The organism is Stutzerimonas sp. FeSN7 (genome assembly GCF_030263795.1).
GTDB classification, from domain to species: domain Bacteria; phylum Pseudomonadota; class Gammaproteobacteria; order Pseudomonadales; family Pseudomonadaceae; genus Stutzerimonas; species Stutzerimonas stutzeri.
This window is the reverse complement of sequence record NZ_JARPMN010000001.1, coordinates 687,305-1,148,677: the sequence shown is the minus strand read 5'-3', so window position 1 is coordinate 1,148,677 and position 461,373 is coordinate 687,305. Positions and strand designations below refer to the sequence as shown.

Annotated in this window: 399 protein-coding genes, 13 tRNA genes, 3 rRNA genes, 1 other RNA gene and 11 pseudogenes (2 of these 427 only partly in view); 221 read left to right on the top strand and 206 right to left on the bottom strand. The window is 64.0% G+C overall.

Going from position 1 to position 461,373, the window contains the following annotated elements:
- Both P5703_RS05240 and P5703_RS05235 read right to left on the bottom strand, forming a co-directional pair.
- Positions 1-909 carry the 5' portion of an ABC transporter substrate-binding protein gene (locus tag P5703_RS05240; protein ID WP_279641229.1) on the bottom strand. It extends 99 nt beyond the left edge of the window, so only the first 909 of its 1,008 coding nucleotides appear in the window; it begins with the start codon at positions 907-909; the stop codon falls past the left edge of the window.
- Positions 910-1,017: 108 nt separating this feature from the next.
- Positions 1,018-1,461 (bottom strand): HIT family protein, encoded by a 444-nt coding sequence (locus P5703_RS05235; RefSeq protein WP_013983560.1) that lies wholly within the window; start codon positions 1,459-1,461, stop codon positions 1,018-1,020.
- A 124-nt stretch (positions 1,462-1,585) separates the two neighbouring features.
- On the opposite strand from P5703_RS05235, the gene P5703_RS05230 reads away from it, so the two are divergent.
- From P5703_RS05230 to P5703_RS05200, 7 genes are all read left to right on the top strand, one after another.
- Positions 1,586-2,830 carry a M20/M25/M40 family metallo-hydrolase gene (locus P5703_RS05230; protein WP_019405257.1) on the top strand — a complete coding sequence of 415 codons (1,245 nt, stop codon included), beginning with the start codon at positions 1,586-1,588 and terminating at the stop codon, positions 2,828-2,830.
- 118 nt (positions 2,831-2,948) lie between these two features.
- Entirely contained in the window at positions 2,949-3,656 is a 708-nt protein-coding gene (locus tag P5703_RS05225; protein ID WP_170799140.1) for an MOSC domain-containing protein, read from the top strand.
- 77 nt (positions 3,657-3,733) lie between these two features.
- Positions 3,734-4,288, top strand: coding sequence for a COG3904 family protein (locus P5703_RS05220; protein ID WP_014597338.1), 555 nt, complete (start codon positions 3,734-3,736; stop codon positions 4,286-4,288).
- Position 4,289: 1 nt separating this feature from the next.
- Positions 4,290-5,039, top strand: coding sequence for a CPBP family intramembrane glutamic endopeptidase (locus P5703_RS05215; protein WP_218421740.1), 750 nt, complete (start codon positions 4,290-4,292; stop codon positions 5,037-5,039).
- 120 nt (positions 5,040-5,159) lie between these two features.
- Positions 5,160-5,579, top strand: coding sequence for a YciI family protein (locus tag P5703_RS05210; RefSeq protein WP_243364310.1), 420 nt, complete (start codon positions 5,160-5,162; stop codon positions 5,577-5,579).
- A 17-nt stretch (positions 5,580-5,596) separates the two neighbouring features.
- The gene (locus P5703_RS05205; protein ID WP_011914041.1) at positions 5,597-6,013 is read left to right on the top strand and encodes a VOC family protein; all 417 of its coding nucleotides are present in this window, start codon (positions 5,597-5,599) and stop codon (positions 6,011-6,013) included.
- A 195-nt stretch (positions 6,014-6,208) separates the two neighbouring features.
- Positions 6,209-7,372: an acetyltransferase domain-containing protein gene (locus tag P5703_RS05200; protein WP_279641228.1), complete on the top strand. Its 1,164-nt coding sequence runs from the start codon at positions 6,209-6,211 to the stop codon at positions 7,370-7,372.
- Positions 7,373-7,454: 82 nt separating this feature from the next.
- Here P5703_RS05200 and P5703_RS05195 read toward each other — a convergent pair whose 3' ends face one another.
- The gene (locus tag P5703_RS05195; RefSeq protein WP_279641227.1) at positions 7,455-8,768 is read right to left on the bottom strand and encodes a CitMHS family transporter; all 1,314 of its coding nucleotides are present in this window, start codon (positions 8,766-8,768) and stop codon (positions 7,455-7,457) included.
- A 306-nt stretch (positions 8,769-9,074) separates the two neighbouring features.
- On the opposite strand from P5703_RS05195, the gene P5703_RS05190 reads away from it, so the two are divergent.
- The 4 genes from P5703_RS05190 (at position 9,075) to P5703_RS05175 (ending at position 13,653) form a co-directional block, all read left to right on the top strand.
- Positions 9,075-10,610, top strand: a complete 1,536-nt coding sequence (locus P5703_RS05190) for a type IV pilus assembly protein FimV (RefSeq protein WP_279641226.1) — start codon at positions 9,075-9,077, stop codon at positions 10,608-10,610.
- Between the two features lie 69 nt (positions 10,611-10,679).
- Entirely contained in the window at positions 10,680-11,687 is a 1,008-nt protein-coding gene (locus tag P5703_RS05185) for a ribonuclease Z (RefSeq protein ID WP_170934334.1), read from the top strand.
- 109 nt (positions 11,688-11,796) lie between these two features.
- Positions 11,797-12,684, top strand: a complete 888-nt coding sequence (gene yghX / locus P5703_RS05180) for a YghX family hydrolase (RefSeq protein ID WP_279641225.1) — start codon at positions 11,797-11,799, stop codon at positions 12,682-12,684.
- Between the two features lie 153 nt (positions 12,685-12,837).
- Positions 12,838-13,653 carry an alpha/beta fold hydrolase gene (locus P5703_RS05175; RefSeq protein ID WP_045633819.1) on the top strand — a complete coding sequence of 272 codons (816 nt, stop codon included), beginning with the start codon at positions 12,838-12,840 and terminating at the stop codon, positions 13,651-13,653.
- An 82-nt stretch (positions 13,654-13,735) separates the two neighbouring features.
- On the opposite strand, the gene P5703_RS05170 is transcribed toward P5703_RS05175, so the two are convergent.
- The gene (locus P5703_RS05170) at positions 13,736-14,575 is read right to left on the bottom strand and encodes a bifunctional allantoicase/(S)-ureidoglycine aminohydrolase (protein WP_013983570.1); all 840 of its coding nucleotides are present in this window, start codon (positions 14,573-14,575) and stop codon (positions 13,736-13,738) included.
- Between the two features lie 431 nt (positions 14,576-15,006).
- A complete protein-coding gene (rlmE, locus tag P5703_RS05165; RefSeq protein ID WP_013983571.1) occupies positions 15,007-15,627 on the bottom strand; it encodes a 23S rRNA (uridine(2552)-2'-O)-methyltransferase RlmE in 621 nt (206 codons plus the stop codon).
- Positions 15,628-15,872: 245 nt separating this feature from the next.
- Here rlmE and P5703_RS05160 point away from each other — a divergent pair, with 245 nt between their 5' ends.
- From P5703_RS05160 to P5703_RS05140, 5 genes are all read left to right on the top strand, one after another.
- Positions 15,873-17,510, top strand: coding sequence for an NAD(P)/FAD-dependent oxidoreductase (locus P5703_RS05160; RefSeq protein ID WP_234493045.1), 1,638 nt, complete (start codon positions 15,873-15,875; stop codon positions 17,508-17,510).
- A gap of 11 nt (positions 17,511-17,521) precedes the next feature.
- Positions 17,522-18,247 (top strand): TrmH family RNA methyltransferase, encoded by a 726-nt coding sequence (locus P5703_RS05155; protein ID WP_234493046.1) that lies wholly within the window; start codon positions 17,522-17,524, stop codon positions 18,245-18,247.
- Between the two features lie 205 nt (positions 18,248-18,452).
- Entirely contained in the window at positions 18,453-19,229 is a 777-nt protein-coding gene (locus P5703_RS05150) for a PP2C family protein-serine/threonine phosphatase (RefSeq protein WP_045158605.1), read from the top strand.
- 18 nt (positions 19,230-19,247) lie between these two features.
- Positions 19,248-20,804 carry a serine/threonine-protein kinase gene (locus tag P5703_RS05145; protein WP_279641224.1) on the top strand — a complete coding sequence of 519 codons (1,557 nt, stop codon included), beginning with the start codon at positions 19,248-19,250 and terminating at the stop codon, positions 20,802-20,804.
- A 57-nt stretch (positions 20,805-20,861) separates the two neighbouring features.
- Positions 20,862-21,701, top strand: coding sequence for an FHA domain-containing protein (locus P5703_RS05140; protein ID WP_011914054.1), 840 nt, complete (start codon positions 20,862-20,864; stop codon positions 21,699-21,701).
- Positions 21,702-21,806: 105 nt separating this feature from the next.
- Here P5703_RS05140 and rarD read toward each other — a convergent pair whose 3' ends face one another.
- The 6 genes from rarD to fadD2 form a co-directional block, all read right to left on the bottom strand.
- Positions 21,807-22,700 carry an EamA family transporter RarD gene (rarD, locus tag P5703_RS05135; RefSeq protein ID WP_041755630.1) on the bottom strand — a complete coding sequence of 298 codons (894 nt, stop codon included), beginning with the start codon at positions 22,698-22,700 and terminating at the stop codon, positions 21,807-21,809.
- A 31-nt stretch (positions 22,701-22,731) separates the two neighbouring features.
- Positions 22,732-26,808: an ATP-dependent RNA helicase HrpA gene (gene hrpA / locus P5703_RS05130; RefSeq protein ID WP_279641223.1), complete on the bottom strand. Its 4,077-nt coding sequence runs from the start codon at positions 26,806-26,808 to the stop codon at positions 22,732-22,734.
- A gap of 106 nt (positions 26,809-26,914) precedes the next feature.
- A complete protein-coding gene (locus P5703_RS05125) occupies positions 26,915-28,519 on the bottom strand; it encodes a M28 family metallopeptidase (RefSeq protein ID WP_014597352.1) in 1,605 nt (534 codons plus the stop codon).
- Between the two features lie 244 nt (positions 28,520-28,763).
- The gene (ctpM, locus tag P5703_RS05120) at positions 28,764-30,449 is read right to left on the bottom strand and encodes a methyl-accepting chemotaxis protein CtpM (protein WP_279641222.1); all 1,686 of its coding nucleotides are present in this window, start codon (positions 30,447-30,449) and stop codon (positions 28,764-28,766) included.
- 176 nt (positions 30,450-30,625) lie between these two features.
- Positions 30,626-32,317: a long-chain-fatty-acid--CoA ligase FadD1 gene (fadD1, locus tag P5703_RS05115; protein ID WP_013983580.1), complete on the bottom strand. Its 1,692-nt coding sequence runs from the start codon at positions 32,315-32,317 to the stop codon at positions 30,626-30,628.
- 223 nt (positions 32,318-32,540) lie between these two features.
- The gene (fadD2, locus tag P5703_RS05110) at positions 32,541-34,229 is read right to left on the bottom strand and encodes a long-chain-fatty-acid--CoA ligase FadD2 (protein WP_125875404.1); all 1,689 of its coding nucleotides are present in this window, start codon (positions 34,227-34,229) and stop codon (positions 32,541-32,543) included.
- A 273-nt stretch (positions 34,230-34,502) separates the two neighbouring features.
- Here fadD2 and P5703_RS05105 point away from each other — a divergent pair, with 273 nt between their 5' ends.
- Positions 34,503-34,973, top strand: a complete 471-nt coding sequence (locus tag P5703_RS05105) for a MaoC family dehydratase (protein WP_011914063.1) — start codon at positions 34,503-34,505, stop codon at positions 34,971-34,973.
- Positions 34,974-35,209: 236 nt separating this feature from the next.
- Entirely contained in the window at positions 35,210-38,329 is a 3,120-nt protein-coding gene (pulA, locus tag P5703_RS05100; protein ID WP_285585727.1) for a pullulanase-type alpha-1,6-glucosidase, read from the top strand.
- A gap of 21 nt (positions 38,330-38,350) precedes the next feature.
- Here the strand turns inward: pulA and P5703_RS05095 are convergent, their stop codons facing one another.
- The 6 genes from P5703_RS05095 to P5703_RS05070 form a co-directional block, all read right to left on the bottom strand.
- A complete protein-coding gene (locus P5703_RS05095; protein ID WP_161612779.1) occupies positions 38,351-39,553 on the bottom strand; it encodes an ISL3 family transposase in 1,203 nt (400 codons plus the stop codon).
- Between the two features lie 110 nt (positions 39,554-39,663).
- Positions 39,664-40,866, bottom strand: coding sequence for an ISL3 family transposase (locus P5703_RS05090; RefSeq protein WP_285585726.1), 1,203 nt, complete (start codon positions 40,864-40,866; stop codon positions 39,664-39,666).
- Positions 40,867-41,025: 159 nt separating this feature from the next.
- Positions 41,026-41,136 carry a cytochrome c oxidase subunit CcoM gene (ccoM, locus tag P5703_RS05085; RefSeq protein ID WP_011914065.1) on the bottom strand — a complete coding sequence of 37 codons (111 nt, stop codon included), beginning with the start codon at positions 41,134-41,136 and terminating at the stop codon, positions 41,026-41,028.
- A 258-nt stretch (positions 41,137-41,394) separates the two neighbouring features.
- Positions 41,395-41,559, bottom strand: coding sequence for a hypothetical protein (locus P5703_RS05080; RefSeq protein ID WP_017246300.1), 165 nt, complete (start codon positions 41,557-41,559; stop codon positions 41,395-41,397).
- Positions 41,549-42,172, bottom strand: coding sequence for an alpha-ketoglutarate-dependent dioxygenase AlkB family protein (locus P5703_RS05075; protein ID WP_061374225.1), 624 nt, complete (start codon positions 42,170-42,172; stop codon positions 41,549-41,551). The genes P5703_RS05080 and P5703_RS05075 overlap by 11 nt, the downstream gene beginning before the upstream one ends.
- 1 nt (position 42,173) lies before the next feature.
- Positions 42,174-42,470 (bottom strand): hypothetical protein, encoded by a 297-nt coding sequence (locus P5703_RS05070; RefSeq protein WP_011914069.1) that lies wholly within the window; start codon positions 42,468-42,470, stop codon positions 42,174-42,176.
- 149 nt (positions 42,471-42,619) lie between these two features.
- Between P5703_RS05070 and rapA the strand changes: the two genes are divergently transcribed.
- Positions 42,620-45,469 (top strand): RNA polymerase-associated protein RapA, encoded by a 2,850-nt coding sequence (gene rapA / locus P5703_RS05065; RefSeq protein WP_048329663.1) that lies wholly within the window; start codon positions 42,620-42,622, stop codon positions 45,467-45,469.
- Positions 45,470-45,528: 59 nt separating this feature from the next.
- Here the strand turns inward: rapA and P5703_RS05060 are convergent, their stop codons facing one another.
- The 5 genes from P5703_RS05060 to P5703_RS05040 form a co-directional block, all read right to left on the bottom strand.
- Positions 45,529-46,452 (bottom strand): CHAD domain-containing protein, encoded by a 924-nt coding sequence (locus P5703_RS05060; RefSeq protein WP_011914071.1) that lies wholly within the window; start codon positions 46,450-46,452, stop codon positions 45,529-45,531.
- A gap of 104 nt (positions 46,453-46,556) precedes the next feature.
- Complete coding sequence (locus tag P5703_RS05055; RefSeq protein WP_285585721.1) at positions 46,557-47,822, bottom strand: Hsp70 family protein; 1,266 nt, start codon at positions 47,820-47,822, stop codon at positions 46,557-46,559.
- Between the two features lie 162 nt (positions 47,823-47,984).
- Positions 47,985-49,331 carry a spinster family MFS transporter gene (locus tag P5703_RS05050; protein WP_013983588.1) on the bottom strand — a complete coding sequence of 449 codons (1,347 nt, stop codon included), beginning with the start codon at positions 49,329-49,331 and terminating at the stop codon, positions 47,985-47,987.
- A 120-nt stretch (positions 49,332-49,451) separates the two neighbouring features.
- Positions 49,452-50,234: a hydroxypyruvate isomerase family protein gene (locus P5703_RS05045; protein WP_151320794.1), complete on the bottom strand. Its 783-nt coding sequence runs from the start codon at positions 50,232-50,234 to the stop codon at positions 49,452-49,454.
- A complete protein-coding gene (locus P5703_RS05040) occupies positions 50,231-51,118 on the bottom strand; it encodes an NAD(P)-dependent oxidoreductase (protein WP_084903455.1) in 888 nt (295 codons plus the stop codon). Before P5703_RS05040 ends, P5703_RS05045 begins: the two co-directional genes overlap by 4 nt.
- 260 nt (positions 51,119-51,378) lie before the next feature.
- On the opposite strand from P5703_RS05040, the gene P5703_RS05035 reads away from it, so the two are divergent.
- A complete protein-coding gene (locus tag P5703_RS05035; protein WP_011914076.1) occupies positions 51,379-52,191 on the top strand; it encodes an undecaprenyl-diphosphate phosphatase in 813 nt (270 codons plus the stop codon).
- A 65-nt stretch (positions 52,192-52,256) separates the two neighbouring features.
- Here P5703_RS05035 and P5703_RS05030 read toward each other — a convergent pair whose 3' ends face one another.
- On the bottom strand, positions 52,257-52,451 hold the full coding sequence (locus P5703_RS05030; protein WP_019405280.1) for a hypothetical protein: 195 nt from the start codon (positions 52,449-52,451) through the stop codon (positions 52,257-52,259).
- A gap of 230 nt (positions 52,452-52,681) precedes the next feature.
- Between P5703_RS05030 and P5703_RS05025 the strand changes: the two genes are divergently transcribed.
- The 4 genes from P5703_RS05025 to phnE are packed head-to-tail and all read left to right on the top strand — an operon-like array spanning position 52,682 to position 55,998.
- Positions 52,682-53,533 (top strand): putative selenate ABC transporter substrate-binding protein, encoded by an 852-nt coding sequence (locus tag P5703_RS05025; RefSeq protein ID WP_013983593.1) that lies wholly within the window; start codon positions 52,682-52,684, stop codon positions 53,531-53,533.
- 19 nt (positions 53,534-53,552) lie between these two features.
- Positions 53,553-54,407 carry a phosphonate ABC transporter ATP-binding protein gene (locus P5703_RS05020; RefSeq protein WP_285585717.1) on the top strand — a complete coding sequence of 285 codons (855 nt, stop codon included), beginning with the start codon at positions 53,553-53,555 and terminating at the stop codon, positions 54,405-54,407.
- The gene (locus tag P5703_RS05015) at positions 54,401-55,234 is read left to right on the top strand and encodes a PhnE/PtxC family ABC transporter permease (RefSeq protein ID WP_013983595.1); all 834 of its coding nucleotides are present in this window, start codon (positions 54,401-54,403) and stop codon (positions 55,232-55,234) included. Before P5703_RS05020 ends, P5703_RS05015 begins: the two co-directional genes overlap by 7 nt.
- Entirely contained in the window at positions 55,231-55,998 is a 768-nt protein-coding gene (phnE, locus tag P5703_RS05010) for a phosphonate ABC transporter, permease protein PhnE (RefSeq protein ID WP_014597365.1), read from the top strand. Before P5703_RS05015 ends, phnE begins: the two co-directional genes overlap by 4 nt.
- 30 nt (positions 55,999-56,028) lie before the next feature.
- Here the strand turns inward: phnE and P5703_RS05005 are convergent, their stop codons facing one another.
- Positions 56,029-56,346: a DUF2288 domain-containing protein gene (locus P5703_RS05005; RefSeq protein WP_013983597.1), complete on the bottom strand. Its 318-nt coding sequence runs from the start codon at positions 56,344-56,346 to the stop codon at positions 56,029-56,031.
- Between the two features lie 199 nt (positions 56,347-56,545).
- On the opposite strand from P5703_RS05005, the gene P5703_RS05000 reads away from it, so the two are divergent.
- From P5703_RS05000 to P5703_RS04965, 8 genes are all read left to right on the top strand, one after another.
- Complete coding sequence (locus P5703_RS05000) at positions 56,546-57,664, top strand: branched-chain amino acid ABC transporter substrate-binding protein (RefSeq protein WP_011914083.1); 1,119 nt, start codon at positions 56,546-56,548, stop codon at positions 57,662-57,664.
- A 255-nt stretch (positions 57,665-57,919) separates the two neighbouring features.
- Positions 57,920-58,843 (top strand): high-affinity branched-chain amino acid ABC transporter permease LivH, encoded by a 924-nt coding sequence (livH, locus tag P5703_RS04995; RefSeq protein ID WP_011914084.1) that lies wholly within the window; start codon positions 57,920-57,922, stop codon positions 58,841-58,843.
- Entirely contained in the window at positions 58,840-60,096 is a 1,257-nt protein-coding gene (locus P5703_RS04990; protein ID WP_011914085.1) for a high-affinity branched-chain amino acid ABC transporter permease LivM, read from the top strand. Before livH ends, P5703_RS04990 begins: the two co-directional genes overlap by 4 nt.
- Positions 60,093-60,860, top strand: coding sequence for a high-affinity branched-chain amino acid ABC transporter ATP-binding protein LivG (gene livG / locus P5703_RS04985; RefSeq protein ID WP_011914086.1), 768 nt, complete (start codon positions 60,093-60,095; stop codon positions 60,858-60,860). The genes P5703_RS04990 and livG overlap by 4 nt, the downstream gene beginning before the upstream one ends.
- Before the next feature lie 2 nt (positions 60,861-60,862).
- A complete protein-coding gene (locus tag P5703_RS04980; protein WP_013983598.1) occupies positions 60,863-61,564 on the top strand; it encodes an ABC transporter ATP-binding protein in 702 nt (233 codons plus the stop codon).
- Between the two features lie 164 nt (positions 61,565-61,728).
- A complete protein-coding gene (locus P5703_RS04975; RefSeq protein WP_013983599.1) occupies positions 61,729-62,535 on the top strand; it encodes a dienelactone hydrolase family protein in 807 nt (268 codons plus the stop codon).
- A 96-nt stretch (positions 62,536-62,631) separates the two neighbouring features.
- Positions 62,632-63,072 carry a hypothetical protein gene (locus P5703_RS04970; RefSeq protein WP_017246314.1) on the top strand — a complete coding sequence of 147 codons (441 nt, stop codon included), beginning with the start codon at positions 62,632-62,634 and terminating at the stop codon, positions 63,070-63,072.
- Entirely contained in the window at positions 63,069-63,470 is a 402-nt protein-coding gene (locus P5703_RS04965; protein WP_020306986.1) for an META domain-containing protein, read from the top strand. The genes P5703_RS04970 and P5703_RS04965 overlap by 4 nt, the downstream gene beginning before the upstream one ends.
- Positions 63,471-63,796: 326 nt before the next feature.
- On the opposite strand, the gene dinB is transcribed toward P5703_RS04965, so the two are convergent.
- Entirely contained in the window at positions 63,797-64,861 is a 1,065-nt protein-coding gene (dinB, locus tag P5703_RS04960; protein ID WP_256043816.1) for a DNA polymerase IV, read from the bottom strand.
- Positions 64,862-64,958: 97 nt separating this feature from the next.
- On the opposite strand from dinB, the gene P5703_RS04955 reads away from it, so the two are divergent.
- Positions 64,959-65,210, top strand: a complete 252-nt coding sequence (locus P5703_RS04955) for a hypothetical protein (protein WP_013983603.1) — start codon at positions 64,959-64,961, stop codon at positions 65,208-65,210.
- Positions 65,211-65,220: 10 nt separating this feature from the next.
- Here the strand turns inward: P5703_RS04955 and P5703_RS04950 are convergent, their stop codons facing one another.
- The 7 genes from P5703_RS04950 to uvrB form a co-directional block, all read right to left on the bottom strand.
- Complete coding sequence (locus tag P5703_RS04950) at positions 65,221-65,670, bottom strand: acyl-CoA thioesterase (protein WP_285585711.1); 450 nt, start codon at positions 65,668-65,670, stop codon at positions 65,221-65,223.
- Positions 65,671-65,862: 192 nt separating this feature from the next.
- A tRNA-Glu gene (locus P5703_RS04945) sits at positions 65,863-65,938 on the bottom strand.
- 42 nt (positions 65,939-65,980) lie between these two features.
- Positions 65,981-66,056, bottom strand: a tRNA-Ala gene (locus tag P5703_RS04940).
- A 43-nt stretch (positions 66,057-66,099) separates the two neighbouring features.
- Positions 66,100-66,175 (bottom strand) — tRNA-Glu (locus tag P5703_RS04935).
- Positions 66,176-66,240: 65 nt separating this feature from the next.
- Positions 66,241-66,316: transfer RNA gene (locus P5703_RS04930), tRNA-Ala, on the bottom strand.
- A gap of 167 nt (positions 66,317-66,483) precedes the next feature.
- A complete protein-coding gene (gltX, locus tag P5703_RS04925; protein WP_014597371.1) occupies positions 66,484-67,965 on the bottom strand; it encodes a glutamate--tRNA ligase in 1,482 nt (493 codons plus the stop codon).
- A 160-nt stretch (positions 67,966-68,125) separates the two neighbouring features.
- Positions 68,126-70,141 carry an excinuclease ABC subunit UvrB gene (gene uvrB / locus P5703_RS04920; RefSeq protein ID WP_045158941.1) on the bottom strand — a complete coding sequence of 672 codons (2,016 nt, stop codon included), beginning with the start codon at positions 70,139-70,141 and terminating at the stop codon, positions 68,126-68,128.
- A gap of 297 nt (positions 70,142-70,438) precedes the next feature.
- Here uvrB and P5703_RS04915 point away from each other — a divergent pair, with 297 nt between their 5' ends.
- Both P5703_RS04915 and P5703_RS04910 read left to right on the top strand, forming a co-directional pair.
- A complete protein-coding gene (locus P5703_RS04915; protein WP_285585710.1) occupies positions 70,439-71,635 on the top strand; it encodes an amino acid aminotransferase in 1,197 nt (398 codons plus the stop codon).
- A 99-nt stretch (positions 71,636-71,734) separates the two neighbouring features.
- Positions 71,735-71,810 (top strand) — tRNA-Asn (locus P5703_RS04910).
- Positions 71,811-72,218: 408 nt separating this feature from the next.
- On the opposite strand, the gene P5703_RS04905 is transcribed toward P5703_RS04910, so the two are convergent.
- The 3 genes from P5703_RS04905 to grxD form a co-directional block, all read right to left on the bottom strand.
- Positions 72,219-72,581, bottom strand: coding sequence for a VanZ family protein (locus P5703_RS04905; RefSeq protein WP_014597374.1), 363 nt, complete (start codon positions 72,579-72,581; stop codon positions 72,219-72,221).
- 141 nt (positions 72,582-72,722) lie between these two features.
- Positions 72,723-73,925, bottom strand: a complete 1,203-nt coding sequence (locus P5703_RS04900) for an ISL3 family transposase (protein ID WP_014595397.1) — start codon at positions 73,923-73,925, stop codon at positions 72,723-72,725.
- Between the two features lie 161 nt (positions 73,926-74,086).
- Complete coding sequence (grxD, locus tag P5703_RS04895) at positions 74,087-74,413, bottom strand: Grx4 family monothiol glutaredoxin (protein WP_011914097.1); 327 nt, start codon at positions 74,411-74,413, stop codon at positions 74,087-74,089.
- Positions 74,414-74,687: 274 nt separating this feature from the next.
- Here grxD and argF point away from each other — a divergent pair, with 274 nt between their 5' ends.
- Entirely contained in the window at positions 74,688-75,608 is a 921-nt protein-coding gene (argF, locus tag P5703_RS04890) for an ornithine carbamoyltransferase (protein WP_049339507.1), read from the top strand.
- Positions 75,605-76,702 carry an ABC transporter ATP-binding protein gene (locus P5703_RS04885; RefSeq protein ID WP_017246430.1) on the top strand — a complete coding sequence of 366 codons (1,098 nt, stop codon included), beginning with the start codon at positions 75,605-75,607 and terminating at the stop codon, positions 76,700-76,702. Before argF ends, P5703_RS04885 begins: the two co-directional genes overlap by 4 nt.
- Here the strand turns inward: P5703_RS04885 and tadA are convergent.
- The 5 genes from tadA to P5703_RS04860 form a co-directional block, all read right to left on the bottom strand.
- A complete protein-coding gene (gene tadA / locus P5703_RS04880) occupies positions 76,699-77,181 on the bottom strand; it encodes a tRNA adenosine(34) deaminase TadA (protein WP_017246431.1) in 483 nt (160 codons plus the stop codon). The two genes, P5703_RS04885 and tadA, sit on opposite strands and share 4 nt — an antisense overlap.
- Before the next feature lie 19 nt (positions 77,182-77,200).
- Complete coding sequence (locus tag P5703_RS04875) at positions 77,201-78,571, bottom strand: multicopper oxidase family protein (RefSeq protein ID WP_285585703.1); 1,371 nt, start codon at positions 78,569-78,571, stop codon at positions 77,201-77,203.
- Positions 78,572-78,680: 109 nt separating this feature from the next.
- Positions 78,681-80,261, bottom strand: a complete 1,581-nt coding sequence (guaA, locus tag P5703_RS04870; RefSeq protein WP_125850889.1) for a glutamine-hydrolyzing GMP synthase — start codon at positions 80,259-80,261, stop codon at positions 78,681-78,683.
- Between the two features lie 116 nt (positions 80,262-80,377).
- Positions 80,378-81,847 carry an IMP dehydrogenase gene (gene guaB, locus P5703_RS04865; RefSeq protein WP_011914103.1) on the bottom strand — a complete coding sequence of 490 codons (1,470 nt, stop codon included), beginning with the start codon at positions 81,845-81,847 and terminating at the stop codon, positions 80,378-80,380.
- A gap of 126 nt (positions 81,848-81,973) precedes the next feature.
- The gene (locus tag P5703_RS04860; RefSeq protein WP_045158939.1) at positions 81,974-82,525 is read right to left on the bottom strand and encodes a hypothetical protein; all 552 of its coding nucleotides are present in this window, start codon (positions 82,523-82,525) and stop codon (positions 81,974-81,976) included.
- Positions 82,526-82,655: 130 nt separating this feature from the next.
- Between P5703_RS04860 and xseA the strand changes: the two genes are divergently transcribed.
- From xseA to P5703_RS04840, 4 genes are all read left to right on the top strand, one after another.
- Positions 82,656-84,032 carry an exodeoxyribonuclease VII large subunit gene (xseA, locus tag P5703_RS04855; protein ID WP_014597380.1) on the top strand — a complete coding sequence of 459 codons (1,377 nt, stop codon included), beginning with the start codon at positions 82,656-82,658 and terminating at the stop codon, positions 84,030-84,032.
- 93 nt (positions 84,033-84,125) lie between these two features.
- Positions 84,126-84,950: a M23 family metallopeptidase gene (locus tag P5703_RS04850; protein WP_020307005.1), complete on the top strand. Its 825-nt coding sequence runs from the start codon at positions 84,126-84,128 to the stop codon at positions 84,948-84,950.
- A 19-nt stretch (positions 84,951-84,969) separates the two neighbouring features.
- A complete protein-coding gene (locus P5703_RS04845; protein ID WP_014597381.1) occupies positions 84,970-85,512 on the top strand; it encodes a hydrolase in 543 nt (180 codons plus the stop codon).
- Between the two features lie 79 nt (positions 85,513-85,591).
- Positions 85,592-86,893 carry a mechanosensitive ion channel family protein gene (locus P5703_RS04840; RefSeq protein ID WP_017246435.1) on the top strand — a complete coding sequence of 434 codons (1,302 nt, stop codon included), beginning with the start codon at positions 85,592-85,594 and terminating at the stop codon, positions 86,891-86,893.
- A gap of 194 nt (positions 86,894-87,087) precedes the next feature.
- Here P5703_RS04840 and P5703_RS04835 read toward each other — a convergent pair whose 3' ends face one another.
- Together P5703_RS04835 and P5703_RS04830 are read right to left on the bottom strand one after the other, a co-directional pair.
- A complete protein-coding gene (locus P5703_RS04835; protein ID WP_285585698.1) occupies positions 87,088-89,271 on the bottom strand; it encodes a TonB-dependent copper receptor in 2,184 nt (727 codons plus the stop codon).
- 50 nt (positions 89,272-89,321) lie between these two features.
- Positions 89,322-89,702 (bottom strand): DUF2946 domain-containing protein, encoded by a 381-nt coding sequence (locus P5703_RS04830; protein ID WP_014597383.1) that lies wholly within the window; start codon positions 89,700-89,702, stop codon positions 89,322-89,324.
- Between the two features lie 315 nt (positions 89,703-90,017).
- Between P5703_RS04830 and leuA the strand changes: the two genes are divergently transcribed.
- Complete coding sequence (gene leuA, locus P5703_RS04825) at positions 90,018-91,688, top strand: 2-isopropylmalate synthase (RefSeq protein WP_197861158.1); 1,671 nt, start codon at positions 90,018-90,020, stop codon at positions 91,686-91,688.
- 121 nt (positions 91,689-91,809) lie between these two features.
- Here the strand turns inward: leuA and P5703_RS04820 are convergent, their stop codons facing one another.
- Complete coding sequence (locus P5703_RS04820; RefSeq protein ID WP_019406730.1) at positions 91,810-91,938, bottom strand: hypothetical protein; 129 nt, start codon at positions 91,936-91,938, stop codon at positions 91,810-91,812.
- On the opposite strand from P5703_RS04820, the gene P5703_RS04815 reads away from it, so the two are divergent.
- From P5703_RS04815 to P5703_RS04785, 7 genes are all read left to right on the top strand, one after another.
- Positions 91,937-92,992: an NAD(P)-dependent alcohol dehydrogenase gene (locus tag P5703_RS04815; RefSeq protein WP_285585695.1), complete on the top strand. Its 1,056-nt coding sequence runs from the start codon at positions 91,937-91,939 to the stop codon at positions 92,990-92,992. The two genes, P5703_RS04820 and P5703_RS04815, sit on opposite strands and share 2 nt — an antisense overlap.
- An 89-nt stretch (positions 92,993-93,081) precedes the next feature.
- Positions 93,082-93,939: a carboxylate/amino acid/amine transporter gene (locus tag P5703_RS04810; protein ID WP_049325158.1), complete on the top strand. Its 858-nt coding sequence runs from the start codon at positions 93,082-93,084 to the stop codon at positions 93,937-93,939.
- Between the two features lie 100 nt (positions 93,940-94,039).
- The gene (locus tag P5703_RS04805; RefSeq protein ID WP_234492815.1) at positions 94,040-94,771 is read left to right on the top strand and encodes an endonuclease; all 732 of its coding nucleotides are present in this window, start codon (positions 94,040-94,042) and stop codon (positions 94,769-94,771) included.
- A gap of 34 nt (positions 94,772-94,805) precedes the next feature.
- A complete protein-coding gene (locus tag P5703_RS04800; protein ID WP_234492816.1) occupies positions 94,806-95,468 on the top strand; it encodes a DUF2238 domain-containing protein in 663 nt (220 codons plus the stop codon).
- Between the two features lie 4 nt (positions 95,469-95,472).
- Positions 95,473-95,838, top strand: a complete 366-nt coding sequence (locus P5703_RS04795; protein ID WP_013983633.1) for a DUF2784 domain-containing protein — start codon at positions 95,473-95,475, stop codon at positions 95,836-95,838.
- Between the two features lie 211 nt (positions 95,839-96,049).
- Positions 96,050-96,850 carry a 50S ribosomal protein L11 methyltransferase gene (locus P5703_RS04790; RefSeq protein ID WP_017246441.1) on the top strand — a complete coding sequence of 267 codons (801 nt, stop codon included), beginning with the start codon at positions 96,050-96,052 and terminating at the stop codon, positions 96,848-96,850.
- A 14-nt stretch (positions 96,851-96,864) separates the two neighbouring features.
- Complete coding sequence (locus P5703_RS04785) at positions 96,865-98,202, top strand: APC family permease (RefSeq protein ID WP_279643031.1); 1,338 nt, start codon at positions 96,865-96,867, stop codon at positions 98,200-98,202.
- Here P5703_RS04785 and P5703_RS04780 read toward each other — a convergent pair.
- On the bottom strand, positions 98,199-98,993 hold the full coding sequence (locus P5703_RS04780) for an amidohydrolase (RefSeq protein ID WP_017246442.1): 795 nt from the start codon (positions 98,991-98,993) through the stop codon (positions 98,199-98,201). The two genes, P5703_RS04785 and P5703_RS04780, sit on opposite strands and share 4 nt — an antisense overlap.
- Complete coding sequence (locus P5703_RS04775; protein ID WP_017246443.1) at positions 98,981-100,129, bottom strand: pyridoxal phosphate-dependent aminotransferase; 1,149 nt, start codon at positions 100,127-100,129, stop codon at positions 98,981-98,983. The genes P5703_RS04780 and P5703_RS04775 overlap by 13 nt, the downstream gene beginning before the upstream one ends.
- Before the next feature lie 159 nt (positions 100,130-100,288).
- Between P5703_RS04775 and cysE (P5703_RS04770) the strand changes: the two genes are divergently transcribed.
- Positions 100,289-101,083, top strand: a complete 795-nt coding sequence (gene cysE, locus P5703_RS04770) for a serine O-acetyltransferase (protein WP_285585692.1) — start codon at positions 100,289-100,291, stop codon at positions 101,081-101,083.
- Positions 101,084-101,167: 84 nt separating this feature from the next.
- On the opposite strand, the gene der is transcribed toward cysE (P5703_RS04770), so the two are convergent.
- From der to trmJ, 19 genes are all read right to left on the bottom strand, one after another.
- Positions 101,168-102,667, bottom strand: coding sequence for a ribosome biogenesis GTPase Der (gene der / locus P5703_RS04765; RefSeq protein ID WP_285585690.1), 1,500 nt, complete (start codon positions 102,665-102,667; stop codon positions 101,168-101,170).
- 102 nt (positions 102,668-102,769) lie between these two features.
- Positions 102,770-103,918: an outer membrane protein assembly factor BamB gene (bamB, locus tag P5703_RS04760; RefSeq protein ID WP_013983639.1), complete on the bottom strand. Its 1,149-nt coding sequence runs from the start codon at positions 103,916-103,918 to the stop codon at positions 102,770-102,772.
- 3 nt (positions 103,919-103,921) lie between these two features.
- On the bottom strand, positions 103,922-104,563 hold the full coding sequence (locus P5703_RS04755; protein WP_011914124.1) for a YfgM family protein: 642 nt from the start codon (positions 104,561-104,563) through the stop codon (positions 103,922-103,924).
- A gap of 27 nt (positions 104,564-104,590) precedes the next feature.
- Positions 104,591-105,880: a histidine--tRNA ligase gene (hisS, locus tag P5703_RS04750; RefSeq protein WP_019406736.1), complete on the bottom strand. Its 1,290-nt coding sequence runs from the start codon at positions 105,878-105,880 to the stop codon at positions 104,591-104,593.
- 16 nt (positions 105,881-105,896) lie between these two features.
- Positions 105,897-107,009, bottom strand: coding sequence for a flavodoxin-dependent (E)-4-hydroxy-3-methylbut-2-enyl-diphosphate synthase (gene ispG, locus P5703_RS04745; RefSeq protein ID WP_013983641.1), 1,113 nt, complete (start codon positions 107,007-107,009; stop codon positions 105,897-105,899).
- Positions 107,010-107,016: 7 nt separating this feature from the next.
- A complete protein-coding gene (locus P5703_RS04740; RefSeq protein WP_014597395.1) occupies positions 107,017-108,021 on the bottom strand; it encodes a RodZ domain-containing protein in 1,005 nt (334 codons plus the stop codon).
- Positions 108,018-108,776 (bottom strand): type IV pilus biogenesis/stability protein PilW, encoded by a 759-nt coding sequence (gene pilW / locus P5703_RS04735; protein WP_026012534.1) that lies wholly within the window; start codon positions 108,774-108,776, stop codon positions 108,018-108,020. The genes P5703_RS04740 and pilW overlap by 4 nt, the downstream gene beginning before the upstream one ends.
- An 11-nt stretch (positions 108,777-108,787) precedes the next feature.
- Entirely contained in the window at positions 108,788-109,936 is a 1,149-nt protein-coding gene (gene rlmN / locus P5703_RS04730; protein WP_014597397.1) for a dual-specificity RNA methyltransferase RlmN, read from the bottom strand.
- A 19-nt stretch (positions 109,937-109,955) separates the two neighbouring features.
- Positions 109,956-110,387, bottom strand: coding sequence for a nucleoside-diphosphate kinase (ndk, locus tag P5703_RS04725; protein WP_011914130.1), 432 nt, complete (start codon positions 110,385-110,387; stop codon positions 109,956-109,958).
- Positions 110,388-110,544: 157 nt separating this feature from the next.
- Complete coding sequence (gene iscX / locus P5703_RS04720) at positions 110,545-110,745, bottom strand: Fe-S cluster assembly protein IscX (RefSeq protein ID WP_014597398.1); 201 nt, start codon at positions 110,743-110,745, stop codon at positions 110,545-110,547.
- 10 nt (positions 110,746-110,755) lie between these two features.
- Complete coding sequence (gene fdx / locus P5703_RS04715) at positions 110,756-111,094, bottom strand: ISC system 2Fe-2S type ferredoxin (protein ID WP_013983645.1); 339 nt, start codon at positions 111,092-111,094, stop codon at positions 110,756-110,758.
- A 5-nt stretch (positions 111,095-111,099) separates the two neighbouring features.
- The gene (hscA, locus tag P5703_RS04710) at positions 111,100-112,962 is read right to left on the bottom strand and encodes a Fe-S protein assembly chaperone HscA (protein ID WP_285534125.1); all 1,863 of its coding nucleotides are present in this window, start codon (positions 112,960-112,962) and stop codon (positions 111,100-111,102) included.
- A gap of 39 nt (positions 112,963-113,001) precedes the next feature.
- On the bottom strand, positions 113,002-113,523 hold the full coding sequence (gene hscB, locus P5703_RS04705) for a co-chaperone HscB (RefSeq protein ID WP_011914134.1): 522 nt from the start codon (positions 113,521-113,523) through the stop codon (positions 113,002-113,004).
- A gap of 7 nt (positions 113,524-113,530) precedes the next feature.
- Positions 113,531-113,854: an iron-sulfur cluster assembly protein IscA gene (iscA, locus tag P5703_RS04700; RefSeq protein ID WP_013983648.1), complete on the bottom strand. Its 324-nt coding sequence runs from the start codon at positions 113,852-113,854 to the stop codon at positions 113,531-113,533.
- Positions 113,855-113,866: 12 nt separating this feature from the next.
- Positions 113,867-114,253, bottom strand: a complete 387-nt coding sequence (iscU, locus tag P5703_RS04695) for a Fe-S cluster assembly scaffold IscU (RefSeq protein WP_011914136.1) — start codon at positions 114,251-114,253, stop codon at positions 113,867-113,869.
- Positions 114,254-114,296: 43 nt separating this feature from the next.
- A complete protein-coding gene (locus P5703_RS04690; RefSeq protein ID WP_013983649.1) occupies positions 114,297-115,511 on the bottom strand; it encodes an IscS subfamily cysteine desulfurase in 1,215 nt (404 codons plus the stop codon).
- 31 nt (positions 115,512-115,542) lie between these two features.
- Entirely contained in the window at positions 115,543-116,034 is a 492-nt protein-coding gene (gene iscR / locus P5703_RS04685; RefSeq protein ID WP_013983650.1) for a Fe-S cluster assembly transcriptional regulator IscR, read from the bottom strand.
- 164 nt (positions 116,035-116,198) lie between these two features.
- A complete protein-coding gene (gene cysE, locus P5703_RS04680; RefSeq protein ID WP_011914139.1) occupies positions 116,199-116,975 on the bottom strand; it encodes a serine O-acetyltransferase in 777 nt (258 codons plus the stop codon).
- A complete protein-coding gene (trmJ, locus tag P5703_RS04675) occupies positions 116,975-117,811 on the bottom strand; it encodes a tRNA (cytosine(32)/uridine(32)-2'-O)-methyltransferase TrmJ (protein ID WP_011914140.1) in 837 nt (278 codons plus the stop codon). The genes cysE (P5703_RS04680) and trmJ overlap by 1 nt, the downstream gene beginning before the upstream one ends.
- A 94-nt stretch (positions 117,812-117,905) precedes the next feature.
- Here trmJ and suhB point away from each other — a divergent pair, with 94 nt between their 5' ends.
- Entirely contained in the window at positions 117,906-118,721 is an 816-nt protein-coding gene (gene suhB, locus P5703_RS04670; protein WP_011914141.1) for a type III secretion system regulator SuhB, read from the top strand.
- A 56-nt stretch (positions 118,722-118,777) separates the two neighbouring features.
- On the opposite strand, the gene P5703_RS04665 is transcribed toward suhB, so the two are convergent.
- The 6 genes from P5703_RS04665 to queA form a co-directional block, all read right to left on the bottom strand.
- Entirely contained in the window at positions 118,778-119,311 is a 534-nt protein-coding gene (locus P5703_RS04665; RefSeq protein WP_013983652.1) for a glycine zipper 2TM domain-containing protein, read from the bottom strand.
- A 77-nt stretch (positions 119,312-119,388) separates the two neighbouring features.
- Positions 119,389-120,300: a protein translocase subunit SecF gene (gene secF, locus P5703_RS04660; RefSeq protein ID WP_011914143.1), complete on the bottom strand. Its 912-nt coding sequence runs from the start codon at positions 120,298-120,300 to the stop codon at positions 119,389-119,391.
- Between the two features lie 12 nt (positions 120,301-120,312).
- On the bottom strand, positions 120,313-122,181 hold the full coding sequence (gene secD / locus P5703_RS04655; protein WP_013983653.1) for a protein translocase subunit SecD: 1,869 nt from the start codon (positions 122,179-122,181) through the stop codon (positions 120,313-120,315).
- Between the two features lie 64 nt (positions 122,182-122,245).
- Positions 122,246-122,575, bottom strand: a complete 330-nt coding sequence (gene yajC / locus P5703_RS04650; protein ID WP_014597404.1) for a preprotein translocase subunit YajC — start codon at positions 122,573-122,575, stop codon at positions 122,246-122,248.
- 42 nt (positions 122,576-122,617) lie between these two features.
- Positions 122,618-123,733 (bottom strand): tRNA guanosine(34) transglycosylase Tgt, encoded by a 1,116-nt coding sequence (gene tgt / locus P5703_RS04645; RefSeq protein WP_020307028.1) that lies wholly within the window; start codon positions 123,731-123,733, stop codon positions 122,618-122,620.
- Between the two features lie 14 nt (positions 123,734-123,747).
- Positions 123,748-124,797: a tRNA preQ1(34) S-adenosylmethionine ribosyltransferase-isomerase QueA gene (queA, locus tag P5703_RS04640; protein WP_084901834.1), complete on the bottom strand. Its 1,050-nt coding sequence runs from the start codon at positions 124,795-124,797 to the stop codon at positions 123,748-123,750.
- 111 nt (positions 124,798-124,908) lie between these two features.
- Here queA and P5703_RS04635 point away from each other — a divergent pair.
- The 3 genes from P5703_RS04635 to P5703_RS04625 all read left to right on the top strand — a co-directional run bounded on the left by P5703_RS04635 (position 124,909) and on the right by P5703_RS04625 (position 126,199).
- Positions 124,909-124,995: transfer RNA gene (locus tag P5703_RS04635), tRNA-Leu, on the top strand.
- 396 nt (positions 124,996-125,391) lie between these two features.
- Entirely contained in the window at positions 125,392-125,604 is a 213-nt protein-coding gene (locus P5703_RS04630) for a cold-shock protein (protein WP_003246255.1), read from the top strand.
- 97 nt (positions 125,605-125,701) lie between these two features.
- Complete coding sequence (locus P5703_RS04625; RefSeq protein ID WP_013983657.1) at positions 125,702-126,199, top strand: RDD family protein; 498 nt, start codon at positions 125,702-125,704, stop codon at positions 126,197-126,199.
- A gap of 79 nt (positions 126,200-126,278) precedes the next feature.
- Here the strand turns inward: P5703_RS04625 and lptG are convergent, their stop codons facing one another.
- Entirely contained in the window at positions 126,279-127,340 is a 1,062-nt protein-coding gene (gene lptG / locus P5703_RS04620) for an LPS export ABC transporter permease LptG (protein ID WP_285585685.1), read from the bottom strand.
- Positions 127,333-128,454: an LPS export ABC transporter permease LptF gene (lptF, locus tag P5703_RS04615; RefSeq protein ID WP_013983659.1), complete on the bottom strand. Its 1,122-nt coding sequence runs from the start codon at positions 128,452-128,454 to the stop codon at positions 127,333-127,335. The genes lptG and lptF overlap by 8 nt, the downstream gene beginning before the upstream one ends.
- A 254-nt stretch (positions 128,455-128,708) precedes the next feature.
- Between lptF and P5703_RS04610 the strand changes: the two genes are divergently transcribed.
- The 9 genes from P5703_RS04610 (at position 128,709) to rlmF (ending at position 140,313) form a co-directional block, all read left to right on the top strand.
- Complete coding sequence (locus P5703_RS04610) at positions 128,709-130,199, top strand: leucyl aminopeptidase (RefSeq protein WP_014597407.1); 1,491 nt, start codon at positions 128,709-128,711, stop codon at positions 130,197-130,199.
- 67 nt (positions 130,200-130,266) lie between these two features.
- Entirely contained in the window at positions 130,267-130,686 is a 420-nt protein-coding gene (locus P5703_RS04605) for a DNA polymerase III subunit chi (protein WP_011914152.1), read from the top strand.
- A gap of 73 nt (positions 130,687-130,759) precedes the next feature.
- A complete protein-coding gene (locus tag P5703_RS04600; RefSeq protein ID WP_019406745.1) occupies positions 130,760-131,146 on the top strand; it encodes a hypothetical protein in 387 nt (128 codons plus the stop codon).
- Positions 131,147-131,247: 101 nt separating this feature from the next.
- Complete coding sequence (locus tag P5703_RS04595) at positions 131,248-134,082, top strand: valine--tRNA ligase (protein WP_125842804.1); 2,835 nt, start codon at positions 131,248-131,250, stop codon at positions 134,080-134,082.
- A 354-nt stretch (positions 134,083-134,436) separates the two neighbouring features.
- Positions 134,437-135,819, top strand: coding sequence for a sodium:proton antiporter NhaD (gene nhaD, locus P5703_RS04590; RefSeq protein ID WP_011914155.1), 1,383 nt, complete (start codon positions 134,437-134,439; stop codon positions 135,817-135,819).
- 57 nt (positions 135,820-135,876) lie between these two features.
- Positions 135,877-136,173: a winged helix-turn-helix domain-containing protein gene (locus P5703_RS04585; RefSeq protein ID WP_095461000.1), complete on the top strand. Its 297-nt coding sequence runs from the start codon at positions 135,877-135,879 to the stop codon at positions 136,171-136,173.
- Positions 136,174-136,178: 5 nt separating this feature from the next.
- Entirely contained in the window at positions 136,179-138,005 is a 1,827-nt protein-coding gene (locus tag P5703_RS04580; RefSeq protein ID WP_095461001.1) for an SLC13 family permease, read from the top strand.
- A 97-nt stretch (positions 138,006-138,102) separates the two neighbouring features.
- The gene (locus P5703_RS04575; RefSeq protein ID WP_264885106.1) at positions 138,103-139,272 is read left to right on the top strand and encodes a YbfB/YjiJ family MFS transporter; all 1,170 of its coding nucleotides are present in this window, start codon (positions 138,103-138,105) and stop codon (positions 139,270-139,272) included.
- 57 nt (positions 139,273-139,329) lie between these two features.
- Positions 139,330-140,313: a 23S rRNA (adenine(1618)-N(6))-methyltransferase RlmF gene (gene rlmF / locus P5703_RS04570; protein WP_239329673.1), complete on the top strand. Its 984-nt coding sequence runs from the start codon at positions 139,330-139,332 to the stop codon at positions 140,311-140,313.
- A 29-nt stretch (positions 140,314-140,342) separates the two neighbouring features.
- Here the strand turns inward: rlmF and P5703_RS04565 are convergent, their stop codons facing one another.
- The 4 genes from P5703_RS04565 to P5703_RS04550 all read right to left on the bottom strand — a co-directional run bounded on the left by P5703_RS04565 (position 140,343) and on the right by P5703_RS04550 (position 143,176).
- Positions 140,343-140,534, bottom strand: a complete 192-nt coding sequence (locus P5703_RS04565; RefSeq protein WP_011914160.1) for a hypothetical protein — start codon at positions 140,532-140,534, stop codon at positions 140,343-140,345.
- A 313-nt stretch (positions 140,535-140,847) separates the two neighbouring features.
- Positions 140,848-140,970, bottom strand: a complete 123-nt coding sequence (locus tag P5703_RS04560; RefSeq protein WP_013983667.1) for a hypothetical protein — start codon at positions 140,968-140,970, stop codon at positions 140,848-140,850.
- On the bottom strand, positions 140,970-142,181 hold the full coding sequence (locus tag P5703_RS04555) for an MFS transporter (protein ID WP_014597413.1): 1,212 nt from the start codon (positions 142,179-142,181) through the stop codon (positions 140,970-140,972). Before P5703_RS04555 ends, P5703_RS04560 begins: the two co-directional genes overlap by 1 nt.
- 101 nt (positions 142,182-142,282) lie before the next feature.
- Complete coding sequence (locus P5703_RS04550) at positions 142,283-143,176, bottom strand: prenyltransferase (protein WP_014597414.1); 894 nt, start codon at positions 143,174-143,176, stop codon at positions 142,283-142,285.
- A gap of 159 nt (positions 143,177-143,335) precedes the next feature.
- On the opposite strand from P5703_RS04550, the gene yejK reads away from it, so the two are divergent.
- Genes yejK through P5703_RS04535 form a run of 3 tightly spaced genes read left to right on the top strand, consistent with a single transcriptional unit; the run spans position 143,336 to position 146,005 of the window.
- Positions 143,336-144,343, top strand: a complete 1,008-nt coding sequence (gene yejK / locus P5703_RS04545) for a nucleoid-associated protein YejK (RefSeq protein WP_043942348.1) — start codon at positions 143,336-143,338, stop codon at positions 144,341-144,343.
- 7 nt (positions 144,344-144,350) lie between these two features.
- A complete protein-coding gene (locus P5703_RS04540; RefSeq protein WP_014597416.1) occupies positions 144,351-145,169 on the top strand; it encodes a polyphosphate kinase 2 family protein in 819 nt (272 codons plus the stop codon).
- Positions 145,166-146,005: a DUF4344 domain-containing metallopeptidase gene (locus P5703_RS04535; protein WP_014597417.1), complete on the top strand. Its 840-nt coding sequence runs from the start codon at positions 145,166-145,168 to the stop codon at positions 146,003-146,005. The genes P5703_RS04540 and P5703_RS04535 overlap by 4 nt, the downstream gene beginning before the upstream one ends.
- A 3-nt stretch (positions 146,006-146,008) precedes the next feature.
- Here P5703_RS04535 and P5703_RS04530 read toward each other — a convergent pair whose 3' ends face one another.
- Entirely contained in the window at positions 146,009-146,947 is a 939-nt protein-coding gene (locus P5703_RS04530) for a glutathione S-transferase family protein (RefSeq protein WP_014597418.1), read from the bottom strand.
- A gap of 117 nt (positions 146,948-147,064) precedes the next feature.
- Positions 147,065-147,340, bottom strand: coding sequence for a GIY-YIG nuclease family protein (locus tag P5703_RS04525; RefSeq protein ID WP_014597419.1), 276 nt, complete (start codon positions 147,338-147,340; stop codon positions 147,065-147,067).
- Between the two features lie 146 nt (positions 147,341-147,486).
- On the opposite strand from P5703_RS04525, the gene mltF reads away from it, so the two are divergent.
- Positions 147,487-148,947 (top strand): membrane-bound lytic murein transglycosylase MltF, encoded by a 1,461-nt coding sequence (gene mltF, locus P5703_RS04520; protein WP_014597420.1) that lies wholly within the window; start codon positions 147,487-147,489, stop codon positions 148,945-148,947.
- 21 nt (positions 148,948-148,968) lie between these two features.
- On the opposite strand, the gene P5703_RS04515 is transcribed toward mltF, so the two are convergent.
- Positions 148,969-151,686, bottom strand: coding sequence for a cation-transporting P-type ATPase (locus P5703_RS04515; RefSeq protein WP_285585675.1), 2,718 nt, complete (start codon positions 151,684-151,686; stop codon positions 148,969-148,971).
- 200 nt (positions 151,687-151,886) lie between these two features.
- Here P5703_RS04515 and P5703_RS04510 point away from each other — a divergent pair, with 200 nt between their 5' ends.
- The 8 genes from P5703_RS04510 (at position 151,887) to guaD (ending at position 162,896) form a co-directional block, all read left to right on the top strand.
- Entirely contained in the window at positions 151,887-152,567 is a 681-nt protein-coding gene (locus P5703_RS04510) for an SDR family oxidoreductase (protein ID WP_048329699.1), read from the top strand.
- Between the two features lie 209 nt (positions 152,568-152,776).
- Complete coding sequence (locus tag P5703_RS04505; RefSeq protein ID WP_279640460.1) at positions 152,777-154,132, top strand: 8-oxoguanine deaminase; 1,356 nt, start codon at positions 152,777-152,779, stop codon at positions 154,130-154,132.
- Positions 154,133-154,335: 203 nt separating this feature from the next.
- Positions 154,336-155,427, top strand: coding sequence for a BMP family ABC transporter substrate-binding protein (locus P5703_RS04500; protein ID WP_017246466.1), 1,092 nt, complete (start codon positions 154,336-154,338; stop codon positions 155,425-155,427).
- 139 nt (positions 155,428-155,566) lie between these two features.
- Complete coding sequence (locus P5703_RS04495; protein ID WP_285585673.1) at positions 155,567-156,541, top strand: 2-oxoglutarate and iron-dependent oxygenase domain-containing protein; 975 nt, start codon at positions 155,567-155,569, stop codon at positions 156,539-156,541.
- 161 nt (positions 156,542-156,702) lie between these two features.
- Positions 156,703-158,151: a xanthine dehydrogenase small subunit gene (gene xdhA, locus P5703_RS04490; RefSeq protein ID WP_125850923.1), complete on the top strand. Its 1,449-nt coding sequence runs from the start codon at positions 156,703-156,705 to the stop codon at positions 158,149-158,151.
- The gene (xdhB, locus tag P5703_RS04485) at positions 158,144-160,540 is read left to right on the top strand and encodes a xanthine dehydrogenase molybdopterin binding subunit (RefSeq protein ID WP_285585670.1); all 2,397 of its coding nucleotides are present in this window, start codon (positions 158,144-158,146) and stop codon (positions 160,538-160,540) included. The genes xdhA and xdhB overlap by 8 nt, the downstream gene beginning before the upstream one ends.
- A 100-nt stretch (positions 160,541-160,640) precedes the next feature.
- Complete coding sequence (gene xdhC / locus P5703_RS04480) at positions 160,641-161,501, top strand: xanthine dehydrogenase accessory protein XdhC (protein WP_285585668.1); 861 nt, start codon at positions 160,641-160,643, stop codon at positions 161,499-161,501.
- Positions 161,502-161,588: 87 nt separating this feature from the next.
- Complete coding sequence (gene guaD / locus P5703_RS04475) at positions 161,589-162,896, top strand: guanine deaminase (RefSeq protein ID WP_285585666.1); 1,308 nt, start codon at positions 161,589-161,591, stop codon at positions 162,894-162,896.
- Here the strand turns inward: guaD and P5703_RS04470 are convergent.
- From P5703_RS04470 to P5703_RS04455, 4 genes are all read right to left on the bottom strand, one after another.
- A complete protein-coding gene (locus tag P5703_RS04470; RefSeq protein ID WP_125872914.1) occupies positions 162,893-163,765 on the bottom strand; it encodes a metal ABC transporter substrate-binding protein in 873 nt (290 codons plus the stop codon). The genes guaD and P5703_RS04470 overlap by 4 nt on opposite strands.
- Positions 163,766-163,776: 11 nt before the next feature.
- Positions 163,777-164,595, bottom strand: coding sequence for a metal ABC transporter permease (locus P5703_RS04465; RefSeq protein ID WP_185749842.1), 819 nt, complete (start codon positions 164,593-164,595; stop codon positions 163,777-163,779).
- 41 nt (positions 164,596-164,636) lie between these two features.
- A complete protein-coding gene (locus tag P5703_RS04460; protein ID WP_108242192.1) occupies positions 164,637-165,311 on the bottom strand; it encodes a metal ABC transporter ATP-binding protein in 675 nt (224 codons plus the stop codon).
- 240 nt (positions 165,312-165,551) lie between these two features.
- Positions 165,552-166,307 carry a GntR family transcriptional regulator gene (locus P5703_RS04455; RefSeq protein WP_011914179.1) on the bottom strand — a complete coding sequence of 252 codons (756 nt, stop codon included), beginning with the start codon at positions 166,305-166,307 and terminating at the stop codon, positions 165,552-165,554.
- Positions 166,308-166,658: 351 nt separating this feature from the next.
- On the opposite strand from P5703_RS04455, the gene P5703_RS04450 reads away from it, so the two are divergent.
- Positions 166,659-168,005: an NCS2 family permease gene (locus P5703_RS04450; RefSeq protein ID WP_106443540.1), complete on the top strand. Its 1,347-nt coding sequence runs from the start codon at positions 166,659-166,661 to the stop codon at positions 168,003-168,005.
- Positions 168,006-168,068: 63 nt separating this feature from the next.
- Positions 168,069-168,695 carry a LysE family translocator gene (locus P5703_RS04445; protein WP_279648262.1) on the top strand — a complete coding sequence of 209 codons (627 nt, stop codon included), beginning with the start codon at positions 168,069-168,071 and terminating at the stop codon, positions 168,693-168,695.
- Between the two features lie 245 nt (positions 168,696-168,940).
- Here P5703_RS04445 and uraH (P5703_RS04440) read toward each other — a convergent pair whose 3' ends face one another.
- Positions 168,941-169,294: a hydroxyisourate hydrolase gene (gene uraH, locus P5703_RS04440; protein ID WP_019406764.1), complete on the bottom strand. Its 354-nt coding sequence runs from the start codon at positions 169,292-169,294 to the stop codon at positions 168,941-168,943.
- Positions 169,295-169,575: 281 nt separating this feature from the next.
- Here uraH (P5703_RS04440) and puuE point away from each other — a divergent pair, with 281 nt between their 5' ends.
- The 7 genes from puuE to P5703_RS04405 all read left to right on the top strand — a co-directional run bounded on the left by puuE (position 169,576) and on the right by P5703_RS04405 (position 178,524).
- Positions 169,576-170,505 (top strand): allantoinase PuuE, encoded by a 930-nt coding sequence (puuE, locus tag P5703_RS04435; RefSeq protein WP_048329709.1) that lies wholly within the window; start codon positions 169,576-169,578, stop codon positions 170,503-170,505.
- Complete coding sequence (gene uraD, locus P5703_RS04430) at positions 170,505-171,020, top strand: 2-oxo-4-hydroxy-4-carboxy-5-ureidoimidazoline decarboxylase (protein ID WP_014597436.1); 516 nt, start codon at positions 170,505-170,507, stop codon at positions 171,018-171,020. The genes puuE and uraD overlap by 1 nt, the downstream gene beginning before the upstream one ends.
- Positions 171,021-171,095: 75 nt before the next feature.
- The gene (alc, locus tag P5703_RS04425; protein ID WP_014597437.1) at positions 171,096-172,091 is read left to right on the top strand and encodes an allantoicase; all 996 of its coding nucleotides are present in this window, start codon (positions 171,096-171,098) and stop codon (positions 172,089-172,091) included.
- A 98-nt stretch (positions 172,092-172,189) separates the two neighbouring features.
- Complete coding sequence (locus P5703_RS04420) at positions 172,190-172,702, top strand: ureidoglycolate lyase (RefSeq protein ID WP_014597438.1); 513 nt, start codon at positions 172,190-172,192, stop codon at positions 172,700-172,702.
- A gap of 83 nt (positions 172,703-172,785) precedes the next feature.
- On the top strand, positions 172,786-174,015 hold the full coding sequence (locus P5703_RS04415) for a urate hydroxylase PuuD (protein WP_279641210.1): 1,230 nt from the start codon (positions 172,786-172,788) through the stop codon (positions 174,013-174,015).
- 463 nt (positions 174,016-174,478) lie between these two features.
- Positions 174,479-177,223 carry a cation-transporting P-type ATPase gene (locus P5703_RS04410; RefSeq protein WP_234492941.1) on the top strand — a complete coding sequence of 915 codons (2,745 nt, stop codon included), beginning with the start codon at positions 174,479-174,481 and terminating at the stop codon, positions 177,221-177,223.
- 491 nt (positions 177,224-177,714) lie between these two features.
- Positions 177,715-178,524 carry an outer membrane protein OmpK gene (locus P5703_RS04405; RefSeq protein ID WP_011914190.1) on the top strand — a complete coding sequence of 270 codons (810 nt, stop codon included), beginning with the start codon at positions 177,715-177,717 and terminating at the stop codon, positions 178,522-178,524.
- A gap of 90 nt (positions 178,525-178,614) precedes the next feature.
- On the opposite strand, the pseudogene P5703_RS04400 reads toward P5703_RS04405, so the two are convergent.
- A pseudogene (locus P5703_RS04400) lies at positions 178,615-180,548 on the bottom strand (methyl-accepting chemotaxis protein).
- 223 nt (positions 180,549-180,771) lie between these two features.
- Here P5703_RS04400 and P5703_RS04395 point away from each other — a divergent pair.
- From P5703_RS04395 to P5703_RS04380, 4 genes are all read left to right on the top strand, one after another.
- A complete protein-coding gene (locus tag P5703_RS04395; RefSeq protein ID WP_011914192.1) occupies positions 180,772-181,392 on the top strand; it encodes a TetR/AcrR family transcriptional regulator in 621 nt (206 codons plus the stop codon).
- Positions 181,393-181,569: 177 nt separating this feature from the next.
- Complete coding sequence (locus P5703_RS04390; protein WP_041755661.1) at positions 181,570-183,144, top strand: MFS transporter; 1,575 nt, start codon at positions 181,570-181,572, stop codon at positions 183,142-183,144.
- Positions 183,141-184,256 (top strand): HlyD family secretion protein, encoded by a 1,116-nt coding sequence (locus tag P5703_RS04385; RefSeq protein WP_285585652.1) that lies wholly within the window; start codon positions 183,141-183,143, stop codon positions 184,254-184,256. Before P5703_RS04390 ends, P5703_RS04385 begins: the two co-directional genes overlap by 4 nt.
- Positions 184,253-185,650 carry an efflux transporter outer membrane subunit gene (locus tag P5703_RS04380; RefSeq protein ID WP_279641209.1) on the top strand — a complete coding sequence of 466 codons (1,398 nt, stop codon included), beginning with the start codon at positions 184,253-184,255 and terminating at the stop codon, positions 185,648-185,650. The genes P5703_RS04385 and P5703_RS04380 overlap by 4 nt, the downstream gene beginning before the upstream one ends.
- Before the next feature lie 60 nt (positions 185,651-185,710).
- Here the strand turns inward: P5703_RS04380 and P5703_RS04375 are convergent, their stop codons facing one another.
- From P5703_RS04375 to P5703_RS04355, 5 genes are all read right to left on the bottom strand, one after another.
- Entirely contained in the window at positions 185,711-186,163 is a 453-nt protein-coding gene (locus P5703_RS04375) for a PA2169 family four-helix-bundle protein (RefSeq protein WP_011914196.1), read from the bottom strand.
- A gap of 136 nt (positions 186,164-186,299) precedes the next feature.
- Positions 186,300-187,553 (bottom strand): sensor domain-containing phosphodiesterase, encoded by a 1,254-nt coding sequence (locus P5703_RS04370; protein WP_106442212.1) that lies wholly within the window; start codon positions 187,551-187,553, stop codon positions 186,300-186,302.
- A gap of 136 nt (positions 187,554-187,689) precedes the next feature.
- On the bottom strand, positions 187,690-188,481 hold the full coding sequence (gene xth, locus P5703_RS04365; protein WP_013983700.1) for an exodeoxyribonuclease III: 792 nt from the start codon (positions 188,479-188,481) through the stop codon (positions 187,690-187,692).
- Positions 188,482-188,556: 75 nt separating this feature from the next.
- A complete protein-coding gene (locus P5703_RS04360) occupies positions 188,557-189,915 on the bottom strand; it encodes a heavy metal sensor histidine kinase (protein ID WP_279641207.1) in 1,359 nt (452 codons plus the stop codon).
- Complete coding sequence (locus P5703_RS04355) at positions 189,912-190,586, bottom strand: heavy metal response regulator transcription factor (RefSeq protein WP_279641206.1); 675 nt, start codon at positions 190,584-190,586, stop codon at positions 189,912-189,914. Before P5703_RS04355 ends, P5703_RS04360 begins: the two co-directional genes overlap by 4 nt.
- A gap of 285 nt (positions 190,587-190,871) precedes the next feature.
- Between P5703_RS04355 and P5703_RS04350 the strand changes: the two genes are divergently transcribed.
- The gene (locus P5703_RS04350; protein ID WP_279641205.1) at positions 190,872-191,375 is read left to right on the top strand and encodes a GlcG/HbpS family heme-binding protein; all 504 of its coding nucleotides are present in this window, start codon (positions 190,872-190,874) and stop codon (positions 191,373-191,375) included.
- A gap of 16 nt (positions 191,376-191,391) precedes the next feature.
- Positions 191,392-191,802: a hydroxyisourate hydrolase gene (gene uraH / locus P5703_RS04345; RefSeq protein WP_279641204.1), complete on the top strand. Its 411-nt coding sequence runs from the start codon at positions 191,392-191,394 to the stop codon at positions 191,800-191,802.
- A 5-nt stretch (positions 191,803-191,807) separates the two neighbouring features.
- Here the strand turns inward: uraH (P5703_RS04345) and P5703_RS04340 are convergent, their stop codons facing one another.
- Positions 191,808-192,716, bottom strand: a complete 909-nt coding sequence (locus tag P5703_RS04340) for a LysR family transcriptional regulator (RefSeq protein ID WP_013983705.1) — start codon at positions 192,714-192,716, stop codon at positions 191,808-191,810.
- 109 nt (positions 192,717-192,825) lie between these two features.
- On the opposite strand from P5703_RS04340, the gene gcl reads away from it, so the two are divergent.
- The 6 genes from gcl to P5703_RS04310 all read left to right on the top strand — a co-directional run bounded on the left by gcl (position 192,826) and on the right by P5703_RS04310 (position 200,540).
- Positions 192,826-194,607: a glyoxylate carboligase gene (gene gcl / locus P5703_RS04335; RefSeq protein WP_125871250.1), complete on the top strand. Its 1,782-nt coding sequence runs from the start codon at positions 192,826-192,828 to the stop codon at positions 194,605-194,607.
- Between the two features lie 173 nt (positions 194,608-194,780).
- Entirely contained in the window at positions 194,781-195,563 is a 783-nt protein-coding gene (gene hyi / locus P5703_RS04330; RefSeq protein ID WP_020308776.1) for a hydroxypyruvate isomerase, read from the top strand.
- A 72-nt stretch (positions 195,564-195,635) separates the two neighbouring features.
- Positions 195,636-196,526 carry a 2-hydroxy-3-oxopropionate reductase gene (locus tag P5703_RS04325; protein WP_063540043.1) on the top strand — a complete coding sequence of 297 codons (891 nt, stop codon included), beginning with the start codon at positions 195,636-195,638 and terminating at the stop codon, positions 196,524-196,526.
- Positions 196,527-196,854: 328 nt separating this feature from the next.
- Positions 196,855-198,126, top strand: coding sequence for a glycerate kinase type-2 family protein (locus tag P5703_RS04320; protein WP_285585644.1), 1,272 nt, complete (start codon positions 196,855-196,857; stop codon positions 198,124-198,126).
- A gap of 56 nt (positions 198,127-198,182) precedes the next feature.
- Complete coding sequence (gene pyk, locus P5703_RS04315; protein ID WP_020308775.1) at positions 198,183-199,598, top strand: pyruvate kinase; 1,416 nt, start codon at positions 198,183-198,185, stop codon at positions 199,596-199,598.
- 93 nt (positions 199,599-199,691) lie between these two features.
- Positions 199,692-200,540: an urea transporter gene (locus tag P5703_RS04310; protein ID WP_279641202.1), complete on the top strand. Its 849-nt coding sequence runs from the start codon at positions 199,692-199,694 to the stop codon at positions 200,538-200,540.
- 13 nt (positions 200,541-200,553) lie between these two features.
- On the opposite strand, the gene P5703_RS04305 is transcribed toward P5703_RS04310, so the two are convergent.
- Positions 200,554-200,778 carry a DUF2188 domain-containing protein gene (locus P5703_RS04305; protein ID WP_264885124.1) on the bottom strand — a complete coding sequence of 75 codons (225 nt, stop codon included), beginning with the start codon at positions 200,776-200,778 and terminating at the stop codon, positions 200,554-200,556.
- Positions 200,779-201,032: 254 nt separating this feature from the next.
- On the opposite strand from P5703_RS04305, the gene hmpA reads away from it, so the two are divergent.
- The 4 genes from hmpA (at position 201,033) to pncB (ending at position 204,507) form a co-directional block, all read left to right on the top strand.
- On the top strand, positions 201,033-202,211 hold the full coding sequence (hmpA, locus tag P5703_RS04300; RefSeq protein WP_196111445.1) for an NO-inducible flavohemoprotein: 1,179 nt from the start codon (positions 201,033-201,035) through the stop codon (positions 202,209-202,211).
- A 49-nt stretch (positions 202,212-202,260) separates the two neighbouring features.
- Positions 202,261-202,518 (top strand): hypothetical protein, encoded by a 258-nt coding sequence (locus P5703_RS04295; protein ID WP_011914212.1) that lies wholly within the window; start codon positions 202,261-202,263, stop codon positions 202,516-202,518.
- A 213-nt stretch (positions 202,519-202,731) separates the two neighbouring features.
- Entirely contained in the window at positions 202,732-202,902 is a 171-nt protein-coding gene (locus P5703_RS04290) for a con-10 family general stress protein (RefSeq protein ID WP_003290130.1), read from the top strand.
- Positions 202,903-203,307: 405 nt separating this feature from the next.
- Positions 203,308-204,507, top strand: a complete 1,200-nt coding sequence (gene pncB / locus P5703_RS04285) for a nicotinate phosphoribosyltransferase (protein ID WP_045158893.1) — start codon at positions 203,308-203,310, stop codon at positions 204,505-204,507.
- Between the two features lie 28 nt (positions 204,508-204,535).
- Here the strand turns inward: pncB and P5703_RS04280 are convergent, their stop codons facing one another.
- Entirely contained in the window at positions 204,536-205,732 is a 1,197-nt protein-coding gene (locus P5703_RS04280) for a GGDEF domain-containing protein (RefSeq protein WP_264885126.1), read from the bottom strand.
- A 356-nt stretch (positions 205,733-206,088) separates the two neighbouring features.
- Between P5703_RS04280 and P5703_RS04275 the strand changes: the two genes are divergently transcribed.
- Entirely contained in the window at positions 206,089-207,999 is a 1,911-nt protein-coding gene (locus P5703_RS04275; protein WP_264885127.1) for an autotransporter domain-containing protein, read from the top strand.
- Between the two features lie 57 nt (positions 208,000-208,056).
- Here P5703_RS04275 and P5703_RS04270 read toward each other — a convergent pair whose 3' ends face one another.
- A complete protein-coding gene (locus P5703_RS04270) occupies positions 208,057-208,956 on the bottom strand; it encodes a hypothetical protein (protein ID WP_017246197.1) in 900 nt (299 codons plus the stop codon).
- 360 nt (positions 208,957-209,316) lie between these two features.
- Between P5703_RS04270 and P5703_RS04265 the strand changes: the two genes are divergently transcribed.
- Positions 209,317-209,589, top strand: coding sequence for a hypothetical protein (locus P5703_RS04265; RefSeq protein WP_011914218.1), 273 nt, complete (start codon positions 209,317-209,319; stop codon positions 209,587-209,589).
- 10 nt (positions 209,590-209,599) lie between these two features.
- Here P5703_RS04265 and P5703_RS04260 read toward each other — a convergent pair whose 3' ends face one another.
- Positions 209,600-210,490 (bottom strand): LysR family transcriptional regulator ArgP, encoded by an 891-nt coding sequence (locus tag P5703_RS04260; protein ID WP_017246198.1) that lies wholly within the window; start codon positions 210,488-210,490, stop codon positions 209,600-209,602.
- Positions 210,491-210,582: 92 nt separating this feature from the next.
- Between P5703_RS04260 and P5703_RS04255 the strand changes: the two genes are divergently transcribed.
- The 4 genes from P5703_RS04255 (at position 210,583) to P5703_RS04240 (ending at position 215,311) form a co-directional block, all read left to right on the top strand.
- On the top strand, positions 210,583-211,191 hold the full coding sequence (locus P5703_RS04255; protein ID WP_285585635.1) for a LysE/ArgO family amino acid transporter: 609 nt from the start codon (positions 210,583-210,585) through the stop codon (positions 211,189-211,191).
- Between the two features lie 397 nt (positions 211,192-211,588).
- Positions 211,589-212,170: a superoxide dismutase gene (locus P5703_RS04250; protein ID WP_003299885.1), complete on the top strand. Its 582-nt coding sequence runs from the start codon at positions 211,589-211,591 to the stop codon at positions 212,168-212,170.
- 290 nt (positions 212,171-212,460) lie between these two features.
- Entirely contained in the window at positions 212,461-214,521 is a 2,061-nt protein-coding gene (locus P5703_RS04245) for a putative bifunctional diguanylate cyclase/phosphodiesterase (protein ID WP_285585633.1), read from the top strand.
- Positions 214,522-214,627: 106 nt separating this feature from the next.
- Positions 214,628-215,311, top strand: a complete 684-nt coding sequence (locus P5703_RS04240; protein ID WP_011914222.1) for a spermidine synthase — start codon at positions 214,628-214,630, stop codon at positions 215,309-215,311.
- Positions 215,312-215,317: 6 nt separating this feature from the next.
- Here P5703_RS04240 and P5703_RS04235 read toward each other — a convergent pair whose 3' ends face one another.
- Complete coding sequence (locus tag P5703_RS04235; RefSeq protein WP_017246200.1) at positions 215,318-216,211, bottom strand: GIDE domain-containing protein; 894 nt, start codon at positions 216,209-216,211, stop codon at positions 215,318-215,320.
- 1 nt (position 216,212) lies between these two features.
- Positions 216,213-216,785 carry a LemA family protein gene (locus P5703_RS04230; RefSeq protein ID WP_011914224.1) on the bottom strand — a complete coding sequence of 191 codons (573 nt, stop codon included), beginning with the start codon at positions 216,783-216,785 and terminating at the stop codon, positions 216,213-216,215.
- A 167-nt stretch (positions 216,786-216,952) separates the two neighbouring features.
- Here P5703_RS04230 and P5703_RS04225 point away from each other — a divergent pair, with 167 nt between their 5' ends.
- From P5703_RS04225 to P5703_RS04195, 7 genes are all read left to right on the top strand, one after another.
- Positions 216,953-218,287: an imelysin family protein gene (locus P5703_RS04225; RefSeq protein WP_011914225.1), complete on the top strand. Its 1,335-nt coding sequence runs from the start codon at positions 216,953-216,955 to the stop codon at positions 218,285-218,287.
- 168 nt (positions 218,288-218,455) lie between these two features.
- Positions 218,456-219,874 carry a di-heme oxidoreductase family protein gene (locus tag P5703_RS04220; protein ID WP_014597469.1) on the top strand — a complete coding sequence of 473 codons (1,419 nt, stop codon included), beginning with the start codon at positions 218,456-218,458 and terminating at the stop codon, positions 219,872-219,874.
- A gap of 68 nt (positions 219,875-219,942) precedes the next feature.
- Positions 219,943-221,019: an imelysin family protein gene (locus P5703_RS04215; RefSeq protein ID WP_285585626.1), complete on the top strand. Its 1,077-nt coding sequence runs from the start codon at positions 219,943-219,945 to the stop codon at positions 221,017-221,019.
- Between the two features lies 1 nt (position 221,020).
- Positions 221,021-222,115: a DUF1513 domain-containing protein gene (locus tag P5703_RS04210; protein WP_285585624.1), complete on the top strand. Its 1,095-nt coding sequence runs from the start codon at positions 221,021-221,023 to the stop codon at positions 222,113-222,115.
- An 84-nt stretch (positions 222,116-222,199) separates the two neighbouring features.
- A complete protein-coding gene (locus P5703_RS04205; protein WP_045633302.1) occupies positions 222,200-223,822 on the top strand; it encodes a methyl-accepting chemotaxis protein in 1,623 nt (540 codons plus the stop codon).
- Positions 223,823-224,044: 222 nt separating this feature from the next.
- Positions 224,045-225,178, top strand: coding sequence for an efflux RND transporter periplasmic adaptor subunit (locus tag P5703_RS04200; protein WP_045633303.1), 1,134 nt, complete (start codon positions 224,045-224,047; stop codon positions 225,176-225,178).
- Positions 225,179-225,232: 54 nt separating this feature from the next.
- The gene (locus P5703_RS04195; RefSeq protein WP_041755671.1) at positions 225,233-228,289 is read left to right on the top strand and encodes a multidrug efflux RND transporter permease subunit; all 3,057 of its coding nucleotides are present in this window, start codon (positions 225,233-225,235) and stop codon (positions 228,287-228,289) included.
- Positions 228,290-228,300: 11 nt separating this feature from the next.
- Here P5703_RS04195 and P5703_RS04190 read toward each other — a convergent pair whose 3' ends face one another.
- The 5 genes from P5703_RS04190 to P5703_RS04170 form a co-directional block, all read right to left on the bottom strand.
- Positions 228,301-228,522 (bottom strand): hypothetical protein, encoded by a 222-nt coding sequence (locus P5703_RS04190; protein ID WP_011914232.1) that lies wholly within the window; start codon positions 228,520-228,522, stop codon positions 228,301-228,303.
- Between the two features lie 157 nt (positions 228,523-228,679).
- The gene (gene groL, locus P5703_RS04185) at positions 228,680-230,320 is read right to left on the bottom strand and encodes a chaperonin GroEL (protein WP_011914233.1); all 1,641 of its coding nucleotides are present in this window, start codon (positions 230,318-230,320) and stop codon (positions 228,680-228,682) included.
- Positions 230,321-230,367: 47 nt separating this feature from the next.
- Positions 230,368-230,661 (bottom strand): co-chaperone GroES, encoded by a 294-nt coding sequence (locus P5703_RS04180; protein WP_011914234.1) that lies wholly within the window; start codon positions 230,659-230,661, stop codon positions 230,368-230,370.
- Between the two features lie 248 nt (positions 230,662-230,909).
- Entirely contained in the window at positions 230,910-231,368 is a 459-nt protein-coding gene (locus P5703_RS04175) for an FxsA family protein (RefSeq protein ID WP_045633304.1), read from the bottom strand.
- A 131-nt stretch (positions 231,369-231,499) separates the two neighbouring features.
- Complete coding sequence (locus P5703_RS04170) at positions 231,500-232,207, bottom strand: HugZ family pyridoxamine 5'-phosphate oxidase (RefSeq protein WP_045633305.1); 708 nt, start codon at positions 232,205-232,207, stop codon at positions 231,500-231,502.
- Positions 232,208-232,307: 100 nt separating this feature from the next.
- Here P5703_RS04170 and P5703_RS04165 point away from each other — a divergent pair, with 100 nt between their 5' ends.
- Positions 232,308-233,066 (top strand): SDR family oxidoreductase, encoded by a 759-nt coding sequence (locus tag P5703_RS04165; protein ID WP_045633306.1) that lies wholly within the window; start codon positions 232,308-232,310, stop codon positions 233,064-233,066.
- Between the two features lie 76 nt (positions 233,067-233,142).
- Here the strand turns inward: P5703_RS04165 and P5703_RS04160 are convergent, their stop codons facing one another.
- Positions 233,143-234,147 (bottom strand): DUF481 domain-containing protein, encoded by a 1,005-nt coding sequence (locus P5703_RS04160; RefSeq protein WP_045633307.1) that lies wholly within the window; start codon positions 234,145-234,147, stop codon positions 233,143-233,145.
- Between the two features lie 135 nt (positions 234,148-234,282).
- Between P5703_RS04160 and P5703_RS04155 the strand changes: the two genes are divergently transcribed.
- Both P5703_RS04155 and P5703_RS04150 read left to right on the top strand, forming a co-directional pair.
- Positions 234,283-234,642 carry an MGMT family protein gene (locus P5703_RS04155; RefSeq protein WP_041771978.1) on the top strand — a complete coding sequence of 120 codons (360 nt, stop codon included), beginning with the start codon at positions 234,283-234,285 and terminating at the stop codon, positions 234,640-234,642.
- Between the two features lie 38 nt (positions 234,643-234,680).
- Positions 234,681-236,381 (top strand): AmpG family muropeptide MFS transporter, encoded by a 1,701-nt coding sequence (locus P5703_RS04150; RefSeq protein ID WP_011914239.1) that lies wholly within the window; start codon positions 234,681-234,683, stop codon positions 236,379-236,381.
- A 49-nt stretch (positions 236,382-236,430) separates the two neighbouring features.
- On the opposite strand, the gene P5703_RS04145 is transcribed toward P5703_RS04150, so the two are convergent.
- Positions 236,431-237,255, bottom strand: a complete 825-nt coding sequence (locus P5703_RS04145) for a mechanosensitive ion channel family protein (RefSeq protein WP_264885133.1) — start codon at positions 237,253-237,255, stop codon at positions 236,431-236,433.
- Positions 237,256-237,344: 89 nt separating this feature from the next.
- Complete coding sequence (locus tag P5703_RS04140) at positions 237,345-237,824, bottom strand: YajQ family cyclic di-GMP-binding protein (protein WP_011914241.1); 480 nt, start codon at positions 237,822-237,824, stop codon at positions 237,345-237,347.
- 150 nt (positions 237,825-237,974) lie between these two features.
- Between P5703_RS04140 and P5703_RS04135 the strand changes: the two genes are divergently transcribed.
- Genes P5703_RS04135 through P5703_RS04115 form a run of 5 tightly spaced genes read left to right on the top strand, consistent with a single transcriptional unit; the run spans position 237,975 to position 243,543 of the window.
- Positions 237,975-238,940 (top strand): response regulator, encoded by a 966-nt coding sequence (locus tag P5703_RS04135; protein ID WP_279645098.1) that lies wholly within the window; start codon positions 237,975-237,977, stop codon positions 238,938-238,940.
- A gap of 4 nt (positions 238,941-238,944) precedes the next feature.
- Positions 238,945-239,856, top strand: coding sequence for a putative 2-dehydropantoate 2-reductase (locus P5703_RS04130; RefSeq protein WP_279645097.1), 912 nt, complete (start codon positions 238,945-238,947; stop codon positions 239,854-239,856).
- Positions 239,857-239,902: 46 nt separating this feature from the next.
- Entirely contained in the window at positions 239,903-241,918 is a 2,016-nt protein-coding gene (locus P5703_RS04125) for a sensor histidine kinase (protein ID WP_013983740.1), read from the top strand.
- A gap of 13 nt (positions 241,919-241,931) precedes the next feature.
- Positions 241,932-242,522 carry a cob(I)yrinic acid a,c-diamide adenosyltransferase gene (locus tag P5703_RS04120; protein ID WP_125852667.1) on the top strand — a complete coding sequence of 197 codons (591 nt, stop codon included), beginning with the start codon at positions 241,932-241,934 and terminating at the stop codon, positions 242,520-242,522.
- The gene (locus tag P5703_RS04115; RefSeq protein WP_285585612.1) at positions 242,515-243,543 is read left to right on the top strand and encodes an ion transporter; all 1,029 of its coding nucleotides are present in this window, start codon (positions 242,515-242,517) and stop codon (positions 243,541-243,543) included. The genes P5703_RS04120 and P5703_RS04115 overlap by 8 nt, the downstream gene beginning before the upstream one ends.
- Positions 243,544-243,548: 5 nt before the next feature.
- On the opposite strand, the gene P5703_RS04110 is transcribed toward P5703_RS04115, so the two are convergent.
- From P5703_RS04110 to secA, 8 genes and pseudogenes are all read right to left on the bottom strand, one after another.
- On the bottom strand, positions 243,549-244,361 hold the full coding sequence (locus P5703_RS04110; protein ID WP_014597484.1) for an alpha/beta hydrolase family protein: 813 nt from the start codon (positions 244,359-244,361) through the stop codon (positions 243,549-243,551).
- Positions 244,348-245,476, bottom strand: a pseudogene (locus tag P5703_RS04105) (DUF3182 family protein). The gene P5703_RS04110 and the pseudogene P5703_RS04105 overlap by 14 nt, the downstream one beginning before the upstream one ends.
- 226 nt (positions 245,477-245,702) lie before the next feature.
- Positions 245,703-247,265, bottom strand: coding sequence for an alkyl hydroperoxide reductase subunit F (ahpF, locus tag P5703_RS04100; RefSeq protein ID WP_283269936.1), 1,563 nt, complete (start codon positions 247,263-247,265; stop codon positions 245,703-245,705).
- 120 nt (positions 247,266-247,385) lie between these two features.
- Complete coding sequence (gene ahpC, locus P5703_RS04095) at positions 247,386-247,949, bottom strand: alkyl hydroperoxide reductase subunit C (protein WP_003284760.1); 564 nt, start codon at positions 247,947-247,949, stop codon at positions 247,386-247,388.
- Between the two features lie 183 nt (positions 247,950-248,132).
- Positions 248,133-249,078 (bottom strand): annotated as a pseudogene (locus tag P5703_RS04090) (Nudix family hydrolase).
- Entirely contained in the window at positions 249,075-249,707 is a 633-nt protein-coding gene (locus tag P5703_RS04085; protein WP_218651012.1) for a glutathione S-transferase family protein, read from the bottom strand. Before P5703_RS04085 ends, P5703_RS04090 begins: the two are co-directional and overlap by 4 nt.
- A gap of 119 nt (positions 249,708-249,826) precedes the next feature.
- The gene (argJ, locus tag P5703_RS04080) at positions 249,827-251,044 is read right to left on the bottom strand and encodes a bifunctional glutamate N-acetyltransferase/amino-acid acetyltransferase ArgJ (protein WP_279641192.1); all 1,218 of its coding nucleotides are present in this window, start codon (positions 251,042-251,044) and stop codon (positions 249,827-249,829) included.
- A 108-nt stretch (positions 251,045-251,152) separates the two neighbouring features.
- Positions 251,153-253,891 carry a preprotein translocase subunit SecA gene (secA, locus tag P5703_RS04075; protein WP_279641191.1) on the bottom strand — a complete coding sequence of 913 codons (2,739 nt, stop codon included), beginning with the start codon at positions 253,889-253,891 and terminating at the stop codon, positions 251,153-251,155.
- Between the two features lie 270 nt (positions 253,892-254,161).
- Between secA and P5703_RS04070 the strand changes: the two genes are divergently transcribed.
- From P5703_RS04070 to P5703_RS04055, 4 genes are all read left to right on the top strand, one after another.
- Positions 254,162-254,617, top strand: coding sequence for a DciA family protein (locus P5703_RS04070; RefSeq protein ID WP_125851402.1), 456 nt, complete (start codon positions 254,162-254,164; stop codon positions 254,615-254,617).
- 119 nt (positions 254,618-254,736) lie between these two features.
- Complete coding sequence (locus tag P5703_RS04065; RefSeq protein WP_017246103.1) at positions 254,737-255,201, top strand: hypothetical protein; 465 nt, start codon at positions 254,737-254,739, stop codon at positions 255,199-255,201.
- Between the two features lie 85 nt (positions 255,202-255,286).
- Positions 255,287-255,541, top strand: a complete 255-nt coding sequence (locus tag P5703_RS04060) for a YebG family protein (RefSeq protein ID WP_014597493.1) — start codon at positions 255,287-255,289, stop codon at positions 255,539-255,541.
- A gap of 111 nt (positions 255,542-255,652) precedes the next feature.
- On the top strand, positions 255,653-255,922 hold the full coding sequence (locus tag P5703_RS04055; protein WP_013983755.1) for a DUF3509 domain-containing protein: 270 nt from the start codon (positions 255,653-255,655) through the stop codon (positions 255,920-255,922).
- Positions 255,923-256,072: 150 nt separating this feature from the next.
- Here P5703_RS04055 and P5703_RS04050 read toward each other — a convergent pair whose 3' ends face one another.
- From P5703_RS04050 to P5703_RS04035, 4 genes are all read right to left on the bottom strand, one after another.
- Positions 256,073-258,688 (bottom strand): LuxR C-terminal-related transcriptional regulator, encoded by a 2,616-nt coding sequence (locus tag P5703_RS04050; RefSeq protein ID WP_279641190.1) that lies wholly within the window; start codon positions 258,686-258,688, stop codon positions 256,073-256,075.
- Between the two features lie 258 nt (positions 258,689-258,946).
- Positions 258,947-260,308: a DUF1329 domain-containing protein gene (locus P5703_RS04045; protein ID WP_279641189.1), complete on the bottom strand. Its 1,362-nt coding sequence runs from the start codon at positions 260,306-260,308 to the stop codon at positions 258,947-258,949.
- 101 nt (positions 260,309-260,409) lie between these two features.
- Positions 260,410-262,215, bottom strand: coding sequence for a DUF1302 domain-containing protein (locus P5703_RS04040; protein WP_020308396.1), 1,806 nt, complete (start codon positions 262,213-262,215; stop codon positions 260,410-260,412).
- A gap of 531 nt (positions 262,216-262,746) precedes the next feature.
- Positions 262,747-263,304, bottom strand: a complete 558-nt coding sequence (locus P5703_RS04035) for a hypoxanthine-guanine phosphoribosyltransferase (protein WP_135265968.1) — start codon at positions 263,302-263,304, stop codon at positions 262,747-262,749.
- A gap of 257 nt (positions 263,305-263,561) precedes the next feature.
- Here P5703_RS04035 and upp point away from each other — a divergent pair, with 257 nt between their 5' ends.
- The 3 genes from upp to P5703_RS04020 all read left to right on the top strand — a co-directional run bounded on the left by upp (position 263,562) and on the right by P5703_RS04020 (position 265,847).
- Positions 263,562-264,200 carry a uracil phosphoribosyltransferase gene (upp, locus tag P5703_RS04030; RefSeq protein ID WP_090522262.1) on the top strand — a complete coding sequence of 213 codons (639 nt, stop codon included), beginning with the start codon at positions 263,562-263,564 and terminating at the stop codon, positions 264,198-264,200.
- A 2-nt stretch (positions 264,201-264,202) separates the two neighbouring features.
- Positions 264,203-265,462, top strand: a complete 1,260-nt coding sequence (locus P5703_RS04025; protein WP_279639883.1) for a uracil-xanthine permease family protein — start codon at positions 264,203-264,205, stop codon at positions 265,460-265,462.
- A 73-nt stretch (positions 265,463-265,535) separates the two neighbouring features.
- Positions 265,536-265,847 (top strand): YkgJ family cysteine cluster protein, encoded by a 312-nt coding sequence (locus tag P5703_RS04020; protein WP_285585597.1) that lies wholly within the window; start codon positions 265,536-265,538, stop codon positions 265,845-265,847.
- A 56-nt stretch (positions 265,848-265,903) separates the two neighbouring features.
- On the opposite strand, the gene P5703_RS04015 is transcribed toward P5703_RS04020, so the two are convergent.
- From P5703_RS04015 to hemA, 6 genes are all read right to left on the bottom strand, one after another.
- Complete coding sequence (locus tag P5703_RS04015; RefSeq protein WP_014597501.1) at positions 265,904-266,422, bottom strand: acyloxyacyl hydrolase; 519 nt, start codon at positions 266,420-266,422, stop codon at positions 265,904-265,906.
- Positions 266,423-266,508: 86 nt separating this feature from the next.
- Entirely contained in the window at positions 266,509-267,303 is a 795-nt protein-coding gene (gene murI / locus P5703_RS04010) for a glutamate racemase (RefSeq protein ID WP_279641187.1), read from the bottom strand.
- Positions 267,296-268,051 carry a molybdopterin-synthase adenylyltransferase MoeB gene (locus tag P5703_RS04005; protein WP_125886639.1) on the bottom strand — a complete coding sequence of 252 codons (756 nt, stop codon included), beginning with the start codon at positions 268,049-268,051 and terminating at the stop codon, positions 267,296-267,298. Before P5703_RS04005 ends, murI begins: the two co-directional genes overlap by 8 nt.
- 24 nt (positions 268,052-268,075) lie before the next feature.
- Positions 268,076-268,903 carry a peptide chain release factor N(5)-glutamine methyltransferase gene (gene prmC / locus P5703_RS04000; RefSeq protein ID WP_265662073.1) on the bottom strand — a complete coding sequence of 276 codons (828 nt, stop codon included), beginning with the start codon at positions 268,901-268,903 and terminating at the stop codon, positions 268,076-268,078.
- A gap of 35 nt (positions 268,904-268,938) precedes the next feature.
- Complete coding sequence (prfA, locus tag P5703_RS03995; RefSeq protein ID WP_014597505.1) at positions 268,939-270,021, bottom strand: peptide chain release factor 1; 1,083 nt, start codon at positions 270,019-270,021, stop codon at positions 268,939-268,941.
- Positions 270,018-271,286: a glutamyl-tRNA reductase gene (hemA, locus tag P5703_RS03990; RefSeq protein ID WP_013983768.1), complete on the bottom strand. Its 1,269-nt coding sequence runs from the start codon at positions 271,284-271,286 to the stop codon at positions 270,018-270,020. Before hemA ends, prfA begins: the two co-directional genes overlap by 4 nt.
- 200 nt (positions 271,287-271,486) lie before the next feature.
- Between hemA and P5703_RS03985 the strand changes: the two genes are divergently transcribed.
- The 9 genes from P5703_RS03985 (at position 271,487) to ychF (ending at position 278,415) form a co-directional block, all read left to right on the top strand.
- Positions 271,487-273,214, top strand: coding sequence for a tetratricopeptide repeat protein (locus tag P5703_RS03985; protein ID WP_014597507.1), 1,728 nt, complete (start codon positions 271,487-271,489; stop codon positions 273,212-273,214).
- 3 nt (positions 273,215-273,217) lie between these two features.
- Positions 273,218-273,838 carry a lipoprotein insertase outer membrane protein LolB gene (gene lolB, locus P5703_RS03980; RefSeq protein ID WP_020308412.1) on the top strand — a complete coding sequence of 207 codons (621 nt, stop codon included), beginning with the start codon at positions 273,218-273,220 and terminating at the stop codon, positions 273,836-273,838.
- Entirely contained in the window at positions 273,839-274,699 is an 861-nt protein-coding gene (gene ispE, locus P5703_RS03975) for a 4-(cytidine 5'-diphospho)-2-C-methyl-D-erythritol kinase (protein ID WP_125877063.1), read from the top strand. It begins immediately after the preceding gene.
- Between the two features lie 19 nt (positions 274,700-274,718).
- Positions 274,719-274,793: transfer RNA gene (locus tag P5703_RS03970), tRNA-Gln, on the top strand.
- Between the two features lie 47 nt (positions 274,794-274,840).
- Positions 274,841-274,915, top strand: a tRNA-Gln gene (locus P5703_RS03965).
- Positions 274,916-274,993: 78 nt separating this feature from the next.
- Positions 274,994-275,935 (top strand): ribose-phosphate pyrophosphokinase, encoded by a 942-nt coding sequence (locus P5703_RS03960; protein ID WP_003294564.1) that lies wholly within the window; start codon positions 274,994-274,996, stop codon positions 275,933-275,935.
- A gap of 119 nt (positions 275,936-276,054) precedes the next feature.
- Positions 276,055-276,672: a 50S ribosomal protein L25/general stress protein Ctc gene (locus tag P5703_RS03955; RefSeq protein ID WP_234492841.1), complete on the top strand. Its 618-nt coding sequence runs from the start codon at positions 276,055-276,057 to the stop codon at positions 276,670-276,672.
- A 33-nt stretch (positions 276,673-276,705) separates the two neighbouring features.
- Positions 276,706-277,290, top strand: a complete 585-nt coding sequence (pth, locus tag P5703_RS03950; RefSeq protein WP_014597511.1) for an aminoacyl-tRNA hydrolase — start codon at positions 276,706-276,708, stop codon at positions 277,288-277,290.
- Between the two features lie 24 nt (positions 277,291-277,314).
- On the top strand, positions 277,315-278,415 hold the full coding sequence (ychF, locus tag P5703_RS03945) for a redox-regulated ATPase YchF (protein ID WP_019406794.1): 1,101 nt from the start codon (positions 277,315-277,317) through the stop codon (positions 278,413-278,415).
- Positions 278,416-278,479: 64 nt separating this feature from the next.
- Here ychF and P5703_RS03940 read toward each other — a convergent pair whose 3' ends face one another.
- The 10 genes and pseudogenes from P5703_RS03940 to P5703_RS03895 form a co-directional block, all read right to left on the bottom strand.
- Positions 278,480-278,677 carry a hypothetical protein gene (locus P5703_RS03940; RefSeq protein ID WP_048330541.1) on the bottom strand — a complete coding sequence of 66 codons (198 nt, stop codon included), beginning with the start codon at positions 278,675-278,677 and terminating at the stop codon, positions 278,480-278,482.
- A gap of 105 nt (positions 278,678-278,782) precedes the next feature.
- Complete coding sequence (locus P5703_RS03935; protein WP_014597514.1) at positions 278,783-279,790, bottom strand: branched-chain amino acid ABC transporter permease; 1,008 nt, start codon at positions 279,788-279,790, stop codon at positions 278,783-278,785.
- Positions 279,791-279,792: 2 nt separating this feature from the next.
- A complete protein-coding gene (locus P5703_RS03930; protein ID WP_014597515.1) occupies positions 279,793-280,680 on the bottom strand; it encodes a branched-chain amino acid ABC transporter permease in 888 nt (295 codons plus the stop codon).
- Between the two features lie 69 nt (positions 280,681-280,749).
- Positions 280,750-281,967 carry an ABC transporter substrate-binding protein gene (locus P5703_RS03925; protein ID WP_043942244.1) on the bottom strand — a complete coding sequence of 406 codons (1,218 nt, stop codon included), beginning with the start codon at positions 281,965-281,967 and terminating at the stop codon, positions 280,750-280,752.
- Between the two features lie 76 nt (positions 281,968-282,043).
- The gene (locus P5703_RS03920; RefSeq protein WP_014597517.1) at positions 282,044-282,760 is read right to left on the bottom strand and encodes an ABC transporter ATP-binding protein; all 717 of its coding nucleotides are present in this window, start codon (positions 282,758-282,760) and stop codon (positions 282,044-282,046) included.
- Positions 282,757-283,518: an ABC transporter ATP-binding protein gene (locus P5703_RS03915; RefSeq protein ID WP_014597518.1), complete on the bottom strand. Its 762-nt coding sequence runs from the start codon at positions 283,516-283,518 to the stop codon at positions 282,757-282,759. The genes P5703_RS03920 and P5703_RS03915 overlap by 4 nt, the downstream gene beginning before the upstream one ends.
- A 313-nt stretch (positions 283,519-283,831) precedes the next feature.
- Positions 283,832-285,096, bottom strand: a pseudogene (locus P5703_RS03910) (OprD family porin).
- Between the two features lie 102 nt (positions 285,097-285,198).
- Entirely contained in the window at positions 285,199-285,804 is a 606-nt protein-coding gene (locus P5703_RS03905) for a peroxidase-related enzyme (RefSeq protein ID WP_003280108.1), read from the bottom strand.
- A 57-nt stretch (positions 285,805-285,861) separates the two neighbouring features.
- A complete protein-coding gene (locus tag P5703_RS03900) occupies positions 285,862-287,544 on the bottom strand; it encodes an AMP-binding protein (RefSeq protein WP_279641184.1) in 1,683 nt (560 codons plus the stop codon).
- Positions 287,545-287,823: 279 nt separating this feature from the next.
- Entirely contained in the window at positions 287,824-288,846 is a 1,023-nt protein-coding gene (locus P5703_RS03895; protein ID WP_279641183.1) for an apurinic/apyrimidinic endonuclease family protein, read from the bottom strand.
- A gap of 319 nt (positions 288,847-289,165) precedes the next feature.
- On the opposite strand from P5703_RS03895, the gene P5703_RS03890 reads away from it, so the two are divergent.
- The 16 genes and pseudogenes from P5703_RS03890 to P5703_RS03815 all read left to right on the top strand — a co-directional run bounded on the left by P5703_RS03890 (position 289,166) and on the right by P5703_RS03815 (position 308,380).
- Positions 289,166-290,329 (top strand): isovaleryl-CoA dehydrogenase, encoded by a 1,164-nt coding sequence (locus P5703_RS03890; RefSeq protein ID WP_279639890.1) that lies wholly within the window; start codon positions 289,166-289,168, stop codon positions 290,327-290,329.
- 93 nt (positions 290,330-290,422) lie between these two features.
- Positions 290,423-292,027, top strand: coding sequence for a carboxyl transferase domain-containing protein (locus tag P5703_RS03885; RefSeq protein WP_017245598.1), 1,605 nt, complete (start codon positions 290,423-290,425; stop codon positions 292,025-292,027).
- Positions 292,028-292,108: 81 nt separating this feature from the next.
- Positions 292,109-292,906 carry a gamma-carboxygeranoyl-CoA hydratase gene (locus tag P5703_RS03880; RefSeq protein WP_061373127.1) on the top strand — a complete coding sequence of 266 codons (798 nt, stop codon included), beginning with the start codon at positions 292,109-292,111 and terminating at the stop codon, positions 292,904-292,906.
- Entirely contained in the window at positions 292,906-294,816 is a 1,911-nt protein-coding gene (locus P5703_RS03875) for an acetyl-CoA carboxylase biotin carboxylase subunit (protein ID WP_279641182.1), read from the top strand. Before P5703_RS03880 ends, P5703_RS03875 begins: the two co-directional genes overlap by 1 nt.
- 196 nt (positions 294,817-295,012) lie before the next feature.
- Positions 295,013-295,912, top strand: coding sequence for a hydroxymethylglutaryl-CoA lyase (locus P5703_RS03870; protein WP_200632298.1), 900 nt, complete (start codon positions 295,013-295,015; stop codon positions 295,910-295,912).
- Between the two features lie 85 nt (positions 295,913-295,997).
- A complete protein-coding gene (locus P5703_RS03865; protein ID WP_011914291.1) occupies positions 295,998-296,693 on the top strand; it encodes a CoA transferase subunit A in 696 nt (231 codons plus the stop codon).
- A gap of 4 nt (positions 296,694-296,697) precedes the next feature.
- Positions 296,698-297,327 (top strand): CoA transferase subunit B, encoded by a 630-nt coding sequence (locus P5703_RS03860; protein ID WP_014597528.1) that lies wholly within the window; start codon positions 296,698-296,700, stop codon positions 297,325-297,327.
- Positions 297,328-297,584: 257 nt separating this feature from the next.
- Complete coding sequence (locus P5703_RS03855; protein WP_061373111.1) at positions 297,585-298,766, top strand: acetyl-CoA C-acetyltransferase; 1,182 nt, start codon at positions 297,585-297,587, stop codon at positions 298,764-298,766.
- Positions 298,767-298,839: 73 nt separating this feature from the next.
- Positions 298,840-299,238, top strand: a complete 399-nt coding sequence (locus P5703_RS03850) for a MerR family transcriptional regulator (RefSeq protein WP_011914294.1) — start codon at positions 298,840-298,842, stop codon at positions 299,236-299,238.
- Between the two features lie 404 nt (positions 299,239-299,642).
- On the top strand, positions 299,643-300,728 hold the full coding sequence (locus tag P5703_RS03845; RefSeq protein WP_011914295.1) for a TRAP transporter substrate-binding protein: 1,086 nt from the start codon (positions 299,643-299,645) through the stop codon (positions 300,726-300,728).
- 75 nt (positions 300,729-300,803) lie between these two features.
- A complete protein-coding gene (locus tag P5703_RS03840) occupies positions 300,804-301,406 on the top strand; it encodes a TRAP transporter small permease subunit (RefSeq protein WP_279641181.1) in 603 nt (200 codons plus the stop codon).
- Between the two features lie 16 nt (positions 301,407-301,422).
- Complete coding sequence (locus P5703_RS03835) at positions 301,423-302,793, top strand: TRAP transporter large permease (RefSeq protein WP_045157737.1); 1,371 nt, start codon at positions 301,423-301,425, stop codon at positions 302,791-302,793.
- Between the two features lie 76 nt (positions 302,794-302,869).
- Positions 302,870-304,369 carry a sigma-54 interaction domain-containing protein gene (locus tag P5703_RS03830; RefSeq protein WP_049339916.1) on the top strand — a complete coding sequence of 500 codons (1,500 nt, stop codon included), beginning with the start codon at positions 302,870-302,872 and terminating at the stop codon, positions 304,367-304,369.
- Positions 304,370-304,480: 111 nt separating this feature from the next.
- Positions 304,481-304,879 carry a DoxX family protein gene (locus P5703_RS03825; protein ID WP_049339915.1) on the top strand — a complete coding sequence of 133 codons (399 nt, stop codon included), beginning with the start codon at positions 304,481-304,483 and terminating at the stop codon, positions 304,877-304,879.
- 251 nt (positions 304,880-305,130) lie between these two features.
- Complete coding sequence (locus P5703_RS03820) at positions 305,131-306,846, top strand: tannase/feruloyl esterase family alpha/beta hydrolase (protein WP_049339914.1); 1,716 nt, start codon at positions 305,131-305,133, stop codon at positions 306,844-306,846.
- A gap of 272 nt (positions 306,847-307,118) precedes the next feature.
- Positions 307,119-308,380: pseudogene (locus P5703_RS03815) on the top strand (OprD family porin).
- 121 nt (positions 308,381-308,501) lie between these two features.
- On the opposite strand, the gene P5703_RS03810 reads toward P5703_RS03815, so the two are convergent.
- Entirely contained in the window at positions 308,502-308,663 is a 162-nt protein-coding gene (locus P5703_RS03810) for a hypothetical protein (RefSeq protein WP_014597539.1), read from the bottom strand.
- 150 nt (positions 308,664-308,813) lie between these two features.
- Positions 308,814-309,023 carry a hypothetical protein gene (locus tag P5703_RS03805; RefSeq protein ID WP_013983798.1) on the bottom strand — a complete coding sequence of 70 codons (210 nt, stop codon included), beginning with the start codon at positions 309,021-309,023 and terminating at the stop codon, positions 308,814-308,816.
- Positions 309,024-309,474: 451 nt separating this feature from the next.
- Here P5703_RS03805 and P5703_RS03800 point away from each other — a divergent pair, with 451 nt between their 5' ends.
- The 4 genes from P5703_RS03800 to P5703_RS03785 are packed head-to-tail and all read left to right on the top strand — an operon-like array spanning position 309,475 to position 313,466.
- Complete coding sequence (locus tag P5703_RS03800) at positions 309,475-311,139, top strand: DEAD/DEAH box helicase (protein ID WP_285585574.1); 1,665 nt, start codon at positions 309,475-309,477, stop codon at positions 311,137-311,139.
- Between the two features lie 37 nt (positions 311,140-311,176).
- Entirely contained in the window at positions 311,177-312,205 is a 1,029-nt protein-coding gene (locus P5703_RS03795) for an IS30-like element ISPsp7 family transposase (protein WP_031638226.1), read from the top strand.
- Between the two features lie 2 nt (positions 312,206-312,207).
- Positions 312,208-312,786 (top strand): ATP-binding domain-containing protein, encoded by a 579-nt coding sequence (locus tag P5703_RS03790; RefSeq protein WP_285585570.1) that lies wholly within the window; start codon positions 312,208-312,210, stop codon positions 312,784-312,786.
- Complete coding sequence (locus tag P5703_RS03785; protein ID WP_279641179.1) at positions 312,786-313,466, top strand: DUF2290 domain-containing protein; 681 nt, start codon at positions 312,786-312,788, stop codon at positions 313,464-313,466. The genes P5703_RS03790 and P5703_RS03785 overlap by 1 nt, the downstream gene beginning before the upstream one ends.
- Here P5703_RS03785 and P5703_RS03780 read toward each other — a convergent pair.
- The 6 genes from P5703_RS03780 to otsB form a co-directional block, all read right to left on the bottom strand.
- Positions 313,453-313,737 (bottom strand): hypothetical protein, encoded by a 285-nt coding sequence (locus P5703_RS03780; protein ID WP_279641178.1) that lies wholly within the window; start codon positions 313,735-313,737, stop codon positions 313,453-313,455. The two genes, P5703_RS03785 and P5703_RS03780, sit on opposite strands and share 14 nt — an antisense overlap.
- Positions 313,738-314,206: 469 nt before the next feature.
- Positions 314,207-314,283, bottom strand: a tRNA-Met gene (locus P5703_RS03770).
- Positions 314,284-314,444: 161 nt separating this feature from the next.
- Positions 314,445-315,344, bottom strand: a complete 900-nt coding sequence (locus P5703_RS03765) for a DMT family transporter (protein ID WP_279641177.1) — start codon at positions 315,342-315,344, stop codon at positions 314,445-314,447.
- Positions 315,344-315,988 carry a carbonate dehydratase gene (can, locus tag P5703_RS03760; protein WP_279641176.1) on the bottom strand — a complete coding sequence of 215 codons (645 nt, stop codon included), beginning with the start codon at positions 315,986-315,988 and terminating at the stop codon, positions 315,344-315,346. Before can ends, P5703_RS03765 begins: the two co-directional genes overlap by 1 nt.
- Before the next feature lie 80 nt (positions 315,989-316,068).
- Positions 316,069-317,484, bottom strand: a complete 1,416-nt coding sequence (gene otsA / locus P5703_RS03755) for an alpha,alpha-trehalose-phosphate synthase (UDP-forming) (RefSeq protein ID WP_279641175.1) — start codon at positions 317,482-317,484, stop codon at positions 316,069-316,071.
- A gap of 15 nt (positions 317,485-317,499) precedes the next feature.
- Entirely contained in the window at positions 317,500-318,276 is a 777-nt protein-coding gene (gene otsB, locus P5703_RS03750; RefSeq protein WP_279641174.1) for a trehalose-phosphatase, read from the bottom strand.
- 190 nt (positions 318,277-318,466) lie between these two features.
- On the opposite strand from otsB, the gene P5703_RS03745 reads away from it, so the two are divergent.
- The gene (locus P5703_RS03745) at positions 318,467-319,009 is read left to right on the top strand and encodes a hypothetical protein (RefSeq protein ID WP_013983812.1); all 543 of its coding nucleotides are present in this window, start codon (positions 318,467-318,469) and stop codon (positions 319,007-319,009) included.
- Between the two features lie 377 nt (positions 319,010-319,386).
- Here P5703_RS03745 and rimI read toward each other — a convergent pair whose 3' ends face one another.
- From rimI to P5703_RS03725, 4 genes are all read right to left on the bottom strand, one after another.
- Positions 319,387-319,839: a ribosomal protein S18-alanine N-acetyltransferase gene (gene rimI / locus P5703_RS03740; protein ID WP_014597543.1), complete on the bottom strand. Its 453-nt coding sequence runs from the start codon at positions 319,837-319,839 to the stop codon at positions 319,387-319,389.
- A 9-nt stretch (positions 319,840-319,848) separates the two neighbouring features.
- Positions 319,849-320,655 (bottom strand): hypothetical protein, encoded by an 807-nt coding sequence (locus tag P5703_RS03735; protein ID WP_019406306.1) that lies wholly within the window; start codon positions 320,653-320,655, stop codon positions 319,849-319,851.
- Complete coding sequence (locus P5703_RS03730) at positions 320,652-322,196, bottom strand: 2-isopropylmalate synthase (RefSeq protein ID WP_014597545.1); 1,545 nt, start codon at positions 322,194-322,196, stop codon at positions 320,652-320,654. The genes P5703_RS03735 and P5703_RS03730 overlap by 4 nt, the downstream gene beginning before the upstream one ends.
- 294 nt (positions 322,197-322,490) lie before the next feature.
- The gene (locus P5703_RS03725; protein WP_108242242.1) at positions 322,491-323,417 is read right to left on the bottom strand and encodes a LysR family transcriptional regulator; all 927 of its coding nucleotides are present in this window, start codon (positions 323,415-323,417) and stop codon (positions 322,491-322,493) included.
- Between the two features lie 110 nt (positions 323,418-323,527).
- Here P5703_RS03725 and P5703_RS03720 point away from each other — a divergent pair, with 110 nt between their 5' ends.
- From P5703_RS03720 to P5703_RS03710, 3 genes are read left to right on the top strand one after another with little or no spacing between them, the layout of a single operon-like run.
- Entirely contained in the window at positions 323,528-324,877 is a 1,350-nt protein-coding gene (locus tag P5703_RS03720) for an acyclic terpene utilization AtuA family protein (protein WP_048329764.1), read from the top strand.
- A complete protein-coding gene (locus P5703_RS03715) occupies positions 324,877-325,197 on the top strand; it encodes an AtuA-related protein (protein ID WP_019406303.1) in 321 nt (106 codons plus the stop codon). Before P5703_RS03720 ends, P5703_RS03715 begins: the two co-directional genes overlap by 1 nt.
- Positions 325,198-325,242: 45 nt before the next feature.
- Positions 325,243-326,550 carry a CitMHS family transporter gene (locus tag P5703_RS03710; protein ID WP_049341786.1) on the top strand — a complete coding sequence of 436 codons (1,308 nt, stop codon included), beginning with the start codon at positions 325,243-325,245 and terminating at the stop codon, positions 326,548-326,550.
- A gap of 63 nt (positions 326,551-326,613) precedes the next feature.
- Here P5703_RS03710 and P5703_RS03705 read toward each other — a convergent pair whose 3' ends face one another.
- Both P5703_RS03705 and P5703_RS03700 read right to left on the bottom strand, forming a co-directional pair.
- The gene (locus tag P5703_RS03705) at positions 326,614-327,858 is read right to left on the bottom strand and encodes a saccharopine dehydrogenase family protein (RefSeq protein WP_285585563.1); all 1,245 of its coding nucleotides are present in this window, start codon (positions 327,856-327,858) and stop codon (positions 326,614-326,616) included.
- Between the two features lie 26 nt (positions 327,859-327,884).
- Positions 327,885-328,982: a carboxynorspermidine decarboxylase gene (locus P5703_RS03700; protein ID WP_125871301.1), complete on the bottom strand. Its 1,098-nt coding sequence runs from the start codon at positions 328,980-328,982 to the stop codon at positions 327,885-327,887.
- A gap of 297 nt (positions 328,983-329,279) precedes the next feature.
- Here P5703_RS03700 and mksB point away from each other — a divergent pair, with 297 nt between their 5' ends.
- From mksB to mksF, 3 genes are all read left to right on the top strand, one after another.
- Positions 329,280-330,521 carry an Mks condensin complex protein MksB gene (mksB, locus tag P5703_RS03695; RefSeq protein ID WP_496204223.1) on the top strand — a complete coding sequence of 414 codons (1,242 nt, stop codon included), beginning with the start codon at positions 329,280-329,282 and terminating at the stop codon, positions 330,519-330,521.
- Positions 330,522-330,587: 66 nt separating this feature from the next.
- A complete protein-coding gene (mksE, locus tag P5703_RS03690) occupies positions 330,588-331,277 on the top strand; it encodes an Mks condensin complex protein MksE (protein WP_013983820.1) in 690 nt (229 codons plus the stop codon).
- On the top strand, positions 331,274-334,108 hold the full coding sequence (gene mksF, locus P5703_RS03685; protein ID WP_049341788.1) for an Mks condensin complex protein MksF: 2,835 nt from the start codon (positions 331,274-331,276) through the stop codon (positions 334,106-334,108). The genes mksE and mksF overlap by 4 nt, the downstream gene beginning before the upstream one ends.
- Before the next feature lie 101 nt (positions 334,109-334,209).
- On the opposite strand, the gene P5703_RS03680 is transcribed toward mksF, so the two are convergent.
- From P5703_RS03680 to P5703_RS03615, 14 genes are all read right to left on the bottom strand, one after another.
- Positions 334,210-336,519 carry a PqiB family protein gene (locus P5703_RS03680; protein ID WP_279641172.1) on the bottom strand — a complete coding sequence of 770 codons (2,310 nt, stop codon included), beginning with the start codon at positions 336,517-336,519 and terminating at the stop codon, positions 334,210-334,212.
- The gene (locus P5703_RS03675) at positions 336,512-337,135 is read right to left on the bottom strand and encodes a paraquat-inducible protein A (RefSeq protein ID WP_014597555.1); all 624 of its coding nucleotides are present in this window, start codon (positions 337,133-337,135) and stop codon (positions 336,512-336,514) included. Before P5703_RS03675 ends, P5703_RS03680 begins: the two co-directional genes overlap by 8 nt.
- The gene (locus tag P5703_RS03670; protein ID WP_037005208.1) at positions 337,122-337,778 is read right to left on the bottom strand and encodes a paraquat-inducible protein A; all 657 of its coding nucleotides are present in this window, start codon (positions 337,776-337,778) and stop codon (positions 337,122-337,124) included. Before P5703_RS03670 ends, P5703_RS03675 begins: the two co-directional genes overlap by 14 nt.
- A gap of 269 nt (positions 337,779-338,047) precedes the next feature.
- Positions 338,048-338,163, bottom strand: a 5S ribosomal RNA gene (gene rrf / locus P5703_RS03665).
- Positions 338,164-338,297: 134 nt separating this feature from the next.
- A 23S ribosomal RNA gene (locus tag P5703_RS03660) occupies positions 338,298-341,186 on the bottom strand.
- A gap of 254 nt (positions 341,187-341,440) precedes the next feature.
- A tRNA-Ala gene (locus P5703_RS03655) sits at positions 341,441-341,516 on the bottom strand.
- Between the two features lie 6 nt (positions 341,517-341,522).
- Positions 341,523-341,599: transfer RNA gene (locus P5703_RS03650), tRNA-Ile, on the bottom strand.
- Between the two features lie 91 nt (positions 341,600-341,690).
- Positions 341,691-343,226: ribosomal RNA gene (locus P5703_RS03645) — 16S ribosomal RNA — on the bottom strand.
- Together the 16S, 23S and 5S rRNA genes with 2 tRNA genes alongside form the textbook arrangement of a ribosomal RNA operon.
- Positions 343,227-343,774: 548 nt before the next feature.
- Complete coding sequence (gene msrQ, locus P5703_RS03640; RefSeq protein ID WP_017245532.1) at positions 343,775-344,407, bottom strand: protein-methionine-sulfoxide reductase heme-binding subunit MsrQ; 633 nt, start codon at positions 344,405-344,407, stop codon at positions 343,775-343,777.
- Positions 344,407-345,414 (bottom strand): protein-methionine-sulfoxide reductase catalytic subunit MsrP, encoded by a 1,008-nt coding sequence (msrP, locus tag P5703_RS03635; RefSeq protein WP_043942249.1) that lies wholly within the window; start codon positions 345,412-345,414, stop codon positions 344,407-344,409. The genes msrQ and msrP overlap by 1 nt, the downstream gene beginning before the upstream one ends.
- A gap of 54 nt (positions 345,415-345,468) precedes the next feature.
- The gene (gene pssA / locus P5703_RS03630; RefSeq protein ID WP_013983827.1) at positions 345,469-346,308 is read right to left on the bottom strand and encodes a CDP-diacylglycerol--serine O-phosphatidyltransferase; all 840 of its coding nucleotides are present in this window, start codon (positions 346,306-346,308) and stop codon (positions 345,469-345,471) included.
- A gap of 153 nt (positions 346,309-346,461) precedes the next feature.
- Positions 346,462-347,478: a ketol-acid reductoisomerase gene (gene ilvC, locus P5703_RS03625; protein WP_013983829.1), complete on the bottom strand. Its 1,017-nt coding sequence runs from the start codon at positions 347,476-347,478 to the stop codon at positions 346,462-346,464.
- Positions 347,479-347,555: 77 nt separating this feature from the next.
- Positions 347,556-348,047 (bottom strand): acetolactate synthase small subunit, encoded by a 492-nt coding sequence (gene ilvN, locus P5703_RS03620; RefSeq protein ID WP_013983830.1) that lies wholly within the window; start codon positions 348,045-348,047, stop codon positions 347,556-347,558.
- A 2-nt stretch (positions 348,048-348,049) separates the two neighbouring features.
- Positions 348,050-349,774: an acetolactate synthase 3 large subunit gene (locus P5703_RS03615; RefSeq protein ID WP_014597557.1), complete on the bottom strand. Its 1,725-nt coding sequence runs from the start codon at positions 349,772-349,774 to the stop codon at positions 348,050-348,052.
- Positions 349,775-350,179: 405 nt separating this feature from the next.
- On the opposite strand from P5703_RS03615, the gene P5703_RS03610 reads away from it, so the two are divergent.
- Positions 350,180-350,614, top strand: a complete 435-nt coding sequence (locus P5703_RS03610; protein WP_013983832.1) for a DUF4124 domain-containing protein — start codon at positions 350,180-350,182, stop codon at positions 350,612-350,614.
- A gap of 36 nt (positions 350,615-350,650) precedes the next feature.
- Here the strand turns inward: P5703_RS03610 and P5703_RS03605 are convergent, their stop codons facing one another.
- Genes P5703_RS03605 through mrcB form a run of 3 tightly spaced genes read right to left on the bottom strand, consistent with a single transcriptional unit; the run spans position 350,651 to position 354,066 of the window.
- Positions 350,651-350,977: a YqcC family protein gene (locus P5703_RS03605; RefSeq protein WP_013983833.1), complete on the bottom strand. Its 327-nt coding sequence runs from the start codon at positions 350,975-350,977 to the stop codon at positions 350,651-350,653.
- Complete coding sequence (locus P5703_RS03600; RefSeq protein ID WP_279641967.1) at positions 350,977-351,705, bottom strand: tetratricopeptide repeat protein; 729 nt, start codon at positions 351,703-351,705, stop codon at positions 350,977-350,979. The genes P5703_RS03605 and P5703_RS03600 overlap by 1 nt, the downstream gene beginning before the upstream one ends.
- Before the next feature lie 48 nt (positions 351,706-351,753).
- Entirely contained in the window at positions 351,754-354,066 is a 2,313-nt protein-coding gene (mrcB, locus tag P5703_RS03595) for a penicillin-binding protein 1B (RefSeq protein WP_011914326.1), read from the bottom strand.
- Between the two features lie 159 nt (positions 354,067-354,225).
- Here mrcB and P5703_RS03590 point away from each other — a divergent pair, with 159 nt between their 5' ends.
- From P5703_RS03590 to P5703_RS03575, 4 genes are all read left to right on the top strand, one after another.
- A complete protein-coding gene (locus P5703_RS03590) occupies positions 354,226-355,788 on the top strand; it encodes a bifunctional aminoglycoside phosphotransferase/ATP-binding protein (RefSeq protein WP_279641968.1) in 1,563 nt (520 codons plus the stop codon).
- 72 nt (positions 355,789-355,860) lie between these two features.
- Complete coding sequence (locus P5703_RS03585; RefSeq protein ID WP_061373080.1) at positions 355,861-356,643, top strand: class I SAM-dependent methyltransferase; 783 nt, start codon at positions 355,861-355,863, stop codon at positions 356,641-356,643.
- Positions 356,644-356,661: 18 nt separating this feature from the next.
- Entirely contained in the window at positions 356,662-356,925 is a 264-nt protein-coding gene (locus P5703_RS03580; protein ID WP_011914329.1) for a TfoX/Sxy family protein, read from the top strand.
- 112 nt (positions 356,926-357,037) lie between these two features.
- Entirely contained in the window at positions 357,038-357,835 is a 798-nt protein-coding gene (locus tag P5703_RS03575; protein ID WP_014597563.1) for a Crp/Fnr family transcriptional regulator, read from the top strand.
- 220 nt (positions 357,836-358,055) lie between these two features.
- On the opposite strand, the gene P5703_RS03570 is transcribed toward P5703_RS03575, so the two are convergent.
- The 3 genes from P5703_RS03570 to P5703_RS03560 are packed head-to-tail and all read right to left on the bottom strand — an operon-like array spanning position 358,056 to position 360,756.
- Positions 358,056-358,940 (bottom strand): ChaN family lipoprotein, encoded by an 885-nt coding sequence (locus tag P5703_RS03570; RefSeq protein ID WP_043942251.1) that lies wholly within the window; start codon positions 358,938-358,940, stop codon positions 358,056-358,058.
- Between the two features lie 11 nt (positions 358,941-358,951).
- Positions 358,952-359,719 carry a heme ABC transporter ATP-binding protein gene (locus P5703_RS03565; RefSeq protein WP_014597565.1) on the bottom strand — a complete coding sequence of 256 codons (768 nt, stop codon included), beginning with the start codon at positions 359,717-359,719 and terminating at the stop codon, positions 358,952-358,954.
- The gene (locus P5703_RS03560; protein WP_279641969.1) at positions 359,719-360,756 is read right to left on the bottom strand and encodes a FecCD family ABC transporter permease; all 1,038 of its coding nucleotides are present in this window, start codon (positions 360,754-360,756) and stop codon (positions 359,719-359,721) included. Before P5703_RS03560 ends, P5703_RS03565 begins: the two co-directional genes overlap by 1 nt.
- Positions 360,757-360,888: 132 nt before the next feature.
- On the opposite strand from P5703_RS03560, the gene P5703_RS03555 reads away from it, so the two are divergent.
- From P5703_RS03555 to P5703_RS03500, 12 genes are all read left to right on the top strand, one after another.
- Positions 360,889-361,224, top strand: coding sequence for a Rieske (2Fe-2S) protein (locus tag P5703_RS03555; RefSeq protein WP_013983842.1), 336 nt, complete (start codon positions 360,889-360,891; stop codon positions 361,222-361,224).
- 31 nt (positions 361,225-361,255) lie between these two features.
- Positions 361,256-363,052: a protein-disulfide reductase DsbD gene (locus P5703_RS03550; protein ID WP_256069021.1), complete on the top strand. Its 1,797-nt coding sequence runs from the start codon at positions 361,256-361,258 to the stop codon at positions 363,050-363,052.
- A 210-nt stretch (positions 363,053-363,262) separates the two neighbouring features.
- Positions 363,263-363,706, top strand: a complete 444-nt coding sequence (gene aroQ, locus P5703_RS03545) for a type II 3-dehydroquinate dehydratase (RefSeq protein WP_011914336.1) — start codon at positions 363,263-363,265, stop codon at positions 363,704-363,706.
- A 76-nt stretch (positions 363,707-363,782) separates the two neighbouring features.
- Positions 363,783-364,241, top strand: coding sequence for an acetyl-CoA carboxylase biotin carboxyl carrier protein (gene accB, locus P5703_RS03540; RefSeq protein WP_011914337.1), 459 nt, complete (start codon positions 363,783-363,785; stop codon positions 364,239-364,241).
- Positions 364,242-364,258: 17 nt separating this feature from the next.
- Positions 364,259-365,608 (top strand): acetyl-CoA carboxylase biotin carboxylase subunit, encoded by a 1,350-nt coding sequence (accC, locus tag P5703_RS03535; protein WP_279641970.1) that lies wholly within the window; start codon positions 364,259-364,261, stop codon positions 365,606-365,608.
- Positions 365,609-365,757: 149 nt separating this feature from the next.
- Positions 365,758-366,639, top strand: coding sequence for a 50S ribosomal protein L11 methyltransferase (gene prmA, locus P5703_RS03530; RefSeq protein WP_126526090.1), 882 nt, complete (start codon positions 365,758-365,760; stop codon positions 366,637-366,639).
- A 112-nt stretch (positions 366,640-366,751) separates the two neighbouring features.
- Positions 366,752-367,987: a DUF3426 domain-containing protein gene (locus P5703_RS03525; protein WP_279641971.1), complete on the top strand. Its 1,236-nt coding sequence runs from the start codon at positions 366,752-366,754 to the stop codon at positions 367,985-367,987.
- 198 nt (positions 367,988-368,185) lie between these two features.
- The gene (dusB, locus tag P5703_RS03520) at positions 368,186-369,199 is read left to right on the top strand and encodes a tRNA dihydrouridine synthase DusB (protein ID WP_013983847.1); all 1,014 of its coding nucleotides are present in this window, start codon (positions 368,186-368,188) and stop codon (positions 369,197-369,199) included.
- Entirely contained in the window at positions 369,196-369,516 is a 321-nt protein-coding gene (gene fis / locus P5703_RS03515; protein WP_003279911.1) for a DNA-binding transcriptional regulator Fis, read from the top strand. The genes dusB and fis overlap by 4 nt, the downstream gene beginning before the upstream one ends.
- Before the next feature lie 76 nt (positions 369,517-369,592).
- Positions 369,593-371,197, top strand: a complete 1,605-nt coding sequence (purH, locus tag P5703_RS03510; protein WP_011914342.1) for a bifunctional phosphoribosylaminoimidazolecarboxamide formyltransferase/IMP cyclohydrolase — start codon at positions 369,593-369,595, stop codon at positions 371,195-371,197.
- A 199-nt stretch (positions 371,198-371,396) separates the two neighbouring features.
- Positions 371,397-372,689 carry a phosphoribosylamine--glycine ligase gene (gene purD, locus P5703_RS03505; RefSeq protein WP_013983849.1) on the top strand — a complete coding sequence of 431 codons (1,293 nt, stop codon included), beginning with the start codon at positions 371,397-371,399 and terminating at the stop codon, positions 372,687-372,689.
- Between the two features lie 116 nt (positions 372,690-372,805).
- Positions 372,806-375,607 carry a hybrid sensor histidine kinase/response regulator gene (locus P5703_RS03500; protein WP_049341053.1) on the top strand — a complete coding sequence of 934 codons (2,802 nt, stop codon included), beginning with the start codon at positions 372,806-372,808 and terminating at the stop codon, positions 375,605-375,607.
- Positions 375,608-375,628: 21 nt separating this feature from the next.
- Here P5703_RS03500 and P5703_RS03495 read toward each other — a convergent pair whose 3' ends face one another.
- Positions 375,629-376,879 (bottom strand): cytochrome P450, encoded by a 1,251-nt coding sequence (locus tag P5703_RS03495; RefSeq protein ID WP_013983851.1) that lies wholly within the window; start codon positions 376,877-376,879, stop codon positions 375,629-375,631.
- A 203-nt stretch (positions 376,880-377,082) separates the two neighbouring features.
- On the opposite strand from P5703_RS03495, the gene P5703_RS03490 reads away from it, so the two are divergent.
- Positions 377,083-378,030, top strand: a complete 948-nt coding sequence (locus P5703_RS03490; protein ID WP_013983852.1) for a lysylphosphatidylglycerol synthase transmembrane domain-containing protein — start codon at positions 377,083-377,085, stop codon at positions 378,028-378,030.
- Positions 378,031-378,139: 109 nt separating this feature from the next.
- The gene (locus tag P5703_RS03485; RefSeq protein ID WP_285590059.1) at positions 378,140-378,871 is read left to right on the top strand and encodes a VC0807 family protein; all 732 of its coding nucleotides are present in this window, start codon (positions 378,140-378,142) and stop codon (positions 378,869-378,871) included.
- A 56-nt stretch (positions 378,872-378,927) separates the two neighbouring features.
- Here the strand turns inward: P5703_RS03485 and P5703_RS24000 are convergent, their stop codons facing one another.
- The 5 genes from P5703_RS24000 to P5703_RS03465 all read right to left on the bottom strand — a co-directional run bounded on the left by P5703_RS24000 (position 378,928) and on the right by P5703_RS03465 (position 383,175).
- The gene (locus tag P5703_RS24000) at positions 378,928-379,014 is read right to left on the bottom strand and encodes a small membrane protein YohP (RefSeq protein ID WP_443977743.1); all 87 of its coding nucleotides are present in this window, start codon (positions 379,012-379,014) and stop codon (positions 378,928-378,930) included.
- A gap of 97 nt (positions 379,015-379,111) precedes the next feature.
- Positions 379,112-380,011 carry an AEC family transporter gene (locus P5703_RS03480; protein ID WP_011914348.1) on the bottom strand — a complete coding sequence of 300 codons (900 nt, stop codon included), beginning with the start codon at positions 380,009-380,011 and terminating at the stop codon, positions 379,112-379,114.
- A 104-nt stretch (positions 380,012-380,115) separates the two neighbouring features.
- Positions 380,116-381,036, bottom strand: coding sequence for a dTDP-4-dehydrorhamnose reductase (gene rfbD, locus P5703_RS03475; protein WP_013983855.1), 921 nt, complete (start codon positions 381,034-381,036; stop codon positions 380,116-380,118).
- 259 nt (positions 381,037-381,295) lie between these two features.
- The gene (gene sfsA / locus P5703_RS03470; protein ID WP_013983856.1) at positions 381,296-382,003 is read right to left on the bottom strand and encodes a DNA/RNA nuclease SfsA; all 708 of its coding nucleotides are present in this window, start codon (positions 382,001-382,003) and stop codon (positions 381,296-381,298) included.
- Complete coding sequence (locus P5703_RS03465; protein ID WP_013983857.1) at positions 382,003-383,175, bottom strand: pyridoxal phosphate-dependent aminotransferase; 1,173 nt, start codon at positions 383,173-383,175, stop codon at positions 382,003-382,005. The genes sfsA and P5703_RS03465 overlap by 1 nt, the downstream gene beginning before the upstream one ends.
- A gap of 191 nt (positions 383,176-383,366) precedes the next feature.
- Between P5703_RS03465 and dksA the strand changes: the two genes are divergently transcribed.
- From dksA to P5703_RS03385, 16 genes are all read left to right on the top strand, one after another.
- On the top strand, positions 383,367-383,813 hold the full coding sequence (gene dksA / locus P5703_RS03460) for an RNA polymerase-binding protein DksA (RefSeq protein ID WP_013983858.1): 447 nt from the start codon (positions 383,367-383,369) through the stop codon (positions 383,811-383,813).
- Positions 383,814-383,902: 89 nt separating this feature from the next.
- Positions 383,903-384,808 (top strand): tRNA glutamyl-Q(34) synthetase GluQRS, encoded by a 906-nt coding sequence (gene gluQRS, locus P5703_RS03455; protein ID WP_014597577.1) that lies wholly within the window; start codon positions 383,903-383,905, stop codon positions 384,806-384,808.
- A 105-nt stretch (positions 384,809-384,913) separates the two neighbouring features.
- Positions 384,914-385,090, top strand: coding sequence for a hypothetical protein (locus P5703_RS03450; RefSeq protein ID WP_003095129.1), 177 nt, complete (start codon positions 384,914-384,916; stop codon positions 385,088-385,090).
- Complete coding sequence (locus tag P5703_RS03445; RefSeq protein ID WP_125921211.1) at positions 385,074-388,028, top strand: sensor histidine kinase; 2,955 nt, start codon at positions 385,074-385,076, stop codon at positions 388,026-388,028. Before P5703_RS03450 ends, P5703_RS03445 begins: the two co-directional genes overlap by 17 nt.
- A gap of 61 nt (positions 388,029-388,089) precedes the next feature.
- On the top strand, positions 388,090-389,505 hold the full coding sequence (locus P5703_RS03440) for a sigma-54-dependent transcriptional regulator (protein WP_011914355.1): 1,416 nt from the start codon (positions 388,090-388,092) through the stop codon (positions 389,503-389,505).
- A gap of 730 nt (positions 389,506-390,235) precedes the next feature.
- On the top strand, positions 390,236-391,627 hold the full coding sequence (locus tag P5703_RS03435) for a polynucleotide adenylyltransferase PcnB (protein WP_014597579.1): 1,392 nt from the start codon (positions 390,236-390,238) through the stop codon (positions 391,625-391,627).
- A gap of 1 nt (position 391,628) precedes the next feature.
- Positions 391,629-392,156: a 2-amino-4-hydroxy-6-hydroxymethyldihydropteridine diphosphokinase gene (gene folK / locus P5703_RS03430; protein ID WP_014597580.1), complete on the top strand. Its 528-nt coding sequence runs from the start codon at positions 391,629-391,631 to the stop codon at positions 392,154-392,156.
- A 126-nt stretch (positions 392,157-392,282) separates the two neighbouring features.
- Positions 392,283-393,083, top strand: a complete 801-nt coding sequence (gene panB, locus P5703_RS03425) for a 3-methyl-2-oxobutanoate hydroxymethyltransferase (RefSeq protein WP_013983864.1) — start codon at positions 392,283-392,285, stop codon at positions 393,081-393,083.
- Entirely contained in the window at positions 393,080-393,940 is an 861-nt protein-coding gene (gene panC / locus P5703_RS03420; protein ID WP_125876451.1) for a pantoate--beta-alanine ligase, read from the top strand. Before panB ends, panC begins: the two co-directional genes overlap by 4 nt.
- 83 nt (positions 393,941-394,023) lie before the next feature.
- On the top strand, positions 394,024-394,404 hold the full coding sequence (gene panD, locus P5703_RS03415; protein WP_014597581.1) for an aspartate 1-decarboxylase: 381 nt from the start codon (positions 394,024-394,026) through the stop codon (positions 394,402-394,404).
- 352 nt (positions 394,405-394,756) lie between these two features.
- A complete protein-coding gene (pgi, locus tag P5703_RS03410) occupies positions 394,757-396,421 on the top strand; it encodes a glucose-6-phosphate isomerase (protein ID WP_013983866.1) in 1,665 nt (554 codons plus the stop codon).
- Positions 396,422-396,549: 128 nt separating this feature from the next.
- Positions 396,550-397,425 (top strand): oxygenase MpaB family protein, encoded by an 876-nt coding sequence (locus tag P5703_RS03405; protein ID WP_279641882.1) that lies wholly within the window; start codon positions 396,550-396,552, stop codon positions 397,423-397,425.
- 61 nt (positions 397,426-397,486) lie between these two features.
- Entirely contained in the window at positions 397,487-398,503 is a 1,017-nt protein-coding gene (locus tag P5703_RS03400) for a class I SAM-dependent rRNA methyltransferase (RefSeq protein WP_049341062.1), read from the top strand.
- Between the two features lie 85 nt (positions 398,504-398,588).
- Positions 398,589-401,477, top strand: coding sequence for a DUF748 domain-containing protein (locus tag P5703_RS03395; protein ID WP_279641883.1), 2,889 nt, complete (start codon positions 398,589-398,591; stop codon positions 401,475-401,477).
- Positions 401,477-401,773 (top strand): DUF2845 domain-containing protein, encoded by a 297-nt coding sequence (locus tag P5703_RS03390; protein ID WP_017245560.1) that lies wholly within the window; start codon positions 401,477-401,479, stop codon positions 401,771-401,773. The genes P5703_RS03395 and P5703_RS03390 overlap by 1 nt, the downstream gene beginning before the upstream one ends.
- A gap of 17 nt (positions 401,774-401,790) precedes the next feature.
- Positions 401,791-402,099 carry a DUF2845 domain-containing protein gene (locus tag P5703_RS03385; RefSeq protein ID WP_011914366.1) on the top strand — a complete coding sequence of 103 codons (309 nt, stop codon included), beginning with the start codon at positions 401,791-401,793 and terminating at the stop codon, positions 402,097-402,099.
- 66 nt (positions 402,100-402,165) lie between these two features.
- On the opposite strand, the gene P5703_RS03380 is transcribed toward P5703_RS03385, so the two are convergent.
- From P5703_RS03380 to ftsH, 15 genes are all read right to left on the bottom strand, one after another.
- Entirely contained in the window at positions 402,166-402,531 is a 366-nt protein-coding gene (locus tag P5703_RS03380; protein WP_011914367.1) for a BON domain-containing protein, read from the bottom strand.
- A 271-nt stretch (positions 402,532-402,802) separates the two neighbouring features.
- Complete coding sequence (gene pnp, locus P5703_RS03375; RefSeq protein WP_061373065.1) at positions 402,803-404,908, bottom strand: polyribonucleotide nucleotidyltransferase; 2,106 nt, start codon at positions 404,906-404,908, stop codon at positions 402,803-402,805.
- A gap of 167 nt (positions 404,909-405,075) precedes the next feature.
- The gene (rpsO, locus tag P5703_RS03370) at positions 405,076-405,345 is read right to left on the bottom strand and encodes a 30S ribosomal protein S15 (RefSeq protein ID WP_011914369.1); all 270 of its coding nucleotides are present in this window, start codon (positions 405,343-405,345) and stop codon (positions 405,076-405,078) included.
- Between the two features lie 115 nt (positions 405,346-405,460).
- Positions 405,461-406,378, bottom strand: coding sequence for a tRNA pseudouridine(55) synthase TruB (gene truB, locus P5703_RS03365; protein ID WP_279641884.1), 918 nt, complete (start codon positions 406,376-406,378; stop codon positions 405,461-405,463).
- A 2-nt stretch (positions 406,379-406,380) separates the two neighbouring features.
- On the bottom strand, positions 406,381-406,770 hold the full coding sequence (gene rbfA, locus P5703_RS03360) for a 30S ribosome-binding factor RbfA (RefSeq protein ID WP_011914371.1): 390 nt from the start codon (positions 406,768-406,770) through the stop codon (positions 406,381-406,383).
- Positions 406,771-406,872: 102 nt separating this feature from the next.
- Entirely contained in the window at positions 406,873-409,386 is a 2,514-nt protein-coding gene (gene infB / locus P5703_RS03355) for a translation initiation factor IF-2 (RefSeq protein ID WP_011914372.1), read from the bottom strand.
- Between the two features lie 28 nt (positions 409,387-409,414).
- Positions 409,415-410,896: a transcription termination factor NusA gene (gene nusA / locus P5703_RS03350; protein ID WP_011914373.1), complete on the bottom strand. Its 1,482-nt coding sequence runs from the start codon at positions 410,894-410,896 to the stop codon at positions 409,415-409,417.
- 47 nt (positions 410,897-410,943) lie between these two features.
- Positions 410,944-411,402 carry a ribosome maturation factor RimP gene (gene rimP / locus P5703_RS03345; RefSeq protein WP_013983874.1) on the bottom strand — a complete coding sequence of 153 codons (459 nt, stop codon included), beginning with the start codon at positions 411,400-411,402 and terminating at the stop codon, positions 410,944-410,946.
- Positions 411,403-411,530: 128 nt separating this feature from the next.
- Positions 411,531-411,607: transfer RNA gene (locus tag P5703_RS03340), tRNA-Met, on the bottom strand.
- Positions 411,608-411,701: 94 nt separating this feature from the next.
- Positions 411,702-411,787: transfer RNA gene (locus P5703_RS03335), tRNA-Leu, on the bottom strand.
- A gap of 7 nt (positions 411,788-411,794) precedes the next feature.
- On the bottom strand, positions 411,795-412,178 hold the full coding sequence (gene secG / locus P5703_RS03330) for a preprotein translocase subunit SecG (RefSeq protein ID WP_017244236.1): 384 nt from the start codon (positions 412,176-412,178) through the stop codon (positions 411,795-411,797).
- 4 nt (positions 412,179-412,182) lie between these two features.
- Positions 412,183-412,938: a triose-phosphate isomerase gene (gene tpiA / locus P5703_RS03325; protein ID WP_279641885.1), complete on the bottom strand. Its 756-nt coding sequence runs from the start codon at positions 412,936-412,938 to the stop codon at positions 412,183-412,185.
- Positions 412,939-413,003: 65 nt separating this feature from the next.
- Positions 413,004-414,341 (bottom strand): phosphoglucosamine mutase, encoded by a 1,338-nt coding sequence (gene glmM / locus P5703_RS03320; protein WP_013983877.1) that lies wholly within the window; start codon positions 414,339-414,341, stop codon positions 413,004-413,006.
- Positions 414,342-414,351: 10 nt separating this feature from the next.
- Positions 414,352-415,203, bottom strand: a complete 852-nt coding sequence (gene folP / locus P5703_RS03315) for a dihydropteroate synthase (protein ID WP_011914378.1) — start codon at positions 415,201-415,203, stop codon at positions 414,352-414,354.
- 168 nt (positions 415,204-415,371) lie between these two features.
- Positions 415,372-417,294 (bottom strand): ATP-dependent zinc metalloprotease FtsH, encoded by a 1,923-nt coding sequence (gene ftsH / locus P5703_RS03310; RefSeq protein WP_017244233.1) that lies wholly within the window; start codon positions 417,292-417,294, stop codon positions 415,372-415,374.
- 606 nt (positions 417,295-417,900) lie between these two features.
- Between ftsH and P5703_RS03305 the strand changes: the two genes are divergently transcribed.
- The gene (locus tag P5703_RS03305) at positions 417,901-418,212 is read left to right on the top strand and encodes a YhbY family RNA-binding protein (protein ID WP_011914380.1); all 312 of its coding nucleotides are present in this window, start codon (positions 417,901-417,903) and stop codon (positions 418,210-418,212) included.
- Between the two features lie 31 nt (positions 418,213-418,243).
- Here P5703_RS03305 and P5703_RS03300 read toward each other — a convergent pair whose 3' ends face one another.
- The 8 genes from P5703_RS03300 to grpE all read right to left on the bottom strand — a co-directional run bounded on the left by P5703_RS03300 (position 418,244) and on the right by grpE (position 428,609).
- Positions 418,244-418,675, bottom strand: a complete 432-nt coding sequence (locus P5703_RS03300) for a hypothetical protein (protein WP_019406375.1) — start codon at positions 418,673-418,675, stop codon at positions 418,244-418,246.
- Positions 418,653-419,129 (bottom strand): transcription elongation factor GreA, encoded by a 477-nt coding sequence (greA, locus tag P5703_RS03295; RefSeq protein ID WP_011914382.1) that lies wholly within the window; start codon positions 419,127-419,129, stop codon positions 418,653-418,655. The genes P5703_RS03300 and greA overlap by 23 nt, the downstream gene beginning before the upstream one ends.
- Positions 419,126-422,347 (bottom strand): carbamoyl-phosphate synthase large subunit, encoded by a 3,222-nt coding sequence (gene carB, locus P5703_RS03290; protein ID WP_279641886.1) that lies wholly within the window; start codon positions 422,345-422,347, stop codon positions 419,126-419,128. The genes greA and carB overlap by 4 nt, the downstream gene beginning before the upstream one ends.
- Before the next feature lie 173 nt (positions 422,348-422,520).
- The gene (gene carA, locus P5703_RS03285; RefSeq protein ID WP_279641887.1) at positions 422,521-423,669 is read right to left on the bottom strand and encodes a glutamine-hydrolyzing carbamoyl-phosphate synthase small subunit; all 1,149 of its coding nucleotides are present in this window, start codon (positions 423,667-423,669) and stop codon (positions 422,521-422,523) included.
- A gap of 216 nt (positions 423,670-423,885) precedes the next feature.
- Entirely contained in the window at positions 423,886-424,692 is an 807-nt protein-coding gene (gene dapB, locus P5703_RS03280; RefSeq protein ID WP_279641888.1) for a 4-hydroxy-tetrahydrodipicolinate reductase, read from the bottom strand.
- 81 nt (positions 424,693-424,773) lie between these two features.
- Positions 424,774-425,904 (bottom strand): molecular chaperone DnaJ, encoded by a 1,131-nt coding sequence (dnaJ, locus tag P5703_RS03275; RefSeq protein ID WP_013983884.1) that lies wholly within the window; start codon positions 425,902-425,904, stop codon positions 424,774-424,776.
- A 123-nt stretch (positions 425,905-426,027) separates the two neighbouring features.
- Complete coding sequence (gene dnaK / locus P5703_RS03270; RefSeq protein ID WP_218650991.1) at positions 426,028-427,941, bottom strand: molecular chaperone DnaK; 1,914 nt, start codon at positions 427,939-427,941, stop codon at positions 426,028-426,030.
- A gap of 98 nt (positions 427,942-428,039) precedes the next feature.
- Positions 428,040-428,609, bottom strand: coding sequence for a nucleotide exchange factor GrpE (gene grpE, locus P5703_RS03265; protein WP_011914388.1), 570 nt, complete (start codon positions 428,607-428,609; stop codon positions 428,040-428,042).
- Between the two features lie 201 nt (positions 428,610-428,810).
- Between grpE and recN the strand changes: the two genes are divergently transcribed.
- Positions 428,811-430,484 carry a DNA repair protein RecN gene (recN, locus tag P5703_RS03260; RefSeq protein WP_095461233.1) on the top strand — a complete coding sequence of 558 codons (1,674 nt, stop codon included), beginning with the start codon at positions 428,811-428,813 and terminating at the stop codon, positions 430,482-430,484.
- Between the two features lie 63 nt (positions 430,485-430,547).
- Here the strand turns inward: recN and fur are convergent, their stop codons facing one another.
- Positions 430,548-430,952 carry a ferric iron uptake transcriptional regulator gene (gene fur, locus P5703_RS03255; RefSeq protein WP_011914390.1) on the bottom strand — a complete coding sequence of 135 codons (405 nt, stop codon included), beginning with the start codon at positions 430,950-430,952 and terminating at the stop codon, positions 430,548-430,550.
- A 95-nt stretch (positions 430,953-431,047) separates the two neighbouring features.
- On the opposite strand from fur, the gene P5703_RS03250 reads away from it, so the two are divergent.
- Complete coding sequence (locus tag P5703_RS03250) at positions 431,048-431,560, top strand: outer membrane protein assembly factor BamE (RefSeq protein ID WP_279641889.1); 513 nt, start codon at positions 431,048-431,050, stop codon at positions 431,558-431,560.
- A 40-nt stretch (positions 431,561-431,600) separates the two neighbouring features.
- Here the strand turns inward: P5703_RS03250 and P5703_RS03245 are convergent, their stop codons facing one another.
- Both P5703_RS03245 and P5703_RS03240 read right to left on the bottom strand, forming a co-directional pair.
- Entirely contained in the window at positions 431,601-431,915 is a 315-nt protein-coding gene (locus tag P5703_RS03245; protein WP_011914392.1) for an RnfH family protein, read from the bottom strand.
- Positions 431,908-432,342 carry a type II toxin-antitoxin system RatA family toxin gene (locus P5703_RS03240; RefSeq protein WP_011914393.1) on the bottom strand — a complete coding sequence of 145 codons (435 nt, stop codon included), beginning with the start codon at positions 432,340-432,342 and terminating at the stop codon, positions 431,908-431,910. The genes P5703_RS03245 and P5703_RS03240 overlap by 8 nt, the downstream gene beginning before the upstream one ends.
- A gap of 206 nt (positions 432,343-432,548) precedes the next feature.
- On the opposite strand from P5703_RS03240, the gene smpB reads away from it, so the two are divergent.
- A complete protein-coding gene (smpB, locus tag P5703_RS03235) occupies positions 432,549-433,031 on the top strand; it encodes an SsrA-binding protein SmpB (protein ID WP_011914394.1) in 483 nt (160 codons plus the stop codon).
- 53 nt (positions 433,032-433,084) lie between these two features.
- Here smpB and P5703_RS03230 read toward each other — a convergent pair whose 3' ends face one another.
- Positions 433,085-433,876, bottom strand: a complete 792-nt coding sequence (locus P5703_RS03230; RefSeq protein ID WP_011914395.1) for a GntR family transcriptional regulator — start codon at positions 433,874-433,876, stop codon at positions 433,085-433,087.
- 269 nt (positions 433,877-434,145) lie between these two features.
- Between P5703_RS03230 and P5703_RS03225 the strand changes: the two genes are divergently transcribed.
- The 13 genes and pseudogenes from P5703_RS03225 (at position 434,146) to P5703_RS03165 (ending at position 450,921) form a co-directional block, all read left to right on the top strand.
- Positions 434,146-435,840: an L-lactate permease gene (locus tag P5703_RS03225; protein WP_013983888.1), complete on the top strand. Its 1,695-nt coding sequence runs from the start codon at positions 434,146-434,148 to the stop codon at positions 435,838-435,840.
- Positions 435,841-436,094: 254 nt separating this feature from the next.
- On the top strand, positions 436,095-436,916 hold the full coding sequence (locus P5703_RS03220; RefSeq protein WP_106442286.1) for a (Fe-S)-binding protein: 822 nt from the start codon (positions 436,095-436,097) through the stop codon (positions 436,914-436,916).
- Positions 436,913-438,373 carry a LutB/LldF family L-lactate oxidation iron-sulfur protein gene (locus tag P5703_RS03215; RefSeq protein ID WP_106442287.1) on the top strand — a complete coding sequence of 487 codons (1,461 nt, stop codon included), beginning with the start codon at positions 436,913-436,915 and terminating at the stop codon, positions 438,371-438,373. The genes P5703_RS03220 and P5703_RS03215 overlap by 4 nt, the downstream gene beginning before the upstream one ends.
- Positions 438,370-439,041 (top strand): LutC/YkgG family protein, encoded by a 672-nt coding sequence (locus P5703_RS03210; protein ID WP_049341084.1) that lies wholly within the window; start codon positions 438,370-438,372, stop codon positions 439,039-439,041. The genes P5703_RS03215 and P5703_RS03210 overlap by 4 nt, the downstream gene beginning before the upstream one ends.
- Positions 439,038-441,890 carry an FAD-binding and (Fe-S)-binding domain-containing protein gene (locus tag P5703_RS03205; protein WP_285585521.1) on the top strand — a complete coding sequence of 951 codons (2,853 nt, stop codon included), beginning with the start codon at positions 439,038-439,040 and terminating at the stop codon, positions 441,888-441,890. Before P5703_RS03210 ends, P5703_RS03205 begins: the two co-directional genes overlap by 4 nt.
- A gap of 181 nt (positions 441,891-442,071) precedes the next feature.
- On the top strand, positions 442,072-442,377 hold the full coding sequence (locus tag P5703_RS03200; RefSeq protein WP_013983892.1) for a PA2433 domain-containing protein: 306 nt from the start codon (positions 442,072-442,074) through the stop codon (positions 442,375-442,377).
- A gap of 131 nt (positions 442,378-442,508) precedes the next feature.
- Positions 442,509-442,887: a transfer-messenger RNA gene (ssrA, locus tag P5703_RS03195) on the top strand.
- Between the two features lie 98 nt (positions 442,888-442,985).
- Entirely contained in the window at positions 442,986-444,128 is a 1,143-nt protein-coding gene (locus P5703_RS03190) for a hypothetical protein (protein ID WP_285585520.1), read from the top strand.
- A gap of 103 nt (positions 444,129-444,231) precedes the next feature.
- Positions 444,232-445,732 (top strand): annotated as a pseudogene (istA, locus tag P5703_RS03185) (IS21-like element ISPst3 family transposase).
- Positions 445,725-446,527, top strand: a pseudogene (istB, locus tag P5703_RS03180) (IS21-like element ISPst3 family helper ATPase IstB). The pseudogenes istA and istB overlap by 8 nt, the downstream one beginning before the upstream one ends.
- A 194-nt stretch (positions 446,528-446,721) precedes the next feature.
- Positions 446,722-448,038 (top strand): annotated as a pseudogene (locus P5703_RS03175) (site-specific integrase); the annotation flags it as partial.
- A gap of 162 nt (positions 448,039-448,200) precedes the next feature.
- Positions 448,201-449,460, top strand: coding sequence for a site-specific integrase (locus P5703_RS03170; RefSeq protein ID WP_011914403.1), 1,260 nt, complete (start codon positions 448,201-448,203; stop codon positions 449,458-449,460).
- Positions 449,461-450,555: 1,095 nt separating this feature from the next.
- Positions 450,556-450,921 carry a histone-like nucleoid-structuring protein, MvaT/MvaU family gene (locus tag P5703_RS03165; RefSeq protein WP_017243953.1) on the top strand — a complete coding sequence of 122 codons (366 nt, stop codon included), beginning with the start codon at positions 450,556-450,558 and terminating at the stop codon, positions 450,919-450,921.
- Between the two features lie 125 nt (positions 450,922-451,046).
- Here the strand turns inward: P5703_RS03165 and P5703_RS03160 are convergent.
- Positions 451,047-452,081: pseudogene (locus P5703_RS03160) on the bottom strand (DinB/UmuC family translesion DNA polymerase); the annotation flags it as partial.
- A 506-nt stretch (positions 452,082-452,587) separates the two neighbouring features.
- Between P5703_RS03160 and P5703_RS03155 the strand changes: the two are divergent.
- Positions 452,588-452,950, top strand: coding sequence for a cupin domain-containing protein (locus P5703_RS03155; RefSeq protein ID WP_071534424.1), 363 nt, complete (start codon positions 452,588-452,590; stop codon positions 452,948-452,950).
- Between the two features lie 23 nt (positions 452,951-452,973).
- The gene (locus tag P5703_RS03150) at positions 452,974-453,537 is read left to right on the top strand and encodes a chlorite dismutase family protein (protein ID WP_026084028.1); all 564 of its coding nucleotides are present in this window, start codon (positions 452,974-452,976) and stop codon (positions 453,535-453,537) included.
- A 144-nt stretch (positions 453,538-453,681) separates the two neighbouring features.
- Here P5703_RS03150 and P5703_RS03145 read toward each other — a convergent pair whose 3' ends face one another.
- The 4 genes and pseudogenes from P5703_RS03145 to P5703_RS03130 all read right to left on the bottom strand — a co-directional run bounded on the left by P5703_RS03145 (position 453,682) and on the right by P5703_RS03130 (position 457,588).
- Positions 453,682-455,847 carry a site-specific integrase gene (locus P5703_RS03145; protein ID WP_011914409.1) on the bottom strand — a complete coding sequence of 722 codons (2,166 nt, stop codon included), beginning with the start codon at positions 455,845-455,847 and terminating at the stop codon, positions 453,682-453,684.
- Positions 455,844-456,863 carry a tyrosine-type recombinase/integrase gene (locus tag P5703_RS03140; protein ID WP_011914410.1) on the bottom strand — a complete coding sequence of 340 codons (1,020 nt, stop codon included), beginning with the start codon at positions 456,861-456,863 and terminating at the stop codon, positions 455,844-455,846. The genes P5703_RS03145 and P5703_RS03140 overlap by 4 nt, the downstream gene beginning before the upstream one ends.
- 58 nt (positions 456,864-456,921) lie before the next feature.
- Positions 456,922-457,170 (bottom strand): annotated as a pseudogene (locus tag P5703_RS03135) (Y-family DNA polymerase); the annotation flags it as partial.
- Entirely contained in the window at positions 457,157-457,588 is a 432-nt protein-coding gene (locus P5703_RS03130) for a LexA family protein (RefSeq protein WP_011914412.1), read from the bottom strand. The gene P5703_RS03130 and the pseudogene P5703_RS03135, both read right to left, overlap by 14 nt.
- A gap of 82 nt (positions 457,589-457,670) precedes the next feature.
- Here P5703_RS03130 and P5703_RS03125 point away from each other — a divergent pair, with 82 nt between their 5' ends.
- Together P5703_RS03125 and P5703_RS03120 are read left to right on the top strand one after the other, a co-directional pair.
- On the top strand, positions 457,671-458,384 hold the full coding sequence (locus P5703_RS03125; protein ID WP_011914413.1) for an SOS response-associated peptidase family protein: 714 nt from the start codon (positions 457,671-457,673) through the stop codon (positions 458,382-458,384).
- A gap of 376 nt (positions 458,385-458,760) precedes the next feature.
- Complete coding sequence (locus P5703_RS03120) at positions 458,761-459,654, top strand: LysR family transcriptional regulator (protein ID WP_020307717.1); 894 nt, start codon at positions 458,761-458,763, stop codon at positions 459,652-459,654.
- Positions 459,655-459,664: 10 nt separating this feature from the next.
- Here P5703_RS03120 and P5703_RS03115 read toward each other — a convergent pair whose 3' ends face one another.
- Complete coding sequence (locus P5703_RS03115; protein WP_037004948.1) at positions 459,665-460,612, bottom strand: aldo/keto reductase; 948 nt, start codon at positions 460,610-460,612, stop codon at positions 459,665-459,667.
- Positions 460,613-461,344: 732 nt separating this feature from the next.
- Between P5703_RS03115 and P5703_RS03110 the strand changes: the two are divergent.
- Positions 461,345-461,373: pseudogene (locus P5703_RS03110) on the top strand (IS5/IS1182 family transposase) (its annotated part continues 154 nt past the right edge of the window); the annotation flags it as partial.

Here is a 461,373-nt window from a genome sequence, read left to right as displayed (position 1 = left end):
CAGCGGCTGCGGAATGCCCGCGACGAAACTGTCGCGCAGCGCGGCGAACACCGCCTCATCCTCGGCGCGCATGAGCGGACGGATCGCCTGCCAGTACGCCGGTTCGCTGGCGAGCTCGTGCTTGCTCTGGCGCAGTGCGCTGGCGAAGCGTTGCAGCAACGCTTCGTTGGCCTGCGCCCAGGGTTCGGGAAACAGATAGCCGAGTACCGGCAACTGCGCATCGAGCTGCAGATCGCCCAGCAGGTCGGCCAGGCCGAAGGCAGTCTGCACCCCGCCCTCGCCACGCAGGCGCGCGGAGAAATGCCAGAACGTCAGCAGCGCATCCAGCTGGCCGCGGCGCAGCGCCTGGCCCAGCAGCGGCGGCGCGGCGTACTGCACGCGGGCCTCCCTGGCGAGATCGATGCCCTGCTCCGCCGCGGCGCGTCGCAGCAGCAGCCAGCCGATGCCGTCCGGCCCGCCGGCGACGCCGATGCGCTTGCCGCGCAGATCGGCCAGCGTGCGGATCGTGCTGCCGGCCGGCACCAGCACTTCACCGAGCTGCGAGGAGAACGGCAGGTAGCGATAGCTGCTGCCCGCCGCATGCCGCGCCTGCGCCCAGGGCAGGTCGCTCACCGCACCATCGACACTGCCGCTGGACAATGCCAGGCGCGACGCCGGCACGTCGGCCGCCAGGCGCACCTTCAGTTCGAAGCCGTTGGCGTGGTCCAGCTGACGTCGTTTGAGGTGTTCCAGCTCCCAGTGTGGCGTGCCGAACTGCAGCACGCTCAGGGTGAGCACCGGCAACGCCTCGGCGCGGGCGCACCAGGGCAGCACGGCGATGCTCAGCAGAACGCCGAACCGCAGCCACCTGCTGCAGGCGCTGAAGGCATGCTGTATACGGCGAACGAGGACGAGCGTGGGAGGCATCATGCCCGCAGGGTACGAAGCCCCCCGGCGGGCACGAATTGTACTTTGGTGCCTGTTTGCTGCTGCGATGGTCGCGAAGCGCGCCGGCCGCCGACATGGCCGGCGCCGCGATCAGGCCTGGGTGGCGATGCGTTGCAGCAGGCGCGCCTGCAGCTTCTCCAGCTCCGCCGGATCGGCCTTGCCCGCCGCGTGGATGCCCAGCCCTTCACCGGCGTAGCGCGGCACGATGTGCATGTGGATATGGAACACCGTCTGCCCGGCCGGCGCGCCATTGAACTGGGCGACCTGCACGCCGTCGGGCTCGAGCTCGGCGACGATGGCCCGGGTCAGCTTCTGCACCACCTTGATCACCTTGGCCAGCGCCTCGCTGTCCACGTCGAGGATGTTGCAGGCCGCCGAGCGCTTGGGGATGACCAGCGTGTGGCCGAAGGACTGCGGGAACAGATCGAGAAAGGCGAGCACGTCGTCGTCCTCGTAGAGCTTGTAGCAGGGGGCGTCGCCGCGAATGATCTGGGCGAAGATGTTCTGCGGATCGTAGGTCGTGGTCAGGGACACCGGGAGTTCTCCGACAAGTGGAAAAAGCAGACCTTAGCACTCTCCAGGCGAGGTGAAACGCTGAACGTTGTGCCAACGGCGAGGCTCTGAGCTTGAACACCCCCCGCGATCCGAGGTCTTCCCGATGCACGTCCGCGCCATCGCCCCGCTTGCCGCCGCAGTCGCACTCTGCCTGTCGTCTGTGACCGCCGTGGCTGCCGAAATCGAACCCGCCGAACTGTTGAAACAGGCGAAAGCCGAACAGCCGGCCTATCTCGAAACCGTCGAGCAGCTGGTAGCCGTGGATACCGGCACCGGCCAGGAAAAGGGTCTGGCCACGGTCAGCCAGATGCTGGTCGAGCGCCTGCAGGCACTGGGGGCCGAGGTGAGCACCCGACCGGCCACGCCCTCGGTAGGGGACAATATCGTCGCCACCTTGCAGGGCAAGGGCAGCAAGAACTTCCTGCTGATGATCCATTACGACACCGTGTTCGCCGAAGGCAGCGCCGCCGAACGCCCGTTCCGCATGGACGGGCAGCGCGCCTACGGGCCGGGTGTCGCCGATGCCAAGGGCGGCGTGGCGATGATCCTGCATGCGCTCAAGCTGCTGCGCGACCAGCAGTTCGACGACTACGGCACGATCACTGTGCTGTTCAATCCGGACGAGGAGATGGGCTCGGCGGGCTCGAAGGCACTGATCGCCGAACTCGCCCGCAAGCATGATTACGTTTTCTCCTACGAACCGCCGGATCGCGACGCGGTAACCACCGCCACCAATGGCATCAACGCCGTGATGCTGGAGGTCAAGGGCAAATCGTCCCACGCAGGCTCCGCACCGGAAGATGGACGCAACGCCATCCTGGAGCTGGCGCACCAGCTGGTGCAGCTCAAGGATCTGGGAGATGCGGACAAGGGCACCACGGTCAGCTGGACCATGATCGACGGCGGCGAGAAGCGCAACATCATTCCCAACAAGGCCAGCGCCGAGGCGGACATGCGTTACTCGGACCTCACTGAGACCGAGCGAGTGCTCGCCGACGGCCAGCGCATCATTCAGAACCGGCTGATCGATGACACCCAGGTCGAACTGCGCATCGACAAGGGTCGCCCGCCGCTGGCGGAAAATTCCGCGTCCAAGCGCCTGGCCGAGACCGCCCAGCGCCTGTACAGCGAGATCGACCAGCGCATCGAACCCATCGCCATGCGATTCGGCACCGATGCCGGCTATGCCTATGTGCCGGGCAGCGACAAGCCGGCCGTGCTGGAAACCATGGGCGTGGTCGGTGCCGGGCTGCATTCGGAGGACGAGTACATCGAACTGGCCAGCATCGCGCCGCGGCTCTACCTGACCACGGCGATGATCCGCGCGCTGTCCACCGACGCGCCCTAGCAGGCGGCGAGCGGCTGGCGGTTCCCCTTGCCGGGATGGCGTCACGAAGCGCGGGCCAGACGGCCTGCGCTACGGCACAATCGGCGCTTCGCCAGCCGCCTTCAGCAAGGAGCCCCGCATGCAACTGGCCAGGATCGAACAGCTGCTCGTCGGCACAGCCGTGCCCTTCACCCGCCCCGGCAGCCACAGCGCCATCGCCAAGCAGCCCACTGCCGGGCCGGTGGCGGTCGGCAGCGAAGGGCTCGCCGGCGACGAACAGGGCGATCGCCGTGTGCATGGCGGGATCTACAAGGCGCTGCATCACTACCCGTTCGAGCACTATCACCACTGGCGTGCTCAGCTCGGCCATTCGCCGCTGCTCGAGCGGCCCGGAGCCTTCGGCGAGAACATCAGCACCACCGGCCTCGGCGAGGCCGACCTCTGTCTGGGCGACGTGCTGCGCTGTGGCAACGTGCTGCTGCAGGTGGCGCAGACCCGCCAGCCCTGCTGGAAGCTCAACGACCGCTTCGGCGTGCAGGACATGTCGCTGCGCGTCCAGCGAAGCGGCCTGTGCGGTTGGTATTACCAGGTGCTCGAGCCCGGCGAGCTGCAAGTCGGCCAGGCACTGCTGCTGGAGCAGCGCGCCTACCCGCGCTGGCCTCTGACGCGGGTGATGGACGTGCTCTACCGCCGACCGCTGGAGCGCGCCGACCTGCTCGAACTGGCCGAACTGCCGCTGGTGCCGAACTGGCGCACGCTCGTCGAACGCAGGCTGCAGAACAACGCGGTGGAAGACTGGAGCAAGCGCCTCGACGGCCTGGCGAACGCCGAGCAGCCGGCCGGCTGAGCAACATGCAAAGGCAGTAGGCGAAAGCCGGCGCGGCAGGTATCTTCGCCACCTCCCACAACAGGACCGCCTGCTCGATGCTCCGCCTTGCCACCCTCTGCGCCCTGGCGCTGTTCGCCTGCACCGCCCACGCCAAGGTCGAGGTGCTGCCGCTGGAGCACGAGGACCAGGGGCTGGTACTGGTGGCTCGGGTTACCGAGCAGATCGCGCCGGGCGACTACGAGGCATTGCTCAAGGGCATCATGGCCCATCCCGGCAAATATGCGCGCAAGCTGCTGATCCTCGACAACATCGGCGGCAGCGCCGCGGAGGCCATGCGCATGGGCTACCTGCTGCGCGAAACCGGCTTCGATGCGCTGGTGCCGGCAAGCGCGGTCTGCCAGGGCAGCTGCATCTACCTGCTGGCGGCCGGTCGACAACGCACGATACGTGGCTATGTCGGCCTGCATCGCCCCTATCTCGCCAACGGCGAGTCGGCGCTGTCCATCGGCCAGCGGCCGCGACGCACGCCGCAGGCCTACCTGCGCGACATGGGCGTGAACCCGCGGCTGGCCGATGACATGCAGCAGATCGATCCCTGGCGCATGCGCCTGCTGACGCCCCGTGAACTGGCGCGCTACCGGCTGCAGTGACGTGCGCGCCGCGCTGCCCTTGGGCCTCCCTCTCGCCACACTGCTGAGCGGTCTGGCACTCGGCCTGATCGAGCCGATCGGGGCGCTGCTCGTGCTGGCGTTCGCCGGCTGGCTGCTGGCCGAGCCGTACCTGCCACGGCTGCCGTGGCTGGCAACCACCTTGATCGGCGCCATTGTGCTGGCCGCGCATCTGCTGCCCGGCTTCAACCCCTTGCCGCTGGGGCCGCCGCAGGACCTGGGCGGTGCGGCGCCCTGGCAACTGCGGCTCAGCCCGGACAAGGCCATGGTCGCCGCGCTGCTGCTCGCCTGGTGGCTGGGCCAGCCGCGCGCAGCCTGGCGCTCGAAGCGATGCACATGGCTGGTCTCGGGCGCGTGCCTGGCATCCGTGCCGCTGCTGGCGGTGGCCGGCGGCGTCCTCGCCTGGCAGCCGAAGTGGCCGGAGCAGTTCCTCGCCTGGCTGGCCGTCAATCTGGCCGTCACCTGTCTCGCCGAGGAGCTGATCTTTCGCGCTCTGCTGCAGCGTGAACTGGTCCGTCGCTTCGGCGCGGCCAGTGGCATCGGCCTCGCAGCGATCCTGTTCGGCGCGGCTCATCTGCCCTTCGGGACCGGTTTCGCCCTGCTCGCCGGCCTGGCCGGTTTGGGCTACGGCCTGGCGTTTCACTGTGCCGGCGACCGGCTATGGGTGGCGGTGTCACTGCATGGCCTCCTCAACTGCCTGCATCTGCTCCTGCTGAGCTATCCGCTGCGCTGATTCGGAAAGTTTCCACCGCCCTGTCGATTTGTCCCGCGCCCGTTCGTCCAATGATCGGAGCCAGCGGAAATCCCGACATCCCCGTCTAGGCTCCTTTCCATCCAACGAAGGAGTCGACCGATGCGTTTCATGGTGATGATAAAGGCCACACCGCAAACCGAAGCCGGCCAGATGCCCGGCGAGGACGTGCTTGCGGCCATGGGCCGCTACAACGAAGAACTGGCCAACGCTGGCGTGCTGCTCGGCGGCGAGGGCCTGCAGCCCAGCAGCAAGGGCGCGCGGGTGCGCTTCGAGGGCGAGCGCTGCAGCGTCATCGACGGCCCGTTCGCCGAGACCCGCGAGCTGATCGCCGGCTTCTGGCTGTTCCAGACCGCTTCGCTGCAGGAGGCGATCGACTGGGTCAGGCGCTGCCCGCCGTCCGCCATCGGCGAGGCGGAGATCGAGATCCGCCAGGTCTTCGAAGCGGAAGACTTCGGCGCCGAGTTCACCCCCGAACTGCGCGAGCAGGAAGAACGCCTGCGTGCGCAACTCAGCCACTGACAGCAAGGAGCACGAAGATGAAGCTTTCCACCTACCTCACCTATGACGGCAATGCCCGCGAGGCCTTCACCTTCTACCAGCAGGTACTGGGCGGCACCCTGGAGCTGATGACCTTCGCACAGGCGCCGGATGCCGAGCAGTTCCCCGCCGAGTACCGCGAGCGGATCATGCATGCCTGCCTCAACCTCGGCGACAGCACGCTGATGGCCTCCGACACGCTGCCCGGAGACACCTGCGGCGGAGGACCGTACGAAGGCATCAAGGGCTGCTCGATTTCCCTGCACCCGACCCGCGTGGCCGAGGCCGAGCAGCTGTTCGCTGCCCTGGGCGAAGGCGGTACGGTGATCATGCCGCTGGAGAAGACCTTCTGGGCCGAGCGTTTCGGCATGCTGACTGACCGCTTCGGTCTGTCTTGGATGGTCAACTGCGAGTGACGCCAGCCTCGCCCCCGCGCCGCTGTCGCCCCCGAAGCAGCACAGCGGCGCGCGGGACGGACAGGCGTTTGGATGCACGGCACTTTTGTTATAACGTATCGCACCTTGCCGGGCGCCGCCGTACCCAGGCCGAGAGGCATTACGTCCTCAAGGCCTCCGCGCCCGTTGTCCGCGAACTTCTGCCATGAGCCGTGCATGCCCGCCCCCGACCTGACCTCGCCCGTTGCGGCGCGCCTTCAATCCATCGACGCGCTGCGCGGCCTGGTGATTCTGTTCATGCTGCTGGACCATGTCCGCGAAACCTTTCTGCTGCACATGCAGGTGCCGGATCCGATGGACGTGGCGGTCACCGAGCCGGCACTGTTCTTCAGCCGCACCCTGGCGCACCTGTGCGCACCGGTATTCATCTTCCTGACCGGGTTATCAGCGTTCCTCTATGGCGAAAAGCATCAGGACCGCCACGCGGTGTCGAGCTTTCTGCTCAAGCGCGGGCTGTTTCTGGTGGCGCTCGAGTTCACCCTGGTCAACTTCGCCTGGACCTTCCAGTTCCCGCCGCAGGTCATCTACCTCCAGGTGATTTGGGCCATCGGCCTGAGCATGCTCGCCCTCTCGGCGCTGCTCTGGCTGCCGCGCCCGTGGCTGGTGCTGCTCGGACTGCTGATCATCGGCGGGCACAACCTGCTCGATCCGCTGCACTTCCCCGTCGGATCACCCATGCACCTGCCGTGGGCCATCCTGCATGATCGCGGCTGGCTCGAGGTCTCGGACAGCCTGCGCCTGCGCACCTCCTACCCGCTGTTGCCCTGGATCGGCGTGATCGCCCTGGGCTACGCCGCCGGCCCCTGGTTCGGACGCAACGCCGATGCCGAACGCCGTCAGCACAACCTCGCCAACTGGGGCAGGGCCGCGCTGCTGCTGTTCGTTCTGCTACGCCTGATCAACGGTTACGGCGAGCAGCCCTGGGTGGTTGGCGAGGATGGACTGCGGACACTGATGAGCCTGCTGAACATCACCAAATATCCGCCGTCGCTGCTGTTCCTCTGCCTGACCCTGGGTACCGGCCTGCTTCTGCTGCGCCACTTCGAGCGCCGCCAGGATCGCGCCTGGCTGCGCCCGCTGACGGTGTTCGGCGCAGCGCCGATGTTCTTCTATCTGCTGCACCTTTACGTGCTGAAGCTGCTCTACCTCGCCGCGGTGGCGATCTGGGGCCTGAACCGTGGCAGCCACTTCGGCTTCGAGGCGGTCTGGCCGCTGTGGTTGTGGACCGTTGTGCTGGCCGTGGCGCTGTACCCGGCCGTGCGCTGGTTTGCCGAGCTCAAGGCCCTGCGCCGGGACATCGCCTGGCTCAAGTACCTGTAAGCTCGGGTCTCATGCGCGCCGCATCGGCAGCCTTCAGACGCAAGTCGACGGCTGCAGTGCGGTGCGCGGCTGGCGAACGGGCTCAGAACATCCCCAGCGCCCAGGCCACGGCGAACAGCACCAGCGAGAAGCCCCACATCCACCACAGCGAGTAGCGGATGTGCCGGCCAAGATCCAGACCGGCCAGGCCAAGCGCAAGCCAGAGCGCGGGCGAGAACGGGCTGATGAAGGTGCCGATGATGTTGCCGATGGTCATCGCGTACACCACGCTGGCAGGCTCCACGCCATGGCTCGCCACCACTTCCAGCGTCACCGGCAGCAGACCGAAGTAATAGGCATCGGTGCTCAGCATCAGCTCCATCGGCAGGCCGAAGACGCCAAGGATGATGTGCAGGCTGGGCACGACCGAGGCGGGCAGGACCTGCACCAGATCCTGGGCGATGGAAGTCAGCATGCCCGTACCGGTGAATATCCCCAGCATGGAGCCCGCTGCCAGAATGATCATGCCCATGCTCAGGGCGGCGGGCGCATGGGCCGCGATGCGTTGCATCTGAGCCTTGCCACCGGGGTAGTTGATCAGCAGCACCAGCGACAGACCGATCATGAAGATGTAGCCGGCCGGCAGCACGCCGGCGAACAGCGAGATCAGCACCAGCAGGAACAACCCGCCGTTGATCCAGAGTCGGCCCGGCCGCTCCAGGGCGCGCTCTTCTTCGGTGGGTTCGTGAAGGCTGTGGTGGCTTTCGACCAGTACGCCGGCATCCGCACCGCCAGCCCCTGAGGCGATACGCCGCTGCTCCCGCCGACCAAGCAGGACGGCGAGCGCCACCAGCAGAACCACGCCGACGCCCTGAATGGCGATCAGCGGCCGCCACAGTTCGGTGACCTCGATACCGGTCACCGCCGCGGCCCGCCCCAGCGGGCCGGCCCAGGGAACCATGTTGAAGATGCCTGCACCGAGCGCCAGCAGCAGCAACATCAGATAAGGGCTCATGCCCAACTTGCGATAGAGCGGCAGCAGTGCCGGAATGGTCAGCAGGAAGGTGGTCGCGCCCGCGCCGTCCAGGTGCGCCAGCATGCCGATCAACGCGGTGGCCACCGTTACGGCGATGACATTACCGCGGGTCAGCCTCACCATGGTTCCGATGATCGGGCGGAACAGTCCGGTGTCCTGCAACACGCCGAAGAAGGTGATGGCGAAGACGAACATCGTGGCAATGGAGATCACCTTGCCGAGGCCGTCGGTGAAGAACCCGGTGATGGCCTCCAGCCCGAAGCCGGCCAGCAAAGCGCCCGCCAGCGGTACCAGAATCAGCGGCAGAATGGGCGCCATCCGTCCTACGAGCAGCAGCACCACCAGGCTGCAGATGGTCAACAGACCAATCAGGGTCAACACAGCTTACCTCCTCTTTATTCTTGTCCGGCCGAAGCAGCGGGGGGGAGCGGGAGGCTACGAAACAAAACTTTCAGCAACCTTTAGCCGTGCCGGGGGTGCCCTCGGCATCTGTGAGCTGATGTGTCGCACGCGTGAATCAGCCGCCGCCGATCCGAAAACTGTGAAGTGGCTAGCAAAATGCCATCATACGAGTCATGATGATTGCAGCGCCCGCTGCGGGCCGGCCGAATTGCCATAAGCCCCCGCACGGCCCGGCTGCCTTGCACGGCACCGTCGGCCACAGCCCTGCTGGCACCCGGAATGTTTATGTCGTCCTTTCGTCTTGCCGTTTGGCCCCTGCTCCTGCTCGCCGCCTGCTACACGCCCCTGGCCAGCGCCATCGGGCTGGGCGAGATCCGTCTGCATTCGGCGCTGGCCGAGCCGCTCACGGCTGACATCGAGCTGATTGACGCGCGCGGACTGGGTGTCGATGACATCAAGGTGCGCCTGGCACCGAGCGACGTGTTTGCCCGCGCCGGAGTCGAGCGGCCCGACTTCCTCGCCAAGCTGAGCTTCGTGCCGGCGCTCGACGGCAACGGCCAGCGGATCCGCGTGAGCTCCGCCGCACCGGTGAACGAGCCGTACCTGAACTTCATCGTCGAGCTCAGCCTGCCGGGCGGCCAGCTGCTGCGCGAGTACACCCTGCTGCTCGACCCGCCACTGTACCAGCCCGACCTGCCGGCGCTGCCGCGTGCCCAGCCGCAAGCACCGGCCATCGTCAGCGCGCCACCCGTGGAACCGCCGCGCGCTCGCGTGCTGCCTGCGGTCGAACAGGGCACGCGGTATCGCATCCAGCCCGGCGACAGCCTCTGGGCCATCACCCAGCGGCTTGAAGGCCGTGCTGTCGGCTCGCACGAAGCGTTGATGGCCGGCCTCTACGCACTCAACCCGGACGCCTTCATCGGCGGTGACCGCAACCGCCTGCGGGTCGGCGCCGATCTGCTGTTGCCGGACGGACTGCAACATGCCACGCCCAGGCCGACGACCCAGGTGGCCGCCGCGCCTCGCGAAGCCGACGCAGCGATACCTCCTCCCGAGCACACCGCGCGGGAGACGCCAGTGACAGCTGATCCCGGGCTGGTGGATGTGCTCAGCCAACTCGAAGCCCAGGTGTTGAGCCTGCAGGCGCAGATGGATGCGCAGAATCGCCTGCTCGCCGAAGCACAGCGGAGCCTGGCGCAACGCGAGACCAGCCCGCTCGCCGCGGAATCTGCCGTCGTCACCGCGCCGGTGCCCCGTGAAGTCAGCGTGGAGCGCCAGGCACCCGCATCCCCGGTTCCCGCGCCTGCCGCGCCCGCTATGACGGCCCAGCCGGACAGCCTCGCCAGCCCCTGGCTGCTCGCCCTTCCCGTGCTGTTCCTGCTGGGCGGCCTGCTGCTACAGCGTCGGCGCGCCAGCGCAGCCGCCACGGCGGCAATCATGGTCGAGGCCCGACCGGCCGGCGTGAAGCGGGCGGAAGCGTCCTTCCCGGACATCAACCCGTTCCAGCGCCAGGTGCCGGTCGTGACGGAAATGACCATGGACGAATACCTCGGCCACGGTCCTGACATGCCGGCCCCCGTTGCGGCACCGGTACAACCAATGCCGTCGCTGGATGACATGATCCTCAGCCTGCCCACGGATCTGGACGAGCTGATCGGCATCGCGCCGGCAACCGACGCCCAATGGCGCGAGCGGCTCAACGAGGCCATCGGCTGCATCGACCGTGGTGAGGTCAACCGCGCCAGCGGCCTGCTGACTGCCCTGCTGGACCGCCCCGACGATGACCGCTTCATCGACGAGCAGCTCGCCCGCAGCGCCTGAGGACGCAACCCCGGGACCGCTCCCCCGGTCGTACGGCATACTAGCCAGCCCCCTTTGGAGAACATGCCCGTGGACCTGCTCTTTCTCGGTACCTCGTCCGGCACCCCGACCCGCGCGCGCAACGTCAGCGCGCTGGCACTGCTGGAAGAGACCGGCAAGGCCTGGTACCTGATCGACTGCGGCGAGGGCACCCAGCATCGTCTGCTGCGCACGCCGCTGTCGCTGCACGACCTGCGCGCGATCTGCATCACCCATGTGCATGGCGACCACTGCTACGGCCTGCCCGGCCTGCTGGCCAGCGCAGGCATGATGGGGCGCAAGGCGCCGCTGACGATCATCGCCCCGCAGGGCATCGAGACCTGGGTACGCGCCACCCTGAGCATGAGTCAGAGCTGGCTGAGCTACGAGCTGGACTTCCATGCGGTCGAGACATTGGGCGAGTGGCGCAGCCCGAACATGCGCATCGAGGCGACCGAGCTGTCCCATCGCGTGCCCTGCTACGGCTACAGCTTCAGCGAGGCGCGCCCCGATCCGCGGCTGGACATCGATCGTCTGGAACATGACGGTGTGCCGCGCGGCCCGCTCTGGGGCCAGCTGGCGCGCGGCTTCGACATCGAGCACGAGGGGCGCGTGCTGCGCAGCCACGACTACCTGAGCTTCAGCCGCAGCCCGCGGCGCATCGTCGTCGGGGGCGACAACGACCGCCCCGACCTGCTGGCCGAAACCTGCCGCGATGCCCAGCTGCTGGTGCACGAGGCGACCTACACCGAGGCCGTGGCCAACGACGCTCGCAACGACTTCGGCCACAGCACGGCCGCCACCGTGGCGCGCTTCGCCCAGGCGGTCGGTTTGCCCAACCTGGTGCTGACCCACTTCAGCGCGCGCTATCAGAAGCACGTCGGCCGCGGCCATTCGATCGAGGACCTGCGCGCCGAAGCCGCTGCGCTCTACGCCGGCCAGCTGCTGCTCGCCGAGGATTACCTGCGCCTGCATCTGGGCAAGGATGGTCTGCTGACGGTCGTCGAACCGCCGTCCACTTCGCGCCCGCCGCGCCGCGACGGCGAATCCAGGGCCTGAACCGGTAAATCGTCAGCAACCGCACCGGTGCTGACATGGCTGTCTACACTGGCTGCTGCCACCCAGCGCAACCGCCTTGCCATCTTTCGCCCCACCGAAGGAGCCGCCGATGGAACGTCTGACTGCCAGAGACTTCGCCCCCGAACTGCTCGAGCTCTACGATTTCTACGTGCACGGCAAACTCAACCGCCGCGAATTCCTCGACCGCGCCGCCGCCTTCACCCTGTGCAGCATGACGGCGGTCGCCGTGCTCGACGCGCTCACGCCCAACTATGCGCTGGCGCAACAGATCGCCTTTACCGACCCCGACATCGTCGCCGAGTATGTCCGCTATTCCTCGCCCAGAGGCCACGGCGAGGTCCGTGCTTATCTGGTGCGCCCGGCCAAGGCCGAGGGCAAGGTGCCGGGCATCATCGTCGTGCACGAGAACCGTGGCCTCAATCCCTATATCGAAGACGTGGCCCGGCGCGTGGCCAAGGCCGGGTTCGTCGCCCTGGCGCCCGACGGCCTGAGTTCGGTCGGCGGCTACCCCGGCAACGACGACAAGGGCCGTGAACTGCAGGCTCAGGTCGATCCGCAGAAGCTGATGAACGACTTCTTCGCCGCCATCGAATGGCTGATGGCCCACGAGACCACCAGCGACAAGGTCGGCATCACCGGCTTCTGCTACGGCGGCGGGGTGGCGAACGCCGCATCGGTGGCTTACCCCGAACTCGGCGCCGCCGTGCCGTTCTATGGCCGCCAGGCGGACCCGGCGGATGTGGAGAATATCCGCGCGCCGCTGCTGTTCCATTTCGCCGAACAGGACGAGCGCGTCAACGAAACCTGGCCCGCCTACGAAGCCGCACTCAAGGCCGCCGGCAAGCCCTACGAGGCCTATATCTACCCCGGCACCCACCACGGCTTTCACAACGACAGCACGCCGCGTTACGACGAGCCGGCAGCCGAGCTGGCGTGGCAACGCACCATTGCCTGGTTCCAGCGCCATCTGAACTGACTGCGACGGCCTTTTCGTCGCCGCTTTCCGGTCTGTGCCACACCCGGTGAGTTCGAGCCGAGGCGTCATGGTCGATACATTCATCCGCGCATGTTGACGTTTACGTAAAAGAACAGTACAGCTATGCCTTCCGCCCCGCTCCAGGAAAGCGCCATGACTATCAGCACCCTGCTCGGCGACGGCCCGACCGATCTGTGGATCGACGGCAGCCACGGCCGGATGTTCGTCCGCAGCTGGTTCCCGGAGCGCGACGCGCTGCGCCCGAACCACGCCCCGATCCTGCTGTTGCACGAGTCGCTCGGCTGTATCGAACAGTGGAAAGACTTCCCATCCGCCCTCGCCCAGGCAACCGGTCGAACAGTGGTCGCCTATGACCGGCTGGGCTTCGGCCGCTCCGACCGCTTGACCACTCCGCCGGCACCCACCTTCGTCGAAGACGAAGCTGCGCAAGGCTTCGCCCGAGTGTTGGCACACCTGGGTATCGACCGCTTCGTGGTGCTCGGACATAGCGTCGGTGGCAGCATGGCCGTGCATTGCGCCGCGCGGTATCCCGAAGCCTGCCAGGCGATGATCACGATGTCGGCGGTCACCTTCGTCGAACAGCGCACGCTCTCAGGCATCCGCCAGGCCAGGGCCTGGTTCGCCGACCCCGCGCAACGCGAACGTCTGCGCCGCTATCACGGCGAGCGCAGTGACTGGGTCCTGAGCGCCTGGATCGATACCTGGCTGGCGCCGGATTTCGCCACATGGACGCTGGCCCACGCGCTGCCTGCGGTCGGCTGTCCGAGCCTTGCCATCCATGGCGATGATGATGAGTTCGGCTCCGAACGCCACCCGCAGCTGATCGCCGACCACGCCGGCGGTCAGGTCGAACAGGCGCTGCTTTCAGGGGTGGGCCATGTTCCGCATCGAGAGCAACCGGGACAGGTGCTGGAGCGGATCGAACGGTTCCTGCAGCGGATCGGCTAGCTCGCTGCGCGCATAGACGCAGCAGAGCGTTTGCGCGCGAGGGTAGGCAGGGTGCCTTCGCCGCTGGCGAAGGCGCTGGAGGTCAGGCCCGCTGGTTGAAACGACCCAGGTCCATGTGTCGGTTCACATCCTTGTACAGCAGATAGCGGAACTTGCCCGGGCCGCCGGAATAGCAGGCCTGCGGACAGAACGCGCGCAGCCACATGTAGTCGCCCGCCTCGACCTCGACCCAATCCTGATTCAAGCGATACACCGCCTTGCCTTCCAAGACGTAGAGGCCGTGCTCCATCACGTGGGTTTCAGCGAAGGGGATAACCGCACCCGGCTCGAACGTGACGATGTTGACGTGCATGTCGTGGCGCATGTCGCTCATGTCGACGAAGCGCGTGGTCACCCATTTGCCATCGGTACCCGGCATGGGGATCGGCTCGATATCGTTCTCGTTGGTCACGAAGGCCTCCGGGTAGGGCAAGCCTTCGACGGCCTGATAGCCCTTGCGGATCCAGTGGAAACGTACCGGCGCCGCTCCGGTGTTGCGCACGCTCCATTTCGCAGCAGGCGGTATGAACGCATAGCTGCCGGGACGCATGTCGTAGAGGGTTCCCTCGATCGTCAGAGAGAACTCTCCGTCCACGACGAACAGCACGCCCTCGGCGTTCGGGTCATGCTCCGGCCGGTCACTGCCGCCGCCGGCGCCAAGCTCCACGATGTACTGCGAAAAGGTTTCGGCGAAGCCGGAAAGCGGACGGGACAGCACCCACATGCGCATGTTGTCCCAGAAGGGCAAGTGGCTGGTGACGATGTCGCGCAGCACGCCCTTGGGAATGACTGCATAGGCTTCGGTGAACATTGCACGATCGGTCAGCAGTTGAGTCTGCTCGGGATGTCCGCCCTTGGGGACGTAGTACGTTGTGCTTGCCATGGTTCTCCAGGTGGATGGAGGGCTTGCCGATACTCAACCGCAAGCCGGGTGGATGGAAAGCCAACTGTATACAAGGAAGATGTGAATGGTCAAAGATTGTATACAATCTTTTCTGCGCCCGATGCCCACGAGTAACGCGGCATGGCATATGGCGCGCTGAACTCGCCGCGGCGCTGGTGGGGAGGTCATCTGCTGGATGGAATGGCCAACCGGGCAGCTTCGAAGTTGCCGCCGATGGCCAGGAAGAATGGCTACGCCGCCTACCTACGCGACTCGACGCCATCGACTATGGCGCGGAGACGCGAGGAACTGAAAAATCATGGATGAGAAGGGATCGACAAGCGCATCCGCATTCCTCGAGACCGTGCACCGCCAGAACGCTCAACAGCGGCAGCCGGCCTTCGGACCCGCCTTTGCGTCACGCCGAACAGTCAGCCCTTGAAGCCTTTGGCCACCAGATAGACCTCCCGCGAACGCGGGCGCGACGCCTCCGGCTTGCGGATCACCACCTTCTCGAACGAGCTGCGCACGTCCTTGAGAAACTCGTCGGAGCCTTCGCCCTGGAACACCTTGACCACGTAATTGCCGCCGGGCTTGAGCACCTGGCGAACCATGTCGAGGGTAAGTTCCACCAGGTACATCGAGGCAGCCTGGTCGGCAGCGGCGACGCCGCTGATGTTCGGCGCGATGTCAGACACGATCAGGTCGGGTTGCCGGCCGTCGAGCATGTCGAGAATCTGCTGGAACACGGCGTCCTCGGTGAAGTCGCCCTGAACGAAATCGACGTTATCCAGCCCGCCCATCGGCAGGATGTCGGTGGCCAGCACCCTGCCCTTCTCGCCGACGATTCCGCCGGCCACCTGCGACCAGCCGCCAGGCGCGGAACCGAGATCCATGACCAGCATGCCGGGGCGTATCAGTTTGTCCTTCTCGTTCAGCTCGATCAGCTTGTAGCTGGAGCGCGAGCGCAAGCCATCCTTCTGCGCGCGTTTGACGAAGGGATCGTTGACGTGTTCATCCAGCCAACGACGGCTGCTTTTGGATCGTTTCATGATAGAGCCAACCACGGAGAATCAAGGTAAGACGCGCGCCAACAGGCAGGACCCTGCGCAACTGTCGGGCAAATTGGCGGCGATTATAAGCCGATAATGCCGGGCCGCGGGCGCCGGGCGCAGCACCTGCCCCGGGGGAACCGCGTAGGCGCCGCCTGACAGGCGTGCTTGCCGCCGGTACAATCCGCGCCTCACGCTCCCTCTCGTTGCTTCCTCTGCCGGAGTCACCGGCCAGGATTACCGCCATGATTCGCATCACCGAACTGTCCCTGCCCCTCGATCATTCCGCCGATGCGTTGCGCCAGGCCATCGTCAAGCGTCTAAACATCAGTGACGCCGACCTGCTGAACTTCAGCGTGTTCAAGCGCAGCTACGATGCGCGCAAGAAGAACAGCGTCATCCTGTTCATCTACATCCTCGACGTCGAGGTTCGTGACGAGGCGGCAGTCCTGGCGCGCTTCGCCGACGACAACCACGTGCGTCCGGCGCCGGATACCCGCTACTACCCGGTCGGCCAGGCACCGGCCAATCTGACCGAGCGACCACTGGTGGTGGGTTTCGGCCCTTGCGGGCTGTTCGCCGCGCTGCTGCTGGCACAGATGGGCTTCAAGCCCGTCGTGCTGGAGCGCGGCAAGGATGTGCGCCGCCGCACCAAGGACACCTGGGCGCTGTGGCGCAAGAAGACCCTGACGCCGGAATCCAACGTGCAATTCGGCGAAGGCGGTGCCGGTCTGTTCTCCGACGGCAAGCTCTACAGCCAGATCAAGGATCCGAAGTTCTACGCGCGCAAGGTGATGCACGAATTCGTCCGCGCCGGCGCGCCGGAAGAGATCATGTACGTCAGCAAGCCGCATATCGGCACCTTCCGCCTCACCGGCGTGGTTGCCGCGATGCGCGAGGAAATCATCGCCCTCGGCGGCGAGGTACGCTTCGAGACCAGGGTCACCGATCTCGTGATCGAGGATGGCCAGCTCGAAGGCGTGGTGCTGGCCAATGGCGAGACACTTCGCAGCCGCCATGTGGTACTGGCGCTGGGCCACAGCTCCCGCGACACCTTCCGTATGCTGCATCGCCAGGGCGTGCATATCGAAGCCAAGCCGTTTGCCATCGGTTTCCGCATCGAGCATCCGCAGGGCATGATCGATCAGGCCCGTCTGGGCAAGTACGCCGGCCATCCGGAGCTGGGCGCCGCGGACTACAAACTGGTGTACCACGCCAAGAACGGCCGCGCGGTCTACAGCTTCTGCATGTGCCCGGGCGGCACCGTGGTGGCCGCCACGTCGGAGCCGGGACGCGTGGTGACCAACGGCATGAGCCAGTACTCGCGCAACGAGCGCAATGCCAACGCCGGCATCGTCGTCGGCATCAGCCCAGAGCAGGATTTCCCCGGCGATGCGCTGGCCGGCGTGGAGCTGCAGGAGCGTCTGGAATCTCGCGCCTACGAGCTGGGCGGCAGCGACTACTGCGCGCCCGGGCAACTGGTAGGCGACTTCATTCGCGGCGTGCCGTCGACCGAGTTCGGCGAGGTCGAGCCGTCCTACAAGCCAGGCGTGCGCCTGGGCGATCTGGCGCCCTCGCTGCCGGAATATGCCATCGAGGCGATCCGCGAAGCGCTGCCGGCCTTCGGCAAGCAGATCCGCGGGTTCGATCGCGCTGACGCGGTGCTCACCGGCATCGAGACCCGCACCTCCTCGCCGGTACGCATCACCCGCGACAGCGAAACACTACAGAGCCTCAACCTGCGCGGCCTGTATCCGGCCGGCGAAGGCGCGGGTTACGCCGGCGGCATCCTCTCGGCGGGCGTGGACGGCATCAAGGTCGCCGAGGCGCTGGCCAAGGCGATGCTGGCGGAAGCGGAGCAGACCGCCGTGCAGAGCCACTGAGCGCCGCCTTGATGAAATTCGACGACATCAAAAAGCTGCACCAGAAAAAGTACCGGGCCGAGTTCGGGCGCTTTCTGGTGGAGGGCGAGCATCTGGTGCTGGAGCTGCAGAAAGCGGCCCTGCTCAACCCGCTGCTGCAGCGCAGCGAGCTGTATGTGACCAATGCCTACGAACAATGGCAGAGCCCGTTCAAGACCCACCTGATCAGTGACCGCCAGATGGCGCAGATCGCCGATACCAAGACCCCGCAAGGCATCGTGGCACTGGTGCCGATGCCGGATGCGCCTGTCTCGGCACCTGTCGCAGGCGAACGCGCCATCTACCTGCATGAAATCCAGGACCCGGGCAACCTCGGCACCATCCTGCGCACGCTGGCCTGGTTCGGCAACTTCCGCTGCCTGCTCAGCCCCGGCAGCGTCGACCCGTACAACCCCAAGGTCGTGCGCTCGAGCATGGGCGCCATCTTCCATGCGCCGATGGAACTGGATGTGGCACTGGATTCGTTGCGCACGCGCTTTGCCCGCATCGCCTGCCTGGATATGCAGGGTGAGCCTGTGCAATCGACGGCTTTCACAACCTTCGAATGCTACCTGTTCGGCAATGAAGCCCGCGGCGTGCCCCGCGACCAGCTGAATGCACTCGACGCCCGGCCATTTACCATCCCCGGTTGCGGCGCAATCGAATCGCTGAATCTGGCCGCCACGGTCAACATGTGTGCGTACGAGCTCAGCCGATAGCGCTTTCGAAACGCCTCCTTCGCGTTCCGTCGATGAGGCAAAGCCGCCCGATCAGCGGGCCGCGAAAGCCGGAACACAGCCAGCGGGACATTGCCCCCCTTTGCGCGAGTTAACAGTTTTGCGCTTGCCCCGCTGCCAGCCGATGACAGCCTCCCGGGCCCAACGCATCATGCTCGCTCGATGTCATGCCGCAGCGGGCCCACGCATGCAACCTACCCTCTCCGACTCCTTGCTGGACTACGCCGGAAACAGTTCGCCCGGGCGCAGGCGCAGCCATAACGAAGACGCGCTGCTCTGCGCGCCGACGCTGGGACTCTGGGCGATCGCCGACGGTATGGGTGGGCACCAGTGCGGCGAGGTGGCCAGCAGCCTGGCCCTGGTGGCCTTGCGTCAGGCCGTGGAGGATGGCGAACCGCTGGAATCGGCGGTCCATCTGGCCAATCAGGCGGTGCTGGAAGCCGCCACCGATGACGGCATGGGCACCACGTTGGTGGCGGCGCATTTCAACGGCAGCGATTTCGAGCTGGCCTGGGTCGGTGACAGCCGCGCCTATCTGGTCAGCGCCGACGGCATCGCACAGCTCACCCGCGACCACAGCTGGGTGCAGATGATGATCGACGCCGGCGAGCTCGAACCCGCCGCTGCCCAGGGCCACGCCTGGCGCAATATCATCCTGCGCTGCCTGGGCCGCGAGACACCGTTGGAGGTGGGCATCGCCGCTGGCAGCCTGAAGCCTGACGAGCTGCTGCTGCTGTGCAGCGACGGTTTGACCAACGAGCTGACCGATGCGCAGATCCAGGCCAGCTGCACCTTTGCCGACACGCTGGAAAACCTGGTGGAACAGTTGATCGAGCAGGCCAATGCGCATGGCGGTCGCGATAACATTTCCTGCATCGTGATCGGCCGTACCGCGCAACCCCAGGCGACCGAATCGCGCGGCCGCCGCTTCATCAACATGCTGTTGAAACCCCTCAAGTCGTAACCAGGCACGAGCTTATCCATGACGCATCGGATGCTAGAAATTCCCGGCTATCGCCTGCACAAACGACTCGGCAAGGGCGGCATGGCGGAGGTCTACCTCGCCACCCAGCTGTCCCTGGATCGCGAGGTGGCAGTCAAGGTGCTGCTGCGCACCGAGGATGCGGCCTTTACCGAACGCTTCATCCAGGAAGGCCACATCGTCGCCTCGCTGCGCCATCCGGCCATCATCACCATCCACGACATCGGCCAGATCGCCGATGGCCGCCATTACCTGGCCATGGAATACCTCGGCGGCGGCGACCTGGCGCAGCATCGCGGCATCGTTTTCTCGCCGTCGCGGGCTCTGGACATCATTCGCCAGCTGGCCGGCGGCCTCGCGGTGGTGCATGACGGCGGGCTGGTCCACCGCGACGTGAAGCCGGCCAACATCCTCTTTCGCGACGATGGCAGCGTGGTGCTCACCGACTTCGGTGTGGCCAAGGCGGTGGAACTGGACAACGAGCTCACGCATTTCGGTATCGCCGTCGGCAGCCCGGCCTACAGCAGCCCGGAACAGGCCCAGTGCCAGCCACTGGACGCCCGCAGCGACATTTACAGCCTCGGCGTGATCCTTGCCGAGATGCTCACCGGGACCAACCCGTTTCGCGCCAGCAGCTATCCGCAAACCGTGCTCAACCACGTGCAGATGCCACTGCCGCAGTTGCCACCGGCGCTGGCGCCCTACCAGCCTCTGCTCGACCGCATGTTGGCCAAGCAACCGGACGAGCGCTTCGCCAGCTGTCGCGAACTGCTGGCCGCTATCGACACCCTCACCGAGCCGGACATGGACCAGACGCGCATCGCGCCGGCGATCACCCTCGAAGCCAAGCCCGGCCGCCGTCGCCGGCGTCGCGGGCGCGGCCTCGGCCGCTGGGCGGCGATCGGCGCCGCGATGGTGGCCACGGTGGCGGTCCTGGGGTTCGGCGGTTACCAGTGGTGGCAGTACAGCCGTATCAGCGACCTGCTCGGCCGCGCCGAGTCGCGGCTGGCCGCCGGTCAGCTGACCACGCCCGCGCTCGATAACGCCGACTTCTATTTCCGTCAGGCCCTGCGCCTGGATGCCGACAACGCCGAAGCGCTCGATGGCCTGCGCCGCGTGCTCGATGCACGCATCGCCGAAGCCCTGGAGCTGGCGGCGCAGCGGCTGGCCAGCGATCAGCTGCTGGAGCCCGCCGAAGACAGCGCCGTGCATTACTACCAGCGCGTGCTGGGCTGGCTGCCGGACAACCAGGCCGCGCTGGACGGGCTGACGCGCGTCAGCGAACGCTATGTCGAGCTTGCCGAAGCGGCCTATGACCGGCGCGAGTACGCCCTGGCACTGGAATACATCCAGCAGGGTCTGGAGGCCGCGCCGCAATACGCGCCGCTGCTCGCGCTGCACGACGCCCATGCGCGCCGGGTCGCCAAGGCCCGCGCACCGCGTCCGGTAGCGCGCACCGCAGCCAGCGCGCCACGCACCACGCCAGCCACCACCCAGACGTCCCAGGCGCCGGCCAACCCGGTCAAGCGCCTGTGGAACCGGATCTTCAACCAATAAACACAGGCGATTGCCCGGTCCGGGCCCGATCGCCACTCTGCTCAGGGTTGTTCAGACATGCTCAGGATTCATTTCGTTGACAATCGCCAGAGCCCCGTCTGGCTGGCCGATGAACGTTTCACCCTCGGCTCCGACCGCAGCAACAAACTGGTCGTGAGCGATGCCGGGATAGAACCGTTCCATGCCGAACTGCTGCTGGAAAACCGCTTCTACTACCTCACCGACCTGGGAACTGCCGGCGGCACCTATGTCAACGACGAGAAGGTCGGCGAGCGCTACCAGATCCGCTCCGGCGACCGCCTGCGGCTGGGCACGCTCGAGCTGCAGATCGTCGATCCGGCCAAGGTCGGCGCCAAGGTGGCCGCGGCACCGCGCTGGCTGTTGCAGGTGGTGAAGGGCGAGAACCAGGGGCACAAGTATCACATCACCGGTTCCATGACCTTCGGCCGCTCGGTGAAGTGCGAGCTCTGCTTCAGCGATGCCGAGCTGTCGCGCCGCCATGCCGAATTCTTTCTCAAGGGCGACGTGCTGGAGGTGAAGGACCTCGCCTCGGCCAACGGCGTGCTGGTCAACCGGCAGAAGGTCAGCACCGCGGTGCTGCAGCCGGGCGATCAGATTCAGCTGGGCAACACCACCCTGCTGGTGATCGGGCCCAAGGTCAGTGCGCCGGAAGTCGTCGACGAGGACGCCACGGTATTCGTTCGCGCCGCCGATCTGCCCGCGCCTCAGCCCAAGCCCGCGCGCCCGCGTCCGGCTACGCCGAACCCGCTGCATGTCGCGGCGGCGACCACGACCACAGCCGCCGAAAGCCCTCGCAGATCGAACCGCCTGATCTGGCTGGTAGGTGCGCTGGCGCTGGCGGTGGTCGCCGGGCTGGCGGTGCAGCAGCTCGTCTAACGACCGCCCGCGAGCCAGGTCCGGTGCAACCCGCTACGCAGCTTTTCCGCCCTGCGCCCGGTCAGCTCGCAGCCACTGCCCCCGGCTCGGCGTAGCGCACCGGCGCTACCTCCGGGCACGCCGCAGTGCCCGCGCGCCCTCCAACACCAGCACGGCGATGGCCGACCAGATTGCGCCGTAGGTCAGCCATTGCGACGCAGCGATGCTTTCTCCGAGCAGCAGGGCCACCACCACCAGCAATACCGGCTCGACGTAGCTGAGCAGGCCGAACAGGGTCAGGTTCAGGTGTTTGCCGGCGACGATCATCAGTGCCAGGGCCAACGCGCTGAGCGCACCGAGGCCGGCGATCAGCACCAGCAGCCGCGGGCTGGCGCTCAGCAGCTGCAAGGTGTCGCGGTCGGAGACGGCAAACATTGCGGCGACGGGCAGGCTGATCACCAGGTCCAGCCAGAGACCGCCAAGATTGGCGGTGCCCATCCTGCGGCGCAGCGCGAAGTAGCACGGATAGCCGAGCGCGACCGCCAGTACCGGCCAGGACAGCGACGCGGCGCCCAGCATTTCGTTGCCGACTCCGATCGCGGCGAGCAGGCAGGCCAGGCCCTGCAGCCGGCTGATGGCCTCGCCGAACAGCAGCCGCCCGGTGAGCACCAGGGTCAGCGGTAGCAGGAAGTAGCCCAGCGAGACATCCAACCCGTGACCGTTGATGGGCGCCCACATGAACAGCCACAGCTGCAGCCCGACCAGCGCGGAAGACAATGGCAGCGCCAGCCACAGCCGCGGCTCGGCGGGCAAGCGCGCAAGAATCTGCCGTACCTCGCCCCAGCGGCCGATGGCGATCAGCAGCAGTGCCAGACAGGGTGCGGTCAGCAGGATCCGCCAACCGTAGACCTGCTGGCCGTCCAGCGGCTCGAGCAGCGTGGTGTAGTAGTACAGCGTGGCGAACAGCGCCGAGGCGCCGAGCGAACTGGCCACGCCCGGCAGGCTGTTGTGGCTGTACATGGCTCGATCCAGATGAAAGGCCACCCTGAACTCAGGGCTCGACCTGGCTCCATTGCTTGTTCAGGCGCTTGTCGGATACCGGCACCTTCGTGCCCAGCTGCTGTGCCCAGAGCGAGACGCGATATTCCTCGAGCATCCAGCGATAGAGCGCCAGCTGCGGATCGCGCTTGCCTTCCTGCTGGTGCTTGTTCAGCCGCGCCTGGTATTGCTCCCAGTAGCCGCCCAGTTCGCCGGACCAGACCCGGTCTCGCTGCAACTGCGCGCCAATCTTGTCGAAGCGCTGCTCGACAGCCTTGAGGTAACGGGGGTACTCCTTCAGCCACTCGGCCGGCGTCTCACGGACGAAGCCCGGATAGACCAGATGGGCGAGCTGCGCCTTGATGTCGTTGAGCGCCACCGCCTGGGCCAGATCGATCTTGCCCTTGAAGCGCTTCTGCAGGCCGTGCCAGTGCTTGAGGATTTCCAGCGTCAGCCGCGCCAGGCGCTCGGCGTGGGCGGTCCAGTCGCCACGCTTGCGCTCGGCCAGTGACGCCAGCGCCGCACCGTCACGCGGCAGCGCGGCCTCGCCATCGAGAATGCAGCTGTCCAGGCTGGCCAGCAGGATGTCCTCGACCAGCGCATCGACCTTGCCCATGTCACGGTAGAGCAGGCCGAGCTCGGTAAGACCCGGCAGCCTGTTGCGCAGGTACTTGGCCGGCTCCGCCAGCTGCTGCAGCAACAGGCGCTGCAGGGCGCGACGGTGCTGCCACTCGGCCTCGGCCTGGGTCGGGAAGCGCCCTTCCTTGACCACCCCAGCCTCTTCCACCAGCGCCGGATAGACCGTCATCGACAAGCCGGCCATCTTTGCCTGAGCCTTTTCTGCGACCTGGGCAAAACCCTTGGCCTCGACCGGCTTCTGCTCGGCCTTCTGCTGGGGCGGCGCCAGGGCCGCCTGGCTGGCCTCGGCGAAGCGTGCCGTGAGTTCAGCCAGGTCACGTCCTTCACCGAGAAACTTGCCGCGCGCATCGACCACCTCGATGTTCATCTTCAGGTGGTTCTCCAGCCCAGCGGCGGCCTCGGCCCATGCTTCATCCGGCACTCGGGCGCCGGTCATGCGGGTGAGTTCACGACCCAGCGCCTCGGATAGCGCCCCCTCGCCGAAGGTGATCTTGGCCAGCGCCGCGCCGACGAAGTCCGGCACCGGCACGAAGTTCTTGCGGATCGCCTTGGGCAGGCCGCGCACCAGCGCGACCGCCTTGGCCTCGATCAGCCCCGGCACCAGCCAGTCGAGCCGTTCGCGCCGCAGTTGCGGCAACAGCGGCGCCGGCACGCGCAGGGTTACGCCGTCGCGCGGGTGGTTGGGTTCGAAGTGGTATTCCAGCGGCAACTGTAGCTCGCCGATGCGCAGGTGGTCCGGATACTGCGCGGCGGTGACCTCGCTGGCCTCGCGGGCGAGCACGTCCTCCTCGCGCATGATCAGGAGCTGCGGGTTCTTCTGGCTCTCGCGCTTGTACCAGGTCTCGAAGCTGGCGGTCTGGTAGATGTCCGCTGGCAGGCGCGCATCGTAGTAACCGAACAGGGTTTCCTCGTCGGCGAGGATGTCGCGGCGCCGCGCCTTGGCCTCCAGCTCGTCCATGCGCTCGAGCAGCTCGCGGTTGGCTGTCAGCGCGCGGGCACGGCTGTTGATCTCGCCACGCACCAGGCCTTCGCGGATGAACAGCTCGCGCGCCGCCGGGGGGTCGATAGGCCCGTAGTGCACCGGGCGGCGGCCGACCACGATCAGCCCGTAGAGCGTCACCTGTTCGTAGGCCACCACCTGGCCGCGCTTCTTCTCCCAGTGCGGCTCGAAGTGGTTCTTCTTGACCAGGTGGCCGGCCAGCGGCTCGATCCAGTCCGGTTCGATCTTGGCGACCATGCGCGCGAACAGCTTGGTGGTTTCTACGAGTTCCGCGGCCATCAGCCAGTTGGGCTTCTTGCGTCCAATGCTGCTTCCGGGATGCACCCAGAAGCGCCGCTGGCGGGCGCCGAGGAAGTCACCCTCCTCGGTCTTGTTGCCGATCTGGCTGAGCAGGCCGGCGAGGATGGCCTTGTGCACCGCCGCATAGCCCTTGGCTTTTTGCGCGGCCTCGCTGGCTTCGACCTGCTGGCGGACGATGGCGTTGACCTTGTTGTCCTTGGTCGGTGCGGGGGCCTCGGCCGATGGCGCTGCTGCGGTCGTTCCGCGGTCGAGAGCGCTGCCACGGGCTTCGCCCTTCTGGGGACGGCCTTGGCCGCGGCTGTCCGCCGGGGCACCGAGCTTGAGTTCGCGGGCGATCAGCGTCAGCTGGCGATGGGCATCGCGCCACTCGCGAAGACGCAGATAGTTGAGGAAATTCTTTCGGCACCAGCTGCGCAGCGCATTGGAGCCCAGCGCCTGGCGTTGCTCCTCGAAGCCGCGCCAGAGGTTGATCAGTGCGGCGAAGTCCGAGTCCGGGTCCTTCCATTGCGCATGGGCCTGGTCGGCGGCCTGCTGGCGGTCGGCCGGGCGCTCGCGCACATCCTGCACCGACAGCGCGCTGGCGACGATCAGCACCTCGGCCAGACTGCCCTGTTGCGCGGCTTCGAGCAGCATGCGACCCAGGCGTGGGTCGATCGGCAGCCGCGCCAGCTGGCGTCCCAGCGGCGTCAGCTGGTTCTCGCGGTTGACCGCCGAGAGCTCCTGCAGGAGGTTGAAGCCGTCGCTGATGGCCTTGCCATCCGGCGGCTCGATAAAGGGGAAATCCTGGATATCACCCAGGCGCAGATGCAGCATCTGCAGGATCACTGCGGCAAGGTTGGTGCGCAGGATCTCCGGGTCGGTGAATGCCGGGCGGCCGAGGAAATCCTCCTCGCTGTACAGGCGAATGCAGATACCCGGCTCGACCCGTCCGCAGCGACCCTTGCGCTGGTTGGCGCTGGCCTGGGACACCGCCTCGATCGGCAGGCGCTGAACCTTGGCGCGGTAGCTGTAGCGGCTGATGCGCGCGGTGCCGGAATCGATCACGTAGCGGATGCCCGGCACGGTCAGCGAAGTCTCGGCGACGTTGGTGGCCAGCACGATCTTGCGCCCCGGACGCGGCTGGAAGATTTTCTGCTGCTCGGCCGGCGTCAGGCGCGCATACAGCGGCAGCACCTCGGTGAACTTCAGATTGGCCTTGCGCAACACCTCGGCGGCGTCGCGAATCTCGCGTTCGCCGGGCAGGAACACCAGCACGTCGCCGGGGCGCTGGCCAACGCTGCGCTCGTGGGCGGCAATCTCGTCCAGTGCAGCGAGGATGCCCTGGTCGACGGTGAGGTCGTCCTCGACGCGGTTGCCGTCCTCGTCGATCTCGGCAGCCAGCGGGCGATACCAGGTTTCCACCGGGTAGGTACGCCCGGACACCTCGACGATGGGTGCACCGTCGAAGTGCTCGGAAAAGCGCTCCAGATCGATGGTCGCCGAGGTGATGATCACCTTCAGATCCGGCCGGCGTGGCAGCAGCGTCTTGAGGAAGCCCAGCAGGAAGTCGATATTCAGCGAACGCTCATGGGCCTCGTCGACGATGATCGTGTCGTACTTCTCCAGAAAGCGATCATGCTGCGTCTCGGCCAGCAGGATGCCGTCGGTCATCAGCTTGATCAGCGTGCGCTCGGTACTCTGGTCCTCGAAGCGCACCTGATAGCCCACCAACTCGCCCAGCGGCGCGCCGAGCTCCTCGGCGACGCGGGTGGCGACGCTGCGCGCGGCCAGGCGCCGCGGTTGGGTATGGCCGATCAGCCCGTGTACGCCCCGGCCGATCTCCAGACAGATCTTCGGCAGCTGGGTGGTCTTCCCCGAGCCGGTCTCACCGGCGATCACCAGCACCTGATGCTTTTCCAGCGCGGCCTTGATCTCGTCGCGCTTGGCGGCGATCGGCAGGCTGTCGTCGTAGCGGATGCGCGGCACGCTTTGCCGGCGCGCCTCGACCTTGGCGGCGGACGCCTGGAAGCGCTCCAGCCACTGGGCGAGCCTGGCTTCGTCCGGTTGCTTTCTCAGCTCGTGCAGCTGACGACGCAGGCGGTGGCGATCCGCGAACAGGGCCTGGTCGAGGTTCTTCAGCAGGGCATCGATAGCGGGCGTTGCGTCGGTCATGGACAGCCGTGGGCAATTTCGTGAAGGGCGCGATTGTCGCAGATTTGCCGGGCCGACCGTAGGAAAAGGGGGACCGCGCCGGCGAACCGGCGCGGTATTCAGGCGATCAACGGATCCAGTGACCCCAGCGCGACTTCTCCTGCACCTGCTGGATGCGCATGGTGCCGATGCTCTGCTCGGCCGCCGCGGCGATCTCGTCATCGATCATCTTGGTGGACAGCGACAGCCAGCTGGTGGCGAAGGCCAGTGCATCGCCGTGCAGCTCCAGCGCCTCGATGGATATGTTGCCGAGGTTGTCGCATGGCGTGTGGTAGCACTGATCGAACGACTGCCCGGCCGTTCCGCCGTAACGCTGCGCCTGCTCCTCGGTCTTGATGTCCTCGGCACCGGTGAACAGCCCGCCGAAGGCGATGCCGTCCTCGAAGAACTGCGCATAGTCGGAGCGGAAGTCGATCTCGGTGCCTTCCGACGGGGCGTTGCGCAGCTTGAAGTAGGTGCGCAGCAGCCGCTCGATGGCAGCCGAGCCGGGCGGACCCTGCAGGCCGAAATCCGAGCCGTCGCCGTCATAGATGAAGTTGGCGTAGTTCGGCGAGCCGATCATGTCGACGTTCAGGTAGGCCTTGATGCGCTGCTTCTGTTCGTCCGGCAGCTGGTTGACGTAGTAGGTCGAGCCCACTAGCCCCGACTCCTCCGCGCCCCACCAGGCGAAGCGAACCTTGTTCTCCGGCCGCGCCTTGCTCATCAGCAGCGCCATCTCCAGCAGCGCCGCACTGCCGGAACCGTTGTCGTTGATGCCCGCGCCTTCGAACACCGAATCCAGGTGCGCGCCGACCATCACCACGTTGCTCGGATCACCCCGCCGCGTTTCGGCCAGCAGGTTGTAGGTCTCGGTCTGCTCGCGCACCACGTCGACGTTCATGCTCAGCTGCAGTCCGGCCGTCTGCGACCAGGCCACGCCGTTGTCGTAGGTCGAGAACAGCACCGGAATGCCGCCCGCATAGTCCTCGCCCAGCGTGGCGACCAGCAGGCCTTTGCGGTCCTCGGTGTCGCCCTGATTGAAGATGATGGCTCCGGCCGCGCCGGCTGCCGCGGCATTCGTCGCCTTCTGCCCGAACGGACAGGTGCCGCGCTGCATCAGCGCGATGGCGCCGGCCGGGAAGCCGGCGAAGTCTTCCGGTTCGCAGCCGCTGGTAGATGTGTTGCCGGCGCCGAGCGCCAGATCCACCGGCACCACCGGTGCGGTGACGTTGCCCGGATCGGTCTGGTCGGCATAGGCGAAATCCTCTTCCCAGACATATTGCACCGTCTGCGGCGCCACGGCGCTCAGCGTGCCGGGATTCACCGGATAGAAGGCGAGGAAGGGAAACGCCTGCACCTCGACGCGATAGCCAGCGCGCTGTAGCCGGCTGCGCACATAGTCGAGAGACGCCTGGTAGCCCGGCTGGCCGGAGGCGCGATTGCCTCCATTGAGCGTGGCGATATCCTGCAGCGCTTCCAGGTGCTTCATGACGTTGCTCGCCTGCATGCAGCGCGGCAGGCCGACAGGCGTGCCGACCAGCAGCGGCGAACGACACAGCGCCGCATTCGGCTTGGCCGGCGTCCAGAAGTCGTTGAATTGAGCGGTATCGGCCTTTGGCGCGGCAAGTGCCGCGCTGCTGGCGATCAATGCGAGAGAAGCAACTACCCGAACAGCATTGTTTTTCTTGTGCATGGGTAACTCATCCTTGCAACGAGATTGATGGGCAGGCCGCCTGGCTTGCGCCATCGTCCCCTACGGCAATCAGCGGACGCGGCCATAGGGAGCTAGACCGAACGGCCACCGTCTCGTTCTGGCGCAACCGCCCACCGGTATTACCGTTGATCGGGATGAGGGAACTTCGCTGAAGATCAAAGGCGTTCGGCAACGAATGCCGCGCCTTGGCGACAGGCATTGCGCCTGCCGCCTGCGGGGGTGATCAGATGCGGAACTGACCCACCAGTTGTTGCAGTCGCTCGGCCAGGCCGTTGAGCTCGCGAGAGGTCTGCGCGCCCTGCGCGGCATCGCTGGCGACGCCGTCCACTGCATCGGCGATATGGTGCACGCTGCGGTTGATCTCCTCGGCCACCGCGGTCTGCTCCTCGGCGGCGGCGGCAATCTGGGCGTTCATCGAGTTGATGGTGCCGATCAGCGCGGAGATCGCATCCAGCGACGCGCCGGCCTGGTTGGCCTGATCACGGGTGCTCTCGCCCTTCTCGCCCGCCCGCAGCATGGTGGCGACGGTGTTGGAGGTGGCGCTCTGCAGGCGGTCGATCATGCCCTGGATCTCGCCGGTGCTTTGCTGGGTGCGGCTGGCCAGCGCGCGAACTTCGTCGGCGACCACGGCGAAGCCGCGCCCGGCCTCGCCTGCACGGGCCGCCTCGATGGCCGCATTGAGCGCCAGCAGGTTGGTCTGCTCGGCAATGGCGCGGATCACGTCGAGCACGCCGACGATGCCTTTCACGTCCTGCTGAAGACCTTCCAGGGACTCGCCGCTGCCGCGCAGCTCGCCCACCAGCTCGTGGATCTGCTGGATGCTCTGGTCCACCACCTGCTTGGCGGCGACGCCCTGCTGATCGGTCTCGCGCGCCGCCTCGGCCGCACGCTGGGCGCTCATCGCCACTTCGTGGGCGGCGGCGGACATCTCGTTGATCGCGGTGGCGACCTGGTCGGTTTCGTGTCGCTGGCTGGCCATGGCCTGCTCGGAACGCTGCGCCTGGCTGGCCACCGCGCTCACCAGCCCGGTCAGCTGCGTGGTGGTACCGGCAACCTGGCGCACCAGCAGATGAATCTTCTCGACGAAGCGATTGAAGGAGGTCGCCAGTTCGCCCAGCTCGTCGCGGCTGGTCACGGGCAGGCGCTGGGTCAGATCGCCGTCACCCTGGGCCATGTCGTCCAGATTCTGCTTGATCTGCAGCAGCGGGCGCAGGATGGCGTTGCTCATCAGTACGGCGAGGCCGGCCATCAGGATCAGCAGCAGCGCCGCTGCGACGAGCATGATCATGGTCAGGCCGTCGATACGCGCCTGAAACACAGCGCGGGCTTCGACCACGTCACGCTCGACGTCATCCAGGTTCAGCGAGGTACCGAACACCAGGTTCCACTTGGGCAGATGCTCCGCATAGCCCACCTTGGGCACCAGCGCATCGCTGCCCGGCACGGCGAAGCTATAGTCGACGAAATGGCTGCCGTCCTGCCCGGCCTTGACCAGCTCGCGAATGGCGTAGACGCCGTTCGGGTCACGGTAATCCGCGAAGCTTTCGCCGATGCGCTCGCGCGTGGCCCCCTGGAACACTCGGCGTGACTGACCATCGTAGCCCCAGAAATAGCCTTCGCTGCCATAGCTCAGCCGCTCGAACACGGCGACCGCCTGGTCGCGCGCCTGCAGGTCGCCCTCGGCAGAGCGTTCGTAGATCGGCCCGATGGCGTTGCGCGCCAGCTCGACGTAGTGCTTGAGCTCGGCACGGCGGTCGCGAATCAGGTTGGCGCGGGTCTGCGCTTCCTGCTGGTCGGCCAGATCCTGCAGCTGTAGCACCGAGACCCCGCTGAGTATCAGGGTCAGCAACAGAATCGGGCCAAGCGCAAGCAGGAGCAGCTTCGCCCGCAGACGTAAGGAGGACAGCATGTCGGCAAACCCCTATAAAAAGCACGGTTAAGTAGTGCCATTGTGCCGCCGACTACATACCTAGAAGAACGCGACTAAATGCCAATTCAAGGGAACGGCCGCTGCTGCCGATGAACGCCGTTCGCATAAACGAAAAAAACCCCGCCGAGGCGGGGTTTCTTGTAGGCGCTGCGCGCTTACTTCTTATGCCCCAGCTTGCGCAGTTCCTCGTCACGCAGCTCACGGCGCAGGATCTTGCCGACGTTGGTGGTCGGCAGGCTTTCGCGGAACTCCACATAGCGCGGCCGCTTGTAGCCGGTCAGGTTGTCGTGCATGTGCTGCATGACCTGTTCCTTGGTCAGGCTCTCGCCCGGCTTGACCACCACGAACAGCTTGATCGCCTCACCGGACTTCTCGTCCGGCACGCCGATGGCGGCGCACTGCAACACGCCCGGCAGGCTGGCCAGCACATCTTCCAGCTCGTTGGGATACACGTTGAAGCCGGACACCAGGATCATGTCCTTCTTGCGGTCGACGATGCGGATGTAGCCGTCTTCCTGAATCACGCCGATATCACCGGTCTTGAAGAAGCCTTCGGCATCCATCACCTCGGCGGTGGCTTCCGGCCGTTGCCAGTAACCCTTCATCACCTGCGGGCCCTTGATGCACAGCTCGCCGATCTCGCCTTGCGCCAGATCCTGGCCATCGTCATTGATGACCTTGAACTGCGTCGAAGGAACCGGAATGCCGATGGTGCCGATCTGGATGTGCTCGATCGGATTGACCGAGGCCACCGGGCTGGTTTCGGTCAGGCCGTAGCCTTCGCAGATGGGGCAACCCGTCACCTGCTTCCAGCGCTCGGCCGTGGCCAGCTGCAGCGCCATGCCGCCCGACAGGGTGACCTTGAGCGCGGAGAAATCCAGCTTGCGGAAGTCTTCGCTGTTGCACAGCGCCACGAACAGCGTGTTGAGGCCGACGAAGCCGCTGAAGCGATACTTCGACAGGTCCTTGATCATCGCCGGCAGGTCGCGCGGATTGGAGATCAGGATGTTGTGGTTGCCGCTGAGCATCATCGCCATGCAGTGAAAGGTGAAGGCGTAGATGTGGTAGAGCGGCAACGGCGCGATCAGCACTTCGCTGCCGTCATTGAGGTTCGAACCCATCAGCGCCTTGCACTGCAACATGTTGGCGACGAGGTTGCGGTGCGTGAGCATGGCGCCCTTGGCCACCCCGGTGGTGCCGCCGGTGTACTGCAGCACGGCCACGTCTTCGCTCATGGGCGACGCTTCGCGCACCGCCTTGCCGCGGCCCAGCGCCAGGGCATCGTTGAGCTTCACCGCTTTCGGCAAGCTGTAGGCCGGCACCATCTTCTTCACGTGCTTGACCACCGCGTTGATCAGCATGCGCTTGAGCGGCGGCAGCATGTCGGCGACTTCGGTGATGACGACGTGCTTGATGCCGGTCTTGGGCAGCACTTCCTCGGCCAGGTGCGCCATGTTGGCGAGGCAGACCAGCGCCTTGGCGCCGGCGTCGTTGAACTGGTGTTCCATCTCCCGCGCGGTGTACAGCGGGTTGGTGTTGACCACGATGAGCCCGGCGCGCATGGCGCCGAACACCACGATGGGATACTGGATGAGGTTCGGCAGCTGCACCGCGATGCGGTCGCCAGGCTGGAGATCGGTGTTCTGCTGCAGGTAGGCGGCGAAATCGCCGGACAGCTTGTACAGCTCACCGTAGGTCAGGGTCTTGCCGAGATTGCTGAACGCCGGCTTGTCCGCGAAGCGCTCGCACGACTGTTTGAGCACAGCCTGGATGTTCTGGTACTCGTCGGGATTGATCTCGCTGGCGACCCCAACAGGATACTTATCCTTCCAGAAGTTATCGGTCATGAACCCCACTCCTAAGCAACCGCTTTATCACTGCGCGATGGCAGCTGTTTTGTTGTGATTTGTTAACTTTTGTACCGCTGATCGGGCAAAAAGCGTTCCCGAGGTTAGCAGCTTTGCCGGGGAGCGAATAGAGTCCGCGAAGGAGGCTTTCGACATAAAGTGACCGGAACAAATATCCCGGTCACTTCATTCCTTGTCTGCGACAGGCGCCCTGCTCGCGCCATCAGGCGCTTTCGCGCAGCTCCCGGCGCAGGATCTTGCCGACCGGTGTCATGGGCAATGCATCGCGGAACACGTAATGGCGCGGCATCTTGTATCCGGTGAAATTCTCCCGGCAGTAGGCGTGCAGTTCTTCCTGGGTCAGCGTCGGGTCGCTCGGCACGACGAACAACTTGACCGCCTCGCCTGATTTCTCGTCCGCCACGCCGATGGCGGCGCAGGCTGCCACCTTGGGATGAGCCATCACCACGTCCTCGATCTCGTTGGGATAGACATTGAAGCCCGAGACGATGATCAGGTCCTTCTTGCGGTCGACGATGCTGACGAAACCGTCCTGGTCGATCACGGCGATGTCACCGGTTCGCAGCCAGCCCTCTTCGTCGAGCACTTCCGCCGTCGCCTCGGGGCGCTGCCAGTAGCCCTTCATCACCTGCGGTCCCTTCACGCACAACTCGCCGCGCTCGCCCAGCGGCAGGGCATTGCCCTCGTCGTCGATGACTTTCAGCGTGGTGCCGGGCACCGGCAGGCCGACGGTACCCAGCCGCGAATGCTCGCCGTGAGGGTTGGCGCAAACCACCGGCGACGTCTCGGTCAGGCCGTAGCCCTCGACGACGGTGCAGCCGGTCATGCTCTTCCAGCGCTCGGCCACCGCCGAAACCAGCGCGGTGCCGCCCGAATTGGTGCCCTTGAGGCGGGAGAAGTCGACCTTCTTGAACTGCGGATGGGCCATCAGCGCGACGAACAAGGTATTGAGGCCGAGGAAGGCGGAGAACTGCCAGCGCTGCAGCTCCTTGACGAAGCCATTGATATCTCGCGGGTTGGTGATCAGCACGCTGTGGTTCCCGGTGACCATCATGCACATGCAGTTAACCGTGAAGGCATAGATGTGATACAGCGGCAGTGGGGCGATCATCACCTCCTGGCCTTCGCGGATCACCGGGTGACCCTGGGCGTCGAGCTGCTGCATGTTCGCCCGCACCTGCTGCATGTTGGCCACCAGGTTGCCGTGGGTCAGCATGGCGCCCTTGGCCACACCCGTGGTGCCGCCGGTGTACTGCAGCACAGCGATGTCATCCAGGCTGAGCGGCGTCGGCTTCAGGCTGTGGCGCGCGCCGTCGCGCAGCAGGTTCTTGAAGGCGACGGCCTGCGGCAGGCTGTAGTCGGGCACCATCTTCTTCAGATGCTTGACCGCCGCATTGACCAGCGCCCCGCGCAACGTCGGCAGCATGTCGCCGATCTGCACCTCGATCAGGTGCTCGATCGCGGTGTCGGCCAGCACCTCCTGCACGTGGTTGCCGAACGTATTGAGGTACACCAGCGCCCGCGCGCCGGAATCCTGAAACTGGTGGCGCATCTCCCGCGCGGTATACAACGGGTTGGTGTTGACCACGATGAGCCCCGCACGCAGCGCGCCGAACACCGCGACCGGGTACTGCAGCAGGTTGGGCATCTGGATGGCGATGCGATCACCAGGCTGCAGATCGGTGTGGTGCTGCAGCCAGGCGGCGAACGCGGCGGAGTAACGTTCCAGATCGGAATAGCTGAGGGTCACGCCCATGTTGCTGAACGCCGGGCGGTCGGCGTGCGCCTTGCAGGCGCGCTCGAACACTTCCACGACCGAGCGATAGGCAGCGAGATCGATGTCGTTGGGCACGCCGGCAGGGCGTTTGTCATTCCAGAATTCAGGCTGCATTGTTATTGGCCTCTTTACCTGAGAGTGTCTGGCCCACGCACAGCGGGCTCTGGCGAACTTAGCAGGTCGGCGTCGCGGCGCAACAGCCCGAGCCGCATTAATCACCGCTGTGAATCTTTCATCACGGCATCACGCGGTCCGGCGCCGGGACAAGCGCAGCCCATGCCTCTAGAATGCAGCCCCAGCGCGCGGCACCGGCCAGCTCGGATCGCGCGAGCCGCTTCGATCCATCGGGCGCAGCATCCGGTGCGCCGACCAGCCTGAGGACAATCCATGAGCACGATCAGCAACACGCCTTACGCCGACCTGGAGGTCGGTCAGCAGGCGAGCTACGAAAAACACGTCGAGGAAAAGGACATCCAGCTGTTCGCCGCGATGTCCGGTGATCGCAACCCGGTGCACCTGGATGCCGAGTTCGCCGCCGGTACCCTGTTCAAGGAGCGCATCGCCCATGGCATGTTCAGCGGCGCGCTGATCAGCGCCGCGGTCGCCTGCACCATGCCTGGCCCAGGCACCATCTACCTGGGCCAGACCATGAAGTTCACCCGTCCGGTGAAGATCAACGACACGCTGACCGTGCGCCTGGAAATTCTCGAGAAGCTGCCAAAGAACCGCGTGCGCATCGCCACCCGGGTGTTCAACCAGAACGACGAACTGGTGGTCGACGGCGAAGCCGAAGTGCTCGCCCCGCGCAAGCAGGAAACCGTCGAACTGAAGGAGCTGCCGCCGATTTCCATCGGCTGAGTATTTCCAGGTTCGCCACCGGTTGGCGACGGCAAATGGAGGGCGCCCGAGCGGCGCCCTCTTCATTTCTACCGCGCCTGTCGGCAGGGAGCCGGCCCCGGACGGGGGACAGGCACAAGGCTATTACGGCCTTTGGCTACGCCCCGTGCACTTCCCGCCGGAAGGATGCCGATCCGATCACGCGCGTCGACCATCCAGCGAGCAGTACAAAAAGAACAACAACGGGACCCTCACCCATGCTCATTCGCTCGATCGCTCACTGGCGCCTGGCGGCGCTGCTCCTCGGTGGCTTGCCGCTGGCCGTGCCATCCGCTTCGGCTGTTCCGCTCGACCCTGGCCCCGACGAGGCCCTGCTCTACTACCAACGCGCCGACGGCGACTACAACGGCTGGGGCCCGCACCTGTGGAACACCGCCGACTGCAACGGCAGTGCGACCGAAACCAGCTGGACGCAACCGCTCGCGGCGGCGGAGACCGACCCGGAGCATGGCGCGCTCTACCGCATCCCACTCAGCGCCGACGCCAGCTGCCTGAACCTGATCATGCACAAGGGCGACGAGAAGGATCTGGGCGGTACCGACCTGGTCTGGCGCTTCGACGAACTCGGCCGTCGCGTCTTCACGGTCAGCGGCAACCCGCAATTGTCCAGCACGCCAATAAGCGGCAGCGCCGTGGCGATCAAGGGCGCCCGTGCGCACTGGCTCGATCCGTTCACGCTTGCGCTGGTGGGCGGCGCTCCGGGCGCCAGCCGCGTCGAGCTGCGCTATGCCCACGATGCCAGCATTCGCATCGACAGCGAGGCGCGTACCGTCAGCGGCGGACAGGCGCTGGCGATGCAACCGGCCAGCCTGCGCAACGGCCTCAAGCGCCAGCACCCGCATCTGGCCGATGCCCCGGCGTACCGGATCAAGGCCAGCGCACATGCCCTGCGTCGCGCCGTGATGAGCCAACTGGTGGTGGTCGCCTATGACGCGGACGACCGGGTTATCGATGCCACCGAAGTGCAGACCGCCGGCATCCTCGACATGCTGTTCGCCTACAACGGTGAGCTGGGTGCAACGCTCGATGGCAGAGGTGTGTCCTTCAAGCTCTGGGCACCGACCGCACAGCGGGTTCGCCTGCATGTTTTCGATGCGTCCAAACGGCTGCTACCGGGATACCCCAAGCCTATGCGGGAGCGGCTCGGCGTCTGGAGCCTGGAAGGTCCGCGTTCGCTGGATCGGCAGTACTACCAGTACGAAGTCACCGCCTACCGACCCAGCACCGGCAGGATCGAGACGACGCTGGTCAGCGACCCCTACGCCCTGAGCCTGTCACGCAACAGCCAGTACGCCCAGGTGGTCGACCTGAATGCCGATGATCTCAAGCCCGCCGGCTGGGATGCGGTGCGTCCGCCACGCCCAGAGCGCCCTGAAGCGAGCGTGATCTACGAAACCCACCTGCGTGATTTCAGCGCCAGCGACGCCAGCCTGCCGGCCGCGCTGCGCGGCACCTACGCCGCGTTTACCCGACCTGACAGCAACGGCATGCGGCACCTGCGCGACCTGCAGAAGGCCGGGCTCACCCACGTCCAGCTGCTGCCGGTGTTCGACATCGCGACCATCGACGAAGACCCCGCCCGGCGGATCAACCTCGACGATCCCTTCGCCAAGCTCTGCGACCTCTCGGACCAGGCCCGCCAGCGCTGGGCGCAATACTGCAGCGCGGCAAGCATCCGCCAGGTGCTGCAGGGCTTCGACCCGGCCAGCGGCCAGGCGCAGTCACTGTACGACGACCTGCGCGGGATGGATGACTTCAACTGGGGCTACGACCCCTTCCACTTCACCGCGCCCGAGGGCAGCTACGCCAGCAATGCCGAAGGCGTGCAGCGCATCATCGAGTTCCGCCAGATGGTGCAGGCCTTGGCCGGCAACGGCCTGGCCACGGTGATGGACGTGGTCTACAACCACACCAACGCCTCCGGCCTGGCTGACAAATCGGTTCTGGACAAGGTCGTGCCCGGTTACTACCACCGCCGCAACCCCACCACCGGCGCGGTCGAAACCTCGACCTGCTGCGAGAACACCGCCAGCGAGCACCGCATGATGGCCAAGCTGATGATCGACTCGCTGAAGGTCTGGGCCCGCGACTACAAGATCGCCGGTTTTCGCTTCGATCTCATGGGTCACCACATGCGCGAGCAGGTCGTCGATGCGTATCGTGCGGTCCGCCGCATCGATCGCGAGACCTATTTCTACGGTGAAGGCTGGGAATTCGGCGAGGTCGCCGGCAATGCGCGCGGCATCAATGCCAACCAGCTGAACATGGCCGGTACCGGTGTCGGCACATTCAACGATCGACAGCGTGATGCGGTACGCGGCGGCAGCCCCTTCGATGGCGGCGACAGCATCCGCCGCAACCAGGGCTTCGCCAACGGGCTCTACCTGCGACCCAACGAGCTGAGCGGCGCCGGGGCTCAGGAAAAAGCGCAACTGCTGCACGCCGCCGACCTGATCCGCGTCGGCATCGCCGGCGGGCTGCGCGATTTCCAGTTCGTCACCGCCGATGGCAGCACGCGCAAGGGCAGCGAGATCGACTACAACGGCCAGCCCGCCGGCTATACGCTGGACCCGCAGGAAACCGTCAACTACGTCTCCAAGCACGACAACCAGACGCTGTGGGACAACAACCAGTACAAGTTCGCCAGCAGCCTGTCGGTTGCCGACCGGGTCCGCCTGCACCTGGTGGCGCTGTCGGTGCCGCTGTTCAGTCAGGGCGTGCCGTTCATTCATCTCGGCTCCGACATCCTGCGTTCAAAGTCCATGCAGCGCGACAGCTACGACTCGGGGGACTGGTTCAACGCGGTGGATTTCAGCTACCAGGACAACAACTGGAACAAGGGCTTGCCACGCGCGGACAAGGACGGCGACAACTGGCCGCTGATTCGCAGGATCATCGTCGATCCACAGGCCAAACCGGGCAGCGCCGACATCGTCGCGGCGAAACGACGTTTTCTCGAGCTGCTGAGCATCCGCAGCGACAGCCCGCTGTTCCAGCTGGAGAGCGCCCGCGAGGTGCAACGGCGCCTGCATTTCCACAATACCGGGCCTGAACAGCTGCCTGGAGTGATCGCCTTCAGCCTGGCGGATAATCCACGCGAGGGGCGCGACCTGGACCGCCGCTACAGCGCTTTGATGGTGGTGATCAATGCATGGGACAAGCGGGTTCGCCTGCCGGCCGCCGATGGCTATCGGTTGCATCCGGTGCTCAAAGCCTCGGTCGACCCGATCAACCGTCAGGCAACGGTAAGCAATGGGATGTTCGAGGTTCCGGCATTCACGACGACGGTGTTCATCCAGCCCCAGACCCGTCGATAAATCGCGCGCAAAAAAAAAGGTTCATCGCGCTTTCCCGGGGAAGGCAGCCTTGATTTTCAGGAAGAAGTATTCCGAGTCCCGAAAACCATAGGCCATACGCTTGATCACCTTGATGCGGTTGTTGACGCCCTCAAGGACGCTGGTATGCATGTGGAAGTTGGCACTGGCGAGGATGCCTCGGGCGTATTTGCGCAGGTTGCGAGCGAATCGCTGTAGCGGCGCGAGGCCGCTGTCCCGGGCGTGCCGCAACCAGGTTCGCCAGCGGCGCCAGCCCTCTCGTACGCTGGGGGCGAACCAGACATCCTTCAGCGCATCCTTGAGGACATAGACCGTAGCCAGCGGCTGGTTGGCCGCGAGTAGTTCTTGAAGCTGCACGGCTTGTCCGTCCTTCAGGTTGTTGCGATTGCGCAGCAGCAGCCAGCGGCTTTGCTTGACCGCCTTTCGTGCCGGCTTGTCTTCGCGCAGGAGGTTGGCCTGGTCAACCCGGATACGGTCGATCACATCCCGACCGTAGCGCGCGACGACGTGAAACAGGTCGTACACCACTTCGGCTTGCGGGCAATGCTTCTTCACCTCCAGGTCGAAAGCCGTGTTCATGTCCATGGCCACCGCCTCAATCTGCTGGCAGTGCTCGCCGAGCAATTCAAAGAACGGGCGGATCGCCTCACGGCTGTTGCCGTGGCCGACCCACAACACCCGCGTTCGCTCGGCGTCCATGATGACCGTGGCATAGCGATGCCCCTTGTGCAGGGCGAACTCGTCCATCACCAACCGGCGGACACCGCTTGAATCGAAGGTGCCTACCTCGGCTTGAAGGCGTCGTTTATCGAGCGTTTTGAGGGTGTGCCAGTGCAGGCCGGTGAGCTGGCTGACGTGGCTGATCGGCAGCAGCCGCAGCAGGCTTTCGAGCCAGACCCGTAACCGCCGGGTCAGGCGAGATGCAGGCTCCAGCCAGTCGATCCGCTCGGTCACCCGCCCACAACTCAGGCAATCGACTCGGCGCACGGGTAGTTGAAGCAAGACGCGCTGATCGAACAGATCACGATCGCGCACCAGACGAATCCGGCGCTCGTGAATCAACGGGCTGAGCTGACCACAACGCCCGCACCTGGGCACTGAACCGGCTTGAGGCTCAAGCTCAATCAGAAGGGAGTTGTTGGCGGATGAACGGCAGGCAACGGCGTCATAGCCTGGCCAGAACGAGGCAAGATCAATAGGATGCACGGCGACAGCAGGGACAGGTGGATGGTTGGTTTGGCGACTACCAATTTACCTGCTTCCCTGACTGTCAACTCGCTCTTCCCCCAGAGTCCGCGAAGAACCAAAAAAAAGGTTCATCGCGCTTTCCCGGGGAAGGCGGCCTTGATTTTCAGAAAGAAGTATTCCGAGTCCCGAAATCCATAGGCCATGCGCTTGATCACCTTGATGCGGTTGTTAACACCCTCAAGGACGCTGGTATGCATGTGGAAGTGAGCACTGGCAAGGATGCCTCGGGCGTATTTGCGCAGGTTGCGAGCGAAGCGTTGCAGCGGCGCGAGGCCGCTCTCGCGAGCATGTCGCAGCCAGGTTCGCCAGCGTCGCCAACCCTCTCGTACGCTGGGGGCGTACCAGACATCCTTCAAGGCATCCTTGAGTACATAGACCGTAGCCAGCGGCTGGTTCGCTGCGAGCAGTTCCTGTAGCTGCACGGCCTGTCCGTCCTTCAGGTTGTCGCGATTTCGCAGCAGCAGCCAACGACTCTGCTTGACCGCCTTTCGTGCCGGCTTGTCTTCGCGCAGGAGGTTGGCCTGGTCGACCCGGATACGGTCGATCACATCCCGGCCGTAGCGCGCGACGACGTGAAACAGGTCGTACACCACTTCGGCCTGCGGGCAATGTTGCTTTACCTCCAGGCCGAAAGCCGTGTTCATGTCCATGGCCACCGCCTCAATCTGCTGGCAGTGCTCGCCGAGCAATTCAAAGAACGGGCGGATCGCCTCACGGCTGTTGCCGTGGCCGACCCACAGCACCCGTGTTCGCTCGGCATCCATGATGACCGTGGCATAGCGATGCCCCTTGTGCAGGGCGAACTCGTCCATCACCAACCGGCGGACACCGCTTGAATCGAAGGTGCCTACCTCGGCTTCCAGGCGTCGTTTATCGAGCGTCTTGAGGGTGTGCCAGTGCAGGCCGGTGAGCCGGCTGACGTGGCTGATCGGCAGCAGCCGCAGCAGGCTTTCGAGCCAGACCCGTAACCGCCGGGTCAGGCGAGATGCAGGCTCCAGCCAGTCGATCCGCTCGGTCACCCGACCACAGTTCAGGCAATCGACTCGGCGCACGGGTAGTTGAAGCAGGACGCGCTGATCGAACAGATCGCGATCACGCACCAGACGAATCCGGCGCTCGTGAATCAACGGGCTGAGCTGACCACAACGCCCGCACCTGGGCACTGAACCGGCTTGAGGCTCAAGCTCAATCAGAAGGGAGTTGTTGGCAGATGAACGGCAGGCAACGACGTCATAGCCTGGCCAGAACGAGGCAAGATCAATAGGATGCACGGCGACAGCAGGGACAGGTGAAGGGTGTGTTTGGCGACTGCCAATTTACCTGCTTCCCTGACTGTCAACTCGCTCTTCCCCCAGAGTCCGCGAAGAACCAAAAAAAAGGCGACCATAGGTCGCCTAAATGCCTTGCGTGCTCTTTGAATCTGGAAGAACTCAGCGCTTCTTGTGCGCGTCCTTCCAGATGAAATATCCGAAGCCTCCGAGGAAGGCGACCATCAGGCCGACCGTGACCACCCCTGCGAGCACCACATTATCGACAAACATGAGACCTACCTCCGAAACCTGATTCGCTGTTCGATGGGTTCAAGGTAAACCCGGGCGACCGGGAAAAAATTGACCCGCGTCAATGGCCGCAAGATGCCGATCCCAGGCGCGCGCAACGACTGATCCAGGTCAAGAAAACGGGGGTATCAGGAAGGAAACGGGGGCGATTCCGCCGCCGAGCGCATGAAGCGCGAATAGCGGCATTGGGTACTAATAACGAAACGGTATGAAACGGAGATAGGCGGGAGTGGGTGCCGTTCAGCGTTTCTTCGAGGGCTTCTTGCCCTTCTTCTTCTTCGGCTTGCCAAGCGGCAGGACCTGCTCGAAGGTCTTGCGCATCTCCTCGAGTCGCTTGTCGTTCAGGTCGTGAATGCGGCGGGCACGTTCGGCGCTGAAATCGATCAGGTTCTCGTCACTGCTCATGTGGTTGGTCTCGGTGGATCAGGCGAAATGTCAGGTTGAGACGCGGCTGCGATACCTTGCTGGTCCGCGCGATCTGATGTTGCCAATGATGCTGCGTGGCGCCACTCATGACCAGCAACGAACCATGTCCCAGAAGCAGCGAATGCTGAATCCGTCCACTGCCCTTGCGCCGCAGGTCGAAGCGCCGCTCGGCTCCCAGGCTCAACGATGCCACGACAGGATTGCGGCCCAGCTCGCCTTCGTCGTCACTGTGCCAGCCCATGGCATCGCCGCCGTCGCGATACAGGTTGAGCAACACGCCATTGAAGCGATGCCCCGTTTCGCGCTCCAGACGCTGACGGACCTCCTGCAACAGCGGTGTCCAGGCCAGCGGCTCATGCTGCAGGCCGGAATAGCGATACGCTGCCTGCGAATCACCGTACCAGGCCACCAGGCGCGGCACCGCGACCTGGCGGCCGTAGAGGCGTATCTCCGGCTGCGTCCAGGGCGTGGCGAGGATCAGCTCCTGCAGCCAGGCATCGGCGGTATCGCTGTCAACCCAGTCCGCTCGGTAGTCCAGCGCTGCATCGGGCAGCTCGATCGATGGAACATGGCGCGGGCCGCTCGCAGGCACATCAGACCTCGACATCGACCCAGAGCCCTTGGCGCGGCAGTTCTTCGAGCGCGGCCTGATCCTGCTCGTCGGTCTCGCCCTTGGCCAGCTCCTCCGGGGTATAGCCGCGACGCTGCCGCCGCCGTTGCTCGTCGCGCAGCATTTCCGCGCTCTCCTGCGGATGCCGGCGGTCGAGCGTGACGGCGCTTTCGTCGGAGCTCGCCTGTACGGGTGTTACCGGCGCCACCTCGGGGCGTGGCTTGACCACGTCCTGCTGGGCGGCAACCGGAATCACGCCGGTTGGAATGGGTGGCAGCATGCTGATGGCCCTCCTTACCTGTGAGTCGGCGCGGCACCGGTCAACTTTAACAGGACCGCTACACTTCATGCGTCGAGCAGTCGCCATCGGCGTCGCTCTCCCGGCGACGTTCCGTTACCATAGCCGGCTTTTTCACAGCGGGAGGCAGCATGGCGCAGCAGTATCTACCGGGGCAACGCTGGATCAGCGACAGCGAGGCGGAACTCGGCCTCGGAACCATCCTCACTCAGGATGGACGGATGCTCACCGTGCTTTACCCGGCGACCGGCGAAACCCGCCAGTATGCGACGCGCAGTGCGCCACTGACCCGCGTACGCTTCGTCCCGGGAGACGAGATCACCCACTTCGAAGGTTGGAAGATGACCGTGCGCGAGGTCGATGACGTCGATGGCCTGCTGGTCTATCACGGTCTGACCGCGCAGAACGAAGCCCGCACCCTGCCGGAAACCCAGCTGTCGAACTTCATCCAGTTCCGCCTGGCCAGCGACCGCCTCTTCGCCGGCCAGATCGACCCGCTGGCCTGGTTCAGCCTGCGCTACCACACCCTGCAGCACCAGAGTGCCCAGCTGCAGTCCTCGCTGTGGGGCCTGGGTGGCGTGCGTGCACAGCCCATCGCGCACCAACTGCACATTGCCAAGGAGGTCGCCGACCGCATCGCCCCCCGCGTGCTGCTGGCAGACGAGGTGGGCCTGGGCAAGACCATCGAAGCCGGCCTGATCATCCATCGCCAGCTGCTCTCCGGCCGCGCCAGCCGGGTGCTGATCCTGGTTCCGGAAAACCTCCAGCACCAATGGCTGGTGGAAATGCGCCGCCGCTTCAATCTGGAAGTTGCGCTGTTCGATGCCGAGCGCTTCATTGAGAGCGATGCCAGCAACCCGTTCGAAGACACCCAACTGGCGCTGGTGTCGCTGGAGTGGCTGAAGGAAGACGAGCGCGCCCAGGATGCCGCCTTCGCCGCCGGCTGGGACCTGCTGGTGGTGGACGAGGCGCACCATCTGGTCTGGCACCCGGAAAGTGCCAGCGCCGAATACCGGCTGGTCGAACAGCTGGCGGAAGTGATCCCCGGCGTGCTGCTGCTGACCGCGACCCCGGAACAGCTGGGCCTGGACAGCCACTTCGCCCGTCTGCGCCTGCTCGACCCGAATCGCTTTCACGACCTCGACGCCTTCCGCGCCGAGAGCTCCAGCTACCAGCCAGTGGCCGAAGCCGTGCAGGAACTGCTCGACGAGGGTCGTCTCTCGCAGCAGGCTCATCAGACCATCCATGATTTCCTCGGCGCCGAAGGCGAAGCCCTGCTCGCCGCCGCCACCGATGGCGATATCGAGGCCAGCAGTCGGCTGATCCGCGAGCTGCTCGACCGTCACGGCACCGGCCGCCTGCTGTTTCGCAATACGCGCGCCGCCGTGCAGGGCTTTCCCGAGCGCCAGCTACACCCCTACCCGCTGCCCTGCCCCGCCGAATACATGGAGCTGCCGCTGGGCGAGCACGCCGAGCTGTATCCGGAAGTCGCCTTCCAGAGTCAGCAGGAACCGGCCGACGAGCAGAATCGCTGGTGGCAGTTCGACCCGCGTGTCGAGTGGCTGATCGACACCCTGAAGATGCTGAAGAAGTACAAGGTGCTGGTCATCTGCGCCCACGCCGAGACCGCGCTGGATCTGGAGGACGCGCTGCGCGTGCGCTCCGGCATCCCGGCCACGGTATTCCACGAAGGCATGAGCATCCTCGAACGTGACCGCGCCGCGGCCTACTTCGCCGACGAGGAGTTCGGCGCGCAGGTGCTGATCTGCTCGGAAATCGGCAGCGAAGGCCGCAACTTCCAGTTCAGCCACCATTTGGTGCTGTTCGATCTGCCGGCTCATCCTGACCTGCTCGAGCAGCGCATCGGCCGCCTCGACCGTATCGGCCAGCAGCACACTATCCAGCTGCACGTGCCCTATCTGGAAACCAGCCCGCAGGAGCGCCTGTTCAAGTGGTACCACGAAGCGCTGAACGCCTTCCTGGCCACCTGCCCGACCGGCAATGCCCTGCAACATCAGTTCGGCCCGCGCCTGCTGCCGCTGCTGGAAGATGGCGATGACGACACCTTCCAGGGCCTGATCGACGAAGCCCGCGCCGAGCGTGAGCGCCTGGAAGCCGAGCTGCATGCCGGCCGCGACCGTTTGCTGGAACTCAACTCCGGCGGTGGCGAGCAGGGCAAGGCGCTGGTGGACGCCATCGAGGAGCAGGACGATCAGTTCGCGCTGCCGATCTACATGGAGCAGCTGTTCGATGCGTTCGGCATCGACAGTGAAGACCACTCGGAAAATGCCCTGGTGCTGCGCCCCAGCGAAAAGATGCTGGACGCCAGTTTCCCGCTGGGCGACGACGAGGCCGTGACCATCACCTACGACCGCGAGCAGGCGCTGGCCCGCGAGGACATGCAATTCCTCACCTGGGAGCATCCCATGGTGCAGGGCGGCATGGACCTGGTGCTGTCCGGCTCCATGGGCAACACCGCGGTGGCGCTGATCAAGAACAAGGCGCTCAAGCCGGGCACCGTGCTGCTAGAACTGTTGTTCGTCAGCGAGGTGGTGGCGCCGCGCGCCCTGCAGCTGAGCCGCTTCCTGCCGCCGCTGGCGCTGCGCTGCCTACTCGACGGCAACGGCAACGACCTGGCGGCCAAGGTGGCCTTCGACACGCTCAACGATCAGCTGGAAAGCGTGCCACGCGCCAGCGCCAACAAGTTCGTCCAGGCCCAGCGCGACGTGCTGGCCACACAGATCGCCGCCGCCGAGGCCAAGATCAAGCCGCGCCATGTCGAACGCGTCGCCGAAGCCCAGCGCAAGCTCAAGGCAGGGCTGGACGAAGAGCTTGCCCGACTGGTGGCCCTGCAGGCCGTCAACCCGAGCGTGCGTGACAGCGAAATCGAAGCGCTGCGCCAGCAACGCGAGGACGGTCTGGCGGCACTGGAAAAGGCCGCCCTGCGCCTGGAAGCGATACGCGTACTGGTTGCCGGATAAGCTGGCGCGTTCCGGCCCTGACCGGCGGGCTGAGGCCCGCCCCAGAGCCACGTGCGAAGCTAACCGCGCTCCGCCCGGGCGATACACCAGTAGGCCGCCATTCGGGTGACCAGCGCCTTCGGCCCCTCGGCGTAGAGCCGCCGGCCAAGGCGCAGCGCTCGTTGCTGCAGCTGCTCGCGGCGCTGCTGGATACAACGCTGCAACTGTTCTCGAGTCTCCGGCGCGCCGAACAGATCGGGCTCGCGCTCCATCAGCTGGGCCATCATCGCCAGGTCATGGTCATCGCCCAAGGCATCGGCGACCTGCTTGAGCTGATCGGCGCGGCTTTCCAGCGCGTCCGGCCAGCACGGCGAAAGCAGCTGGCAGTGATACCAATGATCCTTCACCCGCTTGCGCCACTCGTGCAGCAGCTCGTCCGAAGCATCCCGTTCCGCCCGCGCCAGATCCCGCACGCCGTCGCTGTAGGTGCGGCGCAACCCGTTGGCGAGCAGCCCGAAGCCCTTGCCGGACAGCTTCCAGTGCTGCATTTCCTGGGTCAGCGCACGTAGCTCACCCAGCACTTCGGCCAGCTCCGCGTCGAAATCCGCGTGCACCTCGCCATCCGGCGCGGCGCGCTGCTGCAGTTGCAGGCGAATCTGGCGGAACGCGTCGCTGACGAACAGTGGCTGGTTGGCCCGTGCCAGGGCGTCCCAGCTTTCCAGCATCGCCGCGGCATCGCGGGACTCGGCCAGGCGCCGCCCCACGTCGCGCAGCCGCCGGTTGTCGAGCTTGAAACGTGCACCGAGCGGCTCGCGTACCAGCCGCAACAAGGCTCGCAGTTCCTTGAAGCGCTTACGCGCCTGATGCACCCCTTCCGCGCGCTCATCCGCCTCGACCGTAAGCGCCTGGATCGCCTTGTCGATGCGCTGCAGGGCGGCCTTGCGCACTTCCTTGGCGGCATTGCGAGTAGGTCGGATGCGATAGGCCATCGAATTGCTCTCCATGAAGACGCTCCGCTTGAGCACCGTTAATGGGACCCGCAGCCTGCACCCGACGTTGACCCGTCAGTGTGAAGTTTTTGTGTCAGCGAATGACGTTGCGGCCCGGCTCAACCGTAGCGCTTGCGCGCCTCGATGGCCAACCCGCTGCCGATGCTGCCGAAGCGGTTGCCCTCGACATGGCGCGCCCGCGGCAGCAACCCGGCGACGCTGTCACGCAATGCGGGAATGGCACTGGAACCGCCGGTGAAGAACACCGTGTCGACCTCCTCGGCACGCACCCCGGCATCGGCCAGCAGCTGCTTGATGCTGGCACCGATGCGTTCGAGCAGCGCGGCGATGGCGCTCTCGAAGCCCTGCCGGCTCAGCTCGACCCGCAGATCCGGCTCGATGCGCTGAAAATCGATGGCGAAGCGCTGCTGCTCGGTGAGCTCGATCTTGCCCTGCTCCACCTGCATCGCCAGCCAGTGGCCGGCGCGCTGCTCGATCAGGCGGAACAGCCGATCGATGCCGGTGGGATCGACGATGTCGTAGCGCATGCTCTGCAGCGCGCGCTGCGACGCCGGCGCGTAGACCGCGTTGATGGTGTGCCAGGTGGCGAGGTTGAGGTGGGTGCTGGTAGGCATCGGTGCATCGCTTTTCATCCGGCTGCCATAGCCGAACAGCGGCATCACCCCGTGCAGGCTGAGCTGCTTGTCGAAGTCGGTGCCGCCGATATGCACGCCGCCTGTCGCGAGGATGTCCGCCTGCCGGTCGTCCACCGCACGGCGCTCGGGCGACAGGCGCACCAGCGAGAAGTCGGAGGTACCGCCGCCGATATCCACGATCAGCACGCGCTCCTCGCGCTCGATACGCGACTCGTAGTCGAAGGCCGCGGCGATCGGCTCGTACTGGAAGGACACCTCGCCGAAGCCGATCTTGCGCGCAGCCCCCGCCAGGGTCTCGGACGCCTCGCGGTCGGCCTGCGGATCATCGTCGACGAAGAACACCGGCCGGCCCAGCACGACCTCCTCGAAAGGCCGGCCCGCCGCGGCTTCTGCCCGCTGTTTGAGGGTGCCGAGAAACAGCCCGAGGATATCCTTGAACGGCATGGCGCTGCCCAGCACGGTGGTTTCGCTCTTCAGCAGCTTGGAGCCGAGCAGGCTCTTGAGCGAGCGCATCAGTCGCCCCTCGTAGCCTTCGAGGTACTCGTCCAGCGCCTGGCGACCGTAGACCGGGCGACGCTCTTCGAGATTGAAGAACACCACCGAGGGCAGCGTCGGCTGGTCACCTTCCAGTGCGATAAGCGGATCGACATCCGGCCGCCACCAGCCGACCGTGGAATTGGAGGTGCCGAAATCGATGCCGCAGGCGCAGGCAGGTGAAGCGTTGAACATGGTGTGGTCCGCGGGTACAGAAAAAACGGCCGCGCAGTGTAATGGAGGTAGCACCCGCTTGCAGGCCTATCGTCGGCTGCCGCAGCCAAGGGTTCTACCCGCAAAAAAAAAAGTGCCCGGCCATCACTGGTCCGGGCACAAACCCCATGACGCAACGCCCTGTCAGGCAGGCACCGCCTCCGCACCAGGCGCCCCGGCAGTCATTCCGGCCGTCATGCGCTTGGCATCGGCACAGAAGGTCCGTGAAGCCTGGAACAGGAACACCATGGTCAGCAGCAGCGACGCCGGAATCAGGTACATCGCGCCGTGCAGCCCTTCGGCGCGGAACGCCTCGGCCATTTCGCCAGCCCCTGCCGCCAGCATCGCCGCTTCGGCGAAATGGTCCGAGAGCAGCCCCACCACCACCGTGCCCATGCCACCACCGAGCAGGTACAAGCCGGCAAAGAACAGCGCCATGGCCGTGGCCCGCAGGCGCGGCTCGACCACGTCCTGGATCGCGGTGTAGACGCAGGTATAGAAGTTGTAGGAGAACAGCCAGCCGATGCTGAAGACCGCAACGAACAGGCCCACGTCGATCCGCCCGGCGAGCAGCGCGTAACCGGTCGCGAGCGTGGCGATCAGCATGCTCACCGCGGCGAACATCAGCCGGCCGCGGGCGAAGCGCTGATGGATGCGATCGGCGACCCAGCCGCCTAGGGTGAGGCCGATCAGGCCGGTCAGGCCGACGATCACACCGGTGGCGACCGAGGCATTGACCAGCGAAACCCCGTGATAGCGCATCAGCAATGGCACCATGAAAGCGTTGCAGGCGTAGGTGGCGAAGTTGAATGCCAGCCCGGCCATTACCAGCCACCAGAAGGTCCGGATCGACAGCACCTTGCGGATCGGCTGCTGCACGGGTTCCTGCGAGACCTTGACGGTCTCGGCCGCGCCGCGCGTGGGCTCGCGGATCAGGAAGATGAACACCGCCAGCACCAGCCCGGGCACCGCGGCGATGAAGAAGGGCGCACGCCAGCTGCCGAAGAACTCGACCATGGAACCGATGGTGAAGAAGGCCAGCAGCAGCCCCAGCGGCAGGCCCAGCATGAAGATGCCCATGGCCCGGGCCCGCTTGTGCGCCGGAAACAGGTCGCCGATCAGCGAGTTGGCCGCCGGCGCGTAGCTGGCCTCGCCGATACCGATGCCCATGCGAATCAGCAGGAAGCTCCAGAAGTTCCAGGCCAGCCCGTTGATAGCCGTCAGGCCGCTCCAGGCGGTGAGCCCCCAGCCCATGATCTTGCGCCGCGAGCCGAGGTCGGCCATGCGCCCCAGCGGCAGGCCGGCAATGGCGTAGACGATGGTGAAGGCGGTGCCGATCAGGCCGAGCTGGAAGTCGTTGAGGCTCCACTCCAGCCGGATCGGCTCGGCGATGATGGCCGGGATGGTGCGATCGAAGAAGTTGAACAGATTCGCCAGAAACAGCAGAAACAGCACGCGCCAGGCGTTGGAAGCTTGGGTGGAAGGCTGCATGACGTCGGTCTCGATTGTTCTTATATTCCGGCCGCAGACCAGCCGGGACTCGACCATGACTCTAGAGTCTGTGCCTGCTCCTGTCTCCGAACATCAGCCTCGCTTATGCCGCGCGATGGTTCAGCGGGCGCGCCATTCGGCGAGCCAGCCGAGGCTGGCCTCGCGGCCCTGCTCGCCCGGCTTGTATTCGGCGCCCAGCCAGCCCTGGTAGCCGCCGGCCTGCAGCGCCTGCAGCGCCGCCGGGAAGTCCACCTCGCCGGTACCGGGCACGCCGCGCCCGGGGCAATCGGCAAACTGCACATGACCGATGCGCCCGGCCAGCCGGGCGATGCAGTCCGGCAGGTCCAGCCCCTGACGGGCCATATGGTAGAAGTCCAGCTGCGCCATGCAGTTGGGGTGCTCGACCCGCTCCAGCAGCGCAAGCAGGTCGGCCGCGCTGTTGATCAGAAATCCCGGCATGTCCAGCGGATTGATCGCCTCGCAGAGCACGCGGATGCCGAGCAGCTCGAAGGCATCGGCGGTCTTCCACAGGTTGCGCTCCAGGGTCTCCAGCGCCAGTTCGCGTTCGACACCCTCGGCCAGGCGCCCCGGCAGCACGTTGACGCAGGCCGGGCGCACCATGAGCGCGTAGTTCAGCGCCTCCTGCAGGGCGGCATCAAAGGCGTCCTGCCTCTCCGGTACCGCCGCCAGCCCGGGGCCGCCCTGCATCAGGTCGCCGGCCGGCAGGTTGATCAGCACCAGCGGCAGGCCGGCGCGCTCGAGTTGGTCCTTCAGCCGGATGGCCGGGACTTCGTAGGGGAACTGGATCTCCACACCATCGAAGCCGGCGGCGCGGGCCGCGAGGATGCGCTCGATCAACGGCAGTTCGGTGAACAGCAGCGAAAGATTGGCCGCGATCTTCACTGGTCGCCCTCCCGGTACATCTGCACCAGCGTTGCCGGATCGCGTTCCAGGTTGCCCTGGCTGCCGTGCAGGCGCATCAACTGCGCGGCCAAACCGCTCAAGGGCGTCGCCGAGCCCTGCTCACGAGACAGTTTCACTGCGGTGTCGAGATCCTTGAGCAAGGTGCGCACGTGCCATTTCACCGGCTCGAACTCGCTCGCCGCCATCTGCGGAGCGAGGATCTGCAACGGTCTGGAGTCAGCGAAACCGCCCGCCAGTGCCGGCGCCAGCAGGCTGGCATCGACCCCGGCGCGCTCGGCCAGCGCCACCACCTCGGCGATCACCAGGGCGTTGCAGGCGACGATCATCTGGTTGCAGACCTTGGTCACCTGCCCGGCGCCGACCTCGCCCATGTGGGTCAGACGCTGGCCGAGGTTCATCAGAATCGGCCGCACCCGCTCGACATCCTCGGCACGGCCGCCGGCCATGATCGCCAGCGTGCCCGCCTCGGCACCCGCGGTGCCGCCGGAGACCGGTGCATCGACCCAGCGCATGCCACAGCGAAACTCCAGCTCTGCCGCCATATCCCGGGTCGCGGTGGGTTCCAGGCTGGAATGGTCGACCAGCAGCTTGCCCGCCTTGCCGCCCTCGGCGACCCCCCCCTTGCCGAACAGCACCTCGCGCACGGCGGCGGTGTCGGCCAGGCAAAGCAGCACGACATCGGCCTCGGCGCACAGCTCGGCGGGGGTCGCCACGGCCCTGGCGCCCAGATCGACCAGTGGCTGGCATTTCGCCGATGAGCGATTCCACACCACCAGACGATACCCGGCCGCCAGCAGGCGTCGACACATCGGCAGGCCCATCAGGCCGATCCCGGCGAAGGCAATGGTTGGCAGATCGGACATGAGACGGCTCCTTGGTGAACGAATGGCCGATTCTAGCCCCGCCCCGGCGTATCCGGCCATGGCGCGAGGCGCAGCAGCGCCGCCCCATGCGACCGCGCAATGTCACAATGTCATCAAACGCAATCCAGCATTTTGCCCGACCAACCGGAACGATCCGCCTTCAAGCGCCTCTGAAGGAGGCCCCGAGGCATCGCCTCGCGCAGACCATCCGCTCATCGCACGTGCTCGTCGTGCATCAGAAGACATCGCAGGAAACAGCAATGGATTTAATTCAGATCATCGTCCTGGCCATCGTGCAGGGGCTTACCGAGTTCTTGCCGGTATCGAGCTCCGCTCACCTGATCCTCTTCCCGCACCTGGTGGGCTGGGACGACCAGGGGCTGGCATTCGACGTAGCCGTGCACCTGGGCACGCTCGCCGCCGTGGTCTGGTACTTCCGCCAGGAAGTGTTCGGCATGACCCGCGACTGGTTCGCATCCCTTGCCCGCCGCGAGCGTGTCGGTGACAGCCGGCTGGCCTGGGCCGTCATTCTCGGCACGATCCCGGCGGGCATCGCCGGGCTGCTGTTCAAGGGATTCATCGAGGAGCAAATGCGTTCGCCGCTGGTGATCGCCTGGGCAACCATCGGCTTCGGCCTGCTGCTGTGGTGGTCCGACGTGGTCAGCCGGCGTACCCCGCAACCGCGCGATGAGCACAGCCTGAGCTGGAAAGACATTCTGCTGATCGGCTGTGCACAGGCACTGGCACTGATTCCCGGCACCTCGCGCTCAGGCGTCACCATGACGGCTGGCCTGCTGCTGGGACTGTCGCGCTCCGGCGCGGCGCGCTTCTCGTTTTTGCTGTCGATCCCGATCATCGTGCTTGCCAGCGGCTTGAGCACGCTCGATCTGGTGGAAGGCGAGGTAGCCGTGGACTGGACGGCAATGGGGCTGGGGGTGGTGCTGTCGGCGATCAGCGCCTACCTGTGCATCCACTTTTTCCTCAAACTGCTGGAGCGTGTCGGCATGTTGCCGTTCGTGATCTATCGCCTGATTCTCGGCGCCGTGCTGCTGGTACTGTTCAGCGGCGTCTGAGTGATCACGCCGCGGCTCGCGCTGGGCGCTTGCCGCGGCGTTTGGCCGGTTCGTCTTGCGACGCCCTAGCCTTGTGGCAGATCGATCAGCAGCGGGCCGAGCACGAACGCCGCCAGACGCGCCTGGGTGAACATCTTTTCGCCAAACGCCACGCCAGGATCGTCCTTGGATTCGACCGGCTGCTCCCGAATTCTGGCCACCTCCCTGAAGGAGTGGCCATCCGCCCAAACCATGGTCGACTGACGCTTCTCATCGCACATCACATTCGTTTCCTTCGCCCTGCGGGGTGGCACATTGCTGATATTCGGCCACTACAGAACCCTTAGGTTTGGCGCCTGAAAAAAGTTCGTCGTGTTGCAGGATATTTCGCCAGCGGTCCAGCCAGGGCGATGGCCGGTTTTGAAGTCGTTCAGCTTTTCGCTTGGCTCCCGGTGGCCGCCAGGCTCTATAATCCGCGCGCTTTTTCCGCTATTGAACCGGAGAACCCTCAATGCTGAAGCGCTCCCTGGCAGCCGTCGCCGGCCTTGCCCTGTCCTTGTCCATTGCCACTACCCATGCCGCCGAAACCCTGCGGGTTTCTGCCATTCCTGACGAAGCCCCGACCGAGCTGATCCGCAAGTTCAAGCCGCTGGGCGAATATCTGGAACAGCAGCTGGGCATGCCGGTGAAATTCACCCCGGTGTCGGATTACGCCGCGGTCGTCGAGTCCCTGGCATCCGACCGCCTCGATCTCGCCTGGCTCGGCGGCTTTACCTTCGTGCAGACGCGCCTGAAGACCGGCGATGCGATCCCGCTGGTGCAGCGCGAGCAGGACGAGCAGTTCACCAGCAAGTTCATCACCGCCGACCCTGAGGTCAAGTCGCTGGCCGACCTGAAGGGCAAGACCTTCGCGTTCGGCTCGGTGTCCTCCACCTCCGGCAGCCTGATGCCGCGCTACTTCATGCTCAAGGACGGCATCGAGCCGGAGCAGTACTTCAAGCGCATCGCCTACTCCGGCGCCCATGACGCCACTGCGGCCTGGGTCGAAGCCGGCAAGGCCGACGCCGGCGTGCTCAACGCCTCGGTCTGGGACAAGCTGGTCGCGGCCGGCAAGGTCGATACCGCCAAGGTGCGAGTGATCTCCACCACCCCGCCCTACTACGACTACAACTGGACGGTGCGTGGCAACCTCGATCCGGCGCTGGTCGAGAAGATCAAGGCAGCGTTCCTCGCCCTCGATCCGGCCAACCCGGAGCACAAGGCGATCCTCGATCTGCAGGCCGCCAGCCGCTTCATCGAGACCAAGCCGGAGAACTATGCCGGCATCGAGGAAGCCGCGCGCGCAGCCGGCCTGCTCAAGTGACGCCATCGCTGCGTCGCCCATGAACAGCCTGCAAACCGAGCAGATACCGGGCCACGTCGGCACACAGGGCCCGGCGCTGAAGCTCGCCGGCGTGGACCATACCCACGCCGGCGGCCAGGTGGCGTTGCAGGGCATCGACCTGCAGGTCGCACCCGGCGAGCGCGTTGCCATCATCGGCCCGTCCGGTGCAGGCAAGACCACCCTGCTGCGATTGCTGGCCACGGCGCTCAAGCCTGACGGCGGCGAAGTCGAGCTGCTCGGACAACGTCCCTGGTCGCTCTCCGCCGGAGCTCGCCAACGCCTGCGCACGCGCATCGGCCTGATCCACCAGGCGCCGCCGCTGCCACCTCGGCAACGCGTCATCACCGCGGTGCTGGCCGGTCGTCTCGGCCAGTGGTCGCTGGCGAAAAGCCTGCTCAGCCTGATCTACCCACTGGATCGCCAGGGCGCTGCCGACGCACTCGGTCGCCTGGACCTGGCGGACAAGCTGTACATGCGCTGCGATCAGCTCTCCGGCGGTCAGCTGCAGCGCGTCGGTATCGCCCGCATGCTCTACCAGGGCGCGGACCTGATCCTCGCCGACGAATCCGTTTCGGCAATGGACCCAGTGCTGGCCAGCCACACGCTGGGCCTGCTCAACCGCGAGGCACAGCGGCGCAGCGCCACCCTGTTGGCCAGCCTGCACGCGGTCGAGCTGGCGCTGGAGCACTTCCCGCGCATCCTCGGTGTGCGGGACGGGCGCATCCTGTTCGACAAACCGGCCGCCGAAATCGGCCCGGGCGAGCTGGCTGCGCTGTACGCCAACGAGCAGCTCGAACACACGCCGGCATCGGCGCCAGCGCCGCGCGTGCAGCTGAACATTCCACGATGCTGAACCCCGCGCTCGTTCGCCATGACCCTGCCGCCACCTCCCGCCTGCTGCTGACGCTGCTGGCCGTGGCGCTGCTCTGGCCGGGCCTGCGGTTGAGCGAGCTGGACATTGGCGTGCTGTTCGACGGCAGCAACGCCGACACCATGGGCAGCTTCGTTTCCGCCTTCTGGCCGCCGGAGCATGGCGGAGACTTCCTTGCCCTGCTCTGGCAGGCGACGCTGGAAACCCTGGCCATCGCCACCGCCGGCATGACCCTCGCGCTGGCCATCGCCATTCCCTGCGCCCTTCTCGCCACTCGCGCGCTGTCGCTCTCGGCACTCAGCCGAGGCGGCCGCCCGGCCTGGTGGACCCACGCCCTGCGCTGGCCGGTACGCGGCCTGCTGATCGTGCTGCGCAGCATTCCGGAGATCGTCTGGGCGCTGCTGTTCGTTCGCGCCGTTGGCCTCGGCCCGACCGCGGGCGTGCTGGCCATCGCCATCACTTACGCCGGCATGCTGGGCAAGGTCTATGCGGAGATCTTCGAATCGGTCGACCCGTTGCCGGCCCGCGCCCTGCTCGGCAGCGGGGCCTCACGGTTGCAGGCGTTTTTCTACGGCGTGCTGCCACAGGCCACCGGAGAAATGCTGTCCTACAGCGTATACCGCTGGGAATGCGCGATTCGTGCATCGGTGGTGATGGGCTTCGTCGGCGCTGGCGGGCTGGGTCAGCAGATGGATCTGTCGATGCGCATGTTCGCTGGCGGCGAAGTGGCGAGCATGCTGCTGACCTTCCTGGCGCTGGTGCTGCTGGCGGACCTGCTCAGCCGTCTGCTGCGCTGGAGGTTCGCATGAGGTTGCTGTCGCGCCTGCTCATCCCGCTGGGTCTGCTCGGCGCCGTGATGGCGGCGTTCGCCTTCCTGCAGCTTGACAGCGCCGCGCTGCTCAGCCGCGACGGCCTGACCCAGATGGTTGCCTACGCGTCCGGCTTCATGACCCCGGATCTGTCGGCCAATCATCTGCGGGCGATCGCTCACGGCACGCTGGAAACCCTGGCCATGTCGGCCATTGGCACCCTGCTCGCCGCGCTGCTCGGCCTGCTGCTGGCGCTACCGGCGGCCGGGCGCTTCGGTTTGTTCGCGCAAGCGGCGTCGCGCCTGCTGCTCAATGCACTGCGGGCAATTCCGGAACTGGTGTGGGCGGCACTGATGGTGCTCGCCGCCGGCCTCGGCCCGAATGCCGGGACCCTGGCGCTGGCGCTGCATACTGCCGGTGTGCTGGGCCGCCTGTTCGCCGAGGCGCTGGAGAACACCCCGCCGCAGCCCGCCGACGCCCTGCGCCTGGCCGGCAGCGGCCGGGTCGCCGCGTTCTGCTACGGCACCCTGCCGACTTTGTGGCCGCAGCTGGTGGCCTACACGCTGTATCGCTGGGAGAACAATATCCGCATGGCCAGTGTGCTCGGCTTCGTCGGCGCCGGTGGCCTCGGCCAGATGCTCTACATGAGTCTCAGCCTGTTCCAGGAAGCCCAGGCCTCGACGGTGATCCTCGCCATGCTGGCGATGGTGCTGGCGGTGGACAGCCTGAGCGCCTGGGCGCGGCAGCGGTGGGTGAGAGGCTGAGGGCGGCGTCAGCGTCACGCCCGCCCCGTTTCAGTGCAGCGCCGGCTTCGCTACGCGTTCCTGCACCAGCACCCAGGGCGCCACGACCACGGCCCACAGGTCGGGGTCACGCTCCAGCCAGTCCTGCGCCTGCTCGGCAGGCATCTTTGCCAGTTGCCCGCCGGTCAGCCAGGCCGCCACCTTGGCCTGATCGTCCTCGGCCACCGCCACCGCCACCTCGACCAGATCGGCCTCGCCAGCCACCTGCAGCAGCGCGCCGCGGGCGAAGAAAGGCTGCAGTTCCTGCCAGGTGATCGCTGCGGTTTCGCCCAACAGCTTGGCATAAAGAGTGCTTGCGTCGTCGGCCATGGGACTCGTCCGTAACGAAAAAGGCGCCATGATACCCGCGCCCCGATTCCCATCAAACGGTTGAATCTGCCGGCTGTGCAAACGGAGGAGACACTTCTACACTGTGCCGGTACAGTTGCCGGAGCGTTTCGGGATGTTCGCCTCTTAACGGCACTCCGGCCCGCAGGATTCAAACAATAACGATGCAAGTGGAGCACTTATGAAGACCAACCAGCGTCTTTCGAAAATTTTCCTGGCAATGGCACTGACCGGCGCAGCCAGCTACAGCCTGGCCGCCGACACGATCCGCATCGGATTGGCAGGGCCGGTAACCGGGCCGGTGGCGCAGTACGGGGACATGCAGTTCATCGGGGCCGAAATGGCCATCGAGCAGATCAACAAGGCCGGCGGGGTGAACGGCGCGCAACTGCAAGGCGTACGCTACGACGATGCCTGCGATCCGAAACAGGCCGTGGCGGTGGCCAACAAGATCGTCAATGACAACGTCAAGTTCGTCGTTGGCCACCTCTGCTCCAGCTCCACTCAGCCGGCGTCCGATATCTACGAGGACGAAGGCATCCTGATGATCACCGCGGCGTCCACCAGCCCGGACATCACCTCCCGCGGTTACGAGCTGATCTTCCGCACCATCGGCCTGGACAGCCTGCAGGGTCCGACCGCCGGCAACTTCATTGCCGATCACGTCAAGCCGAAGAACGTCGCCGTCATCCACGACAAGCAGCAGTACGGCGAAGGCATCGCCACGGCCGTCAAGCAGACCCTTGAAAGCAAGAACATCAAGGTCGGCCTGTTCGAAGGCATCAATGCCGGTGACAAGGACTTCTCCTCGCTGATCGCCAAGCTCAAGCGCGAAGGCGTCGACTTCGTCTACTACGGCGGCTACCACCCGGAGCTGGGCCTGCTGCTGCGTCAGTCCAAGGAAAAAGGTCTGAACGTGCGCTTCATGGGTCCGGAAGGCGTCGGCAACTCGGAAATCTCCGCCATCGCCGGCCCGGCCTCCGAAGGCATGTACGTGACGCTGCCGAAGTCCTTCGACCAGGATCCACGCAACAAGGAACTGGTTGATGCCTTCAAGGCCAAGAAGCAGGATCCGAGCGGCCCGTTCGTGTTCCCGGCCTACGCCGCGGTTCAGGTCATCGCAGAAGGCATCGAGAAGGCTGGCAGCACCGACACCGACAAGGTCGCCGAAGCGCTGCGCAGCAACACCTTCGACACTCCCACCGGCAACCTCGCGTTCGATGAAAAGGGCGACCTGAAGGACTTCAACTTCGTCGTCTACGAATGGCACCAGGACGGCACCAAGACCGAAGCCAAGTAACTTTCATCAGCCTGGCAAAGCCCACACTCGCTTGTGGGCTTTGTTTTAGCGGGCGGCCCTGCCACAAGCACCGGGCCGCCTTGCCATACCTGTAATCCAACGAGCGGCCTGAACAGCAGGCCCGCCTCGAACCGACGCCATGCGTGATCCGCAGGGTGCCGTACCGCAGTGGCGCCGCGCCAGGGTGTGCGGTGTGTTCGAAGTGGGCAGCGCAGCCAGACCGGATGGAATTGCAGGGACTTCGGGAGAGCAGTGATGCCTGAGCTTTACCACTACCTACAACAGCTGATCAACGGGCTGACCGTTGGCAGCACCTACGCGCTGATCGCCATCGGTTACACGATGGTGTACGGCATCATCGGCATGATCAACTTCGCCCACGGCGAGGTGTACATGATCGGCTCGTATGTCGCTTTCATCGCCATTGTCGGCCTGTCCATGATGGGCCTGGATGCCTTGCCTATCCTGATGATCGGCGCCTTCGTCACCGCCATGATCGTCACCAGCGCCTACGGCTACAGCATCGAACGGGTGGCCTACCGCCCGCTACGTGGCAGTAACCGCCTGATCCCGCTGATCTCCGCCATCGGCATGTCCATCTTCCTGCAGAACGTCGTGCTGCTGGCCCAGGACTCCAAGGACAAGGCGATCCCCAACCTGATGCCGGGCAACCTGGTCATCGGTGAAAGCACCATGAATGGTGTGGTGATCTCCTACATGCAGATCCTGATCTTCGTGGTCACCTTCGTCGCCATGTACGGTCTCACGCTGTTCATCTCCCGCTCCCGCCTGGGCCGTGCCTGCCGCGCCTGCGCCGAGGACCTGAAGATGGCCAACCTGCTGGGCATCAACACCAACGGCATCATCGCGCTGACCTTCGTCATCGGCGCGGCGCTGGCTGCCATCGCGGCGGTGCTGATCAGCATGCAGTACGGCGTGATCAACCCGCACATCGGCTTCCTCGCCGGCATCAAGGCATTCACTGCCGCAGTGCTCGGCGGCATCGGCAGCATTCCGGGCGCCATGCTCGGCGGCCTGGTGCTGGGCGTCGCCGAAGCCTTCGGTGCCGACATCTTCGGTGATCAGTACAAGGACGTCGTGGCCTTCAGCCTGCTCGTGCTCGTGCTGCTGTTCCGCCCCACCGGCATCCTCGGCCGCCCGGAGGTGGAAAAGGTATGACCGGCAATCTGCGTATCGCTTTCTTCAGCGCCCTGCTGGTCATCGCCGTGGCGGTGCCGGTGTTCGGCCTGAAGCTCACCACCGTCGGTATCCGCGTCGAGGTGCATGGCGCCGAAGCCGGCACCTTCTGGATCATCGCCGCCTGCGCGGTGGCCATGTTCGTCTGGCAACTGTTCCGCACGCATCTGGCCGCCGGCTGGGCCGCCAGCCCGAGCCTGCCGAGCGTGCCAGCCGGTGCTGGCAACTTCCTCACCCTGCCCTCGACCCAACGCTGGATCATCCTGGCGCTGGTGCTGGTTGCGCTGGTCTGGCCGTTCTACGGCTCGCGCGGTGCCGTGGACATCGCCACGCTGATCCTGATCTACGTGATGCTCGGCCTCGGCCTGAACATCGTGGTCGGGCTGGCCGGCCTGCTGGACCTGGGTTACGTCGGCTTCTACGCCGTGGGCGCCTACACCTACGCGTTGCTGTCGCACTACTACGGGGTCGGCTTCTGGACCGCGCTGCCAATCGCCGGAGCGATGGCCGCACTGTTCGGCTTCCTGCTCGGCTTCCCGGTACTGCGTCTACGCGGTGACTACCTGGCCATCGTGACGCTGGGGTTCGGCGAGATCATCCGCATCCTGCTGCGTAACATGACCAGCATCACCGGCGGCCCCAACGGCATCAGCGGCATCGACAAACCGACCTTCTTCGGCCTGTCGTTCGACCGCCGCGCCGCGGAGGGCATGCAGACCTTCCACGAGTACTTCGGCATCGCCTACAACTCGGTGAACAAGGTGATCTTCCTCTACCTGATCGCCCTGCTGCTGGTACTGCTGACCCTGTTCGTGATCAACCGGCTGCTGCGCATGCCGATCGGCCGCGCCTGGGAAGCCCTGCGCGAAGACGAGATCGCCTGCCGCGCACTCGGCATGAACCCCACGGTGATCAAGCTTTCCGCGTTCACCCTCGGCGCCACCTTCGCCGGGTTCGCCGGCAGCTTCTTCGCTGCACGCCAGGGGCTGGTCTCGCCGGAGTCATTCACCTTTATCGAGTCGGCGATCATTCTCGCCATCGTCGTGCTGGGTGGCATGGGCTCGCAGCTCGGCGTGATTCTCGCAGCCATCGTGATGATCCTGCTGCCCGAGCTGATGCGCGAGTTCAGCGAATACCGCATGTTGATGTTCGGCGCCCTGATGGTGCTGATGATGATCTGGCGTCCGCAAGGCCTGCTGCCGATGCAACGCCCGCACCTGGAGCTGAAGCAATGAGCCGCCCGATCCTGGAAGTACGCGGCCTGACCATGCGCTTCGGCGGCCTGCTGGCCGTCAACGAGGTGGCGCTGACCGTACACGACAAGCAGGTGGTTTCGATGATCGGCCCCAACGGCGCCGGCAAGACCACCGTATTCAACTGCCTGACCGGCTTCTACCAGCCGACCGCCGGCGAAATCCTGCTCGACGGCACGCCGATCCACGGCCTGCCCGGCCACAAGATCGCCCGTCAGGGCGTGGTACGCACTTTCCAGAATGTCCGCCTGTTCAAGGACATGACGGCGGTGGAGAACCTGCTGGTAGCGCAACACCGACACCTGAACACCAACTTTCTCGCCGGTCTGCTGAAGACGCCGGCGTTCCGTCAGAGCGAACGCGAGGCCATGGACTTCGCCGCCCACTGGCTGGAACAGGTGAACCTCACCGACATCGCCAACCGCCCGGCGGGCACCCTCGCCTACGGCCAGCAGCGTCGCCTGGAAATCGCCCGCTGCATGATGACGCGTCCGCGCATTCTCATGCTGGACGAGCCGGCGGCCGGCCTGAACCCGAAGGAGACCGAGGACCTCAAGGCGCTGATCGCCCTGCTGCGTGATGAACACGGTGTCACCGTGCTGCTGATCGAGCACGACATGAAGCTGGTCATGAGCATTTCCGACCACATCTACGTGATCAACCAGGGCACCCCACTGGCCAACGGCTCGCCCGAGCAGGTGCGCAACAACCCTGACGTGATCAAAGCCTATCTGGGGGAGGCGTGAGCATGCTGACTTTCGAAAACGTCTCGACCTTCTACGGCAAGATCCAGGCCCTGCACGGCATCAACGTGCAGGTACAACAGGGCGAAATCGTCACCCTGATCGGCGCCAACGGTGCCGGCAAATCGACCCTGCTGATGACCCTCTGCGGCACGCCGCAGGCGGCCAGCGGCAGCATTCGCTTCCAGGGTGAGGAGCTGGTCGGCCAGCAGACCTGCGACATCATGCGCAAGGCCATCGCCGTGGTGCCCGAGGGTCGGCGGATCTTCTCGCGCCTGACGGTGGAGGAGAATCTCTCCATGGGGGGCTTCTTCACCGGCAAGGCGGACTTCCAGGAGCAGCTGGACAAGGTGCTCGGCCTGTTCCCGCGGCTGAAGGAGCGCTATCAGCAGCGCGGCGGCACCATGTCCGGTGGTGAACAGCAGATGCTCGCCATCGCCCGCGCACTGATGAGCAAGCCCAAGCTGCTGCTGCTCGACGAGCCGTCGCTGGGCCTGGCGCCGATCATCATCCAGCAGATCTTCGAGATCATCGAGCAGTTGCGCGAAGACGGCGTGACCGTGTTCCTGGTCGAGCAGAACGCCAACCAGGCGCTCAAGCTGGCCGATCGCGGCTATGTGCTGGAGAACGGCCATATCGTCATGCAGGGAAGTGGTGAGGACCTGCTGACCGACCCGAAGGTACGCGACGCCTACCTGGGCGGCTGACCCCAACCATGGTCGACGAAAAGCCCTGCCGCCCTGGCGGGGCTTTTTCGTTTTCCGGTCCGGCATGCCGCCAGACGAACCCTCACGCTGCGCGTGCGGTCGAACAGCCGCTATGCTTGCTCGAATGCCTCTATCCCACTAATGCCCGTCAAGGAGACCTCACGATGCGCCTTTGCCTGCTCGGCCTGCTCATGGCTGCCAGCGTCACCGCCAATGCCGCGGTACAGACGCAGGAAATCCCCTACACCGCTGCCGACGGCACCAAGATGATCGGTTACTACGCCTACGACGATGCCATCGAGGGCAAGCGCCCCGGCATCGTGGTGGTGCATGAATGGTGGGGCCTTAACGACTACGCCAAGCAACGCGCCCGCGACCTCGCCGAGCTGGGCTACAGCGCCCTGGCCATCGACATGTATGGCGAGGGCAGGAACACCGAGCACCCCAAGGACGCCATGAGCTTCATGCAGGCCGCACTGAAGGACGCCGATGCAGCCAAGGGCCGCTTCAACGCCGGCCTGGATCTGCTCAAGGAGCAGACACAGACGGATACCGACAAGCTGGGTGCGGTCGGCTACTGCTTTGGCGGCAAGGTAGTCCTGGACATGGCGCGCCAGGGCGTGCCGCTGGACGGCGTGGTCAGCTTCCACGGCGCATTGGCCACCGAAACCCGCGCCGCGCCGGGTAGCGTCAAGGCGCGAGTGCTGGTCGAGCACGGCGCCGAAGACAGCATGATCAGCGCAGACGATGTCGCGGCCCTGAACGTCGAGATGGTCAAGGCCGGCGCCGATTACCAGTTCGTCAGCCTGCCGGGGGCCAAGCACGGCTTCACCAATCCGGGCGCCGATGCCCATCAGAAGAACGGCCTCGACGTGGCCTATCAGAAAGCCGCCGACGAGCGCTCCTGGCGTGATATGCAGCGGTTCTTCGAGGACACCTTCGGCCCGTCGACGCCTGCCCGGTCGCAGTGACCGTTCGACGCGCCGCGTTCGATTCGCCCCGGCGGCACGCCTGCCGCCGGGGCTCGTGCTAGCATTGCGCGCACAACTCAGCGTCGAACACGAGTCATGGCCGAACACGATTTCCGCTACACCCTGCTCAACCCCGCCCACACCCTCACCGAATGCCGTGCACTGGCGCCGGGCCGCTACCAGGTCACCGGCAATGGCGGCTCGATTCGCAGCGGCGACGTACTGATCGTCACCCTCAAGGGCAGTCGCGATCTTTCGCAGCGCCTCACCGTCGAGAAAGTGCGCCATCTGATCAACCCGCCCGGACAGTGGATGGCCGTGGCCAGCGGGCCGGTGTTTCATGAACTGGAGATCCTCAACTGGCAGGTTGCCTGTGACAGCTGTGGCAAGCGGCTGGACTTCGAGTTCGCCGTCGACGCCAGGCTCGGCGAGGCCGCACGCAAGCCGGCAGCCCAGGCACGCATCGCCGAGCTGGGCTGGTCCGGCCAGGATGGCCAGCACCGTTGCCCCAGTTGCCGGAAGGAGGAACAGCTATGACATTGCGCGTCTTGCCCCTGGTTGCAGCGCTCGGCCTGGTCGGTTGCGCAACAGAACCGCTGGAACTGCAACGCGACGTAACCTATATCGCCGAGTGGATTGGCGACGAACCGGTGATCGGCCGCACACCGGTCTCGCTGACCTTGAGCGAAAGGCGTGCCTACGGCAATGCCGGCTGCAACCACTGGTTCGGCAGCTACGAGCTCGATGGCCAGCGGCTGCGCTTCAGCAATCTGGGTAGCACACGAAAGATGTGCGCCGAGGAGATCATGGAACAGGAGCACCAGTTCCTCGACCTGCTCAACCGAGTCGAACGCTGGGACGTCTCCAACATCGACCAGCTACGCCTCTGGCCAGGCGAAGGTGCCGCGCTGCGCCTCTGGCCGGAACTCGAATAAGCCGCGCCAAATGTGCGCAGACGAAGGCGTCTGCGCACCGCTTTCAGGCACCGAAAGCCACTCCGCGACGCCAAGCGCCGGCGCTTTTCCCCGCTGAATCCCGGAAAAAGCCTCCCATACGACCGTCAGCTGGCCTCTGACGCCTCTTCTGCACAATGGCGCCCTCCGGTCTGCGAAACTGGCACAGCCCATGCAATTACCCAGGTATCCAGTTTCGGGGACCTTGGTACAGGCAGGCCGAGAATCCCCTCTTTTATGCCTGCGAGGCCGCTCTAAAGAGCGGCCTCGTGCTTTTCGCCCAAGCGGCGCACGAACGAGGCGCTGTCTCAGAACAGGCGCAGCTGTTCGAAACCGCCACGCAGGTCGATCAACCGCACGCCGACGCCAATCAGGCGCACGGGCCGGGCGCGGCGTGAGAAGGCGGTCGCCAGCAGGTCGGCATAGTCGTCCAGCTCCAGGCCGGCGCCAGCCTGTTCCAGGGTGGTCTGGGTGAAGTCATGAAACTTGAGTTTGACGAATGGCTTGCCCGGGCGATAACCGCTGTCCAACCGGGCCATGCGGGTCGACAGCTGCTGCAGCAGTTCCGGAAGCCGCTCGAGGCAGGCCGCCAGATCAGGCAGATCGCGATCGTAGGTCTGTTCGACGCTCACCGACTGGCGCCGGCTTTCCACCTGCACAGGACGTTCGTCGATTCCCCAGGCCAGCCCCCAGAGCCGCTCGCCAAAAGCTCCGAACTCCCGAACGAGAGACAACCTCCCCCAATCGCGCAGATCGCTGCAGGTGCGAATGCCCAGGCGGCCCAGTTTTTCCGCGGTGACCCGGCCAACCCCGTGCAAGCGCTTGACCTCGAGCGCTTTCACGAACTCCTCGACTTGCGCGGGCGTGACGACGAACAGGCCGTCCGGCTTGTTCCACTCGCTGGCGATCTTGGCGAGAAACTTGTTTGGCGCGACGCCGGCCGACACCGTGATACGCAGCTGCTGCCAGACCCGTCGGCGGATGTCCTCGGCGATACGCGTCGCACTGCCGGCGAAGTGCTCACAGGCGGAGACATCCAGATAGGCCTCGTCGAGCGAGAGCGGCTCTATCTGCTCGGTGTAAGTACGGAAAATTTCATGGATTTCCCGCGACGCTTCGCGGTAGGCCTCCATCCGCGGGCGCAGGATCAGCAGGTCGGGGCACAGCTTCAGGGCATGCCCGGATGCCATGGCCGAGCGCACCCCGTAGGCGCGCGCCTCGTAGTTGCAGGTGGCGATGACACCGCGCCGATCCGCCGCGCCGCCGACGGCAATCGGGCGGCGCGCCAGGCTGGGATCGTCGCGCATCTCGATCGCGGCATAGAAGCAGTCGCAATCGATATGGATGATCTTGCGAAGGGCGGTCTGGCTCACGAAACGGGGCACCGGCAAGGAGTGAACGAATCTTCAGCGCAACGGGTCGGTTATTGAGATGGTAAGTCCTTTACCGCCCCGATAGCCGGAGGTTCAGATGAAAATCTTGTACGCGAGCGTGATCGTCCTTGGCGGCCTGTTTTCGGCAGCCGCAATGGCCGATCAGGATCAGATGAATACCCAACCGCAAGGCACCAATGTTCAGCAGGAAAAGCACGGCGACAGCCATGTGCGCGACAACGAGGACGGCGCCAAGCAGCGAATGAAGGAAGAAGTGCAGGACGACTGGCGCGAGGATGCGGAAAAGCGCCGCGAGAGCGACGCGATGAAGCCCGAGCAGCGCGGCTAAGCGTCAGGCTTCACAGCTCCAGCGGGTACGGCTGTACGAGCGCCTTGCCATAGCCGTCGACGAATTCCACAGGCATGCGCTTGGGTTTCCCGCTGGAGAGTTCGATGCAGACAAAAGTGGTCTGCGCGCGCAGCAGCGTCGCACCATCTGCAGGCCTGATCAGCTGGAAGTTTCGCTTCATCTTCAGACGCTGATCGGACTCCGAGATCCAGGTGCCGAGCTGCAGTGCATCACCCTCGTAGGCCGCTGCCAGGTAGTCGATCTCGTGCCGCAGAACGGCCATGGCGCGGTCCAGGCGGTGATAGTCATCGATACCCAGGCCGAGGCTCTGGGAGTGCTGCCAGGCACAGCGTTCGAGCCACGTCACATAGACCGCATTGTTGGCGTGTCCCAGTTCGTCGATATGTTCCGATGCCACGAGCAGGTCGATGATGAACGCCTGCGGCTGATCCCAGCTCATTCGTCAGATGCCTCGATGGCCGATTGCGATGGCCTATGAAAGCGCAGCGTGGCCGGCGAGTCACGCGCCTTGCGGCTCGCTATGACGGAGCATTCAGCAACCCATCATTGACCCGGCACTTTCCAGCGCACAAAACAAAAAGGGCCATCTCATGAAAGATGACCCCTTGATGCCCAAAACGGGCAATAAAAATGGCGTCCCCTAGGGGACTCGAACCCCTGTTACCGCCGTGAAAGGGCGGTGTCCTAGGCCACTAGACGAAGGGGACGAAACCTTCGACGATCCCGAAATTTTGGAATCGCTGGCAATTTGGTGGAGCTAGACGGGATCGAACCGTCGACCTCTTGCATGCCATGCAAGCGCTCTCCCAGCTGAGCTATAGCCCCGGATTTAGCGTCTCTCGACGTGCGATGCGAACATCGCGAATAGTGGCGTCCCCTAGGGGACTCGAACCCCTGTTACCGCCGTGAAAGGGCGGTGTCCTAGGCCACTAGACGAAGGGGACGCAAACCCTTCAAGCGCAACCTGTATCTACAACTACAGGCTGGTGGCAATTCTGCTCTTCGAGATTGGTGGAGCTAGACGGGATCGAACCGTCGACCTCTTGCATGCCATGCAAGCGCTCTCCCAGCTGAGCTATAGCCCCATCTCGAGGACGGGGCGCATATTAGGGGCGCCCCTGGGCAGTGTCAACAACAAATTTCCGCGCGACTAAAGTTTTTTGGCAGCAGGAACAATTACTTACCGCCGACCAACGGTCCTGCCCCGCAACGCGGCGGCGCCGAACGTCGGCACCGCCTTGGCTGCGTTGGCTCAGCCGAGGCTGGCCAGCAACTTCTCCCACTCCTTGGCTTCCTTCTTCGAAGCGCCGCCAAGCAGTTCCAGCGCGTTGCGCAGACGGAAGCGCGTCAGGTCGGGACCGAGGATTTCCATCGCATCGAGCACCGAGACGGAACTGGCCTGTCCGGTGATCGCGGCGAACATCAGCGGCATCACATCCCGCAGCTTGAAGCCGAGGTGTTCGGCCACCTGCGTGATGCAGGCGGTGATGCGCTCCTTCTCCCACTGGCGCAGTGCCTCGAGCTTCCACAGGATCAGTTGCATGACCTGACGGACCTGCGTGGCATCGAGCTTCTTGTGGGCGAACAACGCCTGATCGAGTTGCAACGGCCCGGAGAAGAAGAAACCGGCCAGCGGCGCGATCTGACTGAAGGTCTCCACTCGCTGCTGCACATGCGGAGCGATCTTCATCATGTACTCGGGATTGAACGCCCACTTCCGTACCTCGGCAGCGAACTGCTCGACCGGCAACTCGCGCAGCCACTGGCCATTGAGCCAGGACAGCTTCTCCAGATCGAAGATCGGCCCACCGAGCGACACGCGCCGGATGTCGAAATGCTCGATCATTTCCTCGAGGGTGAACTTCTCGCGCTCATCCGGCATCGACCAGCCCATGCGGCCGAGATAGTTGAGCATCGCCTGCGGCAGGAAGCCCATGCGCTCGTAGAAGGTCACCGAGGTCGGGTTCTTGCGCTTGGACAGCTTGCTCTTGTCCGGATTGCGCAGCAGCGGCATGTAGCACAGCTGCGGCTGCTCCCAGCCGAAGTATTCGTAGAGCTTGATCAGCTTGGGTGCCGACGGCAGCCACTCCTCGCCACGCAGCACATGGGTGATGCCCATCAGGTGGTCGTCGACCACGTTGGCGAGGAAGTAGGTCGGCAGGCCGTCGGCCTTCATCAGCACCTGCATGTCCATGCGATCCCAGCCGATCTCGACGGTGCCGCGCAGCATGTCCTGCACCTGGCACACGCCTTCGCTCGGTACCTTCATACGGATCACGTGGGACTCACCGGCGGCGATGCGGCGCTCGGCCTCGGCTGGGTCGAGGTGCATGCAATGGCCGTCGTAGCGCGGTGTCTCCTTGTTGGCCATCTGCTCGGCGCGGACCTGGTCCAGGCGCTCGGCGCTACAGAAGCAGGGAAAGGCGTGCCCCTTGGCGACCAGCTCGTCCGAATACTTCTTGTAGATCTCGCCGCGCTCGCTCTGCCGGTATGGGCCATGCGGGCCACCGACGTCCGGACCCTCGTCCCACTCGATACCCAGCCAGCGCAACGCATCGTAGATCTGCCGTTCGGACTCACGGGTCGAGCGCAGCTGATCGGTATCCTCGATGCGCAGGATGAACTGGCCGCCGTGCTGACGGGCGAAGCACAGGTTGAACAGCGCGATATAGGCGGTGCCGACGTGAGGATCACCGGTCGGGGAAGGCGCGATGCGGGTGCGAACCGTGGTCATGGAAGCTCTCGGACGAAAATGGAGAAACGAAAATCGAAGGGGCGAATGTTAGCAGGCACGCCGCGTCAGGCTCCAGCCGAACGCCTGCGCAGCGCTCGCCATGGCACGCCTCATACAGGCCGCTCGCAGGAGCGGGCCTGGGGACTCTCGGGAGGAAGCCTCACACCTGCAGCAACAGTTCGCGCAGCTTGTGAATCTCGTCGCGCGCCTCGGCCGCCGCCTCGAACTCCAGGTCGCGCGCCAGCAGCAACATCTTTTCCTCCAGCTGGCGGATGCGCTTGGTGATCTCGCTCGGCGAGCGCAGCTCGCTCTCGTAGCGCGCGCTCTCCTCTGCCGCCTTCGCCTCGCCTCGACGCTTCTTGCTGCGTGAGCCGGGCACCGTGGCACCCTCGAGGATGTCCTGCACATCCTTCTTGACGCCTTTGGGCACGATGCCGTGAGCTTCGTTGAAGGCGATCTGCTTGGCTCGACGACGCTCGGTCTCGTCGATGGCCCGCTGCATAGAGCCGGTGATGTTGTCCGCGTAGAGAATCGCCCGTCCGTTGAGGTTGCGCGCAGCGCGGCCGATGGTCTGGATCAGCGAGCGCTCGGAGCGCAGGAAGCCCTCCTTGTCCGCATCGAGAATTGCCACCAGCGAGACCTCGGGCATGTCCAGCCCCTCGCGCAGCAGGTTGATGCCCACCAGCACGTCGAAGGTGCCCAGGCGCAGATCGCGAATGATTTCCACCCGTTCCACGGTGTCGATGTCCGAGTGCAGGTAGCGCACCTTCACATCGTGATCGCCAAGGTAGTCGGTGAGGTCTTCAGACATGCGCTTGGTCAGCGTGGTGACCAGTACCCGCTCCTCCTTGGCCACGCACTTGCGGATCTCCGACAGCAGGTCGTCCACCTGGGTGAGCGCAGGGCGCACCTCGATCTGCGGATCGACCAGGCCGGTCGGGCGCACGACCTGCTCCACCACGCGGCCAGCATGTTCGGCCTCGTATGGCCCGGGCGTCGCGGAGACGAAGATGGTCTGCGGGCAGATCGCCTCCCATTCGTCGAAGCGCATCGGCCGGTTGTCCAGCGCCGACGGCAGACGGAAGCCGTACTCCACCAGGGTTTCCTTGCGCGAGCGGTCGCCCTTGTACATCGCGCCGACCTGCGGCACCGAAACGTGAGACTCGTCGATCACCAGCAGCGCATCGGCCGGCAGGTAGTCGAACAGCGTCGGTGGCGGCTCGCCGGCATCGCGCCCGGAAAGGTAGCGCGAGTAGTTCTCGATGCCATTGCAGTAGCCCAGCTCCATGATCATTTCCAGATCGAAACGCGTGCGCTGCTCGAGCCGCTGCGCCTCCACCAGCTTGTTCTGACTGCGCAGGTAATCGAGCCGCTCGCGCAGCTCGTCCTTGATCTTCTCGATGGCGTCGAGCAGCGTCTCCCGAGGGGTCACGTAGTGACTCTTGGGGTAGAAGGTGAAGCGCGGGAGCTTGCGGATCACCTCGCCGGTCAGCGGATCGAAGGCTGACAGGCTTTCCACCTCGTCGTCGAACAGTTCGATGCGTACCGCCTCGAGGTCCGATTCCGCGGGGAAGATGTCGATCACGTCGCCGCGCACACGAAAGGTGGCGCGGGCGAAATCCATGTCGTTGCGGGTGTATTGCAGGCCGGTCAGCCGCCGCAGCAGCTCGCGCTGATCGAGACGGTCACCCCGATCGACGTGCAGCACCATCTTCAGGTACGACTGTGGATCGCCCAGGCCGTAGATGCACGAGACCGTGGTGACGATGATCGCATCCGGCCGCTCCAGCAGCGCCTTGGTCGCCGACAGGCGCATCTGCTCGATGTGGTCGTTGATCGAGGCATCCTTCTCGATGAAGGTGTCCGACGACGGTACGTAGGCCTCCGGCTGGTAGTAGTCGTAATAGGAAACGAAGTACTCCACCGCATTGTTCGGGAAGAATGCCTTGAACTCACCGTACAGCTGCGCGGCGAGCGTCTTGTTCGGCGCCAGCACCAGCGTCGGTCGCTGCACGTGAGCGATCACATTGGCGATGCTGAAGGTCTTGCCCGAGCCGGTCACACCAAGCAGCGTCTGGTGCGACAACCCCGCCTCGATTCCCTCGATCATCTGCCGGATGGCCTCCGGCTGGTCGCCGGCCGGTTTGAAACGCGTGACCAGTTCGAACTTGGACATTTCGCCTCTCTAGTAAACGTGCATGGCCTTGATGTCGGAGCTGTGAAAGGTCAGTTCAGCACCTTTGTCTGCCCCATCGGCCTTTGCCAAAACTGGGTTGCCAGTCGATGCCGCCGGAGCAATCAAACCGCCCATCCGCCGGCGGGCAAAACGCACCAAAAGGCCGCAGAAAACCTCGGTAGCATATCGCAGGCGCCAGGCATGACCGCTATACTACCGCCCCGTTTGCGCATCACCCTGCGCGCCGACGCGAGGGTGGTGAAATCTGTCACTCCTTCTCTTTCGAGCCCCCTCACCATGAGTTTGTTCTCTGCTGTCGAAATGGCGCCGCGCGATCCTATCCTCGGCCTCAATGAAGCCTTCAACGCCGACACGCGGCCGAACAAGGTCAACCTCGGTGTCGGTGTCTACTACAACGAAGAAGGTCGCATTCCGCTGCTGCGCGCCGTGGCCGAGGCCGAGCAGGCACGCATCGCTGCCCATGCGCCGCGCGGCTACCTGCCGATCGAAGGGATCGCCGCCTACGACAACGCGGTGCAGAAGCTGCTGTTCGGCAATGACGCGGCCCTGATCGCCGAAGGTCGCGTGGTCACGACCCAGGCACTGGGTGGCACCGGAGCTCTAAAGGTCGGCGCCGACTTCCTCAAGCGTCTGCTGCCCGATGCCATTGTAGCGATCAGCAACCCGAGCTGGGAAAACCACCGCGCGCTGTTCGAATCGGCCGGCTTCCCGGTACAGAACTACCGCTACTACGATGCCACCAGCCACGGCATCGACCGCGCCGGCCTGCTGCAGGACCTCAATGAGCTGCCAGCGCGCTCCATCGTCGTGCTGCATGCCTGCTGCCATAACCCGACCGGCGTCGACCTGAACCTGAACGACTGGAAGCAGATCCTCGAGGTGCTGCGCGCCCGGGATCACGTGCCGTTCATCGACATCGCCTACCAGGGCTTCGGGGACAGCATCGAGGAAGATGCCGCCGCCGTGCGCCTGTTCGCCGAGTCGGGCATGACCTTCTTCGTATCCAGCTCGTTCTCAAAATCCTTCTCTCTGTACGGCGAGCGGGTCGGCGCCCTGTCGATGGTCACCCAGAGCCGCGACGAGTCGGCGCGCGTGCTGTCGCAGGTCAAGCGGGTGATCCGCACCAACTACTCCAACCCGCCGACCCACGGTGCCACCGTGGTCGCCTCCGTGCTCAACAGCCCGGAACTGCGCGCCATGTGGGAAGCCGAGCTGGGCGAGATGCGCAGCCGAATCCGCGAGATGCGCCTGGGTATGGTCGAGCAACTGGCAGCCAAGGGCGCGAAAGTCGACTTCAGCTTCGTCGCGGCGCAACGCGGCATGTTCTCCTATTCGGGCCTCACTGCCGAACAGGTCGAGCGCCTGCGGGTCGAGTTCGGTGTCTATGCCATCAGCACCGGCCGCATCTGCGCCGCAGCGCTGAACCGCAACAACCTGGGCACCGTCACCGACGCCATCGTCCAGGTGCTCTGAGCCGACGCACCGGGGCCACGGCGCACCTCGCGTCCGGCCCCGGCGCACTGCTGGAGGGGTTGACTTCTCCTTTCCAAACAGTAGGATACGCACCGTTGTTCCGCGATAGCTCAGTCGGTAGAGCAAATGACTGTTAATCATTGGGTCCCTGGTTCGAGTCCAGGTCGCGGAGCCAAATTCAAGAACCCAGCCAGCGCGCTGGGTTTTTTATTGCCTGCTGGACTCTCACCAGGGACTGCGTCCCAGGTTATTCGCTTCGCTCACCCCTGCGGGGCCGCGCTGAAGCGCGTTCTGCTGACGCAGTCGAGTCCAGGTCGCGGAGCCAAATTCAAGAACCCAGCCAGCGCGCTGGGTTTTTTATTGCCTGCCGGACTCTCACCAGGGACTACGTCCCAGGTTATTCGCTTCGCTCACCCCTGCGGGGCCGCGCTGAAGCGCGTTCTGCTGACGCAGTCGAGTCCAGGTCGCGGAGCCAAATTCAAGAACCCAGCCAGCGCGCTGGGTTTTTTTATTGCCTGCTGGACTCTCACCAGGGACTACGGCTCCTCTCATACAGACGTGGAGGGCAGCGCTTGCAGCCGACTCACTCGGGCACCGGAGTACCCATCCGCTGGCGCCACCAGCCTTGCGCGAGCATCCAACAGCACCAGCCGGAAATCACGCCAAGCACGTTCGCGACCATATCCCAGCGCGAGGCGGTGCGATGCGGCAGCATGCCCTGTGCCATCTCGATGCCCAAGGCCGCCACGAGCGTGAGGCCGACACCCCAGAAGATCGGCAGCCGAGGAAACGCCAGCCGCAGGGTGAAGACCAGTGCTGCGAACCCCATCATGTGATGCAGCTTGTCCTGCTGGCTGAACAGTTGGGGCACGGGCTCGGGTTTGAGACCTGCAAACAGAACGACCGCCAACACGATCAGAAAAGGCAACACTCGCAAATAGGGCATACGGCGGAATTTCTCACTCGGAAGACTGATTGATGGTGGGCGAGGCCCTTGCCGCGATCTCTGACCGGCAAATGGCAACAAAGGTCAGTGGAGCGGCTCGCTGTCCTTTTACCGGATATCTCTGCCTCCCAAAAAAAAGGTTCATCGCGCTTTCCCGGGGAAGGCGGCCTTGATTTTCAGAAAGAAGTATTCCGAGTCCCGAAATCCATAGGCCATGCGCTTGATCACCTTGATGCGGTTGTTAACACCCTCAAGGACGCTGGTATGCATGTGGAAGTGAGCACTGGCAAGGATGCCTCGGGCGTATTTGCGCAGGTTGCGAGCGAAGCGTTGCAGCGGCGCGAGGCCGCTCTCGCGAGCATGTCGCAGCCAGGTTCGCCAGCGTCGCCAACCCTCTCGTACGCTGGGGGCGTACCAGACATCCTTCAAGGCATCCTTGAGTACATAGACCGTAGCCAGCGGCTGGTTCGCTGCGAGCAGTTCCTGTAGCTGCACGGCCTGTCCGTCCTTCAGGTTGTCGCGATTTCGCAGCAGCAGCCAACGACTCTGCTTGACCGCCTTTCGTGCCGGCTTGTCTTCGCGCAGGAGGTTGGCCTGGTCGACCCGGATACGGTCGATCACATCCCGGCCGTAGCGCGCGACGACGTGAAACAGGTCGTACACCACTTCGGCCTGCGGGCAATGTTGCTTTACCTCCAGGTCGAAAGCCGTGTTCATGTCCATGGCCACCGCCTCAATCTGCTGGCAGTGCTCGCCGAGCAATTCAAAGAACGGGCGGATCGCCTCACGGCTGTTGCCGTGGCCGACCCACAGCACCCGTGTTCGCTCGGCATCCATGATGACCGTGGCATAGCGATGCCCCTTGTGCAGGGCGAACTCGTCCATCACCAACCGGCGGACACCGCTTGAATCGAAGGTGCCTACCTCGGCTTCCAGGCGTCGTTTATCGAGCGTCTTGAGGGTGTGCCAGTGCAGGCCGGTGAGCCGGCTGACGTGGCTGATCGGCAGCAGCCGCAGCAGGCTTTCGAGCCAGACCCGTAACCGCCGGGTCAGGCGAGATGCAGGCTCCAGCCAGTCGATCCGCTCGGTCACCCGACCACAGTTCAGGCAATCGACTCGGCGCACGGGTAGTTGAAGCAGGACGCGCTGATCGAACAGATCGCGATCACGCACCAGACGAATCCGGCGCTCGTGAATCAACGGGCTGAGCTGACCACAACGCCCGCACCTGGGCACTGAACCGGCTTGAGGCTCAAGCTCAATCAGAAGGGAGTTGTTGGCAGATGAACGGCAGGCAACGACGTCATAGCCTGGCCAGAACGAGGCAAGATCAATAGGATGCACGGCGACAGCAGGGACAGGTGAAGGGTGTGTTTGGCGACTGCCAATTTACCTGCTTCCCTGACTGTCAACTCGCTCTTCCCCCAGAGTCCGCGAAGAACCAAAAAAAAGCCCGCATCCATGGATGCGGGCATTCACTGGCGCGCTGTTGCGGCGCCTGAAACTCAAGCCTCGGTCTTGCCTACCGCGGACTTGATCAGGGTCTGCAATTCGCCCTTCTCGAACATCTCGAGGATGATGTCGCTGCCGCCGACCAGCTCACCGTTGACCCACAGCTGGGGGAAGGTCGGCCAGTTGGCATAGATGGGCAGGTTGGCGCGAATTTCGGGGTTCTGCAGGATGTCGACGTAAGCGAACTTCTCGCCACAGCCCATTACCGCCTGGGTCGCGCGGGCGGAGAAGCCACACTGCGGCGCATTGGGCGAGCCCTTCATGTACAGCAGCACCGGGTTGTTGGCGATCTGCTCTTTGATGGTTTCGATGATATCCATGGACTACCTCGGCTAGACACGGTTGCCGGGCATTGTACCGGAAAACCTCTCGGAAAGCCGAGTGCGAGACTCGGCTATGTTGCCGCGCAAAGGCCGTCATTACTGAGATTCAGCCCTGCCAGGCCCCCGGACCGAGGATTTGCGCCTGCGCTTGCTTTCTGGATAAGATCGCGCCTTTCCCGTTTCGTCGCTCCCCGTGCGACTCCCCAGTCGTCGGTCCCCTTTTCTGTCGAAAATCCTCGGATCGCGCGCTGCGGCAATAAAGGTAGTTGATATGAGCGCAAGGCATTTTCTCTCACTGATGGACTGCACGCCCCAGGAGCTGAACAGCCTGGTCCGCCGCGGCATCGAGTTGAAGGATCTGCGCAAGCGCGGCGTCCTGTTCGAGCCCTTGAAGAATCGCGTGCTGGGCATGATCTTCGAGAAGGCCTCGACCCGCACCCGACTGTCCTTCGAAGCCGGCATGATCCAGCTCGGCGGCCAGGCGATCTTCCTCTCCCCGCGCGACACCCAGCTTGGCCGCGGCGAGCCGATCAGCGACTCGGCCATCGTCATGTCGCGCATGCTCGACGCGGTGATGATCCGTACTTTCGCCCATTCGACCCTGACCGACTTCGCCGCCAACTCCAGCGTACCGGTGATCAACGGTCTGTCCGATGACCTGCACCCCTGCCAGCTGATGGCCGACATGCAGACCTACCATGAACACCGCGGCAGCATTGCCGGCAAGACGGTGGCCTGGATCGGCGACGGTAACAACATGTGCAACACCTATATAGAAGCGGCCATCCAGTTCGACTTCCGGCTGAAGGTCGCCTGCCCCGAAGGCTACGAACCCGACGCCGAGCTGCTGGCACGCGCCGGCGAGCGTGTGCAGGTGCTGCGCGACCCACGCGAGGCAGCGGCGGGCGTCAACCTGATCAGCACCGACGTCTGGGCATCCATGGGCCAAGAAGATGAAGTGGCCGCGCGCCTGGCCACCTTCCGCCCCTATCAGGTGAACCGCGCGCTGCTCGACTGCGCCGCCGCGGACGTGCTGTTCATGCACTGCCTGCCGGCCCACCGTGGCGAGGAAATCAGTCACGATCTGCTCGATGATCCCCGCTCGGCCGCTTGGGATCAGGCCGAGAACCGCCTGCACGTGCAGAAGGCACTGCTGGAGTTTCTTGTCGAGCCGGCCTATCACCACGCATGAAACCTGAACTGCCGCTGCTACAACTGCGCGACCTGGCCTGCGGCTATGGTGAGCAGAGCATCGTTCAGCACCTCAACCTGCACCTGAATCGCGGCGACATCGGCTGCCTGTTGGGCCCGTCCGGCTGCGGCAAGACCACCACGCTGCGCGCCATCGCCGGCTTCGAGCCCGTGCACCAGGGCGAGATCCAGCTAGCTGACACCGTCATTTCCCGTGCCGGCTTCACCCTGGCGCCGGAGAAGCGCCGCATCGGCATGGTGTTTCAGGATTACGCCCTGTTTCCGCACCTTACCGTGGGGGAGAACATCGCTTTCGGTATCCGCAAACAGCCCGATTGCGCGCGCATCGTCGACGAAATGCTCGAGCTGGTACACCTGAGCGCGCTCGGCAAGCGCTATCCCCACGAGCTCTCCGGCGGTCAGCAGCAGCGTGTGGCGCTGGCCCGGGCACTGGCGCCGGAACCGGCCTTGCTGCTGCTCGACGAGCCCTTCTCCAACCTTGATGTAGAGCTTCGCCGGCGCCTCAGCCACGAGGTGCGCGAGATCCTCAAGGCGCGCAAGACCAGCGCCATTCTGGTCACCCATGACCAGGAAGAAGCGTTCGCCGTCAGTGATCAGGTCGGCGTGTTCAAGGATGGTCGACTGGAACAGTGGGACACGCCGTTCAACCTCTACCACGAACCGCTGACGCCCTTCGTCGCCAGCTTCATCGGCCAGGGTTATTTCATTCGCGGGCAACTGCTCGACCCGGAAACCGTGCAGACCGAGCTCGGTCCTATTCGCGGCAACCGTGCCTACAACTGGCCAAGCGGAAGCTCGGTGGACGTACTGCTGCGCCCGGATGACATCGTCTACCGCCCGGACAGCCCGTTGCGTGCACTGATCGTCGGCAAGACCTTTCTCGGCGCGTCCACGCTGTACCGACTGCAACTGCCCACCGGCAACCAGCTGGTGGCGATCTTCACCAGCCATGCCGACTACCCCACCGGACAGGAAGTCGGCATCGCCATCGCCGCCGACCATCTCGTCATCTTTCCGGCACAAGGCAGCGTTGCCGCCCACGAAACGCTCCAGCCGGCAACGGCGGCGCGCTAGCCCTTCTGCCGGCGCTGGCGAAAGAACTCGCTGAGCACCGCCCCGCACTCCTCGGCCAGCACGCCACCTTCGACCAGTACCCGGTGGTTGAGAAAGCCCTGATCGAAGAACTGACCACGACTGACAACCACGCCGGCCTTCGGCTCGGTGGCACCATAGACGACTCGCTGAACGCGCGAATGCACGATCAGCCCGGCGCACATGCTGCACGGCTCGAGCGTCACGTAGAGCGTACTACCGGGTAGCCGATAGTTCTGCAGCGCCTGCGCGGCAGCACGTATGGCGACCATCTCTGCATGAGCACTGGGGTCGTGGCGCGAAATCGGGCAATTGAAGCCGCGCCCGACGATCTGCCCCTCCTGCACCAGCACAGCTCCCACCGGCACTTCGCCCAATGCGGCACCCTGCGCTGCCAGCGCCAGTGCTTCGCGCATGAACCGCTCGTCCTGGCTGCGATCGATGATCAGCGGTTTCCTCACGACTGCGCCCTACCCTGTTTCATACCACCTCGATTGCCGCCATCAGTCCGGTTTCCATATGGTCGATGACATGGCAGTGGAACATCCAGGTGCCCGGATTATCGGCGACCAGCGCGATGCGTGCCGTCTCGTTCTTGCCCAGCAGGTAGGTGTCGGTGAACCAGGGGTCGATCTTGCGTCGGTTGGACGAGATCACCTGGAAGGTCATGCCGTGCAGGTGGATCGGATGCTGATACTGACTGAGATTGCGCAGCTCGAAGATGTAATGGCCATTCTTTTTCAGCGTCGCGATCGGCCGTTCGGCGCAGCTCTTGTCGTTGATGTCCCACGCCTGGCCGTTGATCTGCCAGAACGTGTAGGCCGCCCCCTGCTCGACATCTGCCGACAGATGGCCGGCCCACTCGAAATTGAAGCGCAGCGTCTCGGCCCGCTGCAGGTCCGGCACCGCGACCGGGTTGGCCGGCAGCGCCGGCGGCCAGTCGCCAGCGGTTTCGTCATGGGCTACCGCGCGCAGCGTCGCCAGCCGCAACGGGCCGTTGCGCAAGGACAGCTCGGTGCCCGCCTGTGGCACCTTGAGCGCGAGGTCGATGCGCATGCCTGGGCCAAGCCAGTATTCCTTGCCCAGCGGACGCGGCGCGACCGGATGGCCGTCGAGGGCATAGACGCGCGCGTCGCCGTCCGGCAGGTTCAGTCGATAGGTCAGCGTATTGTCGAGATTGAGCACGCGCAGCCGTACGACCTGCCCGGCCGGCAGATCCAGCAACGGGGCATGTCTGCCATTGACCGTCGACAGCACCCCGGGTGTGCCTCCGCGGGCCGCCTCGCGGGGCACGCTGAACTCGGTGAAGGCGCCCTGCTTGTCGATGTGCCAGCTCTTCAGATTGAGCGTGCGCTCGTGACGGAAGCCGCTCGGCTCACGCTCCTCGACGATCAGCGGGCCGACCAGCCCGCGTCCCAACTGCGCGGCGCTGGTGGTGTGCGGGTGATACCAGAAGCTGCCGGCGTCGTGCAGCTGGAAGCGATAATCGAAGAATTCGCCGGGCAGCACCGGCAGCTGCGACACATAGGGCACGCCGTCCATTTCCAGTGGCAGACGGATGCCGTGCCAGTGAATGGTGGTGGGCTCCGGCAGCTGATTGATGAAGCGCACGCGCAACCAGTCGCCCTGGCGGCCGCGCAGCTCCAGGCCGGGCGCCTGCCCGCCATAGGCCCACGCCGGCGTAACGTGACCGGGCACCAGCTCGACATCCAGCGGCGCGGCGATCAGTTCATAGTCGTGGGTGGTGATATCGGCCGGGCGACCGAGCCAGTAGCGCGCACCGCTACCGGCCAGGCCGACCACACCGAGGCCGGCCAGGCCGGCGAGAATCTGTCTACGGGTAAAGGACATGCATGGGCTCCAGCCAGTCCGAATTCATGGGCCCATCAGGCTCGACGCGCCTCTCTGCGGAGGCTGCGCATAGCATGAGGGCAGCCTGGGCTGCCCTCATTGCTTCAGATCATTCCCACTCGATGGTGGCCGGCGGCTTGCTCGACACATCGTAGGTGACGCGGGAAATGCCTTCGATTTCGTTGATGATGCGGTTGGACACCTTCTCCAGCAACTCGTATGGCAGGTGCGCCCAGCGCGCGGTCATGAAGTCGATGGTTTCCACCGCGCGCAGCGCGACGACCCAGGCATAGCGGCGGCCGTCGCCGACCACGCCGACCGACTTCACCGGCTGGAACACCACAAAGGCCTGGCTGACCTTGTGGTACCAGTCGGCGTTGCGCAGTTCGCTGATGAAGATGTCGTCGGCGCGACGCAGCAGATCGGCGTATTCCTTCTTCACCTCGCCGAGGATACGCACGCCCAGGCCCGGGCCCGGGAACGGGTGGCGGTAGACCATGTCGTAGGGCAGGCCGAGTTCGAGGCCGATCTTGCGCACTTCGTCCTTGAACAGCTCACGCAGCGGCTCGACCAGCTTGAGGTTCATCTCTTCCGGCAGGCCACCGACGTTGTGGTGCGACTTGATCACATGAGCCTTGCCGCTCTTGGCGCCTGCCGACTCGATGACGTCGGGGTAGATGGTGCCCTGGGCGAGGAACTGGATGTTGTCCAGCTTGCTGGCCTCGGCATCGAACACGTCGATGAAGGTACGCCCGATGATCTTGCGCTTCTTCTCCGGATCCGCCTCGCCTTCGAGGTTGGCCAGGAACTGCGCCTCGGCGTCGGCACGGATCACCTTGACCCCCATGTTCTCGGCAAACATGGCCATCACCTGGTCGCCCTCGTGCAGGCGCAGCAGGCCGTTGTCGACGAAGACGCAGGTCAGCTGGTCGCCGATCGCCTTGTGCAGCAGCGCCGCGACCACCGACGAATCGACACCACCGGAGAGGCCGAGCAGAACGTTGGCATCACCGACCTGAGCACGCACCTGGGCGATGGCGTCCTCGACGATATTCGACGGCGTCCACAGCGCTTCGCAGCCGCAGATCTCCAGGATAAAGCGCGACAGGATGCGACCGCCCTGGCGGGTGTGGGTCACTTCCGGGTGGAACTGCACGCCGTAATAGCCACGGGCATCGTCGCCCATGGCGGCGATCGGGCAGCTCGGGGTGCTGGCCAGGATGTGGAAGCCGGTAGGAATCTCGGTGACCTTGTCGCCGTGGCTCATCCACACATCGAGGCCGAACACGCCGTCGTCATCCATGTGGTCTTCGATGCCGTCGAACAGCTTCGACTTGCCGACCAGATCGACGCGGGCATAGCCGAACTCGCGAACATCGGAGCCCTGCACCTTGCCGCCGAGCTGCTCGGACATGGTCTGCATGCCATAGCAGATGCCGAACAGCGGCACGCCCAGGTCGAACACCGCCTGCGGTGCACGGGGGCTGCCCGCTTCATGAACGGACTCAGGGCCGCCTGCGAGGATGATGCCGCGTGGCGCGAAGGCACGGATGTCGTCCTCGCTCATGTCCCACGGATGCAGCTCGCAGTACACGCCGATCTCGCGCACGCGGCGGGCGATCAGCTGGGTGTACTGGGAACCGAAGTCGAGAATCAGAATGCGGTGAGCGTGGATGTCAGGATGGGACATGGAGCCTTCCTTCGGAAAGAGCTTGAAGCTGAAAGCCGAAAGCTGGAAGCGCAGACCGGATCGTGCAATGTCCGGTCTCCACCTTCCAGCTTCCAGCGCCTGTCAATCGAGGCTTATCAACCGACGCGGTAGTTCGGCGCCTCTTTGGTGATCTGCACGTCGTGCACGTGCGATTCGGCCATGCCGGCACCGGTGATGCGCACGAACTGCGGCCGGGTGCGCATCTCGTCGATGGTGGCGCTGCCGGTGTAGCCCATGGAAGCACGCAGGCCACCCATCAGCTGATGGATGATTGCCGACAGCGAACCCTTGTACGGCACACGGCCCTCGATGCCCTCGGGTACCAGTTTCTCGGCACCGGCGGACGAGTCCTGGAAGTAACGGTCCGAGGAGCCCTGGGCCTGGGACATGGCCCCCAGCGAACCCATCCCGCGGTAGGCCTTGTAGGAGCGGCCCTGGAACAGTTCGATCTCGCCCGGCGCTTCCTCGGTACCGGCGAACATCGAACCCATCATCACTGCGTTGGCACCAGCGACGATGGCCTTGGACAGGTCACCGGAGAAGCGGATGCCGCCGTCGGCGATCATCGGCACGCCGGTGCCTTCCAGCGCGGCGGAAACGTTGGCGATGGCGGAGATCTGCGGCACGCCGACGCCGGCGACGATGCGGGTGGTGCAGATCGAGCCCGGACCGATGCCGACCTTGACCGCGTCGACGCCAGCCTTGACCAGGTCCAGCGCGGCTTCGGCGGTGGCGATGTTGCCGCCGATCACCTGCACCTGCGGGAAGTTCTCCTTCACCCAGCGCACGCGATCGATCACGCCACGGGAATGGCCATGGGCGGTATCCACCACCACCACGTCGACGCCGGCCGCAGCCAGCGCCTCGACGCGGTCACCAGTGTCGGCGCCGGTACCGACCGCCGCGCCGACGCGCAGGCGGCCCTGGCTGTCCTTGGAGGCCAGCGGGTAGGTCTTGGCCTTCTCGATATCACGGAAGGTCACAAGGCCGCGCAGGTGGAAGTTGGCGTCGACCACCAGCATCTTTTCGATGCGGTGCTTGTAGAGTTCGGTCTTGATTTCTTCCAGGCCGGTGCCTTCGAGCACGGTGACCAGCTTTTCCTTGGGCGTCATGATCGCCGCGACGGAATCACCGGCGTTCGGCGTGAAGCGCAGGTCACGACCGGTGACGATGCCCACCAGCTCTTTGCCGGATACCACCGGGAAGCCGGAGAAGCCCAGTTCATGGGCCTTGCGCAGCAGCTCGCTGATCTTGGTTTCCGGGGTGACGGTGACCGGGTCGTGGACGATGGCAGTCTCGTGGCGCTTGACCTTGCGCACCTCGGCGGCCTGCTGCTCGATGCTCATGTTCTTGTGGATGATGCCAATGCCACCTTCCTGCGCCATGGCGATGGCCAGGCGGGCTTCGGTGACGGTGTCCATGGCAGCGGAAACCAGCGGAATGTTCAGCTCGATTTCGCGGGTCAGGCGGGTCTTGAGGCTGACATCCTTCGGCAGAACCTCGGAATATCCCGGGATCAGGAGAACATCATCGAAAGTCAGGGCTTCTTGGCTGATACGCAGCATGGCGGGGGCTCCCAGGCGGGAAAAAGGAAGCGCGGCATTATACCCACGCACCCCCTTGCGCTCAATGCGGATGTGAGCGACGGCACGAACGACGACAGGCACAGCCTCGCCGGAGTGACCGACTGGTCACGGTCGATCGATCACCAGCGCCACGGCAAACCCCAGGCGCTCGGCGAACTCGTCGAGAAACACCTGAGTGAAACCGGCCTCACCCCAGCCATTGAAGATGAAGCCCAGGTTGGAGAAGGCACACGCCGGGATGAACAGGAAACCGTTGATGTCGTCCTCGTGGCCGCATTCCGGGCAGGTGAAATTTTCGGTCTGCCGCGGCATCCACTCGTCCAAGCTTTCGAACAGCGCCTCGCCGATTTCACGCCGGCACTCGGGGCAACCGGCTTCCTCGGCGAAGCCCTGCGTCGGGGTGTAAATGCAGCGCTTGGTGACCACCTCAAGGCCGTTGATGGCTTCGCCAAAGGGCAAGCGCTCCGGATGCAGCACGACGCTGCGCGCGCCGGAAGCGATGGCGTAGCCCATGCCGCCAACACCGCGCCCACAGGTGGTCGGCAGCGACTCGACGATGCGCCGCTCGGCCAGCCAGCGAAGAATCATCCGCGCCTTGGCTTCGTGCGCCGGGAACGTCGAAATGCGCGGCACGATGATGGCTTGACTGTGGCTCATGACGGCTCGGAACCGGAGATGGAGAAAGGCCGCGCAGCTTAGCGCCGCCCGTTGGCTGGTCAAGGCCCGCTGGACGGACGCCAAGCAGATTCGGTTTCCGCTTGGCCGCGCGCGGCTTATCATCGCCGCCATGCTCAAAGATCCCTTCCAGCGCCTCAATCTCGATCGCGAAGTGCTGACCGTCAGTCAGCTCAACGGTCGCGCCCGCCTGTTGCTCGAGGACGTGTTCGCCCAGGTCTGGGTCGAAGGCGAGATTTCCAACCTCGCCCGTCCCGCCTCCGGCCACGTCTATTTCACCCTCAAGGACAGGAACGCCCAGGTGCGCTGCGCCCTGTTCCGCCAGAATGCCGCGCGGATACGTCAGGCACTGCGCGACGGCCTGGCGGTGCGGGTGCGTGGCAAGGTCTCGCTGTTCGAAGGCCGTGGCGACTATCAGCTGATCCTCGACATGCTGGAGCCGGCGGGCGACGGCGCACTGCGCCTGGCCTTCGAAGCGCTGAAGGAAAAGCTCGCCGCCGAAGGCCTGTTCTCCGCCGAGCGCAAGGCCGCCCTGCCCGCCCATCCGCGGCGCATCGGCATCGTCAGCTCACCGACCGGCGCAGTGATCCGCGACATCATCTCGGTGTTCCGCCGCCGCGCACCGCAGGTGGAGCTGACGCTGATCCCCACCGCCGTGCAGGGCCGCGAAGCCACTGGGCAGATCGTCCGTGCGCTGCAGCTGGCGGACGCCCAGGGCTTCGACGCCCTGATCCTCGCCCGCGGCGGCGGCTCGCTGGAAGATCTCTGGTGCTTCAACGAGGAAGCCGTGGCGCGTGCGGTGGATGCCTGCGTCACGCCGATCGTCTGCGCGGTTGGCCATGAGACCGATGTGTCCATCGCCGACTTCGTCGCCGATGTGCGCGCCCCGACGCCGTCCGCGGCGGCAGAGCTGCTGGCGCCTAGCAGTGCCGATCTGCAGCAGCGGCTGAACGGCCTGCAGCAACGGCTGGTACTGCGCATGCGTGATCGCCTGCACCGCGACGCCATGCGCCTGGACGGCCTGACCCGCCGCCTGCGCCATCCCGGCGAGCGTCTGCAGCAGCAGGCCCAGCGTATCGATGACCTGGAGCAGCGCCTGCTGCGGGCCCTGGACCGCCGCCTGTGCAGTGGCCAGGAGCGCCTGGCCCGACTGGAAACACGCCTGGCCGCGCAGCATCCGGGGCGCACGCTGAATCTGCTGCGCCAGCGCCTCGACCATCTGTCCTCGCGCCTGCCGCGAGCGATGCAGGCCAATATTAAAGGCCGCCGCCAGCAGCTGCAGGGCCTGGCCCAGACGCTCAACGTGGTCAGCCCGCTGGCCACGCTCAGCCGCGGCTACAGCATCCTGCTCGACGACCGCGGCCAAGCGATCCGCAGCGCCAGCCAGACGCAACCCGGCCAGCGCCTCAAGGCCAGGCTCGGCGACGGCGAGCTCGACGTACGCGTGGAAGACAATCACCTGCAACCGGTCACCCTGCCGCTGCTCTAAGCAAGCCGAGCCGGCAATCTCCTGACATTCTTGGCCCTTTCTCTTGCCGGAGGTTTACGCGAGGATGGGCCGTTTCCTGCAACGGACCCATCCATGTCTCGCGTCTTCGCCCTGCTGTTCGCCCTCTCCCTCGCATTGCCTGCCCACGCCGAGGGCTTCATCACCCGCCTGCTGAACAAACCGGTGCCCGGCGGCGTCGCCGTGATCGAACTCGGCAACGGCCCCAGCGCACCGCAGGCCCGCTATCAGGGCAAGCCGACCCTGGTGGTGCGCGAGGATGGCGAGCGCTGGATCGCCATCGTCGGCATCCCGCTGTCGGCAAAGGCTGGCCCCCAGCAGCTGGAGGTCGATGGCCGCAGCACCAGCTTCCAGGTTGGCAACCGCGACTATCGCGCGCAGCACATCACCCTGAAGAACCAGCGCCAGGTCAACCCGAACCCCGCAGACCTCAAGCGCATCGAGCGTGAACTGGATGAGCAGAACCGCGCCTACCGGCAGTTCAGCACCCGCCAGCCGAGCAATCTGTTGTTCGACCGCCCGGTGGACGGCCCGCTGTCCTCGCCGTTCGGCCTGCGCCGTTTCTTCAACGGCGAGGAGCGCAACCCGCACTCGGGCCTGGATTTCGCCGTCAAGACCGGCACGCCAATCAAGGCGCCGGCGGCCGGCCAGGTCATACTCACCGGCGACTATTTCTTCAACGGCAAGACCGTGTTCGTCGACCACGGTCAGGGGCTGATCAGCATGTTCTGTCACCTGTCCGAAATCGGCGTGAAGGTCGGCGATCAGCTGGCGCGCGGCCAGGTTCTCGGCAAGGTCGGCGCGACCGGCCGTGCCACCGGCCCGCACCTGCACTGGAACGTCAGCCTGAACGACGCCCGTGTCGATCCGGCGATCTTCATCGGTGCCTACAAACCCTGAACCACGAGGAAGCACAGCGATGCGCATCAAGGCAACGGATTCCACCCTGTTGATCGTCGACATCCAGGAGCGCCTGTTTCCGGTGATCCTGGACGCCGCCGCGATGGCCGAACACACCGCCTGGCTGCAACAGGTGGCCAAGCGGGTCGGCGTACCGGTACTGCTGACCGAGCAGTACAGCAAGGGCCTCGGCCAGACCATCGCCGCGCTGCGCGACGGCGTGGAAGACAGTGCGATCCTCGAGAAGCTGGACTTCTCCGCCGCTGGCGACGGTGAGCTGTTCAAGCGCCCCGGTGGTGAACGTCGCCAGTTCGTCGTCTGCGGCTGCGAGACCCACGTCTGCGTGCTGCAGACGGTGCTCGACCTGCGTGCCCGCGGCAACGAGGTGTTCGTCGTCGAAGAAGGCGTCAGCTCACGCCGCGCCAGCGACAAGGCCCTGGCCCTGGAACGCATGCGCCAGGCCGGTGCGCAGATCGTCTCGCGGGAGATGGTCGCCTTCGAGTGGATGGAACGCGCCGGCACCGAGCTGTTCAAGAGCATCAGCCGCGAGTTCATCCGCTGAGCCGGACGCTGCGAACCGACGGGCCGCGACCACCGTGCGTTGCTGAGGTCGCGCCCGACCTTCTGTGATGGAGAACCCCATGTCCGACGACCTGGCCGGCTGGCTGGACTGGCTAAGAGCCCACCCCGAACTGCAGACGCTGCTCGCCAGCGCCACGCTGATCTTCGCCGCCTGGCTGTCCAACTGGATCGTCAAGCGCATCCTCGTCCGCGGCCTGTACCACCTGTTGCAGCACACCCGCGAGAACAAGCTGCAGGACTTCGGCGTCATCAAACGGCTGTCGAACATCGTCCCGGCACTGGTGCTGTCGATCGGCGTCACGACGGTCCCCGGCCTGCCGGAAGGCGCCGTGACCGTGGTGCGCAACGTCTGCGGTGGCTTCATCGTGCTGACCATCGCACTGGCCCTGGGCGCGGTGCTGGACATCATCAACCTGATCTATCAGCGCCGTCCGGATGCGCGCCTGCACCCGATCAAGGGCTACCTGCAGGTGGTAAAGATCGTCGTCTATGCCATCGCGACGATCCTGATCATCGCCACGCTGATCGACCGCTCGCCGCTGATCCTGCTCTCCGGTCTGGGTGCCATGGCCGCGGTGCTGATGCTGATCTTCCAGGACACCCTGCTGTCGCTGGTGGCCAGCGTGCAGATCACGTCCAACGACCTGATCCGCGTCGGCGACTGGGTGGAAATGCCGCAGCTCAATGCCGACGGCGACGTGATCGACATCGCCCTGCACACCGTCAAGGTGCAGAACTGGGACAAGACCATCACCAGTATTCCCACCAAGCGCTTCATTTCCGACTCGTTCAAGAACTGGCGCGGCATGCAGGAATCCGGAGGACGGCGCATCAAGCGCAGCCTCTATCTGGATCAGCAGAGCGTGCATTTTCTCAGCCGCGACGAATGCGAGCGCCTGCATCGCTTCAACCTGCTGGACGAGTACCTGACCGAGAAGACCAAGGAAATCGAGGAGTGGAACGCCAAGCTCGCCGAGCGCGGCAAGGAGCCGGTGAACACGCGCCGCATCACCAATATCGGCAGCTTCCGCGCGTACGTCGAACGCTACCTGCGCAGCCACGGCGGCATCCATCAGAACATGACGCTGATCGTGCGGCAGCTGAGCCCGACCGCGGACGGCCTGCCGCTGGAGGTCTACTGCTTCACCAATACGGTGGCATGGACGCAGTACGAGGCGATCCAGTCGGACATCTTCGATCACCTGCTGGCGATCCTGCCGGAATTCGGCCTGCGCGTGTTCCAACATCCGAGCGGTGCGGACATGCGCAATTGGGGCGAATCGCTGACGCAACGCGGCACGCCGGCATTGCCCGAGGCACAAACGCCTCCGTTCGACGCAGGTGCCGATCGAACCGGCTAATCGGCAGGTGCCGATCGAACCGGCTAATCGTAGGTTGGCGCTGAGGCACGAAGCAGATGGCGCAGCCTTGAGCACTGCCCATTGCGTCCTCCCTGACGCCAGCGCCGCGGGCCACGCCTTCAAACCCCGCGCCTCAGCGCCAACCTACGTCCGGAGCGAGGGAACGCCCCGCTCCTTTACCGTCGTCAGTTCCTTCAGAAGCTCATGTCGACCCGCGCCCAATAGGTGCGGCCCGGCTCGTTGACACGACTGGTGGGTTCGAGTCCGTAATCGGCAAAACCCGCACTACCGGCGAGATTGAGGTGCTCGCTGTAGGCCTTGTCCAGCAGGTTGTCGACGCCGGCGCTGAGCTTGAAGTTCTTGTTCAGCCGGTAGGCGCCATTGACCGCCAGTACACCAAAGCCAGCGCTCTCGTCGAAGTCCTTGCCGACCACGGTGCCCTGGCTCTCGGCAACACGGTTCTGCGCAGCGACGACTCGCCAGAGGCCGCTGGTGCTCCAGTTGTCGCGCTCGTAGGTCAGGCCAAGACGCCCTTCCAATGGCGGAATCTGCGGCATTGCGCGGTCATCGCTGCGGTTCTTGCCCCAGGCGTAGGCCAGGCTCGCGTCTCCCTTCCAGTTGCTGGTGAAACGGTAGCTCGCACCCATCTCGGCACCGGCGATGGTGGCGTCGATATTGCTGACTTCGGCGCGGAGCATGCCGGGCATCACGCCTGGCACATAGCTGAACAGGATGTAGTCTTCAACCACGCCGGCATAGGCGGAAACCCAGGCCTCCAGCGGCCCCCTGGCGTACTGCAGGCCGACATCCAGCTGCGTGGTCTTTTCCGGGCGTACCGAGTCGAACGGCTGCACGGTGCCCACCGGGCCGGGGTTGGAGACGAACAGCTCCCAGTAGTCGGGGAAGCGTTCGGCATGGCCGAGGCCGGCATACCAGGTCGCCGGCACGCTGACCAACTCTTCCTCGTAGCGTACGAACCCGCTGTACAGCGTGTCGCGACGGGTCTCGCCGGCGGTGGGGTTGTCCCAATCCTCCTTCTTCATAGTGGAAGCGTTGTGGCTGTTGAACAAACGGCGCTGATCTTCAGCTTCGTGCAGGTCCAGGCGCAGGCCGCTGATCAGCTTCTCGCGCTCGCTGAGCTGCCAGCTCAGCTCGCCAAACACGCCGTAGCTATGCAACATCGCGTCTGGTATCCAGGGCAGCGCGTCGCTTCCCGCGGCAGCGACCGGTAGATTCACAGCAAGCGATGGATTCATAAGTTTCCGATGCTCGCTGCGCTGCGCGTCGACGCCGGCCTTGAGTTCGACATCGGTCCACTGCCAGGTGCCGACCAGTCGCCCGCCGAGGGTACGCCGATCAACCCGCGACAGCGTTGGGTTCGGCATCATCCCACCCGGGCTGCGCAGGCTGTAGTTGTCCATGATGTGATCGGCGTAGTTGTAGTAGACCTGTGCCTCCAGGCCATAGAAGCTCTCGCCAATGTTGGTCTTCTCGAAACGCAGGCCAAGGCTCTCGCGCTGGAACTGGCTGCCGTCCATGCCGCGCCCGGCATAACGGGCGAAGCCGTCGCCGCGGCCGGCGGTGAACTCGACGAGCGTGTCTTCGTCGGGCGTCCAGCCCAGGGCGACATCGGTGTTCCACTTGTCGTAGCGCGACGGCACGGTGTCACCGTTGCCATCGGCATAATCATCGGCCTGAGAGCTGTTGGCCATCAGCCGCGCGTAGCCCTGACTGTTGCCGGCGGCGGCGTCCAGGTTGCGGTCGAAGCGGCCGTTGGAGGCGGTCAGCAGGCTGCCGTTGATGCGGTAGTCGGGCTTGCTGAACTGCTCCGGCTCGCGCTCGAACAGCACCGTCGCCGCCGAGGCACCAGGGCCCCAGAGTACGGTCTGTGGGCCCTTGATGACGGTCAGCTTGTCGAAGGTATCGGGGCTGATATAGGAACTCGGCGAATCCATGCGGTTGGGGCAGGCGCCGAGCATTTCACCGCCATTGGAGAGCAGTTTCAGACGCGAGCCGAACATGCCGCGGAAAACCGGATCGCCGTTCACCCCGCCGTTACGCACCGCGGAGAAACCGGGAATGGTCTTCAGGTAGTCGGCGCCATCGCTGGCCGGCATCGGCTGGCGGGGGATCTTCGGGTCGGTGACGACCGTCAATGGCGATTGCTGGGCGACTCCGGTGATGACCATGGGCGCCAGTTCAACGCTGTCGCCCGGCTCGCCGTGGGCGGCATGATCATGCTCGGCGGCCAGGGCGCCGCTGGCGAGCATTCCCAGCAAGGCGGCGTGGGCGAACTGCCACCGCCGCCGCGACGGTTGAATCAAAAAACGCTCGGACAGGCGCGCACGCGCCGTACAGCCATGAGTAATCCTGGACATAGAACTTCCACTTCTGCAGGTGATTGAACCGCCAAGGGCGGTCGATGACGTCAGCTGTGCAGAAGCGGGGGTGCGCGTGGATGACCACTGCTGCGTCGCAGCGCTGGTGGCAGCGGTTGTTCGGGAAGGGGCTGGAGATGGTCGGCTTCGTGGCGCGGCAGCACCAACTGCAGGGCCAGACTGAGCGGCGGGTTGACCGTCAGCAGTTCGCAGTAGCCGCACAGTTCCAGCGCGGTCAGCCAAGCCGGCTCACCCGTGCGCGGCTGACCATGATGCCCCTGGGCGTGATGCCGCTGCCCAAGGTCATGGGCGGACGGTTGGTGTTCGGCGTGGTGATGGTGTTGCACGCCCGCCTGGGCGGCCTGGATGGCGGAGAACAGCGGGCCGGCATGAATCATCAGCATGGCGAACAGGCCAAGCCAGATGCTCATTGTCGATAGCCGTTTGCGTGTCACCGCCATGTCCTTAGTCGCCCGAACCGATCCTGCGGGGTTGACCGGATGATCGCACGTCCGCCGCGCCTCGACCGCTGCGACATGAGGCCGCAAGTCAAGCGAGCAATTGAGCGCGAAGATTTCCCCTGCAAGAGAAATAAAACGCTTAACAAGCCAAATAATCGAAATAAATCACCAATTTTCTTAGATGTATTGCAATGCGTGCGTACTAAGCAATAGCTTTGCACCATAAACCGGTGTCCGCACCGGGCAGACAACTTGCTTAGCTCGAGCTTCACCTGGGGAAACGCCATGACCATGCTCAAGAATCCATCGAATAAATACCGTGCCTTCCCGGCCATCGACATTCCCGATCGCACCTGGCCGTCGAAGGCCATCACCCAGGCGCCGATCTGGCTGAGCTCCGATCTGCGCGACGGCAACCAGTCGCTGATCGAACCGATGGATGCCGCGAAGAAGATGCGTTTCTTCAAGACACTGGTGCAGGTCGGCCTCAAGGAAATCGAGGTGGGCTTCCCCTCCGCTTCGCAGACCGATTTCGACTTCGTTCGCGAGCTGATCGAGGGCGGCCATATTCCCGACGACGTCACCATCCAGGTGCTGACCCAGGCGCGAGAGGATCTGATCACCCGCACCTTCGAGTCGCTGAAAGGCGCCAAGCAGGCCATCGTCCATTACTACAACGCCACCGCGCCGAGCTTCCGCCGCATCGTCTTCAATCAGGACAAGGCCGGCGTGATCCAGATCGCCGTGAACGCAGGCAGGATGATCAAGCGCCTGGCCGAGCAGAACCCGGAGACCAACTGGCGCTTCGAGTATTCGCCGGAAATCTTCAGTTCCACCGAGCCGGAGTTCGCCGTCGAGGTGTGCAACGCGGTGATCGAAGTCTTCCAGCCAACGCCGGAACAAAAGCTGATCCTCAACCTGCCGGCCACCGTCGAAGCCGCCACGCCGAATGTCTATGCCGACCAGATCGAGTGGTTCTGCCGGCACATCGACCGTCGCGACAGCGTGCTGGTCAGCCTGCATACCCACAACGACCGCGGCACCGGTGTGGCGGCGACCGAGCTGGGCCTGATGGCCGGCGCCGATCGCGTCGAAGGCTGCCTGTTCGGCAACGGCGAGCGTACCGGCAACGTCGACCTGGTCACCGTGGCGCTGAACATGTACACCCAGGGCGTCGACCCGCAGCTGGACTTCTCGGACATCGATGCCGTGCGCAAGGTGGTGGAAGAATGCAACCAGCTGCCGGTGCATCCGCGCCATCCCTATGTCGGCGACCTGGTGCACACCGCGTTCTCCGGCTCGCACCAGGATGCGATCCGCAAGGGCTTCAGCCAGCAGGACCCGAACGGCCTCTGGGAAGTGCCCTATCTGCCGATCGACCCGGCCGACATCGGTCGCAGTTACGAGGCCGTGATTCGCGTCAACAGCCAGTCCGGCAAAGGTGGCATCACCTTCCTCCTCGAACAGGAATACGGCATCAGCCTGCCGCGGCGCATGCAGATCGAGTTCAGCCAGGTGGTGCAGAAGGAGACCGATCGGCTGGGCCTGGAAATGAACGCCAAGCAGATCTATGCACTGCTGGAAGCCGAGTATCTGCAGGCAACCGCGCCCTATACGCTCAAGGGGCATCGTCTGCAGGAAGAGAACGGCACCAGCGCGGTGGATGTGGAAGTGGCTGCCGATGGCGAGGTCGTCCATTGGCGCGGCATCGGCAAGGGTCCGCTGGAGGCACTGGTGGCCGCGTTGCCGGTCAAGCTGGAGATCATGGACTACCATGAACACGCCATCGGCGCTGGCAGCAACGCCAAGGCCGCTGCCTATATCGAGGTGCGTCTGGATGGTGAGCGGCCATTGCACGGTATCGGCATCGACGAGAACATCACCACCGCCAGCATTCGCGCCCTGTTCAGCGCCATGAACCGCGCGCTGCGTGAAGCGCAGGAGGCAGCCGCCTGAGGCTGATCGCTCAGTTCTGACGTAACGACGGGCGCCATCCTCGATGGCGCCCGTTTTCTTATGGCAGCTCATCACCGCAGCAACATGCGGCTGAACTGTCCCCTCCCGTCGCTCTCCCAGTTCAGTCGGCAGCGCGAGCCTCGGCAATCAGCAGAAACACGTAAGCCATCGGCAGGATTGTGCAAACGGTGCCGATGCGCTCGCCATTAGGCTTGCCCTGTGCAACCCCGATCATCAAAGGAGCCGTCATGAGCCAGACCCTCGGTTACGCCGCCCTCGACCCGAACAGCCCGCTCGCACCCTATTCGTTTTCGCGCCGCGAGGTGGGCCCGAATGACGTGAAGATCGACATCCTCTACTGCGGTGTCTGCCATTCGGACCTGCATACCGCACGCAACGAGTGGAACAACACGCTCTACCCATCCGTGCCCGGCCACGAGATCGTCGGCCGTGTGACGGCAGTCGGTTCAGCCGTGAGCGCATTCAAGGTCGGCGACGTCGCCGGCGTCGGCTGCCTGGTCGACAGCTGCCGCACGTGCTCGTCCTGTGGCGAAGGGCTGGAGCAGTATTGCGAGAACGGTTTCGTCGGCACCTACAACGGTCCGGCGTTCGGCGGCGGCGAAAACACCCTCGGCGGCTACTCGGACAACATCGTGGTGGACGAGAAGTACGTGCTGCGCATCAGCCACACCGACAACCTGGCCGCGGTCGCGCCGCTGCTCTGTGCCGGCATCACTACCTACTCGCCGCTGCGCCAGTGGAAGGTCGGCCCGGGACAGAAGGTCGGCGTGGTCGGCCTTGGCGGACTCGGCCATATGGCGGTGAAGATCGCCAATGCCATGGGCGCGAAGGTCGTGCTGTTCACCACCTCGCCGGACAAGCGGGAAGATGCCCTGCGCCTCGGCGCCGCCGAAGTGGTGGTATCGAAGAACAAGGAGGAGATGGCGGCGCACGTCAACAGTTTCGACTTCATCCTCAACACCGTTGCCGCGCCACACAACCTCGATGCGTTCGTGAACCTGCTCAAGCGCGACGCCACCATGACGCTGGTCGGAGCACCGGCCGCGACGCATCCGTCGCCCAGCGTGTTCGGCCTGATCTTCAAGCGCCGCCGCATCGCCGGCTCGTTGATTGGCGGCATCGCCGAGACCCAGGAGATGCTCGACTTCTGCGCCGAGCACGGCATCGTCTCGGACATCGAGATGATCCGCATGCAGGACATCAACGAAGCCTACGAGCGCATGCTCAAGAGCGACGTGAGGTACCGTTTCGTCATCGACATGGCCACCCTGAAGGCGGCCTGATCGTTCGGCTGGCGAGCCCGCAGGCGCGCCAGCCCTTCCCTCTTTCATGCGCAGCCGCTAAGGTCGCCCGCCTTCGTCGTGGAGGCGGCATGCGCTATCTGATCTTCGTCACCCTGCTCTGGGCCTTTTCCTTCAACCTGATCGGCGTTTACCTGGCCGGCCAGGTGGACAGCTATTTCGCCGTGCTAACGCGGGTAGTTCTCGCCGGGCTGGTGTTCCTGCCATTTACCCGCTGGCGCGGTGTCGCGCCCGGCTTCATCGTCGGCGTGACCCTGGTCGGTGCGCTGCAGTTCGGCGTCACCTACCTGTGCCTGTACCTGAGCTTCAACGTGCTGACGGTGGCCGAGGTGCTGCTCTTCACCGTGCTCACGCCGCTGCACGTGACGCTGATCGATGACGCGCTCAACCGCCGCTTCAACCCCTGGGCACTGGTCGCCGCGGCCGTCGCAGTGTTCGGCGCCGGGCTCATCCGTTACGACGGCGTTTCCGGCGATTTTCTCGGCGGCTTCCTGCTCATGCAGCTGGCCAACTTCACCTTTGCTGCCGGCCAAGTGGCCTACAAGCATCTGGCGCAGCGTTACCCCTCCGACGTACCGCTGCATCGTCGCTTCGGATACTTCTTTCTTGGCGCGCTGGTAATCGTGCTACCCGCGTGGCTGCTGTTCGGCGATGCGCAGAAGCTGCCGACCACGACGACACAATGGTCGGTACTGATCTGGATGGGGGTGCTGGCCACCGCCCTGGGCCAGTTCTGCTGGAACAAGGGCGCCACGCTGGTGGATGCCGGCACGCTGGCGGTGATGAACAACATGTCGGTGCCGGTAGGCCTGCTGCTCAACCTGCTGATCTGGGGCACCAGCACCAACCTCGTGCTGCTCGCGGTGGGCGGGACGATCATCCTCGCCTCGCTGCGGATCAATCGCCTGGGCCAGATGAAGGCCAGGTGACATCACACAAGTTATTGTTTTATATGGCTTTTCATAGCTTTAGCGGTAGAATGCCGGCCCTTCGCATGGATGCGGAACTCGTTCAGTCGTCGAGATTTCCATGCGCCGCTTCAGCTTTCTACTGCTCGTCCTGCTGTTTTCCTCCAGCGCCTGCGCCGATGCGCCTCGCACCTTCCGCGAGGCCAAGAAGGTGGCCTGGACCATCTATGCCGACCGCCCGGTGGATTTCTATTGCGGCTGCCAGTTCAAGGGCAACCGCATCGATCTCGCCAGCTGCGGCTACGTTCCCCGCAAACAGCCCAAGCGGGCCGCGCGGGTCGAATGGGAGCACATCGTGCCGGCCTGGGTGATCGGCCATCAGCGGCAATGCTGGCAACAGGGCGGACGCAAACACTGCACGGCCAACGACCCGGTGTTCAGTCGGGCGGAGGCCGACCTGCACAACCTGGTCCCGGTGGTCGGCGAGGTGAACGGCGACCGCAGCAACTTCGGCTTCGGCATGCTCAGCGAAAAGCCCAGCCAGTACGGCGCCTGCCCCTTCGTGGTCAACTTCAAGCAGCGTACGGCGATGCCGCCCGAATACAGCCGCGGCGCCATTGCCCGCACCTATCTGTACATGAGCGAGCGCTACAAACTGCGTCTGTCGAAGCAGGACCAGCGCCTGTACGACATCTGGAACCGTCAGTACCCGGTCAGCGAGTGGGAGCGCTGGCGCAATCAGCGCATCGCCTGCGAACAGGGCAACGCCAACGACTTCGTCGGTGCAGTCGATCTGCAGCGCTGCAACCGTGCGCTGTCCCATTTAGCGAAACGCACCGACGGCCAGGGTTAACCGGCGTCGGTTGCACGCCGCCCGGCGCCGCTGCATGCTGCCGGCTGGTTGGGCCATGCTGGCAACTTCGATGCAGGACAGAACGCTTCACCTGACGCTCGGCACTCTCGTGCTGCTGGCGCTGATCGCCTCGGCCATCGCGCCATACGACCGCGCCACCTGGCTGCTGGAGGTCGCACCGGTGCTGATCGCCGCGCCCGTGCTGTTGCTCAGTCATCGGTCGTTTCCGCTGACCCGCCTGCTCTACGTCGTGATCGCCATTCACGCACTGATCCTGATTCTCGGCGGCACCTATACCTATGCCAGGGTACCGCCGGGGTTCTGGGTGCAGGAATGGTTCGACCTCAGCCGCAACCCTTACGACAAGCTCGGGCATTTTATCCAGGGCGTGACGCCGGCCCTGCTCGCCCGGGAAATCCTGTTGCGCCTGCGCTTCGTCGTGCCGGGGAAGATGCTGGGCTTTCTCGCGGTCTGCGTCGCGCTGGCATTCAGCGCCTTCTATGAGCTGATCGAGTGGTGGGTGGCGCTGCTGGCGGGACAGGGCGCCGTGGACTTCCTCGGCACCCAGGGCGATCCCTGGGATACCCAGTCCGACATGCTCATGGCGCTGCTCGGTGCGCTACTGTCGGTCAGCCTGCTGGCGGGCACGCAGGACCGGCAGATCGAGCATCTGCAGCGTACTGGCGCGGCGGGCTGACGCCATGCTCTATCGGATCGGTGCCGACGCCGTACTGCTGTTGCACCTGAGCTTCATCCTTTTCGTGCTGTTCGGCGGTCTGCTGGTGGCCTGGAGACGCGGTTTTTTGCTACTACATCTTCCGGCCGTAGCCTGGGGCATCTATATCGAACTGAGCGGCGGCGCCTGCCCGCTGACCTATTGGGAAAACCTGCTGCGGCGGCTGGCCGGCAACGAAGGCTACGAGGCGGGCTTCATCGAGCACTACCTGCTGCCGCTGATCTACCCCGACTGGCTGAGTACGCCGGTGCAATACGTGCTGGCCGCCGTGGTGGTGCTGACCAATCTGCTGGTCTATGGCTGGCTGCTGTGGCGGCTACGCCACAGGTGACCCGGGAGGGAGCCGGAACAGGCAGGCATATCCTTCACATCGCGTTACAAGCCGGTAGTTCGAGGGCAACGCCCGTGCCACGCGGCCTGGGAGGCAGCGAGCGAGCCTCGCCGAGCATTCCATCAACCGGCGACGAGAACCTTGCGAGCAGCCGTGGGTCCGGACATTAACGTCCACCCAAGCCCAACGGGCCGAACCAAGGGGATCACCCATGTCGCTCGCCATCGCCCGCCGTCCGGCGTCGCTTGCAGTCCTGGCCTTGCTGCTGACCGCACTGCTTCCCGCTCACGCGCAGATTGCGCCGGAGCTTGACGTTCCCTACGTGCCGACGCCCGATCGCGTCGTGGCGCGGATGCTGGCGATGGCCGATGTGAAGGCCGGCGATACCGTCATCGACCTCGGCTCCGGTGATGGCCGCATCGCCATCGCCGCGGTCCGCGATCGCGGCGCCGACTCGGCGCTGGGCATCGACCTCGACCCGGAACGCATCCGCGAGGCCAAGGCCAATGCCGAGGCGGCGGGGGTTGCCGACAAGGTCAGCTTCGAGCAGGGCGACCTGTTCAAGAAGGACATTGCCGAGGCTACCGTAGTGACCATGTATCTGCTGCCGCGGATCAACATGCGCTTGCGCCCGGTCATCCTCGATACGCTCAAGCCTGGCACCCGGGTGGTATCGCATGCGTTCGACATGAACGATTGGCCGGCCGATCGCACCGACTATGTCGGCGGCAGCTACGTCTACCTGTGGGTGGTACCGGCCAAGGTCGACGGGCGCTGGGAAGTCGAAACAGCGGACGGCCGCTTCACCCTCGAGCTGCAGCAGCAGTTCCAGCAGGTGCTCGGCGTCGCGCGCTCCGGGGGGCTGCACAACAGCGTGACCGGTAGCCTCGAAGGCGACGTGTTCCACTTCAACGTGGGCGGCATGGACTACGTGGGCAAGGTGGAAGGCGACCGTATCAACCCGCTGCAAGGTGAAGGAGTCGCCTCCGGCTGGAGCGCGCGGCGTAGCTGAACATGAGTAGCCAGATGCGCTCGCGGCACAGCGGCGACCTCTCGGTGATCGATGGCGTAGCCGTGCTGGTCGGCGTCGTGGTGGGCGTCGGCATCTTCGGCTTCCCGCCCCTGGTCGCCCAGCATGCCGACAGCGGGACGCTGTATATCGCCCTCTGGCTGGCCGGAGGCGCGCTGATGCTGGTCGGCGCGCTGTGCTACGCGGAGCTGGGCGCGAGCTTCCCCGACGAGGGCGGCGAGTACCACTACCTGCGGCTGGCCTGGGGTCGCCGTTTCGGCCTGATGTTCGCCTGGGCCCGCGGTACCGTGATCCAGACCGGCGCTATCGCCGCGGTGGCCTTCATCTACGGCGACTACGCGCAACGGCTGATGCCCCTGGGCGACCACGGCGGCACGCTGCACGCCCTGCTCTCAGTGGCATTGCTGACCACGCTCAACGTGTGCGGCACGCGCGAGTCCAAACGCGTCCAGATCGCCCTGAGCAGCCTAACCCTAGTCGCCGTCATCGGCGTGATGCTGGCCGGCCTGCTTTCCAGCGGCCCCGGCTCGCCGGCCGCGATCGAGCCGCGCGACGGAGGCCTCGGCATGCTGGGCATGGGCATGGTCTTCGTGCTGCTGACCTACGGAGGCTGGAACGAAACCGCCTACCTGTCGGGCGAGCTGCGCAACCCGGCGCGCAACATGGGCCGCGTACTGCTGCTCGGCACGCTGCTGGTGACCACCCTCTATTTGCTGACCAACCTTGCACTGCTGCAGATATTCGGTCTGCAGGCGCTCAGCCAGTCGGACGCGATCGGTGCCGATCTGATGGAGATCGTCGCCGGGAGCTGGGCGGCTCAGGGGTTGAGCCTGCTGATCTGCTTTACCGCGCTCAGCACGCTCAACGCGACGATCCTCACCGGAGCACGGGTGTATTACGCGCTGGGCCGGGACGTGCCGCGGCTGCATCGGCTCGCGGCGTGGAACGAGCGTGGCTCGACGCCCGTGAGGGCATTGCTGGTACAGGCGGCGATCACCCTGCTGCTGATCCTGTTCGGCGCGCTGAGCCAGAGCGGCGTGCAGGCGATGGTCGCCTACACCGCGCCGGTATTCTGGTTCTTCATGTGCATGACGGCGCTGTCGCTGCTGCGACTGCGCCGGCTGGAGCCCTCGGCGCCACGGCCATTCCGCGTGCCCTGGTACCCCTGGCTACCGCTGCTGTTCGCCAGCAGCTGCCTGGGCCTGTTCGTCTCCAGCACGCTCTACGCGGGACCGGGCGCGCTGCTGGGGCTGCTGGTCCTTGCCTTCGGCCTGCCGCTTCTGCTGGTGCGCAGCCCGGCTGCAGTGAGCGCAACCTCGGGCGTCGAGCCCTAGAGCTTCAGCTCGAACTCGTCGCCGTCGTGGTACGCCGGGAAGCGCTCGCGGAATGCCGCCAGGTCACGGGCGCGCAGGGAACAGCGGAACACGCCATCGCGATCTCCGGCATCGAGCAGCGTATCGCCCTTGAAATCGAGCACCTGGCTGTCACCGCTATAGGGGTAGCCCTTGCCGTCCTCGCCGACCCGATTGACCGCCGCCACGTAGCAGAGGTTTTCGATGGCACGCGCCGGCAGCAGGCGGTTCCAGGCATCGCGGCGCGCTGCCGGCCAGTTGGCCGTGTAGAGCAGCAGATCGGTGCCGTGCGGGTCGCGACTCCACACCGGGAAGCGCAGGTCGTAGCAGATCAGCGGACGCACCCGCCAGCCGTTCACCTCGAACAAGGCCTGTTGCAGGCCTGGCGTGTAGTGCTTGTGCTCACCGGCCATGCGGAACAGGTGGCGCTTGTCGTAATGCAACACCTCACCATCGGGACGCGCCCAGAGCAGGCGGTTGCGATGGCTGCCGTCGGCGGCCTCGATGATCACGCTGCCGGTGACGACCGCATCCAGCCGGGCCGCCTGGCTGCGCAGCCAGGCGTAGGTCGCGCCCTCTTCCGGCTCGGCCAGGGCTGCCGAGTCCATGGAAAAACCGGTGGTGAACATCTCCGGCAGGACGATCAGATCGGCACCGCGGGCCTGGTCGAGCAGCCCGGCGAAACGCTCGCGGTTGGCATCGGCATCCTGCCAGACCAGCGTGGTCTGGAGCAGGGCCAGTTCGAGATCGGGCAGGTTGTTCAGATCGCGCATAGTCGTTCCGCTGCCTGACGCAGCGTCTCCTCTCGTTTGGCAAAGCAGAAGCGCACCAGCCTGAGATTGGCCGGCGCATCCTGGTAGAACACCGAGATCGGAATGCTCGCCACACCGTGCTCGCGGGTCAGCCATTCGGCCATGGCGACGTCGTCGAGGTCGGGGCGGATCGCCGAGTAATCGGCCAGCTGGAAGTAGGTGCCAGCGGCGCGGGTGAAGCGGAAGCGGGAGCCAGCCAGCAGGTCGCAGAACAGATCGCGCTTGGCCTGATAGAACGCTGGCAGCTCGGAGATGTGTTCCGGATGCGCCGCCATGAAGTCAGCCAGTGCCCATTGCAGTGGCGTGACGCCGGTAAAGCTGACGTACTGATGCACCTTGCGCAGTTCGCTGCTGAGCGACGCCGGCGCCACCACGTAACCGGTCTTCCAGCCGGTGACGTGATAGGTCTTGCCGAACGAGCTGACGACAAAGGCACGCTGATACAGCTCCTCGTGACGCAGCACGCTGGCGTGCTCCCGGCCGTCGAAGACCAGATGCTCGTAAACCTCGTCGCTGAGCAGGTAGATGTCGCGCTCGCGGATCAGTGCTGCCAGTCGATCCAGATCGCCACCATCGATCAACGCGCCGCTGGGATTGTGCGGGGTGTTGAGCACGATCATCCGCGTGCGGGGGGTTATGGCGTCGGCCAGGCGCTGCCAGTCGATCCGGAAGTCCGGAAGGCTCAGCTGCTGGTGGATACAGGTGCCCCCGGCCAGTTGCACGGACGGCTCGTAACTGTCGTAGCAGGGATCGAACACGATCACCTCGTCGCCTGGGCGGACCACCGCCTGGATCGCACAGAAGATCGCCTGGGTGGCGCCAGGGGTGATGGTGACTTCGCTGGCGACGTCCACCTGTCGTCCGTACAGACCGGCCACCTTGGCCGCCACCTGCTCGCGCAGCGCCGGCAGGCCGGCCATCGGAGCGTACTGGTTGTGGCCCGCCATGACGTGGCGCGTAAGGGCTTCGCGCAACGCCTCGGGGCCATCGAAGTCGGGAAAGCCCTGGGAGAGATTCAAGGCACCGGTGTCGGCAGCGAGCTGAGACATGGTGGTGAAGATGGTCGTGCCGACATTGGGCAATTTACTGGTGAGCATGACGATCGTCCGACAGGCCTGCCGTTTGAGAGTCGGCAGCGAAGGCCGACAGGATAGCCGATGAGCGCGACCCGATACGAGACGCGCCGGCCGACGGCCTGTTCAGACTGCTACAGTTCAGGCAATGGCCAACCCGTCATCGACCCTCAAGGAACTGCCATGTCGAACCTTTCCGTCAGCGACCTGTGTAGCGAGCTGCGCGCACAGGCGCAACGTGCCCTGGACACCGAGCCGACCCTGGCCACGATCGTCCGCCAGACCATCCTCGATCAGCCGAACTTCGGTGGCGCGCTCGCCCACCGCATCGGCCATGCCCTGGCCGACAGCATCGAACAGAGCCACACCCTGACCGATCGCTTCGCCGGCCTGCACCACCAGCTGCCGGCGCTCGCCGAGACGGCCTGCTGCGACCTGCAGGCGATCGTCAGCCGCGATCCCGCATTCGACAATGCACTGGAGGTCTTCCTGTTCTCCAAAGGCTTTCTGGCATTGCAGGCGTACCGCATCGGGCATCAGCTGCACGGTCGCGGCGAGCGCTTGCTGGCGATGTACATCCAGGCACGCTGCAACGAACGCCTCGGCATCGACATCAATCCGGCCAGCCGTATCGGCAGCGGCATCATGCTCGACCATGGCACCGGAATCGTCATCGGCGAGACGGCCGTGGTCGGCGACGATGTGTCGATTCTGCAGGGCGTGACCCTGGGCGGGACCGGCAAGGAAGGTGGCGACCGTCATCCGAAGGTTCGCAGCGGCGTGATGATCGGCGCGGGCGCGAAGATTCTCGGCAACATCGAGATTGGCGAGGGGGCCAAGGTGGGTGCCGGCAGCATCGTGCTGCACCCCGTTGCGCCGCATACCACCGTGGTCGGCAACCCAGCCCGCCAGGTCGGCAAACCGCGCCACGCACGACCGGCCCTGGACATGGACCAGTCGTTCGACGGCGACAGCTGAGGCATCACCGAGCCCACACGTGGGGCCGACAGCGGGAACGGGAGGAAACACCCGCCCAGTTCCCAAGCTTGCAGAAATGCGCGATCAGCGCTTTTTGTCGCGGCGCTTCTTCTCGGCCTTCTTGTGGTGGGACATGAGACGCCGCTTCTTGTTGACCTGGCGGTCGGTGAGCGTGTTCTTCTTGCCCTCGTAGGGATTGTCGCCGCCCTTGTACTCGATGCGGATCGGCGTACCGACCAGCTTCAGTACACGCCGATAGGTGTTCTCCAGGTAGCGCGTGTAGGACTTGGGCACCGCATCGACCTGGTTGCCGTGGATGACGATCAGCGGCGGGTTGGCGCCACCCAGGTGCGCATAGCGCAACTTGATGCGCCGGCTGTTGACCATCGGCGGCTGGTGCTCGCGCACGGCGTCCTCGAGGATCTGCGTCAGGCGGCTGGTCGGCCAGCGGGTGATCGCCGACTTGAACGCGGCCTGCACCGACTTGTAGAGGTGCCCGACGCCAGTGCCATGCTTGGCTGAGATGAAATGGATATCGGCGTAGTCGACGAAGAACAGCCGGCGCTCCAGCTCCGTCTTCACGTAGTCCTTCTCGCCCTGCTCCATGCCGTCCCACTTGTTCAGCGCGATGACCAGCGCACGGCCGGTCTCCAGCACGAAGCCCAGCAGGTTGAGATCGTGCTCGACGACACCTTCGCGGGCATCCATGACGAAGATCACCACGTTGGCGTCCTGGATCGCCTGCAGCGTCTTGACCACCGAGAACTTTTCCACCGCCTCGAAGATCTTGCCGCGACGACGTACGCCGGCGGTGTCGATCAGGGTGTACTTTTCCTCGTCGCGCTCGAAGGGGATGTAGATGCTGTCGCGCGTGGTGCCGGCCTGATCGTAGACGATGACCCGCTCTTCACCGAGCATGCGGTTGACCAGAGTCGACTTGCCGACGTTGGGCCGCCCGATGATGGCGATCTTGATGCCTTCCTCCTCGCTCGGGCCCGGAATGCGCTTGGGCTCCTGGCCTTCGGCTACCACTTCCTCGCCTTCCGCGAGCTCCCCGCCCTCCTCGCCTTCCGCGTTCTCGTCGGCGTTGTCCTTGGGGAAAATGCCCAGCGCCTGCTCGAGCATGTGGCTGATGCCACGACCGTGGGCGGCAGCGATCGGCAGCGCATCACCCAGGCCCAGCGGACTGAATTCCGCGCGGGCAATATCCGGATCGACGCTGTCGACCTTGTTGGCCACCAGGAAGCAACGCTTGTTCCGCTTGCGCAGGTGTTCGCCGATCATCTGGTCCGCCGCGGTCAGCCCGGCGCGGGAGTCGACCATGAACAGGACGGCATCGGCTTCCTCGATGGCCTGTAGCGACTGCTCGGCCATCTTCGCATCGATGCCTTCCTCGTCACCGGAAATACCACCGGTGTCGATCACGATGTAGGTGCGCCCCTGCCACTTGGCCTCGCCGTACTGGCGATCGCGGGTCAGCCCGGCGTACTCGGCGACGATGGCATCGCGGCTCTTGGTCAGGCGATTGAACAGGGTGGATTTGCCGACATTCGGGCGACCCACCAGGGCGATTACGGGAACCATGCGGCTCTCCACTGCGATATTTCAGAAAACACGAAGGCCGCTGCAGGGCAGCGGCCGAATATTCATGGCTCCGCCAGGCGGAGCCGCGGGTCCAGCAGGCGGTCAGTCGGCCTGACGAATCGTCAGTGCGACCAGCTTGCCGTCATTGCCGAAAGCATACAGCCAGTCGCCCTCGACCACCGGGCGAGCCCGGACGCCGGAGCTGTCGACCCGCTCACGGGCGACGAAGCGGCCATCTACCTGACTCAGGAAGTGCAGGTAGCCCTCGACATCACCGACCACCACGTAGCTGGACAACACGGCAGGAGCCGACAGCTGACGACGCGCCAGCGACTCGTTGCGCCACAGCGCAGTGGTGGAGCGCTCGTCGATGCCCTCGACAGTACCGTCGGCCAGGCTCAGGTAGACACTGCCGTAGCCCAGCGCCACACCGGAGTAGCTCGACGCGTCACGCTGCCAGAGCACGCGGCCGGTCTCCAGTTCCAGCGCCGCAGCGCGCCCCTGGTAGGTCGCCACGTAGAGGGTGCCACCGGAGAGCAGCAGCCCACCGTCGATGTCCACAACCCGCTCCAGTTCGGACCGGCCCTGCGGGATGGCGACCCGCTGCTCCCATACCGGCAAGCCGCGACGGGTATCCAGCGCGATCACCTTGCCACTGGACAGACCGGCGATGGCCAGCTGATTGGTCAGCAGCGGTGCACCGGTACCCCGCAACGTCAGCACCGCCGGCGAGCTTTCGTAGCTCCAGCGTTGTGCGCCGGTGTCGATCTCCAGAGCGATCAGCCGGTCATCCTGGGTCTGCACCAGCACGATATCGCCGTTCACGGCGGGGGCGGCCAGCACTTCGCTGCTGACCTGGCTGCGCCAGCGCTCTTCACCGGTGCTGACATCCAGCGCCAGCACTTCACCGCGCAGGGTGCCGATCAGCACCAGGCCGTAGCCGGCACCCACCGCACCGGAAACCGGCTTGTCGAGCTTCTTCTTCCAGTTGACCTTGCCAGTCAACCGATCCATGGACACCACCAGACCTTCGACGTCTGCGGCATAGATCTGGTCGCCATAGACCACCGGGGTCAGCAGGTTGTAGGTCTTGCCCTGCCCTTCGCCGATAGAACGACTCCACTCCTTCTTCAGCGAGATCTCCGCATCGAACTTGGTCAGCTCCGCCGGCTCTGGCTCTTTGGAACTATTGCTGCTGCAACCTGCGGCCAGTACGGCCAGGGTCAGCAATGCTGCAGTCTTCCAGCGCATCGGTTACGCCTCCCCTCGGGCCAGATCATCCAGTTTCATTTGCAGACCGCCAATGGCCGCATCCTGGGACAGCGACTCCTTGGCCTTGCTGTAAGCGGCGTGCGCCTCGTCGTTACGGCCGAGCTGCACCAGCAGATCGCCGCGCAGTTCCTCACGGCTGGCTACGAAGGCGGCATCCACCTTGCCATCGAGCAGCTTGATCGCCTCGTCGGCCTTGTCCTGCGCAGCCAGCACACGTGCCAGACGCTGGCGCGCCAGCTCGTCCAGCGTCTTGTCCGCAGGCTTGTCGACGATGGCGCGCAGCTCGCTGGCAGCCTCGTCCAGGCGGCCGGACTCCACCGCCACCTTGGCCACGAACAGGCTGCCGTACTGCGCATAGTGCGTACCGGCAAAGTCCTTCTTCAGCAGATTGCCCAGCCGCGACACTTCGGCGGCATCAGCCTCGCCGGATTCCAGGGCGGCGCCGAGCAGTTGCTGATAAACCACCGAGGCGCTCTGCGCCTGATTGATCTGGTGCTTCTGCCAGAACTGCCAGCCGAACACCAACACCAGGGCGATCACGGCACCCAGCACAAGCGGCTTGCCGTTGCGCTGCCACCAGTCTTTGATCTGCGCCAGTTGTTCTTCTTCAGTACCCGAGGTCACGCTGTCACTCCTTTTATTCGCTAAGTCTCAGACCTGCTCGAGGCAGGCAGCCAGACGCTCGGGCAGAGCATCCCAGGCAATGCTTTGTTGCTCGCTGTCATCGCGCAGCGGCTTGCAACCTACCACGCGCCCTGCCAGTTCGTCGTCACCCAGAATCAGCGCATAGCGCGCTCCGCTCTTGTCGGCCTTCTTGAACTGACTCTTGAAGCTGCCACCGCCAGCGTTGACCAGCAGGCGCAGCCCCGGCAGTTCATCACGCAGACGTTCGGCCAGCGCCAGTGCCGCCAGCTCGGCGGCCTCGCCGAATGCACAGATGTAGGCATGCGGTGTCGGGTTCAACGTCTCCGGCACCAGGCCGAGCGTTTCCAGCAGCAGCACCAGACGCTCGACGCCCATGGCGAAGCCGACTCCCGGCGTCGGCTTGCCGCCGAACTGGCTGACCAGACCGTCATAACGCCCACCGGCACAGACCGTGCCCTGCGCGCCGAGCTTGTCGGTAACCCACTCGAACACGGTGCGGCCGTAGTAATCCAGTCCACGAACCAGTTTGGGATTGATCTCGTAGGCGATGCCGACCGCATCCAGACGGGCCTTGAGCCCTTCGAAATGCGCCCGCGACTCCTCGTCCAGATAGTCGTGCAGGGTCGGTGCATCGGTCAGCAAGGCCTGGGTCTGGGCGTTCTTGCTGTCGAGGATGCGCAGCGGATTGGTGGTCAGGCGACGCTGACTGTCCTCGTCGAGCTGCTCGAAACGCTGCTGCAGGTAGGCCACCAGAGCATCGCGGTAGCGCGCCCGAGCCTCGCTGGAGCCCAGGCTGTTGAGCTGCAGCGTCACCGCATCGGCGAGGCCGAGCTGCTTCCACAGGCGCGCGGTCAGTACGATCAGCTCGGCATCGATATCCGGTCCCGGCTGGTTGAACACTTCCACGCCGATCTGGTGGAACTGCCGGTAGCGACCTTTCTGCGGCTTCTCGTAGCGGAACATCGGCCCGGTGTACCAGAGCTTCTGCACCTGCCCGCCACCCGTCATGCCATGCTCGAGCACGGCGCGCACGCAGCCGGCGGTACCTTCGGGACGCAGGGTCAGCGACTCTTCGTTGCGATCGAGGAAGGTATACATCTCCTTGTCGACCACATCGGTGCCCTCGCCGATACCGCGGGCGAACAGGTCGGTGAACTCCAGGATCGGCAGACGGATCTCGCTGTATCCGTAGCTTTCCAGCAGCTGCGCAAAGGTGCTTTCCAGATAACGCCAGGTCGGCGTCTGCGCAGGCAGGATGTCATTCATGCCACGAATGGCTTGCAGGGACTTGCTCAATGGGATTCCTTAAAGATCAGCTGCGCGCGATGACCGCCGCGTCGGACGCAAGCTTCTCGGCGGCCTTGCGCCGGATGAGCTGCTCCAGCTCATCGACGAGGTTTTCGTTGTTCAGTTTCTGCGCCGGCTTGCCATCGATGTAGACTAGGTTGTTCGGAGTGCCACCGGTCAGGCCGATGTGGGCCTCCTTGGCTTCGCCCGGACCGTTGACCACGCAGCCGATCACCGCGACGTCCATCGGCACCAGCAGGTCCTCGACGCGGGTCTCCAGCTCGTTCATGGTCTTGACCACATCGAAGTTCTGCCGCGAACAGCTCGGGCAGGCGATGAAGTTGATGCCGCGCGAGCGCAGACGCAGAGACTTGAGGATATCGAAGCCGACCTTGATCTCCTCGACGGGATCGGCCGCCAGCGACACACGAATGGTGTCGCCGATGCCTTCGGCGAGCAGCATGCCCAGACCCACTGCGGACTTCACCGTGCCGGAACGCAGCCCGCCCGCCTCGGTAATGCCCAGGTGCAGCGGCTGCTCGATCTGCCCGGCCAGCAGCCGATAGGCCTCCACGGCCATGAACACATCGGACGCCTTGACGCTGACCTTGAAGTCCTGAAAGTCCAGGCGATCGAGATGGTCCACATGACGCAGTGCGGACTCCACCAGCGCCTGTGGCGTCGGCTCGCCGTACTTCTTCTGCAGGTCCTTCTCCAGCGAACCGGCGTTGACACCGATACGGATCGGGATGCCCTTGTCACGCGCAGCGTCAACCACTGCCCGAACGCGATCCTCGCGGCCGATGTTGCCCGGGTTGATGCGCAGGCAGTCGACGCCGAGCTCGGCTACCCGCAGGGCGATCTGGTAATCGAAATGGATATCGGCGACCAACGGCAACTGTACGCGCTGCTTGATCCGGCCGAAGGCCTCCGCAGCCTCCATGGACGGCACCGAGACCCTGACGATGTCAGCGCCGGCATTGGCTAGGCGCTGGATCTGCCCGACCGTTGCCTCGACGTCGCAGGTTTCGGTGTTGGTCATGCTCTGTACGGAAATCGGCGCATCGCCACCGACCGCAACGCCGCCTACCCAGATCTTGCGGGACTGGCGACGTTTGATAGGAGATTCGGAATGCATGGTGAGCTTACTGTCCGAGCTTGAGGCGCGCCGTCTCGCCGCGCATGTGGGTGGCGAGATTCACCGCTTCGCCGTTGTAACTGAGTTGTGCACCGCGAGCGTACCCCAGATGGACGTCCAGCGGCGCCTTGCCTGTGACTGTCCTGCTGGTACCGGCCTTGGCCAGGGCACTGAACAGCACGCGACCATCGGCATCCGTCACACGGGTCCAGCAATCGGCGGTAAAGCGCAACTCCAGTTGAGCCTCACCCGGCGCGGCGACAGGTGCCGGTGTGTCAGTGGCTGCGCTCGGAGCGGTGGCTGCAGGCGCCTGCACGGGCACTGGCGCGCTATCACCGGTCTCTGGAAGCGGCAACGGCTGCGATTGCTGGGGAGGAGCCGCCGTCGCGCTCGAGCCTGTAGTTTCCGGTGTGCTTTCTGGCGTTACGGCCGCCTCGCTCGCATCCGAATCGACGACAGGTGGCTGTCCATCCGCTACGTCGACCGGCGCCTCGGCCACTTCGTCGGCCCGATCGAGCAGATGAATCTCGGTGGTGCCGTCGGCGCTTTCGACTTCGATCCGCTCAAGTGCCGAGACCGGCGTTGTGCTGGCTTCCCGCGCCGTATGTTCCTGCCACCAGAACCAGGCCGCTGCCGCCAGAGCCAGCAGCAAGGCGAAGCCGAAGAAACGCATGAAACTGCGCGACAGACGGCTGGGCTCCTCGATACGACCGAGACTGTTGACGCTGCTGCCGGATGCGTTGGTGCCGGTGTGCTGGTCGAACTCCTGGACCAGGCGGGTCTGATCCAGACCCAACAGCTTGGCATAGGCCCGAACGTAACCGCGGGCAAAGGTATGACCCGGCAGCTGGCTGAAGTCGCCTGCCTCGATGCGGGCGAGCGCCCGCTCGGTGAGATTGAGCTGCTGTGCAACCGCAGACAGCGTCAGGCCCTTGTCTTCACGAGCCTTGCGCAGCGTTTCCCCGGGGTTGTTGCCCATCGGTGCAGCCTGTTCTTGGTGCGGCGCGGTCATCGTTGCTCCGAAAGATATTGCTTGTACTCATCCGTACCGGGATACAACCGCCTCAACTGCAGCGCCAGGCTGGCAGCCGTGTCGCGGTCCTGATGGATGTTGGCCAGGCGAATGCCGAGCAGCAGACTTCGTGCAGTCTGATCGGACATCTGGCTGAAGCTGTCGTAGTAACGCTTGGCTGGGACGTACTGCTTGTCTTCGTAGGCCATCATCGCAAGTTCGAGCAGCGCTCGGGGCTGGCGGCCATCCAGACGCAGCGATCGGCTGAAGTAGCTTTCGGCTTCCTCGCGCTTGCCCAGTTGCAGGGCGGTCATGCCGAGGTTCTGGAAGACACGGGCGCGCTCGGGATACATGTTGTCTTCGGCGGCCTGGCTGAAACGCTCCATCGCTTCCGGATAGCGCTTCTGCTCGAAGAGGAAGCTGCCGTAGTTGTTGAGGATGCGCGCGTCCTTGCGGTTGGACAAGGCTTCACGGTAGTGCTTGTCAGCCAGGTCGTTTTCCATTTCGGTCTGGAATACCAGTGCCAGCGCCGCATGCGCGTCGGCGCTGCGTGGGTCGATTTCGAGCGCCTTGCGCAGCGGCGTCTTCGCACGGGCGGCCGCGCCTTGCTGCAGATAACCGATACCCAACTGAATATAGGCATCCCGTGCCTGCTGCCGACCTTCGTCGGTCTTCAGTGGATCGACGGTGCCAGAAGACACGCAACCGGCCAACAGGCCGGTCAGTACAAGCAGCAGCGCAGCGCGCAGAATCATCAGCATCCCCCTCAGGATCGGTTCGAAGCAGTTTGCGCCGCACCCGGCTCGCTCTGCAGCTCGCGTACAGCGATGTATCGCTCGCTTCGACGCGTCCGGTCCAGAACCTGACCGACAAGCTGACCGCAAGCCGCGTCGATGTCTTCGCCGCGGGTGGTACGCACCGTCACATTGTGCCCGCCTTTATGCAGGATGTCCTGAAAACGGCGGATCGCATTGTTGCTCGGCCGCTCATATCCGGAATGAGGGAACGGATTGAACGGAATCAGATTGATCTTGCATGGAATGTCCGCCAGCAGAGCGATCATCTGCTCGGCATGCTCGGGCTGATCGTTGACACCCTTGAGCAGCGTGTATTCGATGGTCAGCACGCGCTTCTCGCCCAGGCGCGACACATAGCGTTTGCAGGCCGCCAACAGCACGTCCAGGGGGTACTTCTTGTTGATCGGAACCAACTGATCGCGCAGCGCGTCGTTGGGCGCATGCAGTGACAGCGCCAGGGACACGTCGATGACCTTGGCCAGCTCGTCGATCATCGGCACGACGCCGGAGGTCGACAGGGTCACCTTGCGCTTGGAAATGCCATAACCGAGGTCGTCCATCATGATCTGCATGGCAGCGACGACGTTGTCGAAATTCAGCAACGGCTCGCCCATCCCCATCATCACCACATTGGTGATGGCGCGATCGATCTTCGCCGGGACGGTGCCGAAAGACTTGTTGGCAATCCACACCTGACCGATCACCTCGGCCGCCGTGAGATTGCTGTTGAAACCCTGTTTGCCGGTGGAACAGAAGCTGCAATCCAGCGCACAGCCGGCCTGCGAGGAAACGCAAAGCGTTCCACGGCCGCCCTGGGGGATGTACACCGTTTCCACACAGCTGCCCGATGCGACCCGAACCACCCATTTGCGGGTGCCGTCGCTGGAGATGTCTTCACTGACGATCTCCGGGCCGCGAATCTCGGCGCAGGCCTTGAGCTTTTCGCGCAGGGCCTTGCCGAGATTGCTCATGGCATCGAAATCATCGACGCCGAAGTGGTGAATCCATTTCATCACCTGACCGGCGCGAAAACGCTTCTCCCCGATGGACTCGAAGAAGCTTTCCAGTTGCGGCTGGGTCAGACCCAGCAGATTCACCTTACCGGTCGTGGCAATCATTGGACTCACCTTCGCTCACTCAGCGAATGCGTGCGCACACTTCGGTGGCAGCAAAGAAGTAGGCGATTTCACGGGCGGCCGAGGCTTCCGAGTCGGAACCGTGAACGGCGTTCTCGTCGATGGAGACCGCGAAGTCGGCACGGATGGTGCCCGGAGCCGCTTCCTTCGGGTTGGTGGCGCCCATCAGCTCGCGGTTCTTGGCGACGGCGTTCTCGCCTTCCAGAACCTGAACGATGACCGGACCGGAAGTCATGAAGGCAACCAGATCCTTGAAGAAGCCGCGCTCGCTGTGCTCGGCGTAGAAACCGGCAGCTTCGCGCTCGGACAGCTGAACCATCTTGGAAGCGACGACACGCAGGCCGGCCTTCTCGAAACGGGTGGTGATCTCGCCGATCACGTTCTTGGCGACAGCGTCAGGCTTGATGATGGAAAAGGTGCGTTGCAGGGCCATGTAGGACTCCAAAACTGATGGGTTAAAGCGAACGAGTAAACCCGCGGATTATACGCGGGTTGGCGTTAAAAACATAAGGGTAGAGGGCCTTGCCGCGGACGCGTGGCCCGATCGCCGAACGGTAACGGCACGCTGGGTGCGAACGCCCCAGGAGGCGTTACTCTGCCTCTTCGATCCAGGCGGCCTGGATGGCTTCGAGCACCTTTTCGCCGCCACGACTAGGCTCGTCAGCGAAGTCAGGCAGCTCGAGTACCCAGCGATGCAGATCGACGAAATTCACATAGCGCGGATCGACATCGGCCTTGCGCTCGGCGAGCTCAATGGCGATGTCCTGCACATCAGTCCATTTCAGTTGCATGTCCTTGCCCTCAATGCCCTTCCGACACCTGGTTGATGGTGTACTTCGGAATCTCCACGACTAGATCGGTATCGGCCACTACCGCCTGACAGGACAGCCGCGAGTTGGGCTCCAGCCCCCAGGCCTTGTCGAGCATGTCGTCCTCCAGCTCATCGGAGGCCTCGAGCGACTGGAAGCCCTCGCGAACCACCACGTGACAGGTGGTGCATGCGCAGGACTTCTCGCAGGCATGCTCGATATCGATGCCGTTGCGCAGCGCGGCGTCCAGCACCGTCTCGCCGGTTTTCGCCTCGATCACGGCACCTTCGGGGCAATGATCGGCATTGGGCAGGAAAATGATCTGCGGCATCTGGGTCAATCCTCGATATCGTTAAGCCGCCGCCCGGCCAAGGCGGCCTTGACGGTGGAATCCAGACGACGCGCAGCGAAGGCGTCGGTGATCTGGCTCAGGCGTTTGGTCTGGCGCTCGATGGCGGACACGTCCTGACTGTCGAGCAACGCACGCAACTCGGCCATCTGAGCCTCGATGGCAGCACGCTCCTCGGTGGAAAGCAGACGTTCCCCGTCGGCAATCAGCGCTGCTTCGACAGCCTCCAGCAAGCGCTGGGCATCGACCAGCTGCTCGCGCAGAGCGCGGGCGTCGCGATCCTGATCCGCCTTGCGGAACGAGTCCTCGAGCATCCTGGCGATCTCGCCATCGGTCAGGCCATAGGACGGCTTGACCTGAATGCTGGCCTCGACGCCGGAGGCCAGCTCACGCGCCGAAACGCTGAGCAGTCCGTCGGCATCGACTTGGAAGGTCACGCGAATCTTCGCCGCGCCCGCAACCATCGGCGGGATGCCACGCAGTTCGAAGCGCGCCAGCGAACGGCAGTCGGAGATCAGCTCGCGCTCACCTTGCAGCACATGGATCATCATGGCCGACTGGCCATCCTTGTAGGTGGTGAAGTCCTGCGCACGTGCAACCGGAATCGTGGTATTGCGCGGAATGATCTTCTCCATCAGCCCGCCCATGGTCTCCAGACCCAGCGACAGCGGGATCACGTCGAGCAGGAGCAGCTCTTCGCCGTCCCGATTGTTGCCCGCCAGGGTCTCGGCCTGGATCGCGGCACCGATCGCCACCACTTCGTCCGGATCGATATCGGTCAGCGGCTCCCGACCGAACAGCTGGCCCACGGACGAACGCACTTTTGGCACCCGGGTCGAGCCGCCGACCATGACCACTGCCGTGATCTCGTCCAGCTCGACACCGGAATCACGCACCGCGCGCCGGCACGACCTGAGGCTTCGGGCAATCAGCGGCTCGATGAGAGCATCGAACGTCTCACGGTGGAGCTCGCCCGCCCAACCGGCGTAGGCGACCTGAACCGTCTCGTCCACGCTGAGGCGCTCCTTGGCATCGCAGGCAATCTTCAACAGCTCGCGCTGCTCGCCGGGCGCCAGATCCTCGGAAACCCCGGCCTGCCGGAAAATCCAGTCAGCCACAGCGTGATCGAAATCGTCACCGCCCAAGGCGGTATCGCCGCCTGTGGCCAGCACCTCGAACACACCCTTGGTCAGACGCAGAATGGAGATATCGAAGGTTCCGCCGCCGAGATCGTAGATCGCGACGACACCCTCGGCCTGACGGTCCAGACCGTAGGCGACCGCCGCTGCGGTCGGCTCATTGAGCAGGCGCAGCACATTCAGGCCGGCCAGCCGCGCCGCATCCTTGGTCGCCTGACGCTGGGCATCATCGAAGTAGGCCGGCACGGTGATCACCGCCCCGACCAGCTCGCCACCCAGCGTCGCCTCGGCGCGCTCGCGCAGCGCCCGCAGGATCTCCGCCGAGATTTCCACCGGGCTCTTGGCGCCCTGGACCGTCTCGATGAAGGGCATCTGCGATTCGGCCTGACGGAAACGATAGGGCAACTGTTCGCCCAACTGCTTGACGTCCGCAAGCCCTCGCCCCATCAACCGCTTGACCGAGCTGATGGTATTGAACGGATCGGCAGCTGCTGCACGCTTGGCACATGCACCGACCTCCACACGATCGGAGTGATAACGCACAACGGACGGCAGAATCACCTGCCCATCGGCATCAGCCAGCGGGGCGGTGACGCCACTGCGCAACGCGGCAACGAGGGAATTGGTAGTGCCCAGGTCTATTCCGACAGCCAGGCGCCGCTGATGGGGCTGAGGGCTTTGTCCGGGCTCGGCAATCTGAAGTAAGGCCATGTCTGTCTGGTATCGGGCGCAACGCGAGCGTCGCGCGGGTTAATCGTCGAGGCGCTCTTCGAGCTGGCGCACTTCCTGGGTCAACTTGTCGAGAAACTGCATGCGGCGAACCAGTCTTTCGGCATCCACACGGCGCGCGGGGTCTCGCCAGATCTGACCGAAGTCGTCGTTGAGACCTTGCTGAGCCTGTTTGAGCCGCGACTTGAATGCCGCAACACCATCGAGATCGGCCTGCTCGTGAAGCTCTTCGAGCTCTTCGCGCCAATGCATCTGCTGCATCAGGAAGGCAGGATCCTGAACGGTCGCCTCCAACGGCACATCGTGCCCCTCCAACGCCAGCAGATAGCGCGCGCGCCGGCTCGGGCTCTTCAGGGTCTGATAGGCCTCGTTCAGATTGGCCGAACGCTCCAGCGCCTGGCGCTGCTCGCTTTCGCCAGCATCGGCGAAGCGATCCGGATGAACCTGGCGCGCAAGCTCGCGATAGCGATCGGCGAGTTGCGCAAGGTCCAGCTCGAAGTCAGGCTTCAGATCGAACAGTGCAAAGTGACAGGGAGTACCCACGGCGTCCTCAGATATTGAAGCTCTCGCCGCAGCCGCATTCGCCACGAACGTTCGGGTTGTTGAACTTGAAGCCCTCGTTGAGGCCTTCGCGAACGAAGTCGAGCTCGGTGCCATCAAGGTAGACGAGGCTCTTCGGATCGATGATCACCTTCACCCCGTGGCTTTCGAACACCGAATCTTCCGCTGCGGTCTCGTCGACGAACTCGAGGACGTAAGCCAGCCCCGAGCAGCCCGTGGTGCGAACCCCAAGCCGCACACCCACACCCTTGCCGCGCCCTTCCAGCGAGCGACGAACATGCTGAGCTGCAGCGGGCGTCATGGTGATAGCCATCACAATCTCCTGTCAGAGCAGACCTTTCTTTTCCCGGTAATCACGCACCGCGGCCTTGATCGCATCCTCGGCGAGAACGGAGCAGTGAATCTTCACCGGCGGCAACGCGAGCTCTTCAGCCAGCTGGGTGTTCTTGATGGTTTCCGCCTCTTCCAGCGTCTTGCCCTTCATCCATTCGGTGGCAAGGGAGCTGGAGGCAATCGCGGAGCCGCAGCCATAGGTCTTGAACTTGGCGTCTTCGATGACACCCTGCTCGTTGACCTTGATCTGCAGGCGCATGACGTCGCCGCAGGCCGGCGCGCCGACCATGCCGGTGCCGATGTTCGGATCTTCGGCGTCGAACTTGCCGACGTTGCGCGGATTTTCGTAGTGGTCGATGACCTTGTCGCTGTATGCCATGGTGCAATCCTCTTAGATCAGGCTGTGCGGCGCTTGACGCCGGTCAGTGGGCTTGCCACTCGACCTTGGAGATGTCGACGCCGTCTTTGAACATGTCCCACAGGGGCGAAAGCTCGCGCAGCTTGGTGACGGCCTCGCATACCTTCTGCGCTGCGTAATCGATTTCTTCTTCAGTGGTGAAGCGACCGAAGGTGAAACGGATGGAGCTGTGCGCCAGCTCGTCGTTGCGCCCGAGAGCGCGCAATACATACGAAGGCTCCAGCGAAGCAGACGTACAGGCAGAGCCGGACGATACGGCCAGATCCTTGAGCGCCATGATCAGCGACTCGCCCTCGACGTAGTTGAAGCTGAGGTTGAGGTTGTGCGGTACCCGCGCCGTCATGCTGCCGTTCACATACAGCTCCTCGAGATGCTCGACCTGCTTGTAGAAGCGGTCACGCAGTGCACGAATACGCTCGTTCTCCTGCGCCATCTCTTGTTTGGCGATACGGAAGGCCTCGCCCATCCCCACCAGCTGATGCGTAGCCAGGGTGCCGGAGCGCATGCCGCGCTCGTGACCACCACCGTGCATCTGCGCCTCGAGACGAACGCGCGGCTTACGACGGACATAGAGGGCACCGACGCCCTTCGGCCCGTAGGTCTTGTGCGCGGAAAAGGACATCAGGTCGACCTTCATCTTCTCCAGGTCGATCTCCACCTTGCCGGTGGACTGGGCGGCATCGACATGGAACAGGATGCCGCGCGCCCGGGTCAGCTCGCCAATCGCGGTGATGTCGTTGATGGTGCCGATCTCATTGTTCACATGCATCACCGATACGAGGATGGTGTCCTCGCGCAGCGCCGCCTCGACCATCGCCGGGGTGACGATGCCGTCTTCGCCCGGCTCGATGTAGGTCACTTCGAACCCTTCACGCTCGAGCTGGCGAGTGGTATCCAGAACCGCCTTGTGCTCGATCTTGGTGGTGACGATGTGCTTGCCCTTGGACGCGTAGAAGTGGGCGACACCCTTGATCGCCAGGTTGTCCGACTCGGTGGCACCCGAGGTCCAGACGATCTCACGCGGGTCGGCATTGACCAGCTCGGCCACCTGGCGACGCGCATTTTCCACTGCTTCTTCCGCTTTCCAGCCAAAGGCATGCGAGCGCGACGCCGGGTTGCCGAAATTGCCTTCGTTGGTCAGGCATTCGATCATCTTTTCGGCGACACGCGGGTCGACCGGCGTGGTTGCGGAGTAGTCCAGGTAAATCGGCAATTTCATTCAGATATCTCCTATCAGGCGGTCGCCCTGCTCAATCGATGGCGGACGTTTCTATCTTGTCTATCTGCGGCGAAGTGCCGCTGGCCTTGCGCATGTCCTGGCGCAGCGCGACCTGCTGTACGTCCTGACGGTTGACCAGATCGGCCAAACTGATGCCGCTGAGGAATTCATGGATCTGCTGACTGAGGTCGCACCACAGGTGATGGGTCAGGCAGGTATCGCCGGAGTGACAACCCCCGAGCCCCTGGCAACGGGTGGCATCGACCGATTCGTTGACCGCGTCGATAACCTGAGCAACCTGGATACCGGCCATGTCGCGAGACAGCTGATAACCTCCGCCAGGCCCGCGCACACTGGTGACGAGGCTCCCACGGCGAAGCTTGGCAAACAGTTGCTCGAGATAGGAAAGCGAAATTCCCTGGCGCTCGGAAATGTCGGCCAGGGAAACCGGCCCATGCTGCGCATGCAGCGCAAGATCAAGCATGGCGGTAACGGCATAACGGCCTTTGGTGGTCAATCGCATCGGTCTGCACCAAGCATTACGGTTTGGCGCAATTATGCAATTCCCGAGTATTTGAGTCAACTATAAGACCTATTAAATTAGTAGGTCTTTAGCGAGACACCCTGATCGTACAGGCGGATGGCAAAGCTGGACGCATGATACCAGCTACTGCCAAGACCCGCACTTCAGCCGCGCGCTTCTCCGGCATCAGGCTTCACTTCGACGAAATCCTCTTCGCGCAACTCGGGTAGTTCCTTGGCGCAGTAGTCGCTACCGAGCGCCTTGAGCGCGCCACACATTCCCTCCAGTCGTTCCTCGACGGCCTGCACGTGATCGAGCAACTGCCCGATCGCCCGCGCCACCGGGTCCGGCATGTCCTCGCTGACACCGTAGGCGTCGAAACCGATCTTTTCGGCAATCGCCTTGCGCTTCGCCTCCTGCTCATCGCTGGATTTGACGATGACACGCCCAGGAATACCTACGGCCGTCGCACCCGGCGGCACTTCCCGCGTGACCACTGCGTTGGAGCCGATCTTCGCACCTGCACCCACCGTGAACGGGCCGAGAATCTTCGCGCCCGCACCGACGATCACGCCATCCTCGAGCGTCGGATGGCGCTTGCCCTTGTTCCAGCTGGTCCCACCCAATGTCACGCCGTGGTAGAGCGTCACGTCGTCGCCGATCTCGGCGGTCTCACCAATGACGATACCCATCCCGTGGTCGATGAAGAAACGACGCCCGATCCGTGCACCCGGGTGAATCTCCACCCCGGTCAGCCAACGCCCGAGATTCGACGACATGCGCGCCAGCCATTTCCACTCATGGGTCCACAGCCAATGGGAAAGCCGATGGATCCAGATGGCGTGCAGCCCCGGGTAACAGGTCAGCACCTCGAACGCGTTGCGGGCTGCCGGATCGCGATGGAATACGCTTTGGATGTCTTCGCGCATGCGTTCGAACATCAATCACTTCTCCGCTTGTGAGGTTCGCCGCGGGCCGCCTTTTGCGTCTCGGTGAGAATGCCCCGCAGGATGTTCATTTCCAGCTTGCTGATTCCGCTGCGCCCATACAGCCTGCGCAGGCGCGGCATCAGATGGCGCGGCTTGGCCGGGTCGAGAAAACCGATATCCACCAGCGTCTGCTCAAGGTGGCCGAAATAGTTTTCCAGCTCGTCCACCGTGACCGGCTGCGCGTCGAGCATTGCCGTGGTCTCCAGCTTTTCCACCTTGGTCGGCCGCCCCTCGGCCGCCAGCCAGGCCATGCGCACTTCGTATGTGAGCACTTGGACGGCTGCGGCGAGGTTCAGCGAGCTGAACTGGGGATCGGACGGGATATGGACATGGTATTGGCAGCGCTGCAGCTCTTCATTGGTCAGGCCGGCGTATTCACGACCGAACACCAGCGCCACGTCGCTACCGGCGGCAGCCTGCTCCACCGATACCGCGGCGCACTCGCGCGGGTCCAGGAGCGGCCAAGGTATGCGCCGATCCCGGGCACTGGTGCCAAGCACCAGACTGCAGCCGACCAGCGCCTCTTCCAGCGTGGCGACGACCTGGGCCGAATCGAGAATATCGGTCGCGCCGGACGCCCGGGCGACCGCGTCCGGGCTCGGAAAGTCTTCCGGATCAACCAGCACCAGACGCGACAGGCCCATGTTCTTCATGGCCCGCGCCGCGCCGCCGATGTTGCCGGCGTGGCTGGTATTGACCAGCACCACTCGAATGTTCTGCAACGACACGATGAGTCTCAGCAAGAAAACCAGCGGAAAGCTTACAGGAAGCCGCTCGCCGTCCGCCATCGACCAAAGCCTGCAGCGACGCCGGTGACGCTACATGCGCCCGAGCTTTCCTGATAGAATTTCGCGCTTTCTTTAACGACCAGGTAATTGATCCATGCAGCCCATGCTGAATATCGCGCTGCGCGCCGCCCGCAGCGCCGGCGAACTGATTGTCCGTTCCACCGATCGCCTGGATGCAATCTCGGTCAACGAGAAAGAAGCAAAGGATTACGTCACCGAGATCGACAAGGCGGCCGAGCAGAGCATCGTTGCAGCGCTGCGCAAGGCCTATCCGAATCACGGCATCCTTGGCGAGGAAGGTGGACTGCTCGAAGGCAGCGGTGACGGCGCCGATTACCTGTGGATCATCGACCCGCTGGATGGCACGACCAACTTCGTGCGCGGCATTCCGCACTATGCCGTGAGCATCGCCTGCAAATACCGCGGCCGTCTCGAGCATGCCGTCGTCCTGGACCCGGTCCGCCAGGAAGAATTCACCGCAAGCCGCGGCCGTGGCGCAGCCCTGAATGGCCGGCGCCTGCGCGTCAGCTCGCGCAAGAGCCTGGACGGCGCCCTCCTCGGCACGGGCTTTCCGTTCAAGGACGGCCAACTGGACAACCTGGACAGCTACCTGAACATGTTCCGCAGCCTGGTCGGCCAGACCTCCGGCCTGCGACGCGCCGGAGCGGCGAGCCTCGATCTGGCCTACGTAGCTGCGGGCCGCTTCGATGCGTTCTGGGAGTTCGGCCTTTCCGAGTGGGACATGGCGGCCGGCGCACTTCTGATCCAAGAGGCTGGCGGCCTGGTGAGCGACTTCAGCGGCGGCCATGAATTCCTCGAGAAGGGGCAGATCGTGGCCGGCAATACCAAGTGCTTCAAGGCTGTGCTGACGACCATCCAGCCCCACCTTACGCCATCGCTCAAGCGCTGAGCTTGACGCAAAGAAAAACGCCCCAACAGGGGCGTTTTTTATGCAGCTTGTTCAGTTCACTGCTGAGACACCATCAGCTGCCCATCCTGTACCGGAATCTGGCTGCCCGGATCACGATCCATCCGTACGCGCCCGACCTTGCCAGCCAGATCGTACTTGACGTCATAGCCGACGATCTTGTCGTGCGTGTCGGTGACCGTGCTGCAGCGGGTCTCGGTGGTGGTGTAGGTGCTGTTGGCTTGCATGCGCCCCTGCACCTGATTGCCGGCATAACCACCGCCGACCGCACCGGCGACCGTGGCGATCTTCTTGCCATTGCCGCCACCGACCTGGTTACCCAGCAGACCACCGACGACGGCGCCCACTGCGGTACCTGCGATCCGGTGCTCGTCCTGCACAGGCTTCTGCCGGGTCACTGTGACGTCCTTGCAGACTTCACGCGGCGTTCGGATGGTTTCCTTGATGGGTTCGACCGCCAGCACCTCGGCGAACTTCGGACCGCGATCGACCAGGCTATAAGTAGCGAAAGCTCCACCAGCCGTGGCGACGACCACTCCAAGTGCCGTACCGACCAACATGGACTTGTTCACTGTGACATCCTCTTCCTTCGGGCTGCGCCCGTTCCGCAGCCTTGGACCTCGCAAGGCTGCGGAAGTTCGAAAGAGGATCAGGGGCGCTCGTCGGCCTCTTCTTCCACCACTGGCGGAATCAGATCGTCACGCGTGAGTTTGAGCCAGACCAGCAGCGTGCCGGCAACGTAGACCGACGAGTAGGTACCAACGCCGACGCCGATCAGCAGCGCCAGCGAGAACCCCCACAGATTCTCGCCCCCGAAGACCATCAGCGCCCCAACTGCCAGCAGCGTGGAGACCGAAGTGGCCATGGTGCGCAGCAGCGTCTGGGTGGTGGAGATGTTGATGTTCTCCAGCAGCTCAGCCTTGCGCAGCATGCGGAAGTTCTCGCGGATCCGGTCGAAGATGACAATGGTGTCGTTCAACGAGTAGCCGATCACCGCCAGCACAGCCGCCAGCACCGTCAGGTCGAATGAGATCTGGAAGAAGGAGAACACGCCCAGGACCACGATCACGTCGTGGAACAGCGACAGCACGGCGCCGAAGCCGAACTTCCACTGGAAGCGGAACGCCACGTACACCAGGATGCCGCCCAGCGCCAGCAGCATGCCGAGACCACCCTGGTCGCGCAGCTCTTCACCAACCGCCGGCCCGACGAACTCCACGCGCTTGACGCTGACCGCGTTGCCGCCATCGGCGTTGCGCAAGGCGCTGGCGATGCGCTCACCCAACTGGGGATCGTCGCCCGGCATGCGCACCAGTACGTCGGTAGTCGCACCAAAGCTCTGCACCACGGCATCGGTGAAGCCGGCTTGGACCAGCTGACCACGAACCTGCTCGAGCTCGACTGGACGCTCGTAGCCCAACTCGATCAGCGTGCCGCCGGTGAAATCCAGCCCGAAATTCAGCCCCTTGACAACCAGGCTCCCCAGCGAGGCGACCGTGAGCAGCACGGTAAGGGCGAAGGCCACATGGCGGACGCCCATGAAATTGATAACGCGTTTCATCGTGCTAGCCCCTTAAATCCACAGCTTCTTGAGATCGCGGCCACCGTAGATCAGGTTGACCATGCCGCGCGTCACGATGATTGCGGTGAACATCGACGTCAGGATGCCGATCGACAGGGTCACCGCGAAGCCCTTGATCGGGCCGGTACCCATGGCGAACAGGATGCCGCCCACCAGCAAGGTGGTGAGGTTGCCGTCGAGGATCGCCGAGAAGGCCCTGTCGAAGCCCTCGTGGATGGCCCGCTGGATCGACATGCCATTGGCAATCTCCTCACGAATACGCGAGAAGATGAGCACGTTGGCGTCCACCGCCATACCCATGGTCAGCACGATACCGGCGATACCTGGCAGGGTCAGCGTGGCGTTGAGCATCGACATCAATGCCGTCAGCGCGACCATGTTGAACAGCAGCGCAATGGTGGCAAGCACGCCGAAGAACTTGTAGATCAGCACCATGAAGATGGCGACGAAGAGGAAGCCCCACATCGCGGCCTGCACGCCCAACTTGATGTTCTCGGCGCCCAGGCTCGGACCGATGGTGCGCTCCTCGGCGAAGTACATCGGCGCCGCCAGACCACCAGCGCGCAGCAGCAGGGCAAGTTCCGACGATTCGCCCTGACCATTGAGGCCGGTAATGCGGAACTGACTGCCGAGCGGCGACTGGATGGTCGCCAGACTGATGATCTTCTTTTCTTCCTGGAAGGTTTCGACCCGCACTTCCTGCTCGACGCCATCGACCATCTGCCGCACGTAGCGAGTCAGCGGCCGCTGCTCGATGAAGATCACCGCCATGCTGCGCCCGACATTGCTGCGGGTAGCGCGGTTCATCAGATCGCCGCCATGTCCGTCGAGGCGAATGTTCACCTGCGGACGGCCGTTTTCGTCGTAACTGGCTTGCGCATCGGTCACCTGATCACCGGTGATGATCAGGGTACGCTCGAGCTGCACGGGCGGACGACCTTCCTCGCGGAACTCGAAGGTTTCGGTCGAGGCGCGCGGCGCATCGGACTCGGCCGCAAGGCGGAACTCCAGATTGGCCGTCTTGCCGAGAATGCGCTTGGCTTCGGCAGTGTCCTGTACGCCCGGCAGTTCGACCACGATGCGGTTGGCCCCCTGGCGCTGCACCAGCGGCTCGGCGACGCCCAGCTCGTTGACGCGGTTGCGCACGGTGGTCAGGTTCTGCTTGATCGAATATTCGCGGATCTCAGCCAACTTGGCCTCGGTCAGCGTCAGACGCAGCACGAATTGGCCGTTGCGCTCGCTGGTGGTCAGCTCGAAATCGGTGAAGTTCTTGCGAATCAGCGACTGAGCGGCGCTCAGGGTTTCCTGATCGGCGAAGCCCAGCTGCACGGCATCCTTCAGATTCGGCAGGCTGCGATAGCGCACGCGCTCTTTGCGCAGCAGGCTTTTGACCTCGCCTTCGGAGACATTCAGCCGCGTCTCGATGGCCTTCTCCATATCGACTTCCAGCAGGAAGTGCACGCCGCCGGAGAGGTCGAGACCGAGCTTCATGGGGCTGGCACCGAGACTGCGCAGCCAGTCTGGAGTGGTCGGTGCAAGGTTGAGCGCAACGACATAGGCATCACCCAGCGTGCGCCGAACGATATCTTTGGCCGGCAGTTGATCATCCTGACGCTCCAGACGCACGAGACCACCACGGCCCTGTTCGTCGAGCGAAGCGGACTTCACCGCAATGCCGCCTTCCTCGAGCGCCTGGCTTATGCGCTCGAGATCGGCCATACCGATCTCCTGTGCCGCGCTGGCACCGGTGACCTGGATCGCCGGATCGTCCGGATAGAGGTTGGGCGCCGAATAAACAAAAGCAACCGCGAGCACTGCCAGAATCAGCAGGTATTTCCAGAGAGGGAATCTATTGAGCATGACGCAGCCCGTTTAATGAACGCGGGGCGCCTTGCGCGCCCCGTCGGTGTTGAATGAAGTCAGCTCAGATCGCTTTCAGCGTGCCCTTGGGCAGCGTGGCGGCGATAGCCACTTTCTGGAACTTCAGCTCAACGTTGTCGGAAACCTCGATCACCACGAAATCGTCAGCGACCTTGGTGACCTTGCCGGCGATGCCGCCGGAGGTGACCACTTCGTCGCCCTTCTGCAGGCCGGCGATCAGGTTCTTGTGTTCCTTGGCCCGCTTGGCCTGGGGGCGCCAGATCATCAGATAGAAGATGACCAGAAAACCGACCAGAAACACCCACTCGAAGCCAGTGCCGGCAGGACCAGCGGCAGCCTCCTGGGCATAGGCGGCGGGAATCAGAAAGCTCATGTAGCACTCCTGTTGCAGAAAGGATTGTTTTGCTCTGGCACGTCACGCAAGCGGCGGCGTTGGCAGACCGCGCTTGGCATAAAAGGCGTCGACAAAGGCCGCCAATGTACCCTGTTGAATGGCGTCGCGTAAACCAGCCATCACCCGCTGGTAATGCCGCAGGTTGTGGATGGTATTCAACATGCTACCCAGCATTTCGCCGCATTTATCCAGGTGATGCAGATAGGCGCGGGAGAAGTGTTTGCAGGTGTAACAATCGCAGCTCGGATCGAGTGGCGAATCGTCGTGCTTGTGCACCGCGTTGCGAATCTTGATGACGCCGGTGTCGGTGAACAGATGGCCGTTGCGCGCGTTACGCGTCGGCATCACGCAGTCGAACATGTCCACGCCGCGCCGCACCCCCTCGACCAGATCTTCCGGCTTGCCCACGCCCATCAGATAGCGCGGCTTGTCGGCTGGCATCTGCGGCGGCAGGAAGTCCAGCACGCGAATCATCTCCTCTTTCGGCTCGCCCACGGAAAGCCCGCCAATCGCCAGGCCGTCGAAGCCGATCTCGCACAACCCGTCCAGCGAGCGCATGCGCAGCGATTCGTGCATGCCGCCCTGAACGATGCCGAACAGTGCCGACGGGTTGTCGCCATGAGCGACCTTGGAGCGCTTGGCCCAGCGCAGCGACAATTCCATCGAGCGGCGCGCGACGTCCTCGTCAGCCGGATAGGGCGTGCACTCATCGAAGATCATCACGATATCCGAGCCCAGGTCACGCTGGACCTGCATGGACTCTTCCGGCCCCATGAACACCTTGGCGCCATCGACCGGCGACGCGAAGTAGACGCCCTCCTCCTTGATCTTGCGCATCGCCCCCAGACTGAACACCTGAAAACCACCGGAATCGGTAAGGATCGGCCCCTGCCACTGCATGAAGTCGTGCAGGTCGCCGTGGCGCTTGATCACTTCGGTGCCGGGTCGCAACCAGAGGTGAAAGGTGTTGCCCAGGATGATCTGCGCACCGATCGCTTCGATGTCCCGCGGCAGCATGCCCTTGACGGTACCGTAGGTGCCTACCGGCATGAAGGCCGGCGTTTCCACGGTTCCGCGAGGAAAGGTCAGACGCCCCCGACGTGCCTTGCCATCGGTGGCGAGTAGCTCGAAAGACATGTGGCAGGTACGGCTCATCGGGTTTCCTCGGGACCGCGCGCGGCGGGGTTGCGGGTAATGAACATGGCGTCGCCATAGCTGAAGAATCGGTAGCGCTGAGCCACAGCCTCGGCATACGCCGCCATGGTTTCCGGGTAGCCGGCAAAGGCGGAAACCAGCATCAGCAGCGTCGACTCGGGCAGATGGAAATTGGTCACCAGCGCATCGACCACATGAAAGGTCTTGCCCGGATAGATGAAGATATCGGTGTCGCCACTGAACGGCTTGAGCTCGCCGTCGCGTGCGGCCGTTTCCAGCGAGCGGACACTGGTGGTACCCACCGCGATCACCCGGCCTCCTCGCGCGCGGCAGGCCGCCACCGCATCGACCACCTCCTGCGTCACTTCCAGCCACTCGCGATGCATATGGTGTTCTTCTATGCGCTCCACGCGCACCGGCTGGAAGGTGCCAGCGCCGACATGCAGGGTGACATAGGCGGTCTGGACCCCGGCATCGCGCAGTGCATCCAGCAGGGCCTCATCGAAATGCAACCCGGCGGTCGGAGCCGCCACGGCGCCGGCTCGCTGCGCGTAGACGGTCTGGTAGCGCTCGCGATCTGCCGCATCGTCCGGCCTGTCTATATAAGGAGGCAAAGGCATGTGACCGATGCGCTCGAGCAGCGGCAACACGTCCTCGTCGAAGACGAGCTCGAACAGGGCATCGTGCCGCGCGACCATTTCAGCTGCGCCACCACCGTCGAGCAGGATCTGAGAGCCGGGCTTGGGGGACTTGCTCGAGCGCACATGCGCCAGCACGCTGCGATTGCCGGTCACGCGCTCGACCAGAATCTCCAGCTTGCCGCCGGTAGCCTTCTGGCCAAACAGCCGCGCCGGGATGACCCGCGTATTGTTGAAGACCATCAGATCACCGGGCCGCACGTAGTCCAGCAGATCGGCAAAGTTGCGGTGCGACATCTGCCCCGACTCACCGTCGAGCACCAACAGCCGACTCGCTCTGCGCTCGGCAAGTGGATGACGGGCGATCAGGGCGTCAGGGAGCTCGAAGTAGAAATCGGCGACTTGCATGGGCGGTTTCGGGGCGCGGAAAGGGCGCAAATGTTATCCGAAAGACGTCGAGCTGGCCACGCCAAACGATTGACCACTCAGCCCCGCATCCCTATACTGCGCCGCCACTGTGCCTCGATGGCGGAATCGGTAGACGCAGCGGATTCAAAATCCGCCGTTGGTAACAACGTGAGAGTTCGAGTCTCTCTCGGGGCACCATCACAGTACCAAGCCTGTGCGCAGCGAACTCCGTATCGATATGCGACACAGGCAGAAGCGTCAGCTTTACCGCCTTCTCGCTGACTGAAAAACAACACAGTCAGCCGTGGCTTTGACGATCCGCCGTAGCGGAGATGCATGTCGAACCACCCTTCAAAAGCGCTGAAATGGCGCCGCCTGGACAGGCAAATTCTATGGCTCCGAGGGGTTGGCATTCCCCGGCGAGTTATCGTAGAGTGTGCCCACTGTGTTTGCATGGGTCGCTGTTGAATCGTGACCTGGTGCAGTAGATCTTCAGATCCGCTACTCCGCTCGACTCTCTTACTCCTTGCAACCAGTTCCAGCTTCCTGCTTTGCGGGGGCAATTCTACTTTTGAGTTTCAAGGATACAAAGACATGTCGAATCGTCAGAACGGTACCGTCAAGTGGTTTAACGACGAGAAAGGTTTTGGTTTCATCACTCCTGAGAGCGGTCCGGATCTGTTCGTGCACTTCCGCGCGATCGAAGGCAACGGCTTCAAGAGCCTGAAAGAAGGCCAGAAAGTCAGCTTCATCGCCGTGCAAGGTCAAAAGGGCATGCAGGCCGACCAGGTTCAGATCCTAGGCTAAGCCTTCTCTCCGAAAAGCCCCTGATGGCAACATCAGGGGCTTTTTTATGCGCGCAATTCCGTAGAATGCCCCGCCTTCCCCTTGATCGAGACAAGCAATGCGCCGACATCTGCTGAGCCCGCAGGGCCAATTCCCCGCTGCCGGCCTGATGCGCCGACTGGCAGCAATGTTCTACGACAGCCTGCTCTGCATCGCCCTGATGATGGTGGTGACCCTGTTCTATCAACAGGTGCTGCTGCGCCTGCTATATGGCAGCGACCAACTGAAGGTGCTCGCCGACGCGGGCCGCCTGGATATCGACCCACTGCTCTCGACGCTGCTGCTGTTCAGCCTGTTCGGCTTCTTCGCCAAGTTCTGGACCCACAACGGTCAGACGCTGGGCATGCAGGTCTGGGGCATCCGCATCCAGAACAGCGACGGCCGCGCCATCGATCTGTGGCAGGCGCTGCTGCGCTTTCTGATCGCGATCGTTTCGCTGCTGTGCCTGGGAATGGGCTATTGGTGGATGCTGATCGACAAGCAGAAGCGCACCTGGCACGACATCTATTCCGAGAGCCAGGCGGTGCAACTGCCGAAAAACATCCACAAGAAGTAATCGCAGCGCCCGAGCCATCAGACCTGGCCGGGCACGCGCCTCTCTACCGGTCGCCGTCGCCATGCGCGACGGCGATGCCTCAGCCGGCGCGCCTCAGCAACCAGGTGCCGATCAGCGCACAGACACAGGCCGGCAACACCACCGCCAGCAGCGGCGAGAAACCGAACACCTGACTCGCCGGCCCCAGCAGATCCTGAATGATCCGGAACACGAAGCCGACGACCACGCCGGTGAAGATCCGCTGCCCCAGCGTCACCGAACGCAGCGGCCCGAAGATGAAGGAAATCGCCAGGAGCACCAGCGCCACGGTGACCGCCGGCTGCAGGACCTTGGTCCAGAACGCCAGCCAGTAGCGGCTGTTGTTCAGCCCCTGTTCGCCCAGATAGTGAATGTATCGCCACAAGCCGGTGATCGACAGCGCCTCCGGCTCCATCACCACGGTGCCGAGCAGCTGCGGTGTCAGCTGGACGTCCCAACGCTCCTCGGACGCGCGCGCGACTTCGGTGTGATCACCACGAAAATGGGTGGTGGCAATGTTCTCGAGCCGCCAGTGATCGCCCTGATAGCTGGCGCGACGCGCGAAGCTGGAGGACAGCAGGCGACGCTCCTCGTCGAAGCGGTAACGCGTGACCCCCACCAGCACACCGCCGGGCTGTACCGCGTTGACGTGCACGAACTCGTTTTCCTGACGATGCCACAAGCCGCGCTTGCTGCTCTGCGCCTCACCCGCCCCCTGCGCCAGGGAGCGCCTGGCCTGGGCGATGTCTTCGGTCAGCGGCGCAACATACTCGCCAATCAGAATTCCTGCGACGAGCAGAACGAGCATCGGCTTCATCACTGACAGTACGATGCGCCCCAGGGAAACCCCGGCCGCGCGCATGATGGTCAGCTCGCTGCTGCTGGCCAGCGTGCCGAGACCGATCAGGCAGCCGATCAGAGCCGCCATCGGCAGCATGTCGTACAACCGGCGCGGCGAGGTCAGCAGGACGTATTGCAGGGCGTCGCCCAGACCGTAGTTGCCCTGGACGTCGCCCAGCTCGTCGATGAACGCGAACAGCAGCGCCAGACCGACGATGATGCCGAGCACCGTGAGGATGGCGAGAAAGACGTGGATACCGATGTAGCGATCGAGCTTAACCACGAGCCACCTCCAGCTGCGCGCGACGCTTCTTCATTCGCAGCCTGATGGGCTCCCAGAACAGCATCAGCAGGCCGATCGCCAGAAACAGCCCGTGCACCCACCACAGACCCAGCGCCATGGGCAGGCGCCCCTTGTCCAGCGCACCACGCACGGCGATCAGCAGCGCGAGATAGGTCATGTACAGAAGGATGGCCGGCAGCAGCTTGAGGAAGCGCCCCTGCCGCGGATTGACCTTGGCCAGCGGCACGGCGAGCACGGTGACGACGAATACCAGCAGCGGCAGCGACAGCCGCCAGTGCAGCTCGGTGCGGTGCCGAAGGTTATCGCTACCCAGCAGCTCGCGGGTCGGCATCGCCTCGCGCTCGCTCAGCTCCATGCTCACTTCCGGCTTGGGCAGCAGCACACCGTAGGTGTCGTACTGAATCGCACGGTAATCCGCCTGCCCCGGGTTGCCGTCATAGCGATAACCATTTTCCAGAATCAGGTACCGGCTGCCGTCCGGCTGAATCTCCTGCCGACCGCTCTCGGCGACGAGTACGGACAGCCCGCTCTCCTTGCCGGTCTGACGCGAAACGTTGGTCTCGGAAATGAACACACCGCCAAGCTCGCTGCGGTCGGCCGAGAGCTCACGGGTATAGGTGACGCGCGAACCGCCGCGCAGGGTCTGGAAACGCCCTGGCACCAGGGTGTCGAACTCGGTCAGCGAATCCTGCTGATTGAGTATCCGATCCACCTCGGCGATGCCTTGCGGCGCCAGGCCCAGGCTCAGCCAGCCGACCAGCGCAGCGACCAGGGCTGCCGGTGCCAGGCTGTAGGCCAGCAGGCGTCGCTGACTCATGCCCGTGGCCGAGAGCACGGTCATTTCGCTTTCGAGATAGAGGCGCCCGTAGGCCAGCAGGATGCCGAGGAACAACCCCAGCGGCAGAATCAGTTGCAGGAAGCCCGGCAGGCGGAAGCCCATGATCAGCAGCAGCACGCCCGGATCGAGCACCCCCTGCGCAGCCTGGGCCAGATACTTGATGAAGCGGCCGCTCATGATGATCACCAGCAGCACGGCACTGACCGCGCTCATGGTGATCAGCAGCTCTCGGGACAGGTAACGAAAGACGATCAAACCAGACACTCCAGGGTTGTCAGGCTCTGGCGGCAACGCTCAAACTAGCCGCCAGTTGCCGGCCCGCCGCAGCAGACCGTTGGAAATTGGTAATGGCGCGCAAGTCGCGTCGTCGCGATCACTGACAAGCTCAGGCGATTGCAACGTTTCTAGCCTAGCGCAGTCGTCAAGTAACGACCGAACAGGCGAACCACCGGAAAATAAGCCCGGCATTATCCTGCAAACCCGACTCTTTGTCTTGGGGACACCACGTCATGGAATTTGTTGTCAAAAGCGCCAAAGCCTCCACCCAGAAGACCGCCACCCTGATCCTGCCGCTCGGCGAGAACTGCCAGCTCGGCAGCGTCGCACAGAGCGTGGACAGCGCCAGCGCTGGCGCGCTCAGCACTGCGCTCAAGCGGGGCGACATCCAGGGCAAGCCGGGACAGACGCTGCTGCTGCACGGCCTGCCGGGCCTCAAGGCCGAGCGGGTACTGCTGGTCGGCACCGGCAAGGCGGATGAACTCGACAGCCGCCAATGGCGCAAAGTGGTCAATGCAGCGCTGGCGGTCATCAAGAATCTGGGTGGTGGCGATGCTGCTTTCGCCATGCAGGACGTGCAGGTCAAGGGGCGCGACAGCTATGCCCGCACACGCCTGCTGGTGGAAATCGTTGCCGACGGCCAGTACGTGTTCGACCAATTCAAGAGCAAGAAGGCCGAACCGCGTGCACTGCAGAAGATCATCCTGCTCTGCGACAAGGCCGAACAGGCCGGCGTCGAGCGTGCCGCCCGCGAGGCCTCGGCGATCGCCACCGGCATGGCCTTCACCCGCGACCTGGGCAACCTGCCGCCGAACGTCTGCCACCCGACCTTCCTCGCCGATCAGGCCCGGCAGCTGAGCAAGGCCTACAAGGGCGTCAAGCTCGATGTGCTGGACGAAAAGAAACTGCGCGAGCTCGGCGCCGGCGCGTTCCTCGCGGTATCCCAGGGCAGCGACCAGCCGGGCTGCATCATCGTTCTGCAGTACAACGGCGGCAAGAAGGGCGACAAGCCCTACGCACTGGTCGGCAAGGGCATTACCTTCGATACCGGCGGCATCAGCCTCAAGCCGGGCCTGGGCATGGACGAGATGAAGTACGACATGGGCGGCGCCGCCAGCGTGCTCGGTACGCTCAAGGCCGTGCTCGAACTGCAGTTGCCGATCAACCTGGTCTGCCTGCTGGCCTGCGCCGAGAACATGCCCAGCGGCGGCGCGACTCGCCCGGGTGACATCGTCACCACCATGAGCGGCCAGACCGTTGAGATCCTCAACACCGACGCCGAAGGCCGACTGGTGCTGTGCGACACCCTGACCTACGCCGAGCGCTTCGAGCCGCGAGCCGTGGTCGACGTGGCCACCCTGACCGGCGCCTGCATCGTCGCGCTGGGCAGCAATACCTCGGGCCTGCTCGGCAACAACGACGAGCTCATCCAGCAGCTGCTGCAGGCCGGCGAAAGCGCCGCCGACCGCGCCTGGCAATTGCCGCTGTTCGACGAGTATCAGGAGCAGCTGGACAGCCCCTTCGCCGACATCGCCAATATCGGCGGGCCCAAGGCCGGCACCATCACTGCCGCCTGCTTCCTCTCGCGCTTCACCAAGAAGTACCCCTGGGCCCACCTGGACATCGCCGGCACCGCCTGGACCAGTGGCGGCAAGGAAAAAGGCGCGACTGGCCGTCCCGTGCCCCTGCTGACCCAGTATCTGCTGGACCGGATCAACGGATGAGCCCGATCACCGCGCGTGACAGCGGCCGACACGGCCCCGCGCTCGCCGGGCCGGCGGGCGCACGTCCATGACACGCATCGAGTTCTACGTGCTGCCGGACGACAACCCGCTCGGGCGGCTGCGCGCGGCCTGCCAGCTGGCAGCCAAAGGCTGGCAACATGGCCTGCAGGTATTCGTCCGCTGCAGTGACGAGGACCAGTCGACCCGGCTCGACGAGCTGCTCTGGAGCTTTCGCGCGGAACGTTTCATCCCGCACGAGCAGTACGCCGAGGAGGTGCAGGCGCCAGTGGTCATCGGGCTCGAACAGGAACCACCGACCGCCCAGGGCCTGCTGATCAACCTGGCACCGACACTCTCGGCGCATATCGACCGTTTCAGCCGTGTCATCGAGATCGTCAACCAGGAGCCGCAGCTGCTGACCGCCTGCCGGGAGAATTTTCGCCTGTATCGGCGCCAGGGCTATGATCCACAAAGGGTCGAGCTCTAACCGCTCCAATCTTTAGACAGCAAGGGATACCCCCTGGCAAACAGCCGGGATGCACCAGCCCGGAACCACGCAGATGACACCGAAAGCCCCGAACAAACCCGCCGAACTGCTGAGCGATCTCGAATCCATTCGCGCGCTGCTCGGCGACGATTTCCCCGACACCGCCGCAACAGGCGCCCCCGTGGATCCGGACAGCATCCCGCTGCTGTCCGATATCGTCGAACCCGGGCCGGCCATCGCAGCCGCCACCCCCAGCGACGACGAGCCGCGGGAAACCAGCGTGCGCAGCGCCTTCCGCTCGCTGGCCGAGCGGCATATCGATCACGAGTTGCGCACCGCGGCCAACCTGATCCTGCAGGAAGTGATCGACGACTTCGTGCCGCAGATCGAAGCCGAGCTCAAGCGCCGCCTGGAAAGCCGGATCGACCGGCTGGTGCGCACACCCCCGCCTCGCAGCTGACCCGTGAATGCGTAGTTAATCCGCACGGCCGCTAAATCTCGCGGCCGTTTGCCTTTATACTTGCCCGTTTTTCCGACCAGCCGTTTTAAGGGTCCCGCCGCATGGACAAGACCTACCAGCCGCACGCCATCGAGACTTCCTGGTACCAGACCTGGGAATCGAACAATTACTTCGCCCCACAAGGCTCCGGCGAGCCCTACACCATCATGATTCCGCCGCCGAACGTCACCGGCAGCCTGCACATGGGCCATGGCTTCAACAACGCAATCATGGATGCGCTGATCCGCTGGCGCCGCATGCAAGGCCGCAACACCCTGTGGCAGCCAGGCACCGACCATGCCGGTATCGCCACGCAGATGGTGGTCGAGCGGCAGCTGGCCGCGCAGGGCACCAGCCGTCACGACCTGGGACGCGAGAAGTTTCTCGAGAAGGTCTGGCAATGGAAGGAAGAATCCGGCGGCAACATCACCCGGCAGATCCGTCGCCTGGGCAGCTCGGTGGACTGGTCGCGGGAGCGCTTCACCATGGACGACGGCCTTTCCGAGGCGGTCAAGGAAGCCTTCGTACGCCTGCATGAAGACGGCCTGATCTATCGCGGCAAGCGTCTGGTCAACTGGGATACCAAGCTGCACACCGCCATTTCCGATCTGGAAGTGGAAAACCACGACGAGAAGGGTCACCTCTGGCACCTGCGTTATCCGCTGGCCGATGGTTGCAAGACCGCCGATGGCCTGGATTACCTGGTGGTCGCCACCACCCGCCCGGAAACCATGCTCGGCGACGCCGCCGTGGCAGTGCATCCCGAGGACGAGCGCTACAAGAACCTGATCGGCCGCCACGTCATGCTGCCGCTGGTCAACCGCCTGATCCCCATCGTGGCCGATGACTACGTCGATCTCGAGTTCGGTACCGGCTGCGTGAAAATCACCCCCGCTCACGACTTCAACGACTACGAAGTCGGCAAGCGCCACCAGCTGCCGCTGATCAATATCTTCGACCAGAACGCCTGCGTGCTGGCCCGCGCCCAGGTGTTCAACATCGACGGCACGGTGAACGACAAGATCGACGGCAGCCTGCCGGACGGCTATGCCCACATGGACCGTTTCGATGCGCGCAAGGCCATCGTCGCCGAGTTCGAGGCCATGAGCCTGCTGGAAAAGATCGACGACCACGCGCTGAAGGTCCCGCGCGGTGATCGCTCGGGCACCATCATCGAGCCCTGGCTGACCGACCAGTGGTACGTTTCCACCAAGCCGCTGGCCGAGAAGGCCATCGCAGCCGTGGAAAGCGGCGAGATCCAGTTCGTGCCCAAGCAGTACGAGAACATGTATTTCAGCTGGATGCGCGACATCCAGGACTGGTGCATCAGCCGCCAGCTCTGGTGGGGCCATCGCATCCCGGCCTGGTACGACGAAGCCGGCAACGTCTATGTCGGCCGCGACGAAGTGGAGGTACGCAGCAAGTACAACCTCTGCAACAACGTCGAGCTGCGTCAGGATGAGGATGTGCTGGACACCTGGTTCAGCTCCGGCCTGTGGACCTTCTCCACCCTCGGCTGGCCGCAGCAGACCGAGTTCCTCAAGACCTTCCACCCCACCGACGTGCTGGTCACCGGCTTCGACATCATCTTCTTCTGGGTCGCCCGGATGATCATGCTGTCCACCCACCTGACCGGGCAGATTCCGTTCAAGACCGTTTACGTGCACGGTCTGGTCCGCGATGGCCAGGGGCAGAAAATGTCCAAGTCCAAGGGCAACGTGCTCGATCCGCTGGACATCGTCGATGGCATCACCCTCGATGAACTGCTGACCAAGCGCACCAGCGGGATGATGCAACCCAAGCTGGCCGAGAAGATCGCCAAGCAGACCCGCGCCGAATTCCCCGAAGGCATCGCCAGCTACGGCACCGACGCCCTGCGCTTCACCTTCTGTTCCCTCGCGTCGACGGGCCGCGATATCAAGTTCGACATGGGTCGTGTCGAGGGTTACCGCAACTTCTGCAACAAGATCTGGAACGCCGCCAACTTCGTCTTCGAAAACACCGAGGGCAAGGACACCGGCGTCAATGGTGAGCCGGTCGAGCTTTCCTCGGTAGATCGCTGGATCATCTCCGCGCTCCAGCGCACCGAAGCCGAAGTGACCCGCCAGCTCGAGGCCTTCCGTTTCGACCTGGCCGCCCAGGCGCTCTACGAGTTCATCTGGGACGAGTACTGCGCCTGGTATCTGGAGCTGGTCAAACCGCTGCTGTGGGACGAGACCGCCAGCGTCGAACGCCAGCGCGGCACCCGTCGCACCCTGGTGCGCGTGCTAGAAACCGCACTGCGCCTGGCCCACCCGTTCATGCCGTTCATCACCGAGGAAATCTGGCAGCGCGTCGCGCCGCTGGCCGGCAAGTCCGGGCCGACGCTGATGCTGCAGCCCTGGCCGGAATTCAACCCGGAGCGCATCGATGAAGCCGCCGAAGGCGATATCGAGTGGGTCAAGGCCTTCATGCTCGGCATTCGCCAGATCCGCGGCGAGATGAACATCTCCATGGCCAAGCGTATCGACGTCGTGCTGGGCAACGCCTCGGCCGAGGACCAGCGCCGTCTGGCCGACAACGAGCCGTTGCTGAAGAAACTGGCCAAGCTGGAAAGCGTACGCCTGCTCGGCGACGGCGAAGAAGCGCCGCTCTCGGCGATCGCCCTGGTGGGCGACATGCAGGTGCTGGTGCCGATGGCCGGCCTGATCGACAAGGACGCCGAACTGGCACGCCTGGACAAGGAAATCGCGCGCCTGGACGGCGAGGTCAAGCGCGTCGGCGGCAAGCTGTCCAACGCCGGCTTCGTCGACAAGGCGCCGGCCGAGGTGATCGACAAGGAGCGCGCCAAACTGGCCGAGGCGGAACAGGCCAAGGCCAAGCTGCAGGAACAGCGCGACCGCATCGCCACGCTCTGACGCGAGCCCGGCAAAACAGAAAGGCCAGCCCGAAAGGTGCTGGCCTTTTTGCTTATGGCGGTCATCTTGATTGATGACAAGTTATTACCGGCATCGCTGATACACTATGTCGCACATGAAACACCCCTTTACATACTGGCAGGCCGTTATAGCCAAAACGAACCGCTCGACGATGTGAAATGAGCACCCGCTGCGAAGCGCCGATGCACGGCGCCGAACGCGCACCGTTCCCCTGGGCAGACCACCGCCTCGACTTGTTTCACCTTCGACAGCCAATCGTGCCCCTGCCAGCCGCCGAGGCTGCGTCGCCACGTCCGCATGCCCGGCAAGGTTCCTCAAGATGGAGTCCCTCCGATGTATGCACTCATGGCTGTCGTGTTCGTCATAGGCTATCTATGCATAGCCTTCGAGCATCCCCTGAAGATCGACAAGGCCGCTGCGGCGATTCTCACCGCGGTGCTCACCTGGACCATTCTGGTACTGGGTGCCGACCATATCCTCCCGCTGCTGCAACACGGCAGCCACGATCCGGCAGATTCGTCGGCCGTGGTGGTCGAGGCGCTGCGCCACCACCTCGGTGAAGTGTCGGAGATCCTGTTCTTCCTGCTCGGGGCGATGACCATCGTCGAGCTGATCGACTCCCATGAGGGCTTCAAGGCCATCACCGACCGCATCCAGACCCGCAAGCGCGTGCACCTGCTGTGGATCGTCGGCTTCCTCACCTTCTTCCTCTCCGCGGCACTGGACAACCTGACCACCACCATCGTCATGGTCTCGCTGCTGCGCAAGCTGATCCGCGGTCGCCCGGAGCGCTGGCTGTTCGTCGGCGTCGTGGTGATCGCCGCCAACTCCGGCGGTGCCTGGTCGCCCATCGGTGACGTGACCACCACCATGCTCTGGATCGGCAACCAGATCACCGCCTCGGGCGTGATCGTCAACCTGTTCCTGCCGAGCCTGGTCTGCCTACTGGTGCCGCTGATCATCCTCAGCTTCACCCTGCGCGGCGAAGCTCCGCGGCCGCGGCCGCGTGCCCACCTGGCCGAGAAGCACCCGCCGACCACCACCGTTTTCGAGCGCAACCTGGTGCTGGGTCTCGGCCTCGCCGCCCTGCTGTTCGTGCCAATCTTCAAGACCGTGACCCACCTGCCACCGTACATGGGCATTCTCTTCGGCCTCGGCGTGCTCTGGGTGACCACCGAATTCATCCACCGCAACAAGAATGCCGAGGACAAGCACCCGCTCTCGGTGGTCGGCGTGCTGCGCAAGGTCGACACCCCCAGCGTGCTGTTCTTCCTCGGCATCCTGCTGGCGGTTTCCAGCTTGGCCACCGCGGGCCATCTGACCCAGGTTGCCACCGCGCTGCGCGAGTCGCTGGGCCATATCTATGCGATCAACTACGCCATCGGCCTGCTCTCGGCCGTGGTCGATAACGTGCCGCTGGTGGCCGGTGCGATGAAGATGTACCCGCTGGTGAGCGAGAAGATGTTGGCGGCTACCGCTGCAGAAGAACTCGGCTGGATGTCGCAGTTCGTCGTCGACGGCAACTTCTGGGAAATGCTGGCCTACTGCGCCGGCACCGGCGGCAGCACGCTGATCATCGGCTCGGCCGCAGGTGTCGCCGCGATGGGCATGGAGAAGATCAGCTTCACCTGGTACATCAAGCGCGTCAGCCTGCTGGCCTTCCTCGGTTACACTGCGGGCGCCGCGACCTACATCGGCATGCTCGCCCTGCGCTGAACGTAGCGAGCCCGGCCAGGTCGCTGTCCCCACAGACGACCTGGCCAGGGACCTTCCATGACCGTCAGCAAGACCAAAACCAGCTTCTACCGCCGACTCTACGTCGCCTGGCTGATCGACAGCGGCACCGCCTGCAGCGTCCCGGCGTTGATGGAAGCCACCGGTATGCCGCGCCGTACCGCCCAGGACACCCTGGCCGCCCTCGCCGACCTGGATATCGACTGCGTCTTCGTCCAGGACGACGGCGAACGGCATAACGCCGGGCGCTACCTGATCCGCGACTGGGGCGCCATAGACAGGAGCTGGATCGAACGCCAGCTGCCGCAGATCAAAGCCATCCTCGATTACCCCTGATTGCCATGAACGGCGATCTGCTTCTGGTCCTCGCCCTGCTGGCCGGCTGCGTCGGCCTGTTCGTGCTGAACAGGCCGCGCATGGACGTGGTCGCGCTGCTGGCCATGGTCGCCCTGCCCCTGACCGGCGTGCTCAGCGTGCAGGAGGCATTGGCCGGCTTCAGCGATCCGAGCGTGGTGCTGATCGCCGCACTGTTCGTCATCGGCGACGGCCTGGTACGCACCGGCGTCGCCTACCGCCTGGGCGACTGGCTGATGCGCGCCGCGGGCAGCAGCGAAACGCGCCTGCTGGTGCTGCTGATGCTGGCGGTCGCCGGGCTCGGCTCGGTGATGAGTTCCACCGGTGTGGTGGCCATCTTCATTCCCGTGGTGCTGGGTATCGCCAACCGCATGAAGGTCTCGCCGCGGCGCCTGCTGATGCCGCTGGCCTTTGCCGGCCTCATCAGCGGCATGCTGACCCTGGTGGCGACGCCGCCGAACCTGGTGATCAACAGCGAACTGCGCCGCGCCGGGCTCGAGGGTTTCGCCTTCTTCGACTTCACGCCCATCGGCCTGGCGATCCTGCTGCTCGGGATTGGCTACATGCTGCTGGCACGTCGCTGGCTCGGCTCCGACAAGCACGGCCCGGCCGTGGAACCGCGACACACCCTGGCCGATCTCGCGCGAGATTACCGGCTCGACGAGCGCGAGCGACGCCTGCGCGTGCTGCCCGGCTCGATCCTGGCCAATCAGGCACTGGACGCCCTGCGGCTGCGCAGCGAGTACGGCATCAACGTGATCGCGGTAGAGCGCCACGAACGCTTGCGCAACCTGCTGCTGATCGCCACCGGCAATACCGAACTGTTCGTCGGCGATGTCTTGCTGGTGGACCTGGCCAGCCCGGCCATCGGCCTGCTCGGTGCCTACCGCGAACTCGGTCTCGAGCCGCTGCAGCTGAGCACCTCCTACTATGCCGACCACGCCCGCGAGCTGGGCCTGGCGGAAGTGGCGCTGCCACCGGATTCGCGCCTGCCGGGCAAGACCATCCAGCAGCTGGGTTTTCGCAGCCGGCACAAGCTCAACGTCGTCGGGCTGCGGCGCAATCGAGAGGCGCTGCAGGGTCTGCTGGTGGACGAGAAGCTAAAGCCGGCCGACACCCTGCTGGTTGCCGGCAGCTGGAAGCACATCCACCGCCTGCAGGGTCTGAGCCGCGACTTCCTGGTGCTAAGCCTGCCGGCGGAGGTGGACGACGTGGCGCCCGCGGCCAACCAGGCGCCATTCGCCCTGCTCGGCCTGGCGCTGATGGTCGCACTGATGGTCAGCGGCCTGGTGCCCAACGTGCTGGCGGCGCTGATCGGCTGTCTGGTCATGGGCCTGTTCCGCTGCATCGACATGGACAGCGCCTACAAGGCGATCCACTGGCAGAGCCTGGTGCTGATCGTCGGCATGCTGCCGTTCGCCCTCGCGCTGCAGAAGACCGGCGGCATTGCCCTCGCCACCTCGGGACTGGTCGGCCTGCTCGGCGATGCCGGGCCGCACGCGCTGCTCGCCTGCCTGTTCCTGCTCACCGCACTGATCGGCCTGTTCATCTCCAACACCGCCACCGCCGTGCTGATGGCGCCGGTGGCGCTGGCCACCGCCGAACAGCTGGGTGCCTCGCCGTACCCGTTCGCCATGATCGTCGCGCTCGCCGCCTCGGCCGCCTTCATGACGCCGATCTCCTCGCCGGTGAACACCCTGGTGCTCGGCCCGGGGCAGTACCGTTTCGGCGACTTCGTGCGCATCGGCGTGCCCTTCACCGTGCTGGTGATGATCGTCGCGGTGCTGCTGGTACCGCTGGTGTTTCCGCTCTGAGACGGCATCACGCAGGGCGCCGTGACGCTCAATGTGGCATGGCGGGCAAGCGGCACAGCCGTTAAGCTCGAGGCCTCATTCGAAAAAGAACAACTCCATGCCTCAACGCGTCGCGCTGTTTCCGGTCCTGCTGGCCGGTGCCATTCTTTTGCTGGTCGTCCACGGCCTTGGCCGCTTCGTATACACCCCGCTGCTGCCCTGGCTGGTGGAAGACGGCCTGCTGACCGTGCAGGAAGGCGCCAGCATCGCCAGCTGGAACTACCTCGGTTACCTGATCGGCGCACTGCTCGCGGTGCGCTGGCACCGCGTCGCGCAGATCCGCCGCAGCCTGCCCTGGGCACTGGCGCTGCACGTGCTCAGCAGCCTGCTGCAGACCCAGGCCGAATCCGCCGATGCCCTCGCCGCGCTGCGCCTGGCCAACGGCATCAGCAATGGCCTGGTGTTCGTCCAGGCGCCCTCGCTGATCCTCGAGTGGCTGGCACGACAGCAACGCGTGTCGGCCAGCGGGCTGGTCTACCTCGGGGTTTGCGTCGGCCTGATCCTGTCCAGCCTGCTGGTCAGCCTGAGCGACGGTTACCTGCTGGGCGCCGATCGCTGGTGGCCGGCGGCGCTGCTGTCGATGCCGCTGGCCTGGTGGGGCTGGCGCCAGCTGTCGCGGCTGGACCTGCCAACCGAGCAGGCCCCCGCCCCGTCCGCGACGACACCGAGTGGCAAGCTGCTCGACCGCGCCAGCACGCCACTGTTTCTCTCCTACGCCGGCGCCGGAATGGGCTACATCCTGCCGATGACCTTTCTGCCCATGGTGGCGCGCCTGCAGGTGGAGCCCGGCGACTTTCTCATCGGCGGCAGCTGGCTGGTGGTGGCGCTGGCAACCCTGCCCTCGCCCTGGTTGTGGAACCGTCTGGGTGTGCGCCTGGGCGACGACATCGCCCTGCGCCTGAGCTATCTGACCCAGCTGCTCGGCGTGCTGGCCGCGCTGCTGTTGCCGGGGGCCGTCGGCATCCTGCTGTGTGCGGTGCTGGTCGGCGGCACCTTCCTCGGCACCGTACTGCTGACCCAGCGCCTGGCCCGCGCGCTGCAGCCGCATCAGGGCCCACGCCTGTCGGCGGCACTGATCGCGCTGTACGGCCTGACCCAACTGGCCGCGCCCTGGCTGACCAGCATCTGGATGGGCATGGGCGGCAGCCTGCACAGCGCCTTCTGGCTTGGCGCCGGCGCGCTGCTCTGGGGGCTGCTGTGGATGCTGATGGTGCCGCGCCGGCACTAGCCAGCCGAGGCGGTTGTGGGACAATGCGCGCCCAGCCGCCAACCTCCAGTCGATCCGATGCCACGCAAAACCTCGTCCCAGCCGCGCCCTGCCGAGCCGAAGGCCGTGCTGCATCCACGCAACCGCCACAGCGGCCGCTACGACTTTCCCAAGCTGATCGCCGCCTGCCCGGAGCTGGGCGAGTACGTCATCCTCAATCCCTACGGCAAGCAGAGCATCGACTTCGCCAATCCGGATGCGGTAAGGGTGTTCAACCGCGCACTGCTGCGGCAGTTCTACGGCATCCAGCACTGGGACATTCCTGCCGGCTACCTCTGCCCGCCGGTGCCGGGACGGGCGGATTACCTGCACGGCCTGGCCGACCTGCTGGCCGCCGATAACGCCGGCGTCATCCCGCGTGGCGCCGCGGTCCGGGTGCTCGATATCGGCACCGGCGCCAACTGCATCTACCCGCTGATCGGCCATCGCGAATATGGCTGGCGCTTCACTGGCAGTGACATCGACGCCACGGCGCTGGCCTCGGCGCGCACCATTGCCGCGGCCAACAGGCTAGACAAGGCCATCGAGTTGCGCCGGCAGGACACCTCGACGCAGCTCTTCAAGGGCATCCTGGCGGCGGACGAGCGCTTCGAGTTGACCCTGTGCAATCCGCCATTCCACGCCTCGCAGGCCGAGGCTGCCAGCGGCAGCCAGCGCAAGTGGCGCAATCTCGGCAAGCTGGACCCGAGCCGCAAGCTGCCGAAGCTGAACTTCGGCGGCCAGGCGGCAGAGCTCTGGTGCGAGGGTGGCGAGGCGGCATTCGTCGCGCGCATGGCGGACGAGAGCGTGGCGTTCGCCAAGCAGGTCTACCGGTTCAGTACGCTGGTATCGAAGGGTGGCAACGTGGCACCGTTGATGGCGCGCTTGCAACGCCTGGGTGCGCTGCAGGTTCAGGCGCTGGATATGGCCCAGGGGCAGAAGAAAAGTCGCTTCGTCACCTGGACCTTTCTCGATGCAGCCGAGCAGGCTGCCTGGCGCACCGAGCGCTGGCCGCGGTCCTGACCGCGGCGACGCTCAACGCCGTAGATGCATCAGACGGCAATATCCCAGACCTGGCGGTCTTTGAGCGCCAGCGTACGGATGTAGCGCGGCTCGCCGTTGATCTCTTCCAGTTCGGTCATCCCGGCCAGCTCGCCCACCACGCGGTATCGCTTGCCGACGCGCTTGTCCTTCAGCGGATAGAGCTTGGCGATTTGCTGGGCGAGTTCGGTGAGAGTGGACATCGGTTATTGCTCCATTGACTGCGTGCGGCAGGTATTTACCAACTGTTGATGACGGTTATGCGACAGCCGTGCCTGAAATCAGGGGACGCGGACAGTCACGTGTTAGTGGGCGTGCACGCACAAATGCCGATAGCTTGCTGCTAAAAACCGGCGATTTGTTCTTAACTTCTTCTACGCCGCTTCGTCTTTGAGCAGTGAACGGCCAATTGATTCCCTGCTTGCCGTACCGTTTGGCGGCCGTTGCGGTGCCAGACTGCGGGAGCGGAAGAAGAAAACGGATCGAACGAGGAAACCGGCGGCACGGCCGCCAGGCTCAGCAGGTGCCCAGGCCCAGCTGCAGCAGCGCCAGGCCACCGCGCTGCCAGCCCCACCAAGCGAGCAGCGCCAGCGCGCCCAGTAGCAGGGCACCCGCCGCGCCGAGCCACAGGCGACGCATCAGTTGGCTTGCGCCGCACGCAACCTATCCACCGGCTGCTCGCGAATCGGCCAGTTGAGCACCGCGGCGATCAGGCTGAGGGCGATCGCGATCTGCCAGACCAGGTCATAGCTGCCGGTACGGTCGTACAGCCAACCGCCCAGCCAACCGCCGAAGAACGAGCCCAGCTGATGGAACAGGAAGGCGATGCCACCGAGCATGGACAGGTTGCGCACGCCGAACATGGTAGCCACCGTGCCGTTGGTGAGCGGCACCGTGGACAGCCAGAGCAGCCCCATGACGATGCCAAACGCATAGGCGCTCCACACGCTCAGCGGCATCAGCAGGAAGATGCTGATCACCACCCCGCGGATCAGGTACAGCCCGGCAAGCAGCTTCGGCTTGGAGTAGCAGCTGCCGAGCCAGCCGGCGGTGTAGGTGCCTACCACGTTGAACAGCCCGACCAGCGCCAGCACGGTGGTGCCGACCTGCGCCGGCAGGTGCTGGTCGACCAGATAGGCCGGCAGGTGCAAACCGATGAACACCACCTGAAACCCGCAGACGAAGAAACCCAGCGCCAGCAGGCGGAACCCCGAATGACCGACCGCTTCGCGCAGCGCCTCACCCAGCGACTGCTGCGTTCCGGCCGCCGCCGGCGCCTGAGCGGGGCTGCGCATCATGCCGGCGAGCGGCACGATCAAGGCGACCAGCAAGGCCAGCGCCAGCAATGCCGAGGACCAGCCCAGCCATTCGATCAGCCCCAGGCTACCCGGCAGCATGATGAACTGGCCGAAGGAGCCGGCCGCACTGGCGATACCCATCGCCATGCTGCGCTTCTCTGGCGGCACCGCGCGGCCGACAGCGCCGAGAATCACGGAAAACGAGGTACCCGACAGGCCCAGGCCGATCAGCAGTCCGGCGCTGAGGGTCAGCGTCGCTGGGGAATCGGACATCGCCATCAGCGCCAATCCCACCGCATAGAGAATGCCGCCGATGAGCACGGCACGTGCGACGCCGAAGCGATCGGCCAGCGCACCGGTCACCGGCTGCACCAGCCCCCAGATCAGGTTCTGCACGGCAATGGCGAAGGCGAACACTTCCCGCCCCCAGCCGAACTCAGCACTCATCGGCGGCAGGAACAGGCCGAAGCCGTGCCGCACCCCGAGGGAAATGGCGAGGATCAGCGAACCACCGGCGAGTATCCAGGCAGCATTGCGCCATGCAGCAGTCATAGAAACGTACCCTGTTGAGAGGGCAGCCAGTCTACTCGCGGCGGCTACCCTTCCGGCAAGCCCGATTTGCCTCGGGCCGCCGCATGCCGCCTGGTTTGGCGTTAGAGGATCGTCAGTCCCAGCGCCATCAGCAGCGGTGTCGCGACGCTGATGCCCGCGTTCAGCCCCAGGGCAGGCAACAGTCGCTGCGGCCGGTGCCACAGCAGCCATGTCGCGCGCAAAGCCAGCGGCAGACAGAGCAGCCCCAGACCGGCGCCGGAAATCTCGGCCTGATAGAGCGCCAGCAGCAACGCGCCGTAGGCCAGCAGCCATTGGCCGATGACCACCCACAGCGCACCGTCGCAGCCGAGCTGCATCGGCAACGTACGCCGGCCCACCGCCCGATCCGCCTCGACGTCCGGAAACTGGGCGAGCAGCAGCAGGTTGTTGCACAACAGCAGCGGCGTCAGGGTCAGCCACAGATCGCCTGCGCTCGGCGGGCCGGCCAGGGCGATGCGCGTCCCCAGGACCATCAGGGCGAAGCCCAGCCCAGGGGCGAACAGGCAGAGCCAGGGGTGTCGTGTCAGCCAGGGCGTGTAGCCAACCACCAGCAGCAGGCCGACCACTCCGAGCGGCGCCAGGCTGCTCAGCAGCTGTGGCTTGCGCAAGAGGAAGGACAGCCCGATCAGCACGCAGAACAGCAGACAGCCGAGCCCGAGCAGCAGTGTGCGACGCAGCAGGTGCGGCAGGACCACGAGCGTGCCGCTGCCGCCGCTGAACGCGGTGCGACGGGTTTGCAGATCCAGCCCGCTGCGGTAGTCGCCCCACTCGTTGAGGGCATTGACCGCCACATGCGCCGCCAGGGCGCCGAGCAGCACCAGCACGGCTTCGCCGATCACCAGTTCCCCGCCGGGCGCACTTGCCGCCAGGGCGATGCCGAGCGCCACGCAGCTCAGCGTCAGGAGGAGGAAACGCCCACGCGCGACGCCCAACCAGGCCAGGAATTCATTGTTCACATGCCGTACCTCGCAAAGCCGATGCAGTCAGCAGGCTAGCGCTGCATGCGATCCCCGACATTGATCCGTGTCCGCTACCCTGAGCAGAACCGACAAGCGCTCATGCCCGTGCTCTCGGGTAAACTGCCGCTCCTGTTGCATTCAGCCCGCGAGTTCGCCATGCCCATCCGTCACTGCATCGTCCACCTGATCGAGAAAAAACCGGACGGCACACCTGCCGTTCTCCACGCCCGCGATTCGGAGCTGGGCGAATCGCAGGCCATGGAGAACCTGCTGGCGGACCTCAACGAAAGCTACAACGCCAAGCAGGGCAAGGCCTGGGGCTTCTTTCACGGCGAATCCGGCGCCTATCCGTTCAGCGGCTGGCTGGCGCAATACATGGAAGGCAGCCAGGGCTTCACCGCCTTCAGCCGCCAGGCCGTGGAACACCTGCAGAAGCTGATGGAAGAGTCCAATCTGTCCACCGGTGGTCACGTGCTGTTCGCCCACTACCAGCAGGGCATGACCGACTACCTGGCCATCGCCCTGCTGCATCACAGCGAAGGCGTGACGGTGACCGAGTCGCTGGATGTGGCGCCAGCCAAGCATCTGGATCTGGGCCAGCTGCATCTGGCAGCACGCATCAACATTTCCGAGTGGCAGAACAACAAGCAGTCGAAGCAGTACATCTCCTTCATCAAGGGCAAGAACGGCAAGAAGGTCTCCGAGTACTTCCGCGATTTCATCGGCTGCCAGGAGGGCGTCGATGCCCCCGGCGAGACGCGCACCCTGCTCAAGGCGTTCAGCGACTACGTGGAGAGCGAGGACCTGCCGGAGGAGCAGGCCCGCGAAAAGACCTCGGCATTGGTGGACTACGCCAGCACCCAGGCCAAGCTCGGCGAGCCGATCACCCTCGAGGAACTGTCCGGGGTGATCGACGAGGACCGGCCGCGGGCCTTCTACGAGCACATCCGTAACAAGGATTACGGCCTGTCGCCGGAGATCCCGCCGGACAAGCGCACCCTCAACCAGTTCCGCCGCTTCACCGGCCGCGCCGAAGGGTTGTCGATCAGCTTCGAATCGCACCTGCTGGGCTCGAAGATCGAATACGACGAGGACCGCGACATGCTGATCATTCGCCAGCTGCCCACCCAGCTCAAGGATCAGCTCAAGCGCCGCAAGGACTGAACCCACCATGCGCCTGCCGGACAGCCTGCTCGATGACTGCCTGTGCGACCCCAGCGCCCCGCTGGGGCGTGATCCGGCGCGGGACTACGGGCTGGACAGGCCGCAGGCGCAGACACAGCTGGCCGGGCTGAAGGAGTGGCTGCGCGAGCAGCAGAGCATGCTCATGGCCAATCGTCAGGACGCCGTGCTGCTCGTCCTGCAGGGCCCCGACTGCGCAGGCAAGAACGGCGTGGTGCGCCGCGTGCTCGCCGGCCTCGACCCGCTCGGGATGTCGGCCATCGGTTTCCAGGCACCGACTCCGGACGAGCGCCGCGAGGGGTTTCTCCAGCGTTACCGCGAGCGCCTGCCGGCCCCTGGCACGCTGGGCGTGTTCAACCGCAGCTACTACGAGGCGCTGGTCAGCGATGTACGTGACGGCCTGTGCGCGGTGGCGCACCTGCCGCAACGCTACGGAGCGATCGCCGAATTCGAACAGCGGATGCACGCGCAACGGATTCACCCCCTCAAGTGCTACCTGCAGCTCTCGCTCGGCGAGCAGAAGCGGCGGCTGCATCGCCGTCTGGATCATCCGGAAAAACGCTGGAAACTGACCCTGGGCGATCTGCGCGACCATCGCCACTTCGCCGATCACCAGGCGCAATGGGCCGAGGTGCTGGGGCGCACCCACCGCGACGCGGCGCCCTGGTACGTGATTCCTGCCGATCATCGCTGGCTGCGCGACCTTATCGTCGCCAGCCTGCTGGCCCGTGAGTTCGAACGCCTGGCGCTGAGCTGGCCGAGCCGCCCGGCGCCGTTCAGCCATGCAGATCTGGACGGCACACCATGAAGCGGTTCGCCGGGTTGCTATGGCTGCTGCCGATGCTGGCCCCGGCGCAGGACGGCGGCACCGCGCCCGAGCTGTCGGTGGAAGCGGTGCGCTTTACCGTGGCCAACGCCGAGTTCACCCTGATGCACGAGATGGGGCACCTGCTGATCAGCGAACTGCAGCTGCCTGTGCTTGGCCGCGAGGAGGACGCCGCCGACCAGCTCGGTTTCATGGGCCTTTTCCTGTTGCAGCAGGAACAGCACCGCGACGATTTCTATGCCAAGCTGATGGACGTCGCCGACTACTGGCGTATGGAATGGCAGAACGCGGAACGCGACGGCTCCCCGGTACCGGTCTGGGACAGCCATGCGCTGGACGCCCAGCGCTTCTACAACATCGCCTGCCTGGCCTACGGCAGCGACCCGGATCGGCTCGACTGGGTGCTGGAAGTCAGCGGCCTGCCAGTGGAACGCGCGCTGTACTGCCCCGACGAATACGAGCAGGTCGCCCATGCCGTGCAGTGGTTTCGCGAGCACTTCGGGCGCAGCGCCGCGCAACCGCTGCGACACCGCATCAAGGTGGTCTACGACACCCCTCCCGCGCACCTTGCAGGCGGTGCCGAGCTGCTGGAGAAGATCCGTGCCAGCGGTGAGCTGGAAGCGGTGGCGGCCAAGGCCAGCGAAGCCTTCGCCCTGCCGCGGGACCTGACCCTGCGCATGTCCACCTGCGGCGCCCCGGACGCCTGGTTCAACCGCATCAGCGGCGAACTCACGCTGTGCTACGAGCGCATCGCCTATTTCCGCGATCTGGCCGCCGAGCTGCCCAGCGTGCACCAGGCGGCCCCGGCGGCGCAGTAGGTCTCAGCGCGCCTCGATGCGATAGCCGCTGCGCGGGAAGTGCACATGCACGACGCCGGCGCGATCGTCGCTGCGGCGCAGGATCAGCTCTTCCGCTCCGGCGAACACCAGCTCGCCCTCGACCGGATCGGCCCCATAATCCACCGCGGCGATGGTCACCGGCTGGCCTTCCTGGAAACCGTTGGGATCGGCGAACTCCTCCTCGGGCAGCGCAGCCGGTTCGGCCTCGCGGGCCACGCGCACGGCATCCTCGCCAGACATCTCGCTGCTCGAGCCATGGCCGACGCCCAGCACCTTGCCGAGCCAAGCACGAATCTCCGGATAGTCGTCCACCAGCGGGGCGGTGACCGGCGTCGCGCGCAGGAACCAGAGGCAGTGCGCGACGGCGAAATCCGCCAGCGAAGGCGCAGCGCCCAACAGGAACTCGCCCTCCTCGCGCGCCAGTTGCTGCTGCAGGCGCGACATGAACACCGGCCAGTCGCTCTTGGCCTGCTCCAGCGGCACCCGGCTCACCGAGCCGTTGGCGAACAGCTGCGCGCGGTCCTTGCTGAACACCTGGACGAACTCCTTGGGCACCTGGGCGAAACGCAGCGCCATGGATTCGGGCTGGAAGACCAGGCTCACGGCATTCAGAAACAGTACCGAGTCGGCCCATTGAGCGAGCGTCGCCGCAGTGAACTCCTGACCTTCGGGGAACAGCGCCGGAGTGGCCTTCTCCGCTTCCAGCCGACGAGCGATCAGCGCCGTGTCGCAGTAGATATCGGCGCCGACCTGCAACACCGGCGTACGCCGGTAGCCCCCGGTCAGCGCGGTGAGATCCGGCTTGGGCATGACCGGCGGGATCATCACCGAACGCCAGGACAACTGCTTGAATCCGAGCATCAGGCGCGCCTTCTCGGCGAAGGGCGAGGTGGGATAGTGGTGCAGGATCAGCTCGTGCATGACAGGCTCCGCCAGAGGAAGTGTCGAGATGCCCCGTGAAGCGGAGCATCGTCGTGGAAAGATGCATCAGCTTAGACGCTCCGCTCGGGCGAGCCTACCGGCTGATTAGGGCGTCATTCACGCCACGGGCCCGGCCTGGCTGACCAGGCGTTCCTTGGCACGCTTGTCCAGTCGCTTGATGGCGATTTCCCGGCGCAGCGCGTCGCCCTTGCTGGCACAGGCCTCGACGTAGACCAGTGCCTGCGCCGGACTGGAATGGAAGAAACGCGCCCCGCGCCCGCGCTGGTGCTCGGCGAAACGCCGCTGGGCATCGTCGCTGATCCCGCAGTACAGCGCGCCATTGGCGGCACGCACCAGGTAGACGAACCAGGGTTTGGGCAGGACCTCGGTCATGTTTGGCAACGATCTCGGCGACGACAACGGCAGGGCCGGCATTATGCCCGACTGCCGCGCTGCGGTCGTCCACCCAGGCCCGCTTAGCAGAGAGGCCGAACGCTGTCCAGATATGGTGGCGGTTCGCCTTTGCGTATACTGCGCCGATGTTTGCCCATACCCTGTTCCGCAAGCGCTGCGCCATCTGGCTGTTGGCGATCGGAATCTTCCTGATGCTCGGCAGCTGCGCCGAAAAGCCCAGCGAGCTCGAGCGCATTAAGGAGGAAGGCGTACTGCGCGTGATTACCCGCAACAGCCCTTCCACCTATTTCCAGGATCGCAATGGCGAAGCCGGCTTCGAGTACGAGCTGGTCAAGCGTTTCGCCAGCACCCTGGGCGTCGAACTGCAGATCGAAACCGCCGACAACATCGACGACATCTTCAGCCGTCTCAATCGTCCCGGCGGCCCGGCACTGGCCGCTGCGGGACTGGTCGCCAGCGAAGGCCGCCAGGAACTGGCGCGCTTCACCCGCTCCTACCTCGACGTCACCACCCAGGTCGTCTACCACAGCGGCCAGCGCCGACCGACCAGCCCGAAGGATCTGATCGGCAAGCGCATCCTGGTGCTCAAGGGCAGCAGCCAGGCGGAGAAGCTGGCCTCGCTGCAGGTGGAATTCCCCGAGCTGCGCTACGACGAATCCGATGCGGTGGAAGTCGTCGACCTGCTGCGCATGGTCGATGAAGGCCAGATCGACCTGACCCTGGTGGAGTCCAACGAGATGTCCATGAACCAGGTGTATTTCAGCAACATCCGCGCCGGCTTCGACGTCGGAGAACAGAACAGCCTGGCCTGGGTGGTCGCCAAAGGCGAGGATGACAGCCTGCTCAAGGCGGCCGATGCCTTCCTCGAGCAGGCCCAGCAGAACGGTACATTGCAGCGCCTGCGCGAGCGTTACTACGGCCATGTCGACGTGCTCGGCTACGTCGGTGCCTATGCCTTCGCCAAGCACCTGCAGCAGCGTCTGCCACGTTATGAAAAGGCCTTCCGTGAAACCGCCAAGGAACATGGCATCGACTGGCGCCTGCTGGCTGCGATCGGCTACCAGGAATCCCACTGGCAGCCGGAAGCCACCTCCAAGACCGGCGTGCGCGGGCTGATGATGCTGACCCTGCGCACCGCCAATGCCATGGGCGTGACCAATCGCCTCGATCCGGTACAGAGCATTCAGGGTGGCGGCAAGTACCTGGTGCAGGTGCATGCCAGCCTGCCGGAGAGTATCGAGGAGCCGGACCGCACCTGGTTCGCCCTGGCCGCCTACAACGTCGGTGGCGGCCATCTGGAAGATGCACGCAAGCTGGCCGAGGCTGAAGGGCTGGACCCCAACAAGTGGCTGGACGTGAAGCAGATGCTGCCACGCCTGTCGCAGAAGCAGTGGTACAGCAAGACCCGCTACGGCTATGCCCGCGGCGGTGAGCCGGTGCACTTCGTGGCCAACATCCGCCGCTACTACGACATCCTCACCTGGGTGACCCAGCCGCAGATGGAGGGTCAGCAGCTGGCCAAGAGCGAGCTGCACATCCCGGGCATCAACTCCACCGACCTCATGGAAGAGCTGCCGCCGCTCTGACCCCTACGGCGCCGTTTCACCTCAGGACGGGCCGACGCCCATGCGGCGCAGCAGCGCCTTCTCGATCTCCAGGATCAGCAGCACCGCCACGCCGGCCAGTACCACCAGCATGCCGGTGTCCAGCGGCAAGGCCTCGGAGGCGAACAGCGACTGCATGAACGGCGCGTAGGTGAACAACAGCTGCAGGCCGAACACGCTGAACACCGCCACCAGCACCCGCGGCGTGCCTTTCACGCCCTGCACCGTGAAGGACGGCGCCTTCAGGTAGCGCACGCTGAACAGGTAGAACACCTCCATGCATACCAGCGTGTTCACCGCAACGGTGCGCGCGGCCTCGACCGTCGCGCCCTGCGCCAGCATCCACTGGTACATGCCGAAGATCCCGACCAGGAACAGCGCCGAGACGAAGAAGATCCGCCAGATCACGAAGCGCGACAGCATCGGTTCGTCCGGTCGCCGCGGCGGGCGCTGCATCACGTCCGCCTCGGTCGGTTCGAAGGCCAGCACCATGGCCAGCGCCACGGAGCTGACCATGTTGACCCAGAGCACCTGAACCGGCGTGATCGGCAGCGCCAGGCCGAGCAGCACCGCCAACAGCAGCGACAGCGACTCGCCGCCGTTGATCGGCAGTAGGAAGGTCACGGTCTTGCGCAGGTTGTCGTAGACGGTACGCCCTTCTTCCACGGCATGCGCGATGGAGGCGAAGTTGTCGTCCGCCAGCACGATGGCGCCCGCCTGCTTGGCCGCCTCGGTCCCCTTCATGCCCATGGCCACGCCGACGTCGGCCTGCTTCAGCGCAGGCGCATCGTTGACGCCATCGCCGGTCATGGCGACGACCTCGCCATTGGCCTGCAGCGCACGTACCAGACGCAGCTTGTGTTCCGGGCTGGCACGGGCGAACACCCGTGCCTCGGCGACGGCCTGGCGCATGGCAGTGTCGTCCATCAGCTCCAGCTCCGGGCCGGTGATCGCCTTGATGTCCTCGCCCATGCCCAGCTGCCGGGCGATGGCGCTGGCGGTCACACCGTGGTCACCAGTGATCATCACCACACGAATGCCGGCCGCGCGGCACTGCGCCACCGCCCGGATCGCCTCGTCACGGGGTGGATCGATGATGCCGACCAGGCCGAGCAGGGTCAGCCCGCTGGCGACATCGGCATGCTCGAGGTCCTGCTTGCCTGCGCCCAGCCGACACCGGGCGAAGGCCAGTACCCGACGCCCGGCGCGCGCCTGCGCCTCGATCTGGTTGTGCCAGTGCGCCTCATCCAGCGCGCGCTCGACGCCGTCGGCCTCCAGCTGCTGCGAGCACATGGCCAGAATGCGTTCCGGCGCGCCCTTGACCAATACCTCGCTGCCCGCCTCGCAGGCATGCAGCGTCGCCATGAACCGATGCTCGGATTCGAACGGAATCACGTCCAGCCGCGGCCGGTCGACCTGCACTACCGTCGGCGAAAGCCCGGCCTTCATCGCCAGAGTCAGCAGCGCGCCCTCGGTGGGATCGCCAGCCAGCACCCAGTGCTGTTCCTTTTCGTGCAGGCTGGCGTCATTGCACAGCGCGGCGGCTTCGACCAGCGCGGCCGCCGCCGGCGAGTGGGCAGCCAATGCTGCCGCATCGACCGCCGAACCCTGCAGCAGCAGGCTGCCGGTCGGCGCGTACCCGGCCCCCTCGACGTCCAGCGACTGGCCGGCACAGATCACCTCCTGCACGGTCATCTCGTTGCGCGTCAGGGTGCCGGTCTTGTCCGAGCAGATCACCGTCACCGAACCCAGCGCCTCCACCGCCGGCAGCCGACGGATCACCGCGTTGCGTGCGGCCATACGCTGCACACCGATCGCCAGGGTGATGGTCATGATCGCCGGCAGTCCTTCCGGGATCGCCGCGACCGACAGGCCTACCGCGGCCATGAACATCTCACCGGCCCCCATGCCACGCACCAGCGTGCCGAACAGGAACAGCAATCCGCCGGTGGCGAGAATGAAGAGGGTCAGGATGCGGCCGAAGTCCTGCATCTTTCGCAGCAGCGGCGTGGTGCCCTGCTCCACCGCTTCGAGCATGCGGCCGATACGGCCGATCTCGGTGGCGGCGCCGGTGGCAACCACCACGGCCCGCGCCTGGCCCTGGGTGACCAGGGTGCCCGCATAGCCCATGCAGATCCGGTCGCCGATGGCCGCGTCATCGGCCACGGCATCGACCTGCTTGTCCACCGGCACCGATTCACCGGTCAACGCCGCCTCGTCGATGCGCAGGCTGCGCGCCTGCAGCAGTCGCACATCGGCTGGCAGGCTGTCGCCGGAGGCCAGCAGCACCACATCACCGGGCACCAGATCGGCGGCATCGATGTCCTGCTGCCGGCCGTCGCGCAGCACCACTGCGTGCGGCGCCAGCAGATGGCGGATCGCCTGCAACGCCTTTTCCGCCTTGCCTTCCTGAACGAAACCGATGGCAACGTTGAGCACCACCACCGCAATGATCACGAAGGTGTCGACCCAGTGCCCCATCAATCCGGTGACCAGCGCCGCGGCGATCAGCACATAGAGCAGCACGTTGTTCAGATGCCGCAGCACGCGTTGCCAGACGCTGGCCGGCTTGGCTTCGTCGAGCCGGTTGGGACCGTAGCGGAGCAGACGCTGCGCGGCCTGCTCGTGCGTCAGGCCGGCGGCGGTTGAGTCCAGCTCCAGCAAGGCCTCCTCGGCCTGACGGGCGTGCCAGCGGGTCGATTGGATCTGCTGTTCGGGCATTGGGTCCTCCAGGGCGGATGATTCGTTGCCGGGCGCACTGCAAAACTAGCCCATGAGAGCCGAAACAGAGCGGTTCTGACCATCGCAACGAAACGGCTTGCAACACTCGGGCAGTGGTCGATTGCCGCACGCCGGCCCGCTGCGCGCGAGGCTGGTCCTCGCGCTATTCTTGCCCACGTCATGACCTTCGAGATTGCTCCATGCCAAAGAACATACTGATTGTCGGCGCCTCCCGCGGCCTGGGCCTCGGCCTGGCGAAGCAGTTCTCCAGCGCAGGCTGGCAGGTGATCGCCACCGTCCGCGATCCACAGCGTGCCGAAGCGCTAAACGGGTTGCCGCAGCTGCGCATCGAGACCCTGGACATGGACGACGCGACCAGCGTCGATCAACTGGCCGCACGCCTGGCCGGCACCCCGATCGACGTCCTGTTCGTCAACGCCGGCATCGCCGGGCCGCAGGGCAAACCGGCCACCGAAGCCAGCCAGGCGGAAGTCGGCCAGCTGTTCTTCACCAACGCCGTCGCTCCGGTGCGCCTGGCCGAACGACTGTTGCCACTGGTGAACCCGGATCAGGGCGTGGTCGTCTTCATGAGCTCCATTCTCGGCAGCGTCGAAGTCGGCCCAGGCATGGGCATGGACCTCTACGGTGCGAGCAAGGCCGCGCTGAATCACATGACCCGCACCTTCGTTGCCAAGCTCGGCGAGACGAAGCTGACCGTGCTGTCGATGCATCCGGGCTGGGTCAAGACCGACATGGGCGGCGATCAGGCCCCGCTGGATGTCGAGACCAGCGCTCGCGGCATGGCCGAGCAGGTGACGCGCGCCATCGGCCAGGGCGGGCATCGGTACATCGACTATCTGGGGGACGCGCTGCCCTGGTGAGCAGGCAAGACCGTGATCGACCGTGAACGGACTCACCCCGGTGTCCCGGTCGCGGTCGGGACCGCTCCGCAAACCGGCCCTTGGCAGCCCCTGTGGCATCCCTTATCTTTCCGTCCGCGGCACAAGCAACCCCCTCCGCCCCTGGATCAGCAGACAGGGCATAACTGAGCTGGCTACTCTGAACTCAACCCTTCAGGAGGAAGCCGGCCATGCCTGCTGACCGTATCTGGATCAAGAATCCGCTTGCCCTATTCACCGCCAACGACCAGGAAGCCTCGGGTGGGCTGGTGGTCGAGAACGGCGTCATCGTCGAAATGCTCGCCGCCGGGGCCTCGCCCGCGCTGCCGGTGAACGAGACCTTCGACGCCCGCGAGCACGTCGTGCTGCCGGGGCTGGTCAACACCCATCACCACTTCTACCAGACCCTGACCCGCGCCTGGAGGCCGGTGGTCAACGAGCCGCTGTTCAACTGGCTGCTGACCCTCTACCCGGTCTGGGCACGGCTGACGCCGCAGGCGCTGCAGCTGGCGAGCAAGGTGGCGCTGGCCGAGCTGCTGTTGTCGGGCTGCACCACGGCGGCAGATCACCACTACCTGTTTCCGGGCGGGCTCGAGGACGCCATCGACATCCAGGTCGGAGCCGTCCGCGAACTGGGCATGCGTGCCATGCTCACCCGCGGTTCGATGAACCTGTCCAAGGAAAACGGCGGCCTGCCATGCAAGAGCGTGGTGCAGGACGCCGAGGCCATCCTCGCCGACAGCGAGCGGCTGATCGACCGCTACCACGAGCGCGGCGACGGCGCGCAGATCCAGATCGCCCTGGCGCCCTGCTCGCCGTTCTCGGTCACCACCGACATCATGCGGACCTGCGCAGAGCTGGCCGAAGCGCGGGACGTGCGTCTGCATACCCACCTGGCCGAGACCCTGGACGAACAGGAGTTCTGCGCGAAACGCTTCGGCATGCGCACCGTGGACTACCTGCAGAGCGTCGGCTGGCTCGGCCCACGCACCTGGCTGGCCCATGGCATCCATTTCAACCAGGTGGAAATTCACCGCCTGGGTACAGCCGGTGTGGGCATCTGCCATTGCCCGAGTTCCAACATGCGTCTGGCCTCCGGCATCTGCCACACGCTCGAGCTCGAGGACAAGGGCGCCATCATCGGCCTGGGCGTGGACGGTTCGGCCTCCAACGACGCCTCCAACATGATGCTCGAAGCGCGTCAGGCGCTGTTCATCCAGCGCCTGCGCTACGGCGCCGAGAAGATCACCCCGCAGAAGGTGCTCGGCTGGGCGACCCGCGGCTCCGCGCGCCTGCTCGGGCGCAGCGACATCGGCGAGTTGGCGGTCGGCAAGCAGGCCGATCTGGCCCTGTTCAAGCTGGACGAACTGCGCTTCTCCGGCAGCCACGATCCCATCGCCGCGCTGCTGCTTTGCGCCGCCGACCGTGCCGACCGGGTGATGGTCGGCGGCAAATGGCGCGTCGTCGACGGTCAGGTCGAAGGCCTCGACGTGCAGGGACTGATCGCCGATCACCAGCAGGCGGCCCGGCAACTGGTAAACGGCTAAACAACCACGATCGAGGCTTGCACCAAAGCTGGGCGCCGTGGATTACTGGCGCACCAGCGCAAGTCTCGATCTGGCCTCGGCGTCGAGCCGAATCGGCCGCAATCCGGCACAACGAAGGTATCTGTCCAGTTGGTCAGCTTTTTGCTAACCAGCTATCAGCCAACACAGGCTCTGTAGCTAGACAAACAGGAGCGTCACCCGCCATGCAGAACAACTCACGGAAAACCCTGCTGCGCGCCCTTGCCGCAGCGATCGGCTTCAGCGCCGCTCTCACCACGGTCGCCGCTTCGGCCGCCGACCCGCTGAAGGTCGGCTTCGTCTATATCGGCCCGATCGGCGACCATGGCTGGACCTACCAGCATGAGCAGGGTCGCAAGTACATGGAAGAGCAGCTGGGCGACAAGGTGAAGACCAGCTTCGTCGAGAACGTGCCGGAAGGCGCCGATGCCGAGCGGGTTATCCGCAACATGGCCAAGAGCGACTATGACCTGATCTTCACCACCTCCTTCGGCTACATGAACCCCACGCTGAAGGTCGCCAAGCAGTTCCCCAAGGTCACCTTCGAGCACGCCACCGGTTACAAGCAGGCGAAGAACGTCGGCACCTATCTGACCCGCTCCTATGAAGGCCGCTACGTCGGCGGCTTCCTCGCGGCGAAGATGACCAAGACCAAGAAGGTCGGCTACATCGCGTCCTTCCCGATTCCGGAAGTGATCCGCGACATCAACGCCATCCAGCTGGCGCTGGACAAGTACAACCCTGGCACCGAGATCAAGGTGGTGTGGGTCAACACCTGGTTCGATCCGGGCAAGGAAGCCGATGCCGCCAACGCGCTGATCGACCAGGGCGTGGACGTGATCTTCCAGCACACCGACAGCCCGGCACCGATCCAGGCCGCCGAGCGCCGTGGCGTCTATTCCGTCGGTTACGCCTCGGACATGCAGCACTTCGGGCCGAAGGCCGTGCTGACTTCCATCGTCAACGACTGGGGCCCGCACTACACCAAGTCTGCCGAAGCGGTAATGGCCGGCAACTGGAAATCCGAGGACTTCTGGGGCGGGCTGGCACAGGACAGCATCAGCCTGCCGATCAGCGATCTGGTGCCTGCTGACGTCAAGGCCGAGGCCGAGCAGATCATCGCCCGCATCAAGAGCGGTGAATTCCATCCGTTCACCGGTCCGATCAAGGATCAGGCTGGCGAAGTGCGCATCGCCGAGGGCGAGACCGCCAGCATCAAGGACCTCGCCTCGATGAATTACTACGTCCAGGGCGTCAAGGCTGAAATGCCGAAGTAAGCGTCACCTGCGCCGGCCCCACCGGCGCACTGCGGAATCTCGCGTGCCGTCCCGCCTCCGGGCGAACCGCATGCAGGGGGCATTGCCCTCGAAGGCCGCCGGTACGAGAAGACCGGCGGCGCCGTACCCGGAGTCAGCCATGAACTCACTGCCCATCATCGATATTTCCCCGCTCTATAACGCCGACGAAGCCGGTCATCTGGCCGTCGCCGAGGCCATCGACCGCGCCTGCCGCGAGTGGGGCTTCTTCTATATCAAGGGTCATCCGATCAGCGCCGAGCGCATCGCCACCCTCACCGACCATGCCAAGCGTTTCTTTGCCCTGCCCGCCGACGAAAGGCTGAAGATCGATATCACCAAGAGCCAGCATCACCGCGGCTACGGTGCCGTCGCCACCGAGCAGCTGGACCCGAGCCAGCCGCGCGACCTCAAGGAAACCTTCGACATGGGTTTCCATATGCCTGCCGATCATCCCGAGGTACTGGCCGGCAAACCGCTGCGCGGGCCCAACCGTCATCCGCTGCAGATCGAAGGCTGGACCGAGCTGATGGAGGGCCATTACCGCGACATGCAGGATCTCGCCTGCACCCTGCTTCGTGCCATCGCGCTGGCCCTTGGCATCGAGCGCGACTTCTTCGACAAGCGCTTCGTCGAGCCCATCAGCGTATTCCGCATGATCCACTACCCGCCCCGGCAGACGGCCACTAGCGCCGATCAGCAAGGCGCCGGCGCGCACACCGATTACGGCTGCGTCACCCTGCTCTATCAGGACCAGGCCGGCGGCCTGCAGGTGCAGAACGTCAAGGGCGAGTGGATCGACGCACCGCCCATCGAAGGCACCTACGTGGTCAACATCGGCGACATGATGGCGCGCTGGAGCAACGACCGTTACAAGTCGACGCCACATCGCGTGGTCAGCCCGCTGGGCGTGGATCGCTACTCCATGCCGTTCTTCGCCGAGCCGCATCCGGACACCGAGATCGCCTGCCTGCCCGGTTGCTACGACGAAACCAACCCGCCGAAATACCCGAGCACCACCTGCAGCCGGTACATGCTCTCGCGCTTCGCCGAGACCTACGCCTACCGACGGCAGGGCGAGGCCGAACCCGTCTGAACGGGCTTTAATTGCAGTATGCAAACAGGGGCGAGCGCATCGATATGCCTCGCCCGATCTGCGCGCGTCTGCCGCATTGACTTTTGAGTCAGGAATTAGTTGACCGAAAAGTCAGATAGCGATAGTTTGCGTGTCAGAACAACAACAGCGGAGGCTTCGCCTTGATCCAGTTTCTTCTCAATCGAGAACTGCGCAGCGAGCGCGCACTCGATCCCAACACCACGGTGCTGCAGTATCTGCGCGAGTATCGTGGCAAGACCGGAACCAAGGAGGGCTGCGCCTCCGGTGACTGTGGCGCCTGTACCGTGGTGGTCGGCGAACTGGTGGGCGAGCGCCTGCGGTATCGCACCCTCAACTCGTGCCTGACCTTCGTCTCCGCGCTGCACGGCAAGCAGTTGATCAGCGTCGAAGACCTCAAGGACCAGGGCCGACTGCACAGCGTCCAGCAGGCGATGGTCGACTGCCACGGCTCGCAGTGCGGCTTCTGTACCCCCGGATTCGTCATGAGCCTGTTCGCCCTGCAGAAGAACGCCGGCGCGGTCAATGAATACGATCCGCACCAGGCCCACGAAGCCCTGGCCGGCAACCTCTGCCGCTGCACCGGCTACCGGCCGATCCTCGAAGCCGCCGAACAGGCCTGCTGTGCCAAGCAGCCGGACCAGTTCGATGCCCGCGAAGCCGAGACCATCGCCCAGCTCAAGGCCATCGCCCCGCGTGAAATGGCCGAGCTCAGCGACGGCGAAAGGCGTTGCCTGTCGCCGCTGACCGTCGCCGAACTGGCTGAGGTCTACGCCGCCAATCCCGACGCACGGCTGCTTGCCGGTGGCACCGACCTGGCACTGGAGGTCACCCAGTTCCATCGCGAGCTGCCGGTGATGATCCATGTCGGGCAGATCACCGAGATGAAGCAGGTCCAGATCGCGGACCGCCATATCGAGATTGGTGCAGCCGCCCCGCTGACCGACTGTTACGCCGCGCTGGCCGCCGAGTACCCGGATTTCGGCGAGCTGCTGCAGCGCTTCGCCTCGCTGCAGATCCGCAACCAGGGCACGCTCGGTGGCAACATCGGCAACGCCTCGCCGATCGGCGACTCGCCGCCGCTGCTGATCGCCCTGGGTGCCGAAGTTGTCCTGCGCAAGGGCGCCAGCAGCCGCACCCTGCCGCTCGAGGATTACTTCATCGACTACAAGGTCACCGCGCGCCAGCCCGGGGAATTCATCGAGAAGGTACGAGTGCCGCGCGCCACACCGGATCGCCTGTTCCGCGCCTACAAGGTTTCCAAGCGACTGGACGACGATATCTCCGCTGTCTGCGCCGCGTTCGACCTGCAGATCACCGATGGCGTGGTCGCCGATGCCCGGGTCGCCTTTGGCGGCATGGCGGCGATTCCCAAGCGCGCCGCGGCCTGCGAGGCGACCCTGAACGGCGCGCCGTGGAACCAGCAGACCGTGGAGGCGGCCTGCGATGCACTGGCCGAAGACTTCACGCCGCTGACCGACTTCCGCGCCAGCCGCGAGTATCGCCTGCTGGTCGCACAGAACCTGCTGCGCAAGTGCTTCCTCGAACAACATGCACCGAAGACCGAGACGAGGGTGACCGCTTATGTCTAACCACGTAACCACCCGCACTCAGGAAGAAATCGCGGCGCTGTTCACCCAGGACCTGGTCACCGGCGTCGGTCGCAGCGTCAAGCACGACAGCGCGCCCAAGCATGTCTCGGGCGAGGCGGTGTACGTCGACGACCGGCTGGAGTTTCCCAATCAGCTGCACGTCTATGCCCGCATGAGCGAGCGCGCCCACGCCCGCATCGTCAGCATCGATACCAGCCCCTGCTACCAGATTCCGGGCGTGGCCATCGCCATCACGGCGAAGGACGTACCGGGCCAGCTGGACATCGGTGCCGTGATGCCCGGCGACCCGCTGCTGGCCGACGGCAAGGTCGAGTTCATCGGCCAGCCGGTGATTGCCGTGGCTGCCGACAGCCTGGAAACCGCACGCAAGGCGGCGATGGCCGCGATCATCGAATACGAGGATCTGGAGCCGGTGCTCGACGTGGTCGAGGCGCTGCACAAGAAGCACTTCGTGCTCGACAGCCACACCCACAAGCGCGGCGACTCGGCCACCGCCCTGGCCAGCGCGCCGCGTCGGCTGCAGGGTTCGCTGCACATCGGCGGGCAGGAGCACTTCTATCTGGAGACACAGGTGTCCTCGGTCATGCCCACCGAAGATGGCGGCATGATCGTCTACACCTCGACACAGAACCCCACCGAGGTGCAGAAGCTGGTGGCCGAAGTGCTCGGCGTGCCGATGAACAAGATCGTCATCGACATGCGCCGCATGGGCGGCGGCTTCGGCGGCAAGGAAACCCAGGCCGCGGGACCTGCGTGCCTGTGCGCGGTGATCGCGCACCTCACCGGCCGGCCGACCAAGATGCGCCTGCCGCGCATGGAAGACATGACCATGACCGGCAAACGCCACCCCTTCTACGTCGAGTACGACGTCGGCTTCGACGATGACGGTCTGCTGCACGGCATCGAGATCGACCTCGCCGGTAACTGCGGCTACTCGCCGGACCTTTCCGGCTCGATCGTCGACCGCGCCATGTTCCACTCCGACAACGCCTACTACCTGGGCGACGCCACCATCAATGGCCATCGCTGCAAGACCAACCTCGCCTCGAACACCGCCTACCGCGGCTTCGGCGGCCCACAGGGCATGGTCGCCATCGAGGAGATCATGGACGCGGTGGCCCGCGAGCTGGGCAAGGACCCGCTCGAGGTGCGCAAGCGCAACTACTACGGCAAGACCGAACGCAACGTCACCCACTACTACCAGACCGTCGAGCACAACATGCTCGAGGAGATGACCGCCGAGCTGGAAGCCAGCAGCGACTATGCAAAGCGACGCGAAGATATCCGCGCGTTCAATGCCGCAAGCCCGATCCTGAAGAAGGGCCTGGCGCTGACGCCGGTGAAGTTCGGCATCAGCTTCACCGCCAGCTTCCTCAACCAGGCCGGCGCGCTGGTGCACGTCTACACCGACGGCAGCATCCACCTGAACCACGGTGGCACCGAGATGGGCCAGGGCCTGAACACCAAGGTCGCGCAGGTGGTGGCCGAGGTGTTCCAGGTGGATATCGAGCGCATCCAGATCACCGCCACCAACACCGACAAGGTGCCCAACACCTCGCCGACGGCAGCCTCCAGCGGCGCCGACCTGAACGGCAAGGCGGCGCAGAATGCGGCGCAGACCATCAAGCAGCGGCTGGTGGAGTTCGCCGCGCGCAAGTGGCAGATCTTCGAGGAAGACGTCGAGTTCAAGAACGGCCAGGTGCGCCTGCGCGACCACTACATCAGCTTCGAGGAGCTGATCCAGCAGGCCTATTTCGGCCAGGTCTCGCTGTCGTCCACCGGCTTCTACCGCACGCCGAAGATTTACTACGACCGCAGTCAGGCGCGCGGGCGGCCGTTCTACTACTTCGCCTACGGCGCGGCCTGCTCGGAAGTGATCGTCGATACCCTCACCGGCGAATACAGGATGCTGCGCAGCGACATCCTGCATGACGTCGGCGCCTCGCTGAACCCGGCCATCGACATCGGCCAGGTCGAGGGCGGCTTCGTCCAGGGCCTGGGCTGGCTGACCATGGAAGAGCTGGTCTGGAACGACAAGGGCAAGCTGATGACCAACGGCCCGGCCAGCTACAAGATCCCGGCGGTGTCGGACATGCCGCTGGATCTGCGGGTCAAGCTGGTGGAGAACCGCAAGAACCCCGAAGACACCGTGTTCCACTCCAAGGCCGTGGGCGAGCCGCCGTTCATGCTCGGCATTTCGGTCTGGTGCGCGATCAAGGATGCGGTGGCGAGCCTGGCTGACTACCGGGCGCAGCCGCAGATCGATGCTCCGGCGACCCCCGAGCGCGTGCTCTGGGGCGTGGAACAGATGCGCAAGTTGCAGCAGGCGGTGTCCCTACCGGAGCCCGCCGTGGAAACCGCGCACTGACCCGTAGGGTGGACAACGCTCTGCTTGTCCACCACGGTCGCATTACGAATGTTCCGGTGGAAAACGCTTCGCGGTTTTCCACCCTACGAAGGGTCAAGCCATGAGCAACCTGTCCTGGATCGACGCACTTGCCGACCTGCAGCAACAAGGCGAACCCTGCGTGCTGGTGACCATCATCGAGGAGCGCGGCTCCACGCCGCGCAATGCCGGCTCGAAGATGGTGGTCAGCCGTGAGCGCCTGTACGACACCATCGGCGGCGGCCACCTGGAGTACAAGGCCCAGCAGATCGCCCGCGAAATGCTGGAAAAGCGCAGCCGTGACACCCGCCTCGAGCGTTTCTCCCTCGGCGCCAGCCTCGGCCAGTGCTGCGGTGGCGCCACGGTGCTGCTGTTCGAGCCCATGGGCCAGCCGCAGGCGCATATCGCCGTGTTCGGTGCCGGGCATGTCGGGCGCGCGCTGGTGCCGCTGCTGGCCAGCCTGCCGTGCAAGGTGCGCTGGATCGATTCGCGCGATAACGAATTCCCCGCCGAGATTCCGCGCGGCGTGGAAAAGGTGGTCAACGACGATGTGGTCGAGGAAGTGGATAACATGCCCGCCGGCAGCTACTTCATCGTCATGACCCACAACCATCAGCTCGACCTGGAACTGACCGCCGCGATCCTTTCGCGCAACGATTTCACCTACTACGGGCTGATCGGCTCCAAGAGCAAACGCGCCAGGTTCGAACACCGTCTGCGGGACCGCGGCTTCCAGCCGGAGATCGTGCAGCGCATGCGCTGCCCCATGGGCATCGCCGAGGTGAAGGGCAAGCTGCCGGTGGAGATCGCCGTGTCCATCGCCGGCGAGGTGATCGCCACCTACAACGCGCACTTCGGTGAAAAGGGTGGGGAGAAAGCCGAGGACGGTGAAAAGCCGGTACCGATGCTGGTCCCCGCTTCGCGCCGCGCCCAGACCAACTGACCACCCGACCTTGTTGCAGGCACGCCATCGGCGGCGGCCTGCCCATGTCAACGCATCCCCCTCATACAACGATTTTCGAGAGTCACCATGCCAAGCACCAAAGCCTACCGTGCCGCCCTGCTCCACTGCCTCGCCGACCCGCGCGAAGTAGGCATCGAGCAAGCCCATGAATACTTCCAGGACGGCCTGCTGGTCGTCGAGGACGGCAAGGTCGCGCGCATCGGCCACGCCGCCGAACTGCTGCCGACCCTGGCGGCCGGCACCGAAGTTGTCGAATACCCGGACGCGCTGATCACTCCGGGTTTCGTCGACACCCATATCCACTACCCGCAGGTCGGCGTCATCGGCTCCTACGGCGCGCAGCTGCTGGATTGGCTGGAAACCTACACCTTCCCCAACGAGGGCCGCTTCAGCGACATGGCCCACGCCCGCGAGCAGGCCGAGCTGTTTCTCGGCGAGCTGCTGCGCAACGGCACCACCACCGCGCTGGTGTTCGGCACGGTGCACAAGCAGTCGGTGGACGCCTTCTTCGAGGCCTGCGAGAAGCGCAATCTGCGGATGATCGCCGGCAAGGTGCTGATGGACCGCAACGCCCCGGAGTTCCTCACCGACACCGCCGAGTCCGGCTACGCCGACAGCCGCGAGCTGATCGAGCGCTGGCACGGCAAGGGCCGTCTGCATTACGCCGTCACCCCGCGTTTCGCCCCGACCAGCACGCCGGAGCAGCTCACCCTGGCCGGCAAGCTCTTCGCCGAATTCCCCGACCTGTACATGCACACCCACATCTCCGAGAACAAGCAGGAGGTCGAGTGGGTCAAGGAGCTGTTCCCCGAGCGCAAGGGCTACCTGGACGTCTATGACCACCACGGCCTGATCGGCCCGCGCTCGGTGTTCGCCCACGGCATCCACCTGTGCGACGAGGAGTGCAAACGCCTCGGTGAGACCGGCTCGGCGGTGTCGTTCTGTCCGACCTCCAACCTGTTCCTCGGCAGCGGCCTGTTCGACCTGGCCGAGGTGGAAGGCTTCGGTGTGCGCGTCGGCCTGGGCACCGATGTCGGCGGCGGCACCAGCTTCTCGCAGCTCGCCAGCCTCAACGAGGCGTACAAGGTGCTGCAGCTGCAGGGTCAGAAGCTCGACGCGTTCAAGGCACTCTATCTCGCCACCCTTGGCGGCGCGCGGGCGCTCTATCTGGACGACCGGATCGGCAACCTGCAGCCGGGCAAGGAGGCCGACTTCGTGGTGCTCGACTACAAGGCGACGCCGCTGATCGACTATCGCCTGAGCCAGGCGACGACCCTGCAGGAAAAGCTCTTCGCCCTGATGATCCTCGGCGACGACCGCGCGGTGAAGGAGACCTTCGCCGCCGGCGTCTCGGTGCATCGCAAGGCTGGCTAGGGCTGCAACGCCTGCATCAGCGTATCGAGGTTGTGCTCGAACATGCCCAGGTAAGTGCTGGCCGGCCCTGCGCTGGCCAGCGCATCGGAGTACAGGGTGCCGCCGACCGTGGCGCCCGCCTCTTCGGCGATCTGCTCGATGAGCCGCGGATCACGGATGTTCTCCACGAACACGGCCCTCACCCCTTCCTCGCGGAGCTGGCGGATCAACGCGGCCACGTCGGCGGCCGAGGGTTCGTCATGGGTCGACAGCCCCTGCGGCGCGATGAACCGGAGCTGCCAGGCCTGCCCCAGATAGCCGAAGGCGTCATGGCTGGTCACCACCTTGCGCTGGCTGGCCGGCAGGCTGCCGATACGGGTATTGGCCTTCTTCAGCAGCGCGTGTAGCCGGCTCAGATAGGCGTCACGGCGCCGCTCATAGTCGTTGCGATGCGCCGGATCGAGCGCCACGAGCGCCTTGGCGATATTGCGCACGTAGATTTCGGCATTGGTCAGACTCTGCCACGCATGAGGGTCAGGCACCGCCTCGCCCTCCTCTTCCAGCATCAGAGGCACGACGCCCGCACTGGCATCGATCCGCTTGCCCGCAGGCTCGCTGCTGGCCAGCAGGCGCTCCAGCCAGGGTTCGAAGCCCAGCCCGTTGGCGATGATCAGGTCGGCGCGGAGCAAGGCCTGGGCATCATCCGGGCTGGGTTCATAAAGGTGCGCGTCGGCGTCGGGACCGACCAGATTGGTCAGTTCGATATGCTCGCCACCGACCTCCCGCGTCATGTCGGCAAGGATGCTGAAGCTGGTCACGACGCTGATCTTTTCGGCCGCCTGCAGGGAAAGGGGCAGCCAGAGGGCCAACAACAGAAACAGGTAACGCATGGGTTGATACCTCAGACGGTCTGGATTGAAGCGCGCGAACGCAGCAGGCCATATACCGGGCCCGCAACGACTGAAATCAGGTAGAACGCCCCCGCGAGCAGGACGATGCACGGCCCGCTGGGCAGGTTGGCGTAGAACGACAGCAGCAGCCCCAGCCATACGCACAGGGCGCCCAGCAGCGCAGCCAGCGGCAACAGGACGGGCAGGCGTCGGCTCCAGAAACGCGCGGCCGCAGCCGGCAGCATCATCAGCCCCACCACCATCAGCGCACCGATGGCCTGGAAGCCGATCACCAGGTTGAGCACCACCAGTGTCAGAAAGCCCGCATGGGCGAGTGGCCCGATTCGGCTGACGCTGCGCAGGAACAACGGGTCCAGGCTGTCCAGCGCCAGGGCGCGGTAGATCAGTGCCAGCACCAGCAGGCTGAACGCCGCCGTGGCGAGCATGCCGCTGAGGGTGTCGGCGTCCACGGCCAGCGCGGAGCCAAACAGCAAGTGCAAGAGGTCGAGCTTGCGTCCCGCCAGGCCGAGCAGCAGCACGCCGCTGGCCAGCGAAATGGGATAAAGCGCGGCGAGACTGGCGTCTTCGCGCAAGCCGGTACGGCGGCTGACCCAGGCCGCTGCGCCGGCCATGCCGAGCCCGGCGGTCAGCCCACCGAGCGTCAGTGCAGGCAGGCTGAGACCGAACAGCCAGAATGCCAGCGCCGCACCCGGCAGGATGCCGTGGGCGATGGCATCGCCGATCAGACTCATCCGCCGCAGGATCAGGAAGACACCCAGCGGCGCCGCGCTGCAGGCCAGCGCCACGCCGCCGAGCAGTGCGCGGCGCATGAAGGCGAACTCGGCAAACGGGCTCCAGAGCAGATCGGCCGTCACGCCACTCGCCCGAGCGGATCACGATCGAGTAGCTGATCGATCGGCGCTGCGACGCAGCCGCTGCGCGCGATACGCAGTGCGTTGCAGCGCTTCTCCCGAAGGCGGTCGAGGTTGTGGCTGACCAGCACCAGCGTTCTGCCTTGCTGCTGCCAGCATCGGAGGTGCTGCCAGAGCAGATCGAGACCGGTCTCGTCGAGTGCCGCCTCGGGTTCGTCGAGCAGCAGTGCCTGCGCATCGGTCAGGCTCATCCGGGCCAGCAGCGCCCGCTGCAGCTCGCCACCAGACAGCGCGTGCAGGCCCTGGGTCTGCAGATCGAGCAAGCCCCAATCGGCCAGTACCTGACGTAGCCGAGCCTGGCGTTCGCTACGGCCGAGACGACTGCCCCAGAAACCGCCCCTGACCAGCTCCAGCAGACGTATCGGAAACTGCCGGTCGATCTGTTGCTGCTGCGGCAGATAGGCCACACCGCCCGAACGCGCCACGCTCATTCGAATGTGACCGGCCAGGGGGCGATCCAAACCGGCCAATACCCTGAGCAGGCTGCTCTTGCCCGAACCATTGCTGCCGATCACCGCGGTCAGGCTGCCGGCCGCTAGCTTGAGGTTCAACGGCGGCGTGAGGGCCCGCCCGCCAGCGCCCCACTGCAACTCTCGACATTCGATCACGATCAAGAAACTCCATCTCCGCACCGCTCGAAAAGCGGTATCAGCAACCAAAACAATAAAAGTTATAACATAACATTTGCCAGCAGGCACAGCGCGGTAGCAGAGCGGTTCAATAGGCGTGAGACAGATTCAGCCGGCGGCGGCTGGAGGCTGACACTGCCGCCTGCGATGCCGCACCGACACAGGAAAGATGGCGAGGCCAGCGGGATACGCGCGCTGCCGCCTGCAACGGCAGCGCGAACGAGGTCAGCGGGGCGTACGCGCCTTTTTCTTCATCAAGGTCAGATGCGAGAACACCGCGTGCAGGTCGTTCGAGGCACTGTCTTCCTCGAGGTTGAGCTTGCTGTCGATGTGATCCATGTGATGCATCATCAGGTGCACGGCCTTGTCGGCGTCGCGCGCGGCTATGGCATCGATCAGCTCATTGTGTTCGTCGTAGGAGCAATGCGAGCGACTGGCCCCTTCGTACTGCGCGATGATCAGCGAAGTCTGCGACACCAGGCTGCGCTGGAAGCTCACCAGTGGCGCGTTCTTCGCCGCCTCCGCCAGCTTGAGGTGGAACTCGCCTGACAGACGGATGCCGGCGCCGCGATCGCCGCGAGCGAAGCAGTCGCGCTCGTCGATGACCATCTGCCGCAGCTCGGCCAGTTGCGCGTCACTGGCGTGCTGCACGGCCAGTTCGGTAATGGCCTTTTCCACCAACCGACGGGCGAAGAAGATCTGCCGTGCCTCCTCGACGCTCGGGCTCGCCACCACCGCGCCGCGATTGGGGCGCAGCAACACCACGCCCTCATGCGCCAGCCGCGACAATGCGCGGCGGATGATGGTGCGGCTGACACCGAAGATCTCGCCCAGGGCCTCCTCGCTGAGCTTGGTGCCAGGGGCCAGGCGTTGTTCGAGGATGGCATCGAAGATGTGCGCATAAACGATATCGTCCTGCGTCCCGGTGCGAGTCTTGCCGGTCTTGTTCGGCTTCTTCAGGGGCTGCAACTGTTCGTTCATCGATGGCTCGCAAGTGAAGTGTCGGCAAGGCCGAACTTTACTGCGTTCGCGGCTTCACTGGCAGTCGTCGGACGAACAAAACGAGCAAAAACATCGTTGCGCTTGTGCACAATCAATTTCCTACCGTTCTGTCTCCCAATCACCGCCATATCCGCGATGTGCGCCACGCAAGCCAGCTCCCGTGACAAGCGAGGGCGATTTAGTGTTTGCAATTCTTGTATACAAAAGCATAATCCGGACAGCCCTTCCTGACCTTTCGGTCAACTAACAGAACGAAGGGCACACCATCACCCGCCCCTCGGGAGTGTCGTGCTCCGGGTGATCGACAACAAGAACGATGAGGAAAGCCCAGTGGAAAGCATCAAGCGCAAGCCCCAGGCAGCACCCTTGCAACGCACCGCCCCCGGCTGGCTGGACCGGCTGTTCAAGCTCAGCGAACACCGCACCAGCATCCGTACCGAACTGCTCGCCGGCCTGACGACCTTCGTCACCATGGCCTACATCATCTTCGTCAACCCGAACATCATGGCCGACGCCGGCATCGACCACGGCGCCGCCTTCGTCGCGACCTGCATCGGTGCGGCGCTCGGCTGCCTGTTGATGGGCCTGTACGCGAACTGGCCGGTGGGCCTGGCACCAGGCATGGGCCTGAACGCCTTCTTCACCTACACGGTCGTCGGCGAGATGGGCTACAGCTGGCAGATCGCCCTGGGCGCCGTGTTCATCTCCGGCGTGCTGTTCATGATCATGAGCCTGTCGCGCATCCGCGAATGGTTGCTCAACAGCATCCCCATGAGCCTGCGCTTCGCCATGGGCGCGGGGGTCGGCCTGTTCCTCGGGCTGATCGGCCTGAAGACCGCCGGCATCGTCGTCGACAGCCCGGCCACCCTGCTGACCATGGGCTCGTTCGGCGAACCCACCGCCCTGCTCGCCGCGGTGTGCTTCCTGATGATCGCGGTGCTCAGCCACCGCAACGTGTTCGGCGCGATCCTGCTGAGCATGCTGGCCGTCACCGGTATCGGCTGGGCCTTCGGGCTGGTGGAGTACAACGGCCTGGTATCGATGCCGCCGAGCCTGGCGCCGACCTGGCTGGCGATGGACATCGCCGGCGCGCTCAACGTGGCGATGGTCAGCGTGATCCTGGCCTTCCTCTTCGTGAACATGTTCGACACCGCCGGCACCCTGATGGGCGTCGCCCATCGTGCCAACCTGGTGAACGAGGACGGCAAGATCGAGAACCTGTCCCGCGCGCTGAAGGCCGACAGCAGTTCCAGCGTGGTCGGCGCCTTCGTCGGCTGTCCGCCGGTGACCAGCTACGTGGAAAGCGCCTCGGGCGTCGCCGCCGGCGGCCGCACCGGGCTGACCGCCGTGACCGTCGGCGTGCTGTTCCTGATCGCCATGTTCTTCGCCCCGCTGGCCGGCATGATTCCCGCCTACGCCACCGCCGGCGCGCTGATCTACGTGGCGATGCTGATGATGAGCGGCCTGGCCAACATCGACTGGAAGGACCACACCGACACCATCCCGGCCATCGTGACCGTGGTGATGATGCCGCTGACCTTCTCCATCGCCAACGGCATCGCCCTGGGTTTCTTGACCTACGCAACGCTCAAGCTGTTGACTGGCCAGCGCGACAAGGTCTCCATCAGCCTCTACGTGCTGTGCGTGATCTTCATCGCCAAGTTCGCGTTTCTCTGAACGAGGCGCGCCTCACCGCCCCGTCGCATGCGGCGGGGCTTTTTCATTTCTCAGGAGGCTGTGATGAGTCTGGAAACCTGGTTGTTGTATGCGAGTGCGGCGCTGGTGGTGATCCTCATCCCCGGACCGCTGTCGCTGTTGATGATCAGCAACAGCCTGAACTACGGAGTGCGCCGCTCCTGGCCAGCCTTTCTCGGCGGCGTGACCGCTTCCATCGCCCTGCTCAGCGCCTCGGCGCTGGGGCTTGGCGCGCTGTTGATGGCGTCCGAGCGCCTGTTCAGCGCGCTCAAGCTGATCGGTGCGCTGTACCTGTTCTATCTGGCCTGGCAGAGCTGGCAGGAGGCCCGTCTGGCGCCGGCAGCACGCGAGATCACAACCCCGGCCCTCGCCCCGCGTTTCAGTCGGCTGTTCGGCCGGGCGTTCATTCTGGGGGGCAGCAACCCGAAGGACATGCTCTTCTTCGCCGCTTTCCTGCCGCAGTTTCTCAACGCGGGGCAACCGTTGCTGCCGCAGCTGCTGGTGATGACCCTGACCTGGGCGGTACTGGATCTCTGCTGCAAGCTGGCCTATGGGCTGGGAGCGCGGGGCGCGGCGCGCTATCTGCGCACCGGGAAAGGGCATGCGTGGTTCAACCGGACCAGCGCGGCACTGTTTGGATGCGCGGGAGCGGCGTCCTTGATGAGTCGGTGACTCGGCTGGCGTTGGCAGCGCCGGCTCGCGACCTGATGGAGGGCGACACGCCTGCCGCGGTGCAACCTGCAGTCCGTCCCGACAAATGCGCGGCGCATCCGTACCGACTCCTTCGCGGCCCACGCCACCCGACGCAGGTGCCGCAGACGGCTCTTATCACGCACTTCGACTCTCACCAATAAAAAGCCCGCCATTACGGCGGGCAAAAGGGACTCCAGAAGAGTCAGCACTGAACAAGCGCCACCTCAGCTACCCCGGTAGGTCGAATAGCTGTACGGCGAAATCAGCAGCGGCACGTGATAGTGATCCTGCCCGGCGTCGATGCCGAAGCGCAGCACCACCTCGTCGAGGAACGCCGGCGTCCCCAGCGTCACACCGCGACCACGGTAGTAGTCGCCAGCGTGGAAATGCAGCTGATAGACCCCGGACCGGTAGTCCGCGCCATCCAGCAACGGGCTGTCGCAGCGGCCATCGGCGTTGGTCTCACGCGTGGCGACCAGCGTCAGGCCCTGATCTTCTACGCGATACAGCTCCACCTTGATTCCGCTGCCCGGGCAACCGTGGGCGGCATCGAGTACGTGTGTGGTCAAACGGCCCACGGGCACCTCCGCTCTGTTGAATGGAAACTGACCCGGAGCATAGCCAGCGCGAACAACAGACTCAAGACAATTTGTAGATATTTTTGTACACAGTTTCAGAGGCCCGCACTTGGCCCGTTCTCTGCAGATACCGTCTGTCGTGGCGGCCTGCTCGAAAACCGCCGACCGCAGCGCTTCACGGCAGGCGCTACGAAAAAGCTATTTACAAGCCACGCATCGACTTGTATACAATCTGGCCATCCGGTCGTTACATCACGACCCGCCACACAGGAAGCAGCCCAGTGAGCGCCGACTACCCACGCGACTTGATCGGTTACGCCAGCAACCCGCCCCATCCGCAATGGCCGGGCGACGCCCGTATCGCCCTGTCCTTCGTGCTGAACTACGAGGAAGGCGGCGAGCGCAGCGTGCTGCATGGCGACAAGGAATCCGAAGCCTTTCTCTCCGAGATGGTCGCGGCGCAACCCCTGCAGGGCGTACGCAACATGAGCATGGAGTCGCTCTATGAGTACGGCAGCCGCGCCGGCGTCTGGCGTCTGCTCAAGCTGTTCAAGCGCCACGACATTCCGCTGACGATCTTCGCCGTGGCCATGGCCGCGCAGCGCCATCCGGAGGTCATCAAGGCCATGGTCGCCGACGGCCACGAGATCTGCAGCCACGGTTATCGCTGGATCGACTACCAGTACATGGATGAGGCCCAGGAGCGTGAGCACATGCTCGAGGCCATCCGCATCCTCACGGAGCTCACCGGCGAGCGCCCGCTGGGCTGGTACACCGGCCGCAGCAGCCCCAACACCCGGCGTCTGGTGCGCGAGGAAGGCGGCTTCCTCTACGACTCGGACACCTACGATGACGACCTGCCCTACTGGGACCCGGAGTCCACGCCGGTCAAGCCGCACCTGGTGATCCCCTATACGCTGGACACCAACGACATGCGCTTCACCCAGGTGCAGGGCTTCAACAAGGGTGACGACTTCTACCAGTACCTGAAGGACGCCTTCGACGTGCTCTATGCGGAAGGCTGCGAAGGTGCGCCGAAAATGCTGTCCATCGGCATGCACTGCCGCCTGCTGGGTCGCCCCGCTCGTCTGGCCGCGCTGCAGCGCTTCGTCGAATACGCCAAGGGGCATGACAAGGTCTGGTTTGCCCGCCGCGTCGATATCGCCCGCCACTGGCACGCCACCCACCCCATGACCGCGGAGCGCAATTGATGACCCCGTTCAAGACGATCAAGCCCTCGACCCTCGACCGCGATGCCTTCGTCGCCGCCTTCGCCGATGTTTACGAGCATTCGCCCTGGGTCGCCGAGACGGTCTACGGCGCCGGCGTCGACGAGACGCTGGACTACGTCGAGGTGATGCACACCCGCCTGTCCCAGGCGATGCTCGCCGCCGACCACGACACCCAGCTCGCGCTGGTCAATGCGCACCCGGATCTGGCCGGCAAGGCGGCCGTGCGCGGCGAGCTGACTGCCGCCAGCACCTCCGAACAGGCAGGCGCCGGCATCCATGAGTGCACGCCCGACGAGTTCGCCCGTTTCACCGAACTCAACGACGCCTACAAGGCGAAATTCGGCTTCCCCTTCATCATGGCGGTCAAGGGCAGCAACCGGCACCAGATCCTCGCCGCGTTCGAGGAGCGCATCCACAACAGCCCGGAACAGGAATTCGCCCGGGCACTGGCAGAAATCAACAAGATCGCCCTGTTCCGCCTGCAGGCCATGTAGCCGGAAAGGGACCGGCAACACCGCACTACAGGCTGCAAGGGCAGAACGCTCCACTCCATTTCAAGGCAGATCGCGATGAAAGCTTACGCCGTACCCTTCGAGAAATACGTCAACCTGGCCGACGCACGCCTGGGCACCCGCGCCATTTCCGTCACCGACGACTGGTTCGCCGACGTCAACCGGCTGTTCCAGCCTACGCCGGCCGTATGGAAGGAAGGCGTGTTCGATGACAACGGCAAGTGGATGGACGGCTGGGAGTCGCGCCGCAAGCGTTTCGAAGGTTACGACCATGCGGTGATTCGCCTCGGCGTACCGGGCTGGATCAAGGGCGTGGATATCGACACCAGCTTCTTCACCGGCAATTACCCGCCATCGGCCTCGCTGGAAGCCTGCTTCGTCGCCGATGGCGACCCGAGCGACGCGACCGTCTGGACCGAAATCCTTCCGGCCGTGGAGCTCAAGGGCAACAGCCACCACTACCATGAGATCGCCTTCGACAAGCCGGTCAGTCACCTGCGCTTCAACATCTACCCGGACGGCGGCGTCGCCCGCCTGCGCGTGCACGGCATCCCGTACCGCGACTGGAGCAGCGTCGGCGACAACGAGCAGGTCGACCTGGCGGCCGCCCTCAATGGCGGCCGCGCACTGGCCTGCTCGGACGAGCACTTCGGGCGCATGAGCAACATCCTCAACCCGAACCGCGGCGAGAACATGGGTGACGGCTGGGAAACCGCCCGCCGCCGCACCCCTGGCAATGACTGGGTGATCGTCGCCCTCGGCCACCCGGGCGAGATCGAGCGCATCGTCGTCGACACCCTGCACTTCAAGGGTAACTACCCAGACAGCTGCTCGATCCAGGCGGCCTACGTGAAGGGCGGCACCGACAGCCAGATCGAAACGCAGAGCCTGTTCTGGCGCGAACTGCTGCCCAGCCAGAAGCTCTCCATGCACGCCGAACACGAATTCGCCGAGCAGATCGCCAAGCTCGGCCCGGTGACCCACGTACGCCTGAACATCTTTCCGGACGGCGGCGTCAGCCGGCTACGGCTGTTTGGCAAGGTGGTGAAGTAAGGAGCGGGACTCAGCCCTCAGCCGAACCCTCTCCCTTCGGGTGAGGGCGCGGGCTCCAGCGAACAATGAAAAGCATCCACTAATTGAACGAGCAAACCATGCGCACCCTGACCATCGAGCCACTGACCAAGGAAGCCTTCGCCCCCTTCGGCGAAGTCATCGAGACCGAAGGCAGCGACTACTTCATGATCAACAACGGCTCGACCCGCCGCTATCACAAGCTGGCCACGGTCGAGACCGCCGCGCCCGAGGACCAGGCGATCATCAGCATCTTCGCCGCCGAGGCGCTCGAGATGCCGCTGGTCATCCGCATGCTGGAACGTCATCCGCTGGGCAGCCAGGCCTTTATCCCGCTGCTCGGCCATCCCTTTCTGGTCGTGGTCGCGCCACTTGGCGATGCACCTGTACCGGGCCACGTCCGCGCCTTCCGCAGCAACGGCAGGCAGGGCGTCAATTACCACCGCGGCGTCTGGCACCACCCGGTGCTGACGATCGAAAAGCGGGATGAATTCCTGGTGGTCGATCGCAGCGGTTCTGGCAACAACTGCGACGAGTACTTCTTCACGGAGGATCAGCAACTCCTCCTCGACCCCCAACAGGTTTCGCGCTGAGCCCAACCGCGCGCGGTGACTCGGACCGATACCCATAAGAAGAAAGGACGGCGGCGACAGCCGCCGTGCAAGAGGTAATCAACGTGGACGCACATCTGACCGAATGGCTGAACCTGGGAATTCGCTGGATACACATGATCGTCGGCATCGCCTGGATCGGTGCCTCCTTCTATTTCGTCTGGCTGGAAAACAACCTCAACCGCAGCAACCCCCGCGAAGGGCTGTCGGGCGACCTCTGGGCCATCCACGGTGGCGGTATCTACCACCTGGAGAAATACAAGCTCGCCCCGCCGCAGATGCCCGAGAACCTGCACTGGTTCAAGTGGGAGGCCTATACCACCTGGCTGTCGGGCGTGGCCCTGCTGATGGTGGTCTACTACCTAAACCCGGGCCTGTACCTGATCGCCCCCGGTAGCGACCTGTCGCCAGCGGCGGCGGTGCTCATCGGTTTCGGCTCGCTGATCGTCGGCTGGTTCGTCTACGACCTGCTTTGCGACTCGCCGCTGGGCAAGACGCCCGCGCTGCTGGGCCTGGTGCTGTTCGTGCTGGTGATCGCCGCCTGCTGGGGCTATTCGCAGATCTTCAGCGGCCGTGCCGCGTACATCCATACCGGCGCACTGATCGGCACCATCATGGTCGGCAACGTGTTCCGCATCATCATGCCGGCGCAGCGCGCTCTGGTCGCCGCCATCGAGCAGAACCGCACGCCCGATCCGGTGTTGCCGGCCAAGGGTCTGCTGCGCTCGCGGCACAACAACTACTTCACCCTGCCGGTGCTGTTCATCATGATCAGCAACCATTTCCCGAGCACCTACGGCAGCCAGTACAACTGGCTGATCCTCGCCGCCCTGGGTGCGCTGTCTGTACTGGCCCGCCACTATTTCAACACCCGCCACGACAGCAACCGCTTCGCCTGGGCGCTGCCGGCCGCCGCGGTGGGGATGATCTGCCTGGCCTTCGTCACTTCGCCGAACCGCCCGAGCAGCACGCCGAACCTGACTGCCACCACGCCCGAGCAGGCCAGCGCCGCCGCCCAGGCCCATGGCGATGCGCCGCGCTTCAGCGAGATCAATGAAGTGATCGAGCAGCGCTGCACCGTCTGTCATTCGGCCAATCCGAGCAGCCCGATGTTCTCCAGCGCACCGGCCGGGGTGATGTTCGATACGCCCGAGCAGATCCGCCAGCAGGCCGCGAAGATCCACGCGCAAACGGTAGCGAGCCAGATCATGCCGCTCGGCAACATCACCCAGATGACCCAGGAAGAGCGCCAGCTGATCGGCCAGTGGATCGCCCAGGGCGCCCATACCGAATGACCATCGCGCCATAAGCACGGCAGCCGGAGCCCGCTCGATGCGGGCTTCGGTTTTTTCAGGCCTTGAGCTTTCCGGCAGGCCTGCGGCCTGCATCGCCACGGGGGCGCACCTCCTACAGGTTCACGCGGTGCCTGCTGCTTTTGTGATAGGCCCGACCTCGGGGCGATGCTCTTCTTTCCGGCAGGCCTGCGGCCTGGATCGCCGCGGGGGCGCGCCTACAGGTTTACGCGGTGCCTGCCGCTTTTGTGGGAGGCCCGACCTCGGGGCGATACTCTTGAGCTTCAAGCTTCCGGCTTCCGGCTTCCGGCTTCCGGCTTCCGGCTTCCGGCTCGCAGTGTTCGGAAACACAACTCTTGCGTTAAATCATGCCGACCGACGGGTGGTTGGGTAAGCTCGAAGGCGCCAGGCGAATCGGCCTGCCACGAACACACCGCACCCCATGGACCTCCAAGAGGCGCCGGTCATGAACGATCGCTCGACCACCCACCCCAGCGAACATTCGCGCCCGGACTGGCACACCCTGCCGGCCGCCGAAGTCGAAACGCAGTTGCAAAGCGGCCCGGACGGGCTGGCGGACGGCGAAGCGGCGCGGCGCATCGAGCAGTACGGTCCCAACCGCCTCGCCCCGCCCAAGCGTCGTGGCGTGCTGATGCGGCTGCTGATGCAGTTCCACAATATCCTGCTCTACGTGATGCTCGGCGCGGCGGTGATCACCGCCATCCTCGGGCACTGGGTCGATACCGGCGTGCTGCTCGCCGCCGTGGTGATCAACGCCATCATCGGCTTCATCCAGGAAGGCAAGGCCGAAGCCGCGCTGGATGCCATCCGCGCCATGCTGTCCCCGCACGCCACCGTGGTGCGCGGCGGCGACCGCCGGCAGATAGACGCCGCCGAGCTGGTGCCGGGCGACCGCGTGTTGCTGGTCTCCGGCGACCGAGTGCCGGCCGACCTGCGCCTGGTGAAGGTGAAGGAATTGCGCGTCGAGGAAGCCGCGCTCACCGGCGAATCCCTGCCGGTGGAAAAAGGCACCGATGCGGTGGCGGCCGACGCGCCGCTGGGCGATCGCTACGGCATGGCCTATTCCGGCACGCTGGTGGTGTTCGGCCAGGCGACGGGCATCGTCGTCGCCACCGGCGCGGCGACCGAGCTGGGCAAGATCAACCAGATGCTCACCGGCATCCAGAACCTGGCCACGCCGCTGCTGCGCCAGGTGGATCATTTCGGCCGCTGGCTGGCCTTCGCCGTGCTGGCCGCCTCCGCCGCCACCTTCGTCCTCGGCACGCTCTGGCGAGGTTATCCGGCCGCCGACATGTTCATGATGGTGGTGGCCCTGGCCGCTTCGGCGATTCCCGAAGGCCTGCCGGCGATCATGACCGTCACCCTGGCCCTGGGCGTGCAGCGCATGGCCCAGCGCAACGCGATCATCCGGCGCCTGCCGGCGGTGGAAACCCTGGGCTCGGTGACGGTGATCTGTTCCGACAAGACCGGCACCCTCACCCGCAACGAAATGACCGTGCAGCGGGTGGTCTGCGCCGATCACGTATTCGACGTCTCCGGGGTGGGCTACGAACCGCTGGGCGACTGCCGGCTCGACGACAGGATCGTCGACCCCGAGCACTACCCCGCGCTGGCGCTGGCGATCCGCACCGGCGTGCTCTGCAACGACGCCCACCTCCAGCAACAGGCCCACCAGTGGCGCGTCATGGGCGACCCCACCGAGGGCGCGCTGCTGGTCCTGGGCGGCAAGGTCGGCTTCAGCCAGCACGTCGCCGACGGCGCCTGGCCGCGACTGGACTCGATTCCCTTCGAGTCGCAGCACCGCTTCATGGCCTCCTACCACCAGGACAGCGACGGCGCGCCCTGGATCTTCGTCAAGGGCGCGCCCGAGCGCATCCTGGAAATGTGCGGCAGCCAGGCCGGGCACGCCGGCGACCAGCCTATCGACCGCGACTACTGGCGGCGCATGGCGACCGACACTGCGGCCAAGGGGCTGCGCCTGCTGGCGCTGGCCTGCAAGCGCAGCGCGCCGGCGAACGACCAGCTGACCTTCGCCGATGTCGAAGCCGGTTACACCCTGCTGGCGCTGGTCGGCATCATCGACCCGCCGCGCGAGGAAGCCATCGTCGCGGTGGACGAATGCCACCGTGCCGGCATCCGCGTGAAGATGATCACCGGCGACCATGCCGAGACCGCGCGGGCCATCGGCGCCCAGCTCGCCATCGGTGTCGGCAAGCCGGCAGTGACCGGCGCCGAGTTGGCGATGATGGACGATGCCGCCCTGCGCCAGGTCGCCATAGATGTCGACGTATTCGCCCGCGCCAGCCCGGAACACAAGCTGCGCCTGGTGCAGGCCTTGCAGAACGACGGCCAGGTCGTGGCCATGACCGGCGACGGGGTCAACGATGCACCGGCGCTCAAGCGCGCCGACGTCGGCGTGGCCATGGGCATGAAAGGCACCGAGGCGGCCAAGGAGGCCTCGGACATGGTGCTGGCCGACGACAACTTCGCCACCATCGCCTCCGCCGTGCGCGAGGGTCGCGCGGTCTACGACAACCTGAAGAAGTTCATCCTGTTCATGCTGCCCACCAACGGCGGCGAGGCGCTGGTGGTGATCGCTGCGATCCTCTTCGAGCTCACCCTGCCGCTGACGCCGGCGCAGGTGCTGTGGATCAACATGGTCACCTCCAGCACGCTGGGGCTGGCGCTGGCCTTCGAACCGGCCGAGCGCGGCATCATGGCCCGGCGGCCTCGGCCGCCGGGCGAGGCCCTGCTGTCGGGCTTCTTCATCTGGCGGGTGCTGATGGTGTCGGTGCTGATGATGAGCGGCGCCCTCGGCCTGTTCCTCTGGGAAATGAACAGCAGCGGCAACGTCGAAGCGGCGCGCACCATGGCGGTCAATGCCGTGGTGATGGCGGAGATGTTCTACCTGCTCAACAGCCGCTCGATCCTCGCCTCGGTCGCCAATCGCCAGGGCCTGACGGGCAACCCCTACGTGCTGCTGGCCATCGCCGCCTGCATTCCCCTGCAACTGGCGTTCACCCACGCGCCGATCATGCAGTCGATCTTCGGTTCGACCGACCTCTCGCCGCTGCAATGGGCCCAGGTGGTCTGCGCCGGCCTGCTGGTGTTCTGCGTGGCGGAGCTGGAGAAGCTGGTGATCCGCCGTTCCCCGTTGGCCGCACGGATCGCGCCGACCACGGTGTCCTGAGCCCGCGGCGTAACCGAATCCAGGCAGAAGCCTCCTGCCTGGATTCGCGGCCGCTGATGGCGCCGCGACCGGTGAGCAATTGGCACAAGCAAATTGTGCACAATATTAAAATTAATTGTTTATCGCTATGGCTACAGATTGCTATAGTCAGAGCATCCTGAGCGTTCGTCCGTTTTCGTCGCTCAGCGAAGACGAGGCGCCGTGAAGCCTCGCAAGCCCATGACCGAACAACAACAAGATGGCAGGCTTAACCATGACCGCAACCGCCACCAGCAGCGGCATCGCTCCTTCGCGCCCGCACCCCGCTCTTCCAGCCGGACGACCATCCCGCTTCCGCCCTCCCGTTCGCCCCAGCGCCGCCTCGCCTCCGGACGTCGTCACCACTGCCGGCTGAGTCGCCGCGCTCGCACTTCCCGCCGCCAGGCCCTTCGCGGAGAATACGCGCCGGTCGCCGCTCGGCTTCATGAAAGACACCACAGGAAAACCACACCATGCATTCCAAGACAGCCCCGCTCTGCCTCGCCCTCGCCGGCGGCCTGCTCGCCGCCCCGGCCATGGCCGGCGACCTGCTGCACTGGCAGAACAACAGCCTCACCTACCTCTACGGCCAGGACTACAAGGTCGACCCCGACACCCAGCAGACCGTCACCTTCGAGCACGCCAGCGGCTGGGCCTGGGGCGACATGTTCTTTTTCGTCGACAACATCTGGTTCAACGGCGTCAGCGGCAGCGACGGCCACACCTACTACGGCGAATTCAGCCCGCGCCTATCGCTGGGCAAGGTCAGCGGCCGCGACCTGTCGTTCGGCCCGGTCAAGGACGTGCTGATCGGCGCCACCTACGAACGCGGCGAAAGCTCGGCGGACGGCGTGCCGAACCAGAACTACCTGCTCGGCCCGGCGGTGGACCTGGAGCTGCCCGGCTTCGACCGCTTCGCCCTCAACTTCTACTATCGCAAGCCCGACGGCTCCACCGGACGCGCGTCCGGCCAGTGGCAGGTCACCCCGACCTGGGCCATGACCTTCCCGGTCGGCAAGTCCGACATCCTCTTCGACGGCTTCATCGACTGGGTGGTCAACGACGCCGGCTCGAAGTCCCGCGGCGACTTCCTCTCGAAGAACCTGCACATCGTGCCGCAGATCAAGTACGACCTGGGCAAGGCGCTGGACTATGCGCCGGGCAAGCTCTATGTCGGTATCGAGTACGACTACTGGTCGAACAAGTATGGCCTGGAAGACGGCTCGCTGCCGTTCAAGACCGACCAGAACACCTTCAGCGCCATCGTCAAGGCGCACTTCTGATCGCGCCGGCCGGAGCACAGGCCCCGGCCATCCCGCGTCACCTCCCTCCCGACCGTCGACCCGCTACGCCTGGCGCAGCGGGTCGACGCCTCAGAGTCGAAAACTGCCCATCTGCCGGCTCAGGTCGTCGGCCAGCCGCGACAGCGCCTGGCAGTCGGCCCGGCAGTTCTGCACGTCGGTCGCGGTGGCCTGGGCCAGGTCGGCGATGCCCTGGACGTTGTGGGTGATCTCCTCGGTGACGCTGGTCTGTTCCTCGGTGGCCGCCGCGACCTGGGTGTTCATGTCGCTGATGGCCTCGACCTGCTCGGTGATGGCGCCGAGCGACTGACCGGTGCGCTGGCTGGCCTGCACGCCGGTGCCGGTGGCCGCCTGGCCGGCGTGCATCGAGGCGACCGCATTCTCCGCACCGTTCTTGAGGCGCAGGATCATCTGCTGGATCTCGTCGGTCGAGGCCTGGGTGCGGCTGGCCAGGGTGCGCACCTCGTCGGCCACCACAGCGAAGCCACGGCCCATGTCGCCGGCACGGGCCGCCTCGATGGCGGCATTGAGGGCCAGCAGGTTGGTCTGCTCGGAGATGCTGCGAATCACCGCCAGCACCTGATCGATGGAGGCCACCTGCTGCGCCAGTTCGGTCACCGAGCCGGCGGCCTGGCCGATCTCGCCGGACATCCGCCCTCGATATGGGCGATCGATTCGCTGACCACCTGGCGCGCCTGCAGCGCCTCGTTGCGTGCGCCCTGGGAAGCCTGCGCGGCATTGCTGGCATTGCGCGCGATCTCCTGCACGGTGAGCCCCATTTCGTGCACCGCAGTGGCCACCATGTCGGTCATCTCGTGCTGCCGCCCGGCACGCACCGCGGTGTCGTCCACCACCCGTGCCACCTGGCCGACCGCGCTGCGCAGCTGCTCGCTGGTCTTGAGCACATCGCCGATAAGGCTGCGCAGGCTGCCGATGAAACGGTTGAAGCCACGCGCCAGGTCGCCGAGTTCGTCGGCCCGGTTTTCGTCCAGGCGACGGGTGAGATCGCCGCCGCCGCCACCAATCTCCACCAGCGCCGCCGTCACCTGGCGGATCGGCCGAACCAGGCCGCGCGCCAGCAGAACGATAACGCCGAGAAAGAACAGGCCGATGGCCGCGCCGATCAGGCTGGTGGTCCAGAGCGTGCGCCGCGCCTCACCGAAGATCTCCGCCTCGGGCACCTCGGCGATCAGCGCCCAGCCGAGCCCTTCCAGCGGCTGCGCCATGGCCAGGAACGTTTCACCATCACGTTCGAAACGCACCACCTGTCCCGCCTGGGTTTCCAGTTGCCGCGCGGCCTGCGCGCCGGCCAGCTCCGCCAGTGCAGCACGGCCGTTGTGCTCGCTGCGCGGGTGGATCTTCACCTGGCCATCGCTGCCAACCAGATAGACCTCGCCGCGCTCGCCGAAGCGGAAGTCGGCGATCAGTGCGGACATGGCGCTCAGGCTGTAACCCAGCCCGGCCACGCCAAGCACTCGTCCGCCGGCGCTGATGCGCTGGTTGATGAACAGGGTCGGCTGGCCGGTGGCCTTGTCGACGTCCAGCTCCACCCGGCGTTCGAGGGCGCCGTCCACCAGGCTGTAGAACCAGCCATCGGCCGGTGTCGAGCGTGACAGGGTCCGGCTCAGCCCAGCGTCGGAGTAGTAGTGGCCGCTGCCAAGCACCGCGACCGAGGTGGTCAGCGCGTTCTGCTGGGCTTTCACACCATTGAGGTAGCGACCGATGGCCTCGGCCTGCCGCGAATCCTCGCCCTGGATCAGCCAGTCGTGCACCAGCGTGTTGCCGGCGATTCCGGCGGTGGCGGTGATGGGAGCCGCCAGGGCGCGCTCGATATCGTTGCGGATGGCATTGATATTCGCCGGCAACGCCTCGTCGAGCAGGTAGCGCTCGGCGAGGCGCTCGACAGCCGAGGCATACACCAGGATGACGATCAGCAGGCTCGCCAGCAGCGCCGCGCCCATGCTGAGGATCAATTGCCACTGAATGCTGCGCTTGAAGAACTGCATGGAAGGCCCTCGCGTTATTATTGGACACATCAAAGTGCCACTACTGTACACAATTTATGACGCACGCAAGGCCATTTAGCGGCATGGCCGTCGGGAACTTGATGGCGTTTAGCCTTGGCTCGGGCTGAACCGACGGATGGCGGCTCGGTTGAGGCCGCAAAGAAGCGAGTGCTAGCATGCCGAACCGCCGCCAGGCCGGGCGGCGCCAGCCAAACAGGTCCGCATGTCCAGCATTCGAGAGCGCAACCGAGACGTGATCCTGCGAGCCGCCAGCGAGGAATTCGCGGAAAAGGGCTTCGCCGCCACCAAGACCAGCGACATCGCCGCCCGCGCCGGGCTGCCGAAGCCCAACGTCTACTACTACTTCAAGTCCAAGGAAAACCTCTATCGCGAGGTGCTGGAGAGCATCGTCGAACCGCTGCTCGAAGCCTCTGCACCGTTCAATCAGCCAGGCCATCCGGCCGAGGTGCTGCGCGCCTACATCCGCACCAAGATCCGCATCTCCCGCGATCACGCCTATGCCTCCAAGGTGTTCGCCAGCGAGATCATGCATGGCGCCCCGCACCTGTCACCGGAGCGCACCGCCCAGCTCAACGCCCAGGCCGCCCACAACATCGCCTGCATTCAGGGCTGGATCGACCAAGGTCTGATGGCCCCCATCGACCCCAGCCATCTGCTCTTCAGCATCTGGGCCGCGACCCAGACCTATGCCGACTTCGACTGGCAGATCAGCACCGTCACCGGCAAGGCCCGGCTCGACGAGGCGGACTACGATGCCGCTGCCGACACCATCATCCGCCTGGTCCTCAGGGGCTGCGAAATCGCCGAGCCGACGGCGGCCTGAGACTGCGCACGGCAGCGCCCGCTGCTGGCGATGCCGTGATCGGGTGAGCGGAGGGCGAAATTCGTTGCAGCGCTTGTCCTACCTAGGACCGCGCCCGTCGGCGCAACAAGCTGCCGAGTCCAGATGCCCGAATACCTTGCCCCGGTACCACGCTGGGAACCCCACGAACGCCCGTCCATGCCCGGCTCGCCGGCGATCCTGCTGCACAGTCCACCGCGGCGCCTGGCCTACGCCGCGGTTGCCGTACTGGTGGGGTTGACCGGCGGGCTCGGCAACGCGCTATTCATCGCCAACCTGCCGGCGATCCAGGGCGATCTGGGCCTGACGCCCGCGCAGGGCGCCTGGCTGCCGGCCGCCTACTTCATGGTCAACGTCTCGACCAACCTGCTGCTGATCAAGGTGCGCCAGCAATACGGCCTGCGGCATTTCGCCGAGCTGGGGTTGGCGGTCTATGCGCTGCTCAGCATCGCCCATGTGTTCGTCGAAGGCCTGGGCATGGCGATGTTCGTGCGCGCGGCGAGCGGTTTCGCCGCAGCGGCCACCACGTCGCTGGGGCTGTTCTACATGCTCCAGGCCTTTTCCAAGACCCATCTGCCGCGCGGGGTGATCGTCGCCTTCGGCCTGACGCAAGTCGCCACGCCGCTGGCCTGGCTGTTATCGCCACCATTGGTGGATATCGGCCAGTGGCATCGCCTGTACGTGTTCGAAAGCGGCCTGGCGCTCTGCTCGCTGGCCGCCGTGGTGGTGCTCAAGCTGCCGCTGGGCGAACGCATCAAGGTGTTCGAGCCGCTGGATTTCCTTACCTTCGCCCTCTTCGCCCCGGCGCTGGCGCTGGTTGCCGCAGTCTTCGCCCAGGGCCGCGTGCAGTGGTGGACCGAGGCGCCGTGGCTGGGCTACGCACTGATCGCGGCCCTGCTGCTCAGCTGCCTGACCTTCATGATCGAACATCACCGGCGCAACCCCTTGCTGCAGACACGCTGGCTGGGCACCGCCGAGATGCTGCGCTTCGCCTTCGGTGCGCTGGCGCTGCGCTTTCTGCTGTCCGAACAGAGCTATGGCGCGGTCGGCCTGCTGCAAACGCTCGGCATGGGGCCGGATCAGCTGCGCCCGCTGTACGCGGTGATTCTGCTGGGGCTGGTGATGGGCATCGCCGCCAGCGCGCTGAGCTTCAGCCCGCGGACCGCCGCGGCGCAGATACTGCTCTCGATCCTGCTGATCGGCATCGCCAGCTTTCTCGACGTCGATGCTACCAGCCAGACCCGCCCGCACGACCTCTTCCTCAGCCAGGGATTGCTGTCGTTCGCCAGCGGCATGTTCCTCGGCCCGCTGCTGATCACCGGCATTGGAAAGGCGCTGGCCAACGGGCCGAACTACCTGGTCAGCTTCATCGTGCTGTTTTCCATGACCCAAAGCCTGGGCGGGCTTGCCGGTCCCGCCGTGTTCGGCACCTATCAGATCGTCCGCGAGCAGTACCATTCGGCACACCTGACCGAGCAGGTGGTGCCGGACGACCCACGCATCGCCGCCCGTCTCGCCCCACAGAGCCAGGCAGTGGCCGCCACCCAGCTCGACCCGCAGCTGCGCCAGGCACTCGGCGGCGCTCGCCTGTCGCAGACCGTCACGCGTGAAGCCAACGTGCTGGCCTTCAATGACGTGTTCCGCCTGATCGGCCTGCTCGCCATCGCCGTGCTCGGCTGGTCACTGTTCCACACCCTGCGCCTGGCGCGACAGAAGAAGGCTTCCGCCCCATGAGCGATGCGCGCACACCCGACGCCGAGACCACGCCGACCACGGACGCCGGCGGCACACCGCCCGAGCCACCCAAGACGATCCAGCCAAGCCGCCGCTCGATCATCCTGATGACGCTGGTGGCCCTGGTCGGCGTGCTCGCCATCCTCTATGCCTGGCAGCTCTGGCCGTTCACCGGCAGCCTGGTCACCACCGAGAACGCCTATGTGCGCGGCCAGCTCACGGTGCTCGCGCCGCAGGTCGCCGGCTACGTCACCGAGGTGCGGGTGCAGGACTTCGAGCAGGTCCGCCAGGGCCAGGTGCTGGTACGCATCGATGACAGGCAGTACCAGCAACGGGTCGCCCAGCGCCGCGCCGAACGGGACGCCGCACGCTTCGAACTGGAAAACCTCGACCAGCAACTGGCCGCCGACCGCGCCACCCTGGCCGCGCGCCGCGCCGACCTGTTCGCCGCCGAGGCCGAAGAGGCACGGGCACGGGCCGACGAGCGTCGCGTCGACGAACTCGCCGAGCGCGGCTCGGTGTCCATCCGCGAGCGCGACCAGACCCGCGCCAGCGCCCGCGCCGCGTCGGCCAACGTGCGCAAGGCACGCGCCGCCATCGAGATCGCCGAGCAGACGCTCAAGGCCAGCGGCATATCCCGGGGCGGCCTGCAGGCCCGGGTCGAGATCGCCCAGGCAACGCTGCACCAGGCCGAGATCGACCTGGCCAACACCGAGATCGTCGCCCCTGGCGATGGGCGGGTCAGCGAGGTGGGCGTGCGCCTGGGCCAGTACGTTACTGCCGGCACGCAGCTGCTGTTCCTGGTGCCGCCGAAGCTCTGGGTAATCGCCAACTACAAGGAGACCCAGACGGCGAACATGCGCCCCGGCCAGCCGGTGAGTTTCGAGGTCGATGCCCTCAACGGCGCGCGCCTGACCGGCCGCATCGAGCGCATTGCCCCGGCCACGGGCTCCGAGTTCAGCCTGCTGCGCCCGGACAACGCCACCGGCAATTTCACCAAGGTGGTCCAGCGGCTGCCGGTGCGCATCGCCATCGACCCGGACCAGCCGCTGGTCGAGCGCTTGCGGCCGGGGCTGTCGGTGGTCACCCACGTGGACACCGCGGCGCCATGAGGAAAACCGGCCTGCTCGGCACGCTGGCGCTGACGCTGGTGATGGCCGGCTGCGTACCTCCGCGCCAGCCGCTGCCACCCGAAGCCCGGCTGGACGAGGTGCCCTCGCAGTGGCGCCAGCCCAACCATGGCAACGCACCGGTTGCACAGTGGTGGCGCGGCTTCGGCGATCCGGCTCTGCTCGATCTGGTGGATCGTGCGCTGGCGCGCAACACCGATGTGCTGATCGGCGCCGAACGGCTGGCGGCGGCCCGCGAGCAGATACGCCTGTCCCGCGCCGCGCTGCTACCGAGCCTCGACGCGGTGTTCGGGCTGGAGCGCAGCCAGGACCTCGGCCCCCTTGGCCTGACCCGCACCACCGCCGCGCAACCCGGCCTGCAGTTCGCCTATGAGGTCGATCTCTGGGGCCGCCTGGCCAGCCTGCGCGAGGCGGCAGAGTTGCAGTTCCAGGCCAGCGAAGCCGAGCAGCAGACCCTGCGCCTGGCGCTGGCCGCGACCGTCGCGCAGGGCTACGTGGGGCTGCTGTCACTGGATCGTCAGCTGCAGCTGACCCATGAGACGGTGCGGTCCCGTCGCGCCGCCCTGGCGGTTGCCGAGGACCGGTCGCGCATGGGCTACACCTCCGAACTGGAGCAGACCCAGGCGCGTTCGGAGTACGAGGCGGCCGCGCAACTGGTGCCGCAGCTGCAGCAGGCCATCCTCGAGCAGGAACACGCTCTGCGCCGCCTGACCGGTGACCCGCCCGGGCCGGTGCCACGGGGCACGCTTGCCGCACTGCAGGCTCCAGCGGTGCCGGGCAGCCTGCCTTCGGCGCTGCTGCGGCAGCGGCCGGATCTGTACCAGGCCGAGCTGCAGCTGGCCGCCAGTGACCGTTTCCTCGACAGCGAGCGCGACCGCTTTCTGCCACGGGTGCAACTCTCGGCAAGCGTGGGCCGGCTGTACGTCGATGCGCTGGATTACGACCCGGTGAAGGTCTGGAGCCTCGGCGCCAGCGTATTGGCCCCACTGTTCGATGGCGAACGGCTGGAGGCCGGCGTGGCGGTGGCCACGGCCGAGCGCAATCAGGTTGCCTACGCCTATCGCAGGGCGGCGCTCATTGCTTTCAGCGAGGTGGAGAACGCGCTATCCGGGCTGGACAGCCTCGCCCGTCAGAGCCGCCGTCTTGAAGCGCGCCGCGAAGTGCTGGCGCGCTCGCTGGCGATCGCCGAGGACCGCTATCACGGCGGTTATTCCTCTTATCTGGAGGCGCTGGATGCGCAGCGCAATCTGTTCGATACCCAACTGGCCGAGGTGCAGCTGCAGGAGGCGCAGCTGAACAGATTGATCGAACTCTACCGCGCCCTGGGTGGCGGCTGGCGGGCGCCGGAGCATGCTGCTACCGAGCGCACGGAGTGAATGCGGGCATAAAAAAACGCCAGCAAGGGCTGGCGTTTCGTGCAGACGGGTAACGCGCGATCAGCCGCGTGCGCGAGCGGCGTCACGCAGTGCCTTGACCTGATCATGGTTGCGTTGCACGCCCTGGTACTGGCGTTCCACAACGATCCGCACCTCGGCTGGCAGATCTTTTTCCAGCGCCTTGCGGTAGCTCTTCACCGCCACGTCCTCGCCACGTTCGCATTCGTTGAGAATCGCCTCGTCGTCCTTGCCGGTGATCATCGCCTTGAGGTCGACCCAGCGGCGGTGCATGTCGGCCGAGAGGCTGGTGCTGGTCTCCGGATCGCCACCCATCGAGCGCACCAGTTGCTGCAGTTCGGCTGCGGCGGTGGCGCAATCGCGCGAGCGCTGGTTCATGGTGCTCTTGAGCTGCGGGTCGCGCAGATCCTCGGCACATTCGAGAAAGCCCTTTTCCCCATCCTTGCAGGTCTCTATCAGATCGTTGAGCACGGAAATCGTCTCTTTCGTATCCATCTTGTACCTCCTGGCAAGTCGACTCGAAGGGCCAAAAGCAATGGCCCGTGTTAAAAATCGACTGCCCGCGCACCATAAAGGTTCAGCGAAACCGCCCGAAGGCGCAGGCACGCCGAGACAGCTGCGGAACAGCCGCTTAGCCCGTTGCCACGCGAGCGCTGAGTGCGGACGGTCGGCCGAGCAGATAGCCCTGGGCCTTGTTCACTGCCAAACGCCGCAGCATCGCCAGCTCTTCCTGCGTCTCGACACCCTCGGCGACCACCTTGCAGCCAGTCTCCTCGGCGAAGCGGATCAGCGCCGCGGCCAGGGCGCGACAGCCGGTGTCGCTGTCGACGTTGCGGATCAGACTGGCGTCGAGTTTGATGACGTCCGGCTTGAGTTTGAGGATGTGGCGGAAGCTCGCGTAGCCGGCGCCGGCATCGTCCACGGCGAGCCGCAGGCCCTCGCGGCGCAGCGGTTCCAGTGCCTCGGCGAGCCGCTCGTAGTCCTGCACCAGGGCATGTTCGGTGACTTCCAGCATCAGCCGGTCCAGTGGCTGGCGGGCGAGCACCTCGCCGACCGCCCCGGCCAGGATGGTTTCGGGCGAAACATTGAGCGACAGGTAGCTGTCGGCCGGTAAACGGTCGAAGCCCTGCAGCGCTGCCTCGATCAAGGCGATCTCCAGTTCCTTCTGCAGCCCGACCTGACCCGCTTCATCGAACCATTTGTCCGGCGTGCGCTGCGGGTCGGCGCGGAAGCGCGCCAGCGCCTCGTGGCCGACGATGCGGTTCTCCACCAGATGCACGATGGGCTGGTAGACGACCCCATAGCTCCGCTCGGCCAGCACGCTCTCGATCCGGCTGCGCTTGCTGGCGCAGCTCTGCTGGCTTTTCGCCTGAGTCTCCAGTAGCCGCCCGGCGAAGGCGGCGAACAGCCGCAGCGTGTTGAGATCGCGCTCGTTCAGGCTGCCATCCGGCCGCGTGCTGAAGCAGCAGAAGGTGCCGTACACACCACCGTCGCTGAAACGGATCGGCACACTCAGGTGCGCGCCGACCGGCAGTTCGCGGGTTACCGGCAGCTCCAGCGCCGCAGGCAGCTGGGTGGCGTCGTTGATCAATTCCGGCAGGCGGCCATCGACGACGCGTTGGCAGTAGCTCTCTTCCAGCGGATTGGAGTCACCGACACACAGCACCAGATGCTCGGTCCGCCCATCGACATGGCGGAACACCCGGGCCCCCTCGCTGAACTCGGCGATAAACGCGACTTCCATTCCGAGGTGGCTGCGCACCGCATGCAGCGCCTCGCACAGCATGGAGCCGATCGGCACATTGCCGGCTTCGAGCTTCGCCAGCACGGCAACCGGGTCGATCAGGTCCTCAACGGCCGCAACCGGCCTCAAATGTCCGAGCATCCATACCTCCGGGGTCTACGCCTGCAACATAACCCGCCGGCCCTGACGACCGGCCGGCCACAACCGCGGCGCGCCAGCCAGCGGCCACGCAGCCTCACCTCCAGCGGTCACACGCACGTCGCGACCGCCTTGGCCATCAGTCCGCCTCGCGCGCCAGGCTGACCCAGGTCGGCGCATGGTCGCTGGCGTGCTCCTGACCACGCACCCAACGATCGACACCGGCCGTCTGCAGGCACGGCGCAAGATCGGGGCTGAGCAGCAGATGGTCGATGCGCAGCCCGGAATTTTTCTGCCAGTGCTGACGGAAATAGTCCCAGAAGGTATAGACCGGTTCGTCCGGAAACTGGGCGCGCAAGGCATCGGTCCAGCCCTGAGCCAGCAGGCGCTCGTAGCACGCGCGGCTTTCCGGCTGCAGCAGCGCATCCTTGCGCCAGGAGCGCGGGTTGTAGATGTCTTCGTCAGTGGGCACCACGTTGTAGTCGCCGGCCAGCACCACAGGATGCCCGCTGGCGAGCAAGCCTGCGGCGTGCTCGATCAGCCGCTCGAACCAGGCCAGCTTGTAGTCGAACTTCGGCCCGGGCTGCGGGTTGCCGTTGGGCAGGTAGAGGCTGGCGACGATCACCCCGTGCACCGCGGCCTCCAGATAGCGGCTGTGGCTGTCGTCCGGGTCGCCGGGCAGGCCGCGGCGGATCTCCAGCGGCTCGCTGTCACGGGCGAGGATCGCCACGCCGTTCCAGGACTTTTGCCCGTGCCAGATGGCGCCATAGCCGGCGCCGCGGATGTCGTCGATGGGGAAGTCGGCATCCTGCGCCTTGAGTTCCTGCAGGCAGACCACGTCGGGCTGCTCGCGTTCGAGCCATTCGAGCAGGTTGGGCAGGCGCGCCCGGATGCCGTTGATGTTGAAGGTGGCGATTTTCAGACGATCCACAAGCGCCTCTCTGCTCAGCTGGTGATATTCACCTTAGCTGTGACCTCACGGGCCGGCATCCGTCCTTGGGCGCCGTCAGTCGGGATCAGCCGGCAAGCACAGGGTGAAGCGGGTCGCGCTGGCATCGCTGTGCACCTCCACCTCGCCGCCATGCAGCTGCGCGATCGAACGTACGATGGCCAGCCCCAGTCCGCCGGAGTCGCCCGGCTCGGCGCGGGAAGGGTCGCAGCGGTAGAAGCGGTCGAACAGGCGTGGCAGATGCTCCGGGGCAATGGGCGAGCCCTGGTTGATCACGCTGACGCGCCGCCAGCCGTCCCCGGTAGCGCTGACGATGCGCACCGGGCTGTCGGCCGCGCCGTAGCGCAGCGCGTTGGCGACGAGATTGGCCAGCGCCCGGCGGATCAGTTCGGGGTCGCCGCACAGCTCGCCCTCGGTCTCGTCGAGCAGCTGGATGCCGCGCTCCTCGGCGACGCCTTCGAAGTAGTCGCACAGTTGCTCGACCAGTGCCGGCAGTGCAAAGCGCTGCCGCTCGATAGCCGCCGCCGGCTGCTCGGCACGCGCGAGAAACAGCATGTTGTCGATCATCCGCGCCAGGCGCTCGTATTCCTCCTGATTGGAGACCAGCAGCGCCTGGTAATCCTCCACCGAGCGGGCACGGTGCAGCAGTTGCTGGGTCTGGCCCATGAGGTTGCCCAATGGCGTGCGCATCTCGTGGGCCAGGTCCTCGCTGAAGCGCGACAGCCGGGCGAAACCCTGCTCCAGCCGGGCCAGCATCTGGTTCAGCGCCGCACGCAGCGGTTCCAGCTCGCTCGGCACGGTCGAGTCGTCGAGGCGCAGGTGCAGGTGCTGCACGTCGATCGCCAGGGCCTGACGCGTCAGCCGGCGCACCGGGCGCAGCGCACGCCGGCTGATCAACCAGCCGAGCACGGATGCCAGCAGCGCGCCGACACTCAGCGCCCACCACAGCTTGGTGCGATAGGCGCCCAGCATCTGTTCGCGCTCGCTCAGCAGGCGCCCGGCCACCAGCGTCAGCCCCGCCTCGCCGGGCAGCTGTCGCCAGGCCAGACGCGCCTCGCCGATATCCCGCAGCGCCACCGGATCGGCGGCCGGCAGTGGCGGAATCGCCAGACGGGTCGGGTTGATCTCAATCAGCGCGCGCCCCTGGGCATCCAGCAGCCAGAGCAGGCTGTCGCGGTTGCCCAGCATGTTCTCGTACAGCTGCGGCCGCTGGCGCAGCGCGTCGACGCTGGCGCTGTCGTCCAGCAGCGCCTGCATGCGCTCCAGCCGGCCGAGCAGCGCCTGGTCGTCGCGCCAGACGATCTCGCGTTCCAGCGAGCGGTACAGGTAGAGGCCGATGGCGCCGAGCAGCACCATCGCGACGAGGGCGAAGGCCAGTGCCAGGCGCAGGCTGAGCGAGCGTGGCAGCAGGCTCATGCCGAGACGTCCAGCACGTAGCCCATGCCGCGCACGGTGTGGATGAGCTTGAGCGGGTACGGATCGTCGACCTTGGCGCGCAGGCGGCGGATCGCCACGTCGACCACATTGGTATCGCTGTCGAAGTTCATCTGCCAGACCTGCGAAGCGATCTGCGCACGGGACAGCACCTCGCCCTGACGGCTGAGCAGCAGATGCAGCAAGGCGAACTCCTTGTTGGTGAGGTTGATGCGCTCGCCCTGACGGGTGACGCGGCGGCGTAGCAGGTCCAGCTCCAGGTCGGCGACGTGGAAGCTTTCGACCTCGCGCGGCGGCCCACGGCGCAGCAGGGTGCGTACCCGCGCCAGCAGCTCCGCGTAGGAGAACGGCTTGACCAGGTAGTCGTCCGCGCCCAGTTCCAGCCCACGCACACGGTCCTCCACCGCATCGCGAGCGGTGAGGAACAGCACCGGTGTATGCGTCGAACGCTTGCGCACCACCTGCACCAGCTGCCAGCCATCGAGCCCCGGCAGCATGACGTCGAGGATCACCAGGTCGAACGGCTCCTCCTCGATCAGATGTTTGCCGTCGACGCCGTTGCGCGCGACCTCCACACGGTAGCCGGACTCCTCCAAACCACGCTTGAGGTAGTCGGCCGTCTTGGCCTCGTCCTCCACCACCAGAATTCGCATCGGATCACCTCGCTGAATGTGCGCCGCAGGTCGTTGAAGAACGTCAGCGAGGCAGCCAGCGCAAGGCGAAAAGAGGCGAAAAAGCGCAGTTTACAAGTGGTAAATGAGCATTTTGAGCCTGTTTTCAACGCAGCGATGGCAACGCAGGTAGTTCTTCAACTGCCTGCTAGGTTAGGGAGTCGGCGCACTGCGAGCCATTACAAAAGCGTAATGCGCAGGCAACGGTTCTGACGGGCAGGCATCGGCACCATGCGCCCCGAAGCTCAGCCACCCAAGGAAACCGATATGCGTATCGCAGCCACACTGTCATTGCTGACGCTGGCATTACTTACCCCGGCCCTAAGCGCCAACGCCGCCACGCCAGCACCGATCACCCAGCAGAACGTCTCGCTGGCCCTGGCCGACGGCCTGATCCAGGCCACGCTGGACCAGTGCCACGCGGAAAACCGCACGGCGGTGGTCGCGGTGGTGGATCGCGGCGGCAACCTCGTGGCCCTGCGCCGCGACGACAACGTCGGCCCGCACAACACCCTCGCGGCGCAGCGCAAGGCCTACACCGCGCTGTCGAGCAAGACCCCGACCCGCCTGTTCGCCGAACGCGCCGCCGCTACGCCGGATGCCGCCAACCTCAACACGCTGGATGAATTGTTGCTGCTCGGCGGTGGCGTGCCGCTGAAGGTCGGCGACGAGGTGATTGGTGCCATCGGCGTGGCCGGTGCCGGCGGTGCCAAGAACGACGAGGCCTGCGCCATGGCCGCCGTCGAAAAACTGCTGCCCTCCTCCCACTGAAGAAAAGGAAAACCCCATGAAAGCACTACGTTCAATCGCCGCCGGCTTGATGCTCAGCGGCCTGTCCGGTCTCACCCTGGCCGCCGGCAATCCGCTCAGCGTGCATGTGCTCAATCTGGAAAGCGGCCTGCCGTCACCGGATGTGCGCGTCACCCTGGAACAACGTCAGGGTGACGCCTGGAAATCACTCAACAGCGGCGAGACCAACGCGCAGGGCCGGATCACCGCGCTCTACCCGGAAGGCAAGGCGCTGGAGAAAGGCACCTATCGCGTCACCTTCAAGACCGGCGACTGGTTCGCCACGCAAAAGGCCAGCACCTTTTTCCCCGAAGTTCCGGTGATCTTCGAAGCCGATGGCAGCGTCGAGCACTACCACATCCCGCTGCTGCTGAGCCCCTACGGCTTCTCCACCTACCGCGGCAACTGAGCCGCTCAGCGCACTTCCCAGTAGCCCGGTGCGTTGTAGATGTCCTTCAGGTAGTCGATGAAGAAACGCACCTTGGCCGGCAGGTAGCGCTGCTGCGGGTAGACGGCCTGAATGTCGTAGGCCGGCAGCGCGTACTCGTCGAGTACCGTGACCAGCTCGCCGCGCTTGAGCTCGGCCTGGATCTCCCAGGTCGAGCGCCAGCCGATGCCCAGGCCCTGCTTGACCCAGTCGAACAGCAGCTCACCGTCATTGCAGTCCAGATTGCCGGCCACGCGGATGGCCACCTGCCGACCGTCGCGCAGAAAGGTCCAGCCGCGCTGCTGACCGCCCTGCAGGTTGAAAGCCAGGCAGTTGTGCTCGGTCAGTTCCTCCAGCGTCGTCGGCGTACCATGGCGGGCGAAGTACTCGGGCGAGCCGCAGACCACCCGCCTGTTCGGGAACAGCCGCACCGCCACATAGTTGGGGTCGGTCACCTCGCCGATGCGAATGCCCATGTCGTAACCGTGGCGCACCAGGTCGACCACGCTGTCGGTGAAGTTGAACGACAGTTGCAGGTCCGGATAGCGCGCCTGGAACGCCGGTGCGTGCGGGCCGATATGCCGACGCCCGAATGCCGCCGGCGCCGACACCACCAGATGGCCACGTACCGAGGTGCGGTCGTGGCTGATGCTGGCATCCACCTCATCGAAATCCTTCAGCAGCCCGCGGGCGCGCTCCAGATACTGCTCACCCAGATCGGTCAATGACAGCCCGCGCGTCGAGCGGTGCATCAGCTTCACACCCAGATGCCGCTCCAGCGCATCCAGCCGCCGGCCCATCACCACCGGGGTGACGTTCTCCTTGTGCGCAGCCGCGGCGAAGCTGCCGCAGTCGGCCACCAGCACGAAGCTGCGCAGGGTCGTATAGCGATCCATTCGATACTCCTGATATCGACAGAATTGAAGTCTCGACCAATTCCGCCAGCGAATCCAGGGCGGCATGCTTGAGCCACGTAGAAAAACTATCGAATAAGAGGTGTGATCCATGGCCCGCATGAGAGCAATCGACGCCGCCGTCGCGGTATTGCGCAAGGAAGGCATCGACACCGCCTTCGGCATCCCCGGTGCCGCGATCAATCCGCTGTATTCCGCCCTGCGGGCCGATGGCGGCATCCGTCATATCCTCGCCCGCCACGTCGAGGGTGCCTCGCACATGGCCGAGGGCTATACCCGTGCCAAGCCAGGCAACATCGGCGTGTGCATCGGCACCTCCGGCCCGGCCGGCACCGACATGATCACCGGCCTGTACTCGGCTTCCGCCGACTCCATTCCGATCCTCTGCATCACCGGGCAGGCACCGCGTGCCCGCCTGCACAAGGAAGATTTCCAGGCCGTGGACATCGAGTCCATCGCCAAGCCGGTCACCAAGTGGGCGGTCACCGTACTCGAGCCGGCACTGGTCCCGCGCGTGTTCCAGCAGGCCTTCCACGTGATGCGCTCCGGCCGCCCCGGCCCGGTGCTGATCGACCTGCCGTTCGACGTGCAGATGGCCGAGATCGAGTTCGACGTCGACACCTACGAGCCGCTGCCGGTCTATAAGCCGGCGGCAACCCGCAAGCAGATCGAGAAAGCCATCGACATGCTCTGCGCCGCCGAGCGCCCGCTGATCGTCGCCGGTGGCGGCATCTACAACGCCGCGGCCGAGGCCTTGCTGGTGGAATTCGCCGAGACCGTGGACGTGCCGGTGATCCCGACGCTGATGGGCTGGGGCTCGATCCCCGACGACCATCCGCTGATGGCCGGGATGTGCGGGCTGCAGACCAGCCACCGCTACGGCAACGCGACCCTGCTCGAATCCGACTTCGTGCTCGGCATCGGCAACCGCTGGGCCAACCGTCACACCGGCTCCGTGGAGACCTATACCAAGGGCCGCACCTTCGTCCACGTCGACATCGAGCCGACCCAGATCGGTCGGGTGTTCGCGCCGGACTACGGCATCGTCTCCGATGCCCGCGCCGCACTGGAGCTGTTCGTCGACGTGGCCAAGGCGCGCAAGGCCGAAGGGCGTCTGCCGGATCGCCGCGCCTGGGCCGCCGACTGCCTGGAACGCAAGCGCACGATGTTGCGCAAGACCAACTTCGACAGCGTGCCGATGAAGCCGCAGCGCGTGTACCAGTGCATGAACAACGCCTTCGGCAAGGACACCTGCTACGTCAGCACCATCGGCCTGTCGCAGATCGCCGCCGCGCAGTTCCTGCACGTCTACCAGCCGCGCCACTGGATCAACTGCGGCCAGGCCGGTCCGCTCGGCTGGACCATTCCGGCGGCGCTCGGTGTGGTTGCCGCGGACCCGGCGCGCAAGGTGGTGGCGCTGTCCGGCGACTACGACTTCCAGTTCATGATCGAGGAACTGGCCGTCGGTGCGCAGTTCAAGCTGCCCTACCTGCACATCCTGGTGAACAACGCCTACCTCGGGCTGATCCGCCAGGCGCAGCGCGGCTTCGACATGGATTACTGCGTGCAGCTGGGCTTCGAGAACATCAATGCCGACCAGAGCGGCATGGAAGGCTACGGCGTCGATCACGTCGCGGTGGTCGAGGGCCTGGGCTGCAAGGCGCTGCGCGTGTTCAAGCAGGAAGACCTGCGCCCGGCCATCGAGCAGGCCCAGGCCTGGATGGCCGAACACCGCGTGCCGGTGGTGATCGAGGTGATCCTCGAGCGGGTGACCAACATCGCCATGGGCACCGAGATCGACGCGATCAACGAGTTCGAGGCGCTGGCCGCAGGTCGGGAAGATGCCCCGACCGCGGTTGGATTGCTGGACTGATTCAACCGTAACCAGACGCGTGGAAGACGCTTCGCGGCCCTCCATCCTACGAACACTTCGGACCGTAGGGTGGATATCGCGAAGCATATCCACCGCAAACGCAACACCCAGGGTGGCCACCACACCACCGCAATGCGAAACCGAATGTGATCCCTACAGATCAGGAGAAAACCATGCCCCGCTTTGCCGCCAACCTGTCGATGCTGTTCACCGAGCAGGACTTCATGGACCGCTTCGCCGCTGCCGCCCAGGCCGGCTTTTCCGGTGTCGAGTACCTGTTCCCCTATGACTTCCCTGCCGAGCAGATCAAGGCTCAGCTGGATGCCAACAAGCTGACCCAGGTGCTGTTCAACCTGCCGGCCGGTGACTGGGCCGGCGGCGAACGTGGCATCGCCATCCTGCCGGAGCGGGTCGAGGAGTTCCGCGCCGGCGTGGACAAGGCCATCGCCTACGCCAAGGTGCTGGGCAACACCCAGGTCAACTGCCTGGCCGGCATCGCCCCGCGTGGCGCCGATCTCGGCCAGCTGGAAATCACCTTTATCGAAAACCTGCGCTACGCCGCGCAGAAGCTCGAGGAGGCCGGCATCCGCCTGGTGATGGAGATGATCAACACCCGCGACATTCCGCGCTTCTTCCTCAACAACACCTCCCAGGCGCAGGAAATCCGCGGCAAGGTCGGTCACGCCAACCTGTTCCTGCAGTACGACATCTACCACATGCAGATCATGGAGGGAGACCTGGCGCGCACCATCGAGAACAACCTGGCGGCGATCAACCATATCCAGCTGGCGGACAACCCCGGACGCAACGAGCCAGGCACCGGCGAGATCAACTATCGCTTCCTGTTCGAGCATCTGGATCGCATCGGCTACCAGGGCTGGGTCGGCTGCGAGTACAAGCCGGCCACTACCACCGAAGCCGGCCTTGGCTGGCTGAAAAGCCACAACGCCATCTGATCAACAGCGCGCCGCCCAGGCAGCAACGCGGGCCGCACAGCGGCCTGCACCACAGAATCGAGGAGAACACTCATGGCTAAAATCGGATTCATCGGCACCGGCATCATGGGCAAGCCCATGGCAATCAACCTGCAGAAGGCCGGCCACCAGATCTTCCTGTCCCAGCACCACGACCAGGCACCGGCCGAACTGACCGAAGCCGGCGCCATCGGCCTGGCCAATCCGCAGGAGGTCGCCCAGGAAGCCGAGTTCATCATCGTCATGGTGCCCGACACCCCGCAGGTCGAAGACGTGCTGTTCCGTGCCGATGGCGTGGCCGCCGGCGTCGGCGCCGGCAAGGTGGTGATCGACATGAGTTCGATCTCCCCCACCGCCACCAAGCAGTTCGCCGAGAAGATCAAGGCCACCGGCGCTGAATACCTCGACGCCCCGGTATCCGGTGGTGAAGTCGGCGCCAAGGCGGCCTCCTTGTCGATCATGGTCGGCGGTAGCGAAGCGGCCTTCGAACGCGCGCTGCCACTGTTCCAGGCGATGGGCAAGAACATCACCCGTGTCGGCGAGAACGGCGATGGCCAGACTGCCAAGGTGGCCAACCAGATCATCGTCGCGCTGAACATCCAGGCGGTCGCCGAGGCACTGCTGTTCGCCGCACGCAACGGTGCCGACCCGGCCAAGGTGCGCGAGGCGCTCATGGGCGGTTTCGCCGGCTCGAAGATTCTCGAAGTGCACGGCGAGCGCATGATCAAGGGCACCTTCGACCCGGGCTTCCGCATCAGCCTGCACCAGAAGGACCTCAACCTCGCCCTGGCCGGTGCCCGCGAGCTGGGCCTGAATCTGCCCAACACCGCCAATGCCCAGCAGGTGTTCAGCACCTGCGCGGCAATCGGCGGCAGCGGCTGGGACCATTCGGCGCTGATCAAGGGGCTGGAGCACATGGCCAACTTCTCGATCCGCAAGGAGTAAAGCCTTCGAGCACGCTGCAATGGGCCAGCGACCCTACCTTCAGGGACAGACAGACCGGGTGGTGGGTCATCGCAACGCCCGCGCAGCGCCGCTCAAAGGGCCGGGCCAGAGGTGCGTCAGGTCGGAATCATCGCGTCTCCCCACGACCAGCATGACCTGCGCATCTCAGCCCGACCGCCGTCACCAGACGGCACCTTTTCGATTCGCCCGGCACAAGGAGTCACGGCCCGACTGCCGGGCGGGTCGATTTCAATTGCAGACCTTAGCGCTTGCATTGGCGAGCCCTAAGGTCTGGAATCGGTTGCAGACCTCATACAAGGAGCTTCAGATGACCCTCGACCCGCAAGCCCTGCTGCGCCAGTTGTTCGACAGCGCCATCGAGGCCGCCCATCCGCGCCATGTACTCGCCGACCATCTGCCCGAAGACCGCAGCGGCCGTGCCATCGTCATCGGCGCCGGCAAGGCGGCCGCGGCCATGGCCGAAGCCATCGATAAGGTCTGGGAAGGTGAACTGTCCGGACTGGTGGTGACCCGCTACAAACACCACGCCGACTGCCGGCGTATCGAAGTGGTGGAAGCCGCACACCCGGTCCCGGACGACGCCGGCGAGCGGGTCGCCCGCCGTGTGCTGGAGCTGGTCAGCAACCTCGAGGAAAGCGATCGGGTGATCTTCCTGCTCTCCGGCGGCGGCTCGTCATTGCTGGCATTGCCGGCCGAAGGCATCTCGCTGGCGGACAAGCAGGCGATCAACAAGGCGCTGCTGCGCTCCGGCGCGCACATCGGCGAGATGAACTGCGTGCGCAAGCACCTCTCGGCGATCAAGGGCGGCCGCCTGGCCCGAGCCTGCTGGCCGGCCAGCGTGTACACCTACGCGATCTCCGACGTGCCCGGCGACGAAGCCACGGTGATCGCCTCCGGCCCCACCGTCGCCGACCCCACCACGTCGGCCGAGGCGCTGGCGATTCTCGAGCGTTACCACATCGAGGTGCCAGCCAATGTGCGCGCCTGGCTCGAGGATCCGCGCTCGGAAACCCTCAAGCCGGGCGATCCGATGCTCTCGCGCAGCCACTTCCAGCTGATCGCCACGCCGCAGCAGTCCCTCGATGCCGCGGCCCAGGCGGCCCGTGACGCCGGTATCACCCCACTGATCCTCGGTGATCTGGAAGGCGAAGCACGCGAAGTGGCCAAGGTGCATGCCGGCATCGCCCGCCAGGTGGTGCTGCACGGCCAGCCGATCGCCGCGCCCTGCGTGATCCTGTCCGGCGGCGAGACCACCGTCACCGTGCGCGGCAACGGACGCGGCGGGCGCAATGCCGAGTTCCTGCTCGCCCTGACCGAAGCGTTGCAAGGCCTGCCCGGCGTTTACGCCCTGGCCGGCGACACCGATGGCATCGACGGCTCGGAGGACAACGCCGGCGCGCTGATGACCCCGGACAGCTTTGCCCGCGCCGAGGCGCTGGGCCTGCGTGCCGCCGACTCGCTGGCCGACAACGACGGCTATGGCTACTTCGCCGCGCTGGACAGCCTGATCGTCACCGGCCCGACGCGCACCAACGTCAACGACTTTCGCGCGATCCTGATCCTGCCGTCGTCGGATTGACGGCCTCCACCTCGTTCAGGCGCGCATCAGAACAACAACTGCCCCAGAGCACCGCCATGACACACGACAAGAAGGTCAAGATCCTCGCCACCCTCGGCCCGGCCACCCGCAGCGTCGACGACGTGCGCGCACTGGTCGAGGCCGGCGTGAACCTGTTCCGCCTGAACTTCAGCCACGGCGAGCACAGCGACCACGCCGAGCGCTTCGCCTGGATTCGCCAGGTCGAGCAGGAGCTGAACCAGCCGATCGGCATCCTCATGGACCTGCAGGGGCCCAAGCTCAGAGTCGGCCGTTTCGCCGCCGGCAAGGTCCGCCTTGAGCGTGACCAGGCCTTTCGCCTGGACCTGGACCCGACACCGGGCGACAGCCGGCGCGTGAACCTGCCGCACCCGGAAATCATCGCGGCGCTGGAACCGGGCATGCAGCTGCTGATCGACGATGGTCGCCTGCGCCTGACGGTCGTCGAGCGCCATGCCGACGCCATCGAGACCCGCGTGGTGGCCGGCGGCGAGCTGTCCGACCGCAAGGGCGTGAACGTGCCGGAGGCGGTGCTGGAGCTTTCGCCGCTGACGGCGAAGGACCGCCAGGACCTGACCTTCGGCCTCGAGCTGGGCGTGGACTGGGTGGCGCTGTCGTTCGTGCAACGCCCGCAGGACATCCAGGAGGCGCGCAAGCTGATCGGCGAGCGGGCCTTCCTCATGGCCAAGATCGAAAAGCCTTCCGCGGTGCAGCACCTGCGCGAGATCGCCAGGCTGTCCGACGCGATCATGGTGGCGCGTGGCGACCTGGGCGTGGAGGTACCGCCGGAAAACGTGCCGCGCATCCAGAAGAACATCGTGCGCATCTGCCGCCAGCTCGGCCGCCCGGTGGTGGTTGCGACGCAGATGCTCGAATCCATGCGCTTCGCCCCGGCCCCGACCCGTGCCGAAGTCACCGACGTGGCCAACGCCGTGGCCGAGGGTGCGGACGCGGTGATGCTGTCGGCTGAAACCGCCTCCGGCGATTACCCGCTGGAAGCGGTGAGCATGATGAGCAAGATCATCCGCCAGGTGGAAAGCGGCCCGGACTTCCAGGCGCAGCTCGACGTGCACCGGCCCAACGCCGAGGCGACCCTGCCGGATGCCATCAGCTGCGCGATCCGCCGCATCAGCGGCATCCTGCCGGTGGCGGTGCTGGTCAACTACACCGAATCCGGCCGTTCCAGCCTGCGCGCCTCGCGCGAGCGGCCGGCCACGCCGATCCTCAGCCTGACGCCCAGCACCGCCACCGCACGCAAGCTGACGGTGGCCTGGGGCGTGTACTCGGTGGTGGATGCGCCGATGCGCGACATGGAGCAGGTCAGCGGCCACGCCGTCGAGCTGGCACGGGCGCAGGGCATGGCCGAGAGCGGCGATACGGTGCTGATCACCGCCGGTGTGCCACTGGGCCAGCCGGGTACCACCAACTCGCTGCGCATCGAAGTCCTGCCCTGAATGGAGCCGGGCGCAAGCCCGGCCCACCTCCCCACGACAGCGGTCGTCGCCCCCTTGCGGGTCGGCACCCTTGCGCTCGCCTGGATTTCGCCGATGCCCGACTCTTCGCACCTGCGCGCCGTGCTGCATGCCTTCGCCCAGATTTTTTTGCAGCGCCATGCCGGCTGCGGAGCGCTGGTCATGCTCGCGCTGGCCAGTGGCGCCCCGGCACTGCTCGTCGGCGCCTTGAGCGGCGTGCTGGTCGCTCACCTCGGCGCCACCTGGCTCGGCTATCCGCAGGCTGATCGAGACGACGGTCTCTACGGTTACAACGCCGCGCTGCTCGGCGCGCTGCTGGTGACCCAGCTGGGCCTGTCAGGCGCCAGCCTGGTGCTGGTCGGCGTGGCGGCGCTGGCCAGCTGTCCGCTACAGGCCTGGCTGCTCGCTCGGCTGCGCCACAACGGCGGCCTGCCGGGCTTCACCCTGCCCTTCGTGCTGATCGGCCTGCTCGCGCTGTTGTGCATCGCGCCGGTGTCGGTTTCATCGCCCGATGTCCCCGCACCCGACGCAACGACGCTGCGCGACGCCTGGCTGCTGGGTATCGGCCAGGTGGTCTTTCTCCACCAGCCGCTCGCCGCCGTCTGCCTGCTGGCGGCCGTGGCCCTGGCCTCCTTGCGCGATGCCCTGTGGCTGCTGGCGGGCTCGGCGATGGGGTTGTTGGCTGCGGGCCTGTTCGGCGCACCCTGGGCGGACGGCCAGGCCGGTTTCAACCCGGCCCTCGCCGCGCTGGCCCTGGTGCAATGGCGTGGCGGTTGGCGCCTGCCGCTGCTGGGCATGGTTGCCGCAGTGGCGATCTGGCGGGTGTGCATCGAACTGGGGCTGCCGGCCCTGACCCTGCCGTTCCTGCTGGCGACCTGGCTGGGCCTGGCGCTGCGCGCACCCCATCCCAGCCGGGTCGATTAGCCAGCACAAAGCCTCACCCTCCGGTTGCCAGCGGGTCCTGTTCCTGCGGGTAGCGGTGCTCTTCGGTGACGTCGCCGCCCTCGGCGTGCACCTTGACCAGCGCCGTGCGCAACTTCATGTAATCCCGGGTTTCGTCGAGGATGTCCTGCCGGTTCGCCGCTTCGAGCAGGGCGCGCTGGTCGCCCTCTTCGCGCAGCACCCAACGGTCATCTTCATGGGTGATGTGATAGATCTCCATGCCTTTCTCCAGCTGATGAAATGTTCGGGCTCTCCCATAGGAAAGCCGGACGGCGACGAAGGTTCGGCACGCAAGCGGAGTGTACATTCCACCCTCATGGGTTCGGATGACCCGTGCAAATCAGGGTGAATTTCACCAGCAACGCCCCGAAAACCTTGATTCAAGTCAATTTCAGAGCTGGAACGATTGTTGAAAGCCCTCTGCATGACGTTCGCCACGGCGACCGTCGGTTTTTCCCACCAGAGGAATATTCGATGCTTTGCGCTGAACAGATCGCCCTTATCAAAGCCACCGTGCCGTTGCTGGAAAGCGGTGGCGAAGCCCTGACCAACCATTTCTACAAGCTGCTGCTGAGCGAGCATCCCGAGGTTCGCCCGCTGTTCAACCAGGCACACCAGGCCAGCGGCGAGCAACCGCGCGCCCTGGCCAACGGCGTGCTGATGTATGCCCGGCATATCGACCGGCTGGACGCCCTCGGCCCGCTGGTGGCACAGATCATCAACAAGCACGTCGCCCTGCAGGTGCTACCCGAGCATTACCCGCTGGTCGGCAATTGCTTGCTGCGCGCCATCCGCGAGGTGCTTGGCGAGGCCATCGCCACCGATGCGGTGATCGAGGCCTGGGCGGCGGCCTATCAGCAGCTCGCCGACCTGCTCATCGGCCAGGAAGAACGCCTCTACCAGGCCAAGGCCGAAGCGCCGGGAGGCTGGCGTGGCGCGCGCCCGTTCCGCATTGCGCGCAAGGTCAAGGAGAGCGAGGAGATCACCTCGTTTCACCTGCAAGCGGAGGATGGCGGGCTGCTGATGGAGTTCCTGCCCGGCCAGTACATCGGTCTGAGGCTGGAAATCAATGGCAAGGAAGAGCGCCGCAACTACTCGTTGTCCGCTGCCGGCAACGGTCGCGAGTATCGCATCAGCGTCAAGCGCGAGCCTGGCGGCGTGGTCTCCAATGCGCTGCACGACATGCCGGAGGGCGCGATCGTCGAGCTGTTCGCGCCGGCAGGCGAGTTCACCCTTGCGCCCGGGAACAAGCCGTTGGTGCTGATCAGCGGCGGCGTGGGGATCACCCCGACCCTGGCGATGCTGGAGCAGGCGCTGGCGACGTCCCGGCCGGTGCACTTCATCCACTGCGCGCGCAATGCCGGGGTGCACGCCTTCCGCCGCGCCGTGGACGCACTCGCCGAGCGCCACACGCAGCTCCAGCGCTTCTACTGCTACGAGGAGCACGACGGCTCGGCTGACGCACCGGATGCCATCGGCCGGCTGACCGAACAGCAGTTGGCGGACTGGCTACCGCAGAGCCGCGATGTCGACGCCTACTTCCTCGGCCCGAAACCGTTCATGGCAGCCGTGCGCCGGCAACTCAAGGCCATTGGCGTGCCGGAGCAGCAAACGCGCTACGAGTTCTTCGGTCCCGCATCAGCCCTCGATTGACCCATTCGAGGCTCGCGCCACGCGAGCCTCCTTCAGAGGAGATTCAGTCATGCCGTTCCAGCCCGGTTGCTTCCGAAACCTGTGGTTCATGGCCAACAGTTTTATGGTGGGTGGCGTGCTGCTGTTGCTGCTCGGCATCAGCGGTGCCTATCTGTTCGATCATCGGCTGGCGATGGGCAGTGTGGTCGCTGCTCACGCTCTGGTCATACTTGGCCCGACGGCGCTGAAGATCGGCTACGTCATGCGCCTGCTCGCCGAGCGAAACGCGCGCTTCGCCTATCAGGCCAAGCTGACCGGCTGCAATTAACAGAACTCTTTTCTACGCCAATAAGCCCATTTACCGCTTCGCTTGTAATTTCATCACGCCATAGTCCTACTGCATATGAGGAAAACCATTCGTCTGCACTTTGAAACAGGGCGAAACTCCTGTGGCGATACCCCCTCTGAGACAGTGAAGGCTGATTGATCTCTCTCTTTCAGCCGTTTGTGAAAGTGTCTATCCAATCGAGGAGAAAAACACATGGCAAATAACAACCCTGGCAACTTCGCCAACGATCGAGAGAAAGCTTCCGAAGCCGGCCGCAAGGGCGGTCACAACAGTGGCGGCAACTTTGCCAATGACCGCGAGAAGGCCTCCGAGGCCGGCCGCAAGGGTGGCCAGAACAGCCACGGCGGTGGCCGCAGCAGCTAACTAACGCTACGGCAAAACAGAAAAGGCAGGCGCTTCGGCACCTGCCTTTTCTTATTTAACAAAGGCCCCTACCCGTCACCGACAGATATTATTATCTTTTACCGTATGCATTAAAAAAATCTGCGCTAAGTTGCTATCGAATAGATATCAAATCGATACATGAAACTATGGCGCTCGATATATATTTGCCAGCCCGTTAATATCAAAAACCCGCAACGAGCGCTACGTGACAATAATATTCCGACCAACTGCACGGCCGCACATGTTCGCCTTTCGAATTACTTGATCGACAGCGCGAGTCGACCAATGGCAGTACCCGCTCGGCAACACGCCAATGGCCCTCGGGCAGCGCCTTGCTCGCCATTTGCCGCTACCATCACCCGATGTCCAGAACGGAACGACCCGATGAGCAGCGCATTTTCGGACCGCATCATCCAGAGCCTGCTGGATACCGACTTCTACAAGCTCACCATGATGCAGGCGGTCCTGCATCACTACCCCAATGCGGAAGTGGAATGGGCCTTTCGCAGCCGCTCCGGCGAAGACCTGAGCCCTTACCTGAGCGAGATCCGCCACCAGATCGAAGCGCTGGCCGAGCTGCAGATGTCCGCCGAGGAATTGGCCTTCCTCGAGCGAGTCCCCTATATGCAGCCCGACTTCATCCGCTTTCTCGGGCTGTTCCGCTTCGATCTCCGCTACCTGCGGGTGGATGTCGAGGACGGCGAGCTGGTGATGTACCTGCGCGGGCCCTGGCTGCATGTGATCCTGTTCGAAGTACCGCTGCTGGCCATCGTCAGCGAGGTGCGCAACCGCGCGCGCTATGCGCAGGTGACGCTGGAACAGGCGGGCGCCAGGCTGGACGAAAAGTTCGCCTGGCTGCGCAGGCAGGCGACTGCCGAGGAGCTGGCCAGCTTCACCCTGGCTGACTTCGGCACCCGGCGACGATTCTCCTTCGCGGTTCAGGCCATGGTGGTCGAGCGCCTGCGCTGCGACTTTCCCGGCCGTTTCGTCGGCACCAGCAACGTGCATCTGGCCCGCACGCTGGACGTGAAACCCATGGGCACCATGGCCCACGAATGGATCATGGCGCACCAGCAGCTCGGCCCGCGCCTCATCGACAGTCAGGTCGCGGCGCTCGACTGCTGGGTTCGCGAATACCGTGGCGCACTGGGCATCGCGCTGACCGACTGCATCACCATGGATGCCTTCCTGCGCGACTTCGATCTGTACTTCGCCAAGCTGTTCGATGGCCTGCGCCACGACTCGGGCGATCCCCTGGAATGGGCGGAGAAAGCCATCGCACACTACCAGCGCCTCGGCATCGATCCGAAAAGCCGTCAGCTGATCTTTTCCGACGGTCTGGATTTCGCCAAGGCACTGCACATCCACCGCGCCCTGATCGACCGCAGCAGACCCAGCTTCGGCATAGGCACGGGGCTCACCTGCGACATTCCGGGAGTGGAGCCGACCAACATGGTGATCAAGATGACCGCCTGCAACGGCCAGCCGGTGGCAAAGATCTCCGACTCGCCAGGCAAGACCATGTGCCGCGACGAAGCCTTCGTCAGCTACCTGCGCCACGTGTTCGGCGTCGCTGCCGGCTGACCCGGACGCGCCGCACGCTACCCTGCGGCTAGCCGCTCAGCGCGAGCGACCCCTGCTGCAGCACCGCATCCGGCTCCATTGCGCAGAGCCGATTACGCCCGCCGGTCTTGGCGTAGTACATGCGTTTATCCGCCAGCTCCAGCAGATCCCGGTAGTCGCCCACCTGATCGCAGCGCCGCTCCGCCAGGCCGATGCTGGCGGTCAGCGGTGCGCCGTCCGGGCGCAGGCCGAGGCCTTGCCCGACAATACGCTCGAGCGCCAGGTGCGCCTGCTGCATGTCGGTATCCGGCATGATCAACAGGAACTCCTCGCCGCCCCAGCGCAGCAGGCTGTCGGACGCGCGCAGGGTCGTCACCAGACGCCGCGCCGCGCAGCGCAGCACCTGGTCGCCGGCTTCATGCCCGTGGTTGTCGTTGATCGACTTGAAATGATCCAGGTCGATGAAGGCCAGCGCCAGCGCGCCGTCCTTGCGCTGCGCGCTATCCCACTGCAGGCGCAGGATCTCCTCTCCGCTGCCACGGGAAAACACCCCCGTGAGCGGATCACGGATCGCCTGGCGCACCAGCGCGAACATGAATGCCAGCTGACTCATGCTGGCCAGGCTGGTGACACCGGCAATGAGGATCAGCAACCAGAACGCCCCTGCGAACGACGGCCAGTTGAGCGTGGCCCAGCTGAGATAGCCGGCGAACGCCTGGGCCAGCAGCAGCAGGCTGGCCAGCACCAGATTCTCCACCAGGGTCAACGGGAAGATGGTCAGCCCGGCCATCAGCACGAACGGCAGGAAGGCATAGCCCGCACCGACCACGACCGAGAACTGCGCCAGCTGATAGCTGCCGAGCAGGGTATGTGACGCGATGTAGAAGATTGTAGGTATCGCGAAGAGGATCGCGATCGCGCGGTAGGCATCCAGAAGATTGCCACTCGGCCGGTAGAACAAGAGCAGTCCGGTGAAGGCGAGGCAGGCCATCATTCGCAACCCGGCCAACGCCAGCCACAACCGCGGCTCGAACACCATCAGGTCGATCAGACTCCACAGAGGCGTCAGCACCGCGAAGAGAAAAGCGAACAGGCGGACGCGGTTGACGATCAGCGTCGCCCGGCGCTGGCAGAGCAGCAACGGATGGCGACCCGGCGTCAGCAGATGGCGCAGTTCATTGGGCTTGAGTTCGCTGGGCAGCAGCGTTGTCAGGCGGTTGAGCAGCAAATCGAGGGGCGATGGCATCTTATTGTTGTGCTCCCAACTGGGACGGTCTATTCGCAGCAGGCACGCCTCCGGCGACTCCCGAATACCGATGGCGGCTCTTCAATCCATTTCAAAGCGGCGACTACTCGGCAGGGCGAAAGCATTACCCCAGCCGCAAGCGGAGCCGATGGTAGCCAGTTGACCCCAGCATTCCCTTGAGCCAGGACAATGAATTGATTGCAAACAGCCATTACTTCCTTAGAGGTAGCGCCACTGAGGAACAATCGCCCTTTTGAGCGCTTATCGGCACGGACACCAGCCAGTAGCGTGACCGGGTCGCCCGCCCCGTCTGCGAGTCGACGTATCCACAAAAAGAACAATAAGGAGATACCCCCGTGCAAAGCGCTCTCAAGCCGCTTGCGGCAGCCGTTCTGCTCACCTGCGTGTCCAGCGTCGCTACTGCCGATAGCGGGCCGTTCAGCCAGTTCATCGTGTTCGGCGACTCGCTGAGCGATGCGGGCAACTTTCCGGATCTACAAAGCCCGACGCTCGGCGGCAACCCCACCGGGGGGTTGCGCTTCACCAACCGCACCGGTCCCACCTACGGACCGGGCGAGTACATCGGCGAGGTCGGCACCCAACGACTGGCCGGCATGCTGGGTCTGCAGTCCCTGCCATCCACACCGCTGCTACCGGCGCTGCTGACTGGCAACCCCGACGGGACCAACTATGCAGTGGGCGGTTACCGTACCGATCAGATACTCGACTCGATAAACGGCGACTCCATCGTTGAGGTAGGCGGCCTTAGCCGTACCCGACCCGGTTATCTGCGGGAAAATCCGCAAGTCGACAGCAATGCCCTGTACTACCTGAACGGTGGCGGCAACGACATCTTCCAGCTCAACACCAACCCGGTGACCATGGCCCAAGCCGCGAGCAATCTGGTGGCTGGCGTCGGCGCCCTGCAGGCAGCAGGAGCGCGCTACATCATCGTTTCCGATCTGCCCGACGTCGGTACCACGCCGTTGGGCGCCTTCACCGGGCAGGCTGCGACGTTCAACTTCCTGAGCGACCAGTTCAATGCCGAGCTGGCCAGCCAACTGCAAGCCCAGGGCGGCAACTACGTACTGGTGAACAATCGCCTGCTGCTCGCCGAGGTGCGCGCTGATCTGGCGGCGTTCGGCTTCGACCCCAACGTGGCACAGACCGCAGTGTGTTTCGACGCATCGGCCGGCAACTGCCAGGCTGATCCGGTTTACAGCCTCGGCGGCAGCGCGCCGGACCCAAGCCGCCTGCTGTTCAACGACGCCGTGCATCCCACCACCGCGGTTCACCAGATCAGCGCCGACTACCTCTATTCAATCCTGTCCGCGCCCTGGGAAGTCTCGCTGCTGCCGGAGATGGGCCGCTCCGCATTGCGCGCCCACCTGCAGCAGCTGGATACCGAGCTGGCCGCTCTGCGTGGCGATTGGCAACCGGTCGGCGCATGGCGCACCTTCGTTCAGGGCGGTTACAACCGACCTGAGTACGACGGTTACGGTGGTGGAGACGGACATGGTCTGAGCCTGTCGCTGGGTGTTACCCATCGATTGAGCGAAGCCTGGCTGGCCGGCGTCAGCCTCGGGCTGGCGGAAAACTCGCTGGAGCTGGGTCGAAACGACTCCGACTACGACATGCGCAGCTATCTGGCCACGGCGTTCGCCCGTTACGAGTATCAGCGCCTGTTCGCTGACTTCAGCCTCAGCGCAGGCTACCTGGACTACCACGACCTGAAGCGCACCTTCGCCCTCGGCATCACCGAGCGCACGGAAAAGGGCGACACCGAGGGAACCCTCTGGGGCGCCGCGGTGAAGACCGGCTTCAACCTGATGCAGCCGGGCGATCGCCTGCAGTTCGGGCCGTTCATCGGTGCCAGCTACCAGAAAGTGGACGTCGACGGATACAGCGAGAAAGGCGCCCGTTCTACCACCCTGAGCTATGACGATCAGGAACTGGACTCGCTACGCCTGTCGCTCGGCCTGTTCGGCGACTATGCCCTGACCGAACGCACGCGACTGTTCGGCGAGGTGGCACGGGAGGTGGAGCGCGAGGATGAGGACCGCCGCGACTTGCGCATGTCCTTGAACAGCGTGCCGGGCAACAGTTTCGAACTGCCCGGAGCGGTGCCGACCGGCGACCAGACACGTTTCAGCGTCGGCCTGACGCACCGCCTGACGCCCGGCCTGGCGCTGCGTGCCAATTACCATTACCGCGGAAACGACAACCGCGACCACGGGCTCGGACTGTCGCTGGCCTTGGATCTGTAGAGGGAGACGCTCAAAGGCCGCCGCCGCGAATGCGCGCGGCGGCCGAGCGAGGTGAACTCAGCGCCCGTCGATCTGCCCTTGCAGGTTGGCAATCTGCCCCTGCATGGCGTTGATGGTGCGGGTGACCTGGGCGCGGAAGGAATCGAATTCGGCGGTATTGGTATTGTTGGCAGGCGCCGGACGGTTTTCCAGTTCGCTGCGCAGCACCAGGATGTCCTGCTCCAGACGGCTGATCGCCTGACTCTGGTTACCACCCTGCTTGAGCACCGCCACGTCCTTGCTCAGGCTGTCGATCCGTCCGGCCAGCTTGGCCTGCTCGTCCAGCGCAGACTTCAGCGTGGCCTGCTCGCTACCGAGGGTCTTGACCGTCTCGGCCAGCGATGCGGTGGTGCCCTGCTGGCTCTGCACGTCGGACCCCAGCCGCTCCAGGCGCTTGCCCTGCTCTTCCATGCGCTGATCCTGATTGCCTTGCCGGCCGGCCAGGCTCTGCTGCTCGGTGGCAAAGGCCTGCTGTTGGCGAGCGAGGTCGATGGCCTGCTGCTCGAGCTGCTTGATCCGAAGTTTCACCGCCTCGCTCTCGGTGGTGACGTTGGACTCGGTCGCCACCACCTTGCCGGAAATGTCCTGCAGCCTTCCGGCGGCGTCCTCGCTGATCCGCGCGAAGCTTTCCTGCGTGGCGACCAGCTGCATCTCCAGCATCGCGATCTTCTGATAGCTCCACCAGCCCAGGGCGCCGAGGCTGATCAGCAGCGCCAGCACCACGACCCACAGCGGCGCCGTGCTCGCCTTGCCACCGCTGGCCGGGCGGCGCTTCTGCCGCGGACGGGTGTCGTCAGTGTAATCGCCCGAGCCCTTGCGAATCGGCTCCAGATCCGGCGCCGGGTAGGGCTCCACACGGTCACGGCCTGCGGTCAGGCTGGGGATGTTGTCCAGTTCGTCGTGAGCATCGTTGCGCATGGGTTACCTTCGATGGCGCGGTGCGAAAAACAGCGCGCAGTATAAACGGTTCGGGGCGCGGCCATCAGCGACTCGCGTCTGCCGCCCTGGATGCACCGCGGTAGAGCATCGCGACGGCGCTGACGCGCATCACGGTGCAGTGAAAGCCAGCACCGGATCGGTCGCCGACAGCTGCCGGGACTGGTTCGGCAATGGCTCGACAGTCTGCACGCCTCACCAGCCGGGCGTTTCGCTTGCCCGTCACATTCCTGATGAGACACAGCCAGCAAATTGGTACGCCGCTTGCTCCATCACCCGTGCCAGCGGATAGACACTTCTGACAGGGATGTCGGGCCTTAGGGCAATCACGAGGAACACAGCATGGAGCTGAACAAGGCAGTGATCGACTGCATGCGCAGCCTGCGTCGCAGACTTCGCGACGAACAGCAACTGGACATCCACCTCAACCAGCCGGACGCCGTGACCGCCATGCTTGCCGGCTGCATGCGTTCGAACGATGAACTGACGCGCGAACTCGGGCGCCAGCTCGCCGCCTTCAGCGACCAGCTACCGCCCGCTCCGCCGCCGGTATCCCACGCGGCCAGCAGCGGCGGCAGCGTGCGCATCTATCGAGGCCAGCGAGTGCTCGCCTGAGCCAGAACCATCACTCGACCAGCAACCAGTCGCTGGCGCAGCGCACCAGATGCCGAGTCAGCTCGTCGAGCAGCTGTCCGCCGTTACGCCAGTGGTGCCAGTACAGCGGCACGTCGATCGGCGGCCCGGACAGCACATCGACCAGCTCACCACGCGCAAGTTCGCCACGCACCTGAAGCTCCGGTGCCAGGCCCCAGCCGAGCCCGCTTCGTAACAGGCGCACAAAGCCTTCCGACGATGGGCACAGGTGGTGAAGGAGGATCTCCCCGCCGCCGACCGCCGCCATGTAGCGATGCTGCAGCTGGTCGTCCGGGCCGAACACCACGGCAGGAACACGCCCCAGGTCCGCAGCACGCGCACCCCGCTGGAAATGTCGCTCGATGAACGCCGGGCTGGCCAGGGCGCGATAACGCATCGCCCCGAGAAACTGGCTGCGCGCACCCGCCACCGGTCGCTCCGCAGCGCAGACGCAGGCCGCAACCTCCCCTGCGCGCATGCGCTTGAGCCCGACCGCCTGATCTTCCACCACGTGATCGAGCAGCACCCGGTTCTCGGCGCAGAACGGCGCCACTGCACCCGCCCACCAGGTCGCCAGGGTGTCGGCATTGAGGGCGATACGCAGGCGTTCCGGCAGGCGGTTTTCATCCAGCGCCGGGACCTGTCCCTGCAAGTCGCGTTCGAGCAGCCGTACCTGCTGCACATGGTTGAGCAGGCGCTGGCCCAGTTCGGTGGGCCTGGGCGGCGTATCACGCAGCAATACCGGCTGACCGACGCGTGCCTCGAGCAGCTTGATCCGCTGCGATATCGCCGACTGCGACAGCCCCAATGCCTGGGCGGCACGCTCGAAACCCGCCTGTTCCACGACCGCCGCCAGCGCAGCCAGCAATTTGTAATCGAACATCAGTTTCCCTAATGCCACCTGAGCATAATTGGTTTCTCTTATAGCTTGCCGATGCCCAGACTCGCCAGCAGAAAACGAACGAGGCGTGCGGCATGAATGCGATCTGGCAGAGCTATATCAACGGACTTCTGGTGACGGCGGGGCTGATCATGGCGATCGGCGCCCAGAACGCCTTCGTGCTCGCCCAGAGCCTGCGCCGCGAACACCACCTGCCGGTAGCAGCGCTGTGCATCGTCTGCGATGTCCTGTTGGTCAGCCTCGGAGTGTTCGGGCTGGCCGCACTGCTGGCGAGCAGCCCGCTGTTGCTGGAGACCACCCGCTGGGGCGGCGTGGCCTTTCTGCTCTGGTACGGCACGCTGGCCCTGCGTCGCGCGGCCAGGCCACAGAGCCTGCGTAGCGAAGACGCGCAACCGCGCCCGCTACGCGCGGTATTACTGGCCGCGTTGGCGGTGACGCTGCTCAATCCGCATGTCTATCTGGATACCGTGGTACTGATCGGCACCCTTGGCGCGCAGCAGCCAGAACCCGGGGCTTATACCCTGGGGGCCGCCAGCGCTTCGGCTCTGTGGTTTCTCACCCTTACGCTGGGCGGCGCATGGCTCGCCCCCTGGCTGGCCCGTCCGCTGACCTGGCGGCTGATCGATCTCGGCGTGGCCGCCATGATGTTCGCCATCGCCGCCCAGCTGGCATTCGCTGCCTGACCGTCAGCGCGCGGCATTGCACCGCGCACCTTTTCCCACATCGTACGGAACACCACGCCCGACTATGCGGTCCACGCAAGGCACAGCCGATCGTCCGCATCCAAGGCGCCGCGCCGCAACCGCTCTGGAACCAATAGTCCATACAGTTGCCGCGTGGTTTTGCCGCAGGTCGGATGCTATGATCGCTGGCTCGCAGACATGGAGCGGAAGGCTTCAGTCTGTCTGTTCGGCCGACCGTGAACGGCCAGAGATTGCGCAAGCATGTAGCGAGCGAAGGGAACGACAGAGGCAAGAGCAGGACGCGATGCAGCGCCTGCTCGCCGGCTACGCCGGCAAACCACGTACGTCCCTCCGAGCTGGCCGCATCAATCCTCGACACCTGAGTAGGAGATACATCATGGCTTTCGAATTGCCGCCGCTGCCTTACGAAAAGAACGCCCTCGAGCCGCACATGTCCGCCGAGACGCTCGACTACCATCACGACAAGCACCACGCTGCCTACGTGACCAACCTGAACAACCTGATCCCGGGCACCGAGTTCGAAGGCAAGGATCTGGAATCCATCATCAAGACCTCTTCGGGTGGCATCTTCAACAACGCCGCCCAGGTCTGGAACCACACCTTCTTCTGGAACTGCCTGGCGCCGAACGCCGGTGGCCAGCCGACCGGCGCGCTGGCTGATGCCATCAACGCCTCCTTCGGCTCGTTCGACAAGTTCAAGGAAGAGTTCACCAAGACCGCCATCGGCACCTTCGGCTCCGGCTGGGCCTGGCTGGTGAAGAAGTCCGACGGTAGCCTGGGCCTGGCCAGCACCATCGGTGCCGGCAACCCGATGACCGCAGGCGACAAGCCGCTGCTGACCTGCGATGTCTGGGAGCACGCCTACTACATCGACTACCGCAACGCCCGTCCGAAGTTTGTCGAAGCGTTCTGGAACCTGGTGAACTGGGACTTCGTCGCGAAGAACTTCGCAGGCTAAGCCCAAGCCCCAGCAGTGAATCAAAATGCCCGCGCTCATGCGGGCATTTTCATTTAAGGCTCGGGCACGGCCTGCCGCTATAAAGATGCAGGGCAGGACGCCGTAGCGCTACTGCATGCGCGCCCGATGTGCAATGTTCCCTTCGGATGACGGGTCGCGCTTGCATCACGCAAGGCACTGCCTGCACAGTCGCCGCTGCTGACTTACCGGTGTAAATTGCCTCTTTGACGATTGCAGAATGACTATCAATACTTCCGCAACCGCGCGTCGGCACGGAAAAGGACCTTCATTTGAAGCTGGAAATGCGCAATAGCCTGTCACGGAAGCTCCTGCGTGTAGTCCTGCTATCGGCGCTGGCGGTAGGGCTGGTGCTCAGCTGCGCGCAGATCATCTTCGGCGCCTACAAGACGCGCCAGCTGATCGAGGCCGATGCCCAGCGCATCCTGCGCATGACGCGCGATCCTTCCACCCAGGCCATCTACAGCCTGGATCGGGAAATGGGTGCGCAGGTGATGGAAGGCCTGTTCCAGCACGAATCGATTCGCATGGCCTCGATCGGCCACCCGGACGAAGGCATGCTGGCACTGAAGATCCGCCCGCCCATCAGCCTGCCGACCCGCTGGCTGACCGACCCGATCCTTCACGAGGATCGCCAGTTTTCCATTCCTCTGATCGGCAAGCCGCCCTACAACGAGTATTACGGCGAACTGCGGATCACCCTGGACACGGCCCAGTACGGCCAGGAATTCGTCAACGACTCCATCGTCATCTTCATCGTCGGCATTCTGCGCGCCCTCACCCTGGGGTTGGTGCTCTTCCTGATCTACCAGTGGCTGCTGACCCGCCCGCTGACCAAGCTCATCGAGCACCTGGCACAGATCAATCCGGACCGCCCCGGCGAGCACAAACTGCCGATGATCCGAGGACATGAGCGCAACGAGCTGGGCCTCTGGGTGGAAACCGCCAACGGCCTGCTGGCCTCCATCGAACACAACATGCACCTGCGCCAGGAAGCCGAGAGCAGTCTGCATCGCATGACCCAGTACGACTCCCTGACCGGCCTGCCCAACCGGCAGCAGCTGCAAAGCCAGCTGGACCATATCCTCGACGAGGCGCGCCGCCTGCAGCGACGGGTCGCCGTACTCTGCCTGGGGCTCGACGACTTCAAGGGCATCAACGAGCAGTACAGCTACCAGGCAGGCGACTGCCTGCTCAAGGGGTTGGCGGATCGCCTGCGCGAATCGGCGGGTCGCCTGGGCGCACTGGCGCGGCTGGGCGGTGACCAGTTCGTGTTGGTGCTCAGCGGCATCGAACAACCCTATGAGGCTGCCGAACTGGCCCAGGCCGTGCTCGACGACCTGGATAATCCGATCGACCTGGACGGCCACCCGATTCGTCTGCGCGCCACGATCGGCATCACGCTGTACCCCGAGGATGGCGACAATACCGAGAAGCTGCTGCAAAAGGCCGAGCAGACCATGACGCTGGCCAAGAGCCGCTCACGCAACCGCTATCAGTTCTACGTCGCCAGCATCGACAGCCAGATGCGTGCGCGGCGGGAGCTGGAGAAGGATCTCAGCGAAGCCCTCAAGCGCAACGAGTTCCACCTGGTCTATCAGCCGCAGGTCGACTACCGGCAGAACCGCATCACCGGGGTCGAGGCGCTGATTCGCTGGAAACATCCGCAAGGCAAGCTGGTACCGCCGGACCTGTTCATACCTCTGGCCGAGCAGAACGGCAGCATCATCGAAATCGGCAAGTGGGTGCTCGACCAGGCCTGCAGCCAGCTGCGCCAGTGGCACGCGCAGGGCCATACCGGACTGCGTGTGGCGGTGAACCTGTCCACCGTGCAGCTGCGTCATCCGCAGCTGCCAGCCATGATCGGCGAGCTGCTGCAGGCCCATCAGTTGCCCGCCGAGACCCTCGAACTGGAGGTCACCGAGACCGGCCTGATGGAAGATATCGACGCGGCGGCGCACAACCTGCACAGCCTGCGACGCTCCGGCGCGCTGATCGCCATCGACGACTTCGGCACCGGCTATTCCTCGCTGAGCTATCTGAAAAGCCTGCCACTGGACAAGATCAAGATCGACAAGAGCTTCGTGCAGGACATCAGTCAGGACGAGGGCGCAACCATCGTCCGGGCGATCATCCAGCTGGGCAAGAGCCTCGGCATGACCGTGATCGCGGAAGGCGTCGAAACTCCTGAGCAGGAAGCCTACCTGATCGCCGAAGGCTGCCAGGAAGGCCAGGGCTACTATTACAGCAAGCCCCTGCCGGCGCGGGATCTCGACCTGCTGCTGCGCCAGTCGGCGCCCTTCGATCGAGCGGGCAACTCCGAGCTGCGCTAGTCGCGCGGCCACTTTGGCATGCAGCGCCCAAAGCGCTGGCCAGCGCCAGCGACTTGCGCCACACTCGGCGCCCTTCTGGCCCATCGCGGCCGACGACGAGCCGCCCATGAAACGCTTCGTACTGCTGGATACCGCCGCCATTCCCGCCGGGGGCGCCTTGTGTCTGTTCGAATATGGCGACGATTTCGTCATCAAGATCCAGGGTGGCAACGGTAACCAGCTGATGAACACTCGCACGCACGGCTCGGAAGACGCGCTGGCGGAAATCCCCTGCAAACGGATCGCCAGCCGAGCGCAGGTTCGAGTACTGATCGGCGGGCTGGGGATGGGCTTTACCCTCGCCTCGGCCCTGCGCCAGCTGGGCGCGGACGCCGAGGTACTGGTCGCCGAGCTGGTGCCCGGGGTCATCGAATGGAACCGCGGCGCGCTCGGCGAGAAGTCCGGCCATCCGCTGCGCGATGCCCGCACCCGGGTACTGAACCAGGATGTTGCCGAGCTGCTCCGGGCTCAGCCAGAGGGCTTCGATGCGATCATGCTGGATGTCGACAACGGCCCCGAGGGCCTGACGCAGAAGCGCAACAGCTGGCTCTATTCGCTGGATGGCCTCGATGCCTGCGCCCGCGCCTTGCGGCCGGGCGGCGTACTGGCGGTGTGGTCGGCCAGCGCTGACCGGGCCTTTTCCGAGAAGCTCGCCAGGGCCGGCTTCAAGGCGGAGGAGGTGCAGGTGTACGCCCATGGCAACCGCGGCACCCGACACACCATCTGGATTGCCGACAAGCGCAAGCGCTGAGCGGCTCTACCAGGCCGTCACCCCCAGCTGCAACGCCAGCCACAGCGCACCTGCCAGACACATCAGCGCGCCGCCCGCCGCCTGCCAGTGGAAGCGTCGCGCCAGCACGTCCTCGCCATGGCTGGACAGCACGAAAGGCAGTGCCTCCGCCGGCCGCGTCAGGTGATGCAACGCCGGCGCCGTGCTCTGCTGGCGATGCCGGTCTTCGGCCTCGAGCCGCGCCGCCAGGCGCACCCGGCTCCATTCCTGCTCATCCAACTGGCCGTCGGCGTTGCTGTCGAAACGCTGCAGCAGACCGGCGAAATCACCCTTCCACTCGCGAATCACCTCGCGCTTGGCGGCGGGCAGATCCAGCCCGTGCCGACCGCCACCACGGGTGCGGAAATCGCCGATGGCGTAAAGCGGCTCGCCTTCGTGCAGCCGCTCTTCGGTATAGCGGTAGCGTTTGCCACTGCTGAACAGGCCCAGCCAGCCGCTCGGCGCAACGCCACGAGGGTGGCGCAGATCGCCGGTCCAAACCCGGCGAAAGGCTGGATGGACGTCCGCGCCGCGCGGATCGATCAGGCATTCGCCGGTGGCGTCGGCCAGACGCAGCCAGGCTTCACTGGTGCCGCGCTCCACCACGTTCCAGCTGCTGCGCTTGCCATTGGAGCGGTACTCCTCGATACGGTAACGCCACCACAGACAAGGCTCGCCGGTCAGCGGCGCCACCGGCGGTGGCACCGCCAGCTCGCGCAGCACGCCGACCAGCTCGACATAGCCTTGGGCCGCTGACCGAATGCGCGATGTCGGGGTGTCCAGCAGATGGCGCGCACGCGACCAGCGATCGATGCATATCCATGCGCCGCCGATCCAAAGGGCTGCAGCCAGGACGTAAGTGAACAGCTGACCGGGATCCATCTCAGCCAAACAGCGCCTTGAGGTTCACGTCGGCCTTCTCCGCCTCGCTGAACTGCAGCAGCGCCGCCTCCTTGAAACCGAATGCACGAGCAAGGATGACATCGGGAAATTGCTCGATGCGCACGTTGTTCAGGTTCACGGCCTCGTTGTACAGCTCGCGGCGATCGGCGATGCCGCTCTCCAGGCCGCTGATGCGCTGCTGCAGATGCCGAAAGCTGTCGTTGGCCTTGAGCTCGGGATAGTTCTCGGCCAGCGCGAAGAGCCGCCCAAGCCCGGCCCGCAGTCCGGTCTCGGCCTGCCCCAGCGCGCCGACATCGCCCAGCTCGCGCGCACTGGAAACCGCGTTGCGGGCACTGATCACCTGCTCCAGCGTGTTGCGCTCGTGCTGCATGTACTGGCGGCAGGTCTCCACCAGTTTGGGCAGTTCTTCATGGCGCTGGCGCAACAGCACGTCGATGTTCGCCCAGGCCTTGCCGACGCCATGCTTCAGACGCACCAGACCGTTGTAGAGGATCACCCCATAGGCGGCGACGAGGAACAGCACCACCAGCACAACCACCATACTCAAGCTCATCCCTTTCTCCAGGCAATTCCAGAACGCCAGCATTCTATCGGCAGCTGCGTAACGCGATAGAGAGCCGGCGCACGCATTGGCTTTGCACAAAATGAAAATCTTTCGCATTATTGACCGCTTCCGAGCAGTCCTCGGCTTCGTTCACTCGCACGCAAAGGAACCCGCACATGCTACGCACCCCCATCTGGGCAACCGCCAGCCTTCTCGCCGTGGCCATCTCCCTCGCCGGTTGCGGTGAAGACAAGACGCCCACGAACCAGACCGCGGCCCCGCAGAGCACGACCGAAAGCGTGCCGGCCGAGCAAGCGCAGAAGCCTGACGAGAAGGCCGCCAAGGCTGTGGTCAGCCACTATGCCGACCTGGCGCTGGCCGTGTTCAGCGATGCCCATGCCACCGCAGTGCAGCTCCAGCAGGCCATCGACGCCCTGCTCGCCAACCCCAGCGAAGAAACCCTGCAGGCCGCTCGCCAGGCCTGGCTGGCCGCCCGCGTGCCCTACATGCAGACCGAGGTGTTCCGCTTCGGCAACCCGGTGGTGGACGAGTGGGAGGGCCAGCTCAACGCCTGGCCGCTGGATGAAGGCCTGATCGATTACGTCGAAGGCGACTACCAGCATGCGCTGGGCAACCCGGGCGCCAATGCCAACATCATCGCCAACACCGAGCTGCAGGTCGGCGAAGACAAGATCGACACCAGCGAGATCACCGCGGAGCTGCTGACCAGCCTCAACGAGCTGGCCGGATCCGAGGCCAACGTTGCCACCGGCTACCACGCCATCGAGTTCCTTCTCTGGGGCCAGGACCTCAACGGCACCGGTCCCGGTGCGGGCGAGCGGCCGTACACCGACTACGTCGAAGGCGAAGGCTGCACCGGCGGCAACTGTGACCGTCGCCGTACCTATCTGAAGGTGGCCACCGACCTGCTGGTCAGCGATCTGCAGGAGATGGTCGAGCAGTGGCAGCCGGGCGCCGAGAACTATCGCGCCAGCCTGGAAGCCGAATCGGCGGAGAACGGCCTGCGCAAGATGCTGTTCGGCATGGGCAGCCTGTCGCTCGGCGAACTGGCCGGCGAGCGCATGAAGGTCGCCCTGGAGGCCAATTCCACCGAAGACGAGCACGACTGCTTCAGCGACAACACCCACAACTCGCACTTCTACAATGCCCGCGGCATCCGCAACGTTTATCTGGGCGAGTACAAGCGCGTCGACGGCAGCACCCTGACCGGTCCGAGCCTGGCCTCGCTGGTCCAGGGCGTGAGCCCGGAGGTGGACAGCACGCTGAAGACCGACCTGGAAAGCACCGAAGCCAAGCTGCAGGTGCTGGTGGAAAGCGCCAACAACGGCGAAGCCTTCGACCAGCTGATCGCCGCCGACAATGCCGAAGGCCAGGAAAAGGTGCGCAACGCGATCGCCGCGCTGGTCAAGCAGACCGCGTCCATCGAACAGGCTGCTGCTGCCCTCGGCATCAGCGACCTCAACCCGGACACCGCCGATCACGAATTCTGATCGGGAGCGGCACGGGCGCCGCGCGCTGGCGCCCGTGTCTCCGTTCGGCGAACAACCGGCGGCGGAGCCTGCAATCCGCCGCATCCTCAAATGCAAATCCCTCTTATTCCATTTCGATTAGGCTGCTAAGATTGCGCGGCTTAATCCAACGCTCCGCAGGTATCCCCGATGCGCCCGTCGTTTCGCCGCTTCTTCCCGCTGCTGGCCGTGTTTCTGGCTGCCTGCGGCAACGACGAAACCCCGCGCTTCGAGCAGGCCGAGCCCGGCGAAGCCCTCTCGGGCGGTAACGCCACGGTGATGAAGTTCGACCAGAACGCGTTCTCCATGCCATCGGCCAACCTGGCACCGATGCGCCGACTCGACTTCAGCGTCGGCAACAGCTTCTTCCGCAATCCCTGGGTCATCGCCCCTGCGTCCACTACCGCACGCGACGGTCTCGGCCCGCTGTTCAACACCAACGCCTGCCAGAACTGTCACATCAAGGACGGGCGCGGGCATCCGCCGGCAGCCGATGCCGCCAGTGCCGTCTCGATGCTGGTACGTCTGTCCATTCCGGCCGGCCCGGAACACGCCGAAGTCGTCCGCGAGCGCGGCATCGCACCGGAGCCGAGCTATGGCGGCCAGCTGCAGGACATGGCGATTCCCGGCGTCGCGCCGGAGGGCAAGGTGCGCCTGCGTTACTCCACCGAGCGCGTGCGTTTCGCCGATGGCAGCGAAGTCGAGCTCCGTAGACCGGAGATCGAACTGAGCGAGCTGGGGTACGGCGACATGCATCCCGACACCCTGATGTCGCCGCGCATCGCACCGCCGATGATCGGCCTCGGGCTGCTGGAAGCCATCCCAGAGGAAGCGCTGCTGGCCAATGCCGACCCCGACGATCGCAATGGCGACGGCATTTCCGGCCGACCCAATCGGGTGTTCGACCAGACCAGCCGGCAGACCGTCATCGGCCGTTTCGGCTGGAAGGCCGGCCAGCCGAGCCTCAACCAGCAGAACGCCGACGCCTTCTTCAACGACATGGGACTGTCCACCAGCCTGTTCAGCGGCAGCAGCTGCACCGAGCGGCAGGTCGAATGCCGGGCGATGCCCGACGGCGGCGAGCCTGAGGTAAGCGACAACATCCTCGCCCAGGTGCTGTTCTACACGCGCAACCTCGGCGTACCGGCACGGCGCAACGTTGGTGATCCGCAGGTACTGGCCGGCAAGACACTGTTTCACCGCGCCGGCTGCCACGGCTGCCACGTACCACAATTCACCACCGCCGCCGATGCCGCGGAGCCCGAGCTGGCCAATCAGGTGATCCGCCCCTATACCGACCTGCTGCTGCACGACATGGGCGAAGGCCTGGCCGACCACCGCCCCGAGTTCGAAGCCAGCGGCCGCGAGTGGCGCACCCCACCGCTGTGGGGCATCGGCCTGACCAAGACGGTCAGTGGACATACCCAGTTCCTGCATGACGGGCGCGCCCGCAACCTGCTCGAAGCCATTCTCTGGCACGGCGGCGAAGCGGAGCGATCGCGCCAGATCGTGCTGGGCTTCGATCAGGACGAACGCAACGCACTGCTGAGCTTCCTCGAGTCGCTCTGAGTGAACCCATGTATCCATGCTTTCCCGGCGCGAGAGCGCTGCAAACCGGCAATGCCGACGAGGACACCATGATTCGTTCCAACACCCTGCGCATGGCCAGCGGCGGTCTGTTGACCGCCCTGCTGCTGAGCGCCTGCACGCCTGCCGATCCGCAGGCCGAAACCAGCAAGGCGCTGACCGATGGCGTCCTGCTGCCCGCCTACACCCACTGGGCCGAAACCGACCGTCGCCTGGCGGCCAGCGCCATCGCCTACTGCGCCGACAACCAGACCCTCGAAGAGGCGCGCGAAGCCTTCGTTCATGCGCAGTCGGCCTGGGCCGGCCTGCAACCCTTGCTGATAGGCCCGATGGGCGAAGGCAACCTGGCCTGGCAGGTGCAGTTCTGGCCGGACAAGAAAAACCTGGTCGCGCGTCAGGTCACGGCCCTGCTCGGGGCCAAGCCCAACCTAACGCAGGCCGATCTGGACGGTGCCAGCGTCGTCGTACAGGGTCTCAGCGCCTACGAGTACGTTCTCTTCGACAAGACGATCGATCTCGGCGACAGCGCAACCAAGGCCCGCTACTGCCCGCTGCTGACATCCATCGGTGAACACCAGCAGCAGCTTGCCGCCGGCGTGCTGCAGCAGTGGGAAGACAAGGACGGCATGGCCGACCAGCTGCGCAGCTTCCCCAACGAGCGCTATGCCGAGCCAAGCGAGGCGATCGCCGAGCTGCTGCGAGTCCAGGTCACCGCCCTCGATGGCCTGAAGAAGAAGCTCGGCGCCCCGCTCGGTCGACAGACCAAGGGCCATCCGCAGCCTTACCAGGCCGAGGGCTGGCGCAGCGACACCACGCTGGCCAGCATCGCCGCAGCGGTCAAGGGTGCCGAAAGCCTCTGGCTAGGCGCAGACAACAACGGCCTGCGTTCGCTACTGCCTGCCGAGCAGGCGGACCTGGCGCAGCGCATCGACGCAGCTTACGCCCAGCTGCTGCAGCACCTGGGCCGGCTGACGCAACCTTTCGGCGCGCTGCTGGCGGACGAACAGGGCCGCAGCGAACTGGATGCGCTCTACCAGGGCATCGACCGTCTGCATCGCCTGCACCAGCAGGAGCTGGCCCGCGCCCTCGGCGTGCAGATCGGCTTCAACGCTCACGACGGGGACTGAGATGAAACGTCGAACCCTGCTCGGTCTGGGTGGCGCCGTGCTCGCGGCAAGTGGCATCGCGGGCTGGAGTCTGAGCCGTCATGGCGGGCGGCCGGTGCTGCTCTCCGCACGCAACGATCAGGAGGGGCGACACTATGCCGTCGGCTATCGGCTCGACGGGAGCCAGGTGTTCGCCACCCCGGTCGCCGAGCGCTGCCATGACGTGTATCCGCATCCCTACCTGCCGCTGGCGGTGTTCGTCGGTCGGCGCCCTAGCCGCGAGAGTTACCTGATCGACTCGCGTGACGGACGCCTGCTGCAGGTGCTGGCGCCGCCACCCGACCGGCACTTCTATGGCCACGGCGTGTTCCACCGCGATGGCGAATGGTTCTACACCACCGAGAACGACACCCGCGACGCCGGCCGTGGCGTGCTTGGTGTCTACCGCCTGCAAGGCCGAGAGCTGGTGCGCGTCGGCGAGCACGCGACCCATGGCATCGGCCCCCACCAGCTGCTGTGGATGCCGGATCACGAAACCCTGGTGATCGCCAACGGCGGCATCCGCACCGAGGCCGACAGCCGCGAGATGATGAATCTCGACGCCATGGAGCCGAGCCTGGTGCTGCTGCGTCGCGACGGCAGCCTGGTCAGCAAGGAACAACTGCCGGAGCGCATGAACAGCGTGCGCCACCTCGCCGTCGCCGCCGACGGCACGGTCGTCAGCGGCCAGCAGTACGAAGGCGACCCGATGGACCGCGTGCCGCTGCTGGCGATCAAGCGGCCCGGGCAGCCCTTCCAGCACTTCCCGCTGGGCGAGGCGCAGCGGCAGATCATGAACCAGTACACCGCCAGCCTCGCCATCCACGACGAGCTGCGGCTGCTGGCCGTCACCGCGCCACGCGGCAACAAGGTGTTCATCTGGGACCTGGACAGTGCCGCGCTGCGCCAGGAGGCTCACCTGCCCGATTGCGCTGGCGTCGCGGCAGTCGCCGAGGGCTTCGTGGTCAGCTCCGGACAGGGCCGCTGCCGCCTGTTCGACTGCCGCGGCGAGCGTTTCACCAGTACGCCGCTGCAGATGCCGGCAGGGCTCTGGGACAACCATCTGCGCATCGTCTAGCTCAAGAAACACGTCACCCGGCCGATGTGCTGGGCAACGGCAGGGATGCTCATTGACGTTTTCTCAAACGACGAGACCTTGCCCATGCTCCAGAAGTCCCTGCGCGCGCAGATCCTCGCGCTGATCGGCGGCAGCCTGCTGCTGACGCTCCTCATCGCCCTCGGCTGCATCCGCATGCTCAGCAGCGATATCGACCAATTCCAGACGCTGCTCGACGGGCCCCTGGCCGAGCTGCAACTGATCGACGAGGCCAACCTCGAGTTCAAGGTGCAGGTGCAGGAATGGAAGAACGTGCTGCTGCGCGGCAAGCAGCTCGAAAATCGCAACCGCTACTGGAGCCAGTTCGAGGCACAGGAAGCCAAGGTGCAGAAGGTTCTTGGCGATCTGCTCGTGCTGAGTGCCGACGAACCGGAGCTGGCCGGACAGATCGAGCGCCTGCGCAACGAGCATCGAACGCTGGGCGGCGCCTACCGCAAGGGCCTGGACGCCTTCATCGCTGCCGACAGCGACCCGCTTGCCGGTGATGCTGCAGTAGCCGGGATCGACCGTGCCACAAGCGCCCAGCTCAGCGAACTGGTCAAGCAGCTGCATGCGGCCGCCAGGCAGCGTTCGGAGGCGATACAGGCCGATGCCGAAGCCACCGCGCTGCTCGGCCCGGTCATCATGATCCTGGCCGGCGTGGTGGTGGCGCTACTCAGCCTGTGGCTGGTCAATCGACGCATCATCGAACCGATTCGCAACCTGATCGAGCACATCGCGCGCCTCAGCCAGGGCAAGTTCGCCGACCGCGTGGATGCCAGCCGCAGCGACGAACTGGGCCGCCTCGCCGCCGCCGCCAACGTGCTGCGCGACTTCCTCGCCGATACCTTCACCCGCCTGCAGCAGAGCACCTCCAATCTGGACAGTGCCAGCGGCGAGCTGAACGCCATCGCCAGGCTGATGGCCAACGGCGCCCGCGAGCAGTTCTCGCGTACCGATCAGGTCGCCACGGCGATGCACGAGATGTCCGCGACCGCCCAGGAAGTCTCGCGGCATGCCGCCGAAGCCGCGCAGGCCGCCGACGCCGCCGACCATTCCGCCCAGCAGGGCGAAGCGGTGATGCGCGGCACCATCGCCACTATCACCGACATGAGCAACGAGATCGCCAGCACGGCGGACGTCATCCGTCGCCTGGAGGGTGATAGCGGGCGCATCGGCAAGGTCTTAGAGGTGATCCGCGGGATCGCCGACCAGACCAACCTGCTCGCGCTCAATGCCGCCATCGAGGCGGCCCGAGCGGGTGACGCCGGCCGCGGCTTTGCCGTGGTCGCCGACGAGGTACGCACGCTGGCCCAGCGCACCGCGGAATCCACCGCCGAAATCCACCAGATCATCGACACCGTGCAGACCGGCGCGAGCAACGCCGTGCGCGCCATCGAGAGCGGCCAGGCGCGCAGCGAACAGGGCGTCGGCCAGGTGACCGAAGCAGGCCAGATGCTGCAACGCATCACTGAAGCGGTCGAAGCGATCCGTGACATGAACCGTCAGATCGCCACCGCAGCCGAGGAGCAGACCGCCGTGGCCGAGGATATCTCGCGCAACCTCACCGAGATCACGTCCATCGCCACCACCAACCAGCAGAACGTCGAACGCACCGAAGCCGCCAGCCAGAACCTGCACGGATTGTCGGCGCAGCTCACAGAGGTTACCCGCCGCCTCGCAGGCTGACGATCAGCGGGGCGGCTCGACAGTCTGCCGCCCGCCCCGCATTTCAGCAGTCCTGCGCCCTCTCTCCCCCTTTACTTGCCTCCGATTCGGGGCTAAGTTCCTCCCTCCCCGGTCCGGCTGCGCCAGTGCAGCCATCGTCCAAGCGACGATGACCGGACGTTCGAACGGCTGCCTCGATCACGGCAGTAGACAGCCGGCTCACATCTCCAAGGAAATCGGAAAATGTTGCGCCGCATGCTGTTCATGCTGGGCGCGGTGGTCGTCGTCGTTGCGATCCTCGCCGCCTTCAAGTTCAACTCGATCTACCAACAGATTCAGCAGTTCCAGGCGCCCAAGCCGGCGATCAACGTCGAGGCGGAAGTAGCCCGACGCATGGACTGGCAGAGCCGCCTGCCGGCGATCGGTACGCTCAAGGCATCGCAGGGCATCGACCTCAGCGTCGAGATTGCCGGCACCATCAGCGACGTGCAGTTCCAGTCCGGCGAGAAAGTCAGCAAGGGCCAGGCCATCGTGCTGCTGGACAGTGAAGTGGAGCAGGCCAGCCTGGCCAGCGCCGAGGCCGACCTGAACCTGTCCCGCCTGGAATTCCAGCGCGCCCGCAGCCTGCTGGATCGCCAGGCCATTTCCCGCAGCGAGTACGACCGCCTCAACGCCCAGTCGCAGAAGGCCGAGGCCAGCGTCGCCCAGTTGCGCGCCAGCCTGGCGAAGAAGCGTGTGCTGGCGCCCTTCTCCGGCACCATCGGCATCCGCCAGGTGGATGTCGGCGACTACCTCGCCGCCGGTACGCCGATCGCCACGCTTCAGGACCTGTCCACGCTGTACGTCGACTTCTTCCTGGCCGAACAGCATGTGCCGCTGCTGAAGCTCGGCCAGCGAGTGCAGCTGCGCGTGGCCGCCTACCCGGACGAGCGTTTCGAAGGCGTGATCACCGCGCTGAACCCGAAGGTGGAAACCACAACCCGCAACGTGCAGGTCCGCGCCGAACTGGCCAACCCCGACGGCCGCCTGCTGCCCGGCATGTTCGCCGACCTGCAGGTGCTGCTACCGACCGAAACCGCGCAAGTGGTGGTGCCGGAAACCGCCATCACCTACACCCTGTACGGCAACTCGGTACTGCTGGTCACCGAAGGCACGCCGCCGGAGGGGGTCAGCAGCGACGAGCCCTACCTGGTGGTCGAGCGCCGTTTCGTCACCACTGGCGAGCGTCGCGACGGCCTGGTGGTCATTCTCGACGGCCTGGAAGGCGGCGAACAGGTGATCACTGCCGGCCAGCTCAAGCTCGACAGCGGCACCCATGTCGCCATCGCCGAGAGCCGCACGCTCAAGCTGGACGGCGCCGAGCCGGCGTCCGAATAAGCGGCCTGCCGCTCCGGCGGTAGCGCCACATCGAACAGTTCCAGGGACTTGCCCATGGCCTTCACCGATCCCTTCATCCGCCGCCCGGTACTGGCGAGCGTCATCAGCCTGCTGATCGTGCTGCTCGGCATTCAGGCCTTCAACAGCCTGACCATTCGCCAGTACCCGCAGATGGAAAGCGCGCTGATCACGGTGACCACCGCCTACCCCGGCGCCAACGCCGAAACCATTCAGGGCTATATCACCCAGCCGCTGCAGCAGAGTCTGGCCAGCGCCGAAGGGGTGGACTACATGACCTCGGTCAGCCAGCAGAACGCCTCGGTGATCTCGGTCTACGCGCGCATCGGCGCCGACACCGATCGCCTTTACACCGAGCTGCTCAGCCAGGCCAACTCGGTCAAGAACCAGCTGCCGCAGGACGCCGAGGACCCGGTGCTGAACAAGCAGGCGGCCGATTCCACTGCGCTGATGTACATCAGCTTCTACAGCGACCAGCTGTCCAACCCGCAGATCACCGACTACCTGTCGCGAGTCATCCAGCCCAAGCTGGCGACGCTGCCGGGCATGGCCGAGGCGGAGATCCTTGGCAACCAAGTGTTCGCCATGCGCCTGTGGCTGGACCCGGTGAAGCTGGCAGCCTACGGCGTCTCCGCGGGCGACGTGAACGAGGCGGTGCGCAAGTACAACTTCCTCTCGGCAGCCGGCGAAGTGAAAGGCCAGTACGTGGTCACCAGCATCAACGCCGACACCGAGCTGAAGACGCCGGAAGCGTTCGCCGCCATCCCGCTCAAGACCCAGGGCGACAGCCGCGTCCTGCTGGGTGACGTGGCACGGGTGGAGATGGGCGCCGAAAGCTACAACTCGATCAGCTCGTTCGACGGTATTCCCTCGGTCTATATCGGTATCAAGGGCACGCCCAGCGCCAACCCGCTGGACGTGATCAAGGAAGTGCGCGCGATCATGCCGCAGATCGAGGCACAACTGCCGCCGGGCCTGAAGGCGACCATCGCCTACGACGCCACCGAATTCATCCAGGCGTCCATCGACGAGGTGGTGAAGACCCTGGCCGAGGCCGCGGTGATCGTCATCGTCGTGGTCTTCCTGTTCCTCGGCTCGCTGCGCACGGTGCTGATTCCGGTGGTGACCATCCCGTTGTCGATGATCGGCGTGCTGTTCTTCATGCAGGCGATGGGTTACTCGATCAATCTGCTGACGCTGCTGGCCATGGTGTTGGCGATCGGCCTGGTGGTGGACGATGCCATCGTCGTGGTGGAGAACATCCACCGGCACATCGAGCAGGGCAAATCGCCGTTCCAGGCGGCGCTCGACGGCGCCCGGGAGATCGCCATGCCGGTGGTCTCGATGACCATCACCCTGGCCGCGGTCTATGCTCCCATCGGCTTCCTGCAGGGGCTGACCGGTGCGCTGTTCCAGGAGTTCGCCCTGACCCTGGCCGGCGCCGTGCTGATTTCCGGTGTGGTGGCGCTGACGCTATCGCCGATGATGTGTTCGAAGCTGCTGCGCCACGAAGAGAACCCCAGCGGCTTCGCCCATCGCCTGGATGAGCTGTTCGAACGCCTCAAGCAGCGTTACCAGCACGCGCTGCACGGCACCCTCAATACACGCCCGGTGGTACTGGTGTTCGCCGTGCTCGTGCTGGCGCTGATTCCGGTGCTGCTGATGTTCACCGAGAGCGAACTGGCGCCCGAGGAGGACCAGGGTATCGTCTTCATGATGGCCAGCGCACCGAAGACCGCCAACCTGGACTACCTGAACGCCTACACCGACCAGTTCCTGGAGATATTCAAGAGCTTCCCGGAGTACTACTCCTGGTTCCAGATCAACGGCTTCGATGGCGTGCAGAGCGGCATTGGCGGCTTCCTGCTCAAACCCTGGGACGAGCGCGAACGCTCGCAGATGGAAATCCTGCCCGAGGTACAGGCCAAGCTCGATCGCCTGCCCGGCCTGCAGATCTTCGGTTTCAACCTGCCTTCGCTGCCCGGCACCGGCGAAGGCCTGCCGTTCCAGTTCGTGATCAATACCGCCAACGACTACGAAACGCTGCTGCAGGTGACCGAGCGCATCCGCAAGCGCGCCGAGGAGTCCGGCAAGTTCGCCTTCCTCGATGTGGACCTGGCGTTCGACAAGCCGGAGATCGTGGTCGAGATCGACCGCGAGAAGGCCGCGCAGATGGGCGTCTCCATGGAAGACCTCGGCCTGACCCTGAGCACCCTGCTCGGCGAGGGCGAGATCAACCGCTTCACCATCGAGGGCCGCAGCTACAAGGTCATCGCCCAGGTCGAACGCGCCTACCGCGACAACCCCGACTGGCTGAGCAACTACTACGTGCGCAACCAGCAGGGCCAGATGCTGCCGCTCTCGACCTTGATCAAGGTACGCGACCGCGCCCGGCCGACTCAGCTCAAGCAGTTCCAGCAGCTCAACGCCGCGATGATCCAGGGCTTTCCCATCGTCAGCATGGGCGAGGCGATCGAAACGCTGCAGACCATCGCCCGCGAGGAAGCGCCGGAGGGCTTCAGCTTCGATTACGCCGGCGCGTCGCGGCAGTACGTGCAGGAAGGCAATGCGCTGTACCTGACCTTCGCCCTGGCGCTGGCGGTGATCTTCCTGGTCCTGGCCGCACAGTTCGAGAGCTTCCGCGATCCGCTGGTGATCCTGGTCACCGTACCGTTGTCCGTGTGCGGGGCGCTGGTGCCGCTGTTCCTCGGCCTGTCGAGCATGAACATCTATACCCAGGTGGGCCTGGTGACGCTGATCGGTCTGATCAGCAAGCACGGCATCATGATCGTCGAGTTCGCCAACCAGCTGCGTCGTGAGCGCGGCCTGAGCCGCCGCGAAGCGGTGGAAGAAGCGGCGGCGATTCGCCTGCGGCCGGTGCTGATGACCACCGCAGCGACAGTGTTCGGCATGGTGCCGCTGATCATCGCCAGTGGGGCCGGCGCCGTCAGCCGGTTCGACATCGGCCTGGTGATCGCCACCGGGATGTCGGTGGGCACGCTGTTCACGCTGTTCGTGCTGCCTGCCGTCTATGAACTGCTGGCCAGGCCGGACAAGGCACCGCAGCAGGCCGCCGAGCCCGGCATCGCCTGACGCCAGAGGCGTTAGCGCATGCCTTGTGACAGGCCGTAGAGAAGCAGGAGCAGATCCTGATCGGGGCGCGCCGCCTCGAAGCGGGATTTGCTGCCTGGCGGCAACGGGCAATAGCTGCGGCTTTCGCTGCTCTGCACCAGTGTCGCTCCGGGCTCATTCCATGCCGCTACGCAAAGCGTGGTCACTCCGAGCGCGCCGATGAGGAACAATCCTCGAGCGATTTCCAGCTTCATGGCGTAAACCCTTGATTAGGCGGTGGTTAACTGACCGTAGCTCAGCTAGTTAATTCCTGCGTTCTTTTTGACGAACGGTCGAGGATGCACTGAACGGCACGCAAAAAAACCCCGCACGAGGCGGGGTTCTTTTTATGGAGCCAAGGGGCCGGTCGGCTTACATCATGCCGCCCATGCCACCCATGCCGCCCATGTCCGGCATGGCCGGGGCCGGCTTGTCTTCTACCACTTCGGCAACCATGGCTTCGGTAGTCACCATCAGACCGCCGATGGAAGCAGCAGCCTGCAGCGCGGAACGAGTGACCTTGGCCGGATCGAGGATACCCATCTCGATCATGTCGCCGTAGGTGTCGGACGCAGCGTTGAAGCCGTAGTTGCCCGAACCCTGCTTGACCTTGTCGACCACCACGCTCGGCTCGCCGCCGGCGTTGGCAACGATCTGACGCAGCGGAGCTTCGACGGCACGACGCAGCAGCGCGATACCGACGTTCTGGTCTTCGTTGTCACCCTTGAGCTCGGAGATGGCCTGCAGAGCACGTACCAGAGCCACGCCACCGCCAGGCACCACGCCTTCTTCAACGGCCGCACGGGTCGCATGCAGGGCGTCTTCGACGCGGGCTTTCTTCTCTTTCATCTCGACTTCGGTACCGGCACCGACCTTGATCACGGCAACACCGCCAGCCAGCTTGGCCAGACGCTCTTGCAGCTTTTCCTTGTCGTAGTCGGAGGTGGTGTCTTCGATCTGCTTGCGGATCTGCGCCACACGAGCTTCGATGTCGGCCTGGGCACCAGCGCCGTCGATGATGGTGGTGTTTTCCTTGTTCAGCACGACGCGCTTGGCGTTACCCAGGTGCTCCAGGGTAGCGGTTTCCAGGCTCAGGCCGACTTCTTCGGAAATCACGGTACCGCCGGTCAGGATGGCGATGTCCTGCAGCATGGCCTTGCGGCGATCGCCGAAGCCCGGTGCCTTGACCGCAGCGACCTTGACGATGCCGCGCATGTTGTTGACCACCAGGGTGGCCAGGGCTTCGCCTTCCACGTCTTCGGCAACGATCAGCAGCGGACGACCGGCCTTGGCGACGCCTTCCAGCACCGGCAGCAGTTCGCGGATGTTGGAGATCTTCTTGTCGACCAGCAGCAGCAGCGGGTTGTCCAGCTCGGCAACCATGGTGTCCGGCTTGTTGATGAAGTACGGCGACAGGTAGCCGCGGTCGAACTGCATGCCCTCGACGACGGACAGCTCGTTCTCGAAGCCCGAACCTTCCTCAACGGTGATCACGCCTTCCTTGCCCACGCGCTCCATGGCCTCGGCGATGATCTGGCCGATGGACTCGTCGGAGTTGGCGGAGATGGTGCCGACCTGGGCGATGGCCTTGGAGTCGGTGCACGGCTTGGCCAGCTGCTTCAGCTCGGCGACGATGGCGATGGTCGCCTTGTCGATGCCGCGCTTCAGGTCCATCGGGTTCATGCCGGCAGCGACGGCCTTCAGGCCCTCGTTGACGATGGCCTGGGCCAGGACGGTGGCGGTGGTGGTGCCGTCACCGGCCTCGTCGTTGGCCTTGGAGGCAACGTCCTTGACCAGCTGGGCGCCCATGTTCTCGAAGCGGTCCTTCAGCTCGATTTCCTTGGCAACGGAAACGCCGTCCTTGGTGATGGTCGGAGCACCGAAGCTCTTCTCCAGCACCACGTTGCGGCCTTTCGGGCCGAGGGTCGCTTTTACCGCATCAGCCAGGACGTTCACACCGACCAGCATCTTCTTGCGTGCGGAGTCGCCGAATTTGACTTCTTTAGCAGCCATGTTGATTGATCCTCAATTCGTGAATTATGTACGGAGATTCGCGGTAATCAGGCTTCGATGACGGCGAGGATTTCGTTCTCGCTCATCACCAGCAGGTCTTCGCCGTCGACCTTGACGGTGTTGCTGCCGGAGTACGGGCCGAACACCACCTTGTCGCCGACCTTAACGGCCGGAGCGCGCACTTCGCCGTTGTCCAGCACACGTCCGGTACCGACAGCAACGACTTCGCCACGGTTCGGTTTCTCGGCAGCGGAGCCCGGCAGGACGATGCCGCCTGCGGTCTTGGTTTCTTCTTCGCTGCGACGAATCACGACGCGGTCATGCAGAGGACGAAGCTTCATTGTCGATCTCTCCTAGTAGAGTGGTTCCATGCCGATGACCCTTCATCGGCGGGTTGGGCAAATCCGGCTGTGCCGGTTGCGGCCCGCAGTGCGAGCCGCAGAAGACGGACTGTCGAACACGACAGCGACCTTGCGGTGTCCGCTACATGCGGGCGTTCAAGAGCATTTCAAGGGGCGCGGATGAAATTTTCATGGCCGCAAATGAAAAACGGCATGCCTGCTGGCATGCCGGTTATCGCGCGAGCGGATCATTTGTCCTGATCGCGTCGCTCCCATTCGCCCTCGATCACATTGGGCCGTTGCGGGTTGGCGCGGGCCTGCAAGTCGTCAGCGAAGGCGCGCTGACGGCGCATCTGCGCCTCCATGCGACGGTTGATCTGGCGGAACAGGAAGTTGCGTGTCGGCGGGAAGAGTACGATCAGCGCCAGCACGTCACTGATGAAGCCGGGCAGGAACAGCAAGCCACCGCCGATTGCCATCATCAGCCCCTGCAGCATTTCACGCTCGGGCAACTCGCCGCGCGCCAGGCGCTCGCGGGCACGCCAGGCGGTGGCGAAACCGGCCAGACGCAGCAGCAGAACACCGGCAATGCCGCTGAGCACCAGCAGCAGGATGGTGGCCAGCGCGCCGATGGAGCTGCCGACCTTGATCAGCACATACAGCTCGGCCAGCGGAAACAACAGAAACAGCACAAAAAAGATTCGCATCGATGGTCCTTGGCGGAAGATCAGCTTCCAGTCCTCTGTAGATGGCGGCATCGCGGGTCTAATTCAACCCGGGTGAAAAAAGCCCTGTAACCGGATTATGCGCAGCGCCGCTGAAGCCAAGCTGAACCGCGTCAGCGCCGCGCCATCGCCACCAGCGCCTGGCGCACCGCCCCCGGCGTCGAGCAGGGCTCGGGAAAGGCTATCCAGTGCAGTGCCTGGCCGACACGCAGGTGGAAGCCTTCACTGTCGATACCGGCCATTTGCGCTAGCGCACCCTGCGACAGCCCGGCCTGCTCGACATAGTGGGCGATGGCCGCTGCATGATCATCGTTCATGTGCTCGACCATGCCCCGCTCCACCTCGCCATTCTCGGCAGCGAAGGGATTGGCCAAGGCGACGTCGTCCAGCCAGTGAATTGCACCGAAACCGCCGATGTAGCGCCAGCGCACCGGTTCCAGCACCCAGAAGTCGAAGTCATGGACGCGGTGGTAGTCCTGCGACTCGGGGAAGTAGCGGTAGTAGCGTTGCGCAGCCGCCTCGATCGCCGCCCCATCGTCGAGCTGGCGGGCCTCGGCCAACAGCGTGAGCCGGCCCGCTGCCTGGACGTCCTCGGCGGCGCGCTCACCGACCAGCAGCGAACAGCGCGCATCGGCCTTGAGATTGCGGGTGTGCTGGGCGATCCGACTGATCAGCAGCAGCGGCCAGCCACGCGCGTCCAGGCAATAGGGCACGACCGAGCCGAACGGAAAGCCGGGCATGGCCTGGGAATGGGTGGAGAGCACGCCGCGGTATTCCTTGAGCAGAAGTTGTCGGGCATGCTTGCGGGCTTCGGCGCTCACCTGTGGCTCCTCGATACGGTCCGGGACGACGGAGCGCCCAGCATAACGATTTCCCTGGCGGGCGTCGTTCCCGCTTAACAAGGACAACTAGGAGACGCGCATGCAACTGCAAGACAAGGTCATCATCGTCACTGGCGGCGGCCAGGGCCTCGGCCGCGCCATGGCCGAGCACCTGGCAGGCAGGGGCGCACGCCTGGCTCTGGTGGACCTCAACCAGGACCGTCTGGACGAAGCCGTGGCCGCCTGCAAGGCCGCCGGTGGCGAGGCCCGCGCCTACCTGTGCAACGTCGCCAGCGAGGAGCAGGTCTGCGAGACGGTCGCGCGCGTCGCCGAGGACTTCGGTGGCCTGCATGGGCTGGTCAACAATGCCGGCATCCTGCGCGACGGCCTGCTGCTCAAGGTCAAGGATGGCGAAATCAGCAAGATGAGCCTGGCCCAGTGGCAGGCGGTGATCGACGTCAACCTCACCGGCGTATTCCTCTGCACCCGGGAAGTCGCAGCGAAGATGGTCGAGCTCAAGAGCGAAGGCGCGATCATCAACATCTCGTCGATCTCCCGCGCCGGCAACATGGGCCAGACCAACTACTCCGCGGCCAAGGCCGGTGTCGCCTCGGCTACCGTGGTCTGGGCCAAGGAACTGGCGCGCTATGGCATTCGCGTGGCAGGGGTGGCGCCCGGCTTCATCGAGACCGAGATGGTCGCCAGCATGAAGCCCGAAGCGCTGGAGAAGATGACCGCTGGCATTCCCCTCAAGCGCATGGGCAAGCCGGCGGAAATCGCCCACTCGGTCGCCTACATATTCGAGAACGACTATTACACCGGCCGCATCCTCGAACTGGACGGCGGGCTGCGTCTCTGATCGGGGCGTCAGGGCCAAAGAAGAAAGGCAGCCAGATGGCTGCCTTTCTTATATATGCACACCGGATCGATAAGGCTTACCAGCCCACGCCGAAACCGATGCTGTAGCGGGTCAAGTCGAGATCGTTGTCGGCACCGCTGATGATGTCCTTCTCTGCCTTCATGTTCAGCGAAGCCCAGTCGGTCACCTTGTAACGCAGGCCGACCTCGGCATCGAGCGCGTAGTCGGCAACGTTCTCCAGCGGCTTGCCGAGTTCGCCGGTACTGAACAGCTCGAAGGTCTTGCCCACCAGGTAGCGGTTGTAGTCCCACTTCATCGCCGCCAGGTAGAAGTTCTCCTTTTCGCCGTCGGCAAACTCGTAGTCGCTACGGTTGATCAGCCCTGCCAGGGAGAAGGCGCCCAGCTCGTTGTCCCAGAACTGGTAACCGGGACCGGTACCGATGGTGCGCTGACGGCGCACGTCCTCGATCTGGTCGCGCTTGTAGCTCAACCGCCCCTGCCAGAACCAGTGCTGATCGAGGATGCGGTCCAGCGCGTACTCGGCATCCCAGTTGTCGGTGACCGTCACGCCGTCGCGGTACTCGCGGTTGTAGTTGCCGGTGCCGTTGTGGCGCCACAGGCCGTGACGCGCCTTGGTGTCAAAGGAGACGTCGTAGTCGTCGGTATCGGTCTCGGCACGCTTGTAGTCCATCGCCACGTCGACATTGCCCTTCCAGGTGAAATCCTGGATCAGCGGCTTGGGATGGATGATCTGGGTGATGCTCGCCAGCTCCACGGTGCGCGGCGCGGCACCGTTGGCGATGACGACCTTGCCCTCGTCGGCTGCCTGCAGGGACTGAGCGACCTCGCCGGTCACATCGTCCTGCTTGATCAGCAGCTTCTGGTCGCTTTCCAGCGTGGCGATCTTGCTCCACTTCAGCGGAATCGAACCGCCATACTCGGTTTCGATGAGCAGCTTGCCGCCGTCGAGCACACTGATCTTGCCGGTCAGGCGATCGCCATTCTTCAGCCACACGGTGTCGGCGAGCGAAGGCAGGGCAACGGCGGAAAGGGTCGCGCAAAGCAGGGTTCTGGTGAGCATAAATGTGCTGGGATTATGGTCGAAGTGGGTTGAAAGGCTGGCATTATCCCTATGCATTCAGCTACAGCAAGCACAGACCGCCGAATGGATCACGAGTTCGGCGAGCCGACCTCCACCACCGACCGGAAGCTCTGCATGAATGACCACGCACCGCTGTCACCCCCCGGTGCCGATGCCGAAACGCGGCGCACCGCCGTTTACCTGGTGATGTCACAGATCCCGCCGGGCAAGGTGGTGAGCTACGGCGAGCTGGCCGCCATGGCCGGCCTCGGCCGCGCCGCGCGCTGGGTTGGCCGCCTGATGTCGCAGCTGCCGGATGACACCAGCCTGCCCTGGCACAGGGTGATCGCCGCCGGCGGCCGCCTCAGCCTGCCAGCCGGCACAGCGGCCGGGCACGAGCAACGCATGCGGCTGCGCGCCGAGGGGCTGACCATCGTCAACGACCGCGTGGACATGCGTCGGCACGGCTGGCATTCGACGGAGCTCAACGGTTAGAGTGCGCCCTTCGTCCCATCAGCACAGAACCTTGATGTATGTCCCGTGATACCTGGCGCGATGCGCTAGCCGCCTACGCCAGTCCTGCCACGCTCGCCCTGTTGTTGCTGGGGTTCGCAGCCGGTCTGCCGGCGGTCCTGGTGTTCTCCACCCTTTCGGTGTGGTTGCGCGAGGCGGGTGTTTCCCGGGAGACCATCGGCTTTGCCAGCTGGATCAGCCTGGCCTACGCCTTCAAATGGGTGTGGTCGCCGATGCTCGACCAGTGGCGATTGCCCTGGATCGGCTCGCTGGGCCGGAGACGTTCCTGGCTGGTGCTGTCCCAGGCGCTGATCGCCGTCGGCCTGATCGGCATGGCGCTGTGCAACCCGCAGCACAATCTCACCATGCTCATCGCCCTCGCCGTGGTGGTGGCGTTCTCATCGGCCACTCAGGACATCGCCATCGATGCCTACCGCCTGGAGATCGCCGAGGACAAGTTGCAGGCGACCCTTGCCGCCAGCTACATGACCGGTTACCGCATCGCCATGCTGCTGGCCAGCGCCGGTGCCCTGTTCCTCGCCGAATGGCTGGGCTCCAGCAACCTGAATTACGACCAGGCGGCATGGACCACCACCTACCTCGTCTTTGCCCTGCTCATCGTGCCAGGCCTGGTGACCAGCCTGGTGATCCGCGAGCCGGACGTCGCCGCGCCGCTACCCAACGAACCCTCGCGCTACACCTTCAATCATCAGCTGGCCGCGGTCGGGCTGCTGCTGGTGCTGCTGATCTCGGTGCCGGCGATGATCAACGCGCTGATCGCCCAGGCCTGGCCGCGCGCCACACTGTACGCACTGTTCATTCTCGGCAGCGTATCGCCGGTGGGCCGCGCGCTGTTCGTCCCGGTGCGCCACATTCTCGGTCAGGCCAAGGCGCGCCAGCGGCCGACACGCTTCGACTTCGCCCACCAGGCGGTATCGGTGATCGTGCTGATCATCCTGATGGTTTCCACCACCGGCATGTTCCAGTCCTACTGGGGCGGCTACTGGCCGCGCGGCACCATGTACCTGCTGATCTGCTGGGGCTGCCTGTCGGCGCCCGGGCGCATCCTGATGGGGCCGGTACTGACGCCGATCACCGACTTCATCGTGCGCTACCGCTGGCAGGCGCTGCTACTGCTCGGGCTGATTGCCACCTACCGGATGTCGGACACGGTGATGGGCGTGATGGCCAACGTCTTCTATATCGATCAGGGCTTCTCCAAGGACGAGATCGCCAGCGTCAGCAAGCTGTTCGGGCTGGTGATGACGCTGCTCGGCGCGGCCTTTGGCGGCCTGTTGATCGTGCGCTTCAGCATCCTGCCGATCCTGTTCATCGGCGGTGCGGCATCGGCCGCCACCAACCTGATGTTCATGCTGCTGGTGGAGATGGGCGCCAACCTGCAGATGCTGATCGTCACCATCTCCTGCGACAACTTCAGTGGCGGTCTGGCCTCCACCGCGTTCGTCGCCTACCTGTCGAGCCTGACCAACCTGAAGTTCTCGGCGACCCAGTACGCGCTGCTCAGCTCGCTGATGCTGCTGCTTCCGCGCCTGCTCGGTGGGTATTCCGGCGTCATGGTGGAGCACCTGGGTTACAGCAACTTCTTCCTGGTCACCGCCCTGCTCGGCATACCGACGCTGGTATTGATCGCCTGGCAATGGACCCGAACTCGCCAGCAGCCGCTTGACGGCGAGGGCGAAGGCGCCTCGGAGCGCAGCTGAAAACGACGAAGCCGGCAGATGCCGGCTTCGCTTCGTTTGCAAAGGGTGATCAATGCTGCACGATGTGCACCACGCGCTGCGGGAATGGAATCCCGACGCCCGCGGCGGTCAGGCGCTCCTTGGCCTGCTCGGTAAAGCTGAAGGTCACCGGCCAGAAGTCAGCGGTCGCCACCCAGACGCGCAACGACAGGTTCACCGAACTGTCACCGAGCCCCGTCACGAATACCACCGGCTCGGGCTCGCGCAACACTCGCGGGTCCTCGGCGATTTCCAGCAGGATCTGGCGGGCCAGCTTGATGTCGCTGCTGTAATCGATGCCGATGTTGATATCGGCACGGCGGCGCGGCTCACGGGAAAAGTTGGTGATATGGCCATTGGAGAGCGCGCCGTTGGGCACCACCACGGTCTTGTTGTCTCCGGTCTTGAGCACCGTATGAAAGATCTGGATGGAGTTGACGGTGCCCGCGATACCTTGCGCCTCGATCCACTCGCCAACGCGAAACGGACGGAACAGCAGGATCAGCACGCCACCCGCGAAGTTCGCCAGGCTGCCCTGCAATGCCAGGCCAATGGCCAGACCCGCGGCGCCGATCACGGCGATGAACGAGGTGGTTTCGACGCCGATCATCGATGCCACGCTGACCAGCAGCAGCACCTTGAGCACCACGCTGGCCAGGCTGCCAATGAAGCCATGCAGGGTCGGGTCCACCTGACGGCGCTGCAGCAGACTGCTGACTTTGGCGGTGAGGGTGTTGATCAGCCACCAGCCGAACAGGAAGGTCAGCAGTGCCAGCGTGACCTGGGCGCCGTACTGCAGTGCGACCGGCAGCCAGGCTTCGGAAAGATCGACCAGATAGTCGACGGAGAGGTCCATGGAGATACTCCTTCGAAGGATCGGTGTCCGCGCAGCCGGGACACCGAGGAAAGCGGGGGGTTGATGCGTGCGCCGAAGCGCGGCGGGAATCAGTCGCGGAAGTTGTTGAACTGCAGCGGCATGCCGAACTCGTGGCCACGCAGCAGAGCGATGGCCTCCTGCAGATCGTCGCGCTTCTTGCCGGTCACGCGGACCTGTTCACCCTGAATCGCTGCCTGCACCTTGAGCTTGGCATCCTTGATATGGGCGACGATCTTTTTCGCCAGCTCCTTGTCGATCCCCTCGCGCAGCACCGCTTCCTGTTTCATGGTCTTGCCGGAAGCGTAGGCATCCTTGACTTCGAGGCACTGGATATCGATCTTGCGTTTGACCAGGCTCAACTTGAGGATCTCGAGCATCTGCTCCAATTGGAACTCGGCTTCTGCCGTCAGCTGCACGGTCAGGTCCTTCTGCTCGAAGCTGCCTTTGCCGCGCAGGTCGTAACGTCGATCCAGTTCCTTGATCGCGTTGTCGATCGCGTTGGTGACTTCGTGCTTGTCCAGTTCGGACACCACGTCGAACGAGGGCATGGGATTCCTCCACTATGTTGCGCGACGGGCCGCATGAGCCGAGCGCGCGTGTCTTGACGGTTAAGAAAGCGCGGTCATTATAGCGATTCGACGTGTCAGCGCCCGCCCCCGGAGTGACAGGACGTCCCCCTCCAACTCATTGAGCTCGCCATGCCCAACCCCCAGCTGAGCATCCTCGTCGTCGACGATGCCAAATTCTCCAGCGTCATGATCGGTCGCGCGCTGAGCAAAGCCGGCTATCAGGACGTACGCTTCGCCAGCAGCGCTGCCGATGCCCTCGCGCAGCACGCCCAGCGTCCCGCCCACGTTCTGCTGGCGGACTGGCTGATGCCGGAAATGGACGGCCTGGAGCTCACCGGCCAGATTCGTCAGCGCGACGCCAGCAGCGGTCACTACAGCTACATCATCCTGCTCACCGGACGCGAGAGCGAAAATGCCCTCGGCGAGGCCTTCGATCACGACGTCGACGACTTCATCAGCAAGTCGACAATGAACGAGCAGCTGCTGCCGCGCATCTACGCAGCCGACCGCCTGTGCGCCTCCCTGCAGCGCCTGAAGCAGGAAAATCACCAACTGGCGGAAAACGTCGCCAGCCTTGAACAGCAGAGCCTGTTGGACCCGCTGACCGGACTGGGCAATGCCCGCTATCTGCACCAGCAGTTGGCCGCCAGCCTGCGTCAGGTGGAAAGCCGCGGCACGGCACTGTGCTACCTGCAGATCGGCCTGCCCGACGCCGGAGTGCTGAACGAACGTTACGGCGAAGCCGGTTATGCCGAGATCCTGCGTGCCATCGCCGGGCGTTTGCAGCAGCTGGTCCGGCCGCTGGATGTGGTGTGCCGGATCGACGAAAAGCAGTTCGGGCTGCTGGCGCTGATCGACGATCTTAAAGGCTGCTCGCCGAGCAGCTTCAAGCGCCTGCACGAAGGGCTAAACCTGCGGGCGCTGAAGACCAGCGAAGGCTTCGTCTCGATCAAGGCCGGCATCAGCCTGGTCAGCCTCGACGCCGAAGCGCTGCCGGTGACGCCCCAGGCCATCATCGAACGTGCGGCAACCCTGCTGCCCAGCGCTTACAGCACCGGGCGTATCGTTCCGCTGCGCCTGAAGCAGCCGGCCTGAGGCGATGACCTGGCACGTTCTCGGCGCAGGCGCGCTCGGCAGCCTCTGGGCTACCCGCCTGGCCAGAGCGGGGCTGCCGGTACGTATCATCCTGCGTTCGGCCGAACGCCTCGCCGATTACCGGCAGGCCGGCGGCCTCACCCTCGAGGAGGCAGGCCAGACCAGCCAGCAGGCGATCACGGCGGAACTGCCGGACGCCCCCATGCCTATCCAACGCCTGCTGGTCGCCTGCAAGGCTTACGATGCGGAGCCCGCCATCGCGCAGCTGGAAGCCCGCCTGGCGCCCGGTTGCGAGATCCTCCTGCTGCAGAACGGCCTGGGCAGCCAGCAGGCCATCGCCGAGCGGTGGCCGTTGGTACGCTGCATCTTCGTCTCCAGCACCGAAGGCGCCTACCGGGACGGACCGACGCGCGTCGTGTTCGCCGGCCGCGGACAGAACTGGCTGGGCGACCCCGATGGCGGCTGCGCCCCCGGATGTTTGGGTGAACTCGACAAGGCCGGCATCCCCAATGCCTGGAGCGACGACATCCTCGGCCGACTGTGGCGCAAGCTCGCGCTGAACTGCGCGATCAATCCCCTCACCGTCCTCCACGACTGCCGCAATGGCGAGTTGCGCCAGCACCGCGCTCAGCTCGCCGCGCTCTGCAACGAACTCTCGCGGCTGCTCGCTGCCTGCGGCCAGCACGCGGCAGCCGAGGAGCTGGAAAGCGACGTGTGGCGAGTAGTCGAAGCGACCGCCGCCAACTACTCATCGATGCACCAGGATGTCCGGCTCGGCCGCCGCACCGAAATCGCCTACCTGCTTGGCCATGCCTGCACAACCGCCGATGCGCTGGGCGTCGCCGTTCCGAGGCTGCACGATCTGCATGACCGTCTGCGGGAGTACCTCGGCCTGCGCGGATTGCCCACGGACTGAGCGACGGCTACCCTGCTGAAACCCTCCGCCAAGCCGTGCCCGTTCCATGAAGCTGCGTCAGCGCCTCGAAAATCTCCCGGTCGGCCGCAAGCTGCTGCTCGCCCTGCTCGTCCTGCTCGCCGCCGTGCTGCTGGTATCCAACCTCACCTTCATCAGTGCCGCCTACTGGATCTCGCGGCAGAGCGTCGCTCCGCAAGCCATGCACACGCTTGGCGAACTTTTCACCACCGAGGAGCTGAGCAGCCGCGCCCTGTCCTCGCCCGAGGCAGCCAGCGAGTTGCTCAGGCGCCTGGACGGCTATGCTCCGCTGCGCGCAGCAGTGATCTACGACCGCGACGGCAACAGCCTTGCGCAGCTGCAGCAGGGTGAGCGGCTGCGGCTGCCGGAGCGGATCGACAAGGTCGCCGACTGGCGTGCTGGCGAAATCCGCGCCAACCTGCTGGTCAGGCTACCGCAAGCGGACGGCAGCGCCGGGCATCTGCTGATGGTGGCCAGCAGCGAACTGCCAGGCGCGTTCTACACCGGCACGCTGACGGCGAGCCTGGCCATCCTGGTAGCCAGTCTGCTGCTCTGGATTCTGGTGGCGCGTCAGATCCGCCAGCTCATTACCCGGCCGATTCGCGATCTGGAGGCGCTGTCGCGCCAGGTCACCCGCGAGGAGGACTATTCCCTGCGCGCCAAGCCCGGCAACCAGGACGAGATCGGTCGCCTCGCCGATGCCTTCAACACCATGCTGTCGCGCATGGAAGCCCGTGAGCAGCAGCTCAAGCGCGCCCGTGACGACGCCCAGGAAGCCTTCGACCATGCCCAGGGTCTGGCCGAGGAAACGCGCCACTCCAACCGTAAACTGGAGCTGGAAGTGCAGGTGCGCAGCAAGATCGAACAGAAGCTCACCGGCTTCCAGAAATACCTCAATAGCATCATCGACTCGATGCCCTCGGCGCTGATCGCCCTCGACGAGCAGCTCTACGTCACCCAATGGAATCAGGAAGCCAGCGCCCTTTCCGGCACGCCGCTGGACGATGCGCTGAATCAGCCGGTATTCGTCGCCTTCGAGCCGCTCAAGCCCTTCCTCACGCAGATCCGCCGCAGCTCCGAGCAGCATGTGGTGGAAAAGATCGAAAAAGTGACCTGGCTGCGCAACGACGAGCCACACCACTACGCGCTCACCTGCTATCCACTGACCGGCGGCGGCGGTCGTGGCGTGGTGATCCGCATCGACGACATCACCCAGCGCATCAACATGGAAGAAATGATGGTGCAGTCGGAGAAGATGCTTTCGGTGGGCAGCCTGGCGGCCGGCATGGCTCACGAGATCAACAACCCCCTCGGCGCCATCCTGCACAACGCCCAGAACATACGTCGCCGGCTCTCCGCCGAGCTCGAGCGCAATCGCGAGGCGGCCGAGGAAACCGGGGTGCGCCTGGAGGCAGTCAACCAGTACCTGCAGCGCCGCGAGGTGCCGCAGCTGCTCGATGGTATCCAGCAGGCCGGCTCGAGGGCCGCGAAGATCGTCAGCCACATGCTCAGTTTCAGTCGCATGAGCAACCGCCAACTGGCCGACTGCCATTTGCCGGTGCTGATCGACCAGGCCCTGGAGATCGCCGGAAACGACTTCGCCCTGATGGAAGGCTTCGATTTCAAGGCCATCGATATCGTCCGTGACTTCGACCCGCGCGTGGATCGGGTGCCCTGCATCGGCAACGAGCTGGAGCAGGTGCTGCTCAATCTGCTGAAGAACGCGGCCCAGGCCATCCATGCGCACCACAGCGGTGAGCCCGGGCAGATCATTCTGCGTACCCGGCTGAACCCGCCCTGGGCGGAAATTCAGGTGGAGGACAACGGCGGCGGCATCCCCGAGAACGTGCGCAAGCGCATCTTCGAACCTTTCTTCACCACCAAGGAAGTCGGCCAGGGAACCGGACTGGGCCTTTCCGTTTCGTATTTCATCATCACCAACAATCACCAGGGTCAGATGGAGGTGCAGTGCCAACCCGGCCACGGCACCACCTTCACCCTGCGACTGCCGCTAAGCTCGCCAGTCGAGCCGACTGCGACCTGAACAAGGAAAAACCATGGGCAATCGACTATCCAAGATCTACACCCGCACCGGCGACAGCGGCGAAACCGGCCTGGGCGACGGCCGTCGGGTCGCCAAGGATCACCCCCGCATCGAGGCCATGGGCGAGGTCGATACGCTCAACAGCCAGCTCGGCCTGCTGCTTGCCGAGCTGGCCGATGCGCAGGTGCAGTGGCCGGCGCTCGATGAGCTGATCAGCGTGTTCGGCCCGTGCCAACACCGCCTATTCGATCTTGGCGGCGAGCTGGCGATGCCCGACTACCAGGCGCTGCAGGAAAGCGAGATCGAGCGCCTGGAGCAGGCCATCGACCGTTGGAACCAGGAGCTGGGCCCGCTCAAGGAGTTCATCCTGCCGGGCGGTTCGCGACTCATCGCCCTCGCCCACCTGTGCCGCAGCGTGACGCGCACTGCCGAGCGCCGCTGCCAGCAGCTCAATGCCAGCGAAACCGTGCGCCCGGTGCTGCTGGCCTATCTGAACCGGCTGTCCGATGCGCTGTTCGTCGCCGCCCGCCTGATTGCGCGGCGCCAGGGGTGTGGCGAGATCCTCTGGCAACCCGCCGCCGCGGCAGCCGGCGCGGATGACTGAGCACCGCGTGGATCAACAGGCGCGACGGCGCGACGGGCTGCATGCCGCCTGGGAAGCCTTCATCGTCCTGCTGGTCTGCGTGAACCTGGCGCTGATCCTGTTCGATAGCCTGTTCGCGCTGCAGCCGGTCAACACGGCGCTTGCCAGCCTGGTGCCGCAGCTCCACGAGCGTTATCAGCAAAGCATCCATGCCAACTTCCAGTACATCGATCTGGCCTTCGTCGCGGTCTTCCTTCTCGACGTGCTGCTCGGCTGGACGGTCGCGCTGTTCGAGCGCCGTTATGCGCGCTGGTACTACTACCCGTTCGCTCACTGGTATGACGTGCTCGGCTGCATTCCGCTGGTGGGGTTCCGCTGGCTGCGGGTACTGCGGGTTGGCAGCCTGCTCATTCGCCTGCAGCGCCTCGGCCTGATCGACATGCGCCGGTGGGCCGTCTATGGGCTGTTCAGCCGTTATTACTACCTGCTGATCGAAGAGCTTTCCGACCGGGTGATGGTGCGCCTGTTCGGCCGTCTGCAGCAGGAGATCGGCGCCAGTGATGACCTCTCGCGGCGTCTTCTGCAGGAGGTGGTCCGACCGCGCAAGCAGCGCGTGCTCAACGACCTGTCGCGGCGCCTGCGGGACATGCTGGAGACCGGTTACCGGGACAATCGCGGCGCCATCGAAGGCTATGTCAGCCAGCTGATCCACCAGGCGCTGCAGGACAACCCGGAGATGCACAGCCTCAGAAGGCTGCCGCTCGGCAATCGACTGGCCGCGACGCTCGACGACGCGCTCAGCGATATCGCCGCACGCCTCCTGCAGGGCGCCGTCGAAGGCATGCGCGGGCCGCAGTTCCAGGCCCTGGCGGCCAATCTCGCCGACGAGTTCTTCGATGCCTGGGTCTATCAGGACGAACACACCGACCTGGCCCTGGAAGAACTGTTGGTCGATGTCATCGAAGTACTCAAGCAGCAGGTGCTCGACCGACGCTGGAGTCGTTTCGTCGGACCGACGCCACCCGCTACGCCGCCCGATTGATCGGATCAGCTCGACTGCGCTGCGCCGCGCCCGGGCTCCTCGCCCTCATCCACGCCCCGAAAGCCGGCTGCCGACTTTTCGTCGAGACGCGCACCGATGACCATTTCCGTCGCCCAGTTGACCAGGATCGATGTGTAGGCCTCCTGGCAGCGCTCGTTGCTCAGCGCATGGTCGGCGCCATCGATGATCCGATGGGTCAGTGAATGAGTGGAATGAAAGGCGGCGCGATAGCTCATGATGGTTTCGTGAGGCACGAAGGTATCGTGCTCGGACTCGACGATCAGCACGTCGCCGCGGAATGCCGCGCAGGCCGCCAGTGCACGGTTTTCCTCGGGCCGCACGCGGCGGCTGCGCAGCTGGTTGAGTACCTCGCGGTCCAGCTGGCGCTTGGGCACCTGCCATTCCTCGTCGCGGTACAGCGCAGGCACGCGCAGCGCCAGCCACTTCACTGGGCGCAAGGAGGTGAGGATTGCTGCCAGGTAACCGCCATAGCTGGTACCCACCACAGCGATCGCCGAAGGGTCGATATGCGGGTGCTGGGCGAGCAGGTCGTAAGCGGCCAGCAGATCGTCGAGGTTCTGCTCGCGGGTCACGGTTTCCTGCTGTGCCCGGGTCTGCGCATGGCCTCGCAGGTCGAACGACAGGCAGACGCAACCGAGCCCGGCGATGCCCCGCGCGCGCGTCAGATCGCGCTGCTGACTACCGCCCCAGCCATGCACGAACAGTACGCCGGGCATCTTTTCCGGCGGTGACAGAAAGGTCCCGGCGATGTGCTCGTCGCCCACCAGGATGTTCACCATCTCGCTATGCGTCGCCATAGTCCTCCACCATTACGCATTTGGTGATGAAGCCCACTTCGGCGTCCTCGTCCCGATACAGCACCTGGGCACCGGCCGGCACCTGCTGTTGTTCACCATAGAGTTCGATCGAAGACGCCTTTACCGCACGCACCGCACTGCCCCGCCTGAATGCTTCGAGCGCGGCGATCTCGGCGCTGCTGGCACCGCCGATGCGCCAGGATTGCTCGAGTACGCCGGAACGTGGTTGGCCACGCCCGTCGATGCCCTGGGCGATGTCGTAATTGCGCCGCGAGGCGAAAAAGTGCCGGTAGCAGCTCGAAGCTGCCTCGTCGTAGACCTGTGCCTGGCTGACTGCCAGGCGCGTGGTTTCCGGAAGGTCCAGTGCCAGCAGCGCCTCGAAATCACCATCGACGACCACGAGATCCGAGCCGCCATAGACCTCGTTGCCGGCATTGTCGCGGGTCAGTCGCTGGGTACCGTAGTAACTGGCCAGACGCCCGCCGACACGTACCTGACCAACGCTGAAGCGTGGTGACGCGCTCCAGATGAGCTTCGAGCACGACGCCGTACTGACCCAGCTCCTTCTCGTCGAGGGCGAACAACGCCTGGTCGAGGGCATCGCTGTCGTCAACGCGCAGCTGGCCGCGCCCGCCCGTCGCGCGGACCGGTTTGATCCGCACCGCCCCCTCATGCAACAGCCGTCGCCCCGCGTCCCTGGCATCCTCCAGGCTGAACGCGCTGTAGCCGGCCAGCACGCTGCCTTTGACCTGGGTACCGAAATCGCGCGACCAGCCGACCGGCGCCACGGCGTCCGGACGCACCAGCGGATGGGTGATGGCCTTGGTCTCGACGAAGGGCTGTGGCACGACGCCGCCGAACAGGTCGCCCTCTTCGTTCAGCCCCAGCTCGTGGGCCTCATGCAGACCGACAACGGTTCCCGACGGCACCAGGTAAGGATGGGCGTCGTAGCGGCGAGTCGGATCGTATTCGCCGCCGTAACTCAGGCCCAGCAACACGGCCAGGCGTTCGGCCAATGCGGCGTGGACAATCTTCTCGTGCTGGGGCTCGCGCGGGCGATTGGGATAGGTCAGCACGACCCTGCGAGCCCCCTGCAGCGTTTGCGCATTCATCATCTTCGTGGACAGCTCCATGGACTGCTCGACATGCACGCCAGTGGCAAAGCCGTGGCGTTCGCTTCCACCTGAGCGGTAGCACGGTGTACCGGAGTAGACCGCAGCCAGCACGCAATGATCCTCAGCCGGGACGGGCACTCGCCCTGTCCCCTGTCACCCACGAAGAATCGCCCACGAAAAAGGGGAGCAACCTCTCGGTTGCTCCCCTTTTGTTCGCCGATCCCGATCAGGCCGGCGCGGAGCTGCGGATCAGGTGATCGAAGGCGCTCAGCGAGGCCTTGGCGCCCTCGCCGACGGCGATCACGATCTGCTTGTACGGTACTGTGGTCACGTCACCGGCGGCGAACACGCCGGGGATGCTGGTCTGGCCCTTGGCATCGACGATGATTTCGCCGAAGCGCGACAGTTCCAGGGTGCCCTTGAGCCATTCGCTGTTGGGCAGCAGGCCGATCTGCACGAAGATGCCTTCCAGCTCGACTTCGTGCATCTCGTCGTTGTTGCGGTCCTTGTAGACCAGGCCGGTGACCTTCTGGCCGTCGCCCTTGACCTCGGTGGTCTGTGCCATCTTCAGCACGCGGACGTTGGGCAGGCTGTTGAGCTTGCGCTGCAGCACGGCGTCGGCACGCAGCTCCTCGCCGAACTCGAGCAGGGTCACATGAGCGACGATGCCGGCCAGGTCGATGGCCGCTTCCACGCCGGAGTTGCCGCCGCCGATCACCGCCACGCGCTTGCCCTTGAACAGCGGGCCGTCGCAGTGCGGGCAGTAGGCGACGCCACGGCCGCGGTATTCCTGCTCGCCCGGCACGTTCATTTCGCGCCAGCGCGCGCCGGTGGCGAGGATCAGGGTCTTGGCCTTGAGCTCGCCGCCATTCTCGAACTGCACGCGGTGCAGGCCTTCGTCGCCGGCCGGGATCAACTGACTGGCGCGCTGCAGGTTCATGATGTCGACCTCGTACTCGCGCACGTGCTCTTCCAGCGCGCGGGCCAGTTTCGGGCCTTCGGTTTCCTTCACCGAGATGAAGTTTTCGATGGCCATGGTGTCGAGCACCTGCCCGCCGAAGCGCTCGGCTGCGACACCGGTGCGGATGCCCTTGCGCGCGGCGTAGATCGCCGCTGCGGCGCCGGCCGGGCCGCCGCCGACCACCAGCACGTCGAAGGTGTCCTTGGCCTTGAGCTTCTCGGCATCACGGGCGCTGGAACCGGTGTCGAGCTTGGCGAGGATCTCTTCTTCGCTCATGCGGCCCTGGGTGAACAACTCGCCGTTGAGGTAGATGCTCGGCACCGACATGATCTGGCGCGCTTCGACCTCGTCCTGGAACAGCGCGCCGTCGATGGCCACGTGCTGGATGTTCGGGTTGAGCACGGCCATCAGGTTCAACGCCTGGACCACGTCCGGGCAGTTCTGGCAGGACAGCGAAAAGTAGGTTTCGAAGCGGTAGTCGCCGTCGAGGGCCTTGATCTGCTCAATGACTTCCGGTGCGGTCTTCGACGGGTGGCCGCCGACCTGCAGCAGAGCCAGCACCAGCGAGGTGAACTCGTGGCCCATGGGGATGCCGGCGAAACGCAGGCTGATGTTGCCGCCGATGCGGTTGAGCGAGAACGACGGCTTGCGCGCATCGTCGCCGTCGGTCTTCAAGGTGATCTTGTCGCTGAGGCCGGCGATGTCCTGCAGCAGGCTCAGCAGCTCCTGGGATTTCTCGCCGTCATCGAGGGACGCGACGATCTCGAAGGGCTGGGTGACCTTCTCCAGGTAGGCTTTCAACTGGGTCTTGAGATTGGTGTCCAACATGAGCAGCGGTACCCCGTACGGAATTCAGGAAATAAAACGCCCGGACGGTTCGCGTCCAGGCGTTGGGTTGCCAGAGGGCTTTGACCAGCCCCCCAGCACGCAGGGCAGATAGGCGAAGCCTTAGATCTTGCCGACCAGGTCCAGCGACGGAGCCAGGGTCTTCTCGCCTTCTTTCCACTTGGCCGGGCAGACTTCGCCCGGGTGAGCGGCGGTGTACTGAGCGGCTTTCAGCTTGCGCAGGGTCTCGGACACGTCACGAGCGATCTCGTTGGAGTGGATCTCGACGGTCTTGATCACGCCTTCCGGGTTGATCAGGAAGGTGCCGCGCAGCGCCAGACCTTCTTCTTCGATGTGCACACCGAAAGCGCGGGTCAGCTGGTGAGTCGGGTCACCGATCAGCGGGAACTGCGCCTTGCCAACGGCAGGGGAAGTTTCGTGCCAGACCTTGTGCGAGAAGTGGGTATCGGTGGTGACGATGTACACCTCGGTACCGGCCTTCTGGAACTCGGCGTAGCTGTTGGCAGCGTCTTCGATCTCGGTCGGGCAGTTGAAGGTGAAGGCAGCCGGCATGAAGATCAGCACGGACCACTTGCCCTTCAGGGACTCTTCGGTGACTTCGATGAACTTGCCATTGTGGAAGGCATTGACTTTAAACGGCTGAACCTGAGTGTTGATCAACGACATGCTAACTCCTCGGGGTTTTGGAAAAGGAATTCAAAAACTTTGACGGCGCCTACGATAGCGCACCCGACAGCATACTGTTAATTGATTAAGGTAATAGCCTTCATTGCTTTTCACTATCAATGAAACATTTCAGTTGCAGTCTTTCAGGCGGCATCGGCAGTGACCCGCGATTGGCTCCGCGGTTCAATCCGGCCAGAACGCGCGGATGGCCGCAATGCCTTGCGCGCCTATCTGCCGAGCCCGTCCCATATCGCCTACCTGTAGCCCACCGAGCAGGAAAACCGGCCGGTCGAAGCCTGACAGCAAGTCCGCTGCCCGCTGCCCGCTGCCAGCCCAGAGTAGGCGCGCCGGGATGAGTCGCCGTGCTCTGCACGGGCGACAAGGTGACGAAATCTACCTCCAATGCCGCTGCCAGTGCCAGCTCTTCTGCCCCATGACAGGACGCTGCCAGCCATCGCTGCGCTTGCACTGGCCGCCCGCTTCCGGCCCGCCGCAGCTGTTCGGCAGTGAGGTGCCAACCCGCGCCGGGAAAGTCCTCGACCCACTCCAGTGGGCCCTTGAGCATCAGTTGGGCACGTCCCGCGCACAGGGCCAGCACACGCTCGGCAAGCGCCCGATAGTCCGCAGGCGGGAGGGACGGCGCACGCAACTGGATGAGCCGAATGCCTGCATCCAGCGCCCGCGCAATTCCTTCGAGCAAACGCGGCATGGCAAGGCCGTCTGGGGTGATCAGATAATGCTGCGGGAGACGGGCTGCGGTCACGATCGGCTGATTGGCGGCGGGAAAACTGTAGTCGACAAGCTCCTCCGGGGCGACCCAGGCCAGCGGCTGACCCTCGGCACCGTGCGGCTCGCCGGCGAACGCCAGCACTTCCCAGACATCCAGCAGGACCTGCTTGTCCGGATAGTCGTGGCGTACCTGTATCAACGGTTGGGCCTGGGTCACCTCGATGCCCAACTCCTCCTGCAGCTCACGGGCCAGCGCCGATTCCACGCCTTCACCGTCCTCGACCTTGCCGCCCGGAAATTCCCACAGACCGCCCTGATGCTTGTCGAGTGGGCGTTTGGCGATCAACACGCTCGATTCCGGCCCGCGGATGACGGCCGCAGCAACATGGATACGCTTCACTTCATCACTTCCTGCACGGCTCGTTCGCGCCAGCGCTGAAAGGCTGGCCATTGGTGGATCGTCTCGACATAAGCCGTCGCGATGGGTGGCAGCTCAACCCGATAGCTACGCAGGCGCGACGCCACCGGCGCGTAGAAGGCATCGGCGACGCCTGGCTGACCGAACAGGTAGGCTCCGCCCTGGCCAAAGCGCCCGCGGCAGTCGGCCCAGATCGCACAGATCCGATCGATGTCCTCCTGCACCGCTTCAGGCAACTGCGCCAGCGCCTGATCACGCGCCATATCCATCGGCAGGTGGCTGCGCAGCGCCTGAAAGCCGCTGTGCATCTCGGCACAGATGCTGCGCGCCAGCGCTCGCGCATAACGCTCTTGTGGCCAAAGCTGCGCCTTGGGCGCAACCTCGGCAAGGTACTCGGCAATGGCCAGCGAGTCCCATACCGGGCCCTCATCGGTCAGCAGCACCGGCACCTTGCCGGTTGGCGAGTAGCTGAGCAGGCGCGCCCGACTCTCGGGTCGATAGAGCGCTACGGGGATATCCGAAAACGGCTGGCCGGACAGATCCAGCACCAGGGCAGCCCGCAGCGACCAGGACGAGTAGTTGCGGTCGCCAATAACCAGTTGCAAAGCCATGATCGATGCGCCTCACGTCGACAGAGGAAGTCAGCGGACGTTAAAGCTCAACGCGTGGAGAAGGCAATTCCCGCTGCACATGGGCCCATGCGCAACGGGAATAGCGAGGGGCGAGACGATCAGGTCCGGTATTCGGCGTTGATCTTCACGTACTCGTGGGACAGGTCGGTGGTCCAGATGGTCTCGCTGCAGCTGCCGCGGCCCAACTCGATGCGAATGCTGATCTCCTCACGGGCCATCACCGCGGCGCCCTGCTCTTCGGTATAGCTGGGCGAGCGGCCACCCTGGCTGGCGATGCAGACCTCGCCGAGGAACACATCGATCTTGCTCACATCCAGATCCGGCACACCGGCATACCCCACGGCGGCGAGGATGCGCCCCCAGTTCGGGTCGGACGCGAACAGTGCAGTCTTGATCAGCGGCGAATGGGCCACGGCGTAGGCGACGTCCAGGCATTCCTGATGATTGCCGCCCCCGTTGACCTGCACGGTGACGAACTTGGTCGCTCCCTCGCCATCGCGGACGATGGCCTGGGCCACTTCCATGAACACCTCGAGAACCGCCTGCTTGAGCTTGCCGAACAGCTCGCCGGCGGCGGATGTGATCTCCGGCAATGCAGCCTGGCCGGTGGCGATCAGCATGCAGCAGTCGTTGGTCGAGGTATCGCCATCGATAGTGATGCGATTGAAAGACTTGTTCGCCGCATCGCGCACCAGATCCTGCAGCACGTTGCCGGCCACCTTGGCGTCGGTGGCGATGTAGCCGAGCATGGTGGCCATGTTCGGCCGGATCATCCCGGCGCCCTTGCTGATACCGGTAACGGTGACAGTGACGCCGTCGTGCTGGAACTGTCGGCTGGCGCCCTTGGGCTGGGTGTCGGTGGTCATGATGCCGGTCGCGGCCTCGGCCCAATGATCGGGCGAGAGGTCGTCGAGCGCGGCCTGCAATGCCGACTCGATCTTCTGCACCGGCAGCGGTTCGCCGATCACACCGGTGGAAAACGGCAGCACGGCAGTCTCGTCAACGCCGGTCAGCGCTGCCAGCGCGGCGCAGGTGCGACGGGCGTCGGCCAGCCCCTGAGGCCCGGTGCCGGCGTTGGCGTTACCGGTGTTAGTCAGCAGGTAGCGCACCGGACCGTGCATGCGTTCGCGGGTGATCAGTACCGGCGCGGCACAGAACGCGTTGGTGGTGGTCACTCCAGCCACTCGCGAACCTTCGGCGCAGCGCATCACCACCACGTCCTTGCGGCCCGGGCGCTTGATGCCGGCGGAGGCGATGCCCAGCTCGAAGCCGGGAACCGGATGCAGTGTAGGTAAAGGACCAAGACCGACAGCCATGGAGCGCTCCTTCAAGACAGTGGTGGCCAACAGGCCAGGTGACGGGGAGAAAAACGCCGCGAGCGGCACAGGCCGGTCGCGGCGTGGATCAACGGGACAAGGTCGGGCTTACTGGACCTGTCCGTGGCAATGCTTGTACTTCTTGCCCGAGCCACATGGGCAGGGCTCGTTGCGACCGATCTTCGGCTCGGTGCGCACCGGCGCCACCGCGACGTCCGGCTGGCCGGCCACCTCGGGCTGTTCTTCCGGCTGATCCAGCGCGGACACCTCGGCGTGCTGGAACTGCATGCGCTTGGCCAGCTCCTCGGCCTCGCGGCGCAGACGGGCCTCTTCTTCGGCCGGGTCTTCGCGGCGAACCTGCACGTGGGAAAGCACGCGGATGCTGTCGCGCTTGATGGATTCCAGCAGGTCCTGGAACAGTGCGAAGGACTCGCGCTTGTATTCCTGCTTCGGGTTCTTCTGCGCATAACCGCGCAGGTGAATGCCGTGGCGCAGATGGTCCATGGTCGACAGATGTTCTTTCCACAGGTCGTCCAGCACGCGCAGCACGATCTGCTTCTCGAAGGTGCGCAGCGCCTCGGGGCCGGCCAGCTCTTCCTTCTCCTGGTAGTCCGCCAGCAGCGCCTGCATGATTTTCTCGCGCAGGGTCTCTTCGTAGAGCTTCTCGTCCTCGTCGAGCCACTGCTGAATCGGCAGGCGCGCGCCGAAATCGCTGTACAGCACCGCCTCCAGACCGGGGATGTCCCACTGCTCGGGCAGCGACTGCGGCGGGATATGCGCGCTGATGGAGGCGTCCAGCACCTCCTGGCGGAACTCGGCAATGGTCTGGCCGATTTCGTCTGCCGCCAGCAGGCTGTTGCGCATGTGGTAGATCACCTTGCGCTGCTCGTTGGCCACGTCGTCGTATTCGAGCAGCTGCTTGCGCATGTCGAAGTTGCGGCCTTCGACCTTGCGCTGCGCCTTCTCGATGGCATTGGTGACCATGCGGTGCTCGATGGCCTCGCCGGACTCCATACCCAGCGCCTTCATGAAGTTCTTCACCCGGTCGGAGGCGAAGATGCGCATCAGGCTGTCTTCCAGCGACAGGTAGAAACGGCTGGAGCCTGGGTCCCCCTGGCGTCCGGCCCGGCCACGCAGCTGGTTGTCGATACGACGCGACTCGTGACGCTCGGATGCGATCACGTGCAGACCGCCCGCCTCCAGCACCTGTTGGTGGCGCTTCTGCCAGTCGGCCTTGATCTGCGCAACCTGTTCTTCGCTCGGGTTCTCGAGGGCCGCGACTTCCACTTCCCAGTTGCCACCGAGCAGGATGTCGGTACCGCGACCCGCCATGTTGGTGGCGATGGTCACCGCACCCGGGCGACCGGCCTGGGCGATGATCTCGGCTTCCTTGTCATGGTGCTTGGCGTTGAGCACCTTGTGTTCGATACCTTCCTTCTCCAGCAGACGCGATACGTACTCGGACGTCTCGATGGTCGCGGTGCCGACCAGCACGGGGCGGCCCTGTTCGCGGCATTCCTTGATATCGGCGATGATCGCGGCGAACTTCTCTTCCTGGGTCAGGTAGACCAGGTCATTGAAGTCCTTGCGCGCCAGCGGCTTGTTGGTCGGGATGACCACCACGGGCAGGTTGTAGATCTGCTGGAATTCGAAGGCTTCGGTATCGGCCGTGCCGGTCATGCCGGCGAGTTTCTTGTAAAGGCGGAAGTAGTTCTGGAAGGTGGTGGAAGCGAGGGTCTGGCTTTCCGGCTGGATCTGCAGCCCTTCCTTGGCCTCGATGGCCTGGTGCAGCCCTTCCGAGAGCCGGCGCCCGGGCATGGTCCGGCCGGTGTGCTCGTCGATCAGCAGCACCTGGTTGTTCTGCACGATGTATTCGACGTTGCGGTGGAACAGCTTGTGGGCACGCAGCCCGGCGTACACGTGTGTCAGCAGGCCGAGATTGTGCGCCGAGTAGAGGCTCTCGCCTTCGGCCAGCAGGCCGGCTGCGGTGAGCAGCTCTTCGATGTACTGATGGCCTTGCTCGTTCAGTTCGACCTGACGGGTCTTCTCGTCGATGCTGAAGTGCCCTTCCTGGGTAACGACGCCTTCTTCTTCCTCGATGTGCTGCTTGAGGCGAGGAATCAGCTGGTTGATCTGCTGATAGAGCTTGGAGCTGTCTTCGGCCTGACCGGAGATGATTAGCGGGGTACGTGCTTCGTCGATCAGGATGGAGTCGACTTCGTCGATGACCGCGAAGTTGAGTTCGCGCTGGTTCTTTTCCTGGAGGCTGAACGCCATGTTGTCGCGCAGGTAGTCGAAGCCGAACTCGTTGTTGGTGCCGTAAGTGATATCGGCGGCATAGGCGGCGCGCTTTTCTTCCGGCGGCTGGAACGGCGTGACGATACCGACGGTGAGGCCGAGGAATTCATACAGCGGGCGCATCCAGTTGGCGTCGCGGCGGGCCAGGTAGTCGTTGACGGTGACCACGTGTACACCCTTGCCGGCCAGTGCGTTGAGGTACACCGCCAGGGTTGCCACCAGCGTCTTGCCTTCGCCGGTGCGCATCTCGGCGATACGCCCTTCGTGCAGGGTCATGCCGCCGATCAGCTGCACGTCGAAGTGGCGCATGCCCATGACGCGCTTGCCGGCTTCACGGCAGACGGCGAATGCTTCGGGGAGGATCTGGTCGAGGGTTTCGCCTTTCTCGAGACGGGCCTTGAACTCTTCGGTCTTGCTGCGCAGTTGCTCGTCGGAGAGCGACAGCATCTGCTCTTCGAGTGCATTGACGGCTTGCACCGCCTTGAGCATGCGTTTGACTTCACGCTCATTCTTGCTTCCAAAGAGTTTCTTCAATAAAGGCGCAAACATATCGACAAAGACTTCCATGCTGGGGATGGAGGCACGTCCGTGGGGTCACGGCAACGTGCAAAGGGGCCATTCTACTCGGAAACGGCACTGAGGAAAGGTGCCTGACTGCGCAGCACGGCGACCCGCCAATGGCGCTGGCAGGCGACCGTTCGCCGCTCAACATGGGGCTCGTGACGCCTCATTTCAATCACACGCCTCCCGTACTGGCCGGCTTCGGCCGTGCGGCCTTCTGTTACCATGAATGCCGTCATCACGGATCTTCCGACCATCATGGCCTTCCGCCCATCACCGGCCCGCGCACCGGCCTCACTGTTGCGCGAAGCAAAGCCGCTCCGAGCCTTGTTCGGGGAGGCGCTGCGACTCGAGCATCTGCAGCGGTTGCTGGAGAGCCAGCTGCAGCCTGCTGCGCGTGAGCATTGCCGCGTGGCCTCCTGGCGTGAGGGTTGTCTGTTACTGATCGTCACCGATGGCCATTGGGCCACACGCTTGCGTTACCAGCAGCGCCGCCTGCAACGCCAGCTGGAAGCCATGGAAGAGTTCGCCGGACTGCTTCGTATCCAGTTCAAGGTACAGCCACCGCCGCCACCGAGGCACCAGCCTGCCGCTACACCGCCGCTGTCGAGCAACGCCGCTGACAGCATTCAGGCGGCCGCCCAAGGCATTCGTGATCCGGCGCTACGAGCCGCACTCGAGCGCCTGGCCAGCCGAGGCAAAACCAGCGACTGACATCCTGCTACAAATGCGCGCCCCATCCTTGCGCAGCCTCGCCCGGCACGGGTTAGCATGAGCCGGTCAATGCGGAGGTCTTCCATGTCGCTTAGCCGTTTGTCCGCAGGGGCGCGCTCATGCTGATCGGCGCCCTGCTCATCCTCACCTGGCTGGTACTGCTGGTCCGCTACCCGCTGAGAGCGGTGCCGATCTCGCTGGGGGCCGTGCTCGGTCTGGCACTTGTCGCCGGCTGGGTGCTCTGGCAGGAACATCGTGAGGAGCGGCTGCTGTCGCGCCTCGAGATCCGGCTAACCCACGACCCGCAGCGCTGCCCGGGCGCTCAGCCGCTGCATGTGCAACTGGTCAACCACACGGACAGGAAGCTGCAGAGTCTGCAATGGGAGGTGGCCGCCTATTCCCCGGGCTCACGCACCAACCTTGCGCGCCGTGCCTATGACGCTCCCGCCTACCAAGGGCCCGGCGATCTGCAACCGGGCGCGCGCTGGGAGTCCTGCCTGCCGCTGCCGCTGCTGCGTAGCGGATATCGCGCCGCGACTCTGGAGTTTCACGCCGAGCGGCTGCAAGGGCATTTCGCTCACTGACGCAACGGCACGCTACCAATCTTCGCCGCGCCCGCTTATCCTGTACAAATAAACAGTATCAATCTGCCAATGACCGAGGTGGTAAATGGCCGTCGAAGTGGTGTACCGCAGCAGTCGGGACCTGGAGCGTTTGTTCATGGATAAAGCCGAAGCCGATCGTCACGACAAAATGCTTGAGCTGGCCGAGGCGCTAGCGGCCGTACTGCAACAGGCATCGCCCTCGTTGAGTGAGCAGCAGGCCGAAGATATCGGGATCTTCATGGCGCGGCACCGTGAGTTGTTCGCCAAGGCCTTCAAGAGCAGCCCGGAAGCGCTGGCCGAGCTGAGCAGCCAGGCGTAACGCCAAGGAGCATTGCGGCGTTTTGCAGCAGTCAGGACACGCTGCGCCCGGGAAACTTGTCATCGCCTTACCGGGTCCATTGCTGGCAACCCCCTATACAGGTATTTAGGCATGACGAGTCCATTCCAGAAGATCAGTGATGTGTTTCGTCCCCGCTACAACGTCAACTTCAGCATCGAGAAGCCGGACGGCAGCATCCTGCTGACCCTGACCGGCGCCGAAGGCGTCGCGGTGAAGCGCTTCATCAGTGCGGAGCAGTGGCGCGATCAGCAACAGCTGCAACGCCTGATCACCAGCCTGCAGGTCAGCCTCGCCATCGAACGCGGCGAGCAGATGCCGCCACGCGCACTTCACGGAGATTTGCAGCCCGCCCTGCTGTAGCGGCTTCAGCCTGACTGCCTGCAGGTTGCCGCGTTTCCCCCGATCGTCCTCAAAACAACAACAAGAACTCTCTTCCCGCTGCCGATCAACGTATCCGCAGCGTACCGTTGCGCCTGGCGTCTGACCCAGGCGCAACGGTGTTCCCCGGCATCAGAGCCAGGCAAGCGCCTTGGCCTTGGCCACCGCCTGAGTCCTGCGCGCGACCCCCAGCTTGGTGTTGATCCGCCGCGCATGGGTCTTGACCGTATGCAGCGAGATGAATAACTGCTCGGCTATCTCCTGATTCGAACAGCCCTGAGCGATCAGGCGCAAGACAGTGAGCTCGCGATTGCTGAGAACGGTTTCCTCCGTCGCGGCCTGAGTAGTCTCCGGTTCGCGCTCGTATCTCAACAGACGCTGCCGCAGCGATTCCCCCTTCACCGCAGGCAGCACCCGCGCCAGCCACTGAGGTTGGCGGTGCGCCAGTTCGTACAGCGGCTTGACTAGATGCTGCCGAGCCGCCTCTCCCAGCGCCAGACGCACCTCGGCCTCCGCTTCTACCGCCTGGCCATCGACGTGCAAGGCCTCAGCCAGGCTGAAACGGCACTCGCACGCAAGTCCAAGGCGCTGCGCAGCGAGGTTCTGCTCGATCTGTTCACGTAACGCGGCAATCGCTTTCGCCGGCTGCCCGTCCAGGATGTCGATCACAGCCAGATAGCGGCGCACCCTCGGCAGCAATTCGTAGAAGCCGGACGGCGACAGATAACCGCGCCCTTCGTAGAGTTCCAACACCTGGCAGAGTGCACTGCGAGCCTTGCGCAATTCCCCCTGATGTAGCCAGGCCACTCCGTTTATCAGCGGCAGGATGCCGCGGAAACGTGCCTCAGGGACATGGCGCCACTGTGACAGCCGCTCGGCGTCGCGCAGCCAGTGATAAGCGCAGGCGAACTCCTGATTGCGCGCCGCCAGCTCGGCAAGCCCGACGTAACCGAAGAAGCAGTAGGAGTCGCCGCAGGTTTCGGTCTCGGCCTTGCCCAGCTGGTAGGCCTCCTGCGCAGGGTCGTCGAGCCCCTGATAGGCCAATAGGTGGCCCTGCAACAGCTGCAGCCGTCCGATCAACGGGCTGTGTCGAACCGACTCGCGCAGAGCCTGCAGTGCCTCGTTCAGCACCCCGACTGCCCGCTCGAACTCGCCGGTCAGCTCCAGCAACTGGATTCGGTCGACGCTGAGCATTACCTCATAGAGCACACTGCCCTTGAGCCGTGCGAGCTTCATGCCCTCGCTGTTGTAGTGCTGGGCAAGCTCCAGCTCGCCTTCGGCCATGGCTTGCTGCGTCAGAACCTGCAAACAGAGGACGCGTTGCGCCCAGGCGTGGTCGGAGAGCACTTCCAGCGCCTGCAGGCAGTGCTGTCGCGCCTCGGGCTCGCCGCGCAGACGCGCCAGAAAGCCCCGCAGCGCCTGCCACTGCGCCAGCAGCTGCGCCTGCCGGCGCGCGTCGGGCTGAGGGAAGAACTTGGCGAGCTCGGCCAGGCAGTCATCCACCTCGTCGAGTCGCGCCGAAATGATCAACGCCCAGCCCTGTAACACGATCAATCGCGTAGTACTGGCGAACAGATCCTGGGGCAGCTCGCTTCGCCATTTGAGGAAGCGCGACACGTTGTCGCCGATCAGCAACTGTTCCTGGCCGTACCGCTGCAGGTAATTGGCCGCCACTTCCGGCTGCCCGGCCCACAAGGCATGTTCCACTGCTTCGCGCATCTCGCCGCGACTGGCGAACCACTGACAGGCACGCAGATGCGCCTGAGTCGGCGCCGCATTTTCCGCGGAGCGCTGCAGCATCAGGGCCAGGGGCTTCCACAACCTGAACCACTCTCCACAGTTGTCGATCTGCCTGATGAAGAGCTGGCGTGTCTTGAGAACATCGAGGATCTCGCGACCCACACCGTCGAGGACGTGATCGCACAGTTCTGCGGAGAAACGCGGCATGCGCGCCAGGGCCAACAGCGCGCGCCGCACCTCGTCGCTCAACCCCGCCATCACTTCCCGCTGCACGTAATCCCTGAGCAGCGGTGTGCCGGCCAGCAGCCGCTCGCGCAGGGCGTGTTCGTCGGCGTTCAGCAGCATCAGGCAGACGCCGGCTGGCCAGCCCTCCAGGACGCGCTGCAGCTGCTGGAAGCTCTCTGGGGAAAGGGCCATACGATGGACCTTGAGCACCTGTTCAAGCTCATCGGCCGTGAATGCCAGCGCTTCGGCCTCAAGTTCGAACAGGTGCCCCTGCAAGAGCAACCGGGGCAGTTTCCACGCCGGCTGACGCCGACTGGTGACCCACCAGCTGACCGTGGACGGCCCCATGTCCAGTAGAAGATCGAGGCAATCATCGAGTTCGGGACTGGAGTCCCGCGGGTAGTCGTCGAGCATGATCCAGACGGGCTGGCGGATACGACGCAGCAAAGCCAGCAAGTCGTTTTCAGAACCGCCGCCTGCGGGCTCCGCCAAGGCAGCACCGAGCTGCTCATGCAGCGCTTCCACCGTGCAGGCTCGTCCACCAAGGTCCAGCCAGACCAACCGCGTGTCCGCCGGCACCTGCCGAGCGCACTCGCTCATCAGCACGGTCTTGCCGAATCCTGCCGGAGCGCAGATCAAGCGCAGCCGGCAGTCGCTGTCGAGCAGCGCCTGCGTCAATCGAGGCCGCCGGACGTGCAGCGGAGGCAGACGGGGAATGGACGGGAATTGCCCTGCGGGACTTGCCTCTGCACTGAGCGCATCAGGAATGAAGCGTACGGACATGGCAACGGTTCTCTTGTTCTGATCAATCCATTGAAACACAGCGCAGTGCGTGCCAGGCGTTACGCTCGGTTATCACGGCCGTCAGTCGAAACGCCATCCCTGTCATTGCATGCGGCCGCAACGTTGGTTAGCAGGTCCAGCCGGCGCGATAGCGTTCTGACACTGGAACTCTTAATCGGAAATTATCATCCGCTGGATGGAAGCAAAAAAAAAGGCGGCCAATCCGGCCGCCTTATTCACAAGCCAAATATCAGACGATCAACGTACCCCGGCATTACGCAGGGCGGCCGGCGTGAAGTCACGGGCAGAGGCACGATAGCCATACTCATGAGGCTTCTCCTCGTTGCTCATGCCGATCGCGATATAGCGGCCGGAAATGATGTCGTACAGCGCCTCGAATGCGTAGGCCGGAACCTTGTGCTGGTAGTACTGCAGCGAATGGGCTTCACCTACGCGCCAGAGCTGTCCACGGCCGTCGTAGAGCTCAGACTGAACGATGGTCCAGCTGTCCTCGTCGACGAAGAAGCGACGCTTGGCATAGATGTTCCGCTCGCCGCTCTTGAGCGTGGCCTCGATCTCCCAGACGCGGTGCAGCTCATAGCGTGCCAGATCCTGATTGACGTGACCAGCCTTGATAATCTGGTCGTACTTCAGGTCACTGGAGGCGATCTCGTAACTGTTGTAGGGGATGTACAGCTCCTTCTTGCCGATCAGCTTCCAGTCGTAGCGATCCGGTGCGCCACTGAACATGTCGAAGTTGTCGGTGGTGCGCATACCGTCGGATGCGGTACCCGGGCCGTCATACGCGACCTGCGGAGCGCGGCGAACCCGACGCTGCCCGGCGTTGTAGATCCAGGCCTGACGCGGCTCCTTCACCTGATCCAGCGAGTCGTGCACCAGCAGCACGTTACCAGCCAGTCGAGAAGGCGCTGTCACACGCTGCTTGAAGAACAGCAAGGCGTTCTTGGCGCGCTCCGGGTCCAGATCCGTCATGCCCAGTGGGAAAGCCACCTCGTCCTCGAAGTGAACCATTGTGTAGCTGCCGTTGGTTTGCGGAGTCGCCTGAACGATGTTGCGTCGCACATTGCCGCCGTGATAGCGGGTGATGTGGTTCCAAATCACCTCCAAGCCGTTCTTCGGAATCGGGAAGGCGTAATAGCGGCTGTCGGTGAAGTTGGCGAGGCCGTTGCCACCCTCGACGAGCTCGGTATTGACTGCGCTTTTCTTCGCGGCCTCGTAGATCTCATCCGGCACAGCGACGGTACGGTGCGTGGGGAACACGCGAATCTTGTAGGTTTCCGGGTAACGCTTGAACATGGCCAACTGACCTGCGGTCAGCTTGTCCTTGTACTGCTCGGCGTTCTGCGCGGTGATGACGAACTTCGGTTGCTCGTCCTTGAACGGATTGGTCAGGTGACCGTTCTTGAGCGGCGCGGCGTCGGTCTTCAGGCCGCCGGTCCACTCGGGGATGCTGCCATCGGAATTACCGGCCTTTTCAGCCCCCAATGGCGTCAGGGATGTGCCGAGCTTGGCGGCTTCTTCGGGGGAGACGGCAGCCATCACACTGCTTGCCAGCAGGGAGAAGGCCAAGACACTGAATAGTTTTCTTGTTGTTTTCATACGATTCCAGTTCCTCTTGATCTTGTTATAGGCCGGAGGCCCATGCCTGTCGCTGATGTCCGACCGATCATCCTCATCGGCCGGACACTTGGCTGGTCTCCTTAGAAGTTCACGCCCACGCTGAACGCGAGGAAGTCGCGGTCAACCAGCGTGTTGTAGTCGCCGCCGAAGAAATCGGTGTAGGACAGGCTGGCGGTGTACATATTCTGGTACTCGGCATCCAGACCAATGCTGACCGCCTTGGAGCCTTCGTTGAACAGACCGTTGGGGCCGTAGCCGTCGACGTCGTGGGAGAAGGACAGGTTGGGCTTGAGGTTGATGCCGGCGAAGACGTTGTCGTAGTCCGCGATGCCACGCAGGCGGTAGCCCCAGGAGTTGGCGGTGACGAAACCGTGGCGGCCGTAGCGGGCCAAAGCGGCTGGATCATCCGGGGTGCCGTAGATAGGATCACGCCCATAGCGCAGTTCGCTGGTGCTCTCGAGACCGCCGACATGCGTGTAGCCGACCTCGCCCACCACGGTCACCCTACCAGCGCCCAGTACTTGATCGAAGAAGTGAGTGAATGTGGTCTGCAACTGGGTGATTTCCTTGCGGTTGTAGCCGCGATTTTCTGCACCGAAAGTACTTTCAATGGGAGAGGTTCCCGGCGCAAGGGGATTAAGCAAAGCCCGAGTGAGGTCTTGAGTATTCAGCTGAACCGGTGCATTGGGTCGATAGCTGATCTCACCAGACCACGCGGTGCCAGTGGGCAATGTCGTAGAGAAGCTAAGGCCGTAAAGCTGGATATCTTCGGGGTACTCAAGGTAATAGCGGCCGTTGCCAAGCATGACGCTCTGCGCCAAACCAGAGCCAGCACCAGGCACGAGCCCATTAGCTGTACCGATAATGCCAGGCAGCTGCGCTGCGGTAGCCAAGCCAGCAGATCGCGTACTGACGTTTGGCGTCCGACTGTGGTAATTCATGAAATACGCACCATACTCGGTGGCATCACCCAACCAGCGCAATGCAAGACCGAACTGCCCCGAATCACGTGCATCCCGGTCGCCAGCTCGCGGCAAAACCACACCCTCAGGAGTGACTTCGAACCCCTGCCCGAACGCAGCAGCGACGGGTTGAAGAGGAGCGATTGCCGGGCTGCCCACGTGGTAGTTGGCATCACAACCATCCTGAACGACATCTACAGCGAAGAAAGTACCGCAATTATCGGCAACGGTCTGATCCCACTCGAGTTGATAGAACGCCTCCATGCTCAACCGGTCGGTCAGGCTCTGCGAGATGTAGAACATATTGACCGGAATCAGCCCCTCTTTGATCTCAGCACCCGGCCGGCGGAATGCTGCAGCGTCCAAGGGATTGATGGAGTTTATGCTGTTACCGATAAAGGTACTTTCGCCCCAGCTCACTACCTGCTTCCCAAGACGGACGGTCCCGGGCAGATCACCAACGGAATAATTGTGATAGACGAACGCGTCCAGAATTTGCGCGCCGGATGATTGAGCGGCTTCTTTCCGGTTGCTGTCGCTGATGTCCTTGAAAAGACGACTCTCATCCTTCAGCTCGAAGTCATACCAATACTTGCCGCGAACGAAGGCACCGCTATCGCGATAACGAAGCTCGAGATCGTGCACACCCTTGAAAATCTTGGAGAAGGTCTCGCCCTTCTTGAAGTTCAGACGACCATCGTCGCCGGTCTGGGTAAAGCCGGTACCGCCGTTGTTGATGCCGACCAGATCCCTGTCCCTGTCCGCCATGGACCAGCTGGCACCGATGGACATCGCCGAGTCGAATTGCCCTTCGATCTCGCCGATATTGAAGCTCACGGCGTAAGCCGGGGCGGCAGTGCCCAGCGCTACGGCGAGAGCTAGGGACTTCGGCTGGAAGATTCCTTGCCTTGTTGTTTTTGTCATGAGGCGCTCCTGATTGGTTCGAAGTGCGTAAACCCTACCCAGACGTAGAAGGAGGGTTAAGCGCACTAAGGTTTGATTTAGCTTGTAATCCTTTAGTATGAATAGCCTTTCCAGCATTGGCTTTCAGCGTGATTTCGTTCAGCCATGCGTATTTAAGGATGTTCTGAGCTTAGCCGTGAACGCTAGAAGCGCAAAGCCCGCCGCAGAGCCTTTCGTGCGGTTGAAATGAAGAAATGTCGGCTGGCTATCCGAAAGTAGTATTCACCATGCCGATAAGCAGCCCAATCCATCTGGATCAAGGCAGCCGGCATTGTGAAACACCAAACGCAGCCAGCGCGAGAACGAGCGGATCAGGCGCGGACACGCCACCGCTGCGTTACTTTAGGAAGCGCATATGGGGCCAATCGAAACGTAACTGCCGCAGCTCCCAGATCGCAGCGCGCATGACTGCCGCCAGGTCGGCGAATCGTCGCGGCCGTGTGGCTGCGCACTCATTGCGGGCGCGCATGACAATGAGCTCCGCCGAGACGCTTACATGCCCTTTACGGCGTAGATACCAGGGGCGTTGCGCCAGTAGCCCTTGTAGTCCATCCCGCAACCAAAGATATAGCGGTCGATGCAGCCGAGCCCAACGTAGTCCGCTTTCAGATCCGGGCGCGCCTTGCGCTGGTGGTCCTTGTTGATCAGTACCGCGGTATGCACGGCGGCAGCCCCGGCATGACGGCAGAAATCGATGATTGCGCCCAGCGTGTGCCCCTCATCCAGGATGTCATCGATGATCAGCACGTCGCGATCGATGAAGGAAATCTCCGGTTTGGCCTTCCAGAACAGCTCGCCGCCGCTGGTCTCGTTGCGGTAACGGGTCGCATGCAGGTAGGACAGCTCGAGGGGGAAGTTCAGCTTCGGCACCAATTTGCCGGAGAAGATCAGCCCTCCATTCATGACGCAGAACACCACCGGGTTGCGCTCGGCCAGTTCAGCGTTGATGGTTTCGGCAACCTTGGCGATCGCCGCTTCGACTTGTTCCTCGGTGTACAGGCAGTCTGCCTCGGCCATGACTTGGCGGATATGTGCGAGATCGACGGACATGAAGCGATTCCCCAGAGAATTTAGTTGGGAGCACCAGCCGGGGCTGGCAGCTCGTGCGGTTGAATCGCCGTGATGCCAGGCGAATCCGGACAGCGAAAACCTGACCGAACAGCCGGTTTTCGGCCGTTCGCGAAAGGGCGGGGAAGATACCCACCCTCGCCGCGCGCAGCAAGTCTGCCGGCCGGATGACACGCGAATAGCCGCTGCCCCGGCGATGCTTTAATCTAAGCCGGTTTATTTGCCCGCCGGAGGCCATAATGCCCATTCGAGAGATCCGCCACCCGCTGATCCGCCACAAGCTCGGCCTGATGCGCCGTGCAGACATCAGCACCAAGAATTTCCGCGAACTGGCGCAGGAAGTGGGATCGATCCTCACTTATGAAGCGACCTCGGACCTGCCGCTGGAACACTACAGCATCGATGGCTGGTGCGGCCCCGTTCAGGTGGAAAAGATCTCCGGCAAGAAGATTACCGTAGTACCGATTCTGCGTGCCGGCATCGGCATGCTCGATGGCGTGCTCAGCCTGATTCCCGGCGCCAAGGTCAGCGCGGTCGGCATTGCCCGCAACGAAGACACGCTGCAGGCGCAGACCTATCTGGAAAGGTTGGTCCCGGAAATCGAACAGCGCCTGGCGATCATCATCGATCCAATGCTTGCCACCGGCGGCTCGATGGTCGCCACCATCGACATGCTGAAAAAGGCCGGCTGCAAGGAGATTCGCGCGCTGGTCCTGGTTGCCGCACCGGAAGGCATCGCCGCCGTGGAGAGCGCGCACCCTGATGTGCTGATCTTCACCGCCTCCATCGATCAGCGCCTGGATGAGCATGGCTACATCGTTCCGGGCCTGGGCGATGCCGGTGACAAGATTTTCGGCACCAAGCAGAAGGACATCTGAGCATGTCGCATCCCGAGGAGCCGGTAGGCCGGCAGGTACTGGCCGGCGCGCAGATGCTGTTCGTCGCCTTCGGCGCACTGGTGCTGATGCCGCTGATCACCGGCATGGACCCCAACGTGGCGCTGTTCACTGCCGGTCTCGGCACGCTTCTGTTCCAGCTGGTCACCAAGCGTCAAGTGCCAGTATTCCTTGCATCGAGCTTCGCCTTCATCGCCCCGATCATCGCCGCCAAGGGTGAGTTCGGGCTGCCGGCCGTAATGGGTGGCGTGGTGGCGGCCGGGCTGGTGTACATGGTGCTGGGCTTCGCCGTGCGCCTGAAAGGACCGGGCTTCATCGACCGCTTGCTGCCGCCGGTGGTCATCGCTCCGGTGATCATTTCCATCGGCCTGGCGCTGTCGCCGGTGGCTGTGAACATGGCCATGGGCAAGGCCGGCGACGGCAGCGCTCAACTCATCACGTACCACACGGCGATGTTCATCTCCATGCCGGCGCTGATCACCACGCTGCTGGTAGCGGTATTGGGCAAGGGGCTGTTCCGTCTGGTGCCGATTCTCGCCGGCGTCGCGGTGGGCTACGGCCTGTCCTTTGCCTTCGGCGTGGTCGACACCAGCGGCATCGCCGCGGCGCCCTGGCTGGCGATGCCCAACTTCATCACACCGGAGTTCAACATCGGCGCCATTCTGTTCATGGTCCCCGTAGCCCTGGCTCCGGCGATCGAGCATATCGGCGGCGTGGTCGCCATCGGCAGCGTGACCGGCAACAACTATGTGAGGAAGCCGGGCCTGCATCGCACGCTCCTGGGTGACGGCGTGGCGACGTCCGCGGCCGGCCTGTTCGGTGGGCCGCCGAACACGACCTACGCCGAAGTGACGGGCGCGGTGATGCTGACCAGGAACTACAACCCGAAGATCATGACCTGGGCGGCGATATTCGCCATCGCGCTGGCCTTCATCGGCAAGTTCGGCGCCGGCTTGCTGAGCATTCCGGTACCGGTCATGGGCGGCATTCTCTGCCTGCTGTTCGGCTCGATCGCGGTGGTCGGCCTGAGCACGCTGATCCGCCATCAGGTCGACCTGTCCGAAGCACGCAACCTCATCATCGTCTCGGTGACGCTGGTGTTCGGCATCGGCGGCATGGCGATCGGCTACGGCGAGTTCACCCTGTCCGGCATCTCGCTGTGCGCGATCATCGCGCTTCTGCTCAACCTGGTGCTGCCCGGCGGCAAGGGGTGGCGCAACAAGCAGCTGAGCGAAGAATCCTGAAATTAGCGCCCCCACGCCCGCTGGGGCCGTCCGCCTCTCTGCCCGAGCCGATCACATTGGCTAGACTGCCGTCATGACTGACTCGACCATCCCGCTCAAGCAACTCGAAGACCCCATCGTCAGCTGCTCCACCTGCGCGGCGTGCTGCTGCCGTCTCGAAGTCATGCTGTTCGGCGATACCGGTGTACCGCAGCGGTTCATCGACAGGGACAGCTGGGGCGGCGAAGTGATGCGTAGGCTGGATGACGGCTGGTGCGCGGCGCTCGACCGGGACAGCATGCGCTGCACCATCTACGCGCAGCGGCCGCTGATCTGCCGGGAGTTCGAACTGGGCTCGCAGGATTGCCGCGAAGAGCGCAAGGGCAGCGCCACGGCGTATGGCTGAGGCCGCCTGAGAGCACTGCAGGGCCGGCGACAGCCCTGCAGCCTGGACGCTATCGCTTAGAACGCCATCCGGTAGTGCAGAGCGTAGCTCTCGACGCCGTCGTTCGGCTTCTTGATACCCGCGTTGGAGTAATGGATCGCACGTACGCCGACCTCATGGCCGCCGGCAAAGCGCAGACCCGCACCGATACGGTCCTCGAACTGGAACGACGACCCCAGACGGTTGCCTTCCACCTCGGTGTTTTCGAACGCCGCCACACCGATACCCGCCTCGACGTAAGGCTTGACCGACTGGCCGGCGAACTCGTAGACGAAGACCGGTGCCAGTGAAATGCTGTGATTGCTGGTGGACTCGTCGCCCTCCCAGTAGGTGTAACCTGCATCCCAATAGCCGGTCAGTCGCCCGACGCTGGTCTGGAACCAGCTCCTGTTGAAGTCGAATTGCGCACCCAGGCGATAGGTCATGGTCGACTCATCGGTCTGACCGACCGCAACGGTGAGATCCACGGCGTGAGCAGCCGCCATCTGCCCCAGGGAAATCGCCGCTACCGCAGCCAGGGAGGACAGTTTTTTCATGGGAACTTCCTTATAAAAAACACTGCGTTTGTGTTTGGTTATTTGTCGCCAGCATCAGTTGAGAAACTCCATTGCTTTGGGAGTTCCTATCGGGAGAACAACTCGACCTCTGCATGTTCACCCCAAAGTATAGGCAGCACCTCGGCCATTCGCTGCGGATCGCCGCTGCAATAGAATCGGCAACTGCTTTCCCCGTCGGCGAGCCGGCCGCGCTCCGTCAACACCTCAGCCAGGTGGCGCGCAACCGCTGCTCCAGTATCAATCAACCGGATGTCGCGAGGCACGAGGCGGCTCAGCAGCGGACGAATGAAGGGGTAATGAGTGCAGCCCAGGATCAGCGTGTCGCAGCCCTGCGCCAGCAGTGGCTCGACCCAGCCCTGGAGCATCACGCGCAGCTCGACGCTATTCAGATCGCCGGCCTCGATGCGCTCGACCAGCCCCGGGCAAGGCTGAGTGATCACCCGCACGTCCGCAGCGAAACGATCGAGCAATGCGGCGAACCTGGCGCTTTTCAGCGTACCGGTGGTGGCGAGCACGCCTACCACGCCACTGCGGGTGGCCGCGGCGGCGGGCTTTACCGCCGGCTCCATGCCAATGATGGGCCAATCCGGATACAGCTCGCGCAGCTCGGTCACGCCGGCCGCCGTCGCGGTGTTGCAGGCCACCACCAGGGCCTTGGCACCCTGCTCGACGAAAAACGCCGCGATGATGCGGCAGCGCTCGCGGATGTACTCGGGGCTCTTCTCGCCGTAAGGCACGTGGACGCTGTCCGCCAGATAGAGCAGCGATTCGTGCGGCAGGCGCTGGCGAATCTCGCGCAGCACCGAGAGCCCGCCAACGCCGGAATCGAATACGCCCACGGGCGCCGTACAGTCAGGCATCGCCTGAACCACACACCGCGCAGTGCGGATCGCGCTTGACCCGCAACTCGCGAAAACGACTGGACAGCGCGTCGATCAGCAGCAGACGACCGATCAATGGCTCACCGAAACCGGCTAGCAGCTTGAGCGCCTCCAACGCCTGCAGGCTGCCGACCATGCCTACCAGTGGACCGAGGACCCCTGCCTCGCTACAGGTCAGTTCTGTCTCGCTACCGTGCCCGTAAAGGCAGTGGTAACAGGGGCTCGTTTCGACTCGGGGATCGAACACGGAGAGCTGTCCCTCGAGACGAATCGCCGCACCGCTGACCAGGGGCTTTCGGGCCTTCACGCAGGCTGCATTGACCGCCTCGCGGATGGCGAAATTGTCCGTGCAGTCGAGCACCAGATCGACCTGGGCAACCACTGCATCCAGCGAGTCGGCATCCAGCCCGCTGCGATAAGGAATCAGGCGCACATGCGGGTTCAATGCTTCCAGCCGGGCCATGGCCGAATCCACCTTGTGCAGCCCCAGCGAGCGGCTGTCATGCGCAATCTGGCGCTGCAAGTTGGTCAGGTCCAGCGTGTCGAAGTCAGCCAGATGCAGCTCGCCAACCCCTGCAGCCGCGAGATACAGCGCCACCGGCGAGCCGAGCCCGCCGAGGCCGACGATCAGCGCCCGGCTCTGCTTGAGACGCAGCTGCCCCTCGATATCGACCTGCTTGAGCAGGATCTGCCGGCTGTAACGCAGCAGTTCTTCGTCACTCAGCATCGAGCACCTCGCGTAACAGAAAGGTCATGGCAGCCGCCCGAGACTGACGCGCTCGTGGCCGCCCAGGTCGCAGCGGCTTTCGCACGCCTCGAAGCCGTGCGCCGCCATCAGTGAACGCACCGCCGGCGCCTGATCGAAGCCATGCTCCAGCAGCAACCAGCCGCCCGCGGTCAGATGGGCGGGAGCCTGGGCGACGATCGTACGGATGTCGTCCAGCCCGTCCACCCCGGCCACCAGCGCACTCTGCGGCTCGAAGCGCACGTCGCCCTGTTGCAGATGCGGATCGCTGGCAGGGATGTACGGCGGGTTGCTGACGATCAACTGGAAGCGCTCCCCCGTCACCTCGGCGAACCAGTCGCTGCGTGCGAAGTGGGCATTGCCCAGCCCGAGGCGCAGGCGATTGCGTTCGGCGAGCGCGACCGCGGCCTCGATGCGGTCGACACCGCTGACCTGCCACTGCGGCCGTTCAGCCGCCAGCGCCAGCGCGATCGCACCGGTTCCGGTGCCCAGGTCGAGTACCCGGGCCGGCGTTGCCGGAAGCAGCTGCAGAGCGGTTTCCACCAGCAGCTCGGTGTCCGGACGAGGAATCAGGGTATCCGGCGCGACCTCCAGCTCCAGGCTCCAGAAGCCCTGGCGGCCGAGGATATAGGCAACCGGCTCGCCGCGCCGACGGCGGGCCAGATCAGCCGCGAAGCGCTCGGCAAGGTCGCCCGGCACCTCACGCTCGGGCCAGGTGCGCAGGTAGCTGGTGGACTTGCCAAGGGCGGCAGCGAGCAACCACTCGGCATCCAGCCTGGCGCTCGGCGAATCCGGCAGATCGGCACTGTGCAGCAGGGACTCGATGGTAGGCATGGGATGCTCGTGGAAACGCCGCAAGGCGGCAAGGATCAGTCGCCCAGCGCGGCCAGCTGGTCGGCCTGGTATTCCTGCAGCAGCGGCTCGATGACCTGCTCCACGGCGCCGCCGATCACTTCGTTGAGCGAATACAGTGTCAGGTTGACCCGATGGTCGGTGACGCGGCCCTGAGGAAAATTGTAGGTACGGATGCGCTCGGAACGATCACCGGACCCGACCAGCAGCTTGCGCGTCTCGGATATTTCCTTGTGCGCCGCGGCATCCTGGCGGTCCTGCAACTTTGCCGCCAGCCAGGCCAAGGCCTTGGCGCGGTTCTTGTGCTGGGAACGCTCTTCCTGACACTCGACGACGATCCCGGTCGGCAGGTGGGTGATGCGAATCGCCGAATCGGTCTTGTTGACGTGCTGGCCGCCGGCGCCCGAGGAGCGGTAGGTGTCGATGCGCAGGTCGGCCGGATTGATTTCCACGGCCGCCTGCTCGTCCGGCTCCGGCAGGACCGCCACGGTGCACGCCGAGGTGTGGATACGCCCTTGCGACTCAGTTTCCGGCACACGCTGCACGCGGTGCGCGCCGGACTCGAACTTGAGCTTGGCGTAGACGTTGTCGCCCTCGACGCGGGAAATCACTTCCTTGTAACCGCCGTGCTCGCCCTCGCTCTCGGAAAGGATCTCCACGCGCCAGCCCTGTTTCTCGGCGTAGCGCGAATACATGCGGAACAGGTCGCCGGCGAAGATCGCCGCCTCGTCGCCGCCGGTACCGGCGCGGATTTCCAGGAACACGTTGCGCCCGTCGTTCGGGTCTTTGGGCAGCAACATGCGTTGCAGATTGGCTTCCAGGGTTTCGAGCTGCGCCTTGGCCTCGGCCACTTCCTCCTCGGCCATCTCGCGCATGTCGGGATCGCTGTCCTTGAGCAGCGCCTGGGCGCCTTCGAGGTCCTGCTGGACCTTGCACAGCTGGCGATAGGCGACGATCACCGGCTCGACCTCGGCGTATTCGCGCGAATAGGCGCGGAAGCGGTTCTGGTCACTGATGACCTCGGCATCGCCGAGCAGCGCGGTGAGCTCTTCGAAACGGTCCTGCAGGATGTCCAGCTTGTTCAGCAGCGAAGCTTTCATGTCTTTTCCGTGCCCTCGTGCAGGGCGAAGAGTTCCTGGGCCATGCTAAGCGCCTCGACGCGGCCCTCGGCGGAGAGTTTTTTCAGCTGCACGCTGGGGGCATGCAGCAGCTTGTTGGTCAGCCCCCGGGCGAGCTGGGCGAGGACGTCCTCGGCGCTGGCGCCATTGGCCAGCAGACGCTGGGCCTTGCTCAGTTCGTCGTCGCGAATCCGCTCGGCATGCTGCCGATAGGCCTTGAGCACATCCACTGCGGCCAGCTCGCGCAGGCGCTGCATGAAATCCTCGGTACCGGCGGCGACCAGCTCCTCGGCGGCCTGGGCAGCACCCTGACGGCTCTTGAGGTTTTCCGCGACCACCTCGTGCAGGTCGTCGACGGTGTAGAGATAGACATCATCCAGCTCGCCGACCTGTGGCTCGATGTCCCGCGGCACGGCGATATCGACCATGAACATCGGCTTGTGCTTGCGCCGCTTCAGCGCCTGCTCCACCGCACCCTTGCCGAGGATCGGCAGCTGGCTGGCGGTGGAGCTGATGACGATGTCGCTGTTGTGCAGCTCTTCCGGGATGTCGGCGAGCAGGATCGCCTGCGCTCCCAGCTCCGCCGCCAGGGCGCTGGCGCGCTCGAGGGTACGGTTGGCGACGACGATCTTCTTCACGCCCTGCTCGTGCAGGTGACGCGCCACCAGGGTGATGGTTTCGCCGGCGCCGATCAGCAGCGCCTGGCTGCGCTGCAGGTTGCTGAAGATTTGCCGCGCCAGACTGACCGCAGCGAAGGCCACGGACACCGGGTTCTCGCCGATGGCCGTGTCGGTCCGCACGGTCTTGGCCGTGCTGAAGGTGGCCTGGAACAGTCGTCCGAGCAGCGGGCCGATACTGCCGGCCTCGCGGGCGACTGCGTAGGCAGACTTCATCTGCCCGAGAATCTGCGGCTCGCCCAGCACCAGCGAGTCGAGCCCGGAGGCGACGCGCATCATGTGACGCACAGCCTGGTCGTCGACGTGCACATAGGCGCAGGCCTTGAGTTCGTCGAGGCTGAGGCGGTGATAGTTGGCCAGCCAGGCCAATACCGCGTCGGCTTCCAGCTGATCCTGCTGCAGATAGAGCTCGCTGCGATTGCAGGTCGAAAGAATCGCGGCCTCGCGAGTTGGCGTGACGCGACACAGCTGGCGCAAGGCCTCGACCATCTGATCCGGCGTGAAGGCTACGCGCTCGCGGACGTCCACCGAAGCGGTCTTGTGATTGATGCCAAGCGCGAGGAAAGCCATGCAGAATCGCTGATTCGATAACGGAGCGCGCAATTCTCCTACTTCGCCAGATGGAGAACAACCATTGCCCTCGATTGTCGGATTCGATTGGTACGGCCGAATGCCGGCCAAACCGGCCTGCGCGCCCCATGGGGCCATGGGCTTGCCCTGCGGCTTGTGTCATCATGCCGCGACCGCACACCAGCCGTACATTTCCCTCTATGAATAGACTCGCCGCACTTGCCGCCCTGCTGATTCTCGGCGGCTGCCAGACCTTCACCCAGCAAGCGCCGGAAAGCGGCCCGCCGGTCGAGGACGCTGCGCCGGAGGCCGCCGCCAGCGAGGTCACCGAGTACGGCTCGTTCACCCGTCAGTCCCTCTATGCACTGCTGGTCGCGGAACTCGCCGGGCAGCGCAACCGCTTCGATATCGCTCTGGGCAACTATGTGCAGCAGGCACATGCGACGCAGGATGCCGGTGTCGCCGAGCGCGGCTTTCGCATCGCCGAATACCTCGGCGCCGACCAGGCTGCGCTGGACACCTCGCTGATCTGGGCACGCAATGCACCGGAGAACCTCGACGCCCAGCGCGCCGCCGCCGTGCAGTTGGCGCGCGCCGGGCGCTACGAGGAATCCATGGAGTTCATGGAAAAGGTCCTGCAGGGCCAGGGCGACACGCACTTCGACTTCCTCGCCCTGTCGGCCTCGGAAACCGATCCGGAAACCCGCGCCGGCCTACTGCAGAGCTTCGACAAGCTGCTGGCCAGGCACCCGGACAATCCGCAGCTGTCCTTTGGCAAGGCCGTACTTCTGCAACAGGACGATCGCAGCGAGGAAGCGCTCGCCCTGCTGCAGAAGCAGCCGGCCAAGCAGCGGCAGATCCCCTCCATCCTGCTCGAGGCGCGCCTGCTGCATAGCCTGCAACGCAGCGACGAGGCCCTCACACTGCTGGAGAAAAGCCTGCGGCAGCATCCCGAGGACAAGCGCCTGCGCCTGACCTATGCGCGCCTGCTGGTCGAACAGGAACGCCTGGAAGACGCCATGGGCGAGTTCGCCACCCTGGTTCAGCAGTACCCCGCCGACGATGACCTGCGCTTCTCCATGGCCCTGGTCTGCATGGAGGCCGAAGCCTGGCGCGAAGCCACCGTCTACCTCGAGGAGCTGGTCGAGCGCGGCAGCCATGTCGATGCTGCCCACTTCAACCTTGGCCGCGCCTATCAGGCCATGGGGCGGAATGCCAAGGCACTGTCCGCACTGGCGCAGGTTGGCCCAGGCAACGAGTTTCTCCCGGCGAAGCTGCTGCAGAGCCAACTGCTGTATTCCGCCAACCGCGACGAGGAAGCCTCCGCGGTGCTGGCCGACGCCCGTCAGCAGCAACCCGACTATGCCATCCAGCTGTATCTCATCGAGATCGAAGCCCTCTCCGAGCACAACCGCACCGAGCAGGCCTGGAGCTTGGTCGAGCAGGCGCTCGACGAATTCCCCGACGACCTCAACCTGCTGTATACCCGCGCCATGCTTGCCGAGAAGCGCGGCGACCTGGGCCAACTGGAACGTGACCTGCGCTTCATCATCGAGCGTGAGCCGGACAATGCCATGGCGCTCAATGCCCTCGGCTACACCCTCGCCGACCGCACCGATCGCCATCAGGAAGCACTGCAGCTGATCGAACAGGCCTACCAGCTCAACCCCGATGACCCGGCAATTCTCGACAGCCTCGGCTGGGTCAATTTCCGTCTGGGCAACCTCAGCGAAGCCGAGGCCCTGCTGCGCAAGGCCCTGCAGCGCTTCCCCGACCACGAAGTGGCGGCGCACCTGGGCGAGGTACTCTGGACCAAGGGTGAACGCAGCGAGGCCCGCGCGGTCTGGTCGAAGGCACTCAAACTACAACCCGACAGCCAGATCCTGCGCGAAACGCTCAAGCGGCTGACCGGATCGGAGAAGCCTTGAGCCATGACCCTTCTGAAAAAACTCGTCGCCCCCTGCCTGGCCCTGCTGCTCGCCGGCTGTGCCGGCATGGGCCCGCGCGAATCGGTCGAAGGCCCCGGCAACGCGGCGGCCTGGAAGGTGCACCGCAGCCAGGTCGAGACCCTCGACGGCTGGCAGATCAGCGGCAAGATCGGCATCCGAGCGCCGCAGGAATCCGGCAGCGGCACGCTGTTCTGGCTGCAGCGCCAGGAGTATTTCGACATACGCCTTTCCGGCCCGCTTGGCCGCGGCGCCACCCGACTGACCGGCCGACCGGACGCCGTTTCACTGGAAGTGGCCGGCCAAGGCCGCTTCGAAGCGGATTCGCCGGAAGCGCTGGTAGAGGCTCAGCTCGGCTGGCAATTACCGGTATCGCACCTGCTGTGGTGGGTTCGCGGCCTGCCCGCACCGGACAGCCGCAGCCGCCTGAGCCTGGACAGCGACAGCCGCCTGGCGCGCCTGGAGCAGGACGGCTGGCAGGTGAACTACCTGGCCTACGCCGAGCACAACGGCTTCACCCTGCCCGAGCGCATCCGTCTGGAAGGTCATGACCTGCAGATCACCCTGGTGGTCAAAGACTGGCAACCGCGCCAGCTGGGCCGCTGAATGCATATGCTGACCCTGCCGGCGCCGGCCAAGCTCAATCTGATGCTGCACATCACCGGGCGTCGTGCCGATGGCTATCACGAGCTGCAGACCCTGTTCCAGTTCCTCGATTACGGTGACGAACTGGTCTTGCGTCCGCGAGAGGACGGGCAGATCCGCCTGCTCACCGAATTGCCAGGCGTCGACCACGACAGCAACCTGATCGTCCGTGCCGCACGCCTGCTGCAGCGCGAAAGCGGCTGTGCGCTGGGCGCCGACATCCAGCTGACCAAGCGCCTGCCCATGGGCGGCGGAATCGGCGGCGGCAGCTCGGATGCCGCCACCACCCTGGTCGGCCTCGACCATCTGTGGAATACCAGACTTGGCGAAGATCGCCTGGCCGAACTGGGCCTGAACCTCGGGGCCGATGTACCGGTGTTCGTTCGCGGTCGCGCGGCCTTCGCCGAAGGGGTCGGAGAGCGCCTGCAACCGGTCGATCTCCCCGAGTCCTGGTTCCTCGTCATAGCGCCGCAAGTCTCTGTTAGTACAGCGGAAATATTTGCCGACCCGGAGTTGACACGTAATACCCCGGCCATTACAGTTCGCAGCCTTCTTGCAGGGGGCGGTCATAACGACTGTCAGCCGGTGGTCGAGAAGCGTTATCCCGAAGTTCGTAACGCTTTGAGCTTGTTGAACAAATTCGTTCAGGCAAGGATGACCGGCACTGGAGCTTGTGTGTTTGGGAGCTTCCCAAACGAGGGCGAGGCTGATAAAGTCCGCCGCCAACTTCCAGCCACTTTGCCGAGTTTCGTGGCCCGCGGCCGCAACGTCTCGATGTTGCACCGAAGCCTGGAACGGATGGCACAGGAAGCGAGTGCGTAGCACAAGGGTTGTACGATACAGGGGCGTCGCCAAGCGGTAAGGCACCAGGTTTTGATCCTGGCATGCGTTGGTTCGAATCCAGCCGCCCCTGCCATAACCTTCCAAGGTTCGTACGACCAGCGCACTAGAAGTTGACCCTACAGGGGCGTCGCCAAGCGGTAAGGCACCAGGTTTTGATCCTGGCATGCGTTGGTTCGAATCCAGCCGCCCCTGCCATACACTTGAAGCTGTTCAAGAGCTCGCCTTTTGAACAGCTTTTTATTCATCGGACCCACCCTCAGGCAGGTACTGCGCGTGTCCAAGATGATGGTCTTCACGGGGAACGCCAACCCCGATCTGGCCCGGCGTGTCGTACGTCAGCTGCATATCCCCCTCGGTGATGCCTACGTCGGAAAGTTTTCCGACGGTGAAATCAGTGTCGAGATCAACGAGAACGTTCGCGGCAAGGACGTCTTTCTGATTCAGCCGACCTGCGCGCCGACCAACGACAACCTGATGGAACTGGTGGTGCTGGCCGATGCCTTCCGCCGCTCCTCGGCTTCGCGCATCACCGCGGTGATCCCCTACTTCGGCTATGCCCGTCAGGATCGCCGTCCGCGTTCGGCCCGTGTGCCGATCAGCGCCAAGGTCGTGGCCGACATGCTCGACGTCGTCGGCGTCAACCGCGTCCTGACGGTCGACCTGCACGCCGACCAGATCCAGGGTTTCTTCGACATGCCGGTGGACAACATCTACGGCTCGCCGGTCCTGGTCGACGACATCCAGGCCCAGCGCTTCGAGAACCTGATGATCGTCTCCCCCGACATCGGTGGCGTGGTGCGTGCCCGTGCCGTGGCCAAGTCCCTCGGCGTCGACCTGGCGATCATCGACAAGCGTCGCCCGAAGGCCAACCAGTCCGAAGTGATGCACATCATCGGTGACATCGAAGGCCGTACCTGCATCCTGGTCGACGACATGGTCGACACCGCCGGTACCCTCTGCCATGCCGCCAAGGCGCTGAAAGACCATGGCGCTGCCAAGGTCTACGCCTACTGCACGCACCCGATCCTGTCCGGTCGCGCCATCGAGAACATCGAAGGCTCCGTGCTCGACGAGCTGGTGGTGACCAACACCATTCCGCTGTCGGCCGCCGCCCAGTCTTGCACCCGAATTCGCCAGCTGGACATCGCGCCAGTGGTGGCTGAAGCGGTACGCCGCATCAGCAATGCCGAATCGATCAGCGCGATGTTCCGCTAAGCGAACGCTTGGCACACCGCACTGAACGTAATGTGCCCCGCCTCGCGCGGGGCTTTTTGCCCAACAGCCCGAGCGCTGGTCGCAAGCGCGACGGGTAATGTTGTTACTGGAGAAACGAAATGACCGATTTCACCCTGAATGCCCAAGTGCGTTCCGACCTGGGGAAAGGTGCGAGCCGCCGCCTGCGTCGTAACGCCGCCCTGGTTCCGGCCGTCATCTATGGTGGCGACAAGGCCCCGCAGTCCATCAGCATCCTGGCCAAAGATCTGGCCAAGCTGCTGGAAAACGAAGCCTCCTTCAGCCACGTGCTGAGCATGAACGTCGACGGCCAGACCGAATCCGTTCTGATCAAGGCCCTGCAGCGCCATCCGGCCAAGAGCTTTGTCCTGCACGCCGACTTCGTTCGCGTCGTTGCCGGCCACAAGCTGACCGCTACCGTACCCCTGCACTTCATCAACCAGGAAACTTCGGTTGGCGTGAAGCAGCAAGGCGGCGAAATCCTGCACAACCTCAACGAAGTCGAAGTTTCCTGCCTGCCGCAAGACCTGCCGGAATTCATCGAAGTCGACATGGCCAACGTCGAAGTTGGTCAGGTTCTGCACATGACCGACATCAAACTGCCGAAAGGCGTTGAGCTGGTCGCCCTGGCCCACGGCAGCGACCTGCCGGTTGCCAACGTTCACGCTCCGCGCGTGAGCAAGGAAGACGCTCCGAAAGAAGAAGGCGCTGCCGAGTAATCCACTCGCATAGTCAAAGAAGAGGCCCCCGTCGTGACTGCCGTAAAACTGATCGTCGGCCTGGGAAATCCAGGCCCTGAATACGACCAGACCCGGCATAACGCGGGGGCTCTTTTCGTTGAGCGTCTGGCTGCCCGCGAGGGCGTCTCGCTCAGCAACGATCGCAAGTACTTCGGTCTGGTCGGCAAGTTCAGCCATCAGGGCGAAGACATCCGCCTGCTCATCCCCACCACCTACATGAACCGCAGCGGTCAGGCGGTGGCGGCACTGGCCGGCTTTTTCCGAATTCCTCCCGAGTCCATCCTGGTCGCCCACGATGAACTCGACATGCCCCCCGGCGTCGCCAAGCTCAAGCAGGGCGGCGGTCATGGCGGGCACAACGGGCTGCGCGACATCATCGCCAAGCTCGGCAACCAGAACAGCTTTCATCGCCTGCGCCTGGGTATCGGCCATCCGGGCCACGCCAGCCTGGTCAGCGGCTACGTGCTGGGGCGGGCGCCGCAGGCCGAGCGCGAGAAGCTCGACGCCAGCATCGACTTCGCACTGGATGTCGTGCCGGAAATCCTGGCCGGCGACTGGACGCGCGCCATGCAGCGCCTGCACAGCCAGAAGGCCTGAACCTAACTCCGAGGCAAGATCACCATGGGATTCAACTGCGGCATCGTCGGTCTGCCCAATGTCGGCAAGTCCACCCTGTTCAACGCCCTGACCAAGTCCGGCATCGCGGCGGAGAACTTCCCCTTCTGCACCATCGAGCCGAACAGCGGCATCGTGCCGATGCCCGATCCGCGTCTCGACGCGCTGGCGGCCATCGTCAAGCCGGAGCGGGTGATCCCGACCACCATGGAGTTCGTCGACATCGCCGGCCTCGTCGCCGGCGCGTCCAAGGGTGAAGGCCTGGGCAACAAGTTCCTCGCCAATATCCGCGAGACGGATGCGATTGCACATGTGGTGCGCTGCTTCGAAGACGAGAACGTCATCCACGTCGCCAACAGCGTCGATCCCAAGCGTGACATCGAGATCATCGACCTCGAGCTGATCATGGCCGACCTCGACAGCTGCGAGAAGCAGCTGCAGCGCGTCGCCCGGACCGCCAAGGGCGGTGACAAGGAAGCGGTGGCGCAGAAAGCGCTGCTGGAGAAGCTGATCCCGCATCTCACCGAAGGCAAGCCGGCCCGCTCCCTGCTGAAGAATTTCAGCGACGAGGAAAAGCGTCTGGCCAAGACCTTCCACCTGCTGACCACCAAGCCGGTGATGTACATCGCCAACGTCGCCGAGGATGGCTTCGAGAACAATCCGCACCTGGACGTGGTCAATGCCATCGCCGAGGAAGAAGGCGCCATCGTCGTGCCGGTCTGCAACAAGATCGAGGCCGAGATCGCCGAGCTGGACGATCTGGAAGAGATGCAGATGTTCCTCGAGACCATGGGCATGGACGAGCCGGGCCTGAACCGCGTGATCCGCGCCGGCTACGAACTGCTCAATCTGCAGACCTACTTCACCGCCGGGGTGAAGGAAGTTCGCGCCTGGACCGTCAAGGTCGGCGCCACGGCCCCGCAGGCCGCCGCCGTGATCCATACCGACTTCGAGAAGGGCTTCATCCGCGCCGAAGTCATCGCCTACGACGACTTCATCCAGTACAAGGGCGAAGCCGGCGCCAAGGAAGCCGGCAAGTGGCGCCTGGAAGGCAAGGAATACATCGTCAAGGACGGCGACGTGATGCACTTCCGCTTCAACGTCTGAGCACGCTCGACGCTCGCCTGAAGGCCCCGACTCGTCGGGGCCTTTTCGTTTCCGCCTGAGCCGGTTACAGCGGCCCCGGGTCGGGAACTGGCTCTGGTGGTGGCGCGACTTTCTCCAGCTGTTCGAGGACTTCTTCCGGCAGCTCGTCCGGGCCGTCCAGCTCGGTGTCGCTTTCGGCATCGTCCAGATCGTTGAGCGGCGATTCGTCGGCGCGCCAGGGCCAGGCGCGATGGGGATGGGTCAAGTGTTCGCGGGCAAGCATGGTCGTGTCTCCCGGTGAGGCCTGGAAGATTAGGCAGGCATCCACGCGCAGGGTTCGCGGCAGCTGCATCGCCAGGCGGCGCGCCGCTGCCGCGTGCGTCTCTCGCTACTTGAAGTTGCGCTTCACCAGCCGCTCCAGCCAGCCGACGATGCCGGAGCGGAACAGCAGCACGCAGAGCACGAAGATCACGCCGAGAATCACGTGCACCCATTCGCCCAGCGGTCCGTTGGACAGGTAGCTCTGCAGCGTCACCACCACCGTGGCGCCCACCAGCGGGCCGAGGATGGTGCCGACCCCGCCGAGCAGGGTCATCAGGATCACCTCGCCCGACATGTGCCAGTGGGCGTCGGTCAGCGAGGCCAGCTGGAACACCACGGTCTTGGTCGAGCCGGCCAGCCCCGCCAGCGCCGCCGAGATGACGAAGGCCAGCAGCTTGTGCCGATCGACGTTGTAGCCCAGCGACACGGCGCGCGGTTCGTTCTCGCGGATCGCCTTGAGCACCTGGCCGTACGGGGAGTGGATGGTGCGCTGGATGATGGCGAAGCCGAGGACGAACACCGCCAGCACGAAGTAGTACATCGCCATGTTGTTCTTCATGTCGACAAGGCCGAACAGGTGCCCGCGCGGCACACCCTGCAGGCCGTTCTCGCCGCCGGTGAACGGCGCCTGGACGAAGACGAAGAACACCAGCTGCGCCAGAGCCAGCGTGATCATGGCGAAGTAGATGCCCTGCCTGCGGATCGCCAGCATGCCGAACAGCGCGCCGAGCACCGTCGAAGCCAGCGTGCCGGCGAGGATACCCAGCTCGGTGCTGAGCCCGCTGTAGCTGCTCAGCATGTAGCCGGTGATGTAGCCGCCGGTGGCGAAGAAGGCCGCATGGCCGAAGGACAGCAGCCCCGCGTAGCCGAGCAGCAGGTTGAAGGCGCAGGCGAACAAGGCGAAGCACAGCAGCTTCATCAGGAACACCGGATACACCGCCAACGGTGCCAACAGCGCAATCACCAAAAGCACCGCGTAGAAGACCTTCTGCCGCCGCGCGGCTGCATGCCTGCGCTCGCGTACCACACTGGCATGCCGCAGCGATGCGGCCTGCACGTTTGCCGGATTCGTCATGCTCATGCCTCCTTCCCGAAGAGTCCCGCAGGACGAATCAACAACACCGCCACCATGACCAGAAACACCACGGTGTTGGCCGCTTCCGGATAGAACACCTTGGTCAGCCCCTCGATCAGGCCCATGGCGATGCCGGTCACGATGGCGCCAAGAATCGAGCCCATACCGCCGATCACCACCACGGCGAACACCACGATCAGCAGATTCGAGCCCATGCCCGGGGTCACCGCGTAGATTGGCGCAGCCAGTACGCCGGCAAACGCTGCCAGCGCCACGCCATAGCCATAGGTCAGGGTCACCAGCAGCGGCACGTTGATGCCGAAGCCCTGCATCAGTTTCGGATTCTCGGTGCCGGCGCGCAGGTAGGAACCCAGCCGGGTGCGCTCGATGACGTACCAGGTCGCCAGGCACACCACCAGCGCGGCGACGATCACCCAGGCGCGGTAGGTCGGCAGGAACATGAAGCCGAGATTGAAGCCGCCACGCAGCAACTCCGGCATTGGATAGGACGAGCCGGACACGCCGAACAGCTTGACGAAGCTGCCCTCGACGATCAGCGCCAGGCCGAAGGTCAGCAGCAATCCGTAAAGGTGATCCTCACCGGCAATGCGCCGCAGCAGGCCGCGCTCGATGGCCATGCCCAGGCAACCCACCAGCAACGGCGCCAGCACCAGCGCGAACCAGTAGCTCACACCCAGATAGTTCAGCCCGAGGAAGGCCACGAAGGCGCCCAGCATGTACTGCGCACCATGGGCGAAGTTGATGATGCGCAGCAGGCCGAAGATGATCGCCAGGCCCAGGCTCAGCAGTGCGTAGAACGCCCCGTTGATAAGACCGAGCAGCAACTGCCCGAGCAGTACGCTCAGGGGTACGCCGAATAGGAGAGTCATGGTTCACCACCCAAAGGAAGTCCGTGGCACCCGGCCGCCGCCGGCCGGGTGATGACGCGGATCAGCCGGTCAGTCCTTGGCGACCAGCTTGCTGCACTGGGTTTCGGCGATCGGCCGGTAGGCCTGGTCGCCGGGGATGGTGCGAACGATCTTGTACAGGTCCCACTCGCCCTTGGACTCGGCCGGTGTCTTGACCTGCACCAGGTACATGTCGTGCACCATGCGGCCGTCCTCGCGAATGCGGCCATCCTTGGCGAACATGTCGTTGACCGGCGTCTTGGCCATCTGCGCACGCACCGCCACGGTGTCGTCGGTACCGGCGGCCTTCACCGCGTTCAGGTAGTGGGTGGTCGCCGAGTAGATGCCGGCGTGCACCATGCCCGGCATGCGCTTGGTGCGCTCGTAATAGCGCTGGGCCCAGGCACGGGTTTGCTCGTTCATGTCCCAGTACCAGCCGGTGGTCAGCATCAGGCCCTGGGTCACGTCCAGGCCCATGGCGTGGATGTCGTTGAGGAACACCACCATGCCGGCGAGCTTCTGCCCGGACTGGGTGACGCCGAATTCGCTGGCGGTCTTCAGCGAGTTGACGGTGTCGGCGCCGGCGTTGGCCAGGGCGATGACCTCGGCGCCGGAACCCTGCGCCTGCAGCATGTAGGAGGAGAAATCGTTGCTCGGGAACGGATGGCGGACCTTGCCGACGATGCTGCCACCGTCGCCTTCCACCACCTTGGTGATGTCGGCTTCCATGGCGTGGCCGAAGGCGTAGTCGGCGGTGAGGATGTACCAGCTCTTGCCGCCGTCGGCGAGCACCGCCTTGGCCGTGCCGTTGGCCAGCGCGTAGGTGTCGTAGGTCCAGTGGATGTGGTTCGGCGAGCAGAACTCGTTGGTGATGCTGGAGGCTGCCGCGCCGGAGATCAGCGCCAGCTTGCCGCCCTGCTCCACCACCTTGCTCGCCGCCAGCACCACGGAACTGGCGACCATGCCGGTCACCATGTCGACGTTGCGCTCGTCGATCCACTGACGCACGGTGTTGGCGCCGACGTCCGGCTTGTTCAGGTCATCGGCGTGGAAGACCACGACCTTCTTGCCGTCGACCGTGCCGCCGAAATCCTCGACCGCCATTTTCAGCGCTTCCAGGCCGCCCGGGCCGGAGAGGTCGCGGTAGGTGCCGGACATGTCGGCCAGATAGCCGATGCGGATTTCGTCGTTGCTGATCTCGGCCTGGGCGGCCGAAGCGATCAGGGAAGAAGCCAGGATGGCGCTCGCGCTCTTGCGGAAAAAGCTCATGTATTCACCACTCTCGATTGTTTTTGTTGTGGTTCGGGCCGGCATCCACTGCGGCCGTTTTACAGCTTCCTGAGGTTCACACCCCGAGACAGGAATTGAGAAAGTCCTTCTTCGAATCCAGCTCCGCCGCCTCGATCTCTTCGATGATGCGACCGTGTTCCATGACGTAATGGCGGTCGGCCAATGGCGCGGCGAAGCGGAAGTTCTGCTCCACCAGGACGATGGTCAGACCACGCTGCTTGAGCTTGATCAGTACCTCGCCGAGCTTCTGCACGATGACCGGCGCCAGGCCTTCGGTGATCTCGTCGAGCAGCAGCAGGTTGGCGCCGGTGCGCAGAATGCGCGCCATGGCCAGCATCTGCTGCTCGCCGCCGGACAGCCGCGTACCCTGGCTGAAACGGCGTTCGTAGAGGTTGGGGAACATTTCGTAGAGTTCGTCCAGGCTCATCCCGCCGCTGCGCACCGTGGGCGGCAGCAGCAGGTTTTCCTCGACGCTCAGACTGGAGAAGATGCCGCGCTCTTCCGGGCAGTAGCCGACGCCCAGCCGCGGAATCTGGTGGGCCGGCATGCCAATGGTCTCGTTGCCGTTGACCACGATGGAGCCGGTGCGGCGCCCGACCATGTTCATGATCGCCCGCAGCGTGGTGGAGCGCCCGGCGCCGTTGCGTCCGAGCAGGGTCACCAGCTCGCCGCGGCCGACCACCAGATCGACACCGTGCAGAATGTGCGATTCGCCGTAAAAGGCATGCAGATCACTGACGCGCAGCTGATCGCGGTCCATGGGTGGATTCATGCGTGCGCCTCCTCGAGTGTCGCGGCTTCGCTGCCGAGGTAGGCCTCGCGCACCTGCGGGTTGGCCGAAACGCTTTCGTAGTCGCCCTCGGCGAGTACCGAACCACGCGCCAGCACAGTGATGCGATCGCACAGGCGGCTGACCACGCTGAGGTTGTGCTCGACCATCAGCACCGTACGGTTGGCCGCGGCCTTGCGCACCAGCTCGACGACCATGTCGACGTCTTCGCTGCCCATGCCCTGGGTCGGTTCGTCGAGCAACAGCACGAAGGGGTCGAGCGCCAGGGTGGTGGCCAGCTCCAGCGCGCGCTTGCGGCCGTAGGGCAGCTCGACTGCCAGGGTCTGGGCGAAGGATTGCAGGTCGACTTCAGCGAGCAGCTGCATCACCTGGTCGTCCAGCTCGCGCAGGCTGCGTTCGGATTTCCAGAAATGGAAGGAGTTGCCCATCTTCTGCTGCAGCGCTACACGCACGTTTTCCAGCACGCTCATGTGGCCAAATACTGCGGAAATCTGGAACGAGCGCACCAGGCCGAGCCGGGCGATCTCGTTGGCCTTCATCGAGGTGATGTTCTTGCCGCGATAGAGGATTTCGCCACGGGTGGGCGTGAGGAATTTGGTGAGCAGATTGAATACGGTGGTCTTGCCGGCGCCGTTGGGGCCGATAAGCGCATGGATGTGACCCTGACGGACCTTCAGATCGACGGAATCCACTGCGGTGAAGCCGCGGAATTCCTTGGTCAGGCCGCGCGTTTCCAGCACGAACTCTGGTTCCTTTGGGTGCCCTCTAACCTTGTTTGTTGTTGTTGGTTATGGCGCAGGTCGCTGCATGACCTTTACGTAAACGATAACAACCAGTTTCCGTATACGGCAAGTGGCTTTTTCAAACGGGTGATTGAGCGGTAAAGCGGGCAAATGAAAGGCAAAAGGCCAGTATTTTTCGCGCCATTGAGGTAGTTGGTTTGCATCGGCGATGCAAACCGCGAGCGCCGAAAGAAGGCCCGGCCGACGCAGAAAAAGCCGGGCCTATGCGGCCCGGAAATTTCCAACGAGGAGGTTCACAGCGGTTTCGCGGTTACCACAACGGCAGGCTGTAGCTGACGATAAAGCGATTCTCGTCCAGGTCGCTCTGGAAGTTGCTTCGCGTGGTGGCGTTGCGCAGCTTGAAGCCGAGGTTCTTCAGTGGGCCGCTCTGGATGACGTAGGCGATGTCGGTGTTGCGCTCCCAGGTCTTGCCTTCGCTGGCGCCGGCGCCACGGTCGACGTTGTCACCGGAGACGTAGCGGGTCATCAGGCTCAGCCCGGGAATGCCCATGGCGGCGAAGTCGTAGTCGTAGCGGACCTGCCAGGAGCGTTCGTCCTGGTTACCGAAATCGTTGATCTGCAGCAGGTTGATCAACGCGTTATCGCCACCGGCGACGTAGGCGAAACCGGTATCGCCGCTCATGTGCTGGTAACCGCCGGTGAAGGCGTGACCGCCATGCTTGTAGGTGAACAGCGCGCCGAAGGCGTCGTTGTCGACATTGCTGCCGCCATCGTCGGTGGAGCGCACATAGCGCAGGTCGGTCTTGAAGCTCTGCGACTCGCCGATCGGCAGCACATGGACCAGGCTGAGGTTGTGCTGGTCGTAGATGCCGTCCAGCCCACCGTAGTAGTAGCTGGTGGCCAATTGTGGCGACCAGTCGTAGCGCCCGCCGGCGAAGCGGAACTCGTCGCTCGTCGTATTGCTGCCAAAGGTAATGTTGCGCAGCCCGCCATTGAACACCGTCATCTCTTCGTAGTTGGAAGAGTCGCGGTAGCTCGTGCGATCCAGCATGCCGAGATCCAGCGTGAGGCCTGCGACGTCTTGCTCTGCAGCCAGGCGCCGCGATAGATGTTCGGCAACAGGCGGCTGTCGTTGCGCATCAGCACCGGGATAACCGGTTGCAGCGTGCCCACGTGCAGCGTGGTGGCGGACAGCTTGGCCTTGGCGGTCAGGCCTGCCGTGCCGTAGTCGTCCGCCGGCTCGCCGGAAGCCGAGCGTGGCAGGAGGCCGGTGCCGCCACGGCCGGAGCCGGAGTCAAGCTTGACGCCGAGCAGGCCGATGGCATCCAGGCCGAAGCCGACCGGCCCTTCGGTGTAGCCGGTCTCCATTTTCAGCATGAAGCCCTGAGCCCACTCCTCGGCCTTGGACTGAGCAGCGCCAGACTGCCGGAAGTCGCGGTTCATATAGAAGTTGCGCAGGTCGATGCTGGCCTTGCTGTCTTCGATGAAGGCGGCCGAAGCCGTGTTGGACATGCCCAGGATGGCTGCAGCCAGGCTGGAAAGCAGGAAGGTCCGGCTTGCTGGTTTCAGTTGCATAGCTATCTCTCTTGTTGTTGTGATCGTTGATGCAGCTGTTGAGCCCGACTGCCAACTGCCCGGGCTCGGATTACCACTTCATGCGGTAAAGCGGTGTCGCGCTCAGCGCGCGGTGCTTCTGGGCACGCGGCCCAGCAGATAGAACTCGTCGTTGGGCGGGGTGCGCGCCATGGACACCAGGCGGTTGGAGAGGCCGAACAGCCCGGCGATGGCGCCGATGTCCCAGATGTCGTCGAGGCTGAAACCCTGGGCCTCCAGCCGCGCTTGCCAGGCGTCGTCCAGCACGCCGCGCCCGGCGGCCAGGTGCAGGGCGAAGTCGAGCATCGTGCGCTGGCGTTCGGAGATCGGCGCGGTGCGGTAGTTGACGGCGATCTGGTCGGCCAGCTGCGCGTCCTTGGCGAGGATCCGCAGGATCGCGCCATGGGCGACCACGCAATACAGGCAGCCGTGGTCGGCGCTGACCGCCACCACGATCATCTCCTTCTCGGCCTGGGTCAGGCTGTCGGCTTCGCGCTCCATCAGCGCATCGTGATAGGCGAAGAAGGCGCGAAACTCCGCCGGCCGATGAGCCAGCATGAGAAACACGTTGGGAATGAAACCGGCCTTTTCCTGCACGGCGAGAATCCGCTCGCGCAGGTCGGAGGGCAGTGTGTCGAGGCTGTCGGGCAGCGGAAAACGGCTGATCGACTGAGTAGTAGGCAGCGCCACGGAAAGCTCCATTTCGGATGAGCGAATGGCCGGCCGGGCGAACCCGGCCGGTGCCAGTCAGTGCTGTTCGCTGATGCCCAGCTCGACCACGCTGATCTCGCGCATGCGGAACTTCTGGACCTTGCCGCTGATGGTCATCGGGAAATCGTCGACGAACTTGATGTGCCGCGGCGTCTTGAAGTGGGCAATGCGGCCCTTGCAGAACTCGCGCAGCGCCTCGGCCTCGACCTGATGGCCCGGGTGCAGCTTGACCCAGGCGACGATCTCCTCGCCGAACTTGCTGTCCGGCACGCCGATCACCTGCACGTCGGCCACCGCCGGATGGGTGAAGAGGAATTCCTCGATCTCGCGCGGGTACACGTTTTCGCCGCCGCGGATGATCATGTCCTTGTTGCGGCCGACGATCTTGATGTAACCCTCGTCGTCCATCACCGCGAGGTCACCGGTGTGCATCCAGCGCGCGCCGTCGATGGCCTCGCGGGTGGCGTCCGGGTTGTTCCAGTAGCCGAGCATCACGCTGTAGCCGCGGGTGCACAGTTCGCCGATCTGCCCGCGCGGCACAACCGCGCCGTGCTCGTCGACGATCTTGCTTTCCAGGTGCGGCTGGGTGCGGCCGACGCTGGTGACGCGGCGTTCCAGGTCGTCATCGGCACTGGTCTGGGTGGAGACCGGGCTGGTTTCGGTCATGCCGTAGGCGATCTGCATTTCGGCCAGGTGCATGTCGTCAATGACGCGCTTCATCACCTCGATCGGGCAGGTGGAGCCGGCCATGATGCCGGTGCGCAGCCTGCTGAGGTCCAGCGACTGGCGCTCCGGATGGTCGAGCATGGCGATGAACATGGTCGGCACGCCGTACATGCCGGTGGCCTTTTCCTCGGCCGCGGCCTGCAACGCGGCCAGCGGCTCGAAGGCGGCGCTCGGGTAGATCATCGTGGTGCCGTGGGTGACGCAGCCGAGGTTGCCCATGACCATGCCGAAGCAGTGGTACAGCGGCACCGGGATCACCAGGCGGTCGTGCTCGGTCAGCCTGAGGCTCTCACCGACCATGTAGCCGTTGTTGAGAATGTTGTAGTGGCTGAGCGTGGCGCCCTTGGGGAAGCCCGTGGTGCCGGAGGTGTACTGGATGTTGATGGGGTCGTCGAACTGCAGGCGCTCGCCGCACTGGCGCAACTGCTCGGGGCCGACCTGCTCGGCCATCTCCATCAGCGCCTGCCACTGCAGCATGCCGTCCACCGGCTTGTCGCACAGGCTGATCACACCGCGCAGCTCGGGCAGCATATGGCTCTGCAGGGCCCCGACGGCGGCGCTTTCCAGCTCCGGCAGCAGCTCGTGGAGCATGGCGTGGTAATCGGACGTCTTGAAGGCATCGGCGCAGATCAGCCAGCGGCAGCCGGACTGCTTCAAGGCGTACTCGAGTTCGCTGAGGCGGTAGGCGGGATTGATGTTGACCAGCACCACGCCGATCTTCGCGGTGGCGAACTGGGTGATGCACCACTGGGCATTGTTCGGTGACCAGATGCCCACTCGTTCGCCAGCTTGCAGTCCGAGGGCCAGCAGGCCACGCGCGCAACGGTCCACCGCCTCCGCCAGTTCCGCCCAGGTGTAACGCAGCTGCTGATGGCGCACCACCAGGGCCTCACGCTGGGGGAAGCGCTCCACGGTACGGTCGAACGCCGCGCCGATGGTCATGGGCAACAGGGGTTTGCTCTGCGGTCCGCAGGTATAGCTCGGAAGACTCATGACGATTTCCTCAGTCTTATGTTTGTTATGAGGCGTACTCGCAAGGGCTCTGGCGCTGCTGACAGTCACCCTAGGCCACGATTACGTTAACGTAAAGGTAACCAAGTGACAACATGTCGCGGAGTAGGCGAAATTCGAGGGCGCAAGGAGGCAAATAGCCAGTATCCAGCGGTGCGGCGCGGGGGCGTTGCGGGTCAGATCAGACTGCCATGGCAGGCCTGCATGCTGGCAATCGCGGCACGGATTCAGGTGCTTCGCAATGATGCCGCGCGCCCCCCATCAGGCGCATTCGCGCTGGTACTCGCGATGGAAGTCCAGCGCAGCGAGGTTCTTGTCCTTGGCTTCGAGCATGATGTCGAAGCGGTCCAGAAACTGAAACGCATAGCGATTCGTCCAGCGGTTCCACATGCGCTTGCTGTGCGCATAGAGGTCGCGCTTGCTGACCTGCTCCAGCAACTCGGGGATTTCCAGCTTCCGCTCCGGGGCGAAGCCCAGCTCCATCAGGCGCTCCGGCGGCTGCGAGTAATGCATGGTCGGCCGCACACCGCGCCAGCTTTGCAGAATGCGCTCAATGCGCGGGTCGTCCGGCTCGATGTAGCGGTCCTCGTGAATCCAGCAGTGATGGATGTCCAGCACCACCGGCGCGAGGTCCGCGAGACCCAGACAGTCGTCCAGGCCATAGGTCTTTTCGTCGTTCTCGAAGGTGATGCACTGGCGCGCCTCGGCCGACAGCCGCGGCCAAACGGCACGCACGCCCTCGGCGCCGAGCCGCCCGGCGATATGCAGGTTGCACTTGAAGTCCTGGAAGCGCCGGCCATAACCCATCATGCGGATCATGTCGGCGTGGTACTCGAATTCCGCCAGGCTGTTCTCCACCACCTGCGGCTTGTCCGACCCCAGCACGCAGTACTGGCCGGGATGCATCGACAGGCGGATGTCGTGGGCCCGCGCCAGTTCGCCGATCGCGGCGAAACCCGCCTCGAGGCGGCTCTGCACTTCGGCGCGGCGGTAGAAAGGCGCGATCTCGGCATGGCTGTAGAACGGCAGCAGGTCGCTGGACAGACGCAACATCCGCAGCATCGGTGGCAGCGTAGCGACGTATTCGAGCAACACCCGCTGGGCGTTCAGGTTGTGCTCGACGATCTCCTCGAGCCTCGCCTCGGCCGCCTCGCGTCCCACCGAGGCCATCCAGCGCAGCGTGGTGCTGCGCGGGTTGAAGGTGCGCTCGATGCGCTCCAGCTCCTTCAGCGAGAGGCTCTGTTGCGGATGGCGATACATGCAGGCGAAGCCGATACGGGGCATGGATTCCTCGTCGATGACAGGCCGGCGCTCCGACCACTGCCTGTTTAGTCCCGCCCGCGTCGAGCCGAGTGCCCGACCGCCGACGAAACACCACCCGCGGCATCCATGGCCGGCGGCACCGCCCTTGCCATGCACCTATGCTTGCAGAACGCCGCCCGCTGGCATGTTGACAGACCGCTGGCGGACCTTTACGTTAACGTAAAGCAGCGAGCAGCCGCTTCCCGAAGGCGCTCAGGCTGCGACCGGAGCGCCGGCCGGAACCCGCCGGATGCACGAATTCTCTGAACACAGAACAATTACAAGACAAGCAGGTGGCCCCATGAACTACTCCAGCCTCAATTTCGCCCTCGGTGAAACCATCGACATGCTGCGCGAGCAGGTCCAGGCCTTCGTCGCCGCCGAGCTGGCGCCGCGCGCCGAGGCCATCGACCAGGACAACCTGTTCCCGGCCGACATGTGGAAGAAATTCGGCGAGATGGGTCTGCTCGGCGTGACCGTCTCCGAAGAATACGGTGGCGCCGGCCTCGGCTACCTGGCCCATGTGGTCGCGATGGAAGAGATCAGCCGCGGCTCGGCCTCGGTGGCCCTGTCCTACGGCGCGCATTCGAACCTGTGCGTCAACCAGATCAACCGCAACGGCAACGCCGAGCAGAAGGCCCGCTACCTGCCCAAGCTGATCAGTGGCGAGCACGTCGGCGCGCTGGCCATGAGCGAACCCAATGCCGGCTCCGACGTGGTCTCTATGAAGCTGCGCGCCGAGAAGCGCGGCGACCGCTACGTGCTCAACGGCAGCAAGACCTGGATCACCAACGGCCCGGACGCCAACACCTACGTGATCTACGCCAAGACCGACCTGGACAAGGGCCCGCACGGCATCACCGCCTTCATCGTCGAGCGCGACTGGAAAGGTTTCTCCCGCGGCAACAAGTTCGACAAGCTGGGCATGCGCGGGTCCAACACCTGCGAGCTGTTCTTCGATGACGTCGAGGTGCCGGAAGAGAACGTGCTGGGCGTCGAGAACGGCGGCGTCAAGGTGCTGATGAGCGGCCTGGATTACGAGCGCGTGGTACTGGCCGGCGGCCCGACCGGGATCATGCAGGCCTGCCTCGACGTGGTGGTGCCCTACATCCACGACCGCAAGCAGTTCGGCCAGAGCATCGGCGAGTTCCAGTTCATCCAGGGCAAGGTGGCCGACATGTACACCCAGCTCAACGCCAGCCGCGCCTACCTCTATGCCGTGGCCCAGGCCTGCGACCGTGGCGAGACCACCCGCAAGGACGCCGCCGGGGTGATCCTCTACACCGCCGAGAACGCCACGCAGATGGCCCTGCAGGCGATCCAGATCCTCGGCGGCAATGGCTACATCAACGAATTCCCCACCGGCCGCCTGCTGCGCGACGCCAAGCTCTACGAGATCGGCGCCGGCACCAGCGAAATCCGCCGCATGCTGATCGGACGCGAGCTGTTCAACGAAACGAAATAAGCCGCAAGCGGCAAGCCTCAAGCGGCAAGTAGAAGCGCTCCGGTGCTCTTTCTTGCAGCTTGTAGCTTGAAGCTTGCAGCTCATGGAGAAGCCATGATCCTGCATACCCAGATCAATACCCGTTCGCCCGAGTTCGCCGCCAACAGCGCCGCGATGCTCGAACAGGTGAACAACCTGCGCGCACTGCTCGGTCGCGTCAGCGAAGGCGGCGGCGCGACCGCCCAGCAGCGCCACGTCTCGCGCGGCAAGCTGCTGGTGCGTGAACGCATCGACACCCTGCTCGATGCCGGCTCGGCCTTTCTCGAACTCGCGCCGCTGGCCGCCCACGAGGTCTATGGCGAAGACGTTGCCGCAGCCGGCGTGGTCGCCGGTATCGGCCGCGTCGAAGGCGTCGAATGCATGATCATCGCCAACGACGCCACCGTGAAGGGCGGCAGCTATTACCCGCTGACAGTGAAGAAGCACCTGCGCGCGCAGACCGTCGCCCGCGAGAACCGCCTGCCCTGCATCTACCTGGTGGATTCCGGCGGCGCCAACCTGCCGCGTCAGGACGAGGTGTTCCCGGACCGCGAACACTTCGGCCGCATCTTCTTCAACCAGGCCAACATGAGTGCCATGGGCATCCCGCAGATCGCCGTGGTGATGGGCTCCTGCACCGCCGGCGGCGCCTATGTGCCGGCGATGGCCGACGAGACCATCATGGTGCGCAACCAGGCGACCATCTTTCTCGCCGGCCCGCCGCTGGTGAAGGCCGCCACCGGCGAAGTGGTGACCGCCGAGGAACTGGGCGGCGCCGACGTGCACTGCAAGACCAGCGGCGTCGCCGACCACTACGCCGAGAACGACGAGCACGCCCTTTCCATCGCCCGTCGCTGCGTGGCCAACCTGAACTGGCGCAAGCTCGGCCAGTTGCAGACCCGTGAGCCACGCGCGCCGCTGTATGCCGCCGACGAGCTGTACGGCGTGATTCCGGCCCAGGCCAAGCAGCCCTATGACGTGCGCGAAGTGATAGCGCGGCTGGTGGACGGCAGTGAGTTCGACGAGTTCAAGGCGCTGTTCGGCACCACCCTGGTCTGCGGTTTCGCCCACCTGCACGGCTACCCGATCGCCATCCTCGCCAACAACGGCATCCTCTTCGCCGAGGCGGCGCAGAAAGGCGCGCACTTCATCGAACTGGCCTGCCAGCGCGGCATCCCGCTGCTGTTCCTGCAGAACATCACCGGCTTCATGGTCGGGCAGAAATACGAGGCCGGCGGCATCGCCAAGCACGGCGCCAAGCTGGTCACCGCGGTGGCCTGTGCCCAGGTGCCGAAGCTCACCGTGCTCATCGGCGGCAGCTTCGGTGCCGGCAACTACGGCATGTGCGGCCGCGCCTACGACCCGCGCTTCCTGTGGATGTGGCCCAACGCGCGCATCGCCGTGATGGGCGGCGAGCAAGCCGCCGGGGTGCTCGCCCAGGTCAAGCAGGAGCAGAGCGAACGCGCCGGCAAGAGCCTCGGCGACGACGAGGTGGCGGCGATCAAGCAGCCGATCCTCGAGCAGTACGAACGCCAGGGCCATCCGTATTACTCAAGTGCGCGGCTGTGGGACGACGGCGTGATCGACCCGGCGCAAACCCGCGAGGTGCTGGGGCTGGCGCTGTCCGCCGCGCTCAACGCGCCGATCGAGCCGACCCGCTTCGGCGTGTTCCGCATGTAAAGCGGCAAGCCGCAAGCCACAAGCGGTTCTGCGTTTTCTTGCCGCTTGCAGCTTAGGGCTTGCAGCTCAAAGGAGTTCTTAATGACCGATTTCCAGACCATCGAACTGAACAAAGACGCGCGCGGCGTGGCCACGCTCTGGCTCAACCGCGCGGACAAGAACAATGCCTTCGACGCCCAGGTGATCGGCGAACTGAACGCAGCGCTGGCCCAGGTGCAGGACGATGCGGGTATCCGCTTCCTCATCCTGCGCGGGCGCGGCAAGCATTTCTCTGCTGGCGCGGATCTGGGCTGGATGCGCGAGTCGGCCAAACTCGACTACCAGGCGAACCTGGCTGACGCCCACGAACTCGGCGAGCTGATGCAGCGCCTTTACCAGCTGCCGCAGCCGACCCTGGCCGTGGTACAGGGCGCGGCCTTTGGCGGCGCGCTGGGGCTGATCGCCTGCTGCGACATGGCCATCGGCGCCCGCGACGCACTGTTCTGCCTGTCGGAAGTTCGCATCGGCCTGGCGCCGGCGGTGATCAGCCCGTACGTGGTCAAGGCCATCGGCGAGCGCGCCACCCGCCGCTACGCGCTGACCGCCGAACGTTTCGACGGCACACGTGCCCGCGAACTGGGCCTGCTCGCAGAAACCTACCCGGCCAGTGAGCTGGACGCCGCGCTGGAGCAATGGGTCGACAACCTGCTGCTCAACAGCCCGCAGGCGCTCAAGGCCTGCAAGGACCTGCTGCTGGATGTGGGCGATGGCGATTTCAGCGCCGACCTGCGCCAGACCACCGAACAGGCCATCGCGCGCCTGCGCACCAGCCCGGAAGGTCAGGAAGGCCTGAGCGCCTTTCTGGAAAAACGCACGCCCGCCTGGCAGGAGAAGAAGTGATGAATCGCCATATCGATACCCTGCTGGTCGCCAACCGCGGCGAGATCGCCTGCCGCGTGATGCGCACCGCCAAGGCCATGGGCCTGACCACCGTTGCGGTGCACAGCGCCATCGATGCCAGCGCGCGCCATGCCCGCGAGGCCGATATCCGCATCGACCTGGGCGGCGCCAAGCCGGCCGAGAGCTACCTGCGCATCGACAAGCTGATCGAGGCGGCCAAGGCCAGCGGCGCCCAGGCGATCCACCCGGGCTACGGCTTCCTCTCGGAGAACGCCGAGTTCGCCCGCGCCATCGAACAGGCCGGGCTGATCTTCCTCGGCCCGCCCGCCTCCGCCATCGACGCCATGGGCAGCAAGTCCGCCGCCAAGGCGCTGATGGAAGAAGCCGGCGTGCCGCTGGTGCCCGGCTACCACGGCGAAGCGCAGGACGTGGAAACCTTCCGTGCTGCGGCGGAAAGGATCGGCTACCCGGTGCTGCTCAAGGCCACCGCCGGTGGCGGCGGCAAGGGCATGAAGGTGGTCGAGCGCGAGGCGGACCTGGCCGAGGCGCTGGCGTCCGCCCAGCGCGAGGCGCAGTCGTCGTTCGGCGATTCGCGCATGCTGGTCGAGAAATACGTGCTCAAGCCGCGCCATGTGGAAATCCAGGTCTTCGCCGACCAGCACGGCAACTGCCTGTACCTGAACGAGCGCGACTGCTCGATCCAGCGCCGCCATCAGAAGGTTGTCGAAGAGGCCCCTGCCCCCGGCCTGTCCCCCGAGCTGCGCCGTGCCATGGGCGAAGCCGCGGTGAAGGCGGCCAAGGCCATCGGCTACGTCGGCGCCGGCACCGTGGAATTCCTGCTGGATGCCCGTGGCGAATTCTTCTTCATGGAAATGAACACCCGTCTGCAGGTCGAGCACCCGGTCACGGAGGCCATCACCGGCCTCGACCTGGTCGCCTGGCAGATTCGCGTCGCCCGCGGCGAGCCGCTGCCGATCAGCCAGGAGCAGGTGCCGCTGATCGGCCATGCCATCGAGGTACGGCTGTACGCCGAGGACCCGGACAACGATTTCCTTCCCGCCACCGGCACCCTCGAGCTCTACCGTGAAGCCGCGGATGGTCCGGGCCGTCGCGTCGACAGCGGCGTCGCCGAGGGCGATACGGTGTCGCCGTTCTACGATCCGATGCTCGGCAAGCTGATCGCCTGGGGGGAGAACCGCGAGGAAGCGCGCCTGCGCCTGTTGGCCATGCTCGACGAGACCGCCGTCGGCGGCGTGCGCACCAACCTCGCGTTCCTGCGCCGCGTCGTCGGCCATCGCGCCTTTGCCGAGGCCGAGCTGGATACCGGCTTTATCCCGCGCCACGAAAGCGAACTGCTGCGTCCGGCCGGCGAGCTGTCCGATGCCTTCTGGCAGCAGGCTGCCGAGTGCTTCGTACAGAGCGAGCCGACCTCGGTTCGCGACGACGATGCCCATTCGCCGTGGTCCAAGCGCAACGGGCTGCGTTTCGGCATGCCGGCGCAGGTCAGCCTGCATCTGCAGTGCAATGGCGAGAGCCGCCGGCTGAAGGTCGACCCGGCAGCGCCGCGGCAGAGCGTCCGCACGCCCAGGGCGATCCGCCAGGGCGATGCACTGTACCTGCAGTGGAACGGCGAATGGCTGGCCGTGCGCGCGTTCGACCCCATCGCCGAAGCCGAGGCCAGCCACCAGCATCACGGCGGCCTGACCGCGCCAATGAACGGCAGTATCGTGCGTGTACTGGTGGAGGCCGGTCAGCATGTCGAAGCCGGCACCGCGCTGATCGTGCTGGAAGCGATGAAGATGGAACACAGCATCCGCAGCGCCCAGGCTGGCGTAGTCAAGAGCCTGTTCTGCAACGAAGGCGAAATGGTCAGCGAAGGCGCGGTGCTGCTGGAGATGGAAGAGGCCTGAAGGATGCACAAGGCTGGAGATGGAAGAGGCCTGAAGGATGCACAAGGTGGACAAGGCTTCGCCGTTGCCCACCCTACGCACGAACGCAAGGCCTTAGGGTGGAAAACGCCGCAGGCTTTTCTACCGGTAGCCGGACGCCTCGGCTGACACACATGAACCGGCGAGCCCGCCAATCGCGCTCGCCCCTGGAGGACATATGAGCCTGCCCAAACAGGTCCGGCTGGTGGAAGTCGGCCCGCGTGACGGTCTGCAGAACGAGCAGCAGCCGATCAGCGTGGCGGACAAGGTGCGTCTGGTCGACGACCTGAGCGCCGCCGGGCTGTCCTATATCGAAGTCGGCAGCTTCGTCTCGCCCAAGTGGGTGCCGCAGATGGCGGGCTCCGCCGAAGTCTTCGCGCAGATCCAGCGCAAGGCCGGGGTCACTTACGCGGCGCTGACGCCGAACATGAAGGGCCTGGAGGCGGCCATCGAGGCCGGCGTGAAGGAAGTCGCGGTGTTCGGTGCGGCCTCCGAAGCTTTCTCGCAGAAGAACATCAACTGCTCCATCGCCGAGAGCCTGGCACGCTTCGCGCCTTTGATGGAGGCTGCCCGCGAGCACGACATTCGCGTGCGTGGCTACGTTTCCTGCGTGCTCGGTTGCCCTTATGAGGGTGAGGTCTCGCCAGCCAAGGTCGCCGAAGTGGCCCGCGAGCTGTATGCCATGGGCTGCTACGAGGTTTCCCTGGGCGACACCATCGGCACCGGCACACCGGGCAAGACCCGCACCCTGTTCGATACCGTAGCCCGCGAAGTGCCGCGCGAACGGTTGGCCGGGCATTTCCACGACACCTACGGCCAGGCGCTGGCGAATATCTATGCGAGCCTCTTGGAAGGCATCGCCGTGTTCGACAGCTCGGTCGCCGGCCTCGGCGGTTGCCCTTACGCCAAAGGCGCCAGCGGCAATGTCGCCAGCGAAGACGTGCTGTACATGTTCAACGGGCTGGACATAGCCACCGGCATCGACCTCGACGCACTGATCGCCGCCGGCCAGCGCATCAGCCAGCTGCTGGGGCGCGCCAACGGTTCGCGGGTCGCCCGCGCCAGACTGGCCGGTTAGCGGCACCGTTCTTGCTAAACCCTATTCGTCGGGCGCCCATTCAGGTAGCGCCCGGCACGGACAGAACAACAAGTAGAGGTAATTCATGAACAAGATTTACCCCAACGCCGCCCACGCCCTGGAAGGGTTGGTTCAGGACGGCATGACCATCGCCGTCGGCGGCTTCGGCCTGTGCGGCATCCCCGAGCAGCTGATCGGCGCGCTGCGCGACAGCGGCAAGAAGGACCTGACTGCCATCAGCAACAACGCCGGTGTCGACGGTTTCGGCCTCGGCCTGCTGCTGGAGACGCGGCAGATCAGCAAGATGATTTCCTCCTACGTGGGTGAGAACAAGGAGTTCGAGCGCCAGTACCTGGCCGGCGAGCTGGCCCTGGAGTTCACCCCGCAGGGCACCCTGGCGGAGAAGCTGCGTGCCGGCGGCGCGGGCATCCCGGCGTTCTACACCAGGACCGGCTACGGCACGCTGGTGGCCGAAGGCAAGGAAACCCGCCAGTTCAACGGCGAGTGGTACGTGATGGAAGAATCGCTGACCGCGGACCTGGCCCTGGTCAAGGCATGGAAGGCCGACAAGGCCGGCAACCTGCTGTTTCGCAAGACCGCGCGCAACTTCAACCCGCTGGCAGCGATGGCCGGCGAGGTCTGCGTCGTCGAGGTGGAGGAGATCGTCGAGACCGGCGAGCTGGACCCGGACCAGATTCACCTGCCGGGTATCTACGTGCATCGCATCGTGCACAACCCGAACCCGGAAAAACGCATCGAAAAACGCACGGTGAGGAGCTGAGACCATGGCCTGGACACGTGAACAGATGGCGCAACGCGCCGCCCAGGAGCTGCAGGACGGCTTCTACGTCAACCTCGGCATCGGCCTGCCGACCCTGGTCGCCAACTACATCCCGGAAGGCATGGACGTCTGGCTGCAGAGCGAGAACGGCCTGCTCGGCATCGGCCCCTTCCCCAGCGAGGAAGAGATCGATCCGGACCTGATCAACGCCGGCAAGCAGACCGTCACCGCGCTGCCCGGCTCGAGCTTCTTCGACAACGCGCAGAGCTTCGCCATGATCCGCGGCGGTCACATCAACCTGGCCATCCTCGGCGCCATGCAGGTGTCGGAAAAGGGCGACCTGGCCAACTGGATGATCCCCGGCAAGATGGTCAAGGGCATGGGCGGCGCGATGGACCTGGTGGCCGGCGTCAAGCGCGTCGTGGTGCTGATGGAGCACACCGCCAAGGGCGGCGCGCACAAGATCCTGCCGGCCTGCGACCTGCCGCTCACCGGCCTCGGCGTGGTCGACCGGATCATCACTGACCTCGGCGTGCTGGACGTCACCGAGCAAGGCCTGAAGCTGGTGGAGCTGGCCGAAGGCGTCAGCTTCGAGGAGCTGCAAGAGGCCACCGGCTGCCCGATCCAGCGCTGAAGCCTGGGTGCGGGAAGCACGCCGGAGCACCCCTTGCCCGCTGCGTCTTCCCGCCTGCCCCGAACGCCCCGAGCCGGCGGCGCGCCAGCACTGGCCAGTCACCCAGGCGCCCGTATACTGCGGCATCGACCGGTCTGCCAGCGCGCTGACCAACGGCTTGCCCCCTGTCGTTCGAGGGCACCCTTTCCCGGAGCCAGGCCGCGTGCCTGGTCCTCGCGTTACGCCCCGGCGTAGCGCTTTTTTATTCGGAGTCCGTCATGCAAGACGTCGTCATCGTAGCTGCAACCCGCACCGCCATCGGCAGTTTCCAGGGCTCGCTGGCCAATGTGCCGGCAGTCGAACTGGGCGCCACCGTGATCCGCGCCCTGCTGGAAAAGACCGGTATCGACCCGGCCCAGGTCGATGAAGTCATCCTCGGCCATGTGCTCACCGCCGGCGCCGGGCAGAACACCGCGCGCCAGGCCTCGATCAAGGCCGGCCTGCCCCACGCCGTTCCGTCCATGACGCTGAACAAGGTCTGCGGCTCGGGCCTCAAGGCCGTGCATCTGGCCGTGCAGGCGATCCGCTGCGGCGATGCCGAAGTGGTCATCGCCGGCGGCATGGAGAACATGAGCCTGGCGCCCTACGTTCTGCCCGGCGCACGCACCGGCCTGCGCATGGGCCACGCGCAGATCGTCGATACCATGATCACCGACGGCCTGTGGGACGCCTTCAACGACTACCACATGGGCATCACCGCGGAGAACCTGGCCGACAAGTACGGCATCGACCGCGCCCAGCAGGACGCCTTCGCCGCACAGTCGCAGCAGCGTGCCGCGGCGGCCATCGAAAGCGGCCGCTTCGATGCCGAGATCACCCCGGTCATGATTCCCCAGCGCAAGGGCGACCCGGTCGCCTTCGCCCGTGACGAGCAGCCGCGCGCCGGCACCACGGCCGAATCCCTCGGCGGCCTGCGTGCAGCCTTCAAGAAGGACGGCTGCGTCACCGCCGGCAACGCCTCGACCCTCAACGACGGCGCCGCCGCGGTGGTGCTGATGAGCGCCAGCAAGGCCGAGGCCCTGGGCCTGCCGGTGCTGGCCAAGATCGCCGGCTACGCCAACGCCGGCGTCGACCCGGCGATCATGGGCATCGGCCCGGTCACCGCCACCCGACGCTGCCTGGACAAGGCCGGCTGGACGCTGGCCGAGCTGGACCTGATCGAAGCCAACGAAGCCTTCGCCGTGCAGGCGTTGTCGGTCGGTAAGGAATTGGGCTGGGATGCCGATAAGGTCAACGTGAACGGCGGGGCCATCGCCCTCGGTCACCCGATCGGCGCCTCGGGCTGCCGCATCCTGGTGACCCTGCTGCACGAGATGCAGCGCCGCGACGCGCGCAAGGGCCTGGCGACACTGTGCATCGGTGGTGGTCAGGGAGTAGCCTTGGCAGTCGAACGCCCCTGAGCGAATCACACGGCGCGGGGCAGACATACGCGCCCGGATCACCGGGCGTGACAGAGGATGATCGGAAGGAATCATGGCTAAACAGACCTACAGCATTTCCGACCTGGCCAACGAGCTGGACATCACCACCCGCGCCATCCGTTTCTATGAAGAACAGGGCATGCTCACGCCAACCCGCCGCGGCCAGGAGCGCATCTATTCGCCCAAGGATCGCGTCGCGCTGAAGCTGATCCTGCGCGGCAAGCGCATCGGCTTCTCGCTGGCCGAATGCAAGACCCTGATCGAGCTCTACGATCCCAAGGCCGGCAACCAGAAGCAGCTGAACATCATGCTGCAGATGATCGCCGAGCGGCGCCAGCAGCTGGAGCAGCAGCTACTCGACATCCAGCAGATGCAGCTGGAGCTGGACACCGCCGAGGAGCGCTGCCGCACCGCACTGGAAAGCACGCTGGCCAAGCAAGCCGCCAGCTGATCCGACGCCCTTCTCGCCTGCCTCTCATCCGGCGTTGCGCCCTGCGCACGCCGGATTCGTTTGTCCGCCAGTTCGTTATCGCGCCGTCCAAATAAATGGACATGTTCCAGAATTTCGGACACTGCCGCATATCCATCCGGGCAGTGTCTGCCGCAGCGGACACCGCCATCGTCCTGCAATCACTCCAATAGCGCTGCAGCGCGCGCCTTTCCTCGTTCGCGGGCGATAGGCACAGAACCTGCAATCCACCCCGCGACGCCAGAACAAACCAAAGAACAAGACTGGCGCCGGATCGGCAGCATCGGCTCGGCCTCTGTTCTTGTTCTGGCCTGTTAACGCCCTCGACGCACGGGCGGTTACGCGTCCGCCCTCGGGCACAGAACAACAACAAGAAGGAAATCTGCATGTCGACCAAGAACAAGCTTTCCCGTATCGCCTGCGCCATCGGTGCCACCACCCTGCTCGGCGCCAGCCTGCTCAGTGGCGTCGCCAGTGCCGCGGAGAAGATCCGCTGGCAGGTGCCGCTGGCCTTCCCCTCCCACCTGATCGGCCTGACCACGCCGGTCAAGCACCTTTCCGAATCGCTCAAGGCCGTCTCGGGCGGCGACATCCAGCTGCGCTACTACGAGCCGGGCGAACTGGTGCCGCCGTTCGAGATTATGGATGCGGTGAGCAGCGGCAAGTACCCGGCCGGCTACACCTGGATCGGCTACGACCAGGGCACCATTCCGGCCCTGCCGCTGTACTCCGGCGCGCCGTTCAACATGGAGCCGCCGGCGCACCTGGCCTGGTACTACCAGGGTGACGGCAAGAAGCTGCTCGAGGAAATCTACGCCCAGCGCAACATCCATCCGATGCTGTGCAGCATCATCGGCCCGGAAGGCGCCGGCTGGTTCGCCAAGCCCATCGAGAAGCTGGAAGACTTCGATGGCCTGCGTATCCGCTTCGCCGGCATCGGCGGCAAGGTGCTGGAAAAGCTCGGCGCCTCGGTGACCATGGTGCCGGGCGGCGAGATCTACCAGGCGCTGGAGCGCAAGACCATCGACGCCACCGAGTTCTCGCAGCCGGCGGTGGACAAGATGCTGGGCCTGGACCAGATCATCAAGAACTACATCATGCCCGGCTGGCACCAGACGCTGACCACCTCGCACCTGCTGGTGAACAAGGACGTCTGGGACAAGCTGAAGCCGGAGAGCCGTGCGCTCATCGAGATGGGCTGCGAGTCGGCCACGCTCAAGGGCTTCGCCGAAAGCGAGTGGGCTCAGCCGACCGCGCTGCGTGACTACCAGAAGCAGGGCGTGAAGGCCCAGGTGCTGCCCGAGCCGGTACTGCGCGAGCTGCAGAAGGTCACCGATGAGGTGCTCGACGAGATGGCCGCCAAGGACGAGATGTTCAAGCGCGTACTGACCAGCCAGCGCGAGTTCATGAAGCACCACTCGATCTGGCACGGCATGGGCTACCTGCCGCGCGACTTCTACAAGTACGACTGACGGCTGCGCTGCAGCCCGCGGGCACGGCGACGTGCCCGCCTTCTATCCCTGTGTGCCGAGATTCCGAGGTCCGCCGTGTCCTTCAAGCCCGTCTCTCCCGATGCGCCAGCGCCCGACGCGCTGCCGTACAACCGTATTTCGCGGCCGCTGGACCGCCTGCTGGTCGCCATCGGCCAGGCCAGCGCCTGGCTCTGGCTGGCGGTTCTGCTGGTCGTGCTGGCCAACGTGTTCAGCCGCTTCGCCCTCTCGCGCGGTTCCATTGCGCTGGAAGAACTGTCCTGGCACCTGTTCGGCGCCGCCCTGATGCTCGCCCTCGCCTACGCCGTGGTGCGCGACGACCATGTGCGCGTCGACGTGCTACGCGAACGCTTCAGCCTGCGCAGCCAGGCCTGGATCGAGCTGCTGGCCATCGCCCTGCTGGCGCTGCCGGTGATCGTGCTGATGATCGATGCACTGATCCCCTACGCCTACAAGGCCTACCTCTACAACGAACGCTCCCAGGCGCCCAGTGGGCTGCCCTACCGCTTCATCTTCAAGAGCGTGCTGCCCATCGGCCTCGTGCTGGTGGCGCTGGCGCTGCTGTCCCGCGCGCTGCGCTGCAGCACCCTGCTGCTCAATTTCCCGCGGGCCCTGACGGCCCCCTCGGACGAGCGCGACCGCACTCGTTCGCAGCCCTGATGGAGTAGTCGCAATCATGGGTCTGGAAGAAATCCTCGTCATCGCCATGTTCGCCAGCTTCATGGGCCTGCTGCTGCTCGGCTTCCCGGTCGCCTGGTCGCTGGCCGGCATCGGCCTGCTGTTCGCCGTGCTCGGCTATGTGCTGGTCGAACACTTCGACGCCAATCTCTGGTTCACCTGGGATGGCACCATCGGCGTGCTCGACGCGCGCATCTACGGCATCGTCGCCAATGAGCTGATGGTGGCCCTGCCGCTGTTCATCTTCATGGGCATCATGCTCGACCGCTCCGGCATCGCCGAACGCCTGATGCACAGCCTGGTGCGCGTGCTCGGTCCGCTGCGCGGCGGCTATGCGGTGACGGTGGTGGTGGTCGGCATCCTGCTCGCCGCCTCCACCGGCATCGTCGGCGCCTCGGTGGCGCTGCTCGGCATGCTCTCCATCGGGCCGATGCTGCAGGCCAACTACAACAAGAGCCTGGCGGTGGGCACTGCCTGCTCGGTGGGTACGCTGGGCATTCTGATTCCGCCGAGCATCATGCTGGTGCTGATGGCCGACCGCCTCGGCACCTCGGAGGCTTCGGTGGGCAAGCTGTTCATGGGCGCGCTGATTCCGGGAATGATGCTGGCGCTGATGTACGTGCTGTACATCGTCATCACCGCCTGGCTGAAAAAAGACTTCGCTCCGGCCCCGGCCAACCGGCCGAAGCTCGACGGCCGTGCCCTGCTCGACGTGTTCTGGGCCGTGGTGCCGCCGCTGGCGCTGATCTTCGCCGTGCTCGGCTCGATCTTCTTCGGCATCGCCACCACCACCGAGGCTTCGGCGGTGGGCGCCTTCGGTGCGTTGCTGATGGCCGCCGGTAGCCGCCGGCTGAGCCTGCCGGTGCTCAAGGATGCGCTGTACCAGACCAGCCGCACCGCCGCGTTCATCTTCGGCATCTTCATCGGAGCCACGGTATTCGCCGCCGTGCTGCGCGGCCTGGGTGGCGACGACGTGATCCGCGCGGCGCTCACCGGCCTGCCGTTCGGCCAGACCGGCGTGCTGCTCACCGTGCTGGCAATCACCTTCCTGCTGGGGTTCTTCCTCGACTGGGTGGAGATCACCCTGATCATCCTGCCGCTGGTGGCGCCGGTGCTGTTCTCCATGGGCGTCGATCCGCTGTGGTTCGCGATTCTCTTCGCGCTCTGCCTGCAAACCTCGTTCCTCACGCCGCCGGTGGGCTTCGCGCTGTTCTACATCAAGGGCGTCTGCCCACCGGGCATCACTACCCGCGATGTCTACCTCGGCGTGCTGCCCTATATCCTCATCCAACTGCTCGGCCTGGCCCTGGTGTTCTATTTCGCACCGCTAGCCACCTGGTTGCCGAACGAAGTGTATTCCCAGCCCTGAGCATGTCCCGGTTGCCTTGCCCGTGGCAGCCGGGGCCAACCATAATCGGCCGCTCCAGAACGGACCCTGACTGCCCATGAGCATTGCCCGCGACGCACTCGACAACCACGGCCTGATCGTCGGCGTATCCCCGGAACGTTTCCGTGCCGTGGCCATGCCTCTGTTGTTCGATCACCTCAACGCGCAGTGTGAGGGCACCATCGCGGTCAACCGTCAGGCGCGCATCGTCTGGATCAACGACAAGTACGCCGAGAAAGTCGGCATTCGCGATCCGTCCAGCGTGCTCGGCAAGGAGATCGAGGAAGTGCTGCCGGCCAGCTGCCTGCGCGAGGTGGTGGAAAGCGGCCAGCCGAGCATGCTCGACCTGATGGCCTTCGGCGACGAGCACTTCGTGGTCACCCGCATTCCACTGCGCGACGAGGACGGCACCCTGGTCGGCGCGCTGGGCTTCGTGCTGTTCGACCGCGCTCGCCACCTCAAGCCGCTGATGTCCAAGTACACCAGCCTGCAGACCCAGCTGGTCGCCACCCAGAACGAACTGGCCAAGGCACGCCGGGCGCGTTACACCATCGCCGGTTTCATCGGCAACAGCCCGGCCGCCAGCGAGATCAAGCGCCAGGCCCGGCGCGCCGCGCAGCTCGATGCTACGGTGCTGCTGCGTGGCGAGACCGGCACCGGCAAGGAGCTGCTGGCCCAGGGCATCCATAACCTCTCGCCACGGGCACGCGGGCCCTTCGTCGCGGTCAACGTCGCGGCGATTCCGGAAAGCCTGGTGGAGGCCGAACTGTTCGGCACCGCTCCCGGCGCCTTTACCGGTGCCGACCGCAAGGCGCGCATCGGCAAGTTCGAGGTGGCCAACGGCGGCACGCTGTTCCTCGACGAGATCGGCGACCTGCCGCTGCCGCTGCAGGCCAAGCTGCTGCGCGTGCTGCAGGAGCAGGAGGTCGAGCCGCTGGGCTCCAACCAGGTCAAGGCGCTCAACGTGCGGGTGATCGCCGCGACCCATATCGACCTGGAAGCCAAGGTCGCCGCCGGCCAGTTCCGCGACGACCTCTACTACCGCCTCAACGTCCTCGCCCTGCGCGTGCCGCCGTTGCGCGAGCGCGCCAGCGATATCCCGGCAGTGGTCGAACACCTGCTGGACGACATCGCCAACCGCTCCGGCCAGCCGCCGATGGAGTTGAGCCCGGAAGCGCTGGCACTGCTCTGCGCGCAACCCTGGCGCGGCAACGTGCGCGAGCTGGGCAACCTGCTGGAGCGCGCGCAGCTGTCCGCCGATGGCCCGCAGCTGCAGGCTGCGCACCTGCTGCCGCTCCTGGGCGAGCAGGCGCGCTCGGCCGACGCGCCGGCCTATGCGTCAAGCGCGCCAAGCGCTGTCCTGCCGACCGAGGCGGCGCCGAGCGAAGAACTGCCGCTGCAACCGCTGGCGCAGACCCTCGCCCAGGCCGAGCGGCGCGCCCTGCAGAGCGCACTGGCCGCCTGCAAGGGCAACCGTCGGCGCGCCGCCATGGAGCTCGGCATCTCCCGCGCCAGCCTCTACAGCAAGCTGCAGCAGCATGGCCTGAGCCAGCGCTGAGCGGCCTAACGCGCGGGTTGGCGCCAACCGCGACGCGGCAATGTCACAGCGGCTGATCTACATTGGAGTCAGGGCCGCCGACTCCTGGCGCCGCAACTGGGATGCGCGAAGATGACAGACGATGCAGGCAAACTCGTTCTCAGGCTCTCGGTCGGCGTACTGATGCTGCTGCATGGCATCCACAAGCTGCTGCATGGCGTCGACGGTATCGGCGGCATGCTGGCCGGCATGGGGCTGCCGAGCGTTCTCGCCTATGGCGTGTTCCTGGGCGAAGTGGTCGGCCCGCTGCTGGTGATCGTCGGCCTGTATACCCGCCTCGGAGCCCTGCTGATGCTGGGCAACATGGTCGTCGCCCTCGCCCTGGCGCACCGGGCCGAGCTGTTCGACATCGGGCCGATGGGCGGCTGGGCCATCGAACTGCAGGGCCTGTTCCTGTTCGGCTCGCTGGCCATCCTGCTGCTCGGCGCCGGGCGCTACAGCGTCGGGGGGCTGAACGGCCGCTACAACTAGCCACCTGAGTGTCCGGCGCGGCGGACGGTCGTCCAGCGCGCCGGACACCCTGCCTCGCCCGCCTGAGCCCCAGGCGCCTCGCGCAACCTTCCCCGTTATCGACCCGATCCCTGCGCCAGAGCCTTCGCCGCAAGCGCGGCGACCGGCCATCGCCTGCTCTCCCTTCCTTCCGTCCGCTGGCATGTCATTGGCTTGAGCGCTTATGCGCCTACCCGGCGCACGGCCCGAAAACAAGAAGAAGGAAAGCCTCAATGATGCATCCATCCTGCAACTCGCTTGCGCGCTGTTCCCTGCCCCTGGCCTCCCTCGCCCTGGCGCTGCTGGCCAGTCAGTCCGCCCAGGCGGCGACCTGCACCGAACTGCTCGGCCGCGAGATCCCGGCCCAGGCCATCGGCCTGCCTACCAGCGGCGCCCGCGTCACGGCGGCGACCCCGGTGGCCGCCGGCGGCAGCGCCCCGCAGACTTTCGGCGCCTATTGCGATGTCAGCGCCGAGATTCGCCCGGTCGATCCCGCCGCACCGGCAATCCGCATGCGCCTGGTGCTGCCGGAACAATGGAACCGCAAGGCGATGATGTTCGGCGGCGGCGGTTACAACGGCACGGTGCCGAACGTCGCCGGCAACGTCCCCGCCGGCCCGCTGGATCGACCCACGCCGCTCGGCCGTGGCTACGCGGTGTTCGGCAGCGACTCCGGGCACGTCGCCGACCCGGCGAGCCCCGGCTCCTTTGCCTGGAACGACGAAGCCCTGGCCAACTACGCCCACGATGCGCTGAAGAAAACCCGCGATACCGCCGTCTACCTGATCGAACAACGCTACGGCGCCACGCCCGAGCGCAGCTATTTCGCCGGTGGCTCCACCGGTGGCCGCGAGGCGCTGGCCGTGGTGCAGCAATGGCCGACCGACTTCCACGGCGCCATCGTCCTTTACCCCGCCTACAACGCCCTGGCGCTGGACCTGCAGTTCGGCCGCATCACCCGCGCCCTCGCCCAGCCCGGCGCCTTTCCCAGCCTGGAAAAACGCGCCGCACTGCTGGAAGCCTCGATGCAGGCCTGTGACGGGCTGGACGGCGTGCGCGACGGCGTGATCAGCCATCAGGCCGCGTGCAATGCCAAGTTCGACCCGGCCCGCGCCAAGCTCAACGGCAAACCGCTGCGTTGCCCGGGCGGTGCCGACACCTCGCAGCGTTGCCTGTCGGATGCGCAGATCCAGGCGCTGCGGGTGTTCAACAGCCCGATCCGCTTCAACTTCCCGCTGGCCAGCGGCGAGACGCACTACCCTGGCTTCAACACCTGGGGCACCGACCTCGGCCGGCCGGGTGAAGGCGTGCAGCTGGTGGTCAACCGCCTCGGCCTCAACACCCTGCAGCCGAGCTACCCGATGCCCGTGCACGGCACCGGTTTCGCCGAGGGCGCGCCCTACCATTCCGGCTTCTGGGACGAATGGGTGCGCTTCTTCGTGACGCGCAATCCCACCTTCAACTCGCTGACCCTCGACCCGCAGAACCCCGGCCCGTGGCAGGCGCGCATCAGCGAGCTGTCGCTGCGCCAGGACGTCAACCGGACCGACCTGTCCGCATTCGCCCGCAACGGCGGCAAGATCCTCATGGCCCACGGTACCTCCGACCAACTGGTGAGCACCCGCGCCACCGCCGAGTACTACGAGCGTGTGCGCCGCGACATGGGCCCGGGCAAGACGCAGCGCTTCCTGCGCTACTACGAGATCCCCGGCTACGGCCACGCCGCCAGCACCGTGTTCAACGCCGCCTGGGATTCGCTGAGCGCACTGGAAGACTGGGTCGAACAGGGCCGTGCGCCGCGGCGGCAGGTCGTTGCCGACAGCGTCGGCGTGCCCGGCCGCACCCGCCCGCTGTGCGAATACCCCGGCTGGCCGAAGTACGTCGGCAAGGGCGACGTCAATGCCGCCACGAGCTTCGTCTGCGTGCAGAGCCGCAAGGGCACCCGCTAGCATCTGAACCGGCGCCGGCTCCCCGGCCGGTGCCCTCCTCCAACCGTCCGCCGCGCTGGACACCGCCTCGCCAAAGCTGGCCGCGCGCCATACATGTCCAGCCAGCCGGACGCTTGCCGTGCCGCTCCCGCGCCAAGGCAATGCGACGCGCAAGCGCTCTGGCACGCCCGATCCAGCCGAACAGGCCGGCTATTTGCGCCACTGGCACGCCTTTCGCTCTATGCCCAGTAGCCGCCCGAGAGCGGCCCAAAACAACAACAAGAGGAAATACCATGCGACTGCACCACAAATCCCTCTGCCACATTCTCTGCGGCGGCGCCGTAGTGATCGCCACCCACCCCGCCAGCGCCGCCTTCGTTGAAGACAGCAAGGCCAGCATCGATTTGCGCAACTTCTCATGAACCGTGATTTCCGTTCCGGCACCGGCCAGTCCAAGGCCGAGGAATGGGCCCAGGGCTTCATGCTGAAAATGGAATCCGGCTACACCGAAGGCCCGATCGGCTTCGGCCTGGATGCCATCGGCCTGCTCGGCGTGAAGCTCGACTCCAGCCCCGACCGCGTCGGCACCGGCATCCTGCAGAGCGACCGCGACGCCCCCAACCGTGCCCAGGACGACTACGGCTCCGCCGGTGTGACGGCCAAGGCCAAACTGTCCGCCACCACCCTGCACGTCGGCACCCTGCAACCCATCCTGCCGGTGGTGATGCGCAACGACAGCCGCCTGCTGCCGCAGACCTATCGCGGCGCCTGGCTGCAGAGCAAGGAGATCGACGGCCTGACCCTGGACCTCGGCAAGCTCGACCGCGTCAACCAGCGCAACTCCTCCGATAACGAGGAAATGACCGCCTTCAACGGCGGCCGCCGCAACATCCAGTTCGGCAGCCAGACCAGCAGCGACGAATTCCTCTTCGCCGGCGCACGCTACGCCTGGTCGCCCGAGCTCAGCACCAGCTACTTCTACGGCGGGCTGGACGGCATCTACAAGGAACACAACTTCGGCCTGGTCCACGTGCTGCCGCTCGGCGACAAGCAGAGCTTCAAGACCGACCTGCGCTACGTGCACCAGACCGACGACGGCGGCAGCAACGTCGACGCCGATGCCTTCGGCGCCATGTTCACCTACAAGCTCGGCGGCCACGCCTTCGGCGCCGGCTACCAGCAGCTCAATGGCGATACCGGCTTCGCCTACATCGCCGGCAGCGACAACTCGCTGGTCAACCTGGTGCAGATCAACGACTTCGGCAACGAGGACGAACGCTCCTGGCAGGTCCGCTACGACTACGACTTCGCCGCCATGGGCATTCCCGGCCTGAGCCTGATGACCCGCTACCTCTCCGGCGACAACGTCGACCGCGGCCCCGGCGCCAGCGAAGGCAAGACCTGGGAACGCAATACCGACCTCGCTTACGTGTTCCAGAGCGGCCCGCTGAAGAACCTCGGCCTGCGCCTGCGCAACGCCACCACCCGCAGCAACTTCGGCAGCGATCTGGACGAGAACCGCTTTATCGTCAGCTACAGCCTGCCACTCTGGTAAGCACCACGCCGCAGCCCCCCTCCTCGTTGGACTTCGCCGGGCCCCGCGCCCGGCTTTTTTCCGGGCATGAAAAAGGCGACCCTCGGGCCGCCTGTTTTCACGCTTCAGCCTCGCCTGCGGCTCAGCTGTGCTTCGTATTACGCCGCAGAATCTCGTTCACCCGCTCGGCGGTATACACCCGCTTCGCCTCGTCGCTCGGCTTGTGCCGAACATCGAGCATCACACCCGCACTGATCGCCAACACACAAACGACCACCGAGACCGCCGTCAGAAAGGTATTCATCGCACGCCCTTACTACACAAAAGAAAACCTGCAGGCTGGGTCGCCCCGCCAAATGGCGCGATTCTGCGCCGCCCGCACGGCACGGTCAACGGCCCGCCATGCACCGGAATCCCTACCGTTGCGGCCTGTGCGCCGGGCAAACGCCCGACCTCAAGGCACCGCTATCTGCAGCCCGCCCAAGGCGAACCGTGCAAACACCGCCCAACCCACGGCGCTGATCAGACCCAACGCCAGATAACCCACCACGATCCCCAGTGCGATCTGCTTCCACAGCCCGGCATGGGGGTCACGGTTGTAAACAACCGGCTCCACGGAATGAACATCCCGCTCGGCACGAATCTCATCGAAACGCTCACGCATGGTTTACCTCGGTAAACGGAACAGCAAACAGAAGGAACGAAAAAAGGCGGCTAGCTTTGGCTAGGCGCCTTTGGATGTCTAGTGGGTGCCGCTAGACGGGTGAGCGGAGCATTATGATTCGCTTGGACCTCGCCCTGGTGACCCAGAGAAGCCCATAAACCGGGGTTCTGATGCCTTCGGCAGCCCCACAAAACCATAGCCTACCCGCGCGACCGAGTTAAGTGGTCACCGTCAGCTTTGACCACTCCCTCGTGCTGATGCACGCTTTCCGCTAGGCTACAATCCCTTCCCACTAACGCATTCGTATAAGCTATGAGACCATTCCTAATACTTAAACAATGCGCCGTTATTCAAACACGCCGCGACTTACCAAGTGTTTTATTTTTTTAAGAAATAATGTAGTAATTTCGTTTTAGTACGGCCGAATATCAAACAACTCTGGATAGCTAGCATGGATAATCCCTTCTCTTTTCTCTCAGGCTCCCTTGCATTAGAAAATCGGCCATTTCATTTTCAAGTCTCCGACGTTGTACTGACTCTATTTAATCAATGCCATGGGTATCTCGCCTACAAGCTAACCACGCTTGGACGAGCGTCCGACGACGATGTCCCGTCCTTTATAATAGTTTCCAAAGAACATGGCATAATATTATTAGATGTTCTTGAGGAGAGAGTTGTAGACGTCATCGAGAGTGGTGGCGTTGAGTTCTGGCGACTAGATAATGGGGAGCTAATAACCTCACGATCTTGGGTGGTTGACATTTACGAAGAAGAAGTGCGAAGCCGTTTAAAAAATGATCTATCCCTTTATGACCGAAAAACAAGGAACATTCGGGTCCCGATTACAAGTGCGGTTTTATTTTGCTCCAACCAAGCGAGCGAAGCTGGACTAATCAATCAAGAAGAAAGCGCCAGTGAGGTTGTTTTCTTTGAAGACCTTCAACCTTGGCTTTCTTCAATAGAGCACGACTTCCAATGCTCTGATGAACAATTAGGTCGCATATTCTCGTTGCTAGAAGGAACCTTCGTATACGAGGAAAAGAAATCCGCAGTAGAAGAACCCCTTAATACTATTAATGATTACATCCAAAAATCACTAAGAACCACTTTTAAACAGGACGACGCTCAGCGACTTGCCGCTATGCAATTGCCTCCAGGGCCTCAGCGTATCCGAGGGCTTGCTGGCACTGGAAAAACAATTGTCCTTTGTTTGAAAGCAGCCATTACGCACAAAAAGTTTTCCGACTACAAGATCCTTTATCTATTCAACACTCAGAGCCTGTACTCTCACGTTCAGAATCTCATATCTCGCTACTACACTTTAGAAGCAAAAAAAGCACCCGACTTTGACGAGAAGCTACATGTTTTTCACGCATGGGGAGGCAAGCAACGCCCGGGCCTGTATTCGACGCTTTGCCAGAAACTAGGTATTACCCCCCTTACATGGTCGGACACTCGCGGCCACAGAGATCAACTTGGCTACATTTATAAAGATTTACTTTCCCGAATGGGAGATAAAATAAAGCCTGAGTACGACCTTATCCTAATCGATGAGGCACAAGACTTCTCAAGCGAAATATTTCAAGTTGCTTATAAATTAGCAAAAGGGGAAGGCGCGAATAAGCGCATCATTTGGGCATATGATGAGTTTCAATCACTCAAAGACACGCTCATAAAAGGACCCGCGGAGCTTTTCGGAGAGACTGATGGCGAGCCGAATTTGCCAAACAGCGTATTACATGGAAAGTACCCAGGCGAAATCCCTAAAGATTTTGTATTACCAAATTGCTATCGCACGCCGCGACCTGTATTGATGACAGCACACGGCGTCGCTATGGGCCTATATTCGAATCGACAGAGCGAGATGTTTTATCTCCCAGGGGATTGGAAAGCTATTGGATATCAGGTCATAGAGCCCAGATCTCTTATGATATCAGAAGGTGAGAACGTCGTTATCGAGAGGCCTGACGCCAACAGCCGAAATCTTCTTGAGGGAATACTACTAGACAACAGCAAGCGCCCGCTGAATTTGGTTCGCACCGAAGTATGCTTCAACGACGAGGCGCAGCTTAGCTTTGTGGCTAGCAAGGTAAAACAGGGCGGCGGCAAAAACTGAGTGCAACACCTGACCTTTCCGGTACGGTGCTGCCCCTATGTCTTATACCGAACTCAGCGTTGAAGAGCGCGCCACCATTCAAATCGGTCGTATCCAAGGCTTCAGCCTGCGCAGGATTGCCTGCTTGATCAACCGATCCCCTTCGACCATCAGCCGTGAGCTGCGCCGTAACCGAGGTGCTTGCGGTGGCTACTCGGCCCGCCTGGCCCAGCAGCAAATGCAGGCCCGCCGCCAAGTTTGTCGACCGATGCGAAAACTGTTGCCGGGTAGCGAGCGCTTCGAACTGGTGACCCATATGCTGCGTGAGCGTTTGTCTCCCGAGCAGATTGCCGGCAAGCTGCGCAGCATGAACATACCCAACCTGCGAGATGCCTACGTCTGTCGCGAGACGATCTACAACGCGATCTATGCCCTGCCAGTGGGTGAGCTGCGTAAGGAGCTGATCATCTGTCTGCGCCAAGGCAAGACGACGCGCCGGCCGCGCTCTGGTGGCGTGGATAGGCGCGGCCAGATCCCCGAGATGGTCAGTATTCATGTGCGCCCGCCGGAGATTGAAGACAGGCTGATGCCGGGGCATTGGGAAGGCGACCTCATCAAGGGTAAGGCCAACGCCTCGTCCGTCGGTACGCTGGTGGAACGCACCAGTGGCTACCTGATGTTGGTGAAGATGAACGACGCGACGGCGACTTCGGCGCTGGAAGGCTTCAGCGCCGCGCTCAATAGCATGCCGCTGGAGATGCGCAAGAGCATGACTTACGACCAGGGCCGGGAGATGGCGCGACACGCCGAGATCACCCAAAGAACCGGCGTGGCGATCTACTTCTGCGACCCGCACAGCCCCTGGCAGCGCGGCAGCAACGAAAACATCAATGGCCTGATCCGCCAGTACCTGCCCAAAGGCACAGACCTGTCGGTACACAGCCAGGAGGAGCTGGACGCCATTGCGCTGCAACTGAACATGCGACCGCGCAAGCGCTTCGACTTCAAATGCCCCATCGAGGTGATGGGAGAGGTCATGCAAAATGCCATGGCAATGCGGCATGATGCTCCGGCTTCAATTCAATAACCGTGTTGCACTCAGCTCCTGCAACCGCCCAGCTAGTTTTTGATGAGGGGGTCTCGCCAGAAGAGATCGTCATCATCAATCTTATTTCTAGCAATAATAAGAACCAGATGCTGGCTATTCAACGCGCACTAATGCAAATCGGTGTCAGATCAGTCATTCCTGGGTACGTTGAAAGTTCCGATGTATTCAAACCCAAAGGCTTTGTAACAATCTCGACCCCTTTTCGAGCAAAGGGAAATGAGGCAAACATTGTCTTCGTTATCAACGCTCACAGACTGAGCAACGATTTCACACTTCGAATGCGAAATGCGTTCTTTGTTGCCGTAACCCGTTCACGAGGCTGGTGTTACATAAGCGGCGTAGGCGCTGGAATGGAGCCGTTAGTTTCAGAAATTGAAGCAATTAAACGGGACTTCCCAAGATTCTGTTTTATATGCCCGAGCCGTGAGCAAGTAGACAGCAGCAAGACATTTCTCGGAAAATCCGATAAAGAGCTGGATGAAATTCAGCGCCTAGTTGATCTGGTAGATCAAAACCCGGAGTTGCGGGCGTTGCTCCTCCGCCAGCCGGATGAAAAGTAATGCGCTTTGCGAACGCCTGTCAGGGCCTGATCAATGCCTTGGAAAGATTGAGACCTATAGTTCAGTCAGACAACACCTTAGTGATGCAGGGAGAGCGAACTATTAGCTGGAGAGGTAGAAGGCCTGGCATTCTAACGGGGCTTTATTATCCCTTTGAGTACCAAGCTCTTATCGATAGCCAGCAGTACTCAATACTTCTTCAAGACGGCTCTTTCTTTCAGTTCTATTATAGCTTCTCCAATGACGAATCTTTGATTGGGGCTCGATTGGCTTTTTACCCAAGACCCCTACCGGTTAAAGATGGGATAGAGGAGTTTTTTGAAGGAGCACAGCGAGCTATCGACAGAGAAGACAATGAAATATACGAACATCTTTATAATTGGACAGAAATAATCGAACAGCTTGACATTCTGCCAGCCAACACTTCGCACCTGCGATTCGACTATGATCCTAGTGCGAAATCTCACTGCAAGGCACACATTCAGTTTAGTGGAATTAACGACCTACGAATTCCCGCCGATTTTGTGCCGCTACCGCTGGGGTTTATTAACTTTTGTGAGGATATTTTTTGGCCGGGAGACAAGCTAAACCTTGAGGCACTTATGTTTGAAGCCCGGAACCGACTGACCTTGGATCACCCAGGCGATCTAATATCTCTTTCGTCACTCACGCCCAAATAGCGCAGTAGAGAATTACTCTTCTGCTGCATACCCACTTAGTGGCTGGTAGAGCTATTGGCGCCGGATCGGCGCCGTTCAGTTTCCTGTGATCGAAGGGCCTCAATGTAGTCGTCAGCCGCTCTAGCGGTTCAGATTGCTGCATTTTGGCCTTCTGATTCGCATCCGCTGAGCGTTGCTTCGCGAACACCTGCATTCCCTGCGACCCTTGGTAGATGGCAAACATCGCAGCCACGGTCACGCCTGCTTTCAGCAGCGCACGTGCAATATCCATATCCGTCCTCTCCTCCGATCCTTCGGGCGTACCAGCGCCTAGCTACTTCCTGTGTGATCGCTATCCCGCGTTTGGATTGGTCAAGTCTCGGTTGGCCTCATCGTACTCGGGGCTTGTCTGGCCGCACTCAGGCGCAGTGGTGCCAGTAACAAGCCATAAAGCGTACTGAGGAAATACCTTCACGACAGCTTCGATCTCTGCATCAGAAAGACGCGCTTTACCGTTGCGAATGTTGCCCCACCGATACCGGTCGATGCCGGTTTCTTTCTCGAACCAGACACTTGTTCGCTTGCTATAAGGGAAAGGGGATAGATTTATTTTTTGCGTAGGTGCCAGATATCGAGATGGCTGAATGTCGTACCGGCTAGCAGCATCAACAGAAGGGGTACTGCTAGGCGATCCTGAGGGCGGTAGTCACAGCTGAAAAACAAAAAAGGCGGTTAGCTTTCGCTAACCGCCTTTCTGTGTCTGGTGGCTACACCGGGACTTGAACCTGGGACATCAGCATTATGAATGCTGCGCTCTAACCAACTGAGCTATGTAGCCAAGTGGCGCGCATTATTCTCTGGTCGGTTTGGGCTGTCAACCCTGGGTCCGCAGATTTTTTATCCTTTTCAAACGGTTAGTTACGAACGGTCGGGCCGCGTAGGTGGGGGCGCCTAGCCCGGGCCGCGCTGGTCGGCAGCCCAGATCGGGATCCTACGGCCCTAGCGGAACGACGGCCGCGTGGCCAGCAGCAGGCCGGCGAAGATCAGGGCGCCGCCGATCCAGTGGAAGGTGCGCAGGGCCTCGCCCAGCAGCACCCAGCCGAGCAGTGCGGTGAAGACGGGCATCAGGTAGCTGGCCATGGCGGCCTTGGCGGCGCCGACGACTTTTACGCCGTGGTTCCAGGCGAGGTAGGCGATCAGCGAGGCGAACACAGCGGTGTAGCCAATAGCGCCGAGGTTGGCCGGTGTGGCGGCGAAGCCCCCCACCCGGCTCAGTTCGTACAGGTAGAACGGCAGGATCAGCGGCACGCCCAGCAGCATCAGCACGCCGAGCAGCACCAGCGGTGGCACGGTGAGGAAACTCGACCAGCGCCGCAGCAGCAGCGTGTACAGGGCCCAGACCAGCACGGCGAGCAGCATGATGAGGTCGCCGGCCTTGAACGACAGGCTGGCAAAGGTCTGCCAGCTGCCACGGCTGATCAGGTAGAGCAGCCCCGCCGCCGCCACGGCCATGCCGAACCAGGCGCGCCGCAATGGCCATTCACCGAGCAGGAAGCCCGCACCGATAAAGGTCGCCAGTGGCAGGCAGGTGTTCACCAGCGTGAGGTTGATCGCTTCGGTGCTTTGCGCGGCGGTATAGAGCAGCGAGTTGTAGCTGGCGATGCCCATGGCGGCGAGCACCGGCAGGCGCCAGCCGGCGGCACGCAGGGTGGAGCGGTGCGTCCAGATGCCCTTGGCGACGAAAGGCAGCAGCAAACTGGTAGCCAGCACCCAGCGCCAGAACGACAGGCTGAGCGGCGGGATGCTGTCATGGAAGGCGCGGCCGACCAGGGCGTTGCCGCTCCAGCAGAGCACGGCGATAAGCAGACCGGCGAAGGCCGGACCCTGACGCGCACTCATCAGGCTTGGCGCGGCGGGCGCAGACGGTATTGCGAGGGCAACTGATCGAGCCCGCTCACCGTGACGTTGAGATTCTTCCACAGGCCATCCTTGATGCCGTAGATGCAGCCGTGCACGGCGAGCGGCTGCCCGCGGTGCCAGGCGTTCTGGACGATGGTGGTGTGGCTGACGTTGGCGACCTGCTGGATGACGTTGAGCTCGCAGAGACGGTCGACCTGCTCCTCTTCGCTGTCTAGCTTGGACAGGTGCACGCGGTGCTCGTAGTAGAGGTCGCGGATGCTGCGCAGCCAGCCGTCGATCAGGCCCAGCTGGTCGTCACGCATGGAGGCGCGCACGCCACCGCAGCCGTAGTGGCCGGTGACGAGGATGTGTTTGACCTTGAGCACGTCGACCGCGTACTGGATGACCGACAGGCAGTTGAGGTCGGTGTGCAGCACGACATTGGCGACGTTGCGATGCACGAACAGATCGCCCGGCAGCAGGCCGACGATCTCGTTGGCGGGCACACGGGCATCGGAGCAGCCGATCCACAGGTATTCCGGCGCCTGCTGCTTGGACAGTTTCTCGAAGAAGGTGGGGTCTTCTTCCTTGATGGCCTCGGCCCAGCGGGCGTTGTTCTCGAACAGCGGTTCCAGCTCGCTCATCTACGTTGTCCCTATGGTTCGGCCCCGCACCTTACGAGCCGGTCCAGCCTTTGACAAGCAAGGCCGGCTCGCGCGGGCGGTCAGTCTGGCTCGACGAGTTCTTCCGTTTCGATGACCGTGGTGCTGGGCTGGGAGACGAACGAACGCAGGTCACGCATGAAGTTGTCGCGCCAGGCATCCAGATCGGCGGCACGTATGGCGCGCATCAGGTGCTCGTAGCGATCCTTGCGTTCGGCGAGCGGCATGCTCAGCGCGCGGTCAAGGGCTTCGGCCATGCCGACGCAATCGTACGGATTGACGATCAGCGCCGAGGTCAGCTCGCGCGCCGCACCGGCGAAGCGCGACAGCACCAGCACGCCTGGGTTTTCCGGGTCCTGCGCGGCGACGTATTCCTTGGCGACCAGGTTCATGCCATCGCGCAGCGGGGTGACGAAGCCGACGTCGGCGGTGCGGAACAGGCCCATAAGCACCCGGCGGTCGTAACTCTTGTTGAGGTAGTGCAGCGGCGTCCAGTCGAGGTCGGAGAGACGCCCGTTGAGGTGCCCGGCCTGGCTTTCGAGCTGTTCGCGGATGTGCTGATAGGTGCGCACGTCGGAACGCGAGGTCGGCGCGATCTGCAGGAATTCGACGTTGTTGCGGTGCTTGGGATAACGGTCGAGGAACTCTTCGTAGGCGCGGAAGCGCTCGACCAGGCCCTTGGAGTAGTCCAGGCGGTCGACCGAGATGATGGTCTGGCGGCGTGTGTCGGTGGCGCGGCGCATGGGATGCGCGCGGCCCTTGTAGCCTTCGGCGAGCTGCTGGATTTCGTCCGGCACCACACCGATGGGGTAGACGCCGGCGCGGAAGTTCTGCCCATAGGCGGTCAGGCTGCCATCCGGCTCGATGACGCCACGCACCTCGCGGGTGATGTAGTCCTGAAAGGCCAGGCGGTCGGTGTCGGTCTGGAAGCCGATCAGGTCGTAGTAGCAGAGCGTCTTGAGCAGGTCGTTGTGCGGCGGGATGGCGGTGAGGATTTCCGGCGCCGGAAACGGGATGTGCAGGAAGAAGCCGATGCGGTTGCGCACGCCCAGCTGGCGGCAGGCTTCGGCGAAGGGGATCAGGTGGTAGTCGTGGATCCAGATGATGTCGTCGGGCCTGAGCAGCGGCATGAGCTTCTCGGCCAGCATGGCGTTGACCCGCCGGTAGCCGTCGTATTCCTCGCGGCTGTAGCGGGCCAGGTCGATGCGGTAGTGAAAGATCGGCCACAGCGTGGCGTTGGAGAAGCCGCGGTAATACTGGTCGTAGTCACGCTTGTTCAGCGGCAGCGTGACATAGGTGATGTTGCCGACTTCCTCGGTGTTGATGGTCGGGGTCGCGCTGACCTCGCCGCTCCAGCCGAACCAGATGCCTCCGGCCTGGCGCAGGGCATCGTAGACACCGACGGCCAACCCTCCGGCAGCCACCTTGCCCGCCTTGATCGGCGCGACGCGGTTGGAAACCACTACTAAACGGCTCATGGCAAAAATCTCGCTCTAGTCTGGTTTTGTTATGGGCTCGGCCGGTTCGCCGAGCTCGCTCAGCAGCTGTTCCAGCCAGCCGCCGACCGCATGTACCGATGACAATCGCTCGCGAGCCTCGCTGGGCCCCTCGCCGACCTTGATGGAACGCCCGCCCAGCTCGTTGACGACGGCGAAACCGGCTTCGTCGGTGAGGTCGTCGCCGACGAATACCGGGGTGCGGCCGGCGAACGGCATCTCCTCCATGAAGGCACGAATGACTTCGCCCTTGCTCGCCCCGCGCGGCTTGAGTTCGAACACGCACTTGCCGGGCTGCAGGCTCAGCACCTCGGCGTAGCGCTCGGCGAAATGCTCGGCGAGCTCGCGGGCGATCTGTTCCAGCTGCGGCGCCAGGCGAAAGTGCAGCGCGAAGGCGACGCCCTTGTTCTCCAGATGCAAGCCGGGGTGCTCGCTGCAGGCTTCGGCCAGCTCGCGCTGGATGCGCTCCAGCTGCGGTGCATCCAGCGCCAGGTTGCGCAACTCGCCTTCGGCATCCCGGCGCTCGGCGCCATGCACGCCGGCGGCGGGCAGTTGCAGCGGCGCCAGCAACGCATCGAGCTGTGCCAGGGGGCGCCCGGAGATCACGGCGACGGGAATCCCGTCGGCATGCAGTCGTTCCAGGGCCGCAAGGGTGGGCGGTGGAATGAAGACGAGCTCCGGGCGGGGCTGAATTTCAGCCAGCGTGCCGTCGACGTCGAAGAAGAAAGCGCAGCGCCGAGCCTCAGGCGCAGGTTGGTCGTTTTGATCGTTCATGCAGGTAGGACTCCGGATCACGCGCGGTGGTTCGTCCCATTTCGCTCGCCTGCCGGTCAGGTACTGCAGCCCGAATTCGCAGCCCATCAAGGATGGCCCCGGATGCCGGTTCCGGCCAGCGGCGCACCTGAATCTTCATCGAGCGGCCGGGTCACAACCTGCAAGACCGATGGCCTGACAGGAGACGATCATGAGCGATCAGAAACCCTATACCCCGACGGAAATCGACGACACCGAGGACCGCATGGGCTCGATGGAGCCGCTCGACTTCGACCAGCGCCGGGACGAGCGCAAGGGCCGCATCGGCGACCAGGTGCCGGCCGAGGAAATCGCCGATCAGTTCCCGCCGGAGCGCGAGGCCGAGGCCGGCATGACGGTCGGCGAAGTGCCCGGCGGCGAGACCACCATGGATGACCTGGCGCCAGAGACGCAGATTCCGGACGATGGCTCGCGCTCACCCCGCGAACGAGGCCACGGCGGCCCGGCGGATCAGGATCTGAGCGTGGTGTCCGAACACGAGATCGGCGCAGACGTGGACCTCGACGAAGCCGAGCTGGGCCGCTACGACCCGCTGGACGGCAAACCCTGGGACGGCCCCGCCAAGGGCGACGAGGACACCGGCCTCAGCGGTGGCGACGCGGTGCTGCGCGAGGACGACAGTGTGCTGTCGGACGATGAACTGGAGGGCGACGCCCCGCTGGATTCAGGCCGGGACAAGCGGCCGGGGGAGTGATCGGGCCGCTTGCCGCGCCTGAACGTCGGGTGGAGTCTAGTCGTAGGGTGGATGTCGATTTTTACATCCACCTTGACCTGAGCATGGTGGATCGGTGAAGCGTGATCCACCCTACGAGGACAGCAACAGTTTGAGATCGGGAACCGCGAGTCGTGGAGTCCGCTAGCTCCCAGCCCAAGCGCCGCAGCCTCGGGCCGCGCAGCAACCAGTCCAGGGGTCGTACGATTTTTACATCCACCTTCCCCGAAGCACGGTGGATCGGTGAAGCGTGATCCACCCTACAGCTGCCAGATCGTAGGGTGGGCTTTAGCCCCTCCGGGAAACGCCGCCTCATGGGCCAGCGGACTGAGCTACCGTCCGCCGGGCTGAACGCGCCATCAATCCAGCAACGTGCAGGCCATCACCAGCGCATCTTCGCGGCCATCGGCCGACGGATAGTAGGCCCGGCGGCGGCCCACTTCGTTGAAGCCGTATCGCTCGTAGAGACGGTAGGCCGGCGCATTGCTGGCGCGTACCTCGAGGAAGCATTCGCGGCCGCCGCGCTCGCGGGCGCGCTGCATCAGGTGCTCCAGCAGGCGCAGGCCGAGGCCGCGGCCCTGGCTCTGCGGCTTGACGGTGATATTGAGCAGGTGCGCCTCGTCGAGGATCACGTTGATCACGCCGTGCCCGACCTGCTGCTCGCCCTCGAACATCACCCAGCACTCGTAGGCCGTCAGGGCATCGTTGAAGATGCCGCGGGTCCAGGGGTGGCTGAAGGCGGCGTATTCGATCTTCAGCACGGTTTCGATATCCGCCGCTGTCATCGGGCGAAAGCTGACTGCATCACTCATCACGCGTACTCACGAACCTATGTGCCAGCGCGGCATGCTGCGGCGCATGGCCTTCCACAGCTCGGCCTTGGCGGCCGGCTGTTCCATCAAGGCTTCCAGCCCCGGCATCGCCAGGGCGCGACCCAGCCCTTCCACGGCCACCTCGCGATAGCAGTTGTCGACGTCCACTTCGCCCGCGAAGCGCAGGGCCGGGCGACCGATCAGCCAGATGCAGTCGCAGCCCATCTGCTCCAGCTCGGCAGCCATCACGCCCTGCACGTAATCGCGCGCAGCCTCGGCACCCTGGTCAAGGCTGCCCTTGTGCAGCAGAGGCCAGCGGATCGGTTCGCCGTCACCGACCTGCTGCGGCTTGTCCGGCAGCCGGGCGGCGCGCAGCAGGTCCTTGAGCAGGATGTAGGCCGGGTCACGACTCTGGAAGGATTCGCCGGTGGGCAGTTCCACCACCAGCAACACGTTGCCGGCGCGCAGCAGCTGCAGGGAGAAGCGCGGCGGCGGCTCGATGGCCTTGGCGGGCTCGGCGGCGGCCTCCTCGCCAGGGCTGTCGGTCGCGGCCACGGGCTTCGGCTCCGGCATGGCGATACGTGGGCGCGGTGCCGGGGTCGGTTCGACGGTCGGCGCCACGGCTGGCCGCTCGACGACCGGTGCAGCCTCGACCTCGGCCACGGGCGCGACGGCTGCCGCGGGCTCCGGCTCGGCAACCGGCGGCTGCAGCAGCTCGAGCCGCGACGGGGCAGCGAACGGCAGCTCGGTACGTGGCAGCCAGCTGGCTACCTGCATGGCGTCGAGGTAGGCCCGACGCCGGGTTTCACTGATCAAACGCCTTCCACCTGTGGATGAGCCTTGGCGCCGACCTGCATCAGGTTCAGCGCGTTGAGATAAGCCTTGGCCGAGGCGACGACGATATCGGTATCGGCGCCGTTACCGTTGACGATGCGCCCGCCCTTCTCCAGCCGCACGGTCACCTCGCCCTGAGAATCGGTGCCCTGGGTGATGGCGTTGACCGAGTAAAGCTGCAGCGTGGCACCGGAGCCGGCGACCGCCTCGATGGCCTTGAAGGTGGCGTCCACCGGGCCGGAGCCTTCGGCCTGGGCGCTGCGCTCTGCTCCATCGACGCTGAGCACCAGCTTGGCTTCGGGCGTGGTGCCGGTCTTGCTCGCCACCTCCAGGCTGGCCAGCTTGAAGTGTTCGGGCGCCTCGTCGGCCAGGGTGTCGGAGACCAGCGCCTGCAAGTCTTCGTCGAAGATTTCATGCTTCTTGTCCGCCAGCTCCTTGAAGCGGGCAAAGGCAGCGTTCAGCTCGTCGCCTTCCAGTGCGATGCCCAGCTCCTCCAGGCGCGAACGGAACGCGGCGCGACCAGAGTGCTTGCCCATGACCATCTTGTTGGCGTTCCAGCCCACCGACTGGGCGGACATGATCTCGTAGGTCTCGCGATGCTTGAGCACGCCGTCCTGGTGGATGCCCGACTCGTGGGCGAAGGCGTTGGCGCCGACGATGGCCTTGTTCGGCTGCACCGGAAAGCCGGTGATGCCCGAGACCAGGCGCGAGGCGGCGAGGATGTGCTCGGTCTCGATGCGGGTGTGCACGTTGAGCAGGTCCTGGCGGGTCTTGATTGCCATGACGATCTCCTCCAGCGCGGCGTTGCCGGCACGCTCGCCGAGGCCGTTGATGGTGCATTCCACCTGGCGCGCACCGGCCACCACCGCGGCCAGGGAGTTGGCCACGGCCAGACCGAGGTCGTTATGGCAATGCACGGAGAACACCGCCTTGTCGGCATTGGGGATGCGCTCGAGCAGCTGGCGGATGGTGTCGGCGTACTGGTGCGGAATGGCGTAGCCGACCGTGTCCGGAATGTTGATGGTGCGTGCGCCGGCGTCGATGGCAGCCTCGATGATGCGGCAGAGGAAATCGATCTCCGAGCGGCCGGCGTCCTCGCAGGAAAACTCCACGTCGGCGCACAGGCTGCGCGCCTTCTTCACCGCGCGCACTGCCTGCTCCACCACCTGGTCCGGCTGCATGCGCAGCTTGTACTGCATGTGGATCGGGCTGGTGGCGATAAAGGTGTGGATGCGCCCGGAGTTGGCGCCGGCCAGCGCTTCGGCAGCGCGTTCGATGTCGGCATCGACGGCGCGCGCCAGGCTGCACACGGTGCTGTCCTTGATATTGTCGGCGACCAGCTTCACCGCGGCGAAATCGCCGGGGCTGGCGATGGCGAAGCCCGCCTCGATCACGTCTACCTTCAGCCGCTCCAGCGCCCGGGCGATGCGCAGCTTTTCCTCACCGGTCATGGACGCGCCGGGGCTCTGCTCGCCGTCGCGCAGGGTGGTGTCGAAGATGATGACGCGATCGTTGCTGCTCATAGGAAATCCTCACGGCTGCCGAGCGCCTCTGACAGGGCGCCTGTGTGGGCGGATTGTCGCGTGAAATGGACGGGGCGGGAAGGAGCAGCTGCAGGCTGCCCGGCGGATGCCCGCGCAAGCCCATCAGGGTGGGCGCCGGCAAACCGTTCACCGAGGTATCGCCCGCCTCGCGCAAGAGCGGCTCCTCAGCCCGACGGCGCGGCGAGGCCGACCCGGAGCGTGACGGCGCGGGCGCCGCCGGCATGGCGCCAGGCGCACATTGGCGCTCTACCCGAGCGATCCAGCACGATCGATTCAGGAGGCGAAATCGCCGCGTGACTCGGTAGTCGTGCCGAGAGCCCCACCGACCTGCTGTTGCAACAGCGCGACGAAGACCTGCGCCGGCGGGCTCAGGTAGCACGGCTTGCGCTGCAGCAGGCCGATGCTGCGCGCCGGCGCCTCGTCGAGCTGGTGCACGGCGAGGCTGCCGTCGCTGTTGAAGGTGTCGGCCACGCTGGCCGGCAGCAGGGCGAAGCCCAAGCCCGCACGCGCCAGCGCGGCGGCGCTGCTCATGTACGCCACTTCCCACGCTGGTTCACGCAACAGCCCCATGCGCTGCAGTGTTTCATCGGCCATGCTGCGCAGGCTGGTATCGCGGGTGGTGGCGATGTAGTCCTGTTCACGTAGCGCAGCGAGCAAAGCCTTGCCGCGCAGGCGTTCGTGGCCGCGTACCAGCAATACCAGGCTGTCGTCGTACAGCGGCTGGAAATCCAGCGCGCCGAGGTCATCGACCGCCGAGGTGATGGCGAAATCCACCTCGGCCGCACTCACCCACTGGCGGATTTCCCCGGCGCGGCCGTCATGCAGGCTGATGTCGATACCGGGATAGCGCCGCCGGTATTCCTGCAACACCCTTGGCAGGGGCTCGATGGCCACCGACGGCAACACGGCGATGCGCAGCGAACCACTCTCCAGATGCAGTTGCTCATGCGCGTCGTGCACGGCGTTGTCCATGTCACGCAGCAGGCGGCGAGCCTGCTCGAGAAAACGCAGGCCGGCGGCGGTCAACTCCACGCTGCGCGTGTTGCGCGCCAGCAGCGACAAGCCGAGGGCGTCTTCGAGTTTGCGCAGGCTGTAGCTGAGTGCCGGCTGCGACAGGTGAACCTGCTCGGCGGCGCGACTGAAACTGCGGTGTTCGGCAATCAGGACGAAGGCCTGAAGCTGGCGAAAGCTGATGTCCATGGCTCGGCAACTTATAAAATCCCCTTATCAATTCATATCACATTTCGAATTCACAACTAAATCCACAGGCATCACCCTGGCTGCATACCTGACCGTGTAATGGATCGACAATGACCACAACAGTCCATATCGGGTGCGGCGCGGGCTTCGCCAATGATCGCCCCGATGCCGCGCTGGCGCTGGCCAACGACCTCGCCGGTCGCGACGGCCGGCGCTTCCTGTTCTTCGAACTGCTGGCCGAGCGCACCCTGGCCGAAGCCCAGCTACGCCGCCTCAACGATGCCCAGAGCGGCTACGCCCTGCGCCTGTTCGACTTTCTCGAACCGGTGCTGGAGACCTGCCTGGACGCCGGCATCGCCATCGTCACCAACGGCGGCGCCGCCAACCCCACCGCAGCCGCTACGCGCCTGCGCCAGCAACTGCAGGGCACACGCCACGAAGCGGCACGCATCGCCTGCGTACTGGGCGACGACCTGCTCGGCAGCGGCATCGATCTGCCGCAATGGCTGCCCGCGCAACTCGACGGCGAAGTGGTCTCGGTCAATGTCTACAGCGGTGCCGACGGCATCGTCCAGGCGCTGGATCAGGGCGCCGACATCGTCCTCTGCGGCCGAGTCGCCGACCCCAGCCTGGCGGTGGGACCGCTGCGCCATGCCTTCGGCTGGAAGGCCGATGACTGGGACCGCATCGCCCAGGCCACGGCAGTCGGTCACCTGCTCGAATGCTGTACCCAGGTCAGCGGTGGCTACTTCGCTCATCCCGGTCTGAAGGACGTACCGGACCTGGCCAATGTCGGCTGCCCCATCGCCAGCGTCACGGCCGATGGGCAGATCGTCATCGGCAAGGCGGCTGGCACCGGAGGTTGCGTCACCGAACGCACGGTCAAGGAACAACTGCTCTACGAGGTGCACGACCCGGCCAGCTACCTGACGCCGGATGTGATCATGGACCTGAGCCAGGTGCGCGTCCGGCAGGTCGCAAGCGATCAGGTGGCGGTAGAGGGCGTGCGCGGCAAACCGCAGCCCAAGCACCTCAAGGGCCTGGTCGGCCTGCGCGGCAAGTGGTTCGCCGAAGCGGAGATTTCCTACGCGGGCCCGGGCGCCGTGGCTCGCGCCGCGCTGGCGCGCGACATCCTGCTGCAACGCTGCGCCAAGCTGGCGCCGCAGCTCACGCCGTGGATCGATGTGATCGGCGTCGCCAGCCTGTTCAACGACGCTGGCGGGCAATGGCTGCAGCAGCGCCTGGCACAGGCGGCCGACTGCCAGGACGTGCGCCTGCGCATCAGCTTCCTGGATCGCGACAAGACCCTGCTGGAACGCCTGCTGCTCGATGCCGAATCGCTCTACACCAACGGCCCAGCCGGCGGTGGCGGCGTACGCCGGCATATCGGCGAATCGCTCGGCACCGCCAGTTTCCTTATCGAGCGCACCGCGGTGCGGCAACGGCTGGAGTGGTTCTGATGATCGATGTACTGCTGTGCGATTACGCCCACGCCCGTGCCGGTGACAAGGGCAACACCCTGAGTGTGGCGGTGTTCGCCTTCGCCGCTGAGCACTATGCCTGGCTGGCCCGTGAGCTGACCTGCGAACGAGTCGCCGGCTGCCTGAGCCACCGCGCCATCGGCACGGTGAAACGCTACGAGCTGCCGAACCTGGGCGGCCTCAACTTCGTGGTGGAGCACGCCCTGGAAGGTGGCGTCAACGCCAGCCCCGGGCTGGACCGCCACGGCAAGAGCCTGAGTTACGCGCTGCTCGGCCTGAGGTTGCCGCCTCCCGACTGAGCCCCCTTCCCTGTCTCCAACAATAACAACACCGGAGAGATCGACATGATCACCGCCCTGGGCTTCGGCCTGATGTTTCTCATCGTCACCCTGATCCTGCTGCGCCGGATCAGCCCGCTGGTCGCCTTCGTCACCCTGCCGGTGATCGCCAGCGCCCTCGCCGGTTTCGGCCTGGGGGAAATCGGCAAGTTCATCACCGAGGGGCTGAAAGCCGTGGCTCCGACAGCCACGCTGTTCATCTTTGCCATCCTCTACTTCGGCGTCATGCGTGAGCGTGGTCTGTTCGCGCCGCTGGTCAACTTCCTGCTGCGCAGCACCGGCGGCAAGCCGCTGGCGGTAGCGGTGGTCACTGTCGCGGTGACGGCAGTGACCCATCTGGACGGCATCGGTGCCGCCACCTTCCTGCTGGTGATTCCGGCCCTGCTGCCGCTGTACCTGCGCCTGGGCATGAAGCGCGAAATGCTGCTGTGCCTGGTGGTGCTCAGCGCCGGGGTGATGAACATGGTGCCCTGGGGCGGCACCACGGCGCGCGCCTCGGCGGTGACCGGCATCGACGCCTCGCAGCTGTGGATCTCGCTGATTCCCGTGCAGGCGGTCGGCCTGGCACTGGTGATGGCCCTGGCGGTATTCCTTGGCCTGCGCGCCCAGCGCAGCCCCCTTGGCCATGGCATGCTCGCCGGCCATGAAGCTGCGCAGACGGCAGAACCCGGCGACGACGGCCGTCAGTTGAGCCCGCTTAGCTGGCGCTATTGGGCCAACCTGGTGCTGACCCTGATCATCCTTGTCTGTCTGTTCACCGGCGCCTTCCCGTTGTTCGCCTGCTTCATGGTGGGCCTCGGCGTCGCCCTGGTGCTGAACTACCCGAGCCTGGCGGAGCAGAACCAGGCCGTATTGCGCCATGCCAGCGATGCCATGCAGATGGCTCTGGTGATGCTGGCGGCCGGCATCCTGCTCGGCGTACTGGCAGGAGCCGGAATGTCCGACGGCATGGCGCACTGGATGATCAACGTACTGCCCGAAGGCTCGGCCAACTGGCTGCACGTGATCATCGGCGCCTTCGGTGTACCACTGGGCATGCTGTTCTCGCCGGACGCCTACTACTTCGCCCTGCTGCCGGTGATCCGCGATGTAGCGGTAGCCGCGGGTGTCGACGCGCAGGCCGTGGCCAGCGCCATGTTGATCGGCGAGAACACCGGCTTCGGTATCAGCCCGGTAGTGCCGAGCGTTTACCTGGCCATCGGCCTGGCCGGTGTCGAGCTGTACAAGCACATCCGCTACACCGTGTTGTGGGCTTGGGGCATCAGCCTGGTGATGCTGGCGGCAGCCGTGCTGTTTGGCGTGGTCACGGTCTGAGGTTAGCCCTGAAACGAAAAAAGGATCGCCGAGGCGATCCTTTTTTCATTCAGCAGACAGGAATCAGATGGCCTGATCCCAGGGACGATCACCATGCTCGTCCTTGATGCGAGTGGGCAGGCCCATCACATCGAGCAGCTTGAGGAACGGCTGTGCCGGCAGTTCTTCGACGTTGACCATGCGCTTGGCATCCCACTCGCCACGGGCGACCAGCAGCGCCGCGGCCACCGGTGGCACGCCGGCGGTGTAGGAGATGCCCTGGCTGTCCGTCTCGGCGTAGGCCTCTTCATGGTCGGCCACGTTGTAGATGAACAGCTCGCGCGGCTGCCCATCCTTGGTGCCCTTGACCAGATCACCAATGCAGGTCTTGCCGGTGTAGCCCGGCGCCAGCGAGGCGGGATCGGGCAGCACGGCCTTGACCACCTTGAGCGGAACGACTTCCAGGCCTTCGGCGGTGCGCACTGGCTGCTCGGAGAGCAGGCCGAGGTTCTTCAGTACGGTGAAGACGTTGATGTAATGCTCGCCGAAGCTCATCCAGAAACGGATGTTCGGCACGTCGAGGTGCTTGGAGAGCGAGTGCACCTCATCATGACCGGTCAGGTAGAGGCTCTGTTCGCCCACGACCGGCAGGTCGTCGGTGCGCTTGACCTCGAACATGCGGTTGGTCGTCCACTGGCCGTTCTGCCAGCTGTAAACCTGCCCGGTGAATTCGCGGAAATTGATTTCCGGGTCGAAATTGGTGGCGAAATACTTGCCGTGGGAACCGGCGTTGACGTCGAGGATGTCGATCGACTCGATCTTGTCGAAGTATTCCTGTTGGGCCAGAGCGGCGTAGGCGTTGACCACGCCCGGGTCGAAGCCGGCACCGAGGATGGCGGTGATGCCCTTTTCCTGGCATTCGGCCAGGTGCTTCCACTCGTAGTTGCCGTACCACGGCGGCGTTTCGCAGATCTTGCCCGGCTCTTCATGGATCGCGGTATCGAGATACGCGACGCCGGTGTCGATGCAGGCGCGCAGCACGGACATGTTGAGGAAGGCAGAACCGACATTGATGACGATCTGCGATTCGGTTTCACGAATCAGCGCCTTGGTCGCTTCCACGTCCATGGCGTCCAGCGCATAGGCCTTGATCTCGCCGGGCTGCTTCAGCCCGCCCTTGGCCTGGACGCTGTCGATGATGGCCTGGCATTTGGAGATGCTGCGCGACGCGATAGCAATACGACCGAGTTCGTCGTTGTGCTGCGCGCACTTGTGGGCCACCACCTTGGCAACACCTCCTGCGCCAATGATAAGAACGTTTTTCTTCAATTGTTTCACCCCCTTTTACTGCGGCCTCAGGAAAGGCTTGACAGGTAATCGTTAAAGTCGAACTCACGAACCACCTCGACGCTGCCGTCGAGCTGCTTTACCACGATGGACGGCATTTTCAGACCGTTGAACCAGTTTTTCTTGACCATGGTGTAGCCTGCCGCGTCGATGAACGACAGCCGATCGCCGATGGCCAGCGGACGATCGAATTGGTACTCACCGAAGATATCGCCGGCCAGACAGCTCTTTCCGCACACCATGTAGCTGTGCTCGCCGTCGTTGGGCGCCATCTTGGCGTTGAGGCGGTAGATCAGCAGGTCGAGCATGTGCGCTTCGATGGAGCTGTCGACCACCGCGAGGTTCTTGCCGTTGTACAGGGTGTCGAGCACCGTCACTTCCAGCGAGGCGCTCATGGTGATCGCCGCCTCGCCGGGCTCCAGGTAAACCTGCACGCCGAATTTTTCCGAGAACGCCTTCAGTCGCGCGCAGAAGGCATCGAGCGGATAGCCTTCGCCGGTGAAGTGGATGCCACCGCCGAGGCTGACCCACCGGACCTGTTCCAGCAGATGGCCAAAGCGCTCCTCGATGGTGCTCAGCATCTTGTCGAACAGCTCGAAGCTCGAGTTCTCGCAGTTGTTGTGGAACATGAAGCCGCTGATCTTGCCGATCACCGCCTCGATCTTCGCCGGATCATGCTCGCCCAGGCGACTGAACGGCCGCGCCGGGTCGGCCAGCAGGTAGTCCGAACTGCTCACCTGCGGATTGACGCGCAGGCCGCGGATGGTTCCCTCGGTCGCCTCGGCGAAGCGCTCCAGCTGACCGATGGAGTTGAAGATGATCTTGTCGCAGTTGGCGACCATCTCTTCGATCTCGTCGTCGGCCCAGGCCACGCTGTAGGCGTGGGTCTCGCCGGCGAACTTCTGCCGGCCGAGCTTGAGCTCGTACAGCGATGACGACGTGGTGCCGTCCATGTACTGCTGCATGAGGTCGAACACCGACCAGGTGGCGAAGCACTTGAGTGCCAGCAGCGCCTTGGCGCCGGACTGCTCACGCACGTAGGCGATCTTCTCGAGATTGCCCAGAAGCTTCTGTTTGTCGATGAGGTAATACGGCGTCTTGATCATCTGTTCGTGCCCCGAGGGAGTCGCCGGCGGAACCGACAGCTCGCTTTTTGCAAAAAAGTGCGAATTGTGCCGGGAACCGACAGAGATCGAAATAGCACATCGACACTTCGTCACGTTTAGTGACGTTCGGGCTTGCCCGACCGGTCGCCGAATGGCGCCAGGCTAACCTTCAAGCGATGACGTTCAGGTGACTTCTCCATGCGTGCCGCGACGGCGTGGCCGATTGTCTGCGCGTCCATCATGCAGGCCCCAATGCAGTACAATCGGCGCTTTTTCATTGGCTGGACTGGCGCCACGATGATCGAACCCAAGCGCGTACTGCGTGCCCTCGCCGAACACTGGACGTTGCTCGAGCCGCTGTGCGAGCGTTTCGACGCCGGCACCCTGAGCCTGGTGGAGTTGCGCCATCAGCTCGCCGCACAGCTACCCGAAGGCACGCCCACCGACATCACCGCCCTGCTCGACCAGTGGATCCGCCTGGACATCCTGGTGCCGGTGGCCAAGAGCCCCAACCGCTTCGAGCTGAACGCGCAGATCCACGACTTCCTCGCCTACCTGCGCCGCGAGCACCGCCTCGGCCTGTGCCTGGAGATCGAAGCCTACCTGCGCCACCTGGAGCGTCTGGCCGGGCATATCCTCGATGCCTTCGAGATTCGCGACGGCAACGACCTGGCCCGCCAGCTGCGCCTGCTCGACATGCGCGTACGCGATGTACTGAAGAAACTCGACAATGACGAGCAGGCGCTGGTCGCCGTGGCCGACCGGGCCAAGACCAGCGACCGCCAGATCCCGCTGCGCCAGCGCTATGCCGAGGTGCTGGCGACCTGGGACGAGTACGTCGAGCCGATGATCCAGCTGGTGTCCGCCGACGGCGCCTTCGAGCAGGGCGTTCATCGCGTCGAGCAGGTGCTGATGAAGCTGCTCGGCGAACAGCAGCGCCTCGGCCAGCTGGTGGACGACGACCTCCTGCTGCGCACTCATGCGCGCATCCTGGAAATGCAGACCACCGCCCAGCTGACCCTGCGCAAGGCCCGCGAGCTGTTGCTGCCGCTACGCGAGGAAGCGCGTCGGCACAACGCCGTGACCCGCGGCGCGGCACTGGCACTGTCGGCGATCCGCAAGAAGGGCCTGGACGCCGTACCACAGGCCTCGCTGCCGCTGTTCACCCGTCCTCAGAGCACCTTTCTCGGCACTGCCAGCCAGGTCGAAGCCTACGTCTACGCCCTGGCCCGCTTCAAGCCGAAGCCGGCGCAGTTCCCGCGGGCCAGCGGCAAGCGCAAGGGCGAGCAGCCGCGCGCACCGCGCACCGCGCGGGAGATGATCGAGCGTTGCCAGCAGGCACTGCCGCTGCCGGACCTGATGGCCTGGCTGCTGGAACAGGAACCCGAGGGCGCCACCGACGAGCTGCTCTACTGGTTCTCGCGCCTGTCCCGCGACAGCCGCTTCCAGCGTGATCGCCTGGAACGTCGCGAGTACCTGACCCGCGAACACCGCGTCAGCCTCAGCTCCTTTGCGCTGGTGGCCAATTCCAATGGCTGACTCCTACGTAGGGTGGACGACGTGCAGCTTGTCCACCATCACCCCGACGATATCCGAGCGACCTGAATGAACATCGACCTCAAGGAAATGACCCAGCTGGCGCCGATCTTCCGCGAGCTGTTCAAGGGCTATCACCTGTCGCGCAGCGAGCCGGAGCCCTACGCGCAGCTGTCGAACATGCAGGACCAGTACCGCGCACTGTTCAAGGCGCTCGGCTTCGAGCTGGTCTGCGATCCGCGCGGCTTCTACTACTTCGTCCCGGAGCAGATGGGCGCGCAGGTGAACAAGACCGCCCAGCGCCTGGCGCTGTTCACCTTCATCCTCGTCGAGCACCTGGCCGACCAGGGCCGCGACCCGCTGGCCGTGCTCGACGGTGGCAGCCTCGGTCGCGATGAACTGCCGGCGCTGCTGGACAAGTACCGCGACCTGTTCCTGCAGGCCGAAGTCACCACCCAGGAAGAATTGGAAGAGAAGGTCATCCGCCGCCTGACGCAGCTGGGCTTCGCCGAGGACAGCAACGGCGTCTACCGCTTCCTGCCGCCGATGCACCGTTTCCTCGACGTCTGCCTGTCGGTGCAGCAGGACCGCGATCTGGCCGCCAGCCTGCACAGCAGCGACCTGCCGCTGCCCGCCCCGGAGCTGATCGCCGAGGACGAGGGCGAAGACGACATCATCCTCATCGAGGAAGCAGCCGAAGAATCGGAAGAAGACGCCTTGGCGCGCGCCATCGCCGAAGAAAAGGAGCTTGAAGCATGAGCCAGGAACGCTACGGCATCCGCCGCTTCGCCCTGCTGAACACCGCCGGCTACAGCCTCGGCATCTTTCCGCTGGAAAACCCGCTGTCGGTCTACGGCGCCAACAACCTCGGCAAGTCCGCGTCGATCAACGCGCTGCAGTTCCCGATCCTGGCGCGCATGTCGGACATGAGCTTCGGCAAGTACAGCCTCGAGCAGTCGCGCAAGTTCTACTTCGCCTCGGACACCAGCTACATCCTTGTCGAAGTCATGCTGCCCCACGGCCCGCATGTGATCGGCGTGGCCGGCCGCGGGCCGGGCGGCGGCTTCGGCCACCAGTTCTTCGTCTACCAAGGCTCGCTGGACCTCGACCATTACCAGCAGAACGGCACCTGCCTACGCCAGCGCGAGCTGTTCGCCAACCTCGAACGCGCCGGCATCAAGGCCTACGAGGCCAAGCCGGACGAGCTGCGCCGGCTGCTGGTCGGCGGGCATACCTCGATCCCGCTGGACATGACACTGATCCCGCTGCGCTCGACCAGCGAGCAGAGCCTGAAGACCTTCCGCGCGCTGTTCATCAACCTGCTGCATATGCGCGAGATCACGGCTGCCAAACTGAAGCAGCTGTTCCTCGATGCCTTCGAGCACAGCCTGCGCTCGGGCAGCGTCGACTATATCGCCGCGACCGAAGAAGCCTTCCGCGACGTGCGCCGCATGGAGCAGGACTACCAGGCACTGGTCGCCGCCGGCCCGCTGGTCGAGGCGCTGGCGGCCGGTGTCGCCCAGCGCGAGCTGCTGCGCGGCAAGCTGCATCGCCTGTCACCGCTGCTCGACAACCTGCTGGGCACCTGGCACGACTACGCCGATGCGCGCAAGGAAGAGCTGGTGATCCAGGCCGAGCACTATCGCCGCGAGCAGGACGGCCTGCAGAACGAACAGCGCGGTTCGACTGGCGAACTGATGCGCCTGGAACGCGAGATCAGCGAAATCCAGCGCTGGCTGGGCGAGCTGGCGGTGCTGAAGAACCGCTTCGCCCTGGTCGAGGACGCCCATGTGCTGGAGCAGCAGCTGCTCGCCGCCAAGGACGCCCACGACGAGCTGGCCGGTGCGCTGGCGCAGTCCCGTCAGTTCTCCAGCGAGGACCTGGACGAGCGCCTGCGTGATCTGGAAAAACGCCTGAAGTCGGTCCGGCAACAGCTCGACCATGCCGACAACAACAGCTACTCGCGTTTGCGCGAGGAGTTCTCCCAGGCCGATGTGGATCGCCTGATGCGCCTGTTCAATGGCCAGCTGTTCAGCCTGCCGCTGGGTGAAAAAGGCATCAGCGCCGAGGGCGACGACTGGGTCAAGGCCGTGGAAGCGGTGCTGGATCGTTTCAAGGGCGACACCTTCTCGGTGCCGGGCCTGTCCATCGACCTCTCGCATATCGAGCCACCGGCGCTGCAGGCCCTGGCCGACCGTGCCGCCCTGCGCGACCAGAAGGATCGCCTGGAGCGCGAACTCAAGCAGCTCAAGACCCAGCATGCTGTGGCCGTCGACCGCGCGGCGAGCAAGGCCCAGGCCGAGGCGCTGTATCAGGCCGTGCTGGATGCGCAGAAAGCGCTGGAAGACTTCCGCCGCAGCCAGACCCTGGCCGCCGAGGAGCCGGCGAAGCTGGAACAGCTGGCCCAGGCCGAGGCCGCCCAGGAAGAACTCAAGCGCACCAGTGACGCCTTCGCCGAGCGCGTACAGCACCTGTCCGCCAAGCTGCAGCTGGTCGGCCGTCAGCTGGCCGATCTGGAAGCCAAGGAGCGCACGCTGGAAGACGCCCTGCGACGTCGCCAGCTGCTACCGGCAGATCTGCCGTTTGGTACGCCTTACATGGATCCGGTGGACGACTCGCTGGACAACCTGCTGCCGCTGCTCAACGACTACCAGGACAGCTGGCAGGCGCTGCAGCGCGTCGACGGTCAGATCGAGGCGCTGTATGCCCAGGTGCGCCTGAAGGGCGTGGCCAAGTTCGACAGCGAGGAAGATCCCGAGCGCCGCCTGCAGCTGCTGGTCAACGCCTACGCCCACCGTCAGGACGAGGCGCTGACCCTGGCCAAGGCCCGCCGTGCTGCGGTCACCGACATCGCCCGAACGCTGCGCAACATCCGCAGCGACTACGAGAGCCTGGAACACCAGCTGGCGCTGTTCAACCGCGAGATCAACAAGCGCCAGGTTTCCAACCTGGCGAGCTTCCGGATCGTGCTGGCGCCGAACAAGGATGCGCTCAAGCACATCGACCAGATCATCCACAGCGCCGGGCAGTACGAGGAAGGCGAGACGCTGTCGGTATTCGATCTGTCCCAGTCCGCCGAGCAGGACGCGAAGAACGAGGAAGCCAAGGAGTATCTGGCTCGGCTGGTGGCGGCGAACAACAACCAGCTGGGCCTGAAGGACCTGTTCGAGCTGGCGTTCGAGATCACCAAGGTCGGCGGCCAGCCGGTGATTCATACCGACATCGACGGTGCGGCGTCCAACGGCACCACCATGACCATCAAGGCGCTGACCAACATGTACCTGTTGCTGCACCTGATGGATCGCGAGCAGGCCGGGCGCATCCGCCTGCCCTACTACCTCGACGAGGCGGCAGACATCGACGAGCGCAACCAGCAGGCGCTGATCGAAACCAGCCTGCAGCTGGGCTTCGTGCCGATCCTCGCATCGGTGAAGCCTCAGGTCTCGGCCCATGTCGCGATCGACCTTGAGGGCGGCAGCGGGCCGGCCGGCATCTACATCGACGAGACGGACTGGAAATACATCAGCCGCCGCGAACCGATCGCCGGCGAGCACATTGCTTCAGCCCAACGGACCGAAGAGCCGGCCTGATCACCTGCAACGAACAAGGGCCCCGCGGGGCCCTTTTTCATACACTTCGGCTATCGCCGTAGGGTGGGCCTCAGCCCACCAATAACGTACCGGATCGATCGTCACTTGCCACTGGCCGCTCGCCCCAGTTCGATCTTCGGCGCCCAGTCAAACCACTCATCCTGCGGCTCCTTGAACAAGGCAAAGGTCTGTCCCGGCCGAGCGCGCTGCCCCATGCGTTCGCCATCAGGCGTGGCAAAGGCGACGCCGCCCTCGAGCAGCGACTCCAGCGAATCGGTGCGCAGGCTGGCACCTTTGAACAGACTGAAATCCACACCGAAGCCACTGGTCTCCCAGAAGCGGGTGCCGGTGTGCACCAGGGGCGCGTAGCGCGGCTCGATGACGACGCGGATCAGTACGCGATCGGCGTTCTGTCCCAGCTCATAACCGGTGACCTCACCGACTTTCACCTCGCGGTAGGTCACCGCGTTACCTGGCTTGATCGAACCCAGCCGGGCCGCGCTGAGCACGAGGCTCAACCCTTCACCAGCCTTCTGTGGCTCCCGCTCCTGGCCGGTGAAACGCGTTTGCACGCTCGCATCCGCCTTGCCCGGTGCCACCTCCAGGTACGGGCCGCTGACCAGCGTATCCAGATTCGCCGTACGCATGATGCCGAGCTCCGGCCGAACGACCCAGAACTGGGTGCCGGCGCGGGTGATGCGCGACTCCGCTGCGGTGACGCGCGCACGCAGCACGACACTCTGCAGGTCATCGCTCAGCGTGACAGTGTCCACCTGGCCCACGGCCAGCCCCTTGTAGCGAATGGGCGTACCGGCACTCAGTCCATCGCCACGCGCCAGGCGGATCTCGATCGGCGTCCCGCGCTGGATTGCACTGTCTCTGTCCCTGTGCAATACGAAGCGCGGCACCTTCCTCGTCCCGGCAGCCTGCGGATCGGGCGTCTCGAAGGCGATACCGCCGGCAAGCAGGCTCTGCAGCGACTCGCTGCGCACCTCGATTCCGGACAAACCGCCGCTCAGCGAGATGCCGCTGGCATTCCAGAACCGGCTCGAGCTGTTCACCAGGTTGACGTACGGCTGTTCGATATGCACTCCCACCACTACCTTCTGCTGGTCGCGAGAGAACTGGTAGCTCTGTACCGACCCCACCCGGACCTGCCGGTAGAGCACGGGACTGCCGACGTCCAGCGACCCCAGACTGTCAGTCGTGAGCACCAGATGCAGCCCCGGGGCGCGAATATCGAGCGGCGGCGCCTTGGGACGGGCGACGAACTCGCGCTTGGGCGAGCCACCTTTCTCGCCGGGCCGAACGGCGATGAAGTTGCCTTTCACCAACGCTTCGAGGCCGGTGATGCCGCCCAGCGAGATGGACGGCTTGACCACCCAGAAATCGGTGTCCTCGACCAGGTAGTCCTCGAACAGCGGGTCGACCGAAAGCTCGGCGCGCGCCCCCTTGAGGTCCGAGTCGATATCCAGCTTTTTCAGCAGACCAACCTGCATGCCGTTGTACATCACCGGCGTGCGTCCGGCCTGCAGCCCATCGAAATCCTGCAGCGCGACCACGGCCTTGATCCCCGCCTGGGCTGCGTCGAAATCCTCGTAGAGACGGAACGGGATGTTCGGGTCGGTGGCCGGGCTGTCCTTGCGGTGCGCGGGCGTGGCGAAGGCGATACCCCCGGCGACGATACTGGCCAGGGACTCGGTACGGAACTTCACGCCGGTCAGCCCTGCGTCGACGGTGACGCCGCTGGCGTTCCAGAAACGGGTGTGCTTGCGCACCAGGTGCGCATACTCCGGCTGGATATAGAGCTGCACCTCCACGGTGCTGTCATCCTCGGCGAGCACATAGTTCTTCACCTGCCCCACCTGGATCTGCCGGTAGAACACCGGGCTGCCACGATTCAGCGAGCCGAGGCGCTCGGCCTTGAGTGTCAGGTGCAGGCCGATGCGACTGTCGGACATCGGCGGTTCCTCCGCCAGCGCGACGAAACGCTTGGTCGGCTCGCCATCGGCTGGGCTCATACCGATGTAGTTGCCCGACACCAGCGTCTCCAGACCAGTGATCCCGGCCAGTGTGACGCTGGGCTTGACCAGCCAGAAGCGCGTGCCGCTTCGCAGATAGCCGTCGACATCCTTATTCATTTCGATATCGGCGACCACCACCTGCCGACGGTCGTCATCTTCCAGCCGCAAGTCGCGTACGACACCGATCGTCATGCCCTTGTAGAGCACGGACGTCTTGTTGATTTCGATGCCTTCGGCGCTGTCGAACACCACCTCGATATGGATGCCGCGTTCGCTATACGCCTGCCAGGCCAGCCAGGCGCCGATGGCCAGCGCGATCAGCGGCAGAATCCAGATGGCCGACCAGCTGGAGGCCGGACGTGTATTGGCTTGTGGCAGGTCAGTCATGCTTGTTCCCGGCTTCCGTGTTATCCCAGATCAGACGTGGGTCGAATGTGATGGCTGCGAGCATGGTCAGGATGACCACGCTGGCGAAGGCGACGGCGCCGAATCCCGCTTCGACGCTGGCGAGACTGCCAAAATTGACGATCGCCACCAGAATGGCGATGACGAAGATGTCGAGCATGGACCAGCGCCCGATCCATTCGATGAATCGGAACACCAGAATGCGCTGTCGCGGCGACATCGGGTGATGCCTTTGTACCGAAATCAGCAACATGGCGATCCCGACCAGCTTGAACGTCGGCACCAGAATGCTGGCGATGAACACCACCGCCGCAATAGGAAACATGCCGTGCTTGGCCAGCGTGACCACGCCGGACATGATGGTATCCGGCGTCCCGCTACCGAGCATGCGCACCGTCATGATGGGCAGGAAATTCGCCGGCAGGTAGAGCAATGCTGCGGTGATCAGCAAGGCCCAGGTGCGCGCGATGCTGTTGGGCCTGCGCATGTGCACACGCGCCCCGCAGCGGCTGCAATGCTGATGTTCGATACCTGGTGTGGCGCGATTCAACTGGTGGCATTCGTGGCAGACCATCAGCCCGGCGTCAGCGGCGCGCATCGTCAGGCTCCGATAACGCTTCCCATACCTGATGCGGTGACATCACCAACTCCAGCCACACCTGCACCACCAGGAGCCCGGCAAAGCAGGCCAGGCCGACGCCAAGGCTCAGCTCCGCCATGTCACGCAGCTTGATGATGGAAACCAGGATTCCGAGCAGATAGACCTCGAGCATCCCCCACTCGCGCAGATGGTGATAGAACCGGTAGAGCAACAGCCCCAAGGGCTTGGCCCGATCGATGGCGATGCAGAGCAACACTGCGAGCTGGCACAGCAGCTTCATCAACGGCACCGCCATACTGCAGAGGAACACCACCACGGCGATGCCCTGCATGCCGCTGTTGTACAGGCTCAACACCCCACTCCAGACGGTATCGTGGGTGACTCTGCCGAGCAGGTTCAACTGCATGATCGGCAGGAAGTTCGCAGGAAAGTAGAGCAGCAGAGCCGCCAGCACCAATGCCAATCCCGGTCCGACGATACGATGGCGCAGACGAAACAGCTCACAACCACAGCGGGGGCATTCGGCCACCTCGCCAAGGTTGAGCGTCGGCTTTGCCATCAACAGATCACATTCCGGACAGCCTACGAGCTGCTCAATCGGAAGCTCTTCAAGTCTTGGGCTAGCAGCCGATTCCGGCATGAGGGATATCCGAGTAAAGCGCTTATCTTAAACGAGCGATACGCACTGCGGTGAGCCGTCAGGCGAGAGGGAAGATGCTCTTGAAGGCAGTTCGATCCAGTGCAGCGGGCAGCCGTACTTTTACCTCACTCGCCGCAGCGCCTTTACAGCCACCGGCTGCATCGGAGCAGCCGGCCTGAACGGGTCAGGCTCAGTTCTGCGCGGCCGCTTTTCCAGGGCCAAAAGCAAACCCCCGACCCGCTTACGCGGATCGGGGGTTTGGTGTAGGAGCTTGACGATGACCTACTCTCACATGGGGAAACCCCACACTACCATCGGCGATGCATCGTTTCACTTCTGAGTTCGGAATGGGATCAGGTGGTTCCAACGCTCTATGGTCGTCAAGCAATTCGGTTGCTGCCTCGGGGTTTAGCCGCTGCAGCGAATTGGGTATGTGATTGAATCGGTATTGCGTGTTCGTGCAGATTTTCGGTCTGTTTGTCGACTTACCGTCTAACAGCCAAATTGTTTGGGTGTTATATGGTCAAGCCTCACGGGCAATTAGTATTGGTTAGCTCAACGCCTCACAGCGCTTACACACCCAACCTATCAACGTCGTAGTCTTCGACGGCCCTTTAGGGAGCTCAAGGCTCCAGTGAGATCTCATCTTGAGGCAAGTTTCCCGCTTAGATGCTTTCAGCGGTTATCTCTTCCGAACGTAGCTACCCGGCAATGCCACTGGCGTGACAACCGGAACACCAGAGGTTCGTCCACTCCGGTCCTCTCGTACTAGGAGCAGCCCCTCTCAAATCTCAAACGTCCACGGCAGATAGGGACCGAACTGTCTCACGACGTTCTAAACCCAGCTCGCGTACCACTTTAAATGGCGAACAGCCATACCCTTGGGACCGGCTTCAGCCCCAGGATGTGATGAGCCGACATCGAGGTGCCAAACACCGCCGTCGATATGAACTCTTGGGCGGTATCAGCCTGTTATCCCCGGAGTACCTTTTATCCGTTGAGCGATGGCCCTTCCATACAGAACCACCGGATCACTAAGACCTACTTTCGTACCTGCTCGACGTGTCTGTCTCGCAGTCAAGCGCGCTTTTGCCTTTATACTCTGCGACCGATTTCCGACCGGTCTGAGCGCACCTTCGTACTCCTCCGTTACTCTTTAGGAGGAGACCGCCCAGTCAAACTACCCACCATACACTGTCCTCGATCCGGATAACGGACCAGAGTTAGAACCTCAAGGTTGCCAGGGTGGTATTTCAAGGATGGCTCCACGTGAACTGGCGTCCACGCTTCAAAGCCTCCCACCTATCCTACACAAGCAAGCTCAAAGTCCAGTGCAAAGCTATAGTAAAGGTTCACGGGGTCTTTCCGTCTAGCCGCGGATACACTGCATCTTCACAGCGATTTCAATTTCACTGAGTCTCGGGTGGAGACAGCGCCGCCATCGTTACGCCATTCGTGCAGGTCGGAACTTACCCGACAAGGAATTTCGCTACCTTAGGACCGTTATAGTTACGGCCGCCGTTTACCGGGGCTTCGATCAAGAGCTTCGCTTGCGCTAACCCCATCAATTAACCTTCCGGCACCGGGCAGGCGTCACACCCTATACGTCCACTTTCGTGTTTGCAGAGTGCTGTGTTTTTAATAAACAGTCGCAGCGGCCTGGTATCTTCGACCGGCATGGGCTTACGTAGTAAATACTTCACCCTCACCGGCGCACCTTCTCCCGAAGTTACGGTGCCATTTTGCCTAGTTCCTTCACCCGAGTTCTCTCAAGCGCCTTGGTATTCTCTACCCAACCACCTGTGTCGGTTTGGGGTACGGTTCCTAGTTACCTGAAGCTTAGAGGCTTTTCCTGGAAGCATGGCATCAACCACTTCGCTTTCTAAAAGAAAGCTCGTCATCAGCTCTCGGCATTAAGATCCCGGATTTACCTAAGATCTCTGCCTACCACCTTAAACAAGGACAACCAACGCCTTGCTGGCCTAGCCTTCTCCGTCCCCCCATCGCAGTAACTAGAAGTACGGGAATATTAACCCGTTTCCCATCGACTACGCTCTTCAGCCTCGCCTTAGGGACCGACTCACCCTGCGTCGATTAACGTTGCGCAGGAACCCTTGGTCTTTCGGCGTGCGAGTTTTTCACTCGCATTGTCGTTACTCATGTCAGCATTCGCACTTCTGATACCTCCAGCGAGCTTCTCAACTCACCTTCACAGGCTTACAGAACGCTCCTCTACCGCTCAACTTGCGTTGAACCCGTAGCTTCGGTGCATGGTTTGAGCCCCGTTACATCTTCCGCGCAGGCCGACTCGACTAGTGAGCTATTACGCTTTCTTTAAAGGATGGCTGCTTCTAAGCCAACCTCCTAGCTGTCTAAGCCTTCCCACATCGTTTCCCACTTAACCATGACTTTGGGACCTTAGCTGACGGTCTGGGTTGTTTCCCTTTTCACGACGGACGTTAGCACCCGCCGTGTGTCTCCCGTGCTGACACTTGCTGGTATTCGGAGTTTGCATCGGTTTGGTAAGTCGGGATGACCCCCTAGCCGAAACAGTGCTCTACCCCCAGCAGTGATACACGAGGCGCTACCTAAATAGCTTTCGAGGAGAACCAGCTATCTCCGAGCTTGATTAGCCTTTCACTCCGATCCACAGGTCATCCGCTAACTTTTCAACGGTAGTCGGTTCGGTCCTCCAGTCAGTGTTACCTAACCTTCAACCTGCCCATGGATAGATCGCCCGGTTTCGGGTCTATTCCCAGCGACTAGACGCCCTATTAAGACTCGCTTTCGCTACGCCTCCCCTATTCGGTTAAGCTCGCCACTGAAAATAAGTCGCTGACCCATTATACAAAAGGTACGCAGTCACCTAACAAAGTAGGCTCCCACTGCTTGTACGCATACGGTTTCAGGTTCTATTTCACTCCCCTCTCCGGGGTTCTTTTCGCCTTTCCCTCACGGTACTGGTTCACTATCGGTCAGTCAGTAGTATTTAGCCTTGGAGGATGGTCCCCCATGTTCAGACAAAGTTTCTCGTGCTCCGTCCTACTCGATTTCACTTCTAAGATCCTTTCGCGTACAGGGCTATCACCCACTATGGCCGCACTTTCCAGAGCGTTCCGCTAAAATCAAAGAAGCTTAAGGGCTAGTCCCCGTTCGCTCGCCACTACTAAGGGAATCTCGGTTGATTTCTTTTCCTCAGGGTACTTAGATGTTTCAGTTCCCCTGGTTCGCCTCACACACCTATGTATTCAGTGTGTGATAACCATCTTATGATGGCTGGGTTCCCCCATTCAGACATCTCCGGATCAAAGTCTGTTTGCCGACTCCCCGAAGCTTTTCGCAGGCTACCACGTCTTTCATCGCCTCTGACTGCCAAGGCATCCACCGTATGCGCTTCTTCACTTGACCATATAACCCCAAGCAATCTGGTTACTGTCTATAACGTGAAGACGACATTCGCCGAAAATTTGCATAGAGAACACGCAAATTTTACCTTGACGCGACATGCTGCCAGTGAAAGCAACACATCGGTCTACTTCTATCACATACCCAAATTTTTAAAGAACAGTTCCGGCGCAAAGTCCAGAAATCAATGTTCAACCCAGGCGATCAATCTCATCCTGGTAAACACTCATTTCTGAGCTTTCGGCGACTAGAGTTAATGGTGGAGCCAAGCGGGATCGAACCGCTGACCTCCTGCGTGCAAAGCAGGCGCTCTCCCAGCTGAGCTATGGCCCCTTCGATTGGTGGGTCTGGGCAGATTCGAACTGCCGACCTCACCCTTATCAGGGGTGCGCTCTAACCAACTGAGCTACAGACCCAATCGTTACTCTCGGGTCTAAACCCAATCGCCTTTCGCAAGTGAATCAAGCAATTCGTGTGGGAGCTTATGACGAAGCCGGTGTCTTCGATTAAGGAGGTGATCCAGCCGCAGGTTCCCCTACGGCTACCTTGTTACGACTTCACCCCAGTCATGAATCACTCCGTGGTAACCGTCCCCCGAAGGTTAGACTAGCTACTTCTGGAGCAACCCACTCCCATGGTGTGACGGGCGGTGTGTACAAGGCCCGGGAACGTATTCACCGTGACATTCTGATTCACGATTACTAGCGATTCCGACTTCACGCAGTCGAGTTGCAGACTGCGATCCGGACTACGATCGGTTTTATGGGATTAGCTCCACCTCGCGGCTTGGCAACCCTTTGTACCGACCATTGTAGCACGTGTGTAGCCCAGGCCGTAAGGGCCATGATGACTTGACGTCATCCCCACCTTCCTCCGGTTTGTCACCGGCAGTCTCCTTAGAGTGCCCACCTTAACGTGCTGGCAACTAAGGACAAGGGTTGCGCTCGTTACGGGACTTAACCCAACATCTCACGACACGAGCTGACGACAGCCATGCAGCACCTGTGTCAGAGTTCCCGAAGGCACCAATCCATCTCTGGAAAGTTCTCTGCATGTCAAGGCCTGGTAAGGTTCTTCGCGTTGCTTCGAATTAAACCACATGCTCCACCGCTTGTGCGGGCCCCCGTCAATTCATTTGAGTTTTAACCTTGCGGCCGTACTCCCCAGGCGGTCGACTTAATGCGTTAGCTGCGCCACTAAGATCTCAAGGATCCCAACGGCTAGTCGACATCGTTTACGGCGTGGACTACCAGGGTATCTAATCCTGTTTGCTCCCCACGCTTTCGCACCTCAGTGTCAGTATTAGCCCAGGTGGTCGCCTTCGCCACTGGTGTTCCTTCCTATATCTACGCATTTCACCGCTACACAGGAAATTCCACCACCCTCTGCCATACTCTAGCTCGCCAGTTTTGGATGCAGTTCCCAGGTTGAGCCCGGGGCTTTCACATCCAACTTAACGAACCACCTACGCGCGCTTTACGCCCAGTAATTCCGATTAACGCTTGCACCCTTCGTATTACCGCGGCTGCTGGCACGAAGTTAGCCGGTGCTTATTCTGTTGGTAACGTCAAAACAGCAAGGTATTAACTTACTGCCCTTCCTCCCAACTTAAAGTGCTTTACAATCCGAAGACCTTCTTCACACACGCGGCATGGCTGGATCAGGCTTTCGCCCATTGTCCAATATTCCCCACTGCTGCCTCCCGTAGGAGTCTGGACCGTGTCTCAGTTCCAGTGTGACTGATCATCCTCTCAGACCAGTTACGGATCGTCGCCTTGGTGAGCCTTTACCTCACCAACTAGCTAATCCGACCTAGGCTCATCTGATAGCGTGAGGTCCGAAGATCCCCCACTTTCTCCCGTAGGACGTATGCGGTATTAGCGTTCCTTTCGAAACGTTGTCCCCCACTACCAGGCAGATTCCTAGGCATTACTCACCCGTCCGCCGCTGAATCATGGAGCAAGCTCCACTCATCCGCTCGACTTGCATGTGTTAGGCCTGCCGCCAGCGTTCAATCTGAGCCATGATCAAACTCTTCAGTTCAATACTGCTTGGGTTTTGAGAAAACCCTAAACCTGGCTCAGCAATCGCAAATCTCTTTACTAGAAAGAGTAACTCTCGAATAAACGAGTGTTGCTTTGTGATGCTGATAATCTTGCGACTACCAGTCTTACATTCACAAGCACCCACACGAATTGCTTGATTCAGTTGTTAAAGAGCGTTTCGATCAAGCCTTTCGTCTCAACCGAGGCCGCGCATTCTACAGCAGCCTTTCTTACTGTCAAGCTGTTTTTTCGAAAATTTCTTTTCTACTCAACCGCTTGCCGCCTCGATCAATCTGCATCTCTCGTCAGCGGGAGGCGAATCATACAGCGATCAGAACCGCTGTCAACCACCTCTTTCAACCGCTTTCGATCAATCCGACCGAAGCCACCAACAGGACTCAACCACCACCCTGTCAGCGCAGCGCATTCTACCCGAATCCGCCACCAGTGCAACCCTTTTATTTAGCTAACCTTTTGATCTACAAGAGGTTTTGCTTGAGGACTGCGCCGGAAGTGGTGCGCATTATAGGCACCTGAAAACAGCCGTCAACCGTTTATTTCGGTTTTGTTGCGAACTTTGTTCTTTCGCGTACGGACTCGCCCCAAAGCAGAAGCCGCGGCTGGAAATCGTAGAGCAAGCAGGATCGCGGCCACGCCAGCATAAAGCGCCCACCTGCCAGCATCGGCACGTACAACCCAGAGCATATGCAGCAACACCACAATGACGATGACGTAGATCAGCTGGTGTAAGGTTTTCCAGCGCTTACCGAGACGGCGCATGCTCCATCGAGAGGAGGTAGCGGCCAAAACTGTCAGCCCCAGCAACCCGAGCATCCCGACGAGAATATAGGGGCGCTCGCTCAACTCTTCGGGCAAACGTGAGAATTCAGCACCCAACAGAAAGAAAAGGTAGCTAGCGAGATGCAGCAATGCATAGCTGAAGCACCAAAGTCCAAGCTGTCTCCGCACAGCGAGCCAGCCGCCCCACCCCGTGACCCGCTGCAGGGGCGTCATGGCAAGCGTCAGAAGCAAGAGAACCAACGCGCCCTGCCCGAGGTTATCCACCAGCACCTTTCCCGGATCGGGACCCAGCGCAAGCGTCCAGGCGAGATACAGCCAGTACACAGGCACGCTCGCGGCGCATAGAAATACGCACAGCCGCCACCACGGGTAGCGCATCAGTAGTCCTTGGTGAGATCCATCGAGGCGTACAAATCCGCCACCTGATCGGCATAGCCATTGAACAGCAGCGTATCCCGCACGTTGGGGCTGAAAAGGCTGCCTGGAAGGCGCCGCTCACGAGCCTGCGACCAACGTGGATGGGAAACTTGCGGATTTACGTTGGCGTAGAACCCATACTCTTCAGGAGCCATCGACTGCCACGTCGTACGCGGCTGCTCGCGTACAAAGCTGATCCGCACGATCGATTTGATGCTTTTGAAGCCATACTTCCAAGGTACGACCAGCCGCAGTGGTGCGCCATTCTGATTAGGCAGTACCCGCCCATACATTCCAACCGCCAGCAGGCTGAGGGGGTGCATCGCCTCGTCCATGCGCAATCCTTCTACGTACGGCCAATCGATCAACGCAAAGCTGGAGCGAGTCCCACGCATCTCGTCGGGGCGGTAGGCCGTTTCGAAGCGGACGAACTTCGCAGCTGAAAGGGGGCGGACCATCTGAACGAGGTCGGCAAGCGGAAATCCCAGCCAGGGGATCACCATGGACCAGGCCTCCACGCATCGCAGCCGATATATCCGTTCCTCCAGCTGGCCTTCAGCAAAAAGGTCATCGAGCGAATAGCGCCCCGGCTTTTCGACTTCGCCATCAACCAACACTGTCCACGGCTCGACTTTCAACTCCGCGGCGTAACGGGCTGGATCGCCTTTGTTGGGACCGAACTCATAGAAGTTGTTGTACTGGGTGGCATCGGCATACGGCGTGATGGCTTCGCCTTGCGCGACGACAGCGCGCCAGCGGGCGTCGCCCAGCTTGCCAACGAACCAAGGCGGGGCTGGAGACGCCGGGACGCCGGGATATTGCTCGGCCGCCCTAGCCAGCAAGGGCACCCCCACGGCCGCCCCAGCAAGCGCCGCCCCCTGAATGAAGCGACGCCGGCTTCGATAGATCGCCTCCGGCGTCACCTCGGATTCATGACAATCACCGCCTGCGGGGATTCTGATGAGCATGGCCAGCTCCGCGTATCGACTACAGACGAGCAATACGCGCAGCCAGGGGGAAAATCAACCCTCGACGCGCTTGCGCCGACGCAGTTGCATCAGGTACTGAACGGGACCCGAAACTGCATAGGCGAGGAAAATCAGCAGGAGAATACGAGGCGGGTCGCTGAATACCACCGCAAACACCAGCACCACGACCAGAATCGCAACGAAAGGAACGCGCCCCTTCAGATCGAGATCCTTGAAGCTGTAGTACTTGATGTTGCTGACCATCAGCAGACCGGCAGCGGCTACCATCAGCGCAAAGAGCATGACCAGCACCAGCGGCAGGTCGACGCCGCGAATACCCGTCTCGTCGAGCGCCCACACCGCCCAGACCCAACCGGCCACCACACCTGCTGCAGCCGGACTGGCCAGCCCGATGAACCAGCGCTTGTCCACCTTGCCGATCTGCGTATTGAAGCGCGCCAGGCGCAGCGCGGCGCAGGCAACGTAGATAAAGGCGACCGTGAGCCCGACATTACCCAACCCCGACAACGCCCATTCATACGCCAGCACAGCGGGCGCCAGACCGAACGCCACCATATCCGACAGCGAGTCGTACTCGGCACCAAAGGCACTCTGAGTATTGGTCAGGCGCGCAACGCGTCCGTCCAGACTATCAAGCACCATCGCGACAAAGACCGTCGCCGCGGCCACATAAAAATTGCCGTTGATCGCCGTGATGATCGAGAAGAACCCTGCGAAAAGGTTGGCAGTGGTGAACAGGTTCGGCAGCAGGTAGATGCCCCGGTGGCGGACCTTGCGGCCGTCGGCCTCCTGGGTTTCCTCCACATGCTCGTCGATCGGCAGAATGCTCTCTGGCTCGACTGGCTTGTTCGGCTCTTCGGATTGTCCACTCATGCGCATTCACCTTCTACAACAGGTACGGATAGATTTCGACCAGATCGGCACACCCACGGTTCAGCCTGGCCAAACCCGCGATTTATACCAGAAGCCTGGGGTGCAGAACGAAAAAACGCGGCCGAAGCCGCGTTTTCTTGAGCAGAAAACCGATCAGTTCTTGCTCTTGTCGACGATCTTGTTCGCCGCGATCCAGGGCATCATCGCGCGCAGCTTCTCGCCGACCACTTCGATGCCATGGGCCGCGTTGTTGCGACGGTAGGCAGTCATGGACGGATAGTTGGCAGCACCTTCGGTGATGAACATCTTGGCGTACTCACCGTTCTGGATGCGCTTCAGAGCGTTGCGCATGGCAGCACGGGATTCGGCGTTGATGACTTCCGGACCGGTGACATACTCGCCGTACTCGGCGTTGTTGGAGATCGAGTAGTTCATGTTGGCGATACCGCCTTCGAACATCAGGTCGACGATCAGCTTCAGCTCGTGCAGACACTCGAAGTAGGCCATTTCCGGAGCGTAGCCCGCTTCGACCAGGGTTTCGAAACCGGCTTTGACCAGCTCGACGCAACCGCCGCAGAGAACGGCCTGCTCGCCGAACAGGTCGGTTTCGGTTTCGTCCTTGAAGGTGGTTTCGATGATGCCGGTACGACCGCCGCCGACGCCACAGGCGTAGGACAGCGCGACGTTACGGGCATTGCCGGACGCGTCCTGGTAGATCGCGATCAGGTCAGGGATACCGCCGCCACGGACGAACTCGGAGCGCACGGTGTGACCCGGAGCCTTCGGAGCGATCATGATCACGTCGAGATCGGCACGCGGCACGACCTGGTTGTAGTGGATCGAGAAACCGTGGGCGAACGCCAGGGTGGCGCCCTGCTTCAGGTTCGGCTCGATCTCTTCCTTGTACAGGCGACCCTGGAATTCGTCCGGGGTGAGGATCATTACCAGGTCGGCGGCGGCAACGGCTGCCGGCACGTCGCTGACCTTCAGGCCATGCGCTTCGGCCTTGGCGATGGAGGACGAGCCCGGCCGCAGGCCAACGGTGACGTCGACGCCGGAGTCCTTCAGGTTGCACGCATGCGCGTGGCCCTGGGAGCCGTAACCGATGATGGCGACCTTCTTGCCCTGGATGATGGAGAGGTCGCAGTCTTTATCGTAAGAAACCTTCATGAATTACCCCTGTTGCCGGCCTCGTGGGCCATTCGATAAAACGTTGCTGACTGACGAGACGAGGTGTCCGCCAGCCGTTAGATACTCAGCACTTTGTCGCCGCGAGAGATTCCGGTGACACCGCTGCGCACCACCTCGAGGATCGAAGCGGTACCAATGGCCTGGATGAAGCTGTCCAATTTGTCACTGGTTCCGGCCAGCTGAATGGTATAGACGCTGGTGGTCACATCGACGATCTGTCCACGGAAGATGTCGGTGGTGCGCTTGACCTCGGCGCGCTGGGCGCCGGTGGCCTTGACCTTGATCAGCATCAGTTCACGCTCGATATGGGCGCTCTCCGACAGGTCGACCAGCTTAACCACTTCCACCAGCTTATTGAGGTTCTTGGTGATCTGTTCGATCACCTCCTCATGGCCCACGGTAGTCAAGGTCAGACGCGACAGGGTCGGGTCTTCGGTCGGCGCCACGGTGAGGCTTTCGATGTTGTAGTTGCGCTGCGAAAACAGGCCGACCACACGAGACAGCGCACCCGGTTCGTTTTCCATCAGCAGGGAAATGATATGTCTCATGATCAGGTCCGCTCCGTCTTGCTCAGCCACATGTCACGCATTGCGCCATCCTTGATCTGCATCGGATAGACGTGCTCGGCGGTGTCGACGGCGATATCGAGGAAGACCAGGCGATTCTTCATGGCGAATGCCTCTTCCATCATCGGCTTGAGGTCCTTGAGATCAGTGATGCGCATGCCGACGTGCCCGTAGGCTTCGGCCAGCTTGACGAAGTCCGGCAGAGACTCCATGTACGAGTGCGAGTAGCGACTGTTGTACACCATGTCCTGCCACTGCCGGACCATGCCCAGCGCACCGTTGTTGAGGTTGATGATCTTCACCGGCAAGTCGTACTGCAGGCAGGTGGACAGCTCCTGGATGTTCATCTGGATGCTGCCTTCACCCGTCACCACCGCGACATCGGCTTCGGGGAAGTTCAGCTTCACCCCCATGGCTGCCGGCAGGCCGAAGCCCATGGTGCCGAGGCCGCCCGAGTTGAGCCAGCGGTTGGGCTTGTCGAACTTGTAGTACTGGCAGGCGAACATCTGATGCTGACCAACGTCCGATGCCACATAGGCCTCGCCCTTGGTCACCTCGCAGAGCACCTCGATTGCGGCCTGCGGCTTGATGATCGAACCATCGCCCTCGTTGTAGGGGAACAGCCGGCCATTGCCGCGCCACTCGTCGATCTGCTTCCACCAGCTAGCCACGGTCTCGGCATTCGGCGCCTGGCCGATCTCCTTGACGATGGCGACCATCTCGGTCAGCACGCTGTCGACTGGGCCAACGATCGGGATATCTGCCTTGATGGTCTTGGAGATGGATGCCGGATCAATGTCGATGTGGATGATCTTCGCATTCGGGCAGAACTTGGTCGCGCCGTTGATGACGCGGTCATCGAAACGCGCGCCGACCGCCAGAATCACATCGGAGTGATGCATCGCCAGGTTGGCGGTGTAGCTGCCGTGCATACCGAGCATGCCGACGAACTGGCGGTCGCTGCCCGGATAGCAGCCCAAGCCCATCAGCGTATTGGTCACCGGCAGGTTGAGCATCTTCGCCAGCTCGGTCAGTTGTGCCGAGGCCTTGCCCAGGATCACGCCGCCACCGGCGTAGATGATCGGACGCTTGGCGCCCAGCAGCAACTCCGCCGCCTTGCGAATCTGCCCCGAATGCCCACGTACGGCCGGGCTGTACGAACGCAGCTTGGCCTTCTTCGGATAAACGTATTCGAATTTTTCGGCCGGGTTGGTCATGTCTTTCGGAATATCGATGACAACCGGCCCTGGACGCCCGGACTCTGCGAGGTAGAACGCCTTCTTCATCACTTCGGGAATTTCCGAAGGATGCTTGATCATGAAGCTGTGCTTAACGATCGGCCGGGAGATACCGATCATGTCGGTTTCCTGGAAGGCGTCGGTGCCGACCATGGTGCTCGGCACCTGACCGGAAATGACCACCATCGGGATCGAGTCCATGAAGGCAGTGGCGATGCCGGTGATGGCATTTGTCGCGCCAGGGCCGGAGGTCACCAACACCACGCCGGCCTTGCCAGTCGCGCGCGCATAGCCATCAGCCATGTGGGTGGCAGCCTGCTCATGACGAACCAGGATATGTTCGATGGCCTTTTCCTTGAAAAGCGCATCGTAGATATGCAGAACGGCACCGCCCGGGTACCCGTAGATGTACTTAACGCCTTCGTCACGCAGGGAGCGGACGACCATTTCAGCGCCGGATAAGAGTTCCACGTTGTTCACCTCTGAAACGCCAGATAGCGGTCCAAGCCGGAGCCGCCAGAAATAGGTTTACTGCCAACAGGGCATGAGCGACGGTGGTCGCCGACTACGTCAGCCACTGATTGAGCCAGTATTGGAAGAGTCCCTGGTGTCGCGGGCTCTCCACCCAGCGCGAGGTAACGCGTTGCGGGTGATGCAGGTCGGCGCGGGTAGCACCTCATGTCTGTCTAGACTGAGCCGGTATCGCTTGCGGCGAGGCGACTCAGGACAGCAAGCCTCGGATTGTTCGGATTCGGCACCCGCAAGTCAAGCCTGCCGTTGCGTTTGGCCAACCTCGAGCTGTGACGGGGCGCAGAAGCGCGGCTCTGTCTTTTGGGTATAGTGGAGGCCGTTTTCCGACCCGATGAAGGTAACAGCATGCGATTGATGTTTCTTGCGAGCGGCCTGATGCTGGCCCTTTGTGGCAACGCCATGGCGGCCCAGGTGTACAAATGGGTAGACGCCCAGGGCGTCACGCATTTTGGCGCTCAGCCGCCGCAGGGGCAGCAGGTGGAAACCGTGAACACGGTCGTCGCGCCAGGCAAATCGGCAACGCCGCCGGCACCGGCGGTACAGGAAAACGACGCCGAACCCGACCAGCGCACCATTGACCGCAAGGTCAAGCAGCAAGTGGCCGCGCAGGAGGCCGAGCGCAAGCGTTATTGCGAAACCCTGCGTACCAACCTGGCCCAGTTGCAGAACAATCCGCGCGTGCGGGTCGAAGAGAATGGTGAAACGCGGCGGGTCACCGAGGAAGAGCGACAGGCGCGAATCTCGGAAACCCGCGACAAGATTGCGGAAAACTGCAACTGAGCGCCATCTGAGCGACTGGCGCCGCCAAACGCGGCGCTAGCGCGAAGAGCTGTCGATCAGCGCATCGAAGCCGCGCAGGGCCTCAAGCAGCGTCACCACCTGGGACTCCCGATAGACCACCTCGGCCATGGCGCAGATGCCGGAGGCGGCAGGCAAAGGCTGATCTGCCTCGACGATGGCCTTCATCCGCGGCAGGAAAATCCACTGCAACCATTGCTCGAAGCGCAGCGTGTCAACGCAGAACGGCTCCACGCTGGCCAGAGCCTCTGGCGCCGGCGAATCCACACTCCACAGCCCCAGCACCCGCAGCTCGCGCTCGATCAGCAGCAGCTGCTGGGCAATCTCCGGCAGCCGGCGATCCATCACAGACTGACCTTGGCCCGCTCACGGGCCTGGGCCGCACCCGCACTGTCGCCCTGCCGCTCACGCGCCTGGGCGATCAGCTCCCAGAGACTGGCCTGCAAGGCTGGCCGACCACTGGCGTAACTCAACGCTCGACGTGACAACTGTTCGGCCTGGGTCGCGTCGCCCTGAGCCAGACGGACCTGGGCGAGACGGTAAAGCACCTGCGGCTCGCGTGGCGCAATGCGCTGAGCGCGCTCGAGGCTCGAGGCGGCACCGTTCAGGTCGCCGCCGCCCTGCTGCTGCTGCGCGGTGGTGAGCAACGCCAGGACCGGGCCATCAAGCTGCTCGTCAGCCGCCAGACCGCTACCTGAGGATGGAATGCCGCTGGGCATGCTTGGCTGTGGCGTGCTGGGCGGTGCGGAGATCGATGGCGCGGGCTGCCAGGCTGGCTGCGAACCGCTGGCGGTGCCACTGGAAGAAGAAAAAGGCACGTCCGGCGCTGCGAAGGTTTCAAGGGGCGCCGATGATCCCTGCGGCACCATTACCACGACACCGGAATCTTCCTGCTGCTGCCGTGGCACCTGGGCCGCGGCCGTGGCAGCGGGCACGCGATAGGCCTGCCGCGCGGCCATTTCCTCGGAAACAGGCGCGCCGGCGTCGACGACGGGTATCGAACGACGGTCCACCGTCGCGCAACCCTGGATCAGAACCACTGCTGCTACAACAGCTATCCACTGCTTATTCACTTTCTGACCTCTTCACAAAAAAGCACGGAATGCACGTCGGCTGCACCATCACTGCAACCAGCCACGCACCCAATCCATGACCGACTCTGCAGGGGCCTGTATGCCGCAGCCCGGCCCCGGCGCCGGTTCGCTGCCGCGAATATAGGGCATCTGCACAGCATCCGGGCAGCGTTCGTCGGTACCCAGTCCGCTACGGGCATCGACCCAGGCGTAGGTGACATTGTCCGGAACCGGCATCTGCAACGGCAGCGGGTCGGCCCGTCGCATGAAGTCGGTCCATACCTGCAGCGCCCCGGTGGCACCGGTCAGAGACGTCTTGCCGTTGTCGTCGCGCCCCAGCCAGACCACTGCCAGAAGATCCTGGCTGAAGCCGGCGAACCAGCTGTCACGCGAATCGTTGGTGGTGCCGGTCTTGCCGGCCAGATTGAGCGACTGCGGCAGTCGGTTGTACGCCGAGCGCCCAGTGCCCTCGCGCATGGCGCGCTGCATGGCGTACTGGGTGAGGTAGATGGCACCCGGATCGAAGCGCTGCTGAATCTGGAACGGATAACGCTTGAGCGGCTCGCCGTCGGCGGTCAGCACGCTGCGAATGCCCCGCAGCGGGGTGTTGAAGCCACCGTTGGCAAGCGTCTGATACATGTCGGCCACTTCGATCGGACGCAGGCCGCCGGCCCCCAGCAGCATCGACGGGTAAGCCGGCCATTTGGGTGATGCACCCAGGCGCTCAAGCGTCTTAAGCACGTTCGGCACGCCCAGATCGAGCCCGAGCCGCGCGGTCGACAGGTTGTAGGAATTGGCGAGCGCCTGATACAGATACACCGTTCCATAGGCCTGACGCCCATAATTCTGCGGCTTCCAGACCTGCCCATCGGCACCTTTCACGGAGAAGGGCTCATCCTCGAGCAGACTGGTCAGCGTGTACTGGCTGGGCTTCTCCAGTGCGGCCAGGTAGATGGCCGGCTTGATCAGCGAACCGATCGGTCGTGAGGCATCCAGTGCCCGGTTGAAGCCGGCAAAGCCTGGTTGGCGGCTGCCCAGCATGGCCTGGATCTCACCGGTTTCCGGATTGGTGACGATCATCGCGCCCTCGACGCCCTCGGTGGCCTTGCCGAGTCGCTTGAGGGTTTCGCTCATGGCCTGCTCGGCCTTCAGCTGAAGCACCGGATCGAAGCTGGTGAAGACGCGCAGGCCTTCTTCGGTAAGGTCCTCGTCCCGATAGTCCTCTCGCAGCTGCCGCTTGACCAGGTCGAGGAAGGCCGGATAGGAGCTGTCCGCCATGCTGCCGCGCTGGGTTACCCCCAATGGCGCCTGTTTGGCCTTGGCCGCCTCATCGGCGCTGATGACCTGCTGCTCGGCCAAAAGATCGAGCACCAGATTGCGCCTTTCCAAGGCACGCTCGGGATTGCGCCGCGGGTTGTAGTAGGTTGGCCCCTTGACCATGCCGACCAGCAACGCCACCTGCGGCAGCTTCAGCTCGGCCAGCGGCTGACCGAAGAAGTACTGACTGGCCAGGCCGAACCCGTGCACCGCGCGACGACCATCCTGACCGAGAAACACCTCGTTCAGATAAGCCTCGAGAATTTCCTGTTTGTCGTAATGCAGCTCAAGCAGCACCGCCATCATCGCTTCGGTGATCTTGCGGGTCATGCTGCGCTCGTTGGTCAGGTAGAAGTTCTTGACCAACTGCTGGGTCAGGGTACTGCCACCCTGGCGAACCTGGCCGGCAGTCAGGTTGACCCAGACCGCGCGGGCGATGGATTTGGGCGACACACCGAAGTGATTGAAGAATTCCCGATCCTCGACCGCAACCAGCGTTTCCACCAGATACGGCGGCACCTGATCCAGCTTGATCAGGATGCGATCCTCGTTGTGCGCCGGATACAACCCGCCAATCAGCACGGGCTCCAGACGCGCCACAGGCAGAGCGCTCCCGTTGGCGCTGCTGAGGCCAGCAACGAAATCGCCGGAGAAGCGGACCCGCAACCGTTGCGACTGCTCGGCGCCTTCGTAGAACTGGAAGCCGCGGGTGTGCAGTTCGATGTCGTTGCCGGCAACCGAAGCGCCGCCCGGGCCGCTGACCGAGCGCTCGCGCCGATAGCCAAGAGCGTCCAGCTCGGCAAGGAAGTCGTTCTTGTCCAGCTTCTGACCGACGAACAGTTCCAGCGGCCGCGCATAGACCTTTGCCGGAATCGTCCAGCGCTTGCCGGAGAATTTCTCCTGCACGACAGCATCGAGATAGATGGCGAAACCGGCCAGGATCACCAGGCCGACAATAGAGAGCTTGACCGCCCAGCCCAACCAGGGGCGAGCACCACTGGAGCGGCGCTTGGAGCGATTTCGAGGGGAGCGAGGTTTAGTCATGGCGGCGCATTATACGCACTTTGCCGCAGCGGATTGACGGCCTCTCAGCGGTTTGCAGCGCAACGCTCAGCGGCCATAATGCCGGCGACTTTACGACTGTGTGGACTGCTTCGCAGTGGACTCGCACGCCCCGTTCAAGAACTTCGACAAGGAATGACCGTGAGCCAAGCACTGATCGCCGCCCTGCAGGATCCTGCCCTGTATCCGCACCCCACCGAAGGCTTTCGGGTCATCGAAACCCATATTTCCTGGGTGATCCTCACCGGCCAGTACGCCTATAAGATCAAGAAGCCGGTGGACTTCGGCTTCCTCAACTTCACCGATCTGGCCTCGCGCAAGCATTTCTGCGAAGAGGAGCTGCGCCTCAACCAGCGCATGGCACCTGACCTCTACCTGGAAGTGTTGCCTGTCACCGGCTCGCCTGATGCTCCGGTGATCGGCGGCGACGGCAATCCCTTCGAGTACGTGCTGAAGATGCGCGAGTTCCCGCAGTCCCAACTGCTGGCCGAGGTCCAGGCCCGCGGCGAGCTGACCGATGCGCATATCGACGCTCTGGCCGAGCAGATCGCAAGCTTCCACCTCAGCACCCCGCAGGTACAGCCGGACCACGCGCTGAACAGCGCCGATGCGATCGTCGCACCGATGCGGCAGAACTTCGAGCAGATACGCCCGCTGCTCAGCGAGCCGGAAGACCTGCGCCAGCTGGACGCTCTCGAAGACTGGACCGAAACCAGCATCACGCGCCTGCGCCCACTGCTCGAACAGCGCTGCCAGCAAGGCTTCGTTCGCGAATGCCATGGCGACCTTCACCTGGGCAATGCCACGCTGATCGATGGCAAGGTCGTGCTGTTCGACTGCATCGAATTCAACGAGCCGTTCCGCCTGATCGATGTCGCCTCGGATGCCGCCTTCCTGGCCATGGACCTTGAGGATCGCGGACTGAAATGCCAGGCCCGGCGCTTCATCAATGGCTGGCTGGAGCACACCGGAGACTATGCCGCGCTGGCGCTGCTCAACCTCTATAAGGCCTATCGTGCGTTGGTTCGCGGCAAGGTCAGCCTGTTCCGCCTGTATCAGGAGCAGGACGCCGTGCAGCGCAAGGTTATCCTGCGCCAGTACCGCAGTTACGCCAATCTCGCCGAAAGCTACAGCGCGATTCCGTCCCGCTTCCTCGCCATCACTCACGGTGTATCGGCCGTCGGCAAGAGTCACGTCGCGCTACGCCTGGTCGAAGCGCTGGGCGCGGTGCGTCTGCGCTCGGATGTCGAGCGCAAGCGTCTGCACGGCGAGCAGGCCGAGGCGCAGGCGGGCCAGCTCGATAGCGGCATCTACAGCCAACAAGCCAGCGAAGCGACCTATCGCCACCTGCACCAGCTGGCGACTGCCGCACTGCAGGCCGGGTTCGCCGTGGTCATCGACGCAGCCTACCTGAAGCAGTCGCAACGCCAGACGGCATGGCAGGCGGCCGAAGCGACCGGCGTACCGTTCCTCATCCTCGATTGCGAGGCTCCGGAAGCGGTGATCGCCCAGTGGCTCGCTCAGCGTCAGGCCGAAGGCACCGATCCGTCCGACGCGACAATGGAGGTGGTCTGCGCGCAGCAGGCCAGCCGCGAGCCGCTGAGCGACAGCGAGCGCCTGCACAGCTGCCGGGTCCAGACACAGGATGCCGGCAGCCTCGACGAGCTGGTCGCCAACATCCGCCAGCGCCTGCCGGGGCTTTGACCGTTAGGCACCGTCGCGGGCAGGCCGCGGCGGTGCCTCTATACTCCCGGTATAACAACCGTGGGAATGCCTATGCCTGCCAGCGAACCCCGCCTCTCCCGAGCCGGAGACAGCGTTCAGCTGTTTTCCAGCCGCTCCGATGACTACGCCCGTTACCGCCCGACCTACCCGGAGGCGCTTTTTGCCTGGCTCGCCAGTCAATGCGAGGCGACCGACAATGCGCTGGATCTGGCCGCCGGGAACGGTCAGGCCAGCCTTCCGCTGAGGAGTCACTTCCGCCAGGTGCTGGCCTGCGATGCCAGCGTCGAGCAACTTGCCGCGGGCAACGGTTGGGCGGACGTACAGCGTTTCGTCGCCCAGGCGGAGCGCCTGCCCCTTCGCAGCGGCCAGCTCGACCTGCTGGTCGTCGCGCAGGCACTGCACTGGTTTGCCACGCCGGCGTTTTTCGATCAGGTGCGACAAGCGCTGAAACCGGGTGGGCTGTTCTGCGCCTGGTGCTACAGCCTGCTGGAGGTATCGCCGACGCTGGACCCGCTCATTCGACGGCTTTACGGGACGACACTCGACGGTTACTGGCCCGCCGGTCGCGCCAGCGTCGATGCCGGCTACAGCGACATCCCACTCCCGTTCGCCCGCACTGATACGCCGGACTTCGCCATCGAAGCGCACTGGAACCTTGCCGAGCTGCTTGGCTACCTGCGCACCTGGTCAGCGGTCAAACAATGGCAACGCCAACATGGCCGCGACCCCATCGCGCTGCTGGAGCCGGAACTGGCGACCGCCTGGGGGCCACCCCAGCAGCGGCGACCCATCCGCTGGCCGCTGCACCTGCTTGCAGGCTTCCCCAACCGCTAGCACCGCAAGGACGCCGCCATGCACGACGAACTGCTTTCGCTCCGCAATCTCGGCAAGACCTCGGTGCAGTGGCTGCACGCATCGGGCATCCACACTGCTGCGGATCTGCGCCGACTGGGTGCGGTGAGCTCCTATCGCGCGGTGAAGGCACGTGGGTTTGGCGCGTCGAAGGTGCTGCTGTATGCCATCGAAGGCGCCCTGCGCGACGTGCCCTGGCAGCAACTGCCGGCCCCGCTGAAGGAAGAACTGAATCGGAACCTGGGCAGCGAACTCGACAACTAGAGCTAGCTCACAACCTCTGCGCGGCGTGATTTACTCGCTCGCCCGACCAGGCCTATTGTGCGCCGACGTGACCCTGCCAATCGTCTGTCCGTTTCGTTCAAGGATTACCGACATGTATTTACTCGGGGAGCAACCGGCGTACGCCGATCGCCTGATCACTCGCCTGCAAACCATTCCCACCCAGCTGCTGGAAGGTCTGCAGCCATCGGGCCCCAACCTTGAACTCAAACACACCGACGACCTGTGCGCGGAGCTGCCTGCGCAGCAGCTGTTGATTATCGAGACCGGGCTGCTGCATGCGCTGATCGATGGCAAACCACTGTTCTACCTCCAGGAAGGCGATCTGGTCGGCCTGCGCCAGTCGAGCGATCTGCCCGAGTGCCGCTATTGCAGCGACGAGCCCATCAGCCTGGTGCCCTACTCGCGCAACGCCGTGTTCCAGCACATCCATGCCGACGAGCACCGCCAGGAGTTGTTCACTCAGTACCTGATCGGTCACACCGCATTGCTGGGCGACGCCCTGGCGCGCCTCAAGCAGCCGGAAATCCGCCCCGCTACCGGCTTCAAGCATTTCGCCGTAGGCGAGGAGCTCATTCGCCAGGGCGACGAAGCGGACAATGTATTCATCATCATCGAAGGCCACGCCGAAGCCATCGTCGACGGACAGAAGGTTGGCGACGTACAGAAGGACGAGATTTTCGGGGCCATGGCGGTGTTCACCCGCGAGCGGCGCAGCGCAACCGTGGTCGCCAGCGAGCCATGCACTGTCATGGTCATTCCCAAGGAACAGTTCCTCGGCCTGACGCAAAGCAACCCGCGCATCGCGCACAGCCTGATCGAGAGCATGGCCCGACGCATCGACCTGCTGAACAAGGAAGTCACTCACCTGCGGGTCAATGTCGCCGTCTAGCGATCCGCTCTCGCGGCCGCACATATATTTTTACGAATGCCTGTTGACGCAGAAATGAGAATTGTTATTATTATCGCAACTGATCGCGAGGTCAGCCGATAGCTGAAGGCTCAGGCAGTCGATCCTTCAGGTTATCTCCTCATCAGGCTAATCACGGTTTTGACCCGGCTCTGCCGGGTCTTTTTTTGCCTGTCTTCTGCTCGCGGCAGATAAAGCTGCGCTATTTGCCGCGCTGCCGCAGTTGCTCGCAATGATCCTGCTCTGGTTGTGCCGGTGTATACCAGACGAAGTCTGCCTGCTCGGCGGATACCCTCTCGCCGACCTCGGCAAGCATCAGCACCGTGACAGGCATGTTTGCCAGATCCTCGATATGCAGCGGCACTCCCAGGTCACGCCGCACATGGAACGCCCCCGCCAGCAGCATCGCGGGCTTTGGCGCCGCGAGCAGACGTTCGGCCATGCGTCGATCACGCTGCTGTTGCACCGCCAGCATCGCCGGCAGCTGGCTTGCCGGCAGCATGCCGCAATGCGAGGTTTCGATCTGCGCGAGCAGAGCATCCCTCACCGTGGTCGTTGCCGAAGCGCGCCCCTGCAACCGGGGAGCGGCCCGGTAGATGGACATGATCTCGTCGCGTCCAAGATTTGCCTGCAACAGCGGATAGGACTGCATCAGCGCATGGCTGACCAAAGGCCCGTAGAGGTTCCAGTCCCAACCCTTCTGCCAGTCCAGCGCCTGGGCAAGATCGCCCTGTGCATGGCCCGCGCGAAGGTCTCGACGCACACTGTCGACACGCGCCTGCTGGCCGGGCTCGAGCATTTCCAGCAGCAGGCTGCCCTGCGGGCGTTGCTGCTCCAGCGCCTGCAGCAGCCAGAGCTGCAGCGCATGGTGATCGGGATTGTCGTGGCGCTCGCCGACCAGCAGGGCCTCGCTGTCCTGCAACCTGGCGACGAGCTGAGCCGGGGTCAGCACAGCGTCATTGCGCAGATCGACGATAAGGCCGAGATCGGCGTGGTCCCGCCCTTCCGGACCCTGCCATTCGGGCAGCGGTGGCAGTACGCTACAAGCGCTCAGCAAGACCACTGTCACTAAAACGATGATGCGCACCACAGACCTCCTCAACGGGCGATGACCAGGGGGTGACCTCGTTCCGGATGCCGCTGGACCAGCACATCCAGGCCGAAGACGGCTTGCAGCGGCGTCTCGCGCAACACCTCGTCCGGCGCGCCGGCGATCTGAGCGCGACCGTTCTTGAGCAGCAACAGGCGATCACAGTAACGGGCAGCCAGATTCAGGTCATGCAGGATCACCAGCGCGGCGCCGCCCTGCTCGGCGAAACGCCGAACCGCCTGGAGGATGCTGTGCTGATGTGCCGGGTCGAGCATCGAGGTGGGCTCGTCGAGCAGCAGCACGCTGCCCTCGTCCCCCGGCCAGAGCTGCGCCAGCACTCGGGCCAGGTGCACCCGCTGGCGCTCGCCACCGGACAGCCGCAGATAGCTGCGCCCGGCCAGATGCTGCGCATCCGCGGCCTGGAGTGCAGCGGCCACGATGCGAGCATCAGCCTGACGGCCGCTGCAATGCGGCAGGCGCCCCATCGCGACCACATCCTCGACCTGGAAGGCAAAGCTCAGCGTCGAACTCTGCGGCAATACCGCCAGGCAACGCGCCCGCTCGCGATCCGACCAGCCTCCAAGCGCTCGTCCATGCAGCATGACCTGCCCTCTGGCGGTTTTCAGCTCGCCGGACAGAGCCTCCAGCAAGGTGCTCTTGCCCGCTCCGTTCGGGCCGAGCACACCCGACACCTGTCCCGCCTGCAAGCGCAGAGAAACCCCATCCAGCGCCGTGATGGCGCCACGCCTTACCGTCAGATCGCTGCCGACCAGCATCAAACACGCTCCCGGAGCAGCAGGAACAGAAAGAACGGCGCGCCTAGCAGCGCCGTGACGATGCCGATCGGCAACTCGGCAGGTGCGATCACCAGCCGCGCGGCGACATCCGCCAGCAACAACAGGGTGGCGCCGGCGAGCGCCGAGGCCGGCAAGAGCAGCCGATGATCCGGCCCCACCAGCAGACGCATCAGATGCGGGACGACCAGGCCGACGAAGCCGATCAGGCCCGCGGCAGCAACGGCCGCGCCGACACCCAGCGCGGTACAGACCACCAGCTCGCGCTTGATGCGCTCGACGTCGAAACCCAAATGGCGCGCCTCGGATTCGCCTAGCAAGAGTGCATTCAAAGCCGTTGCGCGGCGTGGCAGCCAACCGCCGACGGCAAGCGTGATCAGCAACAGCGGCCATAGCCCCGCGTAGCTGGCGCCGTTCAGGCTGCCGAGATTCCAGAAGGTCAGTGAGCGCAACGTGGTGTCGTCGGCAAGATAGGTGAACAGGCCGACAATGGCACCGGCCAGTGCAGTCAGGGCGATACCCGCCAGCAGCATGGTGGCGACGCGGGTCTGCCCGTCGCGCCGCCCCAGCCGATACACCAGCAAGGTCACCGCGAGGCCGCCGAGGAAGGCGAACATGGACAGCACATAGGGCTGCCAGACCTGCGGCAGCGCGGGTACGAAGGTGCTGCCGACGATCGCGGCAGCCGCACCGAGCGCGGCGCCGCTGGACACCCCGACGAGCCCGGGATCGGCCAAGGAGTTGCGAAAGAGTCCCTGCATCGCCACGCCGCACAGGGCCAGCACGGCACCCGCGGCGCAGCCGAGCAGCGTACGCGGCAGTCGGATCTGGCCCAGGATCAACTCTGCCTGCTGCAGACCATCATGTCCGATCGACAGTCCCAGCAGCCGCAGCGCCGCCAGCGCGGTGTCGTCCAGCGCCAGGCTCAACGGGCCCAGCGCCAACGACAGCCAGACGGCTGCCAACAACAGCACGCTGAGTACGACAAACAGAATACGTACGGGAACCCGAGTGCCCATCAGGGATGCTTCGCCAGGCGGATGAGGGGCGAAGGATAAGAGCGTGTCGGCGGCGCCGCCACCCCGCGATTAGCATCGGGCTGCGCACGAGCAGTGCTTGCGGGATAATCGCCGTTCCTGCGAGAGGTCAAGATGATTCGATTGTGCGCAACATCCGAACTGCCGGAAGGGCAGAGCCGCGGTTTCACCGCAGGCGAACTGCAGATCATCGCGGTTCGCCGGGATGGCCGGGCCTACCTGTACGAGAACCGCTGCCCGCACCGGGGCGTGCCGCTGGAATGGCTGCCCGACCGGTTCCTCGACGACAGCGGCAGCCTGCTCCAATGCGCCACCCATGGCGCACTGTTCCTCATCGAATCGGGCGAATGCGTGGCGGGCCCCTGCGCCGGGCAATCGCTACGGCCACTGGATGCGATCGAGCGGGACGACAGCATCTGGTTGCAAACTGTCAGGCAGAGCGACAGTTGAGCACGGGCGCCGAGCTCCGGGCTTGGGTATCATGCCGCCACAGCTTTACCGTGAGATCGCCATGCTTCGCCTGTTGAGTCTGCTGCTTCTGCTCTTCGTGTTACCCGCCAACGCCGGCCTGTTCGACAACAAGCCCAGCGCGAGCTTCGGCGGGCTGAACAACAGCAGCGACTTTCTGCCGGTACGCGAGGCGTTCAAGCTGAGCCTGGTCGAGGCGTCCCCCGAGCGGATCACCCTGCGCTTCGTCGCCGCCGAAGGCTACTACCTCTACCGCCACCGCTTCGCCTTCCAGAGCAGCGACGCGGACGTCACCCTCGGCGAACCGCGCATGCCCGATGGCGTCGCCAAGGTGGATGACTATTTCGGCGAGATCGAAGCCTATTACGGCATTCTCGATATCGAGCTGCCGGTAACCAACACCGAAAACCGCCCCTTTACCCTGCAGGTCACCTATCAGGGCTGCGCCGACAAGGGGCTGTGCTACCCACCGGAAACCGAATCGATCACGATCGGCGATGGCGCGGCACCAGGCTCCGCGGCCGCGGGCAGCGAGGCCAACCAGCGCGATGTGTCCTGGCGCTCGATCGCGCTGTTCTTCCTCGCCGGGCTAGGCCTGACCTTCACCCCATGCGTGCTGCCGATGCTGCCGATCCTCACCGGGGTGGTCTTGCGCGGCCAGCCCGGCGGCATGCGCAGCTTCCTGCTGTCGGTGACCTATGTACTGCCGATGGCCGGCGGTTTCGCCGTACTCGGCGCACTGATGGGCGTGTTCGGTGCCGAGCTGAATCTGCAGGCACGCCTGCAGTCGGCGTGGATTCTCGTGCCGTTCGCACTGTTCTTCGTGGTCTTCGCGCTGGCCATGTTCGGCATGTTCGAGCTGCGCCTGCCGCAGGCCTTGAGCGGCCGCCTCGACCGTCTGGCCGGCAGCGCCCGCGGCGGTTCGTTCACCGGCGCCGCGATGCTGGGCGCGGTGTCCAGCCTGCTGGTATCGCCGTGCGTCTCCGCTCCGCTGGCCGGTGCACTGCTCTACATCAGCGCCAGCGGCGACGCCGTGGGCGGCGGGCTGAAGCTGTTCGCCCTGGGCCTGGGCATGGGCGCGCCGCTGGTGTTGTTCGCCACCGGTGGTGGAGCCCTTTTGCCCAAGAGTGGGCCCTGGATGGTTGGCGTGCGCAACCTCTTCGGCGTGCTGCTGCTGGCCGTCGCGATCTGGATGCTCGAGCGCGTCCTGCCAGGCCCCATCGCCCTGGCACTCTGGGGGTTGTTGGCGGCGGGCAGCGCGCTGTTCCTCGGCACCCTGGAGCTCACCAGCAAGACGCCTCGTCAGAAGCTCGCCCAGCTGCTCGGCCTGGCCCTGCTGGTCTACGCTCTTGCCGCCTGGGTCGGCGCTTTGCAAGGCGGCTCCGATCCGCTGCGGCCGCTGCCGATGGCCAGCGGCAGCGCGCCGGGCAGCCAGGCCGGCGAAGGTTGGCATACCGTTTCCACGCCTGCGGAACTGGACGCGCAACTGGCCGCTGCCCGTGCCGCCGGCCAGCCGCTGATGCTGGACTGGTATGCCGATTGGTGCATCAGCTGCAAGGTCATCGAACGCGAGGTCTTCGCCAATCCGCAGGTGGCTCCGCGCCTGACCGACTATCGTCTAATCCGCTTCGATATCACCGAGAGCAATGCCGCCCAGCGCAGTCTGCTGGACCGCTACAAGCTGTTCGGCCCGCCCGCCATCCTGTTCTTCGGTGGCGACGGAAAAGAGCTGAACGAGGTCCGCGTAGTCGGCGAGATAGACGCCTCCGGCTTCGCCGAGCGATTGGATCGAGCAGCAGCTCTGCTCTAGGTGCGGAGCGCAATCCCGCGCTTTGTCGCAGATACTCGAGACATCCCTGCGGCCGACGAATGATTGCCGGAATCTTCAGACATAATGCGGGCATTTCCTTCGATCGCGACATGACTGGACAGTCAGCCCTCGCCTGGGGCATAGTTTTTCCCCTCTCGCGACCCGGCCTGCCCCGCCGCGTCGGCGTACCCAGAAAAACAAGGAACACCCATGGCCACCCTACTGGTCCTGCACGGCCCCAATCTCAATCTGCTTGGCACCCGCGAGCCCGGTGTCTATGGCGCGGTGACGCTGGCGCAGATCAATCAGGATCTGGAGCAGCGCGCCCGTGCCGCGGGCCATCATCTGCTGCATCTGCAATCGAATGCCGAGTACGAGCTGATCGAGCGCATCCATGCCGCGCGCAGCGAAGGCGTGGACTTCATCCTGATCAATCCTGCGGCATTCACTCACACCAGCGTCGCATTACGTGACGCATTGCTGGCCGTGAGCATCCCATTCATCGAAGTGCACCTGTCCAACGTGCACAAACGCGAACCTTTCCGCCATCACTCCTATTTCTCCGACGTAGCGGTAGGGGTGATCTGCGGCCTTGGCGCCAGCGGTTACCGACTGGCCCTGGAGGCCGCCCTGGAACAACTCGCTGCTTCCTGATGGGCTCGACGCAGGTGTCGAGTCTTGAAGAAGCGAGCAGCAATGCCCTTTGAACTTACCTGGGAGTCAACGCTTCATGGATATTCGCAAAGTCAAGAAACTGATCGAACTGCTGGAAGAGTCCGGTATCGACGAACTGGAAATCCACGAGGGTGAAGAGTCGGTACGCATCAGCCGTCACAGCAAGCAGGTCGCGATGCAGCAGCCGATCTACGCACAGGCTCCGGCCGCACCGGCGCCTGCTCCGGCCGCCGCTGCCGCCCCGGCTGCTGACGCTGCTCCTGCCGCACCCAAGCTGAACGGCAACGTGGTCCGCTCGCCGATGGTCGGCACCTTCTACCGCGCCTCCTCGCCGGAATCCAAGCCGTTCGTCGAAGTCGGTCAGAGCGTGAAGAAGGGCGACATCCTCTGCATCGTCGAAGCCATGAAGATGATGAACCACATCGAGGCCGAGATCAGCGGCACCATCGAATCCATCCTGGTGGAGAATGGTCAGCCGGTCGAATACGACCAGCCGCTGTTCACCATCGTTTGAACCGCGGAGAGCCAGCGATGTTGGAAAAAGTACTGATCGCCAACCGCGGCGAGATCGCCCTTCGTGTCCTGCGCGCCTGCAAGGAACTGGGCATCAAGACCGTGGCGGTGCACTCCACTGCCGACCGTGACCTGATGCATGTGTCGCTGGCCGACGAGTCCGTGTGCATCGGCCCGGCCTCCTCCGCCCAGTCCTACCTGAGCATTCCGGCCATCATCGCCGCTGCCGAGGTCACTGGTGCCGACGGCATCCATCCCGGTTACGGGTTCCTCGCCGAGAACGCCGACTTCGCCGAGCAGGTGGAAAAGTCTGGTTTCACCTTCATCGGCCCGACTGCCGATGTTATCCGCCTGATGGGCGACAAGGTGTCGGCCAAGGACGCCATGAAGCAGGCCGGCGTGCCGACCGTTCCGGGTTCTGACGGCCCGCTGCCGGAAGACGAGAAGGAAGCGCTGCGCATCGCCCGCGAAGTGGGCTACCCGGTGATCATCAAGGCCGCCGGTGGCGGTGGTGGTCGCGGCATGCGTGTGGTGCACAAGGAAGAGGACCTGATCGCCTCGGCCAAGCTGACCCGCAACGAAGCCGGCGCCGCCTTCGGCAACCCGATGGTTTACCTCGAGAAGTTCCTCACCAATCCACGCCACGTGGAAATCCAGGTGCTGGCCGACGGCCAGGGCAATGCGATTCACCTGGGCGACCGCGACTGCTCGCTGCAGCGCCGCCACCAGAAGGTGATCGAGGAAGCCCCAGCCCCGCTGATCGATGAAGAAGCCCGCCGCAAGGTCCAGGCCCGCTGCGTCAAGGCGTGCATTGACATCGGCTACCGCGGCGCGGGTACCTTCGAGTTCCTCTATGAAGATGGCAACTTCTACTTCATCGAGATGAACACCCGTGTACAGGTGGAGCACCCGGTCACCGAGATGGTCACCGGCATCGACATCGTCAAGGAAATGCTGCTGATCGGTGGCGGCCAGAAGCTGTCGATCAAGCAGGAAGACGTGGTCATCCGCGGCCATGCCGTCGAATGCCGCATCAACGCCGAAGACCCGCGTACCTTCATGCCCAGCCCGGGCAAGGTGAAGCATTTCCATGCGCCCGGTGGCAACGGCGTGCGCGTCGACTCGCACCTGTACGACGGCTACTCGGTACCGCCGCACTACGACTCGCTGATCGGCAAGCTGATCACCTTCGGCGCGTACCGTGACGAGGCCATGGGCCGGATGCGCAACGCGCTGGACGAACTGATCGTCGACGGCATCAAGACCAACGCCCCGCTGCATCGCGATCTCGTACGCGATCCAGGCTTCTGCAAGGGCGGCGTGAACATCCATTACCTGGAGAAGAAACTGGGTATGGACAAGCACTGAGCCTCGGCTCGGCATGACAGGGGCTGCCTTCGGGCGGCCCTTGTCGTTTCTGCGCCCCGCCCGACCGTTTGGGGCAAGCCGCGCTGGCCGCCGCCCCTGCTGCTCCAGTAAGCTTGCCCGCTTTCCGCGACCCAACTCGAGAGGCCTTCATGTCCTGGCTGCAGATCCGACTCGCCATCACCCCCGATCAGGCCGAAGCGCTGGAAGACCAGCTGCTGCAGCTGGGCGCGGTCTCGGTCACCTTCATGGATGCCGAAGACCAGCCGATCTTCGAGCCGGACCTCAATACCACGCCGCTCTGGTCGCATACGCACCTGCTGGCACTGTTCGAGGCCGATACCGATCCCGACGCGCTGCTCGCCCATCTGCAGCTTCTGCGCGGCGGTGACCTGCCCGAGCATCAGACCGAGGTGATCGAGGACCAGGATTGGGAACGCAGCTGGATGGACAACTTCCAGCCAATGCGCTTCGGGCATCGCCTGTGGATCGTGCCCAGCTGGCACGCCGCACCGGAGCCGGACGCGGTCAACCTGCTGCTCGATCCCGGCCTGGCCTTCGGCACCGGCACCCACCCCACCACCGCGCTGTGCCTGGAATGGCTTGACGCACAAACACTGGACGACCGGTCACTGCTCGATTTCGGCTGCGGTTCGGGAATCCTCGCGATCGCTGGCCTGCTGCTGGGTGCTCGCCAGGCCGTGGGCACCGATATCGATCCGCAGGCGCTGGAGGCTTCGCGCGACAATGCCGAGCGCAATGGCATCGCCCCGGAGCGCTTCACCCTCTACCTGCCCGAACAGCTGCCGCAGGAACCGGCCGACGTGGTGGTTGCCAACATCCTTGCCGGGCCGCTCGTCTCACTGGCGCCGCAGATCACCGCTCTGGTCAAGCCGGGCGGCAGGCTGGCGCTGTCCGGCATCCTCGCCGAACAGGCCGACGAGGTTCGCGCGGCTTACAGCGGCACCTTCGACCTCGACCCGACCGCCGACAAGGACGGCTGGGTACGCATCAGCGGCGTTCGTCGCAGCTGATGTGCAGCGGCATGCGATCGTCCCCGCACACTTGGACAGCAGGCGCGGCGGCCACTGCCGCTGCGCCGCCGGCTTGCGCTAGACTAGCCGGCACCTCCGCGCGGAAACACGCATGACCAGCTTCATCACCCAGTGCCCCAACTGCAGCACCCGCTTTCGCATCAGCCGCAGCCAGCTCCGCGCGGCCCATGGAGCAGTGCGCTGCGGCGCCTGCCTGGAAGTCTTCAATGCAGTCCATCATCTGCTGCGTGACGAGCTGAGCCCGGCCCCGGGGCAGGTCGCGGCGACCACCGCCGCGCAGGCGGAGACTCCGCGCCCGGTCGCAGCCACGCCCGGCGCCGCGCCGACCAGCAAGGCCGATGAAACCCTGTGGATTCACGATGACCTGGATCTGGACAGCCTCGATCTGGACGAGGAACTGGCCAAACTGGAGCAGCAGGAGCGCGAACTGTCGCAGGACCTGCTCAGCTTCGAAACCCGCAGCGGCTCGACGAAGACCGCGCGGGCGTCGGATGCCGCCACCAGCGAGCACGACGAAAGCTGGGCGGAAATCCTGCTGAATGCCGAGCAGACCGCCACGTCCGCCGTACCTGGGAGTGATGGGCCAGTCAGCTTCACCCCGGTCACCGCCGATACCCCGCAGCCACCGAGCCCGCTTGCGGTCAGTGCCCGGCCGCTGTCGGCCGCCAAGGCGCAACAGGCACGCAGCGAACGTGTCGAGCCAGCCCTGAGCCTTCCGGACACCGAGCCGCTCGATCAGCCCGATGATCCTGTCATCCCCCAGCGTAAACCCGAACTGCGCGGCGAGCCGCTGTTCGAACTCGACGACGAGCCGCTGCAACTGGACTGGCAGGAACGCAAGAAGCCCTGGGGACGCTGGCTCGGCTGGGGCACGCTGAACCTGCTCGCGGTGCTCGCGCTGGGTGCACAATACGTCGTCTACAACTACGACGAGCTGTCGCGCCAGCATCAGTACCGCCCCTGGTTCGAGCGTATCTGCCCGACCCTCGGCTGCGAACTGCCAGCCCTGGTCGATATCGGCCAGATCAAGAGCAGCAACCTGGTCGTACGCAGCCACCCCGAGTTCACCGGAGCACTGGTGGTCGATGCGATCCTCTACAACCGCGCCCCCTTTGCACAGCCCTTTCCGCTGCTGGAAATCCGCTTCGCCGACCTGAACGGCAAACTGCTGGCCAGCCGCAGCTTCAAACCCAGCGAGTACCTGTCCGGCGAGCTAGCCGGCCAGACGATCATGCCGCCGCAGGTCCCGATCCACATTGCCCTGGACATCCTCGACCCCGGCGCGAAGGCGGTGAACTACAGCCTGGGATTCCATTCTCCGGACTAGCTGAACCCCTCGATCCCGGCCGGTGGCCGGACTCCCTCGACATGGGTCAGCCGTTATCCAAACTCTCGGCGATAAGGCGGCCGCTGTTCAGAATTTGTTCAAAACAGCCTTTAACCCGTCATGCGTAGCGGGTATTATGCCCACCCTTTTTTGCAGTCCCGATCGACCTAACAAGCAGGCCCCAAGCAGGGAATCTTCATGTCAGCGGTACGCATCGGCCCCTACACCTTGACGAATCGGTTGATTCTCGCGCCCATGGCGGGCGTGACCGATCAGCCGTTCCGCCAGTTGTGCCGCCGCTTCGGCGCGGCCATGGTGGTCTCGGAAATGCTCACCAGCGATGTGCGCCTGTGGAACAGCCGCAAGTCGCGGTTACGCATGCCCCATGCCGACGAACCCGAGCCACGCTCGGTGCAGATCGCCGGCGGCGACCCGCAGATGCTCGCCGAAGCGGCGCAGCGCAACGTCGAGCTGGGCGCACAGATCATCGACATCAACATGGGTTGCCCGGCAAAGAAGGTCTGCAACAAGGCCGCCGGTTCGGCGCTGATGCGCGATGAGCGGCTGGTCGCGGACATTCTCGAGGCCGTGGTCGCCGCGGTGGATGTGCCGGTGACGCTGAAGATCCGCACCGGCTGGGACCGCCAGAACAAGAATGGCGCGACCATCGCCCGCATCGCCGAACAGTCCGGCATCGCGGCGCTGGCAGTGCACGGGCGCACCCGCGCCGACCTGTATACCGGCGAGGCCGAATACGACACCATCGCCGCCATCAAGCAGGCGGTGTCGATTCCGGTGTTTGCCAACGGCGACATCGATTCGCCGCATAAGGCGGCCAGGGTGCTCCAGGTCACTGGGGCCGATGGCCTGCTGATTGGACGTGCGGCGCAGGGTCGCCCATGGATCTTTCGCGAAGTGGAGCATTATCTGCGCACCGGCGAGTTGCTCGCGGCGCCGACGCTGGGCGAGGTCGAAAGCACCCTGCTGGAACATGTTCAGGCGCTGCACGAATTCTATGGCGAGGTGATGGGAGTTCGTATCGCCCGCAAGCACGTGGGTTGGTATCTCGCAACACTGCCGGGCGCGCGGGACTTCCGCGCCCGTTTCAATCATCTGGAAGACAGGGATGCGCAAGGCTCCAGCATCCGGCAATTCTTTGCCGAACAACGCTCTGGGCCTGGCTCGGTGGATGGAACAGAGGTGGCCGCATGACGCTGTTGAATGAAACATTGGTAAGTGGAACAACATCCGTGAGTGACAACGTGAACCTCAAGCAGCACCTGAACACGCCGAGCGAAGCAGGGCAGACGTTGCGTGGCAGCGTCGAGAAGGCGCTGCACAACTATTTCGCCCGTCTTGAAGGTGCCGACGTCACGGACGTTTACAACCTCGTGCTCTCCGAAGTGGAGGCGCCGCTGCTGGAAACCGTGATGCATTACGTGAAGGGCAACCAGACCAAGGCATCCGAGCTGCTCGGCCTGAATCGCGGCACCCTGCGCAAGAAACTCAAACAGTACGACCTGCTCTGAAGCGACAGCTGGCAGACACGGTCGCCCGGTCCTGCCAGCTTCGCGGCCTCAAGCCTGTAGCCTCTAGGAACCGTCAATGACCGACCAAACCACCCGCCTTCCCGTGCGCCGCGCGCTGATCAGCGTGTCCGACAAGACCGGCGTCGTCGACTTCGCCCGTGAACTCGAAGCCCTTGGCGTCGAGATCCTGTCCACCGGTGGCACCTTCAAGCTGCTGCGCGAGAATGGCATCGCCGCCATCGAGGTCGCCGACTACACCGGCTTCCCGGAAATGATGGATGGCCGGGTGAAGACCCTGCATCCGAAGATCCACGGCGGCATCCTCGGCCGTCGTGATCTGGACGGTGCGGTCATGGCCGAGCACGGCATCGCGCCGATCGATCTGGTGGCGGTCAACCTCTACCCGTTCGCCGCCACCGTGGCCAAGCCCGGTTGCACCCTGCCGGACGCCATCGAGAATATCGATATCGGCGGCCCGACCATGGTCCGCAGCGCGGCGAAGAACCACAAGGATGTCGCCATCGTGGTCAACGCCGAGGACTACGCGGCAGTGGTCGACAACCTGAAGAACGGCGGGCTGACCTACGCCCAGCGCTTCGACCTGGCGCTCAAGGCGTTCGAACACACCGCCGGCTATGACGGCATGATCGCCAACTACCTCGGCGGCATCGACCAGAGCACCGAGCAGCTCAGCACCGACAACCGCAGCCTGTTCCCGCGCACCTACAACATGCAGTTCATCAAGGCGCAGGACATGCGCTACGGTGAGAACCCGCACCAGCAGGCCGCCTTCTACGTCGAAAAGCCGGACGAAGCCTGCGTCGCCACCGCCAGGCAGCTGCAGGGCAAGGAGCTGTCGTTCAACAACGTGGCCGACACCGACGCCGCGCTGGAATGCGTGAAGAGCTTCACCAAGCCGGCCTGCGTGATCGTCAAGCATGCCAACCCCTGTGGCGTCGCCGTCGTACCGGAAAACGAAGGCGGCATCCGCAAGGCCTATGACCTGGCCTACGCCACCGACAGCGAGTCGGCCTTCGGCGGCATCATCGCCTTCAACCGCGAGCTGGACGGCGAAACCGCCCAGGCCATCGTCGAGCGTCAATTCGTCGAGGTGATCATCGCGCCCAAGGTTTCCCAGGCAGCCCGCGATGTGGTCGCCAGCAAGGCCAACGTCCGACTGCTCGAATGCGGCGAGTGGCCGGCCGAGCGCAGTCCGGGCTGGGACTACAAGCGCGTCAACGGCGGCCTGCTGATCCAGAGCCGTGACATCGGCATGATCACCGAGGCGGACCTCAAGATCGTCACCCAGCGCGCACCGACCGAGCAGGAGATCCACGACCTGATCTTCGCCTGGAAAGTGGCCAAGTTCGTCAAGTCCAACGCCATCGTCTACGCCAAGAACCGCCAGACCGTCGGTGTCGGCGCCGGCCAGATGAGCCGCGTCAACTCCGCGCGCATCGCCGCGATCAAGGCCGAACACGCCGGTCTGCAGGTGCAGGGCGCGGTCATGGCTTCCGATGCCTTCTTCCCGTTCCGCGACGGCATCGACAACGCAGCCAAGGCCGGCATCACCGCAGTGATCCAGCCGGGTGGCTCGATGCGCGACAACGAAGTGATCGCCGCGGCCGACGAAGCCGGTATTGCCATGGTGTTCACCGGCATGCGCCACTTCCGCCACTAAAATCGGCCGCACTCGGACAGGGATCTGCGGTGTTGCCCGACTCTTCCCCCATGCTCATTGCCAGAAGGCAACTCCGCTGGGTGAAGAGTCGGGCGCCTTGCATCTACCAGCCCGATCGCGACCTCGGTATTCGTAGGGTGGATAACGCTTTGCTTATCCACCAAGCGGGCTACCGGCCCGCCTCCATTGGGAGAGAGAAATGAACGTACTGATCATCGGTAGCGGCGGCCGCGAGCATGCCCTGGCCTGGAAGGTCGCGCAGGACCCACGCGTTGCCAAAGTATACGTAGCCCCCGGCAACGCAGGCACCGCCACTGAAGCCAAGTGCGAGAACGTCGCCATCGACGTGCTGGCCATCGAGCAACTGGCGGACTTTGCCGCGGCCAACGTGCAGCTGACCATCGTCGGACCGGAAGCGCCGCTGGTCAAAGGCGTGGTCGATCTGTTCCGCTCGCGCGGGCTGGACATCTTCGGCCCCACCGCTGCCGCCGCGCAGCTGGAAGGCTCCAAGGCCTTCACCAAGGATTTCCTGGCGCGTCACGCCATCCCGACCGCCGACTATCAGAACTTCACCGAAGTCGAACCGGCGCTGGCCTATCTGCGCGAAAAGGGCGCACCGATCGTTATCAAGGCCGACGGCCTGGCGGCCGGCAAGGGCGTGATCGTCGCCATGACCCTGGCCGAAGCCGAGGACGCCGTGCGTGACATGCTCTCCGGCAATGCCTTCGGCGACGCCGGGGCGCGGGTGGTGATCGAGGAGTTCCTCGATGGCGAAGAGGCCAGCTTCATCGTCATGGTCGACGGCGAGCACGTGCTGCCGATGGCCACCAGCCAGGACCACAAGCGCGTCGGCGACGGCGACAGCGGACCGAATACCGGCGGCATGGGCGCCTATTCGCCGGCTCCGGTGGTCACTGCCGAGGTGCACCAGCGCGTGATGGACGAGGTGATCTACCCGACCGTGCGCGGCATGGCCGCCGAAGGCAACGTCTACACCGGCTTCCTTTATGCCGGGCTGATGATCGACAAGGCCGGCAAGCCTAAGGTCATCGAGTTCAACTGCCGTTTCGGCGACCCGGAAACCCAGCCGATCATGTGCCGCCTGGAGTCCAGCCTGGTGCTGCTGGTCGAGGCCGCGCTGGCCAAGGCGCTGAACAAGGTCGAAGCGACCTGGGACCCGCGACCGACCGTCGGTGTGGTGCTGGCTGCCGGCGGCTACCCGGGCGACTATGCCAAGGGCGACGTGATCGAGGGACTGGACGAAGCAGCCAAGCTGGATGGCAAGGTGTTCCACGCGGGCACCGCTTTGAATGCCGAGGGTCAGGTAGTCACTGCCGGCGGCCGCGTACTCTGTGCCACCGCTATCGGCCGTAGCGTGTCCGAGGCACAGCAGCAGGCCTACCGCCTGGCGGAAAAGATCCGCTGGAATGGCTGTTTCTACCGCAAGGACATCGGCTACCGCGCCATCACCCGCGAGCGCGGCGAGGGTTAAGCTCAGCCTGTCATCAGGAATGCGTGCGGCGCCAGGTTTTATCGCCGTCGCACGCATTACAGGCCGGCTGCGGCATGGCTATAATCCGCCGTCACACTCATGAACGGACTTCTCTAGTGGGTCGGCTCCGGATTGCCATAGCTGTCATCTTCGGCCTGCTGCTGATCAACCTGATCCCGCTGTCGGCCCAGGCTTCCATTGTCCCTTCGCCGGCCTCCGCCACGCTTTCCGCTGATTCCGTACCACAGAACTGGCGCCTGCTGATCGACCAGTCCGGCGGCCTCACGCTGGATGAAGTGGTTTCCCAGCGCGCGCTGTTCCAGCGCCTGGACAAACTTTCCTACAGCGCACCGGCCAGCGATCGGGCGGTCTGGCTGCAGGTCAGCCTGCCGCCACTGACCAAGCCCAAGTGGCTCTGGATGTTCGCACCACGCGCGCAGTATCTGGACTTCTATCTGCTGCGCGAAGGCCGGCTGGAGCGCCACACAGCGACCGGCGACATGCGCCCGATCAGCGAGCGTCCTCTGCCCAGCCGTGCCTACCTGTTCAGCCTGCCCAACGATGGCCAGCCACGTGAGGCCTACATCCGCCTGCAGTCCAGTCACCCACTGATGACCTGGTTCAAGACCATCGACGAAGCGGGACTGGTGAACCAGAACAAGCCGGCCTATCTGTTCGGTGCGCTGTTCGGCGCGCTCGCGCTGCTGGCGCTCTACAACCTGCTGCGCTTCGCCTACACCCTCAGCTACACCCATATCTGGCTCAGCCTGCTGCACGGTGCGCTGCTGAGCTGCGCCACGGCCAACCTCGGCGTGCTGGCCATATGGCTGCCTTGGCTGACCTACAGCCAGCCGCTGATCGCCGACTTCTCGGCCCTGGCCGCGAGCTGCGCCCTGCTCGGCTACACGCTGGGCTTCTTCAATCAGCGCGGGCGCACCTGGATCACCTGGCTGCTGGGCATCGAACTCAACCTGGTGCTGGCGCTGGCGGCCAGCATCCTGCTTGCTCAATGGCCCTGGTACAGCTGGCTGATCTACTCGCTGGTGCTGGCGGCGGCGTGCAGCGTGCTGGCCGTGGCGAGTTATCATTGGCGGCAAGGCTACAAACCGGCCCGTCTGGTGGTGGCCGGGACGACGCTGTTCGCGCTCGGGATGGTGTTCTTCATGCCAATGCTGCTGGGCTTCGACCAGCTCGATCCGGGCTGGCTCACCGGCGGGCTCTTCAGTCTCGCGACGCTGGCGGGGCTGCTGCTCAGCTTCGCCCTGCTCGAACGGCAGCGGCAACGGCAGTCGGACAGCCGCAGCCAGTACACCGCTGCGGCGGTCAGCACTGCCGAGCTGAAGACCAAGGCCGACTTCCTGTCGAAGATCAGCCATGAGCTGCGTACACCCATGAACGGCGTGCTGGGCATGAGCGAATTGCTGCTGGGCACCTCGCTGTCGGCCAAGCAACGCGACTACGTCCAGACGATTCACAGCTCCGGCAACGAGTTGCTCAACCTGATCAACGAGATTCTCGATATCTCCAAGCTGGAGTCCGGCCAGATCGAACTGGACGAGGTGCAGTTCGACTTCAATGCCTTGATCGAGGACTGCCTGAGCATCTTCCGCGCCAAGGCCGAGCAGCAGAAGGTCGAGCTGATCAGCTTTATCCAGCCGCAGTTGCCGCAAGTGGTCACCGGTGACCCGACCCGCCTGCGGCAGACCCTGCTGAACCTGCTGGAGAATGCCTTCAAGCAGACCGACGAAGGCGAGGTGCTGCTGATCGCGGCGGTCGACGGGCCGACGGAGAGTCCGCGACTGCGCATCACCGTACAGGACAGCGGCCGTCCGCTGGAGGCCTACGAGCGCGACGCGCTGCTCAACGCCGCGGTAGACAGCCATGACTTCCTCGCGGCGACGCGGCATGGCGGGCGGCTCGGCCTGATCATCGCGCGCCAGCTGGTCCAGCTGATGGATGGCGACTTCGGCATCCAGACCGGGGCCAGCCAAGGCAATACGCTGTGGATCAGCCTGCCACTGGCCGGCGAGGGTCTGGCGCAGAACAACGCGGACCTGGACGGCCCGCTGCAGGGCACGCGCCTGCTGATCGTCGACGACAACGACACGTGCCGCAAGGTACTGGTGCAGCAGTGCAGCGGCTGGGGCCTGGATGTGAGCGCGGTCGCCTCGGGCAAGGAAGCGCTGGCCCTGCTACGGACCAAAGCCCACCTGAAGGAGTACTTCGACGTGGTCCTGCTCGACCAGGACATGCCGGGAATGACCGGCATGCAGCTGGCGAGCAAGATCAAGGAGGACTCCAGCCTCAACCACGACATTCTGCTGATCATGCTCACCGGCATGAGTAGCGCGCCGAGCAAGATCATCGCCCGCAATGCCGGGATCAAGCGCATCCTGGCCAAACCGGTGGCCGGCTACACCCTCAAGACCACTCTGGCCGACGAACTCGCGCAACGCCAGGCAGGCAGCCAGCACCGGCCGAGCCCCACAGCGCAGCCCTTGCCTCCGCTGGAGGTCCCCAGTGACTTCCGCATCCTGGTTGCCGAGGACAACAGCATTTCCACCAAGGTCATCCGCGGCATGCTGAACAAGCTCAACCTGCAACCGGATACTGCCTGCAACGGCGAGGAAGCGCTGGAGGCGATCAAGGCTCAGCCGTACGACCTGGTGCTGATGGATTGTGAGATGCCGGTGCTCGACGGTTTCCAGGCCACGCACCAGTTGCGCGAGTGGGAAGCGCACAATGCCCGGCCGCGTACCCCGGTGGTCGCGCTCACCGCGCATATCCTCAGCGAGCACCGCGAACGTGCCCGAGAGGCCGGCATGGACGGTCACATGGCCAAGCCGGTGGAGCTGTCCCATCTGCGCGAGCTGATCGACCACTGGGTTCGCGTCAAGCAGGCCGAGCACGCCGAATGATGACGTGCCGGCGGCTCAGGATCAGGACGCCCGCGGCCTCACATCGCTGATCAGCAGCCCGCTTTCCGGTTTCGCCGGCATCCGCGACAGGTCGATCCGCAGGTCCTGTGCCGGCACTGCATAGTCCATCTCCCGAGTCAGCATACGTAGCGCGAGCTTGAGCAGTTCGATCGCCAGCCGCTCGCCCGGGCAGCGATGCCCCTGCGCGGGATCGCCACCACCCTGAGTCACGAAACTGAAGGCATCGCCCGCCCAGTCAACGAAGCGTTCCGGCTGAAAGGCCTCGGGGTCAGTCCAGCGACTCGCCTCGCGATTGGTGCCCCAGAGGTCCAGCATCACGCGCGTGCCGGCCGGGAAGTGATGGCCCTGCCAATCGAAGCCTTCCCGCACCCGCGCGGCCGTGAACGGGAAGAACGCGTGCAGCCGGCGCACCTCCTGGGCGAAAGGCTCGAGCAGTTCGTCCTCGGCGCGCAACCGTTCGCACCAGTGCGGATGCGCCAGCAACTCAAGGGCGGCGTAAGTGATGAAGTAGGCCACCGCAACCGTCGGGCGCAACAGATTGAGCAGCTCGACCGCCGCGATACGGCTGTCCAGCGGTTTGCCGTCCAGGTCCCGGTGATGCGCCACGACCATGAGTGCCCGGGTCGGGTCGCCCTGCAGCTCACCGGCACGCACCTGCTCGATCAGGTGCTGCGTCCAGGCCTCGGCCTCGCGACGAGCCTTGCGCGCCGCCAGGTGCCGGGGTCCGATGCCGCCCGCGCCGTCGATCATCTGCGCCAGCTGGTCACGGCGCAGCTCACGCTCGGCGGATGGCAACGGCACTCCGGCCCAGCGGCAGACACTGTCGGTGAGCAGCATCTGCACTTCACCGAGCAGCTGGACTTCGCCCTGTGCCTGCCATTGGCCGATCGCCTGACGCCAGCTCCGCTCGGTCAGGCCGACCAGCTCGTCGACAGCCGCGGCGTCCAGCAGCTGCAGGAACATGCGTTTGCGATGGCGATGCGCCTCGCCATCGAGCCCCTGGACGCCACCCTGTCCGAGCAGCGTCTTCTTCAGCATCCGCGGCATCGCCTGCGCGCGCTGAAAGTGGCGCTCGTCATAGAACAGGCGCGCCGCCTGCTCCCCGCTCAGGCAGATGGTGTTCTGCATCAGCAGACGCGCCTGAAAAACATTGCTGTGCAGGCGCTGGCAGCGATCGCGGATGAAGGGATAACCTTCGCCCAGCAGCGCCAGCGAACTTTCCAGATGATCATCGCGAGGAATGTCAGTCATGCCGTTCTCCAGTAGCCAGGTCTGCAATCGACAAGCTGGGGCGGGGGACGTTGCCGGAAACAAGGCCCAGTGGTCGGAAACTGAACAAAACTGGCCGGCCGCTGCCGATTACTGGACGAGTCGAAGAAACGGCCAAGGCCTCGATACGCCCATCCGAGCGCGCGCCGTTTCGTCCGAAGGAGCCATGGGATGATGACCCGCCGATGATGAAGAAGAGCGATGTCGCCTGGACCCTCGTTGGGGTCTCGGCTGTGCTGCTGTCCGGCTACTTGCTGTACCACGAGGTTCGCAATATCTCGCTGACCGAGCTGGCCGACAGCCTGCGAGCCATCGGCGCCCGGGGCTGGCTGCTCGCGGCACTGTCGACGCTGGGCGCTTATGTCGCGCTGGCCTGGTATGACCGCATTGCCATGGCCCATCTGGGCAAGACGATTTCTTGGTGGTTCATCGCGCTCTGCTCGTTCACCACCTATGCGCTGGCGCACAACATTGGCGCGTCGGTGTTCTCCGGCGCGCTGGTGCGCTATCGGGCGTATCGCAGCAAGGGCCTGACGCCGCAGGAAATCGGCATTCTGATCGTCTTCTGTTCGCTGACCTTCACCCTCGGCACGCTGCTGGCAGCCGGCGTCGTGCTGATCCTCAAGCCTCAGCTGCTCGATCGCCTGGTCCACAGCGCCGGTTGGGTGTCCCTGGCCATCGGCTGCGGGCTGCTGGCGCTGATCGCACTCTACGTTTTCGGTGCGTGGCGCCAGTTGCCGCCCTGGCGGCTGGGCAAATGGCACATTCAGTATCCGCGCCTGCCGATCGTCGGTCGGCAGCTGCTGGCCGGCCCGCTGGAACTGCTCTGTGCGGCGGCGATCATCTATTTCGCGCTACCGGCCGAACACAATCCGGGTTATCTCACGGTGCTCGGGGTGTTTCTCGCGTCCTTCTCGCTCGCGCTGCTGTCCCACGCACCCGGAGGGCTTGGCGTGCTGGAGCTGACGTTCCTTTCGGCATTGCCGGAGGTGCCCAAGGTCGACGTGCTGGCGGCACTGATCGTCTTTCGCGGCTTCTATCTGCTGCTGCCGTTCGCCCTGGCCATGGTGGTCGTGCTGGTCTTCGAATTCGACCAGTGGCGCAATCGACGCCGCGAAGCGCCGATCCGTTGAGCCGACGGCGGATCGGGAAACACTACGACACCCCATATCGACCAAGATGGTCTGGCGAAGACGCGCCACACAGGCGATCATGCAGCCCTCTTCCGACCTATCCGATGTCATGACCGAAACTGCCCATACCCGCGCCGAACATAAACCGCGCCCGCTGATCGACCTGGCCGTCAGTATCCTGATCCCCTCGCTGATCCTGATGAAACTCAGCGGCGAAGACCGCCTCGGCGCCGACGGTGCCCTGCTGCTCGCCCTGGCCTTCCCGCTGGGCTGGGGGCTCTGGGAGCTGGCCAGATATCGCAAGTTCAACTGGATCGCACTGCTCGGCCTGATCAGCGTGCTACTGACCGGCGGCATCGGCCTGCTGCAGCTGGACACCCAGTGGCTGGCGATCAAGGAAGCGGCGGTGCCGGGCATCATCGGGATCGCGGTACTGGCCTCCACGCGCACCCGCTACCCGCTCATCCGCACGCTGCTGTACAACCCCAAGGTACTCAACGTGGACAAGATCCACGAACAGCTCGAGCGCAACGGCCAGACCGAACACTTCGAGACACGCCTGTTGCGGGCTACCTACCTGCTCAGCGGCACCTTCTTCTTCTCGTCCTTCATGAACTACGTGCTGGCCAAGTGGATCGTCAACAGCCCGGCAGGCAGCGAGGCGTTCAATGCCGAACTGGGCCGCATGACGCTGCTCAGCTATCCGATGATCGCCATTCCCAGCATGCTGATGATGATGGCGATCTTCTTCTATCTCTGGCGCACCATCCACGGCCTGACTGGCCTGCGCCTTGAGGACATCATGGCTAGCGGAAGCCAGGAACAGGGCGGTAGCAAGTAAACGAAAAAAAGGGCCGCCCGGCACGCGCCGAGCAGCCCTTTTAAAGCCCCGTCCCGTCAGAACAGCAGCTTGAAGATCCCGATCACCACGATCAGGCCGATGATGAAGATGATGCCCGCGGTTCCGCCAATGAATTTCAGCATGCCGTTCTCTCCCGTTTTTCCAAGTCTGTGATTTTGTGACAGCCCTGGCTCCAGGCCGTTCGACGAAATCCGACCGGGGTAGACGGGGACGGCGCCGTCAGCCTGCGGCCAGCAGCATCCAGAGCGGCAGGCTGACCGCCGCCGCCACGGTGGAAAGGAAGACCGTCGAGCTGACCGCGCGGGTGTCGTCGGAATGTTTCACGAAGGCCAGCACATTGACCCCGCTGGGGCAGGCGGCAAGCAGCACCAGCACGTTTCGCGCATCCTGATTCAGCCCCGGCAGCATACCGCTCAGCCACCAGACAAGGGCCGGGAACAGCGCCAGCTTGATTAGGGTCAGCAGCAGTACCGAAGCGCTTGGCCGCAGCCGATAACGCGACAGACTGATGCCCAGCACCATCAGCGCGCAGGGCAGCGCCGCCTGCGCCAGCCAACCGGCGATTCGCCAGAGCGGCTCGGGCAGTTCCAGGCCGGAGAGATTCAGCAGAGCCCCCAGCAGCAGGCCGACGATCAGCGGGTTGGCCAGGTTCTTCAACAACGCTGGAACACTGACCTTGTCGCCATCACCGAGCGCCGCATAGAAGCTCTGCAGCGAAAACAGCACCAGGCTGTGGAACACCAGGATGGCGAACACGTATACCAGGCTCTCGGCGCCGAGCAGCGTCGTCACCAGCGGGATGCCGACCAGCACATTGTTCGAGTAGGCGGCCGTGAGACCAAGCGGCGTGGCCCGCCCGGCGCGGCGGTGAGCGACCAGGTTGACCAACAGGAAAACCAGCAGCACCGGCACGAAGTAGCCCAGCAGGAGCATCGGCGACATGCCATCGCTCAGCTCGGCGCGCGCGATACCGGTGAACAACACCGCTGGCATGAACAGCTTGAAGGTGACGCTGGCCAGCCCGGCAGCACCTTCATTGGTTAGCCACTGACGCCAACCGAACAGATATCCAAGCGTGATCAGACCGAAGATCGGCAGGATCGCCAATACCACTACCATGTGCCCTCCGAGAGCCGAACGTCAGGCCACGCCTTGGCGCGGGGGGCGCAAGAATACACGCTGGGCAGGAAGATCGCACCGGCGGTCCGAGTACCGCCACCGGGTCAGGCGCGGAAGGTCCGCTCCCGCTTGACCGCATTTGCCTCCTGCTGGCGCAGAATTGCCAGCACATCGGCCAGGTCTTCCTGCCAGCGGTGCGGGGCAAGACCGAACGCTGCCTCGAATCGACTGCAATCGAGCACGGACCAGGCCGGTCGCCTGGCCGGCGTCGGATATTGCGCCGTCATGATCGGCGATACCTCGGGCTGCCTGGCGATCAGCCCGGCCGCTTCACCTTGACGGAAGATTTCCACGGCGAAGTCGTACCAGGAGCAGGCAGGCGCGCCGCTGTAGTGGTAGACGCCCCAGGCGAGTTCCGCACCGTCCGCATAGCGCCGGGCCAGCTCGAGCAGCACCGAGGCGATGCTGCCGGCCTGAGTCGGACAGCCGATCTGGTCGCTCACCACACCCAGCGCATCACGCTGGCGCGCCAGGCGCAGCATGGTCTTGACGAAGTTATGCCCATGTACGCCATACACCCAGCTGGTGCGCAGGATCAGATGAGCCGGCAGACAGCTGCGGATCGCCTCTTCACCGGCCAGTTTACTCGCGCCGTAGACGCCGGTCGGACCGGTCTCGTCGCTTTCGGTATAAGGCCGGGTGGCTTTGCCCGAGAACACGTAGTCGGTGGAAATGTGAAACAGCGGAACACCCGCGTGCTTGGCAGCCTCGGCCAGGTGACGCGGACCGTCGCGATTGACCGCATACGCCTGCTCGCCATGGGACTCGGCATTATCCACATGGGTATAGGCGGCCGCGTTGATGATCAGCTCGGGACGCTGACGCATCGCGTCGGCCACTTGCTCAGGCTTGGCGATGTCCAGCTGTGCCCGCGCCGGGGCCAGCACATCCAGTCCGAAACGTGACGCCCGCTCCACCAGCTCACGACCAACTTGGCCACCAGCACCGCAAACGAGGATTCGCATTCTTTGTCGCCTCATCGACGACGTTCGCGGCCAGCGCGAACGTCCGAAAATGGTTCTAGCCACGGCATCACGCACGCGTGCGCGGTGTCGCCGCAGGTTCCATCGAAACAGGCAGGAGCGCATCTTGACGCCGGCTCAAGCGGCGGAGCAGAGCCTGCCCGTGCATGATGGATGTGGTTTCCAGCCACGTTGAGGCCAGACGAAAGGCACTTTGTTCCCGGCCGGATAGAATTTTTTTCCACGTCCCGGCTGCCGACCTTCAGAGCAACACCGGCAAACGTGCGCCGACCCGAAGCTCCACGGGGGACAGCTCGACCCCATAGGCAAGCACCTCGACACCTGCCGCCACCGCGTCGCGCAGCGCCGCGGCGTAACCCGGATCGATCTCCTCGGCCGGACGGACCGCGTCCACGCCGCTCAGATTGACGCAGTACAGTTGCACCGCGCGCACCCCCGCGCGCGCCAGCGCCGCCAGTTCGCGCAGATGCCGTGCACCGCGCAGCGTCACGGCATCAGGGAACGCCGCCACTGCTGTGTCGGCGAACCCCAGGGTGACGCTCTTGACCTCAACGTAGGCCGGCCCGCCGTCGAACTCGAGGCGAAAGTCCACGCGACTGTTCTCCACGCCATAGGCCACTTCGCGCTTGAGCGCCGAGAAGCCGGCCAGCTCGGCGATCTGTCCGCCCAGCAATGCTTCCTCGACCAGAGGATTGGCGCGCGCGGTGTTCACGCAGGCCAATCGTCCCTGCGGCGTCTCCACCAGCTCCCAGGTGCCGGGCAGCTTGCGTCGAGGATCGCTGCTGCGCTGGAACCACACCCGCGCGCCCTCGCTCATGCAGTTGAGCATCGAGCCGGTGTTGGGACAGTGGATGCACATCGCCTCGCCCTCGTCGGTGACGATATCGGCGAGAAAGCGCTTGTAGCGCCTGACCAGACGGCCCCGCTCCAGCGGTTGCGCGAAGCGCATCAGGGCCGCCAGCTACGCAGGCCGCAGGCGATGCGCTCGACGGCCTGTTCCAGGCGCGGCAGATCCTGCGTGTAGGCGAAGCGCACATGATGGCCGGCCTGGTGACGGCCAAAGTCCAGTCCCGGCGTGATGGCGACGTACTCCGTTTCCAGCATGTGCTGGCAGAACCCATAGGCGTCGCCACCGAAGGCGCTGATGTCTGCATACAGATAGAAGGCTCCCTGCGGCTCGACCGCGATGCCGAAGCCCAGCTCGCGCAGGGCTGGCAGCAGGAAGTCCCGACGCCGGGCAAACTCGCCGCGACGCGCCTCGAGGATCTCCAGCGTCGCCGGCTCGAAACAGGCCAGCGCCGCATGCTGGGCCATGCTTGGCGCGCTGATGTATAGGTTCTGTGCCAGCTTTTCCAGCTCGGGCACGGCCGCTGGCGGTGCCACCAGCCAGCCCAGGCGCCAGCCGGTCATGCCGAAGTACTTGGAAAAGCTGTTGAGCACGAAGGCCTCGTCATCGACTTCCAGCACGCTGGCCGCATCCGTGCCGTAGGTCAGCCCGTGATAGATCTCGTCGACCACCAGGTGGCCGCCGCGCTCCTTCAGCGCCGCCGAAAGAGCGGCCAGTTCGGGCCGCTCGAGCAGCGTCCCGGTGGGGTTGGCCGGCGATGCCACCAACGCGCCAACGCTGTCGCGATCCCAATAGCGCTCGACCAGTTCAGGGGTCAGCTGATAGCGCATCTCAGGGCCGACCGGCACGAGCTGCGCGGCGCCTTCCACCAGTCGCAGGAAGTGCCGGTTGCACGGATAACCCGGATCGGCCAGCAGCCAGTGCTTGCCCGGATCCACCAGCAGGCTGGAGGCCAGCAGCAGGGCACCGGAGCCGCCGGGAGTAATCAGGATCCGTTCGGGGTCAATGCTTAATCGATAGCGTTGGGCATAGAAGCCGGCAATCGCCTCGCGCAGCTGTGGCAGGCCACGGGCGGAAGTGTAGCGGGTGTGCCCGGCCGCTAGCGCGGCCTGTCCCGCGGCGACGATGGGCGCGGCGGTGGTGAAGTCCGGTTCGCCGATTTCCAGGTGAATGACGTCGTGGCCTTGAACTTGGAGCTGATTGGCCCGCTCCAACAGCGCCATGACGTGGAAAGGTTCGATTGCGCGACTGCGTGCGCTGTACGACGAGGTCATCTGACCTTCCTGTTGAGAACAAAACGTGAATTCTACCCAAGGTCCCGAAGCCGCTGCAGCCACTGTTGGAAAGGGGAGTAGCGCACCCCGAGCCGATCTGGTAAGTTCGCCCGCTTGCAGCCGCAGGGCCGGCACGGGCCGGCAAGGGACAAATCATCCTGCGCAATGGACATAGCGAGAGGCGTTCATCCATGCCCATTACCAAAGAAACACCGTCGAGCAAGCAACTGATTCGCGCCTTCGAGCCCTACAAGGAAAGCCAGGGCGAGGAATACATGAGCGACAAGATGCGCGCCCACTTCACCGGCATCCTGAACAAGTGGAAGCAGGAGCTGATGGAAGAGGTCGATCGCACCGTGCACCACATGCAGGACGAAGCTGCCAACTTCCCGGATCCGGCCGACCGCGCCAGTCAGGAAGAAGAGTTCAGCCTGGAACTGCGCGCCCGCGACCGCGAGCGCAAGCTGATCAAGAAGATCGACGAGACGCTGCAGCTGATCGAAGACAACGAATACGGCTGGTGCGATTCCTGCGGTGTCGAAATCGGCATCCGTCGCCTGGAAGCGCGCCCCACCGCCACCCTCTGCATCGATTGCAAGACGCTGGCGGAGATCAAGGAAAAGCAGATCGGTTCCTGATCCCGAACGGGGCGCTACGGCGCCCCGCTTCATTTCCAGGCCCTGCACCGTTTCATCCGCCTCGCCATCACCGATCGCGCCGGCCCGCCATGTCCTCCTCCGCTCCGCCCCAGCCCGCACGCTACATCGGTCGCTTTGCACCGACCCCCAGCGGCTACCTGCACTTCGGCTCGCTGATCGCGGCCCTCGCTTCCTATCTCGACGCCCGTTCGGTCGGCGGCCTTTGGTTGCTGCGCATGGAAGACATCGATCCGCCACGGGAGATGCCCGGCGCCCAGCGGACCATCGTCGAGACGCTGCAGAGCTACGGCTTCGAATGGGACGGCGACATGCTGCGCCAGAGCGAACGTCACGCTGCGTATCGGGACGCCATCGAACGGCTGCTGGATGAAGGCCTGGCGTATGCGTGCACCTGCTCGCGCAAGCAGCTCGAAGGCTACCCGGGCCCCTACCCCGGTTTCTGCCGCGCCGCCGGCCGCAGCCTTGAGGATGCTGCCATCCGCCTGCGCGTACCCGATCGTGAATACGTCTTCATCGATCGTGTGCAAGGCGAGTTCCGCCAGCATCTGGGCCGCGAGGTCGGCGATTTTGTCATTCGCCGCCGCGACGGCCTGATTGCCTATCAGCTGGCCGTGGTGCTGGATGACGCCTGGCAGGGCGTCACCGATGTGGTGCGCGGCGCCGACCTGCTCGATTCGACGCCGCGCCAGCTTTATCTGCAGGAAGTCCTCGGCCTGCCACAACCACGCTACCTGCACCTGCCGCTGATCATCCAGCCGGACGGACACAAGCTCGGCAAGAGCTATCGCTCGCCACCGCTCCAAGCCCAGGAGGCCAGCCCGCTGCTGCTTCGCGCGCTGCGTGCCCTTGGCCAGCAACCGCCAGCGGAACTGGACGGCGCGCTGCCAGCGGACATTCTCGGCTGGGCCGTTGCCCACTGGAATGCAGCACGCATCCCGCGGGTCCGCACCCTCGCCGAAGCCCAGCTGCGCTGAGCCACGCATGGATCGAACCACCCGAGGCGAGCTTTTGCCTGCCGCTGGTGGCTTGCCGCGTGCCGCTGCTCTACCATCGCCCTCACTTCCGACACGAGACCCGGCATGTATATCTACCGACTGGTGCTGCTCCTGGTGGTGGGGATCTACCTGTTCTCCCCCGCCATCATGGACTGGTGGATCGACCCCAACGGTGCCTGGTATCGGCCCTATCTGCTGTGGCTGATCCTGATCGTGGTGACCTTCATTCTCCAGAGCCAGCGTGATGCAGACGAGCTTTAGCCTGAGCCACCTGATCCTGATCAGCGCCGCCTACCTGTTCATGCTGTTCGGCGTGGCCTGGGTCAGCGATCGCGGGCTGATCCCGCGCTGGATCATCCGCCACCCGCTGACCTACACCCTCTCGCTCGGCGTCTACGCCAGCGCCTGGGCCTTCTATGGCACCGTGGGCCTGGCCTACCAGTATGGCTATGGGTTTCTCGCCACCTATCTCGGCGTGTGCGGCGCCTTTCTGCTGGCGCCGGTGCTGCTCTACCCGATCCTGCGCATCACTCGTACCTATCAGCTGTCGTCGCTGGCCGACCTGGTGGCCTTCCGCTTCCGCAGCACCTGGAGCGGCGCGCTGACCACCATCGTCATGCTGATCGGCATGCTGCCGCTGCTGGCCCTGCAGATCCAGGCGGTCGCCGACGCCATCGGCATCCTGACTCTCGAACCGCTGCAGGAGCGCGTGGCGCTGGGCTACTGCCTGATGATCATGCTGTTCACCATCCTCTTCGGTGCCCGCCACATCGCCACGCGGGAGAAGCACGAAGGGCTGGTGTTCGCCATCGCCTTCGAATCGATCGTCAAGCTGGTGACCTTTGGTGCCATCGGCCTGTACGCCCTTTACGTGGTCTTCGGCGGCCCGCACCAGCTGGAGATCTGGCTGCTGCAGAATCAGTCGGCGCTGCAGGCGTTGCACACGCCGCTGCAGGAAGGCCCGTGGCGCACCCTGCTGCTGGTGTTCTTCGCCTCGGCCATCGTCATGCCACACATGTATCACATGACGTTCACCGAGAACCTCAACCCGCGCGGGCTGGTCAGCGCCAGCTGGGGATTGCCGCTGTACCTGCTGCTGATGAGTTTGGCCGTGCCGCTGATCCTCTGGGCCGGCCTTAAGCTGGGCGTCAGCACCAACCCCGAATACTTCACCCTCGGCCTCGGCCTCACCGCACAGAGCGAAACCCTGGCGCTGCTGGCCTTCGTCGGCGGGCTGTCGGCCTCCAGCGGGCTGATCATCGTCAGCACCCTGGCGCTGTCCGGCATGGCGCTCAACCATCTGGTGCTGCCGCTCTATCAACCCTCCAGCGAGGGCAACATCTACCGCTGGCTGAAATGGACCAGACGCAGCCTGATCTTCGCCATCATCCTGGCCGGTTACGGGTTCTACCTGCTGCTCGGCGCCGAGCAGGACCTGTCCAACCTGGGCATCGTCGCCTTCGTTGCCACCCTGCAGTTCCTGCCGGGCGTGCTCTCGGTGCTCTACTGGCCGACCGCCAACCGCCGCGGCTACATAGCCGGCCTGCTGGCCGGCATCGGCGTCTGGATGGTGACCATGCTGCTGCCCCTGGTGGGCAATCTGGATGGTTTCTACATCCCGCTGTTCAACGTGGTCTACGTACTCGACGACACCAGCTGGCACTTGGCGGCAATCGCTTCGCTGGCGGTCAACGTGCTGGCCTTCTCGCTGTTCTCGATCTTCAGCGTGACCAGCCCTGAGGAGCAGAGCGCCGCCGAGGCCTGCGCGGTGGAAAACGTGCGCCGGCCGCAGCGGCGTGAACTGATGGCCGCCTCGCCACAGGAGTTCGCCACCCAGCTGGCCAAGCCCCTGGGCGCCAAGACCGCGCAGCGCGAAGTGGAGCAGGCACTGCGCGATCTGCAGCTGCCGTTCGACGAGCACCGCCCCTATGCCCTGCGCCGCCTGCGTGATCGCATCGAAGCCAACCTGTCCGGGCTGATGGGGCCCAGCGTGGCCCAGGATATCGTCGAGAACTTCCTGCCGTACAAGAACGGCGCCGAGGGCTACATCACCGAAGACATCCACTTCATCGAGAACCGCCTGGAGGAGTATCACTCGCGCCTGACCGGCCTGGCCGCCGAACTCGACGCGCTGCGCCGCTATCACCGGCAGACGCTGCAGGAGCTGCCCATGGGGGTCTGCTCGCTGGCCAAGGATCAGGAAATTCTCATGTGGAATCGCGCCCTCGAAGAGCTGACCGAAATTCCCGCGCTGCAGGTCGTCGGCTCGCGCCTGTCGACCATCGCCGAACCCTGGCGCAGCCTGCTGGGCGACTTCATCGAGCAGCCCGACGAACACCTGCACAAGCAGCGCCTGGCGCACAACGGCCATCGCCGCTGCCTCAATCTGCACAAGGCAGCCATCGCCGAGCCGCTGGCGCCCGGTAACAGCGGCCTGGTCCTGTTGGTCGAGGACCTGACCGAGACCCAGCAGCTGGAAGACCGCCTGGTGCATTCCGAGCGTCTGGCCAGCATCGGCCGCCTGGCCGCCGGCGTGGCGCACGAAATCGGCAACCCGATCACCGGCATCGCCTGTCTGGCGCAGAACCTGCGGGACGAGCGCGAAGGCGACGGCGAGATCGTCGAAATCAGCGCGCAGATCATCGAGCAGACCAAGCGCGTGTCGCACATCGTGCAGTCGCTGATGAGCTTCGCCCATGCCGGCGAACGCCAGCACCAGCTCTATCCGGTGAGCCTGGCACAGGTCACCCAGGACGCCATCGGCCTGCTCTCGCTCAACCGCAACCGCACCGAGGTGCAGTTCCTCAACCTGTGCCATCCCGATCATGTGGCCGAGGGGGACCCGCAACGCCTGGCGCAGGTGCTGATCAACCTGCTGTCCAACGCCCGCGACGCATCGCCGCCCGGTGGCGTGATCCGGGTGACCAGCGAAGTGGCCGAGCAGACGGTCTATCTGACCGTGGAGGACGAAGGCAGCGGCATTCCGAAAGAGATCCAGGACCGCCTGTTCGAGCCGTTCTTCACCACCAAGGACCCGGGCGAAGGCACGGGCCTGGGCCTCGCGCTGGTCTATTCGATCATTGAAGAGCATTATGGCCAGATCGATATCGACAGCCCGGCTGACCCGGAAACGCAACGCGGCACCCGTTTTCGCATCACCCTGCCGCGGCATGTCGAAGCGTCACACGCCGTAAGTTGAAGAGGCGACTGCCGTACCGGCCCGGCGCCGGTTCTGCCTCCAGACCGTCGAGAGAGTACTGATGTCACACATACTGATCGTCGAAGACGAAACCATCATCCGCTCAGCCCTGCGGCGCCTCCTCGAACGCAACCAGTACGAGGTCAGCGAAGCCGGCTCGGTGCAGGAAGCACAGGAGCGCTACAGCATCCCGGGTTTCGACCTCATCGTCAGCGACCTGCGACTGCCCGGCGCACCCGGCACCGAACTGATCAAACTGGCCGAAGGCACACCGGTGCTGATCATGACCAGCTACGCCAGCCTGCGCTCGGCGGTGGACTCCATGAAGATGGGCGCGGTGGACTACATCGCCAAGCCCTTCGATCACGACGAAATGCTGCAGACCGTGGCGCGCATCCTTCAGGATCATCAGCAGAGCGCCGCAGCCCTCGCTCAGCCGAGCCGTGGCAATGGCAGCGCCCCAAGCGACGCGGCACAGGGCGACATCGGCATCATCGGCCACTGCGCACCGATGCAGGACCTGTTCAGCAAGATCCGCAAGGTCGCCCCCACCGATTCCAACGTGCTGATCCAGGGCGAGTCGGGCACCGGCAAGGAACTGGTGGCGCGGGCACTGCACAATCTCTCGCGACGGGCCAAGGCGCCGATGATCTCGGTGAACTGCGCGGCCATTCCGGAAACCCTGATCGAATCCGAGCTGTTCGGCCACGAGAAGGGGGCCTTCACCGGGGCCAGCGCCGGTCGCGCCGGCCTGGTCGAGGCAGCCGATGGCGGCACCCTGTTTCTCGACGAGATCGGCGAACTGCCACTGGAAGCCCAGGCGCGCCTGCTGCGCGTACTGCAGGAAGGTGAGATCCGCCGCGTCGGCTCGGTGCAGTCGCAGAAGGTCGATGTGCGTCTGATCGCCGCCACCCACCGCGACCTGAAAACCCTTGCCAAGACCGGCCAGTTCCGCGAAGACCTTTATTACCGCCTGCACGTGATCGCGCTCAAGCTGCCGCCGCTGCGCGAGCGCGGCAACGACGTGCTCGAAATCGCCAAGGCGTTCCTGGCGCGCCAGGGCGAACGCATGAGCAGCGACGAGATGCGCTTCTCGCGCGACGCCGAACAGGCGATTCGTCACTACTCCTGGCCCGGCAACGTGCGCGAACTGGAAAACGCCATCGAGCGCGCGGCGATCCTCAGCGAGAGCCCGGAGATCGACGCCGAGCTGCTGGGCATCGATATCGAACTCGACGAGCTGGACGATGAGTTCGAAGAAGATTCACTCGGCGGCATCCGCGGTATCGCCGGTGGCAACGAGCCGACCGAGGATCTCTCGCTGGAGGACTACTTCCAGCATTTCGTGCTCGAGCATCAGGACCACATGACCGAGACCGAACTGGCGCGCAAGCTCGGCATCAGCCGCAAATGTCTGTGGGAACGCCGCCAGCGCCTGGGCATTCCACGGCGCAAGTCCAGTAGCGCCGCCGGGTAATTTGTTACCGCCGGCGCATCGTTCGTAACAAAAACCGGGAGCATCGGTAACGACGCCCCGGTTTTTTCTTGCCTTTCGCCAAGCCTGGAAATCACAACTCATTGAAATATAACGATTTCCTAAAACTGGCACGGCAACTGCTTACCTAATGGCACAACAACAATAACAAGCAGATCCCACAATAAGAACAAGACGTAACGGCTCCAGCAAAACAACGACAAGAAGGCGGAGGCGCAGCTAACTGATTCTTTTGGAGAGGACATGCCACGGGGTTCGCCCCACGACCAGGCCGAGAACAACAAAAACTGCATCGAGCAGGCCCTGTACTGGTTGGATCGAAGATCAAGGCAACGTCAGCGACCAAAGAAATCCGTTTGCTATTGGCTCCCACTGTGGGAGCGTTCCCGACGGCCACGGCCCGAAGGACAGGCGAACAACAAGAACAGCAACGCCTGAGAAGACCAATAACAATAAATAAGCACGCGACATTATTCAGAGGGGAGCTTCGGCTCCCCTCAGTGCTATCTGGCTCCGCGGTTTCCTTCCGCACGCCCCGTCCAGACATTTCCTTCCGCGTTGCACCAGGCAGAACCCTCGTCACGCTACACGCGAAGCTTTTTGACACTACCCTGCGCTTCGTTCACCATCCGACAGTCCCGGTGCTAGAATCCGCGCAGGTTTCGCGGCTTTCGCGACGCCGGCCCGTCATTCCGCCACACAGTTGCCCCTCATGCTGAAAAAGCTGTTCCAGTCTTTTCGTCTTCCGCTGCGCCGCATCCCGCATCCCCGTCGCACACCTGAAATTCTGTCCAGCCGGCAGCATTCCCTGCATCGCAACGAGATCAGCCGTCATGCGGTGAGCGTGGTCGAGCGCCTGCAGCAGGCCGGCTACGAGGCCTATGTCGTGGGTGGCTGTGTGCGCGATCTGTTGCTGCAGCTCAATCCCAAGGATTACGACGTCGCCACCAGTGCGACCCCGGAACAGGTCCGCGCCGAGTTTCGCAACGCACGCGTGATCGGCCGGCGCTTCAAGCTCGTCCACGTGCACTTCGGCCGCGAGATCATCGAAGTCGCCACCTTCCGCGCCAACCACCCGGAAGAAGACGACGAGGATGCCAGCCAGTTGGCCTTGCGCAACGAGAGCGGGCGCATTCTGCGCGACAATGTCTATGGCACGCTCGAGGACGACGCCCAGCGCCGGGACTTCACCATCAATGCGCTGTACTACGACCCGACCAGCGAGCGCATCCTCGACCACACCCGCGGCGTGCACGACATCCGCAATCGCCTGATCCGCCTGATCGGCGATCCCGAGCAGCGCTACCAGGAAGACCCGGTACGCATGCTCCGCGCGGTGCGCTTCGCCGCCAAGCTCGACTTCGAAATCGAACGCCACAGTGCCGAGCCCATCGCCGACCTGGCCGAGCTGCTTGACGGCATCCCCTCGGCCCGCCTGTTCGACGAGACGCTCAAGCTGTTCCTCGGCGGCAAGGCCGAGCGGACCTTCGAGCTGCTGCTCGAATACGACCTGTTTGCGCCGCTGTTCCCCGCCAGCGCCGCCGCGCTGGAGCGCAACCCCGAGTATGCCGGCACGCTGATCCGCAACGCGCTGGCCAATACCGACCTGCGCATCCAGCAGGGCAAGCCGGTGACGCCCGCGTTCCTTTTCGCCGCCCTGCTCTGGCCTGCCCTGCCGGCCCGCGTACTGGAGCTGCAGGACCGCGGCATGCCGCCGATTCCGGCGATGCAGGAAGCCGCCCACGACATCATCTGGGAGCAGTGCCAGCGCACCGCGATTCCCAAGCGCTTCACCATCCCCATGCGCGAGATCTGGGACATGCAGGAACGCCTGCCGCGCCGGCAGGGCCGCCGTGCCGACCAGCTTCTGGAGAATCCGCGCTTCCGCGCTGGCTACGACTTTCTCCTGCTGCGCGAAAGCGCGGGCGAGAAGACCGGCGGCCTTGGCGACTGGTGGACCGACTATCAGGAAGCCAACGACAGCGAGCGGCGCAACATGATCCGCGGCCTCAGCGGCAAGGATGACGCCGGCGCGGCCAAGAAACGCCGCCGTGGCGGTCGCCGTCGCCGCACGCCGGGCGATGCCGCCAACCCGGCCGACTGAGATGGAGCGCGTATACATCGGCCTGGGCAGCAACCTGGCCGATCCCCAGCAGCAGCTGCGTGGTGCTCTGCAGGCGCTGGCCGAGCTGCCAGGTAGCAGGCTGGCTGCAGTCTCCTCCCTCTATGCCAGCGACCCGCTCGGGCCCGCCGACCAGCCACGCTACGTCAACGCGGTTGTGGCACTGGAGACCGACCTCGAGCCGCTGGCGCTGCTCGATGCCCTGCAGCGCATCGAACTGGCGCAGGGCCGTGAACGCAAGGCCGAACGCTGGGGCCCGCGCACCCTGGACCTGGATATCCTGCTGTTCGGCGAGCGACTGATCGACCAGCCGCGCCTCCAGGTTCCGCACTATCACATGCAGGCTCGGGCGTTCGTGCTCTACCCGCTGGCCGAGATCGCTCCGCCGGAGCTGGTGCTGGCCGATGGGCGACGGCTCGTCGACCTGCTCGCGGCCTGCCCGTTCCGCGGGCTGGAGCGGCTCGTCAATACGAGTGTCACCGACGCGGTAACGAACGTAACGCGCAGGTAACACTCGCGATTGACTTACTCTGCCGCCGCCGGGACTATAAGCGCCCTCTGCCACCTGCGGCCGTAGCACCCTTCCGGTGCACCGCCCGGCAATCCTGACCTCCGAGGCTCGAAGAGGACGGCATTCATGCCAGACGTAACCCTGACCACGCTGCAAGGGCTCAAGCAGAAGGGCGAGAAGATCGTCATGCTCACCTGCTATGACGCCACCTTCGCCAAGACGGCCTGCGATGCAGGCGTCGAGATGCTGCTGATCGGCGACTCGCTCGGCATGGTCCTGCAAGGTCACGACAGCACCCTGCCGGTCACCGTCGCCGATATGGCCTACCACACTGCCAGCGTCAAGCGTGGCAACCGCGGCGCGATGATCGTCGCCGACCTGCCGTTCATGGCCAACGCGACCACCGAGCAGACCCTGAACAATTCGGCGCTGCTGATGCAGGCCGGCGCCCACATGATCAAGCTCGAGGGCACCGCCTGGCTGGCCGAGTCGATCCGCCTGCTGGCCGACCGCGGCATCCCGGTGTGCGCGCATATGGGGCTGACCCCGCAGGCGGTCAATCTGTTCGGCGGCTACAAGGTGCAGGGGCGCGAAGAAGCCCAGGCACAGCAGATGCTGGAGGACGCCAAGTCGCTGGAAGCAGCCGGCGCCGCCATGCTGCTGCTCGAATGCGTCCCCAGCGAACTGGCCGCACGCATTACCCGTGCCGTGCAGATCCCGGTGATCGGCATCGGCGCCGGCAGCGATACCGACGGCCAGGTGCTGGTCCTGCATGACATGCTGGGACTGTCGCTCAGCGGCCGCGTGCCGAAGTTCGTGAAGAACTTCATGCGCGAGCACGGCGACATCCCCGCGGCCATCGCCGGCTACGTCAAGGCGGTCAAGGCCGTCGAATTCCCCGCAGCCGAACACGGTTTCTCCGCATGAACGTCGTCAAGACCATCGCCGACCTGCGCGCCGCGGTCGCCCGCGCGCGCGGCGAAGGCAAACGCATCGGTTTCGTGCCGACCATGGGCAACCTCCACGCCGGTCATATCGCGCTGGTTAAGAAAGCCGGCCAGCGCGCCGACTTCGTGGTCGCCAGCATCTTCGTCAATCCGCTGCAGTTCGGTCCCAACGAGGACCTGGACAACTACCCGCGTACGCTCGCGGCGGACCAGGAAAAGCTGTTCGACGCCGGCTGCCACCTGCTCTTCGCGCCCAGCGTGGAGGAGATGTACCCCCACGGCCAGGCCAACCAGACCATCGTGCGCGTACCCGGCGTATCCGAAGGCCTCTGCGGCGGCAGTCGCCCCGGTCATTTCGACGGCGTCTCCACGGTGGTGAGCAAGCTGTTCAACATGGTCCTGCCGGACCTCGCCGTGTTCGGCCAGAAGGATTTCCAGCAGCTGGCGGTGATCCGCACCATGGTGCGCGACCTGAACATGCCGGTGCAGATCCTCTCCGAACCGACCGTGCGGGCCGACGACGGCCTGGCACTGTCCTCGCGCAACGGTTACCTGAGCGCCGACGAGCGTGCCACGGCGCCTGTCCTCTATCGCACGCTGAACCAGCTCAGGGATGCGCTCCAGGGCGGTCGTCGGGACCTTCCCGCGCTGATCGACGAAGGTCTGGATGCGCTGCGCAACGCCGGCCTGCGTCCAGACTACCTGGACATCCGCAATGCCATCGATCTGCAGCCTGTCACCGACGCCTCCAGCGAGTTGGTCATTCTCGCGGCGGCCTATCTGGGCAAGACGCGGCTGATCGACAACCTGCTGGTCGACCTCCGCACATCGGCCTGATCGCTGCCAATTGCCTGCAGCCTTGATCGCGTTCGAGGCTTCGGGCACACTCTGCGCCGCTTGCGCACCCGGAGGACCCCGCCATGCACGCCATCATGCTCAAGGCCAAACTGCACCGCGCCCAGGTAACCCACTCGGTGCTCGACTATGAAGGATCCTGCGCCATCGACGGCGAGTGGCTGGACCTGGCCGGTATCCGTGAATACGAACAGATCCAGATCTACAACGTCGACAACGGCGAACGCTTCACCACCTACGCCATCCGCGGCGAGGAAGGCTCCAAGATCATCTCGGTCAATGGCGCCGCCGCCCACAAGGCCGGCGTCGGTCATCGCCTTATCATCTGTGCCTATGCGCACTACAGCGAAGCCGAGCTGGCCAACTTCAAACCCCATGTGCTCTACATGGGCGCCGACGGCGAACTGAGCCATACCAGCAATGCCATTCCGGTGCAGGTGGCCTGAGCCCGGCACCACGCCTGCATTGAATCCAAGCCCGAAGTGTTCCGCACTTCGGGCTTTTTCGTTGGGGCTGGGCGACAGCGGTTGGGATGCGGCATGAGCGCGGGCAGAATAGACGGCGAAAGCCCGGAACGCAGCAGGGGTTTTCCCTGTCTGAGCTGTCTCTGATGGCATAGGATGTGCCTCACCGGCTCGGTGAAAGCCGGGTTCGGCCAGCATCCGCAGCATTCAGGAACGAGTGCCGGCGTGCCCGCACGGTCATACACATCACTGAATCCCGAGGCAATCATGGCGCGCTCGCTGCGCGAATTCCCGGGGTTCAGCGGTCTGTCAAAGCAAAGGAAGCCGCATCACCATGAGCTATTACCAGCATCCGCTCGATGTCACCGGCCTGCCGTCCTGGAAGGCCCTGGAAGAACACCGCCTGGCCATGCAGCACTTCAGCATGCGCGAGGCCTTCAAGGCCGACCCGACGCGCTTCGATGACCTGTCGGTTTCCTGCAGCGGCCTGTTCCTCGACTATTCGAAGAACCTCATCACCCCGCAGACCCGCACCCTGCTGGTCAACCTGGCCCGCGAGGCCGGCGTCGAGCAGGCCGCCCGCGCCATGTTCGAGGGCGAACGGATCAATGCATCGGAGAATCGCCCGGTGCTGCACACGGCCCTGCGCCGTCCCATGGGCGACTCGGTGATGGTCGACGGCAAGAACATCATGCGCGACGTGCACACCGCCCTGGCGCAGATGACCGACATCGTCACCCGCATCCACAACAACCTGTGGCGCGGCTTCAGCGACAAGACCATCACCGACGTCGTGAACATCGGCATCGGTGGCTCGTTCCTCGGCCCACAGCTGGTCTCCGAGGCGCTGCTGCCGTTCACCCAGCACGGCGTGCGGACGCACTACCTGGCCAACATCGACGGCAGCGAATTCCGCGAGGTGACCGCCAAGCTGAATGTCGAGACCACGCTGTTCATCATCTCCAGCAAGACCTTCGGCACCCTCGAGACGCTGAAGAACGCCCAGGCGGCCCGCAACTGGTACCTGGGCAAGGGCGGCACTGAGGAAAAGCTCTACCGCCACTTCATCGCCGTAACCAGCAACAAGCAGGCGGCCGTCGACTTCGGCATTCGCGAGAAGAACATCTTCCCCATGTGGGACTGGGTCGGCGGGCGTTACTCGCTGTGGTCGGCGATCGGCCTGCCCATCGCCCTGGCCATCGGCATGTCCAACTTCAAGGACCTGCTCTCCGGCGCCTACAGCATGGACCAGCATTTCCTCAGCGAGCCGTTCGAAAGCAACATGCCGGTGCTGCTGGCGATGCTCGGCATCTGGTACCACAACTTCTGGGGCGCGCAGAGCTACGCCTTCCTGCCCTACGACCACTACCTGCGCAACTTCGTCAAACACCTGCAGCAGATGGACATGGAATCCAACGGCAAGAGCGTGCGCCAGGATGGCACGCCAGTGTCCTGCAGCACCGGGCCGGTGATCTGGGGCGGTGTCGGTGCCAATGGCCAGCACGCCTACCATCAGCTGTTGCACCAGGGCACGCCGCTGATTCCAGCCGACTTCATCGTGCCGGTTGTCAGTCACAATCCGGTAGCCGATCACCACGAATGGCTCTATGCCAACTGCCTGTCGCAGAGCCAGGCGCTGATGCTCGGCAAGACCCGCGAAGAAGCCGAAGCCGAACTGCGTGCCAAGGGCCTGAGCGAGGCCGAAGTCCAGCGCCTGGCGCCGCACAAGGTGATTCCGGGCAACCGACCGAGCAACACCCTGGTGATGGAAACCATCAGCCCCGGCCGTCTCGGCGCACTCATCGCGCTGTACGAGCACAAGGTCTTCGTCCAGGGCGTGATCTGGGGCATCAACTCCTTCGACCAGTGGGGTGTCGAGCTGGGCAAGGAGCTGGGCAAGGCCGTTTACAACCAGATGACCCGCTTCGATGCGGCGCCGGCAGAAGACGCCTCGACTCAGGGCCTGATCGACTTCTTCCGCGGCCGTCATCGCGGTTGAACGCACCTGCTGACCGGACGCTGCTGCAGCGTCCGGTCCCCTTCCGTCGCGTGCACCCTGCCCTGCCCGCGGCCGTCGGCGCCTGATCGGGTAACATCGCCAGCTCCCAAGCCTGCAGCGCCGTCACCATGGAATTCATCCGTCGCCCTATCGAAGCACGCGTGCTCAGCCTCACCGGCCTGGCCATCGGCGGGGTGGACTACGAGAACCCGCCGGGCGACCCCGGGCTCTTCGGTCCCGATTCGATCTGCTGGCGCGTGCATGGTGATTTCACCTCGATGATGGTTGGCGGAATCTCCGCGTTGCTGCTGCAGGCCCTGCACCCGCTGGCCCTGGCCGGGGTATGGGATCATTCGAACTTCCGCGAGGACCTGCTCGGCCGACTGCGGCGCACCGGGCAGTTCATTTCCGCCACCACCATCGGCAGCCATGCTGATGCCGAGCGCCTGATCGAACGGGTACGACGCATCCACCTGAGCGTGACCGGCACGGCGCCGGATGGCCGAGCCTATGCCGCTTACGACCCCGAGCTGCTGACCTGGGTGCACGTCGCCGAGGTCAGCAGTTTCCTCAAGTCGCACCTGCGTTACCGCGACCCTGACCTCAGCACAGCCGACCAGGATCGTTACTACGCCGAAGTCGCGCTGATCGCCGAGCGCCTCGGCGCAGAAGGTGTGCCACGTTCGCGCACCGAGGTCGAGACGTACCTCGAACGCCTCCGTCCGCAGCTGCAGATCGACGCGCGCGCGCTGGAGATTCTGCAGATACTGCGCACCGCTCCGGCGCCGAGCCCACTGCTGCGGCCGTTCGGCACGCTGATGCTACATGCCGGTATCGAACTGCTGCCGGAATGGGCCTCAGCAATGTTCGGCCCACCGCTGAGCGACACCCGTCGCCAGCTGATTCGCAGCGGGGTACGCCGTACGGCGCCGGTGCTGCGCTGGGCGGTGCGCAGTGCCTCGGTGCACCGCGCGCGCCGTCGCATGGGCCTGCCACCACGCTAGCAGCGATTATCGCGCCGTATTTCTTGCTAGACTGCGCGCCCTCCTTTTTCGAGCCGCGCGCATGCCCTCTCCAGACCAGGCGCTGCGCGCCGCCTTCGATCGCCGCCGCCCACTGCTCGACCAGCTGCACCAGCAGGGCACCGATTGCTACCGCCTGTTCCATGGCAGCCAGGAAGGCGCTGCCGGCCTGACGGTGGATCGCTACGGGCCGCAGCTAATGGTGCAGAGCTTTCACCAGACGCTTGCAGCGGATGCGTTGCTGCGCATCCATGAGCTGGCCATGGACTCGCTCGAACTGCCGCTGCAGCTCGTCTACAACGACCGCTCGCAGGGCAACTCGCGCATCGACCGCAGCCACGCGGCGTACCAGCCGGACGCCGCCGCGCTGGCCGATCAGGTCGGTCATGAATGGGGGCTCGCCTACCGCGTACGCGGGCGCCACGACGGCCAGGACCCGCTGCTGTTCCTCGACCTGCGCAACGCTCGCGGCTGGGTCAAGCAACACAGTGCCGGAAAGTCGGTGCTCAACCTGTTTTCCTATACCTGCGGCGTCGGGCTCTGCGCTGCGGCGGGTGGCGCCCGGGATGTCTGGAACCTCGACTTCGCCGAGCGCAACCTCGCCGTGGGCAGGGAGAATGCAGCACTGAACCCGGCGCTGGCACCGATGCGCTTCGTCCGCTCCGACTATTTCCCCGCGATCCGCCAACTCGCCGGACTGCCGGTGGCTTCCAGGCGCGGCCGCGCCCTGCCCGACTACCCTCGCCTCGAGCAACGCCAGTTCGATCTGGTACTGCTCGACCCTCCGGCCTGGGCACGCAGCGCCTTCGGCACGGTGGACCTGCTGCGCGACTACCAGAGCCTGCTGAAACCGGCATTGCTGACCACCGCCGAAGGCGGCGTGCTGATCTGTTGCAACAACCTGGCGAAGGTGCCGATGGACGAATGGCGGACGCAGGTGCTGCGTTGCGCCGACAAGGCGGGCCGGCCGGTACGTGAATGGCAAGTGCTAGCTCCGGCGGCGGACTTCCCTTCCCATGACGGGCTGCCCCCACTCAAGACCTTGATTCTGCGGCTTTGAGCGCATTGCCGGTATCGCTCGATTCGGGGAACCGCCTGGCCATGCCATACTCCAAGGCATCCATCCGCCAGGAATACTTCCGGTCATGCCCAATGGAATGAAGCGAGCGTTCACCGGCGTGGCGCTCGTGCTGATCTGCTACAGCCTGCTTGGCTTCCTGATCCTGCCGGGTATCGCCCAGCGCATCGCCAATCAGCAATTGGCCAACTACGCCACCGTACCGGCCAGCCTGCAGCGCATCGAATTCAATCCCTTCAGCCTCGAACTCACCCTGTTCGACCTGCGCATCGGCGCGCAGGACGATCGCCAGCTGGCCTTCGAGCGACTCTACCTCGACCTGCAGTGGAACAGCCTCTGGCAACGCACGCTGCACCTGGCCGCCGTACAGCTGGTAGCGCCGCACGCCGAGGTACGCTTCGCCGAGGACGGCACCCTGAACCTCGGCCAGCTGTTCGATGTCCCCGAAACGCCGCCATCTGCCGACGACGAGCGCGAACTCTTCCCGCTGCGTATCGACCAGTTGCAACTGGCGCGCGGACACCTCGCCTTCCGTGATCGGCGCCCAAGTGAGCCCATCGAGCTGGTCTACGACTCGCTGGATCTCGAGCTGCACAACCTTGCCACCCGCACGGACGGCAGCGCCGACGCCCGCCTCACCGCCACAGGTGCAAGCGGCGGACGCATCGACTGGCAAGGCGACCTCAACGTGCAACCGCTGGCCTCGCGCGGCCAACTGCAGGTCAGCAAACTGCCGCTGAAGGACTTCTGGCCGTATGTGCGCGACGCGGCGCCACTGGTTCTTCGAGAGGGCAGTATCGACCTGAGTACCCGCTACCACCTCGACCTCAGCGACGGCCTGGCCCTGACACTGGACAGCGCCCAGGCCGCCGTGGCCCCGCTGGCCCTCGACAGCCCGGACGGGCGCAAGCTGGTTCGCCTGGAGCGGCTCGAGCTGAGCGAAACCACGCTGGACCTGGCCAGGCGTCAGGTCAGTATCGGCAAACTGCGCAGCCGCCATCTGGAAACCTGGGCCGCCCGCGCGGCCGATGGCGAGCTGGACTGGCAGAAACTGTTCGCCGCGGGCCCGAGCCCGTCGAATGCTGACGAGCAGATCGCGGACAGCGAAACCCAGACAGCCGGCGAACCGTGGCAGGTCTTGCTGCAGGATGCCCAGCTGCGCGATTACCGCGTGCACCTGGCCGATCGCGTGCCGGACGACGAGGTCCAGCTCGAGCTCGGCCCGCTGAACCTGGACATCAGCGATTTCGACAGCCTCGCAACTCGCCCCTTTTCGCTGAAGCTGGACACCGGGGTCGGCAGGCAGGGAGCGTTCCAGGCCCAGGGGCAGCTACAACTCAACCCGATCAGCGGTCAGCTGGCGGTAACTACCCGCGATATCGACCTGCGCATCGCCCAGGCCTACCTGAGCCCGCTGGTGAGCCTGGAGCTGCGCAGCGGCATGCTCAGCAGCGAACTACAGGTCGACCGGCAGGGTACCGAGCCGTTGGCCTTCAGCGTACGCGGCAGCGTCGATGCGACCCAGCTGCATACGCTCGACACCATCAACAACCGCGACTTCGTGAAGTGGCAGCGATTGCAGCTCAGCGGCCTGGACTACCAGCATCCGCGCAGCCTGGACATCGAGCGGATCGATCTGCGCCAGCCGTACGCGCGCTTCGTCGTCAACCCGGATCTGAGTACCAACCTCAACGACCTGCTGGTCAAGCGTGACGAACCGGCTGCCCAGGACGCATCCGAGCAGCAGGCCGCGGAACCGCTGGCCATCCGCATCGGCGGGATCAACATCGCCGACGGTTCGGCCAACTTCGCCGACTTCAGCCTGCGCCCGCCGTTCGTAACCGCCATCCAGTCACTCAATGGTGACATCGGTGTCCTGAGCAATCGCGAGCAAAAAGCCGCCTCGGTGAACATCGCCGGCAAGGTGGACCAGTACGCGCCGGTGAGCATCAAGGGCAGTCTGACGCCATTCGATCCGCTGCAGAGCCTGGACATCGCCACCAGCTTCCGCCAGGTCGAGCTGACCACGCTCACGCCGTATTCCGGCAAGTTCGCCGGCTACCGCATCCGCAAGGGCCGCCTCAATCTGGATCTGCATTACCGGATCGAGCAGGGACGGCTGAACGCCGAGAACAAGGTGGTGCTGGAGCAGCTGCAGCTCGGCGAAAAGGTCGACAGTCCCGATGCCGTGGACCTGCCCGTTCGCCTGGCGGTGGCCTTGCTCAAGGACAGCAAGGGCACCATTTCCATCGAGCTGCCGGTTCAGGGCAACCTGAACGATCCCGAGTTCAGCGTCATGCCGATCGTCTGGCAGACGCTGCGCAACCTGGTGGTGCGGGCGGCCCAGGCGCCGTTCAAGTTCATCGCCGGCCTGGCCGGGGGTGGCGATGCCGACCTCAGCCACGTCGCCTTTGCAGGCGCCAGCAGCGAGCTGGACGGCAACGCGCGCAAGACACTGGATACGCTGGCCGCGGCACTGGTGGAGCGCCCGGCCCTGCGGCTTGAGGTTGAAGGCATGGCTAACGCCGCCATCGATGGCCCGATGCTGGCCGAGCAGCGGTTGCAGCAGGAGTTTCGGGAAACCCAGTACCGCATCCTGCAGCGTCGTGGCGACAAGGTTCCGCCAGACCCGTCGGAGATTCGCATCGAAACGAGCGATGAAGCGCCGTTGCTGGAAGGCATCTATCGCAGCCGGCTCAATCAGCAGCCGCCAGCCGAGTGGAAGGAGTTGGACGATGAACAACGCGCCGAGCGGATGCGCCAGGCGGTGATCGACTCCTGGTCTGACAATGCCGCCCTGCTACGCCGTCTGAGCCGCGAGCGGGCCGCCGCGATCAAGGGCTACCTGGTCGACGCGGGCCTGGAGTCCGAGCGCGTGTACCTGCTGGACACCGGAACGACTGAAGAGGCGGATAATGGCCAGGTAGCGACCGTACTGCATCTGGGGAGCGACTGATGAACCTGTACTACCGCCTCGGTGCTGCTGTCCTGCTGATCGCTGCCGCCAATGCCCAGGCCGACACACTGCGCTGCGGCAGCCAGTTGGTCACCACCGGCGACCGCGCGTTCGAGGTCGAACGCAAGTGCGGCGTGCCGCAACACCGCGATCTGGTCGGCTACAGCCTCAGCCGGAACGACCGGCAGGAATTCAGATTGGAAGAATGGGTCTATGGACCACGCAACGGTATGCTCAGCATCCTGACATTCGAAGGGAACCGCCTGGTTCGCATCGAAACCCGCCGTGCCAATTGAAGCACCTGGAGGCACCGATGCATCGTCGCGCATTGCCCCTGCTGCTCTGCCTGTTGCTGGGCAGCCTGCATGCCCAGGCATCCTCTACCTATCGCTGCAACAGCCGCCTGGTGAGCCTCGATGCGACCACGGCGGAAGTGCTCGCCAAATGCGGCGAGCCAGCCAGCAGCGCCCAGCTGGGCTACAAGGAAGTGCTTGACGAATACGGCTATCGACAGGAGGTGGCCGTCGAGGAATGGGTCTACGGGCCGAACAATGGGATGCTGCATTTTCTGCGCTTCGAGGGTAACCGACTGCGGCAGATCGGCAGCCGCCGGGGAGGCTAACGTAAAAAACCCCGCCAATAGCGGGGTTCTTCGATTCGCGGCGCCCGCCAGTGGCGGGCAGCGACGTCACTCGGCGGTCTTCAGACCGTCTGCAGCGACATCACGGACGCCTTTGATGCCCTTGGCTTTGGCAATGGCGGCTTCTTTTTCGGCTTCAGTGGCTACGGTCCCGGACAGCGAAACCACGCCATCCTTGGTCTCTACTTCGATATCCATGCCGGGGGTGGCGTCTTCAGCCAGCAGCGTGGACTTCACCTTGGTGGTGATCCAGGTATCGGAGGCAGCGTCCCCTGCGTCGTCCATGGTATTGGCAGCGAGCATGACGGTGTCGGTCTTGTCGATTGCAGGCGTGTCGGCCAGCGCAGCACCTGCGAAAGGCAGGCTGAGTGCGGCGGCAATGGCGGCGGCGGTAAGGGTCTGAGTAGTCTTCATAGATGTCACTCCTGTTCTCGTGATTTCTGGGGCATGACTCCGGCCTCAGATGCACAGATAACAGCGCAAGCGGTGTGCCAACTCTGTCACATATTTTTTTCTTTTAAAAATCAATTACTTATAGATAAGCGAAAACCCCGACGACTTGCACAATGCAAGTTTGCGCGTGGCGCTGCTTGCAACTTGCAATATCGGGCGGAGCTGCGGACACGCGGCGAACAGGCAAACAAAAAGGGCCCAGAGGGCCCTTTCTGTTGACTGCCAGCTTGCCTCAGACGCCCGAGGCTTCCGCTGCAGCCACGTCCTTGATGGACAGTTTGATGCGGCCGCGGTTATCCACGTCCAGCACCAGCACCTTCACTTCCTGACCTTCTTTCAGCACATCGGTGACTTTCTCGATGCGCTGATCGCTGATCTGCGAGATGTGCACCAGGCCATCCTTGCCCGGCAGGATGTTGACGAAGGCACCGAAGTCGACGATGCGCTCAACCTTGCCGACGTAAATCTTGCCGATCTCGGCTTCGGCCGTGATGCTCAGCACGCGCTGCTTGGCCGCCTCGGCCGCTTCCTTGGTTTCGCCGAAGATCTTGATCGAGCCGTCGTCTTCGATATCGATCGAAGCCTTGGTCTCTTCACAGATCGCACGAATGGTGGCGCCACCCTTGCCGATCACGTCGCGGATCTTGTCCTGATCGATCTTCATCGCCAGCATGGTCGGTGCGTTGGCCGACAGCTCGCTGCGCGACTGGGCAATGACCTGGTTCATCTGGCCAAGGATGTTCAGACGCGCTTCCAGGGCCTGGCCCAGGGCGATCTCCATGATCTCTTCGGTGATGCCCTGGATCTTGATGTCCATCTGCAGAGCGGTCACGCCCTTGGCAGTACCGGCCACCTTGAAGTCCATGTCGCCCAGATGATCTTCGTCACCCAGGATGTCGGTCAGGACTGCGAACTTCTCACCTTCCTTGACCAGACCCATGGCGATACCGGCAACCGGCGCCTTCATCGGTACACCGGCATCCATCAGCGCCAGCGAGGCACCGCAGACCGACGCCATGGAGCTGGAGCCGTTGGATTCGGTGATCTCCGACACCACGCGAATGGTGTACGGGAACTCGTCGGCACTCGGCAGCATGGCGGCGACGCCACGACGGGCCAGACGGCCATGGCCGATCTCGCGGCGCCCGGTAGCGCCCATGCGACCGCACTCGCCGACCGAATAGGGCGGGAAGTTGTAGTGCAGCATGAAGGCATCTTTCTTCTCGCCTTCCAGGGTATCCAGCAGCTGAGCGTCGCGTGCGGTACCGAGGGTGGCGACGACCAGCGCCTGGGTTTCGCCACGGGTGAACAGTGCCGAGCCGTGGGTCTTGTCCAGCACGCCGACTTCGATGGCCAGCGGACGCACGGTACGGGTGTCGCGACCGTCGATACGCGGTTTGCCGTTGACGATGTTCTCGCGCACGGTGCGGTATTCGATCTCGCCGAAGGCATCCTTCACTTCGCCGGCGGAAGGCTGACCTTCCTCACCGGAGAACTTGGCCACGACCTGCTCGCGCAGCTCGTCCAGACGGGCATAGCGCTGCTGCTTGATGGTGATGGTATAGGCTTCGGAGATGGCGGCACCGAACTCGCTGCGGATGGCATCCAGCAGCGCGGTGTTGGCCTGCGGAGCAGTCCAGTCCCAGCGCGGCTTGCCGGCTTCGGCGGCGAGTTCTTCCACGGCCTTGATCACGGCCTGGAACTCGTCATGGGCGAACAGCACAGCGCCCAGCATCTGGTCTTCGGTCAGCTCCTTGGCTTCCGACTCGACCATCAGCACGGCGTCCTTGGTGCCGGCCACGACCATGTCCAGGCTGGAGGCCTTGAGCTGCTCGTAGTTCGGGTTCAGCAGGTAGCCGGTTTCCGGATGGAAGGCCACGCGCGCGGCGCCGATGGGGCCGTCGAACGGAATACCGGAAACGGCCAGCGCAGCCGAAGTACCGATCATCGCGGCGATGTCCGGATCGGTCTTCTTGCTGGTGGAGACCACGGTGCAGATGACCTGCACTTCGTTCTGGAAGCCTTCCGGGAACAGCGGACGGATCGGGCGATCGATCAGACGCGAGGTCAGGGTTTCCTTCTCGGAAGGACGTGCCTCACGCTTGAAGAAGCCGCCGGGGATCTTGCCCGCAGCGTACGTCTTCTCCTGGTAATGCACGGAGAGCGGGAAGAACCCCTTGCTCGGATCGGCGGTCTTGGCACCGACCACGGTGACCAGCACGCTGACGTCGTCATCGACGGTGACCAGCACGGCGCCAGAGGCCTGGCGGGCGATGCGACCCGTCTCGAGGGTTACGGTCGACTGACCGAACTGAAACTTCTTGATTACCGGATTCACGGTTTTTCCTTCTCTTTGTTGCCTTGGGGAAATCGGCAGAACGCACGGGAGTCGGCCCGAAGCGACCTGCAAGAAAGCCGAAAGCTGGAAGACCGAAGCTGATTGCGCGGGTTGTCCCGCCTTTCAACTTCAGGCTTCCAGCTTCCGGCTTCCAGCTCGGGTGCGTCTTAGCGACGCAGACCCAGACGACCGATCAGGGCGCTGTAACGAGTGGTGTCCTTACCCTTCAGGTAATCCAGCAGCTTGCGACGCTGGTTGACCATGCGGATCAGACCACGACGGGAGTGGTGATCTTTGCCGTTGGCCTTGAAGTGGTCCTGCAGCTTGTTGATGTTGGCGGTCAGCAGGGCTACCTGCACTTCCGGAGAACCGGTATCGCCTTCAGCTTGCTTGTACTCGTTAACGATCTGGGCTTTTTCTTCAACGCTCAGTGCCATGGTAGGGCTCCTTGAGTGAACAGGCCGGGGATTGACCCCGTGTTTAATAAAGAGGCATGACCGTGCCTGCTGACAGCCACCCTCTGACGCAACGCGCGAACGCGCTGCGTACCGGTCATTCCGACCGAATCAGTCGACGCGGCGCAATACGCCCGTCTTCGCTCACCTCACCGATACCGATGAAGCGGCCGTTGTTATCCTGTACGCGCACCATGCCGTACTTCGGTGCCTCCGGTGCCCGCACCGGTTGCCCGTGCAGCCAGTAGTAGGCGCTGTGCTCGGAAAGCTGCAGCAGCGGCCAATGCTCCAATCCGCTGTCCACCGGTTGCAGAAGGGCATCCAGCGCCTCGGCACCACCTTCGCCATGCAAACGCTCAAGCGTTTCGAGCGTCACCGTCTGCGACAGGTCGAACGGACCGGCCTGGGTGCGCCGCAGTTCAGCGACATGCGCGCCGCAGCCAAGCTGCTGGCCTAGATCCTCGACCAGCGTGCGGATATAGGTGCCCTTGCTACAGGCGACGGCCAGGCGAGCCTTGTCGCCTTCGAGCGCGAGCAACTCCAAGCGCGCAATATTAACAGAACGCGGCTCGCGCTCCACCACCTCTCCGGCACGCGCCAGTTTGTACAGCGGCTGGCCGTCGCGCTTGAGCGCCGAATACATCGGCGGCACCTGCAGGATGTCGCCACGGAACTGCGGCAACAGCGCCTCCAGCTGCTCGCGCGTCACCGCGACCGGCTTGCGTTCCAGCAGCTCGCCTTCGGCATCGGCGGTGGTAGTGGTCACGCCGAGCTGCATGACCGTTTCGTAGGCCTTGTCCGCATCCAGGAGATACTGCGAGAACTTGGTGGCCTCGCCGAAACACAACGGCAACACTCCTGTCGCCAATGGATCGAGGCTGCCGGTATGGCCGGCCTTTTCAGCATTGAGCAGCCAGCGAACCTTCTGCAGCGCAGCGTTGGAAGTGAACCCGCGCGGCTTGTCGAGCAGGATGATGCCGCTGACGTCGCGACGTACACGCTTGACCTGGGCCACGCTTATTCTCCGCGCTCGTCGCTGTGCTTGCGATCTTCGGCAACCGCCCGTTCGATCAGCGAGCTCAGCTCGACACCGCGACGGATGCTGGCGTCGTAGTTGAAATGCAGCTGCGGAACAGTGCGCAACTTCATGCTCTTGCCCAGCTGCATCCGCAGGAATCCGGCAGCATCGTTGAGGATGCGCAGGTTGCCCTTGATTGCTTCCTGATCGTCGTCTTGCCCCATGATGGTGATGAAGATCTTTGCATGGGACAGATCGCGACTGACGTCGACCGCGGTGATGGTAATCAGGCCCAGACGCGGATCCTTGATCTCACGCTGGATAAGCAGCGCCAATTCGCGCTGCATCTGATCGCCGATACGCTGGGTACGACTGAATTCTTTGGCCATAAATTTCTACCCGATTAAAAGCCGAAAGCTGGAAGCTCGAAGCAGTAACCGCACCCAGGCGACCACCGACTCCTTGCTCCCAGCTTTCAGATTGACGCTTGCTTACAGCGAACGCGCCACTTCGACCTTCTCGAACACTTCGATCTTGTCGCCGACCTTGACGTCGTTGTAGCTCTTCACGCCGATACCGCATTCCATGCCGGCGCGGACTTCCGCGACGTCATCCTTGAAGCGGCGCAGCGATTCCAGTTCGCCTTCGAAGATCACGACGTCGTCGCGCAGCACCCGGATCGGACGATTGCGGTGCACCATGCCCTCGGTGACCATGCAACCGGCGATTGCGCCGAACTTCGGCGAACGGAACACGTCACGCACTTCGGCGATGCCGAGGATGTTCTCGCGAACGTCACTGCCGAGCATACCGGTGAGCGCCTTCTTGACGTCCTCGATGATGTCGTAGATGACGTTGTAGTAGCGCATGTCCAGGCCTTCGGCCTCGACGATCTTGCGCGCGCCGGCATCGGCACGAACGTTGAAGCCGAACAGCACCGCATTGGACGCCAGTGCCAGGTTGGCATCGGATTCGGTGATACCACCGACACCGCCACCGACCACGCGCACCTGCACCTCGTCGTTGCCCAGGCCGTTGAGCGACCCTTGCAGCGCTTCGAGCGAACCACGCACGTCGGCCTTGAGCACGATGTTGAGCGTCTTCTTCTCGTCCTGACCCATGGTCTCGAAGATGTTCTCGAGCTTGCCGGCGTGAGCACGGGCCAGCTTCACTTCGCGGAACTTGCCCTGACGGAACAAGGCGACTTCGCGGGCCTTCTTCTCGTCGGCGACCACGGTGAGGTCGTCACCGGCTTCCGGCGTACCGTCCAGACCGAGAATCTCCACCGGAATGGCCGGACCGGCTTCCTTCACCGGCTTGCCATTCTCGTCGAGCATGGCCCGCACGCGGCCGAAGTTCACACCACACAGGACCATATCACCCTGGCGCAGCGTACCGTCCTGAACCAGGACGGTGGCGACCGGGCCACGCCCCTTGTCCAGGCGCGATTCGACCACCACACCGCGACCCGGAGCCGAAGGCGTTGCCTTCAGTTCAAGAATCTCGGCCTGCAGCAGCACCGCTTCGAGCAGCTCGTCGACACCGGTACCGACCTTGGCGGAAACCGGGATGAACGGTGTATCGCCGCCCCACTCTTCCGGAATCACATCCAGTGCGGCCAGGCCGTTCTTGATGTTGTCCGGGTTGGCTTCCGGCTTGTCGATCTTGTTCACCGCGACCACGATCGGAACACCCGCCGCCTTGGCGTGCTGCACCGCTTCCTGGGTCTGCGGCATGACGCCGTCGTCGGCGGCCACGACCAGAATCACGATATCGGTGGCCTTGGCGCCGCGTGCACGCATGGCGGTAAACGCCGCGTGGCCCGGGGTATCAAGGAAAGTGACCATGCCACGCTCGGTCTCGACGTGATAGGCACCGATGTGCTGGGTGATACCACCGGCTTCGCCGACCGCCACCTTGGCACGACGAATGTAGTCGAGCAGCGAGGTCTTGCCATGGTCGACGTGACCCATGACGGTCACGACCGGCGCACGGGCGACCGACTCGCCTTCGAACTTCAGCAGCTCGGCCAGCTGTTCTTCCAGCGCGTTGTCGCTGACCAGCTTGACCTTGTGGCCCAGTTCTTCGGCGACCAGTTGAGCGGTCTCCTGATCCAGCACCTGGTTGATGGTGACCGGCGAACCCATCTTGAACATGAACTTGATGACTTCGGCCGCTTTCACCGACATCTGCTGGGCCAGTTCGGCCACAGTGATGGTCTCGCCGATCGACACTTCACGCACGACTGGTCCTGTTGGGCTCTGGAACCCATGCTGGTTACGCTTCTTGAGCTTGCTCTTGCCACCACGGCCCCCGCGACGGAAGCCATCGGCTTCGTCTTCACCGCTACGTACGGTACGCGCCAACGGCGCCTTGGTCTTGAGCGAGGGACGATGCTGCGCATGCTTGCGATCACGACGCTCGTCGTCATCGCTGCGAGGTTTCTCGACGCGCCGCGGCTCTTCCTTCTTGCGCTCCGGGGCAGGTGCAGCAGCTTCTACCGCCGCCACTACCTGCGCCGGCTCGGCGCTCGACGCCGACTCGGCAGCGGCCGGAGCAGCCGTTTCGGCAGTCTGGGCCTTGGCCGCTTCGGCCTGGCGACGCGCCTCTTCTTCGGCACGCTCGCGAGCCTCTTGCTCGGCCTTCAGACGGGCAGCCTCTTCGGCAGCACGCTGCTCCTCGAGTTCGCGGCGCTGTTCGGCCTCGATCTCCTCGGCGCTACGCTTGACGAAGGTCTTCTTCTTGCGAACTTCGACGCTGATGGTCTTGCTGCCGCCCACTTTCAACTTGGTGGTGGTCTTGCGCTGCAATGTGATCTTGCGCGGCTCGTCCACCTTTGCCCCATGGCTGCTTTTCAGATGCGCCAACAGGGCCTGCTTCTCGTTATCGGTCACTACTTGCTCGGCGCTGGTGTGCGACAGTCCTGCCTCACGCATCTGCTGAAGCAGTCGCTCGACCGGTGTGTCGACCACCTGGGCCAGTTCTTTCACCGTGACTTGCGTCATGCATTTCTCTCCTCAGGCCGCTAAATACTTACTCGAACCAATGGGCTCGGGCGGCCATGATCAGCTTGCCGGCACGTTCTTCATCGATGCCGTCTATGTCGAGCAGGTCGTCGATCGACTGCTCGGCCAGGTCTTCGCGGGTGATGACGCCCCGCACGGCCAACTCGACCGCCAGTTCTTTATCCATGCCATCGAGTGCCAGCAGATCTTCAGCCGGCTGAGCATCCGCCAGCTTCTCTTCGTTGGCGATGGCCTTGGTCAGCAGGCGATCTTTGGCCCGCGTACGCAGCTCATTGACGATGTCCTCGTCGAAGCCTTCGATGCCAAGCATTTCCTCCATGGGGACGTAGGCAATCTCTTCGAGGGAGGTGAAGCCCTCTTCCACCAGGACCTGCGCCAGCTCTTCATCCACGTCCAGCTCTTCGATGAAGTTGCGCAAAATGTCGCCGGTCTCTTCCTGCTGCTTGGCCTGGATATCCGCTTCGGTCATGACATTGAGTGTCCAGCCGGTCAGCTGACTGGCCAGGCGCACGTTCTGACCGCCGCGCCCGATGGCTTGGGCCAGGTTGTCCTCAGCGACTGCGATATCCATGGCATGCGCGTCTTCGTCGACGATGATCGCCGCGACTTCCGCCGGCGCCATGGCATTGATAACGAACTGTGCCGGGTTCTCGTCCCACAGCACGATATCGACGCGCTCGCCACCGATCTCTCCCGATACCGCCTGCACGCGCGAACCACGCATGCCGATGCAAGCGCCCTGGGGATCGATTCGCTTGTCCTTGGAGCGCACGGCAATCTTGGCGCGCGAGCCCGGATCCCGCGAGGCGCCCATCACTTCGATCAGGCCTTCGGCGATCTCCGGCACCTCGATGCGGAACAGCTCGATCAGCATCTGCGGCGCAGTACGCGACAGGATCAGCTGCGGGCCGCGGTTCTCGGTGCGGATTTCCTTGAGCAGCGCACGAACGCGGGCGCCAACCCGGAAAGTCTCGCGGGCAATGATGTCTTCACGGGCCAGCAGGGCCTCGGCGTTGTTACCGAGGTCGACGATGACGCTGTCACGGGTGACCTTCTTCACCGTACCGGAAATGATCTCGCCGACGCGGTCGCGATAGGCCTCAACGACCTGAGCGCGCTCGGCCTCACGCACCTTCTGCACGATGACCTGCTTGGCGGTCTGCGCCGCGATCCGGCCGAACTCGATGGACTCGATCTTTTCTTCGAACACGTCACCGAGCTTGGCGTCCGGATTGCGTTCCTGAGCCTGATCGAGCGCCAGCTGGTGAGCCGGGTCCTCGAAGTGCTCATCGTCGACGACCGTCCAACGACGGAAGGTTTCGTAGCTGCCGTTGTGGCGATTGATTTCCACACGCAGATCAACATCGTCCTCGTAGCGCTTCTTGGTAGCCGTGGCCAACGCCAGCTCCAGCGCCTCGAAAATCACACTTGCCGGTACGCCCTTTTCATTGGACACCGACTCCACAACCAGCAGTACTTCTTTGCTCATCGTACGCCTCGCCTTTCGCAATCCATTGGGGTCCGCGGGATCCGCTCTCAGTCAAAACGGGGAATTATGTTGGCCTTATCGATCATGTCGATCGGCAGCAGGTATTCATGGTCATCCACCAGCACCACGACATCCTGCTCTTCCACCCCACGGAGAAGACCCTGGAAATTGCGCCTGCCCTCGAAGGGCGAGCGCAGCTTAATTTTTACCTGATCACCGACATGGGCCACGTACTGTTCAATGGTGAACAGGGGCCTATCCATACCGGGAGAAGAAACCTCAAGGGTGTAGTCCACGCTGATCGGATCTTCCACATCGAGCACGCCACTCAGCTGACGACTCACCTTCTCGCAATCGTCGATGAGAATGCCGTTGGCATGATCGATATAGACTCGCAGCAGTGAATGCCGCCCCTGGGAAATGAACTCAATGCCCCAGCACTGATAGCCAAGCGCCTCAACCACCGGGGCCAACAAGGCCTGCAACTGTTCTAGCTTGCTCGACATCGAAGTCCCTCGCGCATGCTGTACAAATGAAAAATGGGCGAAACGCCCATCCCTTTTGACCGCCTGTAAATGCCGGCGACCTGGCCTCAAGCTAATAAAAAGCCCCTGTACAGGGGCTCTTTATCGACTGGTTGCGGGGGCTGGATTTGAACCAACGACCTTCGGGTTATGAGCCCGACGAGCTACCAGACTGCTCCACCCCGCGTCAAACTGGGCACGAATTATACGACCCGCGACCAACACCGGTCAACCGAAACCCTTAAACACAAGAAAGCCCGCACTAGGCGGGCCTGCTTGTTTGGTACCGAGGAGGGGACTCGAACCCCTACAGCCTATGGCCACTACCACCTCAAGGTAGCGTGTCTACCAATTCCACCACCTCGGCAAAAACCTTATTGCCCTTCTTCCACCTCAGGCAGATCACCCGCAGTATCCGCCGGCTTGCGCTGCTCGAGCACAGGCACATCCTCAACCGCTGGCTTGCTGACCGGCACTTCCAGCACAGCTGGATCCGGCAGCCCCGCCTGGGACAACTGATCAGCTTGCTGCTTGGCGAAAAACGCCAGACCCAGGCTGGTCAGAAAAAAAACGCCGGCAAGTATAGCAGTAAACCGACTCAGAAAGGTAGCAGAACCTTGGCTTCCGAAAACAGTTGCCGAAGCACCCGAACCGAAAGACGCACCAGCGTCCGCACCCTTGCCCTGCTGCAGCAGCACCAGCGCAACCACACCAAGAGCAACCAGCAGATGCACCACAATCACAACAGTCTGCAACATCTGTTCAGTTCCCCGCGGCGCGACAGATCGCACCGAATTCATCCGCTTTCAGAGAGGCTCCACCAACCAGCCCCCCATCAATATCCGCCATGGCGAACAGCTCAGCGGCATTGTCCGCCTTCACGCTGCCACCATATAGCAGCCTTACACCTTCGGCGATGCGACGATCGCTGCGCGCCAGTTGATCGCGAATGGCGGCGTGCACCTCTTGCGCTTGCTCAGGCGTAGCCGTCAAGCCAGACCCGATGGCCCAGACGGGCTCATACGCAATCACTGCAGACTGGAACGCCTCGACACCTTGATCATCGAGAACCCGTCCCAACTGCCGCGCCACCACTTCCAGCGTTCTTCCAGCCTCGCGCTCCTCGAGCGTCTCACCGAGGCACAGCACAGGCTTCAAACCGCCTGCCTGAGCTGCCGCAAATTTCTGGCTGACCACCTCGTCCGTCTCACCCAATACCAAGCGGCGCTCGGAGTGCCCAACCAATACCCACTCACAACCGAGATCAACCAACTGGTCGGCCGAAACCTCGCCAGTCAGCGCCCCGAAACCCGACTGCAAGGCACAATCCTGAGCACCGACGGAAACTTGCGCCCCATCGACAACATCCAGGACCTGACTGACATGCACAAAGGAGGGAAACACCGCAATCTCAACCGCTGCAGACAGTGCCTGACGCTGAAAAGACTCGATCAGCTCTGCGACGCTAGCGCGGGTACCGTTCATTTTCCAGTTACCAGCTACCATGGGGCGACGCATGCTTTACCTCATCGGTCAAAGTGGGCGCAGATGTTACTCAACGACTGCGCCCCTGGCAAGCGCGTTCACGCACAAACTTCGGTAACGACCTTGGCCAGCTCTTCCGCCATGCCGCGCACCTGTATTTCGTCGTCACCCTCAACCATTACCCGCACCAGCGGCTCGGTGCCGGACTTGCGCAGCAACACGCGCCCGCGCCCACCCATGCGCTCTGTAACGCTGTCGCAGGCAGCCTTGACGCTGGGATGCGCGATCGGATCTCTATCGCCGGAGAAGCGCACATTGATCAGCACCTGCGGACACTTGTGCCACGCCAGACGCTCCTGAGCGAGGGTCTGGCCACGCCGGCGCAGCGCCAGGACTACCTGCAAGGCCGCGATGATCGCGTCGCCAGTAGTGGTGTGCTGGGCGCAGACGATGTGTCCCGAATTCTCGCCACCGAGAACCCACCCCTTATCCAGCATCTCGGCAATCACGTAACGATCACCCACCTTGGCCCGGCAGAACGGAATCTCGCGCGCCTTGAGGGCGAGCTCGAGCCCGAGGTTGCTCATCAGGGTACCGACGACTCCGCCGGTCAAGCGTTCGCGTTCCTGCAGATCGGTCGCGATGATGTAGAGCAACTCGTCACCATCAACGACCGCACCGGTATGGTCGACCATCATCACCCGATCGCCATCTCCGTCAAAGGCGATCCCGAGATCAGCCCCATGCTCCACCACCGCCTTTTGCAACTGGCCAACATGGGTGGAGCCGACATCGGCATTGATGTTCAGCCCATCCGGCTGCGCGCCGATCACTACAACCTCGGCTCCCAGCTCGCGAAATACGCTGGGCGCTACCTTGTATGTAGCACCATGGGCGCAATCGATGACCAGCTTGAGCCCGGAGAAGTCGGTACTGGTCGGCACGCTGCTCTTGCAGAACTCGATGTAGCGACCGGCCGCATCGTTGATCCGCGATGCCTTTCCCAGCTGTGCCGACTCGACCACAGTCATCGGCGTATCGATCAGCTCCTCGATCATCAGCTCGACCTCGTCGGGAAGCTTGGTTCCGCGACCGGAAAAGAACTTGATGCCGTTGTCGTGATGGGGATTATGCGAGGCGCTGATGACGATGCCGGCCTCGGCATGGAAGGTACGCGTCAGGTAAGCAACCGCTGGCGTCGGCATCGGCCCCAGCAGCAACACATCGGCGCCCGCAGCCGACAGCCCCGCCTGCAGCGCCGACTCGAACATGTAGCCCGAAATACGGGTGTCCTTGCCGATCAGGATGCGGCACTTGCCCTGCTTGCGGAAGGCCATGCCTGCCGCCCAGCCCAGCTTGAGCATGAAATCCGGGGTAATAGGCGCTTGCCCAACATGTCCGCGAATGCCGTCGGTGCCGAAATACTTTCTAGTCATGGTGTCTTCCCTACTCTGCCGCCTGCACTGCAGCGATCATTCGAATTACGTCAACCGTCTCGGCCACATCGTGCACCCGCACGATCTGCGCCCCCTTGCTGACGGCCAGGGCCGCCAGCGCAAGGCTGCCATACAGCCGCTCACCCACCGGACGCCCCAGCACGCCACCGATCATGCTCTTGCGCGACACGCCCACCAGCAGCGGACGCCCCAGTCGGTGAAGCTTTTCCATATGCTTGAACAGCACGAGGTTGTGATTCAGCGTCTTGGCAAAGCCGAACCCCGGATCGAGCACGATGCGCTCTGCCGGAATGCCTGCCGCTGCGCACGCCGCCATTCGCTCACCTAGGAACGACGCAACTTCCGCAGTGATATCGTCATAGCGCGGATCGTCCTGCATATCCCCGGGCTCGCCGCGCATGTGCATGAGACAGACCGGCAAACCGGTGTCGGCCGCTGCATCCAGCGCACCATCGCGTCGTAGCGAGCGCACGTCGTTGATCAGACCGGCGCCCAGCCGCGCGCACTCGCGGATCACCGCAGGCGTTGAGGTGTCCACCGAGATCACGACATCCAGCTCGCCGGCAATGGCCTCGACAATGGGGGCGACCCGCTCCAGCTCCTCGGTCGGCGAAACTGAACGCGCGCCCGGACGGGTCGACTCCCCCCCCACATCGATCAGCGTAGCCCCTGCTGCAACCATCGCCTGGGCGTGCCGCAATGCCGCATCGCGCTCGGCGAAGCGACCACCATCGGAAAAGGAATCGGGGGTGACATTGAGAATCCCCATGACATGGGGACGGGAAAGATCGAGGGCTCGACTGCCGCAGACCAGTCGAGCAGGTGAAGACGAGTTGTTCATTCACAAGCCTTGTACGTTCAGGCCGGACGCCCTGGGCAGGCGATCCACGCCAGCTGCACCACCATGGCACAACGGGGTGGACAATTTACACCAGAAGGGGCGCCTATGCGCCCCTTCTGGATACAGCCTTTTGACAGCCGACCGATGAATGTTCGGTCGACGCTACCCTCAATGCTCCCCGGCGGGACCACCAATCGGCGTCTGCGGACGATTGTCATCCGGCACGGCCGGCGTCCCGGACGTGCCGGTACCGCCACCTTCCCAGTCACGCGGTTCGCGCGGTGGACGGCCCGCCATGATGTCGTCGATCTGCGGTGCATCGATGGTTTCGTACTTCATGAGTGCTTCGGCCATCATGTCCAGCTTGTCGCGGTTCTCGGTGAGTATCTGCTTGGCGGTGCCATAGCAGTGATCGATGATGCTGCGCACCTCTTCATCGATCAGCTTGGCGGTCTCGCCGGAAACGTTGGCGTGCTGACTGCCAGCGCTGCGACCGAGGAAGACCTCACCCTCCTCTTCGGCATACATCAGCGGGCCAAGCTTCTCCGACAAGCCCCACTTGGTCACCATGTTCCGCGCCAACTGAGTCGCGCGCATGATGTCGTTGGAAGCGCCAGTGGTGACGCCTTCGAAACCCAAGGTCATTTCCTCCGCGATTCGACCACCAAACAGCGAGCAGATCTGACTGATCAGTGCGCGTTTCGACAGGCTGTAGCGATCCTCTTCCGGCAGGAACATGGTGACACCCAGCGCCCGCCCGCGAGGAATGATGGAAACCTTGTAGACCGGGTCATGCTCCGGCACCACGCGCCCGACGATGGCGTGCCCAGCCTCGTGATACGCGGTATTGAGTTTCTCTTTCTCAGACATGACCATGGACTTGCGCTCGGCGCCCATCATGATCTTGTCCTTGGCCAGTTCGAACTCGCGCATTTCGACGATGCGCTTGTTGGCCCGCGCAGCGAACAGGGACGCCTCGTTGACCAGGTTGGCCAGGTCCGCACCGGAGAAACCCGGCGTACCGCGGGCGATGACCGCCGGCTCGACGTTCTCGCTGACCGGCACCTTGCGCATGTGCACCTTGAGAATCTGCTCGCGACCGCGGATGTCCGGCAAGCCTACGACCACCTGCCGATCGAAGCGACCCGGACGCAGCAGCGCCGGATCGAGCACGTCGGGACGGTTGGTAGCCGCGATGACGATGATGCCATCGTTCATCTCGAAGCCATCCATCTCCACCAGCAACTGGTTGAGGGTCTGCTCGCGCTCGTCGTGCCCGCCGCCGAGGCCGGCACCACGATGACGACCGACCGCGTCGATCTCGTCGATGAAGATGATGCAAGGCGCGTGCTTCTTGGCCTGCTCGAACATGTCGCGGACCCGGCTGGCGCCGACACCGACGAACATCTCGACGAAATCCGAACCCGAGATGGTGAAGAACGGCACCTTCGCCTCACCGGCAATCGCCTTGGCCAGCAGCGTCTTACCAGTACCGGGCGGACCGACCATCAGCACGCCACGCGGAATACGGCCGCCGAGACGCTGGAATTTACCCGGGTCGCGGAGAAACTCCACCAGCTCATGCACTTCTTCCTTGGCCTCGTCGCAACCGGCGACGTCAGCGAAGGTGGTCTTGACCTGATCCTCGGAGAGCAGGCGAGCCTTGCTCTTGCCGAAGCTCATAGGCCCGCCCTTGCCGCCAGCACCGCCCTGCATCTGCCGCATGAAGAACATGAACACGGCGATGATCACCAGGATCGGGAAGCTGGCCACCAGCAGCTGTGTCCAGATGCTCTGCTGCTCAGGCTGCTTGCCCTCGATCAGCACATTGTTGTCGAGCAGATCGCCGATCAGGCCGTTGTCCTGGATCGCAGGGCGAATGGTCTTGAAGGTGTCGCCGTCGCTACGCTTGCCGATGATGACAAAACCATCGACGGTCACGCGCTCCACGCGCCCCTCCTTGACCTGCTCAAGGAAGTCCGAGTAGTTCAGCGTCTGCGGCTCGCTCGGGCTGGAGAAGTTGTTCATCACCGTGACCAGGACGGCGGCGATGATCAGCCACAGGATCAGGTTTTTTGCCATGTCGTTCAAATTAACTACCCTCTGGAGCAAACCCGTGTCCGCGGGCCCGCATGACGGCCGGTTGGTTGCTCGGCCTAACTTACTACACAACGCACTGGAACAGGCAGTCGGTCTGTAACCCCATGAAACAGCCTAGTCCTTGCCGTACGGGGCCGTCCATTGGCCGACGCCCGCATGAATAGACCGCGAAACCGGCCTTTTCGCACAAACGGGTCTGTTCGTTCGGCACACCCGTAAAGCCATGGACAAGCAGATATTGCGCACTGGAGCGGTCGCGAGGCCACCGCGGCTTTGCTTGTCTGCATGCTCTCGAACGCCTGCCGCAACGCTTTCAGGTACGCGTAGAGCGCGCATCCTGAAATATCTTGATCAAAAAAACCGAGCCAAATGCAGTATCCGGAGACCGACTCGCGCGCCGTTTCGCAGAAAGCACTGCGTCACGATGGCTGGCAGTCCACACAGCTCTCATATTGGGGCTGCGTTCGCGATCACAAGGTTCCACCAATGACAGACTGGCTACACAGCCTGCCAAACCGATCGCTCACCTGTGCGGCCTTGCACCTCTCGGTTACACTAGCCGCCGTTTTTCAAGGGTTCTGACGCAAGGGTCGAAATATGCCGCTCACCAACGAGCAGAAGAAACAGTACAAGTCCATCGGCCATCATCTGAAACCGGTGCTGATCGTTGCCGAAAACGGGCTGACCGAAGGCGTTCAAGCCGAACTGGAGCGAGCCCTGAACGATCACGAACTGATCAAGATCCAGTTCCGCCTTACCGAGCGCGAAGATCGCCGCGCCCTGATGGAAGAGCTGTGCGCAATCGGAAAATGCGAACTGGTGCAGACCATCGGCAAAATGGCGCTGGTCTATCGCAGGAATCCGAAGCCGAACAAACAGCTGTCGAACATCCATCGCTTCCAGGCGTGAAACCGCTGCGGCAGCAGTCTGCCGCCGTCAGTCATTGCTCTCGCCCGGGAACGGGCTGCAATACCAGCATCAAACCGCCCAGCGCCATCGCCAGAACACTGAAACTGGCCCAGTAGATGGACTCGAACCAGCCGGCATTCATCAAAAGATGAGTGCCGGCCAGGGCCATCACCGCCAGCAGCAGCTGCCCCCGCACATCGCGCCACAAACCGCGAAGACCAACAGACTGGACCAATACCAGCGCCTGCAGCGCCACGCAGAACGCGGCGAAGCCGACCATCAGAGGACGCAGACTCCCGGCGACTTCCTCGACCAGTAGCGGTGCCAGGCCGATCCGTCCAAGCGCAGGCAGCACCAGAAACTGCAGCAACCATAGGCCGCCGACCCAGAAGGTCTGGGTCAGCTGCCAGGTGATGAAGCCGGCGCGCGCGGGTTGCCGATCAGATATGGCGGACTTCGACAATCTCGTACTCGATCAGTCCGCTGGGCGTCTTGACCGCCACCACATCGCCCTCTTCCTTGCCGATCAGCGCACGCGCGATCGGTGAACTCACCGACAGCTTGCCCTGTTTGATATCGGCTTCGTCGTCACCGACGATCTGATAGGTCACCTGCTCGTCCGTCTCGACGTTGGCGATGTCCACGGTGGTACCGAAGATCACCTTGCCGGTCGGTGCGATGCTGGCGATGTCGATGACCTGGGCATTCTGCAGGCGACCTTCGATGTCGCGGATGCGTGCCTCGACCATCCCCTGCTGCTCGCGCGCCGCGTGGTACTCGGCGTTCTCCTTAAGGTCACCCAGCTCACGCGCCTCGGCGATGGCCTGGGTGATCTGCGGGCGCAGCACGGTTTTCAGATGTTTGAGCTCTTCTTCCAGGGCGCGAGCGCCCTGGATGGTCATGGGGAATTTTGTCATGCCTTGATTCCTGCATGGAGATCCTGCAAGCGGCGCACGGTCTTCTCGGGACCGAACTTGAGCGCCTCACAGATCGCCTGACCACCCGCGATGGTGGTGGTGATGCAGATCTTGTGTTGCAGGGCGTTGCGACGAATGGAATACGAATCGGCGATGGACTGACGCCCTTCGGTGGTGTTGATGATCAGCGTGACCTCGTCATTCTTGATCATGTCGACCACGTGCGGACGGCCTTCGGTCACCTTGTTCACGCGACGCACCGGCAGCCCGGCCGCCTCGATGATACGCGCCGTGCCAGCGGTGGCAACGACCTCGAAGCCGAGGCCAACCAGATCACGTGCGACCTGTTCGACGTAGGGCTTGTCGTCTTCGCGCACGCTGAGGAAGGCGCAGCCGGAGGTCGGCAGGATTTCACTGGCACCCAGCTGGGCCTTGGCGAAGGCTTCGGCGAAGCTGTCGCCGACACCCATCACCTCGCCGGTGGACTTCATTTCCGGGCCGAGAATGGTATCGACACCCGGGAATTTGGCGAACGGGAACACCGCTTCCTTGACGCTGAAATAGGTCGGGATGATCTCGCGGGTGAAACCGACCTCGGCCAGGCTCTTGCCCGCCATGACGCGCGCAGCGACCTTGGCCAGCGACTCGCCGATGCACTTGGAGACGAACGGCACGGTACGCGAGGCGCGCGGGTTGACCTCGAGCACGTAGATGTCCTCGCCCTGCACGGCCATTTGCACGTTCATCAGACCAACCACGTCGAGCTCCAGGGCCATCTTGCGCACCTGCTCGCGAATCTCGTCCTGGATGTGCTGCGGCAGCGAGTAGGCCGGCAGTGAGCAGGCCGAATCGCCGGAGTGCACGCCGGCCTGTTCGATGTGCTGCATGATGCCGCCAATCACTACCGTCTCGCCGTCGCAGACGGCGTCGACGTCCACTTCGATGGCGCAGTTGAGGAAGTGGTCCAGCAGCACCGGGCTGTCGTTCGACACCTGCACCGCCTCGCGCATGTAGCGCTTGAGCTCTTCTTCCTCGTAGACGATTTCCATCGCGCGACCGCCCAGCACGTAGGACGGACGCACCACCAGCGGATACCCGATGGCCTTGGAGGCAGCGATGGCTTCTTCTTCGCTGCGTGCAGTGGCGTTCTGCGGCTGGCGCAGGTTCAGGCGCTGCACCATCTGCTGGAAACGCTCACGGTCTTCGGCGCGGTCGATGGCATCCGGGCTGGTGCCGATGATCGGCACGCCGGCTTCTTCCAGGGCGCGGCAGATCTTCAGCGGCGTCTGACCGCCGTACTGCACGATCACACCCTTGGGCTGCTCGACGCGAACGATCTCCAGCACGTCTTCCAGGGTCACCGGCTCGAAGTACAGGCGGTCGGACGTGTCGTAATCGGTGGAGACGGTCTCCGGGTTGCAGTTGACCATGATGGTCTCGTATCCGTCTTCACGCATGGCCAACGCGGCATGCACACAGCAGTAGTCGAACTCGATACCCTGACCGATACGGTTGGGGCCACCGCCGAGGATCATGATCTTCTCGCGGCCACTCGGGTTGGCCTCGCACTCTTCCTCATAGGTCGAGTACATGTAGGCGGTGTCGGTGGCGAACTCGGCGGCGCAGGTGTCGACGCGCTTGTAGACCGGCAGCACCTTGAGCTTGTGGCGATGGCTACGCAGGTTCTTTTCGGTGACGCCGAGCAGCTTGGCCAGACGGGCATCGGAGAAACCCTTGCGCTTGAGCTTGTACATCAGGTCACGGTCGATGCTGGACAGGCCGAGCGTCTTGACCTGCTCCTCATCCTTGACCAGGTCTTCGATCTGCACCAGGAACCACGGATCGATGTTGGTCAGGGCGAACACGTCTTCGACGCTCTTGCCGGCGCGGAAGGCATCGGCCACGAACCAGATGCGGTCGGCGCCCGGCACGGTCAGCTCGCGCTTGAGGGTGCTCTCGGCCTCGGCATCGGCCAGGTTCAGCTTCGGATCGAAACCGGTGGCGCCGACTTCCAGACCGCGCAGGGCTTTCTGCATGGACTCCTGGAAGGTGCGACCGATGGCCATGACCTCACCGACCGATTTCATCTGGGTGGTCAGGCGGGCATCGGCCTTTGGGAATTTCTCGAAGGCGAAGCGCGGCACCTTGGTCACGACATAGTCGATCGCCGGCTCGAACGAGGCAGGCGTGCGACCGCCAGTGATGTCGTTCTGCAATTCGTCGAGGGTGTAACCGACAGCCAGCTTGGCGGCGATCTTGGCGATCGGGAAGCCGGTGGCCTTGGAGGCCAGCGCCGAGGAACGCGACACGCGCGGGTTCATCTCGATCACGACCATGCGGCCGGTGTTCGGGCAGATGCCGAACTGCACGTTGGAGCCGCCGGTTTCCACACCGATCTCACGCAGCACCGCCAGCGAGGCGTTGCGCATGATCTGGTATTCCTTGTCGGTCAGGGTCTGCGCCGGGGCTACGGTGATGGAGTCGCCGGTGTGCACGCCCATCGGATCGAAGTTCTCGATGGAGCAGACGATGATGCAGTTGTCCTTCTTGTCGCGGACCACCTCCATCTCGTATTCCTTCCAGCCGATCAGCGACTCGTCGATCAGCAGCTCGCTGGTCGGCGACAGATCCAGACCACGGGCACAGATCTCTTCGAACTCTTCACGGTTGTAGGCGATGCCGCCACCGGTACCGCCCATGGTGAACGATGGACGGATGATGCAGGGGAAGCCTACCTTGTCGAGAACCGCGTAGGCCTCTTCCATGTTGTGCGCAATGCCGGATTCCGGGCAGGCCAGGCCGATGTTCTTCATCGCCTTGTCGAAGCGCGAACGGTCTTCGGCCTTGTCGATGGTGTCGGCGTTGGCACCGATCATCTCGACACCGAACTTCTCCAGCACACCGTGCTTTTCCAGGTCCAGCGCGCAGTTCAGCGCCGTCTGGCCGCCCATGGTCGGCAGCAGCGCGTCGGGGCGCTCCTTCTCGATGATCTTGGCCACGGTGGCCCACTTGATGGGCTCGATGTAGGTGGCGTCGGCCATGGCCGGGTCGGTCATGATGGTGGCCGGGTTGGAGTTCACCAGGATGACGCGGAAGCCTTCTTCCTTCAGCGCCTTGCACGCCTGCGCACCGGAATAGTCGAACTCGCAGGCCTGGCCGATGACGATGGGGCCAGCGCCGAGGATGAGGATGCTTTTGATATCTGTACGTTTTGGCATATTCGTTACTCGAATCCTTGGGTCAGTCGGCGAGTCATCTTGAGAGTTACTGCGCGCCTCCTGGGCTGCGTTGCGCGGTACTCACTTCCTCGCCGTACTACCTGTACTGTCTCGTCGTTGCGTTCCGGGCGCCTTGCCCAGACCGCGCTCGCTACACTCTCAAGGCGACTCGTTTACTGTCGCTTGGCCATGGCTTCGATGAAACGGTCGAACAGCGGCGCGACGTCGTGCGGGCCGGGGCTCGCCTCGGGGTGGCCCTGGAAGCTGAAGGCCGATTTGTCGGTACGCTCGATGCCCTGCAGGGTGCCGTCGAACAGCGACTTGTGCGTCGCACGCACATTGGCCGGCAGGCTGGCTTCGTCCACGGCGAAACCGTGGTTCTGACTGGTGATCATCACCACGCCAGTCTTCAGATCCTGCACCGGATGGTTCGCACCGTGGTGACCGTTGGGCATCTTCACGGTCTTGGCGCCGGAGGCCAGCGCCAGCAGCTGATGGCCGAGGCAGATGCCGAACACCGGGATGTCGGTTTCGAGCACCTGCTGGATCGCCTTGATCGCGTAGTCGCACGGCTCGGGGTCACCCGGGCCGTTGGCCAGGAAGATGCCGTCCGGATTCAGCGCCAGGGCTTCGCTGGCAGGCGTCTGCGCCGGCAGCACGGTGACGCGGCAACCGCGGGCGACCAGCATGCGCAGGATGTTGTACTTCACGCCATAGTCGAAGGCGACGACGTGATAGGGCAGCTCGCTGGCCGGGATCTCGGCATGCGCGTCGTCCTTCAGGCACCAGACAGTGGAACGCCACTCGTAACGCTCCTTCACGCTGACTTCCTTGGCCAGGTCCATGCCCTTCAGCCCGGGGAAGCTGCGCGCCAGCTCCAGCGCCTTCTCTTCGGTCGCGTCGGCGCCAGCCAGGATGCAGCCGTTCTGCGCACCTTTCTCGCGCAGGATACGGGTCAGGCGACGGGTATCGATGCCGGCGATGGCAACGGTGCCGTTGGCCTTGAGGTAATCGGGCAGTGATTGCTTGTTGCGCCAGTTGCTGGAAATCAACGGCAGGTCGCGAATCACCAGACCAGCGGCCCAGACTTTCCAGGACTCGGCGTCTTCCGGCGTGGTGCCGGTGTTACCGACATGGGGATAGGTGAGGGTAACGATCTGCTTGGCGTAGGAGGGATCGGTGAGGATTTCCTGATAGCCGGTCATGGCGGTGTTGAACACCACCTCACCAATGGTTTGCCCATCGGCGCCGATGGATTCGCCGCGAAAAATGCTGCCATCGGCAAGGGCCAGAATGGCTGGCGTAAGGGCTGGCTTAGTCAAGAGACCTCCCGTAGATCAAGGCTGGAGCAGACGCAGATTGTAAAAAAGCGGGATGACGTGTGAAGGTCATCCCGCTTTTTGTTTGATTCATTTCTGCGCAACTTTTAGTGGACACACTAAAGCGGGAAGCTTACACAAAACCGCCTTTCCGGTCCAGCCGAAATAGCCGGCCAGCGCACCCGAACGGGGCACAGGGCAACCGGTGCGCGCAGCGAATCATTTCAGGCCGAGCACGTCCTGCATGTCGTAGAGCCCTGCCGGCTTCTCATCCAACCACAGCGCGGCGCGCACCGCCCCCTTGGCGAAGGTCATGCGACTGGAGGCCTTGTGGGTGATCTCGACGCGCTCGCCATCGGCGGCGAACAGCACGGTATGGTCGCCCACGACGTCCCCGGCACGCACAGTCGCAAAGCCGATGGTCTCGCGCGCCCGCGCACCGGTCTGACCTTCGCGACCATAGACGGCAACCTTCTGCAGATCGCGCCCGAGCGCCTCGGCCGCCACCTCCCCCATGCGCAGCGCGGTGCCGGACGGCGCATCGACCTTGTGCCGGTGATGCGCCTCGATGATCTCGATATCCACATCGTCACCCAGCACACGCGCCGCGGTATCCAGCAGCTTGAGGCACAGATTGACGCCAACGCTGAAGTTGGCGGCGAAGACGATCGGGATCTCTCTGGCCGCCGCGACCAGGCGCTCCTTCTCTTCCGGCGAAAAGCCGGTGGTACCGATCACCATGGCCTTGCCGGCGCGCCGGCAGACCTCCAGGTTCTTCAGCGTCACCGAAGGGTGGGTGAAGTCGATCAGCACGTCGAACTCGTCGACGGCCTTGCCGACATCTCCCGTCAGCGGCACGCCCAGCCGCCCGATGGCGGCCAGTTCGCCGGCATCAGCACCCACCAGGGTACTGTCCGGCCGATCGATGGCAGCGGTCAGACCGGCGACGCCGCCAGTCTGCTGCACCGCCTCGATCAGGGTCTTGCCCATGCGCCCGGCGGCGCCCGTCACTGCAATACGTCGCATAGCATCAGCTCCAAGCTGCAAGCCGGAAACCGAGCGCGAGGCCGATGCACCAGGCACCGGACCTCAAGCCCTCAGTTCGACTCAAACATCACCGAAAAAGCGCTTCACACCCTCGAACCAGCCGCTGGCCTTGGGTGAATGGGAGGTGTCGCCCTGTAGCGTGCCGCGGAACTCCTCGAGCATCTCGCGCTGGCGCTTGCTCAGGTTGACCGGCGTTTCAACCACGACGCGACACATCAGATCGCCCGCTGCGCCACCGCGCACCGGCGCCACACCCTTACCGCGCAGGCGGAACTGCTTGCCGGTCTGGGTGCCTTCCGGGATCTTCAGCTTGACCCGACCATCCAGCGTCGGCACCTCGAGCTCACCACCCAGCGCCGCATCGGCGAAGCTGATCGGCACCTCGCAGTACAGGTGCTTGCCGTCACGCTGGAAGATCGCGTGCTCGCGCACGTTGACCACTACATACAGATCACCAGCCGGACCGCCCTGAGTGCCCGCCTCGCCCTCACCAGACAGGCGAATGCGGTCGCCGGTATCGACGCCCGGCGGCACCTTGACCGAGAGCGTCTTCTGCTCTTCGACGCGACCCTGGCCGTGGCAGCTGCCGCAAGGGTCGGAAATCATCTTGCCGCTGCCATGACAGCGCGGGCAGGTCTGCTGTACCGAGAAGAAACCCTGCTGCATGCGCACCTGGCCGATGCCGCCACAGGTGGTACAGGTCACCGGACTGGTACCCTTCTTCGCCCCGGAGCCGTCACAGGTCTTGCATTCGACCAGGGTCGGCACGCGAATGGTCACGGTGGTACCGCGCACAGCCTCTTCCAGATCGAGCTCCAGCGTGTAGCGCAGGTCGCTGCCGCGCTGAGCGCCACCGCGGGAGCCGCCACGACCGCCACTGAAGAAATCGCTGAATACATCGCCGAAGATGTCGGAGAAGTTGGCGCCGCCGTAACCGGCTCCACCTGCCCCGGCGCCCATCTGCGGATCGACGCCGGCGTGCCCGTACTGATCGTAGGCAGCCCGCTTGCTCGGGTCGGAAAGCACCTCGTAGGCCTCATTGGCCTCCTTGAAGGCTTCCTCCGCCGCCTTGTCACCCGGATTGCGGTCGGGGTGATGCTTCATGGCGAGGCGGCGGTAAGCCTTTTTCAGCTCCGCCTCGCTGGCACCGCGCTCAACGCCCAGCACCTCGTAAAAATCGCGTTTGGCCATAACTATCCTGAACCCTCAATTTCATGCCTTCCAGACACGCCGACGCGGGAGCAAGCCCCCGCGTGGCGGTCTTGCCCGCCCCGACGACGTCGAGGGCGGGCTGGAGCGGAAGCAAGCCGGGGCTTACTTGTTGTCCTTGACCTCTTCGAACTCGGCGTCGACCACGTCGTCGCCCGGCTTCGCCTGCTCACCTGCGGGCTGACCTTCACCGGCCTGAGCCTGCTCGGCGTACATCTTCTGCGCAACCGGAGTGGAGGCCTGGGACACCGCAGCGATCTTCGCTTCGATCGCAGCCTTGTCGTCGCCCTTGATGGCCAGCTCCAGCTCGCTGAGCGCCTTCTCGATCGCAGCCTTGTCATCGTCGCTGGCCTTGTCGCCGGCCTCGGTGAGCATCTTGCGGGTGGCGTGCACCAGCTGATCGCCCTGGTTGCGTGCGGTAGCCAGCTCCTCGAACTTGCGGTCTTCCTCGGCATTGGCCTCGGCGTCGCGCACCATCTGCTCGATTTCCTCCTCCGACAGACCGGAGTTGGCCTTGATCACGATGGACTGCTGCTTGCCAGTGGCCTTGTCCTTGGCGGACACGTGCAGAATGCCGTTGGCGTCGATATCGAAGGTGACTTCGATCTGCGGCATGCCGCGCGGGGCCGGCGGAATCTCGGCCAGATCGAAGCGACCCAGCGACTTGTTCTGCGCAGCCTGCTTACGCTCACCCTGCAGCACGTGAATGGTCACGGCGCTCTGGTTGTCGTCGGCAGTGGAGAACACCTGCGACTTCTTGGTCGGGATGGTGGTGTTCTTCTCGATCAGCGGAGTCATCACGCCGCCCAGCGTCTCGATACCCAGGGTCAGCGGGGAAACGTCGAGCAGCAGCACGTCCTTGACGTCGCCCGCCAGCACGGCGCCCTGGATGGCAGCACCCATGGCCACGGCTTCGTCCGGGTTGACGTCCTTGCGCGCTTCCTTGCCGAAGAACTCGGCGACTTTCTGCTGCACCAGCGGCATGCGGGTCTGGCCACCGACCAGGATCACGTCATTGATCTTCGACACATCGATGCCGGCATCCTTCAGCGCGATGCGGCACGGCTCGATGGTGCGCTCGACCAGATCCTCGACCAACGACTCCAGCTTGGCGCGGGAGATCTTCACGTTCAGGTGCTTCGGACCGGACGCGTCAGCCGTGATGTACGGCAGGTTGACGTCGGTCTGCTGGCTCGAGGACAGCTCGATCTTCGCCTTCTCGGCAGCTTCCTTCAGGCGCTGCATGGCCAGCGGGTCGCCCTTGAGGTTCATGCCGGTTTCTTTCTTGAATTCGTCGACGAGGTAGTCGATCAGGCGGATGTCGAAGTCTTCGCCACCGAGGAAGGTGTCACCATTGGTAGCCAGCACCTCGAACTGGTGCTCGCCGTCTACCTCGGCGATCTCGATCACCGACACGTCGAAGGTACCGCCACCCAGGTCATAGACGATCACGGTGTGGTCGCCCTTGGCCTTGTCCATGCCATAGGCCAGCGCGGCCGCGGTCGGCTCGTTGATGATGCGCTTGACGTCCAGACCGGCGATGCGACCGGCGTCCTTGGTAGCCTGACGCTGGCTGTCGTTGAAGTAGGCCGGCACGGTGATGACCGCTTCGGTGACCGACTCGCCCAGGTAATCCTCGGCGGTCTTCTTCATCTTCTTCAACACTTCGGCAGAAATCTGCGGAGGCGCCATCTTCTGGCCCTTCACTTCCACCCAGGCATCACCGTTATCGGCCTTGACGATGGTGTAGGGCACCATCTTGATGTCCTTCTGCACGACATCTTCTTCGAAACGGCGGCCGATCAAGCGCTTGACCGCGTACAGAGTGTTCTGCGGGTTGGTGACTGCCTGGCGCTTGGCCGACTGACCGACCAGCGTCTCGCCATCGTTGGTGTAGGCGATGATGGACGGCGTGGTGCGTCCGCCTTCGGCGTTCTCGATGACCTTGACGTTGCCGTTTTCCATGATGGAGACACAGGAGTTGGTGGTCCCCAGGTCGATACCGATGATCTTGCCCATTTAATTCGCTCTCCAAATTTCGATTGATCCGCGCCTGTCTACCGGCTGCGGGTAACACAAAAACGCTTGGCTACCAGATGGGGATGGGTATGCCGATTTCAAGCCTTCTCATCGATAGAAGGCGGCGCGTCGGCGGGCGCCTTGCTGACCACCACCATCGCCGGACGCAACAGGCGCCCGTTGAGCAGATAACCTTTCTGGAACACCTTGAGCACGCTGCCCGGCTCGACGTGAGTGCTCTCCTCCATCGCCATGGCCTGGTGATGCTCGGGATTGAACGGCTCGCCGTGCGGATCCAGCTGCTCCAGCTGATGACGGGCAAGGGTGTCGAGCAGCAGCTTGAGGGTAAGCTCGACGCCTTCGCGCATCGGCTTGACCGCCTCGTCATCCGGGTTCGACAGCTCGAGACCGCGCTCCAGGCTGTCGGCGACGGCTAGCAGGTCACCGGCGAACTTTTCCAGCGCGAACTTGTGCGCCTTCTCGACATCCTGCTCGGCACGCCGACGGATGTTCTGCAGCTCTGCCGCCACGCGCAGCGACTGATCCTGCGCGGCCGCCAGCTGCTCCTCCAGCGATTGCACGCGGGCTGCCAGATCCTCGGCTACGTCTGCTTGCGATTGCTCTGGCGTTTCCGGGTTCTGGTTATCCAGGTTCTGCTCGTCGGCCATGGGTCCTCCTCTCAGTACGATCAGCGGGCAGCAAGCCCGCGCTTGTGCCGCTATATGGGGGCGCGAAAACCGGCTTCAAGGGTATGCGGCGATGTGCAGCGGGCGAAATGACGAGCGACCGCACATTCATCCGTCTGCGCTTGTGGGCAGCAGGAAAACCACTGTATAAATAGCCAGCCACGCAAAATCGGGAGCCTTGCCATGCTGGTTCATCTGTCGGTTCACAACTACGCCATCGTCGAACACCTGGACCTCGAGCTGAAACGCGGCATGAGCGTGATCAGCGGTGAAACCGGCGCGGGCAAATCGATCATGCTCGATGCCCTCGGCCTGACCCTCGGCGACCGGGCCGACAGCAGCGTGGTGCGCATCGGTGCGGACAAGGCCGACATCCTCGCCAGCTTCGACCTGGACGACATCCCCGACGCCCGCGCCTGGCTGGCCGAACGCGACATGGACAGCGAAGGCCCCTGCATCCTGCGCCGAGTGATCACCGCCGAGGGCCGCTCGCGCGGCTACATCAATGGCACGCCCTGCCCGCAGGGTGACCTCAAGGCGCTGGGCGAACTGCTGATCGATATTCACAGCCAGCACGAGCACCAGTCGCTGCTCAAGACCGACACCCACCGGCGCCTGCTCGACGAGTACAGCGGCAGCCAGGACCTGGCGCGCCAGGTGCAACTGGCCGCGCAGCGCTGGCGGCAGACGCGCCAGACCCTGGAACGGCTGAGCAACAGCAGCGACGAGCAGCGCGCACGCCACCAGCTGCTCAGCTATCAGCTGGAAGAGCTGGAGAATCTCGCGCTCGGCGAGCACGAACTGGAGCAGCTCGAACAGGAACACAAGAACCTGGCCAACGCCGAGCAGCTGCTCGGCGCCTGCCGCCAGGTCATGGAGCTGTGCAGCGAGAGTGATGCCGGCAACGTGCTTTCCGCCCTGACCAGCAGCCTGCAGCGGCTGACCGCCTTCCAGAATCAGCCGCAGGCGCTGAGCGAAGCGGTCAACCTGCTCGCCAGCGCGCAAATCCAGGTCGAAGAGGCGATCGGTGAGCTCAATCGCTTCGTCGACCATTTCGACGCCGATCCGGAACGCCAGCAGATGCTGGAGGAGCGCCTGGACACCATCTACACCCTGGCGCGCAAGCACCGCGTACAGCCGAGCGAACTGCCCAACCTGCACCAGCAGCTGCTGGAAGAACTGGAAGGCCTCAATGCCGATGACGAAGCGGTCGAGCGCCTCGGCGAAGAGCTGGCCGCCTACGCTCGCCACTACGAGGAGAAAGCCGGCGAACTGAGCCGCAACCGTCAGGCTGCCGCCGAAGAACTGGCGAGCGCGGTCGAGGCAGAAATCCAGCGCCTGGGCATGCCCGGCGGGCGCTTCAGCGTACAGCTCAAGCCGGCAGCAGAAGGCGAGTACACGCCCTACGGCCTGGAACAGGTGGAGTTCCTGGTCAGCGCCAACCCTGGCCAGCCACTGCGCCCGCTGGCCAAGGTCGCGTCGGGCGGCGAGCTGTCACGGATCAGCTTGGCGATCCAGGTGATCACGGCACAAACCTCGCGCGTGCCGACGCTAGTGTTCGACGAAGTTGATGTCGGCATCGGCGGCCCCACTGCGGAAATCGTCGGGCAGCTACTGCGCCGCCTCGGCGAGCGCGGCCAGGTCCTGACCGTCACACACCTGCCGCAGGTGGCTGCGCAAGGACACCACCACCTGTTCGTGCACAAGGCCCGCGGTACCGACGAAACCCGCACGGCGGTTACCGAACTGGACCAGGCGGGGCGCGTCGAGGAGATCGCCCGGATGCTCGGCGGCGTCGACCTGACCGAACAATCCCTGGCTCATGCCCGGCAGATGGTCACCTCCGCACAGGCCTGAACGCCAGGCAGAGCGGCAAAAAAAAAGGCGGCCCATGGCCGCCTTTTCAACATCTATTGAGGATCAGTCCTTCTTGCGCACGTAGAGCACCAGGTTGTGATCCACCAGCTCATAGCCGTGACGCTTGACGATTTCTTTCTGCAGTTTTTCGATTTCCTGGTCGAAGAACTCGATGACATCGCCCGTATCGACGCAGACCATGTGGTCGTGATGCCCGCTATCGGCCAGCTCGAAGACGGCATGACCACCATCGAAGTTGTGCCGAACTACCAGGCCGGCCGCCTCGAACTGGGTCAGCACACGATAGACAGTCGCCAGACCGACATCCTCGCCCGCCTCCATCAACGCCTTGTAGACGTCCTCGGCGCTCATGTGTCGACGGTCGGTCGTATCCAGCATCTGCAGGATCTTGACCCGCGGCAGCGTTACCTTGAGACCTGCTTTACGTAGTTCGCTATTTTCAACCATGGTTGGCTTTCTCGCTGCTGCTGTTTCGCAGCCTCCTTCAATACGGGTATGATCCGGGTTCTTTGCCCAGCCAAGATAGTGGAAGTCACCCACCGATGCAAAACACCAAGCTCATGCTGGCCAGCCTCACCCTCGTGGGTCTGTTCGCACTCGCCGGTTGTTCATTTCCCGGGGTTTACAAGGTCGACATTCAACAGGGCAATGTCGTCACGCAGGACATGATAGACCAGTTGCGGCCTGGAATGACCCGCCAGCAGGTGCGGTTTATCATGGGCAACCCGCTGATCACCGACACTTTCCATCCCAACCGCTGGGATTATCTGTACAGCATTCAGCCCGGCGGCAGTCAGCGCCAGCAGGAGCGCGTGAGCCTGGTGTTCAATGCCAACGACCAGCTGGCCGGCCTGGCAGGCGATTTCATGCCTGGCGTCAGCCGTGACGAACAGATCCTCGGTCGCCAACCCCATGCGCCGAGCGCGCCCGCAGCCACGCCCCGCCAACCGGAAGAGCGCCCGGCGCCGGGATCGCTGCTGGAGCAGATTCAGCGCGAAGTGGACGAAGCGGAAGCCGTTCCGGTACCGATTCCAGAACCACTGGAAACCGAATGAAAAAACGCCCGGCGAGTCCGGGCGTTTTGCTATCTAGCGTTCAAGCATCCTCTGCCTTGTTCTTCGCCGCTTTCGCCGCACGCTGCTTGCGGACTTCCTTCGGATCGGCGATCAGCGGCCGGTAGATCTCGACGCGCTCGCCCTCTTCCAGCACGCGCTCTTCAGGCTTGGGCACGGCCTTGCCGAAGATTCCCAACGGCGCGCTGGCGAGATCGAGACCGGGGAAATGCGCATCCAGCCCGGAACGCAGTGCGGCCTCGCGGACGGTAGTGCCGGCTGGCACGGTCATCTGCAGCAGCTTCTGCTTGTCGGCCAGCGCATACACCACTTCGACGGCAATCGATGACTTATCCATAGAGCTGTTTCGCTCGCTCGCAAAAGGCGTCCACCAGGGTATTGGCGGCCTGATTGAACAGCGGACCAAGCGTCGCCTTGACCAGCGGCCCGGCGTAATCGAAGGTCAGATCGAGGCTGATCTTGCAGGCCTTCTCGCCCAGCGCCTTGAACTCCCAGATGCCGTGCAGGTGACTGAACGGCCCTTCTTCCAATGTCATTTCGATGCGCTTGCCAACTTCCAACGCATTGCGCGTCATGAACCGCTGGCTAAGCCCGGCCTTGGCCACCGTCATGCTGGCGTGCATCTCGGTCTCGCTGCTGGAGAGCACCTCGGTCGCAGAGCACCAGGGCAGGAACTGCGGATAGCTGGCTACGTCGTTGACCATGTCGAACAGCGCGTGCGCGGGGTAAGGCAGCAGCGCGGAACGTTGAATGTGCGTCGTCATGCGGACCTTCTACGTCGTCGTTTCATTGCGCGCCATCCGAACGTCGGCGCAGCCAGCCCGCGACCACGACTTCGACCTTTGCCGAAGCCGCTCAGCGCAAAGCGGGGCACATTGTCGGGGATTAACGGCTGCCCCTCAAGTTTCTGCCGCCAACGCTCCTGCAGGTTGTCGCCAGCCGCAACGGGACTCCCTATAATGCCGCCCCTATGGCCAAACAGAAGAAGCAGTCCCCCGGGACCATCGCGCTGAACAAGAAAGCGCTACACGATTACTTCATCGAGCAGAAGTTCGAGGCCGGCCTCGTCCTTGCCGGCTGGGAAGTGAAAAGCCTGCGCGCCGGCAAGGCGCAGCTGGTGGACAGCTACGTGCTGCTCAAGGATGGCGAAGCCTGGCTGATGGGCGCGCACATCACCCCGCTGACGAGCGCCAGCACCCATGTCATCGCCGACCCGACCCGTACCCGCAAGCTGCTGCTGAACAAGCGCGAGCTGGGCAAGCTGTTCGGCGCCGTGCAGCAGAAGGGCTATGCCTGCGTAGCGCTGTCGCTGTACTGGAAGAAGCACATGATCAAGTGCGAGATCGCCCTGGCCAAGGGCAAGAAGGAATTCGACAAGCGCCACACCGAGAAAGAACGCGATTCCGATCGGGAAATCCAGCGCGCCATGCGCACCAAGGGCAAGGACGACTGATCAGCTCCGGGCGGAGCGCTCACCGCCTCGCCCGCCAACCCCCGCAGCACCCATCACCCCGCCTTTTGCGATGCCCCCACTCTCTCCTGCCGGCGTTGCGCGCGCGCCAGCCGCTGGGCTTCCTGCTGGCCTTCGGCAAGCACCTCCTGCACATAGTTGATGTGTCGATGGATGACGTCGCGCGCCTCCACCGCACGCCGCGCCATGATCGCCTCGTACAGCTCGCGATGCTGGCTCATCAGCATGTCGCGGGTCTCGTCGCGCAGGGCGTACATGCCGCCGATATTGGTCACCACGTTGCGCTTGAGCAGATCGAATAGGCCGCGAATGGTGTGCAGCAAAACCGCGTTGTGACTGGCCTCGGCAATCGCCAGGTGGAACTGCGCGTCAGCCGCGCCCTCTTCCGCGCGAGTCACCTTGCCCTCACGGGCGTAGCAATCCTGCAGTGCCGAGAAGGCCTCCGTGAGTCGCTTCTGATCCACCTCGGTTGCACGCAGCGCCGCATAGTACGCACAGCTGCCCTCCAGGGTATGCCGGAACTCCAGCAGGTCACGCTGGGCGTCGCTGTTGTTTTCCAGCAGGTGCAGCAACGGGTCGCTGAAGGTGGAGCCCAGCGACTCGGCGACGAAGGTGCCGCCACCGTGCCGGCTGATCAGCAGGCCCTTGGCCGCAAGCTTCTGGATCGCCTCGCGCAGAGAGGGCCGCGACACCCCGAAGCGCTCGGCCAGCACCCGTTCGGCCGGCAGTCGCTCACCGGCCTTGAGGGTGCCCTCCAGAATCATGGTTTCCAACTGCGCGACGATGTCGTCGGCCAGCCGCCGCTGACGCACCATGCCCACGTCCATACCCACCTCAGAAATGGTCTTACCAGTCGGAGAATGCTAGCCGTCGGCCCAAAGCCACACAAGGCCGTCGGCTGCGACCAAAGTCTATGCCCTCCTGATTGACGCTCCCAGACGCAGCTCTTACGCTGGCCATTCGCTTCTGTTAATTGGTCTTACCACTTTACAGAAGCAACTAACAATAAGAGGACTCAGCATGAGATCTGTGCACAACAACTATTCCACGGTCCGCTCAGGGCCCCATCTGAATCGAACCGTAGGGGACGCCTGACATGTCCAACGGACTGCTCGCACTTTTCGCTTTCACTCCCATTCTGCTCGCGGCCGTGATGCTGATCGGCCTGCGCTGGCCCGCCAGCCGCGCCATGCCGCTGGTCTACCTGTTCACCGCGGCCATCGGCCTGTTCGTCTGGGACATGAGCTTCAACCGGATCATCGCATCCACGCTGCAGGGCCTGGTGATCACGCTCGGTCTGTTGTGGATCATCTTCGGCGCGATCCTGCTGCTGAACACGCTGAAGCACTCCGGCGGCATCACCGCCATCCGCGCCGGCTTCACAACCATCAGCCCCGACCGCCGCATCCAGGCCATCATCATCGCCTGGCTGTTCGGTTGCTTCATCGAAGGTGCCTCCGGCTTCGGCACCCCGGCGGCAATCGCTGCACCGCTGCTGGTCGCGGTCGGCTTTCCGGCAATGGCCGCGGTGCTGCTCGGCATGCTGGTACAGAGTACGCCGGTTTCCTTCGGCGCCGTCGGCACCCCGATCGTGGTGGGCATCAACAGCGGCCTGGACACCGCCACCATCGGCGCGCAACTGACCGCCCAGGGTTCCAGCTGGAGCATCTTCCTGCAGCAGATCACCAGCAGCGTAGCGATCACCCATGCCATCGTCGGCACCGTCATGCCGCTGGTCATGGTGCTGATGCTGACGCGCTTCTTCGGCAAGGAGAAAAGCTGGAAAGCCGGCTTCGAAGTGCTGCCGTTCGCGATCTTCGCCGGTCTGGCCTTCACCCTGCCCTATGCCGCCACCGGCATCTTCCTCGGCCCGGAATTCCCGTCGCTGCTCGGCGGCCTGGTAGGCCTGGCGATCGTCACTACCGCGGCACGCTTCAAGTTCCTGACGCCGAAGACCACCTGGGACTTCGCCGACGCCAAGGAATGGCCGGCCGAATGGCTGGGCACCATCGAGATGAAGCTGGACGACATCGCCGCTCGCCCGATGAGCGCATTCCGTGCCTGGCTGCCCTACGTACTGGTCGGCGCGCTGCTGGTGATCAGCCGCGTGTTCCCGCAGGTGGGCGCCGCGCTGAAATCGGTCTCCGTTGCCTTCGCCAACATCCTCGGCGAGGCCGGCATCAACGCGGGCATCGAGCCGCTGTACCTGCCCGGCGGCATTCTCGTCGCGGTGGTGCTGATCACCTTCTTCCTGCACGGCATGCGTGCCGCCGAACTCAAGGCAGCGGTGAAGGAGTCCAGCAGCGTACTGCTGAGCGCCGGATTCGTTCTGCTGTTCACCGTGCCGATGGTGCGCATCCTGATCAACTCCGGCGTCAACGGCGCCGAGCTGGCCAGCATGCCGATCGTCATGGCGCGCTATGTCGCGGACAGCGTAGGCGGTATCTACCCGCTGCTGGCGCCATCGGTCGGCGCACTGGGCGCCTTCCTGGCAGGCTCCAACACCGTCAGCAACATGATGTTCAGCCAGTTCCAGTTCGGTGTCGCACAGTCCCTGGGGATTTCCGGCGCGATGGTCGTCGCCACCCAGGCGGTCGGTGCCGCGGCGGGCAACATGGTCGCGATCCACAACGTGGTCGCCGCCTCCGCTACCGTCGGCCTGCTCGGCCGCGAAGGCTCCACGTTGCGCAAGACCGTTTGGCCTACGCTGTACTATGTGCTCTTCACCGGGGTGATCGGCCTGATCGCCATCTACGTGCTGGGCGTCACCGACCCGCTGGTCGGGGTGTAAACGACAGAAACAGACCGTGCCCCCGCTGGGGGCACGGTTGCATTCCAGAAACCGCACTTGACAGTGCTATTGGAAAACGTAGGCGGGGCAGGCAAGACGAGGCAAACGCAGCCAAAGAAAAAGGACTGGGCTCGCATGGGAGTTTGGATTTCCTGAATGAGCGTTCTGAGGCTGCTTTAACGACGTATTGCCAACGCAGTTAGTTTTTCAAAAGCCTGTTAGCGGATAACCGGGCCGACCCGGAGACCAAGCCGATGAGCGAACTCTTCTACAATGCCGCGCCGAACGCCACCCGCGTCGCGCCGCCGCTGCCCAAGCCACGCGAGTATCCAGCCAAGCCGAGCCAGGTCTACCTGTTCGGTACCTGCGTGGTGGATCTGTTCTATCCCGAGGCTGGCCTGGATGCCATTCGCCTGCTCGAACGCGAAGGATTGACCGTGCACTACCCGCAGGGCCAGACCTGCTGCGGCCAGCCGGCCTACACCACCGGCTATACCGACGAGGCGCGAAAGGTCGCCCGTGCGCAGCTGGGGCTGTTCGCCAACGACTGGCCGGTGGTCGTGCCCTCCGGTTCCTGCGCCGGCATGCTGCGTCACCATTATCTGGAGCTGTTCAAGGACGAGCCGGCCACGTTGAAGAAGGCCCAGGCGCTGGCCGAGCGCACCTTCGAGCTGGCCGAGTTCCTGCTCAATGTCTGCAAGGTCGAGTTCAAGGACGCCGGCACGCCGACCAAGGTCGCCCTGCACACCTCCTGCTCGGCTCGTCGCGAAATGAATACCCATCTGCACGGCCGCGCCCTGCTCGCCCAGCTGGGCCAGGTCGAGCGCGTCGAGCATGACCACGAGAGCGAATGCTGCGGCTTCGGCGGCACCTTCAGCGTGCGCATGCCCGATATCTCCGGCGCCATGGTGCTGGACAAGACCCGTGCGCTGAAGGAGTCCGGCGCGCACCAGGTGGTCAGCGCCGACTGCGGCTGCCTGATGAACATCAACGGCTCGCTGGAAAAGCAGCGTGAAGCCCTGCGCGGCCAGCACCTGGCGAGCTTCCTCTGGCAACGCACCGGAGGTGCCCGATGAACGCCGAGCAGCGTATTCCCGCGATTCAGATCGAAAACGCCGGCGCCCCGGATTTCCGCGCCCGTGCCCGCAAGTCGCTGAAGGACGAGCAGCTGCGGCGCAACTTCCGCACCGCCATGGATTCGCTGATGACCAAGCGCGCCGCGGCGTTCAGCGATGCCGACGAACGCGAGCGGCTGCGCGAGATGGGCAACCATATCCGCGCCCGCGCACTGTCCAAGCTGCCCGAACTGCTGGAGCGACTGGAAGCCAACCTGACCCGCAACGGTGTGAAAGTGCACTGGGCGGAGACGGTCGAGGAGGCCAACAACATCGTCCTCGCGATCGCCCAGGCACGACAGGCGAAACAGGTGATCAAGGGCAAATCGATGGTCAGCGAAGAAATGGAGATGAACCATTTCCTCGAAGGCCACGGGATCGAGAGCCTGGAATCGGACATGGGCGAGTACATCGTCCAGCTCGACCACGAAAAGCCGTCCCACATCATCATGCCGGCCATTCACAAGAATGCCGGACAGGTCGCCTCGCTGTTCCATGACAAGCTCGGCGTGGAATACACCAAGGATGTCGACCAGCTCATCCAGATCGGCCGCCGTACGCTGCGGCAGAAATTCTTCGAGGCCGATATCGGCGTCTCCGGTGTGAACTTCGCGGTAGCCGAAACCGGCACCCTGCTGCTGGTGGAAAACGAAGGCAACGGCCGCATGAGCACCACAGTGCCACCGGTGCACATCGCCGTCACCGGTATCGAGAAGGTGGTGGAGAACCTGCGCGACGTGGTCCCGCTGCTCTCTTTGCTGACCCGCTCCGCGCTGGGCCAGCCCATCACTACCTACGTCAACATGATCTCCGGCCCGCGCAAGGCGCATGAGCTGGACGGTCCGCAGGAAGTGCACCTGATCCTGCTGGACAACGGCCGCAGCCAGGCCTTCGCCGACAGCGAACTGCGCCAGACGCTCAACTGCATTCGCTGCGGCGCCTGCATGAACCATTGCCCGGTGTACACCCGCGTCGGCGGCCACACCTACGGCGAGGTCTATCCCGGACCGATCGGCAAGATCATCACCCCGCACATGGTCGGCCTGGACAAGGTGCCGGATCACCCCAGCGCCTCGTCGCTGTGCGGCGCCTGCGGCGAAGTCTGCCCGGTGAAGATTCCGATTCCGACCCTCCTGCGCCGCCTGCGCGAGGAAAACATCAAGGCGCCGGACGACCCGCACAAGGTCATGCGCGGCCAGGGCAGCAAGTACTCGCGCAAGGAGCGGCTGATCTGGGCCGGCTGGCGCCTGCTCAACACCAGCCCGACGCTGTACCGCCTGTTCGGCTTCTTCGCCACACGCCTGCGCGCCCTGACGCCATCGAACATCGGCCCCTGGACGCAGAACCACAGCGCACCGAAACCGGCTGCCCGCTCGCTGCACGAGCTGGCCAAGGAACACCTGGAGAGCAAGCGATGAGCGCCAAGGCCAATATCCTCGCCAAGCTGAAGAAAAGCCTGGAAGGCACCACGCCGGTGGTCGATGACTACAACGCGTCGCTGGTGACCCAGCCCTGGAGCTACGCGCCGGAGCAGCGCATCGCCCGCCTGCGTCAGCTGATGGAAGCGGTGCACACCGAGATTCACCTGACCACGGACGCCGGCTGGCCCGCCCTGCTCGAGCAGCTGCTGCACGACCGCCAGCTGCCGAGCCTGCTGATCGCCCCGACCACACCGTACGGCCAGCGCTTCACCGCCCATTGCGCCGGTCGTGAAGGCCTGCCGACGCTGAAGGCCTACGACCGCCCGGTCGAGGACTGGAAGGACGAGCTGTTCAACGACACCCCGGCGAGCCTCACCGGCACCCTCGGCGCCATCGCCTCCACCGGCAGCCTGATCATGTGGCCCACCCGCGAGGAGCCGCGCCTGATGAGCCTGGTGCCGCCGGTGCATTTCGCCATCCTCAAGGCCAGCGAAATCCACGACAACTTCTACGAGATCCAGCAGAAGTTCCAGTGGGCCGCCGGCATGCCGACCAATGCCCTGCTGGTTTCCGGCCCGTCAAAAACCGCTGACATCGAACAGGTGCTGGCTTATGGCGCCCACGGGCCGAAGGATCTGGTCCTGCTGATCCTGGAGGACGCATGAACGCGGCCGCCCAGCTCGAACGTGCGCCCTTGCCGGCGGCGTTCCTCCGCGAAGTCGAGCGCCTGATCCCGGTCGAGCGCCGCTTCGACGACCCGCTTTCCACCCTCGCCTTCGGCACCGACGCCAGCTTCTACCGGCTGATTCCCAAGCTGGTGGTGCGCGTCGAATCCGAAGCCGAAGTGGTCAGGCTGCTCAAGCTGGCGCATGCCGAGAACGTGCCGGTGACCTTCCGCGCCGCCGGTACCAGCCTGTCCGGCCAGGCGATCAGCGATTCGATGCTGATCGTGCTCGGCGACAACTGGAACGGCCGCGAGATTCGCAACGGCGGCAAGCAGATCCGCCTGCAACCGGGCGTGATCGGCGCCAACGCCAACGCCGTGCTCGCACCCTTCCAGCGCAAGATCGGCCCCGACCCGGCCTCGATCAACGCGGCGAAGATCGGCGGCATCGTCGCCAACAACTCCAGCGGCATGTGCTGCGGCACCGCGCAGAACAGCTACAAGACCCTCGCCGGCCTGCGCGTCGTGCTGGCCGACGGCACCGTGGTCGACAGCGAGGATGCCGCCAGCGTTGCCGCCTTCCGCCAGAGCCATGCCGCCCTGCTCGAGCAACTGGCCGAACTCGGCCGCGAAACCCGCGCCAACGCCGAACTGACGGCAAAGATCCGCCACAAGTACCGGCTGAAGAACACCACCGGCTTCTCGCTCAATGCGCTGGTCGACTACGACGAGCCGCTGGACATCCTCAACCACCTGATGGTCGGTTCCGAAGGCACCCTGGGCTTTATCAGCGCGGTGACCTACGACACCGTGCCGGACCATCCGCACAAGGCCAGCGCGCTGGTGGTGTTCCCCGACGTGGAGAACTGCTGCCTGGCCGTACCGGTGCTCAAGCAGCAGCCGGTGTCTGCCGTAGAGCTGCTCGACCGGCGCAGCCTGCGCTCGGTCGAGCACAAGGCCGGCATGCCCGAGTGGGTGAAGGAACTGTCACCGACGGCCTGCGCGCTCCTGATCGAATCACGCGCCGCAACGCAATCGCTGCTGCACGAGCAGATCAATCTGATCATGACTTCCATCGCGCATTTCCCGGTGGAAAAGCAGGTCGACTTCAGCGAAGACCCGGTGGTTTACAACCAGCTGTGGAAGATCCGCAAGGACACCTTCCCGGCGGTCGGCGCCGTGCGCCAGACCGGCACCACGGTGATCATCGAGGACGTGACCTTCCCGGTCGAGCGCTTGGCCGAAGGCGTCAATCGGCTCATCGAGTTGCTCGACAAGCACCGCTACGACGAGGCGATCCTCTTCGGCCACGCGCTGGAGGGCAACCTGCACTTCGTCTTCACCCAGGGCTTCGATGATCCGGCGCAGGTCGCCCGTTACGAAGCCTTCATGGGCGAAGTGGCGCAGCTGGTGGCTGTCGAGTTCGGCGGCGCACTCAAGGCCGAGCACGGCACCGGGCGCAACATGGCGCCCTTCGTCGAGCTGGAATGGGGCAGCGAAGCCTACGCGCTGATGTGGAAGATCAAGCGCCTGCTCGACCCCAGCGGCATCCTCAACCCGGACGTGGTGCTCTCCGAAGACCCGGACATCCACCTGAAGAACCTCAAGCCGATGCCGGCCGCCGACGAGATCGTCGACAAGTGTATCGAGTGCGGTTTCTGCGAGCCGGTCTGCCCATCCAACGGGCTGACCCTGACGCCGCGCCAGCGCATCGTCATCTGGCGCGATATCCAGGCCCGTAAGCGCGCCGGTGTCGATACCACGGAAATAGAGCGGCTCTACCACTACCACGGCGTGGAAACCTGCGCCGCCACCGGCCTCTGTGCCCAGCGCTGCCCGGTCGGCATCAACACCGGCGACCTGGTGCGCAAGCTGCGCGGACGTGAAGCGAGCAAAACCGGCGCCGCCAACTGGCTGGCCGATCATTTCTCCACGGCCGTGCAGGGCACCCGTTTCATGCTGCATGCCGCCAATGGCGCGCACATCATTCTTGGCACCAAGCGCCTGGCCAAGCTGTCTGCGACCATGACCAACGCCAGCAAGGGCCGCGTGCCGCAGTGGACCCCTGCGACACCGCAGCCGCTGCAACGCCTGCATCTGCCCAAACCAGCCGTGCAGGACGAGCGTCCGCGCGTGGTCTATCTGGCCGCCTGCGTTTCCCGCGCCATGGGCCCGGCGGCGCGTGATCAGGAACAGGAGCCGCTGCTCGACAAGACCCGCAGCCTGCTGGAAAAGGCCGGTTACCAAGTGATCTTCCCCGAACAGTTGAACGACCTGTGCTGCGGCCAGCCGTTCGCTTCCAAGGGCTATGCCGAACAGGGCGAACGCAAGCGCCAGGAGATGCTCGATGCGCTGCTCAAGGCCAGTCGGGGCGGGCTCGACCCGATCTACTGCGACACCAGCCCCTGCACGCTGCGCCTGGTCCAGGGCCTGACTGATCAGCGCCTCGACATGTACGACCCGGTGCGCTTCATCCGCACGCATCTGCTCGACAAACTGGACTTCGTCCCGCAGGACAAGCCGATCGCCGTGCACGTCACCTGCAGCACCCAGCATCTTGGGGAAGCACAGGCACTGATCGATATCGCCCGCCGCTGCGCAAACGAGGTGGTCATTCCGGAAGGCATCCACTGCTGCGGCTTCGCTGGCGACAAGGGCTTCACCACGCCGGAACTGAACGAGCACGCACTGCGCAGCCTGAAGAACGCCGTGCAGATCTGCGAGGAAGGCATCTCCACCAGCCGCACCTGCGAGATCGGCCTGTCACGTCATGGCGAGATCGACTATCACGGCCTGGTCTATCTGGTTGACCGTGTAACGCGTCGTAAAACTGCCGACCAACCGCTCTAGCACCAGCGTTACGGCCCCGCTCAGCGGAGCGGGGCCGTTTCGTTTGTGTCGCTTCGATGAACGCTCTTGCGCAATCGCAGTCGGATTTTTAGAGCCCCTGACGGGTTCGATTCGACTCGGCGCCGCCGTTTCAGCAGTTCTCAGGCAGGCCCGGGAAGTCCACAAGACTGGAGGACCCACAATGAAAGTTCATGCACTGCTCGCATCCGCGGTACTGCTAGCCAGCCCCGCCGTCTTCGCACAACAGGATCTGTGCCAGACCAACCTGCAGGAAATCGACGACAACATGGCCACCAACACCGCGACCCTGGGTGAGCCGGCCAAGAGCAAAGTCGAGGAGTATGTCCAACAGGCCCGCCAGGCACAGCAGTCCGGCGACACCGAAGCCTGCATCGCCCATTCCACCAAGGCCCTGCAAGAACTCAAGGGCCCAGGCAGCTCCGGCAGCGGCGGCACCGCCGGCTCCGGCTCGGGCGGCGGCAACTGAGCCAAGGCGGCGGGATCGTACCTGCGATCCTGCCGCTGCAGCTGATCATTTTCTAACCAGCATGATTAAAAAGTGATCGACACGCCGTAAAGATCTCCGTACACTTGCGCCCAGCACCACAAGCTGCACCAGGGGCCGATTAGGATTCGACGCCGGTAACGAAACTTGAGGGGCATGCCGAGTTGGTAACAGAACTCGTAAATAAACTGTTGCAAACCTATAGTTGCCAACGACGACAACTACGAAGGGTACGCGCTAGCCGCCTAACCTTCATCTGGTAGCTTCGGCTCCAGCGGTCACTAGGGGATGCCTGTAAACCCGAAATGACCGTCAGATAGAACAGGATCGCCGCCAAGTTCGCTGTAGACGTAACGGCTAAAACTCATACAGCTCGCTCCAAGCACCCTGCCAATCGGGCGGCGCGGAGTTAACTCAGTAGATCTGGCTAAGCATGTAGAACCAATAGCGGAGAGCTGGCGGACGGGGGTTCAAATCCCCCCGGCTCCACCAATTCAACACTGAAACCCGTCTAGAACGCGGGTTTCAGCCCAGATTTGATGGCATTGGATTACTCACAGTCCGTCTGTGAATCCAAAAGGTATGCCATCATGTCCAAGCGCCAAAGCAAAACGGGTGTCCCCCACCTGGTCTATCAAGCCAACACTGGCTTCCAGTACTACCTCACATTCCCTAAGCATTTCGCGGCCAACCCGAAACTGCCTGCGCAAATCCGGTGGTCGCTCAGCCACGACGAAGCCCTGGCCCGCGATCTCGCTAAGTACCTGAATGCTTCTTTCGAGCAGTTCCTTGCCAAGGCAACCGAGCACTATGTCGAGCTCTTTTCTGACCGCCTGCTGGTTGACCTCCAAAGGTTTCACTTAGCGGTAGCGGAAGCACTCAAATTCGCCGACCGGGTTTGGAAAGTCCGTCCGTCGCCCATGAAGCTCGCGAACCAAGACCTTTCGGTCGCCCACGCTCGCATGATGAAAGAGAGTGCCGAGCGTGTAGTGCTCTATAGCCACGAGCCAGGGGGCGAAATTTTCTTCGCACTGACACCAACGCCCGCACTGGTAAAAGCGCTTGGGGTCGGGTTCGTACGCTTTGACTGGCCGCTCGGAACCAACAACCAGAACGTGGCGAGCGACGCTGCCCGGTACATTTACGCCGCCCTTGATGTACTCGAGACCGTCCCACCCTCCCCAGGGCGCTATTCGAAAGAATCTCCTGCATTTGCAGCGATGACGCTTTATGAATACCTGTGCCATGCCCGCCCAGACCAGGGTCGGAATCTCATGCACATCCCCCCAGCACTACCGCAATCTCGGCAAGCTTTGCATTTTCATCTTCAGCAAGCCAACGCGATGCATCTGAAGCTCCGCATCATTGATCGAGCGCTCTTGGTGCAGGAGGGATCGGGGCTTTATGTGATGCTTATCGAACTCGATCCGCTGTGCATGAAAGCGCATCTGAGAGAAAAGAAAAGCTTTCGGGTTGAGCTGCTCACTAGCTCCATCATCATTGCGGTCCTCATGCTGACGTATACGCTGCAGAAGGTTGATAAGGTGCTGTTGCGTTACTTTCAGGAAGACGATCACCAAGATCCTTACGCCCAAGCCATGCAGGAAATCGGTGACCTGGTTCGGCGGATGTTGGGTTCTGCTGCAACCGCCGAGCCTATGCAGACGATTCCGGAGCTGAACTCGCCGACAGATGCTGTGGCACCGCCACAGGATCCAGGCTGTTGCCGCTGACCGAAAACTGACCCAGTAGAGGCTGTTCTGCCGACTGAAAACTGACCCAGGTGTTCAACTGCTTCTGCTCAATTTTTGAGCAGGAGAACACAGGGTGATCAGTATGGAAATGATGGGCAAAATCCGCCGGATGTATTTCCGCGACAAGCTGTCGCTGCATGAGATAGCCAAGCGCACCGGGTTGGCGCGCAACACGATTCGCAAGTGGGTCAGAGCACCTGAGGCCAAGCCGCCGGTCTACCAACGCCGCGCGATCTTCAACAAACTCAGCCCTTTTCACACCACGCTGGAGCAGGCGCTAAAGGCCGATTCGCTGCGGCCCAAGCAACAGCGGCGCAGTGCCAAGGCGCTGTTGGCGCAAATCAAAGCCGAAGGTTATGACGGTGGCTACAGCCAGCTCACCGCGTTTATCCGTGCCTGGCGAGGGGGACAGGGCAAGGCGTCGCAGGCCTTTGTGCCGCTGACCTTTGCTCTTGGCGAGGCGTTTCAGTTTGACTGGAGCGAGGAAGGCTTGCTGGTCGGCGGCATTTACCGGCGTATGCAGGTGGCACATCTGAAGCTGTGTGCCAGCCGTGCGTTCTGGCTTGTGGCGTATCCGAGCCAGGGCCATGAGATGTTATTTGACGCCCATACACGCTCGTTCGGCGCCTTGGGCGGCGTGCCGCGCCGGGGCATGCTACGACAACATGAAGACCGCCGTCGACAAGGTCAATAAGGGCAAAGGCCGGGCGGTGAATGCACGCTTTGCGGTGATGTGCGCGCATTACCTGTTCGATCCGGACTTCTGCAACGTCGCCGCTGGTTGGGAAAAGGGCATCGTTGAAAAGAACGTGCAAGACAGCCGCAGGCGTATCTGGCTAGACGCCCAGGACTGCCAGTTTCACTCCTTCGAGGAACTCAATGCCTGGCTGGGCCAGCGCTGCCGCGCGCTTTGGAACGAGCTGACGCACCCTCAATACAGCGGTCTGAGTGTGGCCGAAGTGCTGGAGTTGGAGCGCGCTGAACTGATGCCTGTGCCAGCGCCATTCGACGGTTACGTCGAGCGGCCTGCGCGGGTCTCCAGCACCTGCTTGGTCAGCGTCGGGCGCAACCGCTACTCGGTGCCGTGTGAGTACGCGGGTAAGTGGGTCAGCAGCCGTTTGTATCCGACGCGAATCGAGGTGGTGGCTGACGACGCGCTGATCGCCAGCCATGTCCGCTTGCTGGATCGCGACCAGGTCAGCTATGACTGGCAGCACTACCTCCCGCTGATCGAACGCAAGCCCGGTGCGCTGCGCAACGGCGCGCCCTTTGCTGATCTGCCGGCGCCGCTGCGTCAGCTTAAGCACGGTCTGGGGCGTCATGCCGGCGGTGACCGGATCATGGCGCAAGTTCTGGCTGCCGTACCGGTCGCCGGGCTCGATGCCGTGCTGGTAGCCGTTGAGCTGGTACTGGAGAGCGGCAGCCTGAGCGCCGAACACATCCTCAATGTCGTGGCACGGCTGACAGCATCCGAACCACCACCCAGCGTCGAAACCCACTTGTCGCTCAAGGAAGCCCCCGTCGCTAACACGGCGCGCTACGACCGCCTGCGTGGCCAGGCCGAGGAGGTCGGTCATGCGTGATTTGATGGCGGAACTCAAGGAGCTGCGCCTGCACGGCATGGCCACGGCCTGGGCGGAGTTAACTGCTCAGGGTGAGTCGAACACAGCCTCGTCCAAGTGGCTGCTCGAACACCTGCTGGAACAAGAGCACACAGATCGCGCCATGCGCTCGGTGAGCCACCAGATGAACATGGCCAAGCTGCCGATGCACCGCGATCTGGCCGGCTTCGACTTCAGCGCCTCCAGCGCCGACGCTCGCTTGATCAGCGAGCTGGCCAATCTGAGCTTTACCGACACCGCGCAGAACGTGGTGCTGATCGGTGGGCCAGGCACCGGTAAAACCCACCTAGCCACCGCGCTGGCCGTGTCCGGCATCACCCGGCACGGTAAGCGCGTGCGCTTCTACTCCACGGTCGATCTGGTCAATCTGCTGGAGCGCGAAAAACACGACGGCAAAGCCGGCGGATCGCCCAGGCACTGCTGCGCATGGATCTGGTCATCCTCGACGAACTGGGTTATCTGCCGTTCAGCCAGGCTGGCGGTGCGTTGCTGTTTCACCTGCTGTCCAAGCTGTACGAACACACTAGCGTGGTGATCACCACCAACCTGAGCTTCGCCGAATGGTCGAGCGTGTTCGGCGACGCCAAGATGACCACCGCCCTGCTGGATCGGCTGACCCACCACTGCCACATCGTCGAAACCGGTAACGAGTCCTATCGCCTGCAACACAGTAGCTTGGCGGCCCAGGCCAAGATCAAATCACGGGAGCGAAAGCGTAAGGGCGGCCAGGAACCGGAGGACGATGAGTCGTTCTGATTTCATGGTGACGACGGCCTGCTGCATGGCTGCATGTGGCAGGTCTTCAACAGCTGAACTGGGACAGCGAGGGAGTGGGTTCAAAAGCAGCTGCGCTGGTAGACTTATCCACAGTTGCTGGTAACAAAATCAGCAATCCGCCCTGGGTCAAATTTCAATCGGCAGGGTGGGTCAATTTTCCATCAGCGCCAACACCAGGCACGCTCGCGTTGCTGAATGCGCTCGGGAGCGTTCTGCCCGACGCGCAGAAAGCCAAGCTTGAAACCCTCTTTACGCAACCCTCCGTCAACGATCGCATTGTCTCGCCGGCGCGTGGTTCAAACGCAGGGTTGAGCCTCGCAGCTTTGGTAAAGGAATACGAAGAACGGCAAATTCGTGAAGGCGCCTGGGCTAACCCGCGGACTCGCATTACCGCAAAGGCCCGCCTGGAAGGCCTGTGCGAGCTGCTTGGCGGGCACCGGCAAGTCGAGACGCTGACTCGCGCTGAATTCAACACGCTACGCGATCATCTGCGTAGCTATCCGAAGAACCGGCATCGCCTCCGTGCCACGCGTAACCAGCCGCTAAGTAAGATCATTAGCGACGGTAAGTTCGAGCCAATCAACCCTCGCACTGCGAAAAAGTTTTTTGAGCTGGCAAGGGCCCTTGTCACCTACGCTCATGATCAGGGTTACATCACCGAAAATATCGCGGCCGGATTGGCATTCAGCACCAAAGGAGCCGAGGCGCCGAGGAAGCGCACGTATAGCCCAAGCCAGATCGAGAAACTTCTTCACGGTCCGGCCTACACACTGACCACGCCGCCGCGCTGGCGCTTGGATGACTACAAGTTTTGGCTGCCGCTGCTTGGCCTTTTTACAGGCGCAAGGCTAAGTGAGCTGTGCCAGCTACGGCTCGAAGACATTCGGCAAGAACTCGGCGTCTGGCTCATCAGCATCAATCGAAGCGGGTCGAAACAGCTGAAGACGTCCGATTCGGAAAGGTTGGTGCCGATTCACCGGCAGCTTATCGAGTCGGGCTTCCTGGAGTTTCATCAAGCACGCCTGGAAGCTGTCGAGCGAGACGGCAAGGCTCCGCTTTTCGACAATATTCGGGTATACGGCGACCTTTCTCCCGGGCATGTTGCGAGCCGTTGGTTTCTCGGCTCAAGCCAGATTAGCCGGGGTTACCTTGGGCTTTGCGGCCTGGGAGATGACGGCCTGACGTACCACGGTCTGCGCCACACCTTTATCAATCAATTTCGCAGACAGAACCTTGACCTGGCGAAAGCCAAAGCGCTTGTAGGCCACTCGGATAAAAGTACCACCGGTGGGTACGGCGACTGCTATCCGTCTGACGTGCTCAAAGACGAGCTCGACAAGCTCGATTTCGGGCTAGGGCTGGGACACATCCATTACCGGCACTATCAAGAGTTACGAGAACGCCAGGGCGTTTTCAATGTCGGTCGCCCGGTTGGCACCCCCTTCCCCAGCGTGCGGGTTGCTAAGCGACACTGGAAAACGTACGCATAATATTCAGCTAATAAAAGGTAGGGGCTCGCTCTTACCTTTTGCTCATCTTGCGATTATTGACAAGTTGTCAATAAAAACTATCGCATGGTAAATCCTAATAGATTATCTTGACTGTTTATCCATCCAGTAATAATCTCAAGCCTCACCCACTGTGAGGTATATATGAATGTAACTGCCCCCCTCTCCATTCCTTTTTACAAAGGCCTGAGTCTTATCGTCGAACCCGGCCATGAAGAACACTTGCGAATCGCGTTGGCAAACATTTCAGCGATTACGGATGCGATAAACCGCTTTCAGTCTTCTCCTTTGCTTACCGAGTTCATGGACATAACGCTGTCCCGCTTTCTGCGAGAAAACAATTACGCAGGGAAATCCGAGCACATGCTTCGAGCGCGGATGGAGAAACTAAAAATCGCTCTGACGCAAGATAATCCTACCCGCCGAGTTGCTGAGCTTGATCGGGCCGACGTACAGCGTCTGAAGGATCAGCTACCGTCGTTACTCAAGCAGAACGCTGCGTCGGGTAGCAAAGGCGCAAACCTCACGACCTACTATCAGTTGTTCAATCGAATGCTAGACGAAGCACTTGAGAGCAAGCTGATTACCGAGGCGATCAAAGTCGCGACCTGCAATACAAAACACGCCGAAATCACCAAGCCATTTCTGGATAGCAATCTGAATCAGATGTTCTCAGGCTGGCCCTACAGAAAGTATCTCGCAGGCGACCTGCCGAAAATCAACCAGGACGCCAAGCCCTATCGGTTTTGGTTGCTCCCGCTTGGGCTCTATACCGGCGCGCGGCTTAACGAGCTCTGCCAGCTACGTGTGCATGATGTGATCCAGGATGTCCACGGCGTAGACCTTATCGATATCAACGATAATGGCTACAACAAGTCGTTGAAGACGGGGCCGTCGGCTCGGCAGATTCCAATCTGCTCGAAGCTAGTGGAGATGGGCTTTCTAAATTTCGTAGAAGAACGGCGCCAGGCCGATGGCAATGACGCTCTGCTTTTCAACGAGCTGAGCTTCGATCCAAAGCACCTATACTCCCGCGACCCAAGTCGGTTTTTCTGCGGGCCGTGCACGGGTACAGGATACATCGGTCAGCACTGTCCGCCGGCGGTTAATGGCGGGCTCAATTTTAAAAGTCTCCGTCGCTCGTTTGCCGTTCGGCTGGAACGGTCAGGCATATCTCCATCCACGATCGCCTATCTGCTCGGCCATGAGGGTGGTGCACCAGAAGTCACAGCAGACCATTACCTGGAGCAGCCACTGAGTCTGAGATTACTGGAGCAGATGGAACGGGGACTGACATACAACGCACAGACCGAGCAGATCCGCTGGGAGCATTTTAAAAAGCTGCTCGCAAACCAAGCCGGACGCGGAAAGCGAGGAAGGAGAACTAAGCAAAAGCCTTGCTAGCGCGTAGCGTTCAAAACAATCATCGCCTGGAGATGATTATGAGACAGGATGAATAAAAGGCCGCAGCCAATCTGCGGCCTTTTTCGTTCTGAACACAACAGGAAAGAAACCGAATTTTCACGCAACTCCGGGCATCGCTTGCGGCGACGGTTGGCACGCCCTATCGCTGAGCACAGTCCACCATCGAAGAACTTGCATCCGCTGCGACGAGAATTCCGTGACAGTCGGCTGCTGCCACACAAATTTCAGTTGAAGCGTGGGCGCTTTGGCATCAGACCGGACACCGCTTCATAACGCCACTGTGACAGACACACGGCACGGTCACCCGGCGCATCGACACTCACTAACTGCCGCAAGCCCTACGAGTGACACGGCGAGACTGCAGCACTCGAGTCATGTGACATGGCGGTCGTAAGACAAGTGTGCCGCAGTGATCGGGCTTATGATTGAGGCCGGGGCGGCAGCGCCCGCGAATGGCGCAGCTCACGTCTGTGCACAATCGCCATTTCGGCCAGGCAACGCCTGGCGGCTATGATTTGACAACAAAATTGCGGGGGCATACTTGAAGCAGCGAAGCGTTCCTTCAAGTATGCCCCCGCGCCCCATACTTGAAACCTTCAAGTATGGGGCAGTTGAGCATTTTGGGCGTTTGCAGGTAAGCGAAACGAATGTGGAGCGAGACCGAGCAATAAGACCAAAATGATCAACTGCCTTCGCGAAGCGGCTGCCATTGTTGTCAAAAAAGGCAGCTTTCTTCATTTGCCGCAGGTAAATGGCTAGCTCCAATTTCGATGCTATGCATGGCTACCTCTGCTAAAGCAGAAGAAGCCTGCTCACGTCCGCTTCCTCTACGGGATGCGCGACGTTTCTATGCAACGGCCGCCGCTTGGTCACCTCCCATTTTGCTAACCCACCACTTCATATGTCAGGAAGTACGCACCTCTCTGGCTGACAAACACTCCGCAGCGCCATCCCTGTACCAGCCTTCTCGATGACTGAATTACTCACGAAATCGGTCGGTCCTTAGTTTTCTCCCTCCGTGCCCAAGCGGTAGACTGAGACACACAAAGCAGTTTCGTTCTCCGAAGGTTACCCATGTCCAAACTCGCCGAATTCAAAGCTCTAGAAGCCCAGCTCGCAGCCCAGCTCAAGCAGCTTGATGCTCTTAAGAATGACGACAAACTCAAGCGCGAAATCGAGTTCGAGGAAAAACTCCGCAATTTGATGGGGCAATATGACGTAGGCCTGCGCGAAATTATTTCAATATTGGATCCGCAGCCCAGCCGCACCAGCATCAGCGCCACCCCGACGTCTCAAGCGCCTCGTCGGCAGCGCCAAGTTAAGGTTTACAAAAACCCAGAAACTGGAGAGGTGGTAGAGACGAAGGGTGGCAATCATAAGATTTTGAAAGCTTGGAAAGAAAAGCACGGCGCCGAAAAGGTAGAGGGTTGGCTTCAGTAAGCTATCCGACCAACACAAGAGCCAGGCACTGCCTGGCTTTTTCTTTACGCTTTCAGCGGTCAACGGATGCAAGCGATCGCACTACAACCAGTACCTGGAATTCATCGGTCCTCGCATGCACTCGCCTAGTTGCACCGCACCACCCACAACTGATCCAGCCTGGTCGTGAAACTTTGGCTCATCATCTCCCGTCGCATGCCCCAGTCCGGCGCGGTGGTTACGCGGCCGGGCCGGAGGGTATTGCGGCCCCACTTGGCGTTGATTGCATCGAGCACGCCCATAACGCGCTCCGACGCGGCGGGCTGGGTTTGGGCGAATAGATCGTCGGTGTACTCGCCGCGCTGGCAGAGGTCCATCAGCAGGACCTCTGCCTTGCTGAACGAAAAGCCATCGCGATAGATGTGTTCCAACCCAGCGATCGCCGCCCGGATGATGTAGCGGGTGTCGTTGGTGGGATACGGCAGCTCACACACGACGCCTTTCGCGAACTTGGGCTCGTCGGGATTAAACATGCCGGTACGGATGCTGATTCGGACGCGCTTGCACATGGACTGCTGTGCCCTCAGCTTCTCGCTGGCCCGAGCGGCATATGCCGCCACTGCGTCCTTGATTGGCTCAAGCTCGCGCAGGCGCTTGCCGAACATCCGCGAGCAGCAGATCTCCTGTTTGGGTGACGCGACCTCCTCCAGATCGAGGCACGGCGTCCCGCGCAGTTCGCGTGCGGTTTTCTCGATGACCACGCTGAATTTTTTGCGCAGGGTCCAGGCATCCGCGCTAGCTAGATCCCAAGCAGTACGTATGCCCAACCTGTTCAGGTGCTCGGTCATCCGGCGACCGACACCCCATACATCGCCGACGTCAGTCACGCGCAGCACCTTGTCGCGCCGCACCGGGTCGAGAAGGTCCACTACCCCACCCGTCTGCTTCTGCCAGCGCTTCGCTGAATGGTTCGCCAACTTGGCGAGCGTCTTGGTCCCCCCAATGCCCACCCCGACCGGGATACCTGTGCTGCGCAGTACCTCAGCGCGGATCCGCCTGCCGAGCACTTCGACGTCTGGCACACCGGTAAGGTCGGCAAACGACTCGTCGATTGAGTACACCTCAACCGCAGGCACCAGGCTCTCGATGACCGTCATGACGCGCTCGCTCATGTCGCCGTTTATGTGTAATAGAAAGTCAATAAGAACCGGGCCATGCTCGCCCTTGGAGCTTCTCATACCCAACCGGTATGGCTGTAGCTTCTGAGGAGATCGCCGTCGCTCACCGGATCATCCGGTCATCCTGTTAGTAACCGGTCAAAGCTGATCTGTTACATCGAAGGCGGACACCTGTCCATCGACAACACCCCTGCCGAGCGGTGAACCGCCCTCCCATGTACATATGACCAAAACGTCGCCGTTATCCTACCGTTCTGTCATGCCTACCCACGACGGAGTATTGACGGTCTCCGTCCTATAACATAGCTTTTCCGAAAGGCGCTCAAGTACATATCGTCATGTGCATACGAGCCTCGTGTCGTTAAAAGAAATGGTTGGTGCCGCATGAAAGTGCTCTTCATGATGCCGTTCGGCGTGTCGAGCTTCTCCGCCCCCATCAAGATCAAGGCTTCGTCTTGGTGTTAGTGCCAGATGCACGTCACCTTGCGGTGCAGGAATGGAGTGTGAACATGAAAGCAGAAACGGAATCGCGGATTTTTTCGGTGGACGAATATGTCCGTCCGTCTAACGGCGAACCGATCCGTTCAGTTGTTCTGGAGACCAACGATTCTGTCGTTGTAGTTTGGCACGCCTACCCTAGGCAGGAAATAGCTGCCCATGTCCATCCTCACGGCCAAGATACTTGGACGGTTATCTCAGGTGAGGCCAAGTATTATCAAGGCAACGGCGTAGAAATTCATCTTAAAGCTGGAGATATTGCCATTGCAAAACCTGGGCAAGTACATGGTGCCGTGAACTCTGGTCCAGGACCTTTCATATTTGTCTCCGTGGTTGCGCCGGGCAGTGCAGGTTTTGCGTTATCTGAGAAATAGGCGAAAGGCCTGAGAGGAACCTGATGAATACACGAGTATTTACGTTCGCTGGTGGAGAAACGGGGGTTTGGCGCGTTGTTGCGATGAATGCCGTGGCAGGAGCCCCTCTCCCTGGAATCCCACGGCTCAACGTAGCCGCTGGCTCTGTTTCGCCGCAGCCTCCGGGCACCAAATGGCTCCTTCGCGGGATAACGAGTAACGAGCGCTATGTCGTGCGTGAAGAGAAGGATCGTCTCGTGGCGAAGCAGCCAAGCTTGGGTCGAGCAGAGGCTACCTGCGCCGCCCTGATCCCTATCCGGAAAAACCCCTCATGGTGGGGACTGTCTCAAGACGAACGCCGGAAGATTTTTGAGGAACAGTCCCGTCACATTCACATCGGGCTCCAATATCTCCCTGCTGTGGCCCGCCGCCTCCACCATTGTCGGGACCTGGGCGAGAACGAACCCTTCGACTTCTTGACTTGGTTCGAATATTCCCCGTCTGATGAGACGGCCTTTAACAGGCTTCTGGCCGAACTCCGAGCCTCGGTGGAGTGGCAGTATGTCGACAGAGAAATCGACATCCGGCTAGTGCATGAGCCGGCCTAGCATCAGGTTTAACTTCGATCTACGTGCGGCACACTCCTGCGACACCCGCAGCCCAGCAAAACCCCGAAAAATCTAGTGTGTCGCATAACTTAGGAGTAACGCGACAGGTATGTCTAGCGAGCCACTAGTCGCTTAAGAACTTTTCTACTTATAGCCTCCTCTTTCTCTCATCGATCTCCTCGGCATCCTGCCGTCTAGAGCCGGCACATTGTCCAGCTTTCGAATGAGGCTCTCCAGCTTTTCCAAGTCGCCCTCGGCAATGGCTCGCTCGTCGGGAGTTAAAGGCACGGCCTCCAAGTACCGTCCGATAGACGATTTGCTTTCCAATGCTTGGGCCCTTGCGCTGGCTTTCGGCAAGTTGAAGTCACACCCCGCACAGGCCATGCGATGTGGGCAGCTGCTCCAGAAGGGATTTGAACAATACGAGTCGCCCAAGTCATAGAAGGTGTAGGGGGCATCTGAATGGCGAACAATTACGTCATGATCGATCAAAACGGAGACCATATGGGCCATTTGATCGGCTTTAACGAAGGATGCTGCCAGCTTGGTAGGCCGAATTCGAATGTAATGCAAAGTCGAATTCGGCGAGCTATGTCCCGACCACTGCATTAGCTCGATCAGCGACATGCCCTGAGGGACGCTGGCGAGCGCCGTCACTGCGGAGGCACGTCCCCGGTGGCTGGTGATTCGCCCGCGACTGTCCTCCAGTGGCACACCCGCCTTGGCGCATAGCATTGGAATGATGGTGCCATTAATGACACTGGAGCCTATGCGCTTGCCTCGAAACTGAAATAGGTAGCTAACTTTTTCCCCGGTTCGCTCATCCAGCAAAGCGGCCTGGTTAGCAGGCCTGTCCTCCAGCCAGGCGTCAATGCGCTCCTTCACGACCACCGCTACAGGTTTGACGAAAGCTTTGAACGTCTTGCTGGCAGGAATATCGAGATAGCATAAAGTTTTTGCTGGAACGATGGTCCCATCCTCGTGTACCACATCATTGGTCTGAGGATGCGCGCATCTTTTATCCAAGCGCATGATTTCATTGCTGCGCAAACCAGCGTGCGTCCACACTACAGCAATGGCTTGAACCATCGACAGCGGATAGTGAATCTCCGAAAGCAGATCACTACGCTCAAGATTTAGACTCGCCCAAATCAGCTTGAGCCAGGTCGAGTCATCAATTACCCGCGGGTTGATACCCGAGTTGAATGTCACGGATCGCGGGGTGGCGAGGTGATGCCGGGGGCTGAACTTCAAACGACCCCATCCCCAGAGTTCAAAGTCTGTAAAAAATCGTCGCAAGGCATGTAGAAAGCCGCGCTTCGAGTTGGCAGCGATAGGCTGACCAAGCCCCTTTAGCTGTGTTCCCTTCGCTGACTCCAAAGCCCACTCACCGACCGTCATCCGGTCGACGGCAGCAATAAATGCAGCGCAAGTGGACATGCTCCAATCGGTAGGCGCCGCCATTCCTGATTGCTCGCGCGCTAGCCAGACACCGGTCCTCAAGATAAAACTGTAATTGCTTTCACGTGTGCGTGGACGCAAGGTGGAAGTGTCTCGCCATCGACGGCACCACATTGCCCAAGTCGGATCGATGCCTTCGATGCTTTTCGCCCGCCAACAGGTATAGCCTCGCATGCGTAAAGGTTTCGCCAAAATCCCCATGGCAGCGAGGCCGTGAGATACCTTTCCGACCGATCTCGCGACACCTTCGCTTCGATGCTGTTGGCCCTTCAGTAGCAGTTCCTCGGTGAATGTCTCCAACCGCGGATCGCCGTTTTCCAGCATCAAGGCACCCAGCACGTTGGAAAGGAACTGCTCAAGATGGCGAGCAGCGTAGCCCAGCGATCTCAACGCTTGGCTCAAGCGAACGTGCTCATGTCTGAACACGGCATGGCCGAAGATAAAAGAAGCATATATCGCCGGCTGCCGGAATTTGGCGATACGCTGCGGGGTTCGAAAATCGCCGAGATGGTAAGCAACGGAAGCGAGATATGGTCGTGATCCTGCTCGATTACTGAGCAAGGTCAACCACTGCGACTCAGACCAACACCAGTAGGGTTTACCGGTTTTGCTGACATTCCAGAGAATGACTGCCACTGATGAAATGGCTAATCGCTGAGAAACGCCGCTGTGCGCCGCTATATCAGCTAGCGGCCTCATGAGCTCAGGTATCTCTGATTGGAGGTAGCCCCAGTCTGAACGGTGAGAGCGATTCGAAAGTATGCTCAGCTCGATTTTCGATAGATCGCTCTGACGTACGTACTTGCTCGCGTCGAACGGAACATAAGGGGTGACTGAGGGGGTGCTCATAGCAATGCCTCAGACCCAAAGAGTTCACAGAACATCCGAGCATCGAGACTGCCGACGGAGTGCGCCATCTTTGCGGTTAAATCCGCGCCAGATAGGTGCAGGTAAATCAAAGTGGTTTTGGGGTCTCGATGTCCAGCATACGTGGTCAGTTCATGGAGCTTCCAGCCCGCACGGGCCAGATGGGTAAGCCGAAGGTGGCGAAAGGTATGAGTGCTCAGGTGCGATAGTTTCGCTTCCTTGGCCCACCCTTCAACCGTTTTACTCCACGCCCAACGGGACAGTGGCGAGCCTCGATTACGATCTGATGCTGATCGAAACAACGAACCTCGCATCCAGCCAGCGCCGCGAAGAGCATGTAGATGCTCTATCAAGACAGGTGCAATGTCTGGGCTGTAGCACACGACGCGGCTGCGTTTGCCTTTGGTCGTTTCCGCTCGCACCGAGATCAGTCGGTGTGCAACGTCTAAATCCTCAATACGCAAGGCCACCAACTCGGCACGGCGAAGAGCCCCGAAATACGCCAACGACAGCATTAGTCGATCACGGATAGACGACCTGGCCGCAATACTGAGAAAGTGTCGCCACTGCTCATCGGTGGGAATGTCTGGCAACTTAATCAGCCGTGGGAGCAAGCCCCTGACAAACCCTCCATGTCCAGGCACTTGGGCCAGCCGACCATGCTGTCCGCGGGGCACGGGGTTGTGCTCGCAAAGACCCTGAAAAACGAGGTGGTCGTACCACAACCGGATAGCAGTAAGCCGCTGGTGCAAGGTTGAATTCGCCACCGCGCTCTTTGCGCCAGGTAGCAGCTCACGGATGTAGAGCGTGACTTGTTCGAATGTCGCGGATTCGGGTTTCAGCCCACTCCCTTCGCAATGCAATAAGTAATGCGCAAGGGCACGGCCATAGGCGTCAAGGGTGGCCGGCGCACGCCCCAGATTACCCAAGAGCTCCAGCCAAGCTTGTACACTGGAATAACGACTTAACACTTGCTTGTGCAATGGGGTGGTGGTCATGGGCGCCCCCTGAGCGTCAACGGATTCAGCCTAGCTCAAAAGCATTCCACCTAACTTAATACAGCGCGTAATTGCTGGAAAACACCACAACGCCCCAACGCTCCAGGTCGCGCCGGATCTGAAAATACGGCACGCCCATTTTGATACCGAGCTGCTTTGCCTCGGCCGAGCGCGCGATCACGCAGCCGTCATTGTTCGAAAGCACGACGATAGGCGTACGGCGCAAGTCTGGTCGAAAGACACGCTCGCAGCTGGCGTAGAACGAGTTGCAATCAATGAGGGCGATGGCCCGCTCAGTACTTGCCATGGATTCGGATGCTGTATGACACCACGCCCCATACGTAGAGTTCTTCGCTTTCGAGGAGGTACCGCGGCGGGAACTTCGGATTAGCCGAGCGCAGAATGACCTGGCTGCCGGCTCGGTCGAAAATCTTGACCAGAGGCTCGTTATTCAGCGCTGCGATGATCACCTCCCCTTTTTCTGCCTCCCGTCCCCGGTCGATGATCAGAATGTCTCGGTCGAAAATGCCGACCTGGATCATGCTCTCCCCGTCTGCGCGCGCCAGGTAGGTATGCGGAGCTCGGATGTTCATCAGCTCGTCGAGCGAGATGCTCCCCTCCATGTGGTCCTGCGCTGGGCTCGGGAATCCGGCGGGCACGCAGAAACTGAAAAACGGCAGTGCAATTGTGGCGGGAGCAGCAGGTCCCAACATATGGACGGGCATGGCACAGACCTCATAACTGTATGCATATACAGTATTCTGAAGCTAGAGTCCGGTCAATTGAACCAGATGTGCGGGGGCACCCATGTGTGGACGTTTCGCTCAGTACCGAATCGCCTATGAGTACCTGGACAAGATCGCGATGCAGCTGCCCTTGCCATTGCGTGGCAGCGTGAATCCTGAGCCAATCGGACGCTACAACGTGTGTCCGCAATCACTGGTTCAGCTCCTGCACCAGGACGATGATGGCCTGCGCATGGAGCCGGTCAAGTGGGGTTACGCCCCATTGTGGGCACAGGGGAAGCGACCACCAGCGATAAATGCCAGGGTGGAAACGGCCGCGACTAGCAAGTTCTTTCGCGATATCTGGCAAACCGGCCGCGCAATAGTGCCCGCTGATGGTTGGTACGAGTGGAAGAAGGACGCGGCCAACCCGAAGATCAAGCAGCCCTACTACATCACGCTCCGTAGCGGCGAGCCGATGTTTTTCGCTGCGCTCGGGCGGTTTCAGCGAGGCGCCTCGCTGGAACCCCGAGACGGCGACGGCTTTGTTGTCATTACGTCATCTAGCGCTGCCGGCATGCTCGATATTCACGATCGGCGTCCTCTGGTTCTATCGCCAGAGTACGCTGCGCTCTGGATGCAGCAGGAGCTTTTGCCGCTCAAGGCTGAGGAGCTAGCACTGGCGCATGGTTTATGCGTCGAGGAATTCGAGTGGCATCCGGTGGGTAAGGACGTCGGGAACGTGCGGAATGATGGGCCGGAACTTATCAATAGGATCGCCCAGCCGCTGGTATAAAGGCATTTCGCTTCAATGACCGTTGGTGACAACCTAAATCAAGTGCGAGCTTTGCTTTCAGGCCCGCCACTGTATGGGCTCGCGCGACGGTGAGTCGTCAGTTTAGAAAAGTGAGCCAGGGAAATTCGCTAAAGCTCAAACGACGAGCTTGAACACACCTCTTAGGGGCAGATAGCACCGCTTCCGCTTACGGCCAGAAGCGGCCTATCGTTACCAGCTGAAATCGACCCTAAGCTGCCGCGTGTGTTCTGGCACCACACATTACGGAATTCCCCCACACTCACAGAAACCGTCGTCTATTGGGGCAATGTGGAACCAAGCAGCTGTAGCTTGCCTGGTGGCATAATCGCAGTTGGTTCATAACAGGTGTGCATTAATGGCCACTGAAAGCTACGACCAGCTCGCGATCTTTGCAGCCGTGGCGCAGGAGCGTAGTTTCACGCGCGCCGCTGCCAAGCTAGGTATGTCGCAGCCGGCCTTGAGTCGCGCCATGCGCCAGCTGGAAGAGCGCCTCGGCGTTAGGCTACTCGCGCGCACCACTCGCAGCGTTGCCCCCACGGAGGCAGGAGAACATCTGCTGCGGGTGGTCGCGCCCAGATTCGAAGAAATCGACAGCGAGCTGGGATTGCTCAGCGAGTTTCGTGACAAGCCGGCGGGCAAGCTGCGCCTCACCGCTGGCGAGCATGCGGCGATCACTATCCTGCAACCCGTACTGGCAACGCTGCTACCGGATAATCCGGATCTGAGCATCGAGGTCATCGTCGACTACGGTCTGACCGATATCGTGGCGGAAGGCTACGACGCCGGCGTACGGCTAGGTCAACAAGTGGCCAAGGACATGATTGCGATGCGCATCGGCCCAGATATGCGCATGGCTGTCGTCGGCTCCCCGGCGTATTTCGCTAGGCATCCGCAACCAGTAATTCCGCGTGACCTGATGCAGCACAATTGCATCAACATCCGCATGCCCACCTACGGCGGCATCTTCCCTTGGGAATTCGAGAAGAACGGAGAGGAACTCAAGGTACGAGTTGAGGGCCAACTGGTGTTCAACAACATCGCCATGCGCCTGGGGGCAGCCCTCCAGGGGTTAGGTTTGGCCTACATGGCCGAAGACCTAGTGCAGGCGCATGTAGCTGAAGGCCGGCTGATTCGCGTGCTTGAAGACTGGTGCGAGCCCTTCTCGGGCTACCACCTCTATTACCCGAGCCGGCGACAGAGTTCACCGGCTTTTACCTTGCTGCGCGATGCCCTGCGTTATCCGGGCTAAACCGAAAACATCACTGCGCTGGGGCTTCGACCCCGCTATAGGCGAGCACAGCCGGTGGTAGCCGTTCACCTTGGATGCTGATTTCAGCCAAGGCCGCATTGAGTTCCGCAAGCTCCTGATTGTTGAAGGTCACTTGTGCCGCTGCGTTGTTTTCGAGCATATGCGCCATCTGTGTCGTACCTGGAATGGGCACAATCCAGTTCTTTTGCACCATCAGCCAGGCCAATGCGAGCTGGGAGGGTGTCACGCTCTTGCGTTCGGCCCAGGCTTTCACCAGGCGCACAAGCTTCAGGTTATTAGTCCGACTCTCCGGCGCAAATCGGGCTTCGATCCCGCGAATATCACCCTCGGCAAAGCGCGTCTTTTCGTCGATTGCCCCGCTGAGAAAGCCGACCCCGAGCGGGCTCCAGGGGACGAAGCCGATACCCAGTTCCTCACATAGCGGAATCAGCTCCTGCTCGGGGCCTCGCCATAGCAGCGAATATTCGTTCTGCACCGCGCTAACGGGCAGCTCGGCATGCGCTCGGCGCAATGTCTTCAGCCCCATTTCGGACAAGCCCCAATGCAGCACCTTGCCTTCGGCCATCAAGTCTTTGACCGCCCCCGCCACGTCCTCAATTGGTATCTGCGGGTCGACGCGGTGCTGGTAAAGAAGATCGATGCGATCCGTACGCAGGCGTTTGAGCATGCCCTCAACGACTAACTTGATGTGCTCCGGGCGGCTATTGAGCCCTGGGCGGCGCTCACCGGTTTGCTGATCGATGTTCCAGCCGAACTTGGTAGCGATCACCACCTCATTGCGGAACGGGGCCACGCCTTCACCGAGAATTCGCTCCACCTCATGGGGGCCATACGCCTCGGCCGCATCATAGAAGGTGACGCCGTGCTCGAACGCGGTGCGAATGATGTTGTGCATCTCCACCCGATTAGGGATTGTCGTCTGGTAGGTGCGACTCATGATCTGCACGCCCAGGCCTACACTCGATACTTCCAGAGCGCCGAGTTTGCGCCGGCCGACCAGGGTAGTGGTTTTCGTTGGCTTTGCAGAGACTACTGAGTCACTGGCGTTCGCCGTCATTCCCGGGATCAGAGGGGCTTGGTATCACCTTACGTTCCCTACATTGACACTGCCAAATCGCCCGTCACCCCTACCTCTTGCGGCTATTTCGGTAATTGGCAATTGACCGTCAAACTCAAGTCCATTGATTGACACAAACTCGCGCCAATCAAGAGCAGGTTTGACGGGGGTATCAGAGCAAGCCAGCTCTAACAACGCCAATGTTTGACACCCACATTCGACGCATTAAGCCCGGAAGCAGCGTTAACGTGCGGTTTGTGAATCATTACGCAGGCGTACCAAAGCAGAAATCCTCTCGACATCGGGCTCACCTTGGACCGGTCAGAGCTTAGATCTTGGCATGTGAAAGGTGCCTGAAAATTAAATCGGATTCCTTGCTCGAAGGTCGTTGCTGGATCGATGGACACTCTGAGGGCAACAACAACCCACACTAACCCCGAGGTAAATCCATGATTGGATGCCCAGAATATAGTTTGACATAGAGGGCTGCAAAATCCGCAAGCTTCAGCGCTATGGCATGCCGCAACAACGGAAATATAGTTCGACACAGCCTAACGCGTCCGCCGGAAAAGCCCCACCGCAGCCAGGAATAAAGTCTGACACCGCCGCCCTGGCTCGGCTTATTTTGCCTACTCCGCCAA

What these genes read in the sequence shown, in the direction of transcription:
- P5703_RS05230 (WP_019405257.1), top strand. Translation starts at nt 1,586, where the DNA reads ATGCACGTCCGCGCCATCGCCCCGCTTGCCGCCGCAGTCGCACTCTGC.
- P5703_RS05225 (WP_170799140.1), top strand. Translation starts at nt 2,949, where the DNA reads ATGCAACTGGCCAGGATCGAACAGCTGCTCGTCGGCACAGCCGTGCCC.
- P5703_RS05220 (WP_014597338.1), top strand. Translation starts at nt 3,734, where the DNA reads ATGCTCCGCCTTGCCACCCTCTGCGCCCTGGCGCTGTTCGCCTGCACC.
- P5703_RS05210 (WP_243364310.1), top strand. Translation starts at nt 5,160, where the DNA reads ATGCGTTTCATGGTGATGATAAAGGCCACACCGCAAACCGAAGCCGGC.
- P5703_RS05205 (WP_011914041.1), top strand. Translation starts at nt 5,597, where the DNA reads ATGAAGCTTTCCACCTACCTCACCTATGACGGCAATGCCCGCGAGGCC.
- P5703_RS05200 (WP_279641228.1), top strand. Translation starts at nt 6,209, where the DNA reads ATGCCCGCCCCCGACCTGACCTCGCCCGTTGCGGCGCGCCTTCAATCC.
- P5703_RS05190 (WP_279641226.1), top strand. Translation starts at nt 9,075, where the DNA reads ATGTCGTCCTTTCGTCTTGCCGTTTGGCCCCTGCTCCTGCTCGCCGCC.
- yghX (WP_279641225.1), top strand. Translation starts at nt 11,797, where the DNA reads ATGGAACGTCTGACTGCCAGAGACTTCGCCCCCGAACTGCTCGAGCTC.
- P5703_RS05175 (WP_045633819.1), top strand. Translation starts at nt 12,838, where the DNA reads ATGACTATCAGCACCCTGCTCGGCGACGGCCCGACCGATCTGTGGATC.
- P5703_RS05170 (WP_013983570.1), bottom strand. Translation starts at nt 14,575, where the DNA reads ATGGCAAGCACAACGTACTACGTCCCCAAGGGCGGACATCCCGAGCAG.
- rlmE (WP_013983571.1), bottom strand. Translation starts at nt 15,627, where the DNA reads ATGAAACGATCCAAAAGCAGCCGTCGTTGGCTGGATGAACACGTCAAC.
- P5703_RS05160 (WP_234493045.1), top strand. Translation starts at nt 15,873, where the DNA reads ATGATTCGCATCACCGAACTGTCCCTGCCCCTCGATCATTCCGCCGAT.
- P5703_RS05155 (WP_234493046.1), top strand. Translation starts at nt 17,522, where the DNA reads ATGAAATTCGACGACATCAAAAAGCTGCACCAGAAAAAGTACCGGGCC.
- P5703_RS05150 (WP_045158605.1), top strand. Translation starts at nt 18,453, where the DNA reads ATGCAACCTACCCTCTCCGACTCCTTGCTGGACTACGCCGGAAACAGT.
- P5703_RS05145 (WP_279641224.1), top strand. Translation starts at nt 19,248, where the DNA reads ATGACGCATCGGATGCTAGAAATTCCCGGCTATCGCCTGCACAAACGA.
- P5703_RS05140 (WP_011914054.1), top strand. Translation starts at nt 20,862, where the DNA reads ATGCTCAGGATTCATTTCGTTGACAATCGCCAGAGCCCCGTCTGGCTG.
- rarD (WP_041755630.1), bottom strand. Translation starts at nt 22,700, where the DNA reads ATGTACAGCCACAACAGCCTGCCGGGCGTGGCCAGTTCGCTCGGCGCC.
- hrpA (WP_279641223.1), bottom strand. Translation starts at nt 26,808, where the DNA reads ATGACCGACGCAACGCCCGCTATCGATGCCCTGCTGAAGAACCTCGAC.
- P5703_RS05125 (WP_014597352.1), bottom strand. Translation starts at nt 28,519, where the DNA reads ATGCACAAGAAAAACAATGCTGTTCGGGTAGTTGCTTCTCTCGCATTG.
- ctpM (WP_279641222.1), bottom strand. Translation starts at nt 30,449, where the DNA reads ATGCTGTCCTCCTTACGTCTGCGGGCGAAGCTGCTCCTGCTTGCGCTT.
- fadD1 (WP_013983580.1), bottom strand. Translation starts at nt 32,317, where the DNA reads ATGACCGATAACTTCTGGAAGGATAAGTATCCTGTTGGGGTCGCCAGC.
- fadD2 (WP_125875404.1), bottom strand. Translation starts at nt 34,229, where the DNA reads ATGCAGCCTGAATTCTGGAATGACAAACGCCCTGCCGGCGTGCCCAAC.
- P5703_RS05105 (WP_011914063.1), top strand. Translation starts at nt 34,503, where the DNA reads ATGAGCACGATCAGCAACACGCCTTACGCCGACCTGGAGGTCGGTCAG.
- pulA (WP_285585727.1), top strand. Translation starts at nt 35,210, where the DNA reads ATGCTCATTCGCTCGATCGCTCACTGGCGCCTGGCGGCGCTGCTCCTC.
- ccoM (WP_011914065.1), bottom strand. Translation starts at nt 41,136, where the DNA reads ATGTTTGTCGATAATGTGGTGCTCGCAGGGGTGGTCACGGTCGGCCTG.
- P5703_RS05080 (WP_017246300.1), bottom strand. Translation starts at nt 41,559, where the DNA reads ATGAGCAGTGACGAGAACCTGATCGATTTCAGCGCCGAACGTGCCCGC.
- P5703_RS05070 (WP_011914069.1), bottom strand. Translation starts at nt 42,470, where the DNA reads ATGCTGCCACCCATTCCAACCGGCGTGATTCCGGTTGCCGCCCAGCAG.
- rapA (WP_048329663.1), top strand. Translation starts at nt 42,620, where the DNA reads ATGGCGCAGCAGTATCTACCGGGGCAACGCTGGATCAGCGACAGCGAG.
- P5703_RS05060 (WP_011914071.1), bottom strand. Translation starts at nt 46,452, where the DNA reads ATGGAGAGCAATTCGATGGCCTATCGCATCCGACCTACTCGCAATGCC.
- P5703_RS05055 (WP_285585721.1), bottom strand. Translation starts at nt 47,822, where the DNA reads ATGTTCAACGCTTCACCTGCCTGCGCCTGCGGCATCGATTTCGGCACC.
- P5703_RS05050 (WP_013983588.1), bottom strand. Translation starts at nt 49,331, where the DNA reads ATGCAGCCTTCCACCCAAGCTTCCAACGCCTGGCGCGTGCTGTTTCTG.
- P5703_RS05040 (WP_084903455.1), bottom strand. Translation starts at nt 51,118, where the DNA reads ATGTCCGATCTGCCAACCATTGCCTTCGCCGGGATCGGCCTGATGGGC.
- P5703_RS05035 (WP_011914076.1), top strand. Translation starts at nt 51,379, where the DNA reads ATGGATTTAATTCAGATCATCGTCCTGGCCATCGTGCAGGGGCTTACC.
- P5703_RS05030 (WP_019405280.1), bottom strand. Translation starts at nt 52,451, where the DNA reads ATGTGCGATGAGAAGCGTCAGTCGACCATGGTTTGGGCGGATGGCCAC.
- P5703_RS05025 (WP_013983593.1), top strand. Translation starts at nt 52,682, where the DNA reads ATGCTGAAGCGCTCCCTGGCAGCCGTCGCCGGCCTTGCCCTGTCCTTG.
- P5703_RS05020 (WP_285585717.1), top strand. Translation starts at nt 53,553, where the DNA reads ATGAACAGCCTGCAAACCGAGCAGATACCGGGCCACGTCGGCACACAG.
- P5703_RS05015 (WP_013983595.1), top strand. Translation starts at nt 54,401, where the DNA reads ATGCTGAACCCCGCGCTCGTTCGCCATGACCCTGCCGCCACCTCCCGC.
- phnE (WP_014597365.1), top strand. Translation starts at nt 55,231, where the DNA reads ATGAGGTTGCTGTCGCGCCTGCTCATCCCGCTGGGTCTGCTCGGCGCC.
- P5703_RS05005 (WP_013983597.1), bottom strand. Translation starts at nt 56,346, where the DNA reads ATGGCCGACGACGCAAGCACTCTTTATGCCAAGCTGTTGGGCGAAACC.
- P5703_RS05000 (WP_011914083.1), top strand. Translation starts at nt 56,546, where the DNA reads ATGAAGACCAACCAGCGTCTTTCGAAAATTTTCCTGGCAATGGCACTG.
- livH (WP_011914084.1), top strand. Translation starts at nt 57,920, where the DNA reads ATGCCTGAGCTTTACCACTACCTACAACAGCTGATCAACGGGCTGACC.
- P5703_RS04990 (WP_011914085.1), top strand. Translation starts at nt 58,840, where the DNA reads ATGACCGGCAATCTGCGTATCGCTTTCTTCAGCGCCCTGCTGGTCATC.
- livG (WP_011914086.1), top strand. Translation starts at nt 60,093, where the DNA reads ATGAGCCGCCCGATCCTGGAAGTACGCGGCCTGACCATGCGCTTCGGC.
- P5703_RS04980 (WP_013983598.1), top strand. Translation starts at nt 60,863, where the DNA reads ATGCTGACTTTCGAAAACGTCTCGACCTTCTACGGCAAGATCCAGGCC.
- P5703_RS04975 (WP_013983599.1), top strand. Translation starts at nt 61,729, where the DNA reads ATGCGCCTTTGCCTGCTCGGCCTGCTCATGGCTGCCAGCGTCACCGCC.
- P5703_RS04970 (WP_017246314.1), top strand. Translation starts at nt 62,632, where the DNA reads ATGGCCGAACACGATTTCCGCTACACCCTGCTCAACCCCGCCCACACC.
- P5703_RS04965 (WP_020306986.1), top strand. Translation starts at nt 63,069, where the DNA reads ATGACATTGCGCGTCTTGCCCCTGGTTGCAGCGCTCGGCCTGGTCGGT.
- P5703_RS04955 (WP_013983603.1), top strand. Translation starts at nt 64,959, where the DNA reads ATGAAAATCTTGTACGCGAGCGTGATCGTCCTTGGCGGCCTGTTTTCG.
- P5703_RS04950 (WP_285585711.1), bottom strand. Translation starts at nt 65,670, where the DNA reads ATGAGCTGGGATCAGCCGCAGGCGTTCATCATCGACCTGCTCGTGGCA.
- gltX (WP_014597371.1), bottom strand. Translation starts at nt 67,965, where the DNA reads ATGACCACGGTTCGCACCCGCATCGCGCCTTCCCCGACCGGTGATCCT.
- uvrB (WP_045158941.1), bottom strand. Translation starts at nt 70,141, where the DNA reads ATGTCCAAGTTCGAACTGGTCACGCGTTTCAAACCGGCCGGCGACCAG.
- P5703_RS04915 (WP_285585710.1), top strand. Translation starts at nt 70,439, where the DNA reads ATGAGTTTGTTCTCTGCTGTCGAAATGGCGCCGCGCGATCCTATCCTC.
- P5703_RS04905 (WP_014597374.1), bottom strand. Translation starts at nt 72,581, where the DNA reads ATGCCCTATTTGCGAGTGTTGCCTTTTCTGATCGTGTTGGCGGTCGTT.
- grxD (WP_011914097.1), bottom strand. Translation starts at nt 74,413, where the DNA reads ATGGATATCATCGAAACCATCAAAGAGCAGATCGCCAACAACCCGGTG.
- argF (WP_049339507.1), top strand. Translation starts at nt 74,688, where the DNA reads ATGAGCGCAAGGCATTTTCTCTCACTGATGGACTGCACGCCCCAGGAG.
- P5703_RS04885 (WP_017246430.1), top strand. Translation starts at nt 75,605, where the DNA reads ATGAAACCTGAACTGCCGCTGCTACAACTGCGCGACCTGGCCTGCGGC.
- P5703_RS04875 (WP_285585703.1), bottom strand. Translation starts at nt 78,571, where the DNA reads ATGTCCTTTACCCGTAGACAGATTCTCGCCGGCCTGGCCGGCCTCGGT.
- guaA (WP_125850889.1), bottom strand. Translation starts at nt 80,261, where the DNA reads ATGTCCCATCCTGACATCCACGCTCACCGCATTCTGATTCTCGACTTC.
- guaB (WP_011914103.1), bottom strand. Translation starts at nt 81,847, where the DNA reads ATGCTGCGTATCAGCCAAGAAGCCCTGACTTTCGATGATGTTCTCCTG.
- P5703_RS04860 (WP_045158939.1), bottom strand. Translation starts at nt 82,525, where the DNA reads ATGAGCCACAGTCAAGCCATCATCGTGCCGCGCATTTCGACGTTCCCG.
- xseA (WP_014597380.1), top strand. Translation starts at nt 82,656, where the DNA reads ATGCTCAAAGATCCCTTCCAGCGCCTCAATCTCGATCGCGAAGTGCTG.
- P5703_RS04850 (WP_020307005.1), top strand. Translation starts at nt 84,126, where the DNA reads ATGTCTCGCGTCTTCGCCCTGCTGTTCGCCCTCTCCCTCGCATTGCCT.
- P5703_RS04845 (WP_014597381.1), top strand. Translation starts at nt 84,970, where the DNA reads ATGCGCATCAAGGCAACGGATTCCACCCTGTTGATCGTCGACATCCAG.
- P5703_RS04840 (WP_017246435.1), top strand. Translation starts at nt 85,592, where the DNA reads ATGTCCGACGACCTGGCCGGCTGGCTGGACTGGCTAAGAGCCCACCCC.
- P5703_RS04835 (WP_285585698.1), bottom strand. Translation starts at nt 89,271, where the DNA reads ATGTCCAGGATTACTCATGGCTGTACGGCGCGTGCGCGCCTGTCCGAG.
- P5703_RS04830 (WP_014597383.1), bottom strand. Translation starts at nt 89,702, where the DNA reads ATGAGCATCTGGCTTGGCCTGTTCGCCATGCTGATGATTCATGCCGGC.
- leuA (WP_197861158.1), top strand. Translation starts at nt 90,018, where the DNA reads ATGACCATGCTCAAGAATCCATCGAATAAATACCGTGCCTTCCCGGCC.
- P5703_RS04815 (WP_285585695.1), top strand. Translation starts at nt 91,937, where the DNA reads ATGAGCCAGACCCTCGGTTACGCCGCCCTCGACCCGAACAGCCCGCTC.
- P5703_RS04820 (WP_019406730.1), bottom strand. Translation starts at nt 91,938, where the DNA reads ATGACGGCTCCTTTGATGATCGGGGTTGCACAGGGCAAGCCTAATGGC.
- P5703_RS04810 (WP_049325158.1), top strand. Translation starts at nt 93,082, where the DNA reads ATGCGCTATCTGATCTTCGTCACCCTGCTCTGGGCCTTTTCCTTCAAC.
- P5703_RS04805 (WP_234492815.1), top strand. Translation starts at nt 94,040, where the DNA reads ATGCGCCGCTTCAGCTTTCTACTGCTCGTCCTGCTGTTTTCCTCCAGC.
- P5703_RS04800 (WP_234492816.1), top strand. Translation starts at nt 94,806, where the DNA reads ATGCTGCCGGCTGGTTGGGCCATGCTGGCAACTTCGATGCAGGACAGA.
- P5703_RS04795 (WP_013983633.1), top strand. Translation starts at nt 95,473, where the DNA reads ATGCTCTATCGGATCGGTGCCGACGCCGTACTGCTGTTGCACCTGAGC.
- P5703_RS04790 (WP_017246441.1), top strand. Translation starts at nt 96,050, where the DNA reads ATGTCGCTCGCCATCGCCCGCCGTCCGGCGTCGCTTGCAGTCCTGGCC.
- P5703_RS04785 (WP_279643031.1), top strand. Translation starts at nt 96,865, where the DNA reads ATGCGCTCGCGGCACAGCGGCGACCTCTCGGTGATCGATGGCGTAGCC.
- P5703_RS04780 (WP_017246442.1), bottom strand. Translation starts at nt 98,993, where the DNA reads ATGCGCGATCTGAACAACCTGCCCGATCTCGAACTGGCCCTGCTCCAG.
- P5703_RS04775 (WP_017246443.1), bottom strand. Translation starts at nt 100,129, where the DNA reads ATGCTCACCAGTAAATTGCCCAATGTCGGCACGACCATCTTCACCACC.
- cysE (WP_285585692.1), top strand. Translation starts at nt 100,289, where the DNA reads ATGTCGAACCTTTCCGTCAGCGACCTGTGTAGCGAGCTGCGCGCACAG.
- der (WP_285585690.1), bottom strand. Translation starts at nt 102,667, where the DNA reads ATGGTTCCCGTAATCGCCCTGGTGGGTCGCCCGAATGTCGGCAAATCC.
- bamB (WP_013983639.1), bottom strand. Translation starts at nt 103,918, where the DNA reads ATGCGCTGGAAGACTGCAGCATTGCTGACCCTGGCCGTACTGGCCGCA.
- ispG (WP_013983641.1), bottom strand. Translation starts at nt 107,009, where the DNA reads ATGCATTCCGAATCTCCTATCAAACGTCGCCAGTCCCGCAAGATCTGG.
- P5703_RS04740 (WP_014597395.1), bottom strand. Translation starts at nt 108,021, where the DNA reads ATGACCGCGCCGCACCAAGAACAGGCTGCACCGATGGGCAACAACCCC.
- pilW (WP_026012534.1), bottom strand. Translation starts at nt 108,776, where the DNA reads ATGATTCTGCGCGCTGCGCTGCTGCTTGTACTGACCGGCCTGTTGGCC.
- rlmN (WP_014597397.1), bottom strand. Translation starts at nt 109,936, where the DNA reads ATGATTGCCACGACCGGTAAGGTGAATCTGCTGGGTCTGACCCAGCCG.
- ndk (WP_011914130.1), bottom strand. Translation starts at nt 110,387, where the DNA reads ATGGCCCTGCAACGCACCTTTTCCATCATCAAGCCTGACGCTGTCGCC.
- iscX (WP_014597398.1), bottom strand. Translation starts at nt 110,745, where the DNA reads ATGCAACTGAAATGGACTGATGTGCAGGACATCGCCATTGAGCTCGCC.
- fdx (WP_013983645.1), bottom strand. Translation starts at nt 111,094, where the DNA reads ATGCCGCAGATCATTTTCCTGCCCAATGCCGATCATTGCCCCGAAGGT.
- hscA (WP_285534125.1), bottom strand. Translation starts at nt 112,962, where the DNA reads ATGGCCTTACTTCAGATTGCCGAGCCCGGACAAAGCCCTCAGCCCCAT.
- iscA (WP_013983648.1), bottom strand. Translation starts at nt 113,854, where the DNA reads ATGGCTATCACCATGACGCCCGCTGCAGCTCAGCATGTTCGTCGCTCG.
- iscU (WP_011914136.1), bottom strand. Translation starts at nt 114,253, where the DNA reads ATGGCATACAGCGACAAGGTCATCGACCACTACGAAAATCCGCGCAAC.
- P5703_RS04690 (WP_013983649.1), bottom strand. Translation starts at nt 115,511, where the DNA reads ATGAAATTGCCGATTTACCTGGACTACTCCGCAACCACGCCGGTCGAC.
- iscR (WP_013983650.1), bottom strand. Translation starts at nt 116,034, where the DNA reads ATGCGATTGACCACCAAAGGCCGTTATGCCGTTACCGCCATGCTTGAT.
- cysE (WP_011914139.1), bottom strand. Translation starts at nt 116,975, where the DNA reads ATGTTCGAACGCATGCGCGAAGACATCCAAAGCGTATTCCATCGCGAT.
- trmJ (WP_011914140.1), bottom strand. Translation starts at nt 117,811, where the DNA reads ATGGCGGACGGCGAGCGGCTTCCTGTAAGCTTTCCGCTGGTTTTCTTG.
- suhB (WP_011914141.1), top strand. Translation starts at nt 117,906, where the DNA reads ATGCAGCCCATGCTGAATATCGCGCTGCGCGCCGCCCGCAGCGCCGGC.
- secF (WP_011914143.1), bottom strand. Translation starts at nt 120,300, where the DNA reads ATGAAACGCGTTATCAATTTCATGGGCGTCCGCCATGTGGCCTTCGCC.
- secD (WP_013983653.1), bottom strand. Translation starts at nt 122,181, where the DNA reads ATGCTCAATAGATTCCCTCTCTGGAAATACCTGCTGATTCTGGCAGTG.
- yajC (WP_014597404.1), bottom strand. Translation starts at nt 122,575, where the DNA reads ATGAGCTTTCTGATTCCCGCCGCCTATGCCCAGGAGGCTGCCGCTGGT.
- tgt (WP_020307028.1), bottom strand. Translation starts at nt 123,733, where the DNA reads ATGTCTTTCGAGCTACTCGCCACCGATGGCAAGGCACGTCGGGGGCGT.
- queA (WP_084901834.1), bottom strand. Translation starts at nt 124,797, where the DNA reads ATGCAAGTCGCCGATTTCTACTTCGAGCTCCCTGACGCCCTGATCGCC.
- P5703_RS04630 (WP_003246255.1), top strand. Translation starts at nt 125,392, where the DNA reads ATGTCGAATCGTCAGAACGGTACCGTCAAGTGGTTTAACGACGAGAAA.
- P5703_RS04625 (WP_013983657.1), top strand. Translation starts at nt 125,702, where the DNA reads ATGCGCCGACATCTGCTGAGCCCGCAGGGCCAATTCCCCGCTGCCGGC.
- P5703_RS04610 (WP_014597407.1), top strand. Translation starts at nt 128,709, where the DNA reads ATGGAATTTGTTGTCAAAAGCGCCAAAGCCTCCACCCAGAAGACCGCC.
- P5703_RS04605 (WP_011914152.1), top strand. Translation starts at nt 130,267, where the DNA reads ATGACACGCATCGAGTTCTACGTGCTGCCGGACGACAACCCGCTCGGG.
- P5703_RS04600 (WP_019406745.1), top strand. Translation starts at nt 130,760, where the DNA reads ATGACACCGAAAGCCCCGAACAAACCCGCCGAACTGCTGAGCGATCTC.
- P5703_RS04595 (WP_125842804.1), top strand. Translation starts at nt 131,248, where the DNA reads ATGGACAAGACCTACCAGCCGCACGCCATCGAGACTTCCTGGTACCAG.
- nhaD (WP_011914155.1), top strand. Translation starts at nt 134,437, where the DNA reads ATGTATGCACTCATGGCTGTCGTGTTCGTCATAGGCTATCTATGCATA.
- P5703_RS04585 (WP_095461000.1), top strand. Translation starts at nt 135,877, where the DNA reads ATGACCGTCAGCAAGACCAAAACCAGCTTCTACCGCCGACTCTACGTC.
- P5703_RS04580 (WP_095461001.1), top strand. Translation starts at nt 136,179, where the DNA reads ATGAACGGCGATCTGCTTCTGGTCCTCGCCCTGCTGGCCGGCTGCGTC.
- P5703_RS04575 (WP_264885106.1), top strand. Translation starts at nt 138,103, where the DNA reads ATGCCTCAACGCGTCGCGCTGTTTCCGGTCCTGCTGGCCGGTGCCATT.
- rlmF (WP_239329673.1), top strand. Translation starts at nt 139,330, where the DNA reads ATGCCACGCAAAACCTCGTCCCAGCCGCGCCCTGCCGAGCCGAAGGCC.
- P5703_RS04565 (WP_011914160.1), bottom strand. Translation starts at nt 140,534, where the DNA reads ATGTCCACTCTCACCGAACTCGCCCAGCAAATCGCCAAGCTCTATCCG.
- P5703_RS04560 (WP_013983667.1), bottom strand. Translation starts at nt 140,970, where the DNA reads ATGCGTCGCCTGTGGCTCGGCGCGGCGGGTGCCCTGCTACTGGGCGCG.
- P5703_RS04555 (WP_014597413.1), bottom strand. Translation starts at nt 142,181, where the DNA reads ATGACTGCTGCATGGCGCAATGCTGCCTGGATACTCGCCGGTGGTTCG.
- yejK (WP_043942348.1), top strand. Translation starts at nt 143,336, where the DNA reads ATGCCCATCCGTCACTGCATCGTCCACCTGATCGAGAAAAAACCGGAC.
- P5703_RS04540 (WP_014597416.1), top strand. Translation starts at nt 144,351, where the DNA reads ATGCGCCTGCCGGACAGCCTGCTCGATGACTGCCTGTGCGACCCCAGC.
- P5703_RS04535 (WP_014597417.1), top strand. Translation starts at nt 145,166, where the DNA reads ATGAAGCGGTTCGCCGGGTTGCTATGGCTGCTGCCGATGCTGGCCCCG.
- P5703_RS04530 (WP_014597418.1), bottom strand. Translation starts at nt 146,947, where the DNA reads ATGCACGAGCTGATCCTGCACCACTATCCCACCTCGCCCTTCGCCGAG.
- P5703_RS04525 (WP_014597419.1), bottom strand. Translation starts at nt 147,340, where the DNA reads ATGACCGAGGTCCTGCCCAAACCCTGGTTCGTCTACCTGGTGCGTGCC.
- mltF (WP_014597420.1), top strand. Translation starts at nt 147,487, where the DNA reads ATGTTTGCCCATACCCTGTTCCGCAAGCGCTGCGCCATCTGGCTGTTG.
- P5703_RS04515 (WP_285585675.1), bottom strand. Translation starts at nt 151,686, where the DNA reads ATGCCCGAACAGCAGATCCAATCGACCCGCTGGCACGCCCGTCAGGCC.
- P5703_RS04510 (WP_048329699.1), top strand. Translation starts at nt 151,887, where the DNA reads ATGCCAAAGAACATACTGATTGTCGGCGCCTCCCGCGGCCTGGGCCTC.
- P5703_RS04505 (WP_279640460.1), top strand. Translation starts at nt 152,777, where the DNA reads ATGCCTGCTGACCGTATCTGGATCAAGAATCCGCTTGCCCTATTCACC.
- P5703_RS04500 (WP_017246466.1), top strand. Translation starts at nt 154,336, where the DNA reads ATGCAGAACAACTCACGGAAAACCCTGCTGCGCGCCCTTGCCGCAGCG.
- P5703_RS04495 (WP_285585673.1), top strand. Translation starts at nt 155,567, where the DNA reads ATGAACTCACTGCCCATCATCGATATTTCCCCGCTCTATAACGCCGAC.
- xdhB (WP_285585670.1), top strand. Translation starts at nt 158,144, where the DNA reads ATGTCTAACCACGTAACCACCCGCACTCAGGAAGAAATCGCGGCGCTG.
- xdhC (WP_285585668.1), top strand. Translation starts at nt 160,641, where the DNA reads ATGAGCAACCTGTCCTGGATCGACGCACTTGCCGACCTGCAGCAACAA.
- guaD (WP_285585666.1), top strand. Translation starts at nt 161,589, where the DNA reads ATGCCAAGCACCAAAGCCTACCGTGCCGCCCTGCTCCACTGCCTCGCC.
- P5703_RS04470 (WP_125872914.1), bottom strand. Translation starts at nt 163,765, where the DNA reads ATGCGTTACCTGTTTCTGTTGTTGGCCCTCTGGCTGCCCCTTTCCCTG.
- P5703_RS04465 (WP_185749842.1), bottom strand. Translation starts at nt 164,595, where the DNA reads ATGCGCCGCGCACTGCTCGGCGGCGTGGCGCTGGCCTGCAGCGCGGCG.
- P5703_RS04455 (WP_011914179.1), bottom strand. Translation starts at nt 166,307, where the DNA reads ATGAACGAACAGTTGCAGCCCCTGAAGAAGCCGAACAAGACCGGCAAG.
- P5703_RS04445 (WP_279648262.1), top strand. Translation starts at nt 168,069, where the DNA reads ATGAGTCTGGAAACCTGGTTGTTGTATGCGAGTGCGGCGCTGGTGGTG.
- uraD (WP_014597436.1), top strand. Translation starts at nt 170,505, where the DNA reads ATGACCCCGTTCAAGACGATCAAGCCCTCGACCCTCGACCGCGATGCC.
- alc (WP_014597437.1), top strand. Translation starts at nt 171,096, where the DNA reads ATGAAAGCTTACGCCGTACCCTTCGAGAAATACGTCAACCTGGCCGAC.
- P5703_RS04420 (WP_014597438.1), top strand. Translation starts at nt 172,190, where the DNA reads ATGCGCACCCTGACCATCGAGCCACTGACCAAGGAAGCCTTCGCCCCC.
- P5703_RS04410 (WP_234492941.1), top strand. Translation starts at nt 174,479, where the DNA reads ATGAACGATCGCTCGACCACCCACCCCAGCGAACATTCGCGCCCGGAC.
- P5703_RS04405 (WP_011914190.1), top strand. Translation starts at nt 177,715, where the DNA reads ATGCATTCCAAGACAGCCCCGCTCTGCCTCGCCCTCGCCGGCGGCCTG.
- P5703_RS04395 (WP_011914192.1), top strand. Translation starts at nt 180,772, where the DNA reads ATGTCCAGCATTCGAGAGCGCAACCGAGACGTGATCCTGCGAGCCGCC.
- P5703_RS04390 (WP_041755661.1), top strand. Translation starts at nt 181,570, where the DNA reads ATGCCCGGCTCGCCGGCGATCCTGCTGCACAGTCCACCGCGGCGCCTG.
- P5703_RS04385 (WP_285585652.1), top strand. Translation starts at nt 183,141, where the DNA reads ATGAGCGATGCGCGCACACCCGACGCCGAGACCACGCCGACCACGGAC.
- P5703_RS04380 (WP_279641209.1), top strand. Translation starts at nt 184,253, where the DNA reads ATGAGGAAAACCGGCCTGCTCGGCACGCTGGCGCTGACGCTGGTGATG.
- P5703_RS04375 (WP_011914196.1), bottom strand. Translation starts at nt 186,163, where the DNA reads ATGGATACGAAAGAGACGATTTCCGTGCTCAACGATCTGATAGAGACC.
- P5703_RS04370 (WP_106442212.1), bottom strand. Translation starts at nt 187,553, where the DNA reads ATGCTCGGACATTTGAGGCCGGTTGCGGCCGTTGAGGACCTGATCGAC.
- P5703_RS04360 (WP_279641207.1), bottom strand. Translation starts at nt 189,915, where the DNA reads ATGAGCCTGCTGCCACGCTCGCTCAGCCTGCGCCTGGCACTGGCCTTC.
- P5703_RS04355 (WP_279641206.1), bottom strand. Translation starts at nt 190,586, where the DNA reads ATGCGAATTCTGGTGGTGGAGGACGAGGCCAAGACGGCCGACTACCTC.
- P5703_RS04350 (WP_279641205.1), top strand. Translation starts at nt 190,872, where the DNA reads ATGCGTATCGCAGCCACACTGTCATTGCTGACGCTGGCATTACTTACC.
- uraH (WP_279641204.1), top strand. Translation starts at nt 191,392, where the DNA reads ATGAAAGCACTACGTTCAATCGCCGCCGGCTTGATGCTCAGCGGCCTG.
- P5703_RS04340 (WP_013983705.1), bottom strand. Translation starts at nt 192,716, where the DNA reads ATGGATCGCTATACGACCCTGCGCAGCTTCGTGCTGGTGGCCGACTGC.
- gcl (WP_125871250.1), top strand. Translation starts at nt 192,826, where the DNA reads ATGGCCCGCATGAGAGCAATCGACGCCGCCGTCGCGGTATTGCGCAAG.
- hyi (WP_020308776.1), top strand. Translation starts at nt 194,781, where the DNA reads ATGCCCCGCTTTGCCGCCAACCTGTCGATGCTGTTCACCGAGCAGGAC.
- P5703_RS04325 (WP_063540043.1), top strand. Translation starts at nt 195,636, where the DNA reads ATGGCTAAAATCGGATTCATCGGCACCGGCATCATGGGCAAGCCCATG.
- P5703_RS04320 (WP_285585644.1), top strand. Translation starts at nt 196,855, where the DNA reads ATGACCCTCGACCCGCAAGCCCTGCTGCGCCAGTTGTTCGACAGCGCC.
- pyk (WP_020308775.1), top strand. Translation starts at nt 198,183, where the DNA reads ATGACACACGACAAGAAGGTCAAGATCCTCGCCACCCTCGGCCCGGCC.
- P5703_RS04310 (WP_279641202.1), top strand. Translation starts at nt 199,692, where the DNA reads ATGCCCGACTCTTCGCACCTGCGCGCCGTGCTGCATGCCTTCGCCCAG.
- P5703_RS04305 (WP_264885124.1), bottom strand. Translation starts at nt 200,778, where the DNA reads ATGGAGATCTATCACATCACCCATGAAGATGACCGTTGGGTGCTGCGC.
- hmpA (WP_196111445.1), top strand. Translation starts at nt 201,033, where the DNA reads ATGCTTTGCGCTGAACAGATCGCCCTTATCAAAGCCACCGTGCCGTTG.
- P5703_RS04295 (WP_011914212.1), top strand. Translation starts at nt 202,261, where the DNA reads ATGCCGTTCCAGCCCGGTTGCTTCCGAAACCTGTGGTTCATGGCCAAC.
- P5703_RS04290 (WP_003290130.1), top strand. Translation starts at nt 202,732, where the DNA reads ATGGCAAATAACAACCCTGGCAACTTCGCCAACGATCGAGAGAAAGCT.
- pncB (WP_045158893.1), top strand. Translation starts at nt 203,308, where the DNA reads ATGAGCAGCGCATTTTCGGACCGCATCATCCAGAGCCTGCTGGATACC.
- P5703_RS04280 (WP_264885126.1), bottom strand. Translation starts at nt 205,732, where the DNA reads ATGCCATCGCCCCTCGATTTGCTGCTCAACCGCCTGACAACGCTGCTG.
- P5703_RS04270 (WP_017246197.1), bottom strand. Translation starts at nt 208,956, where the DNA reads ATGCGCAACGATGCTCACGACGAACTGGACAACATCCCCAGCCTGACC.
- P5703_RS04265 (WP_011914218.1), top strand. Translation starts at nt 209,317, where the DNA reads ATGGAGCTGAACAAGGCAGTGATCGACTGCATGCGCAGCCTGCGTCGC.
- P5703_RS04260 (WP_017246198.1), bottom strand. Translation starts at nt 210,490, where the DNA reads ATGTTCGATTACAAATTGCTGGCTGCGCTGGCGGCGGTCGTGGAACAG.
- P5703_RS04255 (WP_285585635.1), top strand. Translation starts at nt 210,583, where the DNA reads ATGAATGCGATCTGGCAGAGCTATATCAACGGACTTCTGGTGACGGCG.
- P5703_RS04250 (WP_003299885.1), top strand. Translation starts at nt 211,589, where the DNA reads ATGGCTTTCGAATTGCCGCCGCTGCCTTACGAAAAGAACGCCCTCGAG.
- P5703_RS04240 (WP_011914222.1), top strand. Translation starts at nt 214,628, where the DNA reads ATGAAACGCTTCGTACTGCTGGATACCGCCGCCATTCCCGCCGGGGGC.
- P5703_RS04235 (WP_017246200.1), bottom strand. Translation starts at nt 216,211, where the DNA reads ATGGATCCCGGTCAGCTGTTCACTTACGTCCTGGCTGCAGCCCTTTGG.
- P5703_RS04230 (WP_011914224.1), bottom strand. Translation starts at nt 216,785, where the DNA reads ATGAGCTTGAGTATGGTGGTTGTGCTGGTGGTGCTGTTCCTCGTCGCC.
- P5703_RS04225 (WP_011914225.1), top strand. Translation starts at nt 216,953, where the DNA reads ATGCTACGCACCCCCATCTGGGCAACCGCCAGCCTTCTCGCCGTGGCC.
- P5703_RS04220 (WP_014597469.1), top strand. Translation starts at nt 218,456, where the DNA reads ATGCGCCCGTCGTTTCGCCGCTTCTTCCCGCTGCTGGCCGTGTTTCTG.
- P5703_RS04215 (WP_285585626.1), top strand. Translation starts at nt 219,943, where the DNA reads ATGATTCGTTCCAACACCCTGCGCATGGCCAGCGGCGGTCTGTTGACC.
- P5703_RS04210 (WP_285585624.1), top strand. Translation starts at nt 221,021, where the DNA reads ATGAAACGTCGAACCCTGCTCGGTCTGGGTGGCGCCGTGCTCGCGGCA.
- P5703_RS04205 (WP_045633302.1), top strand. Translation starts at nt 222,200, where the DNA reads ATGCTCCAGAAGTCCCTGCGCGCGCAGATCCTCGCGCTGATCGGCGGC.
- P5703_RS04200 (WP_045633303.1), top strand. Translation starts at nt 224,045, where the DNA reads ATGTTGCGCCGCATGCTGTTCATGCTGGGCGCGGTGGTCGTCGTCGTT.
- P5703_RS04195 (WP_041755671.1), top strand. Translation starts at nt 225,233, where the DNA reads ATGGCCTTCACCGATCCCTTCATCCGCCGCCCGGTACTGGCGAGCGTC.
- P5703_RS04190 (WP_011914232.1), bottom strand. Translation starts at nt 228,522, where the DNA reads ATGAAGCTGGAAATCGCTCGAGGATTGTTCCTCATCGGCGCGCTCGGA.
- groL (WP_011914233.1), bottom strand. Translation starts at nt 230,320, where the DNA reads ATGGCTGCTAAAGAAGTCAAATTCGGCGACTCCGCACGCAAGAAGATG.
- P5703_RS04180 (WP_011914234.1), bottom strand. Translation starts at nt 230,661, where the DNA reads ATGAAGCTTCGTCCTCTGCATGACCGCGTCGTGATTCGTCGCAGCGAA.
- P5703_RS04175 (WP_045633304.1), bottom strand. Translation starts at nt 231,368, where the DNA reads ATGCGAATCTTTTTTGTGCTGTTTCTGTTGTTTCCGCTGGCCGAGCTG.
- P5703_RS04165 (WP_045633306.1), top strand. Translation starts at nt 232,308, where the DNA reads ATGCAACTGCAAGACAAGGTCATCATCGTCACTGGCGGCGGCCAGGGC.
- P5703_RS04160 (WP_045633307.1), bottom strand. Translation starts at nt 234,147, where the DNA reads ATGCTCACCAGAACCCTGCTTTGCGCGACCCTTTCCGCCGTTGCCCTG.
- P5703_RS04155 (WP_041771978.1), top strand. Translation starts at nt 234,283, where the DNA reads ATGAATGACCACGCACCGCTGTCACCCCCCGGTGCCGATGCCGAAACG.
- P5703_RS04150 (WP_011914239.1), top strand. Translation starts at nt 234,681, where the DNA reads ATGTCCCGTGATACCTGGCGCGATGCGCTAGCCGCCTACGCCAGTCCT.
- P5703_RS04145 (WP_264885133.1), bottom strand. Translation starts at nt 237,255, where the DNA reads ATGGACCTCTCCGTCGACTATCTGGTCGATCTTTCCGAAGCCTGGCTG.
- P5703_RS04140 (WP_011914241.1), bottom strand. Translation starts at nt 237,824, where the DNA reads ATGCCCTCGTTCGACGTGGTGTCCGAACTGGACAAGCACGAAGTCACC.
- P5703_RS04135 (WP_279645098.1), top strand. Translation starts at nt 237,975, where the DNA reads ATGCCCAACCCCCAGCTGAGCATCCTCGTCGTCGACGATGCCAAATTC.
- P5703_RS04130 (WP_279645097.1), top strand. Translation starts at nt 238,945, where the DNA reads ATGACCTGGCACGTTCTCGGCGCAGGCGCGCTCGGCAGCCTCTGGGCT.
- P5703_RS04125 (WP_013983740.1), top strand. Translation starts at nt 239,903, where the DNA reads ATGAAGCTGCGTCAGCGCCTCGAAAATCTCCCGGTCGGCCGCAAGCTG.
- P5703_RS04120 (WP_125852667.1), top strand. Translation starts at nt 241,932, where the DNA reads ATGGGCAATCGACTATCCAAGATCTACACCCGCACCGGCGACAGCGGC.
- P5703_RS04115 (WP_285585612.1), top strand. Translation starts at nt 242,515, where the DNA reads ATGACTGAGCACCGCGTGGATCAACAGGCGCGACGGCGCGACGGGCTG.
- P5703_RS04110 (WP_014597484.1), bottom strand. Translation starts at nt 244,361, where the DNA reads ATGGCGACGCATAGCGAGATGGTGAACATCCTGGTGGGCGACGAGCAC.
- ahpF (WP_283269936.1), bottom strand. Translation starts at nt 247,265, where the DNA reads ATGTTGGACACCAATCTCAAGACCCAGTTGAAAGCCTACCTGGAGAAG.
- ahpC (WP_003284760.1), bottom strand. Translation starts at nt 247,949, where the DNA reads ATGTCGTTGATCAACACTCAGGTTCAGCCGTTTAAAGTCAATGCCTTC.
- P5703_RS04085 (WP_218651012.1), bottom strand. Translation starts at nt 249,707, where the DNA reads ATGGCTTTGCAACTGGTTATTGGCGACCGCAACTACTCGTCCTGGTCG.
- argJ (WP_279641192.1), bottom strand. Translation starts at nt 251,044, where the DNA reads ATGGCTGTCGGTCTTGGTCCTTTACCTACACTGCATCCGGTTCCCGGC.
- secA (WP_279641191.1), bottom strand. Translation starts at nt 253,891, where the DNA reads ATGTTTGCGCCTTTATTGAAGAAACTCTTTGGAAGCAAGAATGAGCGT.
- P5703_RS04070 (WP_125851402.1), top strand. Translation starts at nt 254,162, where the DNA reads ATGGCCTTCCGCCCATCACCGGCCCGCGCACCGGCCTCACTGTTGCGC.
- P5703_RS04065 (WP_017246103.1), top strand. Translation starts at nt 254,737, where the DNA reads ATGCTGATCGGCGCCCTGCTCATCCTCACCTGGCTGGTACTGCTGGTC.
- P5703_RS04060 (WP_014597493.1), top strand. Translation starts at nt 255,287, where the DNA reads ATGGCCGTCGAAGTGGTGTACCGCAGCAGTCGGGACCTGGAGCGTTTG.
- P5703_RS04055 (WP_013983755.1), top strand. Translation starts at nt 255,653, where the DNA reads ATGACGAGTCCATTCCAGAAGATCAGTGATGTGTTTCGTCCCCGCTAC.
- P5703_RS04050 (WP_279641190.1), bottom strand. Translation starts at nt 258,688, where the DNA reads ATGTCCGTACGCTTCATTCCTGATGCGCTCAGTGCAGAGGCAAGTCCC.
- P5703_RS04045 (WP_279641189.1), bottom strand. Translation starts at nt 260,308, where the DNA reads ATGAAAACAACAAGAAAACTATTCAGTGTCTTGGCCTTCTCCCTGCTG.
- P5703_RS04040 (WP_020308396.1), bottom strand. Translation starts at nt 262,215, where the DNA reads ATGACAAAAACAACAAGGCAAGGAATCTTCCAGCCGAAGTCCCTAGCT.
- P5703_RS04035 (WP_135265968.1), bottom strand. Translation starts at nt 263,304, where the DNA reads ATGTCCGTCGATCTCGCACATATCCGCCAAGTCATGGCCGAGGCAGAC.
- upp (WP_090522262.1), top strand. Translation starts at nt 263,562, where the DNA reads ATGCCCATTCGAGAGATCCGCCACCCGCTGATCCGCCACAAGCTCGGC.
- P5703_RS04025 (WP_279639883.1), top strand. Translation starts at nt 264,203, where the DNA reads ATGTCGCATCCCGAGGAGCCGGTAGGCCGGCAGGTACTGGCCGGCGCG.
- P5703_RS04020 (WP_285585597.1), top strand. Translation starts at nt 265,536, where the DNA reads ATGACTGACTCGACCATCCCGCTCAAGCAACTCGAAGACCCCATCGTC.
- P5703_RS04015 (WP_014597501.1), bottom strand. Translation starts at nt 266,422, where the DNA reads ATGAAAAAACTGTCCTCCCTGGCTGCGGTAGCGGCGATTTCCCTGGGG.
- murI (WP_279641187.1), bottom strand. Translation starts at nt 267,303, where the DNA reads ATGCCTGACTGTACGGCGCCCGTGGGCGTATTCGATTCCGGCGTTGGC.
- P5703_RS04005 (WP_125886639.1), bottom strand. Translation starts at nt 268,051, where the DNA reads ATGCTGAGTGACGAAGAACTGCTGCGTTACAGCCGGCAGATCCTGCTC.
- prmC (WP_265662073.1), bottom strand. Translation starts at nt 268,903, where the DNA reads ATGCCTACCATCGAGTCCCTGCTGCACAGTGCCGATCTGCCGGATTCG.
- prfA (WP_014597505.1), bottom strand. Translation starts at nt 270,021, where the DNA reads ATGAAAGCTTCGCTGCTGAACAAGCTGGACATCCTGCAGGACCGTTTC.
- hemA (WP_013983768.1), bottom strand. Translation starts at nt 271,286, where the DNA reads ATGGCTTTCCTCGCGCTTGGCATCAATCACAAGACCGCTTCGGTGGAC.
- P5703_RS03985 (WP_014597507.1), top strand. Translation starts at nt 271,487, where the DNA reads ATGAATAGACTCGCCGCACTTGCCGCCCTGCTGATTCTCGGCGGCTGC.
- lolB (WP_020308412.1), top strand. Translation starts at nt 273,218, where the DNA reads ATGACCCTTCTGAAAAAACTCGTCGCCCCCTGCCTGGCCCTGCTGCTC.
- ispE (WP_125877063.1), top strand. Translation starts at nt 273,839, where the DNA reads ATGCATATGCTGACCCTGCCGGCGCCGGCCAAGCTCAATCTGATGCTG.
- P5703_RS03955 (WP_234492841.1), top strand. Translation starts at nt 276,055, where the DNA reads ATGACCGATTTCACCCTGAATGCCCAAGTGCGTTCCGACCTGGGGAAA.
- ychF (WP_019406794.1), top strand. Translation starts at nt 277,315, where the DNA reads ATGGGATTCAACTGCGGCATCGTCGGTCTGCCCAATGTCGGCAAGTCC.
- P5703_RS03940 (WP_048330541.1), bottom strand. Translation starts at nt 278,677, where the DNA reads ATGCTTGCCCGCGAACACTTGACCCATCCCCATCGCGCCTGGCCCTGG.
- P5703_RS03935 (WP_014597514.1), bottom strand. Translation starts at nt 279,790, where the DNA reads ATGACGAATCCGGCAAACGTGCAGGCCGCATCGCTGCGGCATGCCAGT.
- P5703_RS03930 (WP_014597515.1), bottom strand. Translation starts at nt 280,680, where the DNA reads ATGACTCTCCTATTCGGCGTACCCCTGAGCGTACTGCTCGGGCAGTTG.
- P5703_RS03925 (WP_043942244.1), bottom strand. Translation starts at nt 281,967, where the DNA reads ATGAGCTTTTTCCGCAAGAGCGCGAGCGCCATCCTGGCTTCTTCCCTG.
- P5703_RS03920 (WP_014597517.1), bottom strand. Translation starts at nt 282,760, where the DNA reads ATGAATCCACCCATGGACCGCGATCAGCTGCGCGTCAGTGATCTGCAT.
- P5703_RS03900 (WP_279641184.1), bottom strand. Translation starts at nt 287,544, where the DNA reads ATGAGTCTTCCGAGCTATACCTGCGGACCGCAGAGCAAACCCCTGTTG.
- P5703_RS03895 (WP_279641183.1), bottom strand. Translation starts at nt 288,846, where the DNA reads ATGCCCCGTATCGGCTTCGCCTGCATGTATCGCCATCCGCAACAGAGC.
- P5703_RS03890 (WP_279639890.1), top strand. Translation starts at nt 289,166, where the DNA reads ATGAACTACTCCAGCCTCAATTTCGCCCTCGGTGAAACCATCGACATG.
- P5703_RS03885 (WP_017245598.1), top strand. Translation starts at nt 290,423, where the DNA reads ATGATCCTGCATACCCAGATCAATACCCGTTCGCCCGAGTTCGCCGCC.
- P5703_RS03880 (WP_061373127.1), top strand. Translation starts at nt 292,109, where the DNA reads ATGACCGATTTCCAGACCATCGAACTGAACAAAGACGCGCGCGGCGTG.
- P5703_RS03875 (WP_279641182.1), top strand. Translation starts at nt 292,906, where the DNA reads ATGAATCGCCATATCGATACCCTGCTGGTCGCCAACCGCGGCGAGATC.
- P5703_RS03870 (WP_200632298.1), top strand. Translation starts at nt 295,013, where the DNA reads ATGAGCCTGCCCAAACAGGTCCGGCTGGTGGAAGTCGGCCCGCGTGAC.
- P5703_RS03865 (WP_011914291.1), top strand. Translation starts at nt 295,998, where the DNA reads ATGAACAAGATTTACCCCAACGCCGCCCACGCCCTGGAAGGGTTGGTT.
- P5703_RS03860 (WP_014597528.1), top strand. Translation starts at nt 296,698, where the DNA reads ATGGCCTGGACACGTGAACAGATGGCGCAACGCGCCGCCCAGGAGCTG.
- P5703_RS03855 (WP_061373111.1), top strand. Translation starts at nt 297,585, where the DNA reads ATGCAAGACGTCGTCATCGTAGCTGCAACCCGCACCGCCATCGGCAGT.
- P5703_RS03850 (WP_011914294.1), top strand. Translation starts at nt 298,840, where the DNA reads ATGGCTAAACAGACCTACAGCATTTCCGACCTGGCCAACGAGCTGGAC.
- P5703_RS03845 (WP_011914295.1), top strand. Translation starts at nt 299,643, where the DNA reads ATGTCGACCAAGAACAAGCTTTCCCGTATCGCCTGCGCCATCGGTGCC.
- P5703_RS03835 (WP_045157737.1), top strand. Translation starts at nt 301,423, where the DNA reads ATGGGTCTGGAAGAAATCCTCGTCATCGCCATGTTCGCCAGCTTCATG.
- P5703_RS03830 (WP_049339916.1), top strand. Translation starts at nt 302,870, where the DNA reads ATGAGCATTGCCCGCGACGCACTCGACAACCACGGCCTGATCGTCGGC.
- P5703_RS03825 (WP_049339915.1), top strand. Translation starts at nt 304,481, where the DNA reads ATGACAGACGATGCAGGCAAACTCGTTCTCAGGCTCTCGGTCGGCGTA.
- P5703_RS03820 (WP_049339914.1), top strand. Translation starts at nt 305,131, where the DNA reads ATGATGCATCCATCCTGCAACTCGCTTGCGCGCTGTTCCCTGCCCCTG.
- P5703_RS03810 (WP_014597539.1), bottom strand. Translation starts at nt 308,663, where the DNA reads ATGAATACCTTTCTGACGGCGGTCTCGGTGGTCGTTTGTGTGTTGGCG.
- P5703_RS03805 (WP_013983798.1), bottom strand. Translation starts at nt 309,023, where the DNA reads ATGCGTGAGCGTTTCGATGAGATTCGTGCCGAGCGGGATGTTCATTCC.
- P5703_RS03800 (WP_285585574.1), top strand. Translation starts at nt 309,475, where the DNA reads ATGGATAATCCCTTCTCTTTTCTCTCAGGCTCCCTTGCATTAGAAAAT.
- P5703_RS03795 (WP_031638226.1), top strand. Translation starts at nt 311,177, where the DNA reads ATGTCTTATACCGAACTCAGCGTTGAAGAGCGCGCCACCATTCAAATC.
- P5703_RS03785 (WP_279641179.1), top strand. Translation starts at nt 312,786, where the DNA reads ATGCGCTTTGCGAACGCCTGTCAGGGCCTGATCAATGCCTTGGAAAGA.
- P5703_RS03780 (WP_279641178.1), bottom strand. Translation starts at nt 313,737, where the DNA reads ATGGATATTGCACGTGCGCTGCTGAAAGCAGGCGTGACCGTGGCTGCG.
- P5703_RS03765 (WP_279641177.1), bottom strand. Translation starts at nt 315,344, where the DNA reads ATGAGTGCGCGTCAGGGTCCGGCCTTCGCCGGTCTGCTTATCGCCGTG.
- can (WP_279641176.1), bottom strand. Translation starts at nt 315,988, where the DNA reads ATGAGCGAGCTGGAACCGCTGTTCGAGAACAACGCCCGCTGGGCCGAG.
- otsA (WP_279641175.1), bottom strand. Translation starts at nt 317,484, where the DNA reads ATGAGCCGTTTAGTAGTGGTTTCCAACCGCGTCGCGCCGATCAAGGCG.
- otsB (WP_279641174.1), bottom strand. Translation starts at nt 318,276, where the DNA reads ATGAACGATCAAAACGACCAACCTGCGCCTGAGGCTCGGCGCTGCGCT.
- P5703_RS03745 (WP_013983812.1), top strand. Translation starts at nt 318,467, where the DNA reads ATGAGCGATCAGAAACCCTATACCCCGACGGAAATCGACGACACCGAG.
- rimI (WP_014597543.1), bottom strand. Translation starts at nt 319,839, where the DNA reads ATGAGTGATGCAGTCAGCTTTCGCCCGATGACAGCGGCGGATATCGAA.
- P5703_RS03730 (WP_014597545.1), bottom strand. Translation starts at nt 322,196, where the DNA reads ATGAGCAGCAACGATCGCGTCATCATCTTCGACACCACCCTGCGCGAC.
- P5703_RS03725 (WP_108242242.1), bottom strand. Translation starts at nt 323,417, where the DNA reads ATGGACATCAGCTTTCGCCAGCTTCAGGCCTTCGTCCTGATTGCCGAA.
- P5703_RS03720 (WP_048329764.1), top strand. Translation starts at nt 323,528, where the DNA reads ATGACCACAACAGTCCATATCGGGTGCGGCGCGGGCTTCGCCAATGAT.
- P5703_RS03715 (WP_019406303.1), top strand. Translation starts at nt 324,877, where the DNA reads ATGATCGATGTACTGCTGTGCGATTACGCCCACGCCCGTGCCGGTGAC.
- P5703_RS03710 (WP_049341786.1), top strand. Translation starts at nt 325,243, where the DNA reads ATGATCACCGCCCTGGGCTTCGGCCTGATGTTTCTCATCGTCACCCTG.
- P5703_RS03700 (WP_125871301.1), bottom strand. Translation starts at nt 328,982, where the DNA reads ATGATCAAGACGCCGTATTACCTCATCGACAAACAGAAGCTTCTGGGC.
- mksB (WP_496204223.1), top strand. Translation starts at nt 329,280, where the DNA reads ATGATCGAACCCAAGCGCGTACTGCGTGCCCTCGCCGAACACTGGACG.
- mksE (WP_013983820.1), top strand. Translation starts at nt 330,588, where the DNA reads ATGAACATCGACCTCAAGGAAATGACCCAGCTGGCGCCGATCTTCCGC.
- mksF (WP_049341788.1), top strand. Translation starts at nt 331,274, where the DNA reads ATGAGCCAGGAACGCTACGGCATCCGCCGCTTCGCCCTGCTGAACACC.
- P5703_RS03680 (WP_279641172.1), bottom strand. Translation starts at nt 336,519, where the DNA reads ATGACTGACCTGCCACAAGCCAATACACGTCCGGCCTCCAGCTGGTCG.
- P5703_RS03675 (WP_014597555.1), bottom strand. Translation starts at nt 337,135, where the DNA reads ATGCGCGCCGCTGACGCCGGGCTGATGGTCTGCCACGAATGCCACCAG.
- P5703_RS03670 (WP_037005208.1), bottom strand. Translation starts at nt 337,778, where the DNA reads ATGCCGGAATCGGCTGCTAGCCCAAGACTTGAAGAGCTTCCGATTGAG.
- msrQ (WP_017245532.1), bottom strand. Translation starts at nt 344,407, where the DNA reads ATGCGCTACCCGTGGTGGCGGCTGTGCGTATTTCTATGCGCCGCGAGC.
- msrP (WP_043942249.1), bottom strand. Translation starts at nt 345,414, where the DNA reads ATGCTCATCAGAATCCCCGCAGGCGGTGATTGTCATGAATCCGAGGTG.
- pssA (WP_013983827.1), bottom strand. Translation starts at nt 346,308, where the DNA reads ATGAGTGGACAATCCGAAGAGCCGAACAAGCCAGTCGAGCCAGAGAGC.
- ilvC (WP_013983829.1), bottom strand. Translation starts at nt 347,478, where the DNA reads ATGAAGGTTTCTTACGATAAAGACTGCGACCTCTCCATCATCCAGGGC.
- ilvN (WP_013983830.1), bottom strand. Translation starts at nt 348,047, where the DNA reads ATGAGACATATCATTTCCCTGCTGATGGAAAACGAACCGGGTGCGCTG.
- P5703_RS03610 (WP_013983832.1), top strand. Translation starts at nt 350,180, where the DNA reads ATGCGATTGATGTTTCTTGCGAGCGGCCTGATGCTGGCCCTTTGTGGC.
- P5703_RS03605 (WP_013983833.1), bottom strand. Translation starts at nt 350,977, where the DNA reads ATGGATCGCCGGCTGCCGGAGATTGCCCAGCAGCTGCTGCTGATCGAG.
- mrcB (WP_011914326.1), bottom strand. Translation starts at nt 354,066, where the DNA reads ATGACTAAACCTCGCTCCCCTCGAAATCGCTCCAAGCGCCGCTCCAGT.
- P5703_RS03585 (WP_061373080.1), top strand. Translation starts at nt 355,861, where the DNA reads ATGCCTGCCAGCGAACCCCGCCTCTCCCGAGCCGGAGACAGCGTTCAG.
- P5703_RS03580 (WP_011914329.1), top strand. Translation starts at nt 356,662, where the DNA reads ATGCACGACGAACTGCTTTCGCTCCGCAATCTCGGCAAGACCTCGGTG.
- P5703_RS03575 (WP_014597563.1), top strand. Translation starts at nt 357,038, where the DNA reads ATGTATTTACTCGGGGAGCAACCGGCGTACGCCGATCGCCTGATCACT.
- P5703_RS03565 (WP_014597565.1), bottom strand. Translation starts at nt 359,719, where the DNA reads ATGCTGGTCGGCAGCGATCTGACGGTAAGGCGTGGCGCCATCACGGCG.
- P5703_RS03560 (WP_279641969.1), bottom strand. Translation starts at nt 360,756, where the DNA reads ATGGGCACTCGGGTTCCCGTACGTATTCTGTTTGTCGTACTCAGCGTG.
- P5703_RS03555 (WP_013983842.1), top strand. Translation starts at nt 360,889, where the DNA reads ATGATTCGATTGTGCGCAACATCCGAACTGCCGGAAGGGCAGAGCCGC.
- P5703_RS03550 (WP_256069021.1), top strand. Translation starts at nt 361,256, where the DNA reads ATGCCGCCACAGCTTTACCGTGAGATCGCCATGCTTCGCCTGTTGAGT.
- aroQ (WP_011914336.1), top strand. Translation starts at nt 363,263, where the DNA reads ATGGCCACCCTACTGGTCCTGCACGGCCCCAATCTCAATCTGCTTGGC.
- accB (WP_011914337.1), top strand. Translation starts at nt 363,783, where the DNA reads ATGGATATTCGCAAAGTCAAGAAACTGATCGAACTGCTGGAAGAGTCC.
- accC (WP_279641970.1), top strand. Translation starts at nt 364,259, where the DNA reads ATGTTGGAAAAAGTACTGATCGCCAACCGCGGCGAGATCGCCCTTCGT.
- prmA (WP_126526090.1), top strand. Translation starts at nt 365,758, where the DNA reads ATGTCCTGGCTGCAGATCCGACTCGCCATCACCCCCGATCAGGCCGAA.
- P5703_RS03525 (WP_279641971.1), top strand. Translation starts at nt 366,752, where the DNA reads ATGACCAGCTTCATCACCCAGTGCCCCAACTGCAGCACCCGCTTTCGC.
- dusB (WP_013983847.1), top strand. Translation starts at nt 368,186, where the DNA reads ATGTCAGCGGTACGCATCGGCCCCTACACCTTGACGAATCGGTTGATT.
- fis (WP_003279911.1), top strand. Translation starts at nt 369,196, where the DNA reads ATGACGCTGTTGAATGAAACATTGGTAAGTGGAACAACATCCGTGAGT.
- purH (WP_011914342.1), top strand. Translation starts at nt 369,593, where the DNA reads ATGACCGACCAAACCACCCGCCTTCCCGTGCGCCGCGCGCTGATCAGC.
- purD (WP_013983849.1), top strand. Translation starts at nt 371,397, where the DNA reads ATGAACGTACTGATCATCGGTAGCGGCGGCCGCGAGCATGCCCTGGCC.
- P5703_RS03495 (WP_013983851.1), bottom strand. Translation starts at nt 376,879, where the DNA reads ATGACTGACATTCCTCGCGATGATCATCTGGAAAGTTCGCTGGCGCTG.
- P5703_RS03490 (WP_013983852.1), top strand. Translation starts at nt 377,083, where the DNA reads ATGATGAAGAAGAGCGATGTCGCCTGGACCCTCGTTGGGGTCTCGGCT.
- P5703_RS03485 (WP_285590059.1), top strand. Translation starts at nt 378,140, where the DNA reads ATGACCGAAACTGCCCATACCCGCGCCGAACATAAACCGCGCCCGCTG.
- P5703_RS24000 (WP_443977743.1), bottom strand. Translation starts at nt 379,014, where the DNA reads ATGCTGAAATTCATTGGCGGAACCGCGGGCATCATCTTCATCATCGGC.
- P5703_RS03480 (WP_011914348.1), bottom strand. Translation starts at nt 380,011, where the DNA reads ATGGTAGTGGTATTGGCGATCCTGCCGATCTTCGGTCTGATCACGCTT.
- rfbD (WP_013983855.1), bottom strand. Translation starts at nt 381,036, where the DNA reads ATGCGAATCCTCGTTTGCGGTGCTGGTGGCCAAGTTGGTCGTGAGCTG.
- sfsA (WP_013983856.1), bottom strand. Translation starts at nt 382,003, where the DNA reads ATGCGCTTCGCGCAACCGCTGGAGCGGGGCCGTCTGGTCAGGCGCTAC.
- P5703_RS03465 (WP_013983857.1), bottom strand. Translation starts at nt 383,175, where the DNA reads ATGACCTCGTCGTACAGCGCACGCAGTCGCGCAATCGAACCTTTCCAC.
- dksA (WP_013983858.1), top strand. Translation starts at nt 383,367, where the DNA reads ATGCCCATTACCAAAGAAACACCGTCGAGCAAGCAACTGATTCGCGCC.
- gluQRS (WP_014597577.1), top strand. Translation starts at nt 383,903, where the DNA reads ATGTCCTCCTCCGCTCCGCCCCAGCCCGCACGCTACATCGGTCGCTTT.
- P5703_RS03450 (WP_003095129.1), top strand. Translation starts at nt 384,914, where the DNA reads ATGTATATCTACCGACTGGTGCTGCTCCTGGTGGTGGGGATCTACCTG.
- P5703_RS03445 (WP_125921211.1), top strand. Translation starts at nt 385,074, where the DNA reads ATGCAGACGAGCTTTAGCCTGAGCCACCTGATCCTGATCAGCGCCGCC.
- P5703_RS03440 (WP_011914355.1), top strand. Translation starts at nt 388,090, where the DNA reads ATGTCACACATACTGATCGTCGAAGACGAAACCATCATCCGCTCAGCC.
- P5703_RS03435 (WP_014597579.1), top strand. Translation starts at nt 390,236, where the DNA reads ATGCTGAAAAAGCTGTTCCAGTCTTTTCGTCTTCCGCTGCGCCGCATC.
- folK (WP_014597580.1), top strand. Translation starts at nt 391,629, where the DNA reads ATGGAGCGCGTATACATCGGCCTGGGCAGCAACCTGGCCGATCCCCAG.
- panB (WP_013983864.1), top strand. Translation starts at nt 392,283, where the DNA reads ATGCCAGACGTAACCCTGACCACGCTGCAAGGGCTCAAGCAGAAGGGC.
- panC (WP_125876451.1), top strand. Translation starts at nt 393,080, where the DNA reads ATGAACGTCGTCAAGACCATCGCCGACCTGCGCGCCGCGGTCGCCCGC.
- panD (WP_014597581.1), top strand. Translation starts at nt 394,024, where the DNA reads ATGCACGCCATCATGCTCAAGGCCAAACTGCACCGCGCCCAGGTAACC.
- pgi (WP_013983866.1), top strand. Translation starts at nt 394,757, where the DNA reads ATGAGCTATTACCAGCATCCGCTCGATGTCACCGGCCTGCCGTCCTGG.
- P5703_RS03405 (WP_279641882.1), top strand. Translation starts at nt 396,550, where the DNA reads ATGGAATTCATCCGTCGCCCTATCGAAGCACGCGTGCTCAGCCTCACC.
- P5703_RS03400 (WP_049341062.1), top strand. Translation starts at nt 397,487, where the DNA reads ATGCCCTCTCCAGACCAGGCGCTGCGCGCCGCCTTCGATCGCCGCCGC.
- P5703_RS03395 (WP_279641883.1), top strand. Translation starts at nt 398,589, where the DNA reads ATGCCCAATGGAATGAAGCGAGCGTTCACCGGCGTGGCGCTCGTGCTG.
- P5703_RS03390 (WP_017245560.1), top strand. Translation starts at nt 401,477, where the DNA reads ATGAACCTGTACTACCGCCTCGGTGCTGCTGTCCTGCTGATCGCTGCC.
- P5703_RS03385 (WP_011914366.1), top strand. Translation starts at nt 401,791, where the DNA reads ATGCATCGTCGCGCATTGCCCCTGCTGCTCTGCCTGTTGCTGGGCAGC.
- P5703_RS03380 (WP_011914367.1), bottom strand. Translation starts at nt 402,531, where the DNA reads ATGAAGACTACTCAGACCCTTACCGCCGCCGCCATTGCCGCCGCACTC.
- rpsO (WP_011914369.1), bottom strand. Translation starts at nt 405,345, where the DNA reads ATGGCACTGAGCGTTGAAGAAAAAGCCCAGATCGTTAACGAGTACAAG.
- rbfA (WP_011914371.1), bottom strand. Translation starts at nt 406,770, where the DNA reads ATGGCCAAAGAATTCAGTCGTACCCAGCGTATCGGCGATCAGATGCAG.
- infB (WP_011914372.1), bottom strand. Translation starts at nt 409,386, where the DNA reads ATGACGCAAGTCACGGTGAAAGAACTGGCCCAGGTGGTCGACACACCG.
- nusA (WP_011914373.1), bottom strand. Translation starts at nt 410,896, where the DNA reads ATGAGCAAAGAAGTACTGCTGGTTGTGGAGTCGGTGTCCAATGAAAAG.
- rimP (WP_013983874.1), bottom strand. Translation starts at nt 411,402, where the DNA reads ATGTCGAGCAAGCTAGAACAGTTGCAGGCCTTGTTGGCCCCGGTGGTT.
- secG (WP_017244236.1), bottom strand. Translation starts at nt 412,178, where the DNA reads ATGTTGCAGACTGTTGTGATTGTGGTGCATCTGCTGGTTGCTCTTGGT.
- tpiA (WP_279641885.1), bottom strand. Translation starts at nt 412,938, where the DNA reads ATGCGTCGCCCCATGGTAGCTGGTAACTGGAAAATGAACGGTACCCGC.
- glmM (WP_013983877.1), bottom strand. Translation starts at nt 414,341, where the DNA reads ATGACTAGAAAGTATTTCGGCACCGACGGCATTCGCGGACATGTTGGG.
- folP (WP_011914378.1), bottom strand. Translation starts at nt 415,203, where the DNA reads ATGAACAACTCGTCTTCACCTGCTCGACTGGTCTGCGGCAGTCGAGCC.
- P5703_RS03305 (WP_011914380.1), top strand. Translation starts at nt 417,901, where the DNA reads ATGCCGCTCACCAACGAGCAGAAGAAACAGTACAAGTCCATCGGCCAT.
- greA (WP_011914382.1), bottom strand. Translation starts at nt 419,129, where the DNA reads ATGACAAAATTCCCCATGACCATCCAGGGCGCTCGCGCCCTGGAAGAA.
- carB (WP_279641886.1), bottom strand. Translation starts at nt 422,347, where the DNA reads ATGCCAAAACGTACAGATATCAAAAGCATCCTCATCCTCGGCGCTGGC.
- dapB (WP_279641888.1), bottom strand. Translation starts at nt 424,692, where the DNA reads ATGCGACGTATTGCAGTGACGGGCGCCGCCGGGCGCATGGGCAAGACC.
- dnaJ (WP_013983884.1), bottom strand. Translation starts at nt 425,904, where the DNA reads ATGGCCAAACGCGATTTTTACGAGGTGCTGGGCGTTGAGCGCGGTGCC.
- dnaK (WP_218650991.1), bottom strand. Translation starts at nt 427,941, where the DNA reads ATGGGCAAGATCATCGGTATCGACCTGGGGACCACCAACTCCTGTGTC.
- grpE (WP_011914388.1), bottom strand. Translation starts at nt 428,609, where the DNA reads ATGGCCGACGAGCAGAACCTGGATAACCAGAACCCGGAAACGCCAGAG.
- recN (WP_095461233.1), top strand. Translation starts at nt 428,811, where the DNA reads ATGCTGGTTCATCTGTCGGTTCACAACTACGCCATCGTCGAACACCTG.
- fur (WP_011914390.1), bottom strand. Translation starts at nt 430,952, where the DNA reads ATGGTTGAAAATAGCGAACTACGTAAAGCAGGTCTCAAGGTAACGCTG.
- P5703_RS03250 (WP_279641889.1), top strand. Translation starts at nt 431,048, where the DNA reads ATGCAAAACACCAAGCTCATGCTGGCCAGCCTCACCCTCGTGGGTCTG.
- P5703_RS03245 (WP_011914392.1), bottom strand. Translation starts at nt 431,915, where the DNA reads ATGGATAAGTCATCGATTGCCGTCGAAGTGGTGTATGCGCTGGCCGAC.
- P5703_RS03240 (WP_011914393.1), bottom strand. Translation starts at nt 432,342, where the DNA reads ATGACGACGCACATTCAACGTTCCGCGCTGCTGCCTTACCCCGCGCAC.
- smpB (WP_011914394.1), top strand. Translation starts at nt 432,549, where the DNA reads ATGGCCAAACAGAAGAAGCAGTCCCCCGGGACCATCGCGCTGAACAAG.
- P5703_RS03230 (WP_011914395.1), bottom strand. Translation starts at nt 433,876, where the DNA reads ATGGACGTGGGCATGGTGCGTCAGCGGCGGCTGGCCGACGACATCGTC.
- P5703_RS03225 (WP_013983888.1), top strand. Translation starts at nt 434,146, where the DNA reads ATGTCCAACGGACTGCTCGCACTTTTCGCTTTCACTCCCATTCTGCTC.
- P5703_RS03220 (WP_106442286.1), top strand. Translation starts at nt 436,095, where the DNA reads ATGAGCGAACTCTTCTACAATGCCGCGCCGAACGCCACCCGCGTCGCG.
- P5703_RS03215 (WP_106442287.1), top strand. Translation starts at nt 436,913, where the DNA reads ATGAACGCCGAGCAGCGTATTCCCGCGATTCAGATCGAAAACGCCGGC.
- P5703_RS03210 (WP_049341084.1), top strand. Translation starts at nt 438,370, where the DNA reads ATGAGCGCCAAGGCCAATATCCTCGCCAAGCTGAAGAAAAGCCTGGAA.
- P5703_RS03205 (WP_285585521.1), top strand. Translation starts at nt 439,038, where the DNA reads ATGAACGCGGCCGCCCAGCTCGAACGTGCGCCCTTGCCGGCGGCGTTC.
- P5703_RS03200 (WP_013983892.1), top strand. Translation starts at nt 442,072, where the DNA reads ATGAAAGTTCATGCACTGCTCGCATCCGCGGTACTGCTAGCCAGCCCC.
- P5703_RS03190 (WP_285585520.1), top strand. Translation starts at nt 442,986, where the DNA reads ATGTCCAAGCGCCAAAGCAAAACGGGTGTCCCCCACCTGGTCTATCAA.
- P5703_RS03170 (WP_011914403.1), top strand. Translation starts at nt 448,201, where the DNA reads ATGAATGTAACTGCCCCCCTCTCCATTCCTTTTTACAAAGGCCTGAGT.
- P5703_RS03165 (WP_017243953.1), top strand. Translation starts at nt 450,556, where the DNA reads ATGTCCAAACTCGCCGAATTCAAAGCTCTAGAAGCCCAGCTCGCAGCC.
- P5703_RS03155 (WP_071534424.1), top strand. Translation starts at nt 452,588, where the DNA reads ATGAAAGCAGAAACGGAATCGCGGATTTTTTCGGTGGACGAATATGTC.
- P5703_RS03150 (WP_026084028.1), top strand. Translation starts at nt 452,974, where the DNA reads ATGAATACACGAGTATTTACGTTCGCTGGTGGAGAAACGGGGGTTTGG.
- P5703_RS03145 (WP_011914409.1), bottom strand. Translation starts at nt 455,847, where the DNA reads ATGAGCACCCCCTCAGTCACCCCTTATGTTCCGTTCGACGCGAGCAAG.
- P5703_RS03140 (WP_011914410.1), bottom strand. Translation starts at nt 456,863, where the DNA reads ATGACCACCACCCCATTGCACAAGCAAGTGTTAAGTCGTTATTCCAGT.
- P5703_RS03130 (WP_011914412.1), bottom strand. Translation starts at nt 457,588, where the DNA reads ATGCCCGTCCATATGTTGGGACCTGCTGCTCCCGCCACAATTGCACTG.
- P5703_RS03125 (WP_011914413.1), top strand. Translation starts at nt 457,671, where the DNA reads ATGTGTGGACGTTTCGCTCAGTACCGAATCGCCTATGAGTACCTGGAC.
- P5703_RS03120 (WP_020307717.1), top strand. Translation starts at nt 458,761, where the DNA reads ATGGCCACTGAAAGCTACGACCAGCTCGCGATCTTTGCAGCCGTGGCG.
- P5703_RS03115 (WP_037004948.1), bottom strand. Translation starts at nt 460,612, where the DNA reads ATGAGTCGCACCTACCAGACGACAATCCCTAATCGGGTGGAGATGCAC.